Source organism: Streptomyces sp. PL-29 (assembly GCF_058344425.1).
In genome coordinates this window covers 680,757-1,062,500 of record NZ_CP136996.1, presented here as the reverse complement: position 1 = coordinate 1,062,500, position 381,744 = coordinate 680,757, and the positions used below count along the sequence as shown (strand labels likewise).

The 381,744-nt window shown below is 72.1% G+C and carries 329 protein-coding genes, 2 rRNA genes, 16 pseudogenes and 2 riboswitches (2 of these 349 running past the window's edge); of the genes and pseudogenes, 189 read left to right on the top strand and 158 right to left on the bottom strand.

The features are described from left to right. From R4Z63_RS04815 to R4Z63_RS04760, 12 genes are all read left to right on the top strand, one after another. Positions 1-1,280, top strand: a 23S ribosomal RNA gene (locus R4Z63_RS04815); it begins 1,837 nt to the left of the window's first position. A gap of 79 nt (positions 1,281-1,359) precedes the next feature. After that, positions 1,360-1,476: ribosomal RNA gene (gene rrf, locus R4Z63_RS04810) — 5S ribosomal RNA — on the top strand. A gap of 128 nt (positions 1,477-1,604) precedes the next feature. After that, positions 1,605-2,195: a cardiolipin synthase ClsA gene (clsA, locus tag R4Z63_RS04805; RefSeq protein WP_031149849.1), complete on the top strand. Its 591-nt coding sequence runs from the start codon at positions 1,605-1,607 to the stop codon at positions 2,193-2,195. A gap of 100 nt (positions 2,196-2,295) precedes the next feature. After that, on the top strand, positions 2,296-4,791 hold the full coding sequence (locus R4Z63_RS04800; RefSeq protein WP_037929301.1) for a mannose-1-phosphate guanyltransferase: 2,496 nt from the start codon (positions 2,296-2,298) through the stop codon (positions 4,789-4,791). Between the two features lie 108 nt (positions 4,792-4,899). Next, the gene (locus tag R4Z63_RS04795; RefSeq protein WP_078557092.1) at positions 4,900-5,808 is read left to right on the top strand and encodes a DUF881 domain-containing protein; all 909 of its coding nucleotides are present in this window, start codon (positions 4,900-4,902) and stop codon (positions 5,806-5,808) included. Continuing rightward, positions 5,805-6,137, top strand: coding sequence for a small basic family protein (locus tag R4Z63_RS04790; protein WP_007262894.1), 333 nt, complete (start codon positions 5,805-5,807; stop codon positions 6,135-6,137). The genes R4Z63_RS04795 and R4Z63_RS04790 overlap by 4 nt, the downstream gene beginning before the upstream one ends. A 5-nt stretch (positions 6,138-6,142) precedes the next feature. Next, positions 6,143-6,952, top strand: a complete 810-nt coding sequence (locus tag R4Z63_RS04785) for a DUF881 domain-containing protein (RefSeq protein WP_384451843.1) — start codon at positions 6,143-6,145, stop codon at positions 6,950-6,952. A gap of 88 nt (positions 6,953-7,040) precedes the next feature. Next, on the top strand, positions 7,041-7,979 hold the full coding sequence (locus R4Z63_RS04780; protein WP_201773420.1) for an FHA domain-containing protein: 939 nt from the start codon (positions 7,041-7,043) through the stop codon (positions 7,977-7,979). 43 nt (positions 7,980-8,022) lie between these two features. Further along, positions 8,023-8,784 (top strand): transcriptional regulator FtsR, encoded by a 762-nt coding sequence (gene ftsR / locus R4Z63_RS04775; RefSeq protein WP_384451846.1) that lies wholly within the window; start codon positions 8,023-8,025, stop codon positions 8,782-8,784. Between the two features lie 63 nt (positions 8,785-8,847). Continuing rightward, positions 8,848-9,321, top strand: coding sequence for a bifunctional nuclease family protein (locus tag R4Z63_RS04770; protein ID WP_037929290.1), 474 nt, complete (start codon positions 8,848-8,850; stop codon positions 9,319-9,321). A gap of 180 nt (positions 9,322-9,501) precedes the next feature. Then, positions 9,502-10,140 carry a MerR family transcriptional regulator gene (locus tag R4Z63_RS04765; protein ID WP_384451850.1) on the top strand — a complete coding sequence of 213 codons (639 nt, stop codon included), beginning with the start codon at positions 9,502-9,504 and terminating at the stop codon, positions 10,138-10,140. A gap of 53 nt (positions 10,141-10,193) precedes the next feature. Beyond that, the gene (locus R4Z63_RS04760; RefSeq protein WP_037929273.1) at positions 10,194-11,597 is read left to right on the top strand and encodes a DNA polymerase IV; all 1,404 of its coding nucleotides are present in this window, start codon (positions 10,194-10,196) and stop codon (positions 11,595-11,597) included. 19 nt (positions 11,598-11,616) lie between these two features. Here R4Z63_RS04760 and R4Z63_RS04755 read toward each other — a convergent pair whose 3' ends face one another. Continuing rightward, positions 11,617-11,982 carry a PRC-barrel domain-containing protein gene (locus R4Z63_RS04755; protein WP_037929267.1) on the bottom strand — a complete coding sequence of 122 codons (366 nt, stop codon included), beginning with the start codon at positions 11,980-11,982 and terminating at the stop codon, positions 11,617-11,619. Positions 11,983-12,103: 121 nt separating this feature from the next. Further along, positions 12,104-12,202, top strand: a riboswitch (glycine riboswitch). Between the two features lie 196 nt (positions 12,203-12,398). Between R4Z63_RS04755 and gcvP the strand changes: the two genes are divergently transcribed. Next, positions 12,399-15,284, top strand: a complete 2,886-nt coding sequence (gcvP, locus tag R4Z63_RS04750; RefSeq protein WP_384451854.1) for an aminomethyl-transferring glycine dehydrogenase — start codon at positions 12,399-12,401, stop codon at positions 15,282-15,284. Between the two features lie 97 nt (positions 15,285-15,381). Here the strand turns inward: gcvP and R4Z63_RS04745 are convergent, their stop codons facing one another. Beyond that, positions 15,382-15,570 (bottom strand): DUF5999 family protein, encoded by a 189-nt coding sequence (locus R4Z63_RS04745; protein WP_030009772.1) that lies wholly within the window; start codon positions 15,568-15,570, stop codon positions 15,382-15,384. Between the two features lie 261 nt (positions 15,571-15,831). Further along, positions 15,832-16,452 (bottom strand): hypothetical protein, encoded by a 621-nt coding sequence (locus R4Z63_RS04740; RefSeq protein WP_037929261.1) that lies wholly within the window; start codon positions 16,450-16,452, stop codon positions 15,832-15,834. 495 nt (positions 16,453-16,947) lie between these two features. Here R4Z63_RS04740 and R4Z63_RS04735 point away from each other — a divergent pair, with 495 nt between their 5' ends. From R4Z63_RS04735 to R4Z63_RS04725, 3 genes are all read left to right on the top strand, one after another. Further along, positions 16,948-18,480, top strand: a complete 1,533-nt coding sequence (locus R4Z63_RS04735; protein ID WP_037929259.1) for a glutamate-cysteine ligase family protein — start codon at positions 16,948-16,950, stop codon at positions 18,478-18,480. A 111-nt stretch (positions 18,481-18,591) separates the two neighbouring features. Further along, positions 18,592-19,392, top strand: coding sequence for a CPBP family intramembrane glutamic endopeptidase (locus tag R4Z63_RS04730; protein ID WP_078557083.1), 801 nt, complete (start codon positions 18,592-18,594; stop codon positions 19,390-19,392). An 84-nt stretch (positions 19,393-19,476) separates the two neighbouring features. Then, positions 19,477-20,223: a hypothetical protein gene (locus R4Z63_RS04725; RefSeq protein WP_157840319.1), complete on the top strand. Its 747-nt coding sequence runs from the start codon at positions 19,477-19,479 to the stop codon at positions 20,221-20,223. Positions 20,224-20,277: 54 nt separating this feature from the next. Here R4Z63_RS04725 and R4Z63_RS04720 read toward each other — a convergent pair whose 3' ends face one another. Further along, positions 20,278-21,102, bottom strand: a complete 825-nt coding sequence (locus R4Z63_RS04720) for a PhzF family phenazine biosynthesis protein (RefSeq protein ID WP_384451861.1) — start codon at positions 21,100-21,102, stop codon at positions 20,278-20,280. A 208-nt stretch (positions 21,103-21,310) separates the two neighbouring features. On the opposite strand from R4Z63_RS04720, the gene R4Z63_RS04715 reads away from it, so the two are divergent. Then, positions 21,311-21,919, top strand: coding sequence for a PadR family transcriptional regulator (locus tag R4Z63_RS04715; protein WP_384451864.1), 609 nt, complete (start codon positions 21,311-21,313; stop codon positions 21,917-21,919). A 70-nt stretch (positions 21,920-21,989) separates the two neighbouring features. On the opposite strand, the gene R4Z63_RS04710 is transcribed toward R4Z63_RS04715, so the two are convergent. Then, entirely contained in the window at positions 21,990-22,418 is a 429-nt protein-coding gene (locus R4Z63_RS04710; protein WP_037929248.1) for a type II toxin-antitoxin system Rv0910 family toxin, read from the bottom strand. A 179-nt stretch (positions 22,419-22,597) separates the two neighbouring features. Here R4Z63_RS04710 and R4Z63_RS04705 point away from each other — a divergent pair, with 179 nt between their 5' ends. Further along, positions 22,598-23,554, top strand: a complete 957-nt coding sequence (locus R4Z63_RS04705; RefSeq protein ID WP_384451868.1) for an EamA family transporter — start codon at positions 22,598-22,600, stop codon at positions 23,552-23,554. A gap of 160 nt (positions 23,555-23,714) precedes the next feature. Continuing rightward, the gene (locus R4Z63_RS04700) at positions 23,715-24,698 is read left to right on the top strand and encodes a DMT family transporter (protein WP_384451871.1); all 984 of its coding nucleotides are present in this window, start codon (positions 23,715-23,717) and stop codon (positions 24,696-24,698) included. On the opposite strand, the gene R4Z63_RS04695 is transcribed toward R4Z63_RS04700, so the two are convergent. Beyond that, complete coding sequence (locus R4Z63_RS04695) at positions 24,680-25,378, bottom strand: pyridoxamine 5'-phosphate oxidase family protein (protein WP_384451874.1); 699 nt, start codon at positions 25,376-25,378, stop codon at positions 24,680-24,682. The genes R4Z63_RS04700 and R4Z63_RS04695 overlap by 19 nt on opposite strands. Before the next feature lie 37 nt (positions 25,379-25,415). On the opposite strand from R4Z63_RS04695, the gene R4Z63_RS04690 reads away from it, so the two are divergent. Then, the gene (locus R4Z63_RS04690; protein WP_384451877.1) at positions 25,416-26,750 is read left to right on the top strand and encodes an aminotransferase class I/II-fold pyridoxal phosphate-dependent enzyme; all 1,335 of its coding nucleotides are present in this window, start codon (positions 25,416-25,418) and stop codon (positions 26,748-26,750) included. An 89-nt stretch (positions 26,751-26,839) separates the two neighbouring features. Here R4Z63_RS04690 and R4Z63_RS04685 read toward each other — a convergent pair whose 3' ends face one another. Both R4Z63_RS04685 and R4Z63_RS04680 read right to left on the bottom strand, forming a co-directional pair. Continuing rightward, positions 26,840-27,097, bottom strand: coding sequence for a hypothetical protein (locus R4Z63_RS04685; protein ID WP_384451880.1), 258 nt, complete (start codon positions 27,095-27,097; stop codon positions 26,840-26,842). Continuing rightward, a complete protein-coding gene (locus tag R4Z63_RS04680) occupies positions 27,094-28,152 on the bottom strand; it encodes a DMT family transporter (protein WP_384451883.1) in 1,059 nt (352 codons plus the stop codon). Before R4Z63_RS04680 ends, R4Z63_RS04685 begins: the two co-directional genes overlap by 4 nt. A gap of 74 nt (positions 28,153-28,226) precedes the next feature. Here R4Z63_RS04680 and R4Z63_RS04675 point away from each other — a divergent pair, with 74 nt between their 5' ends. Next, complete coding sequence (locus R4Z63_RS04675) at positions 28,227-29,147, top strand: LysR family transcriptional regulator (RefSeq protein ID WP_384451886.1); 921 nt, start codon at positions 28,227-28,229, stop codon at positions 29,145-29,147. A gap of 69 nt (positions 29,148-29,216) precedes the next feature. On the opposite strand, the gene R4Z63_RS04670 is transcribed toward R4Z63_RS04675, so the two are convergent. Beyond that, entirely contained in the window at positions 29,217-29,675 is a 459-nt protein-coding gene (locus tag R4Z63_RS04670; protein ID WP_037929233.1) for a pyridoxamine 5'-phosphate oxidase family protein, read from the bottom strand. Positions 29,676-29,751: 76 nt separating this feature from the next. Here R4Z63_RS04670 and R4Z63_RS04665 point away from each other — a divergent pair, with 76 nt between their 5' ends. Together R4Z63_RS04665 and R4Z63_RS04660 are read left to right on the top strand one after the other, a co-directional pair. Beyond that, positions 29,752-30,372: a cysteine hydrolase family protein gene (locus R4Z63_RS04665; RefSeq protein WP_384451889.1), complete on the top strand. Its 621-nt coding sequence runs from the start codon at positions 29,752-29,754 to the stop codon at positions 30,370-30,372. Between the two features lie 303 nt (positions 30,373-30,675). Continuing rightward, on the top strand, positions 30,676-31,104 hold the full coding sequence (locus R4Z63_RS04660) for a subtilase-type protease inhibitor (RefSeq protein WP_037929227.1): 429 nt from the start codon (positions 30,676-30,678) through the stop codon (positions 31,102-31,104). 124 nt (positions 31,105-31,228) lie between these two features. On the opposite strand, the gene R4Z63_RS04655 is transcribed toward R4Z63_RS04660, so the two are convergent. Both R4Z63_RS04655 and R4Z63_RS04650 read right to left on the bottom strand, forming a co-directional pair. After that, the gene (locus R4Z63_RS04655; RefSeq protein WP_384451893.1) at positions 31,229-32,659 is read right to left on the bottom strand and encodes a DUF2252 domain-containing protein; all 1,431 of its coding nucleotides are present in this window, start codon (positions 32,657-32,659) and stop codon (positions 31,229-31,231) included. Between the two features lie 195 nt (positions 32,660-32,854). Then, the gene (locus R4Z63_RS04650; RefSeq protein ID WP_384451896.1) at positions 32,855-33,193 is read right to left on the bottom strand and encodes a carboxymuconolactone decarboxylase family protein; all 339 of its coding nucleotides are present in this window, start codon (positions 33,191-33,193) and stop codon (positions 32,855-32,857) included. Positions 33,194-33,537: 344 nt separating this feature from the next. Between R4Z63_RS04650 and R4Z63_RS04645 the strand changes: the two genes are divergently transcribed. Further along, entirely contained in the window at positions 33,538-35,172 is a 1,635-nt protein-coding gene (locus tag R4Z63_RS04645; RefSeq protein ID WP_384451899.1) for an MFS transporter, read from the top strand. A gap of 21 nt (positions 35,173-35,193) precedes the next feature. Here the strand turns inward: R4Z63_RS04645 and R4Z63_RS04640 are convergent, their stop codons facing one another. Further along, positions 35,194-36,654, bottom strand: coding sequence for an MFS transporter (locus R4Z63_RS04640; protein WP_384451902.1), 1,461 nt, complete (start codon positions 36,652-36,654; stop codon positions 35,194-35,196). Between the two features lie 54 nt (positions 36,655-36,708). Between R4Z63_RS04640 and R4Z63_RS04635 the strand changes: the two genes are divergently transcribed. The 9 genes from R4Z63_RS04635 to R4Z63_RS04595 all read left to right on the top strand — a co-directional run bounded on the left by R4Z63_RS04635 (position 36,709) and on the right by R4Z63_RS04595 (position 44,868). Then, complete coding sequence (locus R4Z63_RS04635) at positions 36,709-37,554, top strand: TetR/AcrR family transcriptional regulator (RefSeq protein ID WP_384451905.1); 846 nt, start codon at positions 36,709-36,711, stop codon at positions 37,552-37,554. Positions 37,555-37,918: 364 nt separating this feature from the next. Then, positions 37,919-38,527 carry an NADPH-dependent F420 reductase gene (locus R4Z63_RS04630; RefSeq protein WP_384451908.1) on the top strand — a complete coding sequence of 203 codons (609 nt, stop codon included), beginning with the start codon at positions 37,919-37,921 and terminating at the stop codon, positions 38,525-38,527. 291 nt (positions 38,528-38,818) lie between these two features. Further along, positions 38,819-39,667, top strand: a complete 849-nt coding sequence (locus R4Z63_RS04625; protein WP_384451911.1) for a HipA family kinase — start codon at positions 38,819-38,821, stop codon at positions 39,665-39,667. Next, positions 39,664-40,047 carry a DUF3037 domain-containing protein gene (locus R4Z63_RS04620; protein ID WP_384451914.1) on the top strand — a complete coding sequence of 128 codons (384 nt, stop codon included), beginning with the start codon at positions 39,664-39,666 and terminating at the stop codon, positions 40,045-40,047. The genes R4Z63_RS04625 and R4Z63_RS04620 overlap by 4 nt, the downstream gene beginning before the upstream one ends. 132 nt (positions 40,048-40,179) lie before the next feature. Beyond that, positions 40,180-40,941, top strand: a complete 762-nt coding sequence (fabG, locus tag R4Z63_RS04615; RefSeq protein ID WP_384451917.1) for a 3-oxoacyl-ACP reductase FabG — start codon at positions 40,180-40,182, stop codon at positions 40,939-40,941. 29 nt (positions 40,942-40,970) lie between these two features. Then, a complete protein-coding gene (locus R4Z63_RS04610) occupies positions 40,971-41,732 on the top strand; it encodes an SDR family oxidoreductase (protein ID WP_384451920.1) in 762 nt (253 codons plus the stop codon). A 152-nt stretch (positions 41,733-41,884) separates the two neighbouring features. Next, positions 41,885-43,468 (top strand): ABC transporter substrate-binding protein, encoded by a 1,584-nt coding sequence (locus R4Z63_RS04605; RefSeq protein ID WP_037929205.1) that lies wholly within the window; start codon positions 41,885-41,887, stop codon positions 43,466-43,468. Between the two features lie 111 nt (positions 43,469-43,579). After that, on the top strand, positions 43,580-44,248 hold the full coding sequence (locus R4Z63_RS04600; protein ID WP_384451961.1) for a uracil-DNA glycosylase: 669 nt from the start codon (positions 43,580-43,582) through the stop codon (positions 44,246-44,248). 95 nt (positions 44,249-44,343) lie between these two features. Next, positions 44,344-44,868: a hypothetical protein gene (locus R4Z63_RS04595; protein ID WP_037929478.1), complete on the top strand. Its 525-nt coding sequence runs from the start codon at positions 44,344-44,346 to the stop codon at positions 44,866-44,868. Positions 44,869-44,956: 88 nt separating this feature from the next. Here the strand turns inward: R4Z63_RS04595 and R4Z63_RS04590 are convergent, their stop codons facing one another. Both R4Z63_RS04590 and R4Z63_RS04585 read right to left on the bottom strand, forming a co-directional pair. Then, on the bottom strand, positions 44,957-45,496 hold the full coding sequence (locus R4Z63_RS04590; protein WP_384451924.1) for a hypothetical protein: 540 nt from the start codon (positions 45,494-45,496) through the stop codon (positions 44,957-44,959). A gap of 143 nt (positions 45,497-45,639) precedes the next feature. Then, positions 45,640-46,164 carry a DinB family protein gene (locus R4Z63_RS04585; RefSeq protein ID WP_384451927.1) on the bottom strand — a complete coding sequence of 175 codons (525 nt, stop codon included), beginning with the start codon at positions 46,162-46,164 and terminating at the stop codon, positions 45,640-45,642. Positions 46,165-46,248: 84 nt separating this feature from the next. On the opposite strand from R4Z63_RS04585, the gene R4Z63_RS04580 reads away from it, so the two are divergent. After that, complete coding sequence (locus tag R4Z63_RS04580; RefSeq protein WP_384451964.1) at positions 46,249-47,163, top strand: Gfo/Idh/MocA family protein; 915 nt, start codon at positions 46,249-46,251, stop codon at positions 47,161-47,163. On the opposite strand, the gene lnt is transcribed toward R4Z63_RS04580, so the two are convergent. From lnt to R4Z63_RS04565, 3 genes are all read right to left on the bottom strand, one after another. Further along, positions 47,099-48,673: an apolipoprotein N-acyltransferase gene (gene lnt / locus R4Z63_RS04575; protein ID WP_384451930.1), complete on the bottom strand. Its 1,575-nt coding sequence runs from the start codon at positions 48,671-48,673 to the stop codon at positions 47,099-47,101. The two genes, R4Z63_RS04580 and lnt, sit on opposite strands and share 65 nt — an antisense overlap. Positions 48,674-48,750: 77 nt before the next feature. Then, a complete protein-coding gene (locus R4Z63_RS04570; protein ID WP_384451933.1) occupies positions 48,751-49,224 on the bottom strand; it encodes a nuclear transport factor 2 family protein in 474 nt (157 codons plus the stop codon). A 69-nt stretch (positions 49,225-49,293) separates the two neighbouring features. Further along, a complete protein-coding gene (locus R4Z63_RS04565; protein ID WP_106967693.1) occupies positions 49,294-49,470 on the bottom strand; it encodes a DUF8839 family protein in 177 nt (58 codons plus the stop codon). Positions 49,471-50,962: 1,492 nt separating this feature from the next. Between R4Z63_RS04565 and R4Z63_RS04560 the strand changes: the two genes are divergently transcribed. From R4Z63_RS04560 to R4Z63_RS04520, 9 genes are read left to right on the top strand one after another with little or no spacing between them, the layout of a single operon-like run. Next, positions 50,963-55,099: an amino acid adenylation domain-containing protein gene (locus R4Z63_RS04560; RefSeq protein WP_384451967.1), complete on the top strand. Its 4,137-nt coding sequence runs from the start codon at positions 50,963-50,965 to the stop codon at positions 55,097-55,099. A 25-nt stretch (positions 55,100-55,124) separates the two neighbouring features. Next, entirely contained in the window at positions 55,125-56,069 is a 945-nt protein-coding gene (locus R4Z63_RS04555) for a pseudouridine-5'-phosphate glycosidase (protein ID WP_384451936.1), read from the top strand. Next, complete coding sequence (locus tag R4Z63_RS04550; RefSeq protein ID WP_384451939.1) at positions 56,066-56,797, top strand: HAD family hydrolase; 732 nt, start codon at positions 56,066-56,068, stop codon at positions 56,795-56,797. Before R4Z63_RS04555 ends, R4Z63_RS04550 begins: the two co-directional genes overlap by 4 nt. A 24-nt stretch (positions 56,798-56,821) precedes the next feature. Beyond that, on the top strand, positions 56,822-57,310 hold the full coding sequence (locus tag R4Z63_RS04545; protein WP_384451942.1) for a DMT family transporter: 489 nt from the start codon (positions 56,822-56,824) through the stop codon (positions 57,308-57,310). Beyond that, positions 57,307-57,846 (top strand): DMT family transporter, encoded by a 540-nt coding sequence (locus tag R4Z63_RS04540; RefSeq protein ID WP_384451945.1) that lies wholly within the window; start codon positions 57,307-57,309, stop codon positions 57,844-57,846. Before R4Z63_RS04545 ends, R4Z63_RS04540 begins: the two co-directional genes overlap by 4 nt. Then, entirely contained in the window at positions 57,843-59,051 is a 1,209-nt protein-coding gene (locus R4Z63_RS04535) for a questin oxidase family protein (protein ID WP_384451948.1), read from the top strand. Before R4Z63_RS04540 ends, R4Z63_RS04535 begins: the two co-directional genes overlap by 4 nt. A gap of 38 nt (positions 59,052-59,089) precedes the next feature. Next, positions 59,090-59,782 (top strand): uracil phosphoribosyltransferase, encoded by a 693-nt coding sequence (upp, locus tag R4Z63_RS04530; RefSeq protein WP_384451952.1) that lies wholly within the window; start codon positions 59,090-59,092, stop codon positions 59,780-59,782. 12 nt (positions 59,783-59,794) lie between these two features. Beyond that, entirely contained in the window at positions 59,795-60,214 is a 420-nt protein-coding gene (locus R4Z63_RS04525) for an NUDIX hydrolase (RefSeq protein WP_384451955.1), read from the top strand. Continuing rightward, positions 60,186-61,256: an MFS transporter gene (locus R4Z63_RS04520; protein WP_384451958.1), complete on the top strand. Its 1,071-nt coding sequence runs from the start codon at positions 60,186-60,188 to the stop codon at positions 61,254-61,256. Before R4Z63_RS04525 ends, R4Z63_RS04520 begins: the two co-directional genes overlap by 29 nt. 82 nt (positions 61,257-61,338) lie before the next feature. Here the strand turns inward: R4Z63_RS04520 and R4Z63_RS04515 are convergent, their stop codons facing one another. The 6 genes from R4Z63_RS04515 to R4Z63_RS04490 all read right to left on the bottom strand — a co-directional run bounded on the left by R4Z63_RS04515 (position 61,339) and on the right by R4Z63_RS04490 (position 68,172). After that, positions 61,339-63,879 carry an ABC transporter permease gene (locus R4Z63_RS04515; RefSeq protein WP_384455035.1) on the bottom strand — a complete coding sequence of 847 codons (2,541 nt, stop codon included), beginning with the start codon at positions 63,877-63,879 and terminating at the stop codon, positions 61,339-61,341. Further along, on the bottom strand, positions 63,873-64,616 hold the full coding sequence (locus R4Z63_RS04510; RefSeq protein ID WP_384455038.1) for an ABC transporter ATP-binding protein: 744 nt from the start codon (positions 64,614-64,616) through the stop codon (positions 63,873-63,875). Before R4Z63_RS04510 ends, R4Z63_RS04515 begins: the two co-directional genes overlap by 7 nt. 85 nt (positions 64,617-64,701) lie before the next feature. Next, positions 64,702-65,397 (bottom strand): DUF4097 family beta strand repeat-containing protein, encoded by a 696-nt coding sequence (locus R4Z63_RS04505; protein ID WP_384455041.1) that lies wholly within the window; start codon positions 65,395-65,397, stop codon positions 64,702-64,704. A gap of 76 nt (positions 65,398-65,473) precedes the next feature. Further along, entirely contained in the window at positions 65,474-66,112 is a 639-nt protein-coding gene (locus R4Z63_RS04500) for a response regulator (RefSeq protein ID WP_384455044.1), read from the bottom strand. Continuing rightward, complete coding sequence (locus R4Z63_RS04495) at positions 66,103-67,386, bottom strand: sensor histidine kinase (RefSeq protein ID WP_384455047.1); 1,284 nt, start codon at positions 67,384-67,386, stop codon at positions 66,103-66,105. Before R4Z63_RS04495 ends, R4Z63_RS04500 begins: the two co-directional genes overlap by 10 nt. Positions 67,387-67,473: 87 nt before the next feature. After that, complete coding sequence (locus R4Z63_RS04490) at positions 67,474-68,172, bottom strand: TauD/TfdA family dioxygenase (RefSeq protein WP_491522517.1); 699 nt, start codon at positions 68,170-68,172, stop codon at positions 67,474-67,476. A gap of 40 nt (positions 68,173-68,212) precedes the next feature. On the opposite strand from R4Z63_RS04490, the gene R4Z63_RS04485 reads away from it, so the two are divergent. The 4 genes from R4Z63_RS04485 to R4Z63_RS04470 all read left to right on the top strand — a co-directional run bounded on the left by R4Z63_RS04485 (position 68,213) and on the right by R4Z63_RS04470 (position 71,015). Then, positions 68,213-68,347: a hypothetical protein gene (locus tag R4Z63_RS04485; RefSeq protein WP_491522516.1), complete on the top strand. Its 135-nt coding sequence runs from the start codon at positions 68,213-68,215 to the stop codon at positions 68,345-68,347. Positions 68,348-68,446: 99 nt separating this feature from the next. Beyond that, a complete protein-coding gene (locus R4Z63_RS04480) occupies positions 68,447-68,704 on the top strand; it encodes a hypothetical protein (protein WP_384455053.1) in 258 nt (85 codons plus the stop codon). Further along, on the top strand, positions 68,704-69,078 hold the full coding sequence (locus tag R4Z63_RS04475; protein ID WP_384455056.1) for a hypothetical protein: 375 nt from the start codon (positions 68,704-68,706) through the stop codon (positions 69,076-69,078). The genes R4Z63_RS04480 and R4Z63_RS04475 overlap by 1 nt, the downstream gene beginning before the upstream one ends. Before the next feature lie 785 nt (positions 69,079-69,863). Then, on the top strand, positions 69,864-71,015 hold the full coding sequence (locus tag R4Z63_RS04470; RefSeq protein ID WP_384455059.1) for an endonuclease domain-containing protein: 1,152 nt from the start codon (positions 69,864-69,866) through the stop codon (positions 71,013-71,015). Positions 71,016-71,097: 82 nt separating this feature from the next. On the opposite strand, the gene R4Z63_RS04465 is transcribed toward R4Z63_RS04470, so the two are convergent. Beyond that, positions 71,098-71,307: a hypothetical protein gene (locus R4Z63_RS04465; protein ID WP_384455061.1), complete on the bottom strand. Its 210-nt coding sequence runs from the start codon at positions 71,305-71,307 to the stop codon at positions 71,098-71,100. 232 nt (positions 71,308-71,539) lie between these two features. Further along, positions 71,540-71,809 (bottom strand): annotated as a pseudogene (locus R4Z63_RS04460) (DNA-binding protein); the annotation flags it as partial. Positions 71,810-72,170: 361 nt separating this feature from the next. Here R4Z63_RS04460 and R4Z63_RS04455 point away from each other — a divergent pair. From R4Z63_RS04455 to R4Z63_RS04435, 5 genes and pseudogenes are all read left to right on the top strand, one after another. After that, positions 72,171-73,313, top strand: a complete 1,143-nt coding sequence (locus R4Z63_RS04455) for a hypothetical protein (protein ID WP_384455064.1) — start codon at positions 72,171-72,173, stop codon at positions 73,311-73,313. 386 nt (positions 73,314-73,699) lie between these two features. Next, the gene (locus tag R4Z63_RS04450) at positions 73,700-76,099 is read left to right on the top strand and encodes a 2OG-Fe(II) oxygenase (RefSeq protein ID WP_384455067.1); all 2,400 of its coding nucleotides are present in this window, start codon (positions 73,700-73,702) and stop codon (positions 76,097-76,099) included. Positions 76,100-76,336: 237 nt separating this feature from the next. Next, positions 76,337-78,988, top strand: coding sequence for a TOTE conflict system archaeo-eukaryotic primase domain-containing protein (locus tag R4Z63_RS04445; RefSeq protein ID WP_384455070.1), 2,652 nt, complete (start codon positions 76,337-76,339; stop codon positions 78,986-78,988). Between the two features lie 46 nt (positions 78,989-79,034). Beyond that, positions 79,035-79,797: pseudogene (locus R4Z63_RS04440) on the top strand (IS982 family transposase); the annotation flags it as partial. Between the two features lie 140 nt (positions 79,798-79,937). Beyond that, positions 79,938-80,141, top strand: coding sequence for a hypothetical protein (locus tag R4Z63_RS04435; protein ID WP_384455087.1), 204 nt, complete (start codon positions 79,938-79,940; stop codon positions 80,139-80,141). A gap of 46 nt (positions 80,142-80,187) precedes the next feature. On the opposite strand, the gene R4Z63_RS04430 is transcribed toward R4Z63_RS04435, so the two are convergent. The 3 genes and pseudogenes from R4Z63_RS04430 to R4Z63_RS04420 all read right to left on the bottom strand — a co-directional run bounded on the left by R4Z63_RS04430 (position 80,188) and on the right by R4Z63_RS04420 (position 81,781). Further along, entirely contained in the window at positions 80,188-80,736 is a 549-nt protein-coding gene (locus R4Z63_RS04430) for a Uma2 family endonuclease (protein ID WP_384455081.1), read from the bottom strand. Between the two features lie 179 nt (positions 80,737-80,915). Continuing rightward, a pseudogene (locus R4Z63_RS04425) lies at positions 80,916-81,383 on the bottom strand (nucleotidyl transferase AbiEii/AbiGii toxin family protein); the annotation flags it as partial. A 5-nt stretch (positions 81,384-81,388) separates the two neighbouring features. Continuing rightward, complete coding sequence (locus tag R4Z63_RS04420) at positions 81,389-81,781, bottom strand: hypothetical protein (protein WP_384455073.1); 393 nt, start codon at positions 81,779-81,781, stop codon at positions 81,389-81,391. On the opposite strand from R4Z63_RS04420, the gene R4Z63_RS04415 reads away from it, so the two are divergent. Continuing rightward, positions 81,761-82,030, top strand: a complete 270-nt coding sequence (locus tag R4Z63_RS04415; RefSeq protein ID WP_384827130.1) for a carbamoyltransferase N-terminal domain-containing protein — start codon at positions 81,761-81,763, stop codon at positions 82,028-82,030. The genes R4Z63_RS04420 and R4Z63_RS04415 overlap by 21 nt on opposite strands. Before the next feature lie 288 nt (positions 82,031-82,318). Here R4Z63_RS04415 and R4Z63_RS04410 read toward each other — a convergent pair whose 3' ends face one another. Together R4Z63_RS04410 and R4Z63_RS04405 are read right to left on the bottom strand one after the other, a co-directional pair. Continuing rightward, complete coding sequence (locus R4Z63_RS04410; protein WP_037929191.1) at positions 82,319-83,197, bottom strand: undecaprenyl-diphosphate phosphatase; 879 nt, start codon at positions 83,195-83,197, stop codon at positions 82,319-82,321. Between the two features lie 48 nt (positions 83,198-83,245). Continuing rightward, positions 83,246-83,974, bottom strand: a complete 729-nt coding sequence (locus R4Z63_RS04405) for a TVP38/TMEM64 family protein (protein WP_037929188.1) — start codon at positions 83,972-83,974, stop codon at positions 83,246-83,248. A 49-nt stretch (positions 83,975-84,023) separates the two neighbouring features. Here R4Z63_RS04405 and R4Z63_RS04400 point away from each other — a divergent pair, with 49 nt between their 5' ends. From R4Z63_RS04400 to R4Z63_RS04385, 4 genes are all read left to right on the top strand, one after another. Then, positions 84,024-84,740, top strand: a complete 717-nt coding sequence (locus R4Z63_RS04400; RefSeq protein WP_384455077.1) for a DNA alkylation repair protein — start codon at positions 84,024-84,026, stop codon at positions 84,738-84,740. Between the two features lie 262 nt (positions 84,741-85,002). Further along, entirely contained in the window at positions 85,003-86,184 is a 1,182-nt protein-coding gene (gene tuf / locus R4Z63_RS04395) for an elongation factor Tu (RefSeq protein WP_384455078.1), read from the top strand. A gap of 97 nt (positions 86,185-86,281) precedes the next feature. Continuing rightward, the gene (locus R4Z63_RS04390; protein ID WP_384449455.1) at positions 86,282-87,139 is read left to right on the top strand and encodes a patatin-like phospholipase family protein; all 858 of its coding nucleotides are present in this window, start codon (positions 86,282-86,284) and stop codon (positions 87,137-87,139) included. A 151-nt stretch (positions 87,140-87,290) separates the two neighbouring features. After that, positions 87,291-88,082, top strand: a complete 792-nt coding sequence (locus R4Z63_RS04385) for a spermidine synthase (protein WP_384449607.1) — start codon at positions 87,291-87,293, stop codon at positions 88,080-88,082. Here the strand turns inward: R4Z63_RS04385 and R4Z63_RS04380 are convergent. After that, entirely contained in the window at positions 88,069-89,457 is a 1,389-nt protein-coding gene (locus R4Z63_RS04380; protein WP_384449458.1) for an MFS transporter, read from the bottom strand. The genes R4Z63_RS04385 and R4Z63_RS04380 overlap by 14 nt on opposite strands. Positions 89,458-89,533: 76 nt before the next feature. Beyond that, positions 89,534-90,571, bottom strand: a complete 1,038-nt coding sequence (locus R4Z63_RS04375; RefSeq protein ID WP_384582105.1) for a DUF8017 domain-containing protein — start codon at positions 90,569-90,571, stop codon at positions 89,534-89,536. 96 nt (positions 90,572-90,667) lie between these two features. On the opposite strand from R4Z63_RS04375, the gene R4Z63_RS04370 reads away from it, so the two are divergent. From R4Z63_RS04370 to R4Z63_RS04350, 5 genes are all read left to right on the top strand, one after another. Next, complete coding sequence (locus R4Z63_RS04370) at positions 90,668-91,120, top strand: DUF4442 domain-containing protein (protein ID WP_172671416.1); 453 nt, start codon at positions 90,668-90,670, stop codon at positions 91,118-91,120. 97 nt (positions 91,121-91,217) lie between these two features. Further along, positions 91,218-91,418: a type II toxin-antitoxin system VapB family antitoxin gene (locus tag R4Z63_RS04365; RefSeq protein WP_037929162.1), complete on the top strand. Its 201-nt coding sequence runs from the start codon at positions 91,218-91,220 to the stop codon at positions 91,416-91,418. A 115-nt stretch (positions 91,419-91,533) separates the two neighbouring features. Further along, positions 91,534-92,532 (top strand): glycoside hydrolase family 3 protein, encoded by a 999-nt coding sequence (locus R4Z63_RS04360; protein ID WP_491522515.1) that lies wholly within the window; start codon positions 91,534-91,536, stop codon positions 92,530-92,532. A gap of 90 nt (positions 92,533-92,622) precedes the next feature. Continuing rightward, entirely contained in the window at positions 92,623-94,056 is a 1,434-nt protein-coding gene (locus R4Z63_RS04355) for a glycoside hydrolase family 3 C-terminal domain-containing protein (protein WP_491522514.1), read from the top strand. Positions 94,057-94,114: 58 nt separating this feature from the next. Beyond that, positions 94,115-94,786 carry a DedA family protein gene (locus R4Z63_RS04350; protein ID WP_037929161.1) on the top strand — a complete coding sequence of 224 codons (672 nt, stop codon included), beginning with the start codon at positions 94,115-94,117 and terminating at the stop codon, positions 94,784-94,786. Between the two features lie 108 nt (positions 94,787-94,894). Here the strand turns inward: R4Z63_RS04350 and R4Z63_RS04345 are convergent, their stop codons facing one another. Further along, on the bottom strand, positions 94,895-95,440 hold the full coding sequence (locus R4Z63_RS04345) for a gamma carbonic anhydrase family protein (RefSeq protein WP_037929160.1): 546 nt from the start codon (positions 95,438-95,440) through the stop codon (positions 94,895-94,897). Positions 95,441-95,600: 160 nt separating this feature from the next. Between R4Z63_RS04345 and R4Z63_RS04340 the strand changes: the two genes are divergently transcribed. Further along, on the top strand, positions 95,601-96,344 hold the full coding sequence (locus R4Z63_RS04340) for an acyltransferase (RefSeq protein ID WP_384449469.1): 744 nt from the start codon (positions 95,601-95,603) through the stop codon (positions 96,342-96,344). A gap of 28 nt (positions 96,345-96,372) precedes the next feature. On the opposite strand, the gene R4Z63_RS04335 is transcribed toward R4Z63_RS04340, so the two are convergent. Further along, positions 96,373-97,239, bottom strand: a complete 867-nt coding sequence (locus tag R4Z63_RS04335) for a DMT family transporter (RefSeq protein WP_037929153.1) — start codon at positions 97,237-97,239, stop codon at positions 96,373-96,375. Positions 97,240-97,345: 106 nt separating this feature from the next. Here R4Z63_RS04335 and R4Z63_RS04330 point away from each other — a divergent pair, with 106 nt between their 5' ends. Then, on the top strand, positions 97,346-97,984 hold the full coding sequence (locus tag R4Z63_RS04330) for a helix-turn-helix domain-containing protein (protein ID WP_384449610.1): 639 nt from the start codon (positions 97,346-97,348) through the stop codon (positions 97,982-97,984). Here the strand turns inward: R4Z63_RS04330 and R4Z63_RS04325 are convergent. Further along, positions 97,981-98,385 (bottom strand): CoA-binding protein, encoded by a 405-nt coding sequence (locus tag R4Z63_RS04325; protein WP_384449473.1) that lies wholly within the window; start codon positions 98,383-98,385, stop codon positions 97,981-97,983. The genes R4Z63_RS04330 and R4Z63_RS04325 overlap by 4 nt on opposite strands. Before the next feature lie 159 nt (positions 98,386-98,544). On the opposite strand from R4Z63_RS04325, the gene R4Z63_RS04320 reads away from it, so the two are divergent. From R4Z63_RS04320 to R4Z63_RS04310, 3 genes are all read left to right on the top strand, one after another. Beyond that, on the top strand, positions 98,545-99,171 hold the full coding sequence (locus tag R4Z63_RS04320; protein WP_384449476.1) for a YigZ family protein: 627 nt from the start codon (positions 98,545-98,547) through the stop codon (positions 99,169-99,171). Positions 99,172-99,256: 85 nt separating this feature from the next. After that, positions 99,257-100,426: an exonuclease SbcCD subunit D gene (locus R4Z63_RS04315; protein ID WP_384449479.1), complete on the top strand. Its 1,170-nt coding sequence runs from the start codon at positions 99,257-99,259 to the stop codon at positions 100,424-100,426. Then, a complete protein-coding gene (locus tag R4Z63_RS04310; protein ID WP_384449482.1) occupies positions 100,423-103,434 on the top strand; it encodes an AAA family ATPase in 3,012 nt (1,003 codons plus the stop codon). Before R4Z63_RS04315 ends, R4Z63_RS04310 begins: the two co-directional genes overlap by 4 nt. On the opposite strand, the gene R4Z63_RS04305 is transcribed toward R4Z63_RS04310, so the two are convergent. Continuing rightward, positions 103,424-103,870, bottom strand: coding sequence for an Lrp/AsnC family transcriptional regulator (locus R4Z63_RS04305; RefSeq protein ID WP_037929144.1), 447 nt, complete (start codon positions 103,868-103,870; stop codon positions 103,424-103,426). The genes R4Z63_RS04310 and R4Z63_RS04305 overlap by 11 nt on opposite strands. 94 nt (positions 103,871-103,964) lie before the next feature. Between R4Z63_RS04305 and R4Z63_RS04300 the strand changes: the two genes are divergently transcribed. Then, on the top strand, positions 103,965-104,480 hold the full coding sequence (locus R4Z63_RS04300; protein WP_384449485.1) for a rhodanese-like domain-containing protein: 516 nt from the start codon (positions 103,965-103,967) through the stop codon (positions 104,478-104,480). 79 nt (positions 104,481-104,559) lie between these two features. Here the strand turns inward: R4Z63_RS04300 and R4Z63_RS04295 are convergent, their stop codons facing one another. The 4 genes from R4Z63_RS04295 to R4Z63_RS04280 all read right to left on the bottom strand — a co-directional run bounded on the left by R4Z63_RS04295 (position 104,560) and on the right by R4Z63_RS04280 (position 110,868). Then, positions 104,560-106,263: a DUF885 domain-containing protein gene (locus R4Z63_RS04295; RefSeq protein WP_304949923.1), complete on the bottom strand. Its 1,704-nt coding sequence runs from the start codon at positions 106,261-106,263 to the stop codon at positions 104,560-104,562. Between the two features lie 251 nt (positions 106,264-106,514). After that, complete coding sequence (locus tag R4Z63_RS04290) at positions 106,515-107,969, bottom strand: GNAT family N-acetyltransferase (RefSeq protein WP_037929138.1); 1,455 nt, start codon at positions 107,967-107,969, stop codon at positions 106,515-106,517. Positions 107,970-108,079: 110 nt separating this feature from the next. After that, positions 108,080-109,648 (bottom strand): alkaline phosphatase D family protein, encoded by a 1,569-nt coding sequence (locus R4Z63_RS04285; protein WP_384449490.1) that lies wholly within the window; start codon positions 109,646-109,648, stop codon positions 108,080-108,082. 368 nt (positions 109,649-110,016) lie between these two features. Next, positions 110,017-110,868, bottom strand: coding sequence for an alpha/beta fold hydrolase (locus R4Z63_RS04280; protein ID WP_384449493.1), 852 nt, complete (start codon positions 110,866-110,868; stop codon positions 110,017-110,019). Positions 110,869-111,156: 288 nt separating this feature from the next. Here R4Z63_RS04280 and R4Z63_RS04275 point away from each other — a divergent pair, with 288 nt between their 5' ends. Next, complete coding sequence (locus R4Z63_RS04275; protein ID WP_384449497.1) at positions 111,157-111,924, top strand: GntR family transcriptional regulator; 768 nt, start codon at positions 111,157-111,159, stop codon at positions 111,922-111,924. Between the two features lie 153 nt (positions 111,925-112,077). Here the strand turns inward: R4Z63_RS04275 and R4Z63_RS04270 are convergent, their stop codons facing one another. The 3 genes from R4Z63_RS04270 to R4Z63_RS04260 form a co-directional block, all read right to left on the bottom strand. Further along, positions 112,078-113,235, bottom strand: coding sequence for an ROK family transcriptional regulator (locus R4Z63_RS04270; RefSeq protein ID WP_037929123.1), 1,158 nt, complete (start codon positions 113,233-113,235; stop codon positions 112,078-112,080). Positions 113,236-113,347: 112 nt separating this feature from the next. Further along, a complete protein-coding gene (locus R4Z63_RS04265; protein WP_037929111.1) occupies positions 113,348-113,998 on the bottom strand; it encodes a response regulator in 651 nt (216 codons plus the stop codon). 4 nt (positions 113,999-114,002) lie between these two features. Further along, positions 114,003-115,181, bottom strand: a complete 1,179-nt coding sequence (locus R4Z63_RS04260) for a sensor histidine kinase (RefSeq protein WP_384449501.1) — start codon at positions 115,179-115,181, stop codon at positions 114,003-114,005. Between the two features lie 108 nt (positions 115,182-115,289). Here R4Z63_RS04260 and R4Z63_RS04255 point away from each other — a divergent pair, with 108 nt between their 5' ends. The 3 genes from R4Z63_RS04255 to R4Z63_RS04245 are packed head-to-tail and all read left to right on the top strand — an operon-like array spanning position 115,290 to position 117,457. Further along, complete coding sequence (locus R4Z63_RS04255; RefSeq protein ID WP_384449505.1) at positions 115,290-116,201, top strand: ABC transporter ATP-binding protein; 912 nt, start codon at positions 115,290-115,292, stop codon at positions 116,199-116,201. Between the two features lie 28 nt (positions 116,202-116,229). After that, positions 116,230-116,979, top strand: a complete 750-nt coding sequence (locus tag R4Z63_RS04250; protein ID WP_384449508.1) for an ABC transporter permease — start codon at positions 116,230-116,232, stop codon at positions 116,977-116,979. 40 nt (positions 116,980-117,019) lie between these two features. After that, complete coding sequence (locus R4Z63_RS04245) at positions 117,020-117,457, top strand: hypothetical protein (protein WP_384449511.1); 438 nt, start codon at positions 117,020-117,022, stop codon at positions 117,455-117,457. 136 nt (positions 117,458-117,593) lie between these two features. On the opposite strand, the gene mug is transcribed toward R4Z63_RS04245, so the two are convergent. The 5 genes from mug to R4Z63_RS04220 all read right to left on the bottom strand — a co-directional run bounded on the left by mug (position 117,594) and on the right by R4Z63_RS04220 (position 122,865). After that, positions 117,594-118,139: a G/U mismatch-specific DNA glycosylase gene (gene mug, locus R4Z63_RS04240; RefSeq protein WP_037929097.1), complete on the bottom strand. Its 546-nt coding sequence runs from the start codon at positions 118,137-118,139 to the stop codon at positions 117,594-117,596. Next, positions 118,136-119,569, bottom strand: a complete 1,434-nt coding sequence (purB, locus tag R4Z63_RS04235) for an adenylosuccinate lyase (protein WP_384449514.1) — start codon at positions 119,567-119,569, stop codon at positions 118,136-118,138. The genes mug and purB overlap by 4 nt, the downstream gene beginning before the upstream one ends. Before the next feature lie 71 nt (positions 119,570-119,640). Continuing rightward, positions 119,641-120,423 (bottom strand): SGNH/GDSL hydrolase family protein, encoded by a 783-nt coding sequence (locus tag R4Z63_RS04230; protein WP_384449517.1) that lies wholly within the window; start codon positions 120,421-120,423, stop codon positions 119,641-119,643. Positions 120,424-120,490: 67 nt separating this feature from the next. Next, positions 120,491-121,516 (bottom strand): hemolysin family protein, encoded by a 1,026-nt coding sequence (locus tag R4Z63_RS04225; RefSeq protein WP_384449519.1) that lies wholly within the window; start codon positions 121,514-121,516, stop codon positions 120,491-120,493. After that, positions 121,513-122,865, bottom strand: a complete 1,353-nt coding sequence (locus R4Z63_RS04220; RefSeq protein WP_384449521.1) for a hemolysin family protein — start codon at positions 122,863-122,865, stop codon at positions 121,513-121,515. The genes R4Z63_RS04225 and R4Z63_RS04220 overlap by 4 nt, the downstream gene beginning before the upstream one ends. 209 nt (positions 122,866-123,074) lie before the next feature. Here R4Z63_RS04220 and R4Z63_RS04215 point away from each other — a divergent pair, with 209 nt between their 5' ends. Continuing rightward, a complete protein-coding gene (locus tag R4Z63_RS04215; protein ID WP_037929084.1) occupies positions 123,075-123,512 on the top strand; it encodes a GNAT family N-acetyltransferase in 438 nt (145 codons plus the stop codon). A 223-nt stretch (positions 123,513-123,735) separates the two neighbouring features. Here R4Z63_RS04215 and bioD read toward each other — a convergent pair whose 3' ends face one another. From bioD to bioB, 3 genes are read right to left on the bottom strand one after another with little or no spacing between them, the layout of a single operon-like run. Then, entirely contained in the window at positions 123,736-124,479 is a 744-nt protein-coding gene (bioD, locus tag R4Z63_RS04210; RefSeq protein ID WP_384449524.1) for a dethiobiotin synthase, read from the bottom strand. Positions 124,480-124,489: 10 nt separating this feature from the next. Next, complete coding sequence (locus tag R4Z63_RS04205) at positions 124,490-125,812, bottom strand: adenosylmethionine--8-amino-7-oxononanoate transaminase (protein WP_037929078.1); 1,323 nt, start codon at positions 125,810-125,812, stop codon at positions 124,490-124,492. Further along, a complete protein-coding gene (bioB, locus tag R4Z63_RS04200; RefSeq protein WP_384449527.1) occupies positions 125,805-127,061 on the bottom strand; it encodes a biotin synthase BioB in 1,257 nt (418 codons plus the stop codon). Before bioB ends, R4Z63_RS04205 begins: the two co-directional genes overlap by 8 nt. 156 nt (positions 127,062-127,217) lie before the next feature. Here bioB and R4Z63_RS04195 point away from each other — a divergent pair, with 156 nt between their 5' ends. Continuing rightward, the gene (locus R4Z63_RS04195) at positions 127,218-128,387 is read left to right on the top strand and encodes an 8-amino-7-oxononanoate synthase (RefSeq protein ID WP_384449530.1); all 1,170 of its coding nucleotides are present in this window, start codon (positions 127,218-127,220) and stop codon (positions 128,385-128,387) included. 301 nt (positions 128,388-128,688) lie between these two features. Here R4Z63_RS04195 and R4Z63_RS04190 read toward each other — a convergent pair whose 3' ends face one another. Both R4Z63_RS04190 and R4Z63_RS04185 read right to left on the bottom strand, forming a co-directional pair. Next, positions 128,689-128,919, bottom strand: coding sequence for a DUF397 domain-containing protein (locus R4Z63_RS04190; RefSeq protein ID WP_037929070.1), 231 nt, complete (start codon positions 128,917-128,919; stop codon positions 128,689-128,691). Positions 128,920-128,932: 13 nt separating this feature from the next. After that, positions 128,933-129,817, bottom strand: coding sequence for a helix-turn-helix domain-containing protein (locus R4Z63_RS04185; RefSeq protein WP_384449533.1), 885 nt, complete (start codon positions 129,815-129,817; stop codon positions 128,933-128,935). A 196-nt stretch (positions 129,818-130,013) separates the two neighbouring features. Here R4Z63_RS04185 and R4Z63_RS04180 point away from each other — a divergent pair, with 196 nt between their 5' ends. From R4Z63_RS04180 to R4Z63_RS04150, 7 genes are all read left to right on the top strand, one after another. Next, the gene (locus tag R4Z63_RS04180) at positions 130,014-130,463 is read left to right on the top strand and encodes an ATP-binding protein (RefSeq protein ID WP_384449536.1); all 450 of its coding nucleotides are present in this window, start codon (positions 130,014-130,016) and stop codon (positions 130,461-130,463) included. Positions 130,464-130,810: 347 nt separating this feature from the next. Continuing rightward, positions 130,811-131,113 carry an urease subunit gamma gene (locus R4Z63_RS04175; RefSeq protein WP_037929061.1) on the top strand — a complete coding sequence of 101 codons (303 nt, stop codon included), beginning with the start codon at positions 130,811-130,813 and terminating at the stop codon, positions 131,111-131,113. A gap of 16 nt (positions 131,114-131,129) precedes the next feature. Continuing rightward, a complete protein-coding gene (locus tag R4Z63_RS04170; protein WP_037929059.1) occupies positions 131,130-131,441 on the top strand; it encodes an urease subunit beta in 312 nt (103 codons plus the stop codon). Further along, positions 131,434-133,155, top strand: coding sequence for an urease subunit alpha (locus R4Z63_RS04165; RefSeq protein ID WP_037929057.1), 1,722 nt, complete (start codon positions 131,434-131,436; stop codon positions 133,153-133,155). The genes R4Z63_RS04170 and R4Z63_RS04165 overlap by 8 nt, the downstream gene beginning before the upstream one ends. A gap of 13 nt (positions 133,156-133,168) precedes the next feature. Next, positions 133,169-133,843: an urease accessory protein UreF gene (locus R4Z63_RS04160; protein WP_384449541.1), complete on the top strand. Its 675-nt coding sequence runs from the start codon at positions 133,169-133,171 to the stop codon at positions 133,841-133,843. Positions 133,844-133,880: 37 nt separating this feature from the next. Next, positions 133,881-134,576, top strand: coding sequence for an urease accessory protein UreG (gene ureG, locus R4Z63_RS04155; protein WP_384449544.1), 696 nt, complete (start codon positions 133,881-133,883; stop codon positions 134,574-134,576). Next, on the top strand, positions 134,573-135,358 hold the full coding sequence (locus tag R4Z63_RS04150; RefSeq protein WP_384449547.1) for an urease accessory protein UreD: 786 nt from the start codon (positions 134,573-134,575) through the stop codon (positions 135,356-135,358). Before ureG ends, R4Z63_RS04150 begins: the two co-directional genes overlap by 4 nt. 76 nt (positions 135,359-135,434) lie before the next feature. Here the strand turns inward: R4Z63_RS04150 and R4Z63_RS04145 are convergent, their stop codons facing one another. The 6 genes from R4Z63_RS04145 to R4Z63_RS04120 form a co-directional block, all read right to left on the bottom strand. After that, positions 135,435-136,145, bottom strand: coding sequence for a lysophospholipid acyltransferase family protein (locus R4Z63_RS04145; RefSeq protein WP_384449550.1), 711 nt, complete (start codon positions 136,143-136,145; stop codon positions 135,435-135,437). Positions 136,146-136,227: 82 nt separating this feature from the next. Next, entirely contained in the window at positions 136,228-136,386 is a 159-nt protein-coding gene (locus tag R4Z63_RS04140; RefSeq protein WP_037929045.1) for a hypothetical protein, read from the bottom strand. A 32-nt stretch (positions 136,387-136,418) separates the two neighbouring features. Continuing rightward, on the bottom strand, positions 136,419-137,375 hold the full coding sequence (locus R4Z63_RS04135) for a cytochrome c oxidase assembly protein (RefSeq protein ID WP_037929043.1): 957 nt from the start codon (positions 137,373-137,375) through the stop codon (positions 136,419-136,421). A 112-nt stretch (positions 137,376-137,487) separates the two neighbouring features. Beyond that, complete coding sequence (locus R4Z63_RS04130) at positions 137,488-138,513, bottom strand: 6-phosphofructokinase (protein WP_384449555.1); 1,026 nt, start codon at positions 138,511-138,513, stop codon at positions 137,488-137,490. A 215-nt stretch (positions 138,514-138,728) separates the two neighbouring features. Next, entirely contained in the window at positions 138,729-139,457 is a 729-nt protein-coding gene (locus tag R4Z63_RS04125) for a type 1 glutamine amidotransferase (protein WP_037929037.1), read from the bottom strand. 28 nt (positions 139,458-139,485) lie between these two features. Beyond that, complete coding sequence (locus R4Z63_RS04120) at positions 139,486-140,724, bottom strand: MurT ligase domain-containing protein (protein WP_037929035.1); 1,239 nt, start codon at positions 140,722-140,724, stop codon at positions 139,486-139,488. Positions 140,725-140,847: 123 nt separating this feature from the next. Between R4Z63_RS04120 and def the strand changes: the two genes are divergently transcribed. Continuing rightward, positions 140,848-141,402, top strand: a complete 555-nt coding sequence (gene def / locus R4Z63_RS04115; protein WP_384449560.1) for a peptide deformylase — start codon at positions 140,848-140,850, stop codon at positions 141,400-141,402. Positions 141,403-141,488: 86 nt separating this feature from the next. Here the strand turns inward: def and R4Z63_RS04110 are convergent, their stop codons facing one another. Further along, the gene (locus R4Z63_RS04110; RefSeq protein WP_037929031.1) at positions 141,489-142,133 is read right to left on the bottom strand and encodes a TetR/AcrR family transcriptional regulator; all 645 of its coding nucleotides are present in this window, start codon (positions 142,131-142,133) and stop codon (positions 141,489-141,491) included. A 214-nt stretch (positions 142,134-142,347) separates the two neighbouring features. Between R4Z63_RS04110 and R4Z63_RS04105 the strand changes: the two genes are divergently transcribed. Further along, positions 142,348-143,577 carry an acyl-CoA dehydrogenase family protein gene (locus R4Z63_RS04105; RefSeq protein WP_384449563.1) on the top strand — a complete coding sequence of 410 codons (1,230 nt, stop codon included), beginning with the start codon at positions 142,348-142,350 and terminating at the stop codon, positions 143,575-143,577. A gap of 192 nt (positions 143,578-143,769) precedes the next feature. Here the strand turns inward: R4Z63_RS04105 and R4Z63_RS04100 are convergent, their stop codons facing one another. Continuing rightward, complete coding sequence (locus R4Z63_RS04100; RefSeq protein ID WP_384449566.1) at positions 143,770-144,207, bottom strand: SRPBCC family protein; 438 nt, start codon at positions 144,205-144,207, stop codon at positions 143,770-143,772. Positions 144,208-144,361: 154 nt separating this feature from the next. On the opposite strand from R4Z63_RS04100, the gene R4Z63_RS04095 reads away from it, so the two are divergent. After that, the gene (locus R4Z63_RS04095; RefSeq protein WP_037929027.1) at positions 144,362-144,547 is read left to right on the top strand and encodes a DUF5999 family protein; all 186 of its coding nucleotides are present in this window, start codon (positions 144,362-144,364) and stop codon (positions 144,545-144,547) included. A gap of 152 nt (positions 144,548-144,699) precedes the next feature. Here the strand turns inward: R4Z63_RS04095 and R4Z63_RS04090 are convergent, their stop codons facing one another. Then, positions 144,700-146,796 (bottom strand): ATP-binding protein, encoded by a 2,097-nt coding sequence (locus tag R4Z63_RS04090; protein ID WP_078557069.1) that lies wholly within the window; start codon positions 146,794-146,796, stop codon positions 144,700-144,702. 64 nt (positions 146,797-146,860) lie between these two features. Next, on the bottom strand, positions 146,861-147,817 hold the full coding sequence (locus R4Z63_RS04085) for a fibronectin type III domain-containing protein (RefSeq protein WP_236647845.1): 957 nt from the start codon (positions 147,815-147,817) through the stop codon (positions 146,861-146,863). A 180-nt stretch (positions 147,818-147,997) separates the two neighbouring features. Between R4Z63_RS04085 and R4Z63_RS04080 the strand changes: the two genes are divergently transcribed. From R4Z63_RS04080 to R4Z63_RS04050, 7 genes and pseudogenes are all read left to right on the top strand, one after another. After that, positions 147,998-149,596: an ABC transporter substrate-binding protein gene (locus R4Z63_RS04080; protein WP_384449571.1), complete on the top strand. Its 1,599-nt coding sequence runs from the start codon at positions 147,998-148,000 to the stop codon at positions 149,594-149,596. 46 nt (positions 149,597-149,642) lie between these two features. Continuing rightward, positions 149,643-150,608 (top strand): ABC transporter permease, encoded by a 966-nt coding sequence (locus tag R4Z63_RS04075; protein WP_384449574.1) that lies wholly within the window; start codon positions 149,643-149,645, stop codon positions 150,606-150,608. After that, positions 150,601-151,467, top strand: coding sequence for an ABC transporter permease (locus R4Z63_RS04070; RefSeq protein ID WP_384449577.1), 867 nt, complete (start codon positions 150,601-150,603; stop codon positions 151,465-151,467). Before R4Z63_RS04075 ends, R4Z63_RS04070 begins: the two co-directional genes overlap by 8 nt. Next, positions 151,464-152,456, top strand: a complete 993-nt coding sequence (locus R4Z63_RS04065; RefSeq protein WP_384449580.1) for an ABC transporter ATP-binding protein — start codon at positions 151,464-151,466, stop codon at positions 152,454-152,456. The genes R4Z63_RS04070 and R4Z63_RS04065 overlap by 4 nt, the downstream gene beginning before the upstream one ends. After that, complete coding sequence (locus R4Z63_RS04060) at positions 152,449-153,123, top strand: ABC transporter ATP-binding protein (protein ID WP_384449583.1); 675 nt, start codon at positions 152,449-152,451, stop codon at positions 153,121-153,123. The genes R4Z63_RS04065 and R4Z63_RS04060 overlap by 8 nt, the downstream gene beginning before the upstream one ends. 163 nt (positions 153,124-153,286) lie before the next feature. Then, positions 153,287-154,858, top strand: a complete 1,572-nt coding sequence (locus R4Z63_RS04055) for a hypothetical protein (protein WP_384449586.1) — start codon at positions 153,287-153,289, stop codon at positions 154,856-154,858. A gap of 42 nt (positions 154,859-154,900) precedes the next feature. Continuing rightward, positions 154,901-155,353, top strand: a pseudogene (locus R4Z63_RS04050) (avidin/streptavidin family protein); the annotation flags it as partial. A gap of 141 nt (positions 155,354-155,494) precedes the next feature. Here the strand turns inward: R4Z63_RS04050 and R4Z63_RS04045 are convergent. Together R4Z63_RS04045 and R4Z63_RS04040 are read right to left on the bottom strand one after the other, a co-directional pair. Further along, the gene (locus R4Z63_RS04045; protein WP_384827132.1) at positions 155,495-159,292 is read right to left on the bottom strand and encodes an nSTAND1 domain-containing NTPase; all 3,798 of its coding nucleotides are present in this window, start codon (positions 159,290-159,292) and stop codon (positions 155,495-155,497) included. A 156-nt stretch (positions 159,293-159,448) separates the two neighbouring features. Next, entirely contained in the window at positions 159,449-159,811 is a 363-nt protein-coding gene (locus R4Z63_RS04040) for a hypothetical protein (RefSeq protein WP_037929010.1), read from the bottom strand. A 276-nt stretch (positions 159,812-160,087) separates the two neighbouring features. Here R4Z63_RS04040 and R4Z63_RS04035 point away from each other — a divergent pair, with 276 nt between their 5' ends. After that, on the top strand, positions 160,088-161,179 hold the full coding sequence (locus tag R4Z63_RS04035; protein WP_384449592.1) for a right-handed parallel beta-helix repeat-containing protein: 1,092 nt from the start codon (positions 160,088-160,090) through the stop codon (positions 161,177-161,179). A gap of 35 nt (positions 161,180-161,214) precedes the next feature. After that, complete coding sequence (locus R4Z63_RS04030) at positions 161,215-162,303, top strand: methyltransferase (protein ID WP_384449595.1); 1,089 nt, start codon at positions 161,215-161,217, stop codon at positions 162,301-162,303. 103 nt (positions 162,304-162,406) lie between these two features. Here the strand turns inward: R4Z63_RS04030 and R4Z63_RS04025 are convergent, their stop codons facing one another. Together R4Z63_RS04025 and R4Z63_RS04020 are read right to left on the bottom strand one after the other, a co-directional pair. Beyond that, complete coding sequence (locus R4Z63_RS04025) at positions 162,407-162,661, bottom strand: acyl carrier protein (protein ID WP_037928997.1); 255 nt, start codon at positions 162,659-162,661, stop codon at positions 162,407-162,409. Positions 162,662-162,673: 12 nt separating this feature from the next. Then, complete coding sequence (locus tag R4Z63_RS04020; RefSeq protein ID WP_384449598.1) at positions 162,674-163,858, bottom strand: SchA/CurD-like domain-containing protein; 1,185 nt, start codon at positions 163,856-163,858, stop codon at positions 162,674-162,676. 148 nt (positions 163,859-164,006) lie between these two features. On the opposite strand from R4Z63_RS04020, the gene R4Z63_RS04015 reads away from it, so the two are divergent. Next, a complete protein-coding gene (locus R4Z63_RS04015) occupies positions 164,007-165,662 on the top strand; it encodes an FAD-dependent oxidoreductase (protein ID WP_384449601.1) in 1,656 nt (551 codons plus the stop codon). A 148-nt stretch (positions 165,663-165,810) separates the two neighbouring features. After that, a riboswitch (cobalamin riboswitch) is annotated at positions 165,811-166,035 on the top strand. A 177-nt stretch (positions 166,036-166,212) separates the two neighbouring features. After that, complete coding sequence (gene metE / locus R4Z63_RS04010) at positions 166,213-168,546, top strand: 5-methyltetrahydropteroyltriglutamate--homocysteine S-methyltransferase (protein ID WP_384449604.1); 2,334 nt, start codon at positions 166,213-166,215, stop codon at positions 168,544-168,546. Between the two features lie 148 nt (positions 168,547-168,694). Here metE and R4Z63_RS04005 read toward each other — a convergent pair. Together R4Z63_RS04005 and R4Z63_RS04000 are read right to left on the bottom strand one after the other, a co-directional pair. After that, positions 168,695-169,276 (bottom strand): annotated as a pseudogene (locus tag R4Z63_RS04005) (TetR/AcrR family transcriptional regulator); the annotation flags it as partial. Positions 169,277-169,395: 119 nt separating this feature from the next. Next, the gene (locus R4Z63_RS04000) at positions 169,396-171,459 is read right to left on the bottom strand and encodes a galactose-binding domain-containing protein (RefSeq protein ID WP_052031313.1); all 2,064 of its coding nucleotides are present in this window, start codon (positions 171,457-171,459) and stop codon (positions 169,396-169,398) included. A 259-nt stretch (positions 171,460-171,718) separates the two neighbouring features. Here R4Z63_RS04000 and R4Z63_RS03995 point away from each other — a divergent pair, with 259 nt between their 5' ends. Then, positions 171,719-172,003 (top strand): hypothetical protein, encoded by a 285-nt coding sequence (locus tag R4Z63_RS03995; RefSeq protein ID WP_037928987.1) that lies wholly within the window; start codon positions 171,719-171,721, stop codon positions 172,001-172,003. Positions 172,004-172,035: 32 nt separating this feature from the next. On the opposite strand, the gene R4Z63_RS03990 is transcribed toward R4Z63_RS03995, so the two are convergent. The 3 genes from R4Z63_RS03990 to R4Z63_RS03980 all read right to left on the bottom strand — a co-directional run bounded on the left by R4Z63_RS03990 (position 172,036) and on the right by R4Z63_RS03980 (position 176,330). Beyond that, positions 172,036-173,244 (bottom strand): serine hydrolase domain-containing protein, encoded by a 1,209-nt coding sequence (locus R4Z63_RS03990; protein ID WP_384456445.1) that lies wholly within the window; start codon positions 173,242-173,244, stop codon positions 172,036-172,038. A 131-nt stretch (positions 173,245-173,375) separates the two neighbouring features. Continuing rightward, complete coding sequence (locus R4Z63_RS03985) at positions 173,376-175,004, bottom strand: AMP-binding protein (protein ID WP_384456448.1); 1,629 nt, start codon at positions 175,002-175,004, stop codon at positions 173,376-173,378. Between the two features lie 345 nt (positions 175,005-175,349). Beyond that, positions 175,350-176,330 carry a ScbA/BarX family gamma-butyrolactone biosynthesis protein gene (locus R4Z63_RS03980; RefSeq protein WP_037928983.1) on the bottom strand — a complete coding sequence of 327 codons (981 nt, stop codon included), beginning with the start codon at positions 176,328-176,330 and terminating at the stop codon, positions 175,350-175,352. 103 nt (positions 176,331-176,433) lie between these two features. On the opposite strand from R4Z63_RS03980, the gene R4Z63_RS03975 reads away from it, so the two are divergent. From R4Z63_RS03975 to R4Z63_RS03965, 3 genes are all read left to right on the top strand, one after another. Beyond that, the gene (locus tag R4Z63_RS03975; RefSeq protein WP_037928982.1) at positions 176,434-177,081 is read left to right on the top strand and encodes a ScbR family autoregulator-binding transcription factor; all 648 of its coding nucleotides are present in this window, start codon (positions 176,434-176,436) and stop codon (positions 177,079-177,081) included. Beyond that, positions 177,078-178,034 carry an NAD-dependent epimerase/dehydratase family protein gene (locus R4Z63_RS03970; protein ID WP_384456453.1) on the top strand — a complete coding sequence of 319 codons (957 nt, stop codon included), beginning with the start codon at positions 177,078-177,080 and terminating at the stop codon, positions 178,032-178,034. The genes R4Z63_RS03975 and R4Z63_RS03970 overlap by 4 nt, the downstream gene beginning before the upstream one ends. 120 nt (positions 178,035-178,154) lie before the next feature. After that, a complete protein-coding gene (locus tag R4Z63_RS03965) occupies positions 178,155-179,522 on the top strand; it encodes a phosphomannomutase/phosphoglucomutase (RefSeq protein ID WP_491522513.1) in 1,368 nt (455 codons plus the stop codon). A 90-nt stretch (positions 179,523-179,612) separates the two neighbouring features. Here the strand turns inward: R4Z63_RS03965 and R4Z63_RS03960 are convergent, their stop codons facing one another. Further along, complete coding sequence (locus R4Z63_RS03960; protein ID WP_384456598.1) at positions 179,613-180,818, bottom strand: IS701 family transposase; 1,206 nt, start codon at positions 180,816-180,818, stop codon at positions 179,613-179,615. A 308-nt stretch (positions 180,819-181,126) separates the two neighbouring features. On the opposite strand from R4Z63_RS03960, the gene R4Z63_RS03955 reads away from it, so the two are divergent. The 11 genes from R4Z63_RS03955 to R4Z63_RS03905 all read left to right on the top strand — a co-directional run bounded on the left by R4Z63_RS03955 (position 181,127) and on the right by R4Z63_RS03905 (position 194,311). Further along, positions 181,127-181,711 (top strand): TetR family transcriptional regulator, encoded by a 585-nt coding sequence (locus tag R4Z63_RS03955; RefSeq protein WP_384456597.1) that lies wholly within the window; start codon positions 181,127-181,129, stop codon positions 181,709-181,711. Between the two features lie 57 nt (positions 181,712-181,768). Then, entirely contained in the window at positions 181,769-182,677 is a 909-nt protein-coding gene (gene galU, locus R4Z63_RS03950) for a UTP--glucose-1-phosphate uridylyltransferase GalU (protein ID WP_037928973.1), read from the top strand. A 191-nt stretch (positions 182,678-182,868) separates the two neighbouring features. Beyond that, positions 182,869-183,846, top strand: a complete 978-nt coding sequence (locus tag R4Z63_RS03945) for a ParB N-terminal domain-containing protein (protein ID WP_384456594.1) — start codon at positions 182,869-182,871, stop codon at positions 183,844-183,846. A 72-nt stretch (positions 183,847-183,918) separates the two neighbouring features. Then, positions 183,919-185,346, top strand: coding sequence for an MFS transporter (locus R4Z63_RS03940; protein WP_386264804.1), 1,428 nt, complete (start codon positions 183,919-183,921; stop codon positions 185,344-185,346). 150 nt (positions 185,347-185,496) lie between these two features. Further along, positions 185,497-186,282 carry an SDR family NAD(P)-dependent oxidoreductase gene (locus tag R4Z63_RS03935; RefSeq protein ID WP_384456358.1) on the top strand — a complete coding sequence of 262 codons (786 nt, stop codon included), beginning with the start codon at positions 185,497-185,499 and terminating at the stop codon, positions 186,280-186,282. An 8-nt stretch (positions 186,283-186,290) separates the two neighbouring features. Beyond that, positions 186,291-187,541, top strand: coding sequence for an MFS transporter (locus R4Z63_RS03930; RefSeq protein WP_491522512.1), 1,251 nt, complete (start codon positions 186,291-186,293; stop codon positions 187,539-187,541). A 9-nt stretch (positions 187,542-187,550) separates the two neighbouring features. Further along, entirely contained in the window at positions 187,551-189,236 is a 1,686-nt protein-coding gene (locus R4Z63_RS03925; RefSeq protein ID WP_037928970.1) for an FAD-binding oxidoreductase, read from the top strand. 370 nt (positions 189,237-189,606) lie between these two features. Further along, complete coding sequence (gene wecB / locus R4Z63_RS03920) at positions 189,607-190,803, top strand: non-hydrolyzing UDP-N-acetylglucosamine 2-epimerase (protein WP_384456364.1); 1,197 nt, start codon at positions 189,607-189,609, stop codon at positions 190,801-190,803. 58 nt (positions 190,804-190,861) lie between these two features. Continuing rightward, positions 190,862-191,644, top strand: coding sequence for a hypothetical protein (locus tag R4Z63_RS03915; RefSeq protein WP_384456367.1), 783 nt, complete (start codon positions 190,862-190,864; stop codon positions 191,642-191,644). Beyond that, a complete protein-coding gene (locus tag R4Z63_RS03910; RefSeq protein ID WP_384456370.1) occupies positions 191,641-192,888 on the top strand; it encodes an FG-GAP repeat domain-containing protein in 1,248 nt (415 codons plus the stop codon). Before R4Z63_RS03915 ends, R4Z63_RS03910 begins: the two co-directional genes overlap by 4 nt. A gap of 205 nt (positions 192,889-193,093) precedes the next feature. Beyond that, complete coding sequence (locus R4Z63_RS03905) at positions 193,094-194,311, top strand: acyltransferase family protein (protein ID WP_384456373.1); 1,218 nt, start codon at positions 193,094-193,096, stop codon at positions 194,309-194,311. A gap of 17 nt (positions 194,312-194,328) precedes the next feature. Here R4Z63_RS03905 and R4Z63_RS03900 read toward each other — a convergent pair whose 3' ends face one another. Beyond that, positions 194,329-195,249 carry a helix-turn-helix domain-containing protein gene (locus R4Z63_RS03900; RefSeq protein ID WP_063890654.1) on the bottom strand — a complete coding sequence of 307 codons (921 nt, stop codon included), beginning with the start codon at positions 195,247-195,249 and terminating at the stop codon, positions 194,329-194,331. Between the two features lie 171 nt (positions 195,250-195,420). Between R4Z63_RS03900 and R4Z63_RS03895 the strand changes: the two genes are divergently transcribed. From R4Z63_RS03895 to R4Z63_RS03875, 5 genes are all read left to right on the top strand, one after another. Next, positions 195,421-196,836 carry an MFS transporter gene (locus R4Z63_RS03895; RefSeq protein ID WP_304949927.1) on the top strand — a complete coding sequence of 472 codons (1,416 nt, stop codon included), beginning with the start codon at positions 195,421-195,423 and terminating at the stop codon, positions 196,834-196,836. A gap of 72 nt (positions 196,837-196,908) precedes the next feature. Then, positions 196,909-197,790 (top strand): alpha/beta hydrolase, encoded by an 882-nt coding sequence (locus R4Z63_RS03890; protein ID WP_384455949.1) that lies wholly within the window; start codon positions 196,909-196,911, stop codon positions 197,788-197,790. A 51-nt stretch (positions 197,791-197,841) separates the two neighbouring features. Continuing rightward, positions 197,842-198,360, top strand: coding sequence for a hypothetical protein (locus R4Z63_RS03885; protein WP_491522511.1), 519 nt, complete (start codon positions 197,842-197,844; stop codon positions 198,358-198,360). Positions 198,361-198,378: 18 nt separating this feature from the next. Next, positions 198,379-199,344 carry an MsnO8 family LLM class oxidoreductase gene (locus tag R4Z63_RS03880; protein WP_384455954.1) on the top strand — a complete coding sequence of 322 codons (966 nt, stop codon included), beginning with the start codon at positions 198,379-198,381 and terminating at the stop codon, positions 199,342-199,344. A gap of 245 nt (positions 199,345-199,589) precedes the next feature. Further along, positions 199,590-199,754 (top strand): tyrosine-protein phosphatase, encoded by a 165-nt coding sequence (locus R4Z63_RS03875; RefSeq protein ID WP_384455090.1) that lies wholly within the window; start codon positions 199,590-199,592, stop codon positions 199,752-199,754. Positions 199,755-200,063: 309 nt separating this feature from the next. Here R4Z63_RS03875 and R4Z63_RS03870 read toward each other — a convergent pair whose 3' ends face one another. Next, positions 200,064-200,468, bottom strand: a complete 405-nt coding sequence (locus R4Z63_RS03870) for a MarR family winged helix-turn-helix transcriptional regulator (protein WP_384455093.1) — start codon at positions 200,466-200,468, stop codon at positions 200,064-200,066. A gap of 141 nt (positions 200,469-200,609) precedes the next feature. Beyond that, positions 200,610-201,452: an NAD(P)H-binding protein gene (locus R4Z63_RS03865; RefSeq protein ID WP_384455096.1), complete on the bottom strand. Its 843-nt coding sequence runs from the start codon at positions 201,450-201,452 to the stop codon at positions 200,610-200,612. A gap of 109 nt (positions 201,453-201,561) precedes the next feature. On the opposite strand from R4Z63_RS03865, the gene R4Z63_RS03860 reads away from it, so the two are divergent. The 3 genes from R4Z63_RS03860 (at position 201,562) to R4Z63_RS03850 (ending at position 205,557) form a co-directional block, all read left to right on the top strand. Then, complete coding sequence (locus R4Z63_RS03860) at positions 201,562-202,050, top strand: MarR family winged helix-turn-helix transcriptional regulator (protein ID WP_384455099.1); 489 nt, start codon at positions 201,562-201,564, stop codon at positions 202,048-202,050. Positions 202,051-202,603: 553 nt separating this feature from the next. Continuing rightward, the gene (locus tag R4Z63_RS03855) at positions 202,604-204,184 is read left to right on the top strand and encodes an SDR family oxidoreductase (protein ID WP_384455102.1); all 1,581 of its coding nucleotides are present in this window, start codon (positions 202,604-202,606) and stop codon (positions 204,182-204,184) included. Continuing rightward, entirely contained in the window at positions 204,181-205,557 is a 1,377-nt protein-coding gene (locus tag R4Z63_RS03850) for a cryptochrome/photolyase family protein (protein ID WP_384455106.1), read from the top strand. Before R4Z63_RS03855 ends, R4Z63_RS03850 begins: the two co-directional genes overlap by 4 nt. Here the strand turns inward: R4Z63_RS03850 and R4Z63_RS03845 are convergent. Further along, complete coding sequence (locus tag R4Z63_RS03845; protein ID WP_052031306.1) at positions 205,548-206,585, bottom strand: MerR family transcriptional regulator; 1,038 nt, start codon at positions 206,583-206,585, stop codon at positions 205,548-205,550. The genes R4Z63_RS03850 and R4Z63_RS03845 overlap by 10 nt on opposite strands. Before the next feature lie 148 nt (positions 206,586-206,733). Here R4Z63_RS03845 and R4Z63_RS03840 point away from each other — a divergent pair, with 148 nt between their 5' ends. Together R4Z63_RS03840 and R4Z63_RS03835 are read left to right on the top strand one after the other, a co-directional pair. Further along, entirely contained in the window at positions 206,734-207,354 is a 621-nt protein-coding gene (locus R4Z63_RS03840; protein ID WP_384455109.1) for a sigma-70 family RNA polymerase sigma factor, read from the top strand. 53 nt (positions 207,355-207,407) lie between these two features. Next, a complete protein-coding gene (locus R4Z63_RS03835) occupies positions 207,408-208,043 on the top strand; it encodes a TetR/AcrR family transcriptional regulator (protein WP_384455112.1) in 636 nt (211 codons plus the stop codon). Positions 208,044-208,061: 18 nt separating this feature from the next. Here R4Z63_RS03835 and R4Z63_RS03830 read toward each other — a convergent pair whose 3' ends face one another. Further along, complete coding sequence (locus tag R4Z63_RS03830) at positions 208,062-208,805, bottom strand: LmeA family phospholipid-binding protein (RefSeq protein WP_384455115.1); 744 nt, start codon at positions 208,803-208,805, stop codon at positions 208,062-208,064. Between the two features lie 8 nt (positions 208,806-208,813). Next, positions 208,814-211,063, bottom strand: coding sequence for an MMPL family transporter (locus R4Z63_RS03825; RefSeq protein ID WP_384455118.1), 2,250 nt, complete (start codon positions 211,061-211,063; stop codon positions 208,814-208,816). Between the two features lie 418 nt (positions 211,064-211,481). On the opposite strand from R4Z63_RS03825, the gene R4Z63_RS03820 reads away from it, so the two are divergent. From R4Z63_RS03820 to R4Z63_RS03810, 3 genes are all read left to right on the top strand, one after another. Next, the gene (locus R4Z63_RS03820) at positions 211,482-212,609 is read left to right on the top strand and encodes a sensor histidine kinase (protein WP_384455121.1); all 1,128 of its coding nucleotides are present in this window, start codon (positions 211,482-211,484) and stop codon (positions 212,607-212,609) included. Further along, positions 212,597-213,289 (top strand): response regulator, encoded by a 693-nt coding sequence (locus R4Z63_RS03815; protein WP_384455123.1) that lies wholly within the window; start codon positions 212,597-212,599, stop codon positions 213,287-213,289. The genes R4Z63_RS03820 and R4Z63_RS03815 overlap by 13 nt, the downstream gene beginning before the upstream one ends. A gap of 105 nt (positions 213,290-213,394) precedes the next feature. Next, positions 213,395-216,382, top strand: a complete 2,988-nt coding sequence (locus tag R4Z63_RS03810) for a helix-turn-helix transcriptional regulator (protein ID WP_384455126.1) — start codon at positions 213,395-213,397, stop codon at positions 216,380-216,382. A gap of 6 nt (positions 216,383-216,388) precedes the next feature. Here R4Z63_RS03810 and R4Z63_RS03805 read toward each other — a convergent pair whose 3' ends face one another. Continuing rightward, on the bottom strand, positions 216,389-218,917 hold the full coding sequence (locus tag R4Z63_RS03805; protein WP_384455129.1) for a class III lanthionine synthetase LanKC N-terminal domain-containing protein: 2,529 nt from the start codon (positions 218,915-218,917) through the stop codon (positions 216,389-216,391). Between the two features lie 476 nt (positions 218,918-219,393). On the opposite strand from R4Z63_RS03805, the gene R4Z63_RS03800 reads away from it, so the two are divergent. Beyond that, positions 219,394-220,380, top strand: coding sequence for a serine/threonine-protein kinase (locus tag R4Z63_RS03800; RefSeq protein WP_384455131.1), 987 nt, complete (start codon positions 219,394-219,396; stop codon positions 220,378-220,380). 69 nt (positions 220,381-220,449) lie between these two features. Here the strand turns inward: R4Z63_RS03800 and R4Z63_RS03795 are convergent, their stop codons facing one another. Then, positions 220,450-222,891, bottom strand: a complete 2,442-nt coding sequence (locus R4Z63_RS03795) for a SpoIIE family protein phosphatase (RefSeq protein ID WP_384455134.1) — start codon at positions 222,889-222,891, stop codon at positions 220,450-220,452. Positions 222,892-223,262: 371 nt separating this feature from the next. Between R4Z63_RS03795 and R4Z63_RS03790 the strand changes: the two genes are divergently transcribed. Next, the gene (locus tag R4Z63_RS03790) at positions 223,263-223,508 is read left to right on the top strand and encodes a hypothetical protein (RefSeq protein ID WP_384455137.1); all 246 of its coding nucleotides are present in this window, start codon (positions 223,263-223,265) and stop codon (positions 223,506-223,508) included. Between the two features lie 60 nt (positions 223,509-223,568). Here the strand turns inward: R4Z63_RS03790 and R4Z63_RS03785 are convergent, their stop codons facing one another. Both R4Z63_RS03785 and R4Z63_RS03780 read right to left on the bottom strand, forming a co-directional pair. Continuing rightward, positions 223,569-224,789, bottom strand: a complete 1,221-nt coding sequence (locus tag R4Z63_RS03785) for an NAD(P)/FAD-dependent oxidoreductase (protein ID WP_386504970.1) — start codon at positions 224,787-224,789, stop codon at positions 223,569-223,571. A gap of 136 nt (positions 224,790-224,925) precedes the next feature. After that, positions 224,926-226,011 (bottom strand): DUF5937 family protein, encoded by a 1,086-nt coding sequence (locus R4Z63_RS03780; protein ID WP_384456548.1) that lies wholly within the window; start codon positions 226,009-226,011, stop codon positions 224,926-224,928. 100 nt (positions 226,012-226,111) lie between these two features. Here R4Z63_RS03780 and R4Z63_RS03775 point away from each other — a divergent pair, with 100 nt between their 5' ends. Next, positions 226,112-227,329 (top strand): MFS transporter, encoded by a 1,218-nt coding sequence (locus R4Z63_RS03775; RefSeq protein WP_384456545.1) that lies wholly within the window; start codon positions 226,112-226,114, stop codon positions 227,327-227,329. Between the two features lie 187 nt (positions 227,330-227,516). Here R4Z63_RS03775 and R4Z63_RS03770 read toward each other — a convergent pair whose 3' ends face one another. From R4Z63_RS03770 to R4Z63_RS03750, 5 genes are all read right to left on the bottom strand, one after another. Further along, on the bottom strand, positions 227,517-228,254 hold the full coding sequence (locus R4Z63_RS03770; RefSeq protein ID WP_037928916.1) for a VOC family protein: 738 nt from the start codon (positions 228,252-228,254) through the stop codon (positions 227,517-227,519). Positions 228,255-228,952: 698 nt separating this feature from the next. Then, positions 228,953-230,128, bottom strand: coding sequence for a galactokinase (gene galK, locus R4Z63_RS03765; RefSeq protein ID WP_384682653.1), 1,176 nt, complete (start codon positions 230,126-230,128; stop codon positions 228,953-228,955). After that, entirely contained in the window at positions 230,125-231,153 is a 1,029-nt protein-coding gene (galT, locus tag R4Z63_RS03760) for a galactose-1-phosphate uridylyltransferase (protein ID WP_384454046.1), read from the bottom strand. The genes galK and galT overlap by 4 nt, the downstream gene beginning before the upstream one ends. A 132-nt stretch (positions 231,154-231,285) precedes the next feature. Further along, the gene (locus tag R4Z63_RS03755) at positions 231,286-232,059 is read right to left on the bottom strand and encodes an NPP1 family protein (RefSeq protein ID WP_037928909.1); all 774 of its coding nucleotides are present in this window, start codon (positions 232,057-232,059) and stop codon (positions 231,286-231,288) included. A gap of 561 nt (positions 232,060-232,620) precedes the next feature. Further along, the gene (locus R4Z63_RS03750) at positions 232,621-233,505 is read right to left on the bottom strand and encodes an SDR family oxidoreductase (RefSeq protein ID WP_384454043.1); all 885 of its coding nucleotides are present in this window, start codon (positions 233,503-233,505) and stop codon (positions 232,621-232,623) included. Positions 233,506-233,592: 87 nt separating this feature from the next. Between R4Z63_RS03750 and R4Z63_RS03745 the strand changes: the two genes are divergently transcribed. Then, positions 233,593-234,063: a MarR family winged helix-turn-helix transcriptional regulator gene (locus tag R4Z63_RS03745; protein WP_384454040.1), complete on the top strand. Its 471-nt coding sequence runs from the start codon at positions 233,593-233,595 to the stop codon at positions 234,061-234,063. Positions 234,064-234,070: 7 nt separating this feature from the next. On the opposite strand, the gene R4Z63_RS03740 is transcribed toward R4Z63_RS03745, so the two are convergent. The 9 genes from R4Z63_RS03740 to R4Z63_RS03700 all read right to left on the bottom strand — a co-directional run bounded on the left by R4Z63_RS03740 (position 234,071) and on the right by R4Z63_RS03700 (position 241,853). After that, positions 234,071-235,483 (bottom strand): HAMP domain-containing sensor histidine kinase, encoded by a 1,413-nt coding sequence (locus tag R4Z63_RS03740; protein ID WP_037928901.1) that lies wholly within the window; start codon positions 235,481-235,483, stop codon positions 234,071-234,073. Then, on the bottom strand, positions 235,480-236,199 hold the full coding sequence (locus tag R4Z63_RS03735) for a response regulator transcription factor (protein WP_384454034.1): 720 nt from the start codon (positions 236,197-236,199) through the stop codon (positions 235,480-235,482). Before R4Z63_RS03735 ends, R4Z63_RS03740 begins: the two co-directional genes overlap by 4 nt. 32 nt (positions 236,200-236,231) lie before the next feature. Next, positions 236,232-236,792 (bottom strand): HPP family protein, encoded by a 561-nt coding sequence (locus R4Z63_RS03730; protein ID WP_384454031.1) that lies wholly within the window; start codon positions 236,790-236,792, stop codon positions 236,232-236,234. 153 nt (positions 236,793-236,945) lie between these two features. Beyond that, on the bottom strand, positions 236,946-237,521 hold the full coding sequence (locus R4Z63_RS03725; protein WP_384454028.1) for a hypothetical protein: 576 nt from the start codon (positions 237,519-237,521) through the stop codon (positions 236,946-236,948). A gap of 257 nt (positions 237,522-237,778) precedes the next feature. Next, a complete protein-coding gene (locus R4Z63_RS03720; protein ID WP_384454025.1) occupies positions 237,779-238,393 on the bottom strand; it encodes a TlpA family protein disulfide reductase in 615 nt (204 codons plus the stop codon). After that, positions 238,390-239,154: a thioredoxin family protein gene (locus R4Z63_RS03715; protein WP_384454022.1), complete on the bottom strand. Its 765-nt coding sequence runs from the start codon at positions 239,152-239,154 to the stop codon at positions 238,390-238,392. The genes R4Z63_RS03720 and R4Z63_RS03715 overlap by 4 nt, the downstream gene beginning before the upstream one ends. Positions 239,155-239,464: 310 nt before the next feature. After that, a complete protein-coding gene (locus R4Z63_RS03710; protein ID WP_384454019.1) occupies positions 239,465-240,022 on the bottom strand; it encodes a hypothetical protein in 558 nt (185 codons plus the stop codon). A 200-nt stretch (positions 240,023-240,222) separates the two neighbouring features. Further along, positions 240,223-241,107 carry a CAP domain-containing protein gene (locus R4Z63_RS03705; RefSeq protein WP_384454016.1) on the bottom strand — a complete coding sequence of 295 codons (885 nt, stop codon included), beginning with the start codon at positions 241,105-241,107 and terminating at the stop codon, positions 240,223-240,225. Positions 241,108-241,421: 314 nt separating this feature from the next. Further along, positions 241,422-241,853 (bottom strand): VOC family protein, encoded by a 432-nt coding sequence (locus tag R4Z63_RS03700; protein WP_384454013.1) that lies wholly within the window; start codon positions 241,851-241,853, stop codon positions 241,422-241,424. Between the two features lie 136 nt (positions 241,854-241,989). On the opposite strand from R4Z63_RS03700, the gene R4Z63_RS03695 reads away from it, so the two are divergent. Then, on the top strand, positions 241,990-243,240 hold the full coding sequence (locus tag R4Z63_RS03695; protein WP_384454060.1) for an MFS transporter: 1,251 nt from the start codon (positions 241,990-241,992) through the stop codon (positions 243,238-243,240). A gap of 155 nt (positions 243,241-243,395) precedes the next feature. Here R4Z63_RS03695 and R4Z63_RS03690 read toward each other — a convergent pair whose 3' ends face one another. Continuing rightward, a complete protein-coding gene (locus R4Z63_RS03690) occupies positions 243,396-244,151 on the bottom strand; it encodes a GntR family transcriptional regulator (RefSeq protein WP_037928878.1) in 756 nt (251 codons plus the stop codon). Positions 244,152-244,425: 274 nt separating this feature from the next. Between R4Z63_RS03690 and R4Z63_RS03685 the strand changes: the two genes are divergently transcribed. The 6 genes from R4Z63_RS03685 to gdhA all read left to right on the top strand — a co-directional run bounded on the left by R4Z63_RS03685 (position 244,426) and on the right by gdhA (position 252,037). Then, positions 244,426-245,571: an ABC transporter substrate-binding protein gene (locus R4Z63_RS03685; RefSeq protein WP_384454057.1), complete on the top strand. Its 1,146-nt coding sequence runs from the start codon at positions 244,426-244,428 to the stop codon at positions 245,569-245,571. Between the two features lie 65 nt (positions 245,572-245,636). Further along, entirely contained in the window at positions 245,637-246,560 is a 924-nt protein-coding gene (locus R4Z63_RS03680; RefSeq protein ID WP_384454009.1) for an ABC transporter permease, read from the top strand. Continuing rightward, entirely contained in the window at positions 246,548-247,393 is an 846-nt protein-coding gene (locus tag R4Z63_RS03675; RefSeq protein ID WP_384454006.1) for an ABC transporter permease, read from the top strand. The genes R4Z63_RS03680 and R4Z63_RS03675 overlap by 13 nt, the downstream gene beginning before the upstream one ends. Before the next feature lie 8 nt (positions 247,394-247,401). Continuing rightward, a complete protein-coding gene (locus tag R4Z63_RS03670) occupies positions 247,402-248,508 on the top strand; it encodes an ABC transporter ATP-binding protein (RefSeq protein ID WP_384454003.1) in 1,107 nt (368 codons plus the stop codon). A gap of 98 nt (positions 248,509-248,606) precedes the next feature. Further along, positions 248,607-250,472 (top strand): HAD-IA family hydrolase, encoded by a 1,866-nt coding sequence (locus tag R4Z63_RS03665; protein ID WP_384454000.1) that lies wholly within the window; start codon positions 248,607-248,609, stop codon positions 250,470-250,472. Positions 250,473-250,681: 209 nt separating this feature from the next. Continuing rightward, positions 250,682-252,037 (top strand): NADP-specific glutamate dehydrogenase, encoded by a 1,356-nt coding sequence (gene gdhA, locus R4Z63_RS03660; protein WP_384453997.1) that lies wholly within the window; start codon positions 250,682-250,684, stop codon positions 252,035-252,037. A 21-nt stretch (positions 252,038-252,058) separates the two neighbouring features. Here gdhA and R4Z63_RS03655 read toward each other — a convergent pair whose 3' ends face one another. Beyond that, positions 252,059-252,706, bottom strand: a complete 648-nt coding sequence (locus R4Z63_RS03655; protein ID WP_037928869.1) for a TetR family transcriptional regulator — start codon at positions 252,704-252,706, stop codon at positions 252,059-252,061. Between the two features lie 84 nt (positions 252,707-252,790). On the opposite strand from R4Z63_RS03655, the gene R4Z63_RS03650 reads away from it, so the two are divergent. From R4Z63_RS03650 to R4Z63_RS03635, 4 genes are all read left to right on the top strand, one after another. Next, positions 252,791-252,997 carry a hypothetical protein gene (locus tag R4Z63_RS03650; protein ID WP_370466624.1) on the top strand — a complete coding sequence of 69 codons (207 nt, stop codon included), beginning with the start codon at positions 252,791-252,793 and terminating at the stop codon, positions 252,995-252,997. Between the two features lie 5 nt (positions 252,998-253,002). Then, positions 253,003-253,275 carry a DUF4190 domain-containing protein gene (locus R4Z63_RS03645; protein ID WP_384453993.1) on the top strand — a complete coding sequence of 91 codons (273 nt, stop codon included), beginning with the start codon at positions 253,003-253,005 and terminating at the stop codon, positions 253,273-253,275. Between the two features lie 118 nt (positions 253,276-253,393). Then, positions 253,394-253,786 (top strand): YciI family protein, encoded by a 393-nt coding sequence (locus R4Z63_RS03640; protein WP_384453990.1) that lies wholly within the window; start codon positions 253,394-253,396, stop codon positions 253,784-253,786. A gap of 248 nt (positions 253,787-254,034) precedes the next feature. After that, positions 254,035-254,181, top strand: coding sequence for a hypothetical protein (locus tag R4Z63_RS03635; protein WP_157840316.1), 147 nt, complete (start codon positions 254,035-254,037; stop codon positions 254,179-254,181). Here R4Z63_RS03635 and R4Z63_RS03630 read toward each other — a convergent pair. Both R4Z63_RS03630 and R4Z63_RS03625 read right to left on the bottom strand, forming a co-directional pair. Then, entirely contained in the window at positions 254,178-254,543 is a 366-nt protein-coding gene (locus R4Z63_RS03630; protein ID WP_037928860.1) for a hypothetical protein, read from the bottom strand. The two genes, R4Z63_RS03635 and R4Z63_RS03630, sit on opposite strands and share 4 nt — an antisense overlap. A gap of 162 nt (positions 254,544-254,705) precedes the next feature. Then, the gene (locus tag R4Z63_RS03625) at positions 254,706-255,083 is read right to left on the bottom strand and encodes an FKBP-type peptidyl-prolyl cis-trans isomerase (RefSeq protein WP_384453986.1); all 378 of its coding nucleotides are present in this window, start codon (positions 255,081-255,083) and stop codon (positions 254,706-254,708) included. Positions 255,084-256,165: 1,082 nt separating this feature from the next. Between R4Z63_RS03625 and lanL the strand changes: the two genes are divergently transcribed. From lanL to ctaD, 5 genes and pseudogenes are all read left to right on the top strand, one after another. Continuing rightward, the gene (gene lanL, locus R4Z63_RS03620) at positions 256,166-258,838 is read left to right on the top strand and encodes a class IV lanthionine synthetase LanL (protein WP_384453983.1); all 2,673 of its coding nucleotides are present in this window, start codon (positions 256,166-256,168) and stop codon (positions 258,836-258,838) included. Between the two features lie 40 nt (positions 258,839-258,878). Beyond that, entirely contained in the window at positions 258,879-259,034 is a 156-nt protein-coding gene (locus tag R4Z63_RS03615) for a VenA family class IV lanthipeptide (protein WP_172671412.1), read from the top strand. Between the two features lie 321 nt (positions 259,035-259,355). Beyond that, positions 259,356-260,427 (top strand): annotated as a pseudogene (locus R4Z63_RS03610) (ABC transporter ATP-binding protein). After that, positions 260,424-261,296 carry an ABC transporter permease gene (locus R4Z63_RS03605; protein ID WP_370466627.1) on the top strand — a complete coding sequence of 291 codons (873 nt, stop codon included), beginning with the start codon at positions 260,424-260,426 and terminating at the stop codon, positions 261,294-261,296. Before R4Z63_RS03610 ends, R4Z63_RS03605 begins: the two are co-directional and overlap by 4 nt. Before the next feature lie 277 nt (positions 261,297-261,573). Next, on the top strand, positions 261,574-263,220 hold the full coding sequence (ctaD, locus tag R4Z63_RS03600; protein ID WP_052031325.1) for an aa3-type cytochrome oxidase subunit I: 1,647 nt from the start codon (positions 261,574-261,576) through the stop codon (positions 263,218-263,220). A gap of 663 nt (positions 263,221-263,883) precedes the next feature. Here the strand turns inward: ctaD and R4Z63_RS03595 are convergent. Next, the gene (locus tag R4Z63_RS03595) at positions 263,884-264,591 is read right to left on the bottom strand and encodes a response regulator (protein ID WP_037928848.1); all 708 of its coding nucleotides are present in this window, start codon (positions 264,589-264,591) and stop codon (positions 263,884-263,886) included. Positions 264,592-264,916: 325 nt separating this feature from the next. On the opposite strand from R4Z63_RS03595, the gene R4Z63_RS03590 reads away from it, so the two are divergent. After that, on the top strand, positions 264,917-265,516 hold the full coding sequence (locus tag R4Z63_RS03590; protein ID WP_384456075.1) for a CBS domain-containing protein: 600 nt from the start codon (positions 264,917-264,919) through the stop codon (positions 265,514-265,516). Positions 265,517-265,971: 455 nt separating this feature from the next. Then, positions 265,972-266,861: pseudogene (locus R4Z63_RS03585) on the top strand (slipin family protein). 255 nt (positions 266,862-267,116) lie between these two features. Here the strand turns inward: R4Z63_RS03585 and R4Z63_RS03580 are convergent. Continuing rightward, a complete protein-coding gene (locus R4Z63_RS03580) occupies positions 267,117-268,475 on the bottom strand; it encodes a DUF2254 domain-containing protein (RefSeq protein ID WP_384456080.1) in 1,359 nt (452 codons plus the stop codon). A gap of 421 nt (positions 268,476-268,896) precedes the next feature. Then, positions 268,897-269,337 (bottom strand): tautomerase family protein, encoded by a 441-nt coding sequence (locus R4Z63_RS03575; RefSeq protein ID WP_384456083.1) that lies wholly within the window; start codon positions 269,335-269,337, stop codon positions 268,897-268,899. Between the two features lie 111 nt (positions 269,338-269,448). Here R4Z63_RS03575 and R4Z63_RS03570 point away from each other — a divergent pair, with 111 nt between their 5' ends. Next, on the top strand, positions 269,449-270,009 hold the full coding sequence (locus R4Z63_RS03570; RefSeq protein WP_384456086.1) for a TetR/AcrR family transcriptional regulator: 561 nt from the start codon (positions 269,449-269,451) through the stop codon (positions 270,007-270,009). Positions 270,010-270,133: 124 nt separating this feature from the next. Here the strand turns inward: R4Z63_RS03570 and R4Z63_RS03565 are convergent, their stop codons facing one another. From R4Z63_RS03565 to R4Z63_RS03535, 7 genes are all read right to left on the bottom strand, one after another. After that, positions 270,134-272,965 carry a heavy metal translocating P-type ATPase gene (locus R4Z63_RS03565; protein ID WP_384456090.1) on the bottom strand — a complete coding sequence of 944 codons (2,832 nt, stop codon included), beginning with the start codon at positions 272,963-272,965 and terminating at the stop codon, positions 270,134-270,136. 124 nt (positions 272,966-273,089) lie between these two features. Continuing rightward, a complete protein-coding gene (locus R4Z63_RS03560) occupies positions 273,090-273,461 on the bottom strand; it encodes an STAS domain-containing protein (RefSeq protein WP_384584197.1) in 372 nt (123 codons plus the stop codon). A 184-nt stretch (positions 273,462-273,645) separates the two neighbouring features. Then, positions 273,646-274,380, bottom strand: coding sequence for a GAF and ANTAR domain-containing protein (locus tag R4Z63_RS03555; RefSeq protein WP_384456096.1), 735 nt, complete (start codon positions 274,378-274,380; stop codon positions 273,646-273,648). Beyond that, positions 274,380-275,276, bottom strand: a complete 897-nt coding sequence (locus R4Z63_RS03550) for a GAF and ANTAR domain-containing protein (protein WP_384456099.1) — start codon at positions 275,274-275,276, stop codon at positions 274,380-274,382. The genes R4Z63_RS03555 and R4Z63_RS03550 overlap by 1 nt, the downstream gene beginning before the upstream one ends. A 1,222-nt stretch (positions 275,277-276,498) precedes the next feature. Continuing rightward, complete coding sequence (locus R4Z63_RS03545) at positions 276,499-277,140, bottom strand: hypothetical protein (RefSeq protein ID WP_384456102.1); 642 nt, start codon at positions 277,138-277,140, stop codon at positions 276,499-276,501. 276 nt (positions 277,141-277,416) lie between these two features. Continuing rightward, complete coding sequence (locus R4Z63_RS03540) at positions 277,417-278,394, bottom strand: hypothetical protein (RefSeq protein ID WP_384455379.1); 978 nt, start codon at positions 278,392-278,394, stop codon at positions 277,417-277,419. 413 nt (positions 278,395-278,807) lie between these two features. Beyond that, the gene (locus R4Z63_RS03535; protein WP_384455376.1) at positions 278,808-279,236 is read right to left on the bottom strand and encodes an SsgA family sporulation/cell division regulator; all 429 of its coding nucleotides are present in this window, start codon (positions 279,234-279,236) and stop codon (positions 278,808-278,810) included. 389 nt (positions 279,237-279,625) lie between these two features. Between R4Z63_RS03535 and R4Z63_RS03530 the strand changes: the two genes are divergently transcribed. Next, the gene (locus tag R4Z63_RS03530; RefSeq protein ID WP_384455373.1) at positions 279,626-280,216 is read left to right on the top strand and encodes a hypothetical protein; all 591 of its coding nucleotides are present in this window, start codon (positions 279,626-279,628) and stop codon (positions 280,214-280,216) included. A gap of 215 nt (positions 280,217-280,431) precedes the next feature. Here R4Z63_RS03530 and R4Z63_RS03525 read toward each other — a convergent pair whose 3' ends face one another. The 4 genes from R4Z63_RS03525 to R4Z63_RS03510 all read right to left on the bottom strand — a co-directional run bounded on the left by R4Z63_RS03525 (position 280,432) and on the right by R4Z63_RS03510 (position 288,129). Then, the gene (locus R4Z63_RS03525; protein WP_384455370.1) at positions 280,432-281,382 is read right to left on the bottom strand and encodes a serine hydrolase; all 951 of its coding nucleotides are present in this window, start codon (positions 281,380-281,382) and stop codon (positions 280,432-280,434) included. Positions 281,383-281,598: 216 nt separating this feature from the next. Then, on the bottom strand, positions 281,599-282,819 hold the full coding sequence (locus R4Z63_RS03520; RefSeq protein WP_384455367.1) for a TerD family protein: 1,221 nt from the start codon (positions 282,817-282,819) through the stop codon (positions 281,599-281,601). A 64-nt stretch (positions 282,820-282,883) separates the two neighbouring features. Further along, positions 282,884-287,236, bottom strand: a complete 4,353-nt coding sequence (locus R4Z63_RS03515) for a CHAT domain-containing protein (protein ID WP_384455364.1) — start codon at positions 287,234-287,236, stop codon at positions 282,884-282,886. Between the two features lie 89 nt (positions 287,237-287,325). Continuing rightward, positions 287,326-288,129, bottom strand: coding sequence for a hypothetical protein (locus R4Z63_RS03510; RefSeq protein WP_384455361.1), 804 nt, complete (start codon positions 288,127-288,129; stop codon positions 287,326-287,328). Positions 288,130-288,776: 647 nt separating this feature from the next. Here R4Z63_RS03510 and R4Z63_RS03505 point away from each other — a divergent pair. After that, complete coding sequence (locus R4Z63_RS03505) at positions 288,777-290,654, top strand: caspase family protein (RefSeq protein ID WP_384455358.1); 1,878 nt, start codon at positions 288,777-288,779, stop codon at positions 290,652-290,654. Positions 290,655-290,730: 76 nt separating this feature from the next. Here the strand turns inward: R4Z63_RS03505 and R4Z63_RS03500 are convergent, their stop codons facing one another. The 5 genes from R4Z63_RS03500 to R4Z63_RS03480 form a co-directional block, all read right to left on the bottom strand. Next, positions 290,731-291,411 carry an RES family NAD+ phosphorylase gene (locus R4Z63_RS03500; RefSeq protein WP_384455355.1) on the bottom strand — a complete coding sequence of 227 codons (681 nt, stop codon included), beginning with the start codon at positions 291,409-291,411 and terminating at the stop codon, positions 290,731-290,733. Between the two features lies 1 nt (position 291,412). Beyond that, the gene (locus R4Z63_RS03495; protein WP_384455352.1) at positions 291,413-292,090 is read right to left on the bottom strand and encodes a hypothetical protein; all 678 of its coding nucleotides are present in this window, start codon (positions 292,088-292,090) and stop codon (positions 291,413-291,415) included. Continuing rightward, positions 292,084-293,244, bottom strand: coding sequence for a hypothetical protein (locus R4Z63_RS03490; protein ID WP_384455349.1), 1,161 nt, complete (start codon positions 293,242-293,244; stop codon positions 292,084-292,086). The genes R4Z63_RS03495 and R4Z63_RS03490 overlap by 7 nt, the downstream gene beginning before the upstream one ends. Positions 293,245-294,276: 1,032 nt before the next feature. Then, a complete protein-coding gene (locus R4Z63_RS03485; RefSeq protein WP_384455346.1) occupies positions 294,277-294,960 on the bottom strand; it encodes a hypothetical protein in 684 nt (227 codons plus the stop codon). After that, positions 294,945-295,280, bottom strand: coding sequence for a hypothetical protein (locus R4Z63_RS03480; protein ID WP_384455382.1), 336 nt, complete (start codon positions 295,278-295,280; stop codon positions 294,945-294,947). Before R4Z63_RS03480 ends, R4Z63_RS03485 begins: the two co-directional genes overlap by 16 nt. Before the next feature lie 91 nt (positions 295,281-295,371). On the opposite strand from R4Z63_RS03480, the gene R4Z63_RS03475 reads away from it, so the two are divergent. Together R4Z63_RS03475 and R4Z63_RS03470 are read left to right on the top strand one after the other, a co-directional pair. Then, positions 295,372-295,503, top strand: coding sequence for a hypothetical protein (locus R4Z63_RS03475; protein WP_384455343.1), 132 nt, complete (start codon positions 295,372-295,374; stop codon positions 295,501-295,503). A gap of 117 nt (positions 295,504-295,620) precedes the next feature. Further along, positions 295,621-296,706: an AfsR/SARP family transcriptional regulator gene (locus tag R4Z63_RS03470; protein WP_384455340.1), complete on the top strand. Its 1,086-nt coding sequence runs from the start codon at positions 295,621-295,623 to the stop codon at positions 296,704-296,706. On the opposite strand, the gene R4Z63_RS03465 is transcribed toward R4Z63_RS03470, so the two are convergent. Further along, on the bottom strand, positions 296,707-297,372 hold the full coding sequence (locus R4Z63_RS03465) for a cutinase family protein (protein WP_073905331.1): 666 nt from the start codon (positions 297,370-297,372) through the stop codon (positions 296,707-296,709). A gap of 156 nt (positions 297,373-297,528) precedes the next feature. Between R4Z63_RS03465 and R4Z63_RS03460 the strand changes: the two genes are divergently transcribed. Further along, positions 297,529-299,295 (top strand): PLL family lectin, encoded by a 1,767-nt coding sequence (locus R4Z63_RS03460; RefSeq protein WP_384455333.1) that lies wholly within the window; start codon positions 297,529-297,531, stop codon positions 299,293-299,295. Positions 299,296-299,397: 102 nt separating this feature from the next. Here the strand turns inward: R4Z63_RS03460 and R4Z63_RS03455 are convergent, their stop codons facing one another. Together R4Z63_RS03455 and R4Z63_RS03450 are read right to left on the bottom strand one after the other, a co-directional pair. Continuing rightward, entirely contained in the window at positions 299,398-300,429 is a 1,032-nt protein-coding gene (locus R4Z63_RS03455) for an alpha/beta hydrolase (RefSeq protein ID WP_384455512.1), read from the bottom strand. 53 nt (positions 300,430-300,482) lie between these two features. Next, the gene (locus R4Z63_RS03450) at positions 300,483-302,939 is read right to left on the bottom strand and encodes a penicillin acylase family protein (protein WP_384455510.1); all 2,457 of its coding nucleotides are present in this window, start codon (positions 302,937-302,939) and stop codon (positions 300,483-300,485) included. A 230-nt stretch (positions 302,940-303,169) separates the two neighbouring features. Between R4Z63_RS03450 and R4Z63_RS03445 the strand changes: the two genes are divergently transcribed. From R4Z63_RS03445 to R4Z63_RS03430, 4 genes are all read left to right on the top strand, one after another. After that, on the top strand, positions 303,170-304,741 hold the full coding sequence (locus tag R4Z63_RS03445) for a DUF8189 domain-containing protein (protein ID WP_384455507.1): 1,572 nt from the start codon (positions 303,170-303,172) through the stop codon (positions 304,739-304,741). Between the two features lie 25 nt (positions 304,742-304,766). Continuing rightward, positions 304,767-306,797 (top strand): DUF8189 domain-containing protein, encoded by a 2,031-nt coding sequence (locus tag R4Z63_RS03440; protein ID WP_384455504.1) that lies wholly within the window; start codon positions 304,767-304,769, stop codon positions 306,795-306,797. A gap of 497 nt (positions 306,798-307,294) precedes the next feature. Beyond that, entirely contained in the window at positions 307,295-308,104 is an 810-nt protein-coding gene (locus tag R4Z63_RS03435) for a serine/threonine protein kinase (RefSeq protein ID WP_172671409.1), read from the top strand. Continuing rightward, positions 308,101-309,492, top strand: coding sequence for a serine/threonine-protein kinase (locus R4Z63_RS03430; RefSeq protein ID WP_384455501.1), 1,392 nt, complete (start codon positions 308,101-308,103; stop codon positions 309,490-309,492). The genes R4Z63_RS03435 and R4Z63_RS03430 overlap by 4 nt, the downstream gene beginning before the upstream one ends. Positions 309,493-309,668: 176 nt before the next feature. Here the strand turns inward: R4Z63_RS03430 and R4Z63_RS03425 are convergent, their stop codons facing one another. Next, entirely contained in the window at positions 309,669-310,787 is a 1,119-nt protein-coding gene (locus tag R4Z63_RS03425) for a fatty acid desaturase family protein (RefSeq protein WP_384455499.1), read from the bottom strand. Between the two features lie 7 nt (positions 310,788-310,794). Next, positions 310,795-311,805 carry a ferredoxin reductase gene (locus tag R4Z63_RS03420; RefSeq protein ID WP_037928785.1) on the bottom strand — a complete coding sequence of 337 codons (1,011 nt, stop codon included), beginning with the start codon at positions 311,803-311,805 and terminating at the stop codon, positions 310,795-310,797. A 133-nt stretch (positions 311,806-311,938) separates the two neighbouring features. On the opposite strand from R4Z63_RS03420, the gene R4Z63_RS03415 reads away from it, so the two are divergent. Further along, the gene (locus R4Z63_RS03415; protein ID WP_037928783.1) at positions 311,939-313,078 is read left to right on the top strand and encodes a PucR-like N-terminal domain-containing protein; all 1,140 of its coding nucleotides are present in this window, start codon (positions 311,939-311,941) and stop codon (positions 313,076-313,078) included. Between the two features lie 314 nt (positions 313,079-313,392). Next, entirely contained in the window at positions 313,393-314,268 is an 876-nt protein-coding gene (locus tag R4Z63_RS03410) for a universal stress protein (RefSeq protein ID WP_384455496.1), read from the top strand. A 109-nt stretch (positions 314,269-314,377) separates the two neighbouring features. Here the strand turns inward: R4Z63_RS03410 and R4Z63_RS03405 are convergent. After that, a pseudogene (locus tag R4Z63_RS03405) lies at positions 314,378-315,024 on the bottom strand (response regulator); the annotation flags it as partial. A gap of 89 nt (positions 315,025-315,113) precedes the next feature. Continuing rightward, positions 315,114-316,154: pseudogene (locus R4Z63_RS03400) on the bottom strand (GAF domain-containing sensor histidine kinase). 138 nt (positions 316,155-316,292) lie between these two features. On the opposite strand from R4Z63_RS03400, the pseudogene R4Z63_RS03395 reads away from it, so the two are divergent. From R4Z63_RS03395 to R4Z63_RS03365, 7 genes and pseudogenes are all read left to right on the top strand, one after another. Then, positions 316,293-316,337 (top strand): annotated as a pseudogene (locus R4Z63_RS03395) (hypothetical protein); the annotation flags it as partial. A gap of 1 nt (position 316,338) precedes the next feature. Continuing rightward, a pseudogene (locus R4Z63_RS03390) lies at positions 316,339-316,749 on the top strand (polyphosphate kinase 2 family protein); the annotation flags it as partial. 59 nt (positions 316,750-316,808) lie between these two features. Beyond that, a pseudogene (locus R4Z63_RS03385) lies at positions 316,809-317,457 on the top strand (STAS domain-containing protein); the annotation flags it as partial. Positions 317,458-318,206: 749 nt separating this feature from the next. After that, positions 318,207-319,430: an arginine deiminase gene (locus tag R4Z63_RS03380; protein ID WP_384456531.1), complete on the top strand. Its 1,224-nt coding sequence runs from the start codon at positions 318,207-318,209 to the stop codon at positions 319,428-319,430. Positions 319,431-319,502: 72 nt separating this feature from the next. Continuing rightward, positions 319,503-320,504, top strand: a complete 1,002-nt coding sequence (gene argF / locus R4Z63_RS03375) for an ornithine carbamoyltransferase (protein WP_384456534.1) — start codon at positions 319,503-319,505, stop codon at positions 320,502-320,504. Positions 320,505-320,537: 33 nt separating this feature from the next. Next, entirely contained in the window at positions 320,538-321,491 is a 954-nt protein-coding gene (gene arcC, locus R4Z63_RS03370; protein ID WP_384456537.1) for a carbamate kinase, read from the top strand. Next, entirely contained in the window at positions 321,488-323,017 is a 1,530-nt protein-coding gene (locus R4Z63_RS03365; RefSeq protein ID WP_384456539.1) for a YfcC family protein, read from the top strand. The genes arcC and R4Z63_RS03365 overlap by 4 nt, the downstream gene beginning before the upstream one ends. Positions 323,018-323,721: 704 nt before the next feature. Here the strand turns inward: R4Z63_RS03365 and R4Z63_RS03360 are convergent. From R4Z63_RS03360 to R4Z63_RS03350, 3 genes are all read right to left on the bottom strand, one after another. Further along, entirely contained in the window at positions 323,722-324,654 is a 933-nt protein-coding gene (locus R4Z63_RS03360) for a universal stress protein (protein ID WP_384452712.1), read from the bottom strand. Between the two features lie 86 nt (positions 324,655-324,740). Then, positions 324,741-325,115 (bottom strand): sigma 54 modulation/S30EA ribosomal C-terminal domain-containing protein, encoded by a 375-nt coding sequence (locus tag R4Z63_RS03355; protein WP_384452828.1) that lies wholly within the window; start codon positions 325,113-325,115, stop codon positions 324,741-324,743. Positions 325,116-325,724: 609 nt separating this feature from the next. Then, the gene (locus tag R4Z63_RS03350; RefSeq protein ID WP_384452714.1) at positions 325,725-326,411 is read right to left on the bottom strand and encodes a CBS domain-containing protein; all 687 of its coding nucleotides are present in this window, start codon (positions 326,409-326,411) and stop codon (positions 325,725-325,727) included. 343 nt (positions 326,412-326,754) lie between these two features. Between R4Z63_RS03350 and gap the strand changes: the two genes are divergently transcribed. The 7 genes and pseudogenes from gap (at position 326,755) to pflA (ending at position 338,663) form a co-directional block, all read left to right on the top strand. Continuing rightward, on the top strand, positions 326,755-327,783 hold the full coding sequence (gene gap / locus R4Z63_RS03345; protein ID WP_384452717.1) for a type I glyceraldehyde-3-phosphate dehydrogenase: 1,029 nt from the start codon (positions 326,755-326,757) through the stop codon (positions 327,781-327,783). Between the two features lie 231 nt (positions 327,784-328,014). Next, positions 328,015-330,672, top strand: a complete 2,658-nt coding sequence (gene adhE / locus R4Z63_RS03340) for a bifunctional acetaldehyde-CoA/alcohol dehydrogenase (RefSeq protein ID WP_384452720.1) — start codon at positions 328,015-328,017, stop codon at positions 330,670-330,672. A 189-nt stretch (positions 330,673-330,861) separates the two neighbouring features. After that, a complete protein-coding gene (locus R4Z63_RS03335) occupies positions 330,862-331,572 on the top strand; it encodes a response regulator (protein WP_384452723.1) in 711 nt (236 codons plus the stop codon). A 338-nt stretch (positions 331,573-331,910) separates the two neighbouring features. Next, positions 331,911-332,783 (top strand): universal stress protein, encoded by an 873-nt coding sequence (locus R4Z63_RS03330; protein ID WP_384452724.1) that lies wholly within the window; start codon positions 331,911-331,913, stop codon positions 332,781-332,783. 74 nt (positions 332,784-332,857) lie between these two features. After that, positions 332,858-335,393: pseudogene (ppdK, locus tag R4Z63_RS03325) on the top strand (pyruvate, phosphate dikinase). 277 nt (positions 335,394-335,670) lie between these two features. Continuing rightward, positions 335,671-337,938, top strand: coding sequence for a formate C-acetyltransferase (pflB, locus tag R4Z63_RS03320; RefSeq protein ID WP_384452727.1), 2,268 nt, complete (start codon positions 335,671-335,673; stop codon positions 337,936-337,938). Then, positions 337,935-338,663 (top strand): pyruvate formate-lyase-activating protein, encoded by a 729-nt coding sequence (pflA, locus tag R4Z63_RS03315; protein WP_384452730.1) that lies wholly within the window; start codon positions 337,935-337,937, stop codon positions 338,661-338,663. The genes pflB and pflA overlap by 4 nt, the downstream gene beginning before the upstream one ends. Before the next feature lie 73 nt (positions 338,664-338,736). On the opposite strand, the gene R4Z63_RS03310 is transcribed toward pflA, so the two are convergent. The 3 genes from R4Z63_RS03310 to R4Z63_RS03300 all read right to left on the bottom strand — a co-directional run bounded on the left by R4Z63_RS03310 (position 338,737) and on the right by R4Z63_RS03300 (position 339,798). Further along, positions 338,737-339,039: a 3-oxoacyl-[acyl-carrier-protein] synthase III C-terminal domain-containing protein gene (locus R4Z63_RS03310; protein ID WP_384452733.1), complete on the bottom strand. Its 303-nt coding sequence runs from the start codon at positions 339,037-339,039 to the stop codon at positions 338,737-338,739. Beyond that, entirely contained in the window at positions 339,036-339,476 is a 441-nt protein-coding gene (locus R4Z63_RS03305; RefSeq protein WP_384452736.1) for a hypothetical protein, read from the bottom strand. Before R4Z63_RS03305 ends, R4Z63_RS03310 begins: the two co-directional genes overlap by 4 nt. Before the next feature lie 121 nt (positions 339,477-339,597). Next, positions 339,598-339,798, bottom strand: coding sequence for an acyl carrier protein (locus R4Z63_RS03300; protein WP_384452739.1), 201 nt, complete (start codon positions 339,796-339,798; stop codon positions 339,598-339,600). 14 nt (positions 339,799-339,812) lie between these two features. Here R4Z63_RS03300 and R4Z63_RS03295 point away from each other — a divergent pair, with 14 nt between their 5' ends. After that, positions 339,813-340,088, top strand: a complete 276-nt coding sequence (locus tag R4Z63_RS03295) for a hypothetical protein (protein WP_384452742.1) — start codon at positions 339,813-339,815, stop codon at positions 340,086-340,088. 121 nt (positions 340,089-340,209) lie between these two features. Here the strand turns inward: R4Z63_RS03295 and R4Z63_RS03290 are convergent, their stop codons facing one another. From R4Z63_RS03290 to R4Z63_RS03275, 4 genes are all read right to left on the bottom strand, one after another. Next, the gene (locus R4Z63_RS03290; RefSeq protein ID WP_384452745.1) at positions 340,210-341,121 is read right to left on the bottom strand and encodes a universal stress protein; all 912 of its coding nucleotides are present in this window, start codon (positions 341,119-341,121) and stop codon (positions 340,210-340,212) included. Between the two features lie 262 nt (positions 341,122-341,383). Next, positions 341,384-341,857: a universal stress protein gene (locus tag R4Z63_RS03285; RefSeq protein ID WP_384452747.1), complete on the bottom strand. Its 474-nt coding sequence runs from the start codon at positions 341,855-341,857 to the stop codon at positions 341,384-341,386. 214 nt (positions 341,858-342,071) lie between these two features. Next, positions 342,072-343,664 carry an oleate hydratase gene (locus tag R4Z63_RS03280; RefSeq protein ID WP_384452749.1) on the bottom strand — a complete coding sequence of 531 codons (1,593 nt, stop codon included), beginning with the start codon at positions 343,662-343,664 and terminating at the stop codon, positions 342,072-342,074. A 248-nt stretch (positions 343,665-343,912) separates the two neighbouring features. Beyond that, positions 343,913-344,113: a hypothetical protein gene (locus tag R4Z63_RS03275; protein WP_384452752.1), complete on the bottom strand. Its 201-nt coding sequence runs from the start codon at positions 344,111-344,113 to the stop codon at positions 343,913-343,915. A 266-nt stretch (positions 344,114-344,379) separates the two neighbouring features. On the opposite strand from R4Z63_RS03275, the pseudogene R4Z63_RS03270 reads away from it, so the two are divergent. Continuing rightward, positions 344,380-344,727, top strand: a pseudogene (locus R4Z63_RS03270) (hypothetical protein); the annotation flags it as partial. A 187-nt stretch (positions 344,728-344,914) separates the two neighbouring features. Here R4Z63_RS03270 and exaC read toward each other — a convergent pair. After that, complete coding sequence (gene exaC, locus R4Z63_RS03265; protein WP_384452755.1) at positions 344,915-346,438, bottom strand: acetaldehyde dehydrogenase ExaC; 1,524 nt, start codon at positions 346,436-346,438, stop codon at positions 344,915-344,917. Positions 346,439-346,491: 53 nt separating this feature from the next. Next, entirely contained in the window at positions 346,492-347,802 is a 1,311-nt protein-coding gene (locus R4Z63_RS03260) for a GAF domain-containing protein (RefSeq protein WP_384452758.1), read from the bottom strand. Between the two features lie 511 nt (positions 347,803-348,313). Here R4Z63_RS03260 and R4Z63_RS03255 point away from each other — a divergent pair. Beyond that, positions 348,314-348,496, top strand: coding sequence for a tail-anchor membrane protein (locus R4Z63_RS03255; RefSeq protein ID WP_037921642.1), 183 nt, complete (start codon positions 348,314-348,316; stop codon positions 348,494-348,496). Between the two features lie 190 nt (positions 348,497-348,686). Here the strand turns inward: R4Z63_RS03255 and R4Z63_RS03250 are convergent, their stop codons facing one another. Beyond that, positions 348,687-349,685, bottom strand: a complete 999-nt coding sequence (locus R4Z63_RS03250) for a polyprenyl synthetase family protein (protein WP_384452761.1) — start codon at positions 349,683-349,685, stop codon at positions 348,687-348,689. A gap of 519 nt (positions 349,686-350,204) precedes the next feature. Continuing rightward, positions 350,205-350,984: a hypothetical protein gene (locus R4Z63_RS03245; RefSeq protein ID WP_384452764.1), complete on the bottom strand. Its 780-nt coding sequence runs from the start codon at positions 350,982-350,984 to the stop codon at positions 350,205-350,207. Between the two features lie 132 nt (positions 350,985-351,116). Between R4Z63_RS03245 and R4Z63_RS03240 the strand changes: the two genes are divergently transcribed. Next, the gene (locus R4Z63_RS03240) at positions 351,117-352,031 is read left to right on the top strand and encodes an oxygenase MpaB family protein (RefSeq protein ID WP_384452767.1); all 915 of its coding nucleotides are present in this window, start codon (positions 351,117-351,119) and stop codon (positions 352,029-352,031) included. A 141-nt stretch (positions 352,032-352,172) separates the two neighbouring features. On the opposite strand, the gene R4Z63_RS03235 is transcribed toward R4Z63_RS03240, so the two are convergent. Beyond that, complete coding sequence (locus R4Z63_RS03235) at positions 352,173-352,772, bottom strand: class I SAM-dependent methyltransferase (protein WP_384452770.1); 600 nt, start codon at positions 352,770-352,772, stop codon at positions 352,173-352,175. 176 nt (positions 352,773-352,948) lie between these two features. Here R4Z63_RS03235 and R4Z63_RS03230 point away from each other — a divergent pair, with 176 nt between their 5' ends. The 5 genes from R4Z63_RS03230 to R4Z63_RS03210 all read left to right on the top strand — a co-directional run bounded on the left by R4Z63_RS03230 (position 352,949) and on the right by R4Z63_RS03210 (position 358,040). Beyond that, entirely contained in the window at positions 352,949-353,728 is a 780-nt protein-coding gene (locus R4Z63_RS03230; RefSeq protein ID WP_384452831.1) for an MHYT domain-containing protein, read from the top strand. A gap of 125 nt (positions 353,729-353,853) precedes the next feature. Then, positions 353,854-356,517, top strand: coding sequence for a sensor histidine kinase (locus R4Z63_RS03225; RefSeq protein ID WP_384452773.1), 2,664 nt, complete (start codon positions 353,854-353,856; stop codon positions 356,515-356,517). Further along, positions 356,517-356,960 carry a roadblock/LC7 domain-containing protein gene (locus tag R4Z63_RS03220; protein ID WP_384452776.1) on the top strand — a complete coding sequence of 148 codons (444 nt, stop codon included), beginning with the start codon at positions 356,517-356,519 and terminating at the stop codon, positions 356,958-356,960. The genes R4Z63_RS03225 and R4Z63_RS03220 overlap by 1 nt, the downstream gene beginning before the upstream one ends. A gap of 16 nt (positions 356,961-356,976) precedes the next feature. Continuing rightward, positions 356,977-357,360 carry a DUF742 domain-containing protein gene (locus R4Z63_RS03215; RefSeq protein ID WP_384452779.1) on the top strand — a complete coding sequence of 128 codons (384 nt, stop codon included), beginning with the start codon at positions 356,977-356,979 and terminating at the stop codon, positions 357,358-357,360. Then, positions 357,360-358,040 carry a GTP-binding protein gene (locus tag R4Z63_RS03210; RefSeq protein ID WP_384452782.1) on the top strand — a complete coding sequence of 227 codons (681 nt, stop codon included), beginning with the start codon at positions 357,360-357,362 and terminating at the stop codon, positions 358,038-358,040. Before R4Z63_RS03215 ends, R4Z63_RS03210 begins: the two co-directional genes overlap by 1 nt. 23 nt (positions 358,041-358,063) lie before the next feature. Here the strand turns inward: R4Z63_RS03210 and R4Z63_RS03205 are convergent, their stop codons facing one another. Further along, positions 358,064-358,501, bottom strand: coding sequence for a PPOX class F420-dependent oxidoreductase (locus R4Z63_RS03205; RefSeq protein ID WP_384452785.1), 438 nt, complete (start codon positions 358,499-358,501; stop codon positions 358,064-358,066). 106 nt (positions 358,502-358,607) lie between these two features. On the opposite strand from R4Z63_RS03205, the gene R4Z63_RS03200 reads away from it, so the two are divergent. Then, entirely contained in the window at positions 358,608-359,006 is a 399-nt protein-coding gene (locus R4Z63_RS03200; RefSeq protein ID WP_037921662.1) for a roadblock/LC7 domain-containing protein, read from the top strand. Between the two features lie 101 nt (positions 359,007-359,107). Further along, positions 359,108-359,956: a DUF6397 family protein gene (locus R4Z63_RS03195; protein WP_384452788.1), complete on the top strand. Its 849-nt coding sequence runs from the start codon at positions 359,108-359,110 to the stop codon at positions 359,954-359,956. Here R4Z63_RS03195 and R4Z63_RS03190 read toward each other — a convergent pair. The 3 genes from R4Z63_RS03190 to R4Z63_RS03180 are packed head-to-tail and all read right to left on the bottom strand — an operon-like array spanning position 359,920 to position 363,819. Next, positions 359,920-360,321, bottom strand: a complete 402-nt coding sequence (locus tag R4Z63_RS03190; protein WP_384452791.1) for a YchJ family protein — start codon at positions 360,319-360,321, stop codon at positions 359,920-359,922. The genes R4Z63_RS03195 and R4Z63_RS03190 overlap by 37 nt on opposite strands. Before the next feature lie 47 nt (positions 360,322-360,368). Next, positions 360,369-361,244, bottom strand: coding sequence for an acyl-CoA thioesterase (locus R4Z63_RS03185; RefSeq protein ID WP_384452794.1), 876 nt, complete (start codon positions 361,242-361,244; stop codon positions 360,369-360,371). 52 nt (positions 361,245-361,296) lie between these two features. Beyond that, positions 361,297-363,819: a DEAD/DEAH box helicase gene (locus tag R4Z63_RS03180; RefSeq protein ID WP_037921670.1), complete on the bottom strand. Its 2,523-nt coding sequence runs from the start codon at positions 363,817-363,819 to the stop codon at positions 361,297-361,299. Positions 363,820-363,961: 142 nt separating this feature from the next. Here R4Z63_RS03180 and R4Z63_RS03175 point away from each other — a divergent pair, with 142 nt between their 5' ends. Next, the gene (locus tag R4Z63_RS03175) at positions 363,962-364,753 is read left to right on the top strand and encodes a metal-dependent hydrolase (protein WP_364853309.1); all 792 of its coding nucleotides are present in this window, start codon (positions 363,962-363,964) and stop codon (positions 364,751-364,753) included. Between the two features lie 176 nt (positions 364,754-364,929). On the opposite strand, the gene R4Z63_RS03170 is transcribed toward R4Z63_RS03175, so the two are convergent. The 5 genes and pseudogenes from R4Z63_RS03170 to R4Z63_RS03150 form a co-directional block, all read right to left on the bottom strand. Continuing rightward, the gene (locus R4Z63_RS03170) at positions 364,930-366,711 is read right to left on the bottom strand and encodes an ABC transporter ATP-binding protein (RefSeq protein ID WP_037921675.1); all 1,782 of its coding nucleotides are present in this window, start codon (positions 366,709-366,711) and stop codon (positions 364,930-364,932) included. Further along, positions 366,708-368,603 (bottom strand): ABC transporter transmembrane domain-containing protein, encoded by a 1,896-nt coding sequence (locus tag R4Z63_RS03165; RefSeq protein ID WP_384452798.1) that lies wholly within the window; start codon positions 368,601-368,603, stop codon positions 366,708-366,710. Before R4Z63_RS03165 ends, R4Z63_RS03170 begins: the two co-directional genes overlap by 4 nt. A gap of 158 nt (positions 368,604-368,761) precedes the next feature. After that, positions 368,762-369,127 (bottom strand): annotated as a pseudogene (locus tag R4Z63_RS03160) (hypothetical protein); the annotation flags it as partial. After that, a pseudogene (locus R4Z63_RS03155) lies at positions 369,126-369,497 on the bottom strand (FAD-binding oxidoreductase); the annotation flags it as partial. The pseudogenes R4Z63_RS03155 and R4Z63_RS03160, both read right to left, overlap by 2 nt. Before the next feature lie 53 nt (positions 369,498-369,550). Next, entirely contained in the window at positions 369,551-370,006 is a 456-nt protein-coding gene (locus tag R4Z63_RS03150) for a MarR family winged helix-turn-helix transcriptional regulator (protein WP_037921682.1), read from the bottom strand. A gap of 133 nt (positions 370,007-370,139) precedes the next feature. Between R4Z63_RS03150 and R4Z63_RS03145 the strand changes: the two genes are divergently transcribed. Then, on the top strand, positions 370,140-372,002 hold the full coding sequence (locus tag R4Z63_RS03145; RefSeq protein ID WP_384452802.1) for an ABC transporter ATP-binding protein: 1,863 nt from the start codon (positions 370,140-370,142) through the stop codon (positions 372,000-372,002). Between the two features lie 63 nt (positions 372,003-372,065). Then, a complete protein-coding gene (gene mltG / locus R4Z63_RS03140; protein ID WP_384452805.1) occupies positions 372,066-372,908 on the top strand; it encodes an endolytic transglycosylase MltG in 843 nt (280 codons plus the stop codon). Between the two features lie 21 nt (positions 372,909-372,929). Here the strand turns inward: mltG and R4Z63_RS03135 are convergent, their stop codons facing one another. The 4 genes from R4Z63_RS03135 to R4Z63_RS03120 form a co-directional block, all read right to left on the bottom strand. Next, positions 372,930-374,033 (bottom strand): NAD(P)-binding domain-containing protein, encoded by a 1,104-nt coding sequence (locus R4Z63_RS03135; RefSeq protein WP_384452834.1) that lies wholly within the window; start codon positions 374,031-374,033, stop codon positions 372,930-372,932. Positions 374,034-374,158: 125 nt separating this feature from the next. Next, on the bottom strand, positions 374,159-374,845 hold the full coding sequence (locus tag R4Z63_RS03130; protein ID WP_384452808.1) for an HAD family hydrolase: 687 nt from the start codon (positions 374,843-374,845) through the stop codon (positions 374,159-374,161). A 54-nt stretch (positions 374,846-374,899) separates the two neighbouring features. After that, positions 374,900-375,379: an Lrp/AsnC family transcriptional regulator gene (locus tag R4Z63_RS03125; protein ID WP_384452811.1), complete on the bottom strand. Its 480-nt coding sequence runs from the start codon at positions 375,377-375,379 to the stop codon at positions 374,900-374,902. Between the two features lie 25 nt (positions 375,380-375,404). After that, a complete protein-coding gene (locus R4Z63_RS03120; RefSeq protein ID WP_384452814.1) occupies positions 375,405-376,166 on the bottom strand; it encodes a YoaK family protein in 762 nt (253 codons plus the stop codon). A 69-nt stretch (positions 376,167-376,235) separates the two neighbouring features. On the opposite strand from R4Z63_RS03120, the gene R4Z63_RS03115 reads away from it, so the two are divergent. The 4 genes from R4Z63_RS03115 to R4Z63_RS03100 all read left to right on the top strand — a co-directional run bounded on the left by R4Z63_RS03115 (position 376,236) and on the right by R4Z63_RS03100 (position 379,401). Further along, positions 376,236-376,829 carry a histidine phosphatase family protein gene (locus tag R4Z63_RS03115; protein WP_384580036.1) on the top strand — a complete coding sequence of 198 codons (594 nt, stop codon included), beginning with the start codon at positions 376,236-376,238 and terminating at the stop codon, positions 376,827-376,829. Between the two features lie 84 nt (positions 376,830-376,913). Next, complete coding sequence (locus tag R4Z63_RS03110; protein WP_384452817.1) at positions 376,914-378,422, top strand: APC family permease; 1,509 nt, start codon at positions 376,914-376,916, stop codon at positions 378,420-378,422. 9 nt (positions 378,423-378,431) lie between these two features. After that, positions 378,432-378,857 (top strand): universal stress protein, encoded by a 426-nt coding sequence (locus tag R4Z63_RS03105; RefSeq protein WP_384452822.1) that lies wholly within the window; start codon positions 378,432-378,434, stop codon positions 378,855-378,857. 34 nt (positions 378,858-378,891) lie between these two features. Then, positions 378,892-379,401 (top strand): GNAT family N-acetyltransferase, encoded by a 510-nt coding sequence (locus R4Z63_RS03100; RefSeq protein ID WP_384452825.1) that lies wholly within the window; start codon positions 378,892-378,894, stop codon positions 379,399-379,401. A gap of 35 nt (positions 379,402-379,436) precedes the next feature. Here R4Z63_RS03100 and R4Z63_RS03095 read toward each other — a convergent pair whose 3' ends face one another. From R4Z63_RS03095 to R4Z63_RS03085, 3 genes are all read right to left on the bottom strand, one after another. Then, a complete protein-coding gene (locus R4Z63_RS03095; protein WP_384456637.1) occupies positions 379,437-380,714 on the bottom strand; it encodes a cation:proton antiporter domain-containing protein in 1,278 nt (425 codons plus the stop codon). Then, positions 380,701-381,321, bottom strand: a complete 621-nt coding sequence (locus tag R4Z63_RS03090; protein ID WP_106967590.1) for a flavin reductase family protein — start codon at positions 381,319-381,321, stop codon at positions 380,701-380,703. Before R4Z63_RS03090 ends, R4Z63_RS03095 begins: the two co-directional genes overlap by 14 nt. Before the next feature lie 84 nt (positions 381,322-381,405). Then, on the bottom strand, positions 381,406-381,744 hold the 3' portion of the coding sequence (locus tag R4Z63_RS03085) for a tryptophan halogenase family protein (protein ID WP_037921705.1). 1,263 nt of this gene lie beyond the right edge of the window; 339 of the gene's 1,602 nt are visible here — the last part of the coding sequence; the start codon falls outside the window, past its right edge; the stop codon is at positions 381,406-381,408.

Here is a 381,744-nt window from a genome sequence, read left to right as displayed (position 1 = left end):
GGTAGAGAATACCGAGGCGTTCGGGTGAACTATGGTTAAGGAACTCGGCAAAATGCCCCCGTAACTTCGGGAGAAGGGGGCCATTCCTGGTGATGAGTCTTGCACTCTGAGCTGGGGGTGGCCGCAGAGACCAGCGAGAAGCGACTGTTTACTAAAAACACAGGTCCGTGCGAAGCCGTAAGGCGATGTATACGGACTGACGCCTGCCCGGTGCTGGAACGTTAAGGGGACCGGTTAGTGACCTTTCGGGGTTGCGAAGCTGAGAACTTAAGCGCCAGTAAACGGCGGTGGTAACTATAACCATCCTAAGGTAGCGAAATTCCTTGTCGGGTAAGTTCCGACCTGCACGAATGGCGTAACGACTTCTCGACTGTCTCAACCATAGGCCCGGTGAAATTGCACTACGAGTAAAGATGCTCGTTTCGCGCAGCAGGACGGAAAGACCCCGGGACCTTTACTACAGTTTGATATTGGTGTTCGGTTCGGCTTGTGTAGGATAGGTGGGAGACTTTGAAGCATCAACGCCAGTTGGTGTGGAGTCGCCGTTGAAATACCACTCTGGTCGTGCTGGATGTCTAACCTCGGTCCGTGATCCGGATCAGGGACAGTGTCTGATGGGTAGTTTAACTGGGGCGGTTGCCTCCCAAAGGGTAACGGAGGCGCCCAAAGGTTCCCTCAGCCTGGTTGGCAATCAGGTGTTGAGTGTAAGTGCACAAGGGAGCTTGACTGTGAGACCGACGGGTCGAGCAGGGACGAAAGTCGGGACTAGTGATCCGGCGGTGGCTTGTGGAAGCGCCGTCGCTCAACGGATAAAAGGTACCCCGGGGATAACAGGCTGATCTTCCCCAAGAGTCCATATCGACGGGATGGTTTGGCACCTCGATGTCGGCTCGTCGCATCCTGGGGCTGGAGTCGGTCCCAAGGGTTGGGCTGTTCGCCCATTAAAGCGGTACGCGAGCTGGGTTTAGAACGTCGTGAGACAGTTCGGTCCCTATCCGCTGTGCGCGTAGGAATATTGAGAAGGGCTGTCCCTAGTACGAGAGGACCGGGACGGACGAACCTCTGGTGTGCCAGTTGTCCTGCCAAGGGCATGGCTGGTTGGCTACGTTCGGGAGGGATAACCGCTGAAAGCATCTAAGCGGGAAGCCTGCTTCAAGATGAGTATTCCCACCTCCTTGAGAGGGTAAGGCTCCCAGTAGACGACTGGGTTGATAGGCCAGATGTGGAAGCCCGGTAACGGGTGGAGCTGACTGGTACTAATAGGCCGAGGGCTTGTCCTCAGTTGCTCGCGTCCACTGTGTTAGTTCTGAAATAACGAACGGCTGTGATTACATGCCAGCGTTCTAAATTTCATAGTGTTTCGGTGGTCATAGCGTTAGGGAAACGCCCGGTTACATTCCGAACCCGGAAGCTAAGCCTTTCAGCGCCGATGGTACTGCAGGGGGGACCCTGTGGGAGAGTAGGACGCCGCCGAACAATTTTTGTGGGGAAGCCCCGTACCTTCTGGTACGGGGCTTTTCCGCGTTCCAGACACCATCGTCGCCTCCTGTAGGGTCAGGGGGCATCGAACGACCGTTTTCTACCGTCACAGTGGAGGCCCCCGGGTGGAGGTCCAGGAGACTCGGGTTCAGACTGACCGAATTTTCACCATTCCCAACATCCTGAGCATGGCCCGCCTGGCCGGCGTGCCCCTGTTCCTGTGGCTGATCCTCGCGGAGTACGACGGGTGGGCGCTGGCCGTCCTCATGCTCAGTGGAGTCAGCGACTATCTCGACGGGAAGCTCGCCCGGCGCTGGAACCAGATCAGCAAGCTCGGCCGGCTGCTGGATCCCGCCGCGGACCGCCTCTACATCCTGTCGACGCTGTTCGGTCTGACCTATCGCGAGATCCTGCCACTGTGGCTCACCGGAGCGCTCCTCGCACGTGAGCTGATGTTGCTGGTCATGGTGTGGATCCTGCGCCGCCACGGATATCCGCCGCCGCAGGTCAACTTCCTCGGCAAGGCCGCGACCTTCAACCTGATGTACGCCTTCCCGCTGCTCCTGCTCAGTGACGGAAGCGGCTGGTTGGCCTGGTTGGCCTCAGTTTTCGGATGGGCGTTCGCGGGATGGGGTACAACCCTCTATTGGTGGGCAGGAATCCTTTACGTGGTTCAAGTCCGCCGTCTGGTGAAGGCTGACGCCACGGCCGATTGAGCCCGTCCGACGCCGGATGACGCGGAGGAGTCGCGAAGTCACCGAACGAGGCGGGTGAGAGTCGGCACGACTGTCATCTCTCAAGGAGGACTCTTCCGACATGAAGGCCGTCGTGATGGCCGGTGGCGAGGGCACACGCCTTCGTCCCATGACCTCGAGCATGCCCAAGCCGCTCCTGCCGGTGGCGAACCGCCCGATCATGGAGCACGTACTCAGGCTGCTCAAGCGGCACGGGCTCAGCGAGACCGTGGTCACCGTGCAGTTCCTGGCCTCGCTCGTCAAGAACTACTTCGGGGACGGCGAAGAGCTCGGGATGGAGCTCACCTATGCCAACGAGGAAAAGCCACTCGGGACCGCCGGCAGCGTGAAGAACGCCGAGGAGGCCTTGAAGGATGACGCCTTCGTCGTCATTTCCGGCGATGCGCTGACCGACTTCGACCTCACCGACCTGATCCGCTTCCACAAGGAGAAGGGCGCACTGGTCACGGTCTGCCTCACCCGGGTGCCGAACCCGCTGGAATTCGGCATCACGATCGTGGACGAGGAAGGCAAGGTCGAGCGCTTCCTGGAGAAGCCGACCTGGGGCCAGGTGTTCTCGGACACCGTGAACACCGGCATCTACGTCATGGAGCCCGAGGTCTTCGACTACGTCGAGGCCGATGTCTCGGTCGACTGGTCCAGCGACGTCTTCCCTCAGCTGATGAAGGAAGGCCGGCCGATCTACGGCTACGTGGCCGAGGGCTACTGGGAGGACGTGGGCACGCACGAGAGCTACGTCAAGGCGCAGGCCGACGTGCTCGAGGGCAAGGTCGAGGTCGAGATGGACGGCTTCGAGATCTCGCCCGGCGTGTGGGTCGCCGAAGGAGCCGAGGTCAGCCCGGAGGCCGTGCTGCGCGGACCGCTCTACATCGGGGACTACGCAAAGATCGAAGCCGGTGTGGAGATCCGTGAGCACACCGTCATCGGGTCGAACGTCGTCGTCAAGAGCGGTGCCTTCCTGCACCGGGCCGTCGTCCACGACAACGTGTACATCGGGCCCCACAGCAACCTCCGTGGCTGCGTGATCGGCAAGAACACCGACATCATGCGCGCGGCACGGATCGAGGACGGCGCCGTCATCGGCGACGAGTGCCTCGTCGGTGAGGAATCGATCGTCCAGGGGAACGTACGCGTCTACCCCTTCAAGACGATCGAAGCCGGTGCCTTCGTCAACACGTCCGTCATCTGGGAGTCACGTGGACAGGCCCACCTCTTCGGCGCGCGCGGTGTCTCCGGAATCCTGAACGTCGAGATCACCCCCGAGCTGGTGGTCCGCCTCGCCGGTGCCTACGCCACCACGCTGAAGAAGGGCGCGATCGTCACCACGGCCCGCGACCACTCCCGTGGCGCCCGAGCGCTCAAACGGGCCGTGATCTCGGCACTCCAGGCCAGCGCGATCAACGTACGCGACCTGGAGAACGTACCGCTGCCCGTGGCCCGGCAGCAGACCGCGCGAGGCAGCGCCGGCGGGATCGTCCTGCGGACCTCCCCCGGAGTACCGGACTCCGTCGACATCATGTTCCTCGACGAACGGGGAGCGGACCTCTCGCTCCAGCAGCAGCGCAAGCTAGACCGCGTGTACGCGCGCCAGGAGTACCGGCGGGCGTTCCCCGGCGAGATCGGCGACCTGCAGTTCCCGGGCAGCGTCTTCGACGGCTACACGGGCTCGCTGCTGCGGCGGGTGGACACCACCGGGATCGCCGACGCCGGACTCAAGGTGGTCGTCGACGCCACCAACGGCAGCGCCGGACTCGTCATGCCGAGCCTCCTCGGCCGGCTCGGGGTGGACGCCCTGACGATCAACCCCGGTCTCGACGAGTCCAGGCCGACGGAGAGTGCCGAATCCCGGCGGGCGGGCCTGGTGAGACTGGGCGAGATCGTGGCCTCGGCACGGGCGGCCTTCGGCGTACGGTTCGATCCGGTGGGCGAGCGCATCTCGCTCGTGGACGAGCGAGGGCGGATCATCGAGGACGACCGGGCGCTGCTGGTCATGCTCGACCTGGTGGCCGCCGAGAAGCGCAGCGGCAAGGTCGCGCTGCCGGTGACCACGACGCGGGTCGCCGAGCAGGTGGCGGCCTACCACGGAACACAGGTGGAGTGGACGACGACCTCGCCCGACGACCTGACCCGCGTCGGGCGGGCCGAGAACACGATCTTCGGCGGAGACGGCCGGGGCGGCTTCATCGTTCCGGAGTTCAGCAGCGTCTTCGACGGCTCGGCGGCGTTCGTGCAACTGCTCGGCCTGGTGGCGCGCACCCAGCTCACACTGAGCCAGATCGACGCCCGGATCCCGCGGGCGCACGTACTCAAGCGGGATGTGCCGACGCCGTGGGCGGTGAAGGGGCTCGTCATGCGACGGGTCGTGGAAGCGGCCGGAGACCGGCAGGTGGACACCACCGACGGGGTGCGGGTGGTGGAGGCCGACGGACGGTGGGCGCTGGTGCTGCCGGACCCGGCAGAGGCCGTGACGCACCTGTGGGCCGAAGGCCCCGACGACGCCTCCGCGCAGGCGCTGCTCGAAGAATGGGCGGGCGTGGTGGACGGCGCCGGGCACTGAGCGCCCGGCGGTCGATGACCTGAACGGAAGTCCGGTGGGCGGGGGCGGGAGGCCCGGCCCTGCCCACCGGACGGACGCATTGGGTGTGTGCGGCGCCGACATGCGACGATGTGCGGCATGTCGCAGCCGCCCCCCCACCGGACTCCGGCGTCCCCTGCGCCTGCGCGCCCCGACGCCTCCATGTCGCTGCTGACGCACGTGATGGACCACAGCCTCGACGAGGGCTACGCCGAGGCGACCGCCCGGCGCCGAGCGGACGGCACGGCCGGCCTGCCCCGCACCCTCAAGGCCAAGCTGGGGCTCGCCGCCGGACTCGTGGTCGCCGCGATGGTCGTCACGCTCGGCGCGGCCGAGGCGCGCCTTGACGCGCCGGTGCTCGCCAAGGAGCGCCAGGAGCTGATCGACCGGGTGCAGCGGGCCGACGAGCGCGCCGACGCCCTGGAACAGAACATCGACCGGCTCAGGACCGATGTCGCCGCACGTCAGCGTGCGGCCCTCAAACAGCCCGGCGGGAGCCAGGGCGAGCTCGTCTCCCAGCTGGCCGGCGCCACCGAGGTCCGCGGGCCGGGGATCAGACTGGTGGTGGACGACGCCAAGGGCTCCTCCACGGGCGGCGGCGGGAAGCCGCGCGAGAGCAGCGGATTCTCCGACACCGGCCGGGTCCGCGACCGTGACATGCAGAAGATCGTCAACGGACTGTGGCAGTCCGGTGCGGAGGCGGTCTCCATCAACGGGCAGCGGCTGACGGAGCTGTCGGCGATCAGGGCCGCGGGCGACGCCATACTGGTCGACAACCGGCCGCTGGTACCGCCGTACGAAGTACTGGCGGTGGGGGACAAGCAGCGACTCGGCCCGGCCTTCCAGGACTCGGCGGACGGCCAGTACCTGCACGTGCTGCAGGAGAGCTACGGCATCCGCTACACCCTGTCCCCAGCCGACGAACTGCGGCTTCCGGCCGCTTCGAGCCTGATCGTCCGCACAGCCACAGCAGTAGAGCAGCAGAAGGGTGCATCGTGATCGCGGTACTGGGCCTCTTGGCCGGAGTGGTGGTCGGACTTCTGGTCCGGCCCGAGGTACCGGCCGTGGTGGAGCCTTATCTGCCCATCGCCGTGGTGGCGGCCCTCGACGCGGTGTTCGGGGGTCTGCGCGCCATGCTCGACGGCATCTTCGTCGACAAGGTCTTCGTGGTGTCGTTCCTGTCGAACGTCGTCGTGGCCGCACTGATCGTCTTCCTCGGCGACAAGCTGGGCGTCGGCTCGCAGCTGTCCACCGGAGTCGTGGTCGTGCTCGGCATCCGCATCTTCTCCAACGCCGCGGCCATTCGCCGCCACGTGTTCCGGGCGTGATCGACATGAACGCGAACGACACCCCCGCCGAGGAACCGAACGTCCCGGAACGGCCTCTTCAACAGGGAAAGGCACAGGCCGAGCCGGTGCCCGAGGAGACCGGCCGGCAGCGGCTGGCGGCCGGCTTGTGGCCTCCGAGGGTCAGCCGGGCCCAACTGATCGTTGCGCTGCTGCTGTTCGTCCTCGGACTGGGTCTGGCCATCCAGGTCCGGTCGAACAGCGACTCCAGCGCGCTGCGCGGGGCGCGGCAGGAGGACCTGGTACGCATCCTCGACGAGCTGGACGGGCGGACCAAGCGGTTGGAGGACGAGAAGCAGCGACTGGAAGACCAGCGCCGGGAGCTGGAGAGCAGCTCCAACCAGGCGGAGGAGGCCCGCAGGCAGACCGCGGAGAAGGAGCGTCAACTCGGCATCCTGGCCGGTACGGTGGCAGCCCAGGGGCCGGGCATCACACTCAGGATCACCGATCCCACCGGCCAGGTGCGGCCCGACCAGCTGCTGGACACGCTCCAGGAGCTGCGGGCCGCCGGGGCCGAGGCTATCCAGATCAACGGGGTGCGCATCGTGGCAGGCTCGTACTTCTCGGACGAGAACGGTGGGGTCGGGATCGACGGCAAGAAGATCACACAACCCTATGAGTTCAAGGTGATCGGGAAGCCCCAGGATCTGGAGCCGGCGCTCAACATCCCGGGCGGTGTCGTCCAGACGCTGGAGAAGGAGCAGGCCACGGTCGCCGTCACACGGTCGGCGAAGATCGTTGTGGACGCCTTGCGGGCTGCGAAGCAGCCTGACTACGCTCGGTCGTCATCGGGGTGAAGGTGGAGCGGAGTGGAAGGTGGAGCGGCTCACGCAGGCTGATGCCTGCGGGGGGTCGCCGCACCGAAGTTGCGGTGCGTGGTGGAAACTGTCTGGTGGTTACGGACGTTGTGAGAATGTCCGGGTCGGCAGGTGTCTGCATGCGGAGTTCGTCCTGCCCCACGGGCGGGTCTGTTTCAGTCAAGGGGAATCGCCCGTGAAGTTGTTTGAGAAGTTGTTCGGCAAGAAGAACCGCGAGGAGAGCGGCGCGGCCAGGCACCGCGCCGGGGGCGCGGAAGGGCAGGGTGACCGGCCGCTGTTCCGCGACGAGGTCGCCGGCGCGGGCGAAGTTCCGGGTGCCCCCGGCGCGTCGTCTGTTGACCCTGCCGGTACCGGCCGCATAGGTTTCGGTGAACCATCAACCTCAAGTGCGGGTGGAGGGTTTGCCCCCGACCCGTACGCCACCAATGCCTCCGCGGGGCAGCCGCGGCGCGAGGAGCCGTCCATGTCGGCCGAGCAGGTTTGCAGCAGGTGCGGACACCGCAGCGATGCGGCCAGCCGGTTCTGCTCCAACTGCGGAGCGCCGCTGCGGGCGGGCCTGACGCCGGAGCGCGCTTCGGAGACCACGTCCACCATCTCGATCTCCGGCCTCGAGGCCTACGAGGCCGAGGTGTCGGGACAGACGCACGTGTCGTCCTCGCTGTCCCCCGAGGCCCAGGCCGCGGTGGAGGCGCTGCCGCCCGGTTCCGCCCTGCTCATCGTGCGGCGCGGACCCAACTCCGGCAGCCGCTTCCTGCTGGATGGCGAACTGACGACGGCCGGCCGGCACCCGCAGAGCGACATCTTCCTGGACGACGTCACCGTCTCCCGGCGGCACGTCGAATTCCGCAGGAGTCAGGACGGCGGCTTCACCGTGGCCGATGTCGGCAGCCTCAACGGCACGTACGTCAACCGTGAACCCATCGACTCCGTCGCCCTGCACAACGGCGACGAGGTGCAGATCGGCAAGTACCGGCTGGTCTTCTACGCGAGCCTGCGGGGCGTCTGACCCTCCCCCGGACCCGGTCCGGGGGCACCCGAGGGAAGGTCCCATGCTGCGCAACCCGACAGGCGGCGCCGGGAACGGCACCGCCGGCTCGGCCGGGCGGCTGGTGAGCATCGGCACGGTGCTCACCACGCTGCGTGACGAGTTCCCCGAAGTCACGATCTCGAAGATCCGTTTCCTGGAGGCGGAGGGGCTGGTCGAACCCCGGCGTACACCTTCCGGGTACCGCAAGTTCAGCACGGAGGACGTGGAGCGCCTCGCCCGCATCCTGCGCCTGCAGCGTGATCACTACCTGCCGCTGAAAGTCATCCGCGAGCAGCTCGACGCCCTTGCACGCGGGGAGCAGGTCCGCATCCCGGCACCGGCGGCGCACGGCGACTGCGCCGATCCGTCGGACCCCGCCGCCCTGTACGGCGAGACGGGGCAGGAGGAGCCTCCCGCCGCCCGGGTGGGGCGGGCCGAGCTCCTGGAGGCCGTGGGCGTGGACGAGGAGCAGCTCGCCGAGTGGGAGTCGTACGGGCTCCTCGCCGAGGCGCCGGGCGGCGGGTTCGACGCCGACGCGCTCACCGTGGCCCGGCTCGTGGCCGACCTGGGGCGTTTCGGCCTGGAGCCGCGCCACCTGCGCGCGATGAAGGCGGCCGCCGACCGGGAGGCGGGGCTGGTGGAGCAGGTCGTCGCACCCTTGCGCCGACACCGCAACCCGCAGACCAGGGCCCACGCACAGGCCACGGTGAAAGAGCTCGCGGGGCTCTCCGTACGGCTGCACGAGGCCTTGGTGCAGACGGCCCTCGGGGTCCGGTTGCGCTGAGCGCGGCGGCCGAGGTGGAGCCCCGACTACCCAAACCTGCCGGGCAGGTCCTAGGGTTGCTGTGTGAACGAGCTCGACGTTGTGGGTGTCCGGGTGGAAATGCCCTCCAACCAACCGATCGTGCTCCTGCGTGAAGTGGGAGGCGACCGGTACCTCCCCATCTGGATCGGTCCGGGAGAGGCGACGGCCATTGCCTTCGCCCAGCAGGGTATGGCCCCTGCCCGGCCGCTGACGCACGACCTGTTCAAGGACGTGCTGGAGGCGGTCGGTGAGGAGCTCACCGAGGTCCGGATCACGGATCTGCGGGAGGGCGTCTTCTACGCGGAGCTCGTCTTCGCCAGCGGGGTCGAGGTGAGCGCGCGGCCTTCCGACGCCATAGCCCTCGCCCTGCGGACGGGGACACCGATCTACGGCAGTGACGGCGTGCTGGACGACGCCGGAATCGCCATTCCGGACGAGCAGGAGGACGAGGTGGAGAAGTTCCGCGAGTTCCTCGACCAGATCTCGCCCGAGGACTTCGGTACCGGCCAACAGTGAGTCGCCGCCGCGTCCTCCACGCCGCGCCATCACCCCATTCGAGTAGCCTTTCCCCGCAATCGGATACGGGAAACCACTCTCAGGGTGATTATCACTCGGCGTGCCGAGTGTGGCGATCGTTGACGCACCCCTGGTGACTGCCTACCTTCGAGGTGGGCAGGTCAAGGACGGAGGGTCGGCGTGAGGATCACGGGCGACGGTACGACCGGGGGCACCCCCGTACGGAGTGGCACCGGGCCGTACCCGCTGCACGGTGGTGCGGCCGGACCCGCGCGCCGCCAGCCGGAGTCGACGCCGGTCGGTTCGCCGGACGGCGACCCGGCGCCCGAGCAGGTCGGCTACCGCGGACCCACGGCGTGCGCCGCGGCCGGCATCACCTATCGGCAGCTCGACTACTGGGCGCGCACCGGGCTGGTGGAGCCCAGCGTGCGGGCCGCCTACGGCTCCGGAACGCAGCGCCTCTACAGCTTCCGCGACGTCGTGGTACTCAAGATCGTCAAGCGTTTCCTGGACACCGGTGTGGCGCTGCAGAACATCCGCACGGCGGTGCAGCATCTGCACGACCGCGGCCTCGCCGACCTTGAGCGGATGACGCTGATGAGCGACGGCGCCACGGTGTACGAGTGCACCTCGCCGGACCAGGTCGTGAGTCTCCTCCAGGGTGGGCAGGGCGTCTTCGGCATCGCCGTGGGGGTGGTGTGGCGCGACGTGCGCAACGCCCTGTCACAGCTGCACGGGGAGCGGGTGGACACCGGCGAGACCCTGGTCCGGCACCACCCGGCGGACGAGCTGGCCGCCCGTCGCAACCGAGCCGGCTGAGCCGGCCTGCCCGGGCCGCGGGAATGTCAGTGGCGTAGGGCAGCATCGGTGCCGTGAGAGCCGCCCCGACCATCCTGCATCTGGACATGGACGCCTTCTACGCCTCCGTCGAGCAGGCGTCGAAGCCGAGCCTGCGCGGCAAGGCCGTCATCGTCGGAGGGCTCGGACCACGGGGGGTCGTCGCCACCGCCTCCTACGAGGCCCGACGGTTCGGGGTGCATTCGGCGATGCCCACGGCGCAGGCCAGGCGGCTCTGCCCGAACGGCGCCTACCTGATCCCGCGGTTCACGCTCTACCGGCAGGTCAGCGACGTGGTCATGGCCATGCTGCGGGAACTGTCGCCGCTGGTGGAGCCGCTCAGCCTGGACGAGGCCTTCGTGGACCTGGAGGCGGGCGGGGCGGCCTTCGACTCGCACTCGGCGCGGGCGACGGGCGAGCGGCTGCGGGCCGGCATCACCGCCGCCACCGGGCTCAGCGGGTCCGTGGGGCTGGCCGGGTCGAAGATGCTGGCCAAGGTCGCCTCGGAGGAGGCCAAGCCCGCGGGGCTGCTGCTGATCGAGCCCGGGACCGAGCGGGAACTGCTCGCTCCGATGCCGGTGCGGACTCTGCCGGGGGTGGGGCCGGCCACCGGGGAGCACCTGCGCCGCGCCGGGATCACCACGGTGGGGGACCTGGCGGAGGCCGGGGAGGACGAGTTGGTCCGGATGCTCGGGCGCGCGCACGGCACGGGGCTGTACCGGATGGCGCTGGGCCTGGACGACCGGCCGGTGGTCGCGGAGCGGGACGCCAAGTCGGTGTCGGTCGAGGACACCTTCGACGTGGATCTGCACGACCGGGTGCGGATCCGGGGCGAGGTGCAGCGACTCGCCGACCGGTGCGTGCAGCGGCTGCGGGGCTCCGGGCACTCGGGGCGCACGATCGTGCTCAAGGTGCGGCGCTACGACTTCTCCACGCTGACGCGGTCCGAGACGCTGCGCGGCCCCACGGACGACGCGGCGGTGGTGCGGGAGGCCGCCGCGCGGCTGCTGGAGGCGGTGGACACCACGGGAGGCGTGCGGTTGCTGGGGGTGGGGGTGACCGGCCTGGCGGACTACACGCAGGAGGACCTCTTCGCCCAGTCGCTCGCGGCCGAGCCTCAGGTGGCGGCCGAGGTGGACGGTACGGGCGGTGCGGCCGGGGGAACCGAGCCGGAGGCCGCCGGAGGGGACGAGAAGCCACAGGAGGGGCCGCCGGCGCCCGCGGAGCAGCAAGAGGCTCCCGAGCGCCGCTGGGCGGCCGGAAGCGACGTACGCCACGTGCTGTACGGGCCGGGGTGGGTCCAGGGCAGCGGGGTGGGGCGGGTCACCGTCCGGTTCGAACAGCCCGGGTCGGAGCCCGGCCGGGTGCGGACCTTCCGGGTGGACGACCCGGATCTGGCGCCGTCCGACCCGTTGCCGCTGGTGGGGGAGGCCGCGTAGGGCGGCGCCGGGGCGCGGGTCAGCCCTCGTCGCCCGCCAGCCGGCCGAAGTCGCGGTCGACGTCGGACGGGAGGGCCGTGTCCAGGCCGTAGTGGTGATAGAGCTGGAGTTCCTGCTCGGGGGAGAGGTGGCGGCCGACGCCGAAATCCGGTGCGTCCCTGATGAGGGAGCGTTCGAAGGGCACCCGCAGGGTCTCGCCGACCATCTCGCTCGGCTCCAGCGGCACGAAGGCGTCCCGGCCGAAGAAGCCGGTGCGGACGGCGGCCCATTCCGGGACACCCGTGGCATCGTCGAGGTAGACCTCGTCGATGGTGCCGATCTTGGCACCGTTGCGGTCGAACGCCTTGCGGCCGATCAGGCTGCGCGGATCGATGTCGGTCTGCACGGTCCCTCCAAATGGTCGCAACTGTCGCAACTGCTCCCTAGTGACTACAGAAGGGCATTTCCGCAGAGGAGGCCACTCGGGGAGCCTCTTGAACCCCGCTGGTAGGCTGGGTGACGGCTGTCGACCCTGTGCGGGAGAGTCCTCCGAGTGAGCAAGACGGAGGCGCCGAAGGAGCAAATCCTCCCCGGAATCTCTCAGGCATACGTACCGCACGGACGAGGCCACTCTGGAAAGCAGGGCGGGTGCCGGGCGCGCAGTGCCGGTCCCCCTCCTCACCGACGGTGAAAGCCGGAGCTCTCGGGAGACCCCCGTGAGATCCGGTGAAACTCTCAGGTGCAGATGACAGAGGGGGAGGCCGTCCGGGTGCCCGCGCCGTGGTGCCCCTCGCAGGTCATATGACCAGGAGGCCTCCGTACATGACCGCCAACCGCATTCCGCTCTCCCAGCTGGAGCGAGGCATCCCCTTCGAACAGCGCCACATCGGCCCGGATGCCGAGGCGCAGGCGAAGATGCTCGCCCAGGTGGGCTACGGCTCCCTGGACGAACTGACCGCCGCCGCGGTGCCGGATGTGATCAAGACCGCCGACGCGCTCGACCTCCCCGAGGCGCGGACCGAGGCCGAGGTGCTCGCCGAGCTGCGCTCGCTCGCCGACCGCAACCAGGTCCTCACCCCCATGATCGGTCTCGGTTACTACGGGACCTTCACCCCGCCGGTGATCCTCCGCAACGTCATGGAGAACCCGGCCTGGTACACGGCGTACACGCCCTACCAGCCGGAAATCTCGCAGGGCCGCCTCGAGGCCCTCCTGAACTTCCAGACCGTCGTCGCCGACCTCACCGGCCTGCCGACCTCGGGCGCCTCGCTGCTCGACGAGGGCACCGCGGCCGCCGAGGCCATGACCCTGGCCCGCCGCGTGGGCAAGGTCAAGGGCAACGTCTTCCTCGTCGACGCCGACGCCCTGCCGCAGACCATCGCCGTCATCGAGACCCGCGCCGAGCCGATCGGCATCGAGGTCGTCGTCGCCGACCTCTCCGACGGCATCCCCGCCGAGATCGCCGAGCGCGGCGTCTACGGCGTCCTGCTCCAGTACCCGGGTGCCTCCGGCGCCGTCCGGGAGATCAAGCCGGTCATCGACCAGGCGCACGAGCTCGGCGCCATCGTCACCGTCTCGGCCGACCTGCTCGCCCTGACCCTCCTGACGTCCCCGGGCGCCCTCGGAGCCGACATCGCCGTGGGCACCACCCAGCGCTTCGGTGTCCCGATGGGCTTCGGCGGACCGCACGCCGGCTACATGGCCGTCCAGGACAAGCACGCCCGTTCGCTGCCCGGCCGCCTCGTCGGCGTCTCGGTGGACGCGGACGGCAACAAGGCCTACCGCCTGGCCCTGCAGACCCGCGAGCAGCACATCCGCCGTGAGAAGGCCACCAGCAACATCTGCACCGCGCAGGTGCTGCTCGCCGTCATGGCCGGCATGTACGCCGTCTACCACGGCCCGGACGGCCTGCGGACCATCGCCCGCCGCACCCACCGCTACGCGGCGCTGCTCGCCGCCGGTCTGCGGGCCGGCGGAGTCGAGACCGTACACGGCGCCTACTTCGACACGATCACCGTCCGTGTGCCGGGCCGCGCGGCCGAGGTCGTCGCGGCCGCCCGGGAGGGCGGGGTCAACCTGCACCGGGTCGACGCCGACCTCGTCTCGATCAGCTGTGACGAGACCACGCTGCGCGCCGACATCGAGGCCGTCTGGGCCGCCTTCGGCGTCACCGCCGACATCGAGGCGCTCGACGAGGCCACGGCCGACACCCTGCCCGAGGGCCTGTTGCGCTCGGACGCGTACCTGACGCACCCGGTCTTTCACCAGCACCGGTCTGAGACCGCGATGCTGCGCTACCTGCGCAGGCTCTCGGACAAGGACTACGCGCTGGACCGCGGCATGATCCCGCTGGGCTCCTGCACCATGAAGCTCAACGCGACCACCGAGATGGAGCCGGTGACCTGGCCCGAGTTCGGCCAGCTGCACCCCTTCGCGCCGGTGGAGCAGGCCGAGGGGTACCTCACGCTCATCAACGAGCTGGAGGAACGTCTCTGCGAGGTCACCGGCTACGACAAGGTCTCCATCCAGCCGAACGCCGGCTCCCAGGGCGAGCTCGCCGGTCTGCTGGCCGTACGCGCCTACCACCGGGCCAACGGCGACGAGCAGCGCACCATCTGCCTCATCCCGTCCTCCGCGCACGGCACCAACGCCGCCAGCGCCGTGATGGCCGGCATGAAGGTCGTCGTCGTCAAGACGGCCGACGACGGTGAGGTGGACGCGGACGACCTGCGTGCCAAGATCGAGCAGCACCGTGACGAGCTCGCCGTGCTGATGATCACCTACCCCTCCACGCACGGTGTGTTCGAGGAGCACGTCGCCGACATCTGCGCCCAGGTGCACGAGGCCGGCGGCCAGGTCTACGTCGACGGCGCCAATCTGAACGCCCTGGTCGGCCTGGCCAAGCCGGGTCACTTCGGTGGCGACGTCTCGCACCTGAACCTGCACAAGACCTTCTGCATCCCGCACGGCGGCGGCGGTCCGGGCGTCGGCCCGGTCGGCGTCCGGGCGCACCTGGCGCCGTACCTGCCGAACCACCCGCTGCAGCCGACGGCCGGCCCGGAGACGGGCGTCGGCCCGATCTCGGCCGCGCCGTGGGGATCGGCCGGCATCCTGCCGATCTCCTGGTCGTACGTGCGCCTCATGGGCGGCGAGGGCCTCAAGCGCGCCACCCAGGTCGCGGTGCTCGGCGCCAACTACATCGCCAAGCGCCTGGAGCCGCACTACCCCGTGCTCTACACCGGCCCGGGCAACCTGGTCGCGCACGAGTGCATCATCGACCTGCGCCCGCTGTCGAAGGCCACGGGCGTCAGCGTGGACGACATCGCCAAGCGCCTGATCGACTACGGCTTCCACGCGCCGACGATGTCCTTCCCGGTCGCCGGAACGCTCATGATCGAGCCGACGGAGTCCGAGGACCTCGCCGAGATCGACCGTTTCTGCGACGCGATGATCGCCATCCGCGGCGAGATCGAGCGGGTCGCGGGCGGCGAGTGGCCGGCGGACGACAACCCGCTGGCGAACGCCCCGCACACGGCGGCTTCGCTGGGCGGCGAGTGGAACCACCCGTACACCCGGGACGAGGCCGTCTTCCCGGGCGGCGTCACGGCCGCCGAGAAGTACTGGCCGCCGGTGCGCCGCATCGACGGTGCCTTCGGCGACCGCAACCTCGTGTGCTCCTGCCCGCCGCTGGACGAGTACGACAACTGAGGCGCCCCCGCCTCTGAGGCCGTCGCACGACATGGTGAAGGGGCCGGCCCCGGGAGACTCTCCCGGGGCCGGCCCCTTCACCGTCCTGCGTCCTCGCCTACGCCGCCGCGAGCGGGCGGTGCGGGGCGATGATCTGCCCGTCCGGCAGCAGCTCACCGGTGTCCTCGAAGAGCAGGACGCCGTTGCACAGCAGGCTCCAGCCCTGTTCCGGATGGTTGGCCACCGGGCGCGCGGCCTCCCGGTCGGCGGATTCGGCAGACGGGCAGGCTGGCTGGTGCTGGCACATGGATGCGTTCTTTCGCTGCGGTGTGGTCTGAGTGCTACGGCTCGATACCTGGTTCATGGCCGTCCCCCTGGGTCATCCCCGCAGCCGCGGGGCGCTTGCCATCAGTGTTCCCCCACGACAGCTGCTTCGCAGGGATTTCCCGGCAGCTGTCCTCATGGATTGATGACGCATCACTCGTGCGGGCGGTTCAGGCCAACTCCCCTGTCATTTCGGATGGTTCACGGGTGGCCCGGGTGGACTAGGCCGAATGGGTCCATCGGGTCAGGCGGCGGGCGCGGCCAGCGAGGGAGGGGCCGGCGCCGTCGCCGGCGTGAGCCGGTGGGTCAGCACCGGCAGGAGTTCGGAGACCGGATGCGGTCGGTACGCGGCGATGCCGGGCGGGGCTGGGGCCAGCGGCACCAGCAGGTCCTCGCCGGCGGGCAGCCCGGCGGCGGGGTCCGCGCCCACCGCCCCGTGCAGCCAGAGCGTCAGCATGTAGAGCTCCGGTACGGAGAGCAGCCGGGGCTGGTAGCCGGTGGTGAGCAGCTCGGCCTGGCGCAGGGCGCGCTCGGTGGCGCAGACGTAGGGGCCTTCGAAGAAGTGGGAGAAGGCCCAGCCGTCGGGTGTCAGTCGGGTGTCCGCCGCCGCGACGTGCCGGTCCCCGCTGCGGATCAGGAACCGCCACCCGACGAGCCGTGTGCGGGGCGGCCGGCCGACGGACGCCAGGTCCGAGAGGTTCAGCCGGTCCATGACGTGGACCGGAAGGGGGAGCTCGGCGGTCAGCGGCCCCTGGACGGCGCGCAGGGACGGAGTGTGCGCCTCGTTGACGGCGGTGGGGGAACCGAGTGCCGTGAGGATGCTGCGCAGGGCGGGTGCGGGAGCCGGGGGGACATGCAGCGGCATGGTGGGTCGCCTCTCACTTGGGAGACCTGTGGAAACGGGGCAGGTGCGGGACGGCGCTGTCGCATTCTGGGGCCAGAGGGGGGCCGAGGGGCAATGGCCGCGCGCCAACTCTCTGCCTCGTTTGCGGAGTTTATACGACATGTGTTCACGCAGTGTTTCGGCTAGCTGTCCCGCCTATTGCCGACAAGGCGCTTACCGGTCCCACTGACATGGCATTCATGCCGGATGTGCGCGCACATGTCGCGCTGACCTCGGAGGTTACCGGAAGGGGGCTCGGCTGGAAAGCGCCTGTTTTCAGGAGCGGGCAAGTGCCACGATGAACTTGCACAATTCCGCTTGCCAGGTGAATGTGCCGAAGCGCCCTTCGGCCAACCCGGCGCGCGCTCCTCGCCACGCACCCCTCCTCCGCGTTATGGATCACGATGCCGGGGCATCATCGACCGTAACGCGCGCCTGGGTGCCCCGGACCAGGCCCACTCGAGGAGGGACGCTTCGATGGGGGAGAAGGTCGTGGCGGGAGGGTTCGACCTGTCCGATCGGCAGCGGTATCGAAGGAAACTCCACGAGTGTCTGGAGGGACTGGAGCGACTTCTGGCGGAGAAGAGGTTCGATCGCCCGAAGAACATGATGGGGCTGGAGATCGAGCTGAATCTCGCGGGAACCGACGGATTGCCGCGCATGGTGAATGCCCAGGTGTTGGAGCGGATTGCCAGCCCTGATTTCCAGACCGAACTGGGAATGTTCAACCTGGAGGTGAACGTTCTGCCGCACCGGCTCGGCGGCCGGGTATTCGACCGGCTCGCCGAGGAGCTCAGCGCGGGGCTGGGATACGCCCACCGGCAGGCCGCCGAGATCGATGCCGGAGTGGTGATGATCGGCATCCTGCCGACGATCTCCCGCACGGACCTGGTCACCGCGAACCTCTCCGCGGTGGACCGGTACTCCCTGCTGAACGAGCAGATCCTGATGATGCGCGGGGAGGACTTCACGCTCGACATAGACGGCGTCGAGCGGCTGATCTGGACCTCCGGGTCGATCGTGCCCGAGGCCGCCTGCACCTCGGTACAGCTGCACCTCCAGGTGACGCCGGCCCGGTTCGCGGCCGTGTGGAACGCGGCGCAGGCCGTGACCGCGGCGCAGATAGCCGTCGGCGCCAACTCGCCCTTCCTGTTCGGGCGGGAGCTATGGCGGGAGTCGAGGCCGCCGCTGTTCACACAGGCCACCGACACCCGGCCGCCGGAGCTCCAGGCGCAGGGGGTGCGGCCGCGCACCTGGTTCGGCGAGCGCTGGGTGGACTCGGCGTACGAGCTCTTCGCCGAGAACGTCCGCTACTTCCCCTCCCTGCTGCCGATATGCGACGAGGAGGAGCCCCTGCGGGTGCTGGCCGAAGGCGGGGTGCCGAGACTGCAGGAGCTGGTCCTGCACAACGGCACCGTCTACCGGTGGAACCGGCCCGTGTACGGGGTCGCCGACGGGGTGCCGCACCTGCGCGTGGAGAACCGGGTGCTGCCGGCCGGGCCGACGGTCACCGACGTCGTCGCCAACGCCGCCTTCTACTACGGGCTCGTCCGCACCCTCGCGGAGGAGCCGCGACCGGTGTGGACCCGGCTGCCCTTCGCCGAGGCGGAGGCGAACTTCGACGCGGCCTGCCGGTACGGGATCGACGCCCGGCTGCGGTGGCCGCGCCGGGGGCGGGCCGGAGGCCTGGTCAGCGTGCCCGCGGTACGGCTGGTCCTGGACGAGCTGCTGCCGATGGCAGCGGCGGGCCTGGACGCCTGGGGCATCGAGCCCAGCGACCGGGACCACTACCTCGGCATCATCGAGGAGCGCTGCCGGCGGCGGGTCAACGGCGCGACATGGCAGGTGGACACCTACCACCGGGCCCTCGCGACGGGGCTGGGCCGGGAAGAGGCACTGGCCGCGACCACCCGGCGCTACAGCGAGCTCATGCACAAGGGTGACCCCGTGCACACCTGGCCCGTCGGGCTGGCTGAGGAGGTGGTTGCGGCGGTTCCCGTCGTGAGCTGAGGCGCCCCGCCGCGCCCGGACACCTCCCGTGCCCGCCCTCGGTGATCCCCCCGCCCGACCGACGGGGCAGTATGGGGGCATCACAACGGGACGGCAGGACGGGAGTCGGGCGTGCGGGCGGAGCCGGAGCCGGTGTTCGTGGAGCTGGGCGAGGACGGGCGGCGGGACCTCCTGCGTACCGAGACCCTGCTCGTCCTGGCGCTTTCGCTGGGCGCCAGCGGGGTCTCGGCGCTGATCAGTTTCATCGGTTCGCTGACCAAGCCGGGCGGTCTGAAGGACCAGGCCGCGACGCTCAACGGCTCCTACGCGCCCGGTCGGCCGTGGCTGGACCTGGCCTGGCAGCTGTTCGGGATCGCGAGCGCGCTGGTCCCCGTACTGCTGGTGGCGCACCTGCTGACCAGGGAGGGCGCGCCCGGGCTGCGGGTGCTCGGCTTCGACCGGACGCGGCCGCTGGGGGACCTGGGCCGCGGCGCGCTCGTCGCGGCCGGCATCGGAAGCGCGGGTCTGGCCTTCTACCTGGGAGCGCGGGGGGCCGGCTTCAACCTCACGGTGGTGCCGGAGGCACTCCCCGACGTGTGGTGGAAGTTTCCCGTCCTGATCCTCTCGGCGATCCAGAATGCGGTGGTGGAAGAGGTCATCGTCCTGGGCTACCTGCTGCGCCGGCTCGGGCAGCTCGGCTGGACTCCGCTGGCGGCGCTGGCCGCCAGCTCATTGCTGCGCGGCTCCTACCACCTCTACCAGGGCATCGGCGGCTTCATCGGCAACGTGGTGATGGGCGTCGTGTTCGTGCTGGCCTACCGCCGCTGGGGGCGGATCGGGCCGCTGGTCGCCGCGCACGCGCTCCTCGACATCGTGGCCTTCGGCGGGTACGCCCTGCTCGCGGGGAAGGTGGGCTGGCTGCCGACGCCGTGACACGGCGCCGCACCCGATCGGCCCCGCAGGGCGGGGCCCCCGGCCGCGACGGTGCGACGCTGGGGGAGTGAGGAGGCGCGTGCGGTGGCTGTCATGGACTCGCTGGTGTCGTTCGCCCCGTTCCTCGTGCCCGTGATCAGTGGCCTCGTCGGCGGGGCCAGCCTCCTCATCCGGGACCGCCGCGAGGCGCGCAGCGCCGACCACAAGTACCGCAGACGGCTGGAGAAGGCCCAGCTGGAGATCCAGTTCATCACCGGCTGGATCCAGGCCAAGCAACTGGCCCCGTCGGACGGCCCCGATCCCGAGCCGGAGCCGGGGCGCTGGCTGGACGACTGCTACGCGTCGGTGCGGCGTGCCCAGGCCGAAGCGGGCGGGCGCCGCCGTTCCGGGCCGGTGTCGCTGCGGCGCCTGTTGCTGCTGGGCGAACTGGCGGGACCGGCCCGGAGCATGCGCGTCGCCTACTGGATCTGCCTCGCCCTGTTCAACCTGGCGCTCGCGTGGTGGGTGAACGCGCTCGTCTCGGGTGTGCCGGGCTTCCTGTACGAGGAGGGTGTCCCGGAGTCCGAGCAGGTCGGCTCCTACCTCCTGACGGCGTTGGTCCTCTTCGTGGTGTCGGCCGTCCTGTGGCTGTGGACGGTGCATCTGGGCGCGGCCGAGCCGGGGCAGGTCTACCGCAAGCGCATCGACTCGGGTGCCTGGGCGGAGACCGAGCGCAAGCGGCGCGACGCGACGCGCGCGAAAGCCGGCGCCAGGGTGCGCCCGGAGGCGGGCGCGGGTGCGAAGCCGGCGGACGCGGAGCGGGGCGGGTCATCCGGCGGGTCCTCCGGATGACCCGCCCCGCGGGCCGTGACCCACGGCCCGTGTCCGTGCCGCTTCCCGGGGCGGTCACGGGGCGATGAGGAGCTCCCCGTCCAGGACCGTGACCGCGTGGCCGGTCAGCAGGGTGCGGTCGCCTGCGAGAGTCACCCGAACAAGCCCCTGTCGGGCTCCGCCCTGGAGGCCGGTCAGCCCGGTGCGGCCCAGGCGCCGCGCCCAGAACGGGGCGAGTGCGGTGTGGGCGCTGCCCGTGACCGGGTCCTCGTCGATCCCGAAGGCCGGGAAGAAGCCCCGGGAGACGAAGTCGTACCCGCGGGAGGGGTCCTCGGCGGCGGCGGTGACGATCACACCCCGCTTGGCGAAGGCGCGCAGGGCGGCGTGGTCCGGCTCCAGCTCGCGGACGGTCTTCTCGTCGGCAAGCTCGACGAGGAGGTCGCCGACGTGCGCGGCGGTGTCGTGGACGGAGAGGACCGGTGCGCCGCCGAGTGCGTGCGCCACGGCGGGCGGCGTCGGGACCGCGGTCAGCGACGACGTCGGGAAGTCCATCGTGATCGTGCCGTCCGCGGCGGTCTCGGCGGTGAGGGCTCCGCATCGGGCGGAGAAGCGGATCAGTCCCCCGGCGAGTCCGCCGGTGGCCAGTACGTGCGCGGTGGCGAGGGTGGCGTGGCCGCACATGTCGACCTCGGCGGCCGGGGTGAACCACCGCAACGCCCAGTCGGCGTCCCCACCGGGCGGCAGCGGGTGGGCGAAGGCGGTCTCGGAGAGGTTCACCTCGGAGGCCACCTGCTGGAGCCAGGCGTCCGGGGGGAAGCCGCCCTCGTCGAGGAGCAGGACTCCGGCGGGGTTGCCGTGGAAGGGGCGGTCGGTGAAGGCGTCGACGATTCGGATGCGCATGGGCCGACGTTAGGACGGTTCCCCGATGGTCGACAAAGGCCAATCCGGGATGACTGGTCTCCCACCCGGGTTGCTCGGCGAAGCGGTTCGGCGGGGCGGTTCGGCGAGCAGTTTCCGATATATCGTTGACGGATCGCGATCGCTCATCGATAGTAGAGGCACCGGATAACCGGTGAAGTGGACACGACGTGGCGAGAGGGGTGCGGGCATGCATGCACACGGACAGCACGGGCACGAGCACGGGCGGGGGCACGGCCACTGCGGGCCGGACCGTCGGGAGGGTTTCCAGGGATTCCGTGCGGCCTTCGGCCCGTTCGGGCCGCCCTTCGGTGCGGGCCCCTTCGGTGGCCGCGGCGGTCGCGGGGGGTCGCGGGGGAGGGCTCGGCGCGGTGACGTGCGCGCCTCGATCCTGGCCCTGCTCGCCGACCGGTCCATGCACGGTTACGAGATGATCCAGGAGATCGGCGAGCGCAGCGGCGGGGTGTGGAAGCCCAGCCCGGGCTCGGTCTACCCGACCTTGAGCCTGCTGGAGGACGAGGGGCTCATCAGGAGTGAGAGCGAGGGCGGCAAGAAGCTGTTCACGCTCACCGAGGCCGGTCGCGCCGAGGCCGAGTCGGGGCCGGACGCGCCGTGGGAGGACGCGGGGAGGGGCTTCGATTTCGAGGCGATGCACGAGGTCCGGCAGGCCGGAGCGGGCGTGATGGAGGCCTTCGGGCAGGTTTTCAGGACCGGCACGCCCGAGCAGCGGGAGAAGGCGCTCGCGGTGCTGGGTGACGCCCGCAGGAAGCTCTACCTCATCCTGGCCGACGAGCACTGAGTGCGCCCGCCCGCGTGCGTACGGCGGCATGCGGGCGGGCGGGCGGGAGCGGGGCGATGTGGGCGTGGGGTCAGGCGACCAGGCCGGCGAGCTTGCGCAGCGACTCGTTCAGGGCGGCGGTGGCCGAGTCCTTCAGCTTGCCCGCCATCAGGGAGACAGCGGCACCGGTGAACTCGCCGTCGATGCGCACCGTGGTGGCTCCGCCGTCCGGGGTCAGGGTGTAGCGGGTCAGGACGGCGACGCCCATCGGGCCCTTGCCGGTGATGGCGAAGAGGCGCTGGTCCTCCAGCTCGGAGACGGTCCAGAGGACTTCGGCCGGGAAGCCCATCATCTTCATGTTCTCGGCGAAGGTGGATCCGACGGCCAGTGTCTGCGGACCGCCCTGCGGGAAGTCGGTGTGGGTCATGCTCCACTGTCCGTACGCGTCCCAGTCCGTCAGCTGGGACCAGAGCTTCGCGGCGGACGCCTCGATGCGTGATTCCGCGGTGACTTCGGCCATGCGGCCACCCCTTCTCGTCGGGTACGTGCGCGGAAGGTAACCTCGGCGACCGGAACATTCAATACTGACGAACCGTCAGATGTGTCGGATCCGCCGGAATCCGACGGTTGTGATCTCAGCTCTGTCTCAACAGGTGTCACGGCAGTGACGCTCCTGACCCGCCCTGTCATGATGACCGGATGCAAGCGTCAGGGAAGAACGCCGGACTGGGCCTCGCCCTCGTCTCGGCGTGTGCGTTCGGCGGTTCCGGAGTGGCTGCGAAGCCGCTGATAGAGGCGGGTCTGGACCCCCTCCACATGGTGTGGCTCAGAGTGGCCGGCGCGGCGCTCGTGCTGTCCCCGCTGGCTTGGCGCCACCGCAACCTCCTCCGGCGCAGGCCCGCGCTGCTCGCGGGTTTCGGTCTGGTCGCCGTCGCGGGCGTGCAGGCCTTCTACTTCGCCTCCCTGTCCCGTATCCCGGTGGGGGTGGCCCTCCTGCTGGAGTACCTGGGGCCGGCGCTGCTGCTCGGTTACATCCGCTTCGTCCAGCGCAGGCCCGTGACCCGCGGGGCCGCCGCCGGCGCGGCCGTGGCCGTCGTCGGCCTGGCCTGCGTGGTGGAGATCTGGGCCGGGCTGAGCCTGGATCTGCTCGGCGTGCTCTTCGGCCTCGCCGCCGCCTGCTGCCAGGCGTTCTACTTCGTCTTCGCCGACCAGGGCTCCGACGGCGAGGACGCTCCCGACCCGCTCGGAGTGATCGCCTACGGCATGCTCGTCGGCGCCCTGGTGATGACGGTGATCGCCCGACCGTGGGAGATCGACTGGCAGGTGCTGGGCGGGGAGGCGTCCGTCGGCGGGACGATGGTGCCGGCGCCTGCGTTGCTCGGCTGGGTCGTGCTCGTCGCGACCGTCTTCGCGTACGTGACCGGAGTGGTCTCGGTCCGCAGGCTCTCTCCCCAGATCGCGGGTGTGGTGGCCTTCCTGGAGGCCGTGGTGGCCACCGTGCTGGCCTGGGTCCTGCTCGGCGAGCACCTGTCGACCTGGCAGATCGTCGGTGGCGCCCTGGTGCTGGGCGGCGCCTTCATCGCGCAGTCCTCCCGACCGGCCCCGCAGCCCGTCGCCGAACCGCACCCGGTGGACCGGGAACCCACGAGAGCCTAGGCTGACGCCCATGCATGCGACCGTGCTTCCGCCTCCCGCGTTCTAGCGGGCGGCGCCTCCACGATGACGGCCCGGCCCGGGGAGCATCCGGGCGGGTCGGTGCTGCCCGCGAAGCGATGACCCGAACCACTCATCCTTCACGCACGCGCGGAGAACACACGTGTCGAACCACTCGCCCGCCGCCGGGCGCAGTCTGCTGTACCTCGTCGTCGCCGGAGCCGCCTGGGGCACCGCCGGGGCGGCCGCCTCCCTCCTCTTCCTGGCCAGTGACCTCGGTCCGCTCGCCCTGTCGTTCTGGCGGTGCGCGGGCGGGCTCGTCGTCCTGCTCGGAGTGCTCGCCCTGCGCCGGGCGCGCCCCGGGCGAGGGCGGGCCCGGCCGTCCGCGGGCGAGCCCTCGGTGGGCTCACTCGTCGTGACCGGGCTGCTGTTCACCCTTTTCCAGGCCGCCTACTTCGCCGCCGTGCGCGAGACCGGGTTGGCTGTCGGCACCGTGGTCACCCTCGGCGCCGGGCCCGTGCTCATCGCGCTCGGCGCCCGCTCCTGGATGGGTGAGCGTCTGGGCCGCGGCGGCACGGTCGCCGTCGTGGGGGCGCTCGCCGGACTCGCCGTCCTGGTCCTGGGCGGCGGCGGCGCCGAGGTGCGCCCGCGGGGTGTCGGGTGGGCGCTCGTGTCGGCCGCCGGGTACGCCGCGATGACCCTGCGGGCCCGCCGGCTCGGGCGCCGCGGTGCGGCCGGGGACCCGCTGGTGACCACCGCCTGGTCCGTCGCGGTGGGCGCGGTGTGCCTGCTCCCGCTCGCCGCCGCCGAGGGGCTGCTGCCGCACACCGCGGACCTGGGGCGGGTGCTGTGGCTACTGCTGTACGTCGCCACCGTGCCGACGGCGCTGGCGTACGCGCTCTACTTCACGGGTGCCGCCGCCGTCCGTGCCGCGACCGTGTCAGTGATCATGCTGATCGAACCGGTCAGCGCGGCGGCGATCGCCGTCCTCGTCCTCGGGGAGCGACTGACCGGCGCCGTCGTGCTGGGCACCGCACTGCTGCTGGCGGCGGTCGGCGCGTTGATCGTGGCGGAGTCCCGCCGTCCGGCGGGCGGGCCCGCCGGACCCGCCGCCGTGCGGCCGGCTCCTCAGAGCGCGGTGAGATAGTCCGGGACGGCGATGCCGGGGGCCAGGTCCGGGGCGGGCACGGGCGTCCCGTAGGTCGCGCCGACCGGGACCACGCCCGCCCAGTACGGCAGGCCCAGGTCCTCGGCGTCGTCGTTCGACGATCCCGTGCGGAGCTTCGCGGACACCTCGTCCAGGTCCACCCGGATCACCGCGGTGGCGGCGAGCTCCTTGGCGTCGGCCGGGCGCACGTCCCCGGAACGGCCCGGGGCGACGGCGTCGATCATGGCGTTCAGTGCCGTTCGGCACTCTGCCTCGTCCGTCACCTGGCGGGCGGTTCCGTGGACGACCACCGAGCGGTAGTTGAGCGAGTGGTGGAAGGCCGAGCGGGCCAGCACCAGGCCGTCGACGTGGGTGACGGTGACGCAGACGGGCAGCCCCGGGTCGGTCCGGCCGGCCGCCAGCAGCGGGCGGGAACCGGTGGAGCCGTGCAGGTAGAGCGACTCCCCGACCCGGGCGAACAGGGTCGGCAGCACCACCGGCGCGCCGTCGCGGACGTAGCCGAGGTGGCAGATGTAGGCCTCGTCGAGTATCGAGTGCACCGTCTCGCGGTCGTAGCGGGCCCGGTCGCGGGAGCGGGTGGGGACGGTGCGGTCGGTGGGCTCGTACGCACCGGGCGTCCCGGTGCTCTCCGTCGGCTGCGCGGCAGGCGTGGCGGTCATGGCGCGGACTCCATTGCACTAGTGCATAATGTGGTTTGTGCTAGGAGAATATCGGATCACCGGGCGTCGTACATCTGATATCGCCGCCAGTGTCGAGGCGGGCGTGGCTTCGGGCGAGCTGCCCCCCGGATCCCCGCTGCCGCCGATGCGGGAGCTGGCGGGGGTGCTGGGCGTCAACCCCAACACCGTGGCGGCCGCCTACCGGACACTGCGCGAACGCGGGGTCATCGAAACGGCCGGGCGGCGGGGGAGCCGGGTGCGCTCCCGCCCGTCGAGCACCCCGCGGGACGCGCTGAGGATGGTGCTCCCGGCGGGGGTGCGGGACGTCGCGCAGGGCAACCCCGACGTGTCCCTGCTCCCCGCGCTGGACGGGGCGCTGGCGGCCGCCGCCCGCCGCCACGGGCGGACACCGACGCTGTACGGCGCGGACCCCGTCGCGCCGGACCTGGCGCGGATCGCCCGAGCCGACTTCGACGCGGACGCGGTGCCGCCCGGGCCGGTCGCGGTGACCTCGGGCGCGCTGGACGCCATCGAACGGGTCCTGGCCGCCCACCTGAGGCCCGGGGACGCGGTGGCGGTCGAGGATCCGGGTTGGGGCGCCGTGCTGGACCTGGTTCCCGCCCTCGGGATGCGGCTGCTGCCGGTGGCCGTGGACGACGACGGGCCCCGCGTCGACGCGGCGGCCCGGGCCCTCGCGGCCGGGGCGCGGGCGCTGGTGGTGACCTCTCGTGCGCAGAACCCGACGGGCGCGGCCGTGAGCGGGGAACGGGCGGCAGAGTTGCGGGAGCTGCTCGCGCGGTATCCGGGAGTGCTGCTGATCGAGGACGATCACGGGCACGGCATTGTCGATCTGCCGGTGCACCCGCTGGGTGGGGTGACCCGGCACTGGGCGGTGATCCGCTCCACCGCCAAGGCCTACGGGCCCGACCTGCGGCTCGCGGTGCTGACCGGGGACGAGGTGACCCTGGACCGGGTGCGGGGGCGCCAGCGGCTGGGCCCCGGGTGGGTGAGTCGGCTGCTGCAGTACGCGATGGTGGAGCTGTGGACCTCGCACGCCGTGGACCGGGCCGCGGTCGCGCGGGCCTACGCGGAGCGGCGGGACGCCCTGGTCGAGGCCCTGTGGGAGCGGGGGGTGCGGGCGCACGGGCGCAGCGGGCTGAACGTGTGGGTGCCGGTGGCCGACGAGACGGTGGTCGTTGCCAGGCTGCTCGCCGCGGGATGGGGGGTGGCCCCGGGGGCCGCCTTCCGCGTCGAGGCGGGGCCGGGAGTGCGCCTGACGGTGTCCGGGCTCGACGTGGCCGAAGTCCCGGCGCTGGCCGACGCGGTGGTCGCGGCGGTCCGCCCCGGCGTGCCGGGCGGGCGCAACGACTGAGCACGGGCCTCGGGCGGCCGCGGCGCGCCCGTCAGGCCGGTTCCCGTCGCCCCGGTGGTCCTGCCGACAGGACCACCGGGGCGCGTGGGTCAGAGCGCCTCGAGCAGACCGCCCAGGGTGAAGACGAGGCCGCACAGCGCGGTCACCGAGGCCAGGAACCGGTAGTACGTGGCGGACGCGATCCGCTGCGCCGGGCCGAGATCGCCACGCGTGTGCAGGGCGAGCTCGGTGTTGGCGGCCGATCGGCGTGCCAGGGCGTCGGCGGCGCCGCGGATGTTCAGTGACACCCAGGCGCCCGCGAGGAGGGCGGCGGGCCCGATGAACAGCAGGACGACGGCCAGGCTCAAGAGGTGTCTCCTCGGAGGTATGAAGATCGGCCGGAGAGTAGCAGGCGGGGTCGGGCCTGCGTGCGGCGGGTGGGGCGGGTCTGGGTGAGGGCGGCGCCCGCCAGGACGATCGCGGCGCCGACCGGGGTGTTCCAGTGCAGTTGCTCGCCGAGGACCAGCACGCCGGCCGTGGTGGCGATGACCGGGATGAAGTAGGTGACCATCTGGGCGGTGGTCGGGCCGACCTCCGTCACCAGGCCGTACTGCATCTGCAGGGCCATGCCGGTGCCCAGGGCGCCCAGCGCGATCACCGACAGGGTCGGCCAGAGCGGGAACGAGGCCGGGGCCGCGGTGAACAGGGCACTGACCAGCGTGAGCTGGAGGGTGGAGAGCATGAGCTGCCCGCCGGTGAGGGCCACGGGGGAGCCCGGGGTGCCGGCCAGCGTGCGGCGGACGTAGATCCAGCCGATGGGGTAGCAGAACGAGGCCAGCAGGGCGAACGCCGTGCCCCTGGCATCGACGCCGGAGAAGCCGTGCCAGGCGCCGAGTACGGTCAGCACACCGAGGAAGCCGAGGCCCAGGCCGGCGAAGCGGCGGCGCGTCGGGCGGTCCTCGGAGAGGGCGACCAGCGACAGCGCCATGCCCCACAGCGGGGACGTGGCGTTGCAGATGCCGGCCAGGCTGGAGGGGATGCTCAGCTCCGCGTACGCGAAGAGCGAGAACGGCGCGGTGTTGAGCAGGAGCGCCGCGACGGTGAGGTGGCCCCAGGTACGCAGGCTCCGGGGCAGCGGCTCGCGGCGGACCAGCAGCACGGCCAGCAGCGCGACCGCACCGAACAGGACCCGGCCCAGCGCCACCTGGAAGGGCGCGTACGCCTCGGTGCCCACCTTGATCAGCAGGAAGCTGAAGCCCCAGACCACCGAGAGGAGGGCGAACCGCACGCGCCAGTCGAGGAGCCCGCGCCGGCGGGGGGCGGTGGTGGGGGAGGCGGCTGTGGCCGTGGCCGTGGTGGAGGCAGTGGCGGAGGCCGGTGCAGGGGGTTCAGGGGCCGGCCGAGGGGCGGCGGGTGCGCTCATGCCCCTTACTGTGCTGGCATCAACTTCGTAGGACAATCGAGATTTTCTCCGAGTGACGACGTAGCATCGCTTATATGTTGAACCTGGAGCGCCTTCGCACCCTCGACGCCCTCGCCCGACACGGCTCGGTCAGCGGCGCGGCCGATGGACTCCACGTCACCACCTCCGCCGTGTCCCAGCAGATGGCCAAGCTGGAGCGCGAGGTAGGACAGCCGCTGCTGGCGAAGAACGGCCGCGGAGTCCGGCTCACCGACGCCGGACGGCTCCTCGCCGACCACGCGGCCCGGATCATCTCCCAGGTGGAGCAGGCCCAGGCCGATGTCGAGGCCCAGCGCGGTCGTGCCGTCGGCGAGCTGCGCATCGGCGCCTTCCCCACCGCCATGCGCGGGCTGCTGCCCCAGGCCCTGACCGCACTGCGCGCCGGCCATCCGGACCTGCGGATCCGGGTGTGCGAGCAGGAGCCCGAGGAGAGCATGACGGCCGTCGTGCGCGGCGACCTCGACATGGCGCTCGCGATCGACTGGCACAACAAGCGCATGCCGGTGCCCGCGGAGCTCACCCGTACCCACCTGCTGGATGACTCCGTCGATATCGCGGTCCCGGCCGGTCACCGGCTGGCCGACCGGAGCGCCATTTCGCTCGCCGAGTTCGCCGACGACGAGTGGATCTCCTGGAACGAGGGCCAGTTCTGCCACGAGTGGCTGGTCTTCACCCTGCGCGGCACCGGAATCGAGCCGCGCATCGCGCACATCGCCGAGGAGCACCACACCCAGCTGGCCTTCGTCGAGGCCGGACTCGGGGTGTGCGTTGCGCCGAAGCTGGGCCGCGGCCCGGTGCCGCCGGGCGTGCGGCTGCTTCCCGTCTGCGACGCCGTACGCCGCCACGTGTACGCCGTCTGGCGTGCGGACGCCGACCGCCGGCCTTCCATCCGTGCTGCGGTCGATGCCCTGCGGACGACGGCGGCCGAGCTCCAGCCGGCGCAGGGCGTGTCGTGACGGCCCCGCCTGCTCCGCGGCGCCCGCGCCAGGTGCCCGCCGCGCCTGCCGCGGGTGCGTGGCGGGCTGTCAGATCTTGCGGAAGTCCCAGGAGACGACCGTGTCCGGAGTCAGGCGGATCCACGCGTGCCGGCCGTCGTGCGGCATCTGCGCGATCCCGAAGTTCTTGACGGGGAAGATTCGCTCGGGCTCCGTCAGTTCGGGGCAGGGCTCGCCCGTGCGCGGGGCCTCGCCCACGAAGACCGCGCTGCCGGACAGTTCGACCCCGCGCAGCTCGTCGTACGACTCGCCCGCGTCCACGACCACCGAAATCCGAGGGTCCTCACGCAGGTCCGCCCAGCGGCGGCTGCGGGTGATCGAGTACAGCCACAGCGAGCTGCCGTCCCACGCGAACCACAGGGCGCCCACGTGCGGGCGGCCGCCGGGCGAGACCGTCGCCACCCGGCAGGTCCGCTGCTCCCGCAGAAAGGCGTCGACTTCCGCCTCGCTCATCATGATGCGGCGGCCCCGCCGCTGAGTACCGTCCATAGGCCACGCACCCCTTCTCATCTGACTGTGTGTCAGGAATCATGAGGGCTCTTCCGACGCCACGCCAGGGGGAGTCATGCCGGATCTCGATCCCGCCACGACCGCGCTGCTCACCGTCGAGTGTCAGAACGGCGTCGTGGGTGAAGGGAGCGCGCTGCCCGAACTCGCCAGGGAGGCCCGGGACTCCGGGATGCTGGAGCGGGTGGCCGCACTGGTCGACGCCGCGCGCGGGGTGGGCGTGCAGGTGCTGCACGCGATCGCCGAACGGCGGCCGGACGGACGGGGGGCCAGCGCCAACGCGCGGCTCTTCCGGGCTGCCGGAAGGCTGCCCGTGCGGCAGTTGACCGGGAGTCGTGCGGTGGAGGTGGCCGCGCCCATCGCGGTGGCCGAGCGGGACCTCGTGGTGCGGCGGCTGCACGGGCTCTCGCCCATGGCCGGTACGGACCTGGACGCGCTCCTGCGCAATCTCGGGGTCCGCACCCTCGTCGTGACGGGGGTCTCCTCCAACATCGCCGTTCCGAACACGGTCTTCGACGCCGTGAACCTCGGCTATCGGGTCGTGGTCCCGGCCGACGCCATCGCCGGCGTGCCCGCTTCCTGCACCGCCGAGGTGATCCGCAACTCGCTCGCGCTGGTGGCGGACATCACCACGACCGAGGCCCTGCTGGGCGAATGGGCCCCCGCGAGCCGCTCCTGAGCGCCTGCATCCGGACAAGCTGGGTGGCCGTCCGGTGAACCGGGGCCGCCCCGGAGCGGTGCGGCGTCCGCAACGGTGCACGTCACCGTCCCGGGCCGTCCGCGGTCACACGGAGTGACGGTTCGATGGCACCCCGTCTGAGCTGCTCGAATGGCCATGCGATATCCGTTATACGAACGGGGTGTCCGTAAAGCGGTCATCGAGATGCGGTGCGCCTTGGAGTCGGCGAGGCTTTGCGGCGACGGAACGCGATACCGAAAGTAATCATCGCGTTCAACCATTGAATCGAAAGAGAGTTGTCCCGTGCGTTACCGTCGCTCCGCCGCCGTCTCCGCCGCCGCGCTCCTCTGTCTGGCCGGTGCCGCCGGCATCGCGCAGGCTCAGCCCGAGAGCCTGTACGCCCCCTCCGCCCTGGTCCTCAGCGTCGCCCAGGGGGACGGTGTCACCGCGTCCACCGTCGTCCGCGCCACCACGGTCAGCTGCGCCCCCGGTGCCCAGGGGACGCACCCCGACCCCGAAGCCGCGTGCGCGGCCCTCAGGTCCACCGGCGGCACCTTCGAGCCGCTGCTGTCCACGCCGGACGAGGACCGGGCGTGCCCGATGCACTACGCCCCCGTCACCGTGTCCGCGGTCGGTGTGTGGGAGGGCCGCCGCGTGGCCTGGGACCACACTTTCGCCAACTCCTGCACCATGGCGGCGACCCTGAACGACGGCGCGGTCTTCGCCTTCTGATCCGGTACACCCCGCCCGACGGCGCCGCGGCAGGCGGCGCCGTCCGGCCGCGACCGCTCCCCAAGGGCCGCTAGGTCCCCAAGGCCCCAAGCGTCGGACGGGCCCGGGCGACCGGCCGCGCAGGTCAGGCGGCCGGGAGCACCTCGGCGGGCAGGCGGCCCGCCCGCACCGCGTCGACCAGGGCCTGGTGATCACGCTCGTTCTGGTCGGCGTACGCCTCGGCGAACTCGGCGAGCGCCCGGTCGAAGACATTGCCCCGGCCCAGGTACGCGGCGATCGCCACCCGGTCGCCGGACCGCGCGTGGGCGCGCGCCAGGGTCATCCCGCAGGCGTTTCCGAAGGTCTCCAACTGCGCGGGCGACATCGTCTCCGGCATCGCGATGCCCTTCCAGTCGCGCAGTTGTCGCACGTAGAAGTCCCGTTTCCTGCCGTCGATCCCGTCCACCCGCTCCCATCCCAGGAAGATGTCGCTCGCCGCCTGCATCAAGCGCTGCCCCGAGACCACGCGTTCCCCCTGGTTCCGGTACAGGCTGGCACCGACGTGGTCGGCGAGCACGGAGGTGTCGGCCTCCTTGGCCTGGAGGAACAGCGGGTCGCGACCGTCCCTGCCGAGCAGGAGCAGGATCCAGCACCGGGTGCCGACGCTACCGACGCCGACCACCTTTCGGGCGACGTCCACCAGGCTGTAGTCCTCCAACAGCGCCCGCCGGTTGCTCTCCAGCGTGCGGCCGTACTGGCCGACCAGCCGGCCCAGCCGGTCCACGAGCTCGTCCCGCTCGGAATCCGGCAGCAGGTCGGCGAGCGGCACCAACAGCGGGGGGTCCGCCGCGATCCTCGGCCGGCCGTCGACCACCTCGGTGAGCTTGTCGAAGACCTGCAGGTTGTCCCGCGACCGTGCCTTCCCCATCGCCGTGGCCAGCTTCTTGCGGCCCCGCTTGTCGAGCTGTTCGTCGACGAGGGCCTGAAGACCCTCCGCGTCGATCTTCGAGTACCAGACGCCGAGATTGCCCATCCCGGCGAAGCCGGACATGGCCTCGCGGTACGAGCGCACCGCGGAGTTCACGATGCGGGCGCGCTCGGCCTCGTCGAAGCCGTTCGCCCGGGCGGCGATGACAAGACTCGCGGAAAGCCGCTTGACGTCCCACTCCCAAGGGCCGGGCAGCGTCTCGTCGAAGTCGTTGATGTCGAACATCAGCCGCCGCTCCGGGGAGGCCAGCAGCCGGAAGTTCAGCAGGTGCGCGTCCCCGCAGAGCTGCACCGAGATGCCCGAGTCCGGGCTGCCGGCCAGGTCGGACGCCATGATGGCGGCGGCTCCCCGGTAGAAACGGAACGGAGACTCCGTCATCCGGGCGTAGCGGATCGGGACCAGCTCCGGCACCCGCGTCGCGGACTGCGCCTCCAGGATTGCCAAGGGGTCGGGCCGGTCCCGACGCGGCTGGTACACGGCGTGCCCCGACCGGGGGCAGCGGCGACGGGCGTCCCTGCCCATCGCGCTGCGCTCCTCGGGCGTGGCACCGGGCACCGCGCGCATCGCGGTGATCGCGTTCCGGGACATGGGGCTCTCCTGACTGCCTGGCCGGACCGGTCTGCCCGTCCGCGTGACCGGCTGCCGGTGCCGCGGACCGCCCGACACCGCCGGCGGTCGGACACGGTCGCTGGGATACCGGGTGCGGCCGGCCCCGCCCGCACCCCGGGGAATCGGCCGGGCCGGGTCCCCGGGGTCCTGCGTACGACCGCTGGCCGCTCCGGCTCAGCCCATACCGTCCATCTGCGCCTCGGCCTCCGCCTCGGCGACGGCTATGGCCACACCGAGCGCCCTGGTGATGTTGCCCGCCGCCGTCATCACGCGGGCGGTGCCGACGATCGGGGCGATGGCGACCAGGACGTCCTGCAACTGCTCGGCCGTCAGCCCGGCCTTGAGGGCGGGGTCGATGTGCGCGACGTAGGAGATCGGCGGGGCGTCCGAGGCGGCGAGGGCCGCGATCCGGACGAGGAGCAGCATGCTCGGGTCCATCCCGCAGCGCTCCAGCGAATCGCCGGTCATGGCGGCGAGGGTGTCCAGAACCGGGGTGTCAGATGCAGTGGACATGTCGCATGCCCTCCTGGGGTGTTGTCGCGCCGGGCGCGGTGGCTGGGGCCGAGGGAGCGGCCGCCCCGAGTCCCGGCACGCAGCCTCGTCCTCAACTCTAGGTCTGCCGCCCGCCGGGCGCGCGAGGGCGCCCGGCGGGTCACCGCACGGAGTGGGTGCGGTACGCAGGGGCGTCTCCGGCAGGGGCGTGCGGCCGCGCGGCCCGGGCCCGGGCCGCCGCCGTACCCCGGCCCTCCGCCGCACGCCGGCTCCGCGCCCCGACGCCCCGGTGGCCGACTGCCCGTCCGGCTGACTCCCGGGCGGGTCGTCGCGCCACCCCCGCGGCCGGCTGGAAGCATGCCCCCATGGCATCCAGGGCAGGGACGGCGACAGGAAACCCGTCGAAGGGGCGACTCGTCCTGACGACACTGGCCGCGGGCCAGTTCCTGATGGCGCTGGACAGCTCCGTCATGAACGTCTCCATCGCCACGGTCGCCGGGGACCTCGGTACGACGGTGACCGGCATCCAGGGCGCCATCACGGCCTACACCCTCGTGATGGCCATGCTCATGATCCCCGGCGGCAAGGTCGGGGTGCTGATCGGCCGCAAACGCGCCTTCCTGATCGGCTGCGTCATCTACGGCTGCGGCTCACTCGTCACGTCCGTCGCACCGAACCTGACCGTGCTGCTGCTCGGATGGTCCTTCCTGGAGGGCGTCGGGGCGGCCCTCATCCTGCCGGCGATCGTGGCGCTGGTCGCCGGGAACTTCCCCGTGGAACGCCGTCCCGCCGCCTACGGGCTCGTCGCGGCGGCCGGCGCCATCGCCATCGCGCTCGGTCCCCTGATCGGCGGGATCGCCACGAGCTACTTCTCCTGGCGGTGGGTCTTCGCCGGTGAGGTGCTCATGGTGATCGGCATCCTCGTGCTCGCCCGCCCCGTCGTGGACGCCGTGAGCGAGGAACGCCCGCGCATCGACCTCGTCGGGGTCGTCCTGTCGGCGCTGGGCCTCGGGACCTTCGTCTACGGGGTGCTCCGATCGGACGAGTGGGGCTGGTTCCGGCCGACCGACGGCGGACCCGGGCTGTTCGGGATCTCCCTGACCCTGTGGCTCATGCTGCTGGGCCTGTTCCTGGTCTGGCTCTTCCTCCGCTGGGAGGGCCGTCTGGTCAAGCGGCGCCAGGAGCCGCTCGTCGACCCGGTCATGCTGCAGAACAAGCAGCTCACCGGCGGGCTGACCATGTTCTTCTTCCAGTACCTCGTGATGATGGGCGTCTTCTTCGTCGTCCCGCTCTACCTGTCCGTCGCGCTCGGCCTGTCAGCGCTGGCCACCGGCGTCCGGCTGCTGCCGCTGTCGCTCACCCTGCTGGCCGCGGCGACGCTGATCCCGCGCTTCCTCCCGGACGTCTCGCCGCGTCGCGTGGTCCGACTCGGGACCCTCGCCCTGCTCGCGGGCGCGGTGATCCTGCTCGGCGCGCTCGACACGGACGCCGGAGCGGAGGTGGTCACCCTCCCCCTGCTGCTGATCGGGTTCGGCATGGGCGCACTGGCCTCCCAGCTGGGCGCGGTCACCGTGTCCGCGGTGCCGCAGGCGCAGTCCGCCGAGGTCGGCGGCGTCCAGAACGCCGTCACCAACCTCGGCTCGTCGATCGGCACGGCACTCGCCGGATCCATCATGATCGCGACGCTCACCTCCTCCTTCCTGACCAGCGTTCAGGAGAGCCCGGCCGTCCCGAGCACCGTCAAGAGCCAGGCGACCGTCCGGCTCGCGTCCGGCGTGCCGTTCCTGTCGGACGCCCAGTTGCAGAGCGCCCTCGCCGAAGCCGGGGTCAGCCCGGAGGTGGCCGACGCCGCGGTCGCGGCGAACGAGGCGGCCAGGGTCGACGGCCTGCGCGCGGCCCTCTCCGTCCTGGCCTTCGCCGCGCTCCTCGCACTCTTCTTCACCCAGCGCATCCCGACCGTGCAGCCCTCCGGGGCGGAGCCGGGCGCGCCGCCGGCGTGAGCCCCGGAGCGGCGGCCGCGCTCAGTGGTCTGCGGCTGCCCGCGGGTGGGGTGCGGGCCGGGCGGGGAGCCGGTAGGAGGCGAGCAGCGCGACCGCGAGGAGGGCGGCCGCCGCCCATGCGGTCCCGGCCAGCGCCCCGCCCGGTGTGCGGCCGTGGTCACCACAGGCGGCCCACACCGTGACCAGCAGAGCGACACCGACCGAGTTGGCAAGCTGCTGCACGGCGTTGAGCACACCGGCGGCCGATCCGGTCTCCGGCTCCGAGACGCTGACGAGAACCACGTCGAACAGCGGCGGGATCACCAGTCCCATGCCCATGCCGATCACCAGGGTCGCCGGAAGCAGCCGCCAGCCGCTGGTGACCCACGAGGCCGGCCCGGCAAGGGCAGCCAGCAGGACCAGGCCGCACACGGTCACGACGATGCCCGCCTGGATCGCCCGCCGTCCGCTGCGTTCCGCCAGGGCTTGGCCCGGGCCGGCGGTGAGGACGATGCCCGCGGCGAGCGGCGCGACGGCGTATCCGGCGCCTTGGGGGGACAGCCCCAGGGGGCCCTGGAGGAAGAGCGAGAGCACCAGCATGAGACCGCTGAAGGCGGCGTAGAAGGCGGTGACCACCAGGAGGCCGCCGGTGTAGCCGCGGTTGCGCAGCAGGCTGGGCAGGACCAGCGGCGAGGGCCGTCGAGGCTGGAGCCGGGCGAAGAGGACGAAGCCCGCGGCACCCGCGGCCATCAGCCCCGGACACCACCACGGCCAGCCGTACCCCGCCCCTTGCACCAGCGGGAAGATCACCGCGGCCGATGCCGCAGCGGTGAGCAGCATCCCGGGTACGTCCATGCGCAGCCCGGGGTCGGCCGGTGACCGGCGGATCCAGCGCACCGCGCCGGCTGCGGTGAGGAGTCCGACCGGCAGGTTCACCAGGAAGATCGCCCGCCAGCCCGTACCGAGCGGGTCCGCCCCGACGAGCATGCCGCCCAGGACCGGTCCGCCGACCGCGCACAACCCGAGAACAGGCCCGAAGAAGCCGAGCGCCCGGCCCAGTTCAGCCCCCTCGAAGGTCTCCTTGAGGATGCCGAAGCCCTGAGGCAGGAGGAGTGCGCCCAGAGCACCCTGGAGCACCCTCCCGCCGATGAGCCAGCCGGGCGTGGTGGCCAGGGAGCACACGGCCGAGGCCGCGGTGAAGCCGAGCGTGCCGATCAGGAACAGGCGGTGGCGCCCGTAGCGGTCTCCGAGCCGCCCCGCCGTGATCAGCAGGACCGCGAACGGCAGGGTGTAGGCCGCCTGTAGCCACTGGCTCAGCGCGGGCCCGCCGCCCAGACCGGCGGCGATCGCAGGAGCGGCGATGCTCGTGATGGTCGCGTCGAGCATGTCCATCACGTCGGCGGCGAGTACGACGGCGAGGACTGCCCATCGATAGCGGTGGGGCTGCGACGGCTGGGGAGGGGTGGGCGCCACAACCTGCGGCGAACGTTGTTCGTTGGTCATGGCGAACAACGTTCGTGGCGAACAGTGTTCGTTGTCAAGTGCTAGGCTGCCGCCATGAGTTCTCCGGCACGTGGCACCCGTTCCCTTCCCGCCAAGCCAGCGCTCAGCGAGCAGTCCGTGGTACGGGCGGGACTGCAAGTCCTGCGCGAGGAGGGACTGACATCGGTCACGATGCGCCGGGTGGCGGCGCGACTCGACACCGGACCCGCTTCGCTGTACGTGTACGTGACCGGGCGGGAGGAACTGCTGCGACTCATGTTCGATGCCGTGGTCGCCACCGTCCCCCTGCCCGAGGCCTCCGCCCCCGCGGCCAGGGGGAGCGAAGCTCCCTCCTCCGGCGGCTCGGGGGCCGGCGCGGGCTGGCGGGAGGCGCTGGCGGCGACCATCGCCGGGGCGGTGCGCGCCTTGAGCGAGTACCCCGGGCTCGCCCGGGTCTCCCTGGGGCACATTCCCACCAGCCCCGCCTGGCTCGACCTCTTCGATCGCGTGCTGGGGCTGTTGCTGGCCGGCGGAGTGGAGCGGCAGCGGGCCGCCTGGGGCTGCGATCTCATCGCGTTGTACATCGGTGCGGCTTCCTACGAGGTCGAGCTTCCGACGCCGCCAGGGAGTTCCGGATCCGACGGACAGGCCGGGTCCGCCCCCGACCCGGCCGCGGGGGGCCGTCTGCAGCAGGCGTTGGATCACCGGCATGCCGCCGCGGACATCGACGCGGCGCTGGACGCACTGGATCCCGTGCGTCATCCCCACCTCGCCGCGTCGGCGGGCCAGCTCCGCTCGGGCACTGCCGAAGAGCGGCTCGATCTGGGGGTGCGGGTCCTCATCGAGGGGCTCGCACCACGCGCGCACATCGACTCCGACCGCCTCGGGGACGACCGCACCGCGCAGCCGGGGACCGGCTGAACCCCGACCGCCGGCCCGCCGGCCCGCTGTCCCGCGCCGACCACGCGGGGCAAGAGCGCGACGGCCGGGCGAAAGGGCAACGGCCCCCGAAGTCCTGTGCGCCGCATACGGGCTCTCCGCCGTGAGGGTGCCCTTCGACGGGGGCGAGGGAAGCGGCGGTTGAGGATCCATCGTCCCGAGCAGCCCGGGCCGGGCCGGCCGGGGACGCCCAGCTGCCCCTCGCCCCGCGCACGGAACCGGAGGCGGCCGTCGGACGGGCGGCTGTGGATTTCCGGTGCGGCGCCGACGACACTGCCGCACCCGGGTGGCTCAGCCGGCGGGGCGCGGGGATGTGGGACCGCCGGAGGTGTGTGACCGTCGAGTCATGAACGTCGGAATCATTGGCGCCGGTCGTCTCGGCTCTGCTCTGGCCGGGGTGCTCACCCGCGCGGGGCACCAGGTCAAGCTGGCCGGCTCGCGCACCCCGGAGAAACTGACCGCGCTCGTCGACGAGCTCGGCGACAACGCCACCGCCGGAACAGCCCAGGAGGCCGCCGACTTCGGCGATGTCGTCGTCCTGGCCGTCCAGTGGGACCAGAAGGAGAGCGCGGCGGCCTCGGTCGCCTCCTGGCGGGGGCGGACCGTGCTGGTACCGCTCAACCCGCTCCGGGAGACCGCCGGCGGACTGGAGATCGTCGACACCGGGGGCCGCCCGCCCACCGAGGTCGTCGCCTCGCTCGTCCCCGGCGCCCTCGTGGTCAAGGGCTTCAACACCTACCTGGCGCAGGTCCTCACCGAGGATCCCGCCGTCAAGGGCGGCCGGCGCATCGTCCTGCTCGCGGGGGACGACGCCGGCGCCAAGCGCAGGGTCGCCGATCTCGCCGACAGCGCCGGCTTCCAGGCCGTCGACACCGGAAGCCTTGCCCAGGGCGCCCCGCTGTTCGACAGCGGCGGTCCGCTCAACGGCCTGGACCGGGACCTCGTAGCCCTCTGACCTTCTCCGGCACCGGGGGACCGGAGTCCGTCACGACCCCGGCTCGACGGCTCGCAGACTCATCGCCGGCGATCACTCTCGATTACCATGTTCCCCTCATGCCGGAAGCCGGCAGCACGGGGGCCGCGATACCGCCGTGGGTACGTCGGGGGCGCGGGGAGACGGGCTCGCCGGCCGGGACTCCCCGGATTCTCCCAGCGCCGCAGCGCCGTTGACCCGTGATTCCTGCCTCTGCGCTCCGGAGCAGTCGTCCGCGGATCGTAGGGCTGAAGAGATGGGTGGCCTGGGGAAGTGCTGAAAGAGGTCGTAGCGACCCGCTATGTCACGCCTTTGCGTGAGGGCGGCTCGCTCCCGGGGATCGTCGAGGCCGACGACTGCGGAACGTACGTCATGAAATTCACCGGAGCCGGTCAGGGCCGCAAGACCCTGGTCGCCGAGGTCATCTGCGGCCGCCTGGCCCAGCGGCTGGGACTCAGGGTCCCCACGCTGGTGCAGATGCAGCTCGACCCCGTCATCGGGCTCGCCGAGCCCGACCAGGAGGTCCAGGAGCTGCTCAAGTCCAGCGGCGGACTCAACCTCGGCATGGACTACCTGCCGGGCTCCATCGGCTTCGACCCGCTCGCCTACCGGGTGGACCCGGCCGAGGCCGGGCGCGTGGTCTGGTTCGACGCCCTGATCAACAACGTCGACCGGTCGTGGCGCAACCCGAACATGCTGGTCTGGCACGGGGACCTCTGGCTCATCGACCACGGCGCCACCATGATCTGGCACCACAACTGGCCCACGGCCCAGGCCGCCGCCGCGAAGCCCTACAACGCCTCCGACCACGTACTGGCCCCCGTGGGACCGGACATCGAGGCAGCGGCCGCCGCACTGGCACCGCTGGTCACCGAGGAACTGCTCACCGAGGTCACCGCCGAGGTGCCGGACGAGTGGCTGGTCGACGAGCCGGGATTCGACTCCGCCGACGCGCTGCGCCGCGCCTACGTGGAGGCGTTGCTGCCGCGCGCGGCCACGATCCACGAGAGGATCTCGCTGGAGGCCGAGGTGAAGGCGCCGACCGGGCCTCCCGGCTGGCTCACCGACCACCTGCCGGAATGGCCCCACAAGACCCACCAGAAGAAGAGCGGCGACGAGTGACCGAGCGGGACGTGTTCGAGTACGCGCTGGTGCGTGTGGTGCCCCGGATGGAACGCGGCGAGTGTTTCAACGCAGGCGTGATCGTCTACTGCCGGGCGCATTCCTACGTCGCCGCGCGCACCCACCTCGACGAGGCGAAGCTCCTCGCGCTGGACCCGGCGGCGGACGTGGCCGGCGTACGGGCCGCCCTGCGCGGGGTCGAGGGCGTGTGCGGCGGCGGCGAGGCGGCGGGGCAGGCGGCGTGTGACGACGCGGGACGCCGGTTCCGCTGGCTGATCGCCCCACGCAGCACCGTGGTGCAGCCGGGGCCGGTGCACACCGGCCTGACGGCCGATCCGGCGGCGGAGGTGGAGCGGTTGCTGGACCTCCTGGTGCGGTAGGCCGTACCTCGTGGGTGTCGGACCGTTGGCCGTTGACACGGGGTGCCAGGGCTCCTAGCGTCTCCTCAGCTGAAGCTACTAAGCGGTTGCTCACCTCTGGGTGGCCGTCTCTCAAGGGCGAGGAGAACCAGCATGTCCACCACCGAGCAGCGCGTCGCGATCGTGACCGGGGCGGCCCGGGGCATCGGCGCGGCCACCGCCGTGCGCCTGGCCGCCGAGGGTCGGGCCGTTGCCGTGCTCGACCTCGACGAGGCGGCCTGCAAGGACACCGTGGACGCTGTCACGGCGGCCGGCGGCCGGGCCCTGGCGGTCGGCTGCGACGTGTCGGACGGCGCACAGGTGGAGGCGGCGGTCGAGCGCGTGGCCGCCGAACTCGGCGCCCCCACCATCCTGGTCAACAACGCGGGCGTGCTGCGCGACAACCTGCTCTTCAAGATGAGCGAGTCCGACTGGGACACGGTCATGAACGTGCACCTGCGCGGCGCCTTCCTGATGTCGAGGGCCTGTCAGAAGTACATGGTGGAGGCCACGTTCGGCCGCATCGTGAACCTCTCCAGCAGCTCGGCGCTCGGCAACCGCGGCCAGGCCAACTACTCGGCCGCCAAGGCCGGTCTGCAGGGCTTCACCAAGACCCTGGCCATCGAGCTCGGCAAGTTCGGCGTCACCGCCAACGCCGTGGCCCCCGGCTTCATCGTCACCGAGATGACCGCCCAGACGGCCGCCCGCGTCGGCATGGGCTTCGAGGACTTCCAGGCCGCCGCGGCCACCCAGATCCCCGTCCAGCGGGTCGGCCGTCCGGCAGACATCGCCAACGCCATCGCCTTCTTCACCGGCGACGCCGCCGGCTTCGTCTCCGGCCAGGTCGTGTACGTGGCCGGCGGCCCCCTCAACTGAAGCGACCGAAGAGAGGCGGGGCATACGTCATGGCGTACAGCGGCACGGACAGCGGCAAGGTCGCACTGATCACCGGAGCGAGCCGGGGCATCGGCTACGGCATCGCGGAGGCACTGGTCGCCCGGGGCGACCGGCTCTGCATCACCGGGCGCAACGAGGAGGCCCTCAAGGAGGCCGTGGAGCGCCTCGGCGCGGACCGGGTGATCGGGGTGGCCGGGAAGGCGCACGACGAGGCCCACCAGGCCCTTGCCGTCGAGCGCACGATGGAGGCCTTCGGCCGGGTCGACTTCCTGGTGAACAACGCGGGCACCAATCCCGTCTTCGGCCCGATCGCGGACCTCGACCTCGGGGTCGCCCGGAAGGTCTTCGAGACCAACGTGATCTCCGCGCTCGGCTTCGCCCAGCGGACCTGGCACGCCTGGCAGAAGGAGAACGGCGGGGCGATCGTGAACATCGCGTCGATCGCCGGCATCTCCGCCTCGCCCTTCATCGGCGCGTACGGGATCAGCAAGGCGGCCATGATCAACCTGACCCTCCAGCTCGCCCACGAGATGGCCCCCGGGGTCCGGGTCAACGCGATCGCTCCGGCGGTGGTCAAGACCAAGTTCGCGCAGGCGCTCTACGAGGGCCGGGAACAGGAGGCCGCCGCGGCCTATCCGCTCGGCCGGCTCGGGCTCCCGGAGGACATCGGAGGGGCCGCGGCTTTTCTTACATCTGCACAAGCGGAATGGATCACGGGGCAAACTCTGGTCGTCGACGGTGGGATGTTCCTCAATTCCGGGGTGCACTGACCGATAATCGGACGTATTTGCCTCCGAAAGGGAGGTAAATGTGTATCGAATGTGCACGGAACCGGTCAAGTGCCTCACGAAACCAACCCATTGGATTCGTGAGGCACTGCGGTAGGGTCTGCCGCACCCCTGGCTGATCGAGGAGCGTGCACGTGTTCAACCGGACCAGATGCCTGCAGATCTCTGCGGCCCTTGCGTCCATATCCCTGCTCGCCGGATGCGGCCTGCTGTCGGAGGACGACGGCGACGAAGCGAAGCGGATCGTCGTCGGGACTACGAGCGCGCCGAGCACCCTTGATCCCGCCGCGGCGTGGGACGGCTCCTGGGAGCTGTACCGGAACGTCTACCAGACCCTCCTGGCCTTCCCCACGGGCTCCACCAAGCCCCAGCCGGACGCCGCCCAGAACTGCGAGTTCACGGACGGCGCGAGCCAGGCCTACCGGTGCACCCTGCGCAAGGGCCTGAAGTTCTCCAACGGCGAGCCCCTCGACGCCAAGGCCGTCAAGTACTCCCTCGACCGGATCATGACGATCGGGTCCAAGGTCGGCCCGAAGGACCTCTTCGGCAGCCTCGACAAGATCGAGACCCCCGACGCGCTGACGGTCGTCTTCCACCTGAAGACCTCCGACGCCACCTTCCCGTACGTCCTCGGCTCACCGGCAGCCTCGCTGGTCGCGCCCAAGGACTACCCCGCCGACAAGGTGCGCGAGGACGGCAAGATCACCGGATCGGGCCCCTACGTGCTGGACTCGTACAAGGAGGGCGGCGAGGCCGTCCTGTCCGAGAACAAGGGCTACGCAGGCTTCGCGAACCGCCAGAACAAGGCCGTCACCATCCGCTACTACGCGGATTCCGAGAAGATGGTCGCCGACCTGAAGGCCAAGGAGCTGGACGCCACCTACCGAGGCCTTTCCGCCTCGCAGGTCACCGACCTCCAGAGCCCCGCCGCACACGGACTCGGCGTCCAGGTCGTCGAGAACGTCGGCGCCGAGATCCGCTACCTGGTCTTCAACCCGAAGGACCCGGCGGTCAACAAGCTCGCGGTCCGCCAGGCCATCGCCCAGGTCATCGACCGCGGCACCCTCGTCTCCAAGGTCTACCAGGGCACCGCGGAGCCGCTGTACTCGATGGTTCCCAAGGGCGTCGTCGGCCACAAGACGCCGTTCTACGACAAGTACGGCGCGGCGGACGTCAACAAGGCGAAGAAGATCCTCAAGGAGGCCGGGATCAACCAGCCGGTCGACCTGACCTTCTGGTACACCACCGACCGGTACGGCGCCTCCACCGCCGAGGAGTTCACCGAGATCAAGCGGCAGCTCGACGAGAGCGGCCTGTTCCGCATCACCCTGCGCAGCCAGCCCTGGAAGACCTTCCAGGAGGGCTACAAGAGCCAGGAGTACCCGGTCTTCGGCCGAGGCTGGTTCCCCGACTTCCCGGACCCGGACAACTTCATCGCGCCGTTCGTCGGCAAGGAGAACGCGGTCGGCACCCCGTACGAGCAGAACGAGATCCTGACCGAGCTGCTCCCCAAGTCCCGCCGCGACAGCGACCGCTCCTCCGGGGTCCAGCAGTTCGAGAAGGCCCAGCAGATCTTCGCCGAGGACGTGCGGCTGCTGCCCCTGTGGCAAGGCAAGCTCTACGTCGCCGCACGCGAGGACATCGCGGGCGCCGAGCGGGCCCTCGACCCGCAGACCGCCATGCAGATGTGGGAGCTGTACCGCAAGACCAGCTGGTAGCCGCGGTCCCGCCCGGGAGATCTCCCGGGCGGCCGACGCGTTGTCAGTGGCCCCCGGTAGGTTCTGGAGCAGTTGCACGAACTTGTACCGGAGGTTGTCGCCGTGACCCAGATGCTGCCCGAGTCCTGGCTCCCCGTCCTCGGCGGGGAGCTGGAGCAGCCCTACTTCAGAGAGCTCACGGAGTTCGTCGAGAAGGAGCGGGCGAACGGGCCGGTCTACCCGCCCCGCGACCAGGTGTTCGCGGCACTGGACGCCACGCCCTTCGAGCAGGTGAAGGTGCTGGTCCTCGGCCAGGACCCCTACCACGGCGCCGGCCAGGGCCACGGCCTGTGCTTCTCCGTGCAGCCCGGCGTCAAGACCCCGCCCTCGCTCCGCAACATCTACAAGGAGATGAAGGAGGAGCTGGGCCTGCCCGTCCCCGACAACGGCTACCTGATGCCGTGGGCCCAGCAGGGCGTCCTGCTGCTCAACGCCGTGCTCACCGTCCGGGAGGCCGAGCCGAACTCGCACAAGGGCAAGGGCTGGGAGAGGTTCACCGACGCGGTGATCCGCGCGGTGTCGGAGCGGCCCGACCCGGCCGTGTTCGTCCTGTGGGGGGCCTATGCCCAGAAGAAGATCCCGCTCATCGACGAGGAGCGGCACGTGATCGTCAAGGGTGCCCACCCCTCCCCGCTGTCGGCCAGGAAGTTCTTCGGCTCCCGCCCCTTCACGCAGATCAACGAGGCCATCGCCGCCCAGGGGCATGAGCCGATCGACTGGCGGATCCCGGACCTCGGCTGACGCCCCACCGCGCCTCGGCGCCATCGCCGGTGCCTCCGGCTAGCGTCTTGACGACCGGACCGGAGCAGGTCCGGCAGAGCAAGCCGGAGGCCGCCGTGACCGAGCAGCAGGAGGCGTCGGAGGACGCCGTCATGACGAGGATCGGCCAGGCGGTCATCCTGCTGCACGCCGGAGACCGGGAGGAGGCCCGCAACCGGCTCGGCGAGATCTGGCAGGAGATCGGCGAGGAGGGGGACTGCCTGCACCGGTGCACCCTGGCCCACTACATGGCCGACGCCCAGGACGATCCCGCCGACGAGCTGGCCTGGGACCTGCGCGCCCTGACCGCCGCCGACTCCCTGGGTGACGGGCACGGGGACGGGTGCCCCGCGCAGCGGGAGCCGCGTCCCGCGATGCGCGTGTTCTACCCGTCGCTGCACGTCAGCCTGGCCGCCGACTACCTGAAGCTCCAGCGTCCCGGCGCCGCCCGGGTCCACCTGGCGCGGGCCCGCGCGGCAGCCGGGGCCCTCTCCGACGACGGTTACGGCGACGGCGTACGGGCGGCCATCGCCCGGCTGGAGCACCGCCTCGCCGCGGAACCGGGCGGCGGCGGCCCCTGGCCCTTCCCCGAACAGGCGTAGGGGGCGTCCTGCCGGTCGGGACGGGCAGGACGCGGCCCCGGCCCCCGTCGGCCGCCCCCCGCCCGCCGGGCGGCCCCCTGGCGCGCCCTCAGCCGCCGTGGACGCCCGCGCAGATCCGGGCCTCCGGGCTGTCGGGGTGCCAGCGGCCGTGGCGCCGGCCCAGCGCGCAGACGTCGGCCGGCCGCACCGGCAGCTTGCGCAGCAGCTCGCGCTCCGCCTCGGCACCGGGCCGGTCGGGGTGCCGGGAGCCGTCAGGACGGCCCGTCGCGGATCCGGCGGCCCGGCGGGGCTCCGGGATGTCCGGTACGGGCGCAGCCTCCTGCACGGCCCCGCCGGAGGCGCCCCGGGCAGGGCGCTGCGAGTTCCGTGCGGCGGGGGTCGGGCCCGCCTGACGGGCGGGCTGCTCCGGGGCCGCAGCGACCGCCTCCAGCGCCTCCAGGGCGGGTGCCCGGACGGCCACGGGGGCGGCACCCGGGCCGCCGCGCGGCTCGTGCCGGGGCGGGACCCCGGCGGCGGGGGCCGCCGCGGGATGCGCGGTTCCGGGGCTCACATGGACACAGCCGGAGACCGCCGAAACGGCGCAGGCGACTCCGAGCAGCAGCTTTGTCGTGGTTCGCGTTGGATGCACCCGCGCAACTCTGCTGTGCGAGGACCCCGTTGCGGAAACCCGGAGCCCATATTCACCCCGCACGGGTGACGGGCAGCGGGGTGACCGGCGGATCGCGGGCCGCCCCGGGCCGGCCGCCGGGCAGTCGTCGGGTAGTTGTCGGGTCAGTCGCCGGTGGCGCCGTCTATCTGCTCGCGCAGCAGGTCCGCGTGGCCGTTGTGGCGCGCGTACTCCTCGATCATGTGGGTGTAGACCCAGCGCAGGCTGAACACCTCGCCGCGGTGGTGGTTCCGGGCCTCCGACACCAGGTCCAGCGAGCGGCCCGCGGCCGCCTGCCGTGCCCGTTCGACCTCCGCCCGCCACACCCGCTCGGTCTCGGCCCGGGTGGCCGCCTCGGTGAAGTGGAAGTCGCCGTCCCGGTCCTCGTCCGTGACGTACAGCTCGGGCAGCTCCTCACCCAGCATGATCTCCCGGAACCAGTAACGCTCCACCTCTGCCATGTGCCGCAGCAGCCCCAGGAGGCTCAATTCGGAGGGCGCGAGCGGAGTCCTGCGCAACTGCTCGTCCCGCAGCCCCTCGCACTTCCACAGCAGGGTGGCGCGGTGGTAGTCGAGCCAGCCGTCGAGCATCTCCCGCTCGGCGGCGGTGGTGGGGGGTTCGGTGCGGTGTGATCCTGAACTGGTGGTCATGGGGCCCATCCTGTGCGAACCGGAGCCCCGGCCACCAGGGATTAAGCTGCGAGGATCCCGCAAGGACCGAATTTGGAGGCCCCGGTGAAGGTCGGCTGCATCGGACTCGGCGACATCGCGCAGAAGGCGTACCTGCCCGTCCTCACCACGCGTGCGGACGTCGAACTGCACCTGCAGACCCGCACTCCCGAGACTCTGGAACGGGTCGGCGCGATCCACCGGGTCCCGGCAGCGCACCGGCACACCGACCTCGACGCCCTGCTCGCCGAGGGGCTCGACGCGGCCTTCGTGCACGCGCCGACCGCCGCCCACCCCGAGATCGTCACCCGGCTGCTGCAGGCCGGTGTCCCCACCTACGTGGACAAGCCGCTCGCCTACGAGTTGGCGGCGTCCCGGCGCCTGGTGGAACTGGCCGAGGAACGCGGTGTCTCCCTGGCCGTCGGCTTCAACCGCCGTTACGCGCCCGGGTACGCGCAGTGCGCCGACCACCCGCGCGACCTGATCGTCTTGCAGAAGAACCGGGTCGGCCTGCCGGAGGACCCACGCACGCTGGTGCTCGACGACTTCATCCACGTCGTCGACACCCTGCGCTTCCTGCTGCCGGGCGAGGCCGACTACACCGGGGTGCGGGCCGTGGTGCGCGACGGACTGATGCACCAGGTGGTGCTGCACCTCTCCGGCGCCGGCTTCAACGCGCTCGGCATCATGAACCGCCTGTCCGGATCCAACGAGGAGGTCCTGGAGGTCTCCGGCACCGACACCAAGCGGCAGGTCGTCAACCTCGCCGAGGTCATCGACCACAAGGGCCAGCCCACCGTGCGCCGCCGGGGGGACTGGGTCCCCGTCGCCCGCCAGCGCGGCATCGAGCAGGTGGTGGACCACTTCCTGGAGGCGGTGGCGGCGGGCCGGATCCTCGGTGCCCGCGACGCGCTGCTCACCCACGAGCTGTGCGAGCTGGTGGTGAACTCGGCTCTGGAGCAGGCGGAGAAGGCCTCCTGAGCACCCGTGCGCCCGCCGCACCGCAGGCGAACGCCAGAGCTGCGAGGGCCGCGGTCACGGGCCAGTCCCCGAAGCGGACGTAGAGGGTCGAGCCCCGGGCGAGCGGTACGTCGTACACCTCGGCGGTCCGCGCCGAGGTGGGCAGTGCGGTGCCGACGCGCTCGCCCGACGGGCCGTTCACCACACTGATCCCGGTCAGCGTCGCATGCACCATCGGGCGGCCGTTCTCGGCCGCCCGCAGGGCCGCCAGCGAGGCGTGCTGGGCCGGTGCCCAACTGTGCTGGAAGGTGGAGGTCGCCGACTGGGCGATCAGCACGGAGGCCCCGTCGTGGGTGAGGCGCCGGCTCATGTCGGGGAACGCGGACTCGAAACAGACCAGCGGTCCCAGACGGACGACCGTGCCCCCGTCCCGCCGGCCCGGCAGGTCCATGACCACCGGCGCGTCCCCGCGCACGCGGTCCTCGCCGGCGGCCCTGCCGACCGAGGTCGCCCAGCCCAGCAGAGCCCGGGCCGGTACGTACTCCCCGAAGGGGACCAGCCGCATCTTGTCGTACCGGTCGCCCGTGGGCCCGCCCGGGCCGACCAGCACCGCGCTCTTGTGGATCCCCGGGCGGTCCGCCCTCCGCGCGTCCACGTTCACCAGCAGCGGAGCCCCGACCTCCGCCGACAGCGCGGCCAGCCGGCGGGCCAGGTCCGGGCGGGCCGTCAGGTCCTCGCCCACGCTGCTCTCGCCCCACACCACCAGGTCGACCCGCTGCCCGGCCAGCGGCCGGGTCAGCCGCTCGCCGGCCGCGAACCGCCGCTCCGCGCTGTCGGGGCCGTCGGGCACCGGTCCCGGTTGTACGACGGCCACCCGCAGCCCGCCCGACTCCGCGGGCCGAACCGCCCACACCCACACCGCGCCCGTCAGCAGCGCACAGCCCATGAGCCCGGCCACCGCCGGGACCCTGGCCCCCGGTACGGCGACCAGCAGCACCAGGGCGCAGTTCACCGCCACCAGCAGCAGACTGATCAGCCACACCCCGCCCACCGACGCCAGCCGGAGCGCCGGCGGAACCTGCCACTGGCTGGCCCCCAGCAGCCCCCACGGCCCGCCGAGCCCCTGCCAGGAGCGGACCAGCTCCGACAGCAGCCACCCGGCCGGTACCAGGACCAGAGCGCAGGCCGCCCGGCCACGGGACGGGCGGCCGCCGAGCAGCTCCCGCACCAGCAGTGCCCAGGGGATCCAAAGCACCCCGAGCAGTGCGGCCACCGGAAGCAGGAACACGTGCAGGCTCGGCAGCAGCCAGTGGTGCACGGCCAGGATGAACCCGGCGCCGCCGAGCCAGCCCTCCAGGGCCGCCCGCCGCCCTCCGGAGGCCGATCTCAGCAACAGCATCCAGGGCACGAGGGCCACGTAGGCGAACCACCACAGCGCGGGGGCGGGGAACGCCAGGGCGGGCAGCGCCCCGGCGGCGACCGCGGCGGGCCCGCGCCAGTGGCGGGACCACCCGTCGTGCTTCGGGATCATGGCGCGCCTCCGCTTCCAGTGTGGCAGTGCAGGGCGGGACCGCCCCCGGGCCGCGCGGACGGAAGGGGAGGAAGCGCTCACGCGGTGGTGTGTCGCCACTTCTCGTGCACGGTGACACGCGTGAGCCGCCAGCCGTCCCGGGTGCGGGCCAGGGCGAAGGCGTAGCGGCCGGCGGCCACGAAATTCGGAGAGGTGACCGCGCCGCCGCCGCGGGCCTCCGGTGCCTGCAGCCGCATCGGGTTGAAGAAGTCCGCCCGGACCTCGGCGCTGTCGCCCGGCGAGCCGGCCACGTCCTCCAGCCGGACCAGCCGGTTGACGATCAGATGCTGCCTCACCGGGAAGAGCTCCATGGTCCGTGCGAGCCATTCCGCGACCTGCCCCACCGGCCCCTCGATCCCGCCGGCCGATCTGTAGTCGGCCCGCCCGCCGGGGGTGAACAGGGCCCGGTAGGCGCCCCAGTCGCCGTCGTCGACGGCCATCGCGTAGCCCGTGACCACGTCGTCGATCGCCAGCCGGTCCATCACCGTCGCGAGATCCACACGCTGAGTCATCGGGTCAGTGTGGGGCTGCGCGGGCGGGAGGCCAAGGGGCGTGCGCGGACCGGACCTCCGTCCCGCCCGTCAGTGACCGGAACGCGCCTCCCGCTGCCGGACCACGACCAGGAACGCGTCGCTCGCCAGATCCATGACCACCTCCGCGGGCACGCCCTCGCGCATCCGCTGGGCCGCGTACTCCTCGGCGGGCCAGCTCCCCCGCGGACTTCCGGCCGGAAAACGCTCCAGTACCACTCGACCCATGGGACACCCCCTGCTGCTTGCCTTGCGCTCTTTTCGTGAACAACGACGCGGAGGCCGCCCGGGAACGTTCCCGGGCGGCCTCCGATTCACGCGAAGTGGTGGAACGCCTCCGATACGAGCCGGACTCGCCGGCTTCATGAACGTTGCTCACAGGTCGGGGGTGCCCCTATCTGTTTCGTCAACCTCGGCGGGGTCGGTTTGAAGGGGTTGATCATGGATGTCGGGAACGTCCCGCGAAGCGGGATGTTCCCGGTGGATCGGGTGCCTGGTGGGCAGTCCGGTGGCCGGCCGGGCCTTGGTGGCCGCGCCGGTGTGCGGGCGTGATCGGGGTCTGGAGGGTGGCGGGGGTGGGGTTGTCAGGCGGCGAGGTCGACGTCGTCGGGGGTGCGTGGTTCGTAGAGGACGCCGGTGCGGATCACCGCGTGGATGACCTTCACCCCTTGGCAGGCAGGCGGGGGCCTGTCCAGCCAACGGAATCCACGTCCCGGTGTTCCAGCCCCCACTTCAGGGCGGTCACGGCGTCCTGGGCGCCGTAGGCCAAACACACGTGCTGTTCGGCCGGGGTGAGGTTGCGCCCGAAGCCGTCGCAGAAGGCGGTGCGGGTGGGAGGCAGGGACGCGCATCCGGAAGCGGGGGAGTTCGCGCTTCACCGCGGGCTCGACGCAGGACCGCTTTGTGTCAGCGAGATCGTGTCCCCTGCAGGTTGTGTCGCTTTGCGCCAGGGCTGAGCCCTTGATGTGCGTCGCGTTACGGCGCGCCATCGTGTCGCTTTTCCAACTGCCTCCTGTGGCGGACATCACGGGGTCGTCCGGCCGCTCTCGTAGGGCCGGAGACTGGAGACGGAGCGTCAGCCACCACGCCGGTCCTCGACCCTACTGAGTGGAAGTCGCCACGCCGTGGTGACCGGATATCGACTCTGTGGATCCGGTCAGCGGGGCGCGGTGGACGAGCGGGAACCGGTGGGCCTTCCGGCTTCTGTGCAGTTCCTGTGGCATGTGCCACGTGGCCGGGAGGCGGCCTTTTAGGTCATCCTCCTGGCGCCTGTTGACCCACCTATGGCCACGGCATAACGTCTCGATTGCTCCGCGCCGCAGACCAGCCATGCGGATGCTTGAGCGGATACCTGTCCTGTGCAGGGGTCTCAATTCACGGGGGAAGATCCCGGCCGTTCGGCGGCCAGGAAGGACAGCGGGGGAAAGCGATGCCCAAGACGGGCGTGATTCGAAGAGGCGTGCCCCGCCACACGTGGAAGCGGACCCAACCGGTGAGCGGTGCGGGAATTCCTTCACCGATGTGCAGGCTGCGCTCCGGTGCCTTCCGGACATCACCGACGGAAGTCGTATGAGCCGACGGGCGGAAGGGCCCGTCGGTCACACAGGCGTGGGCGGGATTCCGGGTGGCGACGATGCCGCCGCGGGTCGGCGCCACGCGTATCTGACGTATTTGATCGGGGGCGTACATGGTGAATTCGGCTGTCGAGGGAAGTAGGGACCTGCCGCACATAACCGGCGGCGGTGACACGGGGGAGAGTCTGACCGACCTGTTGAGAGCCCAGGTCAGGTGGCATCCCGACAGGACCGCGGTGGAGTGCGGCCCAGAGCGGCTGACGTTTCGGGAGCTCGGCCGGTACAGCGCGGAAGCCGCCGCGTACCTGCGCGGGCTCGGGGTGGGGCGGGGCGACTGCGTCGGTCTTTTCGTCGAGCCCTCACTTGATCTCATGACAGGCGTGTGGGGAATTCTCGCGGCCGGCGGAGCGTATCTTCCGCTGTCACCGGACTATCCGGAAGAACGTCTCCGGTACATGGTCGAGGATGCCCGGGTCTGCGTGGTCTTCACGCAGGAACGGCTGCGGGAACGACTGGAGAGAATCGCTCCCCCCGGAACCACGGTCGTCACGCTGCGGGATGTGCTGAATTCGGCGGCGGGGGATACTGGAAAGACGTGGCGGGAATCCGGGCTCGGGCTGCCGGCGGAAGACGATCCGGCGTATGTCATTTACACCTCGGGCAGTACCGGAAAGCCCAAGGGTGTAATGGTCGAACACCGTGCGATCGTCCACCAGATGAACTGGTTACGGACGGCGCACGGACTCGACGAGAACAGAATCGTCCTGCAGAAGACGCCCGCCAGTTTCGACGCCGCGCAGTGGGAGATCCTCGCCCCTGCCTGCGGCAGCCGCGTCGTCATGGGCGCCCCCGGCATCCATCGCGACCCCGAAGGGCTGATGCGGACCGTCGACGCCTATGGCGTGACCACCCTGCAGTGCGTGCCGACGCTGCTTCAGGCGCTCCTCGACACCGAGGAGTTCGGCCGCTGCACCTCCCTCACCCAGCTCTTCAGCGGCGGCGAGGCGCTGTCCAGGAATCTGGCGAGACTGCTGCTCGACACCCTGCCGGACTGCTCGCTCGTGAACCTCTACGGCCCGACCGAGTGCACGATCAACGCCTCCTCGTACCGCGTGGAGCGGGCGGACGTGGAGTCAGGGCCGCAGTCCGTGCCGATCGGCTCCCCGGTCGACGGCATGCGCTTCCACATCCTCGACCCGTCGCGGTCGCCGGTCGCGGCCGGCGAGATCGGCGAACTGTACATCGGAGGCGTCCAGCTGGCCCGGGGCTACCTCCACCGGCCGGACCTCACGGCGGAACGGTTCGTCGACGACCCCGAGCGCGGGCGGCTGTACCGGACCGGGGACCTCGCGTACGGGAACGCCGACGGGAGCGTGCAGTTCGCCGGCCGGGCGGACAGCCAGGTGAAGCTGCGGGGCTTCCGCGTCGAGCTGGACGAGATCCGGCTGGCCGTCGAGTCCCACGACTGGGTCAGGAACGCGGCCGTGATCGTCAAGGACGACCCGCGCACCGGTTTCCAGAACCTCGTCGCCTGCGTCGAGCTGAGCCCCCGGGAAGCCGCGCTGATGGACCAGGGCCGGCACGGTACGCACCACCAGTCGAAGGCGAGCAAGCTCCAGGTCAGGGCTCAGCTGGCGGCCGCCGGCTGCCGGGACACGGATGACGTGGCGGCCCGCGCGTCGGTCGCGCTGCCCGGTGCGGAGCCCACGCCGGAGCAGCGGCGCCGCGTGTTCGCGCGCAAGACGTACCGGTTCTTCGAAGGCGGCGACGTCACGGAGGACGACATCCTGCGGCTACTCGACGAGGACCGGGAGGACCGTACTGCCGCGCGCCCGCCGCGTGAGCCCGCCGGGCTCGGTTTCGGCGAGCTGGGGGAGATCCTGCGCTACTTCGGCCGGTTCCTCAGCGAGGAGCGGCTCCTGCCCAAGTACGGGTACGCCTCGCCGGGCGCGCTCAACGCCACGCAGCTCTACCTCGAGCTTGCCGGCGGTCCCGCCGAGGTGCCCGACGGGCTGTACTACTACCACCCGCTGGAGCACCGGCTCGTCCTGATGGGCCCTCCTGCCGGCTCCGCGGCGCCCAGGGTGCGTCTGCACTTCCTCGGGCGGACCAGCGCCATCGAACCTGTCTACAAGAACAACATCCGCGAGGTCCTCCAGATCGAGGCCGGCCACATGGTGGGGCTGTTCGACGAGGTGCTGCCCCACCACGGGCTGGCGGTACGCGAGCTGGACTTCACCCCCGGGACGAAGGAACGGCTCGACTGCGCGGACGAGGACCACTACCTCGGCGGCTTCGAGGTGGTGCCCGCCGGACAGGGCGACCGCGACGCGGCCGCGCTCGACGTGTACGTCCAGGCGCACCCGGGGCGTGTGCCCGGGCTGCCCGGAGGCCAGTACCGGTATCGCCACGGCTCCGCGGGAGGCGGCGGTGCCCTGGAGCGGGTTGCGGACGACCTCGTACGCAAGAGGGACGTCATCGCCATCAACCAGGCCGTGTACGAACGCGCGAGCTTCGGCATCACCGTGTTCGGCGCGGCGGAGCGGGGCTGGCTCGGCTACCTCGACCTGGGGCGCAAGCTCCAGCGCCTCCAGATGAACTGCCTCGACCTCGGGTTCATGTCGTCCGGCTACAGCTCGGAGACCGGCGAGGACCTGCCCGCGGCCAAGCGGATGGCCGCCCTGCTCCCGGTGGCGGGGAGGCCCTCGTACTTCTTCGTCGGCGGGCGTGTGAGCGAGGAGCAGTGGCACAGCGAGGGCATGAAGGAGGACACCGTCCACATGCGGGGGCCCGCGGAGATGATCCGCGACGACCTGGTGACCTTCCTGCCGGACTACATGGTGCCCAACCGGGTCGTCGTCCTCGACGCCCTGCCCCTCACCGCCAATGGCAAGATCGACGTCCGGGCCCTGGCGAACTCCGAGGCGACGGACGTGACCGGCTCCGACCGCCCCTTCGTCCCGCCGAGGACGCGGACCGAGAAGCGGATCGGCGACATCTGGATGAAGGTGATGAAGCGCGACACCGTCTCCGTCCAGGACGACTTCTTCGCCAGCGGCGGGAACTCGCTCATGGCGGTCGCGCTCGTGAACCGCGTGAACCGGGAGCTGGGCGGCTCCCTCCCCCTCCAGGCGCTGTTCGACGCGCCCACCGTCGAGCAGCTCGCGCTGCGCGTCGCCGGCGGCGGCGCGCAGGAGGGCACCGACCAGGACGTCGCGCGGCTGGTGAGGCTGCGGGACGGGGAGGACGAGGCCGACGGGGCGGCGCCCGTGTTCTGCTGGCCCGGCCTCGGCGGGTACCCCATGAACCTGCGGCTGCTCGGCGACCGCCTGGGCCTGGGACGGCCGTTCGTCGGCGTCCAGGCGTACGGCACCAACGAGGGCGAGACGCCGTACGCGACGATCCGCGAGATGGCCGAGCGCGACGTGCACGCCATCCGGCAGGTCCAGCCCTCGGGCCCGTACACTCTCTGGGGCTACTCCTTCGGCGCCCGCGTCGCCTTCGAGGCCGCACACCAACTGGAGCAGGCGGGGGAGCGGGTCGAGAACCTGTTCCTGATCGCCCCGGGCGCGCCCGAGGTGCGGGCGGACGCCGCTGCCGTACACGGCCATGAACCCTCCTATCGCAACCGGGCGTTCGTCACGATCCTGTTCTCCGTATTCGCGGGGCGGATCAGCGGGCCGCTGCTGGAGGAGTGCCTGCGCACGGCGACGGACGACGAGAGCTTCGCGGCCTTCGTGGCCGGAGCCTTCCCGGGGCTGGACGGCGAACTGGTGCGGCGGATCGTACGGATCGTCCGCCTGACGTACGAGTTCACCTACACCTTCCCGGAGTTGAGGGGGCGGCGGATCGCCGCGCCGGTGACGCTCTTCAAGGCGCGCGGCGACGACAACTCGTTCATCGAGAGCGCCCGCGGCTACGCGGTCCGCGAACCGGCCGTCGTCACCCTCGACACCGACCACTACGCGCTGCTGCGCGACCCGGGAGTCGACGAGCTGGTCCATGTGATCCGGCGCCGCCTCCGAGACCAGGAGAACACACGCAAGAAGGAGTTCACCTTGCCGCACGTCAACATCAAGCACTTCCCCGTAGCACTGAACGAGGAACAGGAGTCCGAACTCGTCGCCGCCGTGACGAAGGCCGTGCACTCCGCCTTCCAGTGCGACGAGGGCGTCATCTCCATCGCGCTCGAAGCGGTGGAGCAGGACGCGTGGAACGAGCAGGTCTACCTCCCCGAGATCGTCGAGCGGGCCGAGCTGCTCCGCAAGACCCCCACGTACTGAGCCATTCAAGGAGAGCCAGGACATCATGACGATTCCCCTCGCGTTCAGCGACGAGGTCGCCCAGGCGCTCGACACCGGTGCTCCAGTCGTCGCGCTGGAGTCCAACGTCATCACCCACGGCCTGCCCTACCCGCACAACGCCGCCACGGCCCGCAAGGTCGAGGCCGCCGTACGGGCGGGCGGCGCGGTGCCCGCCACGATCGGCGTCGAGGGCGGCCGCATCCTCGTCGGCATGACCGACGAGGACATCGAGCGGTTCGCGTCCACGCCCGGTATCCCCAAGGTCAGCAGCCGGGACCTGTCGCTCGCGCTGGCCGGGGGCGGGATGGGCGCCACGACCGTGGCCTCGTCGTTGGTCGCCGCCGAGCTCGCGGGCATCCCGTTCTTCGCGTCCGCCGGGATCGGCGGGGTCCACCGGGGCGCCGAGACCACCATGGACATCTCGTCGGACCTGATCCAGTTCACCCGCTCGAAGGTCGCGGTGGTCTGTGCGGGTGCCAAGAGCATCCTGGACCTGGGACTGACCCTGGAGTTCCTGGAGACCCACTGCGTCCCGGTCACCTCGTACCGCTTCGACGACTTCCCGGCCTTCTACTGCCGTACGAGCGGCTTCCGCAGCCCCCACCGGCTGGACGACGAGGAGCTGATCGCCCGCGCCATCGACACGCACTGGGCGCTCGGCAACCCGGGCGGGTTCCTCGTCGCCACGCCGATCAAGGAGGAGGACGCGATCGACAGCGCGGATGTGGACGCGGCGATCGCCGAGGCGACGGTCACGGCCGAGCGCGACGGCATCACCGGCAACGCCATCACGAAGTACCTGATGCGGGCGGTGGACCGGGTGACCGACGGCCGCTCCTCCCAGGCCAACATGTCCGTGCTGATCAGCACGGCGGAGCTGGCCGGCCGGCTGGCCGTGGCCCACGCCGGCGTACGGGCGGCTGCCGCACAGGCGGAGGCGGTCCGATGAGCGCCGATGTTTCACGTGACACACGAACGGCCCGGCCCCTCTCCGCCTCCCGCCCCGCGGCACTGTTCGACCTCGACGGCACGCTCGTCGACACCCCGCGCGGCATCGTGGAGTCGTTCACCGCCGTCTTCGCCGCCCTGGGCACCGCGCCCGCGCCCGCCCCGGCCGAGATCCGGGCGACCATCGGGCTCCCCCTGGAGCAGGCGTTCGCCAAGCTGCTGGGCGTCGCGCCCGACGATGCGCGCGTGGCGGAGGGCGTACGCCGCTACCAGGAGGCGTTCCGCGAGATCGTCCTGCCGCGGGCGGTGGAGCTGCTGTTCCCCGGCGTCCCGGACGGCCTCGCCGCGCTGCGCGACCGCGGGCTCGCCCTGGCCGTCGCCACCAGCAAGTTCTACGCCAGCGCGGACGCGTTGCTGCGGGCCGCCGGAATCCGGGACCTCTTCGAGGTCGTGCTCGGCGCGGACCAGGTCGAGCGGCCCAAGCCGCACCCCGACTCGGGCCACAGGGTGCTGCGCGAGCTGGGCGGCATACCGGCCGAGCGGGCGGTGATGGTCGGTGACACGACGCACGATCTGCTGATGGCACAGGCGTGCGGGATGCGCTCGATCGCCGTGACATACGGCATCCACGGCCCGGCCGAACTGTCCACGGCCGAACCGACGTGGCTGGCGGACACCTTCGACGACGCCGTCGCACACATCATGGCCGCGTACGGAAACGACGGCTGACGAAGCGAACCGAAAGGCGGCGAAGTGATCGGACGATCGAAGGACTGGCTCCTGGGCATCGCGGGCGGTGTGCTGCTCGCGACGATGCTCCACTACAACAGCCTGCTGGCGAAACACACGACGCCGGCCTACGCGTCGTGGGTGGCCCACGGGGTGGGAGCCGTCGTGGCGTTGCTGCTCGTGCTGCTGACCACGTCGGGAGTCAGGCTGCGCCGCGCGGAGCGGGGCGGCGAGGCGGAACCGGCGGCGCCGACGAAGCGGCCTCTCTGGTTCTACCTGGGCGGCATCCCCGGCGCCTTCACGGTCATGCTGGGCGCGATCACCGTCAACGGGAGCCTGTCGCTGTCCGGGACGATTGCCTTCATGCTCGTGGGCCAGATCCTCTTCGGCCTCGTGTCCGACCACTTCGGGCTGTTCCAGACGCCGAAACGGCGCATCGTCCCCATGGACGCCCTCGTGGCGCTCTGCGTCCTCACGGGCAGCGCGCTGATCCTCTTCGGAGGCACCCAGTGATCCTCTCCATCCTGCTGGCACTGCTCAATGGCGCGTTCATCGTGGCGAGCCGCGCCATCAACGGTCGCCTCAGCACCGTCATCGGCCCGTTCCGGGCCTCGCTGTGGAACCACCTGGTGGGGTTCCTCTTCCTCACCACTGTCCTGGTCCTACTCAGCCAGTGGGAGTTCGGGGCGAAGCCGCCGCTCGTCGCGTACATCGGCGGTGTGGTCGGGGCGCTGTTCGTGGTCGTGAGCAGCTACGTGTTCCCCCGGCTCGGCGCGATGAACGCGGCACTGCTGGTGATCAGCGGCCAGATGATCACCGCCGTCCTCATCGACTGGCAGAGCAAGAGCGTCACGCCCGGCCCCCTGCGCTGGCTCGGGGTGGTTCTCGTACTGCTGGGCGTCTACCTGTCCCGGGTCGCGCAGACGTCGCGTGAAGCCAGGAACGAGGACGCCGAGAACAACGACCCCACGAGCGAAGACCCCAAGAACAAGGACGCCGACGCCAAGGGCGACCAAGACGACGACAAGCACAAGGAGCAGGCGAAGTGATCGACTCGCCCGTGGTCAAGAAGCTGCTGAACGACCGCAGCCACCACATCGAATTCAACGGCCACCTCAGCAACCACGTCAAGCACGCCGTGGTCGCCCTGGCCCGCCTCGGCATGTCCCCGGAGCGCATCCAGGACTACTACGAGAACTACGCACGGCTGACCACGTACGGCCACGGCCTCGAACCGGCCCGCCCCTCCACGCTCGACATCACGGACGACAACTGGCGGGACTTCCTGGGCCGCCGCACCGGCTTCGCCTCGTACTACGCGTACTTCGACCGCAAGGTGGCCGAACTGGGCATGGCGGAGGTGCTGCGCCGCTACAGCCCGGACCTGGTCCCAGGCTGGGTCGGCGCCTTCACGCACGCTGCCATCCACCTCGGCTGGGCGCTGGACGCCGAGAGCCGCTGCATGGCGGTGGAGGGCCTCGCATACATGGCGTTCGCGTCCGTGCCGAGCCACCCCGACCGCATACGGCGCGAACAGGCCGCGCACCGGCGCCCCGAGGACGCCACCCCCATGGACTCCCTGCTGCGCGTCGCCGCCGCCTGGGACGCCGACCGCGAAGCGCTGCGCACCTGGGCGCAGGACGTCGGCACCGTCCCGGAATCGGGCGCTCCGGAAGGCGTCCACCCCGAACTCATACGCTCCGGACTGCAGTTCCGCAATGCCCGCATGCTCGACGTCGGACACCCACTCATGTACGACGCTCCCGCCTGGCTGGACGCACCGGACACCGCGGCCACCTGGGAGCAGCTGTACTACGCGGTCACGCTGCTCTACCTGGCCCGCCCGGGCGACTTCGTCCTGCTGCACCTCATCACGTCCCTGCACGCGATGGAGCAGATCGCCGAGCACCTCCCGGAGGAACAGCGCCGCGATGTCATCGCCTGCTACTGGACCGGGATGCTGGGCGTCGTCCTCGCCCAGGCCCAAGTGCCGAAGCGGGCCAAACTCGCTGCCCTGCACGCGCTGTTCCAGGGCGTCGTCGACGCCGGACCGGACGGGCTGCGCCGCATGGACTGGGAGCTCATCACCGCCCGCTCCTTCGAGGAGGAGGAAGAGCACAACCCCAAACTCGTCCACGTCATGCGCCGGATGTGGGAGCGCACGGGCGGGCTCTCGGTCTACCGGACGGCCGCGGGCCAGTTCACGGACACGCCGCCGCTGCCGCCGTCCTTTGAAGAACCGCCGAACGAGTGACCTGAAACCCGAGCGACCACCGAAAGGACCAACACGACATGGTGAGCACGACCGCCGCAACCACGACCGCCACGGCCACCGCCGATCCGACCGCACTCGTGCACCTGCTGCCGCAGACCAACCAGCTGCGTGCCCTCCACACCGTCATGCGGAACCGCCAGGCCCGCCGCGAGGACTTCGTCTTCGCCGCCGAACGGGTCGTGCGGCTGCTGGTGGAGGCGGCCCTGGAGTTCGTCCCGTACGAGAAGGACGACGTCACCACGCCGGTCGGCGCCACGTACGAGGGGCTGCGCCCGTCCCGCCAGGTGTGCGGCGTCTCGGTCGTGCGGGCCGGCGAGAGCATGGAGGGGCAGCTGCGCGCCGTGTGCCCGTCCCTGCGCATCGGCAAGATCCTCATGCAGCGGGACCCGGAGACCAAGCTCCCCCGGCACTACTGGACGAAGCTCCCGGGCGACATCGCCGACTGCCACGTGCTCCTGCTGGAGCCGATGCTCGCGACGGGCGGCACGGCCGTCGCCACCATCCAACTGCTGCTGGAGCAGGGCGTGTCCGAGGAGAACATCGTGTTCGTCAACCTCATCACCGTGCCCGAGGGCATCGAGGCGGTCACGCGGCGCTTCCCGAAGGTGCGCATCGTGACGTCGTCCATCGAGGAGCGCCTCAACGAGGACGCGTACATGGTCCCGGGCATCGGCGACTTCGGCGACCGCTTCTTCGGCACGGACATCTGAGGGCAATCAGCGATGGACTCCGTCCCCGAGGTGATCGAGAAGGCGGCGTGGCTGTGCCTGGACAGCGGCCGCCTCCTGGTCGCACGTACCCACGGCCGGGACGCCTTCTACCTCCCCGGCGGCAAGCCGGAGCCGGGCGAGAGCGTCCGGGAGGCGCTGGTCCGCGAGGTGCGCGAGGAACTGGGCGTCGAACTGCTGCCGGAGAGCGTGGCGCTCCAGTTCGTGGTGGAGGCGCCGGCCCACGGCGGGGGGCCGGGCACGGTGGTGCGGATGGCCTGCCACAGCGCCGAGCACGTGGGCGTACCGGCACCGCACAGTGAGATCGCCGAGGTCGCCTGGCTCGGGTACGGCGAGGGCGACCGGGAACGCCTGAGCGTGGCCGCCCGGACGGTCATGGCCCGGCTTGCGGCCCAACGAGTGGTGTTCGTCTGAAGAACTGCCCGCCGGCGCCCTGGTTGACCGCTGTGACCGCCGCAAGGTGATGCTGTGGTGCGACGCGATCCGGCTGCCGGCCTTCCTCGCGGTGGGCGCCGCGGCCTTCGCCGGGCAGGTGTGGGTCCCGTTCGTGATGGCCGCGGCCTTCGTGGAGGGCTCGCTGGGCATCTTCTACCAGCGTGCCGAGCAGGCCGTCGTACGCAATGTCGTGCCGCCGGGCCGGCTGCCCGCGGCCCTGCCGCAGAACCAGGCCAGGGGCGCGGCGATCGGGCTCCTCGGACAGCCGCTCAGCGGACTGATGTTCACGATGTCCCGCTGGATGCCGTTCGCGTTCACGGCGGTGGCGAACGTCATCGGGCTGCTGTGCGTCCTCTTCCTGCGCCGCGACCTGCGGCCCGCACCGACCGAACCGCCGAAGAGCCTGCACGTCGACATCAAGGACGGGATCCGCTGGCTGTGGCGGCGCAGGTTCCTGCGCGTCATGACGGCCGTCTTCGCCGGCAGCAACCTCGCCTTCCACGTGCTCGGCCTCACCATGATGGTCGTCGTCAAGGACAACGGCGGCACACCCGCGGTCCTCGGCGTGGTCGCGTCCGTCGCCGGGATCGGAGCCCTGCTCGGGGCGGTCGTGGCCGGGTGGTGGGCGGCCCGGTTCAGCCTCTGCACGACGGCCGTGCTCGGCCACCTCGCGTGGCTCGTCCTCATGCCGTCCATGGCCTTCCTGACCAGCCCGGTCGCCATCGCCGCGGTGGCCGCCGGGAACATGTTCGTGGCCAGCCTCTTCAACGTGACCGGCAACGTCTACATGACGCGCACCACCCCCGACGAACTGCAGGGCCGCGTGATGGGCACCTCGGCCTTCCTGACCTCCGGGGCGAACGCGCTCGGCTCCCTCGTGGGCGGTGACGCGCTCGCCTGGGCGGGCGCGGCCCGGACGGGCGTGGCCGTGGGGGCCCTGATCCTCGTGCTCACCGTCACCGTCGTGTTCAGCCCCTCGGTGCGCGCCGAGGCCCGGTCGGCGGAGTCCGCTACCGGCTGAGCCGCCGGCCCGCGCACCCGGCACGGAACCGGCCCCGCAGCCATGAAGGCTGCGGGGCCGGTTCCGTATGGGGAGGGGCGGATCAGCCGGCCTCGCCGCTGATCCCGGCGAGGATGCTGCGCCCGTCGCCGCCCCGCAGGGCCAGGGCCGCGGGGAGCACGGCCGCCGCCAGCGCGACGGCGGCGCTCACGGCGAGCAGTTCGCCGAGCGGGACCCAGGGCACCATGGCCGGGGTCTCGCCGACCAGTCGTGTCAGCGCCGCCCACGAGCCGGTGATGCTGATGGCCGAGGCGGCCGCGCCGATCACGGCGCCCGCCGCGACGCACATCAGCGTCTCCACCGTCACCGCCCGCAGCACCTGCCCCCTGGTGGCGCCGGCGAGCCGCAGCATCGCCAGCTCGCGACGACGGTCGCTGACCGTCATCACAAGGGTGTTGGCCAGCGCGAGCAGTGCGTACAGGACCGACAGACCGAGGATCATCAGCATGCCGTTGCGGGAGCTCTCCGCGTTGGCGTCGGTGGGCGCGGCCGAGACCTCGTCGGGAGTGCTCACCTTCGCCCCCAGACCGTGCACGGCCGCTTCCAGGGCCGAAGCCGTCCCCGCGAGGTCCGCGCCGTCCCGCACCCGTACGGTGATCCGGCCCGGCAGGCCGGAGCCCGCGTACGCGGAGTCCACGTACGCCCGCACGCTGTCGTTGCCCGGCGCCAGCACGGCGGCGACCCGCAGCTGCTTGGGGGTGCCGTCCGCCAGCCAGAGCCTGACCGTGTCACCGGCGTGCGGTGAACCCGGCCAGATGCTGCTCACCACGACGGACTCGGGGCCGAGAGCGGAGAGCGAGCCCTCGGACACCTTCAGCGCGGACAGGGACTCCAGCGCTGCCGCGTCGACGGCGGCCGCCGAGCGGGCGACCGCGGGCTTGGGGCCGCGGTCGGCCAGCAGCATCGTGGGTGTGCTGACCAAGGTCGTGACCCCGGGTACGGACCGCACCCGCTGGACCACGGCCTGGCTCAGGCCCGGCGTACCGGCCGGCGAGACGACGAAGTCCGAACGGGAGAGCTGCTGGCGGACGTTGCTGACCTGGGCGGCGTTGATGGTGTTGATCGTCCCCAGCAGGCAGCCGGCGAGGCTGATGATGATCACCACTGGGGTGCTGGTGGCGGCCGTGCGGCGGAACGCGGTCAGCGCGCTCTGCCGGGCGGTCGTCCACACGACGCCGCCCGCCTCCTCCGCGTCGGGGTCGCGGCGCCGGGCGGCCGCGGTGGGCAGCGCCGTGAGGAACCTGATCAGCGGCCCGGCGACCACGCCGGCGAGGGTGACGCAAGCGCCGACGATCAGCAGGCACAGGGAGGCCGAGGCGGCGGCGTTCGAGCCGGCCTCCGGCTGCACGGCGGCCGTACCGGAGACGGCCGCGACGCCCGCAGCCAGAGCCAGCCCGCCGAGAACCCAACGCACCAGCTTCCCGGCCCGGGAACTCCGTTCGACCGCCGCGTCCCGCAGCGCCTCGCCGGGGGCGACCCGGCCCGCCCGTACGGACGAGACCATGACGCCGGCCAGCGCGGTGACCATGCCGATGCCCGCGGCGCTCAGCAGCGCCCACCAGGGCACCGGCACCGTGAAGTCAGAGGTGACGATGGAGTGGTCCACCAGCCAGTTACGGGCCAGCGGGGCACCGGCCAGGCCCATCAGAGCGCCCGCGGTCGAGGCGAGCACGCCGACGAGCACGGCCTCGCACCAGATCACCCGGCGCAGCTGGCGCCGGGTGGATCCGACCAGCCGCAGCAGGGCCAGTTCCCGACGACGCTGCGCGATCGACAGCGCGAAGGTTCCGGCGACGACGAAGACGGCGACGAATCCGGCCACCCCGGCCGCCAGACCGAGCGGGGTGTCCACGCTGTCCATCTGGGCCAGTAGGACGAGGTGGTGGGGGTCGGCGACGGCCCGCTCGCTGCCGGTCAGGACGGAGACACGGGCGCCGCCGGCCGCGGCCACGGCCTTGCGTACCTCGTCGGCCGGTCCGTAGGCGGCCAGGGCATCGACGGCGGGTGAGAGTCGTGCCGCCGCGCCGTCGGAGAAGAACAGTGCGTGCTCGAAGGGAACTTCGTCGGTGACACCGGTGACGGTGGCGGTGCGCGGTCCCGTACCGGTCGTCAGGCGCAGCTGCTTCCCGATGAGCGCGGTGGCACCGCCGCCCACCACGATCTCGTCGTCGGCGGCGGGCGGCCGCCCGCCCGCCAGGCGGTAGCCGCCGGCCTCGTGCGCCGACCAGCCGCGCCCCACCTGGTCCTTGGGCCCGCCCTCGAGCTGGGCGTAGAAACTGTGGTCCTCGATGACCCGCCCGGTCGCGGCGACGGCCGCCACGAGCTGCGCGGTCAGGCCCGGCTGCTGGGGCAGCGCCGTGCTCTGCGCCTGACCGGACGTGCCGACGACGTCGACCGTGCTGTTCGGGACGACGACGACCGGCGCCTCGGACCAGCGCTGCCGGGCGGAGTCCACGACGCTGCCGGTCGCGGCGATCACCGGGATCGCCGTCGCCATCAGCCCGACACCGAAGGCGAGCGCGACGAAGGTGCCGACGAAGGACACCCAGCGCACGCGCAGGGTGGCGAAGGCGACGCTCAGCATGCGACGGCCTCCAGGCTGGTCATACGGGCGGCCACCTGCTCGGCCGTCGGGGCATCGATGGAGCCGGCGAGCCTGCCGTCGGTGAGGAAGACGACGCGGTCCGCGCGGGAGGCGGCGACCGGGTCGTGCGTCACCATGATCACCGCGCGGTCGCCGTCGTCCGCCAGGGCGCGCAGCAGACCGAGCACCTCGCGCCCGCTCTTGGTGTCCAGGGCGCCCGTCGGCTCGTCGGCGAGGACGACCGCGGGGCGGCTGATCAACGCCCGCGCAATGGCCACGCGCTGCTGCTGGCCGCCGGACAGCTCGCCCGGTCGGCGCCGGGCCCGGTCGGCCAGCCCGACCGAGTCGAGCGCCGCCAGCACCTCGGACTTCTTGGGCCGCCGGCCCGACAGCTTGAGGGGCAGCGCGACGTTCTGAGCGGCCGTCAGGGACGGCAGCAGGTTGAACGACTGGAAGACGAAGCCGATCTTCTCGCGGCGCAGTACGGTCAGTTCCCGGTCGCCCAGACCGTCGAGCTCGGTGCCGCCGACGAGCACGGTCCTGCTGTCGATGGCCTCCAGTCCCGCGGCCGAGCGCAGCAGTGTCGACTTGCCCGAGCCGGACGGCCCCATGATGGCGGTGAAGGTGCCGAACGGAAAGCCGAGACTCACCCGGTCGAGGCCCACGACGGGCTCGGGTCCGGAACGGTAGGTCTTTGCGACGGAGCGGAGTTCGACACCGAATCGTGTGACGGTCATGCTGGCAAGTACACCTTCTGGCCCATTCCGGAACAATGAACTGCGGATCAGTTGTGGGGGTGGTGCCTGCACCACCCCGAGGGGATCAGTGGATCCGGATTCCGCCCTTGCCGGTGCGCACGGTCACGGCGTGCCGGGCCGTGCGGTTGACCGGAAGACTGATCATCGGGGCCGTCTCGCTGTGCGCCGCGACGGCGTACTCCGTGCCGGCGGGCAGGGCGAGGTCGACCGCGCCGGTGTCCGTGACCACGTCGAGCGCGACGGGCGGTTCGGCGAAGTCCCCCCGCACCGCGCCCCGGGAGGTCTCCACGGACACCTGGGAGGAGCGGCTGTCGGCGAGGGTGGCGGTGCCCGACTCGGTGCGCAGCCCGACGGGGCCGGCCGCACCGCGGACATCGATGGTCCCGGTACCCGTCCGTAGATCGAGCGGGCTGGCGAGGCCACTGGCGGTGATCGCACCGGAGCCCGCGCCCACCCGGGCGGCCAGCCCGGCCGGGACAGCGATGTCCAGCCGCAGGGAGCAGCCCGTGCGGCACGTGGCCCGGACGGAGACCCGGGCGTCCCCCGAGCCGACCGACACCTCGGGCCGGGGGCCCGACCAGGTGCCCGTCGCCACGACCCGTATCTCGGAATCGGTGCCCGGCCGCAGCGAGACGGAAGTGCCCTCGGTCTCGACCTCCAGCAGGGAACTGCCCGCGGCATCGGCCCGCAGCGCCTGCTCGAAATCGCGGGGGGCGGCGAGCAGGGCGACGATGCCCAGGCAGGCGCAGGCCACGGTCACGACCAGCAGTGCGAGGCCGCCGCCGACGGTCCACCCGCGTTCCCGCGCCGACGCCGGACGTGCTGACGTACGGATCTCAGGCTCCCAGGTAGCGCAGGACGGCGAGGACGCGCCGGTGCCCGCCGCCGTCCTCCTTGGGCAGTTCCAGCTTGGCGAAGATGTTGTTGATGTGCTTGCCGACCGCGCTGTGTGTGATCGTCAGGGCCGTCGCGATGGTCGCGTTGGACTCGCCCTCGGCCATCAGCGCCAGCACCTCGCGCTCCCGCGCCGTCAGCGGGTCCTGGCGGCGGCTGCGGGTCAGCAACTGCTTGACGACCTCCGGGTCGAGCACCGTCTCGCCCGCCCGCACCCGTTCCAGCGTCTGGACGAAGTCGTCCACGTCGGAGACACGGTCTTTGAGGAGGTAGCCGATCCCGCCGGTGTTCTCGCCCAAGAGGTCGAAGGCGTACCGCTCCTCCACGTACTGGGAAAGCACCAGGACCCCGGTCCCCGGCCAGCGGCTGCGGATCACCAGGGCCGCGCGCAGCCCCTCGTCGACGAACGTCGGCGGCATCCGCACATCCACGACGCAGACATCCGGCCGGTGTTCCGCCACGGCGGCCAGCAGGGCCTCACCGTCGCCGACCGCGGCCGCCACCTCGAAACCCTCCTCGCCCAGCAGCAGCACCATGCCCTGCCGCAACAGGGCGGAATCCTCCGCGATCACTACCCGCATTGCACATCCACTTCGATCAGAGTCGGTCCACCGGGCGGGCTGGTCACCGTCAGCGTGCCGTCGATCCCCGCGACCCGGCCGGCCAGCCCCGACAGCCCACTGCCGCGGGCCGGATCCGCCCCACCCGCACCGTCGTCACCGATGATCACACGGAGTCGGTTGCCGTCCCGGCGGATCTCCACCCACGCCCGGGAGGCCCCTGCGTGCTTGGCGACGTTGGTCAGCGCCTCCGTCACCACGAAGTAGGCCGCGGACTCGACCGCGGCCGGGGGCCGCGGCTCCGCCTGCACGTCCACGGTGACCGGTACGGGTGCGCGGGCCGCGACGGCGGTGAGCGCGGCGCCCAGGCCCCGGTCGGTCAGCACGGGCGGGTGCAGGCCCCGGGCCAGTTCCCGCAGCTCCGTGATGGCCGCACGGGCGTCCTCGCGGGCGGCCTCGACGATCTCCCGCGTCGCCTCGTCACCCGACTTGCGCAGACGGGAGACCACCCGGCCCAGGGTCATCGCCACGGCCACCAGCCGCTGCTGCGCCCCGTCGTGCAGATCGCGCTCGATCCTCTTGCGTTCCGCCTCGACGGCTGCGAGCAACAGATCGCGGCTCGAAGTCAGTTGCACGACCCGCTCGGTGAGCTCGAGATCCCGGGGCGGCGCCAGCAGGGCCCGCCCGAGCGCCGTGTCGAACGCCGTCAGCGCACGCACCAGGACGGGCGACACGAACACTCCGAACAGCACGGCGGCCACGGAGACCAGAAGGGACTCGCCGAACCCGTCCACGGAGACCGGGCCGAGAGCTGCCCGGCCGCGCGGCAGCCGGTCGTAGTAGCCGGGCAGCGCTACGAGCGTGAGCGGCACGGCCCAGGCCAGCGCGACCCCCGCCCCGGTCACCACCGACACCGGGATCAGCGCCACGAAGTACCCGAGCTCCCGCCACGCGCAGCGGTTGCGGGCCAGCGAGCGCAGCGCGGGCAGCAGCGGCCCGACGCGCCGGGCGGGGGGCGGCGTGGGGATCTCCACCCGGCAGGTCGCGGCGAAGCGGCGGCGTTCCAGGGCCGCGAGCCGGCCGAGCGCCCAGCCCGCGGCGACCACGACCGGTACCCCGGACAACGCGACGGGCAGCAGGGCGATTCCGGCCACCAGCGCGAGCAGGACGGCAGCGGCCGCCAGGGCGATCACCCCGTCGGCCGCGAGATGGGCGCAGCCGCCCCACAGCGCGCCCGACCACAGCGCCAGCCACGGCCGCCGCGGTATCGCGCCGCTCACTCCGGCCGTCGCCATCCGCCCTCACCCCTCTCCTCTTGCTGTCGTCCGGCACGTCCGGCACGTCCGGCACGTCCCGCGTCGCCGCCCGGCCGGCTCGGCCGCTCAGTCCGACATGGCGACCAGCAGCCGGCGCGGTCCCGTGTAGGGGCGCCGGCCGTGACCGACCAGAATGTTGTCGATCACCATGACATCACCAGCCCGCCAGTCCACATCGACCGCCGCCGCCAGACCGCGGTCGCGCACCTGCACCACGTACTCGGCCGCGATCGGCTCGCCGTCGGCGAAGGTCACCGACTGCGGCAGCTGCTCCGGGGGCATCAGCCGGGTCAGTGCGGCCGCCGTCTCGTCGCCGAGCGCGGCCGGGTGCCACTGGTCGGACTGGTTGAACCAGACTTCCGCACCCGTCCGCGGGTGCCGGACGGTGGCGGGCCGGTGCTGGGTGACCCGCAGGCTGCCGTCGCGCTGCCACTGGCTGTCGGCCTGCGAGGCGGCCAGGAACCGGTCCACCTCCTCGCGGTCGGTCGTCTCGAAGGTGTCCTGCCAGCTCTTGCCGAGTCCGGCACCGCCGTGCAGGTTCTGCGTGTAGCGGACGCCGTCGGCGAACCGCTCGCGCACCTCGTCGTCCAGCGATTCCAGCCAGAGCTGGGCATCCACGACCGGGGTGGCGCCGCCGGTCGTGGGCGCGGTGACGCAGCAGAAGGCCAGCCGGGCCGGCCAGCGATGCGCGTAAGAGAGCTCGTTGTGCATCGAGATGGTGAACTCGGCCGGGTACTCGGTCGACGTGTAGACGTTACAGCCCACCCGGGTGCGCGGGGAGTTGCCGTGGACGTACGCGAGCCGGTTGGGGGTTGGGCAGCAGTGCGTCCAGTACCGGGTCGAGTTCCTCCTCGGTGACCTCGAAGCCCCGGAACACCAGGGCCTTCTCCTCGTCGAGCAGGTTCTGGAGGCCAGGGGAGTCCGCCAGGCGGGCCAGTAGCCCCCGCGGCTCCCCGGCGGCCCGTGGCGGAGCCCTCCGGAGTGATTTCGAGCGGCTTCCAGCCGGGGTTCGCAGTCATCGCCAAAGATCCCTTCTGATGTGCGTGTCGACGGATACCGGCTGACCGACGACGGACGCAGCGGTGGCCGTCGCAGCCTGTGCATGGACGTCGCCCGGGTCTGGCAGGCGCTCGACGAGCCGGAGAAGACGTTCCACGCGCTCCGCGCCCTGGCTTCATACGCGCCGGAGGAGGCGACCCGGCCGAAGGTCCGGGGGATCGCGGCGGAGCTGCTGATGATGCACCCAGAGATGCCGGGGCTGCGCCGGTTCTCCCAGAAGATCGGAGCGACTGCCTGATGACGAACGGCGACAGCGTGAGCGAGGACGGCCGGATTTTCCGCGACGCGTGGATCGCCGGGGTAAAGAAGCACTTCCCCGGTGAGCCGAAGCCGGGCTACATCACGCCGTGGGACGAGACGCCGGGGTGGGAACGGCAGTCCGCGGCGGCCGTCTACGGTCAGGTGCGCGGCTTCGTCCACGCGAGTGGCGGGCAGACGGCCAAGCTCAGCCGGGAGCAGAAGGGCCGGTTCGTCGCGTTGTGCTGGATCGCGCAGATCCACAAGCACATCGAGAACCCGAAGCCGGGTTATGTGGCTGACTGGGACGTCCTCCCCGAGTGGCAGCAGGAGACGGACGCCGACATCTTCGAGCACATCGAGCAAATCCTCTGAACCCCGAAGATACCGGAGGCCCCCGCAGGAATTGGCGTGGGCCTGATGCTCGATCAGAGGTTCGCGCCCATGAGGAGCGGCCTATTTCTCCAAGTCGACGGTGGGGGGGGCGACCATCGCCGGGCATGAGCAGGGTCGACTCCTCGCCAGGCATCACCACCGGGGTGGGCACTCCGCAGGGTGGGACCTGCCGACGATCAGGGAGGCGGTTGCGGGCCCGTACTTCAGCGACTCCACAAGCCGCAGCAGATCGTCCCAGTGATGCGCAGTGGGCGGCCACCAGGTCGAGGTTGACCTTCTTCGTCAGCAGCGGCCCCACCATCGGGAACCGCTCCTTGCAGTCGGCCTTCGGGCCGATCCGGTACGAAGTCCGTGCTCGTCTATGTGTTCGCGGGTCACGGAGCCTTCGCCAACCTGAAGTTGGAGGTCAAAGGGCTGGTGTGATTGTTGCTCGGAGTGCTCATGCTGGTCGTGGGCGGAAGCCCACGGAGAAGATCATCCGTCAGCACTGGGCACCCGCCGCTAGCCAGGCGGCTCTCCCGGCACCAGAACCAGGCACTGGCTGTCGGTGCGCTGGTGCCGGTCGTTAGTCTTTCGGTATGGCCGAGCGTGTTGCCCCGGGCCGGGCAGATCATCTGGTCACTCCGGCCGCCGCCGACCGTGTGTGGGCCGGCCTGACGGCCGGTAGCGCGGTACCGACGACTTCCGCAGTATTCACCTGTTTTCCTTCTGATGTCCGGCTGGGGCGTTATGTCTTGCTCGGTACGTGTGTGGTGGAGCTGGTGATGACGGAGGACGGCTGGTGGAGAGTTCCGGAGGCTGAGGTGCGCCGGGCGGCGGCGGCATGGAACGCGGTGGAGGTGGACGCCCTGGATCTGGTCCGCATCGGTCCGTTCCGTGGTGCGCCAGAGCAGGAGCGCCCGGGTGGAACGCTGCGTGGTTGGCGTCGGCGCATCAGCTGGGAACTGCAAGAGGCAGATCATCCCGGACGGCAGGCCGGCCATGAGCCCGGACCGGGGTCTCATCTGGCGGGGGTCGACTGGCGGCTGCTGGTGCAGCGGTCCCGTGACGGGGTGGAGTGGTCGTGGTGGCTTCCGCGGGTTGTGGTCAGGCTGCTGGACACGGCCGAGCACGCCGAAGCCGAGTGGCTGCACACCACGCGGGTCGGCAAGGCGGAGACAGCTGTCACCGAACAGCATCGCCGGGGTCCCCGAGCCACCGACAGCCAGTCCCCGACGGGCGTGAACGGTCCAGCCATCTCGCAGCGCCCGTATACGGGGGAGCTGCGGGGTCAGTTGTACTCGGTGCTGAGCCGCAAGCCGGGCATGTCCCGCCAGGTGGCCGGGTGGGTGTGCGCCGTCTGCGGCACGGCGCCGGCTGCTGTGCTGGATCACTGCCACGAACACGGCTACGTCCGCGCCCCGGTCTGCCCGTCCTGCAACACACTGGAACGCCCCGACCACCTGTACGACAACGACATCCGCGTCGCCAGCCGCTACCACCGCCTCTTCGACACCGACGCGGTCGGCTGGTTGCGCCACTGGCACCGCTGTCCGGGCTGCCGCACCCGCACCACCCTGCCTCTGCCCCACCTCGCCGCATGGACCGCCCACACCGCCTACCGCACCCTGCGCCCCACCCATCCTGACTCCCGCGGACGGAAGCCCTGCGGAGTGCTGCGCGTCTCGTGGACGGGCAGCCAGAACACACCTCGCTCCTGCCTGCTCACCGTCTCCGTCGACTTCTGCCCCGCCGGCGAGCACCGCATCCTGGCACGGGTGCCCTACCGGGAGGCCGTCGAGCAGTTCGGCACCTGGCTGGCAGAGACCGCCCCTGCTGTGGCGGCCGAAGCCGGTCCCGACCGCCTGGACGGCCTCCCTGCCGAACCCCGGCCCGTCATAGCTGACACCAGCGGCGAAGGCCTGGCGCTCTTCTGACCGAACACCAGCAAACCGGCTTCACAGGCCGCGGACTTCGTCCGGCGGCGTGTGCACCGAGCTCGGAAGGAACCGGTGGCTGTCAGGTGGAGCCGTTGATGCGGGTGTGGTGTGTGGTGTCGTGGGCGGAGAGGGTGTTCCAGACAGTGGTGGTGCTCTGGCCGGTGCGTTCGGCGATCCGGCCGACCGGCTCGCCGTTCGCGTAGGCGTCCAGGGCGGCCTCGGCCAGTTTTCGGCGGGCGGCGTGCAGCGCTCCGCAAGGAGGAGTCGCCTCCCCGCTGCCGGCCAACATCTATCTCTCGTTCCTGGACCGGCATTTCTCGCGGATCTGGGACGCGGAGATGACTCCGCCCTGGCGTCGGCGATACCGGCGCAGGATGGGGCGGCCGGACTTCCGGCTTGTGTGTGACGCCGACGACTTCATCGCGCCCGTGCACGGGACGAAGCCCGAGGCGGAAGCGCTCAAGGCAGAGATCGGCGAGCTGCTGGCGCGCCGCCGAACCACGCGGGTGCAGCGGCGGGGATCAGATCTTCTCCACGGTTACACGGATGGGGTCGGTGGTGAGCATGGTGATGTCCTCGATGCCGGACGTCAGGATGGTGACGCGGCCCGGCTGGGCGATTGCAGTGGCGCAGAGTATGGCGTCGATGGCGTACTTATGACCGTGCAGCCCGGCCGTGCGCAGCAGGCCGGCGGCGGACTGGGCGAGGGCCTGGGTGACCGGCTCGACTCGCAGCCGGGACAGCGTCCACTTCAGCGCGGCGTCGTTGATGCGAGGATGTAGCACGTGGAGTCTTGGCGATCTTGGAGCCGGTCGTAGAGGGCTCCCGGCCTGCGATTTCTTGCGTGCGCATTATGTGCGGTGTGGCGTTACAGGCGATATCTCGACGCTGAAATGACGCTCATTTGGCGCTCGTTCTGATGGGGTATCAGGCGACCTGGTTGGGCAGATCAGACTCTGTCAGGTGGGCGTATATCGGTGGGGCGCCGAGGGCAGGTGACGCTGAGCGCAGGCCTACTGAGTCCTGCTGGTCAGATGTCCCGGAAGAGACCAGGCGGCGCCATGATCTGGCCCCGTTGCCGGCAAAAGTCCTGGACTTTGGACGGCAGGTGACTGGCGCTCGGTCGATGCCTTGCGGGATCGGGGGCTCCTTGTGATCGACGACGGCTCTGCGTACGCCGGCGCCAGTGAGTCCATGGTGCCCGCCAAGCCTCGGACGCCCTACAGTGAGCGGCCCGTCGCGCGGGCCCGGCGGGCGAAGGCACAGGAGCTGATCGACCGGCTCGTCGACGAAGGGCGCATCCGGATCACTGATCCCGATGACGACGAGGCCGTAGAGTGGCGGCGCGTCGTCAACTACGCGAAGCGGCACGGCCTGGAACCGATGGGCAAACGCATAGAGAAGGTCCCGTACGGCGCTCCGGGGCTGGAACTTTTCCTCGCTGAGGGCCCGCATCCCAACGCGCGGAGTCGGCGGCCGAAGGCGGGCGGGGGTCTGGTTCCTGTCCCTGCGCGACTGGGGCGCCTGCATCCGATGGTGGCCGCGCTCAAAGAGGACGAGAGTCGGCTGGTGATGCCGTCTGCGCTGCGCCGTAGGTCGCTCCTGTTGGTGCAGGGACTGGCGGCTGAGGCGGTACGGCGAGGGCACGAGGTGAGGAAGGCGCGGTCGTCCTTCTTCGCGCGCGAGGGCGGAGTGGACGTCGCTGTCGACGGCTTCGCGTATACCGTCACTGCCAGGCAGGAGTTCCCGGAGTCCACAGATCCGGAGCGCTCTGCTCGTCTCGTCATAGAGCTCGCCCATGGTCCGACTGGTCGGCCAGGTCGCTGGCGGGATCGGAAGAGCCGGACGCTTGCAGAAGCCCTGGGCGTGATCCTTGGAGAGATCGAGGCACGGGCGGTGGAGGACGCTCGGCGCAGGCAGGATGAACAGCAGGCCAGGGCAGAACGTGAAGTTCGCTGGCAAGCGGCCATGGACGTGGCGAAGGAACGAGTTGTTCGCGGTCAACTCGCCGAGGTGCTTCGCGAAGAGGTCGGGCGCTGGCAAGAGGCCGCTGCCCTCAGCGCGTACTGCACGGTATCGGAACGTCGTATCGGCGAGCTGGACGGTGCTGTGGACGAGGCGGCTTTGGCCTCGGCCCGGCGTTGGTTGCGGTGGGCAAGGGGGTACGTGGGGTCGATCGACCCGTTGACCCGGCTTCCAGGAATGCCGCACACGCGTGAGCCCACACCGGCGGAACTGAAGCCGTACCTCAAGGGATGGAGCCCCTACGGACCGGAACGGCGCGACGGGCGATGACGTGAGCAGCCGGCCAGAGGTGCGGCTCGCACGACTGGTGGCGGGCGGCGCCCGTCAGTCGTCCTTGGCGATCCGGGATTCCCGCTGCCGCAAGCCGGGCCGTTCGTCGGTGCGGCCGCTCAGAGAGGTCGCCGCACGACATCCCCGCGCGTAGGCACCGGGATCGGGTACCGCCTAAGATCCGGCTGAGGTCGATCTCCACAGGGAACAGAACCGCCCCCTTGACCACCCCGCTGAACGCCCCACCGTCCCGGGCCTTCCCTGAACCTGCGCGGGTGCCCCGGATGTCAAGGCCGTTCTGCCATCTGGGAACAGGGACTTCCAGCAGCGCTAGGGTTTCCGGGACAGAGGGAATGGCACGCTGCCGGCCAGGGGAACGAAACACCATGGGACACGGAGCACGAAAGCGACTGGCGAAGCTGCTCGACGCCTCGGAGCGATGCGGGGACTTCAGTACTCGCATCGAGATGTCCGCCCGCGCGCTGCGGATCGAGGTCGACGGCGTCGGGGTGCTGCCCCTGCCGTTGCGCGCTCCGGTCACCAAGAAGCTGATCGCGCAGGCCCGGCAGGCCCGCTTCGGCCGCGGTGAGCAGACCCTGGCCGACACCAGCGTGCGCGATACCTGGGAGATCACCCCGGACCGGATCACCCTGGGCGGCCCCGACTGGGACCGCACCCTGAGCGGCGTCCTCGACGGCGTCCGTACCGCGCTCGGTCTGCCGCCCGCCACCGTCCTGCGGGCCGAACCGCACGCGCTGCTCGTCTACGGCAAGGGCCAGTTCTTCCTGCCGCACCAGGACTCCGAGAAGGACGACTCCATGGTGGGCACCCTGGTGGTCTCGCTGCCCTCGCACCACACCGGCGGTGAACTCGTCGTCTCGCACGCCGGCCGGAGCGTCGTCCACCAGGCGTCCCGGGAGAAGTTGACCTTCGCTGCCTTCTACGCGGACTGCCTGCACGAGGTCAAGCCCGTCAAGTCCGGCTACCGCGTCACCCTCACCATGAACCTCCTCGCCGAACGCACCCGCCCGGCCGGCGAGGACGACGACGGCCCGGCCGCCGACCTGGCCCACTGCCTGACCGAACACTTCACCGAGCCGGCCGAAGAGCGCTACGCCTACGGCCGCCAGAAGACGGCGCCCCCGAACCGCCTCGTGTACCTCCTCGACCACGAGTACACCCAGCGTGGTCTGGACTGGGACCGCCTCAAGGGTGCCGACGCCACGCGTGCCACCCGGCTCCGCCAGGCCGCCGGGCAGGCAGGCTGCGAGGCGGTCCTCGCACTGGCCGAGGTGAAGGAGACCTGGGACGCCGTACCGCCCTACGACCGCTACGACTACTACGGCGATGTCGAGCACTTCGACGGCTGCGAGGACGAGGAGTGCGAGGGCGAGTGCCTCCTCGACCCCGACGGGGAGCCCGGGGCCGAGCGCCGCCGCAGTGGCGACTTCTCCGACTACGAGCTGGGCGACCTGATCGACGACGCGATCACCCTCGACTGGTGGACCCGCCCCGACGGCGCCGACGGTGAGCAGATCTCCCTGCCCGTCTCGTACGCCGAGGTGTGCGCCACCACCGAGAACAAGGACCTCACGCCCTACCAGTCCGAGTACGAGGGCTACATGGGCAACTACGGCAACACCCTGGACCGCTGGTACCGGCGGGCCGCAGTGGTGCTCTGGCCCCGGCAACGCTCGTTCGCGGCACGCGCCGAGGCCGGCTCCGAGGGAGCCCTGCGAGAACTCCAGGGCCACCTGGACACCGGGGAGTTGGAGCTGGCGCGTACGCTCGCCCGGTCGCTCGCCCCGATCTGGAAGCATCATGGTTCGGGCGAAGCGGCCGCTCCACTCTTCACTGCCGCCCTGCACGTCGCGGTGGGACTGGAGGAAGCGGACACCGCCGCGATGCTCCTTGCGCCCTTCGGGGTGGAGACCCTGGGCGAGCGGCACGTCCCCGATCTCGCGGAAGCGGCCGCACGGTACGGGCCGACGTGGTCGCGCGGGGCCGTCGGCAGCTGGTTCGGCCCGGCCGCCGCGTACACCGGGGCGGATCGCGCAGCGTGGCTCGAGTCTCTGCCCGGCCTCTGTGCCGCGCTGCGGACCGCTGACGGTGCCGGAGACGCGGTGGCGGCACCGCTGGTCGAGGGCGTCTGGCAAGCGGCCGAGCAGCAGCTCACCGGCTGGCTCGACGTGGGCCGCGAGGCGGAGCGCCGCGCGGGCATGGAACGGCTGGGAGCTCCCTTGGCCCGCATCCTGCAGGCGTGCGACCCGAAAACCGCCGACACGATCGTCACCGCGCTGCGCGGCCTGCCGGACACCGCCCTGGACTGCCTGCTCCCGGCCCTACGCACCGCGGCCCGCCGACCGACGACCGTACGAGACGGGGCACCCGCGGCCCACGCCTTCCAGACGCTCGCCGACCACTGCGAGGCCCGGCTCACCGCGGCCGTCACCCGCCCCGTACGCGCGGCGGACGACTGGTCACTCACCCCGGCCGGTACCTGCCGGTCCGGCTGCGGCCTCTGCCCCGACCTCGACGCCTTCCTCACCTCCCGCACCCGTCGGGTCATGGATTGGCCGCTTGCGAAGGACCGACGTCGCCACATCCACAGCCGTATCGAACTGGCCGGCCTGCCCGTGTCCCACACCACCCGGCGTCAGGGACGCCCCTACACCCTGGTCCTGACCAAGACGAACGCGGTGTTCACCCGTGAGCGAGCGGCCCGCATCCACGCCGAGACCGACCTGGCGTGGCTGCGGGAGAAATGGCCCCGGCCCCGCGGCTGAAAGGGACAGACAAGCCCCGCGGTCCGCGCGCCTGGAACCGGCAGTCCGCACCCGGGACGCGAATGCCGCCGCGTCCCGGCCGGCCGCGCATCGCCACCTGCCGGTACCTCGCGGCCGCGCAAGCCTGGGCGGCCGGCGGGCCGGCGCCGGACGGGTAGGCCATCGGCTCGATCACCCCGTGGGAATCTACGCGAAAACGGCGGCCTCTCCACGGACGCGAATCCGGATCATGGAGGGGTGGAGGACTGGTACGACTGTAACGACCTGGCCGAACTGCGCATCCGCCTCGATGTGGCGCTCGAAGAGAACGCCGAACTACGCGCGGAGCTCGCCGGGGTGCGAGCCGAGAATCGGTGTCTGCGCACCCGGCTGGGAGTTCCCGCACGCGACGCGCCACGGGCGCTGGCTCCGGTCCCCGAGCCTCCCCCACCGGTCATCACGGAAGGCGGCCACGGGCTGCCGTACGCGGACGCGTCCTCCGGGACGGAGGCGAAGATCGCCCTGTTCCGGGCGCTGTTCGCCGGCCGCGAGGACGTCTACGCCACCCGATGGGTGAGCGCGAAGTCGGGCCGGACGGGCTGGAGCCCCGCCGAGGACAACCCGTTCGCCAAGAACAAGGCCGATGCCGAGCGGGTGTTCTGGCCGCTGACGGACCGGGCCGTCTACAACCACCTCTCCCGCCCCGAGCCCGGCGCCCGGGAGACCCACCTGGGGCTGTACCCGCTGCTGGCTGATGACACCTGCCGGCTTCTGGCGGTCGACTTCGACGGCAAGGACGGCAGCGACTGGCGCGGCGATGCGGCCGCCTACGCCTCAGCCTGTCACGACGCCGGTGTCCCCGCCCTGGTGGAGGTCTCCCGCTCCGGGGCGGGCGCGCACGTGTGGACCTTCTTCACTGACCCCGTCGCCGCGGTCACCGCCCGCACGCTGGGGATGGCGCTGCTGCGCCGGGCGATCGACGTCCGCGGGCAGATGACGTTGTCCAGCTACGACCGGCTCTTCCCCGCCCAGGACCTGCTGCCGACGAACGCCAAGGGCAACGCTCGGTTCGGCAACCTGATCGCGCTCCCGCTGCAGGGGGCCTCCCGCCTCAAGGGCACCACGGTGTTCTGCGACCCGCACACCTGGGAGCCGTACCCCGACCAGTTCGCGCACCTGTCCCAGGCCGAGCGGCTCTCCCCGGCCCAGGTCGAGGCGCTCGTCGACAAGCTCGGCGAGGTCAAGGCGGGCCCGTCGGCGACCGTGCCGGTCCTGCCGCCCAAGCCCCGGCGGCGCGCGCTGGGCAAGGCCCCCGAGGTCGTCGAGGCCCGCTTGTCGGCGATGCTCGCGATCTCCACCAAGGGCCTGCCGGCCGCCTTGCTTGCCGCGCTCAAGCACACGGCGTCGTTCCACAACCCGGAGTTCTACCGACGCCAGAGCCAGCGGTACTCCACCTGGGACACCCCGCGCCTGGTCTGCTCCTTCGACGCCACCGACCCGGACTGGCTGAGGCTGCCGCGCGGGCTGCGCGACGAAGCGGCCCAGCTCATCGCCGCCGCCGGCGGCACACTCACGGTCACCAGCGAACTTGCGGACGCCGCGCCGATCAGCGCATTCTTCACCGGCGAGCTGACCGAAGTGCAAGCCCGCGCGGTCGACGCGGTCAAGGGTCGCACCAGCGGAGTGCTCGTGGCGCCGCCGGGCTCGGGCAAGACCGTGATGGCCTGCGCGCTGATCGCCCACCACAGGACGCCCACCGCGATCATCGTTAACCGCTCCGAGCTGCAGTCCCAGTGGCAGGACCGTCTGGCCACGTTCCTCGACCTCGGCGAGGGCCGCGTCGGTTCCTTGGGCGCGGGCAAGGACCGCCGCAGCCACGTGGTCGACCTGATCATGCTGCAGACACTCAGCCACCGCGACGCCCCCGACGGCCTGCTGGACGGCTACGGCCTGGTGGTCGTCGACGAGTGCCACGCCGTGGGCGCCCAGGGGGCCGAGGCCGCGATCCGCAAAGCCCGCGCCCCTCGATGGATCGGCCTGTCGGCCACCCCCTACCGGGCGGACCAGATGGATCCGCTGATCACCATGCAGTGCGGACCCATCCGACACGAGATCGCCGACGCCAGTGCCTTCGCCAAGCACCTCATCGTCCACCCCACCTCGTTCACCACCGACGAGCCGGGCGACGACGGCGCCTCCTTCCAGGCGATCTACAGCGAACTCGCCGCGAACTGCGACCGCAACACCCAGATCGCCGCCGACATCGCCGACGCCTTTCGGCGCGGACGGTGCAGCCTGGCCCTGAGCAACCGGGTCGAACACCTCCACCAACTCGCCACGTCCCTCGCCGCGCACGGCATCGAACCGCTGCTCCTGCACGGCGGCATGCCGCCGGCCGAGCGAGCCAGGGTCCGCACCCGCCTGTCTGATGAAACGACCACCCCGCCGGTGCTGCTGGCCATCGACAAGCTGGCCGGCGAAGGATTCGACGCCCCCAGGCTCGACACCCTGTTCCTCGCCAGCCCGATCTCCTTCAAGGGACGGGTGATTCAGCAGGTCGGCCGGATCATGCGCAACACCGAGACGAAGAAGTCCCACGTCGAGGCCCACGACTACCTCGACGCGGACGTGCCCTGGCTGGAACGCATGCACCACAAGCGTCGCCGCATCCTCGGACGCCGCGGATTCACCGCCACGCCCCCCGAGATCCTGCCCCAGCCGCCCGCCCAGCCCGTTGTCCCCGCGCTCCACCGACCGGAGCCCTCACAATCCGCGCCGACACCGCCGGTGGCCGAGGTGCGGCGGTGGGCCAAGGACCAGGGGATGGACGTGCCACCGCGAGGCCGACTCCGCAGCGACATCTGGGACGCCTGGCACGAGGCCCATCCCCAGGCTCAGCCGGTCAGCTGATCCGGTGCGCCTGCGGACGTGGGGCGAGGGCGTCCCAGGTCAGTCTGTGACGAACGACCTGAACACCCTCGCAACGGCACTCTACGTCCGGATCGACGACACGTTGCAGGCTTCGCCGGAACTTGCCCCGTGGCGCCCGGCGGTCGGGATCGCACCCACGCTCAGTGACTCCGAACTGCTCACCCTCGCCGTAGTCGGTGCTGCTCGGCTACACCTCCGAGCGGCGCTGGCTGCGCCGTCTCGCGGCGGACTTCCGCGGCATGTTCCCCTCCGTACCCGGCCAGTCCGGATACAACAAGCGGCTGCGAGCGGCCTCGTCGCTGCTCACCCGCATGATCCGGATCCTGGCGGCGGACACCACGCTGTGGAGCGGCGATGCCTGGGTGGTCGACTCCACCCCGGTCGGCTGTGCTCGCGAGAGACCGCGAAGCGCTCCGACCTGGCCGGCTTGGCGCAGTACGGCTACTGCACGTCGCACTCCCGGTACTTCTGGGGACTACGGCTGCACCAGGTGTGCACGGTCGGCGGGCTGCCCGTGCTGTTCGCACTGGCCGGTGCCAAGGCCGACGAGCGCGAGACGTTGCGCGACATGCTCGACACCGCGCCGGACGTGACGGGCCTCCCACTCCCGGCAGACGATCACCGGTGACAAGAACTACTACGGCCGCGAGTTCGAGCCAGACCTGACCGAGCGTGAGCTGGTGCTGTTACGGTCGGCCCGCAAGGGAGAAGCCGAGCGGGCCGGGGCGCATCTGCTCAAGCCGCTGCGGCAGGTCATCGAGTCGATCAACCAGACCTTCAAGGGACAGTCCTGGTCGACCGCGGCGCCCCCGGGCGGGCCCGCGCCCCCGCCGCTTGATCAGCAGCTGGACCATCTGAAACGGTACGAGGTGTTCGGCGGCGCCCTGCCGCTGCCGGGCACGACGGAGGCGGCCACCCGAACATCTCCATGTCAATCTGGCGCACCCTCGCTCACTCATCGCGTCTACGCCTTCGAGCCTCCTTCAGCCCCGACATCGTCTGGAACCGCCTCGACAACGTCGACTTCACCCCCGCCGCCCGCCTCGACCCGACCGCCGACAACCTGGTCGGCGATGTGACCGGCCGCTACGAGCCCCGCGAACCGTTCGCCTTCGTCCTTGCGGGGTCGTGAGGCGGCTCGCAGCTCGTGAAACCGTGCCCCGGCGTCCGGCAGAGAGTCAGGGCACGAGGCTGTGGAGGTCGATGTCGAGGGGGATGGGGACGGAGACCTTCAACCGGTTGCGGTGGATGCCGGTGGCCACGTAGCTGCTGGTCATGACGTCGAGTTCGTAGGTGTGGACGGTGGGGGCGCCGGCCTCGTCCTCGACGCGCCAGAAGTGGGGGATCCTGGCCTGTGCGTACTTGAAGGGCTTCAGGGACCGGTCGCGGTCCGCCGACTCCTCCGAGACGACCTCGATGACCAGGGCGACGTCCTCGGGCGCGTACCAGGTCCGGTCGGGGTCGTAGGAGGCGGTGGTGAGCAGGATGTCGGGCTCGGGGCGGCTCTTCTTGTCGAGCCGGACGGTCATCTCTCGCTCGGCGTCGAACCCGTCGGGGGCGGCCTGGCGCAGGGCGAAGGTCAGGTTCTCCACCAGCCGGGCGTGCCAGGACCGCTGCGGCGACATCATGAAGATCAGGGCTCCGTCGATGAGTTCGGTGTGCCGCGGCGCCTGGGCGAGGCGGTCGAGGTCATCGGCTTCCCAGCCGCTGATCCTGGGCGGGATCATCCAGTCGGGGAGTTCGGCGGTCACGGTTTCCTCCAGGCGCCTCGAAGAGGTCAGGGGCCTTCATCCCGGATCGCGGACGCGGGCCCAACGCTGGTATCAGCGTAGTCGAGCGACCGGACCTCTCACTCGGCCCGTGTGGGTCCGACGCGCCGGACGCCAGTGATCATCTCGGCGGGGATCCGGACGACGTGGTCCATGGACGAGCCGCTCCAACGGCGGGAGGCTGCGAACACGTCGATCAGGTCGCGGGGCGCTCCGCGGTCGGAGAGGGCGCGGACCTTGGTCCCGATCACGTCCTCCGCGAGGACGGGCCCGTACGGGCTCTGGGCGACCGGCCGCCAGAAGATCTCCTTGAGGACGTCGACCTCGCAGTCCTGCCCGGTGGCCGGGTCGGTCACGGTGAAGCGGGCGGACAGCGGGGCGGTCTCCAGCGCGTGCACCTTCCAGCCGCGGGCTTCCAGGCCGGCGCGGAGCGTGGCTGCGATGTCGGCCATGGGCGCCGGGTTCTCGGTGGCGACATCGAGGTCCTGGCTGGGGCGGTTCACGAGGCGGTGCGCCCGCACGGCATACCCGCCAGTGAGGACCAGGGGATACGGGGAGCCGAGGGCGATCAGATCCGCCAGGAGCCGCGCGTGCAGCTCCGGCATGTCCGTCACGCGGCTGCCTGGGTGCGGGAGGCGAGCTGAGCGAAGGCGTCCTCCCACACGGTGTGCACGGTGCGGCCGACGAGAGTGCGCAGCACCGGCCACAGCTGGAGGAGCAGGTCCTGGTTGAGGTAGCGGGGCAGGTCGTCGTGCAGGCCCTCATGCAAGACAGCGCGGTACAGGCCCAGGCGCTGGCGCGGCTTGCCCAGGTCGTACGAGGTCATCCCGGACCAGGCCATGTGCAGCGGCAGCTCGACGACCCCCTGGGTCGGGCCGTGCAACTCGTCCAGCGACTCCGGCAGACGGCACCGGAACTTCTCCCGGTACAGCGCGAGGTCCTCGGCGTCCGTGCCCGAGAGGTTCTTCGACGTGGGTGCGGGGTGGTGTGGGCTGGAGGGCATGCCTCCCATTGTGGCGGCAGCTTCCCGCTCGCCGAGCAGCTGGACGCGACCGATCACCAGTTCCCGTTCAGCCAGTCGCTGGGCTGGTTCTACGAGACCGTCGCCGAACACCTCGGATTCGGCAGCTGGACCAGCTCCGGCAAGCTCATGGGCCTGGCCGGCAACGGGAACCCCGACAGCTACACCCTCGACTTCCCCACCGCCCGCGCTGGCGGCTTGTCGAGAAGGGGCCGAGCGACGTCATCGTGACGGCCGCAGCGGCACTTGCCACCATCAGCCCGGACCCGGAGGAGGCGCTCGCCGGCCGTGTCCAGGGCCTGCTGGCGCGTCTCAGCCTCGACCGACCGGGGCCGGTCGCCACGTAGGAGGGCCCAGCGTCAGCTGCTGTGCGGGCCCTCCTTTCTGCTTCCGACTTCGCAGGTGCGCACCTCTGGCTGCTCGTTTCCCGGTCTCCTTGGTGGGCAGGAAATGATCATGGTGCGGTGCTGCAATCAGGCGCTGGGAAATGCTGGACAGCGCTACCTGCGCGGCCCGGTTTCAGCTGCCGGACTCGCCCGCGTGCGGGCTCAGCACGTCCGTGCCCATCAGCACGAACAGCACGATGCCGAGCAGGATCCGGTAGATCACGAAGGGCATGAAGCTCTTGGTGGTGATGAACTTCATGAACCACGCGATCACGGCGTAGCCCACGCAGAAGGCGATGACCGTCGCGAAGACCGTCGGACCCCAGGAGATGTGGCCCGGCTCCTCGATCACGTCCTTGATCTCGAAGGCGCCCGAGGCCAGCACGGCCGGGATGGCGAGCAGGAAGGAGTAACGGGCCGCCGCCTCGCGGGTGAAGCCCAGCAGCAGACCGCCGGAGATCGTCGCACCGGAGCGGGAGACACCCGGGATCAGAGCCATCGCCTGGCAGAAGCCGAAGATCAGGCCGTCCTTGACGCCCAGCTGCTGGAGCGTCTTGCGCTCGCGGATCGCCCGGTGCCGGCCGCCCTCCTCGTCGCGCGCGGCCAGCCGGTCGGCGACGCCCAGCACGATGCCCATCACGATCAGGGTCGTGGCCGTCAGCCGCAGGTCGCGGGCCGGACCGACGATCGCGTCCTTGAAGGCGAGGCCGAGGATGCCGATCGGGAGCGAGCCCACGATCACCAGCCAGCCCATCTTCGCGTCCTGCTCGGAGCGCAGGGCCTTCGTGTACAGGGAACGGAACCAGGTGGAGACGATCCGCGCGATGTCCTTGCGGAAGTAGATCAGAACGGCGGCCTCGGTGCCGATCTGGGTGATGGCCGTGAAGGCCGCTCCTGGGTCGTGCCAGCCGGCGAATGCCGCGGTCAGCCGCAGGTGGGCGCTGGAGGAAATCGGGAGGAACTCCGTAAGCCCTTGGACGAGACCGAGGATTAGGGATTCGAACCAGCTCATGTCGGGGTGCGCTCGTCCTTGTGATCGTCGGGCAGTTCGGGTCCGATGCTAGGGCCCGTGCGAAGCGCCACTGACCACTGGGGGGTGTCCGGAGGCCAGTTCGTACGCCGGCCCGCCGGACCGAGGGGGCGCCAGACGGTGCCTTCTGCGCCAGCCCACGACCCCCGCGGCCACCACGGAGACCACGATGAAGCCGAACGAGACGAGGAACGCGGGGGATCCGGGGGAGGAGGCACTGGCCCCCGCGATCACGTAGGCCGTGGTGTTCGGGACCACGCCGAGCGCCGTCCCGAGCAGGAAGGGAGCCCAGCCGCAGCGGGATACCGCCGCGCAGTAGTTGGCCACCACGAAGGGCACGCCGGGGAAGAGGCGCACCGCCAGCATCGAGCGGAACCCGTGCCGGCTGAGCTGTCCGTCCGCCGATTCCAGCCAGCGCCCGCGCAGGAGCGGACGCAAAGCCTCCTGGCCCATCGCCCGGCCCAGCCCGAAGGCGATCCCCGCGCCCAGCACGGTGCCCCCCACCGCCGCGACGACGCCGAACTGCGTGCCGAAGACGGCTCCCGCGGCCAGGTTGAGCAGCGGGCGCGGCACGAACGCCGCCGAACACACGCCGTACACGGTCGCGAACAACACGACGGCCGTGCCCACCGGGAGTCCCGGCGGCCAGCCCTCCGAGAGGATCCGCTGGGGTTCGTAGACCAGCACGCACGCGCCGGCCGCTGCGAGCAGCACGACGAGCAGCGCCAGCCGGGCCCACGGCGAGAGGAGGAGGGACATCCCGGGAGACTAGCCCAGCCATGCGTCATCGCGCCGTAATCTGGGCCTCATGCCATCGAACGACGGGCGACCCCCCAGGGTTCCCCGCAGCACCCTGGCCGGCACCCTGCTGGAGCGGCTGACCGGGGCGTACGTGCCCGCGGCCGATCCCGCGCGGGCCGAGGCCATGACCGGTTACATGCAGCACGTGGCGCCCTTCCTCGGCATCCCCGCACCGCTGCGCCGGGAGCTGTCCAGGGCAGTGACGAAGAACACTCCCCGGCCTTCCGAGGCGGACGTCGCGGCGCTCGCACTGCGCTGCTGGCGGCTCCCCGAGCGGGAGTACCACTACTTCGCGGTGGACTACCTGCGCCGCCACGTCGTCCGGTGCTCCTCCGGGCTGCTCCCGGTCGCCCGGCACCTGATCACCACCGTCCCCTGGTGGGACACCGTCGACCTGCTCGCCGCGCACACGGTCGGCCCGCTGGTGGCAGCCGACCCGGACCTCGCCCCGGTGATGGACGAATGGATCGGGAGCGAGGACCCGTGGCTCGCCCGCACCGCCCTCCTCCACCAGCTCCGCCGCAAGGGCACCACCGACGTCGGACGGCTCTTCGCCTACTGCCGCCACCAGGCCGGCCACCCGGACTTCTTCCTCCGCAAGGCCATCGGCTGGGCCCTGCGCGAGTACGCGAAGACGGACCCCGACGCGGTGCGCGCCTTCGTCGACGCCGAACGCGCCGCTCTGTCCCCGCTGTCCGTGCGCGAGGCCCTCAAGAACCTCTGACCTCCGGCCGGTTCACCCGTAAATCATTCGACGGAGGCGGAACGGTCCGCGAGTATCGGCCCATGTCCCGGTTCGCCTTCCCCGCAGCGCCGTCCGCAGTCGCGGACGCGCCGAAGGCTGCCGCATTCCCGGACGCAACCGTCCAGGCCGCCTTCGACGGCGCACGAAGCTGACCCTTCCCGGATCGTCCGGCGGACCCCGCAGGGGGAGGGTCGGCTCGGTTCAGGGGTCCCGTCCACGCTTCGAGCAACGGGAAGAGATCATGGCCAAGACGGCCTTCGTGCGGACCAAGCCGCACCTCAACATCGGCACCATGGGACACGTCGACCACGGCAAGACCACTCTCACCGCCGCCATCACCAAGGTCCTCGCCGAGCGCGGTGGCGCGTCCTTCGTGCCCTTCGACCGCATCGACCGGGCCCCCGAGGAGGCCCGGCGCGGCATCACCATCAACCTCACCCACGTCGAGTACGAGACCGACACCCGCCACTACGCCCACGTCGACATGCCGGGGCACGCGGACTACATCAAGAACATGGTCACAGGAGCGGCGCAGCTCGACGGCGCGATCCTCGTCGTCTCCGCGCTCGACGGGGTCATGCCACAGACCGCCGAGCACGTGCTCCTCGCCCGCCAGGTCGGCGTCGACCACATCGTCGTCGCGATCAACAAGGCCGACGCCGGGGACCCCGAGCTGACCGACCTCGTCGAGCTGGAGGTGCGCGAACTGCTCACCGCGCACGGCTACGGCGGTGAGGGCGCACCCGTCGTACGGGTCTCCGGGCTCGGGGCGCTGGAGGGCGACCCCCGGTGGACCGGGGCGATCGAGGCGCTGCTGGACGCGGTGGACACGTACGTACCCACGCCCGTGCGGTACACGCGGGCGCCGTTCCTGCTGCCCGTGGAGAACGTGCTGACCATCACCGGGCGCGGGACGGTCGTGACCGGCGCCGTCGAGCGCGGCAGCGTGCGCCTCGGCGACCGCGTCGCGCTCCTGGGCGGAGACGGCGAGCCGTCCGAGACGGTCGTCACCGGCCTGGAGACCTTCGGGAAGCCGATGGAGTCCGCCGAGGCCGGGGACAACGTCGCGCTGCTGCTGCGCGGGGTACCACGCGACGGCGTGCGCCGCGGGCACGTGGTGGCCGCCCCCGGCAGCGTGCGGCCGAAGCGGCGCTTCAGCGCACAGGTCTACGTGCTCTCCGGGCGCGAAGGCGGCCGCACGACCCCGGTGGCCACCGGCTACCGGCCGCAGTTCTACATCCGCACCGCCGACGTGGTGGGGGACGTGGACCTGGGCGTTGCGGGCATCGCCCGGCCCGGCGAGACGGTCACCATGACCGTCGAGCTCGGGCGGGAGGTCCCGCTGGAGGCAGGGCTCGGCTTCGCGATCCGGGAGGGCGGACGGACGGTCGGCGCCGGGACGGTGACGGCCGTCCTGGACTGACCCGGCCGACCCGGACCCCGCTGTGGTGACGGCAGGATGGCTGCGCCAGACTGCCGTCACCACAGGCACGCGGACACGACCAAGGGGGCGGGCGGGCATGGGCGGCGACACGGCGCTGGTGCTGGGCGGCGGCGGACTGACCGGCATCGGCTGGGAGTGCGGAATCCTCTACGGCCTCGCCCGCGCGGGAGTGGACCTCACCACCGCCGACCTGATCGTGGGCACCTCGGCCGGCTCGGTGGTCGGCGCCCAGCTCGCCTCCGGGCGGTTCAGCCCCCAGGAGCTGTACGAGCGCCAACTCGGCGACGCGGCGGGGGAGGCGGCCGCAAAGCTGGGGGCGGCCGTCTTCGCCCGGTACGCGCTGGCGATGGTGCGCTCGCGCAGCGACGCCACCGCCTACCGCCGCCGGGTGGGGGCCATGGCCCTGGCGGCGGACACCGGCCCCGAGGCGGACCGCCGCGAGGTGCTCGCGGCCCGGCTGGTCTCGCACGAGTGGCCCGAGCGGCGGTTCGTGGTCACCGCCGTGGACGCGCTCAGCGGTGAGCTCCGGGCCTTCGACCGGGAGGACGGCAGCGGGCTGGTCGACGCGGTGGCGGCGAGCTGCGCGGTGCCCGGGGTATGGCCCCCGGTGACCGTCGGCGAACGCCGCTTCATCGACGGAGGTGTCCGTTCCGCCACTAACGCGGACCTTGCCGCCGGATACGCCCGGGTGGTGGTCATCGCCCCGATCGCACTCGGCTCCGGGCTCGTCCCCGCACCGGCCGCCCAGGCGGCCCGGCTGCGCGAGGCGGGGGCGAAGGTCCTGCTCATCACCCCGTCGGCCACGGCCCGCAAGGCTTTCGGGCGCAACGTACTGGATCCGGCCCGGCGGGACCCGGCGGCCCGGGCCGGCCTGGCGCAGGCCGCGCAGCACACGGCCGCGGCCGCGGCCGTGTGGTCGGGCGGCCCGGACTGACGTCCGGGCTGGAGGACCACACGCCCGGGGGACCGGCGGGCCCCGGACCCGGACCCGGCCTCCGGGGTCCCGGGGCCTGCCGGACAATGGAGCGGTGAGCGACGAACGGATCCCGGTGACCCGGGACGTGGGCCAGGGAACCGCCAAGCTGATGCCGGACATCGACCGGGAACGGGCCTGGCTGCTGACCGTCGACGGGGCCCCTCAGTCCTATGTGGACCTGAACGATCCGCAGCACCTGGAATTCGAGTACGTCCGCCGCCTCGGGCACGTCCTGGACTGCGCGGCGGAGCCCGGGCTCCCGCTGGACCTGCTGCACCTGGGTGGCGGGGCCCTCACCCTGCCCCGCTACGCCGCGGCCACCCGTGCCGGTTCCCGGCAGGCGGTGGTGGAGTTCGACGCCGGCCTGGTCGAGCTGGTGGCCGAGCACCTGCCGCTGCCGGAGGGGTCCGGGATCACCGTGCACACCGCCGACGCCCGGGCCTGGCTGGAGGCGGCGCCGCGGGGGAGTGCGGACGTGGTGGTGGCCGACGTGTTCGGCGGCTCGCGGGTCCCGGCGCAGCTGACCTCGCTGGAGTACGCGCGGGAGGCCGCGCGGGTGCTGCGGCCCGGCGGGCTGTACGCGGCGAATCTGGCCGATGGGGCGCCCTTCGACTTCCTGCGGGCACAGTTGGCCACCTTCGGCGCCGCTTTCGCGGAGCTCGCCCTGCTCGCCGAACCGTCGGTGCTGAGGGGGCGGCGCTTCGGGAACGCCGTGCTGCTGGCCTCCGACGCCCCGCTGGACGTGGTGACGCTGGCCCGCCGGTGCGCGTCCGACGCCTTTCCCGCCCGCGTCGAACACGGTGCCGGCCTGGCCCGCTTCGCCAGGGGCGCGGTGCCCGTACCGGATGCGGACGCGACCCCCTCGCCGGCTCCGCCGGAGGGCGCCTTCAGCCTGGGGTGATGTCGGACGAGGACGAGGACGGGTCCGCGGACGGGAACGGTGTCGTGAACGGGGCCGGGACGGGCGCGGACGGCGTGGCGGCCGGCTCGAAGGCGACGGGGCCCCCGGTCGGGCGGACGGGCGGCTTGCGCGTCATCCGGCGCACGTCCGGGACCAGCAGGACCAGAGCGGTGACCACGACGACCAGGGATGCGCAGCCCCACAGCGCCTCGGTGCGGCCGAAGGAGGATTCGGCGGGCCCGGCCAGGGCCGTGGCCAGCGGGAGCATCGACACCGAGCCGAACCAGTCGTAGGCGGAGACCCGGGAGAACTTCTCCTCCGGGATCTCCTGGTGCATCGTCGTCATCCAGTTCACGCCGAAGACCTCGATCGCGGCTCCGCTGACGAACATCACCGCGCACAGCGCCCACACCGGCAGCGGCACCGCGAGTCCCGCCGACGGCAGCGCGAGCGGGAACACGCACAGCGTGCCGACCAGCAGCAGCCTCCGCGGTTTCCACGCGATCATCAGGACGGCCCCGGCGATGGTGCCGACGCCGAACAGTGCCAGGGCCAGACCCCAGGGAGCCGGCCCGCCCAGCCGGTCCCGGGCGACCAGCGGACCGTAGACCGCCTCCGCCGCGCCGACGACGGCGACGACGACGGAGAACTGGAGCACGATGCTCCACAGCCAGGGCCGGGTGCGGAACTCCACCCAGCCCTCCCTCAGGTCGGCCAGCAGGCCGCCGCCGGGTGACCGGTCGGGGGTGTGGCCGACGTCGAGGAAGGCGCGCAGGGCCCCGGCGATCGCGAAGGCGGCGGCATCCACGGCCAGCACCCAGCCCGGGCCCATCGCGGCAATCATGGCCCCGCCGAGGGCCGCTCCGCCGATGCCGGCGCCGTTCACGGCCAGGCGGAAGAGGGCGAAGGCGCGGTTGGCGTGTTCGCCGGAGACGGTGGAGAGGAGCATGCCCTCGGCCGCCGGGTTGAAGAAGGCCGTACCGGTGCCGCACAGCGCCGTCAGCAGCATCATCTGCCACAGCTGCGGGTCACCGGTGAGGACGAGCAGGGCGAAGACGGCCTGCGAGAGGCAGTTCAGGGCATTGGCGGCGACCATCACGCGGTGGCGCGGCAGGCGGTCGGCCACGGCGCCCCCGACGAGCAGGAAGAGGACGAGCGGCAGCGTGCGGGCGGCGGCGACCAGTCCCACGTCGCCACCCGAGCCGCCGGCCTCCAGGACGGCGAAGGCGGAGGCGATGAGCGCCCCGTGACTGCCGAGGTTCGTGACCACCGCCGCGCCCGTGAGCAGGGTGTAGTTGCGGCCCGCCCACTCCGGTCGGCCGCGGCTGTGGCGGGGCGCCGGGGTACGGTGCGGTGCGTCGGGGGGAGAACTCACTCCCGGACTATCCCCGGCCCGGCCGGGGAAGTCCAAATGGATTACCGGTCCGGGCCGGGGCGCCGTGCGCCGCAGATCATCCGGTGGTGAGCCGGATGGAGCTGAGGATCTTGTCGGAAACCTCGGTGGGGACCTCTTCCTTCACGCCGGCCGCGGTGATCAGGGCGAAGCTGGCGAAGTCGCCGGCGGCGTTGCGGAAGGCGAAGCCGACCGCCTTGCCGTCGGTGGAGCACTTGTGCTCCTTCTTCACGTTGGGCGCAGTCGCGACGACCATGTGGCCCTTGATCCCGGAAGCGGTCGTGAACTCCTTGGGGTCGGTCACCTTGACCGTTCCCTTCGGCTCCTTCTGGGCGAAGCCCGCCCACACCCAGGTGCCGGTGTTGTCGGTCGCGGCCTGGGCGGTGTCCTTGGCGCCCTGGGCTCCCTTGACGCCGGCGTCCGCGATCGAGAACTTTTCGAGATTGCCGTCGGCGTCCTTGTCGACCGTGCACCACTCCCGCTTGAGGGTGGCGGTGCCGGACATGGTGATGACCGGCTTGCCGTCGTTCTTGACCTCGTCGTCGTAGTACAGCGAGACGCCGGGGTCGTTGACGTTCCACTCCGGGGGTACGTCGTAGGCGACGTTGTACTTCGTGTTGGTGACGACTTTCCACCCCGGGATGACGGGCTGCAGGGCGCCGCCGGCCCGCGGGTTGGGGCTGCTGCCGGCCGGGGCGGGCTCCTCGGCGGGTGCGGAGGAGCTCGTGGCCGGCTTGCCGTCGGCCTCGGTCTTCTTGTCGTCCCGGGTCAGGACGTATGCGCCGGTCGCGGCCGCCGCCACGACGACCGCGGCGGCCGCGACGATGGCCACGGTCTTCGTCGAGTACGCGCTGCCGCCGGAGGGCTGGGCCTGCTGCGGTGCCTGGGGCTGTCCCCAGGGCTGGCCCGGGGTGCTCTGCGGCTGCTGGTAGCCCGGTTGCTGCTGGTAGCCGGGCTGCTGCGGGTATCCGTAACCCGGCTGCTGCTGGTACGGGTTCGGCTGCGCGGGCTGTCCCGGCGGCTGCGCGTACGGGTTCTGATGCGCGTCCTGGGGGTTCTGCTCGCCCCCGGGCGGCTGCTGCTGTCCTGGCCACATGGCCGGTAACGATAGTGGGAGGCCCCCCGGGGAGCCACGGCCGCCCCCTGGGGAGCCCTGGCCAATCCTGCCTACTCGTGGGTAACATCGCGTTCTATGAGCGCAGACCAGATGAACGTGGGCGAACTGCTCGCCGCGACCGTGCCGATGGCCCGGACCCTGAACCTCGAGTTCCTGGAGACCACCCCCGAGCGTGCGGTCGTCCGGCTTCCGGATCAGCCCGACTTCCACAACCACGTCGGCGGCCCGCACGCCGGTGCCATGTTCACCCTCGCCGAGTCCGCGAGCGGCGCCATCGTCCTGGCCGCCTTCGGCGAACAGCTCTCCCGGGCCGTGCCCCTCGCCGTGAAGGCCGAGATCGGCTACAAGAAGCTCGCCAAGGGCGTCGTCACCGCCACCGCGACCCTCGGCCGCCCGGCCGCCGAGGTCGTGGCCGAGCTCGACGCGGGCGGCCGCCCCGAGTTCCCGGTCACCATCGCCATCCAGCGCGAGGACGAGGCCGTGACCGGGGAGATGACCGTCGTCTGGACCCTGCGCCCGAACGCATAGCGTCCCGTCCGGTACGTGCCCGTCGCCCATGGGGTGGCGGGCACGTACCGCTTCCGGCGCTAGAGTCCTGGCACGACGGACGATGGAGGGGGTAATCGTGGCCAAGGTCAACATCAGCCTCGACGCCGAACTCGTGGTGGAGGTGATGGTGCTCGCCGGGGTCGGCTCCCCGCAGGACGCGGTGGAGGCCGTCGTACGGGACTACATCGCGCGCGGACACCGCACCGAGGCGCGCATCCAGAGCCAGGACGAGCCCCGGCGCACCCCTGACAGCCTGCCGCCCCTGCCGGAGGGCTGAACCTCGGCGCCCCGGTGGCGCGTCTCGGCCGGGCCCGCGGACACGCGGCCCACAGTGGCTGGGGGAGCGGTCCGGCGCGGGCCGCTCCCCCCGACCCACGCCGCAGGGAGCACCCATGAGCGAGGACGTGTCACGACGTTCGGCGATGCGGCTGATCGCAGCGGCGGGCGGAGTCCTCGGAGTGGGCGGCTGCGCTCCCGCCGGGCCGCCGCCCGGGAGCCTGCGCGGGCCCACCGGCGGCGCACCGGCCGCACCCGCCGCAGGCAGCGGGACCGGTACGGGGGGCGCCGCCCGAATCGACGCCCTGCTGGAGCTGCTCACCCTCGAGGAGAAGACCGCCCTGCTGCACGGGGCCCCCGACCCCGCCCACCGGGGCGGGGCCGGGTACCTGCCCGGCGTGCCGCGACTGGGCATCCCGCCCCTGTGCTTCGCCGACGGGCCGGCCGGGGTGCGGGTCGACCGGCCCGCCACCGCACTGCCCGCGCCAGTACTGCTCGCCTCCGCCTTCGACCCGGCGCTGGCCCGCGCGTACGGACGCGTCATCGGCCGCGAGGGTCGGGCCCTCGGCCAGGACGTCGTGCTGGCCCCCCTGGTCAACCTCATCCGCACGCCGTACGGAGGCCGGAACTTCGAGACCTTCGCCGAGGACCCGCTGCTCACCGCCGACCTGGCCGGCGAGCTCGTCCGCGGCATCCAGGACGAGGGCCTCATCGCCGCCGTCAAGCACTTCGCCCTCAACAACCAGGAACACGGCCGCGACACCGTCGACGTGACCGTCGGCGAGCAGCCGCTGCACGAGACCGAGCTGCGGGGCTTCGAGGCCGCCGTAGCCGCCGGCGCGGGCGCCGTGATGGGCGCCCACAACAAGGTCGACGGAGTCCACGCCTGCGAGAGCCGGCCACTGCTCGACGAACTGCTGCGGAGCAGCTGGGGCTTCGACGGTTGGGTGGTCTCCGACTGGGGCGCCGCGCACAGCACCGTCGCCGCCATCCGCGCCGGCCTCGACATGGAGATGCCCGGCGGAACCCACTTCGGCGGGCCGCTGCGCGAGAGGCGGTGCGCGGCGGCTCCGTGCCGGAAGCCGCCGTGGACCAGGCCGTGCGCCGGATCCTGACCACCATGGACCGCTTCGGGCTGCTCGCGGCCCGGCAGCCCGCCCGCTCCCCGCGCGATGCCGCGGCAGGCGCCCGGGGTCGCGCGCAAGGTGGCTGCCGCCGGTGCCGTGCTGCTCCGCAACGAACACGGCACCCTGCCGCTGACCGGGGCCGCGGCCCGCTCGATCGCGGTGATCGGCCCCACCGCCCAGATCCCGTTCACCGGCGGCGGGGGCAGTTCGCACGTGGTCCCCGACGGAGCGGCCGCCCCGCTCACGGCCATCCGGCGCCGGGCCGGGACCGGAGCGACCGTCCGCCACGCCCTCGGCGAGGACCTGTACGGGCGGCCGTTCCCCGCGGGGCTGCTCACCCCGGCCGCCGACCTGGAGGTCCGCGAGGTCGGTCCCGGTCGCATCTGGACGTACGAGGGCGATTTCCGCCTGGCGGCCGACGACGAGTGGACCCTGCTGGTCCACTACACCGGGAAGCGGCCCGGCGTACGGCTCGACGGGGAGGAGCTGTTCCCCGTCCGGCAAGGCGTGGCCGAGCACTACGCGGGCGGACTGCTCGGCTGCGCACCCGACGGCATGGCCGTGCGCCGCCGCACCCTCACGCTCAAGGCCGGCACGCACCGGCTCGCCGTGAGCGCCGCCGGCGGGGACAAGGGACAGCGCTTCCGCCTGCGGCACGTCAGCGGGGCGATCCGGGCCGCGGACGTCGCCGAGGCGGTGCGCACCGCGAAGGCGGCCCGCAGCGTGGTCCTGTTCGCCTACGAGGACTCCACCGAGGGCAGCGACCGCACCTCACTGGCGCTTCCCGGCGGGCAAGAGCGGCTGATCGAGGCGGTGGCCGCCGCGAACCCTCGTACGACGGTCGTGCTCAACACCTCCTCCGCCACCACCATGCCGTGGCTCGCGCGCACCGGGGCGGTCCTCCAGATGTACTACCCGGGGCAGGAAGGCGCCGGAGCCACCGCCGACATCCTCTTCGCGGACGTGGACCCCGGAGGGCGCCTCACCCAGACCTTCCCGGCCGACGAGCGGACCACCCCGGTCGGCCGGCACCCGGCGCGCTATCCGGGGGTGGGCGGCCGGCAGGAGTACTCCGAGGGCGTCCACGTGGGCCACCGCTGGTACGACGCCCAACGGGAGGCCCCGCTCTTCCCCTTCGGACACGGCCTGTCCTACACGAGCTGGCACTACGAGAAACTCACGGTCCGGGCGCAGCGCGGCGGGCTGCGCGTGGAGTTCACGGTCCGCAACACCGGCCGCCGCAAGGGCACGGAAGTGGCCCAGGTGTACGTGGGCCCCTCGGCGGAGCTCCGGCTCGACCAGCCGGTCCGCGCACTCGCCGGCTACCGGCGGATCACCCTGGCACCGGGCGCGGCGCAGCGCGTCACCGTCGACATCGACGCACGGACGCTGTCGTCGTGGGACCCCGAGAAGCACGGCTGGGTGCCGGGCGCCGGCCGCCGTGACGTGTTCGTGGGACGTTCCTCGCGGGAACTGCCTCTGAGGTCAAAGGCCGAACCGGGGAGCCGATAGGCTGCGCGTTCGGCGTGTCACAGGGGGCGCGCCGGGGACGACTCGGGAGGACGTACCGGTGCACATCCAGGAATGGCTGGAGACGATTCCGGCGGTCAGCATCTATCTCCTGGTGGGTCTGGTCATCGGCCTGGAGAGCCTCGGCATTCCGCTGCCGGGGGAGATCATCCTGGTCAGCTCGGCACTGCTGGCCTCCCAGCACGGGGACATCGACCCCGTCGTACTGGGGCTCTGCGCGATCACCGGCGCGATCGTGGGCGACTCGATCGGCTACGCCATCGGACGCCGGGGCGGCAAACCGCTGCTGGATCGGCTCGGCCGGCGCTTCCCGAAGCACTTCGGCCCCCAGCAGGTGGCTGTGGCGGAACGCTCCTTCGAGAAGTGGGGCATGTGGGCCGTCTTCTTCGGCCGGTTCGTGGCACTGCTGCGGATCTTCGCCGGACCGCTGGCGGGTGTGCTGCACATGCCGTACTGGCGGTTCCTCGTCGCGAACGTCCTCGGCGGGATCCTCTGGGCGGGCGGAACCACCGCCGTCATCTACTCGGTCGGCATCGTCGCGGAGCCCTGGCTGAAGCGCTTCTCCTGGCTGGCCCTGGGCCTCGCCGTGGCGTTCGGGCTCGTCGTGACCCTGGTGGTGCGCAGCCGGATGAAGAAGGCGGCCGAGTCCGCCGGGGCGGCCGGCGCGGAGATCCCCGCACAGCCGGCGGCCCGCGCCACCGTCGGCGAGTGACGGGGCCGCCCGCCCCGGCGGCTCGAAACCCCGGGCCGTGGCCCGCCGGATCGGCCCGAGGGCGTGCGCGCCGGGCGTCGCGGGCCGGGCGGGACTCCCGCGAACGCCCTAACCCCCGGGAGTGACCGAGGCGCGGTGCTGCTTGGCCAACTCCACGTACATCAGGGCATTGCCCCGGATGTGCTCGCGCTCCTCCTCGGTCAGCCGGCGGCGCACCTTCGCGGGGACGCCCGCGACCAGCGAACCGGGCGGGACGACCATGCCCTGCGGCACCAGCGCCTGCGCGGCGACCAGGGAACCGGCGCCGATCACCGCGCCGTTCAGGAGGGTGGCGCCCATCCCGATCAGGCAGTCGTCCTCGACGGTGCAGCCGTGCACGACGGCGTTGTGGCCGATGGAGACGCGCTCACCGATCGACACGGGGAAGCCCGGGTCCACGTGGAGCGTGCAGTTGTCCTGCACGTTGCTGTCGGCGCCCAGCGCGATCGGGCCGCAGTCGGCGCGCAGCACCGCCGAATACCAGATGCTGGCGCCGGCGGCGAGGGTGACCTCCCCGACCACGACCGAGGTGGGCGCGGTGAAGGCCGTGGGGTCGATGTCCGGGTTCTTCCCCCCGACACCCGCCACGAGTGCCTGGGCCGCCTGGTGCGTCATGTTCTCTTCCTCTGCCGTCCGTCGTACGCCGTCTGGGGTCTGCCGTCCTGGTGCCGCGCCAACAGCACCGTAGGGCACGGGGAGCACGGTGCCCGCGATGGGGTGAAGATCACAGGACCGTCGTCCGGACGGGGGAGGCCCGGCGCACTACCGTGGCCGAGTGCCGAAGAAACAGAACACGTTCTCATCTGTGGCCGCCCTGCGCCGCAGACTGGCGAGCCGGGCTGTCCACGCCGGCTGGCGCTGGATGCAGCAGGCCGGTGCGGTGACCGCGCAGGCTCCCGGCCGGCTGCGGTTCGGTGCGATCGGCGAGGGCACCCGCCTCGCCTTTCCGCAGGGCACGGTCTTCGGCGAGCGGTGGATCAGGCTCGGCGCGCACTGCATCATCGGCGAGCAGGTCACCCTCACCGCCGGCATGATGCCGGATCTCGACCTGGGCGCGGAACCGATGCTGGTGCTCGGTGACGGGGTGGTCATCGGCCGCGGCAGCCACGTCATCGCGGACGCCCGCATCACCATCGAGTCGAACACCTTCTGCGGTCCCGGCGTCTACATCACGTCCACCAACCACAGCTACGACGACCCGCACGAGCCCGTCGGGCGGCAGTGGCCGCGCAGCGCACCGGTGGAGATCGGACCCGGCTGCTGGCTCGGTACCGGCTCGGTGATCCTGCCCGGCGCGCGACTGGGCCGCAATGTCGTGGTGGCCGCGGGTGCGGTCGTGCGGGGCGAGGTGCCCGACCACGCGGTGGTGGCCGGTGCGCCGGCCCGGGTCGTGCGGCGCTGGCAGCCGGAGACGGGCTGGCAGCCGCCGCTGCGGACACCCGCTCCGGTGCCGATCCCCGACGGCATGACCCCGGAACAGCTGCGCGGGCTGGCCGAGCTCGCCGAGGCCGAGCGGTAGGACGCCGGGCGGCTCCGGGCTTCGGGGCTCAGCCGGCGGCCAGCAGGACCGTTCCCGCGAGGGCCAGGCCGGCGCCCGCCGCCTGGACGGTGCGCAGCCGCTCCCTGAGGACGGCGAAGGCGGCCAGCGCGGTGATCACCGGGTAGAGGGAGGAGAGCACGGCTGCCATGGTGACCGGGCCGTTCTGGGCGGCGACCGCGTACGTGCCGTTCGCCGCGACGTCTGCCAGGCCGACGAAGGCGAGTGCGGGCAGCAGCCCCCACAGGATCCGCGGGTGCGTTCCCTCCGGGAGGGCGGGGACACCGCGCCGGGTCTGCGCCCACAGGGCCGCGCCGCCGACGCTGACGTTGGTGACCCGCTGGACGAACAGGGCGAGGAAGAGCCCCGTGACGGTGGTGGAGGCCTGGGCGATCAAGGCCATCACCGCCCCGAAGCCGAAGGCCGCCACCAGGGTGAGGACCACGGCCTGCCGCTGGACGGGGGCGCCGCGCAGCTCGGGACCACCCGCGAGGACGATGCCGACGACGGCCACGGCGATGCCGGCGAACTGGCCGGGTCCGGGCCGCTCGCCCAGGAGCAGCCCGGCGGCGACGGGCACGACCACGCCGAGGGAGCCGAGCGGTGAGACCACGCCCATCGGGCCGAGGGCCAGGGCCTTGTAGAAGCTGAGCATGGCGACCGGGCCGACCACACCCGCGGCGACGGCGAACCACAGCTGGGGGCCGGCCTCGTGCCAGGCCCTCGTGCCGAGGACTACGGCACCGAGTACGACGACGGCGACGACCTGCGAGACGACCACCACGGTGAGCGCCGGTATCTTGCGGGTCAGCAGCCCGCCGCCGAAGTCGGCGAGACCCCACAGCACGGCTGTGGCCAGGGCGAAGAGGGCGGTCATCAGGGGCCTCGCAGTACAGTGCGGTGAACGCCGGAGTGCAGCATCGAATACGGAACACGGTAGTGCACCCTGTTGAACCGCAGCATCCAAAATATTGGACGGAATGGTGTCGGATCTCGAACAGCTCACCCAGGCGCTCGCCCGGAACCTCAAGAGGTGGCGCGCAGAGCGCGGCTTCACCCTGGACTCCCTGGCAGCCCGGTCCGGCGTGAGCCGCGGGATGATCATCCAGATCGAGCAGGCCCGCACGAATCCCAGCGTGGGCACGACCGTCAGGCTGGCCGACGCCCTGGGCGTCAGCATCTCCGCGCTCCTCGACCACGACCGCGGCCCCCGGGTGCGGATCGTCGCGCCGGAACAGGTGGTGCGGATCTGGTCGAGCGAGGCGGGCAGCTCGACGACCATGCTGATCGGCACGGACCAGCGCGGGCCCATGGAGCTGTGGACCTGGCACCTGGTGCCGGGGGAGGGCACGGACTCCGTCCCGCACCCCTCCGGCACCGTCGAGATGCTGCACGTCACGGCCGGTGCGCTGACCCTGGTCGTCGGCGACGAGGAGTTCCACGTCCCCGCCGGGGCCGCGGCGGCCTTCGAGGCCAACCTCCCGCACGCCTACCGCAACGAAGGTTCCGTGCCGATGGAGATGACCCTCGCGGTGTCGGTCCCTCCGGTGTCCGCCCCGGTGCCCGCGGCCACGGCGCACGCACACGGCGCCGCGACCGCGACCGGGAACGGCGAAAGCTAGAGCGCCGGGATCTCGATCGCCGGGCAGCGGTCCATCACCATCGTCAGCCCGGCCTCGCGGGTCCGTTCGAAGGCCGACTCGTCGATCACGCCGAGCTGGAACCAGACCGCCTCGGCGCCGACGGCGGCCGCCTGGTCGGCCACGGCTCCGGCCAGCCCGCTGTTGACGAAGACGTCCACCACGTCGACCTTGAACGGGATCTCCTCCAGCGAGGCGTAGCCCGGCTCGCCGTGCACGGTCTCGGCCCTGGGGTGCACGGGGACCACCCGCTTGCCGTACTGCTGGAGCACCCGGGCCACCCCGTAGGCCGCCCGGTCGCGGTTGTTCGAGAGGCCCACCACGGCCCAGGTGTCGCCGAGCTCGGTGAGGATCTTGCGAATGGCCGCCGGGTCGCCGTACACGTGCGCCGCCTCCTGATGGTGTCTTCCGTCGTCTTCCGCTGCTGCTCAGCCGGATCAACCGCACAGGCGCGCGCCCCATTCCCGCAGGGCCGACGGGGCGCCGCGCACCCCGTCGATCCGTTCGAACGCAGCGGGACGGCCACGGACTAGGGTGGAGCGGTGAAGGCAGACCAGTACGTGACGGTGGCCCGTGAGGGCGTCCACGAGTCGGAGATCAACCGCTCCCGCTTCCTGTGCGCGCTCGCGCCGGCCGCGACCGAGCCGGAGGCGCAGGACTTCATCGCGCGGATCCGCAAGGAGCACCCCACCGCCTCGCACCACTGCTACGCCTACGTCATCGGTGCCGACGCCGCCGTCCAGAAGGCCAGCGACGACGGCGAGCCCGGCGGCACCGCCGGGGTGCCCATGCTGCAGATGCTCATGCGCCGGGACGTCCGCTACGCCGTCGCCGTCGTCACCCGCTACTACGGCGGCGTGAAACTCGGCGCCGGAGGTCTGATCCGCGCCTACGGCGGAGTCGTCGGCGAGGCCCTCGACGAGCTCGGCACCGTCACCCGGCGGCGCTACCGGCTGGCCACCGTCACCGTCGACCACCAGCGGGCCGGGAAGACGCAGAACGACCTGCGCTCCACCGGCCGGACCGTGGTGGACCTGCGCTACGGGGCCGCCGTCGAGATCGAGGTCGCCCTCCCCGAGGCGGACCTGCCCGCCTTCGAGGCCTGGCTCGCCGACACCACGGCCGGCAGCGCCGCCCTCACTCTCGGCGGGGAGACGTACGCGCCCTGAGCGCCCCCGGGGACGGGTTAGCGTAGAGGGGTTCAGCGAGCGGGAGACGACCAGGGGGAGACCGTATGTGCGGCGGGGCCGGCGAGTGAAGTTCCTGCACACCTCCGACTGGCACCTCGGCCGGGCCTTCCACCGGGTGAACCTGCTCGGCGCCCAGGCCGCCTTCGTGGACCACCTCGTCGAGACGGTCCGCACGCACGAGGTGGACGCCGTCCTCGTCGCCGGAGACGTCTACGACCGTGCCGTGCCCCCGCTGCCCGCCGTCGAGCTGTACGACCGGGCGCTGCACCGGCTCGCACGGCTGGGCGTGCCCACCGTCATGATCTCCGGGAACCACGACTCCGCGCGCCGGATCGGGGTCGGGGCCGGGCTGATCGACCGCGCCGGGATCCACCTGCGCACCGACCCGGCGGGCTGCGCCGACCCGGTGGTCCTGGCCGACGCGCACGGTGACGTGGCGCTGTACGGGCTGCCGTACCTGGAGCCGGCCCTGGTCAAGGACCAGTTCGGCGCGCAGAAGGCCAGCCACGAGGCGGTCCTGGGCGCGGCCATGGACCGGATCCGGGCCGATCTCGCCGGCCGCCCGCCCGGCACCCGCTCCGTCGTCCTGGCGCACGCCTTCGTCACCGGCGGGCAGTCCAGCGACAGCGAGCGGGACATCGCCGTCGGAGGCGTTCAGGCCGTCCCCGCCTCCGTCTTCGACGGGATCGACTACACCGCCCTCGGCCACCTCCACGGCTGCCAGACGATCAGCGAACGGGTCCGCTACTCCGGCTCCCCGCTCGCCTACTCCTTCTCCGAAGCCGGCCACCGCAAGAGCATGTGGATGATCGAACTGGGCGCACAGGGAGAGATCACCGCCGCCGAGCGCGTCGACACCCCCGTACCCCGTGCCCTCGCGAGGCTGCGCGGACGGATCGACGACCTGCTCGACGACCCCGCGTACACCGTGCACGAAGAGGCCTGGGTGGAGGCCACCCTCACCGACCCGGTACGCCCCGAGGAGCCGATGGCCCGCCTCGCAGCCCGTTTCCCGCACACCCTCACTCTCGCCTTCGACCCCGAGGGCCGCCGGGAGGAGACCGGGGCCTCCTATGCCCAGCGGCTCCGCGGCCGCACCGACCAGCAGATCGCCGAGGACTTCGTCGCCCACGTGCGCGGCGGCGGCCGGCCGGACGAGGCCGAACGCGCCGTCCTGGCGGGCGCCTTCGACGACGTACGCGCCGACGACAGCCACCGGGAGATCCACCGATGAGGCTGCACAGGCTGGCCGTCACCGCCTTCGGGCCGTTCGCCGCACCCCAGGAGATCGACTTCGACGCCCTCTCCGGCGCCGGCATCTTCCTGCTGCACGGACCCACCGGTGCGGGCAAGACCTCGGTGCTCGACGCCGTCTGCTACGCCCTCTACGGTTCGGTGCCCGGCGCCCGCCAGGCCCCCGGCACCAGCCTGCGCAGCGACCACGCCGCCGCCGGCACCCCCACCGAGGTCACCCTCGAACTCACCGCGGGCGGCCGGCGCCTGGAGATCACCCGCCGCCCCGAGCAGGAGCGTCCGAAGAAGCGGGGCACGGGCACCACCAGGGACAAAGCGCAGAGTTGGCTGCGCGAGCGCACCGGCGCGGGCTGGGAGGCGCTCAGCCGATCACATCAGGAGATCGGCGAGGAGATCGAGCAGCTGCTCGGCATCAGCCGCGAGCAGTTCTGCCAGGTCGTGTTGCTGCCGCAGGGGGAGTTCGCGCGGTTCCTGCGCGCCGACGAGGCGGCCCGCGGCCGGCTTCTGGGCCGGCTCTTCGACACCCGCCGGTTCGCGGCCGTGGAGACCCTGCTCGGGGAGCGGCGCCGGGCCGCCGAGGCCCGGGTCCGGGCCGGCGACGAGAAGGTGCTGCACACCGCCCAGCGGCTCGCCCAGGCCGCCGGGGACAGCGCCGACCTGCGGGCCTGGCCACTGCCCGGACACCAGCCGGGAGACCCCGGGCTGGCCGGAGCGGTCCGTGCCTGGGCGGCCGTCGCCCGCTGCTCGGCCCGGGACCGCCTCGACGTCGCCGCGTACGCGCTCGCCGCCGTCGAAGGCCGGCACGCCGCCGCCCGGCGGGCCGCCGAGGAAGCGCGCGAGCTCGACCGGCTGCAGCGCCGGCACGCGGAGACCGTCGGCCGCGCCGCGCTGCTCGCCGAGGCCGGGCCGGAGCGGGAGCGCGTGCGCGGGCTGCTGGACGGGGCCCGGCGCGGAGCGCTGGTGGCCCCCGCCCTGGAGCTGCGCGGCGCGGCCTCCTCGGCACACCTCGCCGCCGCGCACGCCGAGACGGCCGCCCGGGCGGAACTGCCGCCCCCGCTGCGGGAGGCGGGCGCCGAGCAGCTGGCTGGCGTCGAGCAGCGGCTGCGCGAGGAACTGGGCGCGCTCGGCGCCGCGTACCGCGCCGAGCAGCGCAGCGCCGGGATCGGCCGCGAACGGGCCGACCTGGAGCGGGAGTCCCGGGCGGCGGAGGAACAGCACCAGGAGTCCGCCGAGTGGCTGGAGCGCTGGGAGGAGACCCGCACCGCCCTTCAGGAGAAGGTGGACGCCGCCCAGCAGGCCGCCACCCTGGCGGAGCAGCTGGCCGGCCGGCTGGAACCGGCCCGGATGAGCCTGAACGCCGCCCGCCGGCGGGACGGGTTCGCCGCCGAGGAGGAGCGCGCCGAGGGCGAACTGCTCGCCCTGCGCGAGGAGTCGGCGGCCGCGCGGGAGAGCTGGCTGGAGCTGAAGGAGGCCCGGCTGCGCGGAATCGCCGCCGAGCTCGCCGAGGCGCTGGTGGCCGGAGAAGCCTGCGGCGTGTGCGGATCGGCGGAGCACCCCGCTCCGGCACGCCCCGCCCCCGGCCATGTGGACCGCGCCGCCGAGGACGCCGCCCACGCCGTCCTCGAACGGGCCGAGCGGGCACGGGCCGCCGTCGAACGCCGGCTGGCCGCCGCCCGGGAGGCCCGCGCCGAGGCGGCGTCCGCCGCCGGCGACGCCACCACCGCCGAACTCCTTGGTCTCACCGCCGACCTGAGCGCCCGCCACGCCGCCGCCCACGCCGCGGCCGCCGGCCTGCACACCGCCCGCGAGCGGCTCGCCCGGGCCGAACGGGAGTACACCACGCGTAGCGCCGATCGGCTCGACGCAGAGACCCGGGCCGCCGCCAGGGCCTCCCGCCGGGAGGCCCTGGACCGGGAACAGGCCTCGCTGGAGGCCGAACTCGCCCTCGTGCGGGGCGATGCGCCCACCGTCGCGGCCCGTGCCCGAACCTTGGAGGACCGGGTCAGGACCGTCGCCGGTGCCGCGGTCTGCCTGCGCCGGGCCGAGACGGCCGCCGCCCGGCTGAAGGAGGCCGACGCCCAGCTCGCCGACGCCGCCTTCAAGGCCGGCTTCGACACCGTCGAGGCCGCCGCCGACGCGGTCCTCCCCGACTACGAACGCACCGCTCTCCAGCACCGGTTGGATGCTTGGCAGGCCGAGGAGGCGCTTTTGGCGGACCGTCTCGGCGAGAGCGGCACCGCCGAGGCGGCGGCGCTGCCCCCGGCCGCGCCGGACACCGCCGAGGCCTACGCGGTCCAGGCCGCGGCGAAGCTTCGTACGGCGGCCTCCGCCTACGACGCGGCCCGGGCCCGCTGCACCGAACTGGACCGGCTCTCCCGCCAGATGGAGCAGGAACTGCGTGCGCTCGGGCCGCTGCGCGAGGAATACGGCCGGGTGGCCCGGCTGGCCGGACTGACCGCGGGCACCTCCGCCGACAACGAGCGCAAGATGCGTCTGGAGGCCTACGTGCTGGCCGCCCGTCTGGAGCAGGTGGCCGCGGCCGCCACGGTACGGCTGCTGCGGATGTCCGGCGGCCGCTACACCCTGGTCCACTCCGACGCGAGAGCGGGCGGGCGGGGGCGCTCGGGCCTCGGGCTGCACGTCGTCGACGCGTGGACGGGCAGCGAGCGGGACACCGCCACCCTGTCCGGCGGTGAGACCTTCTTCGCCTCGCTCGCACTCGCGCTCGGCCTCGCCGACGTGGTCACCGACGAGGCGGGCGGCACGCGCCTCGACACCCTCTTCATCGACGAAGGCTTCGGCAGCCTCGACGACCAGGCGCTGGACGAGGTGCTCGACGTGCTCGACTCGCTGCGCGAGCGGGACCGCAGCGTCGGCATCGTCAGCCACGTCGCCGACCTGCGGACCCGGGTCCAGACCCAGCTGGAGGTCGTCAAGGAGCGCGGCGGCTCCGTCGTGCGCCACCGCACGGCGGCCCTCACGGACTGAGCGGGCGCCGCGGCAGCGGTGAGGAGTAGACGACGCTCGTCGTCACCGGGCCGAGCCCCGAGATCCTGCCGGTGACCTCCTCCAGGTGCCTCATCGAGCGGGCCGCGACCTTGAGGACGAAGCAGTCATCGCCCGTGACGTGGTGTGCCTCCAGGACTTCGGGGGTGGTTTCCAGGAAGTCGTGGAACGGCCGGTAGTTGCCGTGCGGATAGCGCAGCCGCACCAGCGCGAGGATCGATTTGCCGAGTTTCTCCGGGTCCACCACGGCCGTGTAGCCGGTGATCACTCCGGCCTCCTCCAGCCGGCGGACCCGCTCGGTGACGGCGCTCGCGGACATGGACACGGAGCGGGCGAGCTCGGTGAAACTCGCGCGGCCGTCGCGCTGGAGCGCCTCAAGGATCCGCCAGTCGGTGACGTCAGGGGAATATCCGGTCATGCGCCAGGTCTAGCAGGGAATTCCCCGGCCGTACAGCATAAGTGCCGGGGAATCCAACTTCCCGGCGTGATCGACGGATCGTAGATTTCTGGCCATGACGACGACACAGAACGCTTCCTCCGCCCCGGCCGACATCAACCCCGTGCTCCGTGTCCCCCCGGCCTCCCCGGCAGCCGCCGCCGCGTACTTCGCTGCCGCCCTGGCCTTCCACACGGACGTCTCGGACGTCGCGAGCGCCCTCGAAGCCCCGAGCGGGTCGGGAGCCGGGCCGGGTTTCCAGCTCATCGACACCCGCTCCGCGCCCTCCTGGGACCAGGGGCACGTGCCCGGCGCGATCCACCTGCCCACCGCCCTCATCCCGGAGCAGGCCGAGCAGCTCCTGGACAAGAACGTTCCCGTGGTGACGTACTGCTGGGGTCCCGGCTGCAACGGCGCCGCCCGTTCCGCTCTCGCCCTGGCCGAACTGGGCTTCCAGGTCAAGGAGATGCTCGGCGGCATCGAGTACTGGATCCGCGAGGGCTTCGAGGTCGAGACCGGGCAGGGCACGCGGCAGCGCGGCGAGGCCGACCCGCTGACCGCGCCGACCGGCTCGGACGACTGCGGCTGCTGACGGGGCCGCCCCACGCGCCGGGGCCGCTCGTCTCCACCGGGAGACGGGCGGCCCCGGCGGCGCGCGGTGGCACGTGCCGTCAGAGCTTCGAGAGCTCGTCCAGCAGGTCGTCCAGCCCGAGCGAACCCTGCGACAGCGCCGCCATGTGCCAGGCCTTCAGGTCGAAGGAATCGCCGTGCGCGGCACGGGCATTGTCCCGGCCCAGCAGCCAGGTGCGCTCGCCCAGCTTGTAGCCGATCGCCTGCCCCGGCATCGACAGGTAGCGGGTCAGCTCGCTCTCGATGAACTCCGCCGGGCGGCCGCTGTGCAGGCCGAAGAACTCCTGCGCGAGGTCCACGGTCCACGTCTCACCCGGGTGGAACGGCGAGTCCGCCGGAATCTCCAGGCCCAGGTGCATGCCGATGTCGACGATGACCCGCGCCGCGCGCATCATCTGGCAGTCCAGGTAGCCCAGGCGCTGCTCGGCGTCCTTGAGGTAGCCCAGCTCGTCCATCAGCCGTTCCGCGTAGAGGGCCCAGCCCTCGCAGTTGGCGCTGACCCAGCCGACGGTGGCCTGGTAGCGGGAAAGCCGGTCCGCCACGTGCGTCCACTGCGCGAGCTGCAGGTGGTGGCCCGGCACTCCCTCGTGGTACCAGGTGGACACCAGGTCGTAGACCGGGAAGCGGGTCTGGCCCATCGTGGGCAGCCAGGTGCGGCCGGGGCGGGAGAAGTCCTCCGACGGGGAGGTGTAGTACGGAGCCGCGGGGCCGCCCGGAGGCGCGATCCGGGACTCCACCTTGCGGACGCGCTCGGCCAGTTCGAAGTGGGTGCCGTCGAGGTTCTCGATGGCCTCGTCCATCAGGCCCTGCAGCCAGGCCTGGACCTCCTCCACCCCCTCGATGTGGGTGCCGTGCTCGTCCAGGTGCTTCAGCGCCTCCCAAGGGCCCACGCCCGGGAGGATCTTCGCCGCCTCGGTCTTCATCTCGGCGAGCAGCCGGTGGTACTCCGACCAGCCGTAGGCGTACGCCTCGTCCAGGTCCAGGTCGGTGCCGTTGAAGTACCGGGACCAGCGGGCGTAGCGCTCACGGCCCACGGTGTCCGGCCGGCCCTCGACGGCGGGGGCGTACACCTCGGTCATCCAGTCGCGCAGCTCGATGACTGCGGCGGTCGCGGCGGCGGCCGCCGCGTCCAGCTCGGCGCGCAGGGACTCCGGGCCGCCGGAGGCGAAGTCCTCGAAGAAGGCCGCGGCGGCGCCGTCCTGGCCGGCCCAGGTGGTCAGCTGACCGATCATGGTCCCGGTGGCGCGCGGGCCGCCGTACAGACCGCGCGCCAGACCGAGCTGGAGGGTCTCGCGGTAGCCGGTGAAGGCCGCCGGTACGGCGCGCAGCCGCTCGGCGATAGCCGCCCAGTCCTCGTCGGTGTCGGCCGGGGTCAGGGCGAAGACCTCCCGTACCGAGTGCGCGGGGCTGTGGATGTTGCTGACCGCCCGCAGGTCCTCGTCGGCCTCGTGGACCGCGAGCTCGGCGGTGAGCCGTTCACGCAGCAGACGGCCGCATCGCCGTTCGGCGTCGTCGTCGGCGCCGGGCAGCGCCTCGGCGGCGTCGAGGCGGGCGAGGGTCTCACGGGCGAGTTCGGCGGCGGCCGCACGACCGGCCGGGGAGAAGTCGGGGAGCTTGGCGGAGCTCTCGGCAACACCCAGGTAGGTGCCGGTGATCGGGTCGAGGGCGATGAGGGAGTCGACGTAGGCGTCGGCCACCTGGCGGGGCAGTTGGGGGGCGCTGCTGGTGTGGAGGGTCTCTGACATGCGGCCATCTTCGTATGCGATGCGTCCTCCCGTCATCACCGATTGCCGTCAGCCTCCTGACACGGGCTGGACTACGGCTGCCGGACCCGGCCCGGGACGAGCACCCGACGCCGGGTACAGGCGGCTTCAGGGCCTTCCGCGGAGCGTGGCCGACGAGGGGGCGGCGCGGAGTTTGGCGAAAACCTTACGGAGCCGCCCGCTCCGCCCGGAGCGGGCGGCTGCGGCCGCCGCGGCGGCCGCGGTCAGCGGGTTCAGTGCGGGCGGCGCGGAGCGCGGTGCTCGCGCGGCAGTCCGAGGGGGAGCTCGTGCGGCAGCCGCGGGCCGGCACCGGGCGCGTCCAGCCGTGCCGTGATCACCAGGGTGCCCTCCTCGATCTGGTAGTCGAGGGGGAGCCCGAGACCGCGCATCGCGGCGACCATGCCGGTGTTGGCGGCCTGGGTGACGGCGTACACGCTGTCGCACCCGGCCTCGACGGCCAGGGCGACGAGCCGGCGCAGCAGTTCGGAGCCGATGCCGCGGCGTTGCCAGTCGTCCTCGATCAGCAGGGCGATCTCCGTCTCATCCCCGTCCCATAGCAGGTGGCCGAGGGCGACGAGCTTGCCGGACGCGGTCGTGGCGGCGAGGGTGCGGCCGAAGCGGGGGCCGAGCAGGTGGCCGAGGTAGCGGTCGGCGTCGGCCACGGGTCCGTGGTAGCGCAGCCCGAGGGTCCGCTCGGAGCAGCGGTCGTGCATGGCCCGGGCCGCGGGCAGGTCGGAGCCGTCGGCGCGGCGCACGGTGATCTCGTTGCCCTCGGGGAGGGTCAGGACGTCCTGGCTGCGCGGGACGCGCGGGCCGAGCCGCGCGTCGAGTTCGACCAGGGCGCGGGCCCGCGCGAACTCGGTCGGGGTGAAGGGCAGATAGGGCCGCTCCACGGTGATCGCGCCGCCCGAGGGGTCGCGCAGCCGCATGACCGTCGCCTCCAGCACTCCCTCGACCGGGGCGTCCGCGCCCGCGTTCGGGCGGCCGGAGAGGGTGGTCGCCGGGATCGAGTGGATCGTGCAGCGGCCGAGCAGCTGGCGCAGGGCGAGGGGGAGCTCGGCGGCGTCCAGTGCGGTGCGGGTGGCCAGGCCCAGCAGTCGGGTCGGGGTGTCGACGAGGTCGTGGGCGTCGGCGCGCTCGATCCAGGTGCTGTGCCCGCCGGCCCGGGAAACGGCGCGGGTGAGGTCGCCCGAGGGGAGTTGCTGCGGGGCCCGCAGCAGGAACTCGTCCACGGTGCCGCCCTCGGGCAGCGGGTGCGTCTGGAGGGTCAGGATGTCCACGCCGTTGCGGGCGAGCGCGGTGCAGAGGACGGCCAGTGAGCCGGGCTGGTCCCGTACGGTCGTGCGCATCCGCCACAGTGCGGTGGTCCCGGCCGTGCCGGAGGCGTCGGGCGGCGAACCGGCCGGGCCGTCCGGCGGTGGTGTGCCCTTCGGTGGTGTGTGCTGCGGCGGCGCATGGCTGTGGCGCCGGGCCCACCATGTGTGGAAGGCGGCGGTCAGGAGCAGTGCGATGGCTGATGCGACCAGTAGGACCGGGCCCCTGGGGCCGTGTACGACGAGATTGGCGATGGCGTCGGCGACCGTGACGGCGCAGAACAGGGCGGCCAGTTCGACGACGTCGCGGCGCCAGTGGTGGCGGTGGGGACGCTGGGCGGAGGCGTGGGCGGAGGCGTGGGCGCGGTCAGTCATGCACGACACTGTTCCCCAAGGGTGTTGCGTGATCACGAACGATCTGTGACCGACTGGTTAAGTGTCCATCTGGCCTATTTCACCCGGTTTTTGCGGGTGTTCTAGTCAACCTACTGGCCCACACGCCCGGGCTGGAGGGTCCTGGTGAAGAGAATGCCGCCGCCCTGGCGGCGCAGCCGGACGGTGAGCTCGCCGCTGCGGCCGTCGATGCCGACCTCTCCGTAGTACGGGGGGTGCTCGGACGGCGACATATTGGCGAACGGGGCCGACTGTACGAAGGCCGTATGCGGGCCGAAAGTGGCGTCGAGCCGCCCTGCAGGGAAGCCGCCGGCCCCGATGGGGCCGGAGACGAACTCCCAGAACGGTGCGAAGTCGGCGAAGGCGGCACGCTCGGGGGCGTAGTGGTTCGCGGCCGTGTAGTGCACGTCGGCAGTGAGCCACAGGGTGCCGGTGATGCGCTGGTGCTTGATGTGCCGCAGCAGTTCGGCGATCTGCAGCTCCCGGCCCAGCGGGGCGCCGGGGTCGCCCTGGGCGACGGCCTCGAAGTCCGTCGCTCCGTCGGGGACGACGATGCCCAGGGGCATGTCGGAGGCGATGACCTTCCAGGTGGCCCGGGAACGCGAGAGCTCGCGCTTGATCCAGGCCAGCTGCTCGGGTCCGAGGATGCCGACGGGGTCCTCGGTCAGGTCGCCCGGGGAGTTCGCGTTGCGGTAGGTGCGCATGTCGAGAACGAAGACGTCGAGCAGCGGGCCGTAGCGCATCACGCGGTACATCCGGCCCTCGGCACGGCCGCCCCGTAGGTCGGTGACCGGGAAGTACTCGCCGAAGGCGCGGCGCGCACGGATGGCGAGGGTGTCGACCTCCTTGACGGTGTAGCGGAGGTCGTCGATCAACTGGCCGGGGTACCAGTTGTTGCGCACCTCGTGGTCGTCCCACTGGGCGAGGACGGGGACCTGGGCGTTGAAATCGAGGAGGTTGCGGTCGAGGAGGTTGTAGCGGAAGTTCCCGCGGAACTCGTCGAGGGTCTCGGCGACCTTCGACTTCTCCGCGGTGGTGATGTTGCGCCATACGGTGCCGTCGCGCAGCGGCACCGCCGACTTGATCGGCCCGTCGGCGTAGATGGTGTCCCCGCTGAAGAGGAAGAAGTCGGGGTCGTGCCGGCGCATCTCGTCGAAGACGCGGTAGCCGCCGATGTCGGGGTTGATGCCCCAGCCCTGGCCGGCCAGGTCGCCGGACCACACGAAGCGCACGTCGCGGCGGCGTGAGACCGGGGTGGTGCGGAAGGTGCCGTGGACGGGCTCGGCGGTGCGGCGCGGGTCGTCCGGGTCGGCCAGGACGACCCGGTAGTGGATCTGCTGTCCGGGCGGGAGGTCACGTAGGACGGTGGTTCCGGTGAAGTCGCTGGACGGACCGAGCAACGGGCCGCGGTGGCGGCGTACGGCGTAGCGGAACGCCTCGCTCGGAGAGGTCTCGACGTACATGCGCGCGAGACGGTCGGAACGGGTCCACACGGTGGCCGAGTGCGCGGTGATCTCGCCGGACTGGACGCCCCAGCGCGCGTTCGGCCGACCGGAGCGGGCGAAGGCGGGGGCGGCGAGCGGCGGAGCGGCGAGCAGCGCGGACGACAGGGCGAGGGAACCGCCGATGAGGGACCGTCGGGTGTGTGGATTCGATGCCATCGGAGCGTCTCCTGGGGGGCGGCGAGGACGGGTCGGACCAGCGTGCCGTCGCACACCGGCCCGGCCGCGTCGCCCACGCGAACCACGGATGAACAGCCGCCGGCCGCTGAACCGTTGAGCCGTGCAACCATGTGACCCCGGCTGCTCCGACGTCCTTGCGGGCTCTCCCGTGTCCTCCCGAACTGGGGTCTCCCGCGTCTTCCCGGGCCCTCTCGCGTCTTCCCGGGCCCTCTCGTCTTCCCGCGTCTTCCCGCGCCGTCCCGCGTCTTCCCGCGCCGTCCCGCGCCGTCCCGCGCTGTCCCGCGCCGTCCCGCGCTGTCCCGCGCCGTCCCGCGCTGTCCCGCGCCGTCCCGTGTCTTCCCGCTCCCTCACGCGACCGGGACGGCGGCGCTGCACGCTGTGTCCAGCACCACCCGGGAGACGAGCGCCGGGTCGTCACCCATCGGGACGTGGCCGCAGCCCGGGAGGCGGACCAGCCGTGCGCTGGGGACGGTGTGCTTGGCACGGACGCCCTGTCGGCGCAGCAGCAACCGGTCGCGGGTGCCCCACGCGATGGTGACCGGCAGCCCCGGCACGTCGTCGGTGAAGCGTGCAGAGCCACCCGCGGCCAGGGTGTCGTCGAATCCGGTGGCGTGTCGCAGGGCGAGCGTCTCGGCGACCACGGCCTCGGGCGAACGGCGGTCCGGGCGGGCGTAGATGGTGCCGGTGAGTGCGGTTCGGCCGGCGGCGCTGCGGGAGAGGTGACGGACGGCGGGCAGGGGCAGCGTCCGGGCGCCCGCCCGCATCGCGCGGAGCGCGGCGAAGGCGTATCGGCGTTCCCCCTCGGTCCAGAACCCGGCGGGGGAGAGGGCCGTGACCGAGCGGACGAGACCGCTCCGGCCCATTTCGAGGGCGAGCAGGCCGCCGAGGGAGTTGCCCGCGACGTGCGGTCGTGCGACGCCGAGCGCGGTGCACAGCGCTCCGAGCACCGGGGCCACGGTGCCGAGGGAGTACGGCACGCCGCTGGGCAGCGGCTCCGAGGCGCCGAAGCCGGGCAGGTCGACGGCTATCACATCGTGCTCGGAGGCCAGGATGTCGGCCACCGGGTGCCAGGCCTGGAGGTGGTGGCCGATGCCGTGCAGCAGCAGGAGAGGTTCGCCGGCGCCTTTGCGCTCGTAGGCGACGGTGGCGGTGCGGGGGCCGAGCGGCGCGTCGATCGTGAAGGAGACCGTGGCGGTCATGCTGCTCCTCGTCGGTTGGACTGCTGCGAGACAGGCTGTCAGGAGTGCCCACCGCCATGATTACCGTCGGGTAGCCCTTGACTACAAGCCCTTGCGGCCCACGAGAACATCCCATGAACGGCTTGATACATATGCCCGATCTGCCCGCCAAAGGTATGAGCATTGGTCTTGACCAAGGGGGTGCGCCGTCCTATCGTCGCAGGGATAGTGCAGGAACCTTTAATAAACAAGGGCGCAGAACTGCCGCTGGAACACACGGCGAGTGCAGCGATGGCAGGAGGAGTCAGGGTGGGGACCACGCAGCTGGAAACGGTGCCGGAACCGAAGTACTGGCACCTCAAGACCGTCCTCAGCGAGGCGCTCGACCAGGACTTCGCCGTCGGCGAGGTGCTGCCCAACGAGCGTGAACTCGCAGCCCGCTTCGGAGTCGCCCGCGCGACCCTGCGCCAGGCGCTGGAGCAGCTGGAGCTCGAAGGCCGTCTGCAGCGCCGTCGCGGTGTCGGCACCACCGTCGCCCCGCCGCGGGTCGGCGTCGCCGTCGGCGGCGCGCACCACAGCTGGCCCGGGGAGGCCGCCGACGGTTGGGAGCCGCAGGACACCTCGGAGTCCCTGCCGCCCGCCGCGGTGCTGGGACTCCTCGGCAGCGGCGCGGCGTTCGCCGCCGACCAGCCGGTCCACACCGTACGCCGCACCAGGATGACGAACGGTCAGGCCGTCGCCGCCGAACTGCTGTACGTTCCGGCGGCTTCGGTGCCCGGACTGCCCGCCATCGAGGCCCCGTCGGGACCGGCCCGCGCGCGTGCCGTCCTGCGCGAGCTGCAGCGGCTCGTCCTCGACGGCCAGGACCGCTCGGTGGAGCTCGGCTCCGCCCGCGCCGACGACGCGAAGGAACTGGACCGGCTGCCCGGCGCACCGGTGCTCCTGGTCACCACCCGGTACTTCACCGCCGCGGGTACGGCCGCGGTCTCGGTGGCCACCTACCGCGCCGACACCTGCCGCCTCACCTTCGGAGACACGGGCGGCGTCGAGATCACGCACGAGCCCGTCGCCTCCTGACACCCCGACCGGGCCGGTACGGCCGTGGTCTCCGTCCGGTCCCGCGTCCGTGGGGCGGGCGCGGGACCACGGCCGTACCGCTTTCCGGCGGTGCGCCGGTCCCCGGGTCTGCAGGTCCCCGGGCAGGAGCGCTGCGTCCCACTGCGCGTGGCGTCAGCGGCTGCGGGCCGTGACGGTCTTCTCCACGGCGAAGAGTTCCTCCTCGACGTGGTCGAGCGCGAGCCTGAGGGCACCGGTCGCCACTGCCGCCTCGCCGAGCAGCGACAGGGCCACCCGCGGCGGGCGCAGGCAGTAGCGTGCCAGCTCCCGGCGCAGCGGCTCCAGGACCCCGTCCAGGCCGGCCGCCCAGCCGCCGACGACCACCAGCTCCGGATCCATCGCCAGGACCAGCGCCGCCACGTCGTGCACCAGGCGCTGCAGGAACCGGTCCACGGCGGCGACGGCCCGCTCGTCGCCGCGCTTGGCCTTCGCGAACACCTCGGCGACCGCCGGCTCGTCGAGCGGGTGCAACGGCTCGCCGGTCGTGGACAGCAGCCGCTCGGGCGTCGCCTCACGGCCCAGCAGGTGCAGGGCGCCGATCTCCCCGGCCGCCCCGCCGAAGCCCCGGTGGAGCCGGCCGCCGATGAGCGAGCCCGCACCGGGGCTGAGCCCCGCCATCACGAACACCATGTCCCCGGTGTCCCGCGCGGCGCCCTTCCAGTGCTCGGCGACCGCTGCCGCGTTGGCGTCGTTCTCCACCTGCACCGGGCAGCGGAACGAGCGCCGCAGCCGGTCCCCGAGGGGCAGCCCGGTCCAGCCCGGCAGAGCGGTCCCGAGACGTACCGTGCCGTCCGCCTCCACGATCCCGGGGCTGCCGACCCCGACCGCCCGCAGGGAGTCACGCGGCACGCCTGCCCGGCGCAGCAGGTCGGCGACGGCCGCACGCACCCGCTCCAGCCGCTCGTCGGCCGAGGCCGTCTCGGCGACCTCCTTGGTGCCCGCGCCGATGATGCGGCCGTCCAGCCCGGACAGCAGCACCGCGACCCGGTGCGCGCCGATCTCTATGCCGAGCAGGTGCCCCGCCTCGGCCCGGAACCGGAACCGACGGGCCGGCCGCCCCTGCCGCCGCGCGCCCTCCTCCGCTTCGGCCTCGACGACGAGCCCAGTCCCCATCAGCCCCTCCACGACCCCTTCGACGGTCGGCCGGGAGAGGCCGGTCAGCCGTGTCAGGTCGGTGAGCGTTGGCGACCCGGCCGTGCGCAGTGCCCGCAGCACCACCGCGGAATTGATCCGCCGGAGCAGAGAAGGATCCCCGCCGGTCAGCTGCCCCAACGTGTGTCCTCCCAGCTAGCGAGCTTGTCAGCCGGATCGTACTGCGCGGTGGGTACGGCGGCGAGAAGCAGCCCCCCATCAGCCGGAGCGTCGCCCTGCCGCCCGGGGTCGCTCAGGCGGGTGAGACGAACCCGGACTCGTACGCGGTGATCACCGCTTGCGTGCGGTCGCGGACCCCCAGCTTCGCCAGGATCGCACTGACATGTGACTTGACCGTCTCCGTCCCGATGATCAGCTCGGAGGCGATCTCCACATTCGTGAGCCCCCGGGCCACGAGCCGTAGGACCGCCTCCTCCCGCTCGGTCAGGGCGGCCCGCTCCAGTACCTCCCGCGCCTGCCGGTTGCCGTATTCCGCGGCCAGGGCCCGCACGGCCGCAGGGAAGAGCAGCGTCTCGCCCTCCGCGACCAGCCGTACCGCGTGCACGATCTCCGAAGGCCGGGCCCGCTTCAGGAGGAACCCGTCCGCTCCGGCCCGCAGCGCCTGGTAGACGTACTCGTCGTTCTCGAAGGTGGTCACAACGAGGATCTTCGGCGGGGAGTCCACCGTCCGCAGCACCGCGCGGGTCGCCTCGATCCCGTCGAGCAGAGGCATCCGCACGTCCATGGCCACCACGTCCGGCCGCAGCTGCCGCACGAGCGGGATCACCGAGGCGCCGTCGGCTGCCTCACCGACCACCTCGATGTCGGGTTGGGAGTCCAGGACGGCCCGCAGACCAGCGCGGACCAGGGGTTCGTCGTCGACGAGCAGTACGGTGACCGGCATCCGGTCAGCGTATTCGCTCCAGCGGAAGCCGTGCGCGCACCCGCCAGCCACCCTCGTACGGTCCGGTCTCTGCCTCCCCGCCGAGCAGGGCGGCGCGTTCCCGGATGCCGCGCAGTCCGCTGCCGCCGCCGAGCGAGAGACCGGGCCTGCCCCGCAGGGCGTTCGTCACCTCCAGATCAAGCCGGTCCACGGTCACCGCCACCCGCACCCGGACCGGTACCGGCCCGCAGTGGCGCAGCACGTTGGTGAGCGACTCCTGCAGGATGCGGTAACCCTCCCGGGTGACCGGCCCCGGCAGCTGCTCCACCGGCCCGGTGAGCTTCGCGTCCACCTCGGAGCCGGAAGCACGGGCCGATTCCAGCAGCCGGTCGGCCTCGGCCAGTGTCGGCCTTCGCGACGGCGGCTGACCGGACTCCCTCAACACCCCGAGTACCCGCTCCAGGTCCTCCAGCGCGGCCCGGCCCGTCTCCTCGATGGCGCACAGCGCCCGGTCGGTGAAGGCGGCATCACCCGCGGCGCGGGCCGCCCCCGCCTGAACCACCGCCACCGTGAGCGCGTGCCCGATCGAGTCGTGCAGCTCCCGTGCGATCCGGGTGCGCTCCAGCAACTGCTCCGTACGTGCCTCCAGTGCGCTCAGCCGCTCGGCCGCCGAAGGGCCCAGCAGCCGGGTGGCAATGGCAGTGATCAGCTCGCCGAGCAGGACCACGACGACCATCAGGGCGACGAGCGGAAGAGGCGCCAGCAGCGCGGCGACCCAGCGGCGCTCCGGCATGAAGGGCGTCAGGGGCCCGGGATCCGACGCATACCCGAGAGCGTGAGAGATGAGCTCGACGGTCAGCACGGGCAGCCAGACGGTGGCGGCCATCGCGCCCGTCGCGACGACCATCCGTGTCTCCAGCCACAGCACCGTGCGCCAGCGGTCACCCCAGCGAGCAGAAGGAGCAAGGCTTATGGCGCCGTCGGGGGACCCGCGATCGTACGGGGTGAGGAGGAACTGAGCCTGGAGGCCCTCCGCGAGCCGCACCCAGGGCACCAGCCCGAACGGCAGGACGAGCAGCAGCGGTCCCCACGGCCAGTCCGGCACCACGAACATCCACATGGCCACCAGTAGCAGCGGCACACAGAGGTGCAACCAGCGTGAATAGGTCACTGGTTGGAACGGAGCCCGCAGCAGTCGGTACATGCCTCCATGGTGGCAGCGCCCTCCTCACGGCCGTCTCCCCCACGTGGGGGAGACGGCACCCTCGCACGGGGGAGGGAGAGGATTGGGGACGGCGGCGAGCCTTGAGCCATGAACAGCCTCGAGTTCCGAGAACTGACCAAGGTATACGGCGCCCACCGTGCGGTGGACGGCCTCACCTTCGACGTCCTGCCCGGCCGGGTCACCGGCTTCCTGGGCCCCAACGGCGCCGGGAAGTCGACCACCATGCGCCTCCTGCTGGGTCTGGACCGGCCCACCTCCGGAACCGCCACGATCGGCGGCCGGCACTACCGGGACCTGCCGGACCCGCTGCACCGGGTCGGGGCCCTCCTGGACGCCCAGTCTGCGCACAGCGGCCGGACCGCCCGCGACCACCTGTGCCTCCTCGCCGCCGCCGGCCGTATCGCGCCCCGCCGGATCGAAGAGGTCCTGGAGCAGGCCGGAATGGCCTCCGTGGCCGGGCGGCGGATCAAATCCTTCTCACTGGGGATGCGCCAGCGCCTCGGCATCGCCGCCGCGCTGCTGGGCGAACCCGGGGTGGTCATCCTGGACGAGCCGGCCAACGGGCTCGACCCCGAGGGCATCATCTGGATCCGCGAGCTGATGCGCAGCCTCGCCGCCGAAGGGCGCGTCGTTCTTGTTTCCAGCCACCTCATGTCCGAGACCTCGGCGCTCGCCGACCACTTGGTCGTCCTCGGCGGGGGCCGGCTGCTGGCCGACACGTCGATGGCGGAGTTCATCGACGCCCGCAGCACCCGCAGAGCGCGCCTGCGGACCTCCGAACCGGTGCGGCTGCGGGCCGCTCTGGCCCGGGACGGCTTCGCCCTGGCCTTGGCCGACGAGGGGCGATGGACCGTCGAAGGCATACAGGCGGAGGAGCTCGGCAACCTGGCAGCCCGAGAGGGCATCCCCGTGCTGGAACTGTCCGACGAGCGCGCCTCACTGGAGCAGGCGTACCTCGATCTCACAGCGGAACACGCACAGTTCACCGCGACTCGCTGACGTCACCGACCCTCAAGGAGGCCCCGCCGTGCGTGCCGCCCTGCCCACCGTCCCCGCCCTGCACTCGGAATGGATCAAGATACGGTCCCTGCGTGGAACGCTCGGGGGGCTTATAGCCACTTTCGTCGTCACCGTGGGAGTCCAGGCCCTGATGGCTTCTGCCACCGGCCGGTCCGAAGGCGGAGGCCTGGGTGACGATCCGCTCTTCGCCGCTTTCTCCGGCATCTCCTTCGGCCAGATCGCCGCCATGGTCTTCGGCGCCGGCGCTGTGTCCTGCGAGTTCCACAACAGGGCGCTGAGCACCTCACTGACGGCGGTGCCGAACCGAACGCGTTTCTACCTGTCGAAGATCGTGACGTTGGGCGTCCTGGCCTTGATGGCGGGTCAGGTCACCGGGCTGGCCACCTTCGTCGCGGGGCAGGCGTTCATGGGCCGGCACGCCCTCGAGCTCGGCGACCCGGGCACTTACCGCGCGGTTGTCGGCAGCGGGCTCTACCTCACACTGATGGTGCTGTTCGCGGCCGGACTGACCGCGGTCCTGCGCAGCGGGACCGTCGTCCTCAGCCTGCTCATACCCTTCGTACTGATCGTGTCCTTCGTCGTCGGTGAGGCTGCAGGGGGTGCGGCCCGCTTCCTGCCGGACCATGCCGGGCAGTTGGTGCTGCGCTCCCGGACAGAGGGCGACCTCGGCCCCTGGACCGGGCTCGGCGTGACGGCCCTGTGGGCCGGGGCCGCGATGCTCAGCGGCTGGCTGGCGGTGTGCCGGAGGGACGCGTGACACCGGGCCAATTGTCAGTGCGGCTGGGGATACTGACGCCATGACCACGGCAGAGCACCTCGACACGATCGACCGGCTTCTGGCGAAGGAGTTCCCACAGGTGCCGGTCCGGACCGTCGACAGCAGCAGCGGTCCGGGATTCCATCTGGTGGGCCTGTCCCGGACGCGGGGCTTCTGGGACGACGACGGCTCGGGCCGCATCGAGGCCGCCGACCAGATCAGTGCCGAGTACGGGGCGCTCACCCAGGCCATGACCAACCGGTGGGGCGATCCGCACATCTTCAGCCTGGGGACGCTGAGAGACCGTGTGCTGGAAGGGGAGGCGATACCGGAGCCGTGGAAGGAACTGAGCTGCGGCACCGACCACGTCCACCTGTGGCGGGCCGGGGAGCGCTGGCTGGTGGCCTGCGTGACACAGTGGGACAGCGAGGACCCCTACTTGCTGACGGCAGGGGCCACGGTCGCGGATCCGCCCTAGGCACATACCTGCCGGAGCGTGGCCACATCCAGGTCTGGGGAACGGCGCGATCGGGACCGGGTTCCACTGGGCCGAGGTCCGGACGTCCTGGTCGATCGCTGCCGGGCCGACCGGCCTGCCCGGTCCGCCACACGCTCTAGTCGGCCGGGGATTCCGCGGCCTCGCGGAGGCGGGCGTACTCCTGGGCCATGGAGTCCGCGGTCCAGTGGGCGTTGAGGCCGCTGGGGTTGGGAAGGGCCCAAATGCGGGTGGAGCCGATGGTGCGCTCCTGGGGGCCGATCTGTGCCTTCTTCTCGCCGAAGGCCGTGCGATAGGCGGTCACTCCCACCACTGCCAGCCATTGGGGGCGCAGGAGTTCCACCTTGGCCGTCAGGATGCGGCCGCCCTCGCGGAACTCCTCCGCGCTCAACTCGTCGGCGCGGGCCGTGGCGCGCGCCACGACGTTGGTGATGCCGAGGCGGTAGGCGAGGAGCTCCTCCTGCTCGGCCGGTGCCAGGCGGCGAGGGGTGAAGCCCGAGAGGTGCAGGACCGGCCAGAAACGGTTGCCGGGGCGGGCGAAGTGGTGGCCCGTCGCGGCGGAGAGGAGGCCGGGGTTGATGCCGCAGAACAGCACGCGCAGACCGCCCGCGACCACGTCCGGGAGGACGCGGTCGCGGGCGGCTGCCAGTTCCTCGGGGCTCAGAGGATCGACCCCGGCGCGTACCCGGCGGCCTCCGGGTGCTGCTTGGCGATCGCCTCGATGCGAGAGAGGACCGCGGCGACCTGGTCGCCCGCGGCTCCGGTGAAGGAGAGCTTGTCCGCCATCAGTGCGTCGAGCTGGGGCCGGTCCAGCGGCATTCGCTCGTCGGTTGCCAGCTTGTCCAACAGCTCGTTGCGCTCGGCGCCCTGCTCGCGCATGGCGAGCGCGGAGGCCACGGCGTGCTCCTTGATGACCTCGTGCGCGGCCTCGCGGCCCACACCCGCACGCACCGCGCCCATCAGGACCTTCGTGGTCGCGAGGAACGGCAGGTAGCGGTCCAGCTCACGAGCAACGACCGCGGGGAATGCGCCGAACTCGTCCAGGACCGTCAGGAAGGTCTCCAGCAGGCCGTCGAAGGCGAAGAAGGCGTCGGGGAGGGCCACTCGGCGGACCACGGAGCAGGAGACGTCGCCCTCGTTCCACTGGTCGCCGGCCAGCTCGCCAGTCATCGAGGCGTAGCCGCGCAGGATGACCATGAGGCCGTTCACGCGCTCGCAGGAACGGGTGTTCATCTTGTGCGGCATCGCGGAGGAGCCGACCTGGCCGGGCTTAAAGCCCTCAGTGACCAGTTCGTGGCCTGCCATCAGGCGGATCGTCTTGGCGATCGAGGAGGGTGCTGCGGCCAGCTGGACCAGCGCGGTGACCACGTCGTAGTCGAGGGAGCGCGGGTACACCTGGCCGACCGAGGTGAAGGCGTGCGCGAAGCCGAGGTGGGCGGCGATGCGCTGCTCGAGGTCGGCGAGCTTGGTGGCGTCGCCGGCGAGCAGGTCGAGCATGTCCTGGGCGGTGCCGACCGGGCCCTTGATGCCGCGCAGGGGGTAGCGCTCGAGGAGGTTCTCCAGGCGGTCGTAGGCCACCAGCAGTTCGTCGGCCGCCGTCGCGAACCGCTTGCCCAGGGTGGTCGCCTGCGCGGCCACGTTGTGGGAGCGGCCGGCCATGACCAGCTCGGCGTGCTCGCCGGCCAGCTTGCCGAGGCGGGCGAGCACGGCGACCGTGCGGTCGCGGGCCAGCTCCAGCGAGAGGCGGATCTGTAGCTGCTCGACGTTCTCGGTCAGGTCGCGGGAGGTCATGCCCTTGTGGACGTGCTCGTGGCCGGCGAGGGCGTTGAACTCCTCGATCCGGGCCTTCACGTCGTGCCGGGTGATCTTCTCGCGCTCGGCGATGGAGGCGAGGTCGACGTCCTCCAGGACGCGCTCGTAGTCGGCGAGGGCCGCGTCCGGGACCTCGATGCCGAGGTCCTTCTGGGCGCGCAGCACGGCGAGCCACAGCCGCCGCTCCAGCGTCACCTTGTACTCGGGGGACCACAGCACGGCGAGCTCCGCGGAGGCGTAGCGGCCGGCCAGGACATTGGGGATGCGGGGCTTGGCAGTCACGTGTAGGGATTCTACTTGGGCCGCAGCTGTGTGTTTACGCAGGTCGGGCCGCCGGTCGTGATTGTGCCTTGCTACGAGAGCGGTGCGTCTCCGTAGGGCTGTAGCTCGGGGCGCTTGGCCGGCCGGCCGTCGCCGGAGGAGCGGCCCGTCAGCCGGCGGCCGATCCAGGGGAGCAGGTGCTGCCGGGCGAAGCTCAGGTCCTGGGCCCGGCGTACCGCCCAGCCGGGCGGTTTGGAGGTCGGAAGCTCGCCGCGCCAGTCGAGTGTGGCGGGCAGGCCCAGCGTCTGCCAGACGGCCTCCGCCACCCGACGGTGGCCCTCCGCCGTCAGGTGCAGCCGGTCGGCGTCCCACATCCGGGGGTCTGCGAGCACGGGAGCCCCGTAGAGGTCGACCACCAGTGCGCCGTGCCGGGCCGCGAGCTCGTCGATGGTGGCGAAGAGCTGTTCCATGCGGGGGCGGAAGCGTTCCATCACCGGCCCGCTGCGTCCCGGGGAGCGCATCAGGACGAGCTGCTTGCACGAGGGCGCGAGCAGCTCCACGGCCGCCTCCAGATGGTCCCGGACCAGCCCCATGTCCACCTTGGGGCGCAGGGCGTCGTTCAGCCCGCCTACCAGGGTGACCACGTCCGCGCCCATCGCGGCCGCCACCGGGGCCTGGTCCTGCGCGATCTGCCCGATGAGCTTTCCCCGGACGGCGAGGTTCGCGTAGCGGAAGCCCGGCTCGCGCGCCGCGAGACGGGCGGCCAGCAGGTCGGCCCAGCCCCGGTAGGAGCCGTCCGGCAGGAGGTCGGACATGCCTTCGGTGAAGGAGTCGCCGACCGCGACAAGACTGGTGTAAGAGGCATTCATCTCCATGGCCGAGTGATGTTACCGCGCGGTACCCCTGCCCCGCAGGGCCGGGGACCCGTGCTCCCGCCGTGCCCTACGCGGAGGCAGGTCGTCCGAACAGCTCGCGCAGCACGTCTTCCATCGTCACCAGCCCCGTCATCGCGCCCTCCGCCCCGAGGACGGCTGCCAGGTGGGTGCGGCTGCGCCGCATGGCGGTCAGTACGTCGTCCAGCGGGGTCTCCGCCCGTACCTGCGCGATCGGGCGCAGCGCCGACGCGGGAAACGGCTCTTCGCGCGACTCCCCGTCCGCATCCAGGGCGTCCTTCACGTGCAGGTAGCCCAGGATCCCCTGCTGCGCATCGACCACCGGGAAACGGGAGTACCCGCTCTCGGCCGACAGCCGCTCCAGCCCGGCCGGCGTGACGCCCTCACGGGCCGAGATCACCCGTTCCGCCGGCAGTACCACGTCGTTCACCGGCCGGCGGCCCAGTTCCAGGGCGTCGTGCAGGCGCTCGCTGGCCCGGTCGTCGAGGAGCCCGGCGTCACTGGAGTCCTTCACCATCCGGGCCAGCTCGTCGTCGGAGAACGTCGCCGCGACCTCGTCCTTGACTTCCACCCGCAGCAGCCGCAGCAGGGCGTTGGCGAAGGCGTTGATCGTGAAGATCACCGGCCTCAGCGCCCGGGTGAGCGTGACCAGCGGCGGCCCCAGCAGGAGTGCCGTGCGCACGGGCTCCGACAGAGCCACGTTCTTCGGGAGCATCTCGCCGAAGAGCATGTGCAGATACGTCGCCAGGGCCAGTGCCACCACGAAGGAGATCACGTGCGTCAGCCCGGACGGCACCCCGACCAGGTCGAACAGCGGGGTCAGCAGATGGGCGATGGCCGGCTCGGCCACCACGCCCAGCACCAGTGTGCACAGGGTGATCCCGAGCTGGGCCGCGGCCATCAGGGCCGACACGTGTTCCAGCCCCCACAGGACGGCACGGCCCCGCAGGTCGCCCTGCTCGGCATACGGTTCGATCTGGCTGCGCCGGACCGAGATCAGCGCGAACTCCGCGCCGACGAAGAAGGCGTTCAGGACCAGCGTCGCCAGGCCGATCACCAGCTGGATCACGGTCATCGTGCGTCCTCCGTCCCGTCCGCGGACCCGGCCGACCCGGCGGGCCCGAAGGGCGCGTGCAGCAGCACCCGCGCCGCCCGGCGTCCGATGTCGTCCACTACGTCCAGCCGCCAGCCGTCGAGCTCCAGACTGTCGCCGACGGCCGGGATCCGGCCCAGCTCGGTCGCTATCAGGCCGGCCAGGGTCTCGTACGGGCCGTCCGGCACCCGCAGCCCGATCCGCCGAAGCTGGTCGGTGCGGGCGGCACCGTCGGCGGAGTACAGCCGGCGCCCGGCGGCGTCCGTACCAGCCGGGGCCAGGTCCGGGGTCTCGTGCGGGTCGTGTTCGTCGCGCACCTCGCCGACAACTTCCTCGACGATGTCCTCCAGCGTCGCCACGCCCGCCGTGCCGCCGTATTCGTCGATGACCACGGCCATGGTCTGCTTGCCGGACAGCCGGTCCAGCAGGCGGTCCACGGTCAGCGACTCCGGTACCAGGAGGGGTTCGCGCAGGAGCTGCGAGACCGGGCGGCGGCGCCGCTCCTCGGCGGGCAGGGCCAGGACGTCCTTGATGTGGACGGTGCCCACGACGGTGTCCAGGCTGCCGCGGTACACGGGGAAGCGGGAGAGGCCGGTGGCCATTGTCGCGTTCGCCACGTCCTCGGCGGTGGTCTGTACGTCGAGGGCGGTGACCTGGACGCGCGGCGTCATCACGTTCTCCGCGGTCAGGTCGGCCAGGTTCAGGGTGCGGACGAACAGCTCGGCCGTGTCCTTCTCCAGGGCGCCCTCCTTCGCGGAGTGCCTGGCCAGGGCGACCAGCTCCTGCGGGGTGCGCGCGGAGGCCAGCTCTTCGGTCGGCTCCATCCCGAAGCGGCGCACGAGGTGGTTCGCCGTGGTGTTGAGGTGGCTGATGAGCGGCCGGAACGCCCGGCTGAAGACGCGCTGGAAGGTCGCCACCCGCTTGGCGATCACCAGGGGGGAGGAGATGGCCCAGTTCTTCGGCACCAGTTCGCCGACGACCATCAGGACGACGGTGGACAGGGCCGTTCCGAGGACCAGGGCCGTGGACGAGGCGGCGCCCGCGGACAGCCCGGCGGCCTCGAAGGGGCCCTGCAGCAGGGCGGCGATCGACGGCTTGGAGATCATGCCGATGACCAGGCCGGTCACGGTGATGCCGAGCTGGGCGCCGGAGAGCTGGAAGGTGAGGGTGCGGACGGCCGCGAGGGCGCTGTCGGCACCGCGCTCACCGCGCTCAGCGGCCCGTTCGAGCTCGCTGCGCTCGACGGTCGTGAGGGAGAACTCGGCCGCGACGAAGACGCCGCAGGCAAGGCAGAGCAGCAGTGCCACGACGAGCAGGAGCACCTCGGTCATCGGTCGATCACCTCCGTCCCATGGTCGGCCAGGAGGAGGCGGATCGCGCGACGTCGCGGCGACGCGGAAGGTCGAGGACTCGGGGGCTCGCCCATGGGCGGACGCTCACACACCTTTCCGTCGAGTGGATCCGCTCCTGACGGCAAAGGAACGGCAAAGCGGATGGGGAACCCTCCCCGCGTCGTGCGGCCGGAGGGTGGGATGCGGGCATGAGCGATCTTCACATAGGCCCGGCCTCGGCCGGGGATCTCGGTGCCGTACTGGAGTTCTGGAAGACCGCGGCCCAGGGGACCAGCATCAGCGACGACCTCGCGGGCGTCGAGCAGCTCCACGAACGGGACCCGCAGGCGCTGCTGCTGGCACACCGCGACGGTGAGCTGGTCGGGACGGTGATCGCGGGCTTCGACGGCTGGCGCTGCCACCTCTACCGGCTCGCCGTGCACCCGGGGCACCGGCGGCGCGGTACAGGCCGCGCACTGCTCGCCGCCGCCGAGGAGCGGTTCGCCGCGCTCGGCGGGCGGCGGGCCGACGCGATGGTGCTCGATGGGAACGAGCGGGCGCACCCGGCGTGGGAGGCGGCCGGTTACGGGCCGCAGGAGGCGTGGACGCGGTGGGTGAAGCCGCTCGCCCCGCCGGCGGGGCCGTAGCGGTCCGGGGCCGTGTCCCCGGACCGTCCGGTGCGAGGCCGTGGTGGAGGGCTCCGCCCACCCCGCGTCGGCGGAGCGCGATGGCCGGCGCTCCGCCCCGGGCTCCGCGCCGCGCAGGCCGGCCCCGGGCTCGGGGTCCCCGGCGGTGCCGCACAGCCGGACCCGGTGCCCCGGGCCGGGCTCGGGGTCCGGAGGGCCAGCCCTTCCCCTGCGGGTGCGGCGGTCAGGCGCCGGCGGTGACGAACGCCGGCGGGGACCAGGTGGTGAGGAAGGACTGCGCCGACCAGGTGCCCGAGAGGGGCGGGGCCAGCCAGGAGGGGGCCGCGGCGCGGAAGCGCTCGGGGGGCAGGGTGCCCGAACCCTCCGGGACCGCGCCCAAGAGCGGCAGCTCCGAGGACCTCGGGAGGTCCGCCAGGTTGCAGCGGGCCGCGAGGTCCGGGGAGTGCGGCCAGCTGCCGACCACCACACCCAGCGGGGTCAGACCGCGGACCCGCAGGGCTTCCGCCGTGAGGGTCGTGGAGTTGAGGGTGCCCAGACCCGCCTGGGCGACGATCAGGGTCGGGGCGTCCAGCAGGCGCGCCGCGTCGGCCAGCGTGTGGCCCGCCTCGTCGAACTGCACGAGCAATCCGCCCGCACCTTCCACCAGGACCAGGTCGTGATCCTCCGACAGCCGCCGCGCGGCCTCCGCGATCTGCGCCGGGGCCAGTGTCGGCAGCCCCGCGCGACGGGCGGCCGTGTCCGGCGCCAGGGGCTCCGGGTAGCGGGCCAGTTCCATCGCCGTCACGGAGGGGCCGGCCAGCCGTGCCACCTCCGCCGCGTCCCCCGGCTCCTGCGGACCGACACCGGTCTGTGCGGGCTTGAGCACCGCCACCGAGCGGCCGGCCGCCACGGCCGCCGCCGCCACGGCAGAGGTGACCACGGTCTTGCCGATCTCCGTGCCCGTCCCGGACACGATCAGTACGGACATCTGCGCTTTCTCAGCCTTCCTGGGCCGCCGCGCACACCGCGCGGCAGATACGGGTCACGTCCGCGTCGCCCGTGACGAACGGCGGCATCACATAGATCAGGTCCCGGAACGGCCTCAGCCACACGCCCTCGCGCACCGCCGCCCGGGTGGCCGCGACGACGTCGACCTCGTGGTCCAGCTGGACCACGCCGATGGCGCCCAGGACCCGTACGTCCCGCACACCGGGGATCCCGGCCGCGGCCGCCAGGCCCTCGCGCAGCCCCGTCTCGATCCGCTTGACGTCGAACGCCCAGTCCTGGCCGAGCAACAGTTCCACGGAGGCCAGCGCCACGGCCGTGGCCAGAGGGTTCCCCATGAAGGTCGGTCCGTGCGCCAGCACCGGGACCTCGCCCTGGGAGATCCCGTCCGCCACCCGCTCCGTGCACAAGGTCGCCGCCAGCGTGAGGTAGCCACCCGTCAGGGACTTGCCCAGGCACATCACGTCCGGGGTGACTCCGGCGTGGTCGGCCGCGAAGAGCGCGCCGGTACGGCCGAAACCGGTGGCGATCTCGTCAAGGATCAGCAGGACCCCGTACTCGTCGCACAGTTCGCGCAGCACCCGGAGGTGGGCGGGGTGGTGGAAGCGCATGCCGCCCGCGCCCTGCACCACCGGCTCCACGATCACGGCGGCCAGCTCGTCCGCGTGCGTGGCGATCATGCCGCGCAGGTGGTCGGCGTACGCGGGATCCACGGGCGTGTCGAAGCCGCCCGGCGGGGCGTCCGCGAAGACCTGCCGCGGCAGGTGGCCCTGCCACAGCTCGTGCATGCCGCCCTCCGGGTCGCACACCGCCATGGGCTGCCAGGTGTCCCCGTGGTAGCCGCCGCGCCAGGTGAGCAGCCGGGTCTTGCCGGTGCGCCCGAGCGAACGCCAGTACTGGAGGCACATCTTGACGGCGACTTCGACGGAGACCGAACCCGAGTCGGCGAGGAAGACGTGTTCCAGTCCGGGCGGGGTGATCTCGACGAGCTTCGCCGCGAGCCGGACGGCGGGCTCATGGGTGAGCCCGCCGAACATCACGTGCGACATGCGCCCGAGCTGCGCGGTCACTGCCTCGTTGAGCACCGGGTGGTTGTAGCCGTGGATGGCCGACCACCAGGAGGACATGCCGTCGACCAGCTCGTCGTGACCTTCCCCCTGGGACGGGTCGGCGAGCCTCAGCCGCACCCCCGTGGCGGAGGCGATGACCAGCGGCTCCTGCCGTCCGGGCATCGGGCCGTACGGGTGCCAGACGTGCTGCCGGTCCAGCGCGAGCAGTTCCGCACCGGCCGACCGCGGGTGGGACCGGTCAGGCATTGGGCGCGATGTCCGTCCCCGCGCCGCGGCGGCGCACCGCCACCAGGTCCGACCGCAGCTCGCCGGGCCCGGCCTGGGCCGGCTGCTCCGGCACCGGCGCGGCCTCCGCGTGCGGGTGCCCCGAACAGCCGCCGCACGCCGATCCGCAGCCCACGGCGTCGTCGGCCCCGGCCGCGCCCGAACCGCACACCGAGGCACCGCCCCGGGAACCGCAGCCGCTGGAGGGGGCCGCGTCGGCGGCGTCGGAGCGGTGCGCGGGAAGGGTCGTCGTACCGGCGCCCTCCACCTCGAAACCGGCGTCCGCGATCATGTCGAGGTCGGCCTGGCCGGCCTGCCCCTCACTGGTGAGGTAGTCACCGAGGAAGATCGAGTTGACGATGTTCAGCGCCAGCGGCTGCAGCGAGCGCAGGTGCACCTCGCGCCCGCCCGCCAGCCGGACCTCGACGTCGGGGCAGACGAACCGCGCCATCGCCAGGATCCGCAGGCAGCGCTGCGGGGTGAGGTTCCACTCCTTGGCCAGCGGCGTGCCCTCGAAGGGGATCAGGAAGTTGACCGGGACCGAGTCGGCGTCCAGCGCGCGCAGCGAGAAGACCACGTCGACGAGGTCCTCGTCGGTCTCGCCCATGCCGGCGATCAGGCCCGAGCAGGCCGACAGGCCCGCCGCGTGGGCCTTCTCCACGGTGTCCACGCGGTCGGCGTAGGTGTGGGTCTTGGTGATCTGGCCGTAGGTGGCCTCGGAGGTGTTCAGGTTGTGGTTGTAGGCGTCTGCGCCGGCCTCGCGCAGCTTCTCCGCCTGGCCGTCCGAGAGCAGACCGAGGCAGGCACAGACCTCGATGCCCTCGTTCTGTTCCTTGATCGCCTCGATCGTCTTGCCGACACGCTCCACGTCGCGGTCCGTCGGCCCGCGGCCGCTCGCCACCAGGCAGACCCGCTTGGCCCCGCCCGCAACACCCGCGGCGGCGGCCTGGGAGGCCTCCTCCGGCTTGAGCCACGTGTACTTGAGGATCCCGGCCGTCGAGCCCAGCCGCTGGGAACAGTAGGAGCAGTCCTCCGGGCACAGGCCCGACTTCAGGTTGACCAGGTAGTTCAGCTTGACCCGACGCCCGAACCACTGACGGCGCACCTTGCCGGCCGCGGCCACCACGTCGAGCAGTTCGTCGTCAGAAGTCGCCAGTACGGCGAGCGCTTCTTCGCGGGTCGGCAGCTCGCGCCGCAGCCCCTTGTCCACCAGGGTGTTCAGCAGGTCCATGGAGCTGATCCTGGACCACTCGACCCATCCCGGCCAAGGAGAGATCGCACAACATGGCCGGATGGGTGTGTGTGTATCACCACACCTGGCGGACACGTCGCGGCGGCTAGGGTCGGGCAGGCCTGTGGACTGCCGACAAAACACGAGGACATGCCGATGCCCCAGCACACTCCCGATCCCGCGGACGTCTTCGCCTGGATCGACGCCGCGGAGCGGGCACGGGAGCATGCCGGGCTGGTCCGCACCCTGCGCCCCCGGCCGCCGGTGTCGCCGCTGCTGGACCTCGCGAGCAACGACTACCTCGGCCTGTCCCGGCACCCCGAGACCGTCCGCGGGGCCCGCGAGGCGGCCGAGGGCTGGGGCGCCGGGGCCACCGGCTCCCGCCTCGTCACCGGCACCACCGAACTCCACGCGGAACTGGAACGGGAGCTCGCGGCCTTCTGCGGGTTCGAGGCCGCGCTCGTCCTGTCCTCCGGATACGCGGCCAACCTCGCCGCGGTGACGGCGCTCAGCGACCGGGGCACGCTCGTCGTCTCCGACGCCGGCAACCACGCCTCCATCGTCGACGGCTGCCGACTCTCGCGCGCCGAGACCGCGGTGGTCGCGCACGCCGACCCGGACGCCGCGCGCAAGGCGCTCGCCGCGCATGCGGGCCGGGCTCTGCTGGTCACCGACTCGGTGTTCTCCGTCGACGGCGACGCCGCCCCGCTGGGAGCCTACGCGGCCGTGTGCCGGGACGGGGGAGCGGCCCTGCTCGTGGACGACGCCCACGGACTGGGCGTATTGGGTGAGGGCGGCCGTGGTGCGCTGCACGCCGCCGGGCTGGCCGGCGCGCCCTACGTGGTGGCCACCCTGACCTTGTCGAAGTCGCTGGGCAGCCAGGGAGGTGCCGTGCTCGGCCCGGCCAAGGTGATCAGGCACCTGGTCAACACGGCGCGCACCTTCATCTTCGACACCGGGCTGGCCCCGGCCGCCGCGGGAGCGGCACTGGCGAGCCTGCGCCTTCTCCGGCGGGAGCCGGAGCGCGCCGACCGGGCTCGCGAGGTGGCCGACCGGCTGTACGGGAGGCTCACTGCCGCCGGGCTGACCGCGGCCCGGCCGGACGCGGCCGTGGTGTCGGTGCGTGCCCCGTCGGCTCCGGAGGCGCTGCGCTGGGCCGCCGACTGCCGCGAGGCGGGTCTGTCCGTGGGGTGCTTCCGCCCGCCGTCGGTGCCGGACGGCATCTCCCGGCTGAGGTTGACCGCCCGGGCCGACCTCACGGGGGAGGAGATCGATCGGGCGGTCACGACGATCGTCGCCACCGCGCCTGCCGGGGCCGCGCCGTAGGGCGGGTCGTGAACGCCGCGCCTGCCCTACGGTGCCCGGCACGCACGCCCGCCGCGTGGTCGGGATCGTCCGATTGCGCCCGGTACGGGACGGTCCTGCGCCGTGCGAGCGCACGCACCGGACGCCGCGGGGCCCGTCCCTCGGGCGGACGGCGCCACTGTCGCCACACGCCCTGAGAGGGCCGCTGCCGTGGCCGCGAAGGTCCACTGGGTCACGGCACGAGGCGGGGGTCCGCGCCCCCGCTGGGACCGCCCGGCGGGTGGCCTGCGGCGCTGTGCGGTGTGCTGCCGCGGCCCGGGCCTTAGGCGGACGCGGGCGCCCCGGTCCGTACGGAGGCGAGGAAGCCGTCCCAGGCCGGGCCTGTGAAGAGTACGGCCGGGCCGTCCGTCCGCTTGGAGTCGCGGACGGCCAGCAGACCGCCGCCGAGGACGGCCGCCTCCACGCAGTTGTTCATTCCGGTGCTGCGGCTGCTGCGCCGCCACCGCGGAGCTCTGATCAGAAGTCCGCCGGTGCTTAAGGGGGTTGCGGACACGGGGGTGCCTCCTCTACGCGTCGTCAGCGAGTGAGCTGATGAGTTCACAAGAGTCCTGGGGCGGCAGGGCGTGCGCCTGGATGGTGCGGAACGCGGCGCCGTACGCCTCTAGGTCTTCCTTCCGCTCCAGATAGAGGCTACTCGTCAAATGGTCGAGTACCACCACATCCAGATCGGAGATGTTCGTAAATGAGAAAATGACGAACGGTCCGGTGAGGCCGAGATGGCCACCCACACTGAACGGCAGTACCTGGACGTTCACCTGGGGGAGCCGTGCCACCTGCGCCAGGTGCCGCAGCTGCTCCGCCATCACCCCGGGCCCGCCGATCTGGCGGCGCAGCACCGCCTCGTCCAGCACCGCGCTCAGCTCCAGCGGCGGATCGGCCCGCAGTACCGCCTGCCGGGCCAGTCGTACGTCGACCAGCGCGTCCACCTTCGGTTCCGGAAGCCCGCCGAGCGCGGCCCGGGTCACGGCCCGTGCGTACTCGGGGGTCTGCAACAGCCCGGGCACCACCGACAGTTCCACCGTACGGGCGGACCGGGCTCCCGCCTCCAGGCTGATGAAGTCCCGGTACTCCTGGGGCAGCAGCCCCCGGTAGTCGTGCCACCACTGCCGTCCCCGCCCCGTGTCGCCGCCCGTTCCGGGGCCTGCGGCCGAGGCGGACAGGGCCTCCAGTAAAGCGCGTTGCTCCGGGCTCACGACCTCCCCGTAGGCGTCGAGGAGCAGCCGGATGTCCTCCGGTTTCACGCCGCTGCGGCCCGTCTCGATGCGGCTGATTTTCGACTGGTGCCATCCCACGATCCGGGCAGCCTCACCACTGGTGAGGCCCGACCGGTCACGCAGGGCACGCAGTTCCTCGCCGAGCTTGCGTCGGCGCACCGCGGGACCGTGCTGCACGCCCGCCTCCTTCCACCGGCGCAGGTCGCACCAGTTTGCCGTCCAAATACGCTCTTCCGTAGCAGAGTTCACTGCATCGGGCGACAGATATATGCAGATCTTTGGGGAAAAGCAGATGTGGCGGCACGATGGGTGGCAGTCTGGCGTCCAGCACAGATCCGGGGCGATTCCGCTCCGGTGGGAAAGGGACGTCGCCATGGCAGACCACCAGGAAGCATCCATCACTCTGCCGAGCGATCCCGCCTCGGTGGCCGCTGCCCGACGCTATGTCGGGGAGGTGCTGGGCGCATGGGGGCTGCCCGAAGACGCCGAGGCCGCGGACAGTATCCGGCTGATCGTCTCAGAGCTCGCCACCAACGCCGTGCAGCATACTTTCGGCCAGTCGCCGACCTTCACCGTCGACCTCCGTCTGGAGCGCGAGGAGTGGCTGCGGGTCGGGGTGACCGACAGCTGTCCGCGCCGGCCCAAGCGGCTTCCGGCCGCCGTCCAGCAGGACAACGGCCGCGGGCTGGTCATCATCCGCTGGCTCGCCGTGGAGGCGGGGGGCCGGCTCTCGGTCACCCCCGCCGAGGACGGCGGCAAGACGGTCTGGATCGCGCTGCCCTGGACCGCGGCCGCGCCGGCCGCCGCCGCCGGGGGCTGCTGACCGCAGGCCGCACCGCCGAACCCACCGCGAACGCCGGGCGGCCCTCGGGGCCCCCGGCGTCTTCCGTATACGGAAGTCCCGGCCGGCGGGCCGCCGGCCCGAACCGGGTGCCTTCCCGAAACGTGGGTTAACTCTGCGGAAAAGATCGGCCCATAGCGTGGCGGGCACGTGCGTCCGCCATTGATCACCCATCGGCCGGTAAAGCCGCGGTCGGCGCAACGGAAAGCCTTCCCCTGCGTTGGGCAAGAGACGCTTGGGTCGGAAATGCGCAGGTCAACAGAGTGTTGAACGCCTATAAGGTCACCTCGGCGCGAAGTCGATCTTGTCCCGGAAGCATGGTGATACGAGTGCAACTGACACCGCACGAACAGGAGCGACTGCTCCTCCACGTGGCCGCGGACGTGGCCGAGAAGCGGAGGGCGCGCGGAGTGCGCCTGAACCATCCCGAGGCGGTGGCGCTGATCACTTCGCACATCCTCGAAGGGGCCCGCGACGGCCGGACGGTGGCCGAGCTCATGGCCTCCGGCCGCACCGTGCTGACCCGGGCCGAGGTCATGGAGGGGATCCCCGAGATGATCCACGACGTGCAGGTCGAGGCGACCTTCCCGGACGGCACGAAACTCGTCACGGTCCACGACCCCATCGTCTGACAAGGAGTACCCCCGCATGATCCCCGGCGAAATCGCCTTCGGGGAGGGCCCGGTACTGCTCAACGAGGGCCGCCCCGTCACCCGTCTCACCGTGCTCAACTCCGCCGACCGGCCCGTCCAGGTCGGCTCCCACTACCACTTCGCCGAGGCCAACCCCGGCCTCGACTTCGACCGTGCCGCGGCCCACGGGCTGCGCCTCAACGTCCCCGCCGGTACGGCCGTCCGCTTCGAGCCGGGCATCCCGGCGGCGGTGGAACTCGTCCCGCTGGCGGGCTCGCGGACCGTACCGGGACTGCGCGGCGAGACCGGAGGGCCGCTCGATGGCTGAGATCTCCCGCCAGGTGTACGCCGACCTCTTCGGGCCGACGACCGGCGACCGGATCCGGCTCGCCGACACCGACCTCTTCGTCGAGATCGAGCAGGACCTCGGCGGCGGCCCCGGCCGCTCCGGCGACGAAGCCGTCTTCGGCGGCGGCAAGGTCATCCGCGAATCCATGGGCCAGGCCCGCACCACCCGCGCCGAGGGCGCACCCGACACGGTGATCACCGGGGTCGTGATCCTCGACCACTGGGGCATCGTCAAGGCCGACCTCGGCATCCGCGACGGTCGGATCTGCGGCATCGGCAAGGCCGGCAACCCCGACACCATGGATGGCGTCGACCCGGCACTGGTCATCGGTCCCGAGACCGAGATCATCGCGGGCAACGGGAAGATCGTCACCGCCGGGGCCATTGACGCCCACGTGCACTTCATCTCCCCGACCGTCGTCGACGAGGCCCTCGCCTCCGGGATCACCACCCTGGTCGGCGGCGGTACCGGACCGGCCGAGGGCACCAAGGCCACCACCGTCACCCCCGGCCCCTGGCACCTGGCCCGGATGTTCGCGGCGCTGGAGGCCTACCCGGTCAACATCGGCCTCCTCGGCAAGGGCAACACCACCTCGCGCGAGGCGATGCACTCCCAGCTGCGGGGCGGAGCCCTCGGATTCAAGATCCACGAGGACTGGGGAGCCACCCCCGCGGCCATCGACGCCTGCCTCGGCGTCTGCGACGAGACCGGCGCCCAGGTCGCCATCCACACCGACACGCTCAACGAGGCGGGCTTCGTCGCCGACACCCTCGCGGCCATCGCCGGGAGGACGATCCACTCCTACCACACCGAGGGCGCGGGCGGCGGGCACGCACCCGACATCATCACCGTGGTCTCCGAGCCGAACGTCCTGCCCAGCTCCACCAACCCCACCCGGCCGCACACCGTCAACACCGTCGAGGAACACCTCGACATGCTGATGGTCTGCCACCACCTCAACCCGGCCGTCCCCGAGGACCTCGCCTTCGCCGAGTCCCGCATCCGACCCTCGACGATCGCCGCCGAGGACGTGCTGCACGACCTCGGCGCCATCTCCATCATCTCCTCCGACTCCCAGGCCATGGGCCGTGTCGGCGAGGTCGTGCTGCGCACCTGGCAGACCGCCCACGTCATGAAGCGGCGACGCGGATTCCTCCCCGGCGACGGACCCGCCGACAACCACCGGGCCCGCCGCTACGTCGCCAAGTACACGATCAACCCCGCCGTGGCCCAGGGGATCGCCCGCGACGTCGGCTCGGTCGAGACCGGCAAACTCGCCGACCTGGTGCTGTGGAACCCTGCCTTCTTCGGCGTCAAGCCCGAGCTCGTCATCAAGGGCGGCCAGATCGCCTACGCGCAGATGGGCGACGCGAACGCCTCCATCCCCACCCCGCAGCCCGTCCTGCCCCGGCCGATGTTCGGCAGCCACGGCCGCGCCCCCGGCCTGAACTCGCTGAACTTCACGGCCCAGGCCGCGCTCGACGACGGCCTGCCCGAACGGCTCGGACTCGGCAAGCGGTTCACCGCCATAGAGAACACGCGGAAGGTGACCAAGGCGGACATGCGCAACAACGACGCCATGCCGCGGGTCGAGGTCGACGCCGACACCTTCACCGTCACCATCGACGGCGAAGCGATCGAACCGGCGCCCGCCGCGGAACTGCCCATGGCCCAGCGCTACTTCCTCTTCTGATGGGGTCCGCCACATGAGCCTCGCCGCGCTCCTCGTCCTCGCGGACGGCCGGTTCCCCGCAGGCGGCCACGCCCACTCCGGCGGGGCCGAGGCCGCCTGCAAGGCCGGCCGGATCCACGACGCCGCCACCCTGGAGGACTTCTGCCGCGGCCGGCTGCACACCGCCGGGCTCACCGCGGCGGCCCTCGCCGCGGCGGCCGCCGTCGGGCTCGACCCCGCCGTGCTCGACTCCGCGGCCGACGCCCGCACCCCGTCGCCCGCCTTGCGCACCGCGGCGCGGCGGCTGGGCCGCCAGCTGCTGCGGGCCGCGCGGGCCACCTGGCCCGACCCCGGCCTGGAGCAACTGGCCGCGGCGTTCCCGCGCGGCGCCCACCAGCCCGTCGTGCTCGGCCTCACCGCCCGGGCGGCCGGGCTCGGGCCGCTCGACGCCGCCCACGTGGCGGCGTACGAGAGCGTCGGCGGACCGGCGACCGCCACCGTGCGGCTGCTGGGCCTGGACCCCTTCGAGGCGAGCGGGGTGCTGGCCCGGCTCGCCCCCGAGCTCGACGCGGTCGCGGCCCGGGCCGCCGAGGCCGCCCACCAGGCCCTGCTGGACGGGCCAGGAGCCCTGCCCGCGGCCTCCTCGCCGCTGCTGGAGATCACGGCCGAGGTCCATGCCGACTGGCCGGTCCGGCTGTTCGCCTCCTGACCGACCGCCGCCCCCCTTCGACCCCCGGGAGCCCCCGATGCACCTCGACCACGCCGTCACCCCCACCCACCGGCACACCCACAGTGCCGAACCGCTGCGCGCCGACGGCACCCGGCGCGCCCTGCGCATCGGCCTCGGCGGCCCCGTCGGCTCCGGCAAGACCGCCACCGTCGCCGCCTTGTGCCGCGCCCTGCGCACCGACCTCTCCATGGCGGTCGTCACCAACGACATCTACACCCGCGAGGACGCCGAGTTCCTGCTCCGCGAGGCGGTCCTGCCACCGGAGCGGATCAGCGCCGTGGAGACCGGGGCCTGCCCCCACACCGCCATCCGGGACGACATCTCCGCCAACCTGGAGGCCGTGGAAGAACTGGAGGAGGCCTTCCGCGGACACGCCCCGCTGGATCTGATCCTCGTCGAGTCCGGCGGCGACAACCTCACCGCCACCTTCTCCCGGGGCCTCGTCGACGCCCAGATCTTCGTCATCGACGTGGCCGGCGGTGACGACATCCCGCGCAAGGGCGGGCCCGGCGTCACCACCGCCGACCTCCTCATCGTCAACAAGACCGACCTCGCCCCCCATGTCGGATCCGACCTCGGTCGGATGGCCCGCGACGCCGCCGAACAGCGCGGAGACCTGCCCGTCGCCTTCCAGTCGCTGCGCGGCCCCGAAGGCGTGGCCCCGGTCGCCGGCTGGGTCCGGGAGCGGATCGCCGCCTGGACCGTACGGTGACCACGGCGCCCCCCGCCCCCCGGCCCGCCGCCGGAGTACGGGCCACCGCCCGCATCCACGCCGTGGCCGACGGGCGGGGCGGGACCGCGCTGCCCCTGCTGGCCGGGGAGGGCCCGCTCGCCCTGCGCCGCACCCGCGGCCGGGAGGCCGAGGCGGGGGTCGTCCTCGTCGGAGCGATGAGCGCCCCGCTGGGCGGCGACCACCTCACGGTCCGCGCCACCGCAGGAACCGGGGCCCGGCTGTCCCTGGCCTCGGCGGCGGCCACCCTGGCCCTGCCCGGCCGGGACGGCGAACCCGCCCGCTACGACGTGGAGCTGGACCTGGACGACGACGCCTCGGTGCGGTGGCTGCCGGAGCCGCTCGTCTCGGTCCGCGGCAGTGACCTGCGGGTGCGCACCCAGGTCCGGCTGGCCCCTACCGCGCGCCTGCTGCTGCGCGAGGAGCAGGCGCTGGGACGCCACGGGGAGCCGCCCGGTCTGCTGCGCAGCCGCCTCACCGTCACCCACGGCGGCCGCCCGCTGCTGGACCAGGAGCTCGCCTGCGGCCCCGGCGCACCCGGCGGCTGGGACGGCCCGGCCGGCCTCGCCGGACACCGGGCCGTCGGCCAGCTCCTCGTCGTGGACCCCGCCTTCGCGCAGGACCCGCCGCCGGCCGCGGTGCTGGGAGAGTGCGCCGTCGCGACCCCGCTCGCGGGTCCGGCCGTCCTGGTGACGGCCCTGGCCGGGGACGCCCTCCGGCTGCGCGAGGTCCTCGACGCGGCCTGCCGTACCTATCACCGCTGACGCGGACGACCCGGCCACCGTCGGCCGTACCCGGCCGTTCGGCCGCCGCGGCGCAGACCCGTGAGGAGGGGCAGGCTCAGCGCGTGCTGCGCCGGGCCCTCTTGCGCGCCTGCTCCTCCTCGGCCTTCACCTCGGCCGCGTACCGGTCGACGTACTCCTGCCCGGAAAGGCCCAGGATCGCGTACATGATCTCGTCGGTGACCGCCCGCAGGACGGCGCGCTCGCCCTCCATGCCGGCGTACCGGGAGAAGTCCAGCGGCTCACCGAAGCGGATCGTCACCCGCCGGATGTTGGGGATCTTCTGGCCGGGCGGCTGGATCTCGAAGGTGCCCACCATCGCACAAGGGATGACCGGCACCCCGGCGCCCAGGGCCATCGCGGCCACCCCCACCTTGCCCTTGTACAGCCGGCCGTCGTGCGAGCGGGTGCCCTCCGGGTAGATGCCCAGCAGCTCGCCCCTGGCCAGCACCCCCAGCCCCTCGCGCAGGGCGGCCCGGCCGGCGTCCTTGCCGGACCGGTCCACCGGGATCTGCCCGGCGCTGCGGAAGAACGCCGCGGTCAGCCGGCCCTTGACTCCCGGACCGGTGAAGTACTCGGCCTTCGCGAGGAAGGTGATCCGACGCGCCAGGATCGCGGGCATGAGGAAGTGGTCGGAGAACGACAGGTGATTGCCCGCGACGATCGCGGCGCCCTGCGCGGGGACGTTCTCCAGCCCCTCGATCCGCGGCCGGAACAGCAGCCTCAGCAGAGGTCCGAGGAGCACGTGCTTGAGCAAGTGGTAGAACACCAGGCCGCTCCTGTCGGTATCCCGTCGTCACGGCCATTTTACGGACGGTGAGCTCCGGGACGAGGGGCGGCGGCGGCCTTCCTCAGGTACTGCGTGAGGCGGCCATCCCGGCGGTGAGAAGCCCCAGCACCACCCAGCCGAACCACAGCCAGCCGTTGCTGCCGAGGACCACCGAGTACGTGGCGACGGCCACCAGTGCGGCGAAGGTCATCACTGCCATCGCCTTAACGGATCCGGTCATGCCCCATGGTGGCGCGCCGGAGCGGGATCGCGCTACCGGCCACGCGCCTGAAGCGAGGCGAGATACGCGTTGTACGCCTCCAGCTCCCGGTCGCCGTTGCGGTCCGCGGCCCGGTCGGAGCGCTTCGCGGTCCGCTGCTCGGAGTGGTACCACTGGTAGATCAGGGCGATCAAGACCAGTACCGAGGGGATCTCGCTGAAGGCCCAGGCGATGCCGCCGCCCCACTGCTGGTCGAGCAGCGGATCGATGCCGAGGGATGCGGGCGGGTTCGCGTACGTCTTGATCATCGGCTGGCTCGCCATCATCAGGGCGATGCCGAAGAAGGCGTGGAAGGGCATGCCCGCGAAGAGCTCCAGCATCCGCATGACATAGCCCGGACGGTGCGGACCGGGGTCGATGCCCATGATCGGCCAGAAGAAGATCAGACCGACGGCGAAGAAGTGGACCATCATCGAGATGTGCCCGGCCCGGCTCTCCATCAGGAAGTCGAAGAGCGGGGTGAAGTACAGCGCGTAGAGGCTGGCGATGAACATCGGGATCGTGAACGCCGGATGGGTGATCACCCGCATGTACCGGCTGTGCAGCAGCGCCAGCAGGAGCTCGCGCGGCCCCTTGCGCCCGCGGGCGGCGGGCGGCAGGGCGCGCAGGGCCAGCGTCACCGGTGCGCCCAGCAGCACCAGGATCGGGGTGACCATGCTGATCACCATGTGCTGGACCATGTGCACGCTGAACATCACCATGCCGTAGTCGTTCAGCCTGGTGCACATCACGAGGAGCACGGTCAGCACGCCCAACGTGAAGGCGATGGTGCGGCCCGGCGCCCAGGAGTCCCCTCGCCGGCGCAGCCGCAGCACGCCCCACCCGTACAGAGCCAGCCCGAGCAGGGAGCCGAACAGGAAGAACGCGTCGAAGGAGAACTCCAGTCCGCGCCCGAGAGTGAACGGCGGCAAGTCCATGTGCAGGTCCATGCCGTGCCCGCTGTGGTCCATCTGTTCACTCCCTCGACTGTGCTGCCCCACCACAGTAGTGCCGCCCCCGTACGCTCGTGCGCGCGGGGGCGGTCTGTCACAAAAGGGACGTCGGGCAGGGGCGGGAGAGCCGTCAGAGAACTGTCTGGGCCTCGGCGTAGCGCTCGGCCGGGACGGTCTTGAGGGTGGAGGTCGCCTCGGCGAGCGGCACCATCTCGATGTCGGTCCCGCGCAGCGCGGTGAGCATGCCGAACTCGCCCCGGTGCGCCGCCTCCACCGCGTGCCACCCGAACCGGGTGGCGAGGACCCGGTCGTACGCGGTGGGCGTGCCGCCGCGCTGGACATGGCCCAGGATCACCGGCCGGGCCTCCTTGCCCAGGCGGTTCTCCAACTCGACGGCGAGCAGGTTGCCGATGCCTGCGAACCGCTCGTGGCCGTAGATGTCCTTGCCCCGCTCCTCGAAGGCCATCGAGCCCGGCCGGGGCTTGGCGCCCTCGGCGACGACGACGATCGCGAACCGCTTGCCTGCGGAGAAGCGCTCGCCGACGATCGCCGTCAGCTCGTCGATGTCGAAGGGGCGCTCCGGCACGACGATGGCGTGCGCGCCGGCCGCCATGCCCGAGTGCAGGGCGATCCACCCCGTGTGGCGCCCCATGACCTCGACGACCATCACGCGCTGGTGCGACTCGGCGGTGGTCTTCAGCCGGTCCAGCGCCTCCGTGGCGACCCCGACGGCGGTGTCGAAGCCGAAGGTGACGTCGGTGGAGGCGATGTCGTTGTCGATCGTCTTCGGGACGCCGACGATGGGCAGGCCGGCCTGGGAGAGCAGGTTCGCGGCCTTCAGGGTGCCCTCACCGCCGATCGGGATGATCGCGTCGAGCCCGAGGTCGGCGACGTGCCCGCGGGCACGCTCGACGCCGTCGCGCAGGTGCGCGGGCTGGACCCGGGAGGATCCGAGGATGGTGCCGCCGCGGGCCAGGATGCCGGCGACGGCATCGAGGTCGAGCTTGCGGTAGTCCGCCTCCAGCAGGCCCTTCCAGCCGTCGTGGAAGCCGATCACCTCGTCGCCGTGATCGACGACGGCACGGTGCACGACGGAGCGGATGACGGCGTTGAGGCCGGGGCAGTCGCCACCGGAAGTGAGCACACCTATGCGCATGGCAGAAGAGACCTTTGCAACGTGGGCCGGCGACCGGACCACGTCGTCCGGTTGGAACTACGGCCACCCTACAAGCGGTTTAGCAGTGCGCTGAACCATCCTCCACATGCTGGTCGCACTCCTCGTACAAAACGACGTCGGCCCGGTCCCCCCAAGGGAAAACCGGGCCGAACACATGATGCGGGGGTCGCCCTGATGAGCGGTTCGCCCGGCTGCTACGCGGGCTGCGTGGCAGCCGCGATGCGCTCCGCGCGCAGCGCCTCGTACCACCGGTCGTCCATGGCCGGGAGCGCGTTCACGTCCAGGGCCAGCTTCAGCAGCAGGTCCGCGATCTGCGGGTTGCGGGCCATCACCGGACCGTGCATGTACGTCCCGAACACCGTGTCGTTGTAGGCGCCTTCGGTACCGTCGCCGGTGCCGTTGCCGCGGCCCATCGTCACCCGGGCGAACGGCTTCGCCGTCGGGCCGAGGTGGGTGACGCCCTGGTGGTTCTCGAAGCCGGTCAGCTGCGGCAGGCCCAGGCGCGGGTCGATGTCCGCGAGGACGTCGCCGACGCACCGCTCGCCCTCACCGCGCACGGTGACGACGTCGAGCAGGCCGAGGCCCTCCTGACGGTGGCCCTGGTCGTTGACGAACTCCTGGCCCAGGATCTGGTACCCGGCGCAGACGGAGAAGACGATCGCGCCGTTGGAGACGGCGCGCTCCAGGCCGCCGTCGCGCAGCAGCCGCTCCGCCGCCAGGCGCTGAGGCCGGTCCTCGCCGCCGCCGATCAGGTAGATGTCGCCCGAGGTGGGGATGGGCTGGTCGCTGCGCACGTCCACGCGCTGCACGTCCAGGCCGCGCTGGCGGGCCCGGCGCTCCACCACGAGGGCGTTGCCCTGGTCTCCGTACGTGCTGAGCAGGTCGGGGTAGACCCACACCAGACGCAGGCTGTTGTCGCTCATGCTCGTGTGTCCTCTGGGGGTATGAGTACTAGTTGCCGACGCGGCGGCGCACGTCCTGGAAGGCGGTGTAGTTGGCGATCAGCTCGATCTGCCCGGGCGGTGCGAGCTGCACGGCCTCGTCGATGGTCTCGCACACCCGGAAGTCCAGGCCGGCGACCTCCAGGCGGACGGCGAGGTCCAGCTTGCGGTCGCCGATCACGAAGATCGGGTGACCGGCCAGGCGCGGGTAGTCGACGTCCCACAACCAGGAGGTGTCGGTACCGTCGGCGCCGCGCGCGTTCACGGAGAGGATCACCGGGGCGGGCGGCGGGTCGATCAGCGAAAACGTTTCGAGCCAGCCCGCGGGGTTCTTCGCGAGCAGGAGGCGCAGCTCGCGGCCCTGGAAGTGGACCACGTCGTAGCGGCCGGCGACCGCCTGCACCTGGTACATCCGCTCCAGCGCGACCTGCGGCGGGACGCCGAAGACGGCGGCCACGGCGGCCGAGGTGGCGGCGTTGGCCTTGTTGGCGCGGCCGGGCAGCTGGAGGTGGATCGGCCAGGCCGAGCCGTGCGGGTCCAGCACGTGGTCGCCGGAGAGCACCCACGTCGGGGTCGGGCGGCGGAAGCCGCACTCGCCGCAGAACCAGTCGTCGCCGGGGCGCTGCATGACACCGCCGCAGGAGGGACACGACCAGGCGTCGTCCTTCCACTCCTGACCAGCCGCGACCCACACCACGTTCTGCGAGGAGGAGGCGGCCCAGACGATCAGCGGGTCGTCGCAGTTGGCGACGATGGCCGCCTTGGAGCCCTGGAGGCCCTCCCGCCACTTCTCCGCCAGCATGCGGGTCTCGGCGGCGCGGTCGAGCTGGTCGCGGGAGAGGTTGAGCAGGGCGATCACCTTGGGGGTGACGTCCCGGGCCACTCCGGCCAGGTACTTCTCGTCGACCTCGATGACGCCGTACTTGGCATCCGAGCCGCCGGCGAGTGCCGAGGTGATGCCCGCGGGCATATTGGCGCCCAGGGCGTTGGAGACGACCGGACCGCTGGCCCGCAGGGCCTCGGCGATCAGTCGGGTCGTCGTGGTCTTGCCGTTCGTCGCGGAGACGAGGACGACGTCGAGGTGTTGCGCCAGCGCGCCGAGAAGATCGGGGTCGAGCCTGAGAGCGACCTTGCCTCCGATCACCGATCCGCTTCCGCGTCCCGCGGCCCGCGACACCGCCGCCGCGGCCTTGCCCGCCGTCACGGCCAGCTTGGCCCGCGGCGAAAGCGGCTCCGTGTTGCCTGCCATCGTCCCTTGTCCTCCTAGCGTCGGTCGGCCCCAGCCTATCCAGTACCTGTCCCAGCCTTGACCGCGGCGCCCCCGCCCCGCCGTCGATCTCCTCCCGCGACCGCCCGTCGTACGCTTACGGCCATGCGACAGCGCCTGATCCCCGGTACCACCGGCCTCGTCCGCACCATGAGCCTGCTGGGTGATCCGGTGCTCCACTCACCCTGCCCGGAGGTCACCGAGTTCGGCCCCTCCCTCGACCGGCTCGTCGAGGACATGTTCGCGACGATGTACGCCGCCGAGGGGGTCGGCCTCGCCGCGAACCAGATCGGAGTCGCCCAGCGGGTGTTCGTCTACGACTGTCCCGATGATGAAGACGTACGGCACGTTGGGCACGTCGTCAACCCGCGTCTGGTGGCGGCCGACGGGGACGAGTTCGTCGGGCCCGAGGGCTGCCTGTCCCTGCCGGGCCTGGAGGCGGGCACGGCCCGCTTCGACCACGCGGTGGTGGAGGGGGTCACCTCGGACGGCGCGCCCGTGCGGGTCTCCGGTACCGGGTTCTTCGCGCGCTGCCTCCAACACGAGTGCGACCACCTCGACGGGACGGTGTACGCGGACCGTGTGACCGGCTTGCGGGCCCGCCGCCTGCGCCGGGCGATCGCGAAGGCCCCCTGGGGGGCCCATGCACAGCGCGGCTGACGGATCTTCCCCGAGGGCGGCCTGCCCCGCCACGCCCTCGGCCCCGCCAACCGGCCACCCCGTCGGCCTCGGCGGGCCCGGACGGGTCAGAAGCCGGGGCCGTCCTCGCGGTTGCCGGCGGTGGCGAGGCGGCCCCAGAGCAGGTCGGTGAGGCCCGCGACCAGGTCCGCGCGGCCGCAGGGGCGTTCACCCAGCCACCAGTCGCCGGCCGCGTGCATCATGCCGACGATGCCGTGGCCCCAGACCCGGGCCAGCTGCTCCCCGCCGGGACCGAGGTCCACCCGTTCGCTGATCACCTGGGCCAGCTCCTCCCCGAGCCTGCGCAGCAGGGGCGCCGAGTGCAGGCCGACGTCGAAGCCCCGTTCGGTGGTGTGCGAGTCCTCCGCGGGGTGCATCAGGAAGCGGTACACCTGCGGGCGGGCCTCGATGGCGGCCAGGTAGGTGTCGAGGGTCGATTCCACCCGCCGGCGCCGCTCGGCCGGGGCGTCCAGCGCCGCCCGGAGCGAGCCGAGCAGGGCGTCGGTGTGCCGGACGGCGAGTGCCTGGTAGAGGCCCGCCTTGTCCCCGAAGTGCCGGTACAGGATGGGCTTGGTGATGCCCGCCTCGGCCGCGATGGCGTTCATGGAGGCCTTGGGGCCGTCCCTGAGCACGACCCGGTCGGCGGCTTCGAGCAGCTCCCGCCGGCGGCGCTCGGCCGCTCCGGGTTCGCCGGTCTGCTGCGTGGTCTCCATGACGTGTTCTCTCCCCGCCCTTGCGATGTGCCTGACGCCCACGCAACGTAACACCCGGGGCGCCCCGGCGATCGAATCGGCGGACACGACCGGGCAGCCGTCGACCGAATCGCTCGCGCTTGACAGTGCTTACTCGCCGGTAACAGACTGTGCCCCCCGGATGGGTTACCGCTAGTAACCCCTGGAGTGACGAGTACGGACAGGTGGAGGGGACATGGCGGAGTTCACCATGGAGCTGAACGACGACCAGAAGCAGGTGCGGGACTGGATCCACGGCTTCGCGGCCGATGTGATGCGACCCGCCGCCGCCGAATGGGACGAGCGCGAAGAGACTCCGTGGCCCGTCATCCAGGAGGCCGCCAAGCTCGGCATCTACTCGCTGGACTTCTACGCCCAGCAGTACTTCGACCCGACCGGGCTCGGCATCCCGATGGCCATGGAGGAGCTCTTCTGGGGCGACGCCGGCATCGCGCTCTCCATCGTCGGCACCGGGCTCGCGGCCATCGGCGTCGTGGCCAACGGCACCGAGGAGCAGATCGGCACCTGGATCCCCCAGATGTACGGCACCCCCGACGACGTGAAGGTCGCCGCCTTCTGCTCCTCCGAGCCGGACGCAGGCTCGGACGTCGGCTCGATGCGCACCCGCGCGGTCTACGACCAGGCGAAGGACGAGTGGGTGCTCAACGGCACCAAGACCTGGGCCACCAACGGCGGGATCGCCAACGTCCACATCGTCGTGGCCGTCGTCGACCCGGAGCTGGGGACCAAGGGGCACGCGTCCTTCATCGTGCCGCCGGGCACCCCCGGGCTGTCCCAGGGGCAGAAGTTCAAGAAGCACGGCATCCGCGCCTCCCACACCGCCGAGGTGGTCCTGGAGGACGTGCGGATCCCCGGAAACTGCCTGCTCGGCGGCAAGGAGAAGCTGGACGAGCGCCTCGCCCGGGCCCGTGAGCGGGCCCGCAGCGGCGGGGGCGAGCGCGTCAAGAACGCGGCCATGGCCACCTTCGAGGCCTCCCGGCCGGCCGTCGGCGCGATGGCCGTGGGCACCGCGCGCGCCGCGTACGAGGTCGCTCTCGACTACGCGAAGACCCGTACGCAGTTCGGCCGCCCGATCATCGACAACCAGGGGGTGGCCTTCCAGCTCGCCGACATGCGCACCCAGATCGACGCCGCCCGGTTGCTGGTGTGGCGGGCGTCCTGGATGGCGGTCGCGGGCCGGCCGTTCGAATCGGCCGAGGGTTCGATGTCCAAGCTGTTCGCGAGCGAGGTCTCCAAGAAGGTCACCGCCCAGGCCGTGCAGATCCTCGGTGGCAACGGCTTCACCCGCGAGTACCCGGTCGAGCGGATGCACCGGGACAGCGCGATCTACACGATCTTCGAGGGCACCAGTGAGATCCAGCGGCTGGTGATCGCGCGCACGATCTCCGGCATGCCGATCCGCTGACGCGGGACGGGACCGGACGAAGCGGGCCGGGATACGAGGCGGGCTGGGATGAGGCGGTGCGGGTGCGGGCGGGCCCGCACCGCTGCGTCCCGGCCGCCCGGCTGCGGGCTCGGGGCCGTTGCGTTCCGGCCGCCGCGCGTCCGCCGTCGGGTGCGTGGCGGTGCGATGATCACGCAGGCCCCGGCCGGCTCCTCAGGCGGCCAGCAGCCGGGTGATGGCGCGGCCGAAGACGCGACGGCCGACGGCCGCCACCAGGGGGTCCAGGGCGCGGGGGAGGCCGCGCAGGTGCAGTTCCTCGCGCCAGTGGACCTCCGAACCCCCCGCCGGTAGGGAGTGAATCTCGATCTCCGCCCAGCCCGTCACCGCCCGGCCGCGCTTCTCCAGCCGGACGAGGCCCGCCGTTTCGGACACCGGCGGCCGCCAGACCACGACCTCCATCCGGTCGTCGAACGTGATCCTTCCCACACCCGTGCGGGCCGTGAAGATCGTTCCCGCGTGCGTCGGCGGCGGACTCTCGATGATCGTCCGCGTGAGGGGGACCTGCGCCCCGTGGCGCTCCCAGTCCGTGAGCCTCGACCACGCCTCGGCGACGGGCGCGGACGTACGGTGAACGATCCGGATAACGGGCATGAGCGCATCGTAATCGGGCATACACACCGTGAACTGGACGGCGAATACGGGTTCCGTCCAGGGGTGGCGATCGGTAATACTCGCCGCCACCGTGGATCGCGGTACGACCGGGTGACCACCGGCCCTCCCGCCCCACATCGCGAGGAGGTGCGCCATGTGCTCCCACCAGCCCCCCTGCCCAGCCGCCGACAGCGCCGACCACGACGCCGCCCGCACCGTGGCCTCCCACCCCGAACAGGGATGGAGTCTGCTCTGCAACGGAGTCGTGATCTTCGACGACACCGGTGAACTGCTCCCCGACAGCCGTGCGGTGGACCCCCGCCGCCCGGCCCTGGTCTGAGCGAGGAGGCAGCATGCGCCAGCAGCTGATCCGAAAGCCCGTCCCCAAGCCCGCTCCCCGAGACCTGGACCTGCGCACACCGTCGGGCAGACCCCTCCCGTACTGACGGGAGCCCCGACGCGGTTACACAGCGCGCCGTCCACGGGCCGGGTTCAGCCCGTGGGCGCCGCCGCCCCGCCCCGGAACGCCGCCTCGAAGGCGGCGTCTCCGATCGCCGCCCGCGCCTGCCGTTCGCTCCGGTCCCGTACGGCCGTCAGCGAGGGCGAACCCATCTGCGGTCGGCCCACCGTGCGCCACCAGGCGTGCCCGGTGCCCAGCAGGCGCGCCGCCAGCTCGCCGTCGCCCAGTCCGGCCACCGCCGCGGCCAGCAGGTCCAGGCCGAGCGCGATGCCCAGCCGGTCGCCGAGGAGCCGCTTCCCGGAAAGCATGGCCCGTACGTGGCGTGCGGCCTCCCCGTGGTCGCCCAGGCCCAGCGCGGCCACCGCCAGGACGTAGTCCGCGTACGCCCGCATCCAGCGCTCGCCCAGCTCCGCGCAGGCCTCCCGCAGCGAGTGCGCCTCCTCGGCCGCCTCCTCGAAGCGTCCCAGCGCGCACAGGGAGTATCCGGTGGCCAGCTTGCACAGGAGCCAGCCCGGTCCGGTGGTGCGCCCGCCATGGGCGGCACGGGCCTGCGGGCCGGCCAGCCGCAGGGCCCGTACCGGGTCGCCCGGCATCAGGACCGACGCCGCGTGCAGGTAGGCGGCGCGCAACTCCCGCTCGGGGTCGGCCAGGTGGGCCGCGTCCCGGGCGCACTCCTCGCCGAGGCGCCGCGCCTCGTCCATGTCGCCTTGGAGGACCATGGTGAGCCCGAGGGCCCACCGGGCCTGGTTGTGGGCGAGCCCGGTGCGAGGGGCGAGCCGCAGGGCCCGTTCCAGGAAGGCGCGGCCCTCGTGCACGTGCCCGCACGCGAACCAGTAGAACCACAGCGCCCCGGCCATCTCCAGCGCTGCCGACGGGTCGGCGCCGAGCAGGTGTTCCAGGGCCGTACGCAACTGCGCGTGCTCGGCGGTGATCCTCCGGTACCAGTCCACCTGCCCCGGGCCCATCCAGCCCCGGTCGGCGGCGTGCGAGAGCGCCGCGTACCAGTGGGCGTGCCGGTCGGCGACCAGCTGCGTCTCGCCGAGCTCGCCCAGCCAGTCGTGCCCGTACTCGCGGATCGTGTCCAGCAGCCGGTAGCGGGCGCCGGCGCCGCGTTCCTCGGTGCGCAGGACCACGGACTTGGCGGCGAGACCGGCGAGCGTGCGTTCGACCCGGGCGGCCGGCAGTGGTCCGCCCGCGCATACGGCGCGCGCCGCAGCGATGTCGAAGTCGCCGGTGAACACCGAGAGTCGGGCCCACAGGAGCCGTTCCAGCGGCTCGCACAGCTCGTGGCTCCAGCCGATCGTGGTCCGCATCGTCCGGTGCCGGGGCGGCCGGGAGACGCGGACGTCCGACAGCATTTCGAAGCGCTCGCCGATCCGCTCGGCCATCTGCTCGACCGTCCACAACCGCATCCGGGCACCGGCGAGTTCCAGGGCGAGGGGGATGCCGTCGAGGCGTCGGCAGACCTCGGCGGCGACGGCGGTCCGCTCCGGGTCGGCGAAGACGGCCGCGGCGCGCGGGGTCGCGGCGAGCGCGCGGGTGCGGAAGAGGGCCAAGGCGTCGCTGTCGGGTCCTTCGCAGGGCAGCGGGCGGACCTCGACGACCTCCTCGATCGCGCTGCGCAGGGGCTCCCTGGAGGTGATCAGGATGGTCAACCCGGGTGCCGACTGCAGGAGTTCGCCCGCCAGGTGGCGGCACTCGGGAACCAGGTGCTCGCAGGTGTCCAGGACCAGCAGGAGCTCCCTGTCGGCCATCCACGCGCAAAGTTCCTCGTCGAGGGGGCGGGGGGAGTGGTCGGCGAGGCCGACGGCGTGCGCGACGGTGGCGGTCAGCAGGGCGGGATCGCGCAGTGGTGACAGCTCGACCCACCAGGCGCCGTCGGGCCGGGCCCGGTCGGCGCCGGCGACCGCGCGCAGGGCGAGCCGGGACTTGCCGACGCCTCCCACCCCGGTCAGGGTGATCAGTCTGCGCTCGCGCAACAGCTTCCCGAGCAGCTGGAGTTCGGGCTGTCTGCCGATGAAGCCGGCGGGCTCCGCGGGCAGGTTGCCCGGCGGTCTGCCGGCTCCCGGCCCGGGGGCATCTTCCGTGGAATCTGGCTGATTGTCATTGACCGAGTACTCACCGAACACGGGAGTATTCTGCGTGATCTTCTTATCCCACCGTGCCGTTAAGGCCGGATCGGGTCCCCCGGGTTCATGCGACGAGCGTGATCCGGCGTTCGGCGGAGAACGCCCCCCAGTTGCCGTCGGGGAGCCTTGCGCGCAGCTTCACGGCCCACTCGGTGCCGGTGGGCTCGGCCACCGTGAGGCGGTGTTCCGCCCGGCCGGCCGGTACCGCTCCCGCGCCGAACTGGATGACGGTCGTGGGCCGTCCGTTGACGTACAGCTCGTACTCGGTGGTGGGCCGGCCGGTCTCGGGGGCGGTCCAGGTGAGCGTGACCGTGCCCGGCGAGGCGGTGGCGGTGAGGTCGGCGGGGGCGGTGCCCGGACCGTCGCCGGAGGCGGGCGGGGTGCTCACGTCCACGGCCGGGCCGTCGGGGGAGGAGTTGTCGGCGCCGTCCCGGGCCCGGACCGTGAAGGTGTAGACGGTGTCGGGCCGCAGGCCGGTCAGGGTGGTGTCGGTGTCGCCGGGGCCGGCCGTGTGGATGCGGGCGCCGCCCTGGTAGACGTCATACGCCGTGACGCCCGTGTCGTCCGTCGACGGGGTCCACGACAGCCGGGCCGACCGGGGTCCGGTCGCGCTGCCGGTGGTGGCGCCGGGTGCGGTGGGTGGCGTCCGGTCCTCGGGCTTCGCCGCCGGGGTGGTGGCGAGCGCGGCCGGAGCGGCTTCGGAGAGGTTCCCGGCGGCGTCCCGGGCCCGCACCGTGAAGGAGTAGCCGGTCCCCGGGACGAGGCCGGTGACGTCCATCATGGTCCTCTCGGCCGGGAGTTCCCGTACCAGCCGTCCGCCCTCGAAGACCTGGTAGCGGGTCACGCCGTCGCGATCCGCGGCCGCGTCCCACATGACGTGCACGGTGGTGGCGCTGCCGGCCTGGGCGGTGAGTCCGCTGGGGGCGGACGGCGGCTCGGTGTCGGGCGCGCTGCACGCGGTGAGGCCCATGAGGCCGGTGGGGATCAGGAAGAGGGCGAGCGTGGGGGCGCTGCGTCGCACGGGGTGCCTTCCTCGGCTCCAGTAAAGGTCTAGACATATATGGCACGGCAGGTGCGAGGACGACAAGACCCGCGCGGCGTCGGTCGGTGATGTGTCCCGATTCGTCGACTTCTGATCAGGTCTGGCATTATTGCCAGCTCTTTGCAATAACGGAAGAACGCGAACAGGGATGTGCAGAGCATGACGGCCCGGACGGTACGGGGAGCGGCCAGGGCGACACTGGCCGCCGCACTCATCACGGGCGCGGCGGCCTGCTCCACGCCCGGCGCCGGGGCCGGCGGCGCGGCCGGTACGGACTCGGTCGTGGTCGGCATCGCCACCGAGCCGGAGACCCTCAGCCCGCTGCTGGGCTACGGCAAGGACGGCAACTCCAAGATCTTCGACGGTCTGCTCACGCACGACGGCGACATGAAGCTCCAGCCCGCCCTGGCCGCGTCCCTCCCGGAGGTCTCCGAGGACGGGCGCACCTACTCCTTCACGCTGCGCAGGGGTGTCACGTTCAGCGATGGAGCGCCCTTCTCCGCCAAGGACGTCGTCTTCACCTACCGGACCATCCTCGCCCTGGGGACGAACAACGCCTCCAAGACCGAACTGGATGCCATCGAGAGCGTCGAGGCGAAGGGTGAGGACACCGTCGTCTTCACCCTGAAGTACCCCTACGCGCCCTTCGCCGAGCGGACCGTGCTGCCCATCGCCCCGGAGCACATCGCGGGCAGACAGGACGTCAACAGCGGCGACTTCACCACGCGGCCGGTCGGCACCGGCCCCTACGTGCTCACCGCCTGGTCCAAGGGCGAGAAGCTCAGCTTCAGGGCCAACCCCGGCCACTGGGGCGGTGAGCCCGCCGTCAAGAAGTTCACCATGGCCGTGATCAAGGACGACGACGTACGCGCCACAAGGCTGCGCTCCGGTGAGCTGGACGGCGCCATCCTGCCCCCCGGCCTGGCCAAGGGCTTCGCCAAGGACAGCACGCGCCGCACCTACGCCGCCAGGACCTTCGACTACCGCAACGTGACCCTTCCGACGCACCATGAGGTCACCGGCGACCTCGCCGTCCGCCGGGCACTGGACATCGCCGTCGACCGCACGGCCATGGTCGACAGGCTGCTCGACGGCGCGGGCAAGCCCGCCTTCGGGCCGGTGCCCACCGACAGCCCGTGGTTCACGGCCGGCACCGAGCGCCGCCACGACCTCGACCGGGCCCGCGAGATCCTCGACGACGCCGGCTGGAAGGAGGGGCACGACGGGATCCGCACCAAGGACGGGATCCGCGCGTCCTTCCCGCTCTGGTACACCGCCGGAGACAAGATCCGCCAGGACCACGCCCTCGCCTTCGCCTCCGACGCGAAGAAGGCCGGCATCGAGGTCAAGACCGAGGCCGGGACCTGGGAGGTCATCGAACCCCGGATGAAGACCGAGGCCGTCCTCGCGGGCGGCGGCTCACCGGCCGACCCGGACTTCGACCAGTACCTCCTGCTGACCTCCTCGCTCGGCGGCGACGGCTTCAACAACATGGCCCGGTACGACGACCCGGCCGTGGACGCCGCCCTCGCCGAAGGGCGCCGCAGTGCCGACCCGGCCATGCGCAAGGCCGCGTACGACACCGTGCAGCGCCGCCTCGCCGAGAACCCGGGCTATGTCTTCCTCACCCACATCGACCACCTCTACGTCGTCAACGACGCGTGGGACGGCCCCGGCACGCAGGTGGAGCCGCACGACCACGGTCTCGGCACCGGCCCCTGGTGGAACGTCGAGGACTGGAAGCCCCAGCAGAAGTGAGCCACGCGCAGTGACCCCCCGCTCCGTCCGCCTCCCCTGGGGGCCGATGGCGCGCATGGCGGGGCGGCGGACCCTGGCCGCCGCCCCCGTCCTGCTCGCCGTCACCTTCGGTGTCTTCGCCATCGCCGCGCTGTCCCCCTTCGACCCCGTCAAGGCCTACGCCGGCACCGCCGGACTCACCGCCTCGCAGGCCGAACTCGACCAGCTGCGGATCAACCTCGGCGTCGACCGCCCCCTGGCCGCACGCTGGTGGGACTGGCTGGCCTTGGCGCTCACCGGCGACCTCGGCACCTCCGCCGTCATGCGCCAGCCCGTATCCGACGTGATCGCGGAGCGGCTCGGCTGGTCGGTGCTGCTCGCCGCCTGCGCGTTCGCGGTCGCCGTCCTGACCGGCACCGTGCTCGGCGTGCTGGCCGCCCGCCGGACAGGTGGCGCGCTGGACCGCACCGTGTCCGCGCTCGCCTACACCCTGGAAGCCGCCCCCGCCTTCTGGCTGGCCCTGCTCGCCATCTGGTTCTTCTCGGTACGGCTCGGTGCGCTGCCCCCGGGCGGCCTCACCGACGCCGGCAGCGACACCGTCACCTTCGCGCAGGTCGCCTCCCACCTCGTGCTGCCCGCACTGGTACTGAGCGCCTCCCAACTGCCCTGGTTCTTCCTCTACGTCCGCCAGGGCGTGGCCGACGCCCTCGGGGAGGACCCGGTGCGCGGCGCCCGGGCGCGGGGGTTGGCCGAGCGCAGGGTCCTGCTCGGCCACGCCCTGCGCTCCGGCATGCTGCCGACGCTCACGCTGATCGGCTCTCGGGTGCCCGAACTCATCACCGGCGCCCTGCTGGTGGAGACGGTCTTCAGCTGGCCGGGCATCGCCGCGGCGACCGTGCAGGCGGCCACCTCGGTCGACTTTCCGCTGCTGGCGGCACTGACGGTGCTGGCCAGCGCGGCCGTACTCGCCGGCAACCTGCTGTCCGACCTGCTGTACGGGCTGGTCGACCCGAGGGTGGGCTTCGATGGCTGAGCCGGTCTGGCGCTCCCCGGGCCGCGCCCGGCGCTCCACGCGCACCCTGCGGGTACGCGCCGCCGTGACCGTCATGGCGGTGGTCGTCGCGGCCGTGCTGCTCGTGCCCCCGCTGGCACAGCTGGACCAGCAGGCGGTCGACCTGGCGGCGAAGCTGCAACCCCCCTCATGGGCCCATCCCTTCGGCACCGACGACCTCGGACGCGACCTGCTGCTGCGGTGCGTCTACGGACTGCGCGTCTCCCTGCTCGTCGGCCTGGTGGCCGCACTGGTCGCCACCGTGATCGGCACGGCGGTGGGCGCGGCCGCCGGTGCGCTCGGCGGCTGGGCCGACCGGGTGGCGATGCGGGTGGTGGACACCCTCTCCTCCGTCCCGCACCTGCTCCTGGGCATCTTCGTCGTGGCGGTGTTCCGGCCGGGGCTCTGGCCCGTCGTGGCCTCGGTCGCGATCACCCACTGGCTCTCGACGGCCCGGATCGTCCGCGCGGAGGTCCTGTCGCTGCGCCGCCGGCCGTACGTGGACGCGGCCGTCTCCGGCGGCGCCTCACGGTGGCGGGTCGCCGTCCGGCACCTGGTGCCCGGCATCCTGCCGCAGGCGGGCCTCGCCGCCGTGTTGATGATCCCGCACGCGATGTGGCACGAGTCCGCCCTGTCCTTCCTGGGACTGGGACTCCCGGCCCACCAGGCGAGCTTGGGCAGTCTGGTGCAGACCGCGCGCGGCTCGCTGCTCGCCGGGCACTGGTGGCCCACCCTCTTCCCCGGCCTCCTCCTGATCATCCCGACCCTGGCCATCGCCGGCCTCGCGGGCGCCTGGCGCGACCGCCTGAACCCGCGCCGCCGCTCGGAGCTGACCCTGTGACCCCCTCGCCCGCCGCCGCCCCCGCCGCAGGCGAAGAGCCCCGGACCAGCGAGGGCGGGCCCGTCCTGCGCGTCGAGGGCCTCTCCGTCCGCTTCCGCATGCCCGCCGGCCGCCACGTGGAGGCCGTCACCGGCGCCACCTTCGCCCTGGCCCCTGGCGAGAGCCTCGCCCTCGTCGGGGAGAGCGGCTGCGGCAAGTCCGTGCTCGCCTCCGCGCTCCTCGGACTGCTCCCGGGCAACGCAGAGACCGCCGGATCGGCCCGGCTCGCCGACGGCCTCGACCTGCTCGCCGCCGACGAGCGCACCCTCGCCCGGTCCGTGCGCGGCCGGCGCATCGGCCTGGTCCCGCAGAGCCCCGCCGCGCACCTCACCCCGGTCCGCACCGTCCGCTCCCAGCTGGAGGAAACGGTCCGGGAACTGACCGGAACCCGGCCGCCCGCCCTGCGCGCGGCGGCGGAGACGGCCGCCGGGCGTGCCGCCTTCCCCGCCTCCCACCTCGACCGCCATCCCCACGAGCTCTCCGGCGGTCTCGCCCAGCGCGCGGCCACTGCCCTCGCCCTCGTGGGCGGCGCCCCGCTGCTCCTGGCCGACGAGCCGACCACCGGCCTCGACCGCGACCTGGCCCGGCGCACCGTCGACGAGCTCCGCGCCCACACCCGCGCCGACGGCCGGGCGCTGTTGGTGATCACGCACGACCTGGTCGCGGCCGAGCGGATCGCCGACACCGTCGCCGTCATGTACGCGGGCCGACTCGTCGAGATCGCCCCGGCCGGGTCCTTCTTCGGCCGCCGTGGGCCCCGGCACCCGTACTCCCGGGGACTCCTGGACGCCCTGCCCGAACGCGCCTTCATCCCAGTGCCCGGCGCGCCGCCCGAGCTCGGCGCGCTCCCACCCGGCTGCGCCTTCGCCGCCCGCTGCCCGGCCGCCGACCTGCCGTGCCGGACCCGCCGTCCCGCGCTCACCGAAGGGGTGGCCTGCCACCATGCTTGAGCTCAAGGGCATCACCGGGGGCTACGACCGCCGTGCCCCCGCCTTCCGCGGCGCGGACCTGAGCCTGTGCCCGGGAGAGTCCCTCGGCCTGCTCGGGCCGAGCGGCTGCGGCAAGTCCACCCTGGCCCGGGTCGCCGCCCTGCTGCACCGGCCGGACGAGGGGACCGTCACCCTCGACGGCCACGCCGTGACCGGCTTCTCCCACCGGGCCCCGCGCGCCCTGCGCACCGCGGTCGGTGTCGTCTTCCAGCAACCGCGCCTCGCCGCCGACCCCCGCCTGCGGCTGCGCGACCTCGTCGCGGAGCCCCTCCGCGCGACCGGCCGGCGCGGCGAAGCGGGCACGCGGGTGGCCGAGCTGGCGCAGCGCGTGGGACTCGGCGCGGACCTGCTCGCCCGCCGGCCCCACGAGGTCAGCGACGGCCAGCTGCAACGAGCCTGTCTTGCCCGGGCCCTGGTGCTGCGGCCGCGCTGGCTGGTCTGCGACGAGATGACCGCGATGCTGGACGCCTCCACCACGGCCGCGCTGGTCGCCGTCGTGGAGGACTACCGGGACGAGACGGGGGCCGGACTGCTCGCGGTGGGCCACGACCCGGTGCTGCTGGAGCGCTGGTGCGAACGCACGGCCCACTGGAACGAGATCGTCAAGGACCGACCCCCCGCCGCGTGAGCACTGCGGCCTGCGTCCCGGCCGCCCGCTGCGGGGCCGGCTGCGCCGCCGTGAATCATGCGGCGCATGCATGGACTCCTCGGGCACCGCGCTCTACCGTCGGCCGACGGTGCGACGTCAGACGCGATGTCAACAGGCCCGCTCCGACACGGAGGAGTCGCGGATGTTCCGAAGACCGCTGAGCTGCGCCGCGGTGCCCGTCCTGGCCGTCTTCGCGGTGCTGCTCCACAGCGGCTCCGGGGCCGGGGCCGGCGGGGAGATACCCAAGGCGCCCGGCCACCGGCTGATCGCCCGTTACGAGGGCAGCCCCGCCACCGCCGCTCCGCTGCCGGGCGAGGGACCTCCGCAGCACCCGTACCTCGCGCCGAACGGCCGCAGCGGCATGCACTCCGACGCGGCCGGGAGCGCCACCTCACCCTGGTCCGGTCCGCTCGGCGAGAACCCTCAGGTGACCAGCCAGAAGATCGCGGCCCTGGGAGGCGAGTGCGCCACCGCCACCTTCGACTCGGGCGGCCGACTCGTCACGGTCTGCGGCACCTTCTCGGGCTTCAAAGTCAAGCTCCTGCACCCGGGTACGCTCGCCACGCTCGCGGAGTACCGGCTCCCGCAGCGCTCCTCCACCGTCGAGGCGATCACCTCGCTCGACTTCTCGAAGATCTTCAAGGACACCTCGGGCGGCGCCTACTTCTACCTGGACGACCGGGACCGAGCCGTCCTGGCCGACTCGCGGCAGCACGTCCTGCGCCTCGCCCACTTCCAGAACGCCGACGGAGGCTGGAAGTTCAGCGTCGTCGACGACTGGGACCTCACCGGCCACGTCCCGCACGACTGCGTCACCTGGACCAACCTGCGGCCCAACGGCACCTGCGACCCCGTCACCTCGGTGATGCCCGACTGGGACGGCCGGATCTGGTGGGTGACCCGCCAGGGCCGGGTCGGCACCGTGGATCCGGCGACCTTGCAGATCCGCTCCGTGCGGCTGGAGGGCGAGGAGATCCAGAACTCCTTCTCGGTGGCCGAGGACGGCGTCTCCATCGTCTCCGACCACGCGCTCTACGGCTTCCGGGCCGCCGCCAATGGCACCCCCGAGGTGCAGTGGCGCCAAACCTACGACCGGGGGACCGGTACCAAGCCCGGTTCCGTCAACCAGGGTTCGGGCACCACGCCGGACCTCTTCGGCGACGGCTACGTCGCCATCACCGACAACGCCGACGACCGGATGAACGTCCTGGTCTACCGGCGGGGCGCCGATGTCGCCGCGGACCGGCGGCTGGTCTGCAAGGTGCCCGTCTTCGGCTCCGGCTCCTCGACCACCGACAACTCCCTGATCACCTGGGGCAACAGCATCGTCGTCGAGAACAACTACGGCTACGAGAACCCCGCCGGCCTGCTGTTGGGCAGGTCCGTCGTGGGCGGGGCGACCCGCATCGACGTCCGCGCCGACGGCAGCGGCTGCGACACGGTGTGGGAGAGCGCCGTGCGCGCGCCGTCGGTGGTACCGAAGCTCTCCACCGCGAACGGGCTGCTCTACTTCTACGAGAAGGAGCCCAACGACTGGGGGATCGACGGCTGGTACCTCACGGCCGTGGACTTCCGCACCGGCGAGCGGCGCTGGCGGCAACTGACCGGCACCGGCCCCCTCTACGACAACAACTGGGCGCCCATCACGCTCGGCCCCGACGGCACCGCGTACATCGGGGTCTTCAACGGCATCGTCGCCGTCCGCGACCGCTGACCGCCGGCGGTCACCGCCCTACGCTCTTCCCCGGACGAGCCTGTGGCCTTCCGCCGTCACGGGCTACGGGCGGGCCCTGCCGGCCCTCACAGGGGGAATCGTCTCGCGACGCGTATACGCCAAGCCTCAGTCGCACGGTGCGCCGTGTCCCTGACCCTCGCCACCGTATCCGCGAGCGCCGCCGCCGACACCCGGGGAACGGTGTCCGTCGAGGCCGCGAACGGCGGGTACGTCGGCACCTACGAGTCGGCGGTCGGCAACGCCGAGAAGCGGTACGCCATGACCGGCCGCTACGACAGCGTGCCCGCCGACGGGACCGGGGCCGCCGTCGGATGGACGGTCGCCTACCGCAACGCCCACCGCGATGCCCACTCCGTCGCCACGTGGAGCGGTCAGTACGTCGGCGGCGGACAGGAGCGGATTGTGACCCGGTGGCTGCTGAGTGACGGCACGATCCCCGCCGACCAGTGGAAGCCGATCTTCCTCGGCTGCGACGAGCTCACCCGTGTCAGGCCCTCCGCCGAAGAGTTCGACACGGCGCGCCGGCTGGGCGTCACACCTGCCAATCCACCGGCCTCCGACGGGGGAGTGAGTCGACCCGGCGGTCGAGCGTGCGATCCATCCGCAGCGAGAGGACTACCGCGGCGGGCGGGTCACCCCGGTGCGCACCCGGTGGACCGCCGCCAGGCGCGCCCCCACGTCGAGGTCCCACAGCCGTACGGTGCCGTCCGTGCTGCTGCTCGCCACCGTCCGCCCGTCGGGGGCGAAGACGACCCCCCACACCGCGCTCGTGTGTCCGGAAAGCGCCGCCAACGCGCGCCGGCCGGACACGTCCCACAGCCGCACCGTGCGGTCGTTGCCGCTGCTCGCGAGCGTGCGGCCGTCGGGGGAGAAGGCGATGCCCCGCGCCGACCCGGTGTGACCGGCGAGGGTGGCCTCCGGACGGTGGCTGCCCGCGTCCCAGAGCCGTACGGTCCCGTCGTTGCCGCTGGAGGCGAGGGTGCGCCCGTCGGGGCTGAAGGCAACGCCCCGAACCGCCCCGGTATGACCGGTGAGGGCGGCCAGCGGGCGCCGTCCGGCCACGTCCCACAGGCGAACCGTCAGATCGTCGCCGGCGCTCGCCAGAGTGCGCCCGTCGGGACTGAACGCCACGTCGTTGGCGAAGTCGGTGTGCCCGCTGAGCGTCGCGAGAGGGCGGCGCGCGGCGACGTCCCACAGCCGGACCGTGCCGTCGGAGCCGGCCGAGGCCAGCGTCCGCCCGTCCGGTGCGAAGTCCACCGCGAACACGGTCCCGCCCTGGCCGGCCAGGACCGCCGAAGGGGTCCCCGCGGCGACGTCCCACAGCCGGACCGTGCCGTCGGAGCCGGCCGAGGCCAGCGTCCGCCCGTCGGGCGCGAAGTCCACCGCGAAGACCGTCTCACTGTGCCCCTCGAAGGCGGCCGCCACCCGGCGCCCCGCCACGTCCCACAGCCGGACCGTGTGATCCGCCTCCGCCGTGGCGAGCAGCGTTCCGTCCGGGCTGTACGCGGCGTGCCAGACCTCCGTGAACGGCCGCGAGGCCAGCATCGCGCCCCGCAGGTCCCACAGCACCACCGACTGGTCGAACCCGGCGGTGGCCAGCACCGCCCCCCGGCTGTCGACGGCCACCCCGAGCACGTAGTCGGTGTGCCCGGCGAGCGTGGCCGTCAGCCGGCCGCCGGCCACGTCCCACATCCGGGTGGCGCCGTCGCCGCCCGCGCTCACCACCGTCGTTCCGTCCGGGGTGAAGGCGACACCGTTGACGTCGTCGCTGTGGCCGGTCAGCACGGCCCTCGTCCGGCGTTCGGCCACGTCCCACAGCCGTACGGTACGGTCCACGCCCCCCGTGGCGACCGTATGGCCGTCCGGGGCGAACGCCGCCCCCAGTACCTCGTCGGTGTGCCCGGACAGCACCGCGAGCGGACGTGCCTCGGCCACGTCCCACAGCCGCACGCTCCGGTCGGCGCCCGCCGACACGAGCGCCCGGCCGTCCGCGGCGAAGGACAGGGCGTTGACCCGCCCGGCATGCCCGGCCAGGGACGCGACGGCGCGGTACTCCCCGCTGGTCTCCCACAACCGGACCGTCCCGTCCGGGCAGCCGGTCGCCACGCTCCGCCCGTCCGGTGCGAAGGCCACGGCCCGCGTGCCGGTCGTGCTCGCCGGGAGCACCGCCGCCGGGCGGCCGTCGGCGGTGTCCCACAGTCGCACGGGCCCGTCCGTGGAGGCCGCCGCGAGGGTCCGGCCGTCGGGGCTCAGGGCGACCGAGCGCACCCGTCCGGGAAGCCTGAAGGTTGCGGTCGTGTGCCGGTCGGACACCCGCCGCAGGGTCACCGTCCCATCGGAACTGCCCGTCGCCAGCATGCCGTCGTCCGGTCCGAAGGCGACCGTGTTGACCGGCCCGCCGTGTCCTCCCAGCCGGGCGACGAACGGCTGCGATTGCGTGCTCAGCAGCGCACCGCGAGCCTCGCTCGTCCGCGCGGTCCGGTACGCGTCCCCGGCGAGCAGCATCGAAGCCTCCGGCTGGCCGGCGGCCAGCGCCGCCGACTGCAGCGCGAGCGCCCGTGAGCGGGCGATCCGCTCCTCGCCGAGTGCCCTCGTACGCTGCTGGTACGCCAGCCCGCCCGCGCCCACGGCCAGGACCAGGAGCACGACCAGGGTGGCCAGCATCCGCTGGCGCAGCCGCGCCTGGCGGGCTGCCTGCCGCTCCCGGACCTCCTGGGCCTTCTGGCTCTCCCGGAGGAAGGCCGCCTCCCGGGGGGCGAGGCGGCTCCGGCCGTCGAGCTCGTCCGCCCAGGAGAGGGCGGTGTCCAGCCGGGTACCCCGGTGGAGCGCCGACGGATCGCGGCCCTCGCGCTCCCACTCGGCCGCGGCGTGTGCCAGTTGCTGGTGGATCAGGAGCCCCGCCCGATCCGCGTCGATCCAGCCGCGCAGCCGCGGCCAGGCGTGCAGCAGGGCCTCGTGGGTGATCTCCACGGAGTCACTGTCCATGGTGACCAGCCGGGCCCGGACGAAGGTGTCGAGCGCGGCAGCGGCGGGGTCCGCGGCCGCCGCCTGCGCCATGAGGGCGGTCCGGCTCAGCCGGCGCCGCGTCGCGCCCGTGCCCTCGGCGACGTGCACCAACCGCACCAGGATGCGCCGGAGCGTGGTCTGCTCGGCGGGGTGGAGCCGGGCGAACACCTCCTCGGCGGTGCGGGCGACCGCCCCCTGGATGCCGCCGGTGCGCTCGTACCCGGCGACGGTCAACGTGGTGCCCTCGCGGTGGCGCCAGGTGGCCATCAGGGCGTGGGAGACCAGGGGCAGTGCACCCGAGGGCGTCGTCCCGCCCGGCATGTCATCGCGCAGTCCCACGTCCCGCAGCAGCAGGGGAACCAGTCCCGGTTCGAGGGCGAGGCCCGCGAGCCGGGCCGGGCGGGTGATCGACTCGCGCAGCTCCTCGGGCGACATCGGCTGCAGGACGAACAGCCCGCCGGTGAAGATCGCGGCCAGCTCCGGCAGCTCCAGGCAGTTGCCGGAGAAGTCGGCCCGTACTCCGAGCACCACGACGGCCGGGGGGTGCGGCGTGCGCGACGGACCCGGGACGGCGAGCGCGCACAGCACCCGTACGAACGCACGCCGCTCGTCCTCGTCGGTGCAGAGGGTGAACAGCTCCTCGAACTGGTCGACCAGCAGCACCGGGCGCAGCGGCGGCGGCCGCAGGTCCGGGGAGGCGGCCGGGCGCGACGCCGACAGCCGGTGGACCGCTTCGAGCAGGGCGTGCGGACGCTCCCGCAACTCCTGTGCGGTGATGCCGAGATCGGCGCCCAGCACCGTGCCGGCGCGGCCGAGCAACTCCTCCAGCGGGTGTGTGGTGGGGGTGAACCCGACCACCGGCCAGCTGTCGGTGCCCGGCATCGGGAAGCCGCCGCTCCGCAGGGCCGGTACCAGGCCGGCGTTCAGCAGCGAGGACTTGCCGGCGCCCGAGGGGGCGACGAGCACCACGGGGCCCGTGCCAATCCGCCCGAAGACCCGTTCGACCAGCTCGGCGGTGGCCCGCTCCCGGCCGAAGAACCACCGGGCCTCCCGCGCGGTGTAGGCCGGCAGGCCGCGGTAGGGACACTCGTCCTCCGGCCGCGGCCGGGCCACGACGGCGTCGGCGGCATCGCCCTCCGGGGCCTCCGTCTCCCGTGCCATCCGCAGCAGTTCACCCCCTGCCCCCAGCACGTCGTCGCAGCGCCGTGCGACGTCGACGGTGACGCGCTTCGCGCCGGTCTCGATCTTGCTGAGGTAGCCCTTGCTGTAGTGCGTCTCGCGCGCGAGGTCCGCCAGGGACAGCCCGCGTTGCACGCGCAGACGTCTCAGCTGGGCAGGGAAGGGCCGTGCGGAGTCGTCGGACTCCCGCACGCGGTCGGTCTTCCGCCGGCGGTCCGGATCCCCCAAAACATCCCCCATGGCGTGTGCGCCCAGGCAGCGAGGTGGCGCTGCCCAGGCTACCGCCGGGGGCGGCCGGAGAACTGGATCCTCCGGCCGGTACGACGAGAACAGGAAGGCCCGGAGCCGTCGCGCGCGGCGGCTCCAGGCCTTCACTCGGGGGTGCTACGGGTTGAGGCGGACCGAGTTGATCGGCGTGAGGTCGGCGTACACACCGGTCTTGGCGGCGATGGGGTTGCCGCAGCCCGCGCCGTTGTAGCCGGTGCAGAGGTTTGCGGTCGCACCGCCGTACTGATTGTTGAGCACCCAGTGGTTCCCGAACTGGTTGCTGAGATTGTGTGCCCCGTAGCGGTAGAAGACGTGCGTCGGCTTGACGGCCGGGTTCTGGTTCTGAGGGTAGATGCAGACCGCCCCGTCCGGACATCCTGCCCAGGTGTCGGCCGGCTTGGCCTCCACCGAGGCGCTGAGCGCGACCACGGCGACGACGGAGGTGGCGAGAGCGGCGGCGCCGCGGAACAGCTTGCGCATGGTTTCCCCTTGCGGTTCGTGCCTGGTGCTGACGGCTCCAGACTTGCCCCGCGGGGGCGCCGGGGTCGACGGGTTGCCCGTTGCCCGTCCGGACGGTGACCGGGAAACCCGCCGTGACCTGCGCCTTCGCCGATGAGAGGGCAACGGCGCGGATGCGGGACCGCTGCCGGTACGACGATCCACCCTCAGGACGTCAAAATGCGGCCGTTTGCCCGCGGCATCCATCGATACGCTCACCCAGTGTGGCGATATGTCGCAATCGCCCATAACTTCTGCATGGTGACGAACCGACAACTCAAGACCCTCATGTGTACCGCCGTCGTCATGGCCGCTGGTTTCGGCGTGCTCGCGCCACCCGCATCAGCGGCCGGACACCGCGTGCACCCGGGCGACTCGATCCAGGACGCGGTGGACTCCGCGCGGCCGGGCGACATCATCACCGTGATGCCCGGCACCTACCACGAGAACGTGCTGATCACGAAGAGGCTGACGCTGCGCGGCTGGGGAGAGCAGACGGTGATCAAGCCGCCTGTCGCGAAGACCCTGCCCGCCCGGCCCGAGGCGAACGGACGGGCCGCCCTCGCCTGCTCCCAGGCCGACACCGGCATCTGCGTCATGGGGACCGAGGGGCGGCCCGTCACCGGGGTCGAGATCCGCGCGCTCACCGTCTCGGGCTTCAAGCGGAACGGCATCTGGGCCTCCTACACCGACCGGCTGAGCGTCGAACGCGTGATCTCCGAGAACAACAGCACCTGGGGGATCGCCCAGGAACGCTCCACCCGGGGCTTCTTCCGCGACAACATCGCCCGCGACAACGCCGAGTCGGGCATCTTCCTCGCCAACACGGTCGCGCGCGAGGGCGGCGCCACCGACACCCTGGGAGCCGTGGTCAGGGGTAACAGGCTGACCGGCAACCGGATCGGTGTCACCGTCAGGCGGGTGCGGAACCTCACCGTCAGCGGCAACAGGATCGCCGGCAACTGCGGCGGCGTGTTCGTCGTCGGCGACGAGGGAGAGCCCGGCGCCGGAGACCTGACCATCCGCGGCAACCGCATCCACGAGAACAACAAGTTCTGCAAGGGCAACAGCCGCCTCCCCGACATCCAGGGCGTCGGGGTCGTCCTCACCGGGGCAGAAGAGACGATCGTACGTTCGAACTCCATCCGCGGGAACGTCGGATCCTCCCCGCTGTCGGGCGGAATCCTGCTGTTCAAGAGCTTCGTGGGCGCGACGAACACCGACAACGTCATCGAGGACAACGTGGTGCGGGACAACCGGCCGGCCGACCTGGCCAACCAGGGAGCCGGTTCGGGCAACCGGTTCCTCAACAACCGGTGCGACACCTCCGTGCCCACCGGCATGTGCTGACCCGTGTTCCCCCTCATCAGGAGAATGGAGGCCGTATGACCACGCTGAGTTCCACCCCCGCCCCCACGCCGGCTCCCGTCCCCGCCCCGAACGCAGGCCCCCCGCACACGCCCCCGCCCGCCATGCGCCTGCGCGAGCTCGCCTTCGGAGCGGCCGTCGCCGCCGCCGTACGGGCCGCGGCCCGCCTCCGGGTCGCGGACGCCCTCGGGGAGTCGCCCGCCACCCCCGCCGACCTCGCGGCCGCCGTGCACGCGGAGCCGAAGCCCCTGCAACGGCTGCTCCGCGCCCTGTCCTGCCACGGCATCTTCGCCGAGACCGAGGACGGGAGCTTCGTCCACACCGAGATGTCGCGGCTGCTGCGCGAGGACGACCCGCACAGCCTCCGGCACATCTCCCTGTGGTGCACGGAGCCGTGGACCTGGCAGGCCTGGCCGCGACTGGACGACGCGGTGAGCACCGGTGACGGCGCGAGCATCTTCCACGACCTGTTCGGCAAGGGCTTTTTCGACTACCTGCACGAGGACGCCCACGAGTCGGCGCACGTCTTCAACCGCGCCATGACCACCTCCAGCGTGCAGTCCGCGCTGGATGTCGCGGACCTCCTCGACCTGACCGGCGTCTCGGTGGTCGCGGACATCGGCGGCGGCCAGGGCCACGTGCTGGCCAGCCTGCTCGAGAAGCACCCCACCGTACGGGGGCACCTGCTCGACCTGCCCGGGGTGGTCGCCAAGGCCGATCCCCGACTCCTGGACGGCGGCCCCCTGGCCGATCGGACGGGCATCGTCCCCGGCGACTGCCGCGAGGCCGTCCCCGTCGTGGCCGACCTCTACATCATCAAGAACATCCTCGAATGGGACGACGAGAGCACCCGCAGATGCCTGCGCAACGTCGTCGCCGCGGCCCGCCCCGGAGCCAGGGTCGTCGCCATCGAGAACCTGGTCGACGACACGCCGTCCATGCGGTTCACCACAGCCATGGACCTGATGCTGCTGCTCAACGTCGGCGGTGCCAAGCACACCAAGGAGAGCCTGCGCACCCGCCTGGCCGACGCCGGACTGGTGCTCGGGGACATCCGACCCGTCAACGCGTACCTGCACGCCTTCGAGTGCACCGTGCCCGGGTGATCCTCCCGTCCGGTACGCGTCACGACGCCCCGGGACCGGCGGTGGGCCGGCCCCGGGGCGTCGTCCTGCGTACCGGACGGCGGCGCCTGTCCGCCCGTACGCGTCAGGTTCCGGCCAGCGCGCTGTTGACGAGGTCGAGGAACTCGCGCGGCGACTTGCACTGGTCCGCACCGGCGGGCAGCGCCCGGCCGTGCCGGTTCTCCAGCTCGCCGACGATGCCGAGCAGCCCGAGGGAGTCGAGCCCCCACTCGTCGAACTGCGCGTCGGGCCGGGTCGCCATTGCGGCGGGGTCGACGGCGATCCCCGCACCCTTCTTCATCAGCGCGGCCAGTTCTTCCACGGTCAGTCGGTCGGTCATGACGGCCTCTCCTCAGGCTCGGTCCGGCGAACGCCGGTCGGTGATCAGGCGCATCTCAGAGCGCTCCAGGAAGCGTGAGATCTCCTGGTGGGTGGTGGGGACGCCGTCCTTGGCGCTGTCCAGCAGGCGCGCGAGGACCGCCGCCTTGTGGCCGCCCTCGACGCCGAGCGTCAGGGCCGGCCGGGCGTCGTGCGGCCCGCGCAGGTCGAGAAGGCGGACGACGACGTCGTCGCGCTGGAATACGGTGCTCGCCTCGATGGGGCTCGCCGCGTCGTCCACGGCGGCCTCGTCCTGCGCGGCGAGCAGCCGGGCGAGTTCCATGCCGCACCCCTTCTTGGCGGGATGGAACAGCGCGTGCCGTGCGAGGTCCGGGCTCTCGCCGCCGCCCGCCGCCACGTGGTGCACCGCGGGGAGCGCCGCACGGGTGAAGAAGGTCCGGGCCGAACCGGGGTCGCTGAGATCCCGGTCCTGCTCCAGGTAGGGATTGATGGCCTCCTCCAACGCCCTGACCTGGGGCTGCAGGGCCACGTGGCGCAGCGCCGCGAGCAGGTCGCCCTCGACCTCGACGGCCCGCACGACGCGGTTGCCGTGCATGAAGAGCGAGGTGCGCCGCAGCCGGGTGTGCTCGTCGACCTGCGCCTGTGGGGATGCGTACCCGGCGAGCAGCTCCGCCACGACGGCCTCGCTGCCCGGCTTGACCGTGAAGGTCAGGGCGTGGCGCACCACACCGTCGCCGCGCCTCGGGGAGACCCGGAGACGGCCTCCGGAGCGGTCCGGGCCGTCCACGGAAGCCGGGGCGAAGCCGTGGCCGGCGGACGCGCCGGGGGAGAAGGCTACGCCGGACGGACCGGGGTCCCGGCCGGTCTCCCGCAGCACGCTGAACCTCAGCGAGCGGGTGTCCCGCACGCAGCCGTGCAACGGCTGGACCGAGGCGACGTGCTCCTCGCTGTTGACCCAGGCCAAGAACCGCGGTGCGCTCTCCCATTCACTGGTGATCAGCCACTGTGACGGATTCTCGATCGACTGGCACAGCTCGTCCCGGATGTGCCCGGGAACGCAGGAGACCTGCTTGTGGAGGTTCTCGTAGACCTCCAGGAACTGGTTCTGCGCGCCGTCGTACAGATCCAGCAGCAGCACGACCCGAAGTCGCGAGTCGTCGAAGGCGGACTGGGATATCCGTTCCGACAAGGCTGTCATCGTTCACACTCCTTCGAGACCACACGGTCGCCACGGGACGGCGCCACCCGAACCGATCGTGGTCCGGTGGCCCCGTCGGCGCGAGAGGAGAGAACCAAGCGGGTGAACGAGCGAGCGAACCCCCTTCGTAGAGGGCATGGAAGAGCACATGAAGGAAAACGTCGACCACCGCGTCCCGGTCCTCATCGTGGGCGGCTCGCTGGTGGGCCTGTGCACCTCGCTGTTCCTCGGCCGTCATGGGATCACGCACATGCTGGTCGAGAAGCATGCGGGAACCTCGCTCCACCCGCGTGGACGCGGTATCAACGTCCGCACGATGGAGCTGTTCCGGGTCGCCGGGGTCGAGGACCGGATCCGCGGGGCCGCCTCGGTGCTGGCCGACAACCACGGCATCCTGCAGGGCGGCTCGCTCACTGGTGACGACCAGGAGTGGCTGTTCGAACAGATCGACCCGGGTGGCGCACTGGCGCGGTTCAGCCCGTCGACCTGGTGCCTGTGCAGCCAGAACGACATCGAGCCGGTCCTGATGTCGGTGACGCCGGGGCTCGGAGCGGACCTGCGGTTCTCCACCGAGCTGCTCTCCTTCGAACAGGACGGGAGCGGGGTCACCGCGATCGTCAAGAACCGCGAGACGGGCGAGGAGAGCACGGTGCGCGCCGACTACCTCGTCGCCGCCGACGGGCCCCGCAGCCCCGTGCGCGAACAGCTCCGCATCGGCCGGAGCGGCTCCGGCGACCTGTTCCACAACGTCAGCATCACCTTCCGGTCCCGGATGCTCGCGGACGTGGTCGGCGACCGGCGTTTCATCGTCTGCTATCTGACCAGGCCCGACGCCGACGGGGCGTTGCTGCCCGTCGACAACCGCGAGCGGTGGGTCTTCCACGCCCCCTGGCATCCCGACCGGGGCGAGACGCTGGAGGACTTCACCGACGAGCGCTGCGTCGAGCACATCCGGCGTGCCGTCGGCGCGCCCGACCTGGACGTCGAGATCACCGGGAAGGCGCCCTGGCACGCCGCCGAGCGCGTCGCCCAGCGGTACGCGGCCGGCCGGGTCTTCCTCGCCGGCGACTCCGCCCACGAGATGTCGCCCACCGGTGCCTTCGGCTCCAACACGGGCATCCAGGACGCGCACAACCTCGCCTGGAAGCTCTCCGCGGTGCTGGACGGAGCCGCGGGCCCCGGGCTGCTGGAGACGTACGAGGCCGAGCGGCTCCCGGTGGCGCGGGCGACGAGCGAGCGGGCCTCGGCCCGCTCGGCCGAGCACAGCCACCCGGGCTACGAACCGGACCCCGAGTCCGTCCCCGAGGCGCCCGCGCGCGGCGGCCGGCAGAACGGGGTCCTGTCCGTGGCCATGGGATACCGCTACCCCCACGGCGCGGTGGTGGGAGCCGACCCGGACCTGCCGGTCGTGCCGGACCGCATGCGGCTGTGCGGGGACCCGGGCTCGCGCGCCCCGCACCTGTGGTTGCGCGACCGGGTGGCGGGGACGCGCAGGTCCACCGTCGACCTCTACGAGCGGTCCTTCGTCCTGCTCAGCTCCGAGGGCACCCCGTGGAGCGGCGCGGCCGAATCGGTCGCCAAGCGGATGAGCGTCCGGCTCGACGCCTACGGGATCGGCACCGGCCCGGAGGCCGACCTGGTTGCGGAGGACGGCGCCGACTGGGCCGAGGCGCACGGCGCCACCCCGGCCGGGGCGGTCCTGGTGCGCCCGGACGGCTTCGTGGCCTGGCGCTCGGTGGAGGCGGTGGCGGACCCGGAATCCGTCCTCCACAAGGTCCTCACCACCGTGCTGGACCGCCGCTGACCTCCGGCCCGCGCCCGCGGACGCAGCAGGGCGCCGCCCCACGGAAGTCCGCGGGGCGGCGCCCGTCGAGTACGGCGACGGCCCACGCGGCGTCTCATCCGGGCATCCGAATACTGGACAACTCTGCCCGCCGCCGGGCAACGGCATCTAGTCTGGCCGGGCAGCTGGTTCGCCCCGTCCGCCAGACGGGATGCGTCGTAAGAGGGAACCCGGTGGGAATCCGGGACTGCCCCGCAGCGGTGAGCGGGAACGACCGCCGTCATACGCACTGGGACCGCGACAGGTTCTGGGAAGCGACGGCCAGTAGGTGCCCGCCGGGAGACCGGCAGGCGCGCCCGCGAGTCCGAAGACCTGCCCGTTGCCCGCGCGCGACCCGTCGTGCGCGGAGATCCCGGTGACCTCGTGGGCGGGTCGGCGACACATCAGGCGGGCGACCGCGGGCGCATACGCACGCGCACCGCAAACCGGTCGAGGTCCCTCCTGTCCGTCATCCCTTCGCGCTCCCGACCCGCACCGGGTCCACAGGAGACAGCTCGCGAAGGAGAGTTCCGTGACCAGCAAGACCCCCGCCCCCGCCGTCCGGACCGGTGCCGCCACCGTGTACGGCTACCCGCGCCAGGGCCGGAACCGGGAACTGAAGAAGGCAGTCGAGGGCTACTGGAGCGGCCGGGTCGGTGCCGAAGCCCTCCGGGGCGCGGCCCGAGAACTGCGCCGAACCAACTGGCAGCAGCTGACCGACGCCGGTATCACCGAGGTGCCCACCGGCGACTTCTCGTACTACGACCATGTGCTGGACGCCAGTCTCATGGTCGGCGCCGTTCCCGCACGCCACCGCGCCGCCGTCGAAGCGGACGCCCTGGACGGCTACTTCGCCATGGCGCGCGGCACCCAGGACGTGGCGCCGCTGGAGATGACCAAGTGGTTCGACACCAACTACCACTACCTGGTGCCGGAACTGGGCCCGGACACCGTCTTCACCGCCGACTCCTCCCGGCAGGTGGCCGAGTTCGAGGAGGCACGCGCACTCGGCCACACCGCCCGCCCGGTGCTGGTCGGGCCCGTGACCTACCTGCTGCTGGCCAAGCCCGCCCCCGGTGTGGCGGCCGGTTTCGACCCCCTCGCCCTGCTCGACCGTCTGCTCCCCGTGTACGCACGCGTCCTCGCGGACCTGCGTGCGGCCGGTGCCGAGTGGGTCCAGTTGGACGAGCCCGCCCTCGTGCAGGACCGCACCCCCGCCGAACTGAGCGCCGCCGCCCGCGCCTACCGCGTGCTCGGCGCCGCGGCCGACCGGCCCAGGCTGCTCGTGGCCTCGTACTTCGACCGGCTCGGTGCGGCCCTGGAAGTGCTGGCCAAGGCCCCGGTGGACGGGCTCGGGCTGGACTTCACCGGCGCGGCCGCCGCCAACCTCGACGACCTCGCCGCCGTCGGCGGCCTGCCCGGCAAGCGCCTGGTCGCGGGTGTCGTCAACGGCCGCAACGTCTGGATCAACGACTTCGAGAAGTCCCTCGGCACGCTCGGCACCCTCCTCGGCCTCGCCGGCAGCGTCGACGTGGCCGCTTCCTGCTCGCTGCTCCACGTCCCGCTGGACGCCTCCGCCGAACGGGACATCGACCCGCAGGTCAGGCGCTGGCTCGCCTTCGCCCGGCAGAAGACCGCCGAGATCGCCACGCTCGCCCGCGGACTCGCCCGCGGCACGGACGCCATCGCGGCCGAACTCGCCGCGAACCGGGCCGACCTGGCCTCCCGGACTCACTCGTCCGTCACCCGGGACCCCGCCGTCCGCGCCCGCACCGCGGACGTCACCGAAGCCGACGGCCGCCGCTCCCAGCCCTACGAGGAGCGGGCCGCCGCCCAGCGCGCCCGCCTCGGGCTGCCGCTGCTGCCCACGACCACCATCGGATCGTTCCCTCAGACCGCCGAACTGCGCAACGCCCGCGCCGATCTGCGGGCCGGCCGCATCGACACCGCCGGCTACGAGGAGCGCATCAGGGCGGAGATCCGGGAGGTCCTGGACTTCCAGGAGAAGGCGGGCATCGACGTGCTGGTGCACGGAGAGCCCGAACGGGGGGACATGGTCCAGTACTTCGCCGAGCAGCTGACCGGCTACCTCGCCCCGCGACACGGCTGGGTTCAGTCCTACGGCACCCGCTACGTCCGCCCGCCCGTCCTGGCGGGGGACGTCTCCCGCCCCGACCCGATGACCGTCCGCTGGACGGCGTACGCGCAGTCGCAGACGGCGAAGCCGGTCAAGGGCATGCTCACCGGGCCCGTCACCATGCTCGCCTGGTCCTTCGTCCGTGACGACCAGCCGCTCGCGGACACCGCCCGGCAGGTTGCGCTGGCCCTGCGCGACGAGGTCAACGACCTGGAGGCCGCCGGGACCTCCGTGATCCAGGTGGACGAGCCCGCGCTGCGGGAGACGCTGCCGCTGCGCGGCGCCGACCGCGCGGCCTACCTCGCCTGGGCCACCGAGTCCTTCCGGCTCACCACGGCGGGCGTCCGGCCGGACACCCAGATCCACACGCACATGTGCTACGCCGAGTTCGGCGACATCCTCGGGGCCATCGGGGACCTCGACGCCGACGTCATCAGCCTGGAGGCCGCCCGGTCCCACATGCAGGTCGCCGGTGAGCTGTCCGGCGCCGGCTACCCGCGCGAGGTCGGTCCGGGCGTCTGGGACATCCACTCGCCGCGGATCCCGTCCACCGACGAGGCCTCGGCGCTGCTGCGCGAGGGTCTCGGCGCCATCCCGGCCGAACGGCTGTGGGTCAATCCCGACTGCGGTCTCAAGACCCGGGCCTGGGCCGAGACCCGGGCCTCCCTGGAGAACCTGGTCGAGGCGGCCCGCAGGGTCCGCGGCGAGGTGACCGCAGCCGGCTCCTGACGGGTCGGGCGGGCCGCCCGGCCCGTCAGGCGGAGAGAGGGGGAACGGCGTACTCCGCGTGCGGCCGGTCCCCGCCTCCGTCCCGGTCCCCGCCTCCGTCCCGGTCCCCGCCTCCGTCCCGGTCTGCCCGCCCGGCGGCGGTCCCGGTGAGCCCCGCGACATGGTCGGTGATCATGTCGAGGATGGCCGCCGAGACCGCGGCGTCGCCGAGGACGAGGTGGTTGAGGGTCAGACCGTCCGTCATGGCGGCCAGGTACCGGGCCAGCACGTGCACCGGCACGCGGAGCTCGAAGGGCATCAGGTGGCGGAGCTGCTCGATGAGCTCGGTGTAGGTGTCGGAGTACAGCTCGTACTGGCGCCGTGCCAGGTGCTCGAACCCGGGTCGGCGCAGGGCGTACTGCGTGAGCTCGTAGGTGAGCATGTGCTCGCCCGGGTTGGCGGCCACGTGGTCCCAGTACGCCTGGAAGCCGGCCCGGATGGTCTCGCGCAGGGTGGCCCGCGGCCGGATGGCCTCCCGCGCCACCGTGATGCCGTGCTCGGTGATCGCGACGATGACCGATTCCAGCAGGGCCTGCTTGGAGTCGAAGCAGTAGTGGAAGACGCTCAGGGACACACCGGCCTCGGCGCAGATCGACCGCGTCGTCGCCCTGGCGACGCCGTCGCGGGCCATCACGCGGATCGCCGCCTCGGTCAGCTGGCGGCGTCGCTCGGCCGACGGCATCCGTGCCATGGGCGTCGTTCCCTTCGTTCCGTGCGGTGCGGTGCGGTGCCGTGCGGTCGGGCAAAGGCGTCCGGGGCCGGCCGGATCGGCGGATCCGGCCGGCCCCGGACGCGGGGCGTGAGCACGAGTCAGCTGCTGTAGACCCCGACCTCGTAGAGCGAGTACCCCCACTGCGTGCCGCGCTGCACCCCGTGGACGCGAACGTAGCGGGCCGTGGTGCCGGTGAACAGGGCCGTGTCCAGACCGCCGTCACCGGTGGTGGTGGACCATGCCGACTGCCAGGTGGTGCCGTCGTTCGACAGCTCGATGCGGTAGGCCCGCCCGTGCGCCCGCTCCCAGTCGAGGGTGACGCGCTTGACCAGGTGGGCCGATCCGAGATCGATCTTGATCCACTGGTCGTCGCTCCAGTTGCTCGCCCAGCGGGTGCTCGTGTTCCCGTCCACGGCCCGCGAGGGGGCGTAGCTCGTGAACGGGTTCCACTCCGACGAGCTGGCCGTGGCGGACGCGCCCGCGGCGAGGTTCACTCCGGCCTTGTGCTTCTCGGACGAACCCCACGTGGTGAGGTAGGACTCGGCGCCGCGGAAGAGGTCGTCGACCACGTCCTGGCCGCCGACGATCCGGAGGTCCTCGATCCAGTCCGGCACCAGGCCGTAGTGCGAGGCACCGTCGGTGTTGAGGTCCCAGGTGCGCTGTCCGGTGGTCTGCCGGTCGATGACGGAGCCGCCGTCGACGCTGCGGAACGGGTAGCGGACCGGGTTCGGGGTGTCGGCCCCGCGCGGCCCGGGCCAGCCGCCGACGCCGTTCATGTCGGTGCCGTAGCCGTAGCCGACGCCGTACTTGTCGCGCAGGGCGTTCTTGGCCTTGGCCTCGGCACTGAAGCCCTCGGCCCCGCCCATGTACTGGGCGACGAACCCGCCGAGCTTGTAGAGCCGCTCGGTCCAGTTGTCGTCCATCCAGCTGTGCGAGGAGATGACGCCCGGGTAGGACTCCGACTCCAGGATGTCGAAGGCCCGGCCGGCGGCCTTGACGCTCATGTGGTCGATTTCGAGCATCATCTTGCGTTTCATCATCCCGCGCACCGCGTACTCGCCGAGCTCGGTCAGACCGCGCGTGTTGCACTGCGCGTCCGCCGCGTACGAGGGCACGGAGACGCCCGCGGGGAGCTCCTGCTGCGCCGCGGGAGCGGCCGCGAGCCCGATGGGGTTGTCGTGCTGCGGGCCGGTGCACTTCTCCGTCTTCCAGAAGGTGCCCGTCGACAGGAACTGGCCGACGTTGATCGCGGTGCCGAGGGCGCCCTGGTCGAACCGGACCCCGCACAGGGCGTTGTCGAACTTGTGGCAGAGGAACATGCTCCGCACGCCCAGCCGGTGCAGCTCGTCGAGGCCCCGGTCGATGTCCTCCTTGCTGCACTGCGCGAAGTCCAGGATCTGCTTGCAGCCGAACGGCTCGGAGGTCTCGACGCCGAGGACGACGGCCAGCTTGCCCTGCTTGACGACCTCACGGGCCTGGGCGGAGTCGGTGACGATCCGGAACCAGCCCTTCCCGGGGCCGCCGTACATCGTGTCGATGTAGGACTGCATGTCGTACGTCTTCTGCGCTTCGAGCCGGATGGCGGTCATCTCGTCGCAGCCGCGGTCCTTGAAGAAGTAGACCGAGCAGATCACGCCGTTGGTGACGAGGTCGTTGACGAGCACGCGCTGGCCGCCGCGCCAGGCGCGTTCGACCCACGCGTAGTAGTTCTGCTGGTGGGTGAGCGAGTCGTGGGCGGGCCAGTCCTTGAAGGTCGGCCAGCCGTTCGGGTCGTGCTTGCCGTCGCCACCCTTGGTGATGAAGTCGAAGATCGCCAGGGTGCCGTCGGGGTAGTGCTCGGGGCAGTCCTTGAGCGCGTCGGCCACGCCCCTCTCGGAGAAGGGCTTTCCGCAGATGAGGCGTCCGCCGAAGCCCTCGTTGGACATCAGGTGGTCGTGGGCGTCGACGAATCCGCGGACCCGTCCCTGGGAATCGGTGCCCTTGAAGGGTTCACCGGTGACGTTGATCTCGGAGTCGGGTGCGGGCCGTGCCACCGGATTCCACCAGCCGGGGTCTGCGGCGGAGCTGGGCACGGGGCCGAGCACCATCGCCACCACGGCGAGGAGCAATGACAGGACCGCGATCGGGCTGCGCCTGGGGTGCTTGTCTCGGGAAATGGTCATCACTCACGTCTTCGGTCAGCGGATGGCGCGGTGGAGGAGATGCCGGACCCGTTCGGGGACGCGACGGCCGCGGAAGGCCTTGAAATTGTCATGAACCCGCAAACGGTGGGTCGAGAATCGCCACTGTCGTCGACGGAGTCAAGAGTCCGGGACAGGTGACCTGATGATTCGTCAGGCGCACGCTCGCGTGACCGGGCGGGGACGGGCCCGTCCGGCGTGGCCGGACGACGTGAGCCACGGGACCGCCTACCGTCGGGGTATGAGTGGGATGGCCGTGGTGTACGAGGTGGAGGATCCGGCGGCGGCGCACGCCGGAGGGGCCGGGGGCGCGGGCGGAGAGGCGGCGGTCGTGCGCGTCCACGCGGCGCCCGCCGCGCCCGGGATGCCCGGTGTCCCCGGACCGCGGACCTACTGCGGCAGGGACACCTTCGCGATGCGGGCCGCTCCGCGGACGCCCGCGGAGCGGCCCGGCCCGACCTGGTACGAGGACGGGTACGCGGACCGGGTCTGCCCCGCCTGCGACGAGGCGGTGGGCACCGGCTGAGCCGCCGGGGCGGTGCCGGGCCGGGCGGAGCGTCAGCGCGTGTTGCGCTCGGGCAGGTCCACCTCGGCCGGGGCGACGCCGAAGCCGCGCGCGCCCTTCTTCTCGGCCTGCATGCCGCAGAACGCGGCTTCGAGGGTGCCGCCGAGCGCCGTGTTGGCCGCACCCCTGTTGGAGGTGTTGGCCATCGCCGAGAGGCTGCGCCGGCCGTCGCGGGTGGAGAAGGCGTACGTGTAGAAGCCCTGCACCGTGCCCGTGTGGCCGTAGACCGAGGTGCCGCAGGAGAGGTCGTAGCGGCGCAGACCCAGCCCGTAGAACCGGGTGTTCGTGGCGTCCGTCGGGGTCGCGGTGACCATGGCGTCCAGCAGCGGCGGGGCCAGCAGCCGGCCGCCGAGCAGTGCGGACGTGAAGGTGTTCAGGTCCGCCGGGCTGGAGATCACCGCTCCGGCGGACTGGGCCCACGACACCGTCTGCTCGGTGGAGTCGACCAGCGGAGCCCCGGCCTCGTCGGGGTGGAGGTAGCCGCGGGCGTGCAACCCCCTGATCCTGGTGTCGGGGTGTACGTAGGAGGTGTCGCGCAGGCCCAGGGGCTTGAAAATGCGCCGTTCGTACTCCTTGCCCACCTGGTTGCCCGTGGTCTTCTCGATCAGCATCCCGACCACGACGAAGTTGGTGTTCGAGTAGGCGTACGCCACGCCGGGCTCGGTCGTCCTGGGCTCGCGCAGCGAGAGGTCCAGCAGCTCCTGGTAGCTGAACACCCGGTTGCGCACGGCCTCGAAGCCGGGGACGGTGTGCTCGAACATGGCGTCGGTGTAGTCCGCGAGGCCGCTGCGGTGGGTCAGCAGGTGGCGCACGGTGATCCGCCCGTCGGGCAGCAGGCCGGGCAGGTATCGGTTGACCGGGGCGTCCAGTTCGATCTTCTTCTCGCCGACCAGCTGGAGCAGAACCACCGAGGAGAAGGTCTTGCTGACGCTACCGATCCGGAAGCGGGCCCGCGGGTCCATGGCGGCGCCCGAGCTCCTGTCGCGAACGCCGACGGTCCGGGTGCGGACTCCGTCGGGGCCGCTGAACCGGGCCATGGCGCCGGGCGCGCCGGCGGCGGTCGTGTTCCGCAGCGCCTGGGTGAGCGCTTCGAGGTCGGGGGAGCGGTCGGCGGCCCGGGCGGTGGTCGCGGGCGCGATCGCGGCCGTCACGGCGAGCAGGGCGGCGGTCAGGGCGAGACGGCGGTTCACGGGCAGTGGCACGGTGTTCCTCTGGTCGGTGGTCAGTCGGCAGGGAAGGGCGGGGCGTCGCGGCGGGCCGGGTGGCACGGCCCCGACGCCCCAGGAAGATCATCGATGAGGGGCAGCCGGGGCGTGAGCCGCAACGCGCCGTTCTAGGAGGGAAGTTCCAGCAGGCGGAGCGCCTCCTGGCGCATTTCCACCTTGCGGACCTTCCCGGTGACGGTCATGGGGAACTCCTCCACGACGTGCACGTAGCGCGGGATCTTGAAGTGGGCCAGCCTGCCCGCGCAGTACGCGCGGACTGCGTCCGCGGTCAGCGGCTCGGCGCCCTCGCGCATCCGCACCCACGCCATCAGCTCCTCCCCGTACTTGGGGTCGGGCACCCCGATCACCTGGACGTCGACGACGTCCGGGTGCGTGTGGAGGAACTCCTCGATCTCGCGCGGGTAGAGGTTCTCCCCACCGCGGATCACCATGTCCTTGATCCGGCCGGTGATGCTGAGGTAGCCATCGTCGTCCATCACGGCCAGGTCGCCCGTGTGCATCCAGCGGGCGGCGTCGACGGCCTCCGCGGTGCGCTCGGGCTCCTCCCAGTAGCCGAGCATCACCGAGTAGCCGCGCGTACACAGTTCACCCGGTTCACCGCGGGGGACCGTCCGCCCGGTCCGCGGATCGACCACCTTCACCTCCAGGTGCGGCCCGACGCGGCCCACGGTGGACACCCGGCGCTCGACGGAGTCGTCTGCGCGGGTCTGCGTCGACACCGGCGAGGTCTCGGTCATCCCGTAGCAGATGGACACCTCGGTCATGCCCATGCGCCCGATGACCTCCCGCATGACCTCGACCGGGCACGGCGAGCCCGCCATGATCCCGGTGCGCAGGCTGGACAGGTCGTAGGAGTCGAGGCCGGGCTGCGCCAGTTCGGCGATGAACATCGTGGGGACCCCGTAGAGCGAGGTGCACCTCTCCGACTCCACCGCGGCCAGGGTGGCCGCCGGGTCGAAGGACGGCGCGGGGATCACCATGGCGGCACCGTGGCTGGTGCAGGCGAGGTTGCCCATGACCATGCCGAAGCAGTGGTAGAACGGCACCGGGATGCAGACCCGGTCCTGCTCGGTGTAATGGCACAGCTCGCCCACGAAGAAGCCGTTGTTCAGGATGTTGTGGTGCGAGAGGGTCGCGCCCTTGGGGAATCCGGTGGTCCCCGACGTGTACTGGATGTTGATGGCGTCGTCCGGGCTGAGCGAGGCCTGCGCACGGGCCAGGTCTGCCGGGTCGCCCCGGCGGCCGCGCTCCAGTAGGGAGTCCCACAGGGGACCGCCGAGCACGGCCACGAACTCCAGGGTGGGGCACCGAGGGCGCACCTCCTCGATCATGGCGGTGTAGTCGGAGGTCTTGAAGCGGTCGGCGGCGGCCAGCAGCCGGATGCCGGACTGCCGCAGCACGTACTCCAGTTCGTGGGAGCGGTAGGCGGGGTTCACCGTGACGAGGACCGCGCCGATCCGGGCGGTGGCGTACTGCACCAGTGTCCACTCCGCGCGGTTGGGGGCCCAGATTCCGACGCGGTCGCCCTTGGCGATGCCGAGGTCGAGCAGACCGAGCGCGAGGGCGTCGACGTCGGCGGCCAGCTCTGCGTACGTCCACCGGCGGCCGGCGGCCACGTCGACGAGGGCATCGCGGTCGGGGAACCTGCGTACCGTCCGGTCCAGGTTCTCGCCGATGGTGTCACCGAGCAGCGGCACTTCGCAGACCCCGGACGCGTAACTCGATGCGGCAGACACATGGACCTCCTGGAGACGGACTGGCGGGCGTGTGGACAGGTGGGCGGCCTGGGGCGGTCGCGCCGGGAACATACGGACGGGCTGACGGGGAGCCCCCTGCCAGCCTGCCCCGGATACGCGGGTGCCTACGCCTACGCCTACGCCTGCACGACGGGCCGGGGCCCGAGGTCCCGGGCGGTCCGCGGCGTACGAAGGCGGCCCCGCGGTGCGTGACGCCCGCTCACGTCCGGTGCACTCGGACGGGTCCGGGGGATCGGAGGCGGGGCGGCCGAGGACGAACGGAAGGCGCCCGCCGGGCAGAACCCGGGCGGGCGCCTTCTGTCGTACACGTGGGGCGGGGAAGGGTCAGGGCGTGGAGAAGGTGCGCCGGGGCGCGGGCGCCATGGCGGTGATCGTCGCCGTGGCCGTGAAGACCTCCTCGCCGTTCTGTCGGGCCACGACCCGCACGGGAAGCCGGCGGCCGTCCGGCGCAGCCGTCCGGTCGGGGAGCGCGGTCGTTTCGATCCAGCAGGGCGAGTTCAGCTCCGCGTAGCGGAAGAACCGCATCTCCATGTCGGTCAGGACGCCTCGGCGGGGGAAGGCGGAGGCGTACGCGGCCTGGCGGACGGCCTCCAGCAGCAGCATGCCGGGAGCGTGGTCGACGGGGTGGTCGAAGAGAATCGGGTGGTTGATGTCGGCCCGCAGCTGCGCCCGGTGGGTCGAGCTGGTCGGGGAGAGGACCACGTCGTGGAAGCGGTCGCGGCACACCCGCCGGGGCGTCATCGGCGGCGGGAGCGGGATGACGCGGGCGGCCACCTGTGCGAGGTCGCCGTTTCCCCCGCGCAGGCGCTGGTAGACGGCTTCGGGCTGGTTGGTGAACGCCGCTTCGGCGGTACCCAGGAACTCCCCGTCCCGGGTGGCCGTGACGTGCATGGTCAGGCCCGCCAGCCGGCGTCCCCGGCGGGCTATGCCGGAGCAGCGGATGTGGAGCACGATGTCGGCCGGTCTTGAACCGACCACGAGGGCAGCGGGGTTGGCCGAGTAGCTGAAGGTGTCCCAGATCTGGCGGTGGCCGAAGGGCACGTCATACGCCACATGGCTGAGCAGCGGGATGGCCTGGCGGACGGATTCGGCCAGGAGGAGCGGGTCGTGGTGGCCCGCGTCGGGCGAGTAGAAGCTGTGGGCGCGGGGCCACTGGGCGGTGATGACGTACTCGTCGGGAGCGACGGAACGCCATCCGGTGAGCAGGACTTCGGAGTGTGCGCTCTTGTGCACGTATTCCCGTGGTAACGCGCTGCTGAGCGAGGCGGTCGCGGGCGAGGTGGAGTGAGCAGCTGACACAGTCATTGGTTGAGCCCCCCTGGAACGTCGGACATGAGCTGGTGCTTGTTCGGCGCTGGGTCCTAAAATAAAGGATGTTCGTTTTTTTTGTCGAGAAGGTTAGGTGCACATGTCAGAACGAAAGCAGCAACGAGCCCCTCAACTGAGGGCAGTTCAGACGAAGGCGGCCATCCTCCGCGCCGCGGCGGAGGTCTTCGACGAGTTCGGCTTCAGCGGAGCCAGCATCAGCAAGATCATGAAGCGGGCGGACGTCACGCAGGGCGGGATGTACTTCCACTTCAGCTCGAAGGAGGAACTCGCCTACGCGGTGATGGTCGGGCAGGGCGAGGGCCTGGAGTTCCCCGCGGGCGAGGACGGCCTCCAGCGCCTGGTGGACATCACCCTCTACCTCGCGGAGCAGCTCCGGCACAATCCGGTGCTCCGTGCCGGCGTACGACTGGCGGTGGAGCAGGGCGAGTTCGGCCTCCGTGACGACGTCGCCTACCAGGCCTGGGTGCTCGAATTCCGCCAGCAGCTGCGCTTCGCCCGGGCCAAGGGCGAGCTCCAGCCGGACGTCGACGACCACGAACTGGCGTGGGTGCTGGTCAGCTCCTTCACCGGCGCCCAGCTCTTCTCGCAGGTCTCCACCGGCCGGGCCGACCTGCCCCAGCGCATCGCCTCGCTCTGGCGCTACCTGTTGCCCGCCGTCGCCACCGAGGACACCCGCAAGGGCCTGCGCCTGACCCTGGAGACGGCCGGGGCGGAGCAGCAGGGGTGAGCGGCCGCCAGGTCGTCGTGACCGGGGCGACGGGTTTCGTCGGCTCCGCGGTGCTGCGCCGCCTGCTGGAGCGGGAACCGGGGATCGTGCTGCGCGTGGTGTCCCGTACGGCGGCACCGGCCGCGCCGGGCTCCGTGCACCGGGTCGGTGCGGACCTGGCCGAGCCCGCCTCCCTGCGGGGCGTGTGCGACGGCGCCGACGCGCTGTTGTCGCTCGCCTCCTACATCGGACCCGACGCCGGCCGTTGCGAGGCGGTCAACACCGCTGGTACCGCGGCCCTGATGGCGGAGGCGCGGCGCGCGGGTGTGCGGCGCGTCGTCCACCTGTCGACGTGCGCGGTCTACGGTCCGGGACCGCACCGGGGCGCGGACGCGGCCGAGCTGGCCCCCGCCCCGGTGTCGCCGGCCAGCGCCAGCCGGCTGGCGGGGGAGGCGCCCGTGCTCGCCGCCGGGGGCCTGGTCCTGCGCGCCGGACTGGTCCTGGGCAGCGGGGACCGGTGGGTCGTGCCGGCTCTCGCCGATGCCTTCCGGCGGGTACCGGCACAGTGGGACGGTGGAGCGGGACTGGCCTCCTTCGTCGACGCCGACGACCTGGCGCGGCTCTTCGCGGCCTTCGCCCTCGGGGGAGGTACCGCGGCCCGGGCGGAGGGCGTCCTGCACGCCCACCACCCCGAGCCGGTGCGCAACCGCGACCTCATGCACGCGCTGGCCGCGCAGGGAGTGTTGCCGGAGCGGCCCGCCGCCGACTGGCCCTGGAGCAGATGTGTCGAGGCGCTGGCCGCGACCCCGGGCTGGGTGAGCGAGCGGCAGTTCACGCTGCTGGCGCGGGACCACTGGTACCGCGCGGACGCGGCATGGGGGCTCGCCGGGATCGACCCGGGTCCGGGCCCGCTCGCCCGGCTCGGCCGTGCGGCCGCCTGGTACCGGGAGAGAGGTGCCGTCACACCGGGGTGACGGGGATCTGCCAAAGCCTCAGCGGGATGGGGGCGGACGGGCCGTGGCGGGGATGCGGGCGGGTAGCGTCCCGGAGACAGCCGGTCCTGGTCATCCCGTGAACCTTGTGGAGGAGTGGAAATGCCCGACCTTTCGAACATCGTCAAGGCGTATGACGTGCGTGGCGTTGTGCCGGACGAGTGGGACGAGTCGCTGGCGGAGCTGTTCGGTGGTGCTTTCGTCGAGGTCGTGGGTGGGTCGGCGATCGTGGTGGGGCATGACATGCGTCCGTCGTCGCCGGGGTTGTCGGCGGCTTTTGCGCGGGGTGCTGCGGCGCGTGGTGTGGATGTGACGTTGATCGGTTTGTGTTCGACGGATCAGTTGTATTACGCGTCGGGTGCGATGGGTCTGCCGGGTGCGATGTTCACGGCGTCGCATAATCCGGCGCGGTACAACGGGATCAAGATGTGTCGTGCGGGTGCGGCGCCGGTGGGTCAGGACACGGGGTTGTCGCAGATCCGGGTGTTGGTGGAGGGGTGGCTGGACGGGGGTGTTCCGGAGGTTCCGGCGGGGACGGTGCCGGGGACGGTGACGGAGCGGGACTCCCTGAAGGGGTATGCGGAGCATCTGCGGTCTTTGGTGGATCTGGCGTCGATCCGTCCGTTGAAGGTGGTTGTGGACGCGGGTAACGGCATGGGCGGTCACACCGTCCCGACGGTGTTCGAGGGTCTGCCGTTGGAGGTGACGGAGATGTACTTCGAGCTGGACGGGACGTTCCCGAACCATGAGGCGAATCCGTTGGATCCGAAGAACATCGTGGATCTGCAGGCGCGGGTGGTGGCGGAGGGTGCGGATCTGGGGATCGCCTTCGACGGGGACGCGGACCGTTGTTTCATCGTGGACGAGCGTGGTGTGGGTGTGTCGCCGTCGGCGATCACGGCTCTGGTGGCGTCGCGTGAGCTGGCGCGTCATGGTGGGTCGGGCACGGTGATCCACAATCTGATCACGTCGTGGTCGGTGCCGGAGGTGGTGCGGGAGTGCGGTGGGACGCCGGTGCGTACCCGGGTGGGTCATTCCTTCATCAAGGAGGAGATGGCGAGGACGGGTGCGATCTTCGGTGGTGAGCATTCGGCGCACTACTACTTCAAGGACTTCTGGAACGCGGATACGGGGATGCTGGCGGCGTTGCATGTGTTGGCGGCTCTGGGGGGTCAGGACGGTCCGTTGTCGGAGTTGGTGGCGTCGTATGACCGGTATGAGGGGTCGGGGGAGATCAATTCGACGGTGGCGGACCAGGCGGGCCGGTTGGTTGCGGTGCGGGAGGCGTTCGCGGGTCGTGAGGGTGTGGAGCTGGATGAGTTGGATGGTTTGACGGTGACGGGTGCGGGGTGGTGGTTCAACGTGCGTGCTTCGAACACGGAGCCGTTGCTGCGGTTGAACGTTGAGGCTCGTGACGTGGACACGCTGTCCCGGGTCCGGGACGAGGCCCTGGCCCTGATCCGGGCCTGACCCCCGGCCCGGGGGCCCTGCCGGGGGCCGGGCCCCTTCCGACCCCCGGGCCCGCGCCCTCCGACCCGAGCCGGACCCCCGGCCCCGCCGCTACGCCGACGACGCATACCGCTCCCGCAGGGCCGGCAGACCCCGGTAGGCGTACGCAGCGGACATCAACGTCATGTGGTGGTGCCAGCCGGGGAACGAACGCCCCTCGAAGTCGAGGAGCCCGAAGTCGTCGGCCAGGGCGCCCAGCGAGGCGGCGGCCCGCCCCGTCTGCCTGACCAGCCGCAGCAGGTCGTCCATCCGGGCCCGGCTCATGTTGGTCAGCCAGATCGCACCGCCCGCCCGGACCCCGGCGGCGGGCCGCCGTTCACCGAAGAGGCGGTATGTCTGCTGCCCGCCGGGGGCCGCCGGACCGGCGCCCGGCACCCGGACCAGGGCCGACCGGATCTGCTGCGGGTGCGGGTGAGCGCCTGCGGCGGGGCCGGTGAGCTGCGCCGCGTACGGATGGCTGGTGCTGCCCCGACGGGCGAGCTCGCCCGCAGTGGTGGTGTGCCCGGCCGCCCGGCCCGCCTCGGCCCCCTGCCCCGGCCCGGTCGCGCAGACGGCGAGGGTCGGCGGGACGGACACCAGGAAGTCGTGGCCGCGCCGGCCCAGCATGCCGATCAGGGCGGCGGCGGCACCGAGGCGGCTCAGATCGGCGACGACGGGCGCGTGCACGGCCGAGGTGCGGGCGGCGACCGCGTCCACGAGCTCCAGGACCAGATGCTCCGGGGCCTGGTGTGCCACGTCGGGGGAGATCCGCGCCCGGCGGCGCAGGACCGGATCCGCCGACCAGCCTTCGGGAAGCAGCAGCCGCCAGTCGACGGGCAGGCTCGTGCCGTCCAGCGAGAGAAAGAGGGCGTAGGCGAACTGGCAGTTGACGATGCGTCCGGCGACGGGGTCGAAGCGACGGTGTACGCCGACCGAGTGGTCACCCCGCTTGGGGAAGCAGACTTGCCCGATCGTCCAGGCGCGCACCGGATGGCGTTCCTCCACCCAGCGGACCAGTTCGGCGCGGGCCGGATCCCATGCCCAGGGGCTCGCGTTGATGAACTGCTGCAAGGACTGGGACGCGGTCGGTGACGCGGTCACGGACGCGGCGAGTCTGCGGACGGACTTCTTGCCCGGGGTGGTGAGCAGGCCCTGCAGGTAGACCCGGGCCCATCTTCGCTGGTCGGCCCTCGGTAAGTGGCCGAAGAGGCGTTCGGTGTACTCGTCCAGGGCGGTGCCGCCGGCAGCCAGGGCTCCGGTCCTCATGTGCGCCGTCATCTGCTGTCTCCCCTCCAGTGCGGACATCGGTCTGCGCCATGGCAGCGGTAAGAATACAGAACGTTCGTTTTGTTTTCTAGCTAAAGTGTGGCGCCTCCGCGGCGACTTGGGCACGTTGGAGCACGACGCCACCCGACTCCGCCGCGGGCGGCACGGGACGGCGGGGCATGGTCGCTTCTTCGTCAAGTGATCGTTGTGCGCGGTCGGCGCCGGGGTGACGCTGGAAGCCGCTCCCGTGCCGGGCGCGGGGGTGAGTGAGGAACGAACAGGATGGCATTGGTAGTGCAGTGGTGAAGCAAGAGCGCGGCGTGCGCACCCGTAATCATCTGATCTCGGTGGCCGCCGCCGAATTCGACCGCAATGGATACGACGGGACGTCGCTGTCCCGGCTGAGCAGATCGGCCGGGATTTCGATCGGGGCTGTCACTTTTCATTTTGCGGCGAAGGGGGAACTGGCCTCGGCCGTCGAGGAATCCGGTCGGGCCGCCACCCGGAGAGTGGTCGAGTCCGTGACGGCCCGCGGAGAGCCGGCCCTCGACACCGTCTCCTCCCTCGTCCTGGCCCTCGGCCGGCTGATCGAGGCGGACCCGGCCGTGCGCGCCGCGGCCCGGCTCACCCGGGAACGTGTCGGCGCCGGGCCCGAGTGGTGCGGCTGCTGGCTCCCGGACGTCGAGCACCTGCTGGAACGGGCGGCGGCGGAGGGGCAGCTCCATCCCGAGGTCGACCCGCGCTCGCTCGCCGCGCTGACAGGTCACCTGGTCGGCGGTGTCGTGGCGCGGGTGCGCCGCGACCGGGGCGACCGGCCCGGCGCGATCGCCGGCGAGCTCGCCGATCTGTGGAGCCTCATCCAGCGGCGCGTCGCGGCCCCGCCGGGGGCGGAAGTGCCCAAGTAGGCGAGAAAGCGGCAGAATTCTGGCCACTGGCGCGAGCAGCCGTCTAGCGTCAGCGGCATGAATTCCGTGACTCCGCAGATAACCAAGGCAGTGATCCCCGCCGCGGGACTCGGTACCCGATTTCTCCCGCTGACGAAGGCCACCCCGAAGGAAATGCTTCCGGTGGTCGACAAGCCCGCCATCCAGTACGTGGTGGAAGAGGCGGTCGCGGCGGGGATGTCGGACATCCTCATGGTCACCGGACGCAACAAGCGGCCGCTCGAAGACCACTTCGACCGCAACTACGAGCTGGAGGAGGCCCTCCAGCGCCGTGGTGATCAGGACAAACTCAACAGCGTCTGCGCCTCCACCGAACTCGCCGACATCCACTACGTGCGCCAGCGGGACCCCAAGGGCCTCGGGCATGCCGTCCTGTGCGCCGCGCCGCACGTCGGCAGGGAGCCCTTCGCCGTCCTCCTGGCCGACGACCTGATCGACCCCAGGGACCCCCTGCTCGCCCGGATGGCCGCAGTGCGCGCCCGTCTCGGTGGCAGCGTGGTGGCCCTCATGGAGGTCGACCCGGACGCCATCCACCTGTACGGATGCGCCGCGGTCGAGCGGGCGACGGCCGCCGGCGACGGCGTGCGCATCACCGAGCTGGTGGAAAAGCCGGAGCCCGGCACCGCCCCCAGCAACCTCGCGGTCATCGGTCGCTACCTGCTCGACCCCGAGATCTTCGAGGTGCTGCGCGGCACCGGTCCCGGGCGCGGCGGCGAGATCCAGCTCACGGACGCACTGCGCACCCTGGTCCGCGCCGGCCGTCCCGTGCACGGGGTGGTCTTCTCCGGCCGCCGCTATGACACGGGGGACCGCGCCGAGTACCTGCGCGCGACGGTCCGGCTGGCTTGCGAGCGCGAGGATCTCGGCCCCGAATTCCTCTCCTGGCTGCGGGAGTTCGTCCGTTCCGAGGAGCTCGCGCCGGTCTGAACCGTCGCCCGGTGGGCGACTGGGGAAGTTCCGCGGTCGCCCACCAGGCCGAGCCCGACTCTGCCAACTTGCCCAAATCGCAGCGGGGTTCGGCTGGCAGATTGGTTACCGAACGGTAATTACGTAATTTCTTCTCCGGCCCGGCGAACGACGCGGGCCCCGGGCCCCGAGCACACGAAGGGAGGTGGATCATGGACGACCCGAACGCAGGACACCCGGCGCAGCGGCCCCCCCGAGCCGCCCACGAGATACCGGTCGGCGCACTGCTCGCCGCGGACTCCCCCCGAGCCGTCCTCGTGGACGAGGGCCACGCACAGGCCCTCGCGGACTCCGGCCGGACCCTGCCGCCGCTGCTCGTGCACCGCCCCACGATGCGGGTCATCGACGGCACGCACCGCTTGCGGGCGGCCGTGCTGAGGGGGCGCGACACCGTCGCGGTGGTGTACTTCGACGGCAGCGCCGAGGACGCGTTCGTCCTGGCGGTCGAAGCCAACATCAGCCACGGACTCCCGCTGACACTGGCGGAGCGGACCGCGGCGGCCCTACGGATCCTGCAAACCCACCCTGACTGGTCCGACCGCGGGATCGCGCAGCGGACCGGGCTCGCGGCGAAGACCGTCGCGGCACTGCGTCGCCGGGAGGCGCCGCAGCACGCACCGCAAGGCCGCGTCGGACGGGACGGACGCGTCCGTCCCGCCGATCCGGTCCGCGGACGTGAGGCCGCGGCCCGGCTGCTCGCGGGACGGCCCACCGCCTCCCTGCGGCAGATCGCGCGGGAGGCGGGCATCGCGCCCTCGACCGTACGAGATGTGCGCCGCCGGATCGGCGAGGGCGAGGACCCCGTACCGGCGGGCCAGCGGCGCTCCGGCGGCCCGCAGCCCCCGCCGGCCCGGCCGGCCGACCGGGGACGGGCTCGCGGACAACCACTACCCGCGCTGGTCACCGGCCTGTGCAAGGACCCCCTGCTCAGACTCAGCGAGGCCGGCAGGCTGCTCCTGCGCATGCTCGACCTCCAGGTGAGCGGCCTGCGCCAGCGCGAGCGGATCGTCGCCGCGGTACCCCCGTACCGCGCCGAGACCGCCGCCGCCGCTGCCGCGCAGTGCGCCCGCGACTGGCAGGAACTCTCGGAGGAACTGGGCCGCCGTGCCTCGGCGGAGGCGCGAGCCTGAGCGGCCATCCCCCCATACCGGCCTTCCCTGCTGGAAGGCCCCGTTCATGTGTGTCGGAAAGGAAGTCTGGCGATGTCGGTTGTTGAGGGTGCGCGGGTTGATGCGGGTGGGGGGGAGGGGCCTGTTCGTTTGGATGGGCGCCTGAGGTTGGTGCTTGTGGTGTTGCTGGTGGCGCAGTTCATGCTGGCGGTGGATTTTTCGATCCTGAATGTGGCGTTGCCGGTGATCGGTGACGGGCTTGGGTTCTCGTTGTCGAATCTGCAGTGGATCGCGACGTCGTTTGCGTTGTGTGCTGCGGGTTTCACGTTGTTGTTTGGTCGGGTGGCGGATCTGTTCGGGCGGCGTCGGCTGTTCCTGGTGGGTCTGGCGGTTTTGGGTGTGTCGTCGTTGGTGGGTGGTTTGGCGACGTCGCCTGAGATGTTGATTGTGGCGCGGGTGTTTCAGGGTCTTGCGACGGCGGCGGTGACGCCTGCTGGTCTGTCGTTGTTGACGACGTCGTTTCCTGAGGGTCCGTTGCGGGAGAAGGCGTTGGGGCTGAATGGTGCGTTGATGTCGGCGGGGTTCACCACGGGTGCGATTTTGGGTGGTGTGTTGACGGATCTGCTGTCGTGGCGGTGGGCGTTCTTCATCAATGTGCCGGTTGCTCTGGTGGTGTTGGTGATTGCGCCGACGGTGATTCGTGAGTCGCGTCCGGATGTGCGTCCGAGGTTGGATGTTCCGGGTGCGACGGCGGTGACGTTGGGTCTGCTGGCGTTGGTTTATGGGTTGACGCAGGCGGGTGAGCGTGGTTGGGGTGCTCCGTCGGCGTGGGGTTGGCTGGCGGCTGGTGTGGTGTTGTTGGTGGTGTTCTATGCGGTGGAGTCGAGGTCGTCGGCTCCGTTGGTGCCGGTGAGTGTGTTGAAGAAGCGGACGGTGGCGTGGGGGAATGTTGCTGGTCTGATTGCGTTTTTGACGGAGACCAGTTTGGTGTTCCTGATGACGCTGTATCTGCAGGAGGTTTTGGATTTCTCGCCGTTGACGGCGGGGTTGTCGTTCGGTGTGCTGGGTGTGGGCACGGTGATCGGTGGTTCGGTTGCTCCGCGGGTGATTGGGGCGGTGGGTACGCGGTCGACGTTGATCGTGGGTGGTGTGTTGCAGGCGGTGGCGACGCTGAGTTTGGTGGCGTTGGGTGAGACGTCTGCGTCGATGTGGTTGTTGCTGGTCGCGACGTTCGCGGGTGGTGTGGGCAACATGTTGGTGATCGTCGGGTTCATGGTGACGGCGACGACGGGGTTGCCGGATCGTGAGCAGGGTATGGCGACGGGTTTGGCGACGATGACGCAGCAGATCGGTATCACGATGGGTACGCCGATCATGTCGGCGGTGGTTGCGGCGAATACCGACATTCATGCGGGGATCACGACCGCGGTCGTGGTCAACACCGCGATCGTCGTCCTCGGCATCCTCACCACCGTCCTCTTCCTCAGGAGCAAGGCCGTGCAGACCCCCGTCGCCGGCTGACCGACCTCCTGACCGATCCCCCCCCATGGAAGCGGCCCGGCCCGGCCGCCCCCGACCGTGCCGGGCCGCTTCCCCCCTTCCCGTATCGCCTCCCCAGGTCCCCCTCCCCAGGTCCCCCTCCCCAAGAACTCCTCTTTCCCAAGGAACGTGATGGACCTCCATATCGAAGACCGCGTATACCTCGTCACCGGCGCGTCGTCCGGCATCGGCGAGGCCACCGTCCGCCTCCTGGCCGCCGAGGGCGCCGCCGTCGTCGGTGTCGCCCGCAAGCCGTGGAGCACCGAAGGGCTCGGCGAGCGGGTCAGCACCCTGGCCGCCGACCTCACCGATCCGGCTGAGGCCCAGCAGGTCGCCGACGCCGTGGTAGCTCGCCACGGCCGCCTCGACGGCCTCGTGAACAACGTCGGCGCGCTGGAGTCCCGTACCGGCTTCCTCGACGTGACCGACGAGCAGTGGAAGACCACCTTCGAGGTCAACTTCCACTCCGCCGTCCGCATGACCCGTGCGGCCCTGCCCGCGCTGCTGGAGGCGGGCGCGGGGTCCGTCGTCCACGTGGCGAGCGAGGCCGCCCGCTATCCCGACCCCGGCATCACCGACTACGCCGCCTCGAAGACGGCACTGCTGTCCCTCTCCAAATCCCTGGCCGCGGAGTTCGGCGCACGGGCGGTGCGCTCGAACGTGGTCTCCCCGGGGCCCACCCGGACCGCGCTCTTCGACGCCCCCGGAGGCTTCGCCGACCAACTCGGCGAACGGTTCGGGCTGCCCGCCGACGAGGCCGTCGACCACTTCATCCGTGAGGTGCGCCGACTGCCCAGCGGCCGCATCGGCACCCCCGAAGACGTCGCCGGCGTGATCGCGTATCTGCTCTCGCCCCTGGCGGGCCAGGTCACCGGCGCCGAATGGAGCGTCGACGGCGGCGCCCTGCGGCAGATCTGACCGGGCCGATGCGTGCTTCCCTCTTCGCCCTCGCGGTCGGCGCCTTCGGCATCGGGACGACCGAGTTCGTCATCGTCGGCCTGCTCCCCGAAGTGGCCGACGACCTGTCCGTGTCCATCCCCTCCGCCGGCATGCTGGTCACCGGCTACGCCCTGGGCGTGGTGGTCGGCGCACCGCTGATGACAGCGGCCGGCGCCCGGCTTCCCCGCAAGACCATGCTCGTCCTGCTCATGGCGATCTTCATTGCAGGCAACCTGCTCTGCGCCCTCGCCGGGGACTACACGGCCCTCATGGGCGGGCGGCTGATCGCGGCTCTCACCCACGGAGCGTTCTTCGGGATCGGCTCCGTCGTGGCCGCCGACCTCGTGGCCCCCGACCGGCGGGCGAGCGCCATCGCCCTGATGTTCACCGGCCTGACCCTGGCCAATGTGCTCGGCGTGCCCCTGGGAACCTTCCTGGGGCAGGAGTTCGGCTGGCGTTCGACCTTCTGGGCCGTCACCGGGATCGGGATCGTGGGGCTCCTCGCCCTGATCACCCTGGTTCCGGCACAGCCCGCACCGCAGAGCGGGGCCCTGCGCGGTGAGCTCGCCGTCTTCCGCCGGCCCCAGGTGTGGCTGGCCCTGACCACCACCGTCCTCGGCTTCGGCGGCGTCTTCGCCTCCTTCACCTACCTCGCCCCCATGATGACGGAACGGGCCGGCTTCTCCGACGGCGCGGTCGCCTGGCTCCTCGTCCTCTTCGGGACCGGCCTGTGCGTGGGCAACGTACTCGGCGGCCGGGCCGCCGACCGGGCCCTCATGCCCAGCCTGTACCTCATCCTCGGAGGCCTGTGCGTGGTGCTGGTGGTGTTCACCTTCACCTCACGGGCCGCCCTGCCCGCCGCGGTCACCCTGGCCGCCTTCGGAGCGATCGGCTTCGCCACGGTGCCGCCGCTCCAGGCCCGCGTCATGCAGCAGGCGGCCGGGGCTCCGGCCCTCGCCTCCGCCGCCAACATCGCGGCCTTCAACCTGGGCAACGCCCTCGGCGCCTGGCTCGGCGGCCTCGCCGTCGCCCACGGCCTGGGATGGACCTCGCCGACCTGGATCGGCGCCGGACTCGCCGCCGCCGGACTCGGGACCGCGGCCCTCTCCGGTCACCTCGATCGCAGGAGCCGCCCGAAGCCTCCGGCCGCCGAGGCGTTCCCCTTCCGCACCACTCCCGCACGACCCCACCCAGCCGGTGCCGGGCACGGCACCCGTCCCCTCGTCGAAGAGAAGTGAGGTAGCCCCATGAACGGTGTCGACCGCCGGACCATGCTCACCCGCAGCGCGGCCGTCGTCGGAGGCGCGGCGGTGGCCGGCGCGCTCGCCGGCCCCGCGGCAGCGGCCACGAACCCCGCCGAGTCCGCGGCTTCCGGCGCGGCCGCCGGCAGCGGAGCCGTTGTGCGCCCGGGCGACCCGCGCTACGAGATGCTCACCACCGGCAACAACCAGCGTTTCGTCGCACGCCCCGACTACATCAAGATGGTCCGCTCGACCGCGGACGCCGAACGGGCCCTCAGAGACGCCGTCCGGGCCGGCAAGCGGGTCTCCGTGCGCAGCGGCGGCCACTGCTTCGCCGACTTCGCCGCCCACCCCGAGACCGAGGTCATCATCGACTTCTCGGAGATGACCCACGTCGGCTACGACCCCGCGCGGCGCGCCTTCGTCGTGGAGGCCGGAGCCCGCCTGATCAACGTGTACGAAGCCCTCTACAAGGGCTGGGGCGTCACCATCCCCGGCGGCATCTGCTACAGCGTCGGAGCCGGCGGCCACATCGTCGGCGGCGGCTACGGGCTCCTCTCCCGGGCCCACGGCCTGGTCGTCGATCACCTCTACGCCGTGGAGGTCGTCGTCACCAACGGCAAGGGAGGCGTCCGCACCGTTGTCGCCACCCGCGAGAAGCACGACCCCCACCGCGACCTGTGGTGGGCGCACACCGGCGGGGGAGGCGGCAACTTCGGCCTGGTGACCCGCTACTGGTTCCGCTCACCGGGCGCGAAGGGATCCGAACCCTCCGAGCAGCTGATAGCGCCGCCGTCCAAGGTGTTGGTGAGCGCCCTGGACTTCCCCTGGGAGCAGCTGAACGAGGCCAAGTTCACCCGTCTCCTGAAGAACTTCGGCGCCTGGCACGCCGCGAACAGCGCCCCCGACAGCCCCTACCGCAACCTCTCCAGCCTCTTCAACGTCAGCTCCAAGGCGCACGGCAGCCTGGGCATGTTCACCCAGGTCGACGCGACCGTGCCGAACGCCCGCAAACTGCTCGACGACTACGTGGCGGCCATCACCGCCGGTACCGGGGTCACGCCCCGGGCGCTGACCCGCGCCACCGGCGAACTGCCCGCCATGCCGCAGTTCGCCGAGCCCCGCACCCTGCCCTGGCTCCAGGCGACCCGGCTCGTCGGCACCAACAACCCCACCATCACCAACCCGACCTCACGCGGTGCACACAAGTCCGCCTACATGCGCAAGAACTTCACCGACCACCAGATCTCCGCGCTCTACCGGTACATGAGCCGACCGGACTTCAAGAACCCCGACACCATGCTGGTGCTGTTCTCCTTCGGCGGCCAGGTCAACGCCGTCGCACCGGACGCGACGGCCAACGCGCAGCGGACGTCCATCTTCAAGATGTGCTTCCAGACCTTCTGGCAGGAAGAGAGCGAAGACGCCTTCTACCTGGGCTGGCTGCGCGACCTCTACGAGGACTTCTTCTCGGCGACCGGAGGCGTGCCCCTGATCGACGACAGCACCGACGGCTGCTACATCAACTACCCCGACCGCGACATCACCGACCCCCGCCGCAACCGCTCCGGCGTGCCCTGGCAGACCCTGTACTACAAGGACAACTACCCGCGCCTCCAGCAGGTCAAGAGGCGCTACGACCCGTCCGACTTCTTCCGCCACTCCATGTCGATCAAGCCTGCGCGAGGCTGATCCCGGACGGACGACGGCCGGCGGGCCACCGCCGGCGGTCCGGCGTCCCCCACGCGACCCTGCCCGCGGTCTCCCGACCGTCGTCCCTGCTCAGAAGCCCCGCACTCCCTTCCCCGGAGTGCGGGGCTTCTGGCGTTCCCGAGCGTCTGTTCGAGTGGCCGGGGGAGTTCGTTGACTGTCCGGGCGGCTCCGGGAAAGCTGATGGCAGGCCGGAAGAGGGCAGCCGAAAAAGGCCCCTCGCAGAGTGATCCGATCCCCTGGCCACACCCGTAGCCACACCCGCAGGTCCGCCCGCGGCACCGCCGTGCCGCGTCCTTCCCCCGCCATGCCACGGCCCGATTCCCAACGCGCCACGAAGAAAGAGGAAGCCATGCGTTCCGTCGCCGTAGTCCTCGGCACCCGGCCGGAAGCCATCAAGTTTGCGCCGGTCATCCGCGCCCTCCAGGACGACCCGCGCTTCGAGCCCGTCGTGATCTCCACCGGACAGCACCGCCAGATGTTGGACGAGACCCTCGACGCCTTCGGCCTCAGCGCCGACGTCGACCTGAACGTGATGGCTCCCAAGCAGACCCTCTCCCAGGTCACCTACCGCTCGCTGCGCGGCCTGGAGGACTACTTCGCCGCCTCGCCCGCCGACGCCGTCCTGGTCCATGGGGACACCGCCACCACCCTCACCGGAGCCCTGGCCGGATTCCACCTGCGCATCCCCGTCGTCCACGTCGAGGCCGGACTGCGCAGCGGCCGGCTCGGCTCGCCCTTCCCCGAGGAGGGCAACAGACGGCTCGTGGCGCAGGTCGCCGCCCTCCACCTGGCCCCCACCCCCGGCAACCTCGCGAACCTGCTCCGCGAGGGCATCGCCGCCGACACCGTCACCGTCACCGGCAACACCGTCATCGACGCCCTGCGCTGGGCCAGCGGCCGAGCGGAGAGCTACGGCGACCCGGCCCTGGCCGACCTCGACAGCGACCCGCGGCGGGTCGTCCTGGCCTCCGCGCACCGCCGCGAGGCCTGGCCGCACTTGCCGCAGATCGGCCGGGCCCTCGCCCGCATCGCCGACGAGCCCGGCGTCCGCGTCGTCGTACCGCTCCACCGCAACCCCGTCGTCCGCGAGGCGCTCCTGCCGCACATCGGCAGCCACCCGGGCATCACCGTCACCGACCCGCTCCCCTACCTGAGCTTCTGCAAGCTCATGGGCCGCGCCGACATCATCGTCTCGGACAGCAGCGGCAGCCAGGAGGAGGGGCCCGCCCTCGGCAAGCCGACGCTCGTCCTCGGCGACGTCACCGAGCGCTCCGAGGCCATCGTGGCCGGCACCGCCTGCCTCGTCGGAACGGCCACCGACGGCATCGTCGCCCACACCCAGGAGCTGCTGCGCGACCGTGCCGCCTACGACCGGATGGCCAACGCCGCCAACCCGTACGGCGACGGACGGGCCACCGAGCGCACCGTCGCGGCCCTCGCCCACTTCTTCGGCCTCGGCCCCGCCCCCGAACCCTTCGTCCCCGAAAACGCCGTCGACGAGCTCAGCGTCGAGCTCGCGCGCACGGCCGACTTCGCCCGCACCTGAGCCCCCACCCGGGCCCCTACCCGGGCCCGCGTCCGGGTCCCGATCGAGAGGAGCACGCATGAGAGCCACCCCGTCCGCCGTCGAACGCCCGCTCAACTTCAGCACTCCGTACCTGAGGGCCGACCTCGTGCGCGACGCCGTGGACTACACCGTCGAGGGCCGCAGCATCGTCGTGAACCCCGGTGTGACGCCCGTGACCATCGCGGAGGAACCCCGCAAGACCATCCCCCCGCTCTCCTCCACCGTCCTCTCCGACACCCGCATCGAGAAGGCCGACGCGCTCCTCCTCCTGCGCTCCGCCCCCGACGGCACCGACATCACCGGCATCACCGCGGAACCCGGCTGGTCCCACCTCGCCGACCTCCTCGCCCCCGGCGAGTTCCCCCGCGAGACCCCCCTGCACCGCAGCCCCCAGGACGACATCAACACCGTCCTGTTCGACCCGGCCCATGTGCTCGGCGAGCGCGAGACCCCCACGGACCTGCGCGAGTTCAACGTCCGCGCCAACCTCTGGTTCTCGCCCGCAGGCACCGACTGCGCCGTGCACAACCAGCACGACTTCATCGAGGTCCACACCCAGGTCCACGGCCTCGGGCGGATGCAGCGCTTCCGGGACCGCGACCACGCCACGCTCTACCAGGACGTCCTGATGAGCCCCGGCTACACCACCCCGGACCCGTTCTGCGCCACCGGTCCCCAGTGCACCTACCACTACCCCTGGCACCAGTACCGGGCCGACACCGACTGCGTGTGGCTCGCCATCGAGTACCACCCCGTACCCCGCGCCCTGCGCACCCTCTTCCCCGTGACCACCCCGAACCCTCTGGAGAACCAGTCGTGACCACCACCGGCAACACGGGCGGAACCGCCCTGCGCGCACCGAAGTTCACCGCCGAGGTCGTAGCCGACCAGCTGCGCGACGGCTACTGGCTGGAAGCCCCGGACATCGACGGCGACGGCAAGCCGGACCTCTTCGGCTACGGGCTGCGCCTCGGCGAGATCTACTGGTACGCCAACGACGGCGACTGGACCCGCCGCCTGATAGCCGACCGGATCAAGATGCCCGTCGGCGCCGACTTCGCCGACGTCACCGGCAACGGCCACCCCGACGTCATCGTCTGCTACGACCTGTACGGCCCGATCGGGACCATCCACGACGCCAACACCGAAGGCGGCAAGATCGACTGGCTGGAGAACCCGGGCACCCCCGACAAGGACGAATCCCGTTGGAAGCGCCACTACGTCGGCCGGGCCACCGGGATGCACCGGCTGCGCGCCGGCCACTTCACCCGCACCGACCGGCTCCAGATCATCGGCCTGCCGATCGTCGCCAAGGAGGACGTCCACGCCGTACTGCCCGTCGTGCTGTTCACCCAGCCCGACGACGTGCACACGGCACAGGAGTGGGAGATGACCGTCATCGACGACAGCCACTTCCGGATGATCCACGGAGCCGAGAAGAAGCAGGGCCTGATACCCGGCTCCGACCTGGAGTCCCTGCTGCTGGCCTCCGACGAGGGCGTCACCTGGCTCCACTACGACGAGGCGCGCCAGGAGTGGATCCGGGAGCTGATCGGCACGGGCGAGCTCACCCAGTTCGAGCAGACCGGATTCCGCGGCAGCGGCGACCTCAACGCCGGCCGCCTCGGCGACGACCCGATGGCCTACGTCGCCGCCATCGAGCCCTTCCACGGCAACACGGTGGCCGTGTACACCAAGGCCGGCGACGGGCACAGCTGGAACCGCGTTCTGCTCGACGTCTACGGCGACCCCAACGAGAACGGCGAGGGCCCCGGCCACCAGATCGTCTGCGCCGACTTCGACGGCGACGGCGACGACGAGTTCCTCGTGGCGCTGCGCGGCCCGTGGCCGTGGCAGGGCGTCATGTACTACAAGGCGATCGACGCCGCCAACGGCATCTGGGCCAAGTGGCGGGTCTCGGACGAGTCCGTCGCCCGCATCGCCACCGCCGACTTCAACGGCGACGGCCGCCTGGACTTCGCCACCATCGCGTACTCCGTGCAGAACTACTACGTGGCCAAGGACGCCAAGCTCATGGTCTACCGCAACCAGATCGAGCAGTAGGGGAACCCGTGGCGGCGCCCGGTCCCCGGGACCGGCCGCCGCCCCTCCCTCCCCGCACCCACGAGCCCCGACGGGCAGTCCCGCCTTCCGCGACGCCCCTGCGCGCGCCGCCCGGGACCGTGCCCCCGCCGCACGGCGGACCACGGCCCCGGTGGCCGTCCCTCACGAAACCTCTTCCGCACCTCTTCCGAAAGAGCGATTCCCTGTGGCCTCCACGACGTCCTCCGACGCCGCGAAGCGGGCGAAGCTGCCCTCACTGACCGGCCTGCGGTTCTTCGCCGCCCTCTCCGTCTTCTTCTTCCACGCGTCGCTGACCGACTCCCCGATCCCGCCCAACGCCCCGATCAACCCCTTTGCCGACGCCGGCATCGCGGACTGGCTCTCCACCGCCTTCGGCAAGGCCGGGTACCTGGGCGTCTCCTTCTTCTTCGTCCTCTCCGGCTTCGTCCTCGCCTGGGCCGCCAAGCCCGGCGAGCGCGTCACCGCGTTCCTGCGCCGCCGACTGCTGAAGATCTTCCCCAACCACATCGTCGTCTTCGCCGCCGCGGTGATCCTCTTCGCCGGATCGGCCGTCACCGGAGTCGCCGACTGGCTCCCCAACCTCCTGCTGATCCACACCTGGTGGCCGCAGCCCACCGTCAACCTCAGCGTCAACCCGCCCAGCTGGTCCCTCGGCAGCGAGCTGCTCTTCTACGTGCTCTTCCCCGTGCTCGTCGTCCCGATCCGGCGGCTCCGCGGCCGGACCGCCCTGTGGGGCTGGAGTGCCGCGATGATCGCCGGGATGGTCGCCGTCCAGCTGATAGCCACCTACTTCGTCCCCGACACCCCGAAGTCCACCATCACACCCATCTCCGGGATGCAGTTCTGGTTCGGCTACCTGCTGCCCGCCGGCCGCCTCTTCGAGTTCGTGCTCGGCATCCTGCTCGCCCGCATCGTCCTCGCGGGACTGTGGCCGCGCCGCGTCGGCTTCGCCGTATCCCTGGTCCTGACCGTCCTCGGCTACGCCGCCGCGCTCGTCGCTCCGTTCCAGTACGGATTCGTCGTCGCCACGATCGTCCCCGTCGCCGCGCTGATCGGGGCCACCGCCAACGCCGACGTCCAGGGCCGCCAGACCTTCCTGCGCAGCCGGCCCATGGTCTGGCTCGGCGAGGTCTCCTTCGGCTTCTACCTCGTCCAGGGCGTCACGATCTTCTACCTGCGCTCGCTCCTGGGTGAGCACACCTACAGCGTTCCGGTGGCCCTGCTGGTGATCGCCGGCTTCTTCACCGCCTCGCTGCTCGGCGGCTGGCTCCTGTTCCGCTTCGTCGAGATGCCGGCCATGCGCCGCTTCGGCCGCGCCAGGCCTCGTACGCCGGCCGCACCGGCCCCGGCCCACGAACCGCCCGGCGACCGCACCCCGGTCAGCGCGTCCGTCCGGGACTGACCCGCCGGCCCGCCGCCCTACCGCTCACCGCCCGCGTCGGCATCAGCCGGCGCGGGCTCCGGCGTACCCCGGCCCGCACCGGCCGCCGCGCCGGCGGTCAGGCTCGCCAGCATGCGCAGTGCCGCGTCCGAGGGGGAGGACTCGGGGGCGCTGTAGAGCAGCATCCGGTGGTTGGTGCCGTCGGTGAGGTGCAGGTTCTCGAAGTCGAGGGTCAGCGGGCCCACCACAGGATGGTGCAGGGTCTTCGTCCCGACCGTGCAGTCCCGCACCGGATGCTTCGACCACAGCGAGGCGAAGTCCGGGCTCTGCAGCATGAGCGATCCGATCAGCTCGGCCAGCGCACGGTCCTCGGGATTGCGTCCCGCGACCAGGCGCAGTGCCGCAAGCGCGACCCGGGCCTCGCCCTTCCAGTCCGTGTACAGCTCCCGGGTGTGCGGGTCGAGGAACAGCATCCGCGTGAGGTTCGGGCGTACGGCGGGATCGTCGGGGCTCACGAAGTCCAGGTGCCCGGCGAGCAGGGCGTGCCCCAGCCGATTCCAGGCGAGCACGTTGTTGCGGCCGTCCAGGACGACGGCGGGCACCTGGGGCATCGCGCCGATCAGCCGGCGCGTGGTGTCGCGGGCGTACTCGGGGCGGGGCGAGGGGGCCCGCTTGGCGCGCGGCGGCCGGGCCAGGTTGTGCAGGTGCGCGTGCTCGTCCGGGGTCAGGCGCAGCGCCCGGGCCAGTGCGTCGAGGACGCTGTCGGAGGCGTTCGTGCTCTGACCCTGCTCCAGGTGCGTGTAGTACGTGATGCTCACGCCGGCCAGCAGGGCGAGCTCCTCGCGTCGCAGCCCGGGCACGCGCCGACGGGTGCCGTGGGACGGTAGCCCGACGTCCTCGGGCTGGAGCTGGGCGCGACGGGTGCGGAGGAACTCTCCCAGAGCGGTCGGTGTGTCCATGCCTTCCAGTGTGCCGGGGGAAGGCGCCGGACGTCGCCCCGGAAGGTGGCCCTGGGAGTGCTAGCTTGCGCGGCGCCAGCACAGCCAGGGGGCTGGGTAACCCTTCCCGACCGGTCCAGAGTCGATGGCGCGACGCAACACGCCGTCGCGTGATCGAAAGGGAGTCTGGCGATGTCGGTTGTTGAGGGTGCGCGGGTTGATGCGGGTGGGGGGGAGGGGCCTGTTCGTTTGGATGGGCGCCTGAGGTTGGTGCTTGTGGTGTTGCTGGTGGCGCAGTTCATGCTGGCGGTGGATTTTTCGATCCTGAATGTGGCGTTGCCGGTGATCGGTGACGGGCTTGGGTTCTCGTTGTCGAATCTGCAGTGGATCGCGACGTCGTTTGCGTTGTGTGCTGCGGGTTTCACGTTGTTGTTTGGTCGGGTGGCGGATCTGTTTGGGCGGCGTCGGCTGTTCCTGGTGGGTCTGGCGGTTTTGGGTGTGTCGTCGTTGGTGGGTGGTTTGGCGACGTCGCCTGAGATGTTGATTGTGGCGCGGGTGTTTCAGGGTCTGGCGACGGCGGCGGTGACGCCTGCTGGTCTGTCGTTGTTGACGACGTCGTTTCCTGAGGGTCCGTTGCGGGAGAAGGCGTTGGGGCTGAATGGTGCGTTGATGTCGGCGGGGTTCACCACGGGTGCGATTTTGGGTGGTGTGTTGACGGATCTGCTGTCGTGGCGGTGGGCGTTCTTCATCAATGTGCCGGTTGCTCTGGTGGTGTTGGTGATTGCGCCGACGGTGATTCGTGAGTCGCGTCCGGATGTGCGTCCGAGGTTGGATGTTCCGGGTGCGACGGCGGTGACGTTGGGTCTGCTGGCGTTGGTTTATGGGTTGACGCAGGCGGGTGAGCGTGGTTGGGGTGCTCCGTCGGCGTGGGGTTGGCTGGCGGCTGGTGTGGTGTTGTTGGTGGTGTTCTATGCGGTGGAGTCGAGGTCGTCGGCTCCGTTGGTGCCGGTGAGTGTGTTGAAGAAGCGGACGGTGGCGTGGGGGAATGTTGCTGGTCTGGTTGCGTTTTTGACGGAGACCAGTTTGGTGTTCCTGATGACGCTGTATCTGCAGGAGGTTTTGGATTTCTCGCCGTTGACGGCGGGGTTGTCGTTCGGTGTGCTGGGTGTGGGCACGGTGATCGGTGGTTCGGTTGCTCCGCGGGTGATTGGGGCGGTGGGTACGCGGTCGACGTTGATCGTGGGTGGTGTGTTGCAGGCGGTGGCGACGCTGAGTTTGGTGGCGTTGGGTGAGACGTCTGCGTCGATGTGGTTGTTGCTGGTCGCGACGTTCGCGGGTGGTGTGGGCAACATGTTGGTGATCGTCGGGTTTATGGTGACGGCGACGACGGGGTTGCCGGATCGTGAGCAGGGTATGGCGACGGGTTTGGCGACGATGACGCAGCAGATCGGTATCACGATGGGTACGCCGATCATGTCGGCGGTGGTTGCGGCGAATACCGACATTCATGCGGGGATCACGACCGCGGTCGTGGTCAACACCGCGATCGTCGTCCTCGGCATCCTCACCACCGTCCTCTTCCTGCGGGCCAAGCAGACCGGCAACTAAGGCAACTCCGCCTTGTGACAGACCTGCCGAGGCGGCGAACGTTGGCCCCAGGCACGGAGGGAAGGAACCCCGATGGCAACACCCACCCACTCGGCCCCCGGACAGAGCCGTGCCCAGGTCCGCTGGGAACACGCGAGTATTCCCTCCCCGTCCGGCCCCGTCCCCGCCCGGGTGTACCGGCCTGCGGCGTCCGCACCACAGGGCTGGCTGGTCTGGGCCCACGGCGGCAGCTGGCGCGCCGGCTCCGCCCAGGACTGGCACGGCCCCACCGCCGACCTCGCCCGGACCTCGGGCTTCGCCGTCGCCAGCATCGACTACCGGCTGGTCCCCGAGGTACGCCACCCGGCCATGGTCGAGGACGTACTGGCGGCGCTCGCCTGGGCCCGGAGGCAGGCGCGGGAACAGGCGGGTGAACAGGCCGGGCAGCTCGTGCCCGTCGCGGTCGGCGGAGACAGCGCGGGAGCGACCCTCGCCGCCTGTGCCGCCCTCGCCTGCCGTGACCGGACCCTCCCGCTCGCCGCCCAACTGCTCGCCTATCCGCCGCTGGACCCCGGCTGCACGGCGGCCTCGTACCACCGCTTCCCCGACATGTTCCCCACCGCCTCCTACCTGAAGGCGGCCTGGCGGGACTACCGGGACCCGGGCCGGCCCGACGCCGCCGACGGCACCCGCCTCTACAGCACCCCCTTCGAGGCGGCCGACCTGCGCGGCGTGGCACGAGCCGTCCTGGCCACCGGCGACCTCGACCCCGTCAGTGACGACGTGCACCGCTACGCCCGCCTGCTGCACACGGCCGGAGTGGAGGTCACCCTGCGGGAGTTCGGACAGACCGGCCACGGGGCGTTCCTCCAGCCCGGCCGCGCCACGGGCGCCGCATCCGAGACGGCGTCCCTGCGTGGCTGGCTGGGCGGCGCCCTGCGCCTGCTCACCACACCGGCCGTTCCCCGTGCCTGAGGCGCTCACGCGCCTCCCGTCCCTACGCCAACCCCCCTACCTGGAGCCGACATGAACCCCGACAGCCCCAACCTCGATGCCCTGCTCAGGCATTTCGCCGACCTCCGGGACGGCCACCACGGCGGCGCCGTCACCCGCCCGGACAAGGAGGAGCACTTCCGCACGGCCGCCCGGCTCCTCGACCCGTACGCCCGCCGGGCACTCACCGAACTCAACGACGAACTCCTCCTCGGCCAGGGCGTGGTCGATGCCAGCGGTGTCCAGCGGGCGGAGGACGGAAGCCTCTTCCATGCCTGGACCCTGTGGTGGGACGAGCAGTCGACCGCGGACATCCCGCCGGTCACCCTCTACGCCCAATACGGCGCTGGCTTCCACCACCCGCACCTGCGCGGCGCCACGGTCTCCGAGTGGCCGCTGAACGTCTTCGACGAGGAGCAGGCCGCCGCCGAACTCCCCACGATGCGCGCCATCGCCGCCGCGGACCTCCACAACCTCGTCTTCGAACGGGACTTCAGGATCGTCCCCGCGACCGTGGCGGGCGCCACCGGCCTTCCCGCACACCAGCACTGAACCGAAAGGGCGTCCGCCATGACGAAGCCGCGACTGTCCGTACTGGACCAGACCCCCGTCGGTGAGGACCACACCCCGGACCAGGCGCTGCGCGCCTCCGTGGACCTGGCCCGCGCCGCCGAGGACCTCGGGTACACGCGCTACTGGGCCGCCGAGCACCACGGCTCCCCGGGCTTCGCGAGCAGCGCCCCCGAGATCCTCGCGGGAGCCCTGCTCGCCCGCACCTCGCGCATGCGCATCGGCACCGGAGGGGTGCTGCTGCCCCGCTACGACCCGGCCAAGGTCGCCGAGGTCTTCGGTGTGCTCGCCTCCCTCCACCCGGGACGCGTCGACCTCGGCATCGGCCGGGCCGGCGGTCCCGCACGGGACTTCCCGCAGCGGCTCGCCGAACTGAGCAGACTGCTCGGCGCGGGCGGTGTCGTACCGCACCCGCCGGTTCCGCCGCAGATGTGGCTGCTGGGCGCGGGACGCGAGTCGGCGCGGCTGGCCGGCCTGTTGGGCACCGAGTTCGCCTTCGGGCACTTCTTCTCCCCGACGGGCGGCGAGGAGGCGTTCGACGACTACCGCTCCCAGTACCGCAGGGCCACGGGCCGGCCCGGCGGCGGCGCCCTCGCGGTGCGCGTGGTCACGGCCGACAGCGCAGGCCGTGCCGAGGAGCTGGCCCAGAGCCTGCTGTTGTGGCGTGCCCGCAAGGACCTCGGGCAGGACGCCCCGCTGCCGTCGTACGAGACCGTGCGGCGCCACCGCTGGACGGGAGCGGAGCTGGAACGGGCCAAGGTGCACCGCACGGCCCTCGTCTCCGGAGCGCCCGAGCAGGTGCACGCCGTGCTGACGGGTCTCGCCGCTGCCCACGGAGTGGACGAGCTGATCGTGAACACCCTGACGGCGGACCCGGCAGACCGGCGCCGCTCCTACGAGCTGCTGGCCCAGGCCTTTGACCTCCCGGCGGAACGGCGTGAGGCAGCGGTGCCGGCCGCCCGCTAGTGTCGTGGCCGGGCGTCGCGGGGTGGTGAACCCTTCCGGTCATGGTGGCCGGATGTGTGTCCCGCCGATCCGGCCGTGCCCGCGACGCCCGCCACACCGGCGCCGCGGGCACCACTCGCCGCGTTCGTCCTCATGCTCCTCGGTGTCCCCGAGGAGCAGATCCTCGACGATTTCGCGCTCACTGAGCTGGCCGCCGAACGCCTCACTGCGGACGGGCGGGCCGCCAATCCCGACCGGGTCATGATGTGGCCGAGTACGGCCGTGCCCCGCCGGTGGTCATGGAGCTGGTGCCGGCGGACCTTCGGACCCGGCACGGCTCGGTGCGCGGTTACCTCACGGACCGTGTGGGCCTCCCGGACCGTACCGCGCAGCAGCTGCGCGCCCGGCTGCTGACGGCCGCCGACGCCTGACGCGTGCGGGGCTTCGGCCATCAGCCGGGGCGACCGGCCGGTTCGATCCCGGATCGTGCGCGGGTACGGTCGCGGGATCAGCGGCGCTGCCTTCGGCCCGGACGGCCGCCTCCTGGCGCGCGGCACCGAGACGGGCCGGGCCCGCGAGCACCAGCGTGACGCTGCCGGCGACGTCAGGCCGTGGGGAGAATCAAGGTGCACACCGGGGGCTCGGGACCCGCGGGCAGCGGACCGGCGGTCGGACCGTTGGAATACGGCTACGCCCGCCCATCCGGTCGGCGGCCTCCCGCTCCGGCCGGAGGTGAACCCCTACGCCTGTTCCACGTTGCGCGTCATCCGCTCCAGGACGCTGACGGCGGCCCGGTACTCCTCCGGGGATATGCCGGCGATCGACCGCTCGCGGAAATCACCCACGCGCAGACCGACGTCGGTGAGCCGGGCGTGGCCTTCGTCGGTGAGAGCGAGCCGGCCCGGCTCCGTGCGCATCATCCAGCCGCCCGAGAGCAGGGCTTCGATGGTGGTGGTGAGGGCTTCGGTGCCGGCGTTGGCCGCAAGCACGGTCCGCACGGCCTCGTCAGTGGACCGGGGGGCGTCTTCGACGACGTTGAGCACCTGCCAGGCGAGCCGGGTCAGGCCGCAGTCGGCCAGCAGCGCGTTCATGGCGGCCGTGAGGGCCTGGTCGGTCCGGTTGAGCCAGTAGCCGATGTGCTCCATGGCCCTCCTCCTCGGAGTCGGCGGGATCAGTGGTGAAGGTCGTGGGCCGGACGGTGCAGCAGGCGTATGAGGGTGCGGCAGACGAGGACTGCCAGGGCGACCGCAGTCGGAGGCCGGGGCCCTCGGGGCGACCGGGCCGCATCAGGACCCGGTGAATGCGCGGGTGTTCTCAGAGGCCCACTGCGCATAGGTACGGGCGGGGCGGCCGAGGAGGGTCTCGGTGGTATCGGCGACGGCGGCCGGGCCGTGGCGCGCGGCGGACCACAGGTCGAGCAGCGAGCTGACCACCGGTGCGGGCAGGAAAGCCGCCATCTGCCGCTCGGCGGCCTCGCGGGATATGCGCTCGACCGGGATCGCTCGGCCGATGGCCTCGGAGAGGACGGCGAGCTGTGTGCGGAAGGTGAGCGACTCGGGTCCGGTGAGGGTGACCGAGCGGCCGGCGAGGGAATCGCCGGTGAGGGCCTCGAAGGCGATGTCGGCGATGTCCTCGGGGTGGATGGGCGCGATGTGCGCGTCCGGGTAGGCGAGTTGGACCGGCAGGGAACGGCTGATGGGGCGTGCCCACCCCAAGGAGTTGCTCGCGAAGGCGTCAGGGCGCAGGAAGGTGCAGGTCAGGGAGGAGCCGGCGAGAGCGTGCTCGACCTCGTGGCTGTGGCTCGCGAGGGGGTCGGTTTCTGCGTCGGGGCCGAGCACCGACGACGAGGACAGCAGCACGACGTGTTCGACGCCGGCGGCCTCTGCGGCCTTGACCAGCTCCTGGACACCGGCGGGCTCCGGGTAGAGGAAGATCCGGCGGATGCCCTCCAGGGCCGTCGAGAACCTCTCCGGCCGGTCGAGGGGGAATGCGCAGGTCTCGACGCCGGCCGGGACGGCCGCTTCGGCGGGACGGGCGCTGGCGGCGCGGACGGCGTGGCCGGCGTCGTGCAGGCGGGTGATGACGCCCCGGCCGATCCTGCCGCGGGCACCGGTGATGAGGAGGGTCATGGGAGGCTCCGCTCACAATGTCATTGAAGTCACGCATATGCATGCTGACACGCACACGTTTTCATGTCAACACATACCTGTCGGGGGTCACGTAGATACGATGGCGGCCATGAAGAATCACGAGGCGGAGACGGCCGTGGAGGCCGCCGTGGCCGAAGAACTGCTCAACGCCGTGGGTCCCGCCTTCGGCAAGCTGCGCCGCTCCTCGCTCCTGGAGGTCGAGGACCCGATCTCCGCGAAGGACCTCAGTCGGACCCTCGTCCTCAATGTCGTCCTGGAGATCGCGCGGGGCGGCACCCACGAAGTCACCGTCGGCGCCGTCGGCTCCCACCTGGGCGTCGACCCCTCGGTGGCCAGCCGTATGGTCTCCGACTGCATCTCCGCCGGCTACTTGGTCCGCGCCGCCTCCCAGCGCGACGGCCGCCGCACGGTCCTGCACCTCAGCCCCGGGGGTGAGGAGCTGATGGCCCGTTTCCGCCGCCACCAGCGTTCGGCGTACGAGTACGTCACCGCCGACTGGAGCGAGCGTGACCGCCTCGAATTCGCCCGACTGATGGTGAAGTACGTGGCCTCCCAGGAGGCCCTGCGCCGCCCGTAGCCGCAGCCCCGGCCCGACGGTGGCCCCGCATGCGCAGCCAGGAGGGCGAACCCGGCGAGGTCGGCCGTCTCGCCAGCCGTCAGGAGGCGGGCCGGTCCGGTGGCGCGGGGCGGCTGACGCAGGCCCCTGGGGACGTTCATCCGTGCCGTGCCGGGGCCTCCCCCTCGCACGCTGACGCCGTCCGGCGAAGGGGGCGTGTCGAGCGTCCCGGCAGCGGCCACCTTGCGAGTGCGAGTTCGATCCGCCGACCCGGTGGCCTTCGCCGGCGCCCAGAGGTTTCCCACCAGAGCTGACGCCGCAGGCCGGCGGACGGATGCCGGCGGCGGCACCTGCCGTGTTCGGCCCGGCCGGCCCGGACGGGGCCCGCACGGGCCCGCGTGCGGCGGGGCCGGCGTCGGGAACGACGCGGTCCGCAAGCGGCTGGCCGGCCCGGCCGGGCGGCGTCCCGCACGCAGCGGGGAGGGCCATCCGGCGGACACCTGCATCCATCCCGCCCGCGATCGCGGAATACATGGGTGAACCACCCCGGTCGACGGCGGAACGGAGCACCTCCATGACCGACACACAAGGGCACCCGGCCCGGAACACCGGCTCGCTGTGCCTGGTCACCGGCGCCACCGGCTATATCGGCGGTCGGCTCGTCCCCGAGCTGATCAAGGCCGGACACCGTGTCAGGTGCCTCGCCCGCACTCCCGCGAAGCTGCGCGACCACCCCTGGGCCGGACAGGCGGAGACCGTCCGCGGCGACGTCACCGACGCCGCGTCGCTCGCGCCCGCCCTGGAGGGCGTCGACGTCGCCTACTACCTCGTGCACGCCCTGGGCACCGGGCGCGACTTCGAGGAGACCGACCGCCTGGCCGCGCGTACCTTCGCCGAACAGGCCCGCGCCGCCGGCGTGCGCCGCATCGTCTACCTGGGCGGACTCACCCCGCGCAGCGTCCCCGAACGCGACCTCTCGCCCCACCTGCGCTCCCGTGCCGAGGTCGGCCGCATCCTCCTCGGCTCCGGAGTCCCCACCACCGTCCTGCGCGCCGCCGTCATCATCGGCTCGGGCTCGGCGTCCTTCGAGATGCTCCGCTACCTCACCGAGCGGCTCCCCGTGATGGTCACCCCGAGCTGGGTGCGCACCCGTATCCAGCCCATCGCCGTCCGCGACGTGCTGCGCTACCTGGTCGGCAGCGCCGGGATGCCCGACCATGTCAGCCGTGCCTTCGACATCGGCGGCCCCGAGGTCCTCACCTACCTCGACATGATGCGCCGCTACGCCGCCGTCGACGGGCTGCCCAAGCGGCTGATCTTCCCCGTCCCGGTCCTCACCCCGCGCCTGTCCAGCCACTGGGTCGGCCTGGTCACCCCCGTGCCCCGGTCCATCGCCCGCCCCCTCGCGGAGTCCCTCAAGTACGAGGTCGTCTGCCACGAGCACGACATCGCGGACTGGGTGCCCGATCCCCCCGGCGCCCCCATCCCCTTCGACGCGGCGCTCTCGCTGGCCCTCCAGAGAGTCCGCGATGCCCAGGTCGTCACCCGCTGGTCCTCCGCCGCCGTGCCCGGCGCGCCGAGCGATCCGCTGCCCACCGACCCCCACTGGGCCGGCGGCAGCCTCTACACCGACGTCCGCGAGCGGACCGTCGACGCCCCGCCCCAGGCGCTGTGGCGGGTCGTCGAGGGGATCGGCGGCGAGAACGGCTGGTACTCCTTCCCGCTCGCCTGGGCGGTCCGCGGCTGGCTCGACCGCCTCGTCGGCGGAGTCGGACTGCGCCGGGGCCGGCGTGACGCCGCGCTGCTGCGGATCGGCGACTCCCTCGACTTCTGGCGGGTGGAGGAGATCGAGCGCGGGCGGCTGCTCAGACTCCGTGCCGAGATGCGGCTCCCCGGCCTCGCCTGGCTGGAGATGTATGCCGAGCACGACGGCGAGGGCCGCACACGGTACCGGCAGCGGGCGCTGTTCCACCCGCGCGGCCTGGCCGGCCACGCCTACTGGTGGAGCGTCTCGCCCTTCCACGCCCTCGTCTTCGGCGGCATGGCCCGCAACATCGCGCGCACGGCGGAGACGGCGGCCGGACCGAACCCGTCGGCGCAGCCGGCCGGAGCCGCCGCGGCGGCCGGCGGCCCCACCCGGGGAGCACAGGCATGAACGCCTCGGTCGTCCTCTTCACCTCGGATCTGCGGGTCCACGACCACCCGCCGCTGCGCGCCGCGCTGGGGCCGCGCAACGAGACCGTCCCGCTCTTCGTCCGGGACCCTGCGGTGGATCGCGCCGGTTTCGCCGCGCCGAACCGTCTCGCCTTCCTCGCGGACTGCCTCGCCGACCTCGACCAGGGACTGCGCCGGCGGGGCGGCCGGCTCGTCGTCCGCTCGGGCGACCCCGTCGACGCGGTGTGCGCCGTCGTCCGGGAGGTCGAAGCCGACGAGGTGCACATGGCCGCCGGATGCAGCGCCTTCGCCCTGCGGCGCGAACAGCGGCTGCGCCGGGCCCTTGAGGCCGACGGACGGCGCCTGTACGTCCACGACGGGGTCGTCACCGCCCTGCCGGCCGGCGCCGTGACGCCGAGCGGTTCCGATCATTTCGCCGTCTTCACCCCGTACTTCAGACGTTGGTCCGGGGAGCGGCTGCGCCCGCCCCTCGCGGCCCCGCGCGTGATCCGGGTCCCGCCCGGCATCCGGTCCGAGGAGCTTCCCGCGCGCCCGGCCGCCGGAGCCGTCTCCGCGGGCCTGGCCGCCGGTGGCGAGGAGGAGGCCCGCAAGCGGCTCGCGTACTGGCTCGACCAGTACGCCGACGCCTACGAGGAAGGACATGACGACCTCGCCGCCGACGCCACGTCCCGACTCTCCCCGTACCTCCACTTCGGCGCGCTGTCGGCGGCCGAGGCCGTCCACCGCGCCCGGGCCCGGGGCGGATCGGGCGCCGAGGCCTTCGTACGGCAGCTGTGCTGGCGCGACTTCCACCACCAACTGCTCGCCGCCCGTCCCGCGGTCGCCGACGCCGACTACCGCAGCCGCTCGGACCGTTGGCGCCGCGGCCCGGAGGCCGAGGCCGACCTGCGGGCGTGGCGCGAGGGCCGCACCGGCTATCCCGTCGTCGACGCGGCCATGCGGCAACTGGCGCACGAGGGCTGGATGCCCGGCCGCGGCCGGCTGCTCACCGCCTCGTTCCTGACCAAGACGCTCTACATCGACTGGCGCGCCGGCGCCCGCCACTTCCTGGACCTGCTGGTCGACGGGGACGTCGCCAACAACCAGCTCAACTGGCAGTGGATGGCCGGTACCGGCACCGACAGCCGCCCCAACCGGGTCCTCAACCCGGTGATCCAGGGCAAGCGCTACGACCCCGAGGGCACCTACGTGCGCCGGTGGGTGCCCGAACTCGCCTCACTGACGGGGCCCGAGATCCACGAGCCGTGGAAGGCGGCCGGGTCCGACCGGGCCCGGTTCGACGGCTATCCCGATCCGCTGATCGCGCTCCCCGAGGGGCTGGCCCGCTTCCGCAGGGCCCGGGGTCAGGACTGACCCGCGGCGGCGGGCCGTCCCGTGTCCGCGCCCGCCGCCGTGTCGCAGAGCCCGCGCAGCACGGCCAGGGCCTCCCGCAACCCCCGGGGACGCAGCGTGCCCGCGGCGAGGGGCTGACCGGCCCAGCCCGGGCCCACAGGCAGCACGGCCGGCCGGGCGCGGGCGCCCTTGACGCCCCACGCGACCTCGGCGAGGTGCCGGGCCAGCGGATGGTCGGCGGTGGACCGGGCCTGGGACCACAGCACGACCGCGGCGGGGCCCGTCCGGCGCACGGCCTGGTCGAGCGCCCCGGGCGGCACGGCGGCCCCGAACATCAGGGCGGGCAGGCCGAGCCCGGCCAGGCCCGCGGCCAGCGCCTCCAGCGCGAGGGTGTGCTGCTCGCCCGGCACGCACGCGAGCAGCACCGGAGGTCGGTCCGTCGCCGCCGGGCCACCCAAGGGCGGGGTCCCGGCGGCGCGGCGCAGCGCGCTCGACACGTGCCAGGACAGCAGGTGCTCGACCTCGACGTACCGGTCTCCCGAGGTCTCCCATTTGCGGCCCACGGCGTGCAGGGTCGGCGCCATCACTTCTTCCCAGGCGGTGACCAGGCCGTATTGGGCGATCACCGTTTCCAGCACGTCGTCCACGGTCCGGGCGTCGAGGCGTACTGCGGCGCGGCCCAGCCCGCGGCACTCCTGCCGTACGGCGCCCAGCGGCAGGCCGTTGCCCGAACCGGGCCGGCGGGCCGGTCGGGGGAGGTGCTCGGGGCCGGGGGGCGGGGCGGTCGCGGCGGGCAGGTCGGCCGCCGTGCGGGCCGGCCCGGCGAGCGCGGCCCGCGCGGCTTCCGCGGGCGGGATGCCCGACGAGGTCAGCCGGCACATCTCGTGCAGGACGGCGACGTCCTCGGGGGTCCACCGCCGGTGCCTGCCGTCCTCCCGGGCCGCCGGGCCGATGCCGTAGCGCCGGTCCCAGGTGCGCAGGGTCGTGGGGGCGACCCCCAGCCGGCGGGCCACCGCCCCCGTGGTCATGCCGTGTGCGGAATCCGTCATGGGTCCATGATCCGACGCACAAACGATGCGAGTGGTGCGGAAGCGTGCACGGGCCGGAATCTGGAGGGGCCCCGCCCCGGCGCACCACGGGGCGGGGCACCCGCCCGCCGACCGGCCCGTTCCGGTCCCGGCTCGAGGAGCAGCCGCCATGACCGTCCTGAGCGCCACCGCCCAGCCGTCCCCCGCGACCGGGGAGCGCCTCCTCGACCACGAGGTCGCCGAGGGCTTCGTGCGCGGCGACGAGAAGTGCCTGGCCGCCGCGTACCGCCGTTGGGGCGGCCTCGTCCAGACCCTCGCGGCCCGCACGCTCGGGGATCCCCGCGAGGCCGAGGACGTCAGCCAGCAGGTCTTCCTGGCCGCGTGGCGCGGTCGGGCCGGCTACCGGCCCGAGCGCGGCGCCTTCCCCGGCTGGCTCGTCGGCATCACCCGGCGCAAGATCGCCGACGCGCTCACGGAGCGCACCCGGCGCCTCGACCTGGTCAGCGCGGCCGGTGCCGCCCTGCCGCCGGCGGACGAGCCGGCGGAGGGCCCCGAAGCGGTCCTGGACCGGCTGATCGTCACCGGCGAACTCGCGAGACTGCCCCGCCCGCAGCGGGAGGTACTGGCCATGGCCTTCTACGGGGACCTCACCCAGACCCAGATCGCCGAGCGCACCGGCATGCCGCTCGGCACGGTCAAGAGCCACACCCGGCGCGGTCTGCACCGGATGCGCCACCGCTTCGCCGCCGGAGCGCCCGCCGCGGATCCGGGCGTCGCGAAGTACGCGTGAGCCGTGCCGGGGGTGCGAAAATACCGTCGAGGCGTACGGCGGAGGGAGCTGCGGTGGCGCAGGAGGACGATCGGGTACCCGGCCCGGTGCCGGTCCGGGTGGACGGGCGGACCGAGCGCGGACGCCGCACCCGGGACAAGATCGTGGACGCCCTGCTCGCGCTGCTCGACGAGGGAGCGGTGGAGTTCCCGGCCGAGCGCGTCGCCGAGCGCGCGGGCGTCTCCCGACGGCTGGTCTTCCACCACTTCGCCGACATGTCCGAACTGGTCGACCTCGCCATCACCCGTCGGCTTGAGCAACTGGCCGAGCAGATCAGGCCGCTGCCGGATACCGGGCCCCGCCGGGCCCGGGTGGCGGCGCTCGCCGAACAGCGGGCGCGGATCCTGGAGTGGATCACCCCGGCACGGCTGACCCTGATGCGGATCGACCATCCCTCGCCGCGCATCCAGCAGGTCACCGACGAGGCGTTCGCGGAGGCCCGGCGCCGTGTCGCCGAGATCTTCGCGGAGGAACTCGGCCGCCTGGACGAGAGCCGGGCGGCCGAACTCCTCGACGGCCTGGACGCCGTTACCACCTGGGGGGTCTGGAACCACTGGCGCTCCGGTGGCAAGAGTCCGCAGGAAGCGCGCGCGGCGATGGAGGCCACCGTGCTGAACCTGCTGGCGGCGGCGGACGGCCCGCGGGGCTGAGCGCCGCCGGCGGACGGCTCAGACGGCGCTGACCTTCTCGGCCCGCGCGGTGACGGTCACGCCGTCCGCGCCCACCGACACCCCCGAGGGGCGCAAGCCGAGGGGCAGTTCGGGCAGGGTCCGGGTCTGCCGGGCGAGCGCCTGGGCGATGAGTGGGCTGGCCGGATCCAGGGCCCGGCCCGCCACCGAGGCGGCCGTCGGACGCAGGGAGAGGACGCCGTCGTGGAGTTCGAGCCCCGCCGTGAGCACCACGGGCGCCCCCAGCACGCTGCGGCTGATGAGCAGTTGGCCGTTGCCGGCGTCGGAGATCCGGGTGCCGTCCGTTCCGTCGGCCAGCGAGGAGTACGGGGCGGTGAAGCGGGCCGAGGCCGAGTCCGCCCGGTAGCCGTCGCCCTCGCGGGAGACGTCGTCGAAGGTGATGTCGGCCGTGACCGGGGTGCCCCGGTCGGTCGTCGCGTCGGCCCGCACCCGCACCTCGGGATAGCGCTCGCGGGCGGCCTGCAGGAGGAAGGGCACCCCCTCGATGGAGACGTCGGGGCGTCCCGCGAGGTTCGCCTGCCGCGCACTGATCCGGTCCGCGAGCCGCTTCTCCGCCAGGTCGCGGGCGACCGAGTCGGTGACGGGCAGCGCGAGCAGGAGTACGGCGGCCAGTCCTGCCGCCGTCAGGGCGCGGCGGTGGCGCGGTCGGGTCGGGCGGGCGGCGGGCCCGTCCGGCCTGCGGTCCGTTGTGTCGCCGGGGCGGGTGGTGGTGCGGGGGAGCATGCGGAACCTCACCGTGTGGGAAGGGGGCCGGCGGCGTCGGCCGTGCCGGCTTCGGGTGCGGGGAGGCTCTGGAGTCCTCCGGCCGGCAGGGTGTGGGAGTGGCCCTCGATGTCGAGTTCGGGCAGGAACCGGTCGAGGCGGCGGGGCAGCCACCAGCCGCGGTCCCCGAGCAGCGCCATGGTGGTGGGGACCAGCAGGCCGCGCACGACGGTGACGTCGAGGGCCACGGCCGCGGCCAGTCCGGTGCCGAACATCTTCACCACGGGGTCGTCCGAGAGCAGGTACGCGAGGAACACACTCACCATGATCAGGGCGGCGGAGGTGATGATCCGACCGGTCGAGGCGAGGCCCCCGACGACCGCCTGCCGGCTGTCGCCGCCCACCAGCCACTTCTCGCGCACCGAGGTCAGCAGGAACACCTCGTAGTCCATGGAGAGTCCGAACAGGACGGCGAACATCACCAGCGGTACGTAACCAGGTACGGGCACCGGCCCTTCCAGGCCGATGAGCCGCGCGCCCCAGCCCCACTGGAACACCGCGGTGAGCACCCCGTACGCGGCGGCCACCGACAGCAGGTTCAGCACGGCGGCCTTCAGCGCGAGGAGCGGTGAGCGGAAGGCGGCCAGCAGCAGCAGTCCCGCCACGAGCACCACGGTACCGATCACGGCGGGCAGCCGGTCCGCGAGGCGGTCGTTGAGATCGGTCACCACCGCGGCGACGCCGCCGACGTGCGCGCTCCCCGCGCCGTCGGCGGTGGCTGCGGGCAGGGTGTCCGTGCGCAGGGTGGCGACCAGGCGGGCGGTCGCCGGGTCGCCCGGGGCGGTGGCGGGCGTGACCTGCCAGCGGACGGTGCGGCCGTCCGCGGTGAGCTGTGCCGGGCTGACCGAGGCCACGCCGGGGGTGGCGGCCAGGGCGGCGGAGACCTCGGCGATACGGGCGTCCTGCGGCCCCGCGGCGGGCGCCGTCAGGGTGTCGACGATTTGGAGGGGGCCGTTGACGCCGGGGCCGAACGCGTCCGAGAGCTGCTCGTAGGCAGTGCGGCTGGCCGAGCCGATGGGCTTGTCCCCGGCATCGAGCTGACCGAAGGACAACTGGCTGGCCGGGGCGGCGAGCAGCAGGAGCAGGGTGAGGCCGGCGAGCAGGTGACGCCAGGGGCGAGCCGTGACGCGCTCGGCGATGCGCTGCCAGCCGCGGCCCGTGGCTGCCGGCGGGTCCGTCCCGTCGTGCGCGATGGCTCCCTCCTCCCGGGCGGCGCCGAGGAACCGGGCCAGCAGGCTCAGCAGGGCGGGCAGCAGGGTGAGGGTGGCGGCCACGGCGGCCAGCACCGCGATCGCCGGGGCCAGCGCCAGGGCACGCAGCAGCGGCAGCCCACCCAGCGCGAGCCCGGCCAGCGCCGCGATCACCGCGCATCCGGCGAACGCGGAGGCCTTCCCGGCGGTGGCGGTCGCCAGGGCGGCGGCCTCGGCGGCCGGCACGTCCCGGCCGCGCAACTCCCGGAACCGGGTGAGGCAGAACAGTGTGTAGTCGATCCCGACGCCCAGGCCGATCATCGCGGCGATGGTGGTGGCGGACGACGGCATGTCCATGAGGTGTCCGGCCAGGCCGATGGCGGTCAGCGAGGCGATCAGCCCGGTGACGCCGATGACCAGGGGAAGCCCGGCCGCCGCCGCCTTCCGGAAGCCCGCGAAGAGGATCACGGCGGCGGCCGCGAGTCCGATGAGCTCGCTGTGCCCGGTGTCCGGCCGGTCGACGGCGGCCGCGAGGTCGCCGCCCGGGGTGACCTCGATGCCGGCCGCTGCGGCCGGCCCGGCGGCGCCGGTGATCCGCTCGGAGAGTTCGGCGGTGATGTCGCGACCGGTCACGTCGAGCCCGACGGAGAGGTAGGCCGTGTGCCCGTCCGCGCTCATCGCGGCGGTACCGGCCCGCTCGTACGGCGAGATCACGCTCACGACGTGCGGCACCTCGGCGATGGCCCGGGCGCTGCGCTCGACGGCGTTCCGGGCGCTCTCGCCGGTGAGGGCGGGGCCGTCGGGTCCGGTGCGCAGGACGAGCGGCTGGTTGCCGGAGGCGGGGCCTGGGAAGGCAGTCGCCGCCGTGTCGAGGGCGGCCTGACTGTCGCTGCCCGGGATGGTCACCGCCTCGCTGGTCACGCGGCCGTAGGCGGTGAGGCCGCCGCCGAGCACGAGGAGCAGCAGCAGCCAGGCCCCGATCACCCGTTTCGGCCGACGGGCGCACCAGCGCCCCATCGTCAGGAACATCCGGGCCCTCCGTGACTCGATGGCAACATATTGCACTCGCTGTGCAGCTTTACGCTTGCACTTGAGGTGCGGGAATGTCAATCGGGGGAGGGGAGGGGGCAGGACGGTCTCTTCGACGGTCCCGTCCGGCGGCTTCCCGCCCGGCCCGGCGCTGCCCGGCGCTGCCTGGCCATCCGCGGCGGGCGGTGACGTTCGAATCGGCCTCGGTCGGCCGCCGGCCGTCCGGGACCCGCCTTCCTGGTGTGCACCCGCTCGGGCAAAATGCCTGGTGTCACTGGCAATTACGGGCTTCGCGGCACATCCGTCCCCCACGGCACACCCCCGGGACACCGCGCCGCCCACGGCTTGGGGAGGAGTGGTCCTGGCGTTGCGGTCCTTACAGATACGCCGCATACGAGCACTGCGCGCAACGACCTCCGTGAGGTCGGGGACGGACCGGGCCCAGTCCTTCCTGATCGTGGCCACCCTGCTCTACCGGGCCAGCCACCTCACCGTCGCGGTCATGGCCGTTGCCCACCGCCCGTGGCACCTCCCCCTCCAACACCTCGGCCTTGCCGCGGCGTTGGGCCTGAGCGCACTCACCTACGGCACCGCTCTGCGCCGCGGCCGGTTCGACCGGCGGCACATCTGGGCCGACGTCATCGTGACCGGATGCGTCCTGCCCCTGGCCCTGTGCGCCTGGGGAGGCGTGCGCGAACCCCCCACCATCGCCTGGGCGATGCTGCTCGGCGGATCGGCGAGCGCCACCGCGGCCATCGCCCTGGACCGCCTCCACGCCGTCGTCGTGGTGGGGCTCCTCGTAGTGACCCACTTCATCGGCTACCAGGCCGTAGGCGCGACTCCCGCCGTCGTCGTCGGCCACCTCAACTCGCTGGTGTCCTCTGCCGTGATGACGTACGCCTTCCGCTGGTACCTGCTCCGCCAGGGCCGCCTCGTGGACGAGGCCAACGCCCGCGCGCTGACCGCGGAAGCACACCGGGCCCGCTACGCCGAACGCCTCGAACACCACCGGGCCCTGCACGACACGGTCCTTGCCACCCTGACCACCCTGGCGGCCGGTACCGTCGACGCCAACGCCCCCGAGGTGCGGCAGCGGTGCGCCCGCGAGGCCGCCTACCTGCGCCGCCTGATCCAGCAGACCGCCGACGAGACGCCGCACCGGGAGATCGGCGCAGCCCTGGAGGAGGCGGTCGGATCCGTGGAGAGCCTCGGACTGCGGGTCACCGCCCAGTACCACGCCCTGCCGCAGGTACCGCCCGAGGTCGCCGCCGCACTGGGCCACGCCGTACGGGAAGCCCTCAACAACGTGCGCAGGCACGCCGGAACCGGCCACGCGTACCTCACCGCCACCGGCGACCCGGACGGAAAGGGCGGAGCGGTCGTCACCGTCGTCGACCGGGGACCCGGATTCGACCCGGCCCGGTGCGAGCCGGGCCTCGGCCTGCGCGGCTCCGTCCACGGCCGGATGACCGAGGCGGGCGGCCGTGCCACCGTGGACACCGCCCCCGGCGAGGGAGTGCGCGTGGAGCTCAGATGGCCGGGGTGATCACGGTCGCGGTCGTCGACGACGACCGGATGCTCCGCGACGGACTGCGGGCCTGGCTCGGCGACGTGCCGGACCTGCGACTCGTCGCGACCGCCGGCACCGTCGGCGAACTCCTCGCGGACCGGAATCCGTACCACCCCGACGGCACGGACGGCCCCCACGCCCCCGACGGCGCGGCCGGACCCCCGGCCGACGTCGTCCTCCTCGACCTCGTCCTGCGGGACGGCTCGGACCCCGCCGACAACATCCGCAGGGTGCTGCGCACCGGCAGCCGCGTCCTCATGATCAGCACGGTGCCGGACCGCTCCCGGATCATCGAGGCGATCCGGGCCGGCGCCGACGGGTACCTGACCAAGGACCACGACCTGCCGACCCTGGTGGCCGCCGTGAGGGACCTCGCGGAGGGCAGGGGCACCCCTTCCATGGAACTCGCCTTCGCCTGTGCGTACGACGACAGCCCCGCCCGCCCGCGGCTCTCGCCCCGGGAGCGGCAGATCCTGCTCGACTACGCGTCCGGCATGACCCTGAAGTCCGCCGCCCGGCGCGCGGGCATCACCGTCCACACGGCCAAGGACTACCTGGACCGCGTCAAGGCCAAGTACCAGCAGGCCGGCCGCCCCACCTACACCAAGCTCGACCTCGCCCTGCGGGTACGGGAGGACAGCCTGGAGGGGGGCTGACCCCGGCGCAAGCCCCCCAAACGGACGGCTACAGGGGGCAAGCGGCACCCCCGTACCGTCGAACCGGCGGTGCCCCGGACGGCCCGCCGGGAAGGGGACGAGCCGGTGACCGCACTCTGGCCGGCACGGCCTGCAGGGCCTGCCGAAGACCGTACCGCCACGGGCCGTGTCGGCGGCCCGCACCGGGGGCGGGGGCGACTGATCGGGCGCACGGCCGAGACCGCGCGGATCGCGGACGCGCTGGCCGCCGCCCGCTCCGGGCGGGGCGGAGCCCTCTTCATCACCGGCGAACCCGGAGTCGGCAAGACCCGACTGGCCACCGAAGCCCTCGCCGCGGCTGCCGCGACCGACATGATCACCCTGCGCGGGCGGGCCAGTACCGTCGGCCCGCCCGTCCCCTACCGGCCGCTCGTCGAGGCGCTGCTCCTGCTCGCACGCGCCGGCCTGCTGCCCGATCCCGGGGAATCGGGCGCCCACTGCCCCGTCCTGGCCCGCCTGCTGAGCGACACTCCGGAGACCGGGACCGGCGGGCACGCGGCCGTCTCGCACATCGCGGTGGCCGAAACGGTGTTGCGGCTGCTCGCCGCCGTCGGCCGGGAGCGGGGCTGCCTGCTTGTCCTCGACGACCTGCACGATGCCGACGCCGGGACCCTGGCCGTCGTCGAATACCTCCTCGACAACATCGGCCAGCAGCCGGCCGTGCTCCTGCTCGTCGTGGGCGGCACCCCCCGCGCCGCCGCCGAGCTGGCCGTGCGGGCACGCCAGCGGGAAGCGGCGGAGATCCTCGACCTGAAGCCGCTGACCCGCCCCGAAGTCCGCCTCCTCGTCGCGGCCGAACTGGGCGTCGCACCGGTGGAGGTCTGCCCCGGCCTCCTCCACCGTGCGGTGACCGACAGCGCCGGAATCCCCTTCGTCGTCAAGGAGCTCGTGCACGACCACGCCGCCCGCCCCGCCGACCGCGGTGAGCGGGCCCCGTCCGTACCCGCCGCCGTCGCCGACGACGTCAGGCGCCGTACCGAAGCGCTCGGGCCGCTCGGCACGCGGTTCCTGGGCACGGCAGCCCTGTTCGGCCGGCGCTTCCCCCTGCCGGTACTGGAGCACGCGCTGGGCGTCGACCACACCGCCCTGTCCGAGGTCCTGCGCGCCGCCCTCGCCGCGTGCCTGATCACGCCGGACGGGCCGGGCACCCGGTGGTACGCCTTCCGCTCCCCGCTGGCGGCCGAGGCGCTCCTCGACGGTCTCGGGCCGGGCGAACGCGCCCGGCACGCGCGCCGCGCCGCCCGCGCCCTCGCCCACCTGCACCCGGGACTTCCCGGAGTCTGGCGGGCTCACGCCGCCCGGCTGCACGAGCACGCCGGCGAAGACCTCGAAGCCGCCCGCCTGTACGGCGAAGCGGCGCAGCGGGCGATGGAAGAGGTCGCCCTGGAGCGGACCGCGGAGCAGCTGCCACTGGAGCGGGCCCTGGAACTGCTCACCAGGGCCCACGCCCTCCTCGAACCGGCCGCCGCCCCCGCGCTGCACGCCACGGTGCTGGAGCTGCTGCTGGACGCGGCCGCCCACTCGGCCCACCTCGACCGGTTACCCCGCCCGCCCGCCGTCGAGCAGGGCGTCCCCGCCGCGCGGCGGGCCGGGATCCACGCCCGGCTCGGCACCATCGCCACCCTCACCGGCCGCCCCGCCGAGGCCCTCCGCCACCTCGACACGGCCCGCTCGCTCCTCACCGGCCATCCCGCGGACGGCCACACCGCCTTCGTCGACCTCGCCGCCGCCCACGCCGAGCTGGGCAGGCTCGACCCCGACCGGCTGCACACCGCGGCCCGGCTCGCCCGCCGGGCGGTGGACGCCGCCCGCGGCGCAGACCGGCCCGACGTGGTGTGCAGAGCCCTGCTGCTGCTCGGACAGCTGGCCCGGCACGAGGACGAGACCGCGGCGACGGCCCACTTCGAGCGGGCCCGCGCGATCGCCCTCGCGCACCGGCTCCCCGTACCGCGCAGCGAGGCCGAGGTGCAGCTGGCGATCACGGCGGCGGGCCACGACCACCGGCCGACCCGCCTGGAGCAGGCCGGCCGGGAAGCCCACCGCCGGGGCCTGCTGCCGCTGGCCCTTGAGGCCGGCTCGGCGCTCGCCCTGGAGCGGATCCGGCGGTGCGCCTTCGACGAGGCTCGCGACGGGATCATCGAAGCGGCGGCCGAGGCGTCCGGGCCCGGACTGGGCCGGTCCCTGGCGATGCTCCGGCTCGCCGACGCCGTACGGTACGCCCACCAGGGACGCCGCGCCGAGATGCACGGGGCGCTGGAACGCCTGGAGCCGCTCCTCGACGCCGCGCCCGGCCTGCGCGCCCTGTCGTACGGAACGGCCCGGGCCTTCTGCTCACTGCTGGAGGAGCGGCACGACGCCGCGGAGGCGGAGCTCGCACAGGCGCTCGCCCACGACGCCGAGAACCCGGCCGCCGGAGACTTCGGCCGGCACGGCATCATCGTGCTGCTCGGCGTCCTGGCCGGACGGATCGGCCGCCGGCACTGCCCCGGGATCGCGGAGGCTGCCACCGGCGGCAGCCGCTGGAACCGCCAGTTCGCGGGCCTCGCCCACGCCGTGCTGCTCGGCCGCGAAGGCCACCGCGAGCGGGCCACGGCCGTCGCGGCCGAGGCACTGGCGGCGGCCGCCCCGTACCCCATGGCCCGCTGCCTGGGCATGCGGCTGGTGGCCCGGTCGGCGTACGAGGACGGCTGGGGCGCGCCGGTCCAGTGGCTGCGCGAGGCCGAGGAGTACTTCCACGGCGCCGGCCTCCATCCGGTGGCCGGCGCCGCCCGGGCCCTGCTGCGCGGGATGGGCGCGTCGGTCCGGCAACGGCGCACGGGCACCGAGCAGGTGCCACCGGACCTGCGCAGGTCCGGCATCACCGTCCGCGAGTTCGAGGTGGCCCGGCTGGTCGCCGAACGGATCAGCAACAAGGACATCGCCGGCCGGCTGCACATCTCCCTGCGGACGGTCGAGAAGCACGTGGCGAACGTCCTCCACAAGACCGGCCACCCGAACCGGCGGGCCTTCGCCAGCGCCGCCCGCGACCCCGGCGGGGTCCTGTCGGCAACGTAGTGCGCGTCACGGCGGGCCGACCTCGTCCAGCAGGAAGTCCGCCGGGCCACCGGAGCCGGCGCGGTGGAGCACCCGCAGCACACCGGCCGAGCCGGTCAGGTAGTCGGTGGAGCAGCGCTGCAGGCCCTCACCGGGCACCCCCAGCAGCGGACGCCCGTCCGCGTCGCGCAGACCGAAGCGCGCCGCGGGCTCGAAGAGAAAGACCCGCCGGACGAAGTCGAGCTGCCGCAGCGCGGTGTCGCGGTACGCGGGGTCGCCGGTGAACTCCGCCGCGTCCAGCAGCGTGTCGGCGATCCCGCACATCCCGGTCGCGTACCCCGGCCGCGCCCAGCACCGCAGGTCCAGGCTCCGCAGGACGTCACGGGCCGCGGTCAGGTCCCCGTAGCGCAGCAGCACCTTCGCCAGGCCCGCCGAACCCGCCTCGACGGACGGTCCCGTGCCCCCGTCCCCGCCGCCCGCCGCGGTGCGGGCCATCTCCCAGGCGAGTGCCTCCCGACCCAGTTCCAGGTGGTGCTCCTCGCCCGAGATCTGGTGCATCCGCAGGAGGAACATGGCGACGCCCGCCTGCCCGGAACCGAGCCCCGCCAGCGGCCCCCGGGCGCAGGCCCCGGTCAGCCAGTAGGCCTGGTCCTCGTCACGCCGCGCGGTGTCGTGCAGCGCACGGGCGCAGCGCTGGGCCGCGGCGAGGTCGTGCGGGTCGCGGCCGCGCAGGAAGAAGTGCAGGTTCGTCATGCCCACTCCGGCGAGGCCGTGGTGGAACGTGTGGTCGCGCTTCGCCACCGCGCGCCGGTTGGCCCGGTCGAGCAGCTCCCGGGCCGGTGCCGCGAGCCCGAGGGCGTCGGCCGCCCAGGCGATGCCGGCCAGGCCGTTCATGAGGCCGTCCGGGTACCGGGCCGGGTCGATCTCCGCGAGCTCGGCACGCAGCCGGTCGCGCCATTCGGGCCGGACGGGCACGCCGGAGGCGTGGAGCGCCCACAGGACGCCGCTCGCGCCGGACCCGAGACCGAGCGGGTTCGTGACGTGGGCGAAGGGGTCCACGGGGAAGAAGGTGTCCCGGCGGGTGTCCGCGGCGGCCCGGATGAACGCGGCCACCGCGGCTTCCGCCCCGCCCGGCTCCGGCCGTTCCCCGGCCGCCGGGCGCGGCGGCGCGGCCGGCCCGACGCGGCCGGGCAGCCCCGCCTCGTCCTCCAGCACGTCGAGCAGGCCGACCAGGCCGATCCGACCCCGGGCCAGGTCCACCAGCAAACGGTGCACCCGTTCCGGCCAGCCCAGGCCCTCCGTGACGAGGGTCCGGTACAGGTCCAGGACGTCCTCGCGCAGGTCGGACATGGCCGTGATCGGCAGGATCAGCCCGGCCATGACCCGGGCCAGCGCGTACCGGTCCCCGGCCTCGGTCGCGGGGCCACTGCCGGGGGTGCCGACGGGATCATGGCCGGGCCCGGTCCCGCCGCCGGGCAGCCGGCAGGTCTCCAGGCCGAGGACGCGCACCTCGTAGCTGTCCGGGTCGACGAGGACGTCCGAGGCGGTGAAGCCGCCGAGGACCACGCCGCGATCGTGCGCCGCCCGGACCGCGCGCGCAAGCCCGCGCAGGACGGTCAGGAAGATCCGCAGGTACGCTCGTGACTGCTCGGGGCCGGAGCCCGGCCGCGTGAGCGGGTTGCGTGCGAGCAGCAGCGGGCCGAGGCCGGTGCCTTCGACGAACTCCATCGCGATGTAGTGGTGTTCGCCGTGCTGGAACGTGGCGACGGGAGCAGGGAAGGAGCCCGCGCCGGCCAGCAGGTTCAGGAACATCCACTCGCGGCCGAGGAGGTCGACGGCGTCGTCGCGGGCCTCCTTGAGCAGTACCTTCCGGTCGTCGTCCGCGGTGTCCTCGGCGGTGTGGACGCCGCCGTCGTGCGAGGACCGGATCGTGTCGGTCAGCCGGAAGCGTCCCCCGAGCAGGCCGTCCCCCGCGTCCTCGTCGGCCGGCTTCCAGTCGTCGAACGGCCAGGACGCCCGGTCGGGTGCGGGGGGCTGCCGGCGCCCGAGGACATCGACGGTGCGGGGCGCGTGGAAGGGGCCGTAGCGCAGGTACAGCGCCTTGCTGTCCCGGTAGCGCACGTCCGACGGGACGGACGGGCCCTCCGCCCCGTCCAGGAGGCGGGCCAGGCCGGCCAAGCAGCTCCTGAACTCCACCACGCCGTGCGGGTAGACGGTGGCGAGCGGGCCTCCGCCCCGCATCGCGAAGACGGTGGGGTCGAGGGCGATCTCGAAGTCGGTGCCGAGGGCCGTCAGATGCCCGATCACCGATGCGGCGATCTCGCGCACCTGCCGCCGGCCCGCCGAGATGTGAATCTTCCAGCCCTGGTCGGGCGGGGCCGGGTCGTGCCGGTGGCTCCACCGGTTGCCGCGCCGGACGAAGCGCGCCCGGGTCGCCGCGTCGAATCCGGACAGGAAGTGGTCGGGGTCCGGCTCGTGGAAGACGTCGAGAGGGTCGAAGAACAGCGTGTCGCTCCAGGTGAAGAGGGAGCGGTCGACCCATCGTTCGTTGCGCATCTCTGCTGTCAGCCTCTGTGATCGTCCGAGGGGCCGCCACCGGCAGCAGCCGGTGGGAACGACAGGATCCGGGCCGGGGTACGGGGGAGCACCCCCGCCCGGATCCGTCGGGTCAGTTCAGGTATCCCGGGCCGCGCTGCGTCCTGCGGGCCTCCGTGTTCTGGGGCTTGAGTACGCTCACCCGGTTCACCTCCTAGAAAGGTCGAATGCGCGGGACGCGCGGCTGGAGTAGGACTGGCGCCGGCCGATCGGCACCCCCGACTCAACGCCATCCGCGCCACCCGCGCATGGGCGCCGGACCCGCATATTCCCCGCCCGCACCACCCAGCCACCGGCCGCTCTGGCATCGCGTGAATGGTGGTGGTCCATCCCCTTCCGGCATGACCCATGGCGTGGTAGGGGAGGCGCCTTCGGTTTCCCGCCGGGCGTCCGGTGGGACCACTGACTAGAATTCCTGCTGAGGAAGGGGGCGCCTGATGGGCGCGGACCTGAGCCAGTACACCGGCCGGCCCTCCGGGCTGGTCGGGCAGCAGATCGCCGGATACAAGATCGAGCGCATGATCGGCCGGGGTGGCATGGCCGTCGTCTACTGCGCCAGGGACCTGCGGCTGGACCGCACGGTCGCGATCAAGCTGATCGCCCCGGAGCGGGCGCGGGACGACACCTTCCGGCGCCGCTTCACCCACGAGTCGAGGGTGGCCGCGTCGATCGAGCACCCGCACATCGTGCCGATCTTCGAGGCCGGCGAGACCGACGGCGTCCTCTACATCGCCATGCGCTTCGTGCCCGGCCTGGACCTGCGGGGGCTGCTCGACCGGGAGGGTCCGCTGCCCGTCCCGACCGCCCTGCGGATCGCCGCCCAGGTGGCGTCCGCCCTGGACGCCGCCCACGACCACGAACTGGTGCACCGGGACGTCAAACCCGGCAACATCCTGGTCGCGGCGGGGCCCGACCGGGACCATCCGGAGCACATCTACCTCACCGACTTCGGCCTGACGAAGAAGTCCCTGTCGCTGAGCGGGTTCACCACGGCGGGGGAGTTCGTCGGCACGCTCGACTACATGGCGCCCGAGCAGATCGCCGGTCGGCCGGTGGACGGCAGGTGCGACCTCTACAGCCTGGCCTGCGTCGTCTACGAGACCCTGGCCGGCGGGCCGCCCTTCGTCCGCGAGGAGGACGCGGCCCTGCTGTGGGCGCACCAGTACGACGCCCCGCCGCCCCTGACCGAGCGGCGGCCCGACATCGCACCCGCCGCAGACGAGGTCTTCGCCAGGGCCCTGGCGAAGATTCCCGAGGACCGGTACGGCTCCTGCCTGGAGTTCGTGGCGGCCCTGCGGGCCGCCACCGAGCACGGCCCCCGCACCGAGCAGCGGCCCCGGCGCAGCCAGGAGCGGACGGCGCCGCCTCCCGACCCCCCGGAGTGGGCACTGCCCGTCTTCCGCGTCCCGCCCGGACCGCAGTAGGGCTGTCCGGGCGGGATCGGGTGGGCCCGTCACCCACGGCCCCCAGAAGCCCCAGAAGCCCCAGAAGCCTCAGAAACCGAGGAGCGACTGCTCGGCCCAGATCGTCTTGCCGACGGCCGCGTGCCGGGTGCCCCAGCGCTGGGCGAGCTGCGCCACCAGCAGCAGACCGCGCCCGCCCTCGTCGAAGGTGCGGGCCCGCCGCATGTGCGGGGCGGTGCTGCTCGCGTCGGAGACCTCGCAGATCAGCGTGTCCTTCTCGTGGATCAGCCGTAGCTGGATGGGCGGCTCGCCGTACCGGATGGCATTGGTGACCAGCTCGCTGACCAGGAGCTCGGTGACGAACGAGGCATCCTCCAGCCCCCACGCTGTCAGCTGGTCGGTGGTCCGCCGACGGGCCCGGGAGACGTCGGAGGGATCGGAGGCCAGGTCCCACACCACGACCTTGTCGGCGTGCAGGGCCCGGGTCCGTGCGACGAGCAGGGCCACGTCGTCGTCGGGGCGGTGTGTCAGCAGGGCCGTCAGAACCCGGTCGCAGACCGTGTCCAGGGTGGAGGCGGGCTGGGCGAGCGCGGCGAACATGGTGTCCAGCGCCTCGTCGAGGTCCCGCTCGCGGGGCTGGAGCAGCCCGTCGGTGTAGAGGGTCAGCACGCTGCCTTCGGGAAGGTCGACGTCCAGTGTCTCGAAGGGCAGGCCGCCCAGGCCCAGCGGTGGACCGGCCGGGACGTCGAGGAGGTACACGGAACCCTCCGGGGAGACCACCGCCGGCGGCGGGTGCCCGGCCCGGGCCAGCGTGCAGTGCCGGGTCACCGGGTCGTAGACCACGTACAGGCAGGTCGTACCGATGCCCCCGGCGCTCTCGTCGACGGCCTCCCGGCCGCCCTCGTCCGCGGACAGATGGATGATCAGGTCGTCGAGGTGGGTGAGCAACTCGTCCGGCGGCAGATCCACGTCGGCCAGCGTGCGCACCGCGGTGCGCAACCGGCCCATCGTCGCGGAGGCACGGATGCCGTGGCCGACGACATCGCCCACGACGAGGGCCACCCGGGCGCCGGACAGCGGGATCACGTCGAACCAGTCGCCGCCCACGCCCGCCTCGGTACCGGCCGGCAGGTAGCGGGAGGCCGTCTCCAGCGCCGGGTGGTCGGGCAGTGCCTGGGGGAGCAGGCTGCGCTGCAGCGTCATGGTGCTGGTGTGCTCCCGGGCGGACCGGTGGGCGGTGTGGATGCTCGCCGCCGCCCGGCCCGCGAGATCCTCGGCCAGTGACAGGTCCTGTGGCAGGAAGGGACCCCGGCCGCGGCGGCGGCCGAACACGGCGACGCCGAGGCCGACGCCGCCGGCGTGCATCGGCACCACCATCACCGAGTGGGCCCCATGCGCGCCCAGCCAGGCCGCCGCGGGGTCCTGCGCCATCCACTGGGCGACCGCCGGGGCCGTCGTCGCGTAGACGGCCCCGCGGCCCGAGGCCAGGCATTGGGCGGGCGGCGACAGCGGCGGGTGGACAGCCGTCTCGCCGACCGCCACCCGCCCCTCGGAACTCCCCTCGACGGCCGAGCGCACGGCCGTACGGCACACGGTGACCGGACCCTGCTGCGGGCCGGAGGCCTGGCCGTCCCCCCGCGGCAGGGGATCGAGCAGGTCGACGACCGCGAAGTCGGCGAGCCGGGGCACGGCCACGTCCGCGAGCTCCTGCGCGGTGCGGGTGCTGTCCCCGCTGGTCCCGATGCGCGCGCCGGCGGCGTCCGGCAGGAACATCTGCTGCGTCTCGACCTCGGCCCCGGTCCGGTCGTGCGCGGCGAGGCACACGGCGCGCACCCGGCCGCCCGGATCCCGCAGCGGTGCCACCGAGGTCGCCCAGCCGTGCTCCGCGCTGACGCCCGTGGTGCGCACGAACGCCTCCATGTGCTGCGGCTCCCCGGTCTCCAGAGCCAGACGCATCCTGCGCTCGGTCTCCTCGCTCACCGGGTCCGGGGCGATCTCCGGCAGGCGCAGCCCGGCCATCTCGGACTCCGTGAGGGACAGCGTGCGCTCCATGCCCGCGTTCGCCCGCACCAGTCGCAGGTCGGCGTCGAAGACCGCCAGAAAGCAGGGGGACTGGGAGAACGACCACGCGTGCAGCGGATCACCCCACGAGGAGCCGTCACCGTCCCGCCGGCCCTCCACCGCGGAGACCACGTACCACTGGGTGGCGCCGCCGGTGGAGGTCCGGCGGTGCGCGAGCAGCCCCTGTTCCAGGCGGCCGCCGTCCCGGTGCCGTAGGGCCACCGTGCCACTCCACCGCTCCTGCTCGGCCGGGATCCGGCGGGCCGCGTCGCCGACGGGATCGGCCAGCAGGAACCCGGCGGATCGCCCCACCACCTCGGCGGACGCGTAACCGAGCAGCCGGGCGGCACCTTCGCCCCACTCGGTGACGACGCCCTGCTCGTCGACGGCGGCCGTCGCCGTGTACGCAGGCCCCCGGGCGGCACCGGTCCGCCGCGGGCGCTCACCGGGGGAGGTGGGAAGTTGCTCCATCGCCGCTCATCTCGCCCTCGCTCGATCCGTCGCTGCCGTCCCACGGGACCTGCACGGCCAGGGGCCCCACTGACAAGCATCATCCGGCGGGCCAGGGAGCACCAACGCAAGGCTGCCGGGCGGGCCGCCCGGCCCGGCCGGCCCGCGCGAGACGGCCCCGAGGCTGATGATTCCGGCCTTCCGGCAGGTGTCAGAGGCCGGGAGAGGCGGCCCCGATCCGGTGCGGCGGGCAGGGTAACGAGACCGGATCCGAGCGTCAAGCCACGTCTTTGCGTGCCGTGACTGCGATCCGCGCGCCGGGTGTATTGGACGTACGCCTTCACGGGACCACCCGAAGGCCTCTGCATCGGACGGAGAAACGGAGAAACGTCGTGTCCGAGTATTCCTGGATCCGTGGTGTCGTGCTGGCCGCAGTTTCCGTGGCGCTGATCGGAAGCGGAATCGGCCTGCTGGCGACCTCGCTGGCCGACCCCGCCGCCGTCCCGCGTCCGGCCGTCCTGTTGCTGCCGCAGGACGGCGCGGGCGCCGTGCACACGGGCTATTCCACCGTGACCGTGAAGAAACCGGGGCCCGAGGAACGGCTCACGGCGGACCGGGAGGCCCAGCCCGGAAGGTGAGCGCCCCGATCGGCCCGCCACGGGTGTGCGGCGCGCCGCCCCGAGCCCGGGACCGGGCAGTCACCGGACCGGTTGCGTCGGCCGCTGGGCGCCCGTGCCGGTGGATCGGGCGGGACCGGCCGCGAGGAGCTCCTGGCGGCCGGTCCCGCCCGAGACGCGGTGGAGGCGGTACGAGCCGGGCTCGCGCGCCTCGCCGGCCAGGTGCTTGACGATGCCCCGGCAGACGAACTCCTTCAGCTTCGCACCGGGGCGGCCGGCGACGTGGAACGGGACGGCGACATCGTTCCGGCGGGCGAACTGGAAGATTCCCGCGCGGCGCCCAAGGCTGATGCACTGACCCGCGAACACCGCGTTCAGGGGTGCGGGCCGCTCGCCCGCGATCCGGCTGAGCACCGTGTCGGCCGCCCGCGCGCCCAGCGGTATCGCGGCCTGGCAGCTCATCCGCAGGGGCAGGTCCGAGGGGGCCGCCGAGTCGCCGGCCGCGACGATGCGGTCGTCGTCCACGCTGGTCAGCGTCTCGTCCGTGAGGAGCCGGCCCACCGCGTCGGTGCTCAGCCCGCTGCGTACGGCCAGGTCCGGCACACCGAAGCCGGCCGTCCAGACGGTGACGTCGCTGGGCAGTTCGCGGCCGTCGGCCAGACGTATGCGGTCGCGGGTCACGGCCGTCACCCTGCCGCCGGGCCCTTCGACGACGCCGACGCCGAGCGCGGCCAGCCGCCGGGCGACCGAGCGGCGGCCCCGGGCATGCAGGTACGGGCCCAGTACGCCGCCGCAGACCAGGGTCACCTTCCGTCCCTGCTCGGCCAGTTCGGCGGCGGTCTCGATTCCGCTCGGCCCCGCCCCGACCACCGTCACCGCCGCCGTAGCGGGCGCCGCCGTGAGGACCGGCCGCAGCCGCCGCGCCTCCTCCAAAGTGCTGACCGGGTAGGAGAACTCCGCGGCCCCCGGCACCCCCGGGTCGGCGCTGCCGCTGCCCACGGCGTAGACCAGGTAGTCGTAGGCGGCCGTGCCGCCGGAGGCCAGTGTCACACGGCGCGCGGCCGCGTCGATGCCCGTCACGCTGTCGACCAGCAGGCGGACGTCCGGGCCCAGTACGTCCGCGTACTGCACGACCGCGTCGTCGGAGCCGCCGGCCAGCTGGTGCAGGCGGATCCGCTCCACGAAGGCCGGACGCGGGTTGACCAGCGTCACGCTCACGCCGGTGCGCTGCGTCAGGCGGTTGGCGGCCATGACGCCCGCGTATCCGCCGCCGATCACGACGACTGCGGTGTTCTCGGTCATGGTGGGCTCCCCGTTCTCTCGGTTGTCGGCTTCCGGACACAGGACACCGGTGGCCCGTCCGCTGTGACAGGCAGGGCCGCGTGACCTGCGCCACGCCTTCCGCGCCACCGCCGGCGCCCACTCGCCCCGCTGCGGCTCAGCGCAGCACGGCCGCCAGGAGATCGGCGCCCAGCGACGTCAGGTCGGGCAGGCTGAGGGTGTAGCGGACGTAGCGACCGCGCCGCCGGGCCGTGAGCAGGCCGGCCCGGCGCAGGACGGCGAGGTGCCGGGACACCTCCGGCGGTGAGAGCTCCCAGGCGTGGGCCAGTTCGCGGGTGGTGTGCGGGCCGCGGGCGAGGGTGCGCAGCAGCCGCAGCCGTACCGGATGCGAGAGCGCCTCCAGCCGGAAGGAGACCGTCTCCAGCGACACCGGCTCCGGGGGTTCCGGCTCCGCCACCGGGTACTGCACCACCGGCTGCCAGCCGGGCGCGTGCACCACCGCCAGGTGCGGCCCGCCGAAGACGCTGGGTATGAAGGTGACCGCGCGGCCGTGGGCGGAGGTCGCCTTGTCGGGCAGCTTGTCCAGGACGATGCAGTCGCCGTCCGGAGCCAGCGAGACCGCGCCGGAGACCGCCGCGAGCGCCGCTTCCACGCCCTGTCGCCTGAGCAGGTCGTTCTTCACCCGCAGGTCGGTGGCGAGCCGTACCGCGACGTCCGCCCAGGCGGCGTCGAAGAAGACCTCGGCGCACTGTTCGAGGGTGTCGCGCAGGCTCGCCCGTACGGTGGCCGGGTCCGCGAGCAGCCGTGCCGCGAAGGCCTCCTGCCGTACGCCGCGGGCCTGAGCCAGGTCCAGGGCGCGCTCCCGCGCCGTCCGGTCGTTCAACGGTGAAGGCGCCCCGAAGCGGACCCGGTTGTTGCCGCACGTGGTGACGAGGGCCGCTGTCACGTACCTCTCGTCGTCGATCAGGTCCACGTCGTCCAGCTCCTGGGCGAGGGTCGGCCGGGGGCGGGCAGGGAGCAGGAAGTCGGCTTGTGAGGAACGCCAGAGGAAGTCCGCCTCGCGCAGCCGCTCGGAAAGCTCCGCCGGCATCCCGGCCCGTACCTCCCCGGCCAGGCCGGCGAGCTGCGGATGGTGCCCCGGCTCGGTCAGCACGTGCAGCATCGCGGTCAGCTCGGCCAGCGGGGAGGCGGCGAACCGCAGCCGTTCGGACGGCAGGCCGCCGATGTCGATCCTCAAGGTCACCGGCCCAAGCATCGCCGATCGCACGGGCGGTCGCGCCACCGGGTTGACGATGTACGTCAACCCGCGCGGCCGGGGTGCCGGCCGAACGCAGGGTGAGGCCATGGAACCCATCACCAAGATCCGCCCCCGTGCCCTGGTCCGGGCCTCCGGAGGCCCCCGTTACGCCGTCGCCCTGATCGTGGACGCGCTCGGTACCGGCATGCTGCGGCCGTTCCTGTTGCTGTACGGGGTGATGGTGCTGCGGCTGTCCGGTCCGGCGACCGGTGTCGCCATGACGGCCGGCATCGTCGTCGGCCTGGCGTGCATGCCCGCCGTGGGCCGATGGCTGGACCGGGGCGCCCGCAGTACGGTCGTGGCGGCGGCGATGCTGGTGCGGGCGCTGGGCGTGGCGCTGCTGCTGGCCACCGCGGCCGGGCAGGTCTGGCTGTTCGCGGTGGCGGCGCTCCTCCTCGGCGTCGGCAACCAGGCATGGCCGGCTGCCCATGCGGCGCTGGTCGCCACGGTCGCCCGCGGTCGGGAGCGCGACACCGCTCTTGCGGCGGGCCGTGCCCTGCGCAACGCGGGCCTGGGCGTGGGCGCGCTCCTCGCCGCGGCGTGCCTGACGGGCGGTGCGACGGCCCTCCGGACGATGGCGGCCGCCACCGGGATCGCCTACCTCACCGCGGCCGCCCTGGCCTGGTCGGTCCGCCTGTCTGCACGTCCGGCCGCCGCACCTGCCGATGGCGCGGCGGAGGGCCAGGCGCCCCGGATGGGCGGGCTGGCGGCCGCGAACGTGGTCTACGTCTTCTGCCTCAACGTCCCCGAGATCGCGGTCCCCCTGGTGCTGGTGACCCAACTGCACGCCTCCGCGGTGTGGTCGGCGGCCGTCTTCGTGGCCAACACGGTGCTCGTGGTCACCCTTCAGGTACCGGTCACCGTGTGGATGTCCCGGTTTCCCCGGCGGACCGTGCTGGCCCTCGCCGGCGTGGTGCTCGCCGTCTCCTACCTCGGGTTCCTCGCGGCCGCCTCGCTGGGCGGCGGCTGGGGCGCCCCGGCCGTCGCCGCGGTGTCCGTCGTCTGCACCCTCGGCGAGATCATCTACGCCGGCAGTGCCACCGCGCTGGTCACCGCGCTCGCCCCGGCACACGCCCTCGGGCGCGTCCTCGCCCGCTTCGAGCTTTCCACGGGCTTCGGCCTCGCCGTCTCCCCGGCGGTCATCACCGCTCTCGCGCCCCGAGGCCCCGCCGCCCTCTGGGGCAGCCTCGCCGGTGCCACCCTGCTCGCGGCCTCGGCGGTCGCCGCGGGGAAGGACCGCGCCGGACACCTCGGCCGGAGCTGACGGCCCGCCGCGACAGCGCGCGCCCGGCCCGTTCCCCCGGCCCGTTCCCCCGGGCCGGGCGGTCGGGACGGGCGGTCGGGACGGACGGGCCGCGCCCCGGCCGCCGGTGGGGAACCCGACCGCGCGGGCCGGGCCGGACGGGCCCCGGTCGCCGCCCACCCCCTGCCCGCTCCTCACGGGCGCTTGCTCAGCCCGGGGTGAGGACGCAGAACTCGTTGCCCTCCGGATCGGCCATCACGGTCCAGGAGATCGCGGACTGGTCGATACCGGGATCGGTGGCGCCCAGGGCGCGCAGCCGGGCCTCCTCCGTCCGCATGTCGTCACCGCGGTACGGCCGCACGTCGAGGTGGACGCGGTTCCACACGGTCTTGGGGTCACGGTTTCGGACGAACTCCAGGTAGGGGCCGACGCCTTGGGCGGATCGCAGGGTCGCCTGGCCGTCGGTGACCTCGTGCACCGTCCAGTCCATCGCCTCGCCCCAGAAGCGGGCCATCGCCCGCGGATCGGCGCAGTCCACCACCACCGCGGCGATCGGCCCGGTGTCCCGGTAGATCGGCCGGGGCTCCAGGACGCAGAACTCGTTGCCCTCCGGATCTGCCATCACGGTCCAGGGGACGTCTCCCTGACCCACGTCGGCGGGCTTCGCCCCCAAGTCCTTGAGGCGCGCGACGAGTTCCGCCTGATGGGCGGCCGAGGTGGTGGCCAGATCGAGGTGCACCCGGTTCTTCACCGTCTTAGGTTCCGGGCGGGCGATGAGGTCGATGCAGACGGCCGAGGGATGGGGATAGGTGAAACCCACGGGTTCGAGATTGGTCACGCCGGGGCCCTCGCTGTCCATGCCCCAGCCGAGCGCCTCCGCCCAGAACCGCCCCAGCGCGGAGTCGTCGTGGGCCTTCATGTTGATCTGCACGAGTCGTGTGGCCATGCCCCGATCCTAAAACCCCGTCACCCGGCACCAAGGTTCGGCCACGGCCGGCCCGGGGCGCCGGATGAGGACACGCGCACCGCTCGCGGACCATCGGCGCGGGCCGACCGACAGCCGCACGACAAGGACCGGCGCTGGGGCGGCAAGAAGGATGAGAGAGTCCTACGCAGCGACGTGGTCACCAACCTGAGCGCACCCTCATTCCCACCCTGACCCGACGTGGACGCGGCACCGTGAAGGTCTTCGCCTACGGGCTCCGTGACAGCGTCACGGATGAGGCCGCCGAACCGGCCGCCAAGCTCGTCGCCGCACACGACGTGGTCAACGCCCGGGTCGTACGCCCCCTCGGCCCCGAGAGCGCACGCCCGCGCGGCACCCGCATCCAGCTGAAGGACTTCACCGCCGGGTCATGTTCCGACCCGGGCAGTCCGGTCCGCCCCGTCACCGACTGGCCGGCAGTCCTGCAGGAGACCTTCACCCCGTTCGCCGAGGCCATGGCGGGCGATGGCCTGGCCTTCCTCCACGCGCAGATGCAGGTCGGCCGGTGCGGCCCGGTCCTCGCCGCCGCCGTCGAGGACCGCATCATGGGGGCCGGGGCCGAGATGCGGCACCGGCTCCCTTCGCCCGGGGCGGAGTCTTCACCGGCCCCCGGGCGGCGGGCCGGCACCCGGCGGCAGCCGTGCCGTCGACCGCGCGGGTCAGCCGACGCGTCGGGCCCCCGCCGACGGCACGGCCTCCAGCACGTCCGGCGGCGCGAAGCCGGCGGCCGCGAAGGCGGCCGTCACCGCCCGGGCCACCGGTCCGGCGGCCGCGACCGGGACCAGCGCGATCACGGAGCCGCCGAAGCCGCCACCGGTCATCCGGGCGCCCAGGGCGCCCGCGGCGACGGCGGCCTCCACTGCCAGGTCGGTCTCGGGGCAGGAGACCCGGTAGTCGTCCCGCAGGGAGGCGTGTCCGGCGCTCAGCAGCGGCCCCAGCGCCTCCGGCCGGCCGGCCGTCAGCAGGTCGACCGCCCGCCCGACCCGGGCGTTCTCGGTGACGACGTGCCGGACCAGCGGCGCGAGCGCGCCGGGCAGTCGCGCGAGCGCGCCCGGCAGATCCGTCTCGGAGAGGTCCCGCAGGGCGGGCACGCCCAGCAGTCCCGCCGCGCGTTCGCACCCCGCGCGGAGCGCCGCGTACGCCCCGTCGGCGAGGTCGTGCGCGACCCGGGTGTCGAGCACCAGCAGCCGCAGGCCGTGCCCGGTGAGGTCGAAGGGGACCTGCCGGACGGCCAGGCTGCGGCTGTCGAGGTGCAGCGCGCTGCCCTCCGTGCAGCAGACCGAGGCCATCTGGTCCATGACCCCGCAGGGCACACCGGCGAAGGCGTTCTCGGCGTACTGCGCCACACGCGCCAGCTCGGGCCCTGACAGCCGCAGCGCGTACAGGTCGTCGTACGCGACGGCGACCGCACATGCGAGGGCCGCGGAGGACGAAAGGCCGGCGCCCGTCGGCACGGTGCTGTCCAGGTGCACGTCGGCGCCGCCCGCCGGCAGGCCCCGCTCCCGCAGCGCCCCTACCACCCCGGCGGCGTACCGGGCCCAGCCGCCGACGGTGCCGGGCGAGAGGTCCGCCACCGTCAGCTCCGTGATCCGGCCATCGCCCTGGGCGCTGTGCAGGCGCAGCAGTCCGTCCTGGCGGCGGCGGGCCGCCAGCATCGCGGTGTGCGGCAGCGCCATCGGGAGCGCGAAGCCGTCGTTGTAGTCGGTGTGCTCGCCGATGAGGTTGACGCGGCCCGGGGCGGCCCAGACCCCGTCGGGGGCGCGGCCGTGGATCCGCTCGAACTCCCGCCGCACAGGGTCGATGCGTGCCGCCGTGACGGTCGCGCTCGCGGTCACAAGACCTCCCGCAGCCGTCGGGCCGCCGCCTCCGGCGCCACGTCGTTCATGAAGGCCTCCATGCCGGCCTCGGTCCCTGCGGTGTACTTGAGCCTGTCGGCGGTCCGCCGGACGGTGAACAGCTCCAGGTGCAGGGCGAGTTCCCCACCCCCGATGACCGGCGCCTGGTGCCAGGCCGCGATGTAGGGGGTGGGCGCGGCCAGCCCGAAGAGCCGGTCGAAGCGGCGCAGCAGGTCCAGGTACAGGACGGGGAACTCGGCGCGCTCCGCCTCGGTGAGCCGGGTCAGATCGGGGACCCTGCGGTGCGGGTGGAGGTGGACCTCGTAGGGCCAGCGCGCGGCGTACGGGACGAAGGCCGTCCAGTGCTCCCCGGCGAGGACCACGCGATCGGTGGCCGCGCGGGCCTCCGCGAGGATGTCCTCGAAGAGGTTGCGCCCGGTGCGGGCGCGGTGCGCGGAGGCGGCGGCGAGGTGCTTGGCGGTGCGCGGCGTGGTGGTGGAGAAGGCGTAGATCTGACCGTGCGGGTGGGCCAGCGTCACGCCGATCTCCGCACCACGGTTCTCGAAGCAGTACACCTGCCGTACGCCGGGGCGGGCGGACAGTTCGGCGGTGCGGTCGGTCCAGGCGTCCAGTACCAGCCGGGCCCGCCGCGGCGTGAGATCGGCGAAGCCGGCGCCGTGCTCGGGGGTGAAGCACACCACCTCGCACCGGCCGGCCTCGCCGGCGAGGGATGGGAAGCGGTTCTCGAAGACGGCCACCTCGTAGTCGGCTGCCGGGATCTCGCTCTGCCGGCCGTCCCGGGAGGGGCAGAGCGGGCAGGCGTCCGCCGGGGGGTGGTAGGTGCGGGACTGCCGGTGGGCGGCGATGGTCACCCAGTCGCCGGTGGCCGGGTCCCGGCGCAGCTCGGGGGTGCTCTCGATCCGGTCCGGGGGACGCAGGTCCGCGGCGCCGCGGTCCCGGCCGGGCTCGCTGTCGTAGTAGATGAGCTCGCGGCCGTCCGCGAGCTCGGTGACGGTCCTGTGCACGTGCACGTCCTCGCCTGTCTCGTCAGGGGGGTGACGGCCGGGGCCGACGCGCCCCCGATCATACGGCGGCACGGCACGGCACGGCACGGCACGGCACGGGTGGGGTGGGCGGGACGTGCGGCGCGGGTCGGCTCACGGCTCCTGGTACGGGTCGAAGGGGATCCCCGCAGGCTTGGCCTTCGCGAGGTGGGACGCGAAGGATCCGTCCTTCAGGCCGAAGTGCGCGCTGCCGAAGTCGGCCTGACTGAGGGTGTCCCGGAGCGTCCCGGGGTAGCCCGACCAGCCGACGAGCGTGGGGTACTGCCAGGTGCCGCGGTGGTTCTCCGGCGGTTCGTCGTTGGAGTTCGCGGCGCGGAAGCAGTGCGTGCCGATACCGTCCTTGTGGTAGACGATCTTGGGGTGGGTGCCGGTCCATCGGATCCGGTCGCGCGAGTGGACCACGAAGTCGCCGTGCTCGGAGGTGGCGACGTACTGTGCCTCACCGCCCTGGATCCACACCGCCACGTGCTCCCAGTCGTGGCGGTGGCCCCCGAGGCTGATGAAGGGGATCGCCTGGTCCTTCTCGAAGTACAGCGCGTAGAGCACGGCGCACCAGCCGTTGTTGCACTTCCATCGCGAGTAGCCGTTGGTGTTGGCGAGGTCCGAGGCGTCCCGGCAGTTGCCGTTGAGGGCCCCGGTGGGCTTGAGCCCGCCGTTCAGGATCCCGGTCGGGCCTATCGCGGGTGTCGGGTAGCAGCCGTCGGTGTCGTAGTCGTAGGCGGGCTGGAAGGTCGTCTCGATCGCCTCGGCCTGGCCGGGCAGCGCCGGGGGCGGAGCCGCGAAGGCCGCCTGGGGGACGCCGACGACGAGCGCGAGGGCAGCGCCGACGACGACGAGGGATCTCCGGATGCGACGGTTGGTCCGCACAACAGGCCTCCTGGCCGGTCGGGTTCGAGGACGGCGGACCGGTGGGGCCACCGTCCACCGGCACGCCCGGAGCATCATTCGCGAACCAGGGCTCCGCGGCAAGGGTGCGCGCAGCCTGCAACGGCTGGGTGGGTTACTCGAACGGGCCTTCACACCAGGAGAGTTGATGACATGTCAGAAATGCCGCCCCCGGGTTCCGGTGCGGGAGGGGGTGCGGGACGCGGCTTCCGCGCACGCGACGGATCCGCCCCCGGTGGGCCGGGGCGGATCGGGGGCGGTTCGGGGGCGGACCGGCCGGCGTCACACGGTCACGGGCCGACCGTGTTCATGAGGATGATGGCCGCGAGGTTCAGGAGGATGACGGTGACGACGACGCCGACCGCGATCCAGGCCCTGCGTGATGCGTCCATGCCTGCGGTCACCTCTCGACGGGGGCGCGCCGCGGTGCGGCGGTCCGCGAGGCCGGCCGGCGGGCTCGGCCCCTTCCCATGCTGACCCCGCCGCGCGCGGAGCGCCTGTCGGCCGTGCCGTCCCGGTCCCGCCGGGTCCGGCGCGGCACGGTCAGCCCACCCAGGTCCCCGTCATGCCCAGCACGGCCGAACCGTCCCGGTCCACCAGCTTGGTCCCGGTGAAGTCGCGGGCCCACTGTGAGGTCTGGATGCGGAAGGCGGGGCGGTCGGCGGTCAGCGCCTCCATGACGGCCTCGGCCGCTTCGGTCGGTGTCTGGGCGGCACCCTCCGCGAACTGGCTCACCGTGCGGTCGATGTAGGTGTGCAGTGCGTCGGCGTACGGGCCGGCCTCGGCGACGGCGGCGGCGAGGTCCAGTCCGATGTTGGCGACGAATTCGGTCGCCACCGCTCCCGGCTCGATGACGGACACGGTCACGCCGAGGGTGCGCGCGACGGGCGCCAGGCTCTCCATGTACCCCTCCACCGCGAACTTCGCCGCACAGTAGGCCTCGTTGAAGGGCTGGCCGACGACTCCGCCGACGCTCGTGACGGTGATCAGGCGTCCCCCGGTGGCCCGGAGGTGGGGGAGTGCCGCCTTGGAGACGTTCAGTACGCCGAAGAAGTTGACCTCCATGACCGCGCGGACGTCGGCCACGGATTCCAGCTCCAGTGTGCCGAGGTGTCCGGCGCCGGCGTTGTTGACCACGGCGTCCAGGCGGCCGTAGTCGGCGATCACGCCGTCCACGGCGGCCGTGACGGACTCCTCGTCGACGACGTCGAGGCGGCGGATGTCGATCTCCACGCCGGCCTCGGCGGCGGCCTTGCGCAGCGCGCCGGCCCGCCCCGGGTCGCGCAGCGTGGCCACCGTGCGCCAGCCGGCGCGGGCGGCGGCGACGGCCGCGGCCAGTCCGATGCCGGAGGAGGTGCCGGTGATCAGGACGGTGCGGAGCGAAGCGTCCGCGGCCGTCGCACCGTCGGGGGTGGGGAGGGTGGGCATGGTGCACCTCTGGAGTCTCGGGTATATGTGCGTGCACACACACTTTAAATTTATGTGCGTGCGCACGCAACCTCTAGACTGTGCGACATGCCGAAGAAGCTCACAGAAGCCGAGATGCCGGCGGCCGATTACGCCTTCTACGGGCTGGTCTGGGCCGGGGCGACGATGACGGACCGCGTGGACAAGGCCCTGGTCAAGGCGCACGACCTGCCCGTGTCCTGGTTCGAGGTCATGCTGTGGCTGGCATCCAGCCCCGAGCCGGTGCCCGCCTCCGTCCTGGGGAACAGCACCCTGCTCAGCCGCAGCCAGGTCTCCCGGGTCGTGGACGCCCTGCAGAGCCGCGACCTGGTGGCGCGGACGCCGTCCGTCCGCGACGCGCGCTCCGTGGAGGTCTCCCTCACGCCGGCCGGCCGTGCCCTCTTCGCGGCGGCCGACGCCACCCGGCGCGAGGCCCTGGCGCCGGGTTTCACGGATCTCCTCGACGCGCAGGACCTGGAAGCCCTCGGTACGGTGTGGCGCAAGCTCAAGGCCGCCGCCAAGGCTGCGCAGGCCGAGTAGCCGCCGCTCAGCGGCCCCGGACCGGCCGGCGGCGGGACGTGCGCGGCCTGCGCAGCCTCCGCCCGGACGGGGCCGACGGGGCGAGCGCGAACGTCACGGTGATGCGGGCGCCGCCCAGCGGGCCGCGGGCGATGCGCATGGAGCCGCCCGTCGCGGTCGCCGCCCGCTGCGCGATGTCGAGGCCCAGTCCGGTGGACCCGGTGCTGCTCCCGCGGGACAGCGCCCGGTCCGGTTCGGGGATTCCGGGGCCGCCGTCCTCCACGACCAGCTCCACGGCCTGGGCGGTGCGCACGACCTGGACGCCGAACGGCGTCCCGGGTGCGGTGTGTCGGAAGACGTTCCCGATCAGCGCGTCCACCACAGCGGCGATGTCGTCGTCGGAGAGGCTCACGGCCGTCGGCTCCGAGGTCAGGTCGAGAGCGCAGGACCGGTTCTGCTGCTCCGCCAGGACCGTCCAGAACGCGGTGCGGCGGCGTACGACGTCGGACGCCTCGCAGCGCGGACCGGAGGACCCGGCCGCGGACCGGCCCGCGTCCGGGTCCGCGGCCGGGTCCGTGCCGAGCAGGCCCTGGCCCATGGGGCCCACGGCGAGGGGGGTGCGCGCCGCGGCGATGATGGCCTGGAGCTCCGTCTCCAGCTCGCCGACCGCCGCCTCGACCCTGGCCGACTCCGGAGTGCCGGCCATCCGCTCCGACGCGAGGTGCAGGGCCGTCAGGGGCGTACGAAGCCGGTGCGACAGGTCGGCGACGAGCTCGCGTTCCACGGCGAGCAGCTCGGTCATCCGGTGGGCCATCGCGTTGAAGGCGATGCCCGCGTCGCGCAGCTCCCTGGGGCCCATGGGGTCCACACGGGTGTCCAGGTCGCCCCGGCCGAGCGCGTGGGACGCCTGCGCCAGCTGCTTCGAGGACTGGACCACCTTCGCGCCGAGACGGTCGGCGACCACGACGGAACCACCGACCAGGCCCACCGCGAGGAACACCATGACCGCCCACGACTCCTTGACCCCGCGGGTGAGTTCCGCCTCGGGGACGAAGTTCTCGATGACGGCGACCTGCTCGCCGGGCAGCACCACCGGCTGGAGGCAGATCCAGCCGTCGGGGATCTCCTGGGAGATGGACTCGCGCCCCTGCTGGGCCCGTTTGAGCAGCGCCGGCGGGGCCTTGGAGGTACCGAGGGGTCCGGACCGCGGCAGGTGCACCACCAAGTGGTCGGCCGCGTCCAGGCTCGCCGCGGACTCGCGCAGCGCGTCCGGGTCCGTGGTCAGCGTCAGGACGGGTGCCAGGGCGGCCGCGCGCTGCTCGGCGGCGTTGACACCCTGCTCCTTGACCAACGACATCACCAGTGCGGCCAGCGGTATGAGGAAGGAGAGGGCGACCATGGAGGTCACGGCGAGGGCCACTCCGGCCAGCGAGCGCCTCACCTCGGGGCCACCAGCTTGATGCCGACGCCGCGGACGGTCAGCAGGTAGCGCGGGGCCGCTGCGCGCTCGCCGAGCTTGCGGCGCAGGGACGACAGGTGGACGTCGACGGTCTGGTCGTCCACGTACGGCTCCCGCCACACTTCGGTCAGCAGGCGGCGTTTGGAGACGACCTGCCCCGAGTGGTGGGCGAGGAAGGCCAGGAGGTCGAACTCGCGGCGGGTGAGCCGCAGCTCCCGCCCTGCCAGGTACGCGGTCCGCGCGGCCGGGTCCACCGCCAGCTCGCCCACGACGGTGGCCCGCAGTGGTTCGGCCGCCGCCGCGGCCGGTGCGCCCGCGCCGCCGACGGGCGGGGCGTGGCTGGTGCGGCGCAGGACCGCGGACAGGCGCGCGACGAGCTGGCCCCCCGAGAAGGGCTTGACCAGGTAGTCGTCCGCACCCGCGTTGAGGATCTTGATGATTTCCGACTCGTCGTCACGGGCGGTCGCCACCAAAACCGGTACGGAGGATATGCCCCGGATCATCCGCAGCGCGTCTCCTCCGTCCAGATCGGGCAGCCCCAGGTCGAGCACCACGGCGTCGACCGGCGTCTGGGTGACCTCGCGCAGGGCGCCGAACCCGTCCGCGGCGCTGCGCACGGCGTATCCGTGCTCCGCCAGGACCTCGATCAGTGACTGGCGGATGCTGGGGTCGTCTTCCACGACCAGGACGCTCGGCATGCGGGACACCTTAGGGGTCGGCGTGCCGGGGCTCACCACCAGTACTGCGGGTAGCGGGGTCCGGTGCGGCGGGCGCGCGAGAGGGCGACGCCCGCGAGGACGACGAGCAGCGCCGCCCCGGCCAGCAGCGGTACGAAGGTGCGCGGGTCGGGCGTCCCCAGGACGATGACGACGGCGGTCGCGCAGGCTGGCGAGTGCGGGGTCCGGGCCACGGTCATCACGGCGAGGGCGAGCCCCGCCGCGAGGGCGGCCACCCAGGGCGAGCTGCCGAAGGCGGCGAGTCCCGCGTATCCGACGGCCGCACAGAGCAGGTGGCCGGCGATCACACTGCGGGGCTGGGCCAGCGGCAGACCGGGCGCGCTGTGCACGATCGCCGCGGACGCGGCCAGCGGAGGGATGAGGACGGGCTCGTGGAGGGCGGCGCCGATGGCCACCAGGAGCAGCATCACGGCGGTGGCGCCGCTCACGCCGTGCAGGACGCTGCCCGGCGTCGGAGCCGGGGCGCGTCCGGCGAGGTGCGGCAGAATCCGGCCGCGTGCGTTCGTGGACGGGCGCGGCCGCGCCCGCTCGGGGGCGGTCTGGTCGGTGCTCAAGGGCGATGGCGTCTTCGCGGGAGGGCCGGCGGACGCGCGTCCGTCCGGCGGTGAACGGCAGGGGCGGCGGACGCGGCCGCGAACACCCCAGGATCATACGAAGCCGCCCGAACCGGGCGCCCACCGGGTCCGCTCCCCGCCGGAGACCCGCCGTCAGGGAAGCTCGAACACCGGGCCCTCACCGGTGACGCGCAGCCGCACGGGGCGGTCGGACACCGGGATGGTGCAGCCTTCCCGCGTGCTGCAGCTCGCGTAGCCGACCAGTACCGTCGCGTCTCCGTGCCCGTCGGCGCGGACGGGCAGCGCCGTGGTGACGGGGCCGTCCGGGTAGACGGGGACCCGGGCGTCGACACCGGGCACGCTGATGGACCGTACCCCGGCGGCCGCCGTCAGGTGGCCGTTCGCCTTCAGGGCTCCGGTGACCGCCACCGCGGTCGGCCGGCCGACCCCCTCGACGCCGGCTTCCGGCAGTTCGGTGCTGTAGAGGTGGAAGCCCTTCTTCTCCGGCGTGAACACCGCGGTGAGGGTGCCCTCTGAGCCCTTCCAGTCCGACACCGACAGCGTGACGGTGACGCCGTTCTCGGAGAAGCGCGTCGTGGGAGCGGCGACGGTGGGAGGGGCGGCGCCGGTCACGTGCTGCCCGCCGCAGGCCGAGAGCGCGGCCAGGGAGAGGAGAGCAGCCGCGGCGCGGACCGTGCGGGAGTGCCCCGCCTGCGTGGAAACGTTCATCTGTGCCTCTGCGTCGCGTGTCGTGCACGGGTCCGGTTCGTACGGGTCGGGGCCCCCGGGGCAGTGGTGCTCGCCCGGTCCGCAGGCGCCCGGCGCCCGGCGTCCGACGCCGGGCCGGCGCGGCTGGGACGGGCGTGCCCCTGACCCGACACTACGCGGCCGTCGGCAGGGCCCCGTGGACGAGGACCGCCGTGAACCCCGGGGCAGACGGCGGCGCGCCGGTCGCCGTCCGGCGCGGGCGCCCGCCGCGCCCGCCGTCACGGCTCCTCGGCCAGGAGGCGGGTGAGCAGGGGCCGCAGCTGCTCGTCGGTGACGGCGCCCCCGAGGGCGGCGGCGACGCGTCCGCGCCGGTCGATCACCAGGACCGAGGGGACGGCGTGAGGGTCGACCAGGGAGGGCGGGAACCGAAGCAGGAGGTCGCCGTCGGGGTCGTGGAAGCTGGGGAACGTCAGGCCGTGGGCGCGTACGAAGGACCGGGCCGCCGCCCGGTCCGGGTCCCGGGTGTTGATCCCGAGGAACCGGACTCCGTCGGCCCGGGTCTGCCGGCTGAGCCGTTCCAGGTCGTCCGCCTCCGCGCGGCAGGGGTCGCACCGGGAGCCCCAGGCGTTCAGGACGACGACCTGCCCCCGGAAGTCACCGAGCGCGACCCGCCTGCCGTCCAGGTCCGCACCGGCGAGGGCGGGCGCGTCCGGCCGGATGCCGGGAGCCATGACCTTCGCCCCGGCCGCGGCGCCGACCGTGCCCGGCTGTCCGGCAGGGAGTCCCGCGGCGGGGCGGTCGTCCGTCCAGAGGCCGGCGGCGGCCAGGGCGGCCGCCACGGCGAGGCCGGTGACGGCCGGGGCGACGGGTGACGTGCGTCCCGGTCGTCTCATGAAGCCCACTTGCGCAGGAAGGCGTTGATGCCCTCCGAGGTCAGTGACGGGTTGCCCGTGACGTGGGTGTCGGTGCGCACCGTGCCGGACGGCGAGACGACGACCAGGACCGGCAGGGTGTAGGTGCCGCCCGAGGGGCTGTACGTGCGCAGCAGCGCCGAGTTGGCCGGGCTGTTGCCGCCGATGTCCACCTTGACCAGGTGGTACGAGGCGCCGAGGATCCCGGCGGTCTGCGACTGGGCGAACACCTTGTCCGCGGCCTTGCAGTTGCCGCACCAGTTCGCACCGAAGTCGAGCAGGACCATCCGCCCGTCGGCCCTGGACGCACGCAGGGCCGCGTCGATCTGCTTCTGCGCGTCGGCGGAGCTGTCGTAGCCGGGGCCGGGCACCTTGGCCGGGGCCGGTGCGGCGGACGTGCGGACCGGCGCGGGGGCACCGCCGCGGGCCGACGCGGAACCGGACGGTGTCCGGGAGGGGGTCGCCGAGGCGGAGGGCGACGCGGACGCGGACGGCGAGGCCGACGCCGTCGGGGAAGCCTCGGAGGAGGCCGTCGCGGACGGCGATTCGGTGGGGAAGGGCTGCGCGGACCGGTCGGCCGTCGCGGCTGCGGCGGTGGAGCCGACGGGCTCGGAGGACGGTCCGCAGGCCGAGGCCAGGCCTGCCGCGACGACGGCCGCGACGACCAGCGGCAGCCGTCTTCCCCGGAGTGCGGCGGACCGGGGCGATGTCGTTCGGCGGTCGGCGCGGACGGGTCGGAGCATGCGAGAACTCATGACGAAGACACCCCAGGGCACGGTCGGACTGCGGGATGGGCGAAGCGCCCACGGGCTCGGCGGAGCCGGCGGCCCGAGGGTGCGCCGGGGCGCCCTGCCCCGGCACCGAGGGCTGCTCGGCTGACGCGAGCATAGGACCGTTCGGGACCTGCGCAACCGCCTCGGCGCGATCATGAGCTTGCCCTAAGGAAGAGCTCACCTTCCGCTTCGCCGGAACCACCTCAAGGGCGGACAGAAGGTGTTGACCCGGCGAACGGGGCACGGACGGCCAAGGGGGGGGCGGAAGGGCGGGCGGAGCTCAGAAGGACGATTCGCGGACGCTGGCCTTCGCGCTGGGATCGATCGTCGCCGTGACGACCGACTTGTGGTCGGAGCTGGTGAAGGTGACCGTGAGGGTGCTGTCCGAGGTCTGTGAGGTGGTGGTCCTGAAGCCGCGGCCGGGGACCGCTGAGATCAGGCACACGCCCCGGCTGCCGTACCGCACCGTCACCTTGCCGCCCTGTGTGGGGACGGTGTACAGGCCGGCCCCGCCCTCCGCACAGTCGACCTTCCTCGGGGCGGGGGTCTTGGGCGCACCCGACGTGGCCTTGACGGGCGTGGGGGCGGCCGTCGTGGGGGAGGGGCTCTGCGACGCCGTGGGGGAGGGGCCGGCCGACGCGGTCGGCGACGGCGTGCTCGGGGACGGGCTCCCCGCCTGCCATGCGGGAGGCGTGTCGATGACCGTCGGGGCGGACCGTGCGACCGGGGGCGTATGCCGGGTCGAACCGACCACGAACTGGACCGTCGCGAGCACGGCGGTCACGCTGGCGGCCGTGCAGGACAGCCATATGAGCAGGTAGCGCGAAGTTCGGGGCACGGCCCCATAGTGTCCGACGGCCCGGCCGGTCCGTCACCGGCTCCCCCGAAACCGCCCCAGCCCGCAGGCCGGCCCCGGGGCCGGGGCGGGCGCGGACGCCGACGTCCCCCCACCCGCATACGGGTGGGGGGACGCGGCTGTGGGGGGTGTGTGGGGGCGGTGTGTGGGGGGCGCCCCGCAGGCTTCTCGGGTGGGGCCGACTACCTCGGGGCGCCGAAGTTCTGGGTCCACCACGGGCCCCCGTCGCCCTTGTGGACACCTATGCCGATCTCCTTGAAGGCGCAGTTGAGGATGTTGGCCCGGTGGCCGGAGCTGTTCATCCACGCCTTCATGACGGCGTTCGCGTCGGCCTGCCCGCGGGCTATGTTCTCGCCCAGGTTGGACCAGCGGTAGCCGGCGGCCTCCACCCGGCTGGTCATGGTGGACCCGTCCGGACCGGTGTGTGACATGACGCCAGCGCGGGCCATGGTGTCGCTGTACCCCCGGGCGGCGGCACTCAGCTGGGAGTTGACGGTCACGGCGCCGCATCCGGCCGCCGCCCGCTCCTTGTTGACCAGGGCGAGCACGGCGGACTCGGCGTCCGTGTTGACGGTGCCGCCGCCCCCGCCGGTGCTGCCCCCGCCACCGGAGCCGCCCGTGCTGCCGCTCCCGCCGGTGCTGCCGCCCCCGCCGCCCGTGCTGCCGGAGCCGCCACCCGTCGTGGTGGCCGGCTTGCGTGCGGGCTTGACGGCGGGGGAGGGCTCGGTCGTGGCCGGGGTGCTGCTCTCCGCCGTAGCCGGCTCCGTGGGCGTCGCGGACGCCGAGGCCGAGGCGTCGGGCGTCGGCGACGCGTCGGCGCTCGTCGTGGTCGGGGCGTCGGCGGTGGGCGAGGCGGCGTCGGGGGAGGGGGTCGCCGTCCCGGAGGACGAGCCGGCGGCGTCGGCGCGCCGGTCGGTACGCGCGTCATCGCCGGAGTCGGCCACCGCGACCCCCACCGCCACCACCGCGGCGGCCGTGGTGACGGACAGCACGATGCGCGTGCGCACCGTCTTCTTCCGCCGGGCCTCGACGCGGGTCGACGTTTGGGGAGTTCGGCTGCGGCTCATGCCGGTAACACCTCGCAAGAGAAGAGGAGGAGGGGGGTCCGCCCGAGCCTAGGTCGGTGACCAGCGAAAAGGACGCCCAGAAGGGGTTCTTCACGTTCCCTTAAGGAAGCCCGCAGGATCAGCGCAGGGATGAGCCGGGCAATCGTCCCAACTCGGCCCGGTCCGCCGGGGGGTGACGCATCCCGACCCGATGCCGTCGTCCGGGCGCTGCGGAGCCCGCCGGGCCCGCTTTCGGACCCGCATGCGACACAAGAGAGCGTCCCGGGGCCGCTGTTGCCCCAGGACGCGTACCCGCTTCCCCACCCCGATATGCGCTACCCGTCGAAGTCGGGCAGGACGAGGGAGCCGTCCTCGGCCAAGGTGAAGCCGGGATGGTGGGCGATCTCCCACGCGTGGCCGTCGGGGTCGGTGAAGACGCCCGAGTAGAAGCCGATGGCGTTGACGGAGGCCGGTCGCGTGACCGTGCCGCCTGCTGCCACGGCGGCGGCGAGGACGGCGTCCACCTCCGCGTCGGTGCGCACGTTGTGGGCCAGGGCGATACCGCCGAAGCCGGTCGGCGGGCCGTCCGGGAGACCGCAGTCCGCGGCCAACTTCCGACGGTCCCACAGGACCAGGGCCAGGCCGCCGGCCTGGTGGAAGACCGTCTCCTCGACCTCGGTGCCGCGCCAGCCGAGCGCCGTGTAGAAGCTCTTGGCGCGGGCGAGGTCCACGACCCCCAGGGTGACCAGGCTGATGCGCTGTTCCATTCCGCCACCGTAGCGCCTGGGCCGGGCCCGCTCAGGCGGCCGCGACCCGTGTCGGGTTGACCTGCCGGTGCGCGACTCGCTTTGATCCCCTGGGCGGCGCGAGGGCGTCCGGACGGTGAGCGGGGGCGGACTGATCATGGCGGACGGGCGGTCGCTGGGCCGGCGGTTCCGGTGGCTGTGGACCTCGTACGCCGTCAGCACGCTCGGCACCTGGCTCGCCTTCGACGCGTTCCCCCTGATCGCGATCCTCGTGCTGCACGCCGGGACCACTCGGGTGTCGCTGCTGGCGGCCGTCGGACCCGCGGTCGGGGCGGTCCTGGCGCTGTCGCTCGGACCGTGGGTGGAGTCGCGCCCCAAGAGACCGGTGATGATCGCCATGGACCTGGCCCGGTTCGCGGCGCTGACGAGCGTGCCGGTGGCGTTCGCCCTCGACGGGCTCACCTTCGCCCAGCTCCTGCTCGTCTCGGTCGTGGTCGGCGCGGCCGGAATCGCCTTCACCGCGGCCGGCGGCGCGTGCCTGAAGGAACTCGTCCCGCCGCAGGACCTGCTCGTCGCGAACGGCCGCCTCGAATCCACCACGTGGACCGCCACCCTGCTCGGACCGCCGCTCGGCGGGGCCGCGATCGCCGCGTTCGGGCCGGTGGTGACCGTCCTGGCCAACGCGGTCAGTCACCTGCTCTCGGCTGCCGGGATCCGCGCCATCGGCGGACCGGAGCCGCGTCCCGCGCCGGCCGCACCGCCGCGACGGATGCGGGCCGGCGACCTGTCCGCAGGCTGGCGGCACATCCTGACCGACCCCGTGCTGCGCCCGCTGTTCCTCAACACGGCCCTGGTCAGCGGCCTGATCATGGCGACCTCGCCGCTGCTGGCCGTCCTCATGCTCGGTCCGCTCGGGTTCGCACCCTGGCAGTACGGACTCGCCTTCGCCGTGCCGTGCGTGGGCGGCCTGATCGGCTCGCGGCTGGCGGCGCGGCTCGCCGAGCGGTTCGGCCGGCACCGGGTCCTGCTGACCGCGGGGGCGCTGCGGGCGTGCTGGCTGCCGTGGCTGGCCTTCGTCGGGCCGGGCCCGTCCGGGCTCGTGCTCGTCATGGCCGTCGAGTTCGGGCTGATCACCTGCATGGGCGTCTTCAACCCGGTGCTGGCCACCTGCCGGCTGGAGCGGACCCCGGCGGACCTGGCCGCCCGCACCCTGCTCGCCTGGTCGGTCTCCGGAAAGGCCGCCATCGCCGCGCTGACCGCCCTGTGGGGGCTGCTGGCCTTCGCCACCGGACCGCGCGCGGCGATCGCGATCGCCGGTGTCCTCGCCATGGCCACCCCGCTCCTGCTGCCGCGCCGGGTACCGGAGGGCCGTACCGTCGTCAGCGGCGGGCAGCGAGACGGTCGCTGAGGGCTCCGTGCGCCGGCAGCGGCAAGCACACGGCCGCCGGAGAGCGGTCCGGGAGGACCTGAACCCGGCCGACCCGCCGGCGCCGGCATCCGGTGCGACCGCTTCCGCCGTCCCCTCCGGCGCGGCCGCCCTCACCCGGTCCGGAGGCGGTGCGCTCACGCGTCGTCGAGGGCCGGGCCCGTGCGGCGGGCCAGGGCGTTGCTGCCGATCGAGTTGTGGACGCTGAAGCCCACCGCGTCGGAGCGGTAGCGGTCGTCGGACCACTCGACCGGCCGGCCGTCACGCGTGGTGGTCATGCGGCGCACCCTCAACAACGGGCTGGTGCGCCGCACGTGGAGCAGCTCGGCGTCGCGTGACCCCGCCGCGACCGCGTCGATGAGGTGCTCCCCGTACGCGAACACCAGCCCCGTGTCGTCCAGGAGGCGCTGGGTCACCGACGGGCAGTCCGGCTCGATGCGCTCGACGGCCGGCGCGATCCAGTCGGCGTACACGGTGCGCTCCAGCAGGACGGGCTCGCTGTCCAGACCGCGCACGCGCAGGACGTGCAGCACGGGTGCGCCCGGCTCCACCTGGAGCCACATGACGTCCCGGTCGGTGGCCGGCCGGACCTGTGACGACACCACCCGGCCGGTCGCCGTACGGCCCATGGCCGCCGCCCACTGGGCGAAGCTGCGCAGCTCGGTGAAGCTCTGGCTGCGGCGGCTGGCCAGCACCACGCGCCGCGCGCCCTGCCGGGATCCGATCAGCCCCTCGGAGGTCAGGGCGAGCACGGCCTGGCGGACGGTGCCGCGGGAGACCCCGAAGCGTGCCGCCAGCTCCGTCTCGGCCGGTAGCAGTGCCCCCACCGCGTACTCCTCGCGGTCGATCGCCCGGCGCAGTTCCTCGGCGATCTCCTCGTGCCGGGCCGTCATCGGCTGTGTTCCCGTCCCTCGTCATAACGCTGGCTGTGCGCAATGCACTTGGCGCGTACAGCGTAAGCGCAGGGCCGCGCGGATCGAAACGAGTGCAGAGTGTCCAGTTTGTTGGCTGGAATCCGTCGCCTTCCGTTCACCCGAAGGTCATGGATGCCGGGCCTACTGAGGCCAACTTGTTCAGACAAGTTGGCCTCGGCGCCTTCGGGTCCGCCGTACCGCTCCCATCCCTGCCCGCGCTCCCTCGCGCAACCTCCCAGGAGAGACCGTGTCCCTGCCGAGAAACGCCGCCCTCGCCGGCTGCCTCGCCGTCGTAGCCCTCGCCCTCACCGCCTGCGGCGCGGCCCCCGAGAAGGCCGACAACAAGACCGCCACCGGCAAGGACGCCGCCACCGCGACCTCCGCGGTGGACTTCGGCGGCATGGACGCCCTCGTCGAGGCCGCCAAGAAGGAAGGCGTCCTGCACGCCATGGCCCTGCCCCGCGACTGGGCCAACTACGGCGCCGTCATCGACGGGTTCACCGAGAAGTACGGGATCAAGGTCGAGGTGGAGAACCCCGACGGCAGCAGCCAGGACGAGATCAACGCCGTCACCAGCCGCAAGGGCCAGGACCGCGCCCCCGACGTCCTCGACCTCGGCACCTCCTTCGCCGTCAGCGGCGCCCAGCAGGGCCTGTTCGCCCCGTACAAGGTAGCCGCGTACGGCGACATCCCCTCGGCGCAGCGGGACGACCAGGCGCGCTGGTACAACGACTACGGCGGCTACATCTCCATCGGCTGCGACGCGAGCCGCGTCAAGAACTGCCCCACCAGCTTCAAGGACCTCCTCAAGCCCGAGTACAAGGGCCAGGTCGCGCTCAACGGCAACCCCACCAAGTCCGGCTCCGCCTTCGGCGGCGTCTACGCGGCCGCCCTCGCGAACGGCGGCTCCCTCGACGACATTCAGCCCGGCATCGACTTCTTCGGGCAGCTGAAGAAGAACGGCAACTACACCCCCGTCGAGTCCACCCCGGCGACCGTCGAGAAGGGCGAGACGCCCATCAGCATCGACTGGGACTACCTGAACGCCGGCTACGCCGACCAGTTCAAGGGCAAGGGCGTCGACTGGAAGGTCGCCGTCCCCGAAGACGGCAAGTACGCGCAGTTCTACGCCCAGGCCATCAACAAGGACGCCCCGCACCCCGCCGCCGCCCGGCTGTGGCAGGAGTGGCTCTACAGCCCCGAAGGCCAGAACCTGTGGCTGAAGGGCTATGCCCGCCCGGTGCTCATGAGCACCATGGAAGGGGCCGGAACCCTCGACAAGGCCGCCGCCGCAAGGCTCCCGCAGGTCAGCGGCACCCCGACCTTCCCCACGGAGGCCCAGCAGACCGCGGCCAAGGGCGTCCTGGCCCAGAGCTGGGGCAAGGCGGTCGCCGGCTGACCGCCGGCCGGGCCACGGCAACGACCTCCGATACGAGCACTGACACGACACCCATGACCACCGACATGACATCCCGCACAGCGGCCGCGTCACCCGCGGCCGCCCCGGCGGCCCCCGCCGCCCCCGCCGTCCGGACCGGGCGGCGGTGGGCCCGCCGCTCCGGCGCACTCGCCGTCGTCCCCCTGCTGCTGTTCACCGCGATCGCCTTCGGCCTGCCCGCCGCCGCCATGCTCGACGGCGCCTTCAGCGTCCGGGACCCGGCCAGCGGCACCGCCTCGTACGGCCTCGGCAATCTGACCGCCTCCTTGCAGGGCGCCTACCTCACCGCGCTCGTCGGCAGCGTGGAGCTGTCCGCCACTTCCGCGGTCCTCGCCGCCCTCCTCGGCCTCCTCCTCGCCCAGGCGATCGTCACCTCCCCGCTGCGGGGCCTGCGCGAAGCCGTCCTGACCGCCTCCGGAGTCCTCGCCAACTTCGGCGGCGTCCCCCTCGCCTTCGCCTTCGTCGCCACCCTCGGCAACTCCGGCGTCCTCACCCGCGAGCTGGGCCTGACCGACACCGGCTGGAACCTCTACAGCTTCTGGGGCCTGGTCCTCGTCTACCTGTACTTCCTGGTCCCCCTCATGGTCCTCACCATCACTCCCGCCCTCGACGGGCTGCGCACCCAGTGGCGCGAGGCCGCCCAGAACAACGGCGCCACCCACCGCCAGTACTGGCAGCACGTCGCCCTGCCCGTGCTCGCCCCCTCCCTCCTCGGCGGCCTCGTCCTCCTCTTCGGCAGCGCCTTCGCCGCGTACGCCACCGCCGCCGCGATGGTCGGCAGCTCGGTCCCGCTGGTCACGCTCCAGATCGCCGACGCGATCTCCGGCAACGTGCTCATCGGCCAGGAGAACGTGGCCCTCGCCCTCAGCCTCGACATGGTCCTCGTCGCGGGCCTGGTCATGGCGGTCTACCTGCCCCTGCAACGACGGAGCGCCCGATGGCTCGCCTGACCGCCCACCCGGCCACGGCGTCCCCCTGGCGCGCCCTCGTCCTCGCCGCCGCGGCCCTGTACTTCCTGGTGCCGCTCGCCGCCTCGGTCGTCTTCACCGTCGACGTGCCGGGCCAGGGCCTGAACCTCGACGCCTACACCCGCATCCTGGACACCGAGGGCTTCCTGCCCAGCCTGCTCCTCTCCCTCGAACTCGCCGCCGCCACCATCGCGGTGGTGCTGCTGCTCGTGGTTCCCGCCACGGTGGCACTGCGCCTGACCGCCCCGAAGCTGCGGCCCGTCGTCGAGATCGTGTGCGCGCTGCCGCTGGTCGTCCCGCCCATCGCCTTTGTCGCCGGCATCGGGACCGTCCTGAAGTGGGGACCCGAGCACCTTTCCCGCACCCCGCTCTTCCAGACGTTTGTCGCCGTCCAGAACCCGGACTTCCCGGTCGTCCTGGTCCTCGCCTACGCCGTGATGGCGCTGCCGTTCGCCCACCGCGCCCTGGACGCGGGACTGCGCGCCGTCGACGTCCGCACCCTCGTCGAGGCGGCCCGCTCCTGCGGCGCGAGCCTGCCGCACGCCCTGCTGCGCGCCGTGCTGCCGAACCTGCGCGGAGCCCTCCTGAGCGCCTCCTTCCTCACCCTCGCGCTGGTCCTCGGCGAATTCACCATCGCCCAACTCCTCGGCTTCCGGCCGTTCGCCGTCTGGATCGTCAACATCAGCGGCTCACAGGCCCAGATGTCCGTGGCCGTCTCGGTCATGAGCCTGCTGGTGACCTGGCTCCTGCTCCTGCTCCTCGCCGGTTTCGGCGGCGGCCGCCGCACCCCCTCCCCGACCACCGACCGGAAATGACACCCCTCATGCGCCTCACCGCACCCGCGCCGACCGCGAACGCGACGCCCGCACCGGCCGACGCCGCCACCGTCGAACTGCGCGGCCTGCGTCGGTCCTTCGGTACCACCACCGCCCTGGACGGACTCGACCTCACCGTGCGCCCCGGTGAACTCCTCGCCCTGCTCGGCCCGTCCGGCTGCGGCAAGACCACCGCGCTGCGCATGCTGGCGGGCTTCGAACACCCCGACTCCGGTGAGATCCTCGTCGACGGCAATGACGTCACCGCGGTTCCCGCGCACCGACGCGACGCCGGCATGGTCTTCCAGTCCTACAGCCTCTTCCCGCACCTGAACGCCCTCGACAACGTGGCGTTCGGACTGCGGATGCGCCGGGTCCGCACCGCCGAGCGGCGCGCCCGCGCCGCGGAACTCCTCGAACTCGTGGGCCTCGCCGACAAGGGCGACCGCTTCCCCCACCAGCTCTCCGGCGGCCAGCAGCAGCGCGTCGCACTGGCCCGCGCCCTCGCCCTGCGACCGCGCGTGCTCCTCCTCGACGAGCCGCTGTCCGCCCTCGACGCCAAGGTGCGCCTGACCCTGCGCGAGGAGATCCGCCGCCTCCAGCAGGAACTGGGCATCACCACCCTCTTCATCACCCACGACCAGGAGGAGGCGCTGTCCATGGCCGACCGCGTCGCGGTCATGCGCGCCGGCCGCCTGGAGCAGTGCGCGGCCCCGGCCGAGCTGTACGCCCGTCCCGCCACCGCCTTCGTCGCCGAGTTCGTCGGCACCATGAGCCGCATCCCGGGCAGGCTGCTCGCCTCCGGCGCGACCGTCGCGGTCCTGGGCCGCGAGCTCGCCGTCGACGGCACCCCGCCGAGCACCGGGGACGGCACCGACGTCGACGTCCTCGTACGGCCCGAGTCGCTGGGGGTCACCGCCGACGAGGCGGGGGAGGGCCGAGTCCTCGGCACCTCGTTCCTGGGCGCCACGGTCCGCGTGTCCGTCGCCCTGGCCGACGGCACCCTGGTCAAGGCCGACGTCCCCGCACACGATGCGGGCCACCTGGCCGCCGGCGCGCCCGTCCGCCTGGCGCTGCCGGACCGTCCGGTCCTGGTGGCCCCGCGCGCGAGCTGATCCGCGGACATCCGCGCGGCAGCACCCGCCCGAGTCCGCCCGTACCGCGGCCGCCCGGCCGCGACCCCACCACCCCGCACCGGAAAGAGACCCCGTTCGTGACGTCCTCGCACTCTCCCGTCCCGACCACGCTGCAAGCCGTCCTCTTCGACATGGACGGCACCCTCGTCGACACCGAGCGGCTCTGGTGGGACACCGTGGCGGAGGCGGCCGAGCGGCTCGGGCACGTCCTCCTCGAAACCGACCAGCCGGACGTGCTAGGCCGGCCGGTGGAGCACACCGCCGGCGTCCTCGCCGCCCGCAGCGGCGCCCCCGCCGCAGCGATCGCGGCCCAGCTGCACCGGGCCTTCGCCGACCGGGTCCGTACCCGCGTCGTCCCCCGGCCCGGCGCGCTGGCCCTGCTCGGTGCACTGCGTGCCGAAGGCGTCCCCACCGCCCTGGTCACCGCCTCCCCCAGGGAGGTCGCCGAGACCGTGGTGGCCGCCCTCGCGGAGGAGGGCCACGGCGGCTTCACGGTCACTGTCACCGCCGACGACACCGCGCTCACCAAGCCCCACCCCGACCCCTACCTCGCGGCCTGCCGCGCCCTGCGGGTCGCGCCCGCCGCCTGCGTGGCCGTCGAGGACACCCCCACCGGCATCGCCTCGGCCGAAGCAGCCGGCTGCCAGGTCCTCGCCGTGCCCTCCGTCACCGGGATCGATGCGGCCCCGGGCCGTACCGTGCTGGACTCACTGGAAGAGGCCACCCCGGACCGGCTGCGGGCCCTGGTCGCCGACGCACCGGCACCGCGGTTCCTCGTCCCCGGGTTCACCACCCGCCGCGCCCGCGCCGGCCGGCCCTTCACCGCCCGCGTCGCGGGCCTCCTGCGCGGCGCGGCCCGTCCGGTGACCTTCGCCGCCGCCGACCGCCCCGACTGGCTCACCGTCCACGCCGACGGCACCCTCGCCGGTACCCCGTCGCCCCTGCCGGGGCAGGACTCCGCCGCCGTGGCCGTGGCCACGGCCGAGATCACCGCGGTCGACGCGCACGGCGCCACCGCCCACCTCACCGTCCGTATCCCCGTGGCGGCCGCGGACGCACCCGCGCTCGACCGGGTCCGGGTGATGAGCTGGAACCTGTGGCTCGGCGGCAGCCCCGTCGACGCCCACCGCGACAAGCAGCTGGCCGTGCTCCTCGCCGCCGACGTCGACGCCGTCGGCCTCCAGGAGACCGCCGTGCACGCCGCGCCCGAACTCGCCGACGCGCTCGGCTGGTTCCACCACAGCGCCGGGGAGAACCTCGCGATCCTCAGCCGCCACCCGGTCGTGGACACCCTCGGTGACCCGGAGGTCGGCTTCTACGGGGCGGCCGGGGCCCGGATCCGGCTCGACGAGCGTCCCGACGGCGCCCCGCATGAGCTGGTGCTGTGGACCGCCCACCTCAACCACACGCCGTACGGCCCCTACGACGCCTGCTTCGACGGCCTGGCCGCACCCGAACTGAAAGCCCGTGAGGAGGAGTCGGGGAGGGTCCGGCAGATCAACGCGGTCCTGGACCGGATGGCGCCGGACCTCGCCGCCGCCGATCGCACCCCGGTCCTGCTCGTGGGGGACTTCAACGCCCCCTCGCACCTGGACTGGACGCCCACGGCAGCCCCGCTGCACGGCGGCTACGGACCGGTGGACTGGCCCGTCTCCCGCGCCGTGGAACGGGCGGGGCTGCGCGACTCCTACCGCGAGGCCCACCCGGACCCGGTGGTGGCTCCCGGAACCACCTGGTCGCCCGTCCACCCGTGGCATGAGGACGGCAGCGGCCGCCCGGAACCGCAGGACCGGATCGACTTCGTGCTCCACTCCGGCGACCGCCTCACCGTCGTCGACTCCACGACCCTGGCCACGGGCCGCATCGCCCCCTGGCCGGAGGTCGCGGCCAACGACTGGCCCTCCGACCACGCTGCCGTGGTCACCACCTTCCGCTTCTCCTGACGGCCGCGCGGGACGGCCCACCCCCACCGCGCGGCGACGGCGGCCCGGGGGTAAGGCCGCTGACACGCTTTTTTGTCCGCGGGGCAGAAGCCTTGTCCGGAGCGGCACCGCGCGCGGTAGCCTCCGCGAAGGAGCCGCTCTGCGGAAGAACTCTTCCGAAAGCGCGTGTTCGCGGCGCGCTGTCCGTGCAAACCGACGGAAGGACATACGTGAAGGACTCGAAGGACAGGCTGGAAACGCTGCGGGCCGAGATCGAGCGCCGCAACCCCGCACAGCCCGAGTTCCACCAGGCGGTAGGGGAGGTCCTCGACACCCTGGCCCCCGTCTTCACCGCCCGCCCCGAGTATGCCGACCCGGCCGTGGCCCTGGTGGAGCGGCTCACCGAGCCCGAGCGGCAGATCGTCTTCCGTGTCCCGTGGCAGGACGACCGGGGCCGGGTCCACGTCAACCGCGGCTACCGCGTCGAGTTCAACAGCGCGCTCGGCCCGTACAAGGGAGGTCTGCGCTTCCACCCGTCGGTGGACATCGGCGTCGTGAAGTTCCTCGGCTTCGAGCAGATCTTCAAGAACGCGCTGACCGGCCTCGGGATCGGCGGCGGCAAGGGTGGCAGCGACTTCGACCCGCACGGCAGGTCGGACGCCGAGGTCATGCGGTTCTGCCAGTCCTTCATGACCGAACTGCACCGGCACATCGGGGAGCACACCGACGTCCCCGCCGGGGACATCGGCGTCGGCGGCCGTGAGATCGGCTACCTCTTCGGCCAGTACCGGCGCATCACCAACCGCTGGGAGGCCGGCGTCCTGACCGGCAAGGGCCAGAGCTGGGGCGGCTCCGCGATCCGGCCCCAGGCGACCGGCTACGGCAGCGTGCTGTTCGCCGCCGAGATGCTCAAGGTCCGCGGCGCGTCGCTGGACGGGCTGACGGCGGTCGTCTCCGGCTCCGGCAACGTCGCGCTGTACACGGTCGAGAAGCTGCAACAGCTCGGCGCCAACCCGCTGACCTGCTCGGACTCCCACGGCTACGTCGTCGACGACAAGGGCATCGACCTGGCACTGCTCAAGCAGGTCAAGGAGGTCGAGCGCGGGCGGGTGAGCGAGTACGCGGCGCGCCGCGGATCCTCGGCACGGTTCGTGCCCGGCGGGCGGGTCTGGGAGGTACCCGCGGACGTCGCCTTCCCGTCCGCCACGCAGAACGAACTGGACGCGCAGGACGCCCGTACCCTCGTCGCGGGCGGGGTCAGGGCCGTCTCCGAGGGCGCCAACATGCCGACCACGCCCGAGGCCGTGCGGATCCTGCGGGAGGCCGGGGTCGCCTTCGGGCCGGGCAAGGCCGCCAACGCGGGCGGTGTCGCGGTCAGCGCCCTGGAGATGAGCCAGAACGCCGGCCGTGTGGCCTGGAGCGCGCAGCGGGTGGAGGACGAACTGGCCGCCACCATGCGGGCGATCCACGCGGTCGCCCACGAGACCGCCGAGCGGTACGGAGCCCCGGGCGACTACGTCACCGGCGCGAACATCGCGGGATTCGAGCGGGTGGCGGACGCGATGCTGGCCCAGGGCGTCATCTGATCCGACGCCCACGCCGCGCCGTCACCCCGTCACCCCGTCGGCCGGCCCGTCGGCCCAGTGCACCCGCCCGAGGTGGATCAGGCGCAGCTGGGCGAGGGCCGTGCCGGTGGCGGCCGACCAGTCCTCGCCCCGGAGGGATGCGGTCAGGAACGCCGAGGCCGTCATGAACATGTGGTCCACCAGCAGCCGTGACAGCATGGTCACGTCATCGGCCTGCCAGCCCGCGCTCACGGGATCGGAACCGAGCGCGGCGCCCGTCTCGTCGGCGAAGACGTCCAGTTGCGCGGCGATGGCATCGCGCACCACCGCCACCCCGCCGTGGCGTTCACGGACCAGGAAGCGGACGTGCGCCGGTCGCTCGCGCACGAGTGCGGCGATGAGCCGCACCGCGGCACCGCCGCGCTGTTCGGCGTCACCACTCGCGTCGAGGATCTCCCGCACCGTCCCGTGCAGGCTGTCCAGTGCCTCCTCCACCAGCGCGGTTCCCAGCTCGTCCATGTCGCCGAAGTGCCGGTAGAAGGCGGTGGGGGCGACTCCGGCCGCCCGGGTCACCTCCCGGAGTCCGAGGCTGCCGAAGCTGCGCTCCGCCAGCTCCGACAGGGCCGCGTCCAGGAGAGCGCGCCGGGTGCGGCGGCGCCGGGTCTCGCGAAGGCCGGTCTGAGCACTCATGGCGCGAAGTCAACCGCGTCACAGTCGTCCGCCGCCAGCATGATGCAAACTGAACCGGGTAGTCAGTGAACAACTGTTACCGGAATGGAGGACGTTCTCATGCTCTTCCTCGTAGGCGCGCTGCTGGTGCTCGGCGTCGTCCTCGGCACCGTGGCCCATGTGCCCGCCCCCGTGAGTGCGGTCGCCGGTCTCGCCATCGCCTGCTGGCTCGCCCTCTTCGCCGCACGCGAGCACCTCTCCGGACACCGCCGGGCCGGACGGCTCGGCCACGACCCCCGGGGTGTCCGATGACCCCGATGACGGATCCCCGTACCCCGGCCCGGGCCCCGGCCGGTACCCCTGACGCCGACGCGATGGCCGTCACCGGCTTCGTCCTCGGCCTGGTGGGGCTGCTGGTGATGAACCTGATCCTCGGCCCGACCGCCGTCGTCCTCGGCGCCCTCGCACTCCTGCGGAACACGAGCAGGCCCGGCCGGGCCCGCCTGGCCGTCGGCCTGGGCCTCGCCGACGTGGCACTCCTCGCCTGCCTCGTCACCGCCGACGGGACCTGGTCGTGGAGCCTGGCCTGAGGTCCCCGGACCGCGGGCCGACCGGGACGGTCCGGCGCCACCGATGAGTTCTCCGGCCGCCGCCGGTCTACCTCTTCGTCAGGATGCGGAGCGCAGTCGCCCCGGAAGGGTGAGGAACATGAAGTACATGATCCAGATGAACGTACCGGCCGCAGAGTGGGACGCCCTCATGTCGTCGTACTCCGAGGAGGACATGAGGGCCATGTTCGCGCACATGGACGCCCTCAACAACGAACTCACCTCCACCGGGGAATGGGTGGACGGGCAGGGCCTCGGCGGCCCCGCGCTGGTCAAGACGGTGCGGGCCGGGAGCGACGGCCGGCCCCGGGTGACCGACGGGCCTGCTCGGGCGGGCGACATCCTGGCCGGGTACTGGGTCGTCGACGTCACGGGCGAGGAGCGGGCCCTGGAGATCGCCGCACGGGCGTCCGCCTGCCCCGGACCGGGCGGGAAGCCCGGCAGCGACCCGGTCGAGGTGCACCCGATTCCGGCGGACCCGACGGCTGCCTGAGCCGCGGGCCCGCCGGACTGCAAAGCCGCCTGCCCGGCGACCGGAGACCGCTCGGGGCCGGCCTGGTGAACCTGTACGCCGGACGGCGGCGCGGCGGGTGGCAGCGGTGGCAGTCCCCCGGGGCGCCCGCGAGGCTCGGTACCGAAGGGCGACCGCGAGGAAGGGACAGGGCGATGCCGGAGGCCACACACGTGCGAACGGTTCTGAAACGGACCAATCTGCTGCCTGCGTTCCTGGTGCTCACGGCCATGACCATTGCCCTGTGGCTGACGGGCATGCCGTTCCTCCAGGCCCTGACGATCTCCACCGGAGTGAAGATCGCGATGGCGCTGCTCGAACTCCGGCGACTGCCCGCCCCCGCCGGCGAGACGGCCGCGGAGCAGCCACAGCACTAGGACCTGCGGCGCAGGGCGCGGCGGACCACGACCACGACGATCAGCAGCAGGACGACCACGACCACGACGATCACGAGCTTCTTCAGCCAGCTGCTCTTCTTCTTGCTCTTCTTCTTGCCCTTCTTGACCCCGGTTGCGGCCTGGGCCTGGGACGACGTCGGTGCCCGGAACGCAGTCGCCGCGCCGGTGCCGGCGAGGGCGCCGCCCTGCGGCAGGGCCGTGGCGGCGGGAGCGTGGCGGGCGGCCGGAGCTGCCGCCGAGGCGGTCGCCGCGGGACCCCAGACCAGTCCGGCGAGCACGAGGATCCCGGCGATCGCCCACGCGACCGCGGGGCGCCTCTTCGGGTGGCCGTGACCTGTCATTTCTCTTCCCCCTGTTCTCCCGTACCGATCCGGGACCGGTGGTTTCCGGAAGGCCGGGGCTCGAAAGCATCGTCGACGAGTTCGACCGAGCCCGCAAGGACATGGACCGTCCGGGCGTGCGGCCATGCGCCGGTACCGGTCGCGGGCCCGGCCGTGCACCCCTCAGACCACGGAGAGCAGGTCCACCACGAAGACCAGGGTGGAACCCGCAGGGATCAACGGCGAGGGGGAGCGGTCGCCGTAGCCGAGGCGCGGCGGAATGATGATCTCGCGACGACCGCCGACCCTCATTCCTCTGATCCCCCGGTCCCAGCCCTTGATGACCCTGCCGCCGCCCACGGCGAACTTGAACGGTTGGCCCCGGTCCCAAGAGGCGTCGAACTCCGCTCCGGACGCGAAGGTGACCCCGACGTAGTGGACGCGGACGACCCTGCCCGGCTTCGCCTCGGCGCCGTCCCCGATAAGGAGGTCCCGGACCGTCAGTTCCTGCGGAGCCTCTCCCTCGGGACGTTCGATCTCGGGCTTCGTCGGTTCAGTCATCACAGCAATCCCTCGTACGGACCGGCCGGGCGCACGGTCACTCCGTACGCTGGACGATCACGCTACCGAGAACGCGGACCGGTCGGAGCGCGTCCCCCGCGGAGCGGTGCGGGAGGAATCCGCTCGGCGGAAGCCGGGCGGGACGGCGGCAGGTGAGGTGAAAGGGCCGCTCATTCAGGCCGTCAAGTCCGCCCCGTGCTCCCCACGGACCACGGTTGTGGCGTTCCGGTACCTGCACCGGGCCGGCGAGCATGCCCGATGACGGACCACGGCAGCCGCAAATTTCAGAACTGCCCCAATGGAAAGCCAAGGTGCTGTGCACCTCTACCGTATCGCCCGTCTCGTCGGCAGAGCACCGTTCGATCACCGTTCGATCGATCATGGAGGGGTCGTTTTCGCGGTTTTCGGCCGCATCGTGAGGGCTGAGCGAAATTCAAGGGGCTGGGAGATTGCGTTTGAGTGCAGCCCAGGACCGTGATCGGGATTCACGGCGGCGCGATCTGTCGCGTTCCGTAGCCGGCCCATAGCGTGGCGAAATCGGGCCCTTTACTCGGCGCTCCTCGGCGGCGAAGCTTTGGGCCGGGGCATCGCCCGGTGTCGCCCTCGCGACGGATACCGCGACACGGCCGGAGCCTGGCGTTCTCTTGGGATGGGGCAGGTCGAAACAGAGGGGGCGGGTGGAAGGCCCACATCGGATCCGGAGTTCGGCAGGAAGTGCAGGGCAGGGCGTTCGCGTTCGTTGCCGACGGTGTGGATTTCTGCGGTGTGTTCAGGAGTTGGCTGCATGGGTGGGCGGTCCGTATTCATGCTCGGCGGAATCCTCTATGAGGAATGGAGAAGGTCTCGATCCCGGCCGGCTTCTGTTGTTGTTCACGGATGACTCCGGCCGCAAGGTAATCCGGAGGAATGGGGATGGGCGCCTTTGTGCGCCCGCGTGCACTCCGTTCTCCGCGCCGTTCGAGAGCATCCGGCACCGTCAACGACACAGTGCGCTCGCTGCGCCGGGTGACGCGGGCACGCACGCTCTATATGTTCCGAAGGCATAGTCCAATCTGCAGTCCTCGCGGTGGAGAGGGATGGGCATGACGAGCCAGGCAAGCGAAGTCGAACTCCGGGACCTGCTGGGCAGGTCACTGGAGGCCACGGGGCAGGCCGCGCAGTGGACCGTGGACACGGACACGACGTGGTGCCGCCTCACACCCGCCTCCGCGGCGCAACGCAAGCAGGGCTGGAAGCTGCACGTGTCGGCCACGTCCGCCTCCGCTCCCGCGGTGCTGGCGCGGTCCCTGGACGTGCTCCTGCTGCGGGACTCCATGTTCAAGTTCGCCCGGTCCCTGGAACAGGTGAGCGCGCTCAACTCCCGGGCCACACCGAGGGGCAACTCGGGCAAGTTCATCACCGTCTACCCCCGCTCCGACGCCGACGCGGCCGCGATCGCGCTGGAACTGCACCAGGCCACGGCGGGCCTCGCCGGCCCGCGGATCCTGTCGGACCAGCCCTACGCCGCGAACAGCCTGGTGCACTACCGCTACGGGGCGTTCGTCGCCCGTCAACGGCTCTCCGATTCGGGCCTGTTGGTGTGGTACATGGAGGACCCGGACGGCAACCCCGTGGAAGACGTCCGTACCGGCCGCTATTCCCCGCCGTCCTGGGCGGTGAGCCCGTTCCCGGCCTCGGTGCCTGCCGCGCCGACCGAGGAGCGGGCCACGACGGCCCCGGTACTGCTGGGCGGCCGCTTCTCGGTACGGGAGGCGATCCGCCACACGAACAAGGGCGGTGTCTACCGGGGGAGGGACGTCACCTCGAACGCGCCGGTGGTCATCAAGGAGGCGCGGCCGCACGTGGAAGCCGACGCCTCCGGATCCGACGTACGCGACTGGCTGCGCGTGGAGGCCCGGGTACTGGAGTTCCTCGACGGCACGGGCCTCGCCCCGCGGCTCCTTGCGGTGTTCGAGCACGGCGGACACCTCTTCCTGGCCGAGGAGGAGATCCCGGGCGTCCCGCTGCGCAACTGGGTCGCCGAGCGCTTCCGCGACATCGGGGGCGAGCGCTACCGCGCCGAGGCCCTGGCCCAGGCGGGCCGCCTGGTGGATCTCCTCGCCGAGGCCCACGCACGGGGCTGCGTCCTGCGGGACTTCACGCCCGGCAACATCATGGTCCGGCCCGACGGTGAACTGCGCCTCATCGACCTGGAGCTCGCCGTCCTCAAGGACGACGTCCCGCTCCCGACCACGGTGGGGACCCCCGGCTTCAGCGCCCCCGAGCGGCTGGCCGGCGCGCCGGTCTCGCCCACGGCCGACTACTACAGCCTGGGTGCCGCCGTGTGCTTCGTCCTCACCGGAAAGGTCCCCAGCCTGCTGGCCGAGGAGCCCGCGGCCAGGACCGCGCACGAGCGGCTCGCCGGGTGGCTGGCCGCCTGTGACGACGTGCTGCGGCTGCCCGAGGGCCTGACCGAGATGATCCTCGGGCTGATGAGTGACGACCCCGCCGAGCGCTGGGACCCCGAACGGGCCGGCGCGGCCCTCCGCCGGGCGGTACGCGGACCTGCGGCCCGGGCCGCCGCGGGACCGGCCCATCCGACCTCGCGGTCCGACGCGACGCAGGGCGCGGTGGCGGGGATGGTGGACCACCTCATCGGTTCGATGACCCCGCAGGACGAACGCCGCCTGTGGCCGGTGTCCACCATGGCGGGGGAGACCGACCCGTGCACGGTGCAGCAGGGCGCCGCAGGTGTGCTCGCGGTCCTGACCCGCTACTTCGAGTTGACCGGCGACGGGCGCCTGCCGGAGGTGCTCTCCACGGCGGGACACTGGATGGCGGCGCGGACGGACACCCGCTCCACGCGATCCGGCCTGCACTTCGGCGGCCGGGGGACCGCATGGGCGCTGTACGAAGCCGGCCGGGTCCTCGACGACCGTGTGCTCGTCGAGCACGCGACGGCTCTGGCCCTGGCCCCCCAGGAACCGGCACCCCATCACGACATCACCCACGGCCGGGCGGGCAGCGGACTGGCCGCCGCCCACCTCTGGTACCGCACGGGGGACCAGCGTTTCGCCGAACGCGTCGTCGAGGCGGCCGACGCGCTGGCCGCCGCTGCCACGTCCGAGCCGTCCGGTGTCAGCTGGCCCGCGCCCCCCGAAGTGGTCACCGGGAGCGTCGGCGAACGCTATCTCGGCTTCGCCCACGGGACGGCCGGCATCGGATGCTTCCTGCTCGCCGCTTCAGCCGTCACGGGCCGTCAGGAAGACCGGGACCTGGCCCGGGCGGCGGGGGACGCACTGGTGGCCGCCTCCCTGACGGTCGGTGGGGCGGCACAGTGGCCCTCCAAGGCCGGCGACGTGCCGACCGCCCCGTACTGGTGCCACGGTTCCGCGGGGATCGGCTCCTTCCTGCTCCGGCTGTGGCAGGCCACCGGCGACGACCGGTACGGCGATCTCGCCCTGGCGGCGACGAAGGCCGTGGTGGAGCGGGCCTCGCGCGCCCCCCTCGCCCAATGCCATGGCTTGGCGGGCAACGGCGACTTCCTCCTCGACATGGCCGCCGCCACGGGGGATCCCGCCCACCACGCGTCGGCCGAGGCCCTGGCCCGCCTCATCACCGCCGAACAGATCCACCGCAACGGCCACGTCGTCTTCCCCAACGAGTACGGGGACGTCTCGACGGGCTGGAGCGACGGGTCCGCAGGAATCCTGGCGTTCCTCCTGCGGACCCGCCACACAGACTCCCGGCTCTGGATGATCCAGCAGCCGGGCTGACAGGAAACCCTGTCGACACCACCGAGAGAAGGAGATAGTCATGGAGAACCGCGACCTCGAACTGCTGGCTCACCTGCACGCCCTTCCGGAGACCGACCCGATCGGCGCCGACGGAGTTGCGTTCGCCGACACGTGTGCGTGCGTCGGCCTGCTCACGCTCCTCAACACCGTCTGCGTCGGCATCAGCTGCGCCTGACCCAGGCCGTAGCAGCCCGCGCGGATCCGATACCGCCCGGCGGCCTCGTCAACCGCTCCGCTGTTGACGAGGCAATGAACGCCGGTCGCCCGTAGGCCAGCCACCCCCAGTGCACCCGCGTCGCCAGCCGATCAGGGCAGCACGAGGGATCCCGGCCGACCTCCGGCCGGTGGCCGCCCCCGCGGCAGCCACCGGCCGGAGCGTCCGGCCCCCGCCTTCACGGGGCACGAAGCATCGGCCCCCGAGCACCACACCGCCCCTTCGACCCAGCGCGCGCCCAAGTCCGTGGACGACACCCAGCAGACGAGGACCTGAGTGACCATGCAGCCGCACGCCGGTGCCGATGCCCCCACACGGGTGCCCCTTCCGACCTCAGCCACGGCCCCGGACGGCGCGCGGCCAGCGGCCCGGGGGCCGTACGCCATCAGCACCCGCGGCCTGGTCAAGAGCTACCCCGGCCCGGACGGCACCCTCACCCCCGCCGTGCGCGGCCTGGACCTCGACGTACACCAGGGCGAAACCTTCGCGTTCCTCGGCCCCAACGGCGCGGGGAAGTCGACCACCATCTCCCTCCTGTGCGCCCTGGCCCGCCCCACTGCCGGAACGGCCACGGTGGCAGGCGTCGACGTCCTCACCCACCCGGGCCAGGTCCGCCGCCAGGTCGGCATGCTCTTCCAGCACAGCGCACTCGACATGGAACTGACGGTGCAGCAGAACCTGGGCGTCCACGCCCGGCTGTACGGCATGAGCCGCCGCGACGCCCGACGGCGCACCACCGAGACCCTCGATGCCATCGGCCTCGGCGACCGGCGGCGGGCCCCGGTCCGCACCCTCTCCGGCGGCATGCGCCGCCGCCTCGAACTCGCCCGCGGGCCTCCTCCACGAGCCGCGGGTCCTCTTCCTCGACGAGCCCACCACCGGACTCGACCCCCACGCGCGCGCGCAGGTCTGGGACTACCTGCGCCAGCTGCGCGAACGGCAGGGGACCACCCTCTTCGTCACCACCCACTACCTCGACGAGGCCGAGAACTGCGACCGCCTCGCCATCATCGACGGCGGCCGCCTGGTCGCGCAGGGGGCGCCGGCCGCCCTGAAGGCCGCCATCGGCAGCGACCGGGTGGTCCTGCGCACCCACGACGACCCCGCTGCCGAACGCGTCGTGCGCCGCGCCGCCCCGCCGGGCACCCGTACTGCCGTCGGCGCCGACGGGATCAGCCTGCGCCTGCCCGACGGCAGCTCCTGGATCCCCCGCCTGTGCGCGGCCCTCGCCGCGGAGGGCATCCCCGTCCGGGCCGCCTCGGCGACCCCGCCGACCCTCGACGACGTCTTCTTCCACCACACCGGCCGCAGCATCCACACTGCAGGGCCCAAGGCGGCGGGTGAGGGCCTGTGACCGCCCCCGCCGTCACCGCGCCGGGAAACCCCGACGGCCACGCCGACCCGTATCCGGCATCCCCGGCCCGCCTGCGCCGGGAACTGCGCGCGGTCCACGCCCTGGTCCACCGCGACCTGCTGCGCCTGTCCTTGCAGCGCACCCACACCGCGCTGATGCTGATCCAGCCGGTGCTCTACCTCTTCATCCTCGGAGGCGGTCTGGCCGCCCTGATTCCCACCGCCGCGCTCGGCGTGGGCTACCAGGTGTACCTCTTCCCCGGCATGCTGATGATGACCGTCCAGAGCCCCGCCATCATGGTCGGCATCCGCCTCATCACCGACCGGCAGAGCGGATACCTGCGGGAACTCCTGATGGCCCCGGTCAGCCGCGCCACCCTGCTCCTGGGCAACTGCGCGGGCGGCACCGTGGTCGCCACCGTCCAGGGCGCCGTCCTCCTCGCCCTGGCCGGCACGGTCGGCCTGCCCTACGACCCGCTGCTGCTGGCCCTGCTCCTCGCCGGCATGATCCTGGCCTCCTTCACCATCACCGCCCTGGCGCTCGCCCTGGCCGTCAGCCTCGGTCGCGCCGAGCTCTTCCACATGCTCCTCGGCCTGGTGATGATGCCGCTGCTCTTCCTGTCCGGAGGCTTCTTCCCCCTCGACAACCTGCCCGGCTGGGCACGTGGGCTGGCCTCCCTGAACCCCCTCGCCTACGGCGTGGACCTGCTGCGCCGCTCCATCAGCCTGCGCGTGCCCGACCAGACGACCGCGGCCGGCATCGAATGGTTCGGCCACCAACCCCCGCTCCTCCTGGAAGCCGCAGCCCTCCTCGTCGCGGGCGTCCTCGCCCTCCTCTACGCCACCCGGCGCTTCAGCCGCCCGGAATGACCCCGACCGCACGGGTCCCGGCCGGCGGACGGCGACCGGGCGCGGGCGCCGCTTCCCCGGCCCCACCGTGCGGCAGGAACAGGCCGTTCGGCCCTGCCCGGGCGGGGCCGGGGGGACTGTTCGGCCCTGTCCGGGCCGCCGACCCCACGCCGATCATGAAGCGGTGCCGGGAGGCGCGGCGGATCCCCCGTCCGCAGCACCTCCCGGTCCGTCATGTGTACGGCCGACAGGGAGGCACCGTCCGGTGGACGTGGCAGGAACGAAGAACACGGCGGGTGTGGCGCAGACCCCGCATCACGCGATACCCGGAGGGACGGGCCGGGCTTCGTGGGTGGAGTGGCTGACGACCACCGACCACAAGAAGATCGGCACGATGTACCTGGTGAGCGCCTTCGGATTCTTCGTCCTGGGTGGTGCCATGGCGTTGATGATGCGCGCGGAGTTGGCCCGTCCGGGTACGCAGATCATGTCGAACGAGCAGTTCAACCAGGCGTTCACCATGCACGGCTCGATCATGCTGCTGATGTTCGCCATGCCGTTGTTCACCGGCTTCGCGAACTGGATCATGCCGCTGCAGATCGGCGCGCCCGATGTCGCCTTCCCCCGGCTCAACATGCTCGCCTTCTGGCTCTTCCTGTTCGGTTCGCTCATCGCGGCCTTCGGGTTCCTCACCCCGGGCGGTGCGGCCGACTTCGGCTGGTTCCTGTACGCGCCGCTGTCGGACGCGGTGCACTCCCCGGGCCTCGGCGCGGACATGTGGATCATGGGCGTGGCGCTGTCCGGCTTCGGCTCCATCGCCGGCGCGGTCAACTTCATCACCACGATCATCTGCATGCGCGCTCCGGGCATGACGATGTTCCGGATGCCGATCTTCACCTGGAACGTGCTCCTGACGGCGCTGCTGGTCCTGATCGTCTTCCCGGTGCTGGCCGCGGCCCTCTTCGCCCTCGAATGCGACCGCACGTTCGGCTCCCACGTCTTCGACGCGGCCAACGGCGGCGCCCTGTTGTGGCAGCATCTGTTCTGGTTCTTCGGCCACCCCGAGGTCTACATCCTCGCCCTGCCGTTCTTCGGCATCGTCTCGGAGATCATTCCGGTCTTCTCGCGCAAGCCGATGTTCGGTTACATCGGCCTGATCGCCGCGACGATCGCGATCGCCGGCCTCTCTGTGACCGTGTGGGCGCACCACATGTACGTCACCGGCGGTGTGCTGCTGCCGTTCTTCTCCTTTATGACCTTCCTGATCGCGGTACCGACCGGTGTGAAGTTCTTCAACTGGATCGGCACCATGTGGAAGGGCTCACTGTCCTTCGAGACCCCGATGCTCTGGACGATCGGCTTCCTGGTCACCTTCGTCTTCGGTGGCCTGACCGGCGTCATCCTGGCCTCACCCCCGATGGACTTCCACCTCTCCGACTCCTACTTCGTGGTCGCGCACTTCCACTACACCGTCTTCGGCACCGTGGTGTACGCGATGTTCGCCGGCTTCCACTTCTGGTGGCCGAAGTTCACCGGCACGATGCTGGACGAGCGCCTCGGCAAGATCACCTTCTGGACCCTCACGGCCGGCTTCCACCTCACCTTCCTCGTACAGCACTGGCTGGGCGCGGAGGGCATGCCGCGCCGCTACGCCGACTACCTCGCCGCGGATGGCTTCACCGGGCTCAACACCCTCTCCACCATCGGCTCGTTCCTGCTCGGCCTGTCGATCCTGCCGTTCTTCTACAACGTGTGGAAGACCGCCCGGTACGGCAAGAAGGTCGAGGTCGACGACCCGTGGGGCTACGGCCGTTCCCTTGAGTGGGCGACCTCCTGCCCGCCGCCGCGGCACAACTTCCGCGCCCTGCCGCGCATCCGTAGCGAGTCGCCCGCCTTCGACCTCCACCACCCCGAGATCGCCGCCCTCGAACCGGCCGCTCACTGAGCCGGCGCCGGGCTCCGCACGGCTCAGGCAAGGAGAAGCCCATGTCCCACGTGCTGACGGCACTCGGTGTCGCGGTCCTCTGTGTGTCCGGCAGTGTCTGGTACGTCCCCGCGATCACCGACATACGCGCGGGCGCCGACCGCCCGGTGTCCCGCAGGCTGGGCCGCCACGGCCTGCCTCACGGGCTGGGGGACCGCCGCATTCGTCACGCTGCTGCTCCTGGCGGCAGCGCCCCGGGGGCTCGTCGCTCTCGCGGCGGTGGCCGGAACGGCCGCCTCCTGCGCCCTGGCCGTCCAGGGCCGCGTCCAGCACGGCGCGGAGCAGCGGGAGGAGGCCGGACGCTGGTCGGCGCTGGGTCACCCGCCTCCCGCGCGTACCGGCGCCCTGCCGCGGCGCGCGCCGTTACGGCCTGGGCCGTGGCCGGGTTCACCCTCATACCGGGAACGGCGGTCGCGACGTTCCTCGCCCGCTGGTGAAGACCCGGCGGGGAGGACGGACCGTGGCACGGACCACCGCCCTTCCGCGGTGCCGAGTGTCCCCGGTCCGGCACCAGGGTTGTCATGGACACGTGTATGGGCCCGGCTCGTTCCGGCGGCGGCGCTGTCGAGGCCGCCACCGGAACGAGCCGGGCCCATCCCGCAGTCGGGGGAACCGGTTCTGTTCCTATTCGGTCGCCTGCACGGGATGCTGACGGGGCGGGGTGAGCGCGTGGCTGGCGATCACCGCGGCCTGGACTCGGCGTTCGACGCCCAGCTTGGTGAACAGCCGGGAGATGATGTTCTTGACGGTCTTCTCGGCCAGGTAGAGCCGCTGTCCGATCTCCTTGTTGGTGAGCCCTTCACTGACCAGGACCAGGATCTCCTTCTCCCGGTCGGTGAATCCGGGCAGGCCGGGTGCCGCCTCCTCCGGGGGGACCTCGCCGCGCATCCTCGCCATCAGCCGGGTGGTGGCCCCGGGGTCGAGCATCGACTGGCCCGCGGCGACCGTGCGTACGGCGTTGACCAGGTCGGTGCCGGAGATCTGCTTCAGAACGTAGCCGGACGCGCCGGCCATGACGGCGTCCAGCAGTGCTTCCTCGTCGTCGAACGAGGTGAGCATCAAGCACGCGAGGTCCGGCATCCGCGAGCGCAACTCCCGGCACACGCTGACCCCGTCGCCGTCCTGGAGCCGCACGTCCAGGATCGCGACCTGGGGGCGCAGCGCGGGGATGCGGACCAACGCCTGCTCGGCCGTGGACGCCTCACCGACCACGGTCACGTCGGGCTCGGCGTCCAACAGGTCGTGCACACCCCGGCGCACCACCTCGTGGTCGTCGAGGAGGAAGACGCTGATGGGCGTCTGCGCGGGGGAAGGGGTGCCGCTGGGGGGCATGGATTCTCTCCTTGGCATGGTTCCGTCCGGCACACGCGCGAACGCTGCCCATGGTGCCTTCCACAAGAGGCCGAAGGACAGGGCCGATCGGCCCTGTCCCGGCCGCCGGTGCGGTGGAGCGCCGCGGAGGTTCCCTCCCGGACCCGCGCCTCGAGGGTGGTTGCCGGGTGGGCCGCCGCGCCGGAGGGGCCGCGTCCCGGAACGCGGAGGACGGCCGGCACCGCGGCGGGGCCGGTCGGCCCCTGTCCGGTGGATTCCGGTGCGGCGCAGGCTGGGGTGGTCGGAAAGGCCGGAAGGGGCGAGCGTGCCGGAGGTGAGGTTCACGATGAAGACACCCCTGGTGGGTCAGGTGATGACCCGCGACGTCGTCGCGGCCCGCGCCGGGACGTCCGCGAGGCGACTGGAACAGCTGATGGACCGTCACCGGATCGGCGGCGTGCCCGTGGTGGACGAGGACGACAAGGTGGTGGGTGTGGTCTCCCGCACCGACCTCACCCGCAGGCCGGGCGAGTCCGGCCGGGCCGCGGGCCTTGTGACGGCCGCCAAGCTGATGACGACGCCGGCCGTGACGGTCCATCCGGAGCAGCGAGTGGCCGAGGCCGCCCGTGTCATGGAGCGCAGGCAGGTCGACCGGCTGCCGGTGGTGGACGAAGAGGACCGTCTCATCGGCATCACCACCCGCCGCGACCTGCTGAGGGTCTTCCTGCGGACGGACGAGGAGATCCGCGCCGAGGTCGCGGCGGAGATCACGTCCCGTCTGCCACCGTCCGCCGACGACCTCCTGCGGATCCACGTGCGGGAGGGCGTCGTCACCCTCCACGGGCTGCCCTGCTCCACCACCGATCCCTTCGCCCTGCTGCGAGCGGCCTGGCGGGTGGACGGGGTGCTGGGCGTCGTGCCGCGGCTGACCACCGCGCCGTCATGACGACCCGGCGCCCCGCTGCACCGGAGCCGGTCCCCTCGCCAGGGTGGACCGCCAGGACGGGGCGCCCGGCATGGGCGACGACCCGCAGCGCGACCGGTCCCGGCGGAAGCCGTGGGAACCCTCCCGTACTCCGGTGCCCCACCACGACCACAGCGGCTTCGGGCGAGCGGCGTACGAGCTCCGGGGCGGGCGGGACCGGCCACTCCACCGCGTGCAGGATCCGCAGGATGCCATCGTGAGCCGCCGCCTCCGCAGCGGCCGTCCGTACCGCCGGCACCAGCCCCCCCCCAGCCCCCCGGCGTCGACGACCCCGACCACCACACCCGCTCCCATGCGGCGGCTGCCCCGGCACCTGCGGTTCCACACATAGCGGCGGCCGACCCCGGGCCTACTCGGCGCCCGAGCGGGGAACAATACAAAAAAGAAGTAAAACGTCATCTTTGTGGGTGATTGTCATGCTGCAAGGGCTGCTGGCCGCTCTGGTCGTGGCGGGCGTCGGCGCGGTGCTCTACGTGGCGGCCGCGGCGCGGGTGATCAGACAGTACGAGCGGGGGGTCGTGCTGCGCTTCGGCCGTTTGATGGGTTCCGTCCGCGGGCCCGGCTTCACCATGGTCGTTCCCGTGGTCGACCGGATGCACAAGGTGAACATGCAGATCGTCACGATGCCGGTGCCCGCCCAGGACGGCATCACCCGGGACAACGTGACCGTGCGGGTCGATGCGGTGATCTACTTCAAGGTCGTCGACCCGGTGGACGCGATCATCCGGGTGGAGGACTACGGTTCGCCGTCTCGCAGATGGCGCAGACCTCGCTGCGCTCGATCCTGGGCAAGTCCAACCTCGACGAGCTGCTGTCGAACCGGGAGAAGCTCAACCAGGGCCTGGAGCTGATGATGGACAGTCCGGCCGTCGAGTGGGGCGTGACCATCGACCGGGTCGAGATCAAGGACGTCTCGCTGCCCGAGGGCATGAAGCGTTCCATGGCACGGCAGGCCGAGGCCGACCGCGAGCGGCGCTCCCGCCTGATCAACGCGGACGCCGAGCTCCAGGCGTCCAAGAAGCTCGCCCAGGCGGCGGCGGTGATGTCCGAACAGCCGGCCGCGCTCCAGCTACGGCTCCTGCAGACCGTCGTGGCCGTGGCCGCCGAGAAGAACTCCACGCTGGTCCTGCCCTTCCCCGTCGAACTCCTGCGCTTTCTCGAACGCGCCGGGGACCATCACCAGGACCGGACTCCACAGCCGTCGCACCGGACGGCGCCGCGGACCGAGGGCGGCCCGGTGGACGGCCTGTCCCCGGTCGACACCCGGCCGTCTCTCGCGGGACTACCCGAGGCGCTGGGGAGCTGACGAGCAGGCGCCCCGGGCGGGAACCGGGGCGGGCGGCCCTGCCCGGGGTGGGCCGGTGCCCGTGCGGACGAACCGGTCGCGAAGGTCTCGCCTGGGTGTCACTGCTGGTCACCGCAGCCCTGTACCTGCGGGGCCGGTACCGCGACCGGAGATCACCATAGGGCGGTACGCAGCCGCCACGGCGCCACCGGGAGGCGGGCGTCGGCCCCGTCCCGGGGTTCCCCCGTCGGTCTGCGAGCGGAGCCGGGACGGACGTCAGGGCGCAGCCGTGGTCCAGTGGCCGTCCAGGGCTTGCCCGACGCTGTCGGCGAGGTCTGTCAGGCGGATCCTGTCGCCCGGGTGGAGTTCCTGTGTGGCGATGGCGGACCGCAGCCGCGCGAGGTGCTCGGCGACGACGGGCCGCTGCTCGGGTCCGCTGTGCCAGGCCAGTTCCCGCAGCAGCATGGTGACGCGGGACAGGACCGCGGCATCCGCCGCACCGTAGTGCAGCGGCTGGTCGACGGCCAGGTGGAGGAGTTCGGCGAGGGTCGCCCGGCGCAGTACGACGCGGACCCGGCCGCGGTCGTCGCGCAGGCGCCGGGGTGAGAGGTCGCGCTGCGCCATGGCGCACAGCAGCGCGGAGGAGTGCGAGAGGGCGTGGATCGCGGTGGTCGGATCGTTGACCCCGGGAGACAGCGCCCGGGTGGCCACGTCGGTGAGCTGGCGCAGACCGAAGGAGATGTCCTGATCGGGAGTGCGTTCGGGCGTGGTGCGCAGCGCACGGGCCGTCCGCTCGATCAGGAGGCGCCGCGTGTCCGGAGGGAACGGGGTGCCGGTACGGGACCAGGCGACCCCGGCGGGGGTACCGGCGATCAGTGAGCTTCCCGGGCACCGGTCGATCAGGACGACCGCGTCCGCCTCGATCGCCGCCGCCAGGAGTGCCTTCTCGTCCACGGCGGCCAGGAAGCCCGAGGTCCCCGCGGACAGGGACAGGGCGGTCCGGGCGTCGCCAGGGGCTTCCGGCGCCCCGGCGGCGCCCCCGGGGATGGCCGGGCGGGCCTCGGGGACGAGCCTGCGAAGGGTGTCGTCGGCGGCGACGTGCACATCGCGGAGCATGGTCTCCACCCTGATCTTGCGCGCCAGATGGGACAGGAAGGCCACGAGCGCGAACACGCTCGCCAGCGTGAGGAGGAAGGCGAGCGTGACCGAAAGCTGCGGCACGAACGGCGGTTGCCCGTCGGCCTCGGTGCGCACGGTGCGCAGTACGGTCAGGGCATAGGTGAAGGTGGCGAGGAACAGCGCGAGCGTGGCCTGCACGTAGCGGTCCTGATTGAAGGTCCGCAGCAGACGGGGGGAGAACTGGCTGCTCGCCAGCTGCAGGGTGACCACCGTGAGCGAGAACGTCAGGGCCGTGACACTGATCAGGGAGCCGGCGATCGCTTCCAGCACGGTCCGTGCCGCCGCTGGGCCGCCCCCGAACAGGTACGCCGTGAGCGACTGCGGAACGTGGTGCCCGATCCGCATGTCCAGCCTGGGCAGGCCCACGCCCGCGGCGACGGCGAGGAGGACGCCCAGGGTCGGCAACGGCCACAGCTGGGTCCGCAGCGTGTCGCGGGTCAGCGGACCTGCTCCCATGGGGCGTCTTCCTTCCGATATGAGGACAGCAGGTCCCACCTTGGGGGCTGGTGCCGCCCGGAGGTCGCGCGCACACCGCGGTCCGGGGCCGCCGCATCCGGTAATTCCCCCCAACGGGCCCCTGCCGGCCCACACGGCGCCACGGGCCGGTCGGACGTGCCGGACTCCCCGGGTACGGCCCCCGGCCGGGCCCCGATCCGGCCTCGTGCCCGCCCTTCCGGGCGCCGGGCAACGCCCCCGGGCCACCTCTCTCGGCGCGGTGGAGCACTGGCTCACTCGGAGCGGGCCGCACCGCCGCTTCCCCGGTTGCCGCCGTGCGGCGGGTGGACGGTGAGAACACCGTGCGCGGTCCACCGGACGGCGAGCGCCTCGTCCCGCTCGGCGTCTCCCGTGGCGGTGTCGTCGAGGCGTGGGCGGCCGGTCAGGGGTGGGCTCCGGCCGCGCCGGCCGCCCGGGTGATGGCTTCACCCATGCGCTCCCCGGTGTACGCCTGGCCGCCCATGCCCCAGCCTCCGTCCGGGGCGTTGACGATGTTGATCCGGATGTCGTCGCGATCGTGGCCGGGCGTCATGAGCCCGTACGCGATGTCGGTGGCCCTCTCGATGAAGGCCGCTCGTGTCTCGACGGAGGCCAGGCCGATGTCGGGCAGCTTCAGTTCGATCAGCACGAGGGAACGGTTGGTTCCGCCTGCGTACACGTGCCGAGGGTCGAGTAGGTGCAGCACGCCGGCGACCATCGGCGTGAAGAAGGTGTTGCCGGTCAGGCCACTCACGTCGATGAGAGCCTCGCTGAGCTGCGGAATGATCTCCCGCTCTCCGGCCGGGGTGAGGGCGCCGGTGGGTGCGATGACGGCGATGGGCATGGGTGTGCTCCCCGAGATTGACGGTGAACTAGTACGTACGTCCTAGCGAGATCCACTGTGGAATAGGATGGGCGTACTAGTCAAGCGGGAAGTGACGGAGGGCGGAACGAGATGGCCAAGGAGACCCGGAGCCGGATGGTGGACGCCGCGGTGGACGCGCTGCGCGAACGCGGACTGCAGGGCATGTCGTTCACCGAGGTGCTCGCGCAGAGCGGGGCGGCCCGGGGCGCCATCTACCACCACTTCCCCCGCGGCAAGCACGAGCTGGCGGCGGAGGCCGCCCTGCAGCACGGCCGCGAGGTGCGCGCCGGGCTCTCGGAACTCCGCGCCGCCGACCCGGAGGGTGTCGCCCTGGCCTTCGTGGAGTTCGCACGGCCGGTCGTCCGGGCCGCGGCCCGCGGTGCCGGATGCGCCGTGGCCGCCGTGACCGTCCCCGCGGACGAGGACGGCGGCGCGTTGTGCCGGGCCGCTGCCGAGACCTTCACCTCATGGACCGACCAGCTCGTCCGGAACCTGGGCGAGGCGGGACTGCCGGCGGCCGACGCGCAGGAGAAGGCCGCCCTGCTGATCGCCCTCCTCGAAGGCGCCCAGGTGCTGTGCCGGGCGAGCGGTAGTACGGAGCCCTTCGAACGAGCCGTCCGCGCCGTACGGCCGCTCTTCGCCGCCCCCTGAGCCGCAGGCACGCGCCGGGCCGCCCACCGTCGGGGCGGTCGCGCGCGTCCCTTCCGGCTCCCCTGCCCCGGCCGTCGCGGCCGGAGCCGGGCCGGACGCCCTCAGCCCGCGCGCGAAGACGGGCTCACCGGGTCTCGTGCGCGCCGTCGTGTCCGGTGGCGTAGCGGCTCGGGTCGGCGTCGAAGGCGGCCGCGCAGTGGGCGGAGCAGAAGAGGTACTCGCCGGTGCCGGTCCGGCGGCGCGGCGCGGCCGGGTCCCACGCGTCGATCCGCATGCCGCACACGGGGTCCACGGCCCGTCGTGCGGCGGCGGCGCTGTCGGGCTCCGGGTGTTCCTCGCCAGGATGCGGGTGAGGGCCCGTGGTGTCGGGGCGGCGGAGGGCGGCAGCGCGGTCGGCCGGAGTCTCGACCCGGGGCCGGACGCGGGCCGGTGCGGCGTGCGGCAGGGGAGCGGGGCGCCAGCGGCGCAGGCGGGAGGCGTTGGTGACGACGGACAGGGAGCTCAGCGCCATGGCTCCGGCGGCGATGATCGGGCTGAGGCGGATGCCCCACAGCGGGTAGAGGGCTCCGGCGGCGAGCGGGACGCCGACGGCGTTGTAGACGAGGGCGAAGAAGAGGTTCTGCTTGATGTTGCGCATCGTGGCGCGGGAGAGGGTGACGGCGGTGACGACTCCGCTGAGGGAACCGGAGATGAGGGTGACGTCGGCGGCTTCGATGGCGACGTCCGTGCCGGTTCCGATCGCGAGGCCCACGTCGGCGGCGGCCAGCGCGGGGGCGTCGTTGATGCCGTCGCCGACCATGCCGACGGTGCTTCCCTCGGCCTGGAGCCGGCGGATCTCGTCGGCCTTGTGCTCCGGCAGCACCTCGGCCAGCACCCGGCCGATGCCGACCTGGGTGGCGATCGCGGCGGCGGTACGGGCGTTGTCGCCGGTGAGCATGACCACTTCGATGCCGAGGCGCTGGAGGGCGGCGATGGCATCCGCGGAGTCGTCCTTGACGGTGTCGGCGACGGCCAGGACCCCCGCCGGCCTGCCGTCGATCCCGGCGAGCACCGGGGTCTTTCCCTCGGCCGACAGGCGCGCCGCCTCCGCGCTCAGCGAGCCGGTGTCGATGCCGGCGGTCGCCAGGAGGCGGGGGGAGCCCACGAGAACGGTGTGGCCGGCGACGGTCGCCCTGACTCCTTGACCGGTGACGGATTCGAAGCCGGAGACGGGGGCCGCCGGCGAGGCTGCGCCGCGATCGCGGGTGCCGGCGACGATGGCCTGGGCAAGGGGGTGCTCGCTCGGCTCCTCGGCTGCTGCCACCAGCCGCAGCAGCTCGTCCTCGGTGGTGGCGTCGGCGGTGTGGACGTCGGTGAGGACGGGCTTTCCGGCGGTGACGGTGCCGGTCTTGTCGAGGACGACGGTGCCGATCTTGTGGGCGGTTTCCAGGGCCTCGGCGGAGCGGATGAGGATGCCGGCCTGGGCGCCCTTGCCGGTGCCTACCATCACCGACAGCGGGGTGGCCAGCCCGAGCGCGCACGGGCAGGCGATGATCAGCACGGCCACGGCCGAGACCAGGGCCAGGGTGAGGGCCGGCGGCGGCCCGAGGGTGAACCAGATGGCGAACGTGGCGACGGCGATGGCGATGACGGCGGGAACGAAATACGCCGAGACGGCGTCGGCGAGGCGCTGGATGGGCGCCTTGGACGCCTGCGCGGCCTGTACGAGGCGGATGATCTGGGCGAGCATCGTGTCCGCGCCGACCTTGGAGGCCCGTACGCGCAGGGACCCGGTGGTGTTGACGGTGGCCCCGATGACCTGGTCCCCGGTGCGCTTGGACACCGGCATCGGCTCGCCCGTCACCATCGACTCGTCGATCGCGGAGGAGCCGGTCAGGACCTCGGCGTCCACGGGGATCTTCTCTCCGGGCCGGATCACGATCTCGTCGCCGACGGTCACGTCCTCGACGGGGATTTCGCTCTCGGTGCCGTCCCGTACGACGCGTGCGGTGCGGGCCTGGAGTCCCAGGAGGGAACGGATGGCCTCGCCCGTGCCGGCCTTCGCTCGGGCCTCCAGCAGTCTGCCGAGCAGGATGAGGGTGAGGATGACGCCGACGGCCTCGTAGTACACCTCGCGCACGTCCTGCGGAAGGAGTCCCGGGGCGAGGGTGACGAGGAGGCTGTAGGCGTAGGCGGCGCTCGTGCCCAGGGTGATCAGCGAGTTCATGTCGGCACCGCGGTGGCGCAGCGCCAGCCAGCCGGTGACGTGGATCGGCCACCCGGTGTAGAACATCACCGGGGTGATCAGGGCCAGCTGGAGCCAGCGGTTCAGCAGCCATCCCGGTACCCAGTCGGCACCGAACAGCTCGTGCGCCATGACCGCGAACAGCACCGGAAGGGTGAGCACCGCACCGGTGGCGACCCGACGGGTCAGGTCCGCGATCTCCGCCTGCCGCTCGGCGACGTCGGCGGCCTCCGCCTCGGCCGCCGACCGCTCCACGGCGGAAGCCGGGGCCCCGCCGGATGGGCTGCCGGAAGCAGTGGCGGATGCGGTGGCGGCCCGCCCGGCGTCCGGAGGCGGTGAGGCCGATCCGGGGTCGCCGTCCGGTTCGACGAGCAGGGTGCCGTGGATCATGTTCATGCCGCAGGCGAAGCCGAACGAGCCTGGACGGTCGGGCCGCAGGTGCACCGTGGTGCGCGTGTGGGCGGGCAGCCCGGCGCTCACGTGGAGATCGGGGAACACGACCCGGGAGGTGCACTCCCCTGACTCCTGCCGATCGAAGACCAGCTCCAGCGGCGTGCCCTGCCGGACCTTGATCAGGTTCGGGCTGTAGCCGCCCCGTACGACCACGTCCACCCGCTGCACCCCGTCCTCCAGCCGGGCCGTTCCGGCCCGGCGGGGTCCGAAGAAGTACCAGCCCAACCCGCCGATCACCACGACGGCGGCCACGACGACCACCAGGTCAAGGGCGCCCATGGGCTCTCGCCTCCCTTCGGCCCGTCCCTTCCGGCCTCTTTCAGCATGCGCCCCCTCGCGCTGGTGCGCGGCAGGAGGGACACGGCCGGAATGCGGCAGGGTGACGACGGCGGTGCGGGGCCCGCTACTCCATCCCGGTGATGTGGCCGAGGCCGCTGTTGCACAGCGGGAGCGCCACCGACGGGGGCACCCTGGGGAAGTACCCGTCCAGCTTCAGCAGGTGCAGGAAGCGGGCTCCGTGTGCGCCCGAGCAGCCGATCCACAGACGGCGGCCCCTGGCGTGGAGCAGCCGGTCCGCCTCGACCAGGGGGGCCGCACCGGAGCTGTCCATGAAGTCGATCTCGCAGAGGTCGGCCACGACGTCACGGTTTCCGGCGTGCCGGAGGGCGTTGCCGAGGGCACGTCGTATGAGGGGAGCGCTCACGATGTCTGCATCGCCATGGCAGGAGACGACATAGTGGTGGGGATGGGCGAGATTGAGCGTGAAAAGGTGCACCACAACTCCGGGCGTGGAGTGTCCTCAGTCCGCCGGGGTCTGGGGCGGCACCTGGTTCAGGCCCCCGTCTTTCCGAGGGGGGCCTGAAGCGCATGTTAGTGCCGTGTCACGGCGCCACGCCGATGACGCGAAATAAGCATGACGATAGGACTTATGCGGTGCGCCGGTCGTCCGGCCGAGGGCTTCACGGCTGGAGATCGGGGACCACGCTGTTGGGGTCCGTGATCACCTCCATGGCGATGTCCACCAGCTTGCGGTTGCTCCCGCGTGCCAGTCCACGGAGCGCCGTGAAGGCTTCGTCCAGGCTGGTGTCGAGCCGATGGGCGAGGAATCCCTTGGCCTGTTCGATCACCACTCGACTGTTGAGGGCGTACTGCAGCTGGTCCGCCAGGATCTCCTGGCGTCTCGTGGCCCGTTCCTGGAGGATGCCTATCGTGGCGATGTCCGAGAGGGCCTGGCCGAGCGCGGCACGCCGGTCGTCGAGCGGACCGGGTTCGTGCAGGAACAGGTTGAGCGCGCCGATGACGGTGCCCTTGTGCCGCATGGGTAGGGCACACACGCCGCGGAAACCTTCCTGTCGTGCCGCTTTGGCGAATCGTGGCCAGGGCAGGCTGGCCACCTCCTGAGCTGGGTCCGGATCCGTGTAGTCGACTCTGCGTCCCTCCGTGTAGCAGGCGACGCAGGGGCCCTGGTGCCCCTGCAACTGAAGGAGTTCCAGCAGGCGCGTCTTCTCGCTGGACGCGGCGATCAGGTGCAGCTCCCCCTGCGGATTGGTCAGCAGGATGCCGGCGCCTTCCACGTCCAGGAGCGACACGCAGTGCTCGGCGAGTCTGTTGAGGAAGTCGATGATGTCGAAGTCCTCGACCAGGGTGTCTGCCAGCTCCACGAATGCGGAGGCCAGGGCCTCTTCCCTGTCCATCACTGTGTTCCTCCCTGACCGTTCACCTCGTCACCGGGCTCTTCGGCCGGCCCGCATCGCGGACTGTTGCCGTCGCTCACCGGTTCGAAGACGAGTTGGCCGGCGGTCATCTGTCGAGCGGCCTCCGACAGGGACATCCCGGCGCTGAAGGCATGGGCCCGCATCCGGGCGAACGCCTCCTCGATGCCGACCTGCATCTGAGAGGCGGCCATACCGGTTGCCTGGTAGACCTGAAGGCTCTCCGCTCCGAGACCGAGGGTTCCGGGCTCCGACGAGGCGCTGTCCTCGGACAGCGAGAGCAACTGGTTGAGCGCCACGGTGCAGAGCAGCAGGGCGTCACGGACCTGCAAGGGCATCAGGTGCCCCGGCTCACGACGGTAGAGCGAGAGCGTTCCCAGGCGGATGGCCCCGACCTGGAGGGGGAAGGCGAAGGCCCCGCAGACGCCGTCCCCGTGGGCCTGCGGTGTGAAGCCGGGCCATCTCTCCAGGAAGCGGGGCTCCGCCAGGTCGCCCGCGGTCACGGGTTCCCGGCTGTCCCAGGCGTCGACGCTGGGCCCTTCACCCAGTGTGATCTGCAGGTCCTCCATGGCGCCGGCGACGCCGTCGGTGCTGTGCAGGGAGCCCCGTTGTTGACCGCGGCCGATGAGGATCGCCGCGGACTCCACCCCGCAGGCCTCGACCGCAAGCTCACAGACGATGGCGAGGTTCGGCAGGCCGGGAGCGGCGCGTTCGGTGAGCGCACGGTGGAGCTCCTCGGCGCGTGCCTTCATGGTGGTGCCGCCCTCGGCGTGCGGATCGTGTGGATCATGGCTGTCCGAATCGCGACCCCGGTCCCGGTCGGTGGGGATGGACGTGGGGCCGGTGCCCGCCGCCAGGTGACTGATGCGTGGATTCATGGATGTGCAACCTCCGCGACCACCGTGGTCCCGGGGCGCGGGGAGGATGGAGGGGCCGGGCGTCCCGAGCGAGGGGACCGTTGGTCCCGTCCGGCGGGCTCGAACGGCTCGAACGGCTCGAACGGCCGGGTGCGGCGCGATCCGGCCGCGCGGTACCGCAGTGGAAACGGGGCCGGACGGCTCTCCCGCAGAGCCGTCCGGCCCTGTCAGCCCTCCTTCGGTACGAGGAACGTGGGAGAGCCGGACGGACGGCTTGCTCGGCACCCAGGCAGGGGCGGGAGTCGCATGGAATTCTCCTGGAAACTAGAACTGCCTCGCGATCGGCTCGGCGTCGTGCTGGCCGTCAGGCTCGCCCGTTCCGCCTGCACCTCGATGGGGCTCGCAACCGGCGACACTGAGGCGCTCGTCAGCGTCGTGCACGCGGCAGCCCGGGACCTGTGGGGAAAAGGCTCCGCTCCCACCTTCTGGATGTCGCTGTCCGTGGACGAGGAGGTGTGCCGCCTCACCGTCCAGGGCACGGATCGGGAGAAGGCTGATCAGGAGGCGCCGCGGGCCGCACCGGACTCCGGTGGAGCACGGGGGCGACCGGTCGGCCGGTCCCGGGCCCGGAGCGCCGGATCCGCGTGCCCCGCGGGTCCGGGTGCGGCGGGAAGTCCGGTGACCGCGGCCGTGAGGCTGCGCGGCCCCACGCCATGACGCAGGACTCCGGCTGACCGGAACCGCACATGGGAGTCGCAGGTCGAAGAGCTGGTGTGACCGGTCTTCGAGGAGCGCGTACGGGGTGTAGCCGGAGCCCGTGGAGAAGACCACCCGTCCGAGGGCAGCGGTCGTGAGCCGCAGGAGGCCAAGTGGACGCTGAGGGCGTGCGTGGCGGGAGTGAGGGGCGCGCCGGGGTGTGGTGGCGTCGAGGATGCGGCGGGGCCGTGGTCGGCCGGGAGGTGGAGTCTCCGGGGGAGGTGGTCGGGGTCGGGGAGGCGCTGTGCGCCGCCGCCGTGTTCCTCCGACTGCGGCCGAAGGACTGAACCGACCGATGGTCTTCACGGGGAGCGAGTCGGGTTGTGTGCTCGTTGACCTCTGGTGGGGGCGTTGAGCCTCCACGCCTCCGCTTGGCGGTCTGCCCCGGCTTGCGCTGGGGCAGAGCCGTGTTCTGGGTGTGGCGCGTGATGGACCGGTGCCGTGCGGTGCACGGGCCGGCCAGGTCGCGTGTCGGCCGGGGTGGCGGTCAGTTCTTGGTGCAGAGGGCAGCGGTGGTGGCGTCCGAGCCGTAGGTCTCCGTGTACCAGCCGCTGGCGCTCTGGGTCGGGCCGTTCGCCAGGACGTGGGCGGTGATGCGGCTGCCGTTGGTGGTGAGGTTGTCGAGGCGGTAGCCGCCGGTGGCCACGGTGCTGCCGGCCGGGCAGTAGGCGACCGACATCGGACGGTTGCTGCCCGTCCACTTGGCCGTGGGGCCCACGACGATGGTCTGCTCGCCCGGCTTCGCCTCGGGGACGCAGACGATGTTCGCGGTCACCGTGGAGTAAGCGGCGGACACCTGCCACCCGACACGGCCGTCCTGGACGATGGGGAAGCTGGCCAGGATGAACTGGTACGACTCGGTCGCTGAGCCCTGGAAGCCTCCGGTCATGTAGCCGGCGGACTGCACGGACATCCCCTCCGGGCACAGCACCGAGCTGGTGGAGACCTTGAACGTGGAGCTGTCCTGCGCGCCGGTGGGGCCCCACACGCTGGTGGCGCCGTCGGTCGCCGACGCCGGCTGGACCGCCAGCGTTGAGAACAGGGCCGCGGCGACGGAGACCACGAACGCGGCGCGTCCCAGGGGACGGTGTGCAGTCGGCCGGGCGGCGAGGGATCGCTTGAAGATCATGTTTGCGATCCTGGCAGCCGCCTCCCTCACCGCCCAAACCGATTCACCCCGATTCACCCGTACGGTCCCCGACCCGCTGTCGTCGCAGGGGGAGCCCTCATTCGGCACGGACGCGGGGCGACCGGGACACTGGGCTGCAGCGCTTCTCTTCGCCGTCACCACGCCGACGAGGGTCGGTGTGGTGACGGGAACCGCGACTTCTTCGGGCTGCGCCGTCCTCCGGACGGCGCAGCCCGAACCGCCGAGAGTCGATGGCCCGGACCGCCGATCCGGCTGTCAGCCAGTGGCGGGAGGGTAAACGCTGTCAACGGTGTCCTGGTCGGTGCTGGTCTGCCACTCCATGACCTTGCTGCCGTCGGTGCGTTCCAGGACGCAGCGGTCTGAGCGGAACCAGATGCTCGGGGCCAGCCTCTCACTGTTGGCGGGGTAGGAGCGCTCCACCGTGACCGTGGTGCTGCTGGAGTTCGTGGTCTCGGCGGTGACCGAGATGCCGGTGGTGGATTCCACCTCGCGGGCGTTGGTGGCGGACATGCCCACTGTGGTGCCCTGGGACTCCGTCTTCGGGATCTGCCCGCTGTGGTCGTAGGAGGAGACGACCTTGTAGAAGCCGTACCGCTTGAGGAGGTAGTACGGGCTCTCCTGGGCCTTGCGAGCCTGCCCCAGAGCGGGGTCGGTGACCAGTGGGCAGGGCAGGATTGTGGTGCCGATCAGGACCTCGGGCGTCGTGTGGGGGTTGGGCCGGGTGTACGCGGACGGGGCGGGTACCGGGCCGGCTCCCAGGCCGGTGGGGCCGAACAGGCCGTCGTCCTCGTTGCGGAGGGTGTAGCCAGTGCCCTCCGGCCGTAGGATCCAGATCTGGCTGTTGCGGATGTTGACGTTGGTGGTCCCGTACTGCGGGCTGTCGAGGTTGCCCCGTACCGTGCCGCTGGAGTAGTTGTCCGCAGTCAGGATCGTTCCGCCGACCTTCTGCTCGACGACGTATTCGCCGTTGTCCAGGCTCAGCACCTTCCAGGTCTGGGCCAGTCGCCCCTGGCCACTCGCGACCGACGGGTAGATCGTGGCGTAGCTGCTCGCGCTGAAGTCGGCGCTGGCCAGGTAGCGACCCCCGTGCGCTTGTTCTTCAGCCGGTACGAGTAGCCCACTTCCGGCCACGGCGAGCTCGTCCCGCCAGGCCCGAACTTCCGCTAGCTGCTTGGTGCGCTGTTCCTCGATCTCGTTCAGTCCCGTGCGCCGCGCGGTGATGCATCTCCGCAATTCGGCATCCAGCGTGCACAGGATCGTAGAAGGCCGTTCGCACGCAAGGCGCAGAAACCGGCAAGCCGACCGCACCGTCAGACGATCTGCGCACCAGACGTGAACCCAGGACCAACGGTGGCAGCCCGAGATCCGCTCACACCAGCCTTTTCAACTGCGACTTCACGTTGGCCGAGGCTCAGTGCAGGGCTCTGCCGGGACGGCTCGGACGGCGCGCCCTCAGACGGATCCGCCGGAACGCGGTCAGTCCCGGGGTCTGGGGGAGTGACGGCGTGGGGTCGGCGGTGGGGGCTCCGGATGGTCGGGCCGGGCCGAGGAGTGTCAGGCCGGCGAAGCGGCTCCGGAGTGTGCGTACGGGCAGGAGGGCCTGCCGGCCGCATGGTCGAGCACGGTCAGTCGAGCACGCTCAACGGTCACCGGGAGAAGCGGGAGATGCTGTCCAGCTCCGTATCCAGATGCCACCAGTAGCAGGGGTGGTGCTGCTCCCGACCGAACGGCACGAGGGTGTGGGTGCGGTCGAGGAAGGCCTTGAGCGGACGGTCGACGACGGCGAGCAGCGCTTCCTGCCGGTTGGCTCGAAGGCGGATCAACACCCGCTCGCCGTAGGGTTGTTCCATCGGAGAGACCGTCACGTCGCCTTCTCCGCAGGGGTGTCCGAGGCCGTCCAGGAGGAGCGCTCGGGCGAAGCGCCAGCTGTTCGTGGAGCCGTCGGGCAACGGGATGTCGAGGCGCACCGCGAGGGGGTCGCAGGTGTCGTACTTCATGCGCACCGGGATCCGGTGCGGGGGACCCTCGGTCGGCACGATGTCCATCGGGACCTCCTCGTCGACGAGCTTGCGCACAGGTCGTTCCTTCCTCGTTCTTCGCTTCCACGGCGTCCGCGGCCCCGTGGCACGGCGGCGGGCGCCGCGCACGGGAGCGCGACGGCTCCCGTCGTCACGGGGATCCGGATGCGGCGGGGGAGCTGCTGACCGAAGAGCGGGTACGGGAACGGACAGGCCGATCTGCTCGGTGGTTGGCGTGATCACGCGAGGTTCAACGAAGGGCGGCCGCACCACGTCACCGTGCGGGTTCTGCCGCTCGCGGGGCGGCCCCGGCCGATGCCGGGCGGGCCGGGGGACCTCCTCCGCGTCCCGGCCGGCCGGACGAACGCGCACAGACCGTTAACGCTGGGCTCAACGAGCTGTGCAGATCTCGTCGTCGGTCGGGCCGGCCCGGGCGCCGAGGATGGATGCATCCACGACGAGAGGAAGCCACCCTGGCGAACCCGGTGCCCGAGGCGTGCAAGAGCCCGAGGGACCGCACGCACGCGAGCGGAGCACGCGCCGGACCGGGGCGCCACCGAGACCGCGGTCACCTCGGTCGGCCGGCCGGATGCTGTGCGAGTGACCCGCCGCCGTGCTGCGGGGGCCGGCAGCGGTGGCGGCGCCACTCGCGCTGGGCGTGCTCAACGCCGTGTTCGCCCTGCGAGGAGGAGGCCCGCGAGCTGTACGACAGCTTCGCCGTCCCCGCCCCCGGCGAACCCCTCTTCCAGGCCGCCGCGGCCAACCTCAACCCGTGGACCGAAGCGGCCGTGGACACCACGGCCGCCGACAGCGGCCCCCTTCTGATCATCTCCGGCGAGAGAGACCACACCGTCCCCTGGGCCATCGCCAACGCCTCGTACAAGAAGCAGGCCCACGACGAGCACGCCGTCACCGAGATCACCGAGATCACCGAGATCAACGGCCGCGGGCACTCCCTCACCATCGACCACGGCTGGCGCCAGGTCGCCGACACCGCACTCGCCTTCGTCCGGCGGTTCGCCGAACCCGGCGCGTGACGGCCCCGTCGAGCCGACCGGCCCGCCCGCCACCGCGGAGGCCGAGGCCGACCGCCCAAGACGGGCCGCGCACGTACGTCCCGCCCTGCATGCGGCGCCCCGCCGCAAGTCCGGCGGAACGCGCGGCCGAAGGGGTGCGTACCGGCCAACCTGCCGGTGGGCGACGGCAGCCCTTCGCACGCCAGCCGGAACGCCGGTGCTGCGGTCGCTTCCGGTCACTCGTCGGTGAGCGGGCCGCTCGCCGCCACGGCGAGGTCCTCGACCAGGGCCATGCCGGTCTCCTGTGACCGCTGCCCGTCGCACAACACGGCCAGCAGCAGCGTGTGCCCGGCCGTCTCCACCCGTCCGATGCTGTTGGTCACCCAGAGTCCCGTCCCGCTGCGCGCGAGCCAGCCGTTCTTGAGCTGCGCTGCTCCGGGGGCGTCGGCGGCCGCCGACACGCCCCAGGCCTGATCGGCCGCGACGGAGCCCATGAGGCCTCCGAGGTAGTTCCGGGCCTCCGCGGACAGGACCGAGTCATGACCGAACACCGCCTGGAGCAGACGTAGTTGGTCGTCCGGAGTGGTCCGGGTGAGGCCCCAGTACGCGCCCTCGCCAGGAACCGTCTCGACGAGACCCAGCCGGGTGTTGGCCTCCGCGAGCCCCTGCGCACCACCGATGGCGTCCCACAGGGCGTTCGCCGCGGCATTGTCGCTGTTCTCGATCATGACCGTCGCCCACTGGCGCTCCTGAGCGGTCAGGGACCGCCCGGCGTCACCGGCCCGGAGCAGCAGCGCGGCGAGGATGTCGACCTTGACGATGCTGGCGGTGTCGAACGTGTGCTCCTCGGCATCGACGCTGCCGACCGACACACTGACCCCGGTAGTCACGTCGAGCACGGCCACCGCCGCGTTCCCCTCGGTCCCCGCCGTGGCTTCCCGTACCGCCGCCTCGACCTCGGTCGCCAGCCCATCCGCGATCTCGGTGTCGATGTCCTCCCGTGAGGGAGCCGTCGTCTGCGGACTCGGCAGCGCGGTCACCGAGGCGGCGGTCCGCACCGGGTTCGCGCCCGTCCGGGGCCACGGGCCCGTCTGGGCGACACCGATCGCGCCAGTGAGCGCGGCCAGCGTGCCGATCGCGAGGTAGCGGGGTATCCGGGACGGGGAGCGGTGCCTGTGGCGTGCCATGGGGCGAAGCTACGAACCCGGGATGGGAATGGTGTGTGTGGCAGCTCTGGATCCGCTGTGAAGGCTCCCCGCTCCCCAAGCCCGCCCGTGCGGTGCCACTGACGGGGAGCGGCCACGGGTATCACGACCGGATCGCGCTCCCGTCCCGGCGCCCGGCCCGCCACGACGGCCGCGCGAGCTTCCCCCTCTGCCGTATCGAGCCGGCCGCGGCCGTGGTCAGCCGCCGGCCGGGACGGTCTTGAACTCGACGGGACCGGTGCCCATGCGGAACTTGCCGTTGGAGTACAGCGTCGGGCGCGCCTCGACGTTGCGTCCGCTGTACTGCTCCACGTGCCCGATCCGGACGCCCTCCTCGGCCGTGAAGTCGACCATGGCGATGGCCACCCAGTAGGCCTGGGCCCGGGTGCTGAACAGGGGCACCGTCACGGTGGAGCCGCAGTTGTCGGTGACGACCACCCGTGCTCCGTAGGACCGGAACGATCCGACACCGTTCTCGACCGCGCTGTAGGCGCACAGCAGGACGTAGCCCTGGAGGTCGGGGCGGGCGATCGAGACGGTCTCGCGTCCGGGCTCCCGGGCGTCGCCGTCCAGGGCGATGAAGGGCGGGCCGGTGAGCGAGCCGAGGCGCCGGTAGTAGATGGTCAGATCGGTGGCCTTCGGCCGCTGCCCCCGTACGGTCACCAGGTGCCTCGGGACGGACAGCGCGTACAGGTCGAGGTCCGCGCCGGCCTGGCGTCGCCGCGTGCTCCCGCCGTCCCATTCGAGCGTCGCGGTCACGACGACCCGGGGGTCGTCCTTGCGCAGCGAGAGCACGTCCGTACCGGACTTGGTGAGGACAATGCGCCGCGCGGCGGGGGCCGGCGGTGCCGACGGCGGGGCCGGGACGGGGACCCGGACGGGGGCCTGGACGGGGGCGGGCGTGACGGTCGGGGTCGGGCCGGGGTCGTCCACAACCACGCCGAAGTCCGTCGCGAGTCCGGCGAGGCCGGTGGCCCAGCCCTGTCCCACGGCCCGCACCTTCCACGCACCCGCCCGCCGATACAGCTCGACCACCAGGGCCGCCGTCTCCCCGCCCACCAGCGGCGGCGGTTCGAAGACGATCCGCGTCCCACCGCACTCGACCGCGGCCCGCGGGGTGCTTCCGGCGTCGAAGGAGACGGGGCCGCTCGCGCCGGTGTCGAGCGCGGCGACGATCGCGACGCACTCGACCGACGCGGGGACCGCGGCCAGGTTCACCGTGATCGTCGCGTCCGTCAGCTCCACCCCGCTCTCCACCGGATGGTTGAAGAAGACCAGATCGTGATCCCCGCGGACCCTGCCGTCGGCTCCGAGCAGCACGGCGCACACATCGATCTCCGCGCCGGGCGACACGAGCTGCACCCGGCACGAGGGTGCCGGCAGCGGGGCGTTGGCGCCCTTGGCGAGTCTGATGTCCATCGGTGGCCTCTCGTCGTGTTCCTGTGGGGCGGTCCCGGCTCCGCGTCCCGCCCCGTGCGTTCGGTCAGCGCCCCGTGGCGATGAAGCCCGCCCAGGCGCTCAGGTCGTCGGGCACGATGCGCGGCAGCAGGCGCGCCAGCCCGTCGGGAGCGTGTGGCGGCAGCGACCGGCCCGGGTCCGCCATCCACCGCTGCGCCAGCCGCAGGGCCTCGGCCGGCCCACGGCCCTCGGCCCGCAGGTAGTGGTGGGTCATGAACATCAGCAGCGACGTGGCCTCGTCGGGCACCGGCCACAGCGAGCCGACCACCGACCGCGCCCCGGCCGTGAGGAAGGCCGTGGCGAGGGTGTAGGCCTCGTTGGTCCCGCGCCCGGAGACGTGGCTGCGGCAGGCCGCCAGCACCACCAGGTCCGGGTGCCCGCCGTCCGCGTCGCCGTCGATGGTCTCCGTCAGCTCCTCCGCCGCCAGGTTTCCTCCGTGCAGCAGCAGTGCCGCGCTGTGCCGCACGTTCTCCACCACCGTGGCGTGGCAGGCCAGGTGGAGCGTGCCGCCCCGGCCGGCGCCGGACCGCAGCCACGCGAGCACCTCCTGCGGACGGCCCGTCCCGCCGGGTGTGGTGAGGCCGCCGGCCCCGGCGCGCCCGAGGTAGACGGCCTGCGGGTAGTAGGCCTCGCGCACGGCCGCCGCCTCCCGACCGGCGAAGGGCAGGTCTCCGGTCGGATCGCCGACGATGAGGGCCGCGTCGGTGCGGGGCCGTGCCGGGCGCTCGGCCACCTCGCACAGCAGTCGGGCGGAGGCGGTGTAGGTGAACTCCGCCGTGTCCAGCGCGTACCGGCGCCCTCCGCCGGACCGGGTGCTCCAGGCGGCGTGCCAGGGCACGGCCGACAGCTCTCCCATGGGGACGAGGACCAGCCGGGGCGCCCGGCCGGCCGGTGCGACCGGTACGTCCCGATCCAATCCGCACGCCAAGGGTTCCGCCACCGCCTGCCAGGCCCAGGCGCACAGCCGGTCGAGCCGCTGGGACAGCGACCTTGCACGGGGCGGGACATGGGTGCCGGGCCCGCTGCCCATGTCCCGCCGCGCGGGCCGGCCGCCCCGCTCCGTGGTGGTGACGGTGGTGAGGGCGTCGAATGCGGCGACCGGATCGAACACGGCGGCCGGATCGAACCCGTCGGCCGGGGCGACACCGGCGTCCCTCCGCGGTCCGGTCCGTTCCGGCGGGGTGGCCGTCATCCGGGCCTGCCGGACCGGCCCGCCCTCCGGCCGGACGAGGTACTGGCGTATCGGCTCGGCGTCCTCACGCAGCAGCGGCAGTGGTACGACGCCGGTCCGTCCGTCGGCCGCCACCACGAGCGCGGCGCCGGCGCCCTCACCGACAGAGCCTGGCGGGCCGGCGGGGAGCAGGTAGACCAGGGCGTCGCGCCCGAGCGTCCGCAAAGCGGCGGCGATCCGCGGTACGCCCGGTGGGGAGAGCAGGCGGGCGGCAGCATCGCCGTCCAAGGCCAGCAGCACATCCAGGACCTCGCGGCGCAGGGCGCTCGCCGGAGCGGCACCGGAAGCGAGCACCCTTGCCCATCGGTCCGCCAGCGCGCCGTGCCCGGCGTCGCTCAGGCGTCGTTCGACGGTCCGGGCCGTCGTCGCCGCGTGCAGGACGAGGCCGCGGCAGGCGTCGAGCGTCCAGGCGGCCTCGGCCGGTTCACCGTCCGCCAGGCACCAGTGGGCCACGCTCAGCGCGGTGGCGCTCGCCCCGGCGGCGGCCGTCGCGGCGTCGGCCGTACCGGCCTGGAGGAGCACGCCGTACGCGGTGGCCCGCAGCGCGTCCGCGGCGATGCGCCGGGACCTCTGCCGGTCGCCCGCGGCCCCGTCGTCCCGCAGGCGCAGGGACTTGGCGAACAGGAATCCGCTGTGGGCCCGGAAGGGATGCTCGGGGCCCCCGGTCTCCCGGTACGTCTGGTCCAGGACCTCGATGGCTTCGTCGAGCCGCCGGCGCCGCGACCAGGGGCGGCCCAGGACCGCTTCACCGCAGCCCAGGAGGCCGATGAGCATGCCGGACCCGAGCCACACGTCGTCACCGCGTACGGCTGCGTCCCGGGCCGCCCTCAGCACGGCGGCGGCGTCCCGCAGGGCGGAGCGGTCCCTGCTGCCGTAGGCGCGCGCCGCGCGCGCAGTGCCGATCGCGGCCAGCATCCCGGCGCGTTGTGTCGACGGCATGCCCGCCGTGGAACGGACGAGGTCGAGCGCGGCGATGTCGCCGCTCGCCGGTGGGGTGGCGGTCCGGGCCAGCTCGGTCCGCAGGGCCTCCCACGCCGGATGGCCGGGGTCCATGCCGAGGACCTCGGGGCTCAGGGCGGCGAGGGCCCGGTCCCGTGGGCCGGCGGATCCCGGTTCCAGGAGCGTTGAGAGGACGGGGAAGACGGCCTGGAGGCCGGCGAGGTCCGGCAGGCCCGCGCGCTCGGCCTCGGTCATCCCCTCCATGCGCCGGATGAGGTCCCGCATGGCCCGCACGCCCGCGGTGACGTCGTCGTGGCCGCCGTTCACCACGCCGTTGAGGATTCTGAGGACGGACTCCATGCCGACCATCACGTCCGGGTGCCCGGTGGCCGGGCCGTGCTCGCCCGGGGCGCCGGTCGCGGTCGCCGCCACCCCGGCGGCCTCGACTGCGCGGCCCAGCAGCGGGCCGGCGCGCAGCGCCCCGTAGTGGCCCTGCGCCACGCTGACGGCCATGCTCGCGTTCCGGCCGAGCGCCCCTTCCACGGGCGCGACCGTCTCCAGCAGGGCCTGGAGACGGTCGGGGGTGAGCCGCGTCCGGTCGGGGTCGAGCAGGGGGGTGTGCCGCAGCAGGACCATGGCGTGGGCGACGTGGTCCGTGTCGCGGTCGGTCCCCTGCTGCCAGCGCCGCAGCAGTTCCTCGACGTCTTCGGTGGGCCCGACGAGTTGGTCGACGGTTCGGGTCCAGTGCTCGGCATCCGTCGGCGTACCGGCGCCGGCCGCCGCGGCCGTCTCGGCGCGGTAGCGGGCCGCGTCGGGGTCGGCGGTGTTCCCCCCGCCGGCGAGCAACTGGGCGCGGACGACGGCTCGTATCAGGAGCGCCGACAGGAGGGGATTCGGCTCCGCCGTCCGGTCGAGGACGGCTGCGGCGGCCCGGGCGGAGGCCAGCAGCTCCGCCGGCCGGTCACTGGACAGGTCCAGGCGGTAGGCCGCCAGCTTCAGGAACGGGACGTGCGGGGGGCCGTGTTCCGGCAGCCACCGGGCGGCGGCCTCCTCCAGCAGCTCCAGGGCGTGTGCCTGCTCCGTCGGGTCGGTGTCGGCCGCGGGGAGGTCGACGAGGAAGCAGGCCAGCGCAACGAGCACGTTCGGGACGGCCGCGCCGGTGTGCGCGGCGGAACCGGTGACGCTGCGGACACGGTCGACCAGTGCGCCCGGTGCGGCGGCGGCTCCGTCCACCTGCCAGGCCTGTACCGCTGCGCAGACGGCCAGCGTCTCGGCCCGCTGCGCGCGGTCGGCCCAGAAGGCCTCTCCCTCCGACGCGGACTGCGCCGCGGAGGCGGCCTGCCGGGCCCTCGCCTCCTCGCCCGACGCGGTGAAGGCGGCGTCCGCCTCCCGGAACAGCCCGGCGTCCGAGGCCAGTACCCCCTGGTTGAAGAGGGCGACACCCCGGCCGTCCCCGATGGGCGACACGTCGTCGGCGTCGGCCTGCGCGCCCCGGACCCTCGCTGCCCGGGCTTCGGCGAAGTGGCGGGCCCCCTCGGCGAGGCCGGGCGCGTCACCGATGTGCGCCGCCCGTTCGGACAGCAGCCGGGCCAGGGCTTCCTGCAGCGCCGCGCGGTCCGCCGGCGCCAGGGCGGGTTCGTGGCCTTCGCCGGCCTCGGGGCTTTTGCCGTCGAGGAGCGCCGTGTAGCCCGCCACGGCCCGCGCGTGGTCGGACGGCGCGCCGGTGAGCGACCAGCGCAGGGCGGCGATCTCGGGCAGGTGCAGGCGTGCCCACCGGGCCGCGTCGGCGTCGACGGTGTCCCGTGGGAGGTTCACGACGGCGGCGACCAGCGTCTCGGCGCGATCCACCGTGGCCGGCGTCGGGTGCCCGTCGTCCTCCGTGAGGAGCAACTGGGCCAGGTGCAGGTACCCGTGGGCGCGCAGTTCAACGGGCCCGCCGTCCGCCGCCAGGCCCCGCTCCAGTGCGGCCCGAGCCAGTGCACGGTCGTACGGGCCCTGTTCGGGGTCGCCGCCGTCCGCCACCCGCTCGGCACAGAGCAGGCCGAGCCGCAGCCAGGTACCGGCAGCCTCCGGGGACCCGGGAGCCGCCTCCTGCGCCTCGCCCAGCAGCAGGTCGCGGTCCCAGCGGGAGGCGTCGAACCACTGGCTTTCCCACGGGGGCGGCAGCGGGTGGGCGGGATCGAAGCAGGGGTGGCGGGAGCCGGTCATCGTGGATTTCCCTCGGGTGCTTCGTCCTGGTGCGGATGGCGGGCGGATGTCGGCGGCGGGTGGGCGGCTGCCGCTGTCGGGTGCCCCGTTCAGGGCCGCAGGACCACGCCGAACCGGGTCGTCAGCCGGTGGACCTCCCACCACGTCACGGCGGTGACCGTGACCGGGCCGCCGAGCACGAACAGCAGCGCGAGCGGTACGGGCCCGGGCGGGAGGCCCGACGTCAGGAGGCCGACGGGCACGAACTCCCACACGAGGAGGGCGGTCAGCAGGCCGGGCAGCGCCTTGTGGATCTGGCCGGTCCCGAACCCGGCGCGCACCACGAGGCTGGACGAGAACAAGGTGAACGCCGCAGCCCACACCAGCAGGGCCACGATCACGATGGCGACCGCGAAAGCGATGTACGGGTGATCCTCCAGGGAGCCCAGTACCCCGATGGTCGCCAGCAGCAGCAACGGCACGGACGACAGCGCGCCCACGTACTTGGCCACGGTGATGAGCGGCACGCGCAGCGTGCCCCTCATCCGGGCGTGCTCGCTCACGGAGGCCCATCTCATGAGCAGGTAGACGAGCAGTGGGGCGGTCAGCACCAGCAGCCATGGCGCGACCATCATGCGTACGGCGCCGTCCGTCAGGGCGTTCTCGATGTCGTTCTGCGCCCCGTAGGCGATGAGGAAGACGGACGACGCCAGCACGGCGAGCACCGCGCGGACCTTTTTCATCCGCGACAGGGGAGGGTCGAGGATCGGATCGTGTTCCAGGCGGAAGACGCGATGCGCGCGATTGCGTGCCGATCGGACCAGCGAGTACATGATGAGGAGCGGGATCGTTCCCGGCACCAGCAGGACGGCGGCGTTGAGGCAGCCGGGTACGGACTGCGCGATTTCTCCCACAGACCGCCACTCGCGGAAGCCCTGGGGCGTCTCCTGCGGGGCGGCGGCCCCCCAGCCCTCGGGGGTCTGCTGCCCGTGTCCCCAGCCCTGCCCGGGGTGAGGGGTCGGGTAACCCCACCCTTGGACGGGGTGCGGGGCCGGTTGTCCCCAACCAGGAGCTGGCGGTTGCCCGGCGCCCCAGGGCTGCGGCTGTCCCGGTATGGAACCGTGCCCGTACGGACCGCCGGGGTTGCCCGGCGGCGTCGCGTTCGGAGTGGTGTCGGTCATGCTGTCCCCCTTGCGCCGGAGACCCCCGAGAGGGCGGCGCGGTGCTACGGAACGGATCAGGCGGAGGCACCCGGGCGGTGGCGCGGGTGGTACGGGCCGTACGAGCGGCGCGTATGCGGATGCGGGTACGAGAAGGAACGGAGCATGCGGATTCAGTGCGCCACGGACGGGCGCGAAGGCGTGTGCAGGCAGCCCGGGTTGACGGTGATGTGCCCGTCCGAACGCTGTTACGGCCCGGCCCCGAGCCCGCGCGCCGGGCGGGTGCCGACCTCAAGTGAACCCCAACCCGAGCCTTTTGGAGGCCTGTTTCACCGTCTGCGCCCCGAAGACAACCCGGATTCGCCCTACGGGCGACCCACCCCCTCTGCCAGGCTTTCCGCATGCCAACGGTCAACTGCCTCCTCGTGGGCATCGACGCCTACCCCACCCACCCCTTGACGGGCTGCCGCAACGACGTCGCGTCCGCCGAGCGATGGCTCCGCTCGCTGGCGGACCCCCTGGTGAACATCCGCGTGCTCACCGACGCCGGGGCCCACCGGTCGGCCGTCGTCGAGGCGATCACCACGCACCTCGGCGCGGTCGGCCCCGGGGACACGGCCCTGCTCTGGTTCAGCGGGCACGGCTCCGACCGTGCGACCGAGGATCCGCGCGAGGCCACCGGCCGGGCGCAGGCGCTGGTGTGCCACGACAGCCTGGACGAAGGCGGCCTGCCCCTGGCCGACGACGAACTGGGCGCGCTGCTGGACGGGATCGCGGCGACCGGCGCGCACGTCGTGGCCGTCCTCGACTGCTGCTACTCGGGCGGGGCGACCCGTGAGGACCGTAGGGCCCGCAGCCTGCCCTGGCAGCCGTCGTGGGACCGGCTCACGCGGCGCGGCGCTGGGAGATCGCTCTCGGGACCGGCCGCCGGCGCACCCCGGCACGTCCTGCTGGCGGCGAGCCGTCTCGACGAACTCGCCTACGAGACCCGTGTCCCGGACGCCGACCCGCATCCGGCGACGGAGGTCTCGCCCTCACCCGTCGATCCGGGGAGCAGCCACGGGGTGTTCAGCGCAGCGCTGTTGGAGGTCCTCGCCGACCTGGGCCCCGACGCATCGTGCCGCGAGATCCTCGACGTGGCCACGGCGCGGATGCACGGCAGGCCCGGACGGCAGCACCCCACCCTCCACGGCCGGGGGGACCTCGGGTTCCTGCACGGCGGGCGGGTGCCCGCGTCCCGTTTTCGGCTCGGCTTCGCGCACGGGTCCTGGTCGGTCAACTGCGGTTCCGTGCACGGACTGGACGCGGTGGGGGGCGAGTTCACCGTACGGACTCCGTCGGGCGGAACCGGGACCGTGGCGGTGCGCGAGGTGTTCCCCGAACGGTCCCGGGTGGAACCGCTGGACGGTCTTGCCGGGGCGCTGGACCGTACCCGCCTCACCCCCGCGGTACCGTCCGCCATGGCCTTCCGGCCCGCGGCCGTCACGGTGACCGGTGGCGGTGCGTGGACGGATCCGCTCAGGTCCGCGATCGATGACCACCCCCTGCTGGCGACCGGCGGCGACGGGACGCCGCTGACCGTCGCCGTCACGGACGGGGTCGCGCGCGTCACCGGCGGCAGCCGCCCCCTGCCGTCGCTGCCGCTGCGCGACGACGGCGACGTGGCGGGCGTCGTCAATGCCCTGTCGCACCTGGCGCACTGGCACCGGGTACGCGCCCTCGCGAACCCCGATCCGACGCTGTCCGAGCTCGTCCGGGTCCGCGTGGAGCCGATCCTCGGTGCCCAGCGCCTCTCGGCCACGGGCGAGCTGGTGCACGAGTACACCCCCGACGGGCAGCCGCCGCAGGCCCGCATCACGATCCACAACACTGCGGACCGCAGGCTCTGGTGCACCCTGCTGGACCTGACGGACAGCCACGGCATCTCACACGGGCTCTACGAAGGCGACTTCGTGGCGCCCGGCCACACGGCGTACGCCCTCAGGGGCGCCCCCGTCCTGCTCTACCTGCCCGAGGACCGCTTGGTGCAGCCCGGCGCGTACGTCCAGGACTGGCTGAAGGTCATCGTTTCCGAGAACGAGTTCGACCTCGAACCCCTCCTGCTCCCGCCCTGGTCCACCGAGAATGCGGGGCGCTCGACACGCGGGGCGTCCGCACCGCTCCTGCGCGTCGGGGGATCCGCCGCCGACCGTGACCTGGGCGGGTCCTCCGCGACCGGCCGGTGGGGAACGTCCACGTTGGCCCTGCGCACCGAGGTACCGGGCCCGGCCCGTTGGTGAGGACGCCTGGGAAGGCCCGCGTGTGGACCCGGAACAGGTAGGCCCACGCGGGTCGGTGCGGGGACGCCCAGGCAGGTCACCATGCCAACTGCGACACGGACACGGCGGGAGCGACCCTGGCTCCGTAGCCGGAGAGGACCTGGTTCAGCCAGTGCTCACCCTCCGGTGTCCCGAAGTCGATGCGCGGGGCCGTGTCCGCCTCCAGCAGCTTCGTTGGGCAGCGGTCCTCGAACAGCACGGTCGCCCGGTCGGCCGGTTCCCGCTTCGACGGCCACACAAAGCCCGCCGCCCAGGGTTCCGTGTGCTCTCTGATCCACCGCGCCCAGTCGCGGGTCTGCGGGTACTCGGGGGGCTCGGCGTGAATGAGCCAGGAGTCCTGGCCGACGGCGGCGAGGTCGGCGCCCGACATGAGCGACAGCACGTCGATGTCCTCGGACAGCTGCAGAAAGGACAGGCTCCGCCGGGCCACTGCGGCCCGCGGGAGGAGGCGGAGCCCGCCGTCGGGGCGGAAGGGCACCGACCGCAGCAGCACTTCGCTCACCGCGGCGCCCACGCCGAAGCCCGCGTAGAGGAACCCGAAGGGGGCGCGGGCGGTGCCGTCGAACCGGCCGCCGCCGTAGAGTTCGTCTGCCGGTACGGGGTTGAAGGCCGTACCGGGACGGCGCGAGGAGTGCACCCGGTACAGCGGGGTCCCGGCCGGGAGGACCACCGGTCGCGGAACGCCGGGCAGGGCCGCGGGCGGCGGTTGGTTCGGCACGTCAGTCCCCCTCGCCCGCGCCGGACGCCTCGCGGCCGGCCGCCCACAGTGCGACGTCGCGGCCGGTTCCGAGCAGTGCCGATGGGGGCTCTCCCCACCAGGTGTGCTCCGAGGCCCACCAGTCGGCCGTGCCCCACGGGTCCTCGGCCGCCCCCAGCAGGGCATTGATCCGGGCGACGATGTCCCAGGGGGCGGCGCCGGACTCGAACTGGAACGCTGGGTAGCGGCGCCGGCCCCGTGCGTCGGACAGGGCGATCAGGTCCCGGTGGGTCGGATCGCCGCCCGCCCGCACGAGCTCCGTCTCCGACAGCGCCGGCATGTCCAGCAGCCGTTCGCGGACCGGTCGGAGCCGGGGTCCCACCATGGGATTGCCGTCGATGACGAGCATGCACAGGTCGGCGGCGTCGAATCCGGCCGCGGCCTGGGCCTGCGCTCCGGCATACCGGGCCGCGTCGGTGTCGCGGCGCAGTTGGTCCGCCTCGTCCTCGGGCAGGGCGTCCAGCACCGCCCGTACGACGTGCGCGACGATCTCCGCGCGCTCCGTTGCCCCGGCGTCCTCCTCGGCGCGCAGCCTGCCGAGCAGCGCCGTGAGTTCGTGCCGCACGGGCCGGGGGAGCCGCGGTGCCAGTCGGTCCCACCGTGCGGCGAACACCCCGAGCATGTCGGGGGAACTCACCATGTCCCCTCCACCACCTCGTCGCACCGGTACGCGGCCGGCTCGCCGGCCCCCTCCACCCTGCGACCGTCCAGCACCCGCAGCAGTGTTCCGGCGGAGGCCGGACGCCGCATGACCAGGTGCACCTCGCGCCCGGCGGCGACGGCTGCGGCGAGCGTCGGCCACAGGGCGCTCACGCTCTCCTGGACGGGCAGCCCCCCGCGCCCGGCGCCCAGCAGGGCGAAGCAGATCGAGCGCAGCGGAGGATCGAAGAGCGGCGCTTCCCGCGCCATCAGGGACAGCGCCCCGGAGGCGGCGGCCGCGACGTCCCGGGGCAGGACGTCGTAGTCGTTCGAGCCGGTGCGCGGAATGGCCACCGCGGCGTGGTAGACACGGCGTACGCCCTGTCCGGCCAGGGCTCCGGAGGGGGTCGGGACGACGGTACCCGGAGCCACCGCTCCGTGCGCCAGGCGGTGCTCCCGGCGCCAGGCGGTCAGCCCTTCCTGGAGCGGATCCTCCACGACGGTCCCCGAGGCGTCCCGGACCGCCGCGGCCCGGCGCAGGGCGGCTCCCACCGAGGCCTTGTACGGGCCCGGGAGGCTCAGGTGGGTATTGGTCGGCGCCACCACCACGTCCACGCCGCGCAACAGCTCCACGGGGTGGATGTGCAGGACCACCCGCGCGTGGCGCCCGGCCCCCCGCAGCTCGGCCCGTTGGTGTTGGAGGTCCGGGGCGGGCAGCGGTGCGGCCCGCTCGGCGAGCGTGCGGGGGTGTGCGGCGGCACCGTTCGCGGCGACCCAGCACACCTGCTCGGCCACCTGGTTCAGGACCATCCCCTCCTGGAACTTGCGGAACCGCTCGGTGCTCACCCCGTAGACTTCGGCCGCGAGCCGGCGGCGGTCGGCGGCAGCCCGGCTCCGCAGTGCCGGCGCGAGGCCGAGCGAGAACTCGGCGGCCTGTCGTAGGTCGCCCTCTCCTAGTAGTTCGACGGCCGTCCGCAGCGTCCGCTCCACGGCCATCGGCCAGGAGGCGGGGGGCGGATCCGCCACACAGGCCGCGGCCCGGCGCAGCAGCGGGACGTCGAGGTGGCGCAGCCGCGTCACGCCCTCGCGGCGGACGACCTTGATCTCGGCCAGCATCGACGCGGGGTCGAGGGGCTCCTCGGTCGGCCATGGCATGCTGCCCATCGTGGCACAGCCACGCCTCCGACATGTCGCACTTCCCCGTTCTCGCTCCACCGCCCGCCCCTCTCCCACATGCCCCACAGTGCAGGCTGGTTACGCACACGCGGGGCGGGTAGGGCGAGGCTTGCTCGCCGACCGACGAGTTCCGACGGCTCCCCGCGGACCGCTTCGGCGGATCCGTTCGGCGTGAGCGGGGGCTCGCTGGTGGACGCCGTCCCGGCATCCGACGGTTCGATCCCTGCACTGCTCGCCGCCGCCGACCCGCACCCCGCCTCACCTGCTGTCGTCCCCCCGGTCCTCGTCTGAACAGACAGATCAGGCCGGGCGAGTTCCTCCGCTCCCGGCGTTCCCCCGCCCCGAAGAGGTCGGCCTGCCGGACTTCGGAGGCCGCCGCCGGGCCTGGTGTCAGAACCGGACGGCGGCCGGCTGGGTGCGGAACCCGGGGAGGCGCCTGCCCGTGGGGCGGGCGGTTCTCAAACGCGCGGGGGCGCACTTCAGGATGGCGACTTCCACGGGCACGTACTTGATCGCCTCCTTGTCGGCCGCGACCGGTGGTGGGCCTGACCCTGCGGCTGCCGACTGACTCAAGTGGCTGTCGTCGTGGAGGCCCGCGACCGAGGATCCCTTCCGGTACCCGCAAGCACCGGTAGAGCGGCGGCAACCGTACCCCTCTGAGGCCACTCCTCCCGGCTTCGGGCGGTCGAGCAGTTCCGCGACGAGGCAATGAAGTCGTCTTCCGTGGTGCGGCGGAGCTCTGCGACATCCGAGGCAGCGGCTGTCGGGGGCGCTCAGAAGAAGCCGAGCCGCTTGGGCGAGTACGAGGCGAGGAGATTCTTCGTGTGCTGGTGATACACGCCTCGCGTGCCCTCTGACCAACGGAAACGGCCAGGATTCGGCCATGCCGTGGGTGGCTGGTCCACGTATGGCCCGGATCTTGATCGGCAGGGAATGGGCCTCTGGCGAATCGCCCGTAGCGGCGGCGAGTCGGCACGCAACCGGCGGCACCTCTCCGTTGACCTCACGGCGTCACCTCCTTGGTGAAGTCGGCGTGGCGAGCTCGCGGCGCTCAGCGCTCTGTCTCGCGGTGGGGGTAGTGCTCGGGCAAGCCATGAGGCGTGGGGACCGGTGTTCTGCCGGGCCCACGGTGCCTATCTTGCGACGTCGGGTGCCGCGCTCGGGATTGCCCCCGGCCTCGCCCGGCGCATGGCCATCGCTGCTGCAGTAGGCGCCGGAGCGATGCTCCGTGCCACCGGTGCCAGCCCTGCCGAGCTTCGTGGCGGTGCGGTCGGCCTCACCGTGCCAGCGCCATGCGTCGCCGTCGCCTCCGTCCTGGGCGGCCGTCACCGCGGTGTGCAGGCACAGGCTGCCGAACGTGCCGCGCAGCCGGTCGCTGCCGCCCTCCAGCTGCGGGCGCAGGATGTCGGCGGCATCCGCCACCATCCGCAGCGCCTCCTCGGTGTAGCCGCTGACCCGCAGCCCGTTGCCGATGATCCAGGCCGCTGAGGCGAGCGCGATCGGGTCGTCGGCCTGCTCGGCGGCCATCCGGGCGCGGTCGACGATGACCCAGTACAGCTCGGGCTCGACGATGGGGGCCACGTACTGCTGGGCGAGGGCGTAGGTCTCGGAGAGGACCACCGAGGCCCGGCGCTTCTCGGCGCCCTCCGTGGCCCGCACCGTGGCGTGCCCGGCCTCGATCAGGCGGGGCAGCACCGAGGCGACCGCCGTGCGCTGGTCGCGGGCGCGATGCCAGACGTCCCACGCCTGCCGGACCCGCCCGGCCAGATGCCCGACGTCTTCCGGCGTGCCGGCCGCGGCGAACAGCGGCGCGTGGATCGCCGACGCAGCGCGCCCACGCCAGGATGGGTGACCTTGCCGCCGTCGTACACCGGCACGGAGACATCCGCCTGAGGCAACTCGTTGACGTCCTGGCAACCCAGCACCCGGGCGAGCTGCACGATCATCGCGAGCGACCGGACGGTGCGCTCCCCGCGCTCGACGTTCTTGACCCAGTCCTCACTCCGGCCGACCAGGCCGCCCAGCGCCGAGCGGCGGAGCCCGCGATACTCGCGGCGCCTTCAACAACTCGCCGTCTACCGTCATCTGCACATTGTCATCAGGCATATGAGCCCCCTCAGCAGCTTCCTCACCCTTCTCGGGGAGGACCCCTCGGCCGGCCCGTCCTCGCTGCGGGGCGAACTGGACGACTACGGCCCCGACAGCGGCGACGGCGAGCGGGACGGCGGAATGGAGTGACGCCGTAGATCGCGCGTGTCACTCCGGATCGTTCCGGATGCCCCGCCCGGCGCTCCCCGTCCTACCGTGTCGACGGCGCCCACCAGACCCGACCAGTCCGGAGCCCGGGGAGCAACGATGCCGACGACTACCACCACCGCCCGCCGTCCCGCCGCCACCGCCCTCGGGCAGTGGGAGCGTCAAGTGCTCTCCGCGGTCGGCTGCGGCCTGCGGGACGACGAGATAGCCGACGCCCTCGCGATCCCCGAGGACGCCGTGGCCGAATTCATCGCGCGGATACTCGTCACCCTCCGGCTCCGCGACCGGGCAGCGGCCATCGTCCACGCCTTCGACTGCGGCCTGGTCGTCCCCGGCCGTGGCACCCGTACCCAGCCGGTGAGCTCGGCGCCCCGGCCGGCCGGCCGGGCGACCGGTCCTGCGGTGCGGATCTCCCTGCTCGGACCGGTGCGGGCGTGGCACGACGGGCGGCCGCTGAACCTGGGGCATCCGCGCCAGCAGGCGGTGCTCGCGACCCTGGCGCTGTGCGCGGGGCGGTCCCTGAGCCGGCAGGAACTGCTCGACGACGTCTGGGGCACGGAGCCGCCGGTGGCGAACGTGGTGCCGGTGTACGTCTACCGCCTGCGCAAGACCCTGCGCATCGGTGACAGTCCCGGCTCGGTCATCGAGCACGCCCGGCACGGATACCGGCTCGTCCCGGGCGCGGTCGACGTGGACGTGACGCGGATGGAGGAGCTCCTCGTCGGCATCGGCACGGCCGAGCGCGCGGGTGAACCGGCCGAGGCGGTCCGCCTGTGCGCCCAGGCCCTCGACCTGTTCCGCGGGGAACCGCTGGCCGGTCTGCCCGGGCCGCTCGCCGAGCTGGAGCGGCTGCGGCTCACCCGGCGCAGGATCGCCGTCGTCCAGCGCAAGGTGGAGTGCCAGCTGCGGCTCGGCCAGGATGCCGAGGCCATCTCCGAGCTGTTCGCCCTGTCCGCCGCGCACCCCCTGGACGAGCCGGTGGCCGCGCTGCTGATGCGGGCGCTGTACCGCGACGGCCGCCAGGCCGACGCCCTCACCGTGTTCGACCGGGCCCGCCGCGGCCTCGCCGACGAACTGGGCGTCTCCCCCGGCCGGACCCTGCGGCGGACGCACGAGATGATCCTGCGCGGTGACGAGATCGGCCTCGGCCTCACTCCCTCGGCCGGTCGCACCGCTTTCGCGTGATCACCAGGACGCGGGATACCAGGCGCCGTTGTACCACTGCTCGTTGGCGACGTCGTTGTGGAAGTCCATGTTGAAGTCGTTGGGGTAGTTCCTCACGTGGTTGCCGGGGTAGGTCCAGATTCCGGCGGACTCGTCGCACACGTAGTCCCAGTGGCAGATGGTCTTGACCGGCACATTACCGAAGAACCGGTCGGCACCGGCCAGCGGGGCGCCGACGATTCCGCCGAAGGGGACGGATCCGCCGTTGGCGCCGGGATTTCCCTGCCGCTTCGGGTCGGCGATGAGAATGGCGTTGACATTGCCGAACGTCTGCCAGTTCTCGGTGACCCAGATGTGGACGACCGCAGCGCCCAGCGAGTATCCGCCCATCTTCACGTGCTGCCACGGGCACGCGGCCCGCTGGTCACGTACCAGTCGGTTCAGCTCGTTGACACCGGCCCGGGCGCTCGCGCCGTTGGGAATCTGGGTCGGATATCCCACGTGCTGCTGGATGTTGCCGGAGAAGCCGTCGTTGTTCCACGAGCTTCCCGTACCGCCGACGACGATCGTGTACGTGCCCTCGCACGGAGCCGTCGCCGCCGCCTGCGCCGTGGCGCCCTGCGTCACCGAAATCCCGGCCGTCAGCAGAATTCCGGCCAGCGCGGCCTTGATCCTCTTCGCTCGCATGTCGATCCTCCCGTGTGTTCGGCCTGCGTGCAACGAGATTGGCAGCGGCCGATGACATCCCGATGAAACGCGCTCGGGAATCGATTCCATCGGCATTTCATCGGTGCCTCCTACTGTCGGCCGCCGACCACCTGAATGCATGACGGAAGGCACACGATGAGAGGAACCGGCTTCACACGCGTGCTCGGCAGACTGGCCTTGCTGGTCGGCGTCTGGGCACTGGTCGTCGGGTTGACGGCCTCGGTCGCCGTGGCCCTGCCCGACCCCGGACCGGCCCCGCGCGACGACCACTACGGCGTCTCCCGGTACTTCAGGGGACCGGACGCCCTGCCCCTACCGACCGAGCCCTGCGACCCGGCCGGCCCTTCGGCCGCCGACGGCATCATGGCCGGCCAGCTCAACCCCCAGCTGGGGGCGCGGATGGCGGGCCTACTGACGCCCTACAGGATGTCCTGTGCGCGGATGGTCACCAAGGCGGTCAAGGACCGGGGACTCAACCCGAGGGCCGCGGCCATCGCGATCGCCACGGTCATCGTGGAGACCGACATCAACAACTACTCCCAGGCCGTCGACTACACGAGCATCGGGCTGTTCCAGCAGCAGGACTGGTGGGGCAGCAAGGCGCAGCGGCTGGACCCGGTCTACGCCACCAACGCGTTCCTCGACGCGATGGAGGACATGTTCCCCGGCGGCTCGTGGAACGACGTGGCGATCGGGGACGTGTGCTGGCAGGTGCAGCGGCCGCGCGAGGACCTGCGGTACAAGTACGGCCTGGAGGCGGGCGACGCCGTGATCATCGCCAACGCGCTCTGGTCCGGGATGAGCACGGGTCCCCGGCACCCGTACGGCTCCGGGCGGGTGGTGTCGGGCCGGTCCGCCGACGGACGCCTGGAGGCCTTCGCGGCGGGCGCCGACGGCGTCTACCACTCGTGGCAGAACGAGGTGAACGGCGGTTGGGCGCCATGGCGGTTCGCAGGCGGCCCGGGCGACGCCCAGCTGGCGGTGGCCGCCAACGCCGACGGCCGACTGGAGCTGTTCGCGCTGTCGGGCAGCACGCTCGACCACATGTGGCAGACCGGGCCCAGTGCGGGGTGGTCCGGCTGGGCGACCTTCGGCACCGGCGGGTACCGGCTGGCGGCGGGCAACAACGCCGACGGCCGTATCGAGGTGTTCGCCTCCAACGCCGAAGGCGTGTTCCACCGCTGGCAGACCGCGCCGAGCGGCGGCTGGTCCGGCTGGACAGGGACCGGTGGTGGCCCGGCGAACGCGCGGCTCGCCATGGAGAACGCGCCCGACGGACGGCTCGAGGTGTTCGCGCTGTCGGACTCGACCTTCGGGCACCTGTACCAGATGGGCGTCAACGGCGACTGGTCCGCCTGGGAGCACTTCGGCGAGGGCGGGCACGCCGTGACCGCGAGCCACAACCAGGACGGCAGGCTGGAGGTGTTCGCCTCCAACGCCGGCGGGGTGTTCCACCGCTGGCAGACCAGCCCCACCACATGGTCGGAATGGACGGGCACGGGCACCGGGGGGCTGCCCAACGCCGAGCTGGCCACCTCGCGGTCGGTCGACGGCCGGGTGGAGGTGTTCGCGATCAACACCGACGCGGCCAGCCACTCCTGGCAGACCGCCCCCAACGCGCCCTTCTCGCCGTGGGAGAACTTCGGCACCGGAGGCACTGCGATCGGCGCGAGCAACAACGCCGACGGCCGCATCGAGGTGTTCGGCACCAGCAGTGCCGGTGTCTACCACCGGTGGCAGACCGGGTTCGCCAGCTGGTCGCAATGGGGCTGGCTGAACGGCCCCGGCCCGGCGGTCGGCAGGCCCGCCGCGCCCGCCCGGTCCGCCGCCGCGCCCGCCCGGTCCGCCGCCGCGCCCGCCCGGAGCGCGCCCGTCGGCCGGCCCGTACCGGCGGTCGGCTAGACGTGTCCGCCGGCGGACCGTACAGGCCCGCCGGCGGATGGTGCGAGCCCGCCGTCGTCCCGTACCGCTCGTGCGGTACGGGACGACGGCGGGCTCATGGCGTCAGGAGGCGAAGTGCCTCTCCAGCCGGGGAACCAGGTCCCGGAGGTCCTCCTCCCAGCAGCCGGCGTTGTGGCCGCCGTTGCACAGGGTGCCCCAGCCGGAACCGTCGCCGTAGTTCACGTAGTGGTACGACATGCCCAGCGCGTCCATGGCGTTCTTGACGTGCTTGGCCGCGCCCTCCAGCCAGAACTCCAGGTCGGTGACCGAGCCTCCGCCGTTGCCGACGTAGATCGAGACCCCGATCCCGCCCTGCTTGATCCGGTCCATGTGCTGCGAGGGGTCGACCTCGTTGAACCGCCAGTCGGCGTTGAACACCGGGTACGGCGAGCCGAACGCGGCGTCGCTGTCCACGGAGGGCTCGTAGGCGACGAGGGAGGCGACGACGGCCAGGCGCAGGTCCATGGACCGCACCGACAGGTCGATGTCGCCGGACAGGGACGCGGTCTGGCTGAAGAGGTCCGGGCGCGCCTGGGCGTAGTGGAGGGCTCCGAACCCGCCCATCGAGACACCGGCGACGGCCCTGGCCTTCTTGGTGGCGATGGTCCGCAGGTTGGCGTCGATGAACGGGATCACCTGCTTGAGGTGGAAGTTCTCCCAGTTCTGGGCACCGGCGGCGGTCTTCTGGTTGAGCCAGTTGGCGTACCAGCCCCGGGCGCCGCCGTCCGGGATGACGGTGATCATCCGGTCCGACATGCGCAGCGCCGGATAGTTCTGCTGGATCGGGTCGTCGGGTGATCCGTGCAGGAAGTACATCACCGGATAGCGCCGGTTCGGGTCGTCGTAGTAGGTCTTCGGCAGGATGATCTTGATGTGCTGTTCCTCCGCGACCTCGGGCGTGGTCACGGTCAGGTAGAACTCGGTCGCGTCGCCCGTCGCCGTGCCGACCTGCGTCAGGCCGAACCCGTTCGCCATCGGGGGCGGCGTGCCGTCGTCGGCGGCCTGTGCCGAGGCCGCCGGTATGACCGTGACCACGGCCAGGACGGCGAACACCCATGCCAGCGCCGTGCGCCGGACGTTCGCTGTTCCTCTCACTGTGCTCCCTCTCTTGTGATGCTCTGTCTGCGCTTCGGATTCCGTGCGTCGGATCAGTCGAGGACCTTGACCACCAGGGCCGGTGACGCCGCGATCTGTTCCTCGGTGAACCGCTCGGTCACCCACTGGCCGGCCGAGAAGAGCCTGGTCTGGTCGGCGTGGTGCGGCGAGTTCGGGTCGGCCGACTGGGAGTAGGCCAGGACGGAGCGGGTCTGCGGCGGCCCTTCGGCGGTGAACTGGACCTGCTGGATGAAACTGGACCCGAAGACGACGTCCGTCTTTCCGTCGACCTGGCCCATGGTGATGACGTTGAGTACGCCCAGTTCGCCGATCATTCCGTGGATCGGAATCTGCTCGCCGCCGCGGGTGACCTTCTGGACGTCCGAGAGCGGCGCGTTCAACGGAATGCCCGCCCTGCGCATCGCGAGGACGGCCCGGCCGAACGCGTCGCGGACGGCGGAGCTGCCGGAGTCCAACGAATTCGGTGTGTGTACCGGGTCCTTGGGGTCGAAGGGGACCCGCCAGGGGAGCTTCTCGATGCCCTGTCCGCCCTGCAGGGAGGCCCAGTAGTTCGCGAATAGCAGGGAACCCCGGCTGTCCGCCGTGTAGTCGTGGCTCTTCCAGGCGGCCAGGATCGGGCACGCCTCGCTCACGTTGACCAGGGTGCCGTCCACGAGGATGAGCCCGAAGGGCACGCTCTTGCACATTGCCACGGTGGCGTCGAGGGCGAGGTCGGCCGCTCGGCTGTTGTCGGCGAACAGCAGCTTCCCCATGGTCTCCGAGGTGAAGCCCCTGCCCGGCAGCCCGTCCGTGCCGTCGATCCGCTTCCGGGCGGTCAGGATGAGCTCCTGGGTGCGCAGCGAGCGGGGTGCCTGGGCGTCGCCCATCACCCGGGGGAAGGTCAGCGGCTGGTCGGGGTTGGCCAGCCAGGCGCTGTCGTTGGCGTTGCCCACGAAGTCGTCCCGGATCAGGCGGGGTTGCTTGCGCGGGTCGAGGAGTCCCGGCGCGACCGCGTTCGGGTCGTCGGGCCAGTCGCACGCGCTCCGCTTGCCGTCGAAGATGGAGATCGGCGGCACGTTCGGCAGCCTCAGCGGCTGGTTGAAGAGGAGTTGGCCGGTCATCGTGAGACACGACTGGGCGTGCGCGTCGGTGATATTCGCGGTGGCCTGGATGTCCGCGTACAACGCCTTACCCTTGCGGTCCGCGGCGATCGTGTTGAAGAAGGGGACGCCCTGCGTGGTCTCCAGGGTGTTGACGACGTCTTCGACGTCCTTGGCCTGGTCGAGACGGAACCAGGTGTTCAGCGCCCGCAGGTTGTTCATGTTGACGTCGCGCACGGCGTGCGCGCTGACCACCCAGGGCAGCGACACCCCCTGCATCGACGTGGTGACGGGGCCGTACCGGGTGGACCACAGGGTCCTGGTGACCTTGCCGAGGGAGCCGTCCGACTTTCGCACGTCGACGGTGACCTGCTGCGAGGTCATCTGTTCCCAGACGCCGTCGACGAGGTACGTGGTGGGGTTGAGCGGATCCACCTGGACGTCGAAGAGCCCGAACGGGGCGACCGTGGCGACCGTGTGGCTCCAGGCGACGTCGTCGTTGTACCCGATGTTCACCGCGGGGAGTCCCAGGAGGCTCGCCCCGGAGACGTTGACCTTGCCCGGGATGGTGAGATGGCTCTGCCACATCCGGTTCTTGCCCTGCCACGGGAAGTGCGGGTTGGCCAGCAGCATGCCGGTGCCGCCGGAGACGCCCTGCGAGCCGACGGCCAGCGCGTTGCTGCCCATGCTCTGCTGCCGGCTCACCGCCAGCGCGGAACTGATCTTCGCCGCGGTCTCCTTGGGCGAGGACGCGGGTTTCGCGGGGGCGGACGCCGCCCCCGGGGGCGCGGCGTCGACCTGGCCGTCGAGGAGCGCGTCGGCGCTGCCCATGATGATCTCGGCGTGCGCGTGCCGGTAGACGTCGAGTTCCGTGATCGGCCGCACCCAGGCGGCGCCCCGGCAGGCCGGGTCGGTGAGGGCGTCGGCGCCCGTCTCGGACAGGTACCGGTTGTATCCCTGGACGTAGCCTCGGATGGCCTCCTTGACCTCGGGCTCCGGGCCGTCGGGGGCGGGCTGTGCGATCAGCCGCTCCACCACCCCGTCGTCCTTGATCCGCTGGAAGTACAGGTCGCTCTTGAGATTGGTGGTGGTGTTCTGGTTCTGGCCGGGGCTCGCCCTGCCGTCGGGCCCCAGATGGCGGGACCTCTGGGCGTTGACCATCAGATAGGTGTCGGCCAGGGTGCAGATGTTGTCCTTGGCCGCCGCGTATCCGTAGCCGGTGCCCAGGCCCTCCCAGTCCGAGGCGATGATGTGCGGGATGCCGTACTCGGTGTACCGGATGGTCGGCCTGTCCGGTCCCGCCGCCGGCCGGGTGGCGGCCGTGGAGCCCGTGGCGGCCATCGTGCTCATCACCGCGACGGCGGCCGCCACCGCCATCGGCAGCCTCGCTCTTGCTCGCGTCCGTGCCATCGGCCCGTCCTCCCCTTCGTACCGCTCCTCGTGCGAACGCGGTCACGCTAGGAAGGGGCGATGAAATCCCGATGATGGACCACCGCCGACGGGCGATCCGGTACCCGAGGCGGGGCCGGCTGTCACCCCGTAACCTTCCGGGGTCTCCGGGCCGTCGGGGCGTTGCTACGTTCCCTACCGCCCGCCCGCGCCACCCGGTCGGCGGCCCGCGCCCCCTGGAGGAGCTTCCTGTGCTTCGTGGACTTTCCCGCCGCGCGGTGAGCTCCGTGCTCGCGGCGTCGGCCGCCCTGCTGCTGCCGGCCCTGGTGCCCGCTGCGGCCCCGGCCGCAGCCCGGACCACCTCTTCCACCGCGTCCGTCCGATCCATCGTTCCCGCCGCTTCGGTCGCATTAGCCGCTTCCACCGCGGCGTGCCCGGCGGCGGGGCCCGTGTCCCAGCACTTCCACTCCGGGCACAACGGCGTCGACGTCGCCAACGGGGTGGGGACGCCGATCTACGCCGTGTCCGACGGCGAGGTGACCATCTCCGGGTACGAGCCGGGCTACGGCCAGTGGATCCGGATCCAGCAGCCCGACGGGCGGATCTCCGAGTACGGGCACATGTCCCGGCGGGACGTCTTCGCCGGCGACCGTGTCGTGGCCGGCCAGCAGATCGCCCTGATGGGTTCGGAGGGGAACTCCACCGGCCCCCACCTGCATCTGCGGATCTGGGGGGACTCGTCCGCCTCCTACGGCGTCGACCCCGAGGTCTATCTCGCCGAACGCGGCGTCGTGCTGCCCTGCACCCCGGGCACGGGGCCGCGGCCGAAGCCGCTCGTGTATCCGTCGGAGTCGGGCCGGGTCGTGTCGGCGCGGTCGGCGGACGGGCGTCTGGAGGTGTTCGCGGCCGGGGCCGACGGCATCCACCACGCCTGGCAGCGGGAGGTCAACGGCGACTGGTCGCCCTGGGAGTCGCTGGGCGGTCCCGCCGGCGCCGAGCTCGCGCTCGCGCCCAACGCCGACGGCCGGCTGGAGCTGTTCGCGCTCAACGGGACCACCTTCCAGCACCGTTGGCAGCTGAGCCCGTCCGGCGGCTGGTCGCACTGGGAGGGCTTCGGCGAGGGCGGCCGGGACACCGCGGCCGGAGTCAACGCGGACGGCCGCATCGAGGTCTACGCCTCCGGCCCGGTCGGGCTGTTCCACCGGTATCAGCTCGCCCCCAACGGCGGCTGGTCGGGCTGGGAGTCCACGGGCGGCGGCCCCGCCGACAGCCGTGTGGAGATGGGGAAGGCTCCCGACGGACGCCTTGAGGTCTTCGCCCTCAACGGCACCACCTTCCAGCACCGCTACCAGACCGCGCCCAGCGGCGGCTGGTCCGCGTGGGGCCCGTTCGGCGAAGGCGGCCACGACCTGACCGTCGACCACAACGCCGACGGCCGCCTGGAGGTCTTCGCCTCGGGTCCGGTCGGCGTGTTCCACCGGTACCAGACCGGGCCCTCCGGCTGGTCGGGCTGGGAACGCACCGGCGGCCCGGCCGACGCGCAGCTCACCAGCGAACGCACTCCCGACGGCCGCGTCGAGGTCTTCGCCATGAACGGCACCACCGCCATGCACAGTTGGCAGACCGCCGTCAACGCCCCCTACAGTGACTGGGCCCCCTTCGGCTCCGGCGGTACGGAGGTCACCGCCGCCTCCAACGCCGACGGCCGGATCGAGGTCTTCGGGACCAATCCCTCCGGAACCTTCCACATCTGGCAGACCGGGTTCTCCAGCTGGTCCGGCTGGGAGTGGCTGGGCGGCTCCCCCGGCCCCGGCCAGGGCTGACCGCTCACCCGGAGGGATCAGATCCGTGTTCCCGATCAGCAGACGGAGTGTGCTGCGGGGTGTGGCCGGAGCCGGGGCGCTGCCCCTGCTCGGCCTCTCCCCGGCCGTCGCCTCGCCCACCGGTGACGCCCCGGCGCCCTCGTGGGTCGGCGCGGGCCCCTTCGCGTACGTCCACGACCCGTCGACCCCCGCCGGCCCGCGCTATCTCAACGACCACACGCTGATCAGGGCGCGGGGCCGCTGGCACGTCTTCGGCATCGTCGGCGACAGCGCGCCGCGCGGCGAGGCGCCGGACAGCTCGGCGGAGATCTCCTTCGCCCACGCCTCCGCCCCGGGCCCGCTGGGTCCGTGGACCACTCACGCCGACGCCCTCACCATCGACCGGTCCTACTTCGGTGAGGAGCACCTGTGGGCGCCGCACGTCGTCGAGGCCGACGGCACGTTCTGGATGTTCTACGCCGCAGGCGGCGCGAGCGGGGCGGCCGTCAACCTGGCCACCTCGACCGATCTGTTCACCTGGACCCGCGTACCGTCCGGCCCGCTGTTCCGGGGCCTCGCGGCGCGTGACCCGATGGTGCTGCGGGTGGGGGACGAGTGGGTCATGTACTACACGGAGCTCTCCGCGCCGGGCGGGCACCACGTCGTTGCCCACCGGCGGTCCGCCGACCTGACGCACTGGAGCGAGCCGGGCGTCGCCTTCACCGACGCGAGCACGGACGCGACCGTCTCGGTCACCGAGTCGCCGTACGTCGTCCGACGGGACGGCTGGTACTACCTGTTCATCGGCCCGCGGGGCGGCTACGAGGGAACCGACGTACTGGCGTCGCGGGACCCCTTCCGCTTCGAACTCGCCGGGTACGCGGGGCATGTGGCCGGTCACGCCGTCGAGGTCATCGACGACGGGGGCACCTGGTACGCGAGCGCGGCCGGCTGGTTCCGCAACGGACTGTTCCTCGCGCCGCTCCAGTGGCGTGACACTCCGGTCCCGTGGCAGAGCCCCGACCACCCGGTGGCCGGGCTCGACGTGCACGGCCGCCTCACGCTGTTCGCGCTCGACGCCGCCGACCGCTCGATGCTGCGGCGCGTCCAGCTCGACCCGTACGGCGACGGCTGGTCGGAGTGGGAGCCGTTCGGCGGCCCGGCGGGCGCGGTTCCCTCCCTCGGCCGCGACACCGACGGGAGGCTGGAGGTGTTCTCGATCGCCCCGGGCGGCATCCACCTCAACCTCCGCGTGCAGAGCCCGGACGGCGGGTGGCACGACTGGGAGGGGTTCGGCGGCCCGGCCGGCGCCGCGCCCGCCGTCGCCCGTGACGCGGCCGGCCGGCTGGAGGTCTTCGCCCTCAGCCCGGGCGGCGCGTCCTTCGCACGGCGCCGGCAGCGGTCGCCCGGGGCACTGGCCTGGGATCCGTGGGAACCCGGCTTCGGTCCGGCGGCGGGCGCGCCACCTGTGGTCGCGGCGAACGCCGACGGCAGGCTCGAGGTGTTCGCCCTCGCGCCCGGCGGCGCCGGGATCGTCCACCGGTGGCAGGAGACCCCCGGCGGGCCGTGGACCCCGGCATGGCACCCGTACGGCACCGCGGCGGGCTCCGCGCCCCGGGTGGCCGAGGACGGCAGCGGCCGGCTCGCGGTCGCCGCGATCGGGCCGTCGGGCGTCGGGACCTTCACCCGGCGGCAGACCGCGCCGAGCGGCGGCTGGGACGCATGGCTGCCGATGTTCGGATGGAGCGCCGCCGCCCCGGCGTTCGCCGCCAACGCCGACGGCCGCCTGGAGGCGTTCTCGCTCGCTCCGGGCGGCGCCCGGCTGAGTCACCGCTGGCAGCTCGCTCCGGGCGGTGACTGGGGCCCCGAGCGGGAGTTCGGCGAGCCCGGCGTCCGGCTCGTCGCCACCCCCACGGCCGTACGCGACCCGGCCGGGCGGCTGCACGTCTTCGCCGTGACCGCCGCGGGGCGGATCCGGACCCGTGTCCAGGAGCGGCCGAGCGGCGAGTGGCGGCCGTGGACCTCCTTCGGCGAGCGTGCGGTGGCGCCGCTGGTGTCGCATGCTCCCGCTCTGTGAGCGGAGCGTACGGATCTCGCCACGTGAACGGTGACATAGGCCGCCTCCGGACACCTGTGAGGGCCCCGGACCCGGATTCCGCCCGCCGTTCACGGTGACGTTGCCCACCTTGTGCGGCCCCGGGCCCGGCGGCGGCGGCCGGCCCCGGCCCGGCCCGTCCGCCGCTCCGGCGGCCCGCGGACACGGCCCGTCTCCCGCTCTCCCCGGTGCACGCTCCACGTCCCAACTGCTCGGCGGAGGAACGGAAACAGTCCCACATGGCGGCTCATTTCACGGCGCCGACATGACCTGGGCCGGCGAGAAGGTCCCCGGCGGTCCGCGTCGCACGGAGTCACGGGGGAGAGGCTCCGGGGCGCCCCGCGCACCGTCGTGGCGGGTGGCTCCGGCCGCTGGGCGGCCCGTCCGGACGAGGTGGCCAAAGTACGACGGTGAACTCCCCCTACGGATGAGTATCGTTCGGCTCGTCCGAGAGTACGGCCGGGGGAACGGGGGAACGGGTGAGCGGCGTAGTCGTCCATCTGCCGCGAGGTACGGGAGGCGCCGACGGCGGCGAGCCGGGCGGGGACGCGGTGACGCTCCGGCTCGGCCCGGGCGAGGTGGCCCGCTTCGGACGGGGCTCCGCCGCGGTCCCCGTCGAGCTGGTCCTGGACGACCCGGCGATCTCGCGGCTCGCCGGGGAGATCCGGGTGACCCAGGACCACTGGCAGCTGACGAACTACAGCGCCGGCCACAGCTATCTGGTGGAGAACCCGGAGGGCGCGGGCGAGTACCTGAGGATTCCGCCGCGCCGGGTCGGGGCGCCCATCCCGTTCGAGTTCTCCCGGGTGGTGCTGCCCACCCGGGGTGACGCCACCGTCTCCTTCCAGGTGTTCGCCCCCGACCATGTGTTCCTCGACCCGGAGGCCACGGACGTCCCCTGGGGGAACAGCACGGTGACCGCGTACTCCCTGGACGAGACGGCCACGTACTTCCTCGTTCTCGTCGCGCTCTGCGAGCCGCGTCTGCGGGACCAGTCCCGGGTCGCGGTGCCCACCACCCCGCAGATCGTCGAGCGGCTCAGGGGTCACGTCACGTGCGGCACGCTGACCGCTCGGGCGGTCAGTTCGCACATCGACTACCTGGCCGAGGAGAAGCTGCGCATCGCGGGCCCCGCCACCGGGGAGTCCGGCAAGGGGGACCGCCGCAACGGCAAGCGGGAGGAGATCGTCGGGCTCGCCCTGCGGTTCGGGCTCGTGCGTGAGGAGCACCTCGCGCTGCTGCCGCCCCTGACGGGGGCCGGCGGGCGGGAGCGGCAGGGCGCCTCGTGACCTCCCCGGGCGTCCCGGGAGGCATCGCGGGGCACGACCGTTCGGACGAACTCCCACCCGGCTACCGGGTGGGAGGCTGGGTGGTCTCCGAATTGATCGGGTCCGGGGGGTGGTCCACCGTCTACGCGGCGCGGCCGGCCGACGGGCCCGCGGGCCCCGCCGAGGTCGCGCTCAAGATCATGCCGACCGCGGGACTCGCGCCCCGGCAGGCGCGCAGGATCATGGAGTCCGCCCGCCGCGAGGTCGAGCTCGGGAGCAGGGTCGGGCATCCCCGGCTGATCGGTCTCCTCGGCTCGTTCGTGCTCGCGGCGCCCGACCGGCCCGCCGTGGACGGCGCGATCGTGCTCGTGATGGAACGGGCCTCCGGCAGCCTGCGCGAACTCCTCGACGCGGGGGTGCCCGAGGCGGACCGGGGACCGCTGATCGCGGGAATCTGCGAGGGGCTCGCGCATCTCCACCGGTCGGGCTGGGTCCACGCCGACCTCAAGCCGGAGAACGTCCTGCTGGGTGCCGACCGCTCGGTGAAGCTGTCGGACTTCGGCCTCGCGACCGAGCTCACGGGGACCCACGGGTACGCCCCGCCGATGGGCACCCTGGACTATCTGCCGCCTGAGCGCTGGCGGGCGCCCCTCGGCGAACTCGGCGTCCGGATCAGGCCGACCGCGGACATCTGGGCCTTGGGCATCGTCGTCCACGAGGTGTTCTCGTCGGGCGGTTCGCCGTTCTCCGGCGCCACGCCGGTGGCGCGAGGCGCCGCGGTCCAGGAGTACGGCGAGGGGCGGGCGCCGCTGCGGATGGACCACGCGGTGCCGCCGTTCTGGCGGGAGCTGGCCGCCGACTGTCTCGCCCCGACCCACGAGGCGCGGGCGCCGCACACCGCCGAGAGCCTGCTCGCCCGCATCGCCGGCCGTCAGAAGACGCCCGCCGGCGGGCGTCAGCGGGTCCGGGCCCGCGCCGCCGTCCTCGTGACCGCGATGTGCGGGTTCGCCGCCGCGGCCCTGTGCTCGGACGCTGTGCGGCCGGTCGGGTTCGTGCCGCCCGACGTCCTGGGCTCGACGGCCGGCACGATCCGGGTGTTCAACGCGGAGCGGAGTTGCCGCGAGCGGGTCGACCGGCACCCCGGGTGCAGTCTGGGGCTGGCGATCGATCCCGTACGGCCGTACACGGCGGACAACGTCGTGCCGACCAGGGTGTGGCACGGCGACGTGCTCGCCGCCGACTGCCAGGTCCCCGACGGGCAGCCCATCGTCGACGAGGAGGCCCGGTGGTCCACCCGCTGGTTCCGCGTCCGGCTCCCTTCCGGGTCTGGTCCCCCGGTGGCCTGGCTGCCCGCCGTGCGCACCAAGGAGCGGCCGGCGCTGCCGGAGTGCCCGCGCCCGACGGCCTGAGCCGGAGGTGCGGGGACGCGCGTACCCCCGGGAGAGCTGCTTCCCGGGGGTACGCGAGGGTTCACGCCGTACGGTGTGCGGTCAGTTCGCTTTCACAGGGGCTGGCCCGGAAGTGGTCCGGATCTTGGCCGGCGGTGCCTGCGGTACGGCCGGAAGATCCGAACCGATACCGGAAGTCAGGCAGCGACGAGCTCCTGCTCGCGGTCCGGCGCATCGACCTTGGGCTTCTTGTTCGGCAGCGAGAGCCGGAAGACCTTGTGCCACGCGGAGAACACCTGCTTGGGCAGGGGCCCGGTGACGTACTCCAGCTCGTACTTCTCGAACAGCGCGCGCACCTTCACCGCGACCTCGGCGTACCGGTTGCTCGGCAGGTCCGGGAACAGGTGGTGCTCGATCTGGTGCGACAGGTTGCCGGTCATGAAGTGCATGGCCCGGCTGCCGCTGATGTTCGCCGAGCCCATCATCTGGCGCAGGTACCACTGGCCGCGCGTCTCGCCCTTGATCGACCGGCGCTCGAAGACCTGGACGCCCTCGGGGAAGTGCCCGCACATGATCACCGAGTGGGACCAGATGTTGCGGACCAGGTTCGCTGTGAACGTCGCGGCGAGCGTGGTGAGGAAGGACGGGCCCGACAGCAGCGGGTGGATCACGTAGTCCTTGAGTACCTGCTTGCGGATCTTGCGGCCCACGGCCCTGGCCCGCGCCCGGAACTCCGGGTCCTTGCGGCGGCGCTTGTGCAGGTTCTTGCCGAGCTCCAGGTCGTACGCCGCGATGCCGTACTCGAAGAAGCAGGCGTTGATGAAGTTCCACAACGGCTGGCCGAGATGGAACGGGTGCCACTTCTGGTCCTCGTCGACGCGCATGATGCCGTAGCCGAGGTCGTTGTCCTTGCCGATCACGTTGGTGTACGTGTGGTGCAGCTCGTTGTGCGAATGCCTCCACTGGTCGGACGGCGATACGTGATCCCACTCCCAGGTGGTGGAATGGATCTTCGGGTCCCGCATCCAGTCCCACTGGCCGTGCAGGATGTTGTGCCCGATCTCCATGTTGTCCATGATCTTCGCCACGGACAGTCCGGCCGTGCCGATCAGCCAAGCGGGCGGGAAGAACGAGAACAGCAGCACGCCCCTGCTGACCAGCTCCAGCTTGCGCTGCGCCGAGATGACCTTGCGGATGTAGGCGGCGTCCTTCTCGCCCCGGCTGGCGATCACCTCGTCGCGGATCGCGTCCAGCTCGCGGCCGAGCTCCTCGATCTGCTCCGCGGTCAGGTGGGCGGTGGGGTCGATGGCGGTCAAGGTGCTCCTACCGTTCGATGTCACAGGGGCCCGCCGCGGCGGACACGCAGGTCTGGATGAGGACGCCCGGCTCGGCCTCGGTGATCTCGCCGGTGCGCAGGTCGCGGACGGCGCCCGCCTTGAGCGGCGTGACGCAGCCGAAGCAGATGCCCATGCGGCACCCGGACGGCATGAGCACGCCGGCCTCCTCGCCGACGTCCAGCAGCGGCGTGGCGCCGTCCGCCTCGACGGTCTTGCCGGTGGCGCTGAAGGTGACCTCGCCGCCGTCACCGGCGACGACGAGGGCGGCACGGAAACGTTCGGTGTGCAGGCGCTCTGCGACGCCGTGTTCGCTCCAGAACTCCTCGGCGGCGTCGAGCAGGCCCGCGGGTCCGCAGGCCCAGGTCTCGCGCTCGGCCCAGTCGGGTACCAGTTCGGCGAGACGGGTGATGTCGAGCACGCCGTCCGTGTCCGTGTGCACCTCGGTGAGCTGCAGCTTCCCGTCCGCGACCAGGTCGTGCAGTTCGTCACGGAAGATCACGTCCTGTGGGCGTGGCGCGCTGTGGACCATGACGACGTCGTCGAACTCGGTGTCACGCAGCATGCCCATCACAGGCGTGATGCCGCTGCCGGCCGTCAGGTAGAGCACCTTGGCGGGCCGGGCCCGCGGCAGTACGAAGTCGCCGGTGGGCTGGTCGAGCTGGACCAGCGTGCCCGGCTGTGCCCTGCGGACCAGGTGGTTGCTGACCTTGCCGTCCGGGATCGCCTTCACGGTGATCGTGACGCGGCCGTCCCGGCGGTTCGCCGGCGAGGTGATGGAGTAGGCGCGCCACAGGCGCCTGCCGTCGACGTCGACCCCGATCCGCACGTACTGGCCGGCCGTGTGACCGCGCCAGCCCTTTCCCGGCCTGATCACGATGGTCGCGGCGTCCCCCGTCTCGGGGTGCACGGCCTCGATGCGCCCCCGCAGGTCCGCGCCCGCACGCAGCGGGCTGACCAGGTCGAGGTAGTCCGACGGCAGCAGCGGCGTCGTGACCATCTCCAGCAGTTTCCACGCCCTACTGCGGAGGGCTGCACTCGTCATGACCCCAGCTTGATGCGCCTCAGGGCGTAAAGTCCTGACCGCAGGACGTAAATCTGGCCGGCTGAATTGTTCGCAGGGAATAAAAGACATGAGCCATCCGATCCGGAGGGTCACCGAACCGGCTCTGGACCCGACAACGGTCACCGCACTCCGGGCCGCGCTGACGACCACCGCCGACGAGGTCGTCCAGGCGATCATCGACGAGGTCCCTCCCTACGCCAACGCCCTTTCGGGCCGCATGGGCGTCACCATCCGCCGAGCGGTCCGCACCGCCCTGGGGCACTATCTGGACCTCGCGAGCGGGAACGCCACGGGCGGCGACGCCGGTGACGCGGCCTACGAGCTGGGCCGGGGCGAGGTGCGCGACGGGCGTTCGATGGACGCCCTGCTCAGTGCCTACCGCGTCGGCGCCCGCGTGGCCTGGCGATGCCTGGCAGCGGGTGCCGTACCCGCAGGTCTGCCCGCCGCCGAGGTCGCCAAGTTCGCCGAGCTGACCTTCGCCTACATCGACGAGCTCTCCGCCGCCAGCGCCGCGGGCCACGCCGACGAACTGGCCGCCCGGGGCCGGGACCACGAGCGCCACCTGGAACACCTGGCCCGCGACCTCCTCGCCGGCGCGAGCCAGGATGTGCTGCTGGCCGCTGTTCAACGGGCCGGGTGGCAGCCCCCCGTTACGCTGACCGCCGTCCTGCTGCCCGCCGCCCAGACCCGGCCCGCCTACCGCACGCTCGACCCGGGCACCCTCGTCCTCGACGACCTGCCGGACGCCTACGGCGTGCTGCTCGTCCCCGATGCCGACCGGTCGCACCTCTTGCGGCAGCTGACCGACCGCACCGCCGTGGTGGGCCCGGCCCGGCCATGGACCCGTGCGTCCGCCTCGTACGCACGAGCCGCACGCGCGCGCTCCCTCTCCCCGGATATCCGGGACACCGAGGACCACCTGCCCGAGCTGGTGCTGAGCGCCGACGCGGACGCGTTCGCAGACCTGCGGGCCCGGGCCCTCGCACCGTTGCGGACCTTGCCTGTCGCGACCGCACGGCGGATGGAGGAGACGTTGCGGGCGTGGTTGCTTCACCACGGCAGGCGGGACGAGGTGGCGGCGGCGTTGTTCGTCCATCCTCAGACCGTCCGGTACCGGATGTCGCAGCTGCGGGAGCTGTTTCCGGATCTCGCATCGCCACACCGGGTCCTCGAGCTGACGCTGGCGGTCGGTCTTCGGGCCGGCTGACGCGTACCGCGATCGGGGGAGAGGAGGAACAGAAAGAGTTGGCACCCGTGTCGAGCGGGTCGCGCCGACGGCGCCTGACGGGCGAAAGCCCAGGTCAGGCGCCGTCTTTCAGGCTCTAAAAGAAGCCGAGCTTCTTCGGGGAGTAGCTCACCAGGAGGTTCTTCGTCTGCTGCACCTGCCGAGGTGCGGCCGCGAGAGGAGGACCGGCCCTCGAGAAGGGACCGTCGGCCCTTGTCCGCCCCTGCCGGTCACGAGCAACGTGAATCCCGCTGGCGGACCCCGATGCCTCGCACATCAATACGGAGGACAGTCCTGTGAAGCGCACCCTTGTCGTCGGAGTGGACGGATCCCCGGAAAGCCGGGCCGCTGCGGACTGGGCCGCGCGCGAAGCCGTACGGCGTGACCTGCCCCTGCAGGTGGTCCACGCCTGGCTGTGGCAGCCGCTCGCCGTTCCGATCGTCCAGGACCGCGAAACCGAGTCCCGCCGCGCCGATGACATCCTGAAGGAGGTCGAGCAGGAGCTCACCCACCGGTACCCGTCGCTCGCGCTCACCGCGGAAGTCCTGTGCGACGCGCCCGTGCCGGCCCTGCTGCGCACCGCCAAGGAAGCCGAGATGCTCATCCTCGGCACCCGCGGGCACGGAGCCCTGCTCGGCTTCCTGCTCGGCTCCTACGGTCAGCAGGTGATCGCTGCCGCCGAGTGCCCCGTCGTCTCCGTCCGCTCCGCCCACGCCAGGCCGCTGGCCGTGCCGGAGGAGGGCGAGATCGTCGTGGGACAGCAGGGTGGTGTGGAGGAGTCCGCCGAGGTACTACGCGTCGCGTTCGAGGCGGCCGCGGCGCGCAAGGTACCGCTTCGCGCCGTCCGGGCCTGGAACCTGCCCCCGGTGTACGGATACAGCCCCGGCTCGATGGGGATCGCCGAGCAGTTCGGCGGGCTGGAGCCGTTCGAGAAGGCCGCGCTGGACCAGGCGCTGGAGCCGTGGCGGCTGAGGTTTCCCGAGGTCGAGGTCGTCGCGCACGTGGAGCGGGGCAGCGCCGGCCACGTGCTGCTGTCCGAGGCTTCGGACGCCCAGCTGGTCGTCGTCGGCCGCCGGGTCCGCGAGTCGGCGGTGGGTACGCGCATCGGTTCGGTGGCCCATGCCGTGCTCCACCACGCGGCCTGCCCCGTCGCTGTCGTCCCGCACCACTGACGCCGAATCGACGGTTGAAGCCGGGCCCGCCGTCGTACGGCGTGCCCGGCCCGTCCCGTGGACGGTTCCTACTCCCCGGCCGGACCGGGTGCCGACCGGGCGGGGTCGGCGCGTGACTGGCGATCACCGCGGCCTGGACGCGCCTCTCCACGCCGAGCTTGATGAAGAGCCGCGAGATGATGTTCTTGACGGTCTTCTCCGCCAGGTACAGCCGTTGGCCGATCTCCCGGTTGGTGAGACCCTCGCTGACCATGAGCAGGATCTCCTTCTCCCGGTCCGTGAAGCCCGGTAGCCCCGGGGCCTGCTCCTCCTTGGGCACGTCGCCGCGCATGCGGGCCATCAGCCGCGTGGTGGCCCCGGGGTCGAGCATCGACTGGCCGGCGGCCACCGTCCGGACGGCGGTCACGAGGTCGGTGCCGGTGATCTGCTTGAGCACGTAGCCGGAGGCCCCGGCCATCACGGCGTCCAGCAGTGCTCCCCGTCGTCGAACGACGTGAGCATCAGGCAGGCCAGCTCGGGCATCCGCGAGCGCAATTCCCGGCACACGCTCTCCCCGTCGCCGTCCTGGAGCCGTACGTCCAAGATCGCGACCCGGGGGCGCAGCGCGGGGATGCGGATCAGCGCCTGTTCCGCCGTGCCGGCTTCACCGACCACGGTCAGGTCGGGCTCGGCGTCCAACAGGTCGTGCGCTCCCCGGCGTATGACTTCGTGGTCGTCGAGCAGGAAGATGCTGATGGGATCGGTCGCGCCGCTCATCCGTCCGGATCTCGTCACCAGGTTCCGGTTGGAGGCGGACCCGGCGCAGCCCGTGCCCGCGGACCGGGGCTGATGCCGTGCCCCGGTCCTCAACCCCCGGTGGAGAGGGGAGCCCGCCAGACGAGCCTTGTACCCCCGTCCTCCGGAGTCTCGTGAGTGAAGGAGCCACCCAGGCTCTGCGCCCGCTCGTCGAGGTTGAGCAGGCCGCTTCTGCGGCCTTGGGCCGGAATGCCCGTCCCGTTGTCCGAGACGGTCAGCACGATCTCGCCCTGGCCGGCCTTGAGGGTCACTCCGACCCGGGTCGCCTGTGCGCGGCGGGCGGCGTTGCTGAGCAGCTCGCCCAGCACAGCCATGACGTGGTCGGCGATCTGTGGAGGTACGTCGGTGTCGAGCAGGCCTTCCATGCTCAGGCGCGGCGGGTGACCGAGGGTGGTGGCCGCGTCGCCGACGGCACGGGCGGCGCGCGCCCGCAGACCAGGACCGCCCTCGCGGTCCTTGGTACGCAGCCCGAAGATCGTCGACCGGATGATCTTGATCGTTTCGTCCAGGTCGTCGACCGCCCGGCCGACCCTTTCGGCGCCACCGAGAGGGTGGAGATCACCGTCTCGTCCTCGGTGTCGAAGTCGATCCCGCCACGCTTGTCGGTCAGGTAGGGATTGCCGAACACCTCGTCGCGGACCCGGATCGGCACACCGAGGAAGGCGCGCATGGGCGGGTGATGGGCCGGAAAGCCGTAGGAGGAGGAGTGCGCGCCGAGATCCGTCAGGCGCAGCGGTTCCGGGTGGTGGATGACCTCCCCGAGCAGGCCGTGGCCCGCCGGCAAGGGACCGATCTCGGCGATCTCCTCATCCGTGAGCCCCACGGTCAGGAACTGTGAGAGAGTCCGGCCGTCGGGGCCGATCACTCCCAGCGCGCCGTATTCGGCGTCGACGAGCAGCGCGGCGGCCTCCACGATCCGCCGGAGCACCTGGGCGAGATTCCAGTTCCCGCCCCACCGACACCACGGCTTCCAGGAGGCTGTGCACCCGGTCCCGGGTGCCTCGCACCTCGTCGATGCGCGCTTGGAGCTCGTCCAGCAGCTCGTCCAGTCGCCTCCGCGGTACCTGCGTCAACGGATCCCTCACACCCACGTGCTTTCCCTCCGACGGCTCGCTCGGTGGCCCGATCCACGGTCAGCGTATCGACACGCCCAGGCCCGATGGGCATCGTTGCGCGCGGATGCCAGCCGAGACTGACTTGACCGAAGCGCCGCGGTCTACGAGGACGAGCTGCTACGGCTCCAGACGGAGCTGATCAAACTCCAGGAGTGGGTGCGTGCGGAGTGCGCTCGGCTCGTGGTCGTTTTCGAGGGCCGCGACGCGGCTGGGCAAGGGCGGCACGATCAAGCGTGTCGCGGAACACCTCAACCCCCGGGGCGCACGCATCGCGGCCCTGACCACTCCGACGGAGCGGGAGCGCAGCCAGTGGTACTTCCAGCGTTACGTCGAGCACCTGCCGGCTGCCGGCGAGATCGTCCTGTTCGACCGCAGCTGGTACAACCGCGCCGGAGTCGAGCACGTCATGGGCTTCTGCACCCCCGCGGAGCACCGGCTCTTCCTGCGCCAGTGCCCGCTCTTCGAGCACATGCTCGTCGAAGACGGGATCCTGCTCCGCAAGTACTGGTTCTCCGCCAGCGACGCAGTGCAGGAGGAGCGGTTCCGCGCCCGGCGGAGGACCCGCTGCGGCGCTGGAAGCTCCCCCCCGATGGACCTGGAGTCCCTCACGCGCTCGGAGGCGTACTCGCGCCGAGCGCCGTGCTCGGCGCCATCGTCGCCTATGCCGCCGTCCGCCTCGTCGAACTGGGCGAGTTCCGGCGCCTCGCGGCCTTTCGCCGACGCGAACTGCTCCTGGCACTCGGTTGCCTTCTGGGCGTTCTCGCCCTCGGCATCCTGTACGGGTCCTTGTCGCCGTGACCCTGTCCGTGGTCGAGTTGCTGGCCAGCGTGGCCCGCCCGCACGACGCCGTGGAAGGAATGGTGCCCGGGCTCGCCGGCATGCACGACGTGGACGACTACCCGACGGCGCGGACCGTTCCGGGGCTGGTGATCTACCGCTACGACTCGCCGCTGTTCTTCGCCAACGCGGAGAACTTCCGCCTCGTGCCCTGGCAGCGGTCGACGAGCAGACCTCTCCCACACGGTGGTTCGTCCTCAACACCGAGGCGAACATGGAGGTGGACATCACGGCGCTGGACGCCGTGGACGCACTCCGTCAGGAACTCAAGGACCAGGGCGTCGTCCTGGTCCCGGCAAGGGTCAAGCAGGAACTCCGCGAGGACCTGGACGCATACGGCCTGACCGCCTCTGTGGGCGCCGACCGCATCTACCCGACCCTGCCCACGGCTCTGGACGCCGATCGGGAATGGAGCCGCGGGGCAGGGCCCGAGGCGGAATGAGCAGGACCTGCCGTCCCGAAGAGGGCTGCCCGGCACCTGCTGGTGACTGGGCCGGGGAGCGTAGTCGGGGTGGTTCGGGTCTTCTCCGAGCTGGTGTGTCGCCTGCGCCGGGGGCCTGCTGCGCATGGCAGGGGCTGAGTCTTTGGCTCAGCATCCGGCGAAGCCGGGAGCCCATGTGAGCATGATTTCGCTGGCTTCCGTGAGCGAGGTCCATCTCGGTTCAGTCTTCGGACCGGGTAAGGACGAAGACGCCGTCGTCCGCGCCCTGGGCCCGTTGCAGCTCTCGGCAGGGCGCGGGATATCCATCGATCAAGTCGACGAATCCGTTCCCGTCCACCACGCATCCGCGATGTCCTTGCTCGCGTTCCCGTGCGGCGAGGACGAGTTTCTTGCTGTACTCCCGGTGCGAGTCGGTTACGAACTGACTGGCGAGATCGCCGTGGACGACGAAGGTGATCTTGCGGGAGAAGTCTGGCTTGGAATTCAGGCGGGGGGTTCGCCCCGCCCCGCCGTGTTCGGTCCCGTTCGGTCGCTGCGCAGGGCCCTTCGGCCCTGCGCAGCGACCGAACGGGACCTCTCGGAGAGTGCCGACCGGCCCGCCACCCGGGACTGTTGCCGCCGGGCATGAAGGGGCGCGAGTGACAGAGTTCAAGTGCTCCCCGAGGCGCCCCCAGAGGACGCCCGGCCGGGTGCACATCCCATTACGGCGCCCGTCGAGCGCACCTTCCGCCTCATCTCCGGGGGACCCCATGACGTTTCACGTCGACTCCGAGACCGGCCGGCTGAAGCAGGTCATCCTGCACCGCCCCGACCGCGAACTGACACGCCTCACGCCCACCAACAAGGACGAGCTCCTCTTCGATGACGTGCTGTGGGCCAAGCGCGCCCGCGACGAGCACGACGCGTTCGCCGATGTCCTGCGGGACCGCGGAGTGCGTGTGCACCTCCTCGCCGACCTGCTCACCGAGACGTTGGACGGCATCGAAGCGCGGCAGCTCGTGTTGGACCGGGTCTTCGACGAACGCGAGTTCGGCATCCTCGGCACCGACCGGCTCCGCACGCACTTCGACTCCCTGGAGCCGGCCGCCCTGTCCACCTGCCTCATCGGCGGCGTCACCAAGGCGGAACTGCTCGAGCGCACGGGCCCGATACCGAGCGTACGCCTGCACGCCATGTCGCCCGACGACTTCCTCCTCGCGCCGCTGCCCAACCATCTGTTCACCCGCGACACCTCGTGCTGGGTGTACGACGGCGTGAGCGTCAACCCGATGAACAAGCGGGCACGCCGCCGTGAAACGGTTCACTTCGAAGCCCTCTATCAGCACCACCCCCTCTTCACGAAGGGGGAGTTCCACCGGTGGGCCGACGGGCAGGCGGCCTATCCCGCCACCATCGAGGGCGGCGACGTCCTGGTCATCGGCAACGGCGCGGTGCTCGTCGGCATGAGCGAGCGCACCACGCCTCAGGCCGTGGAGAATCTCGCCCTGCGCATGTTCGCGGCGGGTTCCGCCCAGCGGGTCGTGGCCGTCAGCCTGCCGAAGAGCCGCAGCTTCATGCACCTCGACACGGTCATGACGATGGTCAGCGGCGACACCTTCACCCGATACGCCGGCCTCGGCATGCTGCCTTCCTCCACGATCGAACCGGGGGCCGGCGGGGAGGGCCTGAGGGTCACCGACCACGCCCCCGAGGACATGGACCGGGCCATCGCCGATGCGCTGGGTCTGCCCTCCATCAACGTCCTCACCCCGAGCCAGGACCTGCGGTCCGCCGAGCGGGAGCAGTGGGACGACGGCTGCAACGTGCTGGCCGTGGAGCCCGGTGTGGTCGTCGCCTACGAGCGCAACGTGACCACCAACACTCACCTGCGCAAGAGCGGGATCGAAGTCATCACCGTGCGAGGCAGCGAACTCGGCCGGGGCCGTGGTGGTCCGCGGTGCATGACCTGCCCCATCGAGCGCGAGGCCGCCTGACCACCCCTCCCGCGCTCCCGCGTCCCCCTCACCGCCCGTCGCACACACCCCGTACATATCAAGGAGCTTGCCATGCACGACGACCTGCACCAGCGCCCGTTCGTGAAGGAACTCGACTTCACTCCCGAGGAGTTCCGCCACCTGCTGGAACTCTCCGCCTCCATCAAGACGGCCCGCCGTGAGGGGCGCGAGGAGCAGCGGCTGCGCGGCAGGAACATCGCCGTCATCTTCGAGAAGACGTCGACGAGGACCCGGTGCGCCTTCGAAGTGGCCGCGCACCAGCAGGGCGCGCACGTGACCTACCTCGACCCGGCCGGCTCCCAGCTCGGGCACAAGGAGTCCATCAAGGACACCGCACGCGTCCTCGGCCGCTACTACGACGGGATCGAATACCGGGGCAGCGACCAGCGCCTGGTGGAGGAACTGGCCCAGCACGCCGGCGTTCCGGTCTGGAACGGCCTGACGGACCAGTGGCACCCCACCCAGTCACTCGCCGACGTTCTCACCATGTGGGAGCACACCGACAAACCGCTGAACCAGGTGTCCTTCGCCTACCTGGGCGACGCCAGGAACAACGTCGGCAATTCCCTGCTGATCGTCGCGGCGATGCTCGGCATGGACGTACGCATGGTCGGCCCGCGATCCCTGCACAACGCCTCCGACGTCGTCGACCAGGCGCGGCGGGCGGCGGCCGTCAGTGGCGCGCGGATCACCCTGACCGAGGACGTGACCGAAGGCGTGGCCGGCGTCGACTTCGTCTACACCGATGTATGGCTCTCCATGGGAGAGCCGCCGGAGATGTGGGACGAGCGCATAGCCCTGCTCAAGCCGTACCAGGTGACAACGAAGACTCTGGAGGCGACGGGCAATCCGGCGGTCAAGTTCATGCACTGCCTTCCGGCCTTCCACAACAGCGACACCACCGTCGGAGCCAAGATCGCTGCGCGGACCGGCATGACCGCACTGGAGGTCACCGACGAGGTCTTCGAGTCCTCGCACTCCATCGTGTTCGACCAGGCCGAGAACCGGCTCCACACCATCAAGGCCGTCCTCGTCGCCACCCTCGGCGACTGAACCGGCATCCCCTCGACCTCCGGAGAACACGTCATGCGTGTAGTCGTCGCACTGGGCGGCAACGCCCTGCTCCGCCGCGAGGAGCGGCCGGACGCCGCCGTGCAGCTCGCCAACATCCGCGCCGCCGTGTCCGCGCTCGCCCCCCTCGCGCACGAGCACGAACTCGTCATCACCCACGGCAACGGACCTCAGGTCGGCGTGCTCGCTCTCCAGAGCGCCGCCGACCGCTCCCTGAGCAGCCCCTACCCCTTCGACGTCCTCGGCGCGGAGACCCAGGGCATGATCGGCTACTGGCTGCTCCAGTCCCTGCAGAACGCGCTGCCCGAACGGCAGGTCTGCGCCCTGCTCAACCAGACCCTTGTCTCCGCGGCCGACCCCGCCTTCACCGACCCGGCCAAATTCGTGGGCCCGGTCTACGACCGGACCGAAGCGGAGCGACTGGCCGCCGAACGCGGCTGGACGGTCAAGCAGGACGGCGCCCACTGGCGACGCGTCGTACCGTCCCCCCGTCCACAACGGGTCGTGGAGACCCGGCTCATCCGGCTGCTGCTCAACTCGGGAGCGGTGGCCGTGTGCGCAGGAGGCGGCGGCGTGCCGGTGATCCGTGACGAACAGGGGCAGCTGACCGGCGTCGAAGCCGTGGTGGACAAGGACCTCACCGCCGCCCTCCTGGCCGAGGCGCTCGACGCCGACGCACTCCTGCTGCTCACGGACGTTCCCCACGTCTCGCTCGGCTACGGCACCCCCGGCGCCGAGCCCATCGGACGGACCACGCCCGCGGCCCTGAGGGCCCAGCAGTTCCCCGCCGGATCCATGGGCCCCAAGGTCGACGCCGTGTGCCGGTTCGTCGAGCTCACCGGCGGAATGGCGGCCATCGGCGCTCTCGAAGACGCCCGAGCCATCCTCGACGGAGCCGCCGGCACCGTCGTCACACCCAGCGGCAGCTACCGCGAAGCCCGCCATGACGGAACACAGGACCTGACATGACCCTGCAGAGCGCACCCGCATCCCCGCCGCCGGCCAGAGCCAGAACGGACTCCGGCGCGCCCGACGCCCCACGGCGGCTTCGGTTCCCGTCCGCCTTCACCGTCCTGATCGCCGTCACTGTCGCAGTCTGGGCCCTGACGTTCGTCATCCCCGCCGGCCGCTACGACACCAAGGACGGCAGCCCCGTACCGGGCACCTACCACTCCGTAGAACTGACCACCGGATTCTGGGAGCGGCTCAAAGACCTGTTCCTCGCCCCGGTCAACGGTCTGTACGGCGTCACCGATACCGGGACCGGCCTCACCGCACCCGGCGGGACCGGCTCCTTCGCGGGCGCGGCCGGCGTGTTCCTCTTCATCCTGGCCGTGGGCGCGTTCATCACCGTCACGATGCGCACCGGGGCCCTCACGGCGGGAGTGGCGCGCCTCGCGCAGCGACTGCACCACCGCAGGACCATGCTGCTCGTGGTCCTGCTGACGGTGTTCTCCCTCGGCGGGACCACGTACGGCATGGCCGAGGAAACCCTCGGCTTCTACGGGCTGATGATCCCCCTGATGCTCGGCCTGGGCTACGACCGCATGGTCGCCGCGACAGTCGTCATGGTGGGAGCCGGGGTCGGCACCCTCGCCTCGACCGTCAACCCCTTTGCCACCGGGGTGGCCTCCGACAGCGCCGGCATCGGCACGGGAGACGGCATCGTCCTGCGACTGGTGATGTGGGCCTGCCTGACAGCCCTGGCAGCCGCATACGTCGTGCGCTACGCCCGCCGCGTCACCGAGGACCCCTCCCGGTCGCTGACACCCCTCACCGAGGACGACCTCCGCATTAAGGCTGAGGGCAGCGAAGCGGCGAAGCTCACGAGTCGCCAGCGCACGGTCCTGTACCTCTTCGCGGCCGCGTTCCTCTTCATGGTCTTCGCCGTCGTCCCCTGGTCCGATCTGCACGTCACCTTCCTGCCCACCCTCGGCTGGTACTTCCCCGAACTCGCCGCTCTGTTCATCGTCGCGGCGGTCGCCGTGGGGCTGGTCGGCGGCCTGGGCGAGAAGGGCACGGTGAAAGCCGTCACCGCCGGCGCAGGGGACTTCATCGGAGCGGCGTTGATCGTCATGCTGGCCCGCGGAGTCACGGTGATCATGAACAACGCCAGTGTCACCGACACCATCCTCGACGTCCTGCGGAGTGCTGTGGCCGACACGTCCTCCGGCGTGTTCGCCGTCCTGATGTTCCTGGTGAATCTCCCGCTGGCCTTCTTCGTCCCCTCCTCGTCCGGCCACGCGGCACTCGCCATGCCCATCCTCGCCCCCCTGGCCGACTTCGCCGGAGTGAGCCGGGCCCTGGTGGTGACCGCGTACCAGTCGGCTTCCGGATGGGTGAACCTCGTTACGCCCACCTCGGCCGTCGTCATGGGCGGCCTCGCCTTGGCCAAGATCCGCTACGACCGGTACCTGCGCTTCATGGCACCACTGATGGGCGCCCTGCTGGTGGCCGTCGCCGGATTCCTCGCACTCGGTGCGGCAGTGCGCTGAATCGCTGCGGGCAGGCAAGTGGCCGGCTGGTCGGGACACCGACCAGCCGGCCACCGTCGTGTGCCCGGCACGAGGCGGACCTGTGGGCTCCGCCGGACGGCGCCGACAGAGCCCTGGGCGCCTTTCCGGGCCGCGACCGTGAGCTCCGGCGAGGGCAGGGTGTCCGTGGCCGCTCAAGGAGGTGGGACCTCATGCCCGGACTGCCGGCCATCGGAGCGACTGCACGGGCGCGGTTCCCGTCCTCGCTGTGGACTGGCAGTGCGAGAGCGCCGACGGGCCACTGGTGGGGCGCTCGCCTCCACCGCATGGCCGTGTCACTGCGGCTGCTGATGCGGATACGTTCACGGTGTCGGGCGGCCACCCATCGGGGGTGGCAGGCCTGAGAGTTGCGTCGGCGCAGGCGGGCGGGCAAGGCCTGCACGGACGCTGTGGTCGAGGTGGTGGGGGAAGGGCGGGGACGGCCGCAACGGTCCTTCGCGGCCGGCCTGTGGACCCGGACCGACCGCCCCATCGCGCCCCTCGCCGAGGTGGTTTCCGTCTTTTCCACCCGGTACGACAAGCAACGCACCGACCACTGCGGTCGCAGCACACCAGGAGCCCTCGTCGCGCAGCTGCGCGACGAGGGCTCCTGGTGTCAAGGGGCGACGGCGTCCGTCGGGGGACCGCAACCGGGGCGTATCCGTCCTGGGTGCGGCTCGCGACGATCAGAGATGAGGGACGACCGCCACGGGCGTCGTGGCGTGGTGCAGCACTGCGTGGGCGACCGGGCCGATGTGTGCTCCGACCGCCGCCCGGCGTATGCGCCGTCCGACGATCACCAGCGAGGCTTCCTTCGACGCTTCCACAAGGTGGCCCGCGGGCCGTCCCACCAGGCACTGCTCCTTGACCTCGACCTGGGGGAACTTGCCGCGCCACGACCGCAGTACGTCGGTGAGTGCGCTTGCCTCGCGCTGTCCCGGCGCGACGCCGTGGCCGGGGTCGGCCGCCGCAGGGTCGTACCCTTCGACCACCGGTACGCTCCAGCCGTGCACGACCCGCAGGGTGGCCGCTCGGGCAGCGGCGGCTTCGAAGGCGTACGCGAGCAGCTCGTCGCACGGCCTGGAGAGGTCGAGGCCGAGCACCACGTCAAGGCACTGCCCCTTGCGCTCCCGGTGGCCGCCCGTGCCGGGGAGCGGTTCACACTCGGCCCGTTCCCCGGCCCGTACAGCGACGACCGGACGCTCCGCGTGCGCGATGACGGGCAGGGACACCGATCCGGTCAGGAAGCCGGCCAGGCTACCCAGCCCTCGTGAACCCACGACCAGGACTTCCGCCTTCTCTGCGGCGGACAGCAACACCTCCGCGGGGCGGCCGTGCACCTGCTCGACGGTGATGTCCAGGCCGGGATGCGCGGCCCGCAGCCGGTCGGACGCGTCGTGGGTGACCTGCTCGGCGTAGTGCTGTGTGGCGGTCGCCCCCTCACAGGGCGTGGTGTCCAGGCCAGTGAACGGGGCGTGGGCGAAGGCCCGTGACCAGTCCTGCCAGACGTGCAGGAGGTGCAGGGGCAGGCGGCGCATCTGTGCCTCGCGGGCGGCCCAGTCCGCGGCGGCCAGCGACTCGGCCGAGCCGTCCACAGCGGCGATGACGGTACGTGACATGATTCCTCCGGGTGAGGGGTCTTCGGGTGGTTTGCGGCACGGGTCCGGGGACCGGCGGCCGGGCGCGCGGCGTCGCCCGGAACGTGTTACCGGGACGGCGTGATCAGCCCGTAGTGGCCGTCGTAGCGGTGGTAGAGGACGCAGCCCCGGCCGGTGGCCGTGTCGTTGAAGAAGACGAAAGGCAGCCCGGTGAGGTGCAACCGTGAAACGGCCTCGGTCACACTGCTCGTTGGCACGGGAACCGTGCTCACGCCGAGCAGACCGTCGACCTCCCGTTCCTGACCCAGAGGTCCCAGCGAAGCCATGCGATGCCGCCCGGTACGGACGTCGCGGTAGACGACGCTGTCGTGCCCGGAGGCCAGGTCCGTGAAGAGCCAGAAGTCGTGGTCCATGGCTTCCAGGTCGATCACGGCGTCCTCAGGCGTCTGGTGGACCAGGCTGAAGGACTTGTGCCGCACGATCCGGCGCTCCTCGGCGGGAACGTGATGCCGGTGCTGACGGTGGTCGTGCCCTGCGCCGTCCCTCGATGTCCGGCTGGGCGTGCTGTTGCGGTGGGGGCCGTCCGCCGCATACCGCCGTGGCCGGACGGTTTGCCGAAGTGTTGACGGCTTGCGTGAGCTTCACCCGCACGGTCAGCACGGGTCCGCGCACGTGGCCGATCACCGCTAGCATCTTTCCCTGGGCGTACACGTCCGCGCCATCGGGCACCTGCCCTCGGTTGCGGACCTGAACGTCGGCTGTCCGGCTGGTCTTGGGACCGCTCATGAGAACTCCTCCTCCATCCCTTCCAGCCTGTCTGTCGGCGGCCGCTCCCGGGCAGAGCCGTCCGGACCCCGCCACGGCGCCACTGGTACCGACACCACCCGAGAACCCGGGACTTCCGGTCGGCCGGGCAAGGCCGTTCGGCCTCCAGACCCAGGGACGGGTAAGTCGACGTGCCCCGGCCCGATATCGCGTGACGTGCCGGACGGACAGCACCGCTCGGGTCGGCGGCTCCAGGTCGCCGCGACCGGCCGCGGTGCCCGCCGCCGCTCGGCCGACGGAAGAGCCCGTGGTGTCCCGCCCTGTTGTCAGTGATCGCTCTCGCGGCCGGTTGTCAGCCGGTTCACCACACCCACCACACCGTCCACGCCCCACGTGACGCTAATCAACGTCGCTGAATCGAGGGCAGGTTCAGATGATCCCGCCATGGTGACCATCCCGTCGCGAACGTCGATGCGGAGCCCGTCGATGTGGTGGGCGGCCAGCGCCCGTCCGGAGACGGCATCGGCGACGTCCGCGAGGATCTCCTCGTCCGTCCTCAGGAAGACGCGCAGCAGATCACGCCGCGTGGTGATGCCGATCAGACGGTCCTCCTCGTCCACCACCGGCAACCGGTCGACGTGGCGACGTTCCATGATGCGCGCGGCGTCGGCGACGCGCTGTTCGGGATGCACGGTTACCGCTGGGCTGGTCATCAGCTCGCCTGCCGCCGGGGCGGGCCCCGCGACGGAGTGGGCGTCGGCCGGTCGCCATGGTGTGTGCGCCATCCGATGCCGCCCGGATTCGTGCCGGCCGAGACAGCCCTGTTGCCGGGCGAGGTCTTTCCGGGAGACGACGCCCATGACCTTGTCGTCGTCATCCACCACCGGCAGCCCGCTGATCCGATGGGCGATGAGCATGCGAGCCAGTTCTTCGAAGGAGGTGTCCGGGCGGGCCTGGACCACCTCGGTGGTCATGACTTGGCCCACCGTCCGCTTTTCGACCACGGTGCTCATCTCCACTCGTTGCGCAGGTTTCCGGATACCGCCGATGGCGCCCCGACCTCTGACTGCCCGCCGACCGCTGTGCTCAGCGCGCCGGGGGCCGGGAAGCCCCGGGTTCGTCTGCTCCTCATGCTTGCCGTTGCTTCCAGAGTGGGGCGGAGGACGGCCGGGGGACAGAACCGGTCAGGACCTGCACGCCGGGCCGTTCGGCCCGTGACAGGCCGGTCCGGGCGGGGCCGCCGGGGGGAGGGCCCAACGGCCCTGGCGTGCACCCCGTTCGACCCCTGCCCGCGGCGCGACATGCCCCCCAGGGTGGCACCACTCGCATCGGCACCCAAGGGAAGGGGCGGCGGAGATGACCGTACGCATCGGAATCAACGGTTTCGGACGCATCGGCCGGAACTACCTGCGCTGCGTCATGGAACGCGCGGAGACGAGCAACGGCACCCCCATCGAGGTGGTGGCCGTCAACGACCTCACCTCCCCGGCTGCGCTGGCCCATCTGCTCACCTACGACTCCACCTACGGCCGACTCCACCGCACCGTTGATCACGACGGCGAATCCATTACGGTGGACGGTCACCGCATCGCGGTCACGTCCCGGCGCGACCCCGCCGACCTCGGGTGGGACGCGCTCGGCGTGGACGTCGTCATCGAGGCCACCGGCCGCTTCCGCACCAAGGAGGAAGCCGGCCGGCACCTGACGGCAGGAGCACGCAAGGTGCTGCTGTCCGTCCCCGGCAAGGGCGTCGACGCCACCATCGTCATGGGCGTCAACGAGTCCGCGTACGATCCGCGCGTCGACCACGTGATCTCCAACGCGTCCTGCACAACCAACTGCGTGGCCCCCATGATGAAGGTCCTCAGCGAGCGCTTCGGCATCGTCAAGGGGCTGATGACCACCATCCACGGCTATACCAACGACCAGGTCGTGCTCGACGGCCCGCACAAGGACCTGCGCCGCGGCCGCACGGCCGCGGTGAACATCATCCCGACCAGCACCGGCGCCGCCCGCGCCATCGGCCTGGTGCTCCCGGAACTCGCGGGCACCCTGGACGGCATCGCCGTGCGCGTGCCGGTCGAGGACGGCTCGCTGACCGACCTCAGCCTGGTGCTGGCACGGCAGGTGTCCGCACAGGACGTCAACGACGCTTTCCGGGAGGCTGCCGAGGGACCACTGAAGGGTGTCCTGAGGGTGAGCGATGCCCCGATCGTCTCGCGCGACATCGTCGGAGACCCCGCCTCGTGCATCGTGGACGCCCCGCTGACGCAGGCCAACGGCGACCTGGTCAAGGTCTTCGGCTGGTACGACAACGAGTGGGGCTACACCAACCGTCTTGTCGATCTGACCCAGTACGTCGCCACGCTGCTCGACGCCCGGTGAGCCGGCGGCAGCCCGGGCAGCGGACGCCGTAGAGGCACGGAAGGCCCGGTGGTGGCGCAAGCCTCTGCGCTGCCACAGCGGCCGGAGACCATCGGGCCCCGTCGAGGGACCTTCGGGACCTCAGCCGAGGACGCGTCCCGGGCAAGGCTGTAGGTGACAGGACGGAACGGGTGGCCACCCCGGTGGCCGGCCACGTGTGGCCACGGTGCCACCCACACCAGGGAGCTTTCCATGACACAGGCGACCAGCGACCCCCGCACCACCACCGACGGCACCCCGTCGGACACGCTCATCTCCGTGAACCTCCTGGTCGACAATGCCACCAAGGCGCTCGCCGACTTCGAGTCCTTCACGCAGGAGCAGGTCGACCACATCGTCGCCAAGGCGTCGGTGGCCGCCCTCGACCAGCACACCGCCCTCGCCCGGCTGGCGGTGGAGGAGACCGGGCGGGGTGTCTTCGAGGACAAGGCGGCGAAGAACATGTTCGCCTGCGAGCACGTCACCCACAGCATGTCCCGGGCCAGGACGGTCGGCGTCATCGGCCGGGACGACATCGAGGGCATCATCGAGATCGCCGAACCCGTCGGCGTGCTCTGCGCGGTCACGCCCGTCACCAACCCGACGTCCACCACCATCTTCAAGGCGCTGCTGGCGCTGAAGACACGCAACCCCGTCGTGTTCGCCTTCCACCCCTCCGCGCAGGTGTGCAGCACCGCAGCCGCACGCATCGTGCGGGACGCCGCCGTCGCCGCCGGAGCGCCCGAGCACTGCGTGCAGTGGATCGAGGCTCCCTCCATCGAGGCCACGAGCCTCCTCATGCGACATCCAGGCGTCGCGCTGATCCTGGCGACCGGCGGCAACGCCATGGTCAAGGCCGCCTACTCGGCCGGCAAGCCCGCCGTCGGCGTCGGCGCCGGCAACGTGCCCGCCTACGTGCACCACAGCGCGGACCTGCGCCGGGCGGTCAACGACCTCGTCCTGTCCAAGTCCTTCGACAACGGCATGATCTGCGCGTCCGAGCAGGCGGTCATCCTGGACACCGACGTGTACGACGAGGCGCTCGCCGAGTTCCGGCGCCTGCACGCGTACATCGCGACGGCCGAGGAGAAGCGGAAGCTGGAGACCTATCTGTTCCCGCCGGACCCGGCCGGCCGACAGGGCCGCGTCAACCCGGCCGCCGTCGGGCAGAGCCCCGACCGGATCGCGGAGCAGGCCGGGTTCACCGTCCCAGCGGACACATCGCTCATCCTGGCCGAGGCGAGCCACGTCGGGCCCGACGAGCCGCTGACGCGGGAGAAACTCTGCCCGGTCCTCACCGTGCTGCGAGCCGAGTCGACGCAGGAGGGCTTCGACCTCGCGGCCGACATGGTCGACTTCCACGGACAGGGACACAGCGCGGTGATCCACACCGGTGACCCGGCCCTCGCCGAGCGCTACGGCCGCCGTATGAGGACCGTACGGATCATCGTCAACTCGCCGTCCTCGCAGGGAGCGATCGGCGGCATCTACAACCGTCTGGTTCCGTCCCTGACCCTGGGCTGCGGGTCCTGGGGCAGTACTTCGGTCTCGGACAACGTCTCGGCTGCCCAGCTGCTCAACATCAAGCGCGTCACCACCCGGCAGAACAACATGCAGTGGTTCAAGGTGCCGCCGAAGATCTACTTCGAGCCCCAGGCCATCCGCTACCTCGCGGCGATGCCCGACGTTCACCGCGTCACCGTGGTCACCGACGCGACCATGACCCGGCTCGGTTACGTGGAGCGCGTCAGCCGTGTCCTGCAACAGCGGCAGCAACCCGTGACCATCCAGGTCATCGACGACGTCGAGCCGGAGCCGAGCATCGACTCCGTACAGCGTGGCGCCGCCCTCATGCGCGACTTCCGGCCGGACACCATCATCGCCCTGGGTGGCGGATCCCCCATGGACGCGGCGAAGGTGATGTGGCTGCTGTACGAACAGCCGGACGTCGACTTCGCCGACATGCGGCAGAAGTTCTCCGACATCCGTAAGCGGGCCTTCCGCTTCCCCGTGCTCGGCAAGCAGGCCCGTCTCGTCTGCGTTCCCACCACCTCGGGAACCGGCGCCGAGGTCACCCCCTTCGCTGTGATCTCCGACCCGGCGACCGGCAAGAAGTATCCGCTGGCCGACTACGCCCTGACCCCCAGTGTCGCGATCGTCGATCCCGTCCTGACCGCCGGGCTGCCGGCGTCGCTCGCCGCCGACAGCGGCTTCGACGCTCTCACCCATGCCACCGAGGCGTACGTGTCCGTCTATGCCAACGACTTCACCGACGGTCTGGCGCTGCACGCCATCAGGCTGGTCTTCGACCACCTCGAGGCGGCGGTCACCGGCGAGTCGGCACGGCGGAGCGTGGCACGGGAGAAGATGCACAACGCGGGCACCATCGCCGGCATGGCCTTCGGCAACGCCTTCCTCGGCATCGTCCACGCGATGTCCCACACCCTGGGCGCCACCTTCCACATCGCCCACGGGCGGACCAACGCAATCCTCCTGCCGCACGTGATCCGCTACAACGGCACCGTTCCCGGCAAGCTGACGGGATGGCCCAAGTACGAGAGCTACCGCGCGCCCGAGCGCTTCCAGGACATTGCCCGTGCCCTCGGGCTCCCCGCATCCACCCCCGCCGAGGGCGTGGCCTCGTACGCCGCCGCGGTGGAACGCCTGCGGGACGCCGTGGGCATCGAACCGTCTTTCCGCGCCCTGGGACTTGACGAGGCCGCCTTCATCGGCGCGCTGCCGCAGCAGGCACTGAACGCCTATGAGGACCAGTGCGCCCCGGCTAACCCGCGCATGCCGATGCTGGACGACATGGAGGACATCATGCGTACGGCCTACTACGCCGGGCCCCGGCCGCTTCCCTCCTTCTGACCGCGCGTCGGGCGGCGGCCTCTCTGCGTCCGGGCCACCGTGACCGTGTGGGACCCGCTGCTCCAGGGCAGCCGTATGGGATGCGGCCGCGTATGAGGGCCATCCGGCCCTGGCTGAAGGTCATGCTCGCACGGCACGATGCAGTGGATCCGCCGGCGGGCGGACGATCCGGCGAACTCGGAGTGTGCGATGACGGACAGCAGCGGCGGCCTCACCGGGAAGGAACCGGTGAGGGTCTTCCTCCTCGACGATCACGAGGTCGTGCGCCGCGGTGTGCACGATCTGCTGGATGCCGAGCCGGACCTGACCGTGGTCGGGGAGGCGGGCACGGTCGAGCAGGCGCTCATCCGGGTGCCCGCGCTGCGCCCGCAGGTCGCCGTCCTGGATGTGCGCCTGCCGGACGGGGACGGCGTGAGTGTCTGCCGGGAGCTGCGCTCCCGAATGCCCGACCTCGCCTGCCTGATGCTGACGTCATTCGACGACGAGGAGGCGCTGCTCGACGCGATCATGGCTGGCGCGTCCGGATACGTGCTCAAGCAGATCACCGGAACCGACCTGGTGAACGCCGTGCGGACGGTCGCCTCCGGCCAGTCCATGCTGGACCCCGGCGCCACGGCGCGGGTGATGGCCCGGCTGCGCGGCGGACCTCCGCAGGAGGAGCTTCCGCCGGGTCTGCCCGGCCTGACGGAGCGCGAGGTTGAGATCCTCGCTCTGGTCGGGGAAGGGCTGACCAATCGTGAGATCGGCCAGCGGCTCTACCTGGCGGAGAAGACGGTCAAGAACAACATCTCCCGGCTGCTCGCCAAGCTGGGCGTCGAACGGCGAGTGCAGGCCGCCGTCATCGCCACGCAGGCTCTGGCCGCCCAGGGAGACCAGATCGGGCGGCTCGGCAAGGTGTGACGACTGTCCCAGGAACTGAGCGCTGGTTCACGCGCCCGCGAAACGGCTGAGCGGCCCGGCCCGGCGTACTTCTCGGACGTCGGGCCGGGCCGCTTCCCCATGTCTGCCGGAGAGGCCGGCCGGGGCCGCACCCGAAGCGGGGCGGGGCCGTCAGGCGTGCGGCACGACAGCTACGGGGCAGCGGGCGTGGTGCAGCGTGGCGTGGGTTTCGACCCGATGCGGGTACCGACAGGCGTGTGGCGTGCCCGGCGGCCGACCTGTGGCCCCTCTGCGGGCGGGTCGTGGGCAGGCCACTGTGGAGATGCAAGGCCCTTCCCCGTTCTCCCGAGGAGCCGTTCATGTCCCGCCCCGTCACCGTCGGCTTCGACGGATCCCGTGAAAGCCTCGCCGCCATGGACTGGGCTGCCGGGGAGGCAGTCCGCCGCGCGGCGCCGCTGCGGCTTCGCCAGGTCTGGAGCAAGGACGACGATCCGCGTACGCGTCTGGTGGCCCCGGCGACCGCCCAGGGGTGGGGTGAGCGGGAGCTCGGTACGGCGGAGAGGCGACTGCGCCGACGCCACCCGGGTCTGCGGACCGAAACGCGGTGGGTCTGTGGTGACCCGGTGGAGGAGCTGTGTGCCGCCGCGGACGAGACGGAGCTCCTGGTGCTCGGGTCCCGTGGCCTGGGCGGGCTGGCCGGCTTCCTCGCCGGGTCCGTCTCGCTGGCCGTGCTCGCCCGCACCCGGCGCCCGGTCGTCCTGGTCCGCCCGCACAACCGCCCGGCTGCCGGGAAGGACGGGCCGGCCGGAGAGGTCGTGGTCGGCCTGGACGTGTCCGCACCCGGCGACGAGGTGCTCGCCTTCGGTTTCGCGGCGGCCGACCGGTACGGCTGCGGTCTGCGGGTACTGCACGCCTGGGCCGTTCCGGCGCTCTACGGAGCCGACACGGGCGCTGCCCTGCAACTGATGTGGGCGGAGGTCGCGCAGGACGCGTGCCGGGCGCTCGACGAGGCGCTGGCCCCGTGGACGGAGAAGTACCCCGGTGTGTCCGTTGTCCGTGAATGCCGCCAGGGCCGGCCGGCGCAGGACCTCGTTGAAGCCTCGCGGGGGGCCCGGCTGGTCGTGGTCGGTCGCAGGAACCGGCGTGCGCGGATCGGCACGCACATCGGGGCCGTCACCCACGCCGTCATCCACCACTCCCTGGCTCCCGTCGCGGTCGTGCCGCACGACTGACCGACCAACCGGCCGCTACCGTGCCGCCCCGCTTCCCGGGACCCGACATCCACCGAAGAGACAGGCGAGCAGCCATGACTACCTACGTGTACGACTTCTCCGAGGGCGGCCGGGACATGGCCGGTCTCCTGGGAGGCAAGGGAGCGAACCTCGCGGAAATGGCGCGCATGGGTCTGCCCGTGCCGCCCGGCTTCACCGTCACCACCGAAGCCTGCCGGATCTTCCTCGCCACGGGGCGGGCTCCGGACGGCCTCGACCGGCAGATCGGCGAGCATCTCGCGGCGCTGGAACGAGCCGCCGGCTCGGTCAGGTGACGACCCACTCCTGCTCTCCGTCCGCTCGGGGGCGAGGTTCTCGATGCCGGGCATGATGGAGACCATCCTCGACATCGGGTTGAACGATCTCTCGGTCCTGGGCCTGGCCAAGACCCCCGAGCGCGAACGCTTCGCCTGGGACTCCTACCGGCGCCTCGTGCAGATGTTCGGCAGTACGGTCATGGGCGTCGACGGCTCCCACTTCGAGGCGACGCTCGCCGCAGTCAAGCAGCAACACAGCCGGGGCGACGACACGCAGTTGGACACCTGCGACCTCATTCGGATCGTCGAGACCTTCAAGGACCTGATCCACGAGCGGACCGGGGAGGAGTTCCCGCAGGATCCGGCCGAGCAACTCCGGCGGGCGGTCCTTGCCGTCTTCACCTCTTGGAACGGCGAGCGCGCACGCCTCTACCGCCGACGCGAGCACATCCCGGACGACCTGGGCACCGCGGTCAACATCCAGACCATGGTCTTCGGCAATCTCGGTCCGGACTCCGGCAGCGGCGTCGCCTTCACCCGGGATCCGGCGACCGGCCGACCGGGCGTCTACGGCGACTACCTGCCCAACGCCCAAGGGGAAGACGTCGTCGCCGGCATCCGCAACACCGTGCCACTCCAGGACCTGGCAGGCATCGACCCCGCGTCGTTCGCGCGGCTGCGCGGCTACATGGGGCAACTGGAGGCCCACTACCGCGATCTGTGCGACATCGAGTTCACCATCGAACGCGGCAGACTGTGGATGCTCCAGACCCGCGTCGGCAAGCGCACGGCCCAGGCCGCCTTCGCCATCGCCTCCCAGCTCGCCGACGAAGGACTGATCAGCGAGCGGGAGGCGCTGGGCCGGGTCGGCGGCGAGGCGCTCGCACGGCTGATGTTCCCCCGCTTCGCCACCACGGACTCGAGCGAGGTCGTCGCGCGCGGCGTGCCCGCCTCACCGGGAGCGGCCGTGGGAGCCGTCGTGTTCGACTCGGCGGAAGCGGTCCGCAGGGCGGCCGCCAGCGAGAAGGTCGTGCTCGTACGTCAGGAGACGACGCCCGACGACCTGCCGGGCATGGTCGCCGCCCAGGCGGTGCTCACCAGCCGGGGCGGGAAGACCAGCCACGCCGCGGTCGTCGCACGCGGCATGGGCAAGGTGTGCGTCTGCGGGGCGGAGGGCATCGTCGTGGACACACGGGAGCGGCGCTTCGACGCCGGTGGCGTGACGGTCCACGAAGGCACGGTCGTCTCAGTCGACGGGTCGGAAGGGGTGGTGCGCCTCGGCTCCGTACCCCTGGTCGACTCCGACGTCGTGCGGTACTTCGAGGAGGGCGGTGTGCTGCCGGCCGACGGCACGGCCCGGCAGCCGGTGCGTGATGTCCACCGGCTCATGCGGCAGGCGGACGCCGTGCGGGGCCTGGAGGTCCGGGCGAACGCCGACACCCCCGAGGCCGCGGCCCGCGCCCGTCGCTTCGGTGCCCAGGGAATCGGCCTGTGCCGCACCGATCACATGTTCCTCGGCGACCGGCGCCCCCTCGTCGAGGCGATGATCCTCGCGCACGGCGACACCGAACGAGAGGCGGCACTCGCGGCGCTGCTGCCGCTCCAGAGGCAGGACTTCACCGGCATCCTCGAAGCGATGGACGGCCTGCCGGTCACCGTCCGGCTGCTCGACCCGCCACTTCACGAGTTCCTGCCGGACCGCACGGAACTCGCAGTCCGTCTCGCACGCGGCGAAGCGCTCGGCACACCGGCCGATCCGCACGGCAGCGAACTCCTGGCGGCCGTCACGCGCATGCACGAGGAGAACCCGATGCTCGGCCTGCGCGGCGTGCGCCTGGGGCTGGTGGCCATGCAGGTACGGGCCCTCGCCGCGGCCGTCGTCGCGCGCAGGCGTGCGGGCGGCGACCCCCGGGCGGAGATCATGGTCCCGCTGGTGGACGCGGTCGAGGAGCTCCACCTCGTGCGGGAGGAAGTGGACCGGGTCCTGGCACAGGTTTCGCACGAGACGGGCGTCGACGTCACCTGCCCGGTCGGAACCATGATCGAACTGCCCAGGGCGGCTCTCACCGCCGCCCGGATCGCGAAGGAGGCGGCGTTCTTCTCCTTCGGCACGAACGACCTGACACAGACCACCTGGGGCTTCTCCCGGGACGACGTCGAAGCCGCGTTCTTCTCCGCGTACCTCGACAAGGGCGTCTTCCCCGTCTCCCCGTTCGAGACGATCGACCGTGAAGGCGTCGGCCGGCTGGTGCGGATCGCGGTCGAGGAGGGCCGGGCAGCCCTGGAAGCGAACGGCACCGACGCGAGCGCATAGCCCCCGAACCGTGCTGCCCGGGGGCGCGGAGAGCCACGTCGTCATGGACCCGTACCGCCGCGGCTGCGGGGTAGAGCTCGTGACGCTCTGCGGGAGGGCCCATGGTCCCTCGCCTCGACGGGACCACAGGCCCTCTCCCGCCCGGCTCACCAGGGCCGGTCAGCGGGCTCCGCCTCGCCTCTTCGACCCTGGCCGGCGACACAGCCGACGGGAACCATCAGCAGTGAGAAAGGGCGATCGCCCACCTCGCCTCCGTCCCGGCCCAGGAGATGACGACATGACCGTGACCGTCCAGCACCCTGCCGACGCCAGTCGCACCATTGCCCTGTGGCGCGGCTTCACCGGCGAGGAGTGGCAGCGACACATCGACGTCCGTTCCTTCATCCAGGCCAACTACACGCCCTACGAGGGCGATGCCGCATTCCTCGCCGGTCCCACGGAGCGCACCCGCACGGTGTGGAAGACCGTCACCGCGCTCTTCCCGGAGGAGCGCCGCAAGGGTGTGCTCGACGTGGACACCGCCATGCCGTCCACCATCACCTCCCACGCGCCCGGCTACATCGACCGCGACCGGGAACTGATCGTCGGATTGCAGACCGATGCTCCGCTGAAGCGGGCGATCATGCCCAACGGCGGGCTGCGGATGGTGGACAACGCGCTGCGCGCGTACGGCTTCGCACCGGATCCGTTCGTCACCAAGGTCTTCGGCACGTACCGCAAGACCCACAACGACGGTGTCTTCGACGCCTACACCCCCGAAATGCTGGGTGCCCGCAGGGCGGGCATCATCACCGGTCTGCCGGACGCCTACGGGCGAGGCCGCATCATCGGCGACTACCGCCGCGTCGCGCTGTACGGAACCGCCCGGCTGATCGAGGCCAAGCGAGCCGAGCGGACCCGGCTGGACGAGACACCGTCCACGGCCGACGTGATCCGCGACCGCGAGGAACTGGCCGAGCAGATCAGGGCACTGGGCGAGCTGGAACGGATGGCCGCCTCCTACGGCTGCGACGTGTCCCGTCCCGCAGCCACCGCGCACGAGGCCGTCCAATGGCTCTACCTCGGCTTCCTCGCCGCCGTGAAGGAGCAGAACGGCGCGGCGATGTCCCTGGGCCGCACCTCCACCTTCCTGGACGTCTACCTCCAGCGTGACCTCGACGAAGGAAAAATCGACGAGAGCCGCGCCCAGGAACTCATCGACGACTTCGTGATCAAGCTGCGGATCGTGCGGTTCCTGCGCACACCGGAGTACGACGCGCTGTTCTCCGGCGACCCCACCTGGGTCACCGAGTCCATCGGCGGCATCGGCGAGGACGGCCGCCCCCTGGTCACCCGCACGTCCTTCCGCTTTCTCCAGACCCTGTACAACCTCGGCCCCGCCCCCGAGCCCAACCTGACCGTGCTGTGGTCCCCCCGACTGCCGGAGGGCTTCAAGCAGTTCTGCGCCCAGACATCCATCGACACCAGCTCCATCCAGTACGAGTCCGACGACCTCCTTCGCCCCCGAACCGGCGACGACACCGCGATCGCCTGCTGCGTCTCCGCGATGGCGGTGGGCCAGCAGATGCAGTTCTTCGGTGCCCGTGTGAACCTGGCCAAGGCGCTGCTGTACGCCATCAACGGTGGCCGCGACGAGATGACCGGCGAACAGGTCGCCCCGGCGACGGCCCCGCTGACCGGCGAGCAGCTCGACTACACCGATGTGGCCAACGCGTACGACCGCATGCTGGACTGGCTCGCCGCGACCTACGTCAACGCGCTCAACGTGATCCACTACATGCACGACAAGTACGCCTACGAGCGCATCGAGATGGCCCTGCACGACCACCCGGTCCACCGCACGATGGCCTGTGGCATCGCTGGACTGTCTGTGGCGGTCGACAGCCTTTCGGCCATCAAGCACGCCCGTGTCACAGTCGTTCGGGATGCCACCGGGCTCGCCGTCGACTACCACGTCGAAGGCGACTACCCGGCCTACGGCAACGACGACGACCGCGCCGACCGCATCGCGGTCGACCTGGTCCGCTCCTTCATGGCAAAGGTGCGCCGCCACCCGGCCTACCGGGGTGCCGAGCACACGCAGTCGGTACTCACCATCACCTCCAACGTCGTCTACGGCAAGCACACCGGCAACACCCCCGACGGCCGCCGTGCGGGTATGCCGTTCGCCCCGGGCGCCAACCCGATGAACGGACGTGACCGACACGGGATGGCGGCATCGGCGCTGTCGGTCGCGAAGATCCCGTATGACCAGGCCCGCGACGGCATCTCCCTGACGTCCACCATCACCCCGGAGGGCCTGGGGCACGATCCGGCCGAACGCGCCGGGCACCTCGTCGGGATCCTCGACGCCTACACCGCCGCAAGCGGTTTCCACATGAACGTCAACGTCCTCGACCGAGCCACGCTCGAGGACGCCATGGAACACCCGGACAACTACCCTGACCTGACCATCCGCGTCTCCGGCTACGCCGTCAACTTCGTCCGCCTCACGCGCGAACAGCAACTCGACGTCATCAACCGCACGTTCCACGGTGCGCGATGACCACGGGCCGCATCCACTCCTGGGACCTGTCCACCGGGGTGGACGGGCCCGGCACCCGGTTCGTTCTCTTCCTCAGCGGCTGTCAACTGCGCTGCCTGTACTGCGCCAACCCCGACACCTGGCACATGCGCGAGGGGCAGCAGGTCACCGTGGACGAACTGGTCGGGCGCATCGAGCGGTACCGGCAGTTCACCGCTCTGGCCGGTGGAGGCGTGACCCTGACCGGAGGCGAGCCCCTGCTCCAGTCCGCCTTCACCGCCGAGGTGTTCCGACGCTGCAAGGAGCTCGGCCTGCACACCGCACTGGACACCTCCGGCGCCCTCGGCACTCGCGCCGACGACGCGCTCCTGGCCGATACCGACCTGGTCCTGCTCGACATCAAGTCCTTCGACGCCGGCGTCTACCGGCGTCTGACCGGCGGCAACCTCACCGCCACCCTCAACTTCGCCGTCCGGCTGAACAGGCTCCGCGTCCGTACCTGGATCCGCTACGTCCTGGTCCCCGGCTGGACCGACGATCCGGCTGCCATCGATGGGCTGGGCCGCTTCCTCGCGGAACTGGACAACGTCGACCGTGTCGACGTCCTGCCTTTCCACAAACTCGGTACCCACAAGTACGACTTGCTCGGCATCCCCTTCCCGCTCCGCGACAAACCGGTTCCGGACGCCGCACTGGTCGAGCGCGTTCGCGACCAGTTCCGGGCGCACGGCTTGCGGGCACGGTGAACCAGCCGAATGCGCGTCACACGAGACAGTGCCGGCCTGTCCGCAGGCGGGCTTCTGCTCCGCCTTGGGGCTATTACAACCAGCGTTGTACGGTTCCGGCCCAGCTCATTCCGGCGCCGACAGCGGCGTGCAGAACGGTGGTCTCCGGGTGGATGCGGCCGTGGTCCCGCGCCACGTGGAGTGCCATCGGGAGCGAGGCCGCGCCCGTGTTGCCGAACGCATCGGCAGTGAGGACGAGTTGTGCGGCAGAGATGCCCAGTTCAAGACTCAGGGCTCGCAGCATACGAGGATTCGCTTGATGCGGAATGACGAGGTCGATCTCGTTCAGGGGCAGACCTGACAGTCGGAAGTAGGCCGCGACCTTCTTCCCGTTCATGTGGAGGTAGTGGCCGCCATCGGAGAGGGTGTGTTCGGCTGTGCGCTGCCGCCGGCACGGATTCCCACGATGTCGGCCAGCGCGCCATCAGTCCCCTGCGCGCTGCACAGGATCCCCCTTCCTGCAGCCGCACGGCCTACCACCGCTGCACCGGCACCGTCTGCGAACAGCATGCCCGTGGACCTGTCGGCGGGATTCTGGAACTTGGAGAACGTCTCGGCTCCGATGACCAGCGCGCGTCCATCGGGGTGGGATGCGGCGAGGATGTCGCGGGCCGTCTTCAAGGCGTAGAGGAATCCCGCGCATGCTCCGCCGACATCGGTGGCCCAAGCCCGGTCTGCGCCGAGACGGTGCTGTACCCGACAGGCTGTGGCGACCGCGAGGTGGGACGTGGCCTGGCCGGGCTCCGCGTACTGCCGCTGCCGGACACCGGTCATGCGCTCGATCCACTCCGGGTCCACCCGTACTGGTCGGCGATGTCCGCATTCCTGACTCGGCGCTCCGGGATGTGCACACCCAGGCCCTGGATTCCCAATGCGATGGACGTCGCCTGGCCGCTCACGTGCGGACCTCCTTGGCGTTCGCCTCCTGCACCACGTGCGCACAGTGGGACACGGTCATGTCCTGCTCGGCCAGGAGCGTGTCGTCGATGGGCCTGCCGAATTCCTCCTCGGCTCGCAGTGCGATCTCCACTACCTGAAGCGAGTCGAGGTCGAGGTCTCCGACAAGCCGGGATTCCCGCGGCGCGCCGACGAGCACAGGAGCGAGGTGTCATGACGACCACCGAGACGGCCACCACCGAAGCCGGCGAGATTCTCGTCCGCATCGACCCGGCGGAGAACTGGTACGCGAGCTTGGCCCGGGCAGCGGCAGAGGCCGAGAAGCGCGGGCTGGGGCTTCGCCTCGTCCATATCACAGCCCCTCAACAAGACCTGCCCCCTGCCGCCGAGAGCCGAAGTGCCACTACCGGCCAGTGCCCCTCAGAAGCGGAACGGTGGGGCGAGGAAGACGTCCGTCGTGAAGAACGAGACACAGGCGGAACGCAGTAGCGCCAGGCACACGCCGAGCCCGGCCGGTGGTCATCACCCGGCCGGGCTCGGCGCGCATGGGTTGCTCCCAGGTCTGCGGTCAGCCGCAGACGGTCAGGGCAACCCGGCACACGTGATCGCTTCAAGCGTGCGGTACGACCGCGACCGGGGCTGTGGCGTGGTGGAGGACAGCGTGGACGACCGGGCCGAGATGGGTGCCGATGGCGGAGCGGCGTATCCGCCGGCCGACGACGACCAGTGAGGCGTCTGCCGAGGCTTCGACGAGCTGGTTGGCGGGTTGCCCCACCGAGCAGTCCACTTCGACACGGACTTCGGGGTACTTGTCGCGCCAGGGCCGCAGTTCGTCGGCGAGCGCCGTCGCCGTGGAGGTCGCCATGCCGTCGCGCACCTCGGGCGCGAGCAGCGTCGGGTCGAACGCGAAGGCGGGCGGCATGCTCCAGCGGTGGATCACGTGCAGTGGGGCCCGGCGTACGGCCGCCGCGTCGAAGGCGTGGTCGAGGAGCTCGGCAGACGGGTTGGAGAGGTCCAGCCCGAGCACGACCGACCGGTCGACCAATCTCCGTGCCCCGTCACTGCCGGATACGGGCAGGCAGTCGGCGTTCAGCCAGTCGCCCGGCCGCACGACCACGACCGGGCACTCGGCGTGGGCGAGCACGGCCTGGGAGACGGATCCGACGAGGAAACCGGTCATCGCCCCAAGCCCGCGCGAGCCGAGTATCAGTACCTCGGCCTCCTGCGCGGCAGCGACCAGGACGGTCAGCGGCCGCCCGTCCACCTGCTCCGTGGTGATCTCCAGGCCGGGGTGCCGCTCGGTCAACTGCAGCGCGACCTCCCGGGGGATGCGCTCAGCCCAGTACTGGGGTGACGGGGTGGCCTCGGTCTGCGTCGTGTATCCGTAGGACGGGATCCACTCCTCCATGGCGTGCAACAGCTTGAGGGGGAGCCGGCGCCGCCGGGCCTCCCGGGCGGCCCACTCGGCGGCGGCAAGAGATGCAGGGGATCCGTCGATTCCCGCAATGACCGTACGTGACATGGTGTTTCCTCCGGAGCCTATGGGGCGAATACCGTCGTCGGCGGTGTGTGTCCCACCCTTCCCTTCCGTACCGTGGGGGAACGATGGTCCAGCAGACCCGGGGAATGGGCCGAACGTCCCTCGTCGCCCGGCCGGACAGTGGCTGTGCCGGACACGGACGTGCGCGGTGCTCACACCGGTCACCAAGCACCTGGTACGCGAAGCAGCCCGCGTCCCTCACAGCGGGAACGCGGGCAACGGCGATGGGGAGCGCTGTGCATGGTCAGTCGTGGGGGATTACAGCCACCGGTGTCCGGCAGTGGTGTAGGACCGTACGGGTCATACCTCCGGTGTGGGGACCGAGCCGGTGGGCCCGGGAGAAGGCGTGGTCCAGAACTTCGTCGCACGGGTGCGAGAGGTCCAGGCCGAGGACGATGCCGCCGTTCGGGATCGGAGCGCGGCCCGGAACCAGGACGACAGGATGCCGGGTACGGGCGACCACGGACAGGGCCACCAAACCGGACACGAACCCGGCGACCCCGCCCAGACCGCGGGAACCGAACACCAACAGCTCGGACTCCTCGGCGGCCCCGCACAGAACGGTGGCTGGCTCTCCGCACAGCTCCTGCGCGACCACGTCCAGGCCCGGATGCGTGCGCCGTATCCGCTCGGCCGTGGAGCGGGGTCCGCGTCGTACGGCTCCTGCCGGGGACGAGAACCGATGAGTCGTGAATGGACGTCCGGTTCCAGGCCCCACACGTGCAGCAGGCGAAGGGCGAGACCGCGTCGGCGCGCTTCGTCCGCGGCCCAGGCGACGGGGCCAGGCTTTCGCGAGATCCGTCGAGACCAACGGTGATCGCCCGGGATCGCCGGACCCCGAGATCGGGTGGCGAGGTTGCTACGGGGGGAACACGGAAGGACCTCCGGGGCCGGGACGGCAAGCCGTGCGGTTGGGAGAGGCGAGCCGCAGCTCAGGCGAAGACGGCCTTGAGGGCCCGCAGCGCCGTCAACGGGTCGGACAGTGCGTGGTAGACGGCCGGAACCTCCTTGTCGACGACCAGCAGTTCGTACACCGCGTGCATCGCCCCGCGGACGGAGTACTCGACGGTGAAGACGACGTCTTCGGGGATCTCGGTGAACTGACCGAGGAAGGCGAAGTTGGCCGACCCGGAGGGGACCACCAACGGCCGGTCGTGGATGTCACGGCGCTCGAACTGGCTGGTGATGTAAGGCATCATCACGGTCGTGACGGCGGTGGTGGCGCACACCTCGTCGGCGATGTCGTCGAAGCCGAGATGCCCGAGCAGTTCGATGAGGATCTCCTGTCCCGTGGCCTCCGACATCTTCTTGCCGGTCAACTCGCCCGGCTCGTCCACGAACAGCCCGTACCCCCAAAGGGTGAAGACGTCTTCGGGCTGGCCGGCGAAGTGCGGCTGGTGGGGCACGACCACCGACATCAGCCACCGGGAGTCCTTGAACGTCATCAGCGCCCCGGTGCCGGGGGCATTGCCTGAGAACTCCTCGATCCGCTTGAGCAGTGCCGGGCTGCGCATCGTCAGAGTGAACGACTCCCACTTGGCCTCGTCGACGTTGCCGTTGAAGGATCCGGGCCGACCGAAGTCCGGGGCCTTGCGGGCCAGCGTCTCCCACAGGTTCCAGGCCCCGTCGCGCTTGTCGCGGACCAGCTCGGGGACGGTGTCGTCGCCTCCGTAGCGGGCGTCCGCGGTCATGGAGCCGATGGTGATGAACGCGTAGTCCCGCGGCCCGATTCCGTACGATCCCGCTGTGCCGTCCCGCTCGAAGAGGATGCGCTCGGCCCGGCGCTCGCCGGCCTCGCCGACGGCGAACTCCACGTCGGTGACTCGGATTCCGTGCTCGATGCGGACTCCCTGCCGTTCCAGCCAAGCCTGTACCGGCAGAACGATCGAGTCGTACTGGTTCAGCCGCGTGCGCCGTACTCCGGCGAGGGTGTGGATACGGGGGAGTTCCTGGAGGAAGCGCAGGAAGTAGCGCTTGAGCTCGATGGCGCTGTGCCAGTTCTGGAAGGCGAAGGTGGAGCGCCACATCGCCCAGAAGTTGGTGGTGAAGAAGTGCTCGGAGAAGAAGTCCTCGATCCGGCGCGCGCCGATGACGGACTCGGGCAGGGCGAGCAGGCGGGCCATCTCCACCCGGTCGGCAGTGGTGAAGCCCAGCTCGGAGGCGTCGAGGATTCGGCCGGAGGCGTCGATGAGCCGGGCGTTGGCGTGGGTGAGCCAGCGCGCGTTGAACTCCTCGGTCTCCTGTAGGACGGACACGGTGCCGTTGCCGAGCGTGGGGATTGCCGCCAGGAGGTTCCACAAGCAGACGTAGGCTTCGTCCTCCAGCATTCGGCCACCCCGGGCGACGTAGCCGGTGTCCGGTGCACCACTGCCGTCGAGTGCGCCACCGGTCTGCGGCAGTTCCTCCAGGATGTGGATGTTCTCGCCGGGCATTCCCGCGTCCCGTACGAGGAAGACCGCCGCGGCCAGCGAGGCGATTCCTCCGCCGACCAGATAGGCATGGGAGCTCTGGGTTTCGTTCGTCATGGCCATGCCCTTCCAAGAGCGAGGTGCTTCCCTGCCACTCCGTCCAGTCAACTCCCCTGCCAGCAGGGCCCACAGGAGCCGAGGGGCCTGGTCGCCAGGTCCGTTGGTCCCTTCGGTGCCCCTGGTGGAGAATCGGTATCCGGGGGAGTACATGTGCCCGCCTTTGATGCGTCGCGTGTCGGCAGCCGGTCCTCACCGGGGCAGCTCCGGCCAGCTCCCAAGGGCACTTCTGCCCAGGGCAGGGACGATCACAGGCCAGTCGGCCTTCCGGTACCGCTGCCCTGACGGTCCAGGCTCGTGGCGGTAGCGAGAGCGATGAGGCCGACGGCCATCATGATCAGTCCGACCAGCGGCCGGTCGGCGGTGCGCCATTGCCAGTCCACAGCGAACGTGAGGATGGCGCCCAGACCGATCGATGTGATGGCGCCGATGGCAACGAGACCCGCCATGGCACTCACCTCCCTTGTCCGTCGTCCACGAGGCTCCTTGCCCCGTGCAGACCTCACTGTTCCGAAGGGTGCAGCGGGCTCCCAGGGGCCTGTCGGCCCCTCTCTCGGCCAACAGGGCCCTCACAGTGGCGAGAGCTAACCTTCCGGCCCCCGGCACTCTGCCCCCGCTTCCGAGATCGACGGTGAACCGCGCGGCCCTGACGGACCATTGGCGGCGCGGCGTAGGCCGTTCGCCCTCATGGCCCGCGCCCTCCGTGCGGGGACATTCCAAAGGCTTCCTGAGCCACGTCTCTGCCGGGCCGCTGGAGGAGACGTTCCACTCCTGGGCCGGGGCGGCCTGGGCCGACTGGACCTTCATGCTGGGACTGCTCGGCATCGGTCTCGCCTTGGCGAGCGGCGTCGCCCTACACGTCGCGGCTGGTGCGGGCACCACGATGATGGCGCTCATGTGGGCCCCCGAGTGGCCCCCTGCCAGGCACCTATCGGACGGCAGCCTCAGCATGTCCACGAATCCGTTGGTGGACTATCACGTCCTGTACGCGGCGGTTCTGGTGACCCTCGCGGCGATCGGAGCCGGACGCACCTGGGGTCTGGGCAGCCAATGGCAGAGCCTCACCGAGGCAGGCCACCCGCCCGGTGAGCGAGGTTTGGTCCGTGATTGGTCCGGAACAGCCGGTCTGGAGTGGGATACGGCTGGGAGGAACTGGCAGGAACAGTAAAAAAACAATGTCCGCGTCGAGCGGGTCGAGCCGACGGCGCCTGACGGGTAAAAGCCCAGGTCAGGCGCCGTTTTTCGGGCTCCTAGAAGAAGCCGAGCTTCTTCGGCGAGTACGAGACGAGGAGATTCTTCGTCTGCTGGTAGTGGTCCAGCATCATCTTGTGGGTCTCCCGGCCGATGCCGGACTGCTTGTATCCCCCGAAGGCGGCGTGCGCCGGGTAGGCGTGGTAGCAGTTCGTCCAGACGCGCCCCGCCTGGATCGCGCGACCCGCCCGGTAGGCCGTGTTGACATCCCGCGTCCAGACACCCGCCCCCAGGCCGTACGCCGTGTCGTTCGCGATGCGCACGGCGTCCTCGAAGTCCTCGAAGGCGGTCACCGACACCACCGGCCCGAAGATTTCCTCCTGGAAGATCCGCATGCGGTTGTCGCCCTCGAAGACGGTCGGCTGGACGTAGAATCCGCCGGCCAGGTCGCCTCCGTGGTCGATACGGGCGCCCCCGGTCAGGATCTTCGCGCCCTCCTGCCGGCCGATCTCCACGTACGACAGGACCTTCTTCAACTGCTCCTCCGACGCCTGGGCGCCGATCATCGTGTCGGTGTCCAACGGATGCCCGGGAACGATCAGTTCGGTGCGTGCGACGGCCGCGTCGAGGAAGTCCCCGTACCGGCCCCGCTCGATCAGGGCGCGGGAGGGGTTCGTGCACACCTCGCCCTGGTTGAGCGCGAACATGGTGAAGCCCTCCAGGGCCTTGTCGCGCAGGTCGTCGTCCTGCGACCAGATGTCGTCGAAGAACAGGTTCGGGCTCTTGCCGCCGAGTTCGAGGGTCACCGGCTTCAGGTGCTCCGCCGCGTATTGCATGATCAGCCGGCCCGTGGCCGTCTCCCCGGTGAAGGCGATCTTCGCCACGCGCGGGCTGGAGGCGAGCGGCTTGCCGGCCTCCTCCCCGAAGCCGTTGACGATGTTCACCACCCCCGGCGGCACCAGGTCCGCGACCAGGCCAAGCCAGTAGTGGACGGATGCCGGGGTTTGTTCGGCCGGCTTGAGGACCACGGTGTTGCCCGCCGCCAGCGCCGGTGCCAGCTTCCACACGGCCATCAGGATCGGGAAGTTCCACGGGATGATCTGCCCCACCACGCCCAGCGGTTCGTGGAAGTGGTAGGCGACCGTATCCTCGTCGATCTGGCTGAGCGCGCCCTCCTGCGCCCGCAGCGCGCCCGCGAAGTAGCGGAACTGGTCGATGGCCAAGGGAAGGTCGGCCGCCAGGGTCTCGCGCACCGGCTTGCCGTTCTCCCAGGTCTCCGCGACCGCGAGGGCCTCCAGGTTCTGCTCCATCCGGTCCGCGATGCGCAGCAGGATCGAGGACCGGTCAGCGGCCGAGGTCCGGGCCCAGGCCGGGGCCGCCGCGTGTGCCGCGTCCAGCGCCCGCTCGACGTCCTCGGCGGTGCCCCGGGCGACCTCGGTGAAGGTCTGGCCGTTGACCGGGGAGGGGTTCGCGAAGTACCGCCCGCCGGCAGGGGCGACGTACGCGCCGCCGATGAAGTGGTCGTAGCGGGACGCGTACGACATGAGCGCCCCCTCGGTGCCGGGCGCAGCGTAACGGGCCATGGTGTCCTCCTCCTGCCGGGCGCCGGCCGCCGTCGGACAGCGCTCGGGGGAGGCTAGGAGCGGGCGGGTTGCGGATACGTTGCACGGCGTCCGCGCCGGTCCGGCCGGGCGGCCAGCTCGCGGTCCAGGGAGCGGGCCCGGGCCAGCGCGGACGCCCTCCCCGCGGGCGGCAGCGCCGCCGCCAGCGCCCGCCACGCCTCCGGGTCCTCCGCGCCCCACGCGCTGCACACCCAGTCCGCCAGCAGCCCGGCGTCGGCCCGCGCGATGACGGCCGCCCGCGCCTGCTCCTCGATCCGCCGTCGCAGCCGGACCACCCCGGGAGCCGTAGAGGCCGGCAGCAGTGGACCCGGATAGCGGTGGAGGGCCGCGGAGACGGCACCGGTCGCCAACTGCCGTGTCAAGAGGGTGAAGTCCGCGTCCAGCGGACCGGCCGCGCGGTAGGGGCGCGACAGCGGTGCCGAGGAGCCCAGCAGCGTGCGCAGCCGGGACATCTCGGCGCGCAGCGTCACCGGTGACACCGACTCGTCCTCGTAGAGGGCGATCGCCAGTTCCTCACCGGACAGGCCCTCGGGGTGTTGCGCGAGCAGGGCCATGATCTCGCTGTGCCGACGGCCCAGTCGCAGCTGCCGGCCCCCGGTCACCAGCAGCGCCTCGTCCCGCCCGAGGGCCGTGAGCCGGTCCGGCGCGCCCGGCCGCCCCTCGTCGAGCAGGGCCAGCTGGGCCTCCGCCGCCCGGGCCACTGCACGTACGAACGCCAGGGAGTGCGGGTGCGCCAGGCCGTCGCCGCCGGTGATGTCCACCGCGCCCAGCAGCCCGCCCGTCCGAGGGTCCCGCACCGGCGCTGCTGCACAGGTCCACGGGTGCACCCGGCGGCTGAAGTGCTCCGCCCCGAAGACCTGCACGGCCTCGTCCAACGCCACCGCCGTGCCGGGCGCGTTGGTCCCCATCGTGCTCTCCGCCCAGCGTGTTCCGGGGACGAAGCCCAGGCCCTCAGCCCGACGCAGCGTGCCCGCCTCTCCCTCCACCCACAGCAGGCTGCCCCGCGCGTCGCACACCGCCAGCAGGTGCGCCCCGTGGGAGGCGAAGGCGCCGACGAGTTCCCGGAACAGCGGCATCACCCGGGCCAGCGGGTGCTCCTCCCGGTACGGACGCAGCTCCGCCTCCGCCAGCTCCACCCGCGGTGTGCACTCCGGGCTCAGCCGGGCCCGCGCACACCGCCGCCAGGATCGCGCGATGACCGACCGGACCGGGGCATCCACCCGGCCCTCCCGGGTGAACGCGTCGTGTGCCCGGCGCAGTTCGCGCGAGCGGGCCGCCGGAACGGCCCCGTCCGGCAGCGCCACCGACGGTTTCCGGTCGCCCATCTCACCCTCCTGTGGTGCCGCGGTACCCGGAGCGCCCTCATCGTCGTCCCGGCACCGTGCCCCGGCAAGCGCTACGTCGGCCACGGCGCGGGGCAGACGCCGGCCCGATCCCGTCCGGACCGGGCCGGACGGTCCGCGCAGGCTCCGGCCTGTTCGGGCGGACCGTGCTCCACCGGAGGCGGCCCGGCGAGCGCGGCTTCAGCCCGCCCGCATCGGCCTCCAACGCCGCTGCGGGGTCCGGCGGCGACCGGCCCGACGGGATCCACCGGGGCCTGGGGTAGGTCCGGGAGCGGAGGCAGGGTGAGGTCGCCCCGGTCACCGAGGGGCTGGTGCCGGCCGGGGGAGAACGGTGCGCCGGGGGAGTGCGGGCCGGAGGGGAGGCCCACACGCGGCACATGCGCCTCACGGGGGTGGGGGTGGCCGCGGGCACCTCGACCCGGCACCCGGGAACGCGTGGTCCGGGCCGCGCGTTGAGGGGGTAGTGGTCGACGTCACAAGGAGGTGTCCGCAGATGTCCAATGGCGGAAAGGTCGCGGTTGCCGGAGTCGTGGCAGCCATCGTGTTGTTCTGGGCGGTGGGCTTCTGGGCGGGCCTGCTGGTTCTGATCGGGGTGCCGGCTGCGGCCTACCTCCTGTTGGATCCGTCCCAGAGGCGTCGGGTGCGCGGACTGTCCAGAAAGCAGATCGGCCGCTGACAGGGGACGCCTGACGCCTGACGTCAGGCGAGTGACGCGGGCGCGCAGTGCGTGGCGTGCTCTGTGACGTGAGGGCCGATCGGTGGAAGCGCCGGGCTCCGGCCGGTGTACGGAGCCCGGACGGCGCGGCCGTGGTGCGGGGCCGGTGCGGCCGCGGGGCGGGCTTGCGGCGCCGGCCCGCCCACCCGGCTCAGGCCGCGCCGCTCACGAAGGCCGGCGTGAAATCCGCTTCGAGCAGCATCTGGGACGCGTGGTCCACGAGGTTGCGCAGGACCGACTGGTAGGTCTCGTCGCCGCCCAGTTCGTCCAGGATCCGGTAGGCCTCCGCGCGGAAGCAGTCGATCTCGGCACGGTAGCGGTCGAGGGCGGCGGGGGTCCGCAGGAGGCTCGCGAGTTCGAGCCTGGCCGGATGTGACCGGCTCGCGGCGGCGCACAGTCCCAGGATGTGATCCCGGGAGAGGGGTGAGGCGTCCTCGATGACGGAGGCGAGCAGGTAGGTCACCGTGCCGTTGAGAAGGTCCTCGTCGCGGCCGGACAGGATGTCCTCCTGGTCGTTGAAGAGCTGCCACAGGATTCCGAAGACGTATCCGAATTCACGCCACAGGGCGACCTTTTCGCCCGTGGTGCCCGAGAATATGGCGGCCATGGCCGTGATCATGCCGAACGGGGCGCCGGATTTGCCGCGGTACGTCTCCACTACTGACATGCGGGAGGCGCTGCGAATGTCTCCGCGCATGTCGTCTAACTGGCCGTCGGCTCCTATGATCCAGCCGTCGAGAATCTCGCTTATCAGCGCCCCGCGCGTCGCCTCCGGGAGATCTTGCGCCAGGATGATCTGAACGGGCAGTGCGTTTCCGGTGATGACGGCGGCGAGCAGCGCTTCGTCCTCGGTGAGCTCGCCCGAGATGGACGCGCCGTCGGCGTCGGCCAGGTCGTCGAGATAGCAAGCCGAGGTCCACCACAGCAGGTGCACTGCGGACAGTGGCACCGCCGGCCCTGGGTTTCCCGTTTCTATGGCGTGCGTGAGCAGGGGGAGCACCGAAAGGGGATGTCTCAGTTTGCGCTGTTCGAGGAGCTTGGCCACGGATTTCCTGGTCGTCGCCGCGACGAGTCCGAGCCGGTCCAGAGCGGTTGCGATCTCCGCGTCGATGTCCTGTGCGACCTTCCGGTGTAGGTCCAGGTACGACAAGCAATTCAAGAGTGGCCTCCATCGGGGAATGTGCGTGGGGGTGAGGTGCGCACCCTTCGAGCCGCGTGACTGGCCGATTCGATCATTCCGGAGGAGGGGGATCCAGAGCGATTTTCAGTCGCCCTGACCGGATTTCATTAGTTGACTCGTTAAACTACCGACGGTAATGGATGCTTTTCGCCATTGTGTCGATCATTAATGGTCATTCATGAAGGTGGGCGCCCGATCTGGCTGTCGCGGCTCGCCGCATGGCCCGAATTCGACTATTCGGGGAATCCGGGGACTCCGTTCGGGAGCCGGGTGGGTTGTCCACTGCGCCGAGTCCCCGGCGCACACCGAGGCCGCCCGCCCGCGCCACCCGGCACCGTGGGACGTCCGGCCGGCCGGGCCCGTTCCCGCCGCGATGCGGAAAGAGGACGACCAGCGCCCGGTCCGCCTGTCCGCACACCGCTGCCCGGTCCGCCCCCGTCCCCGGTCCGCCCCCGTCCCCGGTCCGCCCCCGTCCCCGGTCCGCCCGGGTCACGCCGGGCGGACGGCCACGCGGTCGAGTGCAGCCAACAGGTCCGGCACGTCGATATCCCCCTCCCGGGGGACCATGAGCACCTCGCCCGGTTCCTCGTCCAGGAGGAGAAAGGCCGCCTCACCGGTGCGGGCCACCAGCGACCAGCCGGGCCCGTCCACCCGTAGCGTCCGGGCCCCCTCGCCGGCGAAGGAGGACCGCACCCGGCCGGGCGGCGGTGGCATCCGCGTGTACTCCAGGGCCTCCTCCAACGCACGTGCGAGCCCGGGGTGAGCCGCGGCCGCGGCCCCGCCGTCCGAGGCCACGCGCTCGCGCCAGTCGGCCCATTCCCTGGCGATCTGGTCCGCCCCCAGCCGCCGCTGCACCGGACCCCACGCCTCCGCCGACGGCGGTGCCAGCGGCACCCGCCCCGTACCGTCCGCCCCCTGCTCCGGATCGTGCGGCGCCGGGATCCCCGGCGCGGCCACCGACAACTCCACCGGCCAGCCCGCCAGCGAGACCACGATCGTCCGCTCGTCGGGCGACAGGTCGTACTCCATGCCGCAGTCCCACGAGGCGATGGCCGCGGCCACGAGCGAGACGTCGTCGACGACGACCGTCCAGCGCGCGCCGTCCTCGTCCTGGCCCAGCACCAGCCCGTACCCCTCCCGGTCGGGCGCCACGCCCAGCAGGGCACACGCCTCGGGGAAGTCGTCGCCCAGGAAGCCGGGGAACTGCGCGGGGGTCAGGAGTACGGCTGTCAGCACGTACAGCGAGCCGCCACCCTCGTCGTCGGACACCTGGCCTCCCTGCTCTCTCGTCGGCGCACCTTAACCAGCGGGTAACCCGCGCGTCGAGAGCCTGCGGGCCACGATTTCCAAGGTCGCGCGCTGCACGTAGAGTTGGGCACCCGCCACAGAAAGGGACCCGCGGTGCAGCGTTACGACCGGCTGAGGGAGATCCTCCGGCTCGACCCCGACGAGGACTTCCTCGCCATCTACCGGCTCACCGCCACCTACGAGTTCCCCTGGGACTTCACCCGTGCCCTGGAGCTCGCGCTGTTCCGGACGTACGCCGTGCCCGCCATCGGAGGCCTGCTCGCCGAGACCGCCGAGTTCACCGACCGTGCCCAGAAGCGCTACGACGACACCGCGCTGCTCCTCGACGCGATCGTCGAGCACGGCTTCGACAACGACACCGCGCGCACGGCGATCCGCCGCGTCAACCAGATGCACCGCAGCTACGACATTTCCAACGACGACATGCGCTACGTGCTGTGCACGTTCGTGGTGATCCCGTCGCGCTGGCTGGATGCCTACGGCTGGCGCCCGATGACGCACCACGAGCGCCGGGCGAGCGCCAACTACTACGCCACCCTCGGCAGACACCTCGGTATCACCGACATCCCGGGCTCCTACGAGGAGTTCGAAACCACCCTGAACGCCTACGAAGCGGACCACTTCGGCTGGGACGAGGGCGGCCGCAGGGTCGCCGACGCCACCCTCGACCTGATGGCGTCCTGGTATCCGGCGCCGCTCGCACCCGCCATGCGCCGCGGGGGGATCGCCCTCCTCGACGACTCGCTGATCGACGCGTTCCGGTACGAGACCCCACACGCGGGTGTGCGGAAGCTGGTGCGGGGGGCGCTGCGGCTGCGGGGCCGCGCGGTCCGGCTGCTGCCGCCGCGCAGGGCCCCGCACTACGCCCGCCAGAACCCGGAGATCAAGGGCTACCGGGGCGGCTACGACGTGGGTGAGCTCGGCACGTTCCCGGTGCCCGGGTCGGGCGGCTGCCCTGTGCCGCATCCGCGCCGACCCACCGGAGCTGATGCCCAGCCCCCGGCCTGACCCCGGGCGCCCCCGGCGGTGGCCGGGTGCGCCGCCGCCGTAGGGGCATCGTGTCGCGGCGGACGGGCGGACGGGCGGACGGGCGGACGGGCGGACGGGCAGGCAGGCGGACGGGCGGGCGGGTGCGTGGCGGGGCCGGCATCACGCCCGCCGCACGGCCAGCGCCAGGAAGCGGTGGTCCTCGTCTGCGTACGAGCCCAGGTCCCAGCCCGCGGCCGACAGGAGAGGGCGGAGGTTGTGCTCGGCCCGCAGGTCCTGCGGGGTCAGCCGGCGGCCCTGGCGCGCGGCGAGGGCCGCCCGCCCGATCGGGTGGAAGAGCGCGAGCCGGCCACCGGGGCGCACCACCCGAGACAGTTCGCGCAGATTCGCCTCGGGGTCGGGAAGGTGCGCGACGAGGCCCGCGGCGAACACCGCGTCGAGCGATCCGTCGCGCAGCGGCAGCCGGGCCACGTCGGCGAGCAGCAGCGCGCCCGCGTCCGCGCGTCCGGCCCGCACCGCCGCCGCCAGCATCTGCGGGGTCAGGTCCACGCCGAGCACGGTCCCGGCGGGGCCGACGGCGGCCCGGAGCGCGCCCAGGGCCCGGCCGGTGCCGCAGCCCGCGTCCAGCACGCGGTCCCCGGGCCGCAGCCCGCACTCGGTCACGGCGGCGGCGAAGGCGGGTCCGTCCTCCGGGAACTTGCGGTCCCAGCCGGCGGCCCGGGCCCCGAAGAACTCCTGCACGTGCGTGTGGTCCTCGCTCATGGGCACATGATCCCCCACCGCTGCACCGCCAGGTGTCGGCGGCCCGTACGCAAGGTGCACGCGGGGTGATCGAACGTGAACGTAGCTCTGTCATATTCCAGCACTTCCAGCTGCTTTCGAAATGCGCCCCCTGTTCGCGCCCTCACCCGGACTAGCGTCCGTTGGCCATGGGACACCTGGGACATCTGGACCATGCCGCCTTCGGCTGGCTGACACCCGTGCTGTCGTACGTGATGGCATCGATCGGCGCCGCCCTCGGGCTGCGCTGCACCGTCCGCGCGCTCGCCGCGACCGGGACCGTCCGCCGCAATTGGCTCCTCACCGCCGCCTCCGCCATCGCCACCGGCATCTGGACCATGCATTTCGTCGCGATGCTCGGTTTCGAGGTCACCGGCACGGAGATCCACTACAACGTGCCGCTCACCGTCCTGAGCCTGCTCGTCGCCCTGCTGGTCGTCGGCGCCGGCGTGTTCGCCGTCTGCTACGGCACGGCGCGCGGCCGCTCCCTCGTACTGGGCGGCCTCACCACCGGGCTCGGTGTCGCCAGCATGCACTACCTGGGCATGGCGGCCCTGCGCCTGCACGGCGAGATCTCCTACGACCCGCTCCTGGTCTGCCTGTCCGTCGTCATCGCCGTGGTCGCGGCCACCGCCGCCCTCTGGGCCGCCCTCAAGATCAGCTCGCCGGTGGCCGTGGCCGCCGCCTCGCTCCTCATGGGCGCTGCGGTCAGCAGCATGCACTACACCGGGATGGCGGCCGTCTCGGTCAGCGTCAGCCCCTCCGACGAGGCCCTGCCCGGAGCCGACGCGATGCAGTTCGTCTTCCCGCTCGCCGTCGGACTGGGCTCCTACCTCTTCATCACCGCCGCCTTCGTCGCGCTCTCGCCCAGAGTCGGCGAGCGGGCCGCCGCCGACTCGGCCCGGCACCCGGGGGAGCGGCCCGTGGCCGCGCACTGACCCCCGCCTCCGTGGGACCGCGCGCCGCGCCCGTCCCGCCGCCTGTCCCGCCGGTGATCCCACGGACCGGCGGTTCCCCCCACCGACCGACCGCACCCCTGGGCACCGCCCGGAACGAGGAGCCCATGCGAACACCCCGCAGAAGACCGGACGCAGCGGCGCCGCGGCTGCCAGCGCCCCCGGCACGGGGCCGTCGGGCCCACGCCGGGCCACCGGCAGAGGAACCAGCGCAGGAACCGCCGCAGGAACCAGCGCAGGAACCGGTGCAGCAGCGACCGCGCCCGTCGGACGCCGCCCGCCCGCCCGGCTCCGGCGTCCCCCGGGAGCGCGGCCCCCGGCCGCGACTGCGCCCCGCCACCGTCCGCGCGAAGATCCTCTCCCTGTTGATGGTGCCGGTCGTCTCGCTCCTCGCGCTCTGGGCCTTCGCCACCGTCAACACCGCCCAGGACATGGCCCGGCTGGGGCGAGTCCAGCGGGTCGACTCCGAGATACGCGCCCCCGTCACCGCCGCCGTCACCGAGTTGCAGGCCGAACGGCGAGCAGCCGTCCGCCTCCTGGCCGATCCCGCGGCCGACGCGGGCACACTGGACCAGCAGGCCCGCCGCACCGACGGCGCCGTCCGCGCCCTACGGCTCGGAGACCGCCACACCGTCGCCGATTCCGGTGGCTACCGCCCCGACACGGTGGTCCGTCTGGGCGCGTTCGTGGTCGCGGCCGAGGCGCTGGAATCGGCCCGTAAGGACATCACCGACCGTCGCGCCACCCCCGAGGCCGCCTTCGCCATCTACACCCGGGTGGTCGACGCCGCCTTCGCCGTGGGCGGCTCCCTCTCCGGGGGCGAGAGCGCCGAGCTGGGTCCCGACGCGCGGGTCCTGCTCGAATTCGCCCGGGCCGCGGAACTCCTGTCCCGAGAGGACGCCCTACTCGCCCTGCCGGGGCAGCGTAGCGCCGAAACGCTTCGGCAGCTGACCGGCGCCATCGAGTCCCGCCGCGCGCTCACTGAGGCCGCGACCCGCGACCTGCCGGCCGCCCAGCAGGACGCCTGGCGGTCCGTCGCCAAGAGCGCCGCCTACGCCGAACTGACCGGCGCCGAGGACCGGGCGCTCGCCGCCGGAACCTCCCGGGACGGCCGGGGTGCGCCCGCCGGATGGGAGACCGCCCACAGCGGCGTCAGCACCTCGATGCGGGAGATCGAGGAGGCCGCCCACACCGCGGCCGCGGACCGGGCCGACCCCGTCACGGAGGGGGCCTTCAGCCCCGCGGGCGCCGCCGTGCTGCTCGGTCTGCTGGCTGTCGCGGCCTCGCTCGCCATCTCCGTCCGGATCGGCCGGGTCCTCGTCGTCGAACTGGTCTCCCTGCGCAACGCCGCCCTGGAGATCGCCCACCGCAAACTCCCCGAGGCGATGGATCGGCTGCGCGCCGGCGAGCACGTCGACGTGCCCGCCGAGGCCCCGGCCGGCCCGCCCGCCGACGACGAGATCACCCAGGTCGGCGAGGCACTGGGTACCGTACACCGGGCTGCGCTCAACGCCGCCGTCGAGCGGGCGGAGCTCGCCGGAGGGGTCTCCGGGGTCTTCGTCAACCTCGCCCGCCGCAGCCAGGTCCTCGTGCACAAACAGCTCATCCTGCTGGATTCGATGGAACGGCGCGCCGACGACCCGAGCGAGCTCGGCGACCTCTTCCGCCTCGACCACCTGACCACCAGGATGCGCCGCCACGCGGAGAGCCTGATCATCCTTTCGGGCGCGTCCCCGGGCCGGGCCTGGCGGATGCCGGTCCCCCTCACCAGCGTCGTCAGGGCCGCCGTCTCGGAGATCGAGGACTACCCGCGCGTCGAGGTGCACGGGCTCGCCGAGGCCGCGGTGGTCGGCGCGGCCGTCGCCGACCTCACCCACCTCCTCGCCGAACTCATTGAGAACGCGGCCCAGTTCTCTCCTCCGCACACCAAGGTCCGGGTCACCGGCGAACCGGTCGGCACCGGTTACGTCCTGGAGATCGAGGACCGCGGACTGGGCATGGGGCGCGCATCCCTGGCCGACGCCAACCGGCGCATCGAGCAGTCCGAGGGCCTCGACCTCTTCGACAGCGACCGGCTCGGCCTCTTCGTGGTCAGCCGGCTCTCGGCCCGCCACGACGTCAAGGTGCACCTGCGCACGTCGCCCTACGGCGGCACCACCGCCGTGGTGCTCCTGCCCACCTCCGTGCTCCAGAGCGCCACCTCCGCCTCCGCGACCTCCACCGCGACCGCGGTCGGCACCGACGACGCCGACGCGGCGGGCCCGCAGCCCGGCCACCGGGAGGATTCCCCGGGCGCCCGGGACCGCGCCGCGCTCCCGTCGCCCACACCGGCCGCGGAACCGGGCGCGCCCGTGCAGCAGCCCGCCGCGGTCACCGTCGTACGGGACCGTGCGCGAAGCGGCGTACGGGACGGCGTGCGCGGCATTCCGGCACGGGACGTGGCACCCGCGGCAGCGGCGGACGAACCGCGCCCGGCGCCGGTGGCGCCGCTGCGGCCGCGCGCCGCCGTCGGCACGGGCTTCCGTACGGAGGCCGCCGCATCCCCTTCCGCCTCCGTGGCGGAACTTCCGCGCCGGGTACGCCAGGCCAGCCTCGTCCCCCAGCTCCGCGAGGCGCCCGCGCCCGAGGAGCAGGCCGCCGGACGGCCGGCCGGGGACGCGCCGGGGCGCAGCCCACAGGAGGTCCGGGACCGGATGGCGGCCTACCGGGCGGGATGGCTGCGCGGCTCCGAGGAGAACTCCCCCCACGCAGGCAGCGAAGGAGAAGCGTGATGATCGAACACCAGAGGGTCGGCCACGACGGCATCCGCAGGTCGGGCGAGCTCGACTGGCTCCTGGACGACCTGGTGCACCGGGTCATCGAGGTCCGGCACGCCGTGGTGCTCTCCAACGACGGCCTGGCGGTGGGTGCCTCCAGTGCGCTCGGCCGGGAGGACGCCGAACACCTCGCGGCGGTGGCCTCCGGCTTCCACAGCCTGGCCAAGGGCGCGGGACGGCACTTCCAGGCCGGGGGTGTGCGCCAGACGTTGGTCGAGATGGACGAGGGTTTCCTCTTCGTCGCGGCGGCCGGGGACGGATCCTGCCTCGCCGTGCTCAGCGCCGCCGGCGCCGACATCGGCCTGATCGCCTACGAGATGGCCCGGCTGGTGAAGCGGGTCGGCGAACACCTCTGCACTCCGCCCCGGTTCGCGGCGCGGCCGCCGGCCGCCGGCTGAGGGCGCGGTCCGGCACATGAACGGCCAGTGGTACGACGACGAAGCGGGCCCGCTCGTCCGCCCGTACGCCATGACCGGGGGGCGTACCAAGCCGGGACCGCACGGGGTCCGCTTTGACCTGATCGCCCTGGTCGCGGTGGAGCCGCAGGGTGGCGCGGACGAGGCGGCCGAGTCCCTGCTCGGCCCCGAACACCGGGCACTGCTGGGGCTGTGCCGGTCCGAGACCCAGTCGGTGGCGGAACTCGCCGCCGACGCCGACCTGCCCGTGGGAGTCGTTCGGGTGCTCCTCGGGGACCTGCTGGAGGGCGGGCACGTCAAGGTCAGCCGCCCGGTGCCGCCCGCCCAGCTGCCGGACGAGCGGATTCTGCGTGAAGTCATCGAGGGATTGAGAGCGCTTTGATGGGACACCACGACAATCTGACCGCCGGATCCGGCGGACCTGCCGGCGACGGTCCGGACGCGGAGCCGGGGACGGTGGAGGAGGACGCCGAACTGGCCGCGCTCGCGCTGAAGATCCTCGTGGCGGGGGGATTCGGGGTGGGCAAGACCACGCTCGTCGGAGCGGTGAGCGAGATCCGGCCACTGCGCACCGAGGAACAGCTCAGCGAGGCCGGAGAAATGGTCGACGACACGGGCGGCGTCGAGCAGAAGACGAGCACGACCGTGGCGATGGACTTCGGGCGGATCACCATCCGGTCCGGTCTGTCCCTCTACCTGTTCGGCACTCCGGGGCAGGACCGGTTCTGGTTCCTGTGGGACGAGCTGTCCACGGGGGCGCTCGGCGCGGTGGTGCTCGCCGACACGCGGCGCCTGGAGGACTGCTTCCCGGCGGTCGACTACTTCGAGCACCGGCGCATCCCGTTCGTGGTCGCCGTCAACTGCTTCGCGGAGGCGCGGCGGTACGGGGCGCACGACGTGTCGCGCGCACTGGACCTGGAACAGGGGACGCCGGTGGTGCTGTGCGACGCACGGGACAGGGACTCGGGCAAGGAAGTGCTGATCCGGCTGGTCGAGTATGCCGGGCGGGTGCACACCGCCCGGCTGCTGGACTCGGTGGGGCCGCAGGCCGGTTCCGTGTGAGCAGGTCCTGCCACCGGGGTGGGTCAGTCGGCCACCCGGGCTTCGGCGATCACCTGGTCGATCGGGACACGGACCAGGAGCGAGCCGGGGACGCCGTTGCGGCGGCCGATCGCCTCGGCGTCCGCCTCGCCCATGTAGCGGGCGGCGATGCGGGTCGCCCAGGTGAGCACCTCGTCCGCGGCGTCGGCGTAGTCGCTGATCTCGGCGCGGCCCTGGAGGATGACGTAGGCGAAGGGCGGACGCTCGTCGTCCACGCAGAGCGCGACGCGGCCGTCCCTGGCCAGATTGCGTCCCTTGACGGTGTCCTTCCCGGTGTTGAAGACGAAGGAATCGCCGTCGAGTACGAACCAGACGGGGGCGACGTGCGGACTTCCGTCCTCGCGGACGGTGCAGAGCTTTCCGGTGCGGGCGGAATCGGAAACAAATGCCCGCCATTCCTCTTGAGTCATCTTCTTCGCCATGGGCACATCCTCCTTGCCGGAAAGGCACTGGTGGGGAAGGCTTGCCGCACGAGTACGCGGGGTGGGGCACGGCCGAGCGGGCCACGTCAACGGGGAGGGGCCGGGAATGGCACTGGACAAGCAACTGGACTGGCTGTTGGACGACCTGACACGCAGGGTCCCGCAGGTGCGGCACGCGGTGGTGCTGTCCAATGACGGCCTGGTGACGGCGGCGAGCGCGGGGCTGCCGAGGGAGGACGCGGAACACCTGGCGGCCGTCGCGGCCGGGCTGCAGAGCCTGGCGAAGGGGTCGGGACGGCACTTCAGGGCCGGCGAGGTCCGTCAGACGATGGTCGAGTACGACGACGGGGCGCTCTTCGTCATGGCGGCGGGCGCGGGCAGTTCCCTGTGTGTGCTGAGTGCGGCCGAGGCGGACATCGGCCAGGTCGCGTACGAGATGACGCTGCTGGTCAACCGGGTGGGTGAGCATCTGGGAGTGGCGGAGCGGCGCATCACCGGAGGCTGAGCCGGCGCCCCGCGGAGGTTGTCCACAGGCCTCGCGAGATCCCGTCACAGTGAGTTATGGTCCTCACGTAGAGTAGTCATTGTTCGTGGGGGAGGACCGTGATGACACAGATGGTGACTGCGCCGCCGCAGGATGGGGCCGCGCACCAGGGAGACAGGCCCACGGGCCGGGCCGACGACGCCGCGGAGGCGCTGATGGGCAGTGCGCGGGCCGCCGGGGAACTGGGCCTGACCCGGGGTGAGCTGGCCAGGGCCGTCCAGCTGGGGATCGTACGGGCCGGGCCGCCGGCGGCCGGCGGTGCCGCGCGTTTCACGCGGGCGGAGCTGGCGCGGGTACGGGCCGTGGCCGCGGGCCCGTCGGACACCCTGCGCCGGCGGGTCGAGGCGGTGGCCGGGGCCCAAGCGGCGGCCGAGGTGCTCGGGGTCGGCCCGAGCCGGTTCACCCGGCTCGCGCGCTGCGGGCACCTCACGCCCGTCGGCTACCGGATCAACCGCTACCGCGCGGTCGTGTGGCTCTATCTCGCCTCGGAACTTAGGGAGTTCGCCGACGACCGGCCGGGGATGCTGCGCGGGACGGCATCCGCCGAGGACCGGGAACTGCTGGCGGCCAAGGGGGACCTGCGCCCACGCACCTGGCGCGGGCGGCACGTGGGGCTCCTGCTGAGACGGACCACCGATCCATGGGCCCGCGCGGCGGTCCTGGCCCGCGTACTTCCCGAGGACGACCTGCGCGGAGCCGTGCCCGATCCAGCGGAACGGATCATCCTGGCCGCACTGGCCCCGCCTCCGCCGTACGGTCACCCACAGGTTCCCGCCGCCGCGGCGGTGGCGGAGGGGCTGCTGCGCGCCGGGCCGCCGGACGAGGTTCTCCGGTACCGAACCAGGCTGGAGGTCGCCCTGGCGGCGGCCCGGCGTCAGTCGAAATCGACGGGGGACAGGGGGCCGACGTAGACCCAGGCCCCCGCCTCGCGGGCGAAGCTGCTGTGCTCGTGCAGCGAGCCGGTGTGGCGGCCCTCGCGGTAGTGCGCGCGGAACTCCACAGAGCCCTCCGTCTCGAACATCCCGCCGCGCTCGGTGGTGAGGATCTCCAGCCGCTCCCAGCGCTGCCCGGGATCGAGGTCGAGCACGGCCGGGCGCGTGGAGGGGTGCCAGGAGCGGAGCAGGTATGCGGTGTCACCGACGGCGAAGGCGCTGAAGCGGGAACGCATCAGCAGCTCGGCGGTGGGCGCCTGCCGTTGACCGGAGTGGAAGCGGCCGCAGCACTCCGCGTAGGCGGCGGGCAGCCCGCAGGGGCACGGCATGGCGGGAGTGGGCATGGGTCTGCTCAGTTCTTCGGTACGGGAAGGGATGGCCGGCCCGGAGGTCACGCCCGGGCGGGATGGGGGCGGAAGAGGCCCTCTTGGACCACGGAGACCAGCAGCCTGCCCTCCAGGTCGTAGATGCGGCCCCGGGCCAGGCCCCGGCCGCCGTGTGCGATGGGCGATTCCTGGTCGTAGAGGAACCACTCGTCCGCCCGGAAGGGCCGGTGGAACCACATGGCGTGATCGAGCGAGGCCATGTCGAAGCCGCGCATGCCCCAGAGGGGTTCCACGGGGATGCGCACGGCGTCGAGGAGGGTCATGTCACTGGCGTAGGTGAGGGCACAGGTGTGCACGAGCGGGTCGTCGCCCAGCGGGCCCACGGCGCGCATCCATACCGCGCTGCGCGGATCGGCACCCTTGAGCTCCTCCGGAGTCCAGCGGAGCCGGCTCACATAGCGGATGTCGAAGGGCTGGCGGCGGGCCATCCGCTCCAGCGCCTCCGGCAGCGCCCCGAGGTGCTCGCGGATCTCGTCCGCGACCTTGGGGAGCGTGTCGGGATGGGGACAGTGGTGGGGAGGCAGCTGGTGCTCGATGCCGCCCTCCTCCGGGTGATGGAAGGAGGCGGTGAGATTGAAGATCGTCTTGCCCTGCTGGACCGCGGTGACCCGCCGGGTGGTGAAGGACCGCCCGTCACGCACCCGCTCCACCTGGTACACGATCGGCACCCCGGGAATGCCGGGGCGCAGGAAGTACGCGTGCAGTGAGTGGACCGGGCGGTCGCTCTCCACGGTGCGGCCCGCGGCCACCAGGGCCTGGCCCGCGACCTGGCCGCCGAAGACCCGCTGGAGGGACTCCTGCGGGCTGGCGCCGCGGAAGATGTTGACCTCGATCTGCTCCAGATCGAGCAGATCGACCAGTCTCTCGGCGGGGTTCGTCATCAGAGGATCTCCACTGTCGGGTCCGGGCGGTCCGGCGGCGTGCCGGGACGCTTCACAGGGCGCCGAGCTCGCCGACCGAGGTCACCCGGACGACCGCCCGGCCCTCCTCGTCGGACGCGGCCAGGTCGACCTCGGCGCTGATGCCCCAGCCATGGTCGCCGTTGGGGTCGGCGAAGGTCTGGCGGACGCGCCACAGGCCGTGCGCGGGGTCCTCCTCGATCTGCAGCAGCTTGGGGCCGCGGGCGTCGGGGCCGGTACCGAGGTCGTCGTACTCGTCCCAGTACGCGTCCATGGCCTCGCCCCAGGCGTCGGCGTCCCAGCCCGACCCGGCGTCCAGCTCGCCCAGCGTGTCGACGTGGTCGAGGGCGGCCAGCTCGACGCGGCGGAACATGGCGTTGCGGACCAGGACGCGGAAGGCGCGCGCATTCGCGGTGACGGGCTTGACCTGATCGGCCTTCTCCTGAGCCTGTTCCGCCGTCTCCACCTCGGGGTTCGCCAGCTGCTCCCACTCGTCGAGCAGGCTCGAATCGACCTGGCGGACCAGCTCGCCCAGCCAAGCGATCAGGTCCTCGAGGTCCTCGGACTTGAGGTCGTCGGGGATGGTGTGGTCCAGCGCCTTGAACGCGCTGGCCAGGTAGCGCAGCACGATGCCCTCGGTGCGGGCCAGTTCGTAGAAGGAGGTGAACTCGGTGAAGGTCATCGCACGTTCGTACATGTCGCGGATGATCGACTTCGGGGAGACGGGGTGGTCGCGCACCCACGGGTGGCTCTTGGAGTACACGTCGTAGGCGTGGGAGAGGAGTTCTTCCAGCGGCTTGGGATAGGTGACGTCCTGGAGCCGCTCCATCCGCTCCTCGTACTCGATCCCGTCGGCCTTCATCTGGCCGACCGCGATGCCGCGCTCCTTGTTCTGCTGGGCGGCCAGGATCTGGCGTGGGTCGTCCAGCGTGGACTCCACGACGGACACCATGTCCAGCGCGTAGGAGGGGGACTCCGGGTCCAGCAGGTCGAAGGAGGCCAGCGCGAAGGTGGACAGCGGCTGGTTGAGGGCGAAGTCCTGCTGGAGGTCGACGGTGAGCCGGATGGTGCGGCCCTCCGCGTCCGGGGTGTCGAGCTTCTCCACCACGCCGCCGTCCAGCAGGGAGCGGTAGATCGCGATGGCCCGGCGGATGTGCCGCAGCTGTGCCTTGCGCGGCTCGTGGTTGTCCTCGAGGAGGTGGCGCATCGCCTGGAAGGCGTCTCCGGGCCGGGCGATCACCGACAGGAGCATGATGTTGGTGACCTTGAAGCGCGAGGTCAGAGGCTCCGGATCGGCGGCGATGAGCTTTTCGAAGGTGGTGTCCGACCAGGCGACGAACCCCTCGGGCGCCTTCTTGCGGACCACCTTGCGGCGCTTCTTCGGGTCGTCGCCCGCCTTCGCGAGCGCCTTCTCGTTCTCGATGACGTGTTCGGGCGCCTGGGCGACCACGTAGCCCGCCGTGTCGAATCCGGCCCGTCCGGCCCGTCCGGCGATCTGGTGGAACTCGCGGGCGCGCAGCGTGCGGACCCGGTTGCCGTCGTACTTGGTGAGCGCGGTGAACAGCACGGTGCGGATCGGGACGTTCACGCCGACGCCGAGCGTGTCCGTACCGCAGATGACCTTCAGCAGGCCGGCCTGCGCGAGCTTCTCCACCAGGCGCCGGTACTTGGGCAGCATGCCGGCGTGGTGCACGCCGATGCCGTGCCGCACGTAGCGCGAGAGGTTCTGGCCGAACTTCGTGGTGAAGCGGAAGTTCCCGATCAGCTCCTGGATCTTGTCCTTCTCCTCGCGGGTGCACATGTTGATGCTCATGAGCGACTGCGCCCGCTCGACCGCCTGGGCCTGAGTGAAGTGCACGATGTAGACGGGTGCCTGCCGGGTCTCCAGCAGCTCGGTGATCGTGTCGGTGATCGGGGTGGTGACGTAGTCGTACGACAGCGGCACCGGACGGGTCGCGGAGCGGACCACCGAGGTGGGCCGGCCCGTGCGCCGGGTCAGGTCGTCCTCGAAGCGCTTGACGTCGCCGAGGGTCGCCGACATCAGGACGAACTGCGCCTGCGGCAGCTCCAGCAGCGGGATCTGCCAGGCCCAGCCGCGATCGGGCTCGGCATAGAAGTGGAACTCGTCCATCACGACCTGGCCGATGTCGGCGTGCTTGCCGTCACGCAGGGCGATCGAGGCCAGCACCTCTGCGGTGCAGCAGATCACCGGGGCGTCTGCGTTGACCGAGGCGTCGCCGGTCAGCATGCCGACGTTCTCGGTGCCGAAGAGCTTGCACAGGTCGAAGAACTTCTCCGACACCAACGCCTTGATCGGGGCGGTGTAGAAGGTCACCTTGTCCTGGGCCAGTGCGGTGAAGTGCGCACCGGCCGCGACCAGGCTCTTGCCGGATCCGGTCGGGGTGGACAGGATCACGTTCGCCCCGGAGACGACCTCGATCAGCGCCTCCTCCTGAGCCGGGTACAGGGTGATGCCCTGCTCCTCCGCCCACGAGGAGAAGGCCTCGAACAGGGCGTCGGGGTCGGCGGTCGGCGGGAGCTGATCAATGAGGGTCACGCCCCCATCTTGCCTGCCTTCCCGCCGGATCAGGGAACCGGAGGACAGAAGGAAGATCATCGACGGTACGCTGTGCCGTCGATGCGGCCCGAACGAACCGGTCAACAGGGCCCGACACACACCAGCGGGGCGGGGAACAACCATGATGGGTCCGGCGCACTCACTCTCCGGGGCGGCGGCCTGGCTGGGGGTGGGCGCGGCCACTGCGGCCGCCGGCCACCCCATGCCCTGGCCGGTCCTCGTCGTCGGCGCGCTGATCTGCGCCGGCGCCGCCCTCGCCCCGGATCTCGACCACAAGTCGGCCACGATCTCCCGTGCCTTCGGCCCGTTGTCCAAGGGCCTGTGCGAGGTGGTCGACAAGATCTCCTACGCCGTCTACAAGGCCACGCGCTCCACGAAGGACGCCCGCCGTTCCGGTGGCCACCGCACCCTGACGCACACCTGGCTGTGGGCGGTGCTGATCGGCGGCGGAGCCTCCGCGCTCGCCGTCACCGCCGATCGCTGGGGCGTGCTGGCGCTGCTCTTCGTGCACCTGGTGCTCGCGGTCGAGGGCCTCCTGTGGCGGGCCGCCCGGATGTCCAGCGACGTCCTGGTGTGGCTACTCGGCGCGACCAGCGCGTGGATCATGGCCGGGGTGCTCGACCAGCCCGGAAACGGTGCGAACTGGCTGTTCACCGAGCCGGGACAGGAGTACCTCTGGCTCGGCCTGCCCATCGTGCTCGGCGCCCTGGTCCACGACATCGGCGACGCTCTGACGGTCTCCGGCTGTCCGGTCCTGTGGCCCCTGCCGATCGCCGGGAAGCGCTGGTACCCGATCGGCCCGCCGAAGGCGATGCGTTTTCGCGCCGGCAGCTGGGTGGAGCTGAAGGTCCTCATGCCCGTGTTCATCCTGCTGGGCGGCTTCGGAGGCGCCTCGGCCCTCGGCTTCATCTGAGGGCTCTCCCGCCGGTCCCCGGCGGGCTGCGGACTGCCGGACGACCCTTGTCCCGGACGTCGCGGGGTCGGCGGGCGTGCTGGCCCACGGCGGCCCCGGGCACCAGGGGGCGGAGCGATGCTCATCCCCGGTGACCGGGGCCGTCGGGCCGTTCCGGGCCGGCTGGTGCCCCGGGCTCAGCCGTGCCAGGACCTCCAGAGTGCCGCGTACGCCCCGTCCGCCGCGACCAGCTCGTCGTGCGAGCCGAGTTCGCTGATCCGGCCGCCCTCGACCACCGCGATCACATCCGCGTCGTGGGCGGTGTGGAGCCGGTGGGCGATGGCGATGACCGTGCGGCCGTCCAGTACCCGGGCCAGCGAGCGTTCCATGTGACGCGCCGCCCGAGGGTCGAGCAGCGAGGTGGCCTCGTCCAACACCAGCGTGTGCGGATCCGCGAGCACCAGCCGGGCCAGCGCCACCTGCTGCGCCTGCGCCGGGGTGAGTGCCGTGCCGCCGGAGCCGACCTCGGTGTCCAGGCCGTCCGCCAGGGCCCGGGCCCAGCCGTCCGCGTCCACTGCCCTCAGCGCCGCCCACAGCTCGACGTCCGTGGCCTCCGTCCGCGCGAGCCGGAGGTTGTCGCGCAGCGATCCCACGAAAACGTGGTGCTCCTGGTTGACCAGGGCCACGTGCTCGCGCACCCGCTCCGCCGGCATCCGCGACAGCCGGGCCCCGCCGAGGGTGACCTCGCCGGTCCGGGGTCCGTAGATGCCCGCGAGCAGCCGTCCCAGGGTGGACTTGCCCGCGCCCGAAGGGCCGACGAGCGCCATCCGGGTGCCGGGGGGCACCGACAACGCCACCCCGTGCAGGACGTCCACGCCGTCCCGGTAGCCGAAGCGGACCTCCCGTGCCCGGACGTCCCGGCCGTCGGGGGCCGCCTTCGCGTCCCCGGCGTCCGGTTCGATCTCCCGCACACCCACCAGGCGGCCCAGCGACACCTGGGCGATCTGGAGCTCGTCGTACCAGCGAAGGATCAGGCCGATCGGATCGATCAGCATCTGCGCCAGCAGCGCGCCGGTGGTCAGCTGACCCACCGACATCCAGCCCTGGATCACGCAGTAACCGCCGATCAGCAGCACCGAGCCGAGGATCGTCACGAAGGTGACGTTGACGACGGGGAAGAGGACGGTCCGCAGGAACAGCGTGTATCGCTCCCACGCCGTCCACTCCTTGATCCGACGCTCGGACTTCGCGATCCGCTCCGGACCCAGCCGGTGCGCCTCGACCGTGCGGCCCGCGTCCACCGTCTCGGTGAGCACGGCGGCGACCGCGGCGTAGCCGGCGGCTTCCGAGCGGTACGCCGAGGGAGCCCGCCGGAAGTACCAGCGGCAGCCGAGCACCAGGACCGGCAGTGCGACGAGCGCGGCCAGCGCCAGTGGCGGCGCGGTCGCCGCCAGGGCGCCGAACAGCAGGCCCGCCCACACCACGCCGATCGCCAGCTGCGGTACGGCCTCGCGCATCGCGTTGGCCAGCCGGTCGATGTCGGTGGTGATCCGCGACAGCAGGTCCCCGGTACCGGCGCGTTCGAGCACGCCCGGCGGCAGACCCACCGACCGCACCAGGAAGTCCTCGCGCAGATCGGCGAGCATCTCCTCGCCCAGCATCGCCCCGCGCAGCCTGACCAGCCGCACGAAGCACGCTTGCACGGCCAGCGCCGCCGCGAACAGCAGGGCCATCCGTCCCAGTTGCAGCTCGCGGGCCCCCGCCGCCAGGTCGTCGACGACCCGGCCCAGCAGGTACGGGCCGACCATGGAGGCGATCACCGCGACGGCGTTGACGCCCACCAGCAGCAGGAACGCCCGCCGGTGGCGCCGGAACAGGCCGCGCACATAGCCCCGTACGGTTGCCGGCGTCCCCACGGGCAGGGTCGCGGCCGTCTCGGGGGCCGCCGGATCGTGTTCCGGTGGCGCCACGCCGATCATGCGGATTCCTCGATCTCTGTGAGTGCTTCTTCCAGCTCTGTCATGCCGAGTCCGGCGAGGCGCTGCTCCTCGTCCGTCTCGCGGGTGACGACCGCCCGGTAGAGCGGCTCGCGGTGCAGCAGCTCCTGGTGGGTCCCGACGGCCGCCACGGTGCCGCCGTCGATGAGCACGACCCGGTCCGCACGGTCCAGCAGGAGCGGCGAGGACGCCAGGACGACCGTGGTCCGTCCGGAGCGCAGGGCCGTGATCCCGTCCGCGATCCGCGCCTCCGTGTGCGAGTCGACCGCGGAGGTCGGCTCGTCGAGCACGAGCACCTCCGGGTCGGTGACCAAGGACCGGGCCAGCGCCAGACGCTGGCGCTGGCCGCCGGACAGCGACCGGCCGCGTTCGGTGATCCGGGCGTCCATCGGGTCCTCGACGCCGTCCGGCGCCGACTGCAGCAGCGCGTCCAGTACGTCCGCGCACTGGGCGGCGGCGAGAGCGGCGCCGGAGGCGACCGCCCCGGAGGCCGGTACGTCGAACAGCTCGCGCAGTGTTCCCGACAGCAGCACCGGGTCCTTGTCCTGGACCAGGACCAGCCTGCGGGCGGTGTCCAGTTCGAGGTCGTCCAGGGCCACTCCACCCAGGAGCACCGAAGGTTCGTCCTGCGCCGGCCGGTCGCCGCTTCCGTCCGCCTCGCCGCCGTCGCCGTCCTGGTCCCGCTCCTGCGCGTCCCCCGCGGCCACGGCATGGCCGCCGAGGCGCTCCGCCAGCCGCCCCGCCAGGTCCGGATCCCCGCAGACGACGGCGGTGAACCGGCCCGCGGGTGCCAGCAGCCCGGTCCGCGGGTCGTACAGGTCCCCGCCCGCGGCCGGTTCCAGCACCGCACCGTCCCGCACGGGACGCTCCACCGAGTCCGTCCGGGCCAGGGACAGCACCCGGGCGGCCCGCTGGGCCGAGGGGCGCGAGAAGGAGTACGCCATGGCGATCTCCTCGAAGTGGCGCAGCGGGTAGAGGAGCGTCGCCACTGCGCTGAACGCCGCGACGAGTTCACCCACCGCGATGCGCCCGTCCAGGGCCAGCGAGGCGCCGTACCAGACGACGGTGATCAGCAGCAGGCCGGGGAGCACCACCTGGATCGCGGCGATCAGCGCCCACATCCGGGCACTGCGCACGGCGGCCTTGCGGACCTCCTGCGAGGCCTCGCGGTACCGGCCGAGGAACAGCTCCTCGCCTCCGATGCCGCGCAGCACGCGCAGCCCCGCGACGGTGTCCGAGGCCAGCTCGGTCGCCCTGCCCGCCTTCTCCCGCTGGATGTCGGCGCGCCGGGTGGCCCGCGGCAGCAGCGGCAGCGCGGCCAGGGCGATCAGCGGTACGCCGACGGACACGACGACGCCCAGCTCGGGTGCGTAGAACATCAGGCCCACGCACACCAGTACGACGGCGAAGACGGCGGCGAGGAAGCGGGAGACCGCCTCGACGAACCATCCGATCTTCTCCACGTCACCGGTGGACACCGCGACCACCTCACCCGCGGCGACCCGGCGCGTCAGGGCGGAGCCCAGCTCTGCGGTCTTGCGGGCGAGGAGCTGTTGCACACGGGCGGCGGCGGTGATCCAGTTGGTGACGGCGGTGCGGTGGAGCATGGCATCGCCGACCGAGATGGCGACGCCGATCAGAACCAGCAGTCCGCCCACGAGCAGCAGCCGGTCGGCATCGCGGTCCACGACCGCGTCGACGCCCAGGCCCACGGCGTACGGCAGTCCGGCGACGCCGCCGAAGTGCAGCATTCCCCAGCACAGGCTCTTGAGTTGTCCGCCGAGCTGACCACGCCCCAGCCACAGGAGGAAACGGGGGCCGGAGCGCGCGTCTGGTACTCCCGGATCCGGATACGGAAGATCGCTGATCTGCATGACGCCCCATGACTGGTCGAGTGGTCCAAACCGTGCAAGGTTCGCCTTCCGGATCGGGGCCGGGCAATTGATTTTCCGTCTGCCCGGTGCCGGAGGAGACAGGTTTGCGTCTGCGGACACCGGCCGGACGGCAGGTCACGGAGGGCGCGCACCGGCGCTCACGGGCGGGTGGCGCGCTCCAGTTCGACGAGGGCCGAGTGGTAGCTGCGTCCCGTCGCCCGGCCCATCCCCACCTCGCACATCCGGTTCGCCGACAAAGGGGCGTCGAAGGGCCGCGCGGTCACCTCCGCGGCCCACACGACCGAGTCGACGATCCACAGTTCCTCGTGCAGCGAGCGGTTGTCCGGCGTGAGGTACGCGACCACCTCCCGGGCGAGGCCCGGGGTGCAGGAGGAGGCGTCGACGACCAGCGGCAACCGTCCTCCGGCCGTCCAGCACCAGGCCGCCTCGACGATGCGGTTGGCCATCACCCGGCTGCCCTCGGCGTAGCCCTTGGAGTGCCGGATCGTCGAGCAGCAGGTGCCCCTCGACGCCGGCCGAGGCCCGCAGGGTGTGGGCGTCCATCAGCTCGACGGCGAGTGCGCCCGCCTGGTTGAAGCGGGGCACGGCCGCGGCCGCGGCGGGCAGCGAGGGGAAGAAGAGCAGGGCGGTGCACCGTTCGCGGTCGAGCGGGAGGGCGTCGAAGACGACTTCGGAGATGAAGCCGAGGGTGCCCTCCGAGCCGACCATGAGCCCCCGCAGGATCTCGACGGGGGTGTTGCCGTCCAGGTAGGCGTCGAGCCGGTAGCCGGTGGTGTTCTTGATCTCGTGCTTGGCGCGGATCCGGGCGGTCAGCGCGGGATCGGCCTCGATCTGCCGCTTGATCGCCATCAGGCCCCGGCGCAGGTCCGGTTCCCACAGCGGCATGTGCGGCCCCTCGCCTCGTCGTGGCCCGCGGGCGGGCCCCTTCAGCAGGTGCGCTCCTCCGCCGGGGCGTCCGACAGAGCGTTCAGCAGACCGCCGAGCACCTCGCGCTGGTCGGCGGTCAACGGAGCCAGGATTTCCTCCGCGGCGTCGGTCCGCGCGTCGCGCAGACGGCGCAGCGTGGCCCGGCCGGTGTCGGTGAGCTCGATCCTGATGACGCGGCGGTTCGCCGGGTCGGGCACCCGCCGTACGCACTCGGCTGCTTCCAGGCCGTCGACGAGGGTGGTCACCGCGCGGGGGACCACCTCCAGCCGGGCGGCGAGGTCCGCCATCCGGGGCGGCTGCCCGCCCTCGTAATGCGAGACGAGCCGCAGCAGCCGACTCTGGGCGGGAGTGATCCCGAGCGGCACCATGTGGCGCTTCTGGATCCGGTGCAGCCTGCGCGTCAGGCGCAGCAGTTGTTCGGCGAGGAGGCGATCGGTGTCGGAGGCGGAGCTCATGCGGGAACGATATCAGGACCCCGTTCATTGTGAGTATAGGTAACAATGACCTATGCTCCCATGGTGCCGATCCTGTCGGAGCCGGCTCCGCGAACACCTCCGACCCCTGTTTCCTGACCCCGGGAGGGTGCCCATGCCACACGACGAACCGAAGTGGACCCCGTCGAAGGACCCCCTGGATCCGACCCGCCCCGCCCCGGCCGAGCAGCCTCGGGAGCTGCGCCGGATCGTCGGCCTGTTCCGCCCCTACCGCGGCCGGCTGGCCGTCGTCGGCCTGCTCGTCTGCGCCTCCTCGCTGGTCGGCGTCGCCTCGCCGTTCCTGCTCAGGGAGATCCTCGACGTCGCGATCCCGCAGGGCCGCACCGGACTGCTGAGCCTGCTCGCGCTCGGCATGATCGCCACCGCCGTCGTCACGAGCGTCTTCGGAGTCCTGCAGACGCTGATATCCACCACGGTGGGTCAGCGCGTCATGCACGACTTGCGCACCGCCGTCTACGAGCAGCTCCAGCGGATGCCGCTCGCCTTCTTCACCCGGACCCGCACCGGAGAGGTCCAGTCCCGCATCGCCAACGACATCGGCGGGATGCAGGCCACCGTCACCTCCACCGCGACCTCGCTCGTCTCGAACCTGACGGCCGTCATCGCCACCGTGGTCGCCATGCTCGCGCTCGACTGGCGGCTCACCCTGGTCTCACTGCTCCTGCTGCCCGTCTTCGTGTGGATCAGCCGCCGGGTCGGGAACGAGCGGAAGAGGATCACGACGCGGCGGCAGAAGCAGATGGCGGCCATGGCCGCGACGGTCACCGAGTCGCTCTCGGTCAGCGGCATCCTGCTCGGCCGCACCATGGGGCGCTCCGAGTCGCTGACGTCCGCCTTCTCCGAGGAATCGGAGAAGCTCGTCGACCTCGAAGTGCGCGCCAGCATGGCCGGGCGCTGGCGGATGTCCACCATCGGCATCGTCATGGCCGCTATGCCCGCGCTCATCTACTGGGCCGCCGGCATCGCCCTCCAGACCGGCGCCCCTTCGCTCTCCGTCGGCACCCTCGTCGCCTTCGTCACCCTCCAGCAGGGACTCTTCCGGCCCGCCGTCAGCCTGCTGTCGACCGGGGTGCAGATACAGACCTCGCTGGCGCTGTTCGCCCGCATCTTCGAATATCTCGACCTGCCGGTGGACATCACGGAGCGGGCGGACCCGGTCCGGCTGGACCGGGCCAAGGGAGAGGTCACCCTGGAGGGCGTGGACTTCGCCTACGACGCGGAGAACGCCCCGACCCTCACCGGGATCGACATCACCGTCCCGGCCGGCGGCTCCCTCGCCGTCGTCGGCCCGACAGGCTCCGGCAAGAGCACCCTCAGCTACCTGGTGCCACGGCTCTACGACGTCACCGGCGGGCGGGTCGCCATCGACGGGGTGGACGTGCGCGACCTCGACTTCGACTCGCTCGCCCGCTCGGTCGGGGTCGTCTCCCAGGAGACCTATCTCTTCCACGCCTCGGTCGCGGACAACCTGCGCTTCGCCAAGCCCGACGCCACCGACGAGGAGATCACCGAGGCGGCCCGCGCCGCCCAGATCCACGACCACATCGCGTCCCTGCCCGACGGCTACGACACCCTCGTCGGCGAGCGCGGCTACCGGTTCTCCGGTGGTGAGAAACAGCGCCTCGCCATCGCCCGCACCATCCTCAGGGACCCGCCCGTGCTCATCCTCGACGAGGCGACCAGCGCCCTCGACACCCGCACGGAGCACGCGGTCCAGCAGGCCATCGACCGCCTGTCCGCGGGGCGCACCACCATCACCATTGCCCACCGCCTCTCGACCGTGCGCGACGCCGACCAGATCGTGGTCCTCGACGGCGGCCGCATCACCGAGCGAGGCACCCATGAGGAGCTCCTGAAGGCGGACGGCCGGTACGCGGCCCTGGTACGCCGGGACCGGGACGCGGCCCTCACCCCCGAGCCGCCGGAGGAAGCGCAGCTGGCTCCGGTGAATGTGTGACCATATGACAGAAATGCGGGCGGGATGCATAAAAAGTGATGATCTGCGCGTTAGTGTTCCCGCATGCGTCATGAGTCCCGGCCGCACCGGCGCCGATCCCGGCTCACCCGCCGGGGCCGACTGGCCCTCTTCCTCGGCCTCCTGCTCACGCTCGGTGCGGTGGTCCTGATCCCGGTCCTGCGGGGCGCGCAGGAGCCGGAGGTGCCGAGCCGGCTGACGATTCCCGAGGGATGGCGCGCGTCCCAGGTGTACGCGGCGGTCGACCGGGCGCTCAAGCTCCCGCCGGGAACCGCGAAGTCGGCCGCGCCCAGCGCCGCTCTGGCGCTGCCCGCGGAGGCCGAGGGCAACCCGGAGGGGTACCTCTTCCCCGCGACGTACCCGGTGACCTCGAAGACGACCCCGGCCGCGCTCCTCGCCCGTATGGTGCGCACGGCCAACGAGAAGCTCGCCACCAAGGCGGTGGCCGACGGCGGCAAGGCCCACGGGATGACCCCCTACCAGACGGCGACGATGGCCAGCGTCATCGAGGCGGAGGCCGAGAGCCCCGCCGACATGGGCAAGGTCGCCCGGGTGGTGCACAACCGGCTGGCGAAGTCGATGCCGCTGCAGATGGACTCCACCCTCAACTACGCGCTGAACCGCAGCACCCTCGACACCACGCTGAGCGACACCCGGATCGACCACCCCTTCAACACCTACGAACGCCAGGGCCTGCCGCCCACACCGATCGACAGCCCCGGTCTGGCGGCGATGGCCGCGGCGGTCGCGCCGACACCGGGCGACTGGCTCTTCTTCGTCACCGTCAAGCCGGGCGACACGCGCTTCTCGGCGACGTACGCGGAGCACCGGAAGCACGTGGCGGAGTTCAACAGGTACCGCGCCCGGGCGGGCTCGCGCGCCGGGTGACGGGCCCGGGCCCGCACCGGATCAGGGCGCGGGTGCGAGGGCCGGTGCGCGCCGCAGCAGGCGGCGGATCTCACGCACCGCCGCCCGGCCCGCGCGGTTGGCGCCGATGGTCGAGGCCGAAGGACCGTAGCCGACCAGGTGGATCCGCTCGTCGAGCACGGCCCGGGTCCCCTCGACGCGGATGCCGCCGCCCGGTTCGCGCAGGTGCAGCGGGGCCAGGTGGTCGACGGCCGCGCGGAAGCCGGTGGCCCACAGCAGGACGTCCGCGTCCACACGGCTGCCGTCGGCCCAGGCGGCCCCGGTGGTGGTGATCCGGTCGAACACGGGCCGGCGGTTCAGGACGCCCGAGGCCAGGCCGGCCCGGACGGCCTCGTTCAGCGGCAGGCCCGTCACGCTGACCACGCTCTGCGGCGGCAGCCCCCGGCGCACCCGCTCGTCCACCGGGGCCACCGCGGCCCGTCCCTCGGCCTCGCCGAAGCTCCCGTCGCGGAAGACCGGGGGACGTCGGGTCACCCAGGTGGTCCGCTCCGCCACCTCGGCGATCTCCAGCAGGTGCTGGACCGCCGACGTCCCGCCGCCCACCACGATCACCCGGGCGCCGGCGAACGCCCGAGGCCCCGGGTAGTCCGCCGTGTGCAGCTGGCGGCCGCGGAACGTCTCCTGCCCGGGGTAGCGTGGCCAGAACGGCCGGTCCCAGGTCCCGGTTGCGCTGATCAGGGCCCGCGCCGACCAGCTGCCGGCCGAGGTCTCCATGCGCAGCCGCCCGTCGCCCGCCTCGCGTATGGCCGACACGTGCACGGGGCGCCGCACGCGTAGGCCGAAGTGCTCCTCGTAGGCGGCGAAGTACTCCCCGACCACCTCCGACGCGGGCCGCAGCGGGTCGGCGCCGGTCAGTTCCATGCCGGGCAGGGCGTGCATCCCGTGCACCTTGCCGTAGGTGAGCGAGGGCCAGCGGTACTGCCAGGCCCCGCCCGGGCGGGGCGCGTGGTCCAGGACCACGTGGTCGAGCCCCGCCCGCGTCAGGTGGTACGCGCCGGACAGGCCCGCCTGCCCGGCCCCGATGACCGCCACGTCGACCACCGCCGGGTCCCCGTCGCTGCTCGCGCCGTCCGCGTTCCGCCTCAGATCGTTCACGGTTCTACCAACTCGCGGTCGTCGCGGGATCTTCCCGCCCCCCTCACGTGCCGGGGGCACCGGCGGTCCGACCGCTTTGCTCCGCCCCTCGGCCGCCGCAGCTCCCCGCCGCTCCCTCAGGCGGCCGGGCCCGGGGAGCGCGTGCACAGCCACTCGTAGGCGGCGTCCGCGCTGAAACCGGACTGCCCGCCGGGGAAGAGCAGACCAGCGGACGTGAACGCCGTGTCACCGGCGATCTCCGCCGCGTAGGGGACCGCGATGCATCCCATGCCCGCTGCGCGGGCTGCCAGGGCACCCGGCGCCGCGTCCTCCACGACCACGCAGTCGGCCGGCTCGGCGCCCAGCCGCCGGGCCGCCTCCAGGAACACGTCCGGGGCAGGCTTGCCCTGAGCGACCTCCTCCGCGGAGACCGCCGTGGTCAGCAGCGCGTCCAGGCCGGTGCCCGCCAGTACGGCGTCGATGGCCGCGCGGGAGGAACCGGAGGCCACCGCCATCGGCACCCCCTCGGACCGCAGCCGTTCGACGAGCTTGCGCATCTGCGGAAAGACCTCGGTCCGGGTGCGCGCGAGTTCCAGGTAGGCGGCGTTCTGCTCGGCGAGCAGCCGCTCGACCGGCGCCCGGATGCCGTACCGGTCCCTGAGGATCTCCAGGGTCTCCCGTGTGCCGATGCCGATGAAGCGGGCGTGCTGCTCCCACGTGAAGTCGGGGACGCCGTGCGCCTCCAGCGTGCGGCGCCCGGACTCGTAGTAGTTCGGCTCGCTGTCCACGAGGGTGCCGTCGAGATCGAATATGACGGAGATCATCCGCTGTGCCCGTCCTGCCTGTCGCGTCCTGCCACACCCGTACCGGCCATCCTGTCAGGTTCTGCGGGCGTTCCTCCCCACCGCTTCCACCAAGGGCAGCAGCCGGTGTGCGACCCGCTCGCGCAGTGCCACTTCCGTCCGCGTGCGGACCACGCCCGGAAGCCGGATCAGCTGCTGGATCACGTCCTCCAGATGCGCGTTGTCCCGGGCCGCAACCCGGGTCAGCAGGTCCCCGCCACCGGTGATGGAGAAGGCCTCGATGATCTCCGGCACGGCGGCCAGCGCGTCGCCGACGTCGTCCAGGTGGCCCTGGGTGACCTCGATGTGTACGAAGGCCAGCACCGGGTGGCCCAGTGCCGCGGGGGAAAGCACCGGTCCGGTCCCGGTGATCACGCCCGTGCGCTCCAGCCGGTCCAGCCGGGCCTGGAGGGTGCCGCGGGCGACACCGAGGATCCGGGCGTACTCACGGACGCTGGTGCGCGGCTGCTCGATCAGCAGGCGCAGGATTCTGGTGTCGAGCTCGTCCACCGCCATGCCGGGACCATACCAACGGCATGGTTCACCGCCGTCGTTCCCGGCCAGTGACCCGCCCGGTGCGCGGCTGGGGCTGCTTGCGGTACGCCAGGGCCACCACCATGACCGTGGCGGCGGGTACCAGCAGCAGCCAGCCCACCGTCCAGCCGGCCCGGAGCAGCAGCAGCGCCCCGAAGACCCCGCCGGTGAAGATGGCCAGGACGGACAGGCCGCGCAGTTTCCAGCCGGCCGAACCGTACGCGTAGACCGCTTGGTGCCCCATGGCGGAGCCGCCCAGGAACGCCGTCATCGACCGGGTGACCAGCGTCGTGGGCACCCCCGGCACGTCGGCCCGCATGATCGTGGTGTTGCGCAGCCCCATCGCCAGCGCCAGGACCGCCGTCACCGCGAGGTGCCGCGGGGTCGGCGAACCGTACTGCGGCACCAGCCCCCACGCCACCACCGCGGCGGCCAGGATCAGCCCGGCCTCGACGAGGAGACCCATGACGAACCAGCGCCGCCCGCGGGCCTCCGTCACGGCCTCCAGGTGCGAACCGCAGACCACGCCGATGACGAACGCGGCCAGCGAGACGGCGGCGGGGAGCGTCGGAAGGTCGGGCGCCTGAGCGACACCGAAGGCCAGGAACAGCACGTTCCCTGTCTGCATCGCCGTGAAGGCGGGCCCGAGCGCGAGCAGGCTCACCGCCTCGATCACCCCGGTCACCGAGGTCAGGGCGACCATCAGCGCCGGCATGTGCGGCGGCAGCCGCGAACCGGCCGTCCGCCCGGCCTTCCGGTTCTCGTCCATGACGCCCGACAGTGACACGCCTGCCGTGCCCGCCGCCGCCGACATGCCGGAAGGCGTAGGGTCCGCAGGGTGAGTGATCTTCTGCTGGTGAGGCACGGTGAGACCGCCTGGAGCGCCGACGGCCGGCACACCGGGCGCACCGACGTTCCGCTGACCGCACGGGGGGTCGAGGAGGCCATCTGCCTGGCTCCCTACTTCCGGGACCGGCGGCCGGCCCTGGTGCTGACCAGCCCGCTGCGCCGGGCCGTGGCCACCGCGGAGCTCGCCGGACTCCCCGGCGCCGGCATCGACTCCGATCTGTACGAGTGGGACTACGGCGGTTACGAGGGCATCACCACCGCGGAGATCCGGCGGACCACCCCCGACTGGTCCCTGTGGACCCACGGGGTGCCGCCCGGCGACGCGGATCACCCCGGCGAGAGCGCCGCCCAGGTCGGCGCCCGCGCGGACCGGGTCCTGGCCCGGATCGCCCCCGTGCTCCGTGGGGACGACGGCGACGCGGTGCTCGTCGCCCACGGCCACTTCCTGCGCGTCCTGACCGCCCGCTACCTGCGTCTGGAACCTGAGCAGGGCCGGCTCTTCCTGCTCCGCACGGGAACCGTCAGCACGCTCTCCACGGAACACGGCCTCCCCGTGATCGCCGGCTGGAACGCCCGCGACTGACCCGCTCCCGCCGCCCGTCCCCGCCGGGTCCGCGCGGCCCCCGCTCGCCTCGCGCGCCCGGGCCGCCTGCGTGACCATTCGTACATGAGCCATGACGGTGCGGGCGACGGCCCCGGGACATCCGCCCCGGAAGCGGGGCTCAAGGCCAATGCGATCGGATTCCTCGACGCGCTCGTCATCGGTCTGAACTCGACCTCGCCCGCCTACTCCCTCGCCGCCGTCCTCGGGCCGATCGTGGCCCTCGTCGGGATCTACGCGCCGGGCGTGATCCTGGCCTCCTTCGTGCCGATGCTGATGATCGCGGCCGCCTTCTACTACCTCAACAAGGTCGACCAGGACTGCGGGACGACCTTCTCCTGGGTGACACGGGCCATGGGCCCGTGGGCGGGCTGGCTCGGCGGCTGGGCGATCGCCATGACGGGCGTTCTGGTCATCGGCTCGCTGGCCGACGTCGCCGTGAACTTCGGACTGCTCGCCTTCGGCCTGGACGACTGGGCCGCCAACGCCTGGATCCGGCAGGGCCTCACCGTCGCGGTGATCCTGGCCATGACCGCGATCTGCGTGATCGGCACCGAACTCTCCGCCCACCTGCAGGACATCCTCATCCTCGCCCAGGTCTTCTTCCTCCTGGCGTTCGCGGTGGTGGCCATCTACCGCATCTACGCCGGCACCAGCACCCTGGAGGAGATCGAGCCCAGCATCGGCTGGCTCAACCCCTTCGGCGCCGGAGGCGCCGCCCTCACCGGCGGCCTGCTCCTCGGCGTGTTCATGTACTGGGGATGGGAATCGGCGGTCAACCTCACCGAAGAGGTCGAGAACTCCGCCACGGCGCCCGGCAAGGCCGGCATCTGGTCCACCGTGATCCTCCTGGTCACCTACCTGTCCGTGTGCATCGCCGTGGTCGGCTACGCGGGCACCGCCTTCCTCGCCGAGAACGCCGCCGAGGAGGAGGCCATCTTCGCCGTGCTCGCCCACGAGGTCATGGGGGGCTGGGACTGGATGGTGCTGCTCGCCGTCTGCACCTCCGCGCTCGCCTCCACGCAGACCACGATCATTCCCGCCTCCCGCACCGCCCTGTCCATGGCCCGCCGCCACGCACTGCCCCAGCACCTCGCGCACATCCACCCGCGGTTCCTGACCCCGGACGTGAGCACCTGGTGGGTGGCCGGCATTGCCATCGGCTGGTACCTCGTCGTGAACCAGATCAGCGAGAACGCGCTCCTGGACTCGCTCACCGCGCTGTCCCTGCTCATCGCCTTCTACTACGCGCTCACCGGCCTGGCCTGCGCCGTCTACTACCGCCGCCACCTCCTGGAGAGCCCGCACAACCTCCTGCTCATCGGCGTCGGCCCGGTGGTCGGCGCCGGCCTGCTGTTCTGGCTGCTGATCGAGTCGATCGGCGACATGGCGAACCCGGAGAACTCGGCCAGCGGCGTCTCCTGGCTCGGGCTCGGCCCGCCGCTGGTCATCGGCATCGCGATCGCCCTCGTCGGCGTGCTCGTCATGTGCTTCTGGCGGGTACGGGACGGCCGGTTCTGGCAGGAGCGCCGCGGGGTCGTCGACCCGGCCCTCGTCCACCCCAGGAAGCGCTGAGGAGTCCCGATGTCCGTGGTCCTCGGATACGACGAGTCACCCGGCGCCGAGAGGGCCCTACAGGTCGCCCTGGAGGTGGCCGCCGCTTTCGGCGAACCCCTCGTCCTCGTCTACGGGGCGGCCGCTCCGGGCCCCACCGGCGAGGAGTCGCGCGCGCACCGCGAAGCCGTCCGCCAGGCGGGCCGAAGTGCCCTGGCACACGCCGTCGAGGAGGCCGACGCTGCCGGAGTGCCCTCGACGGTCGAGGTCGCCGACGAGAAGCCCGCACAGGCGCTGCTCGACGCCGCCGAACGGCACGGCGCCCGCGTCATCATCGTCGGCAGCTGGGGTGACAGCCCGATGCGCGGCGCCCTGCTGGGCTCCACCCCGCACAAGCTCCTGCACCTCTCGCCGATCCCCGTGCTGTGCGTTCCGACGGAGAGCGCGGCACGCTGAAGGGGTCGGCCGGGCCGCCTCCTAGGATGCCGTGATGACGGAACTCCAACGGCTCCGCGCCGAACACGCCCCGGCCCTGCTCGCGTTCGAACGGGCCAACCGCGCCTACTTCGCGCAGTCGGTGCCCGACCGCGGGGACGCGTACTTCGAGGACTTCGACACCCGGCACCGCGAACTCCTCGCCGGGCAGGCCGCCGGCCGCGACCACCTCCACCTGATCATCGGGGGCGGCGGGGAGGTGCTGGGACGGGTCAACCTGATCGACGTCGAGGGCGGCTCCGCCGAGCTGGGCTTCCGCGTCGCGCAGGACGCGGCCGGCCGGGGCTTGGCCACCCGCGCGGTCCGGCAGGTCCTGGTGCTGGCGGCACGGACGTACGGGCTGCGGACCCTGCGCGCCTGCGCGGACGTCGGCAACACCGGATCGCGCACGGTCCTGGAGCGCACCGGCTTCGTGCCGGTGGAGGAGACCGTCCTGGACGGCCGCCCCACGATCCGCTACGTACGGGACCTGGGGGCGGGACGGCAGCGGCCGGCGGGTGCCTGAACAGCCGTCAGGCACCCGCCGGCCGGGTCCGGCCGTCAGGGGCGGGACAGCGCGCCCTCGGGCGGGGCCGACACCCCGTCCCGCGCGGTCACCTCCCTGGCTCGCAGCCGGGTCAGCGCCGGGCTGGTGACCGCCGTCGTCACCAGCGCCATCAACACCAGCATGGTGAACAACTCCGGTCCGATGACGCCGAGTTCCAGCCCGACGTTGAGCACCACCAGCTCGGTCAGCCCACGGCAGTTCAGCACGGCGCCGATCGACAGGGCCTCCCGCCACGGTCTTCCACAGGCGCGTGCCGCGCCCGCGGCGCCGCCCCACTTGCCGAGGAAGGCCACCGCCAGGATCGCGCCCGTCCAGAGCCACATCCCGGGCGAGCCCGTCAGGCTGCCGAGGTCGGTGCGCAGGCCCGTGTGCACGAAGAACAGCGGCAGCAGAACGGGCACCGTGAAGGCGCGCAGCCGGGCCGCAGAGACCTCTATGCGCCCACCGGTGCGCGGGGTGACCACGCCGAAGAGGAAGGCGCCGAACAGCGCGTGCACGCCGATCAGGTCGGTGGCCAGCGCGGACACGCTCAGCCCGCTGAAGAGCGCCACCAGGACCGCGGCGTCCCCGGCCCGGTCGGCGCGGACCGCCCAGCGGGCCAGCAGCGGCCGCACCGCGTACAGCATGAACAGGGTGAAGGCCACGGCGAGGCCGGCCGTGGTGGCCGCCTCCATCGGGGACCCGGCCGTGGCGAGGGCCACGACCAGGGCGAGCAGGCACCACGCGACGACGTCGTCCACGGCCGCGCAGGCCATCGCGAGGACGCCGAGCGGTGTCCCGTACAGGCCCCGGTCGGTGAGGATGCGGGCCAGGACCGGGAAGGCCGTGATGCTCATGGCCACTGCCATGAACAGGGTGAACGGCATCCGTCCCACACCGTCCGGGGCGAAGCCGTCGTACATCGCGATCGCCAGGAGCGCGCCCAGCACCAGCGGCAGCAGCATCCCGGCCTGGCTCACCGCCACCGCGACGCGGGTGTGGCCGCGCAGGCTCTTCAGGTCGAGCTCCAGCCCGACCAGGAACATGAAGGCGAGCAGCCCGAGTTGGCCGAGCACCGAGGTGTACGGCAGGACGGACGCGGGGAACAGCGCCTGCTGGGCCTGTGGCCAGATCCAGCCCAGCAGGGACGGGCCCAGCAGGATGCCGGTGGCGATCTCGCCCACCACCGGGGGCTGGCCGAACCGGCGACAGACGGCGGCTCCCGCCTGGCAGGCGAGGATCACGGCCGGAACGGCGACCAGCAGTGCCGGCAGCGGGTCAGCGGACGGCACGGGCGTCTCCTTCGGGAGCGCCGGGGTGCAGGGCGGCGGCCGGGTCGAGGCGGGCGTCCGGCGGCGGGACCGCGGCCGCCTGCGACCACTGCGCGTAGCGGCGCAGGCCGTACAACAGGGGCTGCGGATCGTCCCGTACGCTCACCCGGTGGACCTCGGCGAACACGGCCGTGTGGTCGCCGAAGCCGACGGTCCTGACGACGGCGCAGTCCGCGACGGCGTGCGCGTCCGCGGTCAGGTGCGGCCCGCCCGCCCCCAGGGGCAGCCGCCACTCGACGCGCTCGAAGCGGTCGGGTGCGCCCGAGGCGAACAGGTCGGAAGCACCCCGGGCGCGCTCGTGCAGCAGGTTGAGGGCGAAGGCCCCCTGGTCGAGGACCACCGCGAGAGTGGGGCTCGCCGCCCGGACGCACACCACGATGGTGGGCGGGTCGAGCGCGACACTCGCGACGGAACTGCAGGTCAGGCCGTGGGGCAGGGTGTCCGAATCCAGAGTGGTCACGATGGACACCCCGCTGGGGAAGGCCGCCATGAAGGGCCGGAGGTCCGTGCGGCGGCCTCTGGCGGACTCGTCCGGCGCGGCGGGATGGGGCGCGGAGCGGTGGGGCATGTCTGACTCCTGAGGTGGCTGGAAGCGACCGCGGCCCGGCAGCCGGCGGAGAGCCGTGCTGCCGGGCCGCGGTCGCGGAGGGCCTTACGCGCCGTGCAGTTGGCGCAGGTAGTCGTACGCGCTGGGGAGGGTCTCCAGCAGGTTCTGCTGCTGGCGCTTGACGGTGTCGAAGAGCGGCTCGGCGCCGGCCACCGATTCGGGCCGGTGCGCGAGGGTGGGCAGCGGGGCGTCCGGCTCCAGGCCGAGGCCGGCGAAGATGCAGTAGTAGCTGCCGTTGGTCCAGAAGTTGCGGAACTCCGCCTCGAAGTTGCCGTAGTAGGTGGACTCGTCGGTGATCGGGGAGTTGATGGGCAGACCCGCCTTGTAGGCGGAGATCTTCTGCTTGATGTTGTCCGGCAGCACGAGCTTCTTGTTGGCCTGCCA

Bases quoted from the DNA above. Each gene is read 5' to 3' on its own strand.
- R4Z63_RS04800 (WP_037929301.1), top strand. From the start codon at position 2,296: ATGAAGGCCGTCGTGATGGCCGGTGGCGAGGGCACACGCCTTCGTCCC.
- R4Z63_RS04795 (WP_078557092.1), top strand. From the start codon at position 4,900: ATGTGCGGCATGTCGCAGCCGCCCCCCCACCGGACTCCGGCGTCCCCT.
- R4Z63_RS04785 (WP_384451843.1), top strand. From the start codon at position 6,143: ATGAACGCGAACGACACCCCCGCCGAGGAACCGAACGTCCCGGAACGG.
- ftsR (WP_384451846.1), top strand. From the start codon at position 8,023: ATGCTGCGCAACCCGACAGGCGGCGCCGGGAACGGCACCGCCGGCTCG.
- gcvP (WP_384451854.1), top strand. From the start codon at position 12,399: ATGACCGCCAACCGCATTCCGCTCTCCCAGCTGGAGCGAGGCATCCCC.
- R4Z63_RS04745 (WP_030009772.1), bottom strand. From the start codon at position 15,570: ATGTGCCAGCACCAGCCAGCCTGCCCGTCTGCCGAATCCGCCGACCGG.
- R4Z63_RS04740 (WP_037929261.1), bottom strand. From the start codon at position 16,452: ATGCCGCTGCATGTCCCCCCGGCTCCCGCACCCGCCCTGCGCAGCATC.
- R4Z63_RS04735 (WP_037929259.1), top strand. From the start codon at position 16,948: ATGGGGGAGAAGGTCGTGGCGGGAGGGTTCGACCTGTCCGATCGGCAG.
- R4Z63_RS04720 (WP_384451861.1), bottom strand. From the start codon at position 21,102: ATGCGCATCCGAATCGTCGACGCCTTCACCGACCGCCCCTTCCACGGC.
- R4Z63_RS04715 (WP_384451864.1), top strand. From the start codon at position 21,311: ATGCATGCACACGGACAGCACGGGCACGAGCACGGGCGGGGGCACGGC.
- R4Z63_RS04710 (WP_037929248.1), bottom strand. From the start codon at position 22,418: ATGGCCGAAGTCACCGCGGAATCACGCATCGAGGCGTCCGCCGCGAAG.
- R4Z63_RS04705 (WP_384451868.1), top strand. From the start codon at position 22,598: ATGCAAGCGTCAGGGAAGAACGCCGGACTGGGCCTCGCCCTCGTCTCG.
- R4Z63_RS04695 (WP_384451874.1), bottom strand. From the start codon at position 25,378: ATGACCGCCACGCCTGCCGCGCAGCCGACGGAGAGCACCGGGACGCCC.
- R4Z63_RS04680 (WP_384451883.1), bottom strand. From the start codon at position 28,152: ATGAGCGCACCCGCCGCCCCTCGGCCGGCCCCTGAACCCCCTGCACCG.
- R4Z63_RS04675 (WP_384451886.1), top strand. From the start codon at position 28,227: ATGTTGAACCTGGAGCGCCTTCGCACCCTCGACGCCCTCGCCCGACAC.
- R4Z63_RS04670 (WP_037929233.1), bottom strand. From the start codon at position 29,675: ATGGACGGTACTCAGCGGCGGGGCCGCCGCATCATGATGAGCGAGGCG.
- R4Z63_RS04665 (WP_384451889.1), top strand. From the start codon at position 29,752: ATGCCGGATCTCGATCCCGCCACGACCGCGCTGCTCACCGTCGAGTGT.
- R4Z63_RS04655 (WP_384451893.1), bottom strand. From the start codon at position 32,659: ATGTCCCGGAACGCGATCACCGCGATGCGCGCGGTGCCCGGTGCCACG.
- R4Z63_RS04650 (WP_384451896.1), bottom strand. From the start codon at position 33,193: ATGTCCACTGCATCTGACACCCCGGTTCTGGACACCCTCGCCGCCATG.
- R4Z63_RS04645 (WP_384451899.1), top strand. From the start codon at position 33,538: ATGGCATCCAGGGCAGGGACGGCGACAGGAAACCCGTCGAAGGGGCGA.
- R4Z63_RS04640 (WP_384451902.1), bottom strand. From the start codon at position 36,654: ATGACCAACGAACAACGTTCGCCGCAGGTTGTGGCGCCCACCCCTCCC.
- R4Z63_RS04635 (WP_384451905.1), top strand. From the start codon at position 36,709: ATGAGTTCTCCGGCACGTGGCACCCGTTCCCTTCCCGCCAAGCCAGCG.
- R4Z63_RS04630 (WP_384451908.1), top strand. From the start codon at position 37,919: ATGAACGTCGGAATCATTGGCGCCGGTCGTCTCGGCTCTGCTCTGGCC.
- fabG (WP_384451917.1), top strand. From the start codon at position 40,180: ATGTCCACCACCGAGCAGCGCGTCGCGATCGTGACCGGGGCGGCCCGG.
- R4Z63_RS04610 (WP_384451920.1), top strand. From the start codon at position 40,971: ATGGCGTACAGCGGCACGGACAGCGGCAAGGTCGCACTGATCACCGGA.
- R4Z63_RS04600 (WP_384451961.1), top strand. From the start codon at position 43,580: ATGCTGCCCGAGTCCTGGCTCCCCGTCCTCGGCGGGGAGCTGGAGCAG.
- R4Z63_RS04585 (WP_384451927.1), bottom strand. From the start codon at position 46,164: ATGACCACCAGTTCAGGATCACACCGCACCGAACCCCCCACCACCGCC.
- lnt (WP_384451930.1), bottom strand. From the start codon at position 48,673: ATGATCCCGAAGCACGACGGGTGGTCCCGCCACTGGCGCGGGCCCGCC.
- R4Z63_RS04570 (WP_384451933.1), bottom strand. From the start codon at position 49,224: ATGACTCAGCGTGTGGATCTCGCGACGGTGATGGACCGGCTGGCGATC.
- R4Z63_RS04565 (WP_106967693.1), bottom strand. From the start codon at position 49,470: ATGGGTCGAGTGGTACTGGAGCGTTTTCCGGCCGGAAGTCCGCGGGGG.
- R4Z63_RS04555 (WP_384451936.1), top strand. From the start codon at position 55,125: ATGACGATTCCCCTCGCGTTCAGCGACGAGGTCGCCCAGGCGCTCGAC.
- R4Z63_RS04550 (WP_384451939.1), top strand. From the start codon at position 56,066: ATGAGCGCCGATGTTTCACGTGACACACGAACGGCCCGGCCCCTCTCC.
- upp (WP_384451952.1), top strand. From the start codon at position 59,090: ATGGTGAGCACGACCGCCGCAACCACGACCGCCACGGCCACCGCCGAT.
- R4Z63_RS04525 (WP_384451955.1), top strand. From the start codon at position 59,795: ATGGACTCCGTCCCCGAGGTGATCGAGAAGGCGGCGTGGCTGTGCCTG.
- R4Z63_RS04515 (WP_384455035.1), bottom strand. From the start codon at position 63,879: ATGCTGAGCGTCGCCTTCGCCACCCTGCGCGTGCGCTGGGTGTCCTTC.
- R4Z63_RS04510 (WP_384455038.1), bottom strand. From the start codon at position 64,616: ATGACCGTCACACGATTCGGTGTCGAACTCCGCTCCGTCGCAAAGACC.
- R4Z63_RS04500 (WP_384455044.1), bottom strand. From the start codon at position 66,112: ATGCGGGTAGTGATCGCGGAGGATTCCGCCCTGTTGCGGCAGGGCATG.
- R4Z63_RS04495 (WP_384455047.1), bottom strand. From the start codon at position 67,386: ATGGCGACGGCCGGAGTGAGCGGCGCGATACCGCGGCGGCCGTGGCTG.
- R4Z63_RS04475 (WP_384455056.1), top strand. From the start codon at position 68,704: ATGACGAACGGCGACAGCGTGAGCGAGGACGGCCGGATTTTCCGCGAC.
- R4Z63_RS04470 (WP_384455059.1), top strand. From the start codon at position 69,864: ATGACGGAGGACGGCTGGTGGAGAGTTCCGGAGGCTGAGGTGCGCCGG.
- R4Z63_RS04465 (WP_384455061.1), bottom strand. From the start codon at position 71,307: ATGTTGGCCGGCAGCGGGGAGGCGACTCCTCCTTGCGGAGCGCTGCAC.
- R4Z63_RS04450 (WP_384455067.1), top strand. From the start codon at position 73,700: ATGGGACACGGAGCACGAAAGCGACTGGCGAAGCTGCTCGACGCCTCG.
- R4Z63_RS04435 (WP_384455087.1), top strand. From the start codon at position 79,938: ATGTCAATCTGGCGCACCCTCGCTCACTCATCGCGTCTACGCCTTCGA.
- R4Z63_RS04430 (WP_384455081.1), bottom strand. From the start codon at position 80,736: ATGATCCCGCCCAGGATCAGCGGCTGGGAAGCCGATGACCTCGACCGC.
- R4Z63_RS04420 (WP_384455073.1), bottom strand. From the start codon at position 81,781: ATGCCCTCCAGCCCACACCACCCCGCACCCACGTCGAAGAACCTCTCG.
- R4Z63_RS04410 (WP_037929191.1), bottom strand. From the start codon at position 83,197: ATGAGCTGGTTCGAATCCCTAATCCTCGGTCTCGTCCAAGGGCTTACG.
- R4Z63_RS04405 (WP_037929188.1), bottom strand. From the start codon at position 83,974: ATGTCCCTCCTCCTCTCGCCGTGGGCCCGGCTGGCGCTGCTCGTCGTG.
- R4Z63_RS04400 (WP_384455077.1), top strand. From the start codon at position 84,024: ATGCCATCGAACGACGGGCGACCCCCCAGGGTTCCCCGCAGCACCCTG.
- tuf (WP_384455078.1), top strand. From the start codon at position 85,003: ATGGCCAAGACGGCCTTCGTGCGGACCAAGCCGCACCTCAACATCGGC.
- R4Z63_RS04390 (WP_384449455.1), top strand. From the start codon at position 86,282: ATGGGCGGCGACACGGCGCTGGTGCTGGGCGGCGGCGGACTGACCGGC.
- R4Z63_RS04385 (WP_384449607.1), top strand. From the start codon at position 87,291: ATGCCGGACATCGACCGGGAACGGGCCTGGCTGCTGACCGTCGACGGG.
- R4Z63_RS04375 (WP_384582105.1), bottom strand. From the start codon at position 90,571: ATGTGGCCAGGACAGCAGCAGCCGCCCGGGGGCGAGCAGAACCCCCAG.
- R4Z63_RS04370 (WP_172671416.1), top strand. From the start codon at position 90,668: ATGAGCGCAGACCAGATGAACGTGGGCGAACTGCTCGCCGCGACCGTG.
- R4Z63_RS04360 (WP_491522515.1), top strand. From the start codon at position 91,534: ATGAGCGAGGACGTGTCACGACGTTCGGCGATGCGGCTGATCGCAGCG.
- R4Z63_RS04345 (WP_037929160.1), bottom strand. From the start codon at position 95,440: ATGACGCACCAGGCGGCCCAGGCACTCGTGGCGGGTGTCGGGGGGAAG.
- R4Z63_RS04335 (WP_037929153.1), bottom strand. From the start codon at position 97,239: ATGACCGCCCTCTTCGCCCTGGCCACAGCCGTGCTGTGGGGTCTCGCC.
- R4Z63_RS04310 (WP_384449482.1), top strand. From the start codon at position 100,423: ATGAGGCTGCACAGGCTGGCCGTCACCGCCTTCGGGCCGTTCGCCGCA.
- R4Z63_RS04305 (WP_037929144.1), bottom strand. From the start codon at position 103,870: ATGACCGGATATTCCCCTGACGTCACCGACTGGCGGATCCTTGAGGCG.
- R4Z63_RS04300 (WP_384449485.1), top strand. From the start codon at position 103,965: ATGACGACGACACAGAACGCTTCCTCCGCCCCGGCCGACATCAACCCC.
- R4Z63_RS04295 (WP_304949923.1), bottom strand. From the start codon at position 106,263: ATGTCAGAGACCCTCCACACCAGCAGCGCCCCCCAACTGCCCCGCCAG.
- R4Z63_RS04290 (WP_037929138.1), bottom strand. From the start codon at position 107,969: ATGACTGACCGCGCCCACGCCTCCGCCCACGCCTCCGCCCAGCGTCCC.
- R4Z63_RS04285 (WP_384449490.1), bottom strand. From the start codon at position 109,648: ATGGCATCGAATCCACACACCCGACGGTCCCTCATCGGCGGTTCCCTC.
- R4Z63_RS04280 (WP_384449493.1), bottom strand. From the start codon at position 110,868: ATGACCGCCACGGTCTCCTTCACGATCGACGCGCCGCTCGGCCCCCGC.
- R4Z63_RS04265 (WP_037929111.1), bottom strand. From the start codon at position 113,998: ATGCCGGTCACCGTACTGCTCGTCGACGACGAACCCCTGGTCCGCGCT.
- R4Z63_RS04260 (WP_384449501.1), bottom strand. From the start codon at position 115,181: ATGTACCGACTGCTGCGGGCTCCGTTCCAACCAGTGACCTATTCACGC.
- R4Z63_RS04255 (WP_384449505.1), top strand. From the start codon at position 115,290: ATGAACAGCCTCGAGTTCCGAGAACTGACCAAGGTATACGGCGCCCAC.
- R4Z63_RS04245 (WP_384449511.1), top strand. From the start codon at position 117,020: ATGACCACGGCAGAGCACCTCGACACGATCGACCGGCTTCTGGCGAAG.
- R4Z63_RS04230 (WP_384449517.1), bottom strand. From the start codon at position 120,423: ATGGAGATGAATGCCTCTTACACCAGTCTTGTCGCGGTCGGCGACTCC.
- R4Z63_RS04225 (WP_384449519.1), bottom strand. From the start codon at position 121,516: ATGACCGTGATCCAGCTGGTGATCGGCCTGGCGACGCTGGTCCTGAAC.
- R4Z63_RS04220 (WP_384449521.1), bottom strand. From the start codon at position 122,865: ATGACCGAGGTGCTCCTGCTCGTCGTGGCACTGCTGCTCTGCCTTGCC.
- R4Z63_RS04215 (WP_037929084.1), top strand. From the start codon at position 123,075: ATGAGCGATCTTCACATAGGCCCGGCCTCGGCCGGGGATCTCGGTGCC.
- bioD (WP_384449524.1), bottom strand. From the start codon at position 124,479: ATGTCCGTACTGATCGTGTCCGGGACGGGCACGGAGATCGGCAAGACC.
- R4Z63_RS04205 (WP_037929078.1), bottom strand. From the start codon at position 125,812: ATGCCTGACCGGTCCCACCCGCGGTCGGCCGGTGCGGAACTGCTCGCG.
- bioB (WP_384449527.1), bottom strand. From the start codon at position 127,061: ATGGACCTGCTGAACACCCTGGTGGACAAGGGGCTGCGGCGCGAGCTG.
- R4Z63_RS04195 (WP_384449530.1), top strand. From the start codon at position 127,218: ATGCCCCAGCACACTCCCGATCCCGCGGACGTCTTCGCCTGGATCGAC.
- R4Z63_RS04180 (WP_384449536.1), top strand. From the start codon at position 130,014: ATGGCAGACCACCAGGAAGCATCCATCACTCTGCCGAGCGATCCCGCC.
- R4Z63_RS04170 (WP_037929059.1), top strand. From the start codon at position 131,130: ATGATCCCCGGCGAAATCGCCTTCGGGGAGGGCCCGGTACTGCTCAAC.
- R4Z63_RS04165 (WP_037929057.1), top strand. From the start codon at position 131,434: ATGGCTGAGATCTCCCGCCAGGTGTACGCCGACCTCTTCGGGCCGACG.
- R4Z63_RS04160 (WP_384449541.1), top strand. From the start codon at position 133,169: ATGAGCCTCGCCGCGCTCCTCGTCCTCGCGGACGGCCGGTTCCCCGCA.
- ureG (WP_384449544.1), top strand. From the start codon at position 133,881: ATGCACCTCGACCACGCCGTCACCCCCACCCACCGGCACACCCACAGT.
- R4Z63_RS04140 (WP_037929045.1), bottom strand. From the start codon at position 136,386: ATGACCGGATCCGTTAAGGCGATGGCAGTGATGACCTTCGCCGCACTG.
- R4Z63_RS04135 (WP_037929043.1), bottom strand. From the start codon at position 137,375: ATGGACCACAGCGGGCACGGCATGGACCTGCACATGGACTTGCCGCCG.
- R4Z63_RS04130 (WP_384449555.1), bottom strand. From the start codon at position 138,513: ATGCGCATAGGTGTGCTCACTTCCGGTGGCGACTGCCCCGGCCTCAAC.
- R4Z63_RS04125 (WP_037929037.1), bottom strand. From the start codon at position 139,457: ATGAGCGACAACAGCCTGCGTCTGGTGTGGGTCTACCCCGACCTGCTC.
- R4Z63_RS04120 (WP_037929035.1), bottom strand. From the start codon at position 140,724: ATGGCAGGCAACACGGAGCCGCTTTCGCCGCGGGCCAAGCTGGCCGTG.
- def (WP_384449560.1), top strand. From the start codon at position 140,848: ATGCGACAGCGCCTGATCCCCGGTACCACCGGCCTCGTCCGCACCATG.
- R4Z63_RS04110 (WP_037929031.1), bottom strand. From the start codon at position 142,133: ATGGAGACCACGCAGCAGACCGGCGAACCCGGAGCGGCCGAGCGCCGC.
- R4Z63_RS04105 (WP_384449563.1), top strand. From the start codon at position 142,348: ATGGCGGAGTTCACCATGGAGCTGAACGACGACCAGAAGCAGGTGCGG.
- R4Z63_RS04100 (WP_384449566.1), bottom strand. From the start codon at position 144,207: ATGCCCGTTATCCGGATCGTTCACCGTACGTCCGCGCCCGTCGCCGAG.
- R4Z63_RS04095 (WP_037929027.1), top strand. From the start codon at position 144,362: ATGTGCTCCCACCAGCCCCCCTGCCCAGCCGCCGACAGCGCCGACCAC.
- R4Z63_RS04080 (WP_384449571.1), top strand. From the start codon at position 147,998: ATGACGGCCCGGACGGTACGGGGAGCGGCCAGGGCGACACTGGCCGCC.
- R4Z63_RS04075 (WP_384449574.1), top strand. From the start codon at position 149,643: ATGGCGCGCATGGCGGGGCGGCGGACCCTGGCCGCCGCCCCCGTCCTG.
- R4Z63_RS04070 (WP_384449577.1), top strand. From the start codon at position 150,601: ATGGCTGAGCCGGTCTGGCGCTCCCCGGGCCGCGCCCGGCGCTCCACG.
- R4Z63_RS04060 (WP_384449583.1), top strand. From the start codon at position 152,449: ATGCTTGAGCTCAAGGGCATCACCGGGGGCTACGACCGCCGTGCCCCC.
- R4Z63_RS04055 (WP_384449586.1), top strand. From the start codon at position 153,287: ATGTTCCGAAGACCGCTGAGCTGCGCCGCGGTGCCCGTCCTGGCCGTC.
- R4Z63_RS04040 (WP_037929010.1), bottom strand. From the start codon at position 159,811: ATGCGCAAGCTGTTCCGCGGCGCCGCCGCTCTCGCCACCTCCGTCGTC.
- R4Z63_RS04035 (WP_384449592.1), top strand. From the start codon at position 160,088: ATGGTGACGAACCGACAACTCAAGACCCTCATGTGTACCGCCGTCGTC.
- R4Z63_RS04030 (WP_384449595.1), top strand. From the start codon at position 161,215: ATGACCACGCTGAGTTCCACCCCCGCCCCCACGCCGGCTCCCGTCCCC.
- R4Z63_RS04025 (WP_037928997.1), bottom strand. From the start codon at position 162,661: ATGACCGACCGACTGACCGTGGAAGAACTGGCCGCGCTGATGAAGAAG.
- R4Z63_RS04020 (WP_384449598.1), bottom strand. From the start codon at position 163,858: ATGACAGCCTTGTCGGAACGGATATCCCAGTCCGCCTTCGACGACTCG.
- R4Z63_RS04015 (WP_384449601.1), top strand. From the start codon at position 164,007: ATGAAGGAAAACGTCGACCACCGCGTCCCGGTCCTCATCGTGGGCGGC.
- R4Z63_RS04000 (WP_052031313.1), bottom strand. From the start codon at position 171,459: ATGACCATTTCCCGAGACAAGCACCCCAGGCGCAGCCCGATCGCGGTC.
- R4Z63_RS03995 (WP_037928987.1), top strand. From the start codon at position 171,719: ATGAGTGGGATGGCCGTGGTGTACGAGGTGGAGGATCCGGCGGCGGCG.
- R4Z63_RS03980 (WP_037928983.1), bottom strand. From the start codon at position 176,330: ATGACTGTGTCAGCTGCTCACTCCACCTCGCCCGCGACCGCCTCGCTC.
- R4Z63_RS03975 (WP_037928982.1), top strand. From the start codon at position 176,434: ATGTCAGAACGAAAGCAGCAACGAGCCCCTCAACTGAGGGCAGTTCAG.
- R4Z63_RS03965 (WP_491522513.1), top strand. From the start codon at position 178,155: ATGCCCGACCTTTCGAACATCGTCAAGGCGTATGACGTGCGTGGCGTT.
- R4Z63_RS03960 (WP_384456598.1), bottom strand. From the start codon at position 180,818: ATGACGGCGCACATGAGGACCGGAGCCCTGGCTGCCGGCGGCACCGCC.
- galU (WP_037928973.1), top strand. From the start codon at position 181,769: ATGAATTCCGTGACTCCGCAGATAACCAAGGCAGTGATCCCCGCCGCG.
- R4Z63_RS03945 (WP_384456594.1), top strand. From the start codon at position 182,869: ATGGACGACCCGAACGCAGGACACCCGGCGCAGCGGCCCCCCCGAGCC.
- R4Z63_RS03940 (WP_386264804.1), top strand. From the start codon at position 183,919: ATGTCGGTTGTTGAGGGTGCGCGGGTTGATGCGGGTGGGGGGGAGGGG.
- R4Z63_RS03935 (WP_384456358.1), top strand. From the start codon at position 185,497: ATGGACCTCCATATCGAAGACCGCGTATACCTCGTCACCGGCGCGTCG.
- R4Z63_RS03930 (WP_491522512.1), top strand. From the start codon at position 186,291: ATGCGTGCTTCCCTCTTCGCCCTCGCGGTCGGCGCCTTCGGCATCGGG.
- R4Z63_RS03925 (WP_037928970.1), top strand. From the start codon at position 187,551: ATGAACGGTGTCGACCGCCGGACCATGCTCACCCGCAGCGCGGCCGTC.
- wecB (WP_384456364.1), top strand. From the start codon at position 189,607: ATGCGTTCCGTCGCCGTAGTCCTCGGCACCCGGCCGGAAGCCATCAAG.
- R4Z63_RS03915 (WP_384456367.1), top strand. From the start codon at position 190,862: ATGAGAGCCACCCCGTCCGCCGTCGAACGCCCGCTCAACTTCAGCACT.
- R4Z63_RS03900 (WP_063890654.1), bottom strand. From the start codon at position 195,249: ATGGACACACCGACCGCTCTGGGAGAGTTCCTCCGCACCCGTCGCGCC.
- R4Z63_RS03895 (WP_304949927.1), top strand. From the start codon at position 195,421: ATGTCGGTTGTTGAGGGTGCGCGGGTTGATGCGGGTGGGGGGGAGGGG.
- R4Z63_RS03890 (WP_384455949.1), top strand. From the start codon at position 196,909: ATGGCAACACCCACCCACTCGGCCCCCGGACAGAGCCGTGCCCAGGTC.
- R4Z63_RS03885 (WP_491522511.1), top strand. From the start codon at position 197,842: ATGAACCCCGACAGCCCCAACCTCGATGCCCTGCTCAGGCATTTCGCC.
- R4Z63_RS03880 (WP_384455954.1), top strand. From the start codon at position 198,379: ATGACGAAGCCGCGACTGTCCGTACTGGACCAGACCCCCGTCGGTGAG.
- R4Z63_RS03870 (WP_384455093.1), bottom strand. From the start codon at position 200,468: ATGGAGCACATCGGCTACTGGCTCAACCGGACCGACCAGGCCCTCACG.
- R4Z63_RS03865 (WP_384455096.1), bottom strand. From the start codon at position 201,452: ATGACCCTCCTCATCACCGGTGCCCGCGGCAGGATCGGCCGGGGCGTC.
- R4Z63_RS03860 (WP_384455099.1), top strand. From the start codon at position 201,562: ATGAAGAATCACGAGGCGGAGACGGCCGTGGAGGCCGCCGTGGCCGAA.
- R4Z63_RS03855 (WP_384455102.1), top strand. From the start codon at position 202,604: ATGACCGACACACAAGGGCACCCGGCCCGGAACACCGGCTCGCTGTGC.
- R4Z63_RS03850 (WP_384455106.1), top strand. From the start codon at position 204,181: ATGAACGCCTCGGTCGTCCTCTTCACCTCGGATCTGCGGGTCCACGAC.
- R4Z63_RS03845 (WP_052031306.1), bottom strand. From the start codon at position 206,585: ATGACGGATTCCGCACACGGCATGACCACGGGGGCGGTGGCCCGCCGG.
- R4Z63_RS03840 (WP_384455109.1), top strand. From the start codon at position 206,734: ATGACCGTCCTGAGCGCCACCGCCCAGCCGTCCCCCGCGACCGGGGAG.
- R4Z63_RS03830 (WP_384455115.1), bottom strand. From the start codon at position 208,805: ATGCTCCCCCGCACCACCACCCGCCCCGGCGACACAACGGACCGCAGG.
- R4Z63_RS03825 (WP_384455118.1), bottom strand. From the start codon at position 211,063: ATGTTCCTGACGATGGGGCGCTGGTGCGCCCGTCGGCCGAAACGGGTG.
- R4Z63_RS03815 (WP_384455123.1), top strand. From the start codon at position 212,597: ATGGCCGGGGTGATCACGGTCGCGGTCGTCGACGACGACCGGATGCTC.
- R4Z63_RS03805 (WP_384455129.1), bottom strand. From the start codon at position 218,917: ATGCGCAACGAACGATGGGTCGACCGCTCCCTCTTCACCTGGAGCGAC.
- R4Z63_RS03800 (WP_384455131.1), top strand. From the start codon at position 219,394: ATGGGCGCGGACCTGAGCCAGTACACCGGCCGGCCCTCCGGGCTGGTC.
- R4Z63_RS03795 (WP_384455134.1), bottom strand. From the start codon at position 222,891: ATGGAGCAACTTCCCACCTCCCCCGGTGAGCGCCCGCGGCGGACCGGT.
- R4Z63_RS03785 (WP_386504970.1), bottom strand. From the start codon at position 224,789: ATGACCGAGAACACCGCAGTCGTCGTGATCGGCGGCGGATACGCGGGC.
- R4Z63_RS03775 (WP_384456545.1), top strand. From the start codon at position 226,112: ATGGAACCCATCACCAAGATCCGCCCCCGTGCCCTGGTCCGGGCCTCC.
- R4Z63_RS03770 (WP_037928916.1), bottom strand. From the start codon at position 228,254: ATGGCCACACGACTCGTGCAGATCAACATGAAGGCCCACGACGACTCC.
- R4Z63_RS03750 (WP_384454043.1), bottom strand. From the start codon at position 233,505: ATGCCCACCCTCCCCACCCCCGACGGTGCGACGGCCGCGGACGCTTCG.
- R4Z63_RS03745 (WP_384454040.1), top strand. From the start codon at position 233,593: ATGCCGAAGAAGCTCACAGAAGCCGAGATGCCGGCGGCCGATTACGCC.
- R4Z63_RS03735 (WP_384454034.1), bottom strand. From the start codon at position 236,199: ATGCCGAGCGTCCTGGTCGTGGAAGACGACCCCAGCATCCGCCAGTCA.
- R4Z63_RS03725 (WP_384454028.1), bottom strand. From the start codon at position 237,521: ATGAACGTTTCCACGCAGGCGGGGCACTCCCGCACGGTCCGCGCCGCG.
- R4Z63_RS03720 (WP_384454025.1), bottom strand. From the start codon at position 238,393: ATGAGACGACCGGGACGCACGTCACCCGTCGCCCCGGCCGTCACCGGC.
- R4Z63_RS03715 (WP_384454022.1), bottom strand. From the start codon at position 239,154: ATGCTCCGACCCGTCCGCGCCGACCGCCGAACGACATCGCCCCGGTCC.
- R4Z63_RS03705 (WP_384454016.1), bottom strand. From the start codon at position 241,107: ATGAGCCGCAGCCGAACTCCCCAAACGTCGACCCGCGTCGAGGCCCGG.
- R4Z63_RS03700 (WP_384454013.1), bottom strand. From the start codon at position 241,853: ATGGAACAGCGCATCAGCCTGGTCACCCTGGGGGTCGTGGACCTCGCC.
- R4Z63_RS03695 (WP_384454060.1), top strand. From the start codon at position 241,990: ATGGCGGACGGGCGGTCGCTGGGCCGGCGGTTCCGGTGGCTGTGGACC.
- R4Z63_RS03690 (WP_037928878.1), bottom strand. From the start codon at position 244,151: ATGACGGCCCGGCACGAGGAGATCGCCGAGGAACTGCGCCGGGCGATC.
- R4Z63_RS03680 (WP_384454009.1), top strand. From the start codon at position 245,637: ATGACATCCCGCACAGCGGCCGCGTCACCCGCGGCCGCCCCGGCGGCC.
- R4Z63_RS03675 (WP_384454006.1), top strand. From the start codon at position 246,548: ATGGCTCGCCTGACCGCCCACCCGGCCACGGCGTCCCCCTGGCGCGCC.
- R4Z63_RS03670 (WP_384454003.1), top strand. From the start codon at position 247,402: ATGCGCCTCACCGCACCCGCGCCGACCGCGAACGCGACGCCCGCACCG.
- R4Z63_RS03655 (WP_037928869.1), bottom strand. From the start codon at position 252,706: ATGAGTGCTCAGACCGGCCTTCGCGAGACCCGGCGCCGCCGCACCCGG.
- R4Z63_RS03650 (WP_370466624.1), top strand. From the start codon at position 252,791: ATGGAGGACGTTCTCATGCTCTTCCTCGTAGGCGCGCTGCTGGTGCTC.
- R4Z63_RS03645 (WP_384453993.1), top strand. From the start codon at position 253,003: ATGACGGATCCCCGTACCCCGGCCCGGGCCCCGGCCGGTACCCCTGAC.
- R4Z63_RS03640 (WP_384453990.1), top strand. From the start codon at position 253,394: ATGAAGTACATGATCCAGATGAACGTACCGGCCGCAGAGTGGGACGCC.
- R4Z63_RS03635 (WP_157840316.1), top strand. From the start codon at position 254,035: ATGACCATTGCCCTGTGGCTGACGGGCATGCCGTTCCTCCAGGCCCTG.
- R4Z63_RS03630 (WP_037928860.1), bottom strand. From the start codon at position 254,543: ATGACAGGTCACGGCCACCCGAAGAGGCGCCCCGCGGTCGCGTGGGCG.
- R4Z63_RS03625 (WP_384453986.1), bottom strand. From the start codon at position 255,083: ATGACTGAACCGACGAAGCCCGAGATCGAACGTCCCGAGGGAGAGGCT.
- lanL (WP_384453983.1), top strand. From the start codon at position 256,166: ATGACGAGCCAGGCAAGCGAAGTCGAACTCCGGGACCTGCTGGGCAGG.
- R4Z63_RS03615 (WP_172671412.1), top strand. From the start codon at position 258,879: ATGGAGAACCGCGACCTCGAACTGCTGGCTCACCTGCACGCCCTTCCG.
- R4Z63_RS03595 (WP_037928848.1), bottom strand. From the start codon at position 264,591: ATGCCCCCCAGCGGCACCCCTTCCCCCGCGCAGACGCCCATCAGCGTC.
- R4Z63_RS03590 (WP_384456075.1), top strand. From the start codon at position 264,917: ATGAAGACACCCCTGGTGGGTCAGGTGATGACCCGCGACGTCGTCGCG.
- R4Z63_RS03580 (WP_384456080.1), bottom strand. From the start codon at position 268,475: ATGGGAGCAGGTCCGCTGACCCGCGACACGCTGCGGACCCAGCTGTGG.
- R4Z63_RS03575 (WP_384456083.1), bottom strand. From the start codon at position 269,337: ATGCCCATCGCCGTCATCGCACCCACCGGCGCCCTCACCCCGGCCGGA.
- R4Z63_RS03570 (WP_384456086.1), top strand. From the start codon at position 269,449: ATGGCCAAGGAGACCCGGAGCCGGATGGTGGACGCCGCGGTGGACGCG.
- R4Z63_RS03565 (WP_384456090.1), bottom strand. From the start codon at position 272,965: ATGGGCGCCCTTGACCTGGTGGTCGTCGTGGCCGCCGTCGTGGTGATC.
- R4Z63_RS03555 (WP_384456096.1), bottom strand. From the start codon at position 274,380: ATGGACAGGGAAGAGGCCCTGGCCTCCGCATTCGTGGAGCTGGCAGAC.
- R4Z63_RS03550 (WP_384456099.1), bottom strand. From the start codon at position 275,276: ATGAATCCACGCATCAGTCACCTGGCGGCGGGCACCGGCCCCACGTCC.
- R4Z63_RS03545 (WP_384456102.1), bottom strand. From the start codon at position 277,140: ATGATCTTCAAGCGATCCCTCGCCGCCCGGCCGACTGCACACCGTCCC.
- R4Z63_RS03530 (WP_384455373.1), top strand. From the start codon at position 279,626: ATGCATCCACGACGAGAGGAAGCCACCCTGGCGAACCCGGTGCCCGAG.
- R4Z63_RS03525 (WP_384455370.1), bottom strand. From the start codon at position 281,382: ATGGCACGCCACAGGCACCGCTCCCCGTCCCGGATACCCCGCTACCTC.
- R4Z63_RS03520 (WP_384455367.1), bottom strand. From the start codon at position 282,819: ATGGACATCAGACTCGCCAAGGGCGCCAACGCCCCGCTGCCGGCACCC.
- R4Z63_RS03515 (WP_384455364.1), bottom strand. From the start codon at position 287,236: ATGACCGGCTCCCGCCACCCCTGCTTCGATCCCGCCCACCCGCTGCCG.
- R4Z63_RS03505 (WP_384455358.1), top strand. From the start codon at position 288,777: ATGCCAACGGTCAACTGCCTCCTCGTGGGCATCGACGCCTACCCCACC.
- R4Z63_RS03495 (WP_384455352.1), bottom strand. From the start codon at position 292,090: ATGGTGAGTTCCCCCGACATGCTCGGGGTGTTCGCCGCACGGTGGGAC.
- R4Z63_RS03490 (WP_384455349.1), bottom strand. From the start codon at position 293,244: ATGCCATGGCCGACCGAGGAGCCCCTCGACCCCGCGTCGATGCTGGCC.
- R4Z63_RS03475 (WP_384455343.1), top strand. From the start codon at position 295,372: ATGAGCCCCCTCAGCAGCTTCCTCACCCTTCTCGGGGAGGACCCCTCG.
- R4Z63_RS03470 (WP_384455340.1), top strand. From the start codon at position 295,621: ATGCCGACGACTACCACCACCGCCCGCCGTCCCGCCGCCACCGCCCTC.
- R4Z63_RS03465 (WP_073905331.1), bottom strand. From the start codon at position 297,372: ATGCGAGCGAAGAGGATCAAGGCCGCGCTGGCCGGAATTCTGCTGACG.
- R4Z63_RS03460 (WP_384455333.1), top strand. From the start codon at position 297,529: ATGAGAGGAACCGGCTTCACACGCGTGCTCGGCAGACTGGCCTTGCTG.
- R4Z63_RS03450 (WP_384455510.1), bottom strand. From the start codon at position 302,939: ATGGCACGGACGCGAGCAAGAGCGAGGCTGCCGATGGCGGTGGCGGCC.
- R4Z63_RS03420 (WP_037928785.1), bottom strand. From the start codon at position 311,805: ATGGTCACGACGCCGCTGCTGCCGTCGGACTACCTCGACCTGGTCAGC.
- R4Z63_RS03415 (WP_037928783.1), top strand. From the start codon at position 311,939: ATGAGCCATCCGATCCGGAGGGTCACCGAACCGGCTCTGGACCCGACA.
- R4Z63_RS03380 (WP_384456531.1), top strand. From the start codon at position 318,207: ATGACGTTTCACGTCGACTCCGAGACCGGCCGGCTGAAGCAGGTCATC.
- argF (WP_384456534.1), top strand. From the start codon at position 319,503: ATGCACGACGACCTGCACCAGCGCCCGTTCGTGAAGGAACTCGACTTC.
- arcC (WP_384456537.1), top strand. From the start codon at position 320,538: ATGCGTGTAGTCGTCGCACTGGGCGGCAACGCCCTGCTCCGCCGCGAG.
- R4Z63_RS03365 (WP_384456539.1), top strand. From the start codon at position 321,488: ATGACCCTGCAGAGCGCACCCGCATCCCCGCCGCCGGCCAGAGCCAGA.
- R4Z63_RS03360 (WP_384452712.1), bottom strand. From the start codon at position 324,654: ATGTCACGTACCGTCATCGCCGCTGTGGACGGCTCGGCCGAGTCGCTG.
- R4Z63_RS03350 (WP_384452714.1), bottom strand. From the start codon at position 326,411: ATGAGCACCGTGGTCGAAAAGCGGACGGTGGGCCAAGTCATGACCACC.
- gap (WP_384452717.1), top strand. From the start codon at position 326,755: ATGACCGTACGCATCGGAATCAACGGTTTCGGACGCATCGGCCGGAAC.
- adhE (WP_384452720.1), top strand. From the start codon at position 328,015: ATGACACAGGCGACCAGCGACCCCCGCACCACCACCGACGGCACCCCG.
- R4Z63_RS03335 (WP_384452723.1), top strand. From the start codon at position 330,862: ATGACGGACAGCAGCGGCGGCCTCACCGGGAAGGAACCGGTGAGGGTC.
- R4Z63_RS03330 (WP_384452724.1), top strand. From the start codon at position 331,911: ATGTCCCGCCCCGTCACCGTCGGCTTCGACGGATCCCGTGAAAGCCTC.
- pflB (WP_384452727.1), top strand. From the start codon at position 335,671: ATGACCGTGACCGTCCAGCACCCTGCCGACGCCAGTCGCACCATTGCC.
- pflA (WP_384452730.1), top strand. From the start codon at position 337,935: ATGACCACGGGCCGCATCCACTCCTGGGACCTGTCCACCGGGGTGGAC.
- R4Z63_RS03310 (WP_384452733.1), bottom strand. From the start codon at position 339,039: ATGAACGGGAAGAAGGTCGCGGCCTACTTCCGACTGTCAGGTCTGCCC.
- R4Z63_RS03305 (WP_384452736.1), bottom strand. From the start codon at position 339,476: ATGACCGGTGTCCGGCAGCGGCAGTACGCGGAGCCCGGCCAGGCCACG.
- R4Z63_RS03295 (WP_384452742.1), top strand. From the start codon at position 339,813: ATGACGACCACCGAGACGGCCACCACCGAAGCCGGCGAGATTCTCGTC.
- R4Z63_RS03290 (WP_384452745.1), bottom strand. From the start codon at position 341,121: ATGTCACGTACGGTCATTGCGGGAATCGACGGATCCCCTGCATCTCTT.
- R4Z63_RS03280 (WP_384452749.1), bottom strand. From the start codon at position 343,664: ATGACGAACGAAACCCAGAGCTCCCATGCCTATCTGGTCGGCGGAGGA.
- R4Z63_RS03275 (WP_384452752.1), bottom strand. From the start codon at position 344,113: ATGGCGGGTCTCGTTGCCATCGGCGCCATCACATCGATCGGTCTGGGC.
- exaC (WP_384452755.1), bottom strand. From the start codon at position 346,438: ATGGCCCGTTACGCTGCGCCCGGCACCGAGGGGGCGCTCATGTCGTAC.
- R4Z63_RS03260 (WP_384452758.1), bottom strand. From the start codon at position 347,802: ATGGGCGACCGGAAACCGTCGGTGGCGCTGCCGGACGGGGCCGTTCCG.
- R4Z63_RS03255 (WP_037921642.1), top strand. From the start codon at position 348,314: ATGTCCAATGGCGGAAAGGTCGCGGTTGCCGGAGTCGTGGCAGCCATC.
- R4Z63_RS03235 (WP_384452770.1), bottom strand. From the start codon at position 352,772: ATGAGCGAGGACCACACGCACGTGCAGGAGTTCTTCGGGGCCCGGGCC.
- R4Z63_RS03225 (WP_384452773.1), top strand. From the start codon at position 353,854: ATGCGAACACCCCGCAGAAGACCGGACGCAGCGGCGCCGCGGCTGCCA.
- R4Z63_RS03220 (WP_384452776.1), top strand. From the start codon at position 356,517: ATGATCGAACACCAGAGGGTCGGCCACGACGGCATCCGCAGGTCGGGC.
- R4Z63_RS03215 (WP_384452779.1), top strand. From the start codon at position 356,977: ATGAACGGCCAGTGGTACGACGACGAAGCGGGCCCGCTCGTCCGCCCG.
- R4Z63_RS03210 (WP_384452782.1), top strand. From the start codon at position 357,360: ATGGGACACCACGACAATCTGACCGCCGGATCCGGCGGACCTGCCGGC.
- R4Z63_RS03205 (WP_384452785.1), bottom strand. From the start codon at position 358,501: ATGGCGAAGAAGATGACTCAAGAGGAATGGCGGGCATTTGTTTCCGAT.
- R4Z63_RS03200 (WP_037921662.1), top strand. From the start codon at position 358,608: ATGGCACTGGACAAGCAACTGGACTGGCTGTTGGACGACCTGACACGC.
- R4Z63_RS03195 (WP_384452788.1), top strand. From the start codon at position 359,108: ATGACACAGATGGTGACTGCGCCGCCGCAGGATGGGGCCGCGCACCAG.
- R4Z63_RS03190 (WP_384452791.1), bottom strand. From the start codon at position 360,321: ATGCCCACTCCCGCCATGCCGTGCCCCTGCGGGCTGCCCGCCGCCTAC.
- R4Z63_RS03185 (WP_384452794.1), bottom strand. From the start codon at position 361,244: ATGACGAACCCCGCCGAGAGACTGGTCGATCTGCTCGATCTGGAGCAG.
- R4Z63_RS03175 (WP_364853309.1), top strand. From the start codon at position 363,962: ATGATGGGTCCGGCGCACTCACTCTCCGGGGCGGCGGCCTGGCTGGGG.
- R4Z63_RS03170 (WP_037921675.1), bottom strand. From the start codon at position 366,711: ATGATCGGCGTGGCGCCACCGGAACACGATCCGGCGGCCCCCGAGACG.
- R4Z63_RS03165 (WP_384452798.1), bottom strand. From the start codon at position 368,603: ATGCAGATCAGCGATCTTCCGTATCCGGATCCGGGAGTACCAGACGCG.
- R4Z63_RS03150 (WP_037921682.1), bottom strand. From the start codon at position 370,006: ATGAGCTCCGCCTCCGACACCGATCGCCTCCTCGCCGAACAACTGCTG.
- R4Z63_RS03145 (WP_384452802.1), top strand. From the start codon at position 370,140: ATGCCACACGACGAACCGAAGTGGACCCCGTCGAAGGACCCCCTGGAT.
- mltG (WP_384452805.1), top strand. From the start codon at position 372,066: ATGCGTCATGAGTCCCGGCCGCACCGGCGCCGATCCCGGCTCACCCGC.
- R4Z63_RS03130 (WP_384452808.1), bottom strand. From the start codon at position 374,845: ATGATCTCCGTCATATTCGATCTCGACGGCACCCTCGTGGACAGCGAG.
- R4Z63_RS03125 (WP_384452811.1), bottom strand. From the start codon at position 375,379: ATGGCGGTGGACGAGCTCGACACCAGAATCCTGCGCCTGCTGATCGAG.
- R4Z63_RS03120 (WP_384452814.1), bottom strand. From the start codon at position 376,166: ATGGACGAGAACCGGAAGGCCGGGCGGACGGCCGGTTCGCGGCTGCCG.
- R4Z63_RS03110 (WP_384452817.1), top strand. From the start codon at position 376,914: ATGAGCCATGACGGTGCGGGCGACGGCCCCGGGACATCCGCCCCGGAA.
- R4Z63_RS03105 (WP_384452822.1), top strand. From the start codon at position 378,432: ATGTCCGTGGTCCTCGGATACGACGAGTCACCCGGCGCCGAGAGGGCC.
- R4Z63_RS03100 (WP_384452825.1), top strand. From the start codon at position 378,892: ATGACGGAACTCCAACGGCTCCGCGCCGAACACGCCCCGGCCCTGCTC.
- R4Z63_RS03090 (WP_106967590.1), bottom strand. From the start codon at position 381,321: ATGCCCCACCGCTCCGCGCCCCATCCCGCCGCGCCGGACGAGTCCGCC.